At 37.3% G+C, this 461,373-nt stretch carries 393 protein-coding genes, 4 tRNA genes and 4 pseudogenes; 229 read left to right on the top strand and 172 right to left on the bottom strand.

The features are described 5' to 3' along the window. The 8 genes and pseudogenes from rsmI to ACFSQP_RS06410 all read left to right on the top strand — a co-directional run bounded on the left by rsmI (position 1) and on the right by ACFSQP_RS06410 (position 9,440). On the top strand, positions 1–669 hold the full coding sequence (gene rsmI / locus ACFSQP_RS06445; RefSeq protein WP_376892588.1) for a 16S rRNA (cytidine(1402)-2'-O)-methyltransferase: 669 nt from the start codon (positions 1–3) through the stop codon (positions 667–669). A 201-nt stretch (positions 670–870) separates the two neighbouring features. After that, the gene (locus ACFSQP_RS06440) at positions 871–2,598 is read left to right on the top strand and encodes a M28 family peptidase (protein ID WP_376892587.1); all 1,728 of its coding nucleotides are present in this window, start codon (positions 871–873) and stop codon (positions 2,596–2,598) included. A 12-nt stretch (positions 2,599–2,610) separates the two neighbouring features. After that, entirely contained in the window at positions 2,611–3,039 is a 429-nt protein-coding gene (locus ACFSQP_RS06435) for an OsmC family protein (RefSeq protein WP_376892586.1), read from the top strand. Positions 3,040–3,103: 64 nt separating this feature from the next. Next, positions 3,104–4,945, top strand: a complete 1,842-nt coding sequence (locus ACFSQP_RS06430; protein WP_376892585.1) for a T9SS type A sorting domain-containing protein — start codon at positions 3,104–3,106, stop codon at positions 4,943–4,945. An 89-nt stretch (positions 4,946–5,034) separates the two neighbouring features. Then, positions 5,035–5,148: pseudogene (locus ACFSQP_RS06425) on the top strand (OsmC family protein); the annotation flags it as partial. A gap of 117 nt (positions 5,149–5,265) precedes the next feature. Beyond that, positions 5,266–6,957 (top strand): single-stranded-DNA-specific exonuclease RecJ, encoded by a 1,692-nt coding sequence (gene recJ, locus ACFSQP_RS06420; RefSeq protein WP_376892584.1) that lies wholly within the window; start codon positions 5,266–5,268, stop codon positions 6,955–6,957. Positions 6,958–6,986: 29 nt separating this feature from the next. Further along, entirely contained in the window at positions 6,987–8,087 is a 1,101-nt protein-coding gene (locus ACFSQP_RS06415) for an OmpA family protein (protein WP_376892583.1), read from the top strand. Positions 8,088–8,171: 84 nt separating this feature from the next. Then, the gene (locus ACFSQP_RS06410) at positions 8,172–9,440 is read left to right on the top strand and encodes an MFS transporter (protein WP_376892582.1); all 1,269 of its coding nucleotides are present in this window, start codon (positions 8,172–8,174) and stop codon (positions 9,438–9,440) included. Here ACFSQP_RS06410 and ACFSQP_RS06405 read toward each other — a convergent pair. Next, entirely contained in the window at positions 9,437–10,198 is a 762-nt protein-coding gene (locus ACFSQP_RS06405; protein WP_376893198.1) for a UDP-2,3-diacylglucosamine diphosphatase, read from the bottom strand. The genes ACFSQP_RS06410 and ACFSQP_RS06405 overlap by 4 nt on opposite strands. Before the next feature lie 113 nt (positions 10,199–10,311). Then, positions 10,312–10,764, bottom strand: coding sequence for a 6-pyruvoyl trahydropterin synthase family protein (locus ACFSQP_RS06400; protein ID WP_376892581.1), 453 nt, complete (start codon positions 10,762–10,764; stop codon positions 10,312–10,314). Positions 10,765–10,853: 89 nt separating this feature from the next. Here ACFSQP_RS06400 and ACFSQP_RS06395 point away from each other — a divergent pair, with 89 nt between their 5' ends. Continuing rightward, positions 10,854–11,495: a 2OG-Fe(II) oxygenase gene (locus ACFSQP_RS06395; protein WP_376892580.1), complete on the top strand. Its 642-nt coding sequence runs from the start codon at positions 10,854–10,856 to the stop codon at positions 11,493–11,495. An 82-nt stretch (positions 11,496–11,577) separates the two neighbouring features. Here ACFSQP_RS06395 and ACFSQP_RS06390 read toward each other — a convergent pair whose 3' ends face one another. From ACFSQP_RS06390 to ACFSQP_RS06380, 3 genes are read right to left on the bottom strand one after another with little or no spacing between them, the layout of a single operon-like run. Next, on the bottom strand, positions 11,578–11,754 hold the full coding sequence (locus ACFSQP_RS06390) for a hypothetical protein (protein WP_376892579.1): 177 nt from the start codon (positions 11,752–11,754) through the stop codon (positions 11,578–11,580). Between the two features lie 24 nt (positions 11,755–11,778). Next, positions 11,779–13,113, bottom strand: a complete 1,335-nt coding sequence (locus ACFSQP_RS06385) for an MATE family efflux transporter (RefSeq protein WP_376892578.1) — start codon at positions 13,111–13,113, stop codon at positions 11,779–11,781. After that, positions 13,110–13,610: a GNAT family N-acetyltransferase gene (locus ACFSQP_RS06380; RefSeq protein ID WP_376892577.1), complete on the bottom strand. Its 501-nt coding sequence runs from the start codon at positions 13,608–13,610 to the stop codon at positions 13,110–13,112. Before ACFSQP_RS06380 ends, ACFSQP_RS06385 begins: the two co-directional genes overlap by 4 nt. Before the next feature lie 57 nt (positions 13,611–13,667). Here ACFSQP_RS06380 and ACFSQP_RS06375 point away from each other — a divergent pair, with 57 nt between their 5' ends. The 3 genes from ACFSQP_RS06375 to ACFSQP_RS06365 all read left to right on the top strand — a co-directional run bounded on the left by ACFSQP_RS06375 (position 13,668) and on the right by ACFSQP_RS06365 (position 17,904). Then, positions 13,668–14,465, top strand: coding sequence for a universal stress protein (locus ACFSQP_RS06375; protein WP_376892576.1), 798 nt, complete (start codon positions 13,668–13,670; stop codon positions 14,463–14,465). Between the two features lie 147 nt (positions 14,466–14,612). After that, positions 14,613–17,528 carry a YCF48-related protein gene (locus tag ACFSQP_RS06370; protein ID WP_376892575.1) on the top strand — a complete coding sequence of 972 codons (2,916 nt, stop codon included), beginning with the start codon at positions 14,613–14,615 and terminating at the stop codon, positions 17,526–17,528. A 302-nt stretch (positions 17,529–17,830) separates the two neighbouring features. Next, a tRNA-Ala gene (locus ACFSQP_RS06365) sits at positions 17,831–17,904 on the top strand. 104 nt (positions 17,905–18,008) lie between these two features. Here ACFSQP_RS06365 and ACFSQP_RS06360 read toward each other — a convergent pair. Further along, positions 18,009–18,860, bottom strand: a complete 852-nt coding sequence (locus tag ACFSQP_RS06360; protein WP_376892574.1) for an EamA family transporter — start codon at positions 18,858–18,860, stop codon at positions 18,009–18,011. 7 nt (positions 18,861–18,867) lie between these two features. Next, positions 18,868–20,145 (bottom strand): hypothetical protein, encoded by a 1,278-nt coding sequence (locus ACFSQP_RS06355; protein ID WP_376892573.1) that lies wholly within the window; start codon positions 20,143–20,145, stop codon positions 18,868–18,870. Between the two features lie 118 nt (positions 20,146–20,263). Here ACFSQP_RS06355 and ACFSQP_RS06350 point away from each other — a divergent pair, with 118 nt between their 5' ends. Further along, positions 20,264–21,118, top strand: a complete 855-nt coding sequence (locus ACFSQP_RS06350; RefSeq protein WP_376892572.1) for a hypothetical protein — start codon at positions 20,264–20,266, stop codon at positions 21,116–21,118. Between the two features lie 33 nt (positions 21,119–21,151). Here the strand turns inward: ACFSQP_RS06350 and ACFSQP_RS06345 are convergent, their stop codons facing one another. The 6 genes from ACFSQP_RS06345 to ACFSQP_RS06320 form a co-directional block, all read right to left on the bottom strand. Then, positions 21,152–21,997 carry an alpha/beta hydrolase family protein gene (locus ACFSQP_RS06345; protein ID WP_376892571.1) on the bottom strand — a complete coding sequence of 282 codons (846 nt, stop codon included), beginning with the start codon at positions 21,995–21,997 and terminating at the stop codon, positions 21,152–21,154. After that, the gene (locus tag ACFSQP_RS06340; RefSeq protein WP_376892570.1) at positions 21,981–22,526 is read right to left on the bottom strand and encodes a hypothetical protein; all 546 of its coding nucleotides are present in this window, start codon (positions 22,524–22,526) and stop codon (positions 21,981–21,983) included. Before ACFSQP_RS06340 ends, ACFSQP_RS06345 begins: the two co-directional genes overlap by 17 nt. A gap of 47 nt (positions 22,527–22,573) precedes the next feature. Next, positions 22,574–25,330, bottom strand: a complete 2,757-nt coding sequence (locus tag ACFSQP_RS06335; protein WP_376892569.1) for a PD-(D/E)XK nuclease family protein — start codon at positions 25,328–25,330, stop codon at positions 22,574–22,576. 64 nt (positions 25,331–25,394) lie between these two features. Beyond that, complete coding sequence (locus tag ACFSQP_RS06330; protein ID WP_376892568.1) at positions 25,395–26,759, bottom strand: OmpA family protein; 1,365 nt, start codon at positions 26,757–26,759, stop codon at positions 25,395–25,397. Positions 26,760–26,882: 123 nt separating this feature from the next. Further along, positions 26,883–28,076 carry a glycine C-acetyltransferase gene (gene kbl / locus ACFSQP_RS06325; RefSeq protein ID WP_376892567.1) on the bottom strand — a complete coding sequence of 398 codons (1,194 nt, stop codon included), beginning with the start codon at positions 28,074–28,076 and terminating at the stop codon, positions 26,883–26,885. 22 nt (positions 28,077–28,098) lie between these two features. Next, positions 28,099–31,245, bottom strand: coding sequence for a UvrD-helicase domain-containing protein (locus ACFSQP_RS06320; protein WP_376892566.1), 3,147 nt, complete (start codon positions 31,243–31,245; stop codon positions 28,099–28,101). A 129-nt stretch (positions 31,246–31,374) separates the two neighbouring features. On the opposite strand from ACFSQP_RS06320, the gene ACFSQP_RS06315 reads away from it, so the two are divergent. Continuing rightward, on the top strand, positions 31,375–31,983 hold the full coding sequence (locus tag ACFSQP_RS06315; protein ID WP_376892565.1) for a superoxide dismutase: 609 nt from the start codon (positions 31,375–31,377) through the stop codon (positions 31,981–31,983). A 615-nt stretch (positions 31,984–32,598) separates the two neighbouring features. On the opposite strand, the gene ACFSQP_RS06310 is transcribed toward ACFSQP_RS06315, so the two are convergent. The 3 genes and pseudogenes from ACFSQP_RS06310 to ACFSQP_RS06300 all read right to left on the bottom strand — a co-directional run. Continuing rightward, complete coding sequence (locus ACFSQP_RS06310) at positions 32,599–34,497, bottom strand: amidophosphoribosyltransferase (RefSeq protein ID WP_376892564.1); 1,899 nt, start codon at positions 34,495–34,497, stop codon at positions 32,599–32,601. 64 nt (positions 34,498–34,561) lie between these two features. Next, positions 34,562–35,488, bottom strand: coding sequence for a PfkB family carbohydrate kinase (locus ACFSQP_RS06305; RefSeq protein WP_376892563.1), 927 nt, complete (start codon positions 35,486–35,488; stop codon positions 34,562–34,564). Between the two features lie 100 nt (positions 35,489–35,588). After that, positions 35,589–35,660 (bottom strand): annotated as a pseudogene (locus ACFSQP_RS06300) (ribonuclease H); the annotation flags it as partial. Between the two features lie 183 nt (positions 35,661–35,843). On the opposite strand from ACFSQP_RS06300, the gene ACFSQP_RS06295 reads away from it, so the two are divergent. Both ACFSQP_RS06295 and ACFSQP_RS06290 read left to right on the top strand, forming a co-directional pair. Then, a complete protein-coding gene (locus ACFSQP_RS06295; RefSeq protein WP_376892562.1) occupies positions 35,844–38,051 on the top strand; it encodes a DNA cytosine methyltransferase in 2,208 nt (735 codons plus the stop codon). Beyond that, positions 38,048–39,229, top strand: a complete 1,182-nt coding sequence (locus ACFSQP_RS06290; RefSeq protein ID WP_376892561.1) for an MvaI/BcnI restriction endonuclease family protein — start codon at positions 38,048–38,050, stop codon at positions 39,227–39,229. Before ACFSQP_RS06295 ends, ACFSQP_RS06290 begins: the two co-directional genes overlap by 4 nt. Before the next feature lie 43 nt (positions 39,230–39,272). Here ACFSQP_RS06290 and ACFSQP_RS06285 read toward each other — a convergent pair whose 3' ends face one another. Both ACFSQP_RS06285 and purN read right to left on the bottom strand, forming a co-directional pair. Then, positions 39,273–39,914: a ribonuclease H1 domain-containing protein gene (locus ACFSQP_RS06285; protein WP_376892560.1), complete on the bottom strand. Its 642-nt coding sequence runs from the start codon at positions 39,912–39,914 to the stop codon at positions 39,273–39,275. A gap of 49 nt (positions 39,915–39,963) precedes the next feature. After that, the gene (purN, locus tag ACFSQP_RS06280) at positions 39,964–40,533 is read right to left on the bottom strand and encodes a phosphoribosylglycinamide formyltransferase (RefSeq protein ID WP_376892559.1); all 570 of its coding nucleotides are present in this window, start codon (positions 40,531–40,533) and stop codon (positions 39,964–39,966) included. Between the two features lie 185 nt (positions 40,534–40,718). Between purN and ACFSQP_RS06275 the strand changes: the two genes are divergently transcribed. From ACFSQP_RS06275 to pyk, 5 genes are all read left to right on the top strand, one after another. After that, positions 40,719–40,952 (top strand): acyl carrier protein, encoded by a 234-nt coding sequence (locus tag ACFSQP_RS06275; RefSeq protein WP_376892558.1) that lies wholly within the window; start codon positions 40,719–40,721, stop codon positions 40,950–40,952. 13 nt (positions 40,953–40,965) lie between these two features. Next, on the top strand, positions 40,966–42,216 hold the full coding sequence (gene fabF / locus ACFSQP_RS06270) for a beta-ketoacyl-ACP synthase II (RefSeq protein ID WP_376892557.1): 1,251 nt from the start codon (positions 40,966–40,968) through the stop codon (positions 42,214–42,216). A gap of 7 nt (positions 42,217–42,223) precedes the next feature. Continuing rightward, positions 42,224–42,964 carry a ribonuclease III gene (gene rnc / locus ACFSQP_RS06265; RefSeq protein WP_376892556.1) on the top strand — a complete coding sequence of 247 codons (741 nt, stop codon included), beginning with the start codon at positions 42,224–42,226 and terminating at the stop codon, positions 42,962–42,964. 123 nt (positions 42,965–43,087) lie between these two features. Beyond that, entirely contained in the window at positions 43,088–43,567 is a 480-nt protein-coding gene (locus ACFSQP_RS06260) for an IPExxxVDY family protein (protein WP_376892555.1), read from the top strand. Continuing rightward, on the top strand, positions 43,567–45,018 hold the full coding sequence (pyk, locus tag ACFSQP_RS06255; RefSeq protein WP_376892554.1) for a pyruvate kinase: 1,452 nt from the start codon (positions 43,567–43,569) through the stop codon (positions 45,016–45,018). Before ACFSQP_RS06260 ends, pyk begins: the two co-directional genes overlap by 1 nt. Positions 45,019–45,109: 91 nt before the next feature. Here pyk and ACFSQP_RS06250 read toward each other — a convergent pair whose 3' ends face one another. The 5 genes from ACFSQP_RS06250 to dinB all read right to left on the bottom strand — a co-directional run bounded on the left by ACFSQP_RS06250 (position 45,110) and on the right by dinB (position 49,743). Then, on the bottom strand, positions 45,110–45,961 hold the full coding sequence (locus tag ACFSQP_RS06250; protein ID WP_376892553.1) for a PepSY-like domain-containing protein: 852 nt from the start codon (positions 45,959–45,961) through the stop codon (positions 45,110–45,112). 37 nt (positions 45,962–45,998) lie between these two features. Beyond that, complete coding sequence (locus ACFSQP_RS06245; protein WP_376892552.1) at positions 45,999–46,439, bottom strand: PepSY-like domain-containing protein; 441 nt, start codon at positions 46,437–46,439, stop codon at positions 45,999–46,001. Between the two features lie 189 nt (positions 46,440–46,628). Continuing rightward, a complete protein-coding gene (gene porY, locus ACFSQP_RS06240) occupies positions 46,629–47,900 on the bottom strand; it encodes a PorY family sensor histidine kinase (RefSeq protein ID WP_376892551.1) in 1,272 nt (423 codons plus the stop codon). Beyond that, positions 47,897–48,574, bottom strand: a complete 678-nt coding sequence (locus ACFSQP_RS06235; protein ID WP_376892550.1) for a response regulator transcription factor — start codon at positions 48,572–48,574, stop codon at positions 47,897–47,899. Before ACFSQP_RS06235 ends, porY begins: the two co-directional genes overlap by 4 nt. 65 nt (positions 48,575–48,639) lie before the next feature. Next, complete coding sequence (dinB, locus tag ACFSQP_RS06230) at positions 48,640–49,743, bottom strand: DNA polymerase IV (RefSeq protein WP_376892549.1); 1,104 nt, start codon at positions 49,741–49,743, stop codon at positions 48,640–48,642. Positions 49,744–49,784: 41 nt separating this feature from the next. Between dinB and ACFSQP_RS06225 the strand changes: the two genes are divergently transcribed. Together ACFSQP_RS06225 and ACFSQP_RS06220 are read left to right on the top strand one after the other, a co-directional pair. Continuing rightward, positions 49,785–50,444, top strand: a complete 660-nt coding sequence (locus tag ACFSQP_RS06225) for an NAD(P)H-binding protein (RefSeq protein WP_376892548.1) — start codon at positions 49,785–49,787, stop codon at positions 50,442–50,444. A gap of 32 nt (positions 50,445–50,476) precedes the next feature. After that, a complete protein-coding gene (locus tag ACFSQP_RS06220; protein WP_376892547.1) occupies positions 50,477–50,944 on the top strand; it encodes a CYTH domain-containing protein in 468 nt (155 codons plus the stop codon). A gap of 74 nt (positions 50,945–51,018) precedes the next feature. Here the strand turns inward: ACFSQP_RS06220 and pbpC are convergent, their stop codons facing one another. From pbpC to ACFSQP_RS06200, 4 genes are all read right to left on the bottom strand, one after another. Then, positions 51,019–53,370 carry a penicillin-binding protein 1C gene (gene pbpC, locus ACFSQP_RS06215; RefSeq protein WP_376892546.1) on the bottom strand — a complete coding sequence of 784 codons (2,352 nt, stop codon included), beginning with the start codon at positions 53,368–53,370 and terminating at the stop codon, positions 51,019–51,021. Between the two features lie 9 nt (positions 53,371–53,379). Continuing rightward, a complete protein-coding gene (locus ACFSQP_RS06210; RefSeq protein ID WP_376892545.1) occupies positions 53,380–53,691 on the bottom strand; it encodes an antibiotic biosynthesis monooxygenase family protein in 312 nt (103 codons plus the stop codon). Positions 53,692–53,700: 9 nt separating this feature from the next. After that, positions 53,701–59,271 carry an alpha-2-macroglobulin family protein gene (locus ACFSQP_RS06205; RefSeq protein WP_376892544.1) on the bottom strand — a complete coding sequence of 1,857 codons (5,571 nt, stop codon included), beginning with the start codon at positions 59,269–59,271 and terminating at the stop codon, positions 53,701–53,703. A gap of 99 nt (positions 59,272–59,370) precedes the next feature. Then, positions 59,371–60,450, bottom strand: coding sequence for an isoaspartyl peptidase/L-asparaginase family protein (locus tag ACFSQP_RS06200; RefSeq protein ID WP_376892543.1), 1,080 nt, complete (start codon positions 60,448–60,450; stop codon positions 59,371–59,373). A 122-nt stretch (positions 60,451–60,572) separates the two neighbouring features. Between ACFSQP_RS06200 and amaB the strand changes: the two genes are divergently transcribed. Both amaB and ACFSQP_RS06190 read left to right on the top strand, forming a co-directional pair. Next, a complete protein-coding gene (amaB, locus tag ACFSQP_RS06195) occupies positions 60,573–62,126 on the top strand; it encodes an L-piperidine-6-carboxylate dehydrogenase (RefSeq protein WP_376892542.1) in 1,554 nt (517 codons plus the stop codon). Between the two features lie 129 nt (positions 62,127–62,255). Continuing rightward, the gene (locus ACFSQP_RS06190; RefSeq protein WP_376892541.1) at positions 62,256–62,720 is read left to right on the top strand and encodes a hypothetical protein; all 465 of its coding nucleotides are present in this window, start codon (positions 62,256–62,258) and stop codon (positions 62,718–62,720) included. A gap of 49 nt (positions 62,721–62,769) precedes the next feature. On the opposite strand, the gene ACFSQP_RS06185 is transcribed toward ACFSQP_RS06190, so the two are convergent. After that, entirely contained in the window at positions 62,770–63,903 is a 1,134-nt protein-coding gene (locus ACFSQP_RS06185; protein ID WP_376892540.1) for an ATP-binding protein, read from the bottom strand. 2 nt (positions 63,904–63,905) lie between these two features. Beyond that, the gene (locus ACFSQP_RS06180; RefSeq protein WP_376892539.1) at positions 63,906–64,667 is read right to left on the bottom strand and encodes an SDR family NAD(P)-dependent oxidoreductase; all 762 of its coding nucleotides are present in this window, start codon (positions 64,665–64,667) and stop codon (positions 63,906–63,908) included. Between the two features lie 322 nt (positions 64,668–64,989). On the opposite strand from ACFSQP_RS06180, the gene ACFSQP_RS06175 reads away from it, so the two are divergent. From ACFSQP_RS06175 to ACFSQP_RS06120, 12 genes are all read left to right on the top strand, one after another. Next, on the top strand, positions 64,990–65,991 hold the full coding sequence (locus ACFSQP_RS06175; RefSeq protein WP_376892538.1) for an AAA family ATPase: 1,002 nt from the start codon (positions 64,990–64,992) through the stop codon (positions 65,989–65,991). A gap of 92 nt (positions 65,992–66,083) precedes the next feature. Further along, a complete protein-coding gene (locus tag ACFSQP_RS06170) occupies positions 66,084–66,950 on the top strand; it encodes a DUF58 domain-containing protein (RefSeq protein WP_376892537.1) in 867 nt (288 codons plus the stop codon). Positions 66,951–66,966: 16 nt separating this feature from the next. Beyond that, positions 66,967–68,622 carry a hypothetical protein gene (locus ACFSQP_RS06165; RefSeq protein ID WP_376892536.1) on the top strand — a complete coding sequence of 552 codons (1,656 nt, stop codon included), beginning with the start codon at positions 66,967–66,969 and terminating at the stop codon, positions 68,620–68,622. Between the two features lie 2 nt (positions 68,623–68,624). Beyond that, positions 68,625–69,626, top strand: a complete 1,002-nt coding sequence (locus ACFSQP_RS06160) for a vWA domain-containing protein (protein ID WP_376893196.1) — start codon at positions 68,625–68,627, stop codon at positions 69,624–69,626. Between the two features lie 79 nt (positions 69,627–69,705). Continuing rightward, the gene (locus ACFSQP_RS06155) at positions 69,706–70,749 is read left to right on the top strand and encodes a vWA domain-containing protein (RefSeq protein ID WP_376892535.1); all 1,044 of its coding nucleotides are present in this window, start codon (positions 69,706–69,708) and stop codon (positions 70,747–70,749) included. Positions 70,750–70,817: 68 nt separating this feature from the next. Beyond that, positions 70,818–71,675, top strand: coding sequence for a tetratricopeptide repeat protein (locus tag ACFSQP_RS06150; RefSeq protein WP_376892534.1), 858 nt, complete (start codon positions 70,818–70,820; stop codon positions 71,673–71,675). A gap of 76 nt (positions 71,676–71,751) precedes the next feature. Next, entirely contained in the window at positions 71,752–73,524 is a 1,773-nt protein-coding gene (locus ACFSQP_RS06145) for a BatD family protein (protein WP_376892533.1), read from the top strand. A gap of 2 nt (positions 73,525–73,526) precedes the next feature. After that, positions 73,527–74,303 carry an SH3 domain-containing protein gene (locus ACFSQP_RS06140; RefSeq protein ID WP_376892532.1) on the top strand — a complete coding sequence of 259 codons (777 nt, stop codon included), beginning with the start codon at positions 73,527–73,529 and terminating at the stop codon, positions 74,301–74,303. Positions 74,304–74,355: 52 nt separating this feature from the next. Continuing rightward, a complete protein-coding gene (locus tag ACFSQP_RS06135; protein WP_376892531.1) occupies positions 74,356–74,646 on the top strand; it encodes a hypothetical protein in 291 nt (96 codons plus the stop codon). A gap of 103 nt (positions 74,647–74,749) precedes the next feature. Further along, positions 74,750–75,502 carry a carbonic anhydrase family protein gene (locus ACFSQP_RS06130; protein WP_376892530.1) on the top strand — a complete coding sequence of 251 codons (753 nt, stop codon included), beginning with the start codon at positions 74,750–74,752 and terminating at the stop codon, positions 75,500–75,502. A gap of 272 nt (positions 75,503–75,774) precedes the next feature. Further along, a complete protein-coding gene (locus ACFSQP_RS06125; protein WP_376892529.1) occupies positions 75,775–77,262 on the top strand; it encodes a proton-conducting transporter transmembrane domain-containing protein in 1,488 nt (495 codons plus the stop codon). Between the two features lie 2 nt (positions 77,263–77,264). Then, the gene (locus ACFSQP_RS06120; RefSeq protein WP_376892528.1) at positions 77,265–79,634 is read left to right on the top strand and encodes a DUF2309 domain-containing protein; all 2,370 of its coding nucleotides are present in this window, start codon (positions 77,265–77,267) and stop codon (positions 79,632–79,634) included. Positions 79,635–79,683: 49 nt separating this feature from the next. On the opposite strand, the gene ACFSQP_RS06115 is transcribed toward ACFSQP_RS06120, so the two are convergent. Continuing rightward, complete coding sequence (locus ACFSQP_RS06115) at positions 79,684–80,619, bottom strand: LysR family transcriptional regulator (RefSeq protein WP_376892527.1); 936 nt, start codon at positions 80,617–80,619, stop codon at positions 79,684–79,686. Between the two features lie 98 nt (positions 80,620–80,717). Here ACFSQP_RS06115 and ACFSQP_RS06110 point away from each other — a divergent pair, with 98 nt between their 5' ends. After that, the gene (locus tag ACFSQP_RS06110; protein ID WP_376892526.1) at positions 80,718–81,038 is read left to right on the top strand and encodes a hypothetical protein; all 321 of its coding nucleotides are present in this window, start codon (positions 80,718–80,720) and stop codon (positions 81,036–81,038) included. Between the two features lie 183 nt (positions 81,039–81,221). Continuing rightward, a complete protein-coding gene (locus ACFSQP_RS06105; RefSeq protein ID WP_376892525.1) occupies positions 81,222–81,848 on the top strand; it encodes a carbonic anhydrase in 627 nt (208 codons plus the stop codon). Between the two features lie 65 nt (positions 81,849–81,913). Here ACFSQP_RS06105 and ACFSQP_RS06100 read toward each other — a convergent pair whose 3' ends face one another. Beyond that, positions 81,914–83,005: an HmuY family protein gene (locus tag ACFSQP_RS06100; RefSeq protein ID WP_376892524.1), complete on the bottom strand. Its 1,092-nt coding sequence runs from the start codon at positions 83,003–83,005 to the stop codon at positions 81,914–81,916. 11 nt (positions 83,006–83,016) lie between these two features. After that, a complete protein-coding gene (locus ACFSQP_RS06095) occupies positions 83,017–85,155 on the bottom strand; it encodes a TonB-dependent receptor plug domain-containing protein (RefSeq protein ID WP_376892523.1) in 2,139 nt (712 codons plus the stop codon). Positions 85,156–85,255: 100 nt separating this feature from the next. Here ACFSQP_RS06095 and ACFSQP_RS06090 point away from each other — a divergent pair, with 100 nt between their 5' ends. The 4 genes from ACFSQP_RS06090 to ACFSQP_RS06075 all read left to right on the top strand — a co-directional run bounded on the left by ACFSQP_RS06090 (position 85,256) and on the right by ACFSQP_RS06075 (position 90,410). Beyond that, positions 85,256–86,161 (top strand): DUF6607 family protein, encoded by a 906-nt coding sequence (locus ACFSQP_RS06090; protein ID WP_376893194.1) that lies wholly within the window; start codon positions 85,256–85,258, stop codon positions 86,159–86,161. A 7-nt stretch (positions 86,162–86,168) separates the two neighbouring features. Further along, positions 86,169–87,632, top strand: a complete 1,464-nt coding sequence (locus tag ACFSQP_RS06085) for an ankyrin repeat domain-containing protein (protein ID WP_376892522.1) — start codon at positions 86,169–86,171, stop codon at positions 87,630–87,632. Positions 87,633–87,732: 100 nt separating this feature from the next. Beyond that, positions 87,733–88,182, top strand: a complete 450-nt coding sequence (locus ACFSQP_RS06080; protein ID WP_376893192.1) for a DUF2271 domain-containing protein — start codon at positions 87,733–87,735, stop codon at positions 88,180–88,182. Positions 88,183–88,217: 35 nt separating this feature from the next. Further along, positions 88,218–90,410, top strand: coding sequence for a PepSY domain-containing protein (locus tag ACFSQP_RS06075; RefSeq protein WP_376892521.1), 2,193 nt, complete (start codon positions 88,218–88,220; stop codon positions 90,408–90,410). Between the two features lie 19 nt (positions 90,411–90,429). Here the strand turns inward: ACFSQP_RS06075 and ACFSQP_RS06070 are convergent, their stop codons facing one another. Next, a complete protein-coding gene (locus ACFSQP_RS06070) occupies positions 90,430–90,951 on the bottom strand; it encodes a CvpA family protein (RefSeq protein ID WP_376892520.1) in 522 nt (173 codons plus the stop codon). 93 nt (positions 90,952–91,044) lie between these two features. Here ACFSQP_RS06070 and ACFSQP_RS06065 point away from each other — a divergent pair, with 93 nt between their 5' ends. From ACFSQP_RS06065 to ACFSQP_RS06030, 8 genes are all read left to right on the top strand, one after another. Further along, positions 91,045–91,401 carry a hypothetical protein gene (locus ACFSQP_RS06065; RefSeq protein ID WP_376892519.1) on the top strand — a complete coding sequence of 119 codons (357 nt, stop codon included), beginning with the start codon at positions 91,045–91,047 and terminating at the stop codon, positions 91,399–91,401. 34 nt (positions 91,402–91,435) lie between these two features. Continuing rightward, a complete protein-coding gene (pheS, locus tag ACFSQP_RS06060) occupies positions 91,436–92,455 on the top strand; it encodes a phenylalanine--tRNA ligase subunit alpha (RefSeq protein WP_376892518.1) in 1,020 nt (339 codons plus the stop codon). Positions 92,456–92,666: 211 nt separating this feature from the next. Next, entirely contained in the window at positions 92,667–93,176 is a 510-nt protein-coding gene (locus ACFSQP_RS06055; protein WP_376892517.1) for a GbsR/MarR family transcriptional regulator, read from the top strand. A 1-nt stretch (position 93,177) separates the two neighbouring features. Next, positions 93,178–94,296, top strand: a complete 1,119-nt coding sequence (locus ACFSQP_RS06050) for an efflux RND transporter periplasmic adaptor subunit (protein WP_376892516.1) — start codon at positions 93,178–93,180, stop codon at positions 94,294–94,296. Positions 94,297–94,304: 8 nt separating this feature from the next. After that, positions 94,305–97,448 carry an efflux RND transporter permease subunit gene (locus ACFSQP_RS06045; protein ID WP_376892515.1) on the top strand — a complete coding sequence of 1,048 codons (3,144 nt, stop codon included), beginning with the start codon at positions 94,305–94,307 and terminating at the stop codon, positions 97,446–97,448. 6 nt (positions 97,449–97,454) lie between these two features. Continuing rightward, entirely contained in the window at positions 97,455–98,873 is a 1,419-nt protein-coding gene (locus ACFSQP_RS06040; protein ID WP_376893191.1) for an efflux transporter outer membrane subunit, read from the top strand. A gap of 15 nt (positions 98,874–98,888) precedes the next feature. Beyond that, complete coding sequence (locus tag ACFSQP_RS06035) at positions 98,889–99,284, top strand: hypothetical protein (RefSeq protein WP_376892514.1); 396 nt, start codon at positions 98,889–98,891, stop codon at positions 99,282–99,284. Between the two features lie 263 nt (positions 99,285–99,547). Further along, positions 99,548–101,533, top strand: a complete 1,986-nt coding sequence (locus ACFSQP_RS06030; protein WP_376892513.1) for a cation:proton antiporter domain-containing protein — start codon at positions 99,548–99,550, stop codon at positions 101,531–101,533. A 41-nt stretch (positions 101,534–101,574) separates the two neighbouring features. Here ACFSQP_RS06030 and ACFSQP_RS06025 read toward each other — a convergent pair whose 3' ends face one another. The 9 genes from ACFSQP_RS06025 to ACFSQP_RS05985 form a co-directional block, all read right to left on the bottom strand. Next, on the bottom strand, positions 101,575–102,735 hold the full coding sequence (locus ACFSQP_RS06025; RefSeq protein WP_376892512.1) for a TDP-N-acetylfucosamine:lipid II N-acetylfucosaminyltransferase: 1,161 nt from the start codon (positions 102,733–102,735) through the stop codon (positions 101,575–101,577). Between the two features lie 11 nt (positions 102,736–102,746). Next, positions 102,747–103,385 carry an acetyltransferase gene (locus tag ACFSQP_RS06020; protein ID WP_376892511.1) on the bottom strand — a complete coding sequence of 213 codons (639 nt, stop codon included), beginning with the start codon at positions 103,383–103,385 and terminating at the stop codon, positions 102,747–102,749. Continuing rightward, the gene (locus ACFSQP_RS06015; protein WP_376892510.1) at positions 103,375–104,220 is read right to left on the bottom strand and encodes a BKACE family enzyme; all 846 of its coding nucleotides are present in this window, start codon (positions 104,218–104,220) and stop codon (positions 103,375–103,377) included. The genes ACFSQP_RS06020 and ACFSQP_RS06015 overlap by 11 nt, the downstream gene beginning before the upstream one ends. 176 nt (positions 104,221–104,396) lie before the next feature. Further along, a complete protein-coding gene (locus ACFSQP_RS06010; RefSeq protein WP_376892509.1) occupies positions 104,397–104,837 on the bottom strand; it encodes a DsrE family protein in 441 nt (146 codons plus the stop codon). Between the two features lie 308 nt (positions 104,838–105,145). Continuing rightward, the gene (locus ACFSQP_RS06005) at positions 105,146–106,045 is read right to left on the bottom strand and encodes a hypothetical protein (protein ID WP_376892508.1); all 900 of its coding nucleotides are present in this window, start codon (positions 106,043–106,045) and stop codon (positions 105,146–105,148) included. Between the two features lie 157 nt (positions 106,046–106,202). Then, a complete protein-coding gene (locus ACFSQP_RS06000) occupies positions 106,203–107,258 on the bottom strand; it encodes a type I restriction endonuclease (RefSeq protein WP_376892507.1) in 1,056 nt (351 codons plus the stop codon). 410 nt (positions 107,259–107,668) lie between these two features. Then, positions 107,669–107,742 (bottom strand) — tRNA-Asn (locus ACFSQP_RS05995). Positions 107,743–107,835: 93 nt separating this feature from the next. Next, complete coding sequence (rseP, locus tag ACFSQP_RS05990) at positions 107,836–109,164, bottom strand: RIP metalloprotease RseP (RefSeq protein WP_376892506.1); 1,329 nt, start codon at positions 109,162–109,164, stop codon at positions 107,836–107,838. 74 nt (positions 109,165–109,238) lie between these two features. Then, positions 109,239–111,176: a M1 family aminopeptidase gene (locus ACFSQP_RS05985; protein WP_376892505.1), complete on the bottom strand. Its 1,938-nt coding sequence runs from the start codon at positions 111,174–111,176 to the stop codon at positions 109,239–109,241. Between the two features lie 114 nt (positions 111,177–111,290). On the opposite strand from ACFSQP_RS05985, the gene ACFSQP_RS05980 reads away from it, so the two are divergent. From ACFSQP_RS05980 to ACFSQP_RS05965, 4 genes are all read left to right on the top strand, one after another. Then, positions 111,291–111,965 (top strand): SCO family protein, encoded by a 675-nt coding sequence (locus tag ACFSQP_RS05980; RefSeq protein ID WP_376892504.1) that lies wholly within the window; start codon positions 111,291–111,293, stop codon positions 111,963–111,965. 72 nt (positions 111,966–112,037) lie between these two features. After that, positions 112,038–112,268, top strand: coding sequence for a FeoA family protein (locus ACFSQP_RS05975; RefSeq protein WP_376892503.1), 231 nt, complete (start codon positions 112,038–112,040; stop codon positions 112,266–112,268). Next, the gene (feoB, locus tag ACFSQP_RS05970; protein ID WP_376892502.1) at positions 112,265–114,364 is read left to right on the top strand and encodes a ferrous iron transport protein B; all 2,100 of its coding nucleotides are present in this window, start codon (positions 112,265–112,267) and stop codon (positions 114,362–114,364) included. The genes ACFSQP_RS05975 and feoB overlap by 4 nt, the downstream gene beginning before the upstream one ends. Positions 114,365–114,476: 112 nt before the next feature. Then, positions 114,477–114,626 (top strand): FeoB-associated Cys-rich membrane protein, encoded by a 150-nt coding sequence (locus ACFSQP_RS05965; protein ID WP_376892501.1) that lies wholly within the window; start codon positions 114,477–114,479, stop codon positions 114,624–114,626. On the opposite strand, the gene ACFSQP_RS05960 is transcribed toward ACFSQP_RS05965, so the two are convergent. Together ACFSQP_RS05960 and ACFSQP_RS05955 are read right to left on the bottom strand one after the other, a co-directional pair. Then, positions 114,623–115,042 (bottom strand): hypothetical protein, encoded by a 420-nt coding sequence (locus ACFSQP_RS05960; RefSeq protein ID WP_376892500.1) that lies wholly within the window; start codon positions 115,040–115,042, stop codon positions 114,623–114,625. The genes ACFSQP_RS05965 and ACFSQP_RS05960 overlap by 4 nt on opposite strands. 37 nt (positions 115,043–115,079) lie before the next feature. Next, complete coding sequence (locus tag ACFSQP_RS05955) at positions 115,080–115,736, bottom strand: metal-dependent transcriptional regulator (RefSeq protein WP_376892499.1); 657 nt, start codon at positions 115,734–115,736, stop codon at positions 115,080–115,082. Positions 115,737–115,835: 99 nt separating this feature from the next. Between ACFSQP_RS05955 and ACFSQP_RS05950 the strand changes: the two genes are divergently transcribed. From ACFSQP_RS05950 to ACFSQP_RS05930, 5 genes are all read left to right on the top strand, one after another. After that, on the top strand, positions 115,836–118,085 hold the full coding sequence (locus ACFSQP_RS05950) for a TonB-dependent receptor (protein ID WP_376892498.1): 2,250 nt from the start codon (positions 115,836–115,838) through the stop codon (positions 118,083–118,085). 42 nt (positions 118,086–118,127) lie between these two features. Beyond that, a complete protein-coding gene (locus ACFSQP_RS05945) occupies positions 118,128–119,039 on the top strand; it encodes a metal ABC transporter solute-binding protein, Zn/Mn family (RefSeq protein ID WP_376892497.1) in 912 nt (303 codons plus the stop codon). A 270-nt stretch (positions 119,040–119,309) separates the two neighbouring features. Further along, a complete protein-coding gene (locus ACFSQP_RS05940) occupies positions 119,310–120,092 on the top strand; it encodes a metal ABC transporter ATP-binding protein (RefSeq protein WP_376892496.1) in 783 nt (260 codons plus the stop codon). Between the two features lie 121 nt (positions 120,093–120,213). Beyond that, positions 120,214–121,296, top strand: coding sequence for a metal ABC transporter permease (locus tag ACFSQP_RS05935; protein ID WP_376892495.1), 1,083 nt, complete (start codon positions 120,214–120,216; stop codon positions 121,294–121,296). Then, positions 121,289–122,449, top strand: coding sequence for a metal ABC transporter permease (locus tag ACFSQP_RS05930; protein WP_376892494.1), 1,161 nt, complete (start codon positions 121,289–121,291; stop codon positions 122,447–122,449). Before ACFSQP_RS05935 ends, ACFSQP_RS05930 begins: the two co-directional genes overlap by 8 nt. Before the next feature lie 7 nt (positions 122,450–122,456). Here the strand turns inward: ACFSQP_RS05930 and ACFSQP_RS05925 are convergent, their stop codons facing one another. After that, positions 122,457–123,092: a hypothetical protein gene (locus ACFSQP_RS05925; protein ID WP_376892493.1), complete on the bottom strand. Its 636-nt coding sequence runs from the start codon at positions 123,090–123,092 to the stop codon at positions 122,457–122,459. A 334-nt stretch (positions 123,093–123,426) separates the two neighbouring features. Between ACFSQP_RS05925 and ACFSQP_RS05920 the strand changes: the two genes are divergently transcribed. After that, entirely contained in the window at positions 123,427–125,235 is a 1,809-nt protein-coding gene (locus ACFSQP_RS05920) for a hypothetical protein (protein ID WP_376892492.1), read from the top strand. Here the strand turns inward: ACFSQP_RS05920 and nadD are convergent. Genes nadD through ACFSQP_RS05905 form a run of 3 tightly spaced genes read right to left on the bottom strand, consistent with a single transcriptional unit; the run spans position 125,232 to position 127,313 of the window. Beyond that, entirely contained in the window at positions 125,232–125,810 is a 579-nt protein-coding gene (gene nadD, locus ACFSQP_RS05915; protein WP_376892491.1) for a nicotinate (nicotinamide) nucleotide adenylyltransferase, read from the bottom strand. The genes ACFSQP_RS05920 and nadD overlap by 4 nt on opposite strands. A gap of 6 nt (positions 125,811–125,816) precedes the next feature. Then, entirely contained in the window at positions 125,817–126,407 is a 591-nt protein-coding gene (gene gmk / locus ACFSQP_RS05910) for a guanylate kinase (protein WP_376892490.1), read from the bottom strand. A gap of 48 nt (positions 126,408–126,455) precedes the next feature. Further along, positions 126,456–127,313 carry a YicC/YloC family endoribonuclease gene (locus ACFSQP_RS05905; RefSeq protein ID WP_376892489.1) on the bottom strand — a complete coding sequence of 286 codons (858 nt, stop codon included), beginning with the start codon at positions 127,311–127,313 and terminating at the stop codon, positions 126,456–126,458. Between the two features lie 115 nt (positions 127,314–127,428). Here ACFSQP_RS05905 and ACFSQP_RS05900 point away from each other — a divergent pair, with 115 nt between their 5' ends. After that, positions 127,429–127,908 carry an acyl-CoA thioesterase gene (locus ACFSQP_RS05900; protein WP_376892488.1) on the top strand — a complete coding sequence of 160 codons (480 nt, stop codon included), beginning with the start codon at positions 127,429–127,431 and terminating at the stop codon, positions 127,906–127,908. On the opposite strand, the gene ACFSQP_RS05895 is transcribed toward ACFSQP_RS05900, so the two are convergent. From ACFSQP_RS05895 to ACFSQP_RS05885, 3 genes are all read right to left on the bottom strand, one after another. After that, complete coding sequence (locus ACFSQP_RS05895) at positions 127,905–128,804, bottom strand: DMT family transporter (protein WP_376892487.1); 900 nt, start codon at positions 128,802–128,804, stop codon at positions 127,905–127,907. The genes ACFSQP_RS05900 and ACFSQP_RS05895 overlap by 4 nt on opposite strands. After that, positions 128,797–129,150, bottom strand: a complete 354-nt coding sequence (locus tag ACFSQP_RS05890) for an arsenate reductase family protein (RefSeq protein ID WP_376892486.1) — start codon at positions 129,148–129,150, stop codon at positions 128,797–128,799. Before ACFSQP_RS05890 ends, ACFSQP_RS05895 begins: the two co-directional genes overlap by 8 nt. A 100-nt stretch (positions 129,151–129,250) precedes the next feature. After that, on the bottom strand, positions 129,251–129,961 hold the full coding sequence (locus tag ACFSQP_RS05885) for a DUF3298 and DUF4163 domain-containing protein (RefSeq protein WP_376892485.1): 711 nt from the start codon (positions 129,959–129,961) through the stop codon (positions 129,251–129,253). Positions 129,962–130,140: 179 nt separating this feature from the next. Here ACFSQP_RS05885 and ACFSQP_RS05880 point away from each other — a divergent pair, with 179 nt between their 5' ends. Next, complete coding sequence (locus ACFSQP_RS05880; RefSeq protein ID WP_376892484.1) at positions 130,141–131,283, top strand: cystathionine gamma-synthase; 1,143 nt, start codon at positions 130,141–130,143, stop codon at positions 131,281–131,283. Positions 131,284–131,343: 60 nt separating this feature from the next. On the opposite strand, the gene ACFSQP_RS05875 is transcribed toward ACFSQP_RS05880, so the two are convergent. Continuing rightward, positions 131,344–132,144 (bottom strand): THC0290_0291 family protein, encoded by an 801-nt coding sequence (locus tag ACFSQP_RS05875; protein ID WP_376892483.1) that lies wholly within the window; start codon positions 132,142–132,144, stop codon positions 131,344–131,346. A 227-nt stretch (positions 132,145–132,371) separates the two neighbouring features. Between ACFSQP_RS05875 and gdhA the strand changes: the two genes are divergently transcribed. The 4 genes from gdhA (at position 132,372) to ACFSQP_RS05855 (ending at position 139,320) form a co-directional block, all read left to right on the top strand. Next, a complete protein-coding gene (gene gdhA, locus ACFSQP_RS05870) occupies positions 132,372–133,715 on the top strand; it encodes an NADP-specific glutamate dehydrogenase (RefSeq protein ID WP_376892482.1) in 1,344 nt (447 codons plus the stop codon). A 122-nt stretch (positions 133,716–133,837) separates the two neighbouring features. Continuing rightward, positions 133,838–136,186 carry a type IX secretion system anionic LPS delivery protein PorZ gene (gene porZ / locus ACFSQP_RS05865; protein ID WP_376892481.1) on the top strand — a complete coding sequence of 783 codons (2,349 nt, stop codon included), beginning with the start codon at positions 133,838–133,840 and terminating at the stop codon, positions 136,184–136,186. After that, positions 136,186–136,902: a DNA repair protein RecO gene (recO, locus tag ACFSQP_RS05860; protein ID WP_376892480.1), complete on the top strand. Its 717-nt coding sequence runs from the start codon at positions 136,186–136,188 to the stop codon at positions 136,900–136,902. Before porZ ends, recO begins: the two co-directional genes overlap by 1 nt. An 18-nt stretch (positions 136,903–136,920) precedes the next feature. Beyond that, positions 136,921–139,320 (top strand): TonB-dependent receptor plug domain-containing protein, encoded by a 2,400-nt coding sequence (locus ACFSQP_RS05855; RefSeq protein WP_376892479.1) that lies wholly within the window; start codon positions 136,921–136,923, stop codon positions 139,318–139,320. Between the two features lies 1 nt (position 139,321). Here the strand turns inward: ACFSQP_RS05855 and ACFSQP_RS05850 are convergent, their stop codons facing one another. Beyond that, on the bottom strand, positions 139,322–143,656 hold the full coding sequence (locus ACFSQP_RS05850; RefSeq protein WP_376892478.1) for a lamin tail domain-containing protein: 4,335 nt from the start codon (positions 143,654–143,656) through the stop codon (positions 139,322–139,324). Positions 143,657–143,769: 113 nt separating this feature from the next. On the opposite strand from ACFSQP_RS05850, the gene ACFSQP_RS05845 reads away from it, so the two are divergent. Further along, positions 143,770–144,246, top strand: coding sequence for a regulatory protein RecX (locus tag ACFSQP_RS05845; protein WP_376892477.1), 477 nt, complete (start codon positions 143,770–143,772; stop codon positions 144,244–144,246). Between the two features lie 56 nt (positions 144,247–144,302). Here the strand turns inward: ACFSQP_RS05845 and ACFSQP_RS05840 are convergent, their stop codons facing one another. From ACFSQP_RS05840 to ACFSQP_RS05825, 4 genes are all read right to left on the bottom strand, one after another. Continuing rightward, entirely contained in the window at positions 144,303–144,830 is a 528-nt protein-coding gene (locus ACFSQP_RS05840; RefSeq protein ID WP_376892476.1) for a DUF6646 family protein, read from the bottom strand. A gap of 85 nt (positions 144,831–144,915) precedes the next feature. Next, entirely contained in the window at positions 144,916–147,099 is a 2,184-nt protein-coding gene (locus tag ACFSQP_RS05835; RefSeq protein WP_376892475.1) for a T9SS type A sorting domain-containing protein, read from the bottom strand. A gap of 137 nt (positions 147,100–147,236) precedes the next feature. Continuing rightward, positions 147,237–148,112 (bottom strand): cupin-like domain-containing protein, encoded by an 876-nt coding sequence (locus ACFSQP_RS05830; protein ID WP_376892474.1) that lies wholly within the window; start codon positions 148,110–148,112, stop codon positions 147,237–147,239. A 148-nt stretch (positions 148,113–148,260) separates the two neighbouring features. Continuing rightward, positions 148,261–150,075, bottom strand: coding sequence for a TonB-dependent receptor plug domain-containing protein (locus ACFSQP_RS05825; RefSeq protein WP_376892473.1), 1,815 nt, complete (start codon positions 150,073–150,075; stop codon positions 148,261–148,263). A gap of 79 nt (positions 150,076–150,154) precedes the next feature. Between ACFSQP_RS05825 and ACFSQP_RS05820 the strand changes: the two genes are divergently transcribed. The 6 genes from ACFSQP_RS05820 to ACFSQP_RS05795 all read left to right on the top strand — a co-directional run bounded on the left by ACFSQP_RS05820 (position 150,155) and on the right by ACFSQP_RS05795 (position 157,121). Continuing rightward, positions 150,155–151,660, top strand: a complete 1,506-nt coding sequence (locus ACFSQP_RS05820) for an aminotransferase-like domain-containing protein (RefSeq protein WP_376892472.1) — start codon at positions 150,155–150,157, stop codon at positions 151,658–151,660. A gap of 349 nt (positions 151,661–152,009) precedes the next feature. Further along, positions 152,010–152,363 carry a hypothetical protein gene (locus ACFSQP_RS05815; protein ID WP_376892471.1) on the top strand — a complete coding sequence of 118 codons (354 nt, stop codon included), beginning with the start codon at positions 152,010–152,012 and terminating at the stop codon, positions 152,361–152,363. Continuing rightward, entirely contained in the window at positions 152,360–152,929 is a 570-nt protein-coding gene (locus ACFSQP_RS05810) for a hypothetical protein (RefSeq protein WP_376892470.1), read from the top strand. Before ACFSQP_RS05815 ends, ACFSQP_RS05810 begins: the two co-directional genes overlap by 4 nt. Before the next feature lie 51 nt (positions 152,930–152,980). Next, on the top strand, positions 152,981–154,765 hold the full coding sequence (locus ACFSQP_RS05805; protein WP_376892469.1) for a T9SS type A sorting domain-containing protein: 1,785 nt from the start codon (positions 152,981–152,983) through the stop codon (positions 154,763–154,765). 66 nt (positions 154,766–154,831) lie between these two features. Further along, positions 154,832–155,272 (top strand): LexA family protein, encoded by a 441-nt coding sequence (locus ACFSQP_RS05800; protein ID WP_376892468.1) that lies wholly within the window; start codon positions 154,832–154,834, stop codon positions 155,270–155,272. Between the two features lie 37 nt (positions 155,273–155,309). After that, the gene (locus ACFSQP_RS05795) at positions 155,310–157,121 is read left to right on the top strand and encodes a sodium:solute symporter family protein (RefSeq protein ID WP_376892467.1); all 1,812 of its coding nucleotides are present in this window, start codon (positions 155,310–155,312) and stop codon (positions 157,119–157,121) included. Between the two features lie 233 nt (positions 157,122–157,354). Here ACFSQP_RS05795 and ACFSQP_RS05790 read toward each other — a convergent pair whose 3' ends face one another. The 7 genes from ACFSQP_RS05790 to ACFSQP_RS05760 form a co-directional block, all read right to left on the bottom strand. Beyond that, positions 157,355–157,648: a F0F1 ATP synthase subunit epsilon gene (locus tag ACFSQP_RS05790; RefSeq protein ID WP_376892466.1), complete on the bottom strand. Its 294-nt coding sequence runs from the start codon at positions 157,646–157,648 to the stop codon at positions 157,355–157,357. Between the two features lie 74 nt (positions 157,649–157,722). Continuing rightward, positions 157,723–159,231: a F0F1 ATP synthase subunit beta gene (atpD, locus tag ACFSQP_RS05785; protein WP_376892465.1), complete on the bottom strand. Its 1,509-nt coding sequence runs from the start codon at positions 159,229–159,231 to the stop codon at positions 157,723–157,725. Positions 159,232–159,401: 170 nt separating this feature from the next. Continuing rightward, complete coding sequence (locus tag ACFSQP_RS05780) at positions 159,402–161,021, bottom strand: G-D-S-L family lipolytic protein (RefSeq protein ID WP_376892464.1); 1,620 nt, start codon at positions 161,019–161,021, stop codon at positions 159,402–159,404. 105 nt (positions 161,022–161,126) lie between these two features. After that, on the bottom strand, positions 161,127–163,856 hold the full coding sequence (locus tag ACFSQP_RS05775; RefSeq protein ID WP_376892463.1) for a TonB-dependent receptor: 2,730 nt from the start codon (positions 163,854–163,856) through the stop codon (positions 161,127–161,129). Between the two features lie 156 nt (positions 163,857–164,012). Beyond that, positions 164,013–165,860: a glutamine--fructose-6-phosphate transaminase (isomerizing) gene (gene glmS / locus ACFSQP_RS05770; protein ID WP_376892462.1), complete on the bottom strand. Its 1,848-nt coding sequence runs from the start codon at positions 165,858–165,860 to the stop codon at positions 164,013–164,015. A 6-nt stretch (positions 165,861–165,866) separates the two neighbouring features. Continuing rightward, positions 165,867–167,498, bottom strand: coding sequence for a DUF4270 domain-containing protein (locus tag ACFSQP_RS05765; RefSeq protein WP_376892461.1), 1,632 nt, complete (start codon positions 167,496–167,498; stop codon positions 165,867–165,869). 22 nt (positions 167,499–167,520) lie between these two features. Next, positions 167,521–168,330 carry a glycogen/starch synthase gene (locus tag ACFSQP_RS05760; protein WP_376892460.1) on the bottom strand — a complete coding sequence of 270 codons (810 nt, stop codon included), beginning with the start codon at positions 168,328–168,330 and terminating at the stop codon, positions 167,521–167,523. A gap of 108 nt (positions 168,331–168,438) precedes the next feature. On the opposite strand from ACFSQP_RS05760, the gene panC reads away from it, so the two are divergent. The 11 genes from panC to ACFSQP_RS05705 all read left to right on the top strand — a co-directional run bounded on the left by panC (position 168,439) and on the right by ACFSQP_RS05705 (position 180,453). Further along, the gene (gene panC, locus ACFSQP_RS05755) at positions 168,439–169,287 is read left to right on the top strand and encodes a pantoate--beta-alanine ligase (RefSeq protein ID WP_376892459.1); all 849 of its coding nucleotides are present in this window, start codon (positions 168,439–168,441) and stop codon (positions 169,285–169,287) included. Between the two features lie 13 nt (positions 169,288–169,300). Then, on the top strand, positions 169,301–169,651 hold the full coding sequence (gene panD / locus ACFSQP_RS05750) for an aspartate 1-decarboxylase (RefSeq protein WP_376892458.1): 351 nt from the start codon (positions 169,301–169,303) through the stop codon (positions 169,649–169,651). Between the two features lie 48 nt (positions 169,652–169,699). Further along, positions 169,700–170,635 carry a lysylphosphatidylglycerol synthase transmembrane domain-containing protein gene (locus tag ACFSQP_RS05745; RefSeq protein ID WP_376892457.1) on the top strand — a complete coding sequence of 312 codons (936 nt, stop codon included), beginning with the start codon at positions 169,700–169,702 and terminating at the stop codon, positions 170,633–170,635. 174 nt (positions 170,636–170,809) lie between these two features. Next, entirely contained in the window at positions 170,810–171,958 is a 1,149-nt protein-coding gene (locus tag ACFSQP_RS05740; protein WP_376892456.1) for an alpha/beta hydrolase, read from the top strand. 67 nt (positions 171,959–172,025) lie between these two features. Beyond that, positions 172,026–173,387, top strand: a complete 1,362-nt coding sequence (gene radA, locus ACFSQP_RS05735; protein WP_376892455.1) for a DNA repair protein RadA — start codon at positions 172,026–172,028, stop codon at positions 173,385–173,387. A 357-nt stretch (positions 173,388–173,744) separates the two neighbouring features. Then, positions 173,745–174,356, top strand: coding sequence for a hypothetical protein (locus ACFSQP_RS05730; RefSeq protein ID WP_376892454.1), 612 nt, complete (start codon positions 173,745–173,747; stop codon positions 174,354–174,356). A gap of 87 nt (positions 174,357–174,443) precedes the next feature. Then, positions 174,444–177,845, top strand: a complete 3,402-nt coding sequence (gene ileS, locus ACFSQP_RS05725) for an isoleucine--tRNA ligase (RefSeq protein ID WP_376892453.1) — start codon at positions 174,444–174,446, stop codon at positions 177,843–177,845. A 4-nt stretch (positions 177,846–177,849) separates the two neighbouring features. Then, on the top strand, positions 177,850–178,233 hold the full coding sequence (locus tag ACFSQP_RS05720; RefSeq protein ID WP_376892452.1) for a TraR/DksA family transcriptional regulator: 384 nt from the start codon (positions 177,850–177,852) through the stop codon (positions 178,231–178,233). A gap of 128 nt (positions 178,234–178,361) precedes the next feature. After that, positions 178,362–178,922: a hypothetical protein gene (locus ACFSQP_RS05715; protein ID WP_376892451.1), complete on the top strand. Its 561-nt coding sequence runs from the start codon at positions 178,362–178,364 to the stop codon at positions 178,920–178,922. A gap of 47 nt (positions 178,923–178,969) precedes the next feature. Beyond that, positions 178,970–179,587, top strand: coding sequence for a lipoprotein signal peptidase (locus tag ACFSQP_RS05710; protein ID WP_376892450.1), 618 nt, complete (start codon positions 178,970–178,972; stop codon positions 179,585–179,587). Positions 179,588–179,631: 44 nt separating this feature from the next. Next, the gene (locus ACFSQP_RS05705) at positions 179,632–180,453 is read left to right on the top strand and encodes a M23 family metallopeptidase (RefSeq protein WP_376892449.1); all 822 of its coding nucleotides are present in this window, start codon (positions 179,632–179,634) and stop codon (positions 180,451–180,453) included. On the opposite strand, the gene ACFSQP_RS05700 is transcribed toward ACFSQP_RS05705, so the two are convergent. From ACFSQP_RS05700 to ACFSQP_RS05685, 4 genes are read right to left on the bottom strand one after another with little or no spacing between them, the layout of a single operon-like run. Continuing rightward, positions 180,450–181,013, bottom strand: a complete 564-nt coding sequence (locus ACFSQP_RS05700; RefSeq protein WP_376892448.1) for a 5-formyltetrahydrofolate cyclo-ligase — start codon at positions 181,011–181,013, stop codon at positions 180,450–180,452. The two genes, ACFSQP_RS05705 and ACFSQP_RS05700, sit on opposite strands and share 4 nt — an antisense overlap. A gap of 15 nt (positions 181,014–181,028) precedes the next feature. Next, positions 181,029–181,994, bottom strand: coding sequence for a succinylglutamate desuccinylase/aspartoacylase family protein (locus tag ACFSQP_RS05695; RefSeq protein WP_376892447.1), 966 nt, complete (start codon positions 181,992–181,994; stop codon positions 181,029–181,031). 28 nt (positions 181,995–182,022) lie between these two features. Beyond that, positions 182,023–182,898, bottom strand: a complete 876-nt coding sequence (rimK, locus tag ACFSQP_RS05690; RefSeq protein ID WP_376892446.1) for a 30S ribosomal protein S6--L-glutamate ligase — start codon at positions 182,896–182,898, stop codon at positions 182,023–182,025. Continuing rightward, positions 182,895–183,320 carry an ATP-dependent zinc protease family protein gene (locus tag ACFSQP_RS05685; protein WP_376892445.1) on the bottom strand — a complete coding sequence of 142 codons (426 nt, stop codon included), beginning with the start codon at positions 183,318–183,320 and terminating at the stop codon, positions 182,895–182,897. The genes rimK and ACFSQP_RS05685 overlap by 4 nt, the downstream gene beginning before the upstream one ends. A gap of 188 nt (positions 183,321–183,508) precedes the next feature. On the opposite strand from ACFSQP_RS05685, the gene uvrC reads away from it, so the two are divergent. From uvrC to ACFSQP_RS05635, 10 genes are all read left to right on the top strand, one after another. Further along, a complete protein-coding gene (gene uvrC, locus ACFSQP_RS05680; protein WP_376892444.1) occupies positions 183,509–185,302 on the top strand; it encodes an excinuclease ABC subunit UvrC in 1,794 nt (597 codons plus the stop codon). After that, positions 185,299–187,530, top strand: a complete 2,232-nt coding sequence (locus ACFSQP_RS05675; RefSeq protein WP_376892443.1) for a patatin-like phospholipase family protein — start codon at positions 185,299–185,301, stop codon at positions 187,528–187,530. The genes uvrC and ACFSQP_RS05675 overlap by 4 nt, the downstream gene beginning before the upstream one ends. A 267-nt stretch (positions 187,531–187,797) precedes the next feature. Next, positions 187,798–188,958 (top strand): homogentisate 1,2-dioxygenase, encoded by a 1,161-nt coding sequence (locus ACFSQP_RS05670; RefSeq protein WP_376892442.1) that lies wholly within the window; start codon positions 187,798–187,800, stop codon positions 188,956–188,958. Between the two features lie 82 nt (positions 188,959–189,040). Beyond that, on the top strand, positions 189,041–190,204 hold the full coding sequence (hppD, locus tag ACFSQP_RS05665; protein ID WP_376892441.1) for a 4-hydroxyphenylpyruvate dioxygenase: 1,164 nt from the start codon (positions 189,041–189,043) through the stop codon (positions 190,202–190,204). Positions 190,205–190,341: 137 nt separating this feature from the next. Next, a complete protein-coding gene (locus ACFSQP_RS05660; protein ID WP_376892440.1) occupies positions 190,342–191,124 on the top strand; it encodes a DUF3108 domain-containing protein in 783 nt (260 codons plus the stop codon). A gap of 4 nt (positions 191,125–191,128) precedes the next feature. Beyond that, positions 191,129–192,046, top strand: coding sequence for a tryptophan 2,3-dioxygenase family protein (locus ACFSQP_RS05655; protein WP_376892439.1), 918 nt, complete (start codon positions 191,129–191,131; stop codon positions 192,044–192,046). Next, positions 192,004–193,320 carry a peptidoglycan DD-metalloendopeptidase family protein gene (locus tag ACFSQP_RS05650; protein ID WP_376892438.1) on the top strand — a complete coding sequence of 439 codons (1,317 nt, stop codon included), beginning with the start codon at positions 192,004–192,006 and terminating at the stop codon, positions 193,318–193,320. Before ACFSQP_RS05655 ends, ACFSQP_RS05650 begins: the two co-directional genes overlap by 43 nt. A gap of 4 nt (positions 193,321–193,324) precedes the next feature. Then, entirely contained in the window at positions 193,325–194,965 is a 1,641-nt protein-coding gene (gene pgi, locus ACFSQP_RS05645) for a glucose-6-phosphate isomerase (protein WP_376892437.1), read from the top strand. Positions 194,966–195,130: 165 nt separating this feature from the next. Further along, positions 195,131–197,725: a TonB-dependent receptor gene (locus ACFSQP_RS05640; RefSeq protein ID WP_376892436.1), complete on the top strand. Its 2,595-nt coding sequence runs from the start codon at positions 195,131–195,133 to the stop codon at positions 197,723–197,725. 105 nt (positions 197,726–197,830) lie between these two features. Beyond that, positions 197,831–198,271, top strand: a complete 441-nt coding sequence (locus ACFSQP_RS05635; protein WP_376892435.1) for a hypothetical protein — start codon at positions 197,831–197,833, stop codon at positions 198,269–198,271. Between the two features lie 75 nt (positions 198,272–198,346). Here the strand turns inward: ACFSQP_RS05635 and ACFSQP_RS05630 are convergent, their stop codons facing one another. Beyond that, on the bottom strand, positions 198,347–199,399 hold the full coding sequence (locus tag ACFSQP_RS05630; RefSeq protein ID WP_376892434.1) for an endonuclease/exonuclease/phosphatase family protein: 1,053 nt from the start codon (positions 199,397–199,399) through the stop codon (positions 198,347–198,349). Positions 199,400–199,538: 139 nt separating this feature from the next. On the opposite strand from ACFSQP_RS05630, the gene ACFSQP_RS05625 reads away from it, so the two are divergent. From ACFSQP_RS05625 to ACFSQP_RS05615, 3 genes are all read left to right on the top strand, one after another. Next, positions 199,539–202,301 carry a carboxypeptidase regulatory-like domain-containing protein gene (locus tag ACFSQP_RS05625; RefSeq protein WP_376892433.1) on the top strand — a complete coding sequence of 921 codons (2,763 nt, stop codon included), beginning with the start codon at positions 199,539–199,541 and terminating at the stop codon, positions 202,299–202,301. A 38-nt stretch (positions 202,302–202,339) separates the two neighbouring features. Continuing rightward, a complete protein-coding gene (locus ACFSQP_RS05620) occupies positions 202,340–203,734 on the top strand; it encodes a DUF5689 domain-containing protein (protein WP_376892432.1) in 1,395 nt (464 codons plus the stop codon). Between the two features lie 77 nt (positions 203,735–203,811). Further along, positions 203,812–204,189, top strand: a complete 378-nt coding sequence (locus ACFSQP_RS05615; protein WP_376892431.1) for a hypothetical protein — start codon at positions 203,812–203,814, stop codon at positions 204,187–204,189. A gap of 5 nt (positions 204,190–204,194) precedes the next feature. On the opposite strand, the gene ACFSQP_RS05610 is transcribed toward ACFSQP_RS05615, so the two are convergent. Next, the gene (locus ACFSQP_RS05610) at positions 204,195–205,151 is read right to left on the bottom strand and encodes an endonuclease/exonuclease/phosphatase family protein (protein ID WP_376892430.1); all 957 of its coding nucleotides are present in this window, start codon (positions 205,149–205,151) and stop codon (positions 204,195–204,197) included. 84 nt (positions 205,152–205,235) lie between these two features. Here ACFSQP_RS05610 and hflX point away from each other — a divergent pair, with 84 nt between their 5' ends. Further along, complete coding sequence (gene hflX, locus ACFSQP_RS05605) at positions 205,236–206,447, top strand: GTPase HflX (RefSeq protein WP_376892429.1); 1,212 nt, start codon at positions 205,236–205,238, stop codon at positions 206,445–206,447. 62 nt (positions 206,448–206,509) lie between these two features. Further along, complete coding sequence (locus ACFSQP_RS05600; RefSeq protein WP_376892428.1) at positions 206,510–208,765, top strand: penicillin-binding protein 1A; 2,256 nt, start codon at positions 206,510–206,512, stop codon at positions 208,763–208,765. A 240-nt stretch (positions 208,766–209,005) separates the two neighbouring features. On the opposite strand, the gene ACFSQP_RS05595 is transcribed toward ACFSQP_RS05600, so the two are convergent. From ACFSQP_RS05595 to ACFSQP_RS05525, 15 genes are all read right to left on the bottom strand, one after another. Then, complete coding sequence (locus ACFSQP_RS05595; RefSeq protein WP_376892427.1) at positions 209,006–209,947, bottom strand: DUF3078 domain-containing protein; 942 nt, start codon at positions 209,945–209,947, stop codon at positions 209,006–209,008. Between the two features lie 43 nt (positions 209,948–209,990). Next, positions 209,991–210,497, bottom strand: a complete 507-nt coding sequence (locus ACFSQP_RS05590) for a DUF2480 family protein (protein WP_376892426.1) — start codon at positions 210,495–210,497, stop codon at positions 209,991–209,993. Between the two features lie 16 nt (positions 210,498–210,513). Further along, on the bottom strand, positions 210,514–210,837 hold the full coding sequence (locus ACFSQP_RS05585) for a DUF59 domain-containing protein (protein WP_376892425.1): 324 nt from the start codon (positions 210,835–210,837) through the stop codon (positions 210,514–210,516). A 109-nt stretch (positions 210,838–210,946) separates the two neighbouring features. Further along, positions 210,947–211,369, bottom strand: a complete 423-nt coding sequence (locus ACFSQP_RS05580) for a SufE family protein (RefSeq protein ID WP_376892424.1) — start codon at positions 211,367–211,369, stop codon at positions 210,947–210,949. Positions 211,370–211,422: 53 nt separating this feature from the next. Then, positions 211,423–212,208, bottom strand: coding sequence for an META domain-containing protein (locus ACFSQP_RS05575; RefSeq protein WP_376892423.1), 786 nt, complete (start codon positions 212,206–212,208; stop codon positions 211,423–211,425). Between the two features lie 72 nt (positions 212,209–212,280). Continuing rightward, positions 212,281–213,495: an aminotransferase class V-fold PLP-dependent enzyme gene (locus ACFSQP_RS05570; protein ID WP_376893189.1), complete on the bottom strand. Its 1,215-nt coding sequence runs from the start codon at positions 213,493–213,495 to the stop codon at positions 212,281–212,283. Between the two features lie 100 nt (positions 213,496–213,595). Then, positions 213,596–214,909 (bottom strand): Fe-S cluster assembly protein SufD, encoded by a 1,314-nt coding sequence (sufD, locus tag ACFSQP_RS05565; RefSeq protein ID WP_376892422.1) that lies wholly within the window; start codon positions 214,907–214,909, stop codon positions 213,596–213,598. 113 nt (positions 214,910–215,022) lie between these two features. Next, positions 215,023–215,775, bottom strand: coding sequence for a Fe-S cluster assembly ATPase SufC (gene sufC, locus ACFSQP_RS05560; RefSeq protein WP_376892421.1), 753 nt, complete (start codon positions 215,773–215,775; stop codon positions 215,023–215,025). A gap of 1 nt (position 215,776) precedes the next feature. Then, a complete protein-coding gene (locus tag ACFSQP_RS05555) occupies positions 215,777–216,208 on the bottom strand; it encodes a hypothetical protein (RefSeq protein ID WP_376892420.1) in 432 nt (143 codons plus the stop codon). Between the two features lie 57 nt (positions 216,209–216,265). Continuing rightward, positions 216,266–217,711, bottom strand: coding sequence for a Fe-S cluster assembly protein SufB (gene sufB, locus ACFSQP_RS05550; RefSeq protein ID WP_376892419.1), 1,446 nt, complete (start codon positions 217,709–217,711; stop codon positions 216,266–216,268). Between the two features lie 319 nt (positions 217,712–218,030). Continuing rightward, complete coding sequence (locus ACFSQP_RS05545; protein ID WP_376892418.1) at positions 218,031–218,360, bottom strand: HesB/IscA family protein; 330 nt, start codon at positions 218,358–218,360, stop codon at positions 218,031–218,033. A 198-nt stretch (positions 218,361–218,558) separates the two neighbouring features. Then, entirely contained in the window at positions 218,559–219,629 is a 1,071-nt protein-coding gene (locus ACFSQP_RS05540) for a cytochrome-c peroxidase (protein ID WP_376892417.1), read from the bottom strand. A 12-nt stretch (positions 219,630–219,641) separates the two neighbouring features. Next, positions 219,642–220,412 carry an MbnP family protein gene (locus ACFSQP_RS05535; protein WP_376892416.1) on the bottom strand — a complete coding sequence of 257 codons (771 nt, stop codon included), beginning with the start codon at positions 220,410–220,412 and terminating at the stop codon, positions 219,642–219,644. Continuing rightward, positions 220,409–221,737 (bottom strand): hypothetical protein, encoded by a 1,329-nt coding sequence (locus ACFSQP_RS05530; RefSeq protein WP_376892415.1) that lies wholly within the window; start codon positions 221,735–221,737, stop codon positions 220,409–220,411. The genes ACFSQP_RS05535 and ACFSQP_RS05530 overlap by 4 nt, the downstream gene beginning before the upstream one ends. Positions 221,738–221,742: 5 nt before the next feature. Beyond that, positions 221,743–223,239, bottom strand: a complete 1,497-nt coding sequence (locus ACFSQP_RS05525; protein WP_376892414.1) for a choice-of-anchor B family protein — start codon at positions 223,237–223,239, stop codon at positions 221,743–221,745. A gap of 274 nt (positions 223,240–223,513) precedes the next feature. On the opposite strand from ACFSQP_RS05525, the gene thiL reads away from it, so the two are divergent. Next, entirely contained in the window at positions 223,514–224,560 is a 1,047-nt protein-coding gene (gene thiL, locus ACFSQP_RS05520; RefSeq protein WP_376892413.1) for a thiamine-phosphate kinase, read from the top strand. A 6-nt stretch (positions 224,561–224,566) separates the two neighbouring features. On the opposite strand, the gene ACFSQP_RS05515 is transcribed toward thiL, so the two are convergent. Then, positions 224,567–224,845: a hypothetical protein gene (locus ACFSQP_RS05515; RefSeq protein WP_376892412.1), complete on the bottom strand. Its 279-nt coding sequence runs from the start codon at positions 224,843–224,845 to the stop codon at positions 224,567–224,569. A 61-nt stretch (positions 224,846–224,906) separates the two neighbouring features. Beyond that, the gene (locus ACFSQP_RS05510) at positions 224,907–225,680 is read right to left on the bottom strand and encodes an alpha/beta fold hydrolase (protein ID WP_376892411.1); all 774 of its coding nucleotides are present in this window, start codon (positions 225,678–225,680) and stop codon (positions 224,907–224,909) included. Positions 225,681–225,834: 154 nt separating this feature from the next. Here ACFSQP_RS05510 and brnQ point away from each other — a divergent pair, with 154 nt between their 5' ends. The 4 genes from brnQ to ACFSQP_RS05490 all read left to right on the top strand — a co-directional run bounded on the left by brnQ (position 225,835) and on the right by ACFSQP_RS05490 (position 228,900). After that, complete coding sequence (gene brnQ / locus ACFSQP_RS05505; RefSeq protein ID WP_376892410.1) at positions 225,835–227,133, top strand: branched-chain amino acid transport system II carrier protein; 1,299 nt, start codon at positions 225,835–225,837, stop codon at positions 227,131–227,133. Then, entirely contained in the window at positions 227,133–227,981 is an 849-nt protein-coding gene (locus ACFSQP_RS05500; protein WP_376892409.1) for a helix-turn-helix domain-containing protein, read from the top strand. The genes brnQ and ACFSQP_RS05500 overlap by 1 nt, the downstream gene beginning before the upstream one ends. A gap of 134 nt (positions 227,982–228,115) precedes the next feature. Further along, a complete protein-coding gene (locus ACFSQP_RS05495; protein ID WP_376892408.1) occupies positions 228,116–228,499 on the top strand; it encodes a DoxX family protein in 384 nt (127 codons plus the stop codon). 26 nt (positions 228,500–228,525) lie between these two features. After that, the gene (locus ACFSQP_RS05490) at positions 228,526–228,900 is read left to right on the top strand and encodes a hypothetical protein (RefSeq protein WP_376892407.1); all 375 of its coding nucleotides are present in this window, start codon (positions 228,526–228,528) and stop codon (positions 228,898–228,900) included. A gap of 81 nt (positions 228,901–228,981) precedes the next feature. On the opposite strand, the gene ACFSQP_RS05485 is transcribed toward ACFSQP_RS05490, so the two are convergent. Next, positions 228,982–230,274 carry an aminopeptidase P family protein gene (locus tag ACFSQP_RS05485; protein ID WP_376892406.1) on the bottom strand — a complete coding sequence of 431 codons (1,293 nt, stop codon included), beginning with the start codon at positions 230,272–230,274 and terminating at the stop codon, positions 228,982–228,984. A 556-nt stretch (positions 230,275–230,830) separates the two neighbouring features. Between ACFSQP_RS05485 and ACFSQP_RS05480 the strand changes: the two genes are divergently transcribed. The 5 genes from ACFSQP_RS05480 (at position 230,831) to ACFSQP_RS05460 (ending at position 237,059) form a co-directional block, all read left to right on the top strand. Continuing rightward, positions 230,831–231,508, top strand: a complete 678-nt coding sequence (locus ACFSQP_RS05480; protein ID WP_376892405.1) for a succinate dehydrogenase cytochrome b subunit — start codon at positions 230,831–230,833, stop codon at positions 231,506–231,508. Positions 231,509–231,520: 12 nt separating this feature from the next. Next, the gene (locus ACFSQP_RS05475; protein WP_376892404.1) at positions 231,521–233,518 is read left to right on the top strand and encodes a fumarate reductase/succinate dehydrogenase flavoprotein subunit; all 1,998 of its coding nucleotides are present in this window, start codon (positions 231,521–231,523) and stop codon (positions 233,516–233,518) included. Between the two features lie 12 nt (positions 233,519–233,530). Next, positions 233,531–234,277, top strand: coding sequence for a succinate dehydrogenase/fumarate reductase iron-sulfur subunit (locus ACFSQP_RS05470; RefSeq protein WP_376892403.1), 747 nt, complete (start codon positions 233,531–233,533; stop codon positions 234,275–234,277). Positions 234,278–234,354: 77 nt separating this feature from the next. Continuing rightward, a complete protein-coding gene (locus tag ACFSQP_RS05465) occupies positions 234,355–235,269 on the top strand; it encodes a M28 family peptidase (protein ID WP_376892402.1) in 915 nt (304 codons plus the stop codon). 14 nt (positions 235,270–235,283) lie between these two features. Next, positions 235,284–237,059 (top strand): MutS-related protein, encoded by a 1,776-nt coding sequence (locus tag ACFSQP_RS05460; protein ID WP_376892401.1) that lies wholly within the window; start codon positions 235,284–235,286, stop codon positions 237,057–237,059. Between the two features lie 481 nt (positions 237,060–237,540). On the opposite strand, the gene ACFSQP_RS05455 is transcribed toward ACFSQP_RS05460, so the two are convergent. Further along, entirely contained in the window at positions 237,541–239,667 is a 2,127-nt protein-coding gene (locus tag ACFSQP_RS05455; protein ID WP_376892400.1) for a S46 family peptidase, read from the bottom strand. Between the two features lie 129 nt (positions 239,668–239,796). Here ACFSQP_RS05455 and ACFSQP_RS05450 point away from each other — a divergent pair, with 129 nt between their 5' ends. Both ACFSQP_RS05450 and ACFSQP_RS05445 read left to right on the top strand, forming a co-directional pair. Then, the gene (locus ACFSQP_RS05450) at positions 239,797–240,939 is read left to right on the top strand and encodes a methionine aminotransferase (protein WP_376892399.1); all 1,143 of its coding nucleotides are present in this window, start codon (positions 239,797–239,799) and stop codon (positions 240,937–240,939) included. A gap of 10 nt (positions 240,940–240,949) precedes the next feature. Then, positions 240,950–241,729 carry an amidohydrolase gene (locus ACFSQP_RS05445; RefSeq protein WP_376892398.1) on the top strand — a complete coding sequence of 260 codons (780 nt, stop codon included), beginning with the start codon at positions 240,950–240,952 and terminating at the stop codon, positions 241,727–241,729. Here the strand turns inward: ACFSQP_RS05445 and ACFSQP_RS05440 are convergent. Both ACFSQP_RS05440 and ACFSQP_RS05435 read right to left on the bottom strand, forming a co-directional pair. Continuing rightward, the gene (locus ACFSQP_RS05440) at positions 241,716–243,326 is read right to left on the bottom strand and encodes an Ig-like domain-containing protein (RefSeq protein WP_376892397.1); all 1,611 of its coding nucleotides are present in this window, start codon (positions 243,324–243,326) and stop codon (positions 241,716–241,718) included. The two genes, ACFSQP_RS05445 and ACFSQP_RS05440, sit on opposite strands and share 14 nt — an antisense overlap. 49 nt (positions 243,327–243,375) lie before the next feature. Beyond that, on the bottom strand, positions 243,376–244,053 hold the full coding sequence (locus tag ACFSQP_RS05435) for a ComF family protein (protein WP_376892396.1): 678 nt from the start codon (positions 244,051–244,053) through the stop codon (positions 243,376–243,378). 154 nt (positions 244,054–244,207) lie between these two features. Here ACFSQP_RS05435 and ACFSQP_RS05430 point away from each other — a divergent pair, with 154 nt between their 5' ends. Continuing rightward, the gene (locus ACFSQP_RS05430) at positions 244,208–245,092 is read left to right on the top strand and encodes a hypothetical protein (RefSeq protein WP_376892395.1); all 885 of its coding nucleotides are present in this window, start codon (positions 244,208–244,210) and stop codon (positions 245,090–245,092) included. A 62-nt stretch (positions 245,093–245,154) separates the two neighbouring features. After that, positions 245,155–246,696, top strand: coding sequence for a glycine--tRNA ligase (locus ACFSQP_RS05425; protein ID WP_376892394.1), 1,542 nt, complete (start codon positions 245,155–245,157; stop codon positions 246,694–246,696). A gap of 107 nt (positions 246,697–246,803) precedes the next feature. Here the strand turns inward: ACFSQP_RS05425 and ACFSQP_RS05420 are convergent, their stop codons facing one another. The 5 genes from ACFSQP_RS05420 to ACFSQP_RS05400 form a co-directional block, all read right to left on the bottom strand. Next, positions 246,804–248,768, bottom strand: a complete 1,965-nt coding sequence (locus tag ACFSQP_RS05420; RefSeq protein WP_376892393.1) for a heavy metal translocating P-type ATPase — start codon at positions 248,766–248,768, stop codon at positions 246,804–246,806. 12 nt (positions 248,769–248,780) lie between these two features. Then, positions 248,781–249,929, bottom strand: coding sequence for an efflux RND transporter periplasmic adaptor subunit (locus tag ACFSQP_RS05415; protein ID WP_376892392.1), 1,149 nt, complete (start codon positions 249,927–249,929; stop codon positions 248,781–248,783). 11 nt (positions 249,930–249,940) lie between these two features. After that, positions 249,941–254,245 (bottom strand): CusA/CzcA family heavy metal efflux RND transporter, encoded by a 4,305-nt coding sequence (locus ACFSQP_RS05410; RefSeq protein WP_376892391.1) that lies wholly within the window; start codon positions 254,243–254,245, stop codon positions 249,941–249,943. 74 nt (positions 254,246–254,319) lie between these two features. Beyond that, positions 254,320–254,709 carry a hypothetical protein gene (locus ACFSQP_RS05405; RefSeq protein ID WP_376892390.1) on the bottom strand — a complete coding sequence of 130 codons (390 nt, stop codon included), beginning with the start codon at positions 254,707–254,709 and terminating at the stop codon, positions 254,320–254,322. Positions 254,710–254,763: 54 nt separating this feature from the next. Continuing rightward, entirely contained in the window at positions 254,764–258,216 is a 3,453-nt protein-coding gene (locus tag ACFSQP_RS05400; RefSeq protein ID WP_376892389.1) for a hypothetical protein, read from the bottom strand. A gap of 161 nt (positions 258,217–258,377) precedes the next feature. Between ACFSQP_RS05400 and ACFSQP_RS05395 the strand changes: the two genes are divergently transcribed. The 6 genes from ACFSQP_RS05395 (at position 258,378) to ACFSQP_RS05370 (ending at position 270,079) form a co-directional block, all read left to right on the top strand. Continuing rightward, positions 258,378–259,160 (top strand): exodeoxyribonuclease III, encoded by a 783-nt coding sequence (locus ACFSQP_RS05395; RefSeq protein ID WP_376892388.1) that lies wholly within the window; start codon positions 258,378–258,380, stop codon positions 259,158–259,160. A gap of 26 nt (positions 259,161–259,186) precedes the next feature. Continuing rightward, the gene (locus ACFSQP_RS05390) at positions 259,187–260,146 is read left to right on the top strand and encodes an OmpA/MotB family protein (protein ID WP_376892387.1); all 960 of its coding nucleotides are present in this window, start codon (positions 259,187–259,189) and stop codon (positions 260,144–260,146) included. A gap of 35 nt (positions 260,147–260,181) precedes the next feature. Beyond that, positions 260,182–261,219 carry an aldo/keto reductase gene (locus ACFSQP_RS05385; protein WP_376892386.1) on the top strand — a complete coding sequence of 346 codons (1,038 nt, stop codon included), beginning with the start codon at positions 260,182–260,184 and terminating at the stop codon, positions 261,217–261,219. 270 nt (positions 261,220–261,489) lie between these two features. Next, positions 261,490–267,213, top strand: a complete 5,724-nt coding sequence (locus tag ACFSQP_RS05380) for a T9SS type B sorting domain-containing protein (protein ID WP_376892385.1) — start codon at positions 261,490–261,492, stop codon at positions 267,211–267,213. 22 nt (positions 267,214–267,235) lie between these two features. Continuing rightward, positions 267,236–268,150 carry a PorP/SprF family type IX secretion system membrane protein gene (locus ACFSQP_RS05375; RefSeq protein WP_376892384.1) on the top strand — a complete coding sequence of 305 codons (915 nt, stop codon included), beginning with the start codon at positions 267,236–267,238 and terminating at the stop codon, positions 268,148–268,150. 18 nt (positions 268,151–268,168) lie between these two features. Continuing rightward, positions 268,169–270,079, top strand: a complete 1,911-nt coding sequence (locus ACFSQP_RS05370; protein WP_376892383.1) for an OmpA family protein — start codon at positions 268,169–268,171, stop codon at positions 270,077–270,079. 62 nt (positions 270,080–270,141) lie between these two features. On the opposite strand, the gene ACFSQP_RS05365 is transcribed toward ACFSQP_RS05370, so the two are convergent. Both ACFSQP_RS05365 and ACFSQP_RS05360 read right to left on the bottom strand, forming a co-directional pair. Beyond that, a complete protein-coding gene (locus tag ACFSQP_RS05365; RefSeq protein WP_376892382.1) occupies positions 270,142–271,686 on the bottom strand; it encodes an Rne/Rng family ribonuclease in 1,545 nt (514 codons plus the stop codon). A gap of 368 nt (positions 271,687–272,054) precedes the next feature. Continuing rightward, the gene (locus ACFSQP_RS05360; protein ID WP_019386001.1) at positions 272,055–272,345 is read right to left on the bottom strand and encodes an HU family DNA-binding protein; all 291 of its coding nucleotides are present in this window, start codon (positions 272,343–272,345) and stop codon (positions 272,055–272,057) included. 135 nt (positions 272,346–272,480) lie between these two features. On the opposite strand from ACFSQP_RS05360, the gene mutY reads away from it, so the two are divergent. From mutY to ACFSQP_RS05330, 6 genes are all read left to right on the top strand, one after another. Continuing rightward, positions 272,481–273,521, top strand: a complete 1,041-nt coding sequence (gene mutY, locus ACFSQP_RS05355) for an A/G-specific adenine glycosylase (RefSeq protein WP_376892381.1) — start codon at positions 272,481–272,483, stop codon at positions 273,519–273,521. A 73-nt stretch (positions 273,522–273,594) separates the two neighbouring features. After that, a complete protein-coding gene (locus tag ACFSQP_RS05350; protein ID WP_376892380.1) occupies positions 273,595–274,056 on the top strand; it encodes a single-stranded DNA-binding protein in 462 nt (153 codons plus the stop codon). Positions 274,057–274,077: 21 nt separating this feature from the next. Further along, positions 274,078–275,382: a gliding motility-associated protein GldE gene (locus ACFSQP_RS05345; protein ID WP_376892379.1), complete on the top strand. Its 1,305-nt coding sequence runs from the start codon at positions 274,078–274,080 to the stop codon at positions 275,380–275,382. Between the two features lie 22 nt (positions 275,383–275,404). After that, positions 275,405–275,989, top strand: coding sequence for a gliding motility lipoprotein GldD (gene gldD, locus ACFSQP_RS05340; protein WP_376892378.1), 585 nt, complete (start codon positions 275,405–275,407; stop codon positions 275,987–275,989). A gap of 265 nt (positions 275,990–276,254) precedes the next feature. After that, positions 276,255–276,599 carry a hypothetical protein gene (locus ACFSQP_RS05335; protein WP_376892377.1) on the top strand — a complete coding sequence of 115 codons (345 nt, stop codon included), beginning with the start codon at positions 276,255–276,257 and terminating at the stop codon, positions 276,597–276,599. A 15-nt stretch (positions 276,600–276,614) separates the two neighbouring features. Next, positions 276,615–278,396, top strand: a complete 1,782-nt coding sequence (locus ACFSQP_RS05330) for a T9SS type A sorting domain-containing protein (RefSeq protein ID WP_376892376.1) — start codon at positions 276,615–276,617, stop codon at positions 278,394–278,396. A gap of 99 nt (positions 278,397–278,495) precedes the next feature. Here the strand turns inward: ACFSQP_RS05330 and ACFSQP_RS05325 are convergent, their stop codons facing one another. Beyond that, complete coding sequence (locus ACFSQP_RS05325; RefSeq protein WP_376892375.1) at positions 278,496–279,029, bottom strand: heavy-metal-associated domain-containing protein; 534 nt, start codon at positions 279,027–279,029, stop codon at positions 278,496–278,498. A gap of 89 nt (positions 279,030–279,118) precedes the next feature. On the opposite strand from ACFSQP_RS05325, the gene ACFSQP_RS05320 reads away from it, so the two are divergent. Continuing rightward, a complete protein-coding gene (locus tag ACFSQP_RS05320; RefSeq protein WP_376892374.1) occupies positions 279,119–279,997 on the top strand; it encodes a DMT family transporter in 879 nt (292 codons plus the stop codon). Between the two features lie 56 nt (positions 279,998–280,053). On the opposite strand, the gene ACFSQP_RS05315 is transcribed toward ACFSQP_RS05320, so the two are convergent. Both ACFSQP_RS05315 and ACFSQP_RS05310 read right to left on the bottom strand, forming a co-directional pair. Then, positions 280,054–282,117: a M16 family metallopeptidase gene (locus tag ACFSQP_RS05315; RefSeq protein WP_376892373.1), complete on the bottom strand. Its 2,064-nt coding sequence runs from the start codon at positions 282,115–282,117 to the stop codon at positions 280,054–280,056. Position 282,118: 1 nt separating this feature from the next. Then, on the bottom strand, positions 282,119–283,438 hold the full coding sequence (locus ACFSQP_RS05310) for a M16 family metallopeptidase (RefSeq protein ID WP_376892372.1): 1,320 nt from the start codon (positions 283,436–283,438) through the stop codon (positions 282,119–282,121). A 175-nt stretch (positions 283,439–283,613) separates the two neighbouring features. Between ACFSQP_RS05310 and ACFSQP_RS05305 the strand changes: the two genes are divergently transcribed. The 3 genes from ACFSQP_RS05305 (at position 283,614) to rpmA (ending at position 284,926) form a co-directional block, all read left to right on the top strand. Further along, on the top strand, positions 283,614–284,057 hold the full coding sequence (locus ACFSQP_RS05305; protein ID WP_376892371.1) for a DUF4199 domain-containing protein: 444 nt from the start codon (positions 283,614–283,616) through the stop codon (positions 284,055–284,057). A 100-nt stretch (positions 284,058–284,157) separates the two neighbouring features. Beyond that, positions 284,158–284,640 (top strand): 50S ribosomal protein L21, encoded by a 483-nt coding sequence (gene rplU / locus ACFSQP_RS05300; RefSeq protein WP_376892370.1) that lies wholly within the window; start codon positions 284,158–284,160, stop codon positions 284,638–284,640. 25 nt (positions 284,641–284,665) lie between these two features. Beyond that, complete coding sequence (gene rpmA / locus ACFSQP_RS05295) at positions 284,666–284,926, top strand: 50S ribosomal protein L27 (protein ID WP_376892369.1); 261 nt, start codon at positions 284,666–284,668, stop codon at positions 284,924–284,926. A gap of 321 nt (positions 284,927–285,247) precedes the next feature. Here rpmA and ahcY read toward each other — a convergent pair whose 3' ends face one another. Further along, entirely contained in the window at positions 285,248–286,564 is a 1,317-nt protein-coding gene (ahcY, locus tag ACFSQP_RS05290; RefSeq protein WP_376892368.1) for an adenosylhomocysteinase, read from the bottom strand. Between the two features lie 135 nt (positions 286,565–286,699). Between ahcY and ACFSQP_RS05285 the strand changes: the two genes are divergently transcribed. The 8 genes from ACFSQP_RS05285 (at position 286,700) to ACFSQP_RS05250 (ending at position 294,032) form a co-directional block, all read left to right on the top strand. Next, on the top strand, positions 286,700–287,335 hold the full coding sequence (locus ACFSQP_RS05285) for a 4'-phosphopantetheinyl transferase family protein (protein ID WP_376892367.1): 636 nt from the start codon (positions 286,700–286,702) through the stop codon (positions 287,333–287,335). Further along, positions 287,332–288,081: a geranylgeranylglyceryl/heptaprenylglyceryl phosphate synthase gene (locus tag ACFSQP_RS05280; protein ID WP_376892366.1), complete on the top strand. Its 750-nt coding sequence runs from the start codon at positions 287,332–287,334 to the stop codon at positions 288,079–288,081. Before ACFSQP_RS05285 ends, ACFSQP_RS05280 begins: the two co-directional genes overlap by 4 nt. Positions 288,082–288,132: 51 nt before the next feature. Further along, positions 288,133–288,393 (top strand): hypothetical protein, encoded by a 261-nt coding sequence (locus ACFSQP_RS05275; protein ID WP_376892365.1) that lies wholly within the window; start codon positions 288,133–288,135, stop codon positions 288,391–288,393. Continuing rightward, on the top strand, positions 288,377–289,009 hold the full coding sequence (gene pnuC, locus ACFSQP_RS05270; protein WP_376892364.1) for a nicotinamide riboside transporter PnuC: 633 nt from the start codon (positions 288,377–288,379) through the stop codon (positions 289,007–289,009). The genes ACFSQP_RS05275 and pnuC overlap by 17 nt, the downstream gene beginning before the upstream one ends. Beyond that, positions 288,970–289,536, top strand: a complete 567-nt coding sequence (locus ACFSQP_RS05265; RefSeq protein ID WP_376892363.1) for an AAA family ATPase — start codon at positions 288,970–288,972, stop codon at positions 289,534–289,536. The genes pnuC and ACFSQP_RS05265 overlap by 40 nt, the downstream gene beginning before the upstream one ends. After that, a complete protein-coding gene (locus ACFSQP_RS05260; RefSeq protein WP_376892362.1) occupies positions 289,533–291,089 on the top strand; it encodes a DUF4301 family protein in 1,557 nt (518 codons plus the stop codon). The genes ACFSQP_RS05265 and ACFSQP_RS05260 overlap by 4 nt, the downstream gene beginning before the upstream one ends. A 4-nt stretch (positions 291,090–291,093) precedes the next feature. After that, complete coding sequence (gene arfB / locus ACFSQP_RS05255) at positions 291,094–291,495, top strand: alternative ribosome rescue aminoacyl-tRNA hydrolase ArfB (protein ID WP_376892361.1); 402 nt, start codon at positions 291,094–291,096, stop codon at positions 291,493–291,495. 290 nt (positions 291,496–291,785) lie between these two features. Then, a complete protein-coding gene (locus ACFSQP_RS05250; RefSeq protein ID WP_376892359.1) occupies positions 291,786–294,032 on the top strand; it encodes a TonB-dependent receptor in 2,247 nt (748 codons plus the stop codon). A gap of 217 nt (positions 294,033–294,249) precedes the next feature. Here ACFSQP_RS05250 and ACFSQP_RS05245 read toward each other — a convergent pair whose 3' ends face one another. Continuing rightward, the gene (locus ACFSQP_RS05245; protein WP_376892358.1) at positions 294,250–294,699 is read right to left on the bottom strand and encodes a hypothetical protein; all 450 of its coding nucleotides are present in this window, start codon (positions 294,697–294,699) and stop codon (positions 294,250–294,252) included. Positions 294,700–294,963: 264 nt separating this feature from the next. On the opposite strand from ACFSQP_RS05245, the gene greA reads away from it, so the two are divergent. Further along, the gene (gene greA / locus ACFSQP_RS05240) at positions 294,964–295,437 is read left to right on the top strand and encodes a transcription elongation factor GreA (RefSeq protein ID WP_376892357.1); all 474 of its coding nucleotides are present in this window, start codon (positions 294,964–294,966) and stop codon (positions 295,435–295,437) included. A gap of 106 nt (positions 295,438–295,543) precedes the next feature. Next, positions 295,544–295,933: an HIT family protein gene (locus ACFSQP_RS05235; protein ID WP_376892355.1), complete on the top strand. Its 390-nt coding sequence runs from the start codon at positions 295,544–295,546 to the stop codon at positions 295,931–295,933. Here the strand turns inward: ACFSQP_RS05235 and ACFSQP_RS05230 are convergent. Both ACFSQP_RS05230 and ACFSQP_RS05225 read right to left on the bottom strand, forming a co-directional pair. After that, a complete protein-coding gene (locus ACFSQP_RS05230) occupies positions 295,928–296,281 on the bottom strand; it encodes a hypothetical protein (RefSeq protein ID WP_376892354.1) in 354 nt (117 codons plus the stop codon). The genes ACFSQP_RS05235 and ACFSQP_RS05230 overlap by 6 nt on opposite strands. 3 nt (positions 296,282–296,284) lie before the next feature. Further along, complete coding sequence (locus tag ACFSQP_RS05225) at positions 296,285–297,454, bottom strand: sensor histidine kinase (protein WP_376892353.1); 1,170 nt, start codon at positions 297,452–297,454, stop codon at positions 296,285–296,287. A gap of 120 nt (positions 297,455–297,574) precedes the next feature. Here ACFSQP_RS05225 and ACFSQP_RS05220 point away from each other — a divergent pair, with 120 nt between their 5' ends. The 3 genes from ACFSQP_RS05220 (at position 297,575) to aat (ending at position 299,566) form a co-directional block, all read left to right on the top strand. Next, on the top strand, positions 297,575–298,444 hold the full coding sequence (locus ACFSQP_RS05220; protein WP_376892352.1) for a flavin reductase family protein: 870 nt from the start codon (positions 297,575–297,577) through the stop codon (positions 298,442–298,444). 19 nt (positions 298,445–298,463) lie between these two features. Continuing rightward, positions 298,464–298,841, top strand: a complete 378-nt coding sequence (locus tag ACFSQP_RS05215) for a DUF3127 domain-containing protein (RefSeq protein WP_376892350.1) — start codon at positions 298,464–298,466, stop codon at positions 298,839–298,841. Between the two features lie 98 nt (positions 298,842–298,939). After that, positions 298,940–299,566 (top strand): leucyl/phenylalanyl-tRNA--protein transferase, encoded by a 627-nt coding sequence (gene aat / locus ACFSQP_RS05210; RefSeq protein WP_376892349.1) that lies wholly within the window; start codon positions 298,940–298,942, stop codon positions 299,564–299,566. A gap of 53 nt (positions 299,567–299,619) precedes the next feature. Here the strand turns inward: aat and ACFSQP_RS05205 are convergent, their stop codons facing one another. Next, on the bottom strand, positions 299,620–300,186 hold the full coding sequence (locus ACFSQP_RS05205) for a DNA-3-methyladenine glycosylase I (RefSeq protein WP_376892348.1): 567 nt from the start codon (positions 300,184–300,186) through the stop codon (positions 299,620–299,622). A gap of 164 nt (positions 300,187–300,350) precedes the next feature. Between ACFSQP_RS05205 and ACFSQP_RS05200 the strand changes: the two genes are divergently transcribed. Then, positions 300,351–300,971, top strand: coding sequence for a thioredoxin family protein (locus tag ACFSQP_RS05200; RefSeq protein ID WP_376892346.1), 621 nt, complete (start codon positions 300,351–300,353; stop codon positions 300,969–300,971). Here ACFSQP_RS05200 and ACFSQP_RS05195 read toward each other — a convergent pair. The 5 genes from ACFSQP_RS05195 to ACFSQP_RS05175 all read right to left on the bottom strand — a co-directional run bounded on the left by ACFSQP_RS05195 (position 300,968) and on the right by ACFSQP_RS05175 (position 304,561). After that, positions 300,968–301,693: an energy transducer TonB family protein gene (locus ACFSQP_RS05195; RefSeq protein WP_376892345.1), complete on the bottom strand. Its 726-nt coding sequence runs from the start codon at positions 301,691–301,693 to the stop codon at positions 300,968–300,970. The two genes, ACFSQP_RS05200 and ACFSQP_RS05195, sit on opposite strands and share 4 nt — an antisense overlap. A gap of 53 nt (positions 301,694–301,746) precedes the next feature. Then, positions 301,747–302,442 (bottom strand): tRNA pseudouridine(55) synthase TruB, encoded by a 696-nt coding sequence (truB, locus tag ACFSQP_RS05190; protein ID WP_376892343.1) that lies wholly within the window; start codon positions 302,440–302,442, stop codon positions 301,747–301,749. Position 302,443: 1 nt separating this feature from the next. Then, positions 302,444–303,238 (bottom strand): undecaprenyl-diphosphate phosphatase, encoded by a 795-nt coding sequence (locus ACFSQP_RS05185; RefSeq protein WP_376892341.1) that lies wholly within the window; start codon positions 303,236–303,238, stop codon positions 302,444–302,446. 56 nt (positions 303,239–303,294) lie between these two features. Continuing rightward, positions 303,295–303,549 carry a DUF3098 domain-containing protein gene (locus ACFSQP_RS05180; RefSeq protein WP_376892339.1) on the bottom strand — a complete coding sequence of 85 codons (255 nt, stop codon included), beginning with the start codon at positions 303,547–303,549 and terminating at the stop codon, positions 303,295–303,297. A gap of 133 nt (positions 303,550–303,682) precedes the next feature. Next, the gene (locus ACFSQP_RS05175; RefSeq protein ID WP_376892338.1) at positions 303,683–304,561 is read right to left on the bottom strand and encodes a cell division protein FtsX; all 879 of its coding nucleotides are present in this window, start codon (positions 304,559–304,561) and stop codon (positions 303,683–303,685) included. Positions 304,562–304,763: 202 nt separating this feature from the next. On the opposite strand from ACFSQP_RS05175, the gene ACFSQP_RS05170 reads away from it, so the two are divergent. Next, a complete protein-coding gene (locus tag ACFSQP_RS05170) occupies positions 304,764–307,769 on the top strand; it encodes a leucine--tRNA ligase (RefSeq protein ID WP_376892336.1) in 3,006 nt (1,001 codons plus the stop codon). Between the two features lie 158 nt (positions 307,770–307,927). Then, positions 307,928–308,623 (top strand): zinc metallopeptidase, encoded by a 696-nt coding sequence (locus ACFSQP_RS05165; protein WP_376892335.1) that lies wholly within the window; start codon positions 307,928–307,930, stop codon positions 308,621–308,623. Positions 308,624–308,766: 143 nt separating this feature from the next. On the opposite strand, the gene ACFSQP_RS05160 is transcribed toward ACFSQP_RS05165, so the two are convergent. After that, a complete protein-coding gene (locus ACFSQP_RS05160) occupies positions 308,767–310,131 on the bottom strand; it encodes a saccharopine dehydrogenase family protein (protein ID WP_376892333.1) in 1,365 nt (454 codons plus the stop codon). A gap of 78 nt (positions 310,132–310,209) precedes the next feature. Here ACFSQP_RS05160 and ACFSQP_RS05155 point away from each other — a divergent pair, with 78 nt between their 5' ends. Together ACFSQP_RS05155 and pckA are read left to right on the top strand one after the other, a co-directional pair. Continuing rightward, complete coding sequence (locus ACFSQP_RS05155; RefSeq protein WP_376892331.1) at positions 310,210–310,620, top strand: DUF423 domain-containing protein; 411 nt, start codon at positions 310,210–310,212, stop codon at positions 310,618–310,620. Between the two features lie 45 nt (positions 310,621–310,665). After that, positions 310,666–312,282: a phosphoenolpyruvate carboxykinase (ATP) gene (gene pckA, locus ACFSQP_RS05150; RefSeq protein ID WP_376892329.1), complete on the top strand. Its 1,617-nt coding sequence runs from the start codon at positions 310,666–310,668 to the stop codon at positions 312,280–312,282. Between the two features lie 194 nt (positions 312,283–312,476). On the opposite strand, the gene ACFSQP_RS05145 is transcribed toward pckA, so the two are convergent. Beyond that, complete coding sequence (locus ACFSQP_RS05145; protein WP_376892327.1) at positions 312,477–313,226, bottom strand: uroporphyrinogen-III synthase; 750 nt, start codon at positions 313,224–313,226, stop codon at positions 312,477–312,479. 24 nt (positions 313,227–313,250) lie between these two features. Beyond that, positions 313,251–313,898 carry a DUF4271 domain-containing protein gene (locus ACFSQP_RS05140; RefSeq protein WP_376892325.1) on the bottom strand — a complete coding sequence of 216 codons (648 nt, stop codon included), beginning with the start codon at positions 313,896–313,898 and terminating at the stop codon, positions 313,251–313,253. 107 nt (positions 313,899–314,005) lie between these two features. Here ACFSQP_RS05140 and ACFSQP_RS05135 point away from each other — a divergent pair, with 107 nt between their 5' ends. From ACFSQP_RS05135 to ACFSQP_RS05125, 3 genes are read left to right on the top strand one after another with little or no spacing between them, the layout of a single operon-like run. Continuing rightward, on the top strand, positions 314,006–314,731 hold the full coding sequence (locus tag ACFSQP_RS05135; RefSeq protein ID WP_376892323.1) for a polyprenol monophosphomannose synthase: 726 nt from the start codon (positions 314,006–314,008) through the stop codon (positions 314,729–314,731). Position 314,732: 1 nt separating this feature from the next. Further along, the gene (locus tag ACFSQP_RS05130) at positions 314,733–316,082 is read left to right on the top strand and encodes a dihydroorotase (protein ID WP_376892322.1); all 1,350 of its coding nucleotides are present in this window, start codon (positions 314,733–314,735) and stop codon (positions 316,080–316,082) included. Continuing rightward, positions 316,079–316,552, top strand: coding sequence for a DUF4296 domain-containing protein (locus ACFSQP_RS05125; RefSeq protein ID WP_376892320.1), 474 nt, complete (start codon positions 316,079–316,081; stop codon positions 316,550–316,552). Before ACFSQP_RS05130 ends, ACFSQP_RS05125 begins: the two co-directional genes overlap by 4 nt. On the opposite strand, the gene ACFSQP_RS05120 is transcribed toward ACFSQP_RS05125, so the two are convergent. Then, positions 316,549–317,559 (bottom strand): NAD-dependent epimerase/dehydratase family protein, encoded by a 1,011-nt coding sequence (locus ACFSQP_RS05120; protein WP_376892319.1) that lies wholly within the window; start codon positions 317,557–317,559, stop codon positions 316,549–316,551. The two genes, ACFSQP_RS05125 and ACFSQP_RS05120, sit on opposite strands and share 4 nt — an antisense overlap. Positions 317,560–317,647: 88 nt before the next feature. Here ACFSQP_RS05120 and tyrS point away from each other — a divergent pair, with 88 nt between their 5' ends. Then, positions 317,648–318,955: a tyrosine--tRNA ligase gene (gene tyrS, locus ACFSQP_RS05115; RefSeq protein WP_376892317.1), complete on the top strand. Its 1,308-nt coding sequence runs from the start codon at positions 317,648–317,650 to the stop codon at positions 318,953–318,955. Between the two features lie 106 nt (positions 318,956–319,061). Here the strand turns inward: tyrS and ACFSQP_RS05110 are convergent, their stop codons facing one another. Next, positions 319,062–320,039 (bottom strand): LuxE/PaaK family acyltransferase, encoded by a 978-nt coding sequence (locus ACFSQP_RS05110; protein ID WP_376892315.1) that lies wholly within the window; start codon positions 320,037–320,039, stop codon positions 319,062–319,064. Between the two features lie 137 nt (positions 320,040–320,176). Then, entirely contained in the window at positions 320,177–322,075 is a 1,899-nt protein-coding gene (locus tag ACFSQP_RS05105) for a T9SS type A sorting domain-containing protein (RefSeq protein ID WP_376892314.1), read from the bottom strand. Positions 322,076–322,506: 431 nt separating this feature from the next. Between ACFSQP_RS05105 and ACFSQP_RS05100 the strand changes: the two genes are divergently transcribed. Together ACFSQP_RS05100 and ACFSQP_RS05095 are read left to right on the top strand one after the other, a co-directional pair. Then, positions 322,507–323,190: a response regulator transcription factor gene (locus ACFSQP_RS05100; protein ID WP_376892313.1), complete on the top strand. Its 684-nt coding sequence runs from the start codon at positions 322,507–322,509 to the stop codon at positions 323,188–323,190. Continuing rightward, the gene (locus tag ACFSQP_RS05095; protein ID WP_376892311.1) at positions 323,190–324,227 is read left to right on the top strand and encodes a sensor histidine kinase; all 1,038 of its coding nucleotides are present in this window, start codon (positions 323,190–323,192) and stop codon (positions 324,225–324,227) included. The genes ACFSQP_RS05100 and ACFSQP_RS05095 overlap by 1 nt, the downstream gene beginning before the upstream one ends. Here ACFSQP_RS05095 and ACFSQP_RS05090 read toward each other — a convergent pair. After that, a complete protein-coding gene (locus ACFSQP_RS05090) occupies positions 324,201–325,262 on the bottom strand; it encodes a glycosyltransferase (RefSeq protein WP_376892309.1) in 1,062 nt (353 codons plus the stop codon). The two genes, ACFSQP_RS05095 and ACFSQP_RS05090, sit on opposite strands and share 27 nt — an antisense overlap. 75 nt (positions 325,263–325,337) lie before the next feature. On the opposite strand from ACFSQP_RS05090, the gene trmB reads away from it, so the two are divergent. The 8 genes from trmB (at position 325,338) to ACFSQP_RS05050 (ending at position 331,156) form a co-directional block, all read left to right on the top strand. Further along, entirely contained in the window at positions 325,338–326,012 is a 675-nt protein-coding gene (gene trmB / locus ACFSQP_RS05085) for a tRNA (guanosine(46)-N7)-methyltransferase TrmB (protein ID WP_376892308.1), read from the top strand. Between the two features lie 77 nt (positions 326,013–326,089). Continuing rightward, positions 326,090–326,644, top strand: a complete 555-nt coding sequence (locus ACFSQP_RS05080) for a lysine transporter LysE (RefSeq protein WP_376892306.1) — start codon at positions 326,090–326,092, stop codon at positions 326,642–326,644. Further along, positions 326,644–326,979 carry an MGMT family protein gene (locus ACFSQP_RS05075; RefSeq protein ID WP_376892305.1) on the top strand — a complete coding sequence of 112 codons (336 nt, stop codon included), beginning with the start codon at positions 326,644–326,646 and terminating at the stop codon, positions 326,977–326,979. Before ACFSQP_RS05080 ends, ACFSQP_RS05075 begins: the two co-directional genes overlap by 1 nt. Before the next feature lie 209 nt (positions 326,980–327,188). Beyond that, positions 327,189–328,325, top strand: a complete 1,137-nt coding sequence (locus tag ACFSQP_RS05070; RefSeq protein ID WP_376892303.1) for an Mrp/NBP35 family ATP-binding protein — start codon at positions 327,189–327,191, stop codon at positions 328,323–328,325. A gap of 3 nt (positions 328,326–328,328) precedes the next feature. Next, positions 328,329–328,571, top strand: a complete 243-nt coding sequence (locus tag ACFSQP_RS05065) for a NifU family protein (RefSeq protein WP_376892302.1) — start codon at positions 328,329–328,331, stop codon at positions 328,569–328,571. Between the two features lie 217 nt (positions 328,572–328,788). Continuing rightward, positions 328,789–329,844: an NAD(P)/FAD-dependent oxidoreductase gene (locus ACFSQP_RS05060; protein WP_376892300.1), complete on the top strand. Its 1,056-nt coding sequence runs from the start codon at positions 328,789–328,791 to the stop codon at positions 329,842–329,844. A 132-nt stretch (positions 329,845–329,976) separates the two neighbouring features. Next, entirely contained in the window at positions 329,977–330,309 is a 333-nt protein-coding gene (locus ACFSQP_RS05055) for a ferredoxin (protein ID WP_376892299.1), read from the top strand. Between the two features lie 439 nt (positions 330,310–330,748). Beyond that, the gene (locus tag ACFSQP_RS05050) at positions 330,749–331,156 is read left to right on the top strand and encodes a hypothetical protein (RefSeq protein WP_376892297.1); all 408 of its coding nucleotides are present in this window, start codon (positions 330,749–330,751) and stop codon (positions 331,154–331,156) included. A gap of 211 nt (positions 331,157–331,367) precedes the next feature. Here the strand turns inward: ACFSQP_RS05050 and ACFSQP_RS05045 are convergent, their stop codons facing one another. The 5 genes from ACFSQP_RS05045 to ACFSQP_RS05025 all read right to left on the bottom strand — a co-directional run bounded on the left by ACFSQP_RS05045 (position 331,368) and on the right by ACFSQP_RS05025 (position 335,793). Continuing rightward, on the bottom strand, positions 331,368–332,546 hold the full coding sequence (locus tag ACFSQP_RS05045; RefSeq protein ID WP_376892296.1) for an acyl-CoA dehydrogenase family protein: 1,179 nt from the start codon (positions 332,544–332,546) through the stop codon (positions 331,368–331,370). A 142-nt stretch (positions 332,547–332,688) separates the two neighbouring features. Then, on the bottom strand, positions 332,689–333,714 hold the full coding sequence (locus ACFSQP_RS05040) for an AI-2E family transporter (protein WP_376892295.1): 1,026 nt from the start codon (positions 333,712–333,714) through the stop codon (positions 332,689–332,691). A gap of 131 nt (positions 333,715–333,845) precedes the next feature. After that, positions 333,846–334,574 (bottom strand): tRNA1(Val) (adenine(37)-N6)-methyltransferase, encoded by a 729-nt coding sequence (locus tag ACFSQP_RS05035; RefSeq protein WP_376892294.1) that lies wholly within the window; start codon positions 334,572–334,574, stop codon positions 333,846–333,848. Between the two features lie 23 nt (positions 334,575–334,597). Further along, positions 334,598–335,131 carry a ribosome maturation factor RimM gene (gene rimM, locus ACFSQP_RS05030; RefSeq protein WP_376892293.1) on the bottom strand — a complete coding sequence of 178 codons (534 nt, stop codon included), beginning with the start codon at positions 335,129–335,131 and terminating at the stop codon, positions 334,598–334,600. 161 nt (positions 335,132–335,292) lie between these two features. After that, positions 335,293–335,793, bottom strand: coding sequence for a 30S ribosomal protein S16 (locus tag ACFSQP_RS05025; protein ID WP_376892292.1), 501 nt, complete (start codon positions 335,791–335,793; stop codon positions 335,293–335,295). A 291-nt stretch (positions 335,794–336,084) separates the two neighbouring features. Between ACFSQP_RS05025 and ACFSQP_RS05020 the strand changes: the two genes are divergently transcribed. The 10 genes from ACFSQP_RS05020 to ACFSQP_RS04975 all read left to right on the top strand — a co-directional run bounded on the left by ACFSQP_RS05020 (position 336,085) and on the right by ACFSQP_RS04975 (position 350,107). Then, complete coding sequence (locus ACFSQP_RS05020) at positions 336,085–337,089, top strand: DUF6252 family protein (RefSeq protein WP_376892290.1); 1,005 nt, start codon at positions 336,085–336,087, stop codon at positions 337,087–337,089. A 227-nt stretch (positions 337,090–337,316) separates the two neighbouring features. Continuing rightward, positions 337,317–341,705 carry a DNA polymerase III subunit alpha gene (dnaE, locus tag ACFSQP_RS05015; protein WP_376892288.1) on the top strand — a complete coding sequence of 1,463 codons (4,389 nt, stop codon included), beginning with the start codon at positions 337,317–337,319 and terminating at the stop codon, positions 341,703–341,705. A gap of 245 nt (positions 341,706–341,950) precedes the next feature. Further along, positions 341,951–342,268 carry a thioredoxin gene (gene trxA / locus ACFSQP_RS05010; RefSeq protein WP_376892287.1) on the top strand — a complete coding sequence of 106 codons (318 nt, stop codon included), beginning with the start codon at positions 341,951–341,953 and terminating at the stop codon, positions 342,266–342,268. Positions 342,269–342,451: 183 nt separating this feature from the next. Further along, the gene (locus tag ACFSQP_RS05005) at positions 342,452–343,381 is read left to right on the top strand and encodes a DUF58 domain-containing protein (RefSeq protein WP_376892286.1); all 930 of its coding nucleotides are present in this window, start codon (positions 342,452–342,454) and stop codon (positions 343,379–343,381) included. A 121-nt stretch (positions 343,382–343,502) separates the two neighbouring features. Next, positions 343,503–343,576 (top strand) — tRNA-Asp (locus ACFSQP_RS05000). 364 nt (positions 343,577–343,940) lie between these two features. After that, positions 343,941–345,086, top strand: a complete 1,146-nt coding sequence (locus tag ACFSQP_RS04995) for a site-specific integrase (RefSeq protein WP_376892284.1) — start codon at positions 343,941–343,943, stop codon at positions 345,084–345,086. 271 nt (positions 345,087–345,357) lie between these two features. Next, positions 345,358–346,503, top strand: coding sequence for a hypothetical protein (locus ACFSQP_RS04990; RefSeq protein WP_376892282.1), 1,146 nt, complete (start codon positions 345,358–345,360; stop codon positions 346,501–346,503). 113 nt (positions 346,504–346,616) lie between these two features. Further along, positions 346,617–346,865 (top strand): hypothetical protein, encoded by a 249-nt coding sequence (locus ACFSQP_RS04985; protein ID WP_376892281.1) that lies wholly within the window; start codon positions 346,617–346,619, stop codon positions 346,863–346,865. Between the two features lie 2 nt (positions 346,866–346,867). Next, complete coding sequence (locus ACFSQP_RS04980; RefSeq protein ID WP_376892279.1) at positions 346,868–347,857, top strand: hypothetical protein; 990 nt, start codon at positions 346,868–346,870, stop codon at positions 347,855–347,857. A 972-nt stretch (positions 347,858–348,829) separates the two neighbouring features. Then, on the top strand, positions 348,830–350,107 hold the full coding sequence (locus ACFSQP_RS04975) for a DUF2130 domain-containing protein (RefSeq protein WP_376892278.1): 1,278 nt from the start codon (positions 348,830–348,832) through the stop codon (positions 350,105–350,107). A gap of 66 nt (positions 350,108–350,173) precedes the next feature. On the opposite strand, the gene ACFSQP_RS04970 is transcribed toward ACFSQP_RS04975, so the two are convergent. Next, positions 350,174–351,460, bottom strand: a complete 1,287-nt coding sequence (locus ACFSQP_RS04970) for a DUF2254 domain-containing protein (RefSeq protein ID WP_376892276.1) — start codon at positions 351,458–351,460, stop codon at positions 350,174–350,176. A gap of 425 nt (positions 351,461–351,885) precedes the next feature. Here ACFSQP_RS04970 and ACFSQP_RS04965 point away from each other — a divergent pair, with 425 nt between their 5' ends. The 3 genes from ACFSQP_RS04965 to ACFSQP_RS04955 all read left to right on the top strand — a co-directional run bounded on the left by ACFSQP_RS04965 (position 351,886) and on the right by ACFSQP_RS04955 (position 355,039). Beyond that, positions 351,886–352,071 (top strand): hypothetical protein, encoded by a 186-nt coding sequence (locus ACFSQP_RS04965; RefSeq protein ID WP_376892275.1) that lies wholly within the window; start codon positions 351,886–351,888, stop codon positions 352,069–352,071. A gap of 261 nt (positions 352,072–352,332) precedes the next feature. After that, positions 352,333–354,345, top strand: a complete 2,013-nt coding sequence (locus tag ACFSQP_RS04960) for a tetratricopeptide repeat-containing sensor histidine kinase (protein ID WP_376892273.1) — start codon at positions 352,333–352,335, stop codon at positions 354,343–354,345. A gap of 19 nt (positions 354,346–354,364) precedes the next feature. After that, positions 354,365–355,039 (top strand): response regulator, encoded by a 675-nt coding sequence (locus tag ACFSQP_RS04955; protein ID WP_376892272.1) that lies wholly within the window; start codon positions 354,365–354,367, stop codon positions 355,037–355,039. A gap of 253 nt (positions 355,040–355,292) precedes the next feature. Here ACFSQP_RS04955 and ACFSQP_RS04950 read toward each other — a convergent pair whose 3' ends face one another. Continuing rightward, positions 355,293–355,802 carry a DUF456 domain-containing protein gene (locus ACFSQP_RS04950; RefSeq protein WP_376892271.1) on the bottom strand — a complete coding sequence of 170 codons (510 nt, stop codon included), beginning with the start codon at positions 355,800–355,802 and terminating at the stop codon, positions 355,293–355,295. Positions 355,803–356,036: 234 nt separating this feature from the next. Between ACFSQP_RS04950 and ACFSQP_RS04945 the strand changes: the two genes are divergently transcribed. The 3 genes from ACFSQP_RS04945 (at position 356,037) to ACFSQP_RS04935 (ending at position 358,538) form a co-directional block, all read left to right on the top strand. After that, positions 356,037–356,411, top strand: a complete 375-nt coding sequence (locus ACFSQP_RS04945) for a BlaI/MecI/CopY family transcriptional regulator (RefSeq protein ID WP_376892270.1) — start codon at positions 356,037–356,039, stop codon at positions 356,409–356,411. After that, a complete protein-coding gene (locus tag ACFSQP_RS04940; protein ID WP_376892268.1) occupies positions 356,408–357,823 on the top strand; it encodes a M56 family metallopeptidase in 1,416 nt (471 codons plus the stop codon). Before ACFSQP_RS04945 ends, ACFSQP_RS04940 begins: the two co-directional genes overlap by 4 nt. A gap of 238 nt (positions 357,824–358,061) precedes the next feature. After that, entirely contained in the window at positions 358,062–358,538 is a 477-nt protein-coding gene (locus tag ACFSQP_RS04935; protein ID WP_376892266.1) for a hypothetical protein, read from the top strand. 11 nt (positions 358,539–358,549) lie between these two features. On the opposite strand, the gene ACFSQP_RS04930 is transcribed toward ACFSQP_RS04935, so the two are convergent. From ACFSQP_RS04930 to ACFSQP_RS04920, 3 genes are all read right to left on the bottom strand, one after another. Then, the gene (locus ACFSQP_RS04930) at positions 358,550–359,425 is read right to left on the bottom strand and encodes a hypothetical protein (protein WP_376892265.1); all 876 of its coding nucleotides are present in this window, start codon (positions 359,423–359,425) and stop codon (positions 358,550–358,552) included. A gap of 65 nt (positions 359,426–359,490) precedes the next feature. Further along, positions 359,491–360,618: a glycosyltransferase gene (locus tag ACFSQP_RS04925; RefSeq protein WP_376892264.1), complete on the bottom strand. Its 1,128-nt coding sequence runs from the start codon at positions 360,616–360,618 to the stop codon at positions 359,491–359,493. Between the two features lie 2 nt (positions 360,619–360,620). Beyond that, positions 360,621–361,577, bottom strand: a complete 957-nt coding sequence (locus tag ACFSQP_RS04920) for a hypothetical protein (protein WP_376892263.1) — start codon at positions 361,575–361,577, stop codon at positions 360,621–360,623. Positions 361,578–361,633: 56 nt separating this feature from the next. On the opposite strand from ACFSQP_RS04920, the gene ACFSQP_RS04915 reads away from it, so the two are divergent. The 10 genes from ACFSQP_RS04915 to ACFSQP_RS04870 all read left to right on the top strand — a co-directional run bounded on the left by ACFSQP_RS04915 (position 361,634) and on the right by ACFSQP_RS04870 (position 369,990). Further along, the gene (locus ACFSQP_RS04915; RefSeq protein ID WP_376892261.1) at positions 361,634–362,272 is read left to right on the top strand and encodes a cell envelope biogenesis protein OmpA; all 639 of its coding nucleotides are present in this window, start codon (positions 361,634–361,636) and stop codon (positions 362,270–362,272) included. Then, on the top strand, positions 362,272–362,829 hold the full coding sequence (gene ruvC, locus ACFSQP_RS04910; RefSeq protein WP_376892260.1) for a crossover junction endodeoxyribonuclease RuvC: 558 nt from the start codon (positions 362,272–362,274) through the stop codon (positions 362,827–362,829). Before ACFSQP_RS04915 ends, ruvC begins: the two co-directional genes overlap by 1 nt. 69 nt (positions 362,830–362,898) lie before the next feature. Continuing rightward, on the top strand, positions 362,899–364,044 hold the full coding sequence (gene hemW / locus ACFSQP_RS04905; protein ID WP_376892258.1) for a radical SAM family heme chaperone HemW: 1,146 nt from the start codon (positions 362,899–362,901) through the stop codon (positions 364,042–364,044). Positions 364,045–364,115: 71 nt separating this feature from the next. Then, entirely contained in the window at positions 364,116–364,862 is a 747-nt protein-coding gene (locus ACFSQP_RS04900) for a cyclase family protein (RefSeq protein WP_376892256.1), read from the top strand. Positions 364,863–365,061: 199 nt separating this feature from the next. Further along, complete coding sequence (locus tag ACFSQP_RS04895; protein ID WP_376892255.1) at positions 365,062–365,430, top strand: MmcQ/YjbR family DNA-binding protein; 369 nt, start codon at positions 365,062–365,064, stop codon at positions 365,428–365,430. A 129-nt stretch (positions 365,431–365,559) separates the two neighbouring features. Continuing rightward, a complete protein-coding gene (locus tag ACFSQP_RS04890; RefSeq protein ID WP_376892253.1) occupies positions 365,560–365,970 on the top strand; it encodes a response regulator in 411 nt (136 codons plus the stop codon). 9 nt (positions 365,971–365,979) lie between these two features. Further along, positions 365,980–368,118, top strand: a complete 2,139-nt coding sequence (locus ACFSQP_RS04885; RefSeq protein WP_376892252.1) for a GAF domain-containing sensor histidine kinase — start codon at positions 365,980–365,982, stop codon at positions 368,116–368,118. Positions 368,119–368,122: 4 nt separating this feature from the next. Further along, positions 368,123–368,446: an Hpt domain-containing protein gene (locus ACFSQP_RS04880; protein WP_376892250.1), complete on the top strand. Its 324-nt coding sequence runs from the start codon at positions 368,123–368,125 to the stop codon at positions 368,444–368,446. Between the two features lie 6 nt (positions 368,447–368,452). Continuing rightward, positions 368,453–369,142, top strand: coding sequence for a LytR/AlgR family response regulator transcription factor (locus tag ACFSQP_RS04875; RefSeq protein WP_376892249.1), 690 nt, complete (start codon positions 368,453–368,455; stop codon positions 369,140–369,142). A 269-nt stretch (positions 369,143–369,411) separates the two neighbouring features. Beyond that, positions 369,412–369,990, top strand: coding sequence for a PhnA domain-containing protein (locus ACFSQP_RS04870; RefSeq protein WP_376892248.1), 579 nt, complete (start codon positions 369,412–369,414; stop codon positions 369,988–369,990). 13 nt (positions 369,991–370,003) lie between these two features. Here the strand turns inward: ACFSQP_RS04870 and ACFSQP_RS04865 are convergent, their stop codons facing one another. Beyond that, the gene (locus tag ACFSQP_RS04865) at positions 370,004–370,849 is read right to left on the bottom strand and encodes an AraC family transcriptional regulator (protein ID WP_376892247.1); all 846 of its coding nucleotides are present in this window, start codon (positions 370,847–370,849) and stop codon (positions 370,004–370,006) included. Positions 370,850–370,991: 142 nt separating this feature from the next. Between ACFSQP_RS04865 and ACFSQP_RS04860 the strand changes: the two genes are divergently transcribed. Both ACFSQP_RS04860 and ACFSQP_RS04855 read left to right on the top strand, forming a co-directional pair. Beyond that, positions 370,992–371,333 (top strand): tRNA-binding protein, encoded by a 342-nt coding sequence (locus ACFSQP_RS04860; protein WP_376892246.1) that lies wholly within the window; start codon positions 370,992–370,994, stop codon positions 371,331–371,333. 214 nt (positions 371,334–371,547) lie between these two features. Next, on the top strand, positions 371,548–371,829 hold the full coding sequence (locus ACFSQP_RS04855; RefSeq protein ID WP_376892245.1) for an STAS domain-containing protein: 282 nt from the start codon (positions 371,548–371,550) through the stop codon (positions 371,827–371,829). Here ACFSQP_RS04855 and ACFSQP_RS04850 read toward each other — a convergent pair. After that, positions 371,826–372,269, bottom strand: a complete 444-nt coding sequence (locus ACFSQP_RS04850; protein WP_376892243.1) for a YybH family protein — start codon at positions 372,267–372,269, stop codon at positions 371,826–371,828. The genes ACFSQP_RS04855 and ACFSQP_RS04850 overlap by 4 nt on opposite strands. Before the next feature lie 96 nt (positions 372,270–372,365). Then, positions 372,366–373,754 (bottom strand): dipeptidase, encoded by a 1,389-nt coding sequence (locus ACFSQP_RS04845; RefSeq protein WP_376892241.1) that lies wholly within the window; start codon positions 373,752–373,754, stop codon positions 372,366–372,368. A 164-nt stretch (positions 373,755–373,918) separates the two neighbouring features. Here ACFSQP_RS04845 and ACFSQP_RS04840 point away from each other — a divergent pair. Beyond that, a tRNA-Leu gene (locus tag ACFSQP_RS04840) sits at positions 373,919–374,000 on the top strand. Positions 374,001–374,052: 52 nt separating this feature from the next. On the opposite strand, the gene ACFSQP_RS04835 is transcribed toward ACFSQP_RS04840, so the two are convergent. The 10 genes from ACFSQP_RS04835 to ACFSQP_RS04790 all read right to left on the bottom strand — a co-directional run bounded on the left by ACFSQP_RS04835 (position 374,053) and on the right by ACFSQP_RS04790 (position 383,271). Further along, entirely contained in the window at positions 374,053–374,964 is a 912-nt protein-coding gene (locus ACFSQP_RS04835) for a DUF5996 family protein (RefSeq protein WP_376892239.1), read from the bottom strand. 421 nt (positions 374,965–375,385) lie between these two features. Next, on the bottom strand, positions 375,386–376,261 hold the full coding sequence (locus ACFSQP_RS04830) for a pirin family protein (protein ID WP_376892238.1): 876 nt from the start codon (positions 376,259–376,261) through the stop codon (positions 375,386–375,388). 67 nt (positions 376,262–376,328) lie between these two features. Continuing rightward, a complete protein-coding gene (locus ACFSQP_RS04825) occupies positions 376,329–376,646 on the bottom strand; it encodes a GNAT family N-acetyltransferase (protein WP_376892237.1) in 318 nt (105 codons plus the stop codon). 171 nt (positions 376,647–376,817) lie between these two features. Then, positions 376,818–378,185 (bottom strand): porin, encoded by a 1,368-nt coding sequence (locus ACFSQP_RS04820; RefSeq protein WP_376892236.1) that lies wholly within the window; start codon positions 378,183–378,185, stop codon positions 376,818–376,820. 111 nt (positions 378,186–378,296) lie between these two features. Next, positions 378,297–378,821 (bottom strand): YceI family protein, encoded by a 525-nt coding sequence (locus ACFSQP_RS04815; protein ID WP_376892235.1) that lies wholly within the window; start codon positions 378,819–378,821, stop codon positions 378,297–378,299. 66 nt (positions 378,822–378,887) lie between these two features. Next, the gene (locus ACFSQP_RS04810; RefSeq protein ID WP_376892233.1) at positions 378,888–379,322 is read right to left on the bottom strand and encodes a DoxX family protein; all 435 of its coding nucleotides are present in this window, start codon (positions 379,320–379,322) and stop codon (positions 378,888–378,890) included. Beyond that, positions 379,322–379,924, bottom strand: coding sequence for an FMN-dependent NADH-azoreductase (locus ACFSQP_RS04805; protein ID WP_376892232.1), 603 nt, complete (start codon positions 379,922–379,924; stop codon positions 379,322–379,324). Before ACFSQP_RS04805 ends, ACFSQP_RS04810 begins: the two co-directional genes overlap by 1 nt. Positions 379,925–379,929: 5 nt before the next feature. After that, positions 379,930–381,747: an amidohydrolase gene (locus tag ACFSQP_RS04800; RefSeq protein ID WP_376892231.1), complete on the bottom strand. Its 1,818-nt coding sequence runs from the start codon at positions 381,745–381,747 to the stop codon at positions 379,930–379,932. A 60-nt stretch (positions 381,748–381,807) separates the two neighbouring features. Beyond that, the gene (locus tag ACFSQP_RS04795) at positions 381,808–382,497 is read right to left on the bottom strand and encodes an isochorismatase family protein (RefSeq protein ID WP_376892229.1); all 690 of its coding nucleotides are present in this window, start codon (positions 382,495–382,497) and stop codon (positions 381,808–381,810) included. 54 nt (positions 382,498–382,551) lie between these two features. Beyond that, on the bottom strand, positions 382,552–383,271 hold the full coding sequence (locus ACFSQP_RS04790; RefSeq protein ID WP_376893188.1) for a pirin family protein: 720 nt from the start codon (positions 383,269–383,271) through the stop codon (positions 382,552–382,554). 337 nt (positions 383,272–383,608) lie between these two features. Here ACFSQP_RS04790 and ACFSQP_RS04785 point away from each other — a divergent pair, with 337 nt between their 5' ends. After that, on the top strand, positions 383,609–385,714 hold the full coding sequence (locus tag ACFSQP_RS04785) for a sigma 54-interacting transcriptional regulator (protein WP_376892227.1): 2,106 nt from the start codon (positions 383,609–383,611) through the stop codon (positions 385,712–385,714). A gap of 138 nt (positions 385,715–385,852) precedes the next feature. Here ACFSQP_RS04785 and ACFSQP_RS04780 read toward each other — a convergent pair whose 3' ends face one another. The 9 genes from ACFSQP_RS04780 to ACFSQP_RS04740 all read right to left on the bottom strand — a co-directional run bounded on the left by ACFSQP_RS04780 (position 385,853) and on the right by ACFSQP_RS04740 (position 395,228). Beyond that, entirely contained in the window at positions 385,853–386,170 is a 318-nt protein-coding gene (locus tag ACFSQP_RS04780; RefSeq protein ID WP_376892225.1) for a GNAT family N-acetyltransferase, read from the bottom strand. 7 nt (positions 386,171–386,177) lie between these two features. Next, on the bottom strand, positions 386,178–387,068 hold the full coding sequence (locus tag ACFSQP_RS04775; RefSeq protein ID WP_376892224.1) for a pirin family protein: 891 nt from the start codon (positions 387,066–387,068) through the stop codon (positions 386,178–386,180). 161 nt (positions 387,069–387,229) lie between these two features. Next, on the bottom strand, positions 387,230–387,802 hold the full coding sequence (locus ACFSQP_RS04770; RefSeq protein ID WP_376892223.1) for a TMEM175 family protein: 573 nt from the start codon (positions 387,800–387,802) through the stop codon (positions 387,230–387,232). 298 nt (positions 387,803–388,100) lie between these two features. Next, positions 388,101–389,345, bottom strand: a complete 1,245-nt coding sequence (ilvA, locus tag ACFSQP_RS04765; protein ID WP_376892221.1) for a threonine ammonia-lyase IlvA — start codon at positions 389,343–389,345, stop codon at positions 388,101–388,103. Then, positions 389,345–390,388, bottom strand: coding sequence for a ketol-acid reductoisomerase (gene ilvC, locus ACFSQP_RS04760; protein ID WP_376892219.1), 1,044 nt, complete (start codon positions 390,386–390,388; stop codon positions 389,345–389,347). The genes ilvA and ilvC overlap by 1 nt, the downstream gene beginning before the upstream one ends. Before the next feature lie 33 nt (positions 390,389–390,421). Continuing rightward, positions 390,422–390,943, bottom strand: a complete 522-nt coding sequence (gene ilvN / locus ACFSQP_RS04755; RefSeq protein ID WP_376892218.1) for an acetolactate synthase small subunit — start codon at positions 390,941–390,943, stop codon at positions 390,422–390,424. A 6-nt stretch (positions 390,944–390,949) separates the two neighbouring features. Continuing rightward, on the bottom strand, positions 390,950–392,644 hold the full coding sequence (ilvB, locus tag ACFSQP_RS04750) for a biosynthetic-type acetolactate synthase large subunit (protein WP_376892216.1): 1,695 nt from the start codon (positions 392,642–392,644) through the stop codon (positions 390,950–390,952). 17 nt (positions 392,645–392,661) lie between these two features. Next, positions 392,662–394,338, bottom strand: coding sequence for a dihydroxy-acid dehydratase (gene ilvD / locus ACFSQP_RS04745; RefSeq protein ID WP_376892214.1), 1,677 nt, complete (start codon positions 394,336–394,338; stop codon positions 392,662–392,664). Beyond that, complete coding sequence (locus ACFSQP_RS04740; protein ID WP_376892213.1) at positions 394,335–395,228, bottom strand: branched-chain amino acid transaminase; 894 nt, start codon at positions 395,226–395,228, stop codon at positions 394,335–394,337. Before ACFSQP_RS04740 ends, ilvD begins: the two co-directional genes overlap by 4 nt. A 782-nt stretch (positions 395,229–396,010) precedes the next feature. On the opposite strand from ACFSQP_RS04740, the gene ACFSQP_RS04735 reads away from it, so the two are divergent. The 4 genes from ACFSQP_RS04735 to ACFSQP_RS04720 all read left to right on the top strand — a co-directional run bounded on the left by ACFSQP_RS04735 (position 396,011) and on the right by ACFSQP_RS04720 (position 402,233). After that, positions 396,011–397,066 carry a Fe(3+) ABC transporter substrate-binding protein gene (locus ACFSQP_RS04735; protein ID WP_376892212.1) on the top strand — a complete coding sequence of 352 codons (1,056 nt, stop codon included), beginning with the start codon at positions 396,011–396,013 and terminating at the stop codon, positions 397,064–397,066. Then, positions 397,047–398,711: an ABC transporter permease gene (locus ACFSQP_RS04730; RefSeq protein WP_376892210.1), complete on the top strand. Its 1,665-nt coding sequence runs from the start codon at positions 397,047–397,049 to the stop codon at positions 398,709–398,711. Before ACFSQP_RS04735 ends, ACFSQP_RS04730 begins: the two co-directional genes overlap by 20 nt. Further along, the gene (locus tag ACFSQP_RS04725) at positions 398,708–399,721 is read left to right on the top strand and encodes an ABC transporter ATP-binding protein (RefSeq protein WP_376892208.1); all 1,014 of its coding nucleotides are present in this window, start codon (positions 398,708–398,710) and stop codon (positions 399,719–399,721) included. The genes ACFSQP_RS04730 and ACFSQP_RS04725 overlap by 4 nt, the downstream gene beginning before the upstream one ends. A gap of 130 nt (positions 399,722–399,851) precedes the next feature. Then, positions 399,852–402,233 carry a GAF domain-containing protein gene (locus tag ACFSQP_RS04720; protein WP_376892206.1) on the top strand — a complete coding sequence of 794 codons (2,382 nt, stop codon included), beginning with the start codon at positions 399,852–399,854 and terminating at the stop codon, positions 402,231–402,233. Here ACFSQP_RS04720 and ACFSQP_RS04715 read toward each other — a convergent pair. Next, complete coding sequence (locus ACFSQP_RS04715) at positions 402,220–403,419, bottom strand: Pycsar system effector family protein (RefSeq protein WP_376892205.1); 1,200 nt, start codon at positions 403,417–403,419, stop codon at positions 402,220–402,222. The genes ACFSQP_RS04720 and ACFSQP_RS04715 overlap by 14 nt on opposite strands. A gap of 225 nt (positions 403,420–403,644) precedes the next feature. On the opposite strand from ACFSQP_RS04715, the gene msrB reads away from it, so the two are divergent. From msrB to ACFSQP_RS04660, 11 genes are all read left to right on the top strand, one after another. After that, positions 403,645–404,103 (top strand): peptide-methionine (R)-S-oxide reductase MsrB, encoded by a 459-nt coding sequence (gene msrB, locus ACFSQP_RS04710; RefSeq protein ID WP_376892204.1) that lies wholly within the window; start codon positions 403,645–403,647, stop codon positions 404,101–404,103. A 2-nt stretch (positions 404,104–404,105) separates the two neighbouring features. Then, positions 404,106–404,654 carry a peptide-methionine (S)-S-oxide reductase MsrA gene (msrA, locus tag ACFSQP_RS04705; protein WP_376892202.1) on the top strand — a complete coding sequence of 183 codons (549 nt, stop codon included), beginning with the start codon at positions 404,106–404,108 and terminating at the stop codon, positions 404,652–404,654. 225 nt (positions 404,655–404,879) lie between these two features. Beyond that, the gene (locus ACFSQP_RS04700) at positions 404,880–406,454 is read left to right on the top strand and encodes a protein adenylyltransferase SelO (protein ID WP_376892200.1); all 1,575 of its coding nucleotides are present in this window, start codon (positions 404,880–404,882) and stop codon (positions 406,452–406,454) included. Between the two features lie 67 nt (positions 406,455–406,521). Continuing rightward, complete coding sequence (gene msrA, locus ACFSQP_RS04695) at positions 406,522–407,016, top strand: peptide-methionine (S)-S-oxide reductase MsrA (protein WP_376892198.1); 495 nt, start codon at positions 406,522–406,524, stop codon at positions 407,014–407,016. A gap of 42 nt (positions 407,017–407,058) precedes the next feature. Further along, positions 407,059–407,343, top strand: a complete 285-nt coding sequence (locus ACFSQP_RS04690; RefSeq protein ID WP_376892196.1) for a DUF427 domain-containing protein — start codon at positions 407,059–407,061, stop codon at positions 407,341–407,343. A gap of 3 nt (positions 407,344–407,346) precedes the next feature. Continuing rightward, complete coding sequence (locus tag ACFSQP_RS04685) at positions 407,347–407,862, top strand: peptide-methionine (S)-S-oxide reductase (RefSeq protein WP_376892194.1); 516 nt, start codon at positions 407,347–407,349, stop codon at positions 407,860–407,862. Further along, entirely contained in the window at positions 407,859–409,076 is a 1,218-nt protein-coding gene (locus tag ACFSQP_RS04680; RefSeq protein ID WP_376892193.1) for a bifunctional alpha/beta hydrolase/OsmC family protein, read from the top strand. The genes ACFSQP_RS04685 and ACFSQP_RS04680 overlap by 4 nt, the downstream gene beginning before the upstream one ends. Then, positions 409,077–410,222, top strand: coding sequence for an ergothioneine biosynthesis protein EgtB (egtB, locus tag ACFSQP_RS04675; protein ID WP_376892191.1), 1,146 nt, complete (start codon positions 409,077–409,079; stop codon positions 410,220–410,222). A 1-nt stretch (position 410,223) separates the two neighbouring features. Continuing rightward, positions 410,224–411,165 carry an L-histidine N(alpha)-methyltransferase gene (gene egtD, locus ACFSQP_RS04670; protein ID WP_376892189.1) on the top strand — a complete coding sequence of 314 codons (942 nt, stop codon included), beginning with the start codon at positions 410,224–410,226 and terminating at the stop codon, positions 411,163–411,165. Positions 411,166–411,218: 53 nt separating this feature from the next. After that, a complete protein-coding gene (locus ACFSQP_RS04665; RefSeq protein ID WP_376892187.1) occupies positions 411,219–414,893 on the top strand; it encodes a metallophosphoesterase in 3,675 nt (1,224 codons plus the stop codon). Positions 414,894–414,931: 38 nt separating this feature from the next. Continuing rightward, on the top strand, positions 414,932–415,801 hold the full coding sequence (locus ACFSQP_RS04660; protein ID WP_376892186.1) for an acyl-CoA thioesterase: 870 nt from the start codon (positions 414,932–414,934) through the stop codon (positions 415,799–415,801). On the opposite strand, the gene ACFSQP_RS04655 is transcribed toward ACFSQP_RS04660, so the two are convergent. Continuing rightward, positions 415,798–416,601 carry a hypothetical protein gene (locus tag ACFSQP_RS04655; RefSeq protein ID WP_376892184.1) on the bottom strand — a complete coding sequence of 268 codons (804 nt, stop codon included), beginning with the start codon at positions 416,599–416,601 and terminating at the stop codon, positions 415,798–415,800. The two genes, ACFSQP_RS04660 and ACFSQP_RS04655, sit on opposite strands and share 4 nt — an antisense overlap. A 56-nt stretch (positions 416,602–416,657) precedes the next feature. Between ACFSQP_RS04655 and ACFSQP_RS04650 the strand changes: the two genes are divergently transcribed. From ACFSQP_RS04650 to ACFSQP_RS04595, 12 genes are all read left to right on the top strand, one after another. Continuing rightward, positions 416,658–417,350 carry a glycerophosphodiester phosphodiesterase gene (locus tag ACFSQP_RS04650; protein ID WP_376892183.1) on the top strand — a complete coding sequence of 231 codons (693 nt, stop codon included), beginning with the start codon at positions 416,658–416,660 and terminating at the stop codon, positions 417,348–417,350. Then, on the top strand, positions 417,347–418,558 hold the full coding sequence (locus ACFSQP_RS04645) for a BaiN/RdsA family NAD(P)/FAD-dependent oxidoreductase (protein ID WP_376892181.1): 1,212 nt from the start codon (positions 417,347–417,349) through the stop codon (positions 418,556–418,558). The genes ACFSQP_RS04650 and ACFSQP_RS04645 overlap by 4 nt, the downstream gene beginning before the upstream one ends. 321 nt (positions 418,559–418,879) lie before the next feature. After that, positions 418,880–419,962, top strand: coding sequence for a diphosphomevalonate decarboxylase (gene mvaD / locus ACFSQP_RS04640; protein WP_376892179.1), 1,083 nt, complete (start codon positions 418,880–418,882; stop codon positions 419,960–419,962). 63 nt (positions 419,963–420,025) lie between these two features. Next, positions 420,026–420,955 (top strand): mevalonate kinase family protein, encoded by a 930-nt coding sequence (locus ACFSQP_RS04635; protein ID WP_376892177.1) that lies wholly within the window; start codon positions 420,026–420,028, stop codon positions 420,953–420,955. 11 nt (positions 420,956–420,966) lie between these two features. Then, complete coding sequence (locus tag ACFSQP_RS04630) at positions 420,967–421,872, top strand: geranylgeranylglycerol-phosphate geranylgeranyltransferase (protein WP_376892175.1); 906 nt, start codon at positions 420,967–420,969, stop codon at positions 421,870–421,872. Positions 421,873–421,944: 72 nt separating this feature from the next. After that, a complete protein-coding gene (locus tag ACFSQP_RS04625; RefSeq protein ID WP_376892173.1) occupies positions 421,945–422,820 on the top strand; it encodes a pseudouridine synthase in 876 nt (291 codons plus the stop codon). Positions 422,821–423,158: 338 nt separating this feature from the next. Further along, a complete protein-coding gene (locus ACFSQP_RS04620) occupies positions 423,159–424,559 on the top strand; it encodes an arginine decarboxylase (RefSeq protein ID WP_376892171.1) in 1,401 nt (466 codons plus the stop codon). Continuing rightward, complete coding sequence (gene speB / locus ACFSQP_RS04615; RefSeq protein WP_376892170.1) at positions 424,549–425,490, top strand: agmatinase; 942 nt, start codon at positions 424,549–424,551, stop codon at positions 425,488–425,490. Before ACFSQP_RS04620 ends, speB begins: the two co-directional genes overlap by 11 nt. Further along, positions 425,480–426,454: a deoxyhypusine synthase family protein gene (locus ACFSQP_RS04610; protein ID WP_376892168.1), complete on the top strand. Its 975-nt coding sequence runs from the start codon at positions 425,480–425,482 to the stop codon at positions 426,452–426,454. The genes speB and ACFSQP_RS04610 overlap by 11 nt, the downstream gene beginning before the upstream one ends. Positions 426,455–426,456: 2 nt before the next feature. Continuing rightward, positions 426,457–427,992: a carbon-nitrogen hydrolase family protein gene (locus ACFSQP_RS04605; RefSeq protein WP_376892167.1), complete on the top strand. Its 1,536-nt coding sequence runs from the start codon at positions 426,457–426,459 to the stop codon at positions 427,990–427,992. Positions 427,993–428,034: 42 nt separating this feature from the next. Beyond that, a complete protein-coding gene (locus ACFSQP_RS04600) occupies positions 428,035–428,358 on the top strand; it encodes a hypothetical protein (RefSeq protein WP_376892165.1) in 324 nt (107 codons plus the stop codon). Between the two features lie 19 nt (positions 428,359–428,377). After that, positions 428,378–428,608, top strand: a complete 231-nt coding sequence (locus ACFSQP_RS04595; protein WP_376892163.1) for a hypothetical protein — start codon at positions 428,378–428,380, stop codon at positions 428,606–428,608. Between the two features lie 287 nt (positions 428,609–428,895). On the opposite strand, the gene ACFSQP_RS04590 is transcribed toward ACFSQP_RS04595, so the two are convergent. From ACFSQP_RS04590 to ACFSQP_RS04520, 15 genes are all read right to left on the bottom strand, one after another. Continuing rightward, positions 428,896–430,311 (bottom strand): mannosyltransferase, encoded by a 1,416-nt coding sequence (locus ACFSQP_RS04590; protein ID WP_376892162.1) that lies wholly within the window; start codon positions 430,309–430,311, stop codon positions 428,896–428,898. An 89-nt stretch (positions 430,312–430,400) separates the two neighbouring features. Then, entirely contained in the window at positions 430,401–431,030 is a 630-nt protein-coding gene (locus ACFSQP_RS04585; protein WP_376892161.1) for an SDR family oxidoreductase, read from the bottom strand. 86 nt (positions 431,031–431,116) lie between these two features. Further along, positions 431,117–432,601 (bottom strand): cellulose synthase family protein, encoded by a 1,485-nt coding sequence (locus tag ACFSQP_RS04580; protein WP_376892160.1) that lies wholly within the window; start codon positions 432,599–432,601, stop codon positions 431,117–431,119. Next, entirely contained in the window at positions 432,598–433,290 is a 693-nt protein-coding gene (locus tag ACFSQP_RS04575; RefSeq protein WP_376892158.1) for a glycosyltransferase family 2 protein, read from the bottom strand. Before ACFSQP_RS04575 ends, ACFSQP_RS04580 begins: the two co-directional genes overlap by 4 nt. Positions 433,291–433,366: 76 nt before the next feature. Beyond that, entirely contained in the window at positions 433,367–434,962 is a 1,596-nt protein-coding gene (locus tag ACFSQP_RS04570; protein ID WP_376892157.1) for a 4Fe-4S binding protein, read from the bottom strand. A gap of 28 nt (positions 434,963–434,990) precedes the next feature. Then, a complete protein-coding gene (locus ACFSQP_RS04565) occupies positions 434,991–436,292 on the bottom strand; it encodes an NAD(P)/FAD-dependent oxidoreductase (RefSeq protein ID WP_376892156.1) in 1,302 nt (433 codons plus the stop codon). Positions 436,293–436,482: 190 nt separating this feature from the next. Then, positions 436,483–438,006 (bottom strand): carboxypeptidase-like regulatory domain-containing protein, encoded by a 1,524-nt coding sequence (locus tag ACFSQP_RS04560; protein WP_376892155.1) that lies wholly within the window; start codon positions 438,004–438,006, stop codon positions 436,483–436,485. A 116-nt stretch (positions 438,007–438,122) separates the two neighbouring features. Next, a complete protein-coding gene (locus tag ACFSQP_RS04555; protein ID WP_376892154.1) occupies positions 438,123–438,824 on the bottom strand; it encodes a TIGR04283 family arsenosugar biosynthesis glycosyltransferase in 702 nt (233 codons plus the stop codon). Next, the gene (locus ACFSQP_RS04550) at positions 438,814–439,527 is read right to left on the bottom strand and encodes a DUF547 domain-containing protein (RefSeq protein WP_376892152.1); all 714 of its coding nucleotides are present in this window, start codon (positions 439,525–439,527) and stop codon (positions 438,814–438,816) included. Before ACFSQP_RS04550 ends, ACFSQP_RS04555 begins: the two co-directional genes overlap by 11 nt. A gap of 18 nt (positions 439,528–439,545) precedes the next feature. Further along, positions 439,546–440,517: an arsenosugar biosynthesis arsenite methyltransferase ArsM gene (gene arsM, locus ACFSQP_RS04545; protein ID WP_376892150.1), complete on the bottom strand. Its 972-nt coding sequence runs from the start codon at positions 440,515–440,517 to the stop codon at positions 439,546–439,548. A 47-nt stretch (positions 440,518–440,564) separates the two neighbouring features. After that, positions 440,565–441,377, bottom strand: coding sequence for a purine-nucleoside phosphorylase (locus tag ACFSQP_RS04540; RefSeq protein ID WP_376892149.1), 813 nt, complete (start codon positions 441,375–441,377; stop codon positions 440,565–440,567). Next, positions 441,370–442,047 (bottom strand): TIGR04282 family arsenosugar biosynthesis glycosyltransferase, encoded by a 678-nt coding sequence (locus ACFSQP_RS04535; RefSeq protein WP_376892147.1) that lies wholly within the window; start codon positions 442,045–442,047, stop codon positions 441,370–441,372. The genes ACFSQP_RS04540 and ACFSQP_RS04535 overlap by 8 nt, the downstream gene beginning before the upstream one ends. A gap of 9 nt (positions 442,048–442,056) precedes the next feature. Further along, the gene (locus tag ACFSQP_RS04530) at positions 442,057–442,560 is read right to left on the bottom strand and encodes a rhodanese-like domain-containing protein (RefSeq protein WP_376892146.1); all 504 of its coding nucleotides are present in this window, start codon (positions 442,558–442,560) and stop codon (positions 442,057–442,059) included. Between the two features lie 20 nt (positions 442,561–442,580). After that, entirely contained in the window at positions 442,581–443,639 is a 1,059-nt protein-coding gene (gene arsS, locus ACFSQP_RS04525; RefSeq protein ID WP_376893186.1) for an arsenosugar biosynthesis radical SAM (seleno)protein ArsS, read from the bottom strand. A gap of 89 nt (positions 443,640–443,728) precedes the next feature. Then, positions 443,729–444,064, bottom strand: a complete 336-nt coding sequence (locus ACFSQP_RS04520) for an arsenosugar biosynthesis-associated peroxidase-like protein (protein ID WP_376892144.1) — start codon at positions 444,062–444,064, stop codon at positions 443,729–443,731. Positions 444,065–444,208: 144 nt separating this feature from the next. On the opposite strand from ACFSQP_RS04520, the gene ACFSQP_RS04515 reads away from it, so the two are divergent. The 8 genes from ACFSQP_RS04515 (at position 444,209) to ACFSQP_RS04480 (ending at position 449,902) form a co-directional block, all read left to right on the top strand. After that, a complete protein-coding gene (locus ACFSQP_RS04515; RefSeq protein ID WP_376892142.1) occupies positions 444,209–444,841 on the top strand; it encodes a Crp/Fnr family transcriptional regulator in 633 nt (210 codons plus the stop codon). A gap of 80 nt (positions 444,842–444,921) precedes the next feature. After that, positions 444,922–445,722 (top strand): sulfite exporter TauE/SafE family protein, encoded by an 801-nt coding sequence (locus tag ACFSQP_RS04510; protein ID WP_376892140.1) that lies wholly within the window; start codon positions 444,922–444,924, stop codon positions 445,720–445,722. 71 nt (positions 445,723–445,793) lie between these two features. Continuing rightward, positions 445,794–447,206: an MBL fold metallo-hydrolase gene (locus ACFSQP_RS04505; protein WP_376892139.1), complete on the top strand. Its 1,413-nt coding sequence runs from the start codon at positions 445,794–445,796 to the stop codon at positions 447,204–447,206. A 115-nt stretch (positions 447,207–447,321) separates the two neighbouring features. Continuing rightward, on the top strand, positions 447,322–447,678 hold the full coding sequence (locus ACFSQP_RS04500; RefSeq protein WP_376892138.1) for a rhodanese-like domain-containing protein: 357 nt from the start codon (positions 447,322–447,324) through the stop codon (positions 447,676–447,678). A gap of 1 nt (position 447,679) precedes the next feature. Then, on the top strand, positions 447,680–447,958 hold the full coding sequence (locus tag ACFSQP_RS04495; protein WP_376892136.1) for a heavy-metal-associated domain-containing protein: 279 nt from the start codon (positions 447,680–447,682) through the stop codon (positions 447,956–447,958). Beyond that, positions 447,948–448,955, top strand: a complete 1,008-nt coding sequence (locus tag ACFSQP_RS04490) for a c-type heme family protein (protein WP_376892134.1) — start codon at positions 447,948–447,950, stop codon at positions 448,953–448,955. Before ACFSQP_RS04495 ends, ACFSQP_RS04490 begins: the two co-directional genes overlap by 11 nt. Before the next feature lie 64 nt (positions 448,956–449,019). Continuing rightward, positions 449,020–449,316: a thioredoxin gene (gene trxA / locus ACFSQP_RS04485; protein WP_376892133.1), complete on the top strand. Its 297-nt coding sequence runs from the start codon at positions 449,020–449,022 to the stop codon at positions 449,314–449,316. After that, positions 449,309–449,902 (top strand): SAM-dependent methyltransferase, encoded by a 594-nt coding sequence (locus ACFSQP_RS04480; protein ID WP_376892132.1) that lies wholly within the window; start codon positions 449,309–449,311, stop codon positions 449,900–449,902. The genes trxA (ACFSQP_RS04485) and ACFSQP_RS04480 overlap by 8 nt, the downstream gene beginning before the upstream one ends. A gap of 2 nt (positions 449,903–449,904) precedes the next feature. Here ACFSQP_RS04480 and ACFSQP_RS04475 read toward each other — a convergent pair whose 3' ends face one another. Next, entirely contained in the window at positions 449,905–450,789 is an 885-nt protein-coding gene (locus tag ACFSQP_RS04475) for a sterol desaturase family protein (protein ID WP_376892130.1), read from the bottom strand. 200 nt (positions 450,790–450,989) lie between these two features. Here ACFSQP_RS04475 and ACFSQP_RS04470 point away from each other — a divergent pair. Next, positions 450,990–451,124 (top strand): annotated as a pseudogene (locus ACFSQP_RS04470) (YeeE/YedE family protein); the annotation flags it as partial. 3 nt (positions 451,125–451,127) lie between these two features. After that, a pseudogene (locus tag ACFSQP_RS04465) lies at positions 451,128–451,540 on the top strand (DUF6691 family protein). A 143-nt stretch (positions 451,541–451,683) separates the two neighbouring features. Here ACFSQP_RS04465 and ACFSQP_RS04460 read toward each other — a convergent pair. The 4 genes from ACFSQP_RS04460 to ACFSQP_RS04445 form a co-directional block, all read right to left on the bottom strand. Beyond that, the gene (locus ACFSQP_RS04460; RefSeq protein ID WP_376892129.1) at positions 451,684–454,158 is read right to left on the bottom strand and encodes a LamG-like jellyroll fold domain-containing protein; all 2,475 of its coding nucleotides are present in this window, start codon (positions 454,156–454,158) and stop codon (positions 451,684–451,686) included. A gap of 379 nt (positions 454,159–454,537) precedes the next feature. Beyond that, positions 454,538–455,800, bottom strand: coding sequence for a hypothetical protein (locus tag ACFSQP_RS04455; RefSeq protein ID WP_376892128.1), 1,263 nt, complete (start codon positions 455,798–455,800; stop codon positions 454,538–454,540). A gap of 92 nt (positions 455,801–455,892) precedes the next feature. After that, entirely contained in the window at positions 455,893–458,748 is a 2,856-nt protein-coding gene (locus tag ACFSQP_RS04450; RefSeq protein ID WP_376892126.1) for a beta strand repeat-containing protein, read from the bottom strand. Between the two features lie 34 nt (positions 458,749–458,782). Then, positions 458,783–461,373, bottom strand: a 2,591-nt coding sequence (locus tag ACFSQP_RS04445; RefSeq protein ID WP_376892125.1) for a beta strand repeat-containing protein, incomplete at its 5' end; no start/stop codon positions are given.

The following is a 461,373-nucleotide window of genomic DNA, read 5'->3' as shown; positions in this document are numbered from 1 at the left end:
ATGAAACTTTATATTGTTCCCACGCCTATTGGAAACCTTCAAGATATGACTTTTAGAGCCGTTGAGGTTTTAAAAACAGTCGATTTAATTCTTGCCGAAGATACCCGGACATCCGGTAAATTGCTAAACCATTACAGTATTCAAACGCCCATGCAATCGCACCACATGCATAATGAGCACAAAACACTTGATGGTTTAATTACTAAATTAAAAAGTGGTGTAACCATGGCTTTAATTAGCGATGCAGGAACACCTGCCATTTCCGACCCCGGTTTTCTTTTAACCAGAGCTTGTATTGAAAGTGGTATTGAAGTGGATTGCCTGCCAGGTGCAACCGCATTCGTTCCTGCCTTGGTAAATAGTGGGATGCCAAACGATAAATTTGTTTTTGAAGGCTTTTTACCGGTAAAAAAAGGACGCCAAACCCGATTACTACTGCTTGCTGAAGAAACCCGCACGATTATTTTTTATGAGAGTCCCCATAAATTAATTAAAACACTCACTCATTTTTGTGAATATTTTGGCGAGGATCGGGCTGTTTCTGTTTCTCGAGAACTTTCCAAACGATTTGAAGAAACTATTCGTGGAACTGCTAAAGCAGTTCTTGAACATTACACCAACAAACCACCAAAAGGCGAAATTGTAATAGTGGTTGGCGGTAAAAAGTAACCGCTAGTTTGCAAACAATAAAATGGAGGGCTATACAGACATAATTAACAGGTAGCAACTTGGTGTTAATTTAAAGGTAGTTATCATAATTAACAGGTTTGGGTGTTTATAACCTGGGCTTTAGTTGTTTATTTTTCACAAAAACCTCCTGCCGCCTATAAATAAAAAACTATATATTTAGTAACACTAAAATCTGGTATCATGATTAAAAATTATATTTTGCTTCTTATTGCTAGTATGGCTTTTACAAACCTGTTTCATGGCCAAGCTATAAAAAAGCGAGTTACCAAGGACCATTTAGAGCAAACTGTTATAGATAATTTCACAGGCGAATTATCTTACGAAACCACCGCATTTGTCGAAAAATACTGGCGTGTTGTTGGTAATACCGGTTTTAATGAGAGCATCTACTTTATAGCCAATCAGTTAGAAAACGCTGGTTTTGTTCCAGAAGAAAAAGCAGCACCAAACAGCCGCCTTACCTACCGCATTGAAAAACGCGAACTTAAAGCACCCACATGGGAACCTGTTAATGCCCGTGTATCCTTCAGTAATAAAGAGGCACCACTTTTAGAGTTTAAAACTAACAGGAATATGGTGGCTATAAACTCGTATAGCACACCAAAAGAAGGCGTAACAGCTTCGGTAGTTTATGTAAAAGATGTTCGCGAATTAAAAAAACTAGATCTAAAAGGTAAAATAGTCTTTGCAGAAACAAGTCCGTCGCGCATATTTAATGACGCCATTGTTAAAGGAGGCGCTATTGGTTTAATAACTTACGACAATCCATCTTATTTACAACCTCAAAAAAATATAACCTCTATTCAGTTTCGCTCTATTCCTTTAAATGCCAAACAACAAGCTTGGGCTGTTGCCTTATCCTATCAGGCTAAAGAGCGTTTAAAAAAGGCGCTTTTAAAAGGACCAGTTACCCTAAATGTGCAGATAGATACCAACATTTACGAATCGGAGGAGCTTACTATTGTTGCCGATATTAAAGGAAATAAAATGCCCAACGAGCGATTGGTTTTTAGTGCCCATGTACAAGAGCCAGGTGCTAATGATAATGCAACAGGTGTTGGCGTGGCACTAGAAATGGCCGCACTTTCGGCAAAATTATTAAATGAAAACATCTGGAACCCTGCCAGAACACTTACCTTTCTTTGGGGCGACGAAATAGTAAGTACAGGGCGTTATGTTCAAGAAGATAAAACACGTGCAGAAAATATAAAATGGGGCATTAGTTTGGATATGGTTGGCGAAAATACAGCCATTACAGGCGGCTCGTTTTTAATTGAAAAAATGCCAGATCCTAGTGCTATCTGGACACGTGGTAATGATAAACATTCGGAATGGGGCGGCAACAAAATGAGTTTAGATCAAATGACACCACATTATTTAAACGACTTTGTTATTGGGCAGTTTCAAGCACAAGCTAAACGTGCCAATTGGGAGGTAAACACCAACCCGTTTGAAGGCGGAAGCGACCACGTACCTTTTTTACGAAGTAATATTCCAAGTGTCTTATTTTGGCATTTTACCGATCAGTTTTATCATACGGATAACGACCGCTTGGATAAAGTATCTAAAGAAACGCTTAAAAATGTTGGAACAGCATCTTTATTATCGGCTTATACGCTGTTAAATGCCAATACCACAACTGCTAAAATGATAATAGAAGCGACAGAAAAAGCAGCTATTTCCAGATTGAATGAAGAATTGAAACAAGGAAGAATAGCCCTTAAGAAAGGAGATAAATTAGCTGAACAAATGGAAATTATTAAAGCGTGGGAAGATTGGTATGTAAAAGCTATTGGAACAACCATCGATATGGTTTCTGATGAAAATAGCTTGAAAGAAACCGTAAACAGCGCACAAACAACCATTAAAAACAAAGCTGCAAATATACGACGCGAATTAACAAACTAAAAATAGGTACTTATGGGAACTACAAATAAAGTAACCACACACTGGAAAGGAAACATGCAATTTGAATCGGATAACCCAAATGGGAAAACGGTTGTAATGGATGCCAGCCATGAAAATGGTGGGCATAGTTCCGGGCTTTCACCAAAAGCCATGATGCTTTCGGCTTTAGCTGGTTGTTCAGGATTGGATGTGGTGTCTGTTTTAGATAAAATGAAGGTACAAATCTCCGATTTCCGAATGGATACCTATGGCGAACTAACCCAAGAACATCCTAAATATTACCACACGGTTACAGTGGAATATCATTTTTATGGGGATAATTTAGATGAAAATAAAATTAAAAAGGCGGTCGATTTATCCATCGAAAAATACTGTGGTGTTATGGAAATGTTTCGAAAATTCGCAACTGTAAAAACGAGTATTCATTATCATGATAAGTAGTTTATTTTGGCATAAGAAATTTTATTTTTCATATAATTAGTACTTAATTAAACCCAAATTTATTATGAAACCACTCGTCACATTTTTACTTTTGTTTGGCATGTTCTATAATGGAATGTGCCAAACCTTTCCTTTTGAACGGGAATGGGGTACGTATACCGGAAATACGGCTTATGTCCGAGGTCATGCTATGGACAGTGAAGGGAATATTTATTCCGTAGGTTTTGTAACAGATACAGATGTGTTTCCTGCAACTGCAGCTTCGCACCAATCCAATTACGGAGGCGGACAGGGAGATGGCTTTATTATCAAGCACAGTCCCGAAGGTGACAATTTGTGGGCAACCTATTTTGGAGGTGAAGATTTTGATGTTATTGAAGGCATTGCTATAGACAGCAATGATCATGTTGTAGTAGTAGGTATTACCTATTCTGCTACAGGCATTGCAACACCCGGCGCCTTTCAAGAGCAACCTACCGATAGAGGTGGTGGTGCCTTTATAGCCAAGTTTGCTGCCGATGGTAGCCAACTTTGGGGTACGCATTTTTATAATGCTAGTACCCGCCCTGATGATCAAGAACCATATAACTTTCATCAAGATTTTGTGAACCCGCAATATATTACAGCAGGCGTAGCCATAAACAATGAGACCAATACTATTTTTATGTTTTCAGGAGATTGTACTCATTGTTCTAGTAGCGATAATATAGCTACCCCGGGTGCTTTTCAACCTGATATGCTTGGTAACTCAAGCTACATAAGCGCTTTTTCGTCTTCTGGAAACCGTGAGTGGACCAGTTATTATGGGATAAACAGTTCTAAAATTAAAGCAATAGCTGCAGATTATAAAGGTGTATATGTGGTTGGTGCCAGAATTGATTATCCTACTTCTCCCTATGTGCCCAATACCTATTTTGATTCCTTTGATACCTATGAGTTTTCCTATGCTAATTCTAACGATGTTTATGTATCGCGCTTTTCATTTGATGGGAGCACACGGCTGTGGAGTCGCATTGTGGGAAGCTCCGGAGTAGAATTCGTCGGGATGTCCACTTTGGCACTAGATAATACGGGGCTGTATATAGCAGGGTTGTCTGCAGGTAGTACTGGTGGCGACACTTCCGGTTTGGCTACGCCAGGGGCTTACAAAGAAACAAATGGTTGTGGCGATGGGTTCTTGGCAAAAATAAACTATTCTGGAGAGATAGATTGGGCTACCTATACACTGGATTGGGTAGAAGAAGCTTATGAAAACACTACGATTAGTTGTGGAAGTAGTGTTAGCAATGTTAGTAGAATAAAATCGGTCTTCTCTGCAAAAGATGGTGTGTATTTTACAGGGCAAACAAGTATGTATGTGGATATTGCCACTGAAGGTGCTTTTATGGAAACGCTTTATGGAAATACCTTGTACGGACAGAAGGATGCCTTTATTATGAAGTTCTCTACCGAAGGCGAACGCGAATGGGGTACTTTTTTTGGTGGTGAAGAAAACGAAACCATTCCTTGGGTCTTTCCTTTTCAGGATGCTTTTTATATACTTGGAAGAACGTCTAGTGCGGAAAATATAGATACACTAGGAAGTGAATTGTTAGTTGGAACGCAAGGGTATATCAATAAATTTTCACCAAGTAATTTAAGTGTGCCAGAAGAAGTGTTTTCTCCTTTTTCCATATATCCCAACCCAGCAAATACCGTTTTACAAATTAGCGCAACTAGCAATATGCAATCCCATCAAATTTCCTTTAAAATGTATAACATGTTAGGTCAAGAGGTGCTTACCACCATGCTTAAACCTTTTGCAACCAATCAAGAAGTTGATGTGTCTGGTCTTTCTTCGGGATTATATGTCATTTCTCTATCTTATAACAATCAGTTATTTACAGATAAAATAATCATTGAGTAAGGTTGTTTTATTTCAACCCATAATCTCTTACTTGCATAAAACCTAAAGATATAAACGAAAATTTATACCTTTAGGTTTTTAACTTTTAAGAGGTAAAATTAAAAAAGGCAGCCGATTTATCCATCGAAAAATACTGTGGCGTTATGGAAATGTTTCGAAAACTCGCCACTGTAAAAACGTGTATTCATTATCATGATAAGTAGTTTTCCTTTTGCCTTTCAGAGCACCTGTCTGCCGTTAGGCAGAAAGCGAAGAATCTTCTTTGATACTGTTTTTTAATGATGATAATCTAATCGGTAAAACTATAATAAAAAAAAGCCATGCGCTGGACCATTAAACCAAAACCGGAATCTAAAAAAGTAGCTGCTTTGCAAAAAGCACTTAAGGTGGAACCCCTTGTTGCATCATTATTATTGCAACGTGGTATTGAAACCTATGATGCTGCCAAAACATTTTTCAGGCCAAGTTTAAAAGATTTACACAATCCATTTTTAATGAAAGATATGGATGTAGCGGTTTCGCGAATTGAAAAAGCAATAGAAACTGGCGAAAATATTATGGTTTATGGCGATTATGATGTGGATGGCACCACATCTGTAGCCTTAATGAGTTCCTATTTAAAAACCCGAACCGAATTTGTTGCTACCTATATCCCGGATCGCTATGATGAAGGGTATGGTGTATCTTTTAAAGGTATCGATTTTGCAGAAGACAATGGGTTTTCGCTAATAATTGCTTTAGATTGTGGCGTAAAAGCTATTGATAAAGTGGCTTATGCCAACAAAAAAGGCATCGATTTTGTAATTTGTGATCATCACAGACCAGGAGCAGAATTACCAAAAGCTGTTGCTATTTTAGACCCTAAACGAGACGATTGTGCGTATCCATATAAGGAATTATGTGGCTGCGGTGTTGGGTTTAAACTTATTCAAGCTTTGGCATCCAAACAGGGTCAAACAGCTTCTGATTTAACCGAATACCTGGATTTAGTAGCAACGGCCATTGGCGCGGATATTGTACCTATAACCGGCGAAAATCGCGCACTCGCTTCATTAGGTTTGGATGTTATAAATAGCAATCCCAGGCCAGGTATTCAAGCTATTATTGCTGAAGTAAAAAAGGAGCATTTAACCATTACAGATGTGGTGTTTATTGTGGCGCCGCGCATTAATGCCGCTGGACGCATGAAACATGGCAATTATGCGGTGACGTTATTAACGGAAACCAATCCGGAATTGGCAAAAACCTATGCCGAAGAAATCGAGTTTTTTAATGCCGATAGAAAAGAAACCGATAAACAAATTACGCTTGAGGCGTTACAGCAAATAGAAACCAACAAGGAACAGGACGGTTTTACAACCGTTGTATATCACGAAGCCTGGCACAAAGGTGTTATTGGTATTGTAGCGTCTCGGTTAATAGAAACCTACTACAGGCCAACTTTGGTGTTTACCAAAAGTGGTGATAGGTTGGCAGCATCAGCACGTTCCGTAAGTGGTTTTGATGTGTACAATGCTTTGGAAGCCTGTGCAGATCATATTGAACAATTTGGAGGTCATAAATACGCAGCAGGCTTAACAATAAAATCCGAAAATTACGAGGCGTTTAAACAGGCTTTTGAGGATGTGGTTTCAAAAACAATAGATAAAACCCTGCTAACACCCGAACTTAAAATTGATGCACAAATAGAATTAACGGATGTGACACCAAAATTTTACCGTATTTTAAAACAATTTGCGCCCTTTGGTCCTGGTAATATGTCGCCTATTTTTATGACAGCTAATCTTCAAGACACCGGCTATGGTAAGTGTGTAGGCGCGGACGAAAACCATTTACGGGTTACAGTTACCAATCCAGAACGCACCCGAAAATTGGTATGTATAGGCTTTGGTTTAGGCGATAAATTGGACTTAATTAGCCATAAAAAACCCTTTTCTGCTGTCTACTCTATAGACGAAAATCACTGGAATAATCAGGTGTCCTTGCAATTGAAATTACGGGATATTAAATAATATTACTTGCTTATTTTCGTTCATTTGATATGACTAAATTTTTATTCTTTTTATTACTACTAACTTTTCAATTAGCAGTGTCTCAAAATTTAGTAAAAAATCCAAGTTTTGAAGATTTTGAAAAATGTCCTTGGAAATTAGGCATGTTCAATAGTAATGTAAATTATTGGTCTTGCCCAAATCATGGTTCTACAGATTTTTTTAGAGCCTGTGGTAATACAAATGAAACAAACCAAAATTATAATGGTGAGCAAACACCATTTTTAGGTGATGCGTATGCTGGAATGTACTGCTATGCTGAAGATGATTACCGCGAATATATTCAAGGCGAATTGAAGGAGAAACTACAGGCAAATGAAACCTACACAATTCAATTTTATATCAGTTTAGCCGAAAAATCATCGTTTTCAATTAAAAACATGGCTGTTTTATTTACTGACGAACGCATTGGTGCTTCAACCAAAAGTGCATCAATTTTAAATAGTCCGGAGGGAAGTAATCAAAAGTTTGGTAACCTTTCAAAGAAATTTATTAATCCAGAAGCATTGAAAATCCAAAACAACCTAATTCAAAAAGATACGTTAATTCCTTTTTATAATGATACAAAGGAATGGATGCAGGTTACTTTTACTTATCAAGCAACAGGTTACGAACAGTTTTTTACAATAGGAAATTTTAAAGCGAACCAAGAGACAGCTATCAACCAAGAAAAACCTGAATTTAAATATCCGTTTACCTATTATTATATTGATGCTATTTCAATTGAATTAATAAAAAACACCTATGAAACGAATACACTATATACTTTTAAAAATGTCCTTTTCGAATTTGATAAGGCTAATTTATTGGAGGAATCGGTTGAAGAATTAGATAAACTTTATCTCCATTTAAAAGGAAATCATCTTAACGTTGAAATTTATGGGCATACAGATCCTGTAGGAATGGAATTACATAATAAAAAACTATCTGAAAAACGAGCAAAAGTAGTTTCAGATTATTTAATAAAAAGTGGTTTGGAAGCTTCCAGAATTCAATGGTTTGGTTATGGTAGTTCAAAACCTATTGTTGATAATACTTCGGAAGAAAATCGGGCATTAAACCGTCGGGTAGAATTTAAACTTCTAAAATAATTAACGGTTCTAATACTGTTATTTTAGTTTTCAATACTTTTGCAAAATAGTAATGGTATTTGTACCAACTATGAACGTGTAACTATGGCAAAAAAAGATCCATACGCAGCCTTGCGTATTAAAGAATTCAATATTTTTTTAACACTTCGTTTCGCTTTAGTATTTGCATGGTCTATGCAATTTATTATTATTGAATGGCAGGTGTACAGTATAACTAAAGATCCGTTATCGCTTGGTATTATTGGCTTAATGGAAATTATTCCTGCGCTTACTATGGCTTTATTTGCGGGTCATATTGTGGACCAACGTGAAAAACGCAATTTGTTGGCTGTTTGTTTAGCCTTATTTTCCTTAATTAGTTTGGGCTTGTTTTTACTAACTTGGCCAAAAATTGTAGCTAATTGGTCTACCAACACCATTTTATATGCTATTTATGCTTTGGTGTTTTTTGGCGGGTTTTTGCGGGCATTTTTTGGTCCCACTATCTTTTCATTGGTTGCCTTAATTGTTCCAAAAAAAATATATCCAAATGCAGCGACATGGAGCAGTTCTACCTGGCAAATGGCTTCTGTTTTAGGGCCTGCAACGGCTGGTGTTTTAATTAGTGTTATTGGTGTGCATTGGTCGCTTTGCTTTGTGTTCGGACTTGTTATTTTTGCATTAATTACGCTAACACAAATTAAGAAGAAACCAATTTTAAATCCTAAAATAGGGGAACCTGTTATGCAAAGCTTAAAGGAAGGATTGAGTTTTGTATTTAAAACCAAAGCCATTTTAGGTGCTTTAACCTTGGATATGATTGCGGTTTTATTTGGTGGCGCTATAGCCTTGCTGCCTATTTTTGCTCAAGACATTTTAAAGGTTGGTTCCGAGGGGTTTGGGGTGTTGCGTGCAGCACCTGCGGTTGGGGCTTTTTTAACCATGTTAATTACCGCTTACATTCCTATTAGCAAAAATGCGGGTATGAAATTATTGGCAGCCGTATTTGGTTTTGGGGTTTGTATTATTGTCTTCGGGCTTTCCTCTGTATTCTGGATTTCGGTGTTAGCGCTGTTTTTTAGTGGTGTTACCGATGGTGTTTCTATGGTTATCAGACAAACCATTTTGCAAATTAAAACACCCGATCATATGCGTGGTCGTGTGGCGTCGGTAAATTCTATGTTTGTAGGCTCATCCAACGAGCTTGGTGCTTTTGAAAGTGGGGTTACTGCTAAATTAATGGGAACTGTTACCGCGGTGGTATTTGGTGGTACAATGACAATAATTACGGCCCTTACCACAGGAATTGTGTCCCCATCGTTTAGAAAATTAGATTTAACCAAGGATTTGGAAGCGCACGAAAAAGCAGCCTAATGTTCGGGGTATTTTTTCACTATTAAGTGATTGCCATCAAAAACACCGTAGGTGTAATAATGAATCCAATCGCCCAGATTTATATATTTCGAATGTTTGTTAAGGTTTATTTCCAAAGGTAAGTGGCGGTGCCCGAAAACAAAGAAATCGGTATGTTTGGTTTCCAGTTTTCGCTTGCAATATTGTACCAGCCATTCGTTAGCTTCACCTAAAAATTTGGCATCTTCATCGCCCGAAATAAGTTTGTTTTTAACAGACATGTATTGCGCTAATTTAACACCAATATCGGGGTGTAGCCACCTAAACAGCCATTTGCTAAACGGATTGGTAAACAGTTTTTTCATGCGTTTATAACCGGTATCGCCCGGGCCTAAACCATCGCCATGGCCAATTAAAAACGTTTTATTGTTAAAGGTAAATTCCTGTGGTTTGTGGTAAACGGGAATGCCCAGTTCTTCTTCAAAATAGCCATTCATCCACAAATCGTGGTTGCCAACAAAAAAGTAAATAGGAATACCAGAATCGCTTATTTCGGCAAGTTTTCCTAATGTTCTGGTAAAACCTTTTGGCACAACGGTTTTGTATTCAAACCAAAAATCGAATAAATCGCCCAATAAAAAAATAGCCGCGGCATCGCTTTTTATAGTGTCCAACCACGCCACGAATTTCTGTTCGCGCGGTCGGGAAGCTTCTGCCGTGGGTGCACCCAAGTGGTTATCGGATGCAAAGTATATTTTTTTACCTTCAGGAATGTTCATATGATACATATAATCTATTCCCGCGGAGGCAGGAATCTTAAAGTTTTTCAATTTACAAACTTAAATTTACATCGCATGGTATGTTTCATTTAAGTAATTCCTTTTCTTTGTAACTATTCGTTATCGCTAGCATACCATTCGGCAAAACTTGTTTCGGTTTCCTGAAGTTTTAAGGAGTGCAACGAAATATGGTGTGGTAGGTGTTTTTTAATTTTTTCTGCAAAGTCTATCACCATCATTTCACTAGTGGGCTGGTAATCTACTAAGAGTACATTATGGTCTCTGTTTTGAAGTTCTTTTGCTAGCTCTATATGTGGTGTGTTTTTGTTAAATACCGTGGCATGGTCAAACACATCAACAATTTGGGTTTTAACAATTTTTTTTAAATCGCCAAAATCTATCACCATTCCAAATTTTACATGGTCTGGATCGGCAATAGGTTTGCCAATAACCGTAACCGATAATTTATAGCTGTGGCCGTGCACATTTTTGCATTTACCATCGTAGCCATATAAGGCATGTCCAGTCTCGAACGAGAATTGTTTTGTAATTCGAATATGTCCCATAATAGTTGTTTTCGGCACAAAGATAGTTGTTTTGTAAAAGCAATCTATTTTTAGACTACTTTTGCGCACTTTTTATTTATTAGGTAATTATGAATCAGTTGTTTGAAGATATTCCGTTTGTTGAAAATCCGCAGTACGAGCGCATTATTAACGATATTTTATTACAGAAATACAGTATTGTTGAAAATTTTTTCACGCCTCAAGAGGTGATGGAGTTACGCCAATCTTTACTAGAAAAGCATGAAGCGAATGTGTTTAAAAAAGCAGCAATTGGTAACAGATTAAACGAGGTAATTGAAAAATCTGTTAGAGGCGATGTTATTTTATGGATAGACGAAACGCGAGCTGACCCGCTAGAGGCCGCTTTTTTTGCTAAAATAAACAGTTTGGTTGCCTATTTAAACAAAACCTGTTTTTTGGGTATTGCACATAAGGAGTTTCATTACGCGTTGTATCCTGAAGGAACTTTTTACAAACGGCATTTAGATACCTTTCAGAATGACGACAGGCGTAAATTATCGTTTGTATGCTATTTAAATGAGGCAGGTTGGTTACCCGAAAATGGCGGTGAACTGGTGTTGTATTTTAATGAGCAACACACCGAAACTGAAAAAATTATTTATCCATTTCCGGGGCGTGTTGTTATTTTTGAAAGTCAGCTATTAGAGCATGAGGTAAAACCTGTAAAAACCGAGCGTTTAAGTATTACAGGTTGGCTTAAAACGCACTAATTAGCGGCGTTTGTTGCGGTTGTACACATATATTATAATTAGCACAATAGCTAATACTAAAAAAAGCATATTTCCAGCCATACTAGTCGGTATTTTGATTATTCTTATTGTATCTGTATAAGGCGTAAGCAATAATAACCAGAATTAAAAAGGGTAAAAACGAACCTATAAACACGCCAATTTCATAGGCGCTATCGGGCGCATTTTTTACTTTTTCTTCAATATTTACTTGTTGTAAAATAGCACTAATTAGGCTCATGTTATATTGCATTAAAAATCAAAGTTACTGTTTTTCTGATAGTGGCAAAAATTCTTGTCTAAATTTTATAATTAGCGGCAGGCCACGCGCAATAATCCATACCGTTATGGCTATAAAAATTCCTAGAAGTTGGTATTGTAAATGGTCCAGAATAAAAACCACCGGTATAAAAACGACGAAAGTAGCAAAAAGTAACACGTTTCGAAGGGTTTTCATTTTTCCCATACCTTTAAACATGCCATCAAAAATAAACGCAACGGCACAAAGAGGTTGCATGGCTAAAATTAGCCAAAAAACGTTTTGAAATTCGTTTAATACAGCCGTTTCTTGTGTAAAAATAAAGCCAATGTATTTATAACCTAAAGCACCAACAGCAGCCATTGCCAAACCTAATAAAACACCATACTTTACAAGTTTTTTACTTAAAATAACAAGTTTTTTATAGGCTTTAGCACCCAGCAACTTACCCGACAAAATATTGCCAGCACTGGCATAGCCGTCAATTATAAAAGCACCTAAAAACCATAAGTTAATAGCAATTGTATAAGCTGCAATTTGGGCTTTTCCATAACTGGTAGAAAACGAACTGGCAAAATACAGGGTAACATTCAGGGCTAGGGTTCTAACAAACAGGTTTAAAATCATACCAATAAAGCGCTTAATTTCCGGATTAAACGGAAAGCTAAAACGCAACGGAATATGTGTTTTTGTTAGTAAATAGTACGCTGCAATAAAAGCCATAAGTATTTGCGCTATAACACTAGCATAGGCAGCACCTTTTATATTCATGGCAGGAATGTAACCTGTTATACCGTATACCAAAACAACATCTAAAAGGACATTAACGCTAGCGCCAATTATGGCAATAACCATGGGGTAATATGTGTTTTGAAGACCTCTAAATGTACCAAAAATGGCAAAGGTAAATAAGGTAAATGGAAAGCCAAACACACGTATTTGGTAGTATTCTACGCTGTAATTTAAAATTAAATTAGATGCGTTGTACAACTTAAAAATGCTGTCGGCAAAAGGATATGTGCCTAAAATTATAAATAAACTAATAGCGGTGGTAATAAAAATGGCTTGCGCAGGTAAATTTGTTACCCGCTCTAGCTTATTAGCACCTACGTATTGCGAAACAATAGATGAAATGGCACTTCGGGTTTGTCCCAACACCCAAATAAGCATGGAAATAAACGTACCTACAATACCAACAGCAGCTAAAGACTCTGTAGCATTTTCCGAAATATTGCCAACAATAGCGGTATCTGTAATGGATAAAATAGGTTCTGCAATGCCAGCTATTAATGCAGGGATGGCTAATTTATTAATATGTTTTAAACTAATATTGGTGCTCACAGTACAAATTCGTAACAATAAAAGGGGTGTTCACTTTGTTTTGGAAAAAAAATAGATCCTAATTTCTTGTAGCCGCGAAGTTCGTAAAACTTTTGGTTTTTAATGTTTTTTGAAAAAGTATCTAGCCTTATTGACGTAAATTGGTGCTTTTGGGCATAATTTTCGGCAAAATTCATGAGCTTTTGTGCCCAACCTTGTCCCTGAAAATCGGGATGTACGGCCAACCTGTGTACGTATAAGTTGTTGTAATTAGGGGTTAGCCAGGACACCGTTTTATATACCGCATCCAACTTACTGGACAGCGTGACACAACCTATTAGCCTGCCATTAAGCTCCAAAACATACAAATTATGGGATGTAATATCTTGTTCTATAATTGTTTTATTGGGATAGTTAGCATGCCATTGGTGTATGTTTTTAGAAATCAAGTTTCTAGCGCATGCTTGGGTGATATTTAGAATGTTTTCAATTTCTGAAAACTCTGCATTCCGAATCATTATTAATATGTATTTTTGTCTAAATTTACATCTAAATTAAAAACTAAACACACCTTTATGAAGCATATTTTAGTACCCGTAGGATCGTCTGCAAATGCGGTTAGCCATTTACAATATGCTGTAGATTTTGCCCGGGCATTTGGAGCCAAAATTTATGTTGTTCAAATTTACGATGTGTACTCTAAAGCGGGCACCATGATAAAGGTAGACCACATTTTAGCCCGCGAAAGTTATGAGTTTTTAAAAGCTCATGTTGCCAAAGTGGATACCAAAGGTGTCGAGATTATTATTAAATCTTTTAAAGGAAAATTAGTAGATACCTTGGAGTTGGTTTGCCATTCTTTGGATATCGATTTAATTATGATTGAGCCGCGAACCAATTCGGTTAGGGATGAGGTGTTTTTAGGAAAAACATCGGGTAAAATTATAAAACAAACTAATATTCCTGCTTTAATAGTTCCGGAGGGTCTTACGTTTAAGCCAATTGTATATATTTTAATGGCATTAAAATCAGCTGTTATTAAAAAAGAAGACGCTCTAGTACCTTTAATAGCCATTAAAAATCAGTTTCGTTCCATTGTCAATTTACTTTTGGTAAAAACACCGTTTTATAACGACGGCGATTTTGATGTTAACCCAGAGTTGGCCAAATTAATTACCAATACCACTAAAACCGAAAATGCCACCACTTTTCAAGGTGTTTTAGAGCATTACAAAGAAAATAACCCAGATATGTTGTGTGTGGTAAGGCGCAAACGTGGTTTTTTCTCAAAACTTTGGGAGAAAAATACCATTCTAAAAAAAGATTTTCAAAGTAGTACCTTGCCAGTTCTTGTATTAAGTGGTTTAAAATAACAACTAGCAATTAGGGTACTATTTGAAATAGTATTTGTAGGTTAAGTCTTACATTGCTTGCTGGTTATTTGTGTTTTTTTTAAAAAAACATAAGAATTATGGTTTTTTTTCTATTTTTGTGCCCCAAATTTATTAAAAACCTATTTTATGACGTTAAAAACTACACAACAGAAAGCTATCAAGCTTTCAGCAAAACTCTTCGTGCTTTTGGGCTTTCTATGTAGCACAATTGTACAATCTCAAAACTGGGAAACAGTTCCAAATCTTACTGGAGTTAATACCGGAGACACACATATTTCTATGTTCTTCCTTAATGATAATATAGGGTGGATTGGTAGAAATGACGGTGTTATTCTTAAAACTATAAACGGCGGAACCACCTGGACCGAACAAGCCACAGGTGTTCGTGCTTTAGATATTTTTTTCATTTCCGAATCTAAGGGTTGGGCTGTTGGCAATTTGAATAGCTTCTATACAAACGATGGCGGGAATACTTGGACAACCGTTCAAGTGGGCTCAACCGCAGGATCTGAATCGTTATTGGCTGTATATTTTATATCGGAAACGAAAGGTTGGGCTACTGGTTATAATTATGTGTACCGCACTACCGATGGTGGTCTTACCTGGACAGGCGTGTTACCTAGAGGAGGTATTTTTAATGATATTTATTTTACATCGGAAACAGTGGGTTATGTGGTAGGTAGCTTAAACTATATTTTAAAAACTACCGATGGCGGTATAACCTGGACAGACCAGTCGGTTGGCAATCCGTTTACAACACATAGGGCGGTACATTTTGTAGATGCTAATACAGCTTATGTTTGTGGAGACGATGGCGTTATAAAAAAATCTACAGATGCCGGAGCTACTTGGACAAGCCTTAATGCCGAAACAAATAATAACAACGCCCGATTAAATGATATAGTTTTTACCGACGCCAATACAGGTTGGGTAGTTGGGAATGATCGTACCATAAGAAGTACTACCGATGGAGGTGTAACTTGGACTACTGAAAACACCAGTACCTCACCAGAATCGGCTTCATTTCGTAAAGTTGCATTTACAAGCGCTACACAGGGTTTAGCACTGCATTATAACAATTTACTTCGTTATTCCGAAGCTTTGCCACCAAGTATAACCAACTTTTCACCTATGGAAGCCACGGCAGGAGAAACGGTGGTTATAACTGGTCAGAATTTTAATGGCACCACAGCCGTTACCTTAGGTGGTGTACCCGTGGAGAGTTTTACCGTAGATTCGCCAACACAAATAACAGTAGTTGTTGGCGTAGGTTTATCTGGAGATATTACGGTAACTAATTATGGTGGAAGTGACTCGGCAAGTGGTTTTATGTATATAAACCAAGAACCTGTTTTACAACCTATAGCAGATATTAATTTTTGCACACCTCAAAGTTCCTACCGCGTAAATATTGTATGTACCGATGCAGAAACAGCTTCGGAGAATTTAATGGTTACAGCAAATTCTAACAACCAAGCAATAGTAACCGATGCCAATTTGCAAATTGTTAATGAGGGGGGTTCTATAGTGCTTGTTGTAACACCAGAAACTAACGCCTCTGGTATTGTTAACATTATCGTTACCGCAGAAGATGAGGCTAATGCTACAGTACAGGCTGCATTTAACATAGCTGTTGGCGGCGATTTGGAGAGCCCTCTGGTAGTTACTCAAAATATAACAGTCGATTTAAATGCCGAGGGTGTAGCAACAATTACCCCGCAAGATGTAAATTTTGATTCAATGGACAACTGCTCTAGTAGTGCAGGAGCAAGTAAACCCATTTATTTTTCAGCTGGAGCTAGTGCTAATAAAGTATGGCGTTATACAGAAGGAGAAGATAACGCACCACAAGAAATATTTGTAGACTGGTCTGTTGTGGGCAGCGAGTTTTACGGTGCTTATAATTATTTTGGTAATTACGGTGGCTTGGAGGTTAACGATGCTACAGGTAATTTATATGTTGCAGGTGGTGGCGGACTTAATAACTTTGTAATGCAAGCACCATTGGCAGGTACCGCACCTATGACAACACTTGTGGGCGAAGGTGCCGAAGATGAAACCTACGATTTTGAAATAGATTATGCCACACAAACTGTTTATACTTCGCGTGCATCGGGACTCTATAAACAAACTATTGGCAGCGCTACAATTACGCCTTTTTATACAGGTGATACCGTAATTGGTTTAACGCTAGATTCCGTTAACCAAGTTATCTACTTTACAACATCAAATAGTATTGGTAAAATTAATGCGGATGGTACAGGTTTAGATGTTAATTTTATACCAGGTACGTCAGCATTATTTTTGACCATGGATGTAGCTAATGGGCGTTTATTCTGGATTGAGCAGGCCCAAAACGCTATCTACACGGCCTTGGCGGACGGCACTGAAACACCTTATATTTTACATACCAGTACCGATGTTCCTGGGTTAGCGTATGGAATAGACTTTGATCCTGCCAGTAATAACGTGTATTACTCAATTTCAAGTATTGATTATTACAGTGGTTTCGATTACATTTTAAAAGCCAATGCTGATGGTTCAGGAGATCCTGAAATTGTGGTAAGTGGCGATTTTGGCGGCGTATTCGGCATTGCTACCGGTAAAAATTATACACCAAGGCCAGAATTAACATTCAGTTTAAACCAAACAACGTTTACTTGCAACGATTTAGGCGAGAATACAGTTACCTTAACTGCCACAGATAGTGCTGGTAATAGTAGCTCGTTAGCTGCTGTTGTAACCGTAACCGACGTAAACGATTACTGCAGTACATTAGGTGCAACCAGTCCTTTTTTAGACACTAAAATGCAGTTACATCCAAATCCAACCAATGCTAACTTAAATGTAAACAATGCCGCCAATTTGGCTATAACTAGCATTCAAGTTTTTGATATTAACGGACGATTGGTTTTAACGGAATTGGTTAACAGTTCAAAACAGACAATAACATTACATACGGCTAATTTAAAAGCTTCAGTATATGTTGTTAAAATAGAAACCGAACAAGGTGTAAGTGTTAAACGCTTTATAAAGCAATAAGGCATACAGTTATGTTTTTGTAAAAGCGCCTGTTGCGGTTAAAACCGTAATAGGCACTTTTTTTTATCTCTATCATTATATACCACACTTCTATTTATAGTAGTTTTCTTTACGTGCTTTAAACGGCATTTATGTTTCTAATTAATGCGCTTATAACGAAAGCTTGGTAGCAAAGTTACCAGTAAAAACATTTCATTAAAAAACAGAAACACGGTACTAAATGAAAATTGATAAAATATTAGTTTTTATTATAAAAAAAAGCGAAATTTGCCACTGCTAAACTAGCACACTGTTTATTGCAAGGGGGATTAGCTCAGTTGGCTAGAGCGCTACGCTGGCAGCGTAGAGGTCATCGGTTCGAATCCGATATTCTCCACAATAAGCCCACAGTATTTTTATATTGTGGGTTTTTTTATACCCGTTAGTGATTGGTGGCTTGCCTAAACCATCAGAAAAACGACCAATGCGGAATAGGTTTACCTACAATGTTTGCCAATGAACAACTAAAGCGCCTACAGCAATAACCAAAATAGCAATCCAATTTATAAGGGTAATTCGTTCTTTAAAAAACAAAGCACTAAAAACAATAGTTGTTAATGGGCTAGCTAAAAATAGAACACTAGAAATAAGTGGGTTTGTGTCCTTTAAACCCATGAAACTAAAAAATAGTGCGATAAAAACGATGAGACTCATTAAGACAATCTTTTTAAAATAAGGCCCTATATTGGCTTGTACACGCTTAATTTCTTTCCGCTTTAAAAGCAAGAGAAAACCAATGCTAAAAACAATAAGTTCTTGGTTAGCAATTATTAATATAGGCGGAATTTCTTTCGCTAAATTTTTCCAATGTAAAATCCCCGATAGGTTAAAACTACACGTCATGAGTAGTAATATAAAGTGTTGCGGTATGGAAATAGCTATTTTAGAAGCGCTATTGGAGTAGCTATAAAAAACAAACCCTAAAATAATAATACTCAGGCCTGTTATGGCAGCCGAGATGTTAATATTCTCAAAAAGCCACAAATAAAAAGCCGTAAAACAAACACCAATTAAATTGTATACGGCCACCCATTGCAACGATTTTTTTTGGATAATAGTTAACATACTATACAAGCCAATGGCACCAAATAGGGATCCTAAACTTATTCTTAAAATACTGCTGTAATCCAGTGGAAAGACATTGTAAAATATAAATAGTAGGCATAAGGCTATGGTACTGGTTACAAAGGAGCGGTAAGTTGCTAAAAACAAAACAGATGTTTTAGATAAAAAAGATTTCCATAAAACATTGTTAAAGGAAAAAAGTAGTATAGCCAGTATTAAAAACGCCATGTAAATATTACTTTAAAATAAATTTAGTGCTTTCTGAAATGAATTTTGTAAAACCTGTTTTTTTTACGGCTTGCTTTATTTTTTTTAGATAAACGGCGTTTTCCAAATTGTTTTTTTCAGAATAGGTTATTTTTAATTGCGTTAAGTAGAAAAATAAATCTACGTAATACGCATAACTCAATTGCACTTTTTGCAACTCCACAAGAGCTAAATTTTTTTTAGCGAGCTTCAGTTCGTTTTCAAACCAATTGGCATTAGCAAGACCAATTAGGTAGAGGCTATTAATGGTGGCAGATCCCCACATATCGGTTTCAAAGATATCTTCGTAATAGGTATTAATTAGTTCCGATAACAAAGTATAGGCCTCCTTTACTATTAATGTGGGAATTATTTCCTGAAGAAAATACCGCACTTCCAAAGTCCTACAAGCTTCAAATATTTCGGCAATTAAAGTTGGTGTTAATGTTTTGGACTGCATAATGCAACAAGCATAATAACGCCCTTGTAAAACAGGAAATAAATTGTTTAAACCATCAGGCTTCTTAAGCTTTATATTAGTTATGGGCTGTTCTGAATAAAATTTTAGATACAACTTCATGTAGGACACAAATAAAATATCGGTACTACTGGCGCCATGAGCCTCTATCAGGTTTAAAATTTTAAGGTATCTGGAATTTAAGTTGGCGTAATCCACATATAGCAGTGGCACATTGTCTCTAAAACTGCTGTAATGTATTAGCGTTTTGTAAATTTTAAGCGCCTTTTTCTCTGAAGTGTTGTTTAATTTTACAGATACTATATTGGCAAATTTATGCAGTTCTGTATTCTTAATAGCGTCCATTTTTACATGTTGGAATATAAAATCTAGTGCCTCCAGATTATTAGTTCCTATTTGAAACGTTAAAAAGTAAGCGAAAAACACGCTATTGGACTCATTCATTAAGCCCTGATTTATTATTGAAATATCTTCCTTTTTTACGGTTTTTGATAAAAATATACGCTGTAAGCTTTGTTGAAAATACCATTGGTCGTGATTGGATTTATTAATTTTATACCTCGCGTACGAATCGTAACCTATATACCTCGCTAAAGTATTTAATGAAGAAATAGAAGGTGTTGTTCTTTCCAAATAGCCAAACATTCTGCGCAATGTGTTTAAACCAATAGATTTATCGAGACTAAAATCTATAGCTTCTTTTAATAGCCTAACATCTCTGTTGCTGCTCACGATAATGTTTGCTCTTTTTTGAACATCCATAAGAAGCTGTGTGTAATCTGTAGACATGAATGGGCAAGTTTTGGACTAAAATTAAGAGCTAATATAAATAAATTTAGAAAATAATTAATGTCTAATAAAAGAACCGCGTAATTAATACTAATGTTTTAATGGTAAACTAAAAATCATGAGAAATACAAATAAAACATGGCGTGTAATATTTTTTACCTCTGCAATGTTATTAAGTTGTGGAGGTGATTTTGAACCAGATTATGAAAGTTTTAAACCCGCATTATCGGAAAAAATTTTGTCAGCTAAAACCACGGATATAGCTGGAGAATTTGGACCTTATTTTACATTAAATACGTCTAAAACAAAAGTTACTTATTTGGGGTCCAGAAAACAAAACAATCAAGAATGGGTACAAGAGTGGAAAATTAGAGTTAATATAGCTAAAAGCAACGTGCCGCTTCCGGATAAGGCTGCTATGCTTAACCAAATGTCTTTTAGTTTAACCATTTATGATGCTGCTAGTGTGCCCATAAGCGGTTTGTCCATTTTGGAAAACAAATCGGATTTCCCTAGTGCCAATCGGGATTTACTATTAACAAACGCACAAGATTTTTGGGTAAGCTATATTATCCAAAAAGGAACCGCCTACGAAGAGGCTGTTATTGCCAATTGGCAGCAGTTTACTGTAGCATTTCAGCATACGTTACCAAATAGTTCTGCAGCTTTTCAGCAAGAAAACCAAAAGCAAGAAACGCAAAATACTCCGCCCATTGTAGCATCTAGCAGTAAGGCCTGGGATGAAATGCTGGACGATTACGAAAGCTATGTTCGTAGCTTTATTACATACTACGGCAAAGCCACGAAAACTCATAAGAATGGCGAGTTGCAGTATCCGGAACTTATTCGAAACGTAACATTGCTCCAGAAAAACATGAACAAAGCTAAAAACAATAAAGAATTAAGGCCAGATCAAATTGAACGCATGCAAGAGCTTCAAATAAAAATGACAAATGCAGCTCTAGACTTTTAACATTCAGTAATTTATTAAGCGTTAATACCACGTTTAACTTCTTGAAAATGCGATACTGGCTCTTACTACTTGTTGCAGAGCTGTGGGCAGATTTTCTGTTTCCCATGGATGCGCCGCGTTAAATACATGGTTGGCATTTTTTATAGGAAGTAAAATGCTTTTTGGGTTCCAAGTGTGTAACGCTTCAGCTTCTTTAAATGGTACAGATAAATCTGCGGTGCCATGAATAATAAGATGCGGTATGCCTATTGTTTTGGCGGCACGCTCTAGATTTAAACGGGTTTCGTTAGCTTTAAAGTCCTCGTAAAACTGATAATTATGAGGCATTTGTTGTTTGGTTCTGCCGTTTAAAACATATTTAACACCTGTTTTTTTCCAAGCTTCTAAATCGCCTGTTGTAGCCGTTCGTTTGCCAAAATCTGAAACACTGGCCCATGTAATTAATTTATTAACACACCTATTTTCTGCGGCATAAATGGTTGCAATACCGCCACCTCGAGAATGGCCTATAAGGGTAATATCTTGCAAATTAAGGTCATTTTTATGGGGGTTTTCTTCGGAATGTAGAGCATGTAAAAGGTCGTTTAAATCGTCTAGTTCTTTGCTGTAATTATTTTCGGCAAACGCTTCTAAATCGGGGAAATCAATGGGGTTTTCAATAGTTCCACCGTTATGAGAAAAATTAAATTTTACAAAAAACAGGTTGGCTTCCTGAAATGCTTTGGCTACCAAATGCCAACAACCCCAATCTTTAAAACCTTTGTAGCCATGACAAAATACAACTAATGGTTTTTTAATGTTTGTTTGGTTAAAATAGGCGTCCCACACCAAGGGTTTTTTATGGTTTCTGTGAAATACTTGGTTAGTAAGTGTAGGCATACAGTTGTTCTTTTAAATCTTGAATAGTTGCAACAGAGTTTAAAAAGCAATTATCTATTTCAAATAAATCTGCAAAGGTTTTAAAGGTAGTATTATTGCTTCTAATACGCGTACTGCCTTTCGGGAAAAATTGTCTGTTTTTAATTAATTCAGTTTTCGATATCCAACCGCAAACTGTTAATTTTTTTGCGGTTTTATGATAGCTACAAAAAATATACACATCTGTTGGAAAGTAATCTTGCAGTTTTAAAAAATTATTAGTGTAATGAGGTTTTACATGGGTTGTTCTGCCCATGGTTTTTACATCTATGGTTTTGTTGTTAACTATTAAGTCCGTGCCATTATCGCAACCAGACTGTCCCGTTGGTAGCGGTAAATTAAAAAACGACATAACCACACTCTGGCCAATTATACCAGTAAGTTGTTGTTGTTTTGTTCCGTTGGCTGTAAACCGCTTGCCAAAATTATGGCTATTAACCAGGTTTTGGCAATAGCTAATAATACGATTTTCAACCTTTACAGTAAACATACAAACCTTATTTTTAAAATAAAGTATTGTAAGATACTAAAAATGTGTTAAATAGGTTTTTCTGTAAACGGAATTTCTAGATTGCAAATTTCTAGAATCAGGTTTTTTAACTCTTTTTCGTAGGCTGCTAAAGTTTCTGAAGTAATTTGGTTATCTGTTTTTCTAGTACCTGGTATGGTTTTGCCAAAAGGTAGAAAACCGCTTCTTAAATTTTTAAATGAAATAATGCCCGCTTCTACAGGTTCCGTAAAAGGCGTTTTAGCGTTCATTAAATAGGCATACATTAATATTTGAAACGGTTTGCTGTATTTATTATAATCTGTAGTTATATGGGCCCAATCGGATATTCTAACATGAGTAGGTTTTACTTGTCCAGATTTGTAGTCTATGATGCGGGTAACACCATTGCGCTTATCTATTCTGTCTACCTTGCCGGTTAGTTTTACAGGAAACCCTAGTTCTGGTATGGAAACCGTGGCGAAGGCTTCTAGTTCTATGGCTACAATTTCTATGGTGTTTCCGGCTTTTAAATCGGTTAATTCTAAATTTAAAAAATTGGCGATGTATCGTTTTGAAATTTCAAAAATTATTAAATTAATTCCCGAACTAATATCGCCTTCTTTATAGAGGTCTTTAAAATGATGTGTCACCCTGGCTTCAATATTGCCTTGCATGTTAGCCAAGTGTTCTGGCGTTAGTTGCTGGCCAACAAGCGGCGCGTAAAAGTCCTCTAAACAGTTGTGTACAACAGTTCCTAATGTGTTGGCGGCAACCGTTTCTTCAACATCGTTATATTCCTTAATTTTTAAAACTTTCTGGAAATAAAAATCTATTGGATTTCTTATGTAACTGGTTAGTGCAGAAGGCGAAAACCCTTTGGCAGCGTAGGCTTTAATAGCCTCTAAAACATCTTGGTTTTTAGCTATTACTGCCGGTTGCTGTCCTTTGGTAATAGGAATTTCAGGTAGGGCAATGCTAGTTTTTACAGGATGAATATGCTCCCACATGAGTTGCGTTATAAACCGACTTTTTTCGCCACCTTTTAGGGCGTCAACTTCGGTATTGTAAAGTATAAACACGCGTTTAGCACGCTGAATTAAGCGGTAAAAGTGATAGGTGTAAACAGCATCCTTTTCTTTATATGTTGGAAGTTGATTTTCCAGTTTAACATCAAAAGGAATAAAGGAGTTATTGGTTTTACCGGATGGTAAAATACCTTCGTTTACAGAGGATATAATTACGGTTTCGAAGTCTAAAACACGCGATTCTAGCATGCCCATTATTTGTAAACCTTCCAGAGGCTCTCCTTTAAAATCCAATGTTTCGGAAGTTAACAACTCGGTGTACACACTGTACAAACTGTAAATGGTCTGTAAATGCTTAAAATTGGTATTAAGTTGCTGGAGTTCGTTAAACAGACTGTTAAATTTGAACAAATGTTCCAAAGCCAGTAAATTGGCCGCTTTATGGCCATCCAATTGCGCTTTAATTTTTAATATTAGCAATTGGCACTGCTTTAAAGCTTGTGCAGCATCATTGTTCCAGCTACCAAATAATAATTTTAATAAGTTCTCGTGCTCTGGCGCTAGGGCAATAATACGGTCTAGGGATAAATATATTAAGTTATTAGATTCAATTACATGAATTAGGTTATTTAATCCTTTAGGGTTGGTGCTATTAAGAAGCGGACTAATAAACTGATGTGAAATTAGGCTTATTACATCTTTAAAGTAAAACGGCGCCGACCCTTTTTTATGAATGTCAAAAAGCTGCTCGAATAGGGTGGCTAGCGGGATGGCCTTTAAAGGTAAGCCCATGGTAATATTTAAGGCTTTTATGTTCTTTGGAATAGAGTTAAGTACGGGTAATAGCAGCGACTCCTCGCCTAAAACTACGGCGGTACTATTTAGGCTAGGATCTGTTTGGTGTAACGTGTGTAATAGGTTCCCAATACATTTAGCTTGCCCAACGTTTTTTGGCACGCCAATAACAGAAATTTCCTTGGGGTTTTTATAATTGTTAGCTATCCAATTAATTGGGTTGTTTTTAAAGTAAGGCCAGGTTTGGTAATGCTTTCTTATAAATAAACTGGCGTCGTGTTTTTTGTTATTAAAAAACACCTGATCTATATCCCAATATATTTTGTTTAATGGATTTTTTAATAACTCTTGGATAATCTGCTCTTCAGCCTTGTTAAGCGCGTTAAAACCTAAAAATATATGCCGTTTAGAAGCTTGTTCTAAACAGTAAGTTGTCACGCTATTTACAGCTTCGCGATATATTAATCCCTGATAGCCTTTTTGTTTGGATTTAAGTTGCGTAATGAGCGCGTTGTAATAAGTTTTTAGTTTTTTCCAGAATACTAAATAGTTTTTTACAAAGTCGGTTTTGTTAGGGTCTAAAGACCAGTGTGTAAGCTCCTTTATAGCGCTTAAATACTCGAAAATATTATTTTGAGGTATTAAATAGCGGTCAATTTCGTTAAAATCTTGCAATAAAATTTGCGCCCATTTACAGAAAGCGTCAAAACTTTCGGGGGTTTTATTGGTTTGTACTTGTAAATAGGTGTCGTAGAATTCAAATAGAAGTTCGGTATTGGAAATGGCTTGTAATTGCGAGAGTTCTTCAACAAACTCTTCAATACTTAAAATAGTAGGCGAAAAAATGGGTTGTTTTAGGCTTTGCGCTAACTGATGTTTTAAAAACACGCCCGCGCGCTTACTTGGTAAAACAATGATGCTATCTGCTAGAGTTATGTTTTGTTTTGCTAAATCCTGAAGGACCTCCTGTATAAATGTAGTCATATTATAAAAATAAAAAACGCTCCGAATATTCGGAGCGTTTTCTTAATTATTTATGTACAATAATTTATTTTACTAAATTAATTTCTACACGTCTGTTGTTTGCTCTACCTTCTCTCGTTTTGTTTGTATCGATAGGCTTCGCTTCACCAAATCCTTTAGATGATAATCTAAACTCATCAATACCATTAGAAGTTAAGTAATCTTTAACTGATAAAGCTCTTGCTTCAGATAATCTTTGGTTTAGTTTTTCGCTACCAACGCTATCTGTATGACCTTCTACTGTAAATTTAGCGTTAGGATACTCTTTAAGGATTGCGATGATGTCTGATAATACTTTTTCAGACTGTGCTTTAATAGAAGACTTACCTGTGTCGAATAAGATTGTTTTAGCGTAAGCGTTTAATGCTTTTTGTACAGCTTCAGTTACTTCTGGACAACCTTGGTTAGCCACAGTACCTACTTTATCTGGACATAAATCATCTTTGTCTGGAACACCGTCACCATCTCTGTCTGGCCATGGGCAACCGTTGTTTTCAGCTGGACCAGGAACTGTTGGGCACTCATCCTTATGATCGGCAATACCATCGCCATCTGTATCAGGACATCCGTTTAATTCTTTTAAGCCAGCAACTGTTGGGCACTCATCATCCTTGTCTGGAACGCCATCACCGTCTGTATCTGGACAACCGTTAAATTCAGCTGGACCAAACTCAAGAGGACAAGAATCTTTACTATCTTGGATACCATCACCGTCTGTATCTGGGCAGCCGTTAAATTCAGCTAAACCAAATTCTTCTGGGCACGCATCGTCTTTGTCGTAAATGCCATCGCCATCTGTATCTTTTCCACCAAACTTAAAGGTAACACCAGCAGTGTGTTGGAAGTGTGTATCTAAGTAATCTTCAAAAGCGTGTTTGTAAGCAGATTGTACTGTAAGACCAACGTTATCGTTAAACCAGAAGTTAATTCCTACCGTACCGTTTAAAGTACCAGCACCAATTTCATCAATCCAAGTGTAACCACCACCTACACCTAGGTACGGATCAAACCATGTTGAATTAATTAAAGAACCAAAGCCGTATTTTACAATACCGTCAATACCGAAATATGTAACTTCGTCATATTTTGATCCATCATCACCAAACTTATCAATTTGGTTTAAAGACGCTGTAGCACCTAAAGTGAAGCCACTATTTAAGTAGCGAGCAACAGTTAATGAGGATAGAGATGGTAATACATTCCAGTGGTCTGTGGCATTGAAATACTCATCAAAATAATCACTAAGGGGTGCTTTTTCTCCCGTAGGATAGAAATCAACCGCGTTTGCCCCAATGCTAAATGCCCAAGGATTGTTTTCATCTTGTGCGAACGTATTACTCATACCGAATATAAGCAACATGGCGAACAATAATCTGCTAAGATTTTTCATATTCAAAAGTTTAATTTTTAAGTGTTAATTGTATACAAAAGTAAGTTGTTAATAATTATTAACAAAGACAAATATAGAAAAATATTGCTTAATTCCCCTAAAATCTGCTAGTTTGTCATTATTTTAAATAATTTCCAATTCTTTTCCTACCTTAATAAAAGCGGATATTGCAGCGTCTAAATGTGCCTGCTCATGAGCAGCAGATAGTTGCACACGAATGCGTGCTTTTCCTTTTGGTACAACAGGGTAAAAGAAGCCAATTACGTAAATACCTTCCTCTAAAAGCATGTTGGCCATAGTTTGCGATAATTTAGCATCGTATAGCATAATTGGCACGATTGCCGAATCACCATCTATATAATCGAAGCCTGCTTTTTTAATGCCTTCTTTAAAATAAGCGGTATTCCATGCCAGTTTGTCGCGTAACGAGGTATCGTTTTTAAGCATATCGAAAACCTTAATTGAGGCCCCAACAATAGCAGGTGCCAAGGAGTTGGAAAATAAATAAGGTCTGGAACGCTGACGTAAAATTTCAATTATTTCCTTTTTAGCTGTGGTGTAACCGCCCATAGCGCCACCCATGGCTTTTCCTAAAGTACCTGTTATAATATCTACCCGATTCATAACATTTTTTTCTTCCAAGGTACCACGGCCAGTTTTACCAATAAAACCGGTGGCATGGCACTCATCTATCATCACTAAAGCATCGTATTTGTCTGCTAAATCGCAAATAGTGTCCAGAGGGGCTACCAAGCCATCCATAGAAAATACACCATCTGTAACAATTATTTTATGGCGCGCCCCGTTTTTGTTGGCTTCTATAAGTTGTTTTTCCAAATCTGCCATATCGTTATTGGCGTAGCGGTATCTAGCCGCTTTGCATAAACGAACACCATCAATAATAGAGGCGTGGTTTAGGGAGTCGGAAATAATGGCATCCTCCTTGTCTAATAGTGGTTCAAAAACACCGCCGTTAGCATCAAAAGCAGCAGCGTATAGAATGGTGTCTTCAGTACCATAAAATGATGCTATTTTTTGTTCTAGTTCTTTGTGAATATCTTGAGTTCCGCATATAAAACGCACAGACGACATGCCAAAGCCATGCGTATCCATAACATCTTTTGCTGCCTGAATAACATCTGGGTGGGCAGACAAACCTAAATAATTATTGGAACAGAAATTTAAAACAGTTTCACCTGTATTTAAGGTAATTTCCGCGCCTTGCGCCGATGTTATAACGCGTTCGGTTTTGTATAAACCATTATCCTTTATATCCTGAAGTTCGTTTGCTAAATGTTGTTGTATTTTTCCGTACATAATATTTAAAATTTCTACAAAGTTAAAATTCTTTTATGGCAATGCTATCATTTATGTAAATAAGTATCTTTTTGGTAACATTAAAATTCATGCTTGTTAGGATGGTTTCATAGTCTGCTAGTTGGTGCAGGTGTTTGGCTTCTTCTTTACCAGATTTATAATCTATAAGCACCACATCCTTGTTGTTTAAAAATACCAGGCGATCTGGTCTAATAATTTGATCATTGTTGGCAATAATATCCCGTTCATTGTACACGCGTATGCCTGATTTGGCAAAATATGCTTTTAATTTTGGGTGGGTAATTAGTTGTAACACAATATCGCGCAAATGGGGTTCCTGCTGTTGGTTTATAGTGCCATTTTTTAGTTGTGCTTCCATAACGCTGTTTACATCTTCGGGAGTTGTAATATGGGCCATAATGGTGTGAATTAAATTACCTTTTTCTATGGCAGCACCTTGTGCCGTATCCCACAAGCTACCAGATCGGGTTATAACCTTTATGTTGTGACTTTCTTTTGGCGTAGATAAAAACTTATTTTTTGTTAAGCTAGCTAAATTGGCTGCCTTGGGTTTTAAAGACCTTTGCTGCTGACCAAATTGGTAACGCTGTTGGTTGTCTTGCCATAATCCTAAATGTTTTAAATAGTTAATAAAAAATTCATTAAAACTGGCTTGTTTGTTTGTGCTTTTTGTGTCTGAAACCAGTTTGGAAATAATGTACAACTGCTCAACAGGCCTGGTTAGGGCAACATATAAAATATTTAAATTATCTAGTTCTAATTGCGCTTGGTGGTTGTCGAAAATAGCTTTTCCTTGCGCACCATAGGTTTCAAATTTTTTACTGTAATTTAAAAGGGTGTATTGAAAGCCGTTAAACGCTTCAGGATTTAGAGGGAACCATTCTTTTGGATGCATTTCCGAATAAATATTTATATCCGCAAACGGAAAAATAACCACAGGAAACTCCAATCCTTTCGATTTGTGAATGGTCATGATTTGCACAGCTGGGTAGCCCTCTGGCGTTACAATGCTTAATTTGTGTTTTTTAGAATCGTAGTAATGCAAAAAATTACCAATATCGGCTCGGTTTTTTTCTGAAAACTCTAAAACAATATCCATGTAATATTGAATAAAAGCATCCGAATGTGTAATTAATTTAAAATCGCGAACAAGTGTTTCCACTAAATCGTAAAATGCCAACTGAAATAGTTGGTTGTAGTTTATTGAGTAGCCAAAAACTGTTAGTTTTTTAAATAAATCTTCTGGACTTAAATAAACATGCGCTTTTAAAAAATTGTGTATGTCACTTATTTGGCACAACTGACTAATATGGTATAAAATGGCTGCTTTAACATCCTGATTGTCTGGTTGAAGCATTAGCCGTAATAGGTTGTTTATAAAGCGTACGTGTTCAGAACTGTCTAATAACAACGACTCGGACGACATGATAGTAACTTGGCGCTCTGCCAAATAATTGGCAACTGCCACACCGTCTTTATTTTTACGCACCAACACACAAATGTCGGCCTCGGTATAACCATGATCCAAACATGATGTAATGGTTTGGTAAACTTCCTCGCAATAAGCCGTAGTTGTGTCGGTTTCCGCTTCGCCATCTAAAAATGCCAACTGAACAAAGCCAGAGGCTTCTTTTTGTGATTTTTGTTGGGCGTTTTTGTAGAGGGATTTGTGTTCCAACTGACTGAAAACAGTGTCCGATAGATAATTAAAAAAACCGTTATTGAATGTTATAATTTCTTGGTAACTCCTGTAATTGGATTCCAACGGAATTATTTCTGGCTCTAAATAAAACGGATTTTTAGTTTTATTATATAAACCCATAAACTGCTCTGCCTTGCCGCCACGCCAGCGGTAAATAGCTTGTTTGGCATCGCCAACTAGCATAATACTGCCTGGTTTAGAGGCCACAGCATTATCCAACAACGGAATTAAGTTTTGCCATTGCAATTCCGATGTGTCCTGAAATTCATCAATAAAATAGTGTTTAAATTTTTCGCCTATACGTTCGTAAATAAAAGGAGTTGGTTGGTTTTTTATTTCCCGACTTATTAGCGTGTTAAAATCTGATATAAGGATTAAGTTTTGATCTTCCTTTATTAAAGTCAGCTCGTTATTAATGGCGCTTAATACGGATAAAGGCGTTAAGTGTCTGTATATATCGTTTAGTAGCGTGTAATTTAAAACAGCTTTTTTACAGGCATTAAAATAATCGGCTAATTTAGGTTGAATACCGTCTATAATAGTGGCTACATTTTGCTTTGTTTTAGTCTTCGGATAAATGGGTTGCCCTTCTAATAAATCCGTTACCCATTTTCTATCATTTATATCTGTAGTAAAATTTCCTTCAGCTATTTTTTTAAAGTAGTTTGGTACCGAACCGCGTGAAAAATTTTCAAAAGATAAGCCGTTTTCAGCAATAATGTTTAAGGCAGCGTTAGCGGTTTTTATGCACAAGTTTTTTGCTTGTTCTAATTCCCGAAGGGTACTGGTTTTTAGGTTTTTAAAATCGTCTAAAGTTTTGTCCTGTATAGAGGCAATATAGGGCCGGTCGTTCTCGCTTATAAGCAATTTGGCAATGGCGTAAAAGTCTCTGGAAACATCCCAACTTTTATCGTCGTCGGCTTTTTCTAAAGCAAAATCTACTAAAATTTTGGTTAAACGTACATCCGTTCCTGCTCGAGAGATAAGCTGATCTACGGCTTCTTCTAGCAGCCTTTCTGTGTCCAAAGCAACCTCAAAGTTAAGCGGTAGCTTTAAATCGTGTGCAAAAGTTCTTATTATTTTGTGTGTAAAACCATCAATGGTTGAAATATCGAAGGCAGCGTAATTGTGCAAAATAGCATCTAAAATAGTGGCGCTTTTAGTTTGTAATTCCTTTGGGCTTATTTGTAATTCCGCACATATATCGTTAAACATGGTGTTTGATGCGGTATTGGTAGTTTCCGAGGAAAATGTTTTTAAGGTATCAAGTATGCGGGTTTTCATTTCGCCTGCTGCCTTATTAGTAAACGTAATGGCCAAAATATTTTTAAAAGCCAACGGACTTGTAGCCTTGAACAAAATGCTTACATAGGTTTTTACCAGTGTATAGGTTTTACCACTACCGGCAGAGGCATTGTAAATTAAATAAGGTTGAGCTGCTACCATACAGGTTTCAATTTTTTGACACAAGATAAAAACTATCAATGATTTGATAAGTATTTATTATTTTTTATTGCTAGCAATATTCCGTAAATTTGAAAGAATTAATTTATTAATACTTTAAACAACAATATTATGGCTTTTGAATTACCAAAATTACAATATGCTTACGATGCGTTAGAGCCGCACATAGACGCGCGTACCATGGAAATACATCATTCTAAACATCACGCGGGATATACATCAAAATTAAATGCAGCTATTGAAGGTACAGATTTAGAAGGAAAATCTATTGAAGATATTTTGAAAAATCTAGACATGGATAACAAAGCTGTTAGAAATAATGGTGGCGGTTTTTATAACCATTCCTTATTTTGGGATGTTATGAATCCTGAAGATAGAGGCCGTTTGTCTGGCGAGTTAAAGGATGCTATTGATGCCGCTTTTGGCGATAAAGATAGTTTTATTACTAAATTTAGTAATGCGGCGGCCACACAGTTTGGCTCTGGATGGGCATGGTTGTGCGTTCATAAAGGTGGAAAAGTTGAAATTTGCTCAACACCCAATCAGGACAATCCATTAATGCCTGGTATTGGCTGTGGTGGTACACCTATTTTAGGTTTAGATGTTTGGGAGCACGCCTATTATTTAAATTACCAAAACAGACGCCCAGACTACATTGATGCCTTTTTTAAGGTAATTAATTGGAACGAAGTAGAACGACGTTATGCCGAAGCTAAATAGTAGCTGTTATAACTTTACAAAAAAAAGCAAGCTTGTTTAAGTTTGCTTTTTTTTATGCATAAAAATCAGTGCTGAATTGGTATTGGTTGTATTTGTTTTGCTGATGGTTATTTAAAAAAATAGCTTATTAAAGCGTTTCACATAAAATTCTAATCAAGGTGCGAATATGGTTGTTAGCCGTAATTTGCTTATAGAATCGTGCCGTTATAAAATGAAAAGAGGCGAACGAATGTTCACCTCTTTTGCCCCAAATCTACCATAAACTTAACCTACTTATGTTATGGTGACACAAATATACATTGCACCATACGATGTTTACAAAAAAATCAGACGAAATGCATTTTAAACAAGTTGAACGTTCGTTTTAAGCCTTTAAATGGCTTGTTTTTGGTTATGAATGCATAGTTTTTAATTCCCTAAATTTTCGGCATAAAAAAAAGGCGAATGTGAATTCGCCTTTTGCCCCAAATCTACCATGAACTTAACCTACTTATGTTATGGTAACTACAAGATACTGTATTTATAGTTTTAGATACTAAAATATTAGATAAAACGCAAATATTATCGATTAAGTGTTTTGACTGAATAATATCTAATAATCACGTAATCAATACATTAGTATGCACGCTCTTTATTTCCTTCGTAAAAATTAATATACGCGCGGTTAACAACGCGATTACCACCTACGGTTGGATAATTACCCGTAAAATACCAGTCGCCTAAATTTTTAGGACAGGCCTTATTTAAATTCTCAACCGGTTGAAAAATGGTAACAACTTCTGCATTAATACTATCGTTAGAGATTAATTGTGCAATTTTTTTAGAAATTTCTGTTGCGGTAAATTCAGAGTACAAATCTTTTACAAAATTTCTTACATCCTTATCTTCTAAAGCTACCTGCATTTTACATTTTTGGTAAACCTCCTCTACCAGATGGTATTTGTTGTTTTCTTTTAGAAGTTCCAGCATGGCTCTAAAAGCAATTAAATCTTCCAGCCTAGCCATATCTATACCATAACAGTCAGGGTATCTTATTTGTGGCGCAGACGACACGACTACTATTTTCTTGGGCTTTAAGCGGTCCATCATAGTAATAATACTTTTCTTTAAAGTAGTGCCGCGCACAATACTATCGTCTATAATAACCAAATTGTCGGTTGGTTTTATAACGCCGTAGGTAACATCGTATACGTGTGCTACCAAATCGTCCCGACTACTATCTTCGGTAATAAAGGTTCTTAACTTAACATCCTTAATAGCTATTTTTTCAATTCGTGGTCGTTCAGATAAAATATGCGTTACGGTTTCTGCACTTAAAGCGCCGTTTCCGGCAATAATGGCTGCTGTTTTTTTCTTGTTTAGGTGTTCTTCTACGGTTTCAATCATGCCAAAAAACGAGGTTTCGGCGGTATTTGGTATGTAGGAGAATACGGTATTTTTAGTGTCTTCGTTTATGGCTTCTAATACTTTAGGCATTAAAAGTTTCCCAAGCATTTTGCGTTCTTGGTAAATTTCGGCATCGCTACCGCGCGAAAAGTAAATGCGCTCAAAAGAACAGGCTTTGCGCTCCAAGGGTTCCAGAATTTTTTTAATAGATACTTTTCCAGATTTTTCTGTAATAATGGCGTGTCCTGGTTCCAGTTCTTTTACATCGTCAAAGCTTACGTTAAATACGGTTTGAATAACAGGACGTTCCGAAGCTACCACAACAATTTCATCGTCTTTGTAGTAAAAGGCAGGGCGTATGCCTGCTGGATCCCGTAGCACAAACGAATCGCCATGACCTAATAAACCAGCCATAGCATAGCCGCCATCCCAGTTTTTAGCCGATTTCTTTAAAATTTTAGCCACATTTAAACGTTCGGCAATTAAGGCAGAACATTCGTGTTTGCTGTAACCTTCTTTTTTAAGTTTTCGGTATAATTTGGAAACGGCATCGTCCAGGAAGTGGCCAATTTTTTCCATAATAGTTACCGTATCTGCTTTTTCTTTTGGATGCTGACCAATACGCACCAAACCGTCAAAAAGTTCGTTTACATTGGTCATGTTAAAGTTACCAGCCAAAATTAAATTTCGGTGCATCCAATTATTTTGGCGTAAAAACGGATGAACGCTTTCCACGCTATTTTTACCAAAAGTTCCATAGCGTACATGGCCTAAAAGGAGTTCGCCTATGTAGGGAATGTGTTTTTTTTGCAGGGCTACATCGTTAAGATATTCGGGATGTTCCTGAAACTCCTTATTTATACGGCTATTTATTTGCGAAAAAATATCTTGAATAGGCTGTTGGGCTATAGATCGGACGCGACTTATGTACCGTTCACCCGGTTGTGTATCTAATTTAATACTAGCAAAGCCCGCACCGTCTTGCCCGCGGTTGTGCTGCTTTTCCATTAGTAAGTACATTTTGTTAACCCCATAAAAGGCACTGCCGTACTTTTCTTTGTAAAATTCTAAAGGTTTTAATAAACGAATTTGGGCAATACCACATTCGTGTTTTAAAGCGTCGCTCATTGTTTGTGTTGTGTTGTTTACGTAAATTAAAAACGCGCTCCATTATGAGCGCGCTTGGTGTGTGTTATGTTAATTCTATATCAAACTGTGTTAAGTTTTTAAACTGTTGCAAGCGCTTATGGACTTCGTTGCTTTTTAGATTTACCATGCGCTCGGTTCCAAATTTTTCAACACAAAACGAGGCTAAAGTGGATCCGTAAATAACAGCGTTTTTCATATTTTCGAAAGATACATCGTCGGATTTAGCTAAAAATCCAGCAAAACCACCCGCAAAAGTATCGCCTGCGCCTGTAGGATCAAACACTTCTTCCAGCGGCAAAGCAGGTGCATAAAATACTTTAGCGTTATGAAACAATAAAGCGCCGTGCTCTCCTTTTTTAATAACCACGTATTTAGGGCCCATATCATGAATTTTACGAGCAGCAACTACTAAGGAGTATTCTCCTGTAAGTTGTCTTGCCTCTTCATCATTAATGGTAATAACATCTACTTTTTTAATAACCGTTAGTAGGTCGTCCAAAGCACAATCCATCCAGAAGTTCATGGTATCCAAAATAACTAATTCAGGCTTGGTTTCCATTTGTTCCAACACACTTAATTGTACCAGCGGATGTAAATTTCCTAGCATAACAATTTTAGCGTTGCGGTATGCTTCTGGTACTACTGGCTTAAAATCGGCTAAAACGTTTAACTCCGTAGCCAAAGTATCGCGCGTGTTCATATCGTTGTGGTATTTACCGCTCCAAAAAAACGTTTTGCCTTCTTTTACTACTTCAATGCCTGAAACATCTACATGCCTATCCGATAAAAGGTTAAGGTATTCTTGCGGAAAATCGCCACCTACAACAGATACCGCTGCGGCGTCCACATTAAATTGTGAAGCAGCTAGGCCAATATATGTGGCGGCTCCTCCTAAAATTTTATCAGTTTTCCCGAAAGGGGTTTCAATAGCATCAAAAGCTACCGTTCCTACTATTACTAATTTACTCATATAACGGTTTGAAAATTTGAGGCAAATATACGGTTTTTGAAAACTAAAAACCCAATTTATTTGGGGTGGCTGGGAATTGGGTGCTACAGGCTGCACACCCTCACTTCCGACCAAAATCTGCAGGAATTTCGCCCCAAGCTTTGGTTTCCCATTTTACAATAGGTGTGGTATATTGGAGTAATATTGAAATAAACATCAATCTATTTGCTGAATAAAAAAACTATTGCGGAATAAAAAAATATCTACCGAAGTAATCATCATTAAATGATATTATGAGAAAAATCTAATTTAAATTTTAAAACTTAAAAAATGTCCGTAAATTTGTCCGTGTACGTAAAAGCGTCCGCAAATAATTATGGCAACAATTAATTTTTATTTAGACAAACCTGACAAAAAAGGGTTTGCACCAATTCATCTTCGAATAAACTGTAACGGAAGTCAGGTTAAAGTTTCAACTGGGCAGAAAATAGAACCGAAAAAGTTCGATAAATCAAAACAGAAAGCAATTGGATTGAGTGTAGAATCAAACGAAATCAATCATTATTTGGATTTTTTAAGAGACAGAGCTGACGAACTTCTGCACCATTCCAACAAAAAGACTTTTAGTCCAGACGAAGTTAAAAGCGTTTTAAATGAACACATAGAAAATTATAAAGAAAATAGCATTGTAAATATCGTAAAAGAACAGGTTTCGCTTTACGGAAAACCATTCACTTTTGTAGATTTATTTGCAGGAGCTGGTGGTTTTAGTGAGGGATTTTTACAAGCTGAACATAATAATAAATTCTTTGATTTTGTAGTAGCTAACGATATAAACGAAAACTGCGAACTCACCCACGTTGTTCGTTACAATCATCAATTGGGTTTAGATGCTAAATTTCTCAAACAAGATATTACTGAGCCAGACTTTTTAGACAATTTATTAGAAAAAATAGATGGTCGAAAAATAGACGTTGTTTGTGGTGGCCCACCTTGTCAAAGTTTTAGCCTTGCAGGAAAAAGAAAGAAATTCGACAAAAAAGACGATTTATTCTCTCATTATTTGGAAGTCATTAAGGTTTTACAGCCTAAATACTTTGTAATGGAAAATGTAAAAGGTATTTTGACCAAGGAAGGTGGCAAAATAAAAGAGTTAATTCTTCAAGAAATCAATTCTATTGTTGACATCAAAGAGATTCCTTCACTTACATCGTTTATTAAAAAGATACGAGGTGAATCAAATTCTTTTCTATTTGACAGCATTATAAAACGTGTTGAACTTGAAAAGTTACTCGAAAAAGATAAAGAAAGCGGAAAAGCTGATTTTATCAATTTTGTAGAAAATAGATTTAGAAAACTAACCCCAAAAATTGCAGATTATAAAACCAGTAAAACGGACGAGAATATAAATACAATTCGCCACGGTTTTAACCTTTTAGCACGAGCGAAAGAATGGGAAAAACTTAAACGCGATATTATAAAAGAAAAAGACTTTTGCAATATTGATAGTGATAATTTTGTAAATGCTTTTACTGATTTCCTAACAGAAATCAGTTCAGAAAATGTGATATCGAAAATTGAAAACGCTTTCAAAATTTTAAAAGTTCCAAATACTTATAAAAAAGATTGTGATGATATCATTACTGCGTTAAAAATCTATACAATTTCTTTTGATGAGTCAATAGAGATATTAAAATCGCATTGCAATAAATCACAGAAAAAGGAATTAGAAACTATTCTTGAAAGTATTAGACTTTACAAAATAGAAAAACCTTTTGTTGCTAACGCCTCAAATTATGGTGTTCCACAAAATAGAGAAAGAGTGCTTTTCATTGGTTGTCGTAAAGACCAAAAATATATTTCTGAAATTCCTGCAACCGTTTCTGAAGAAGAAAAGGTTACTATTTTTGAAGCATTATACGATTTAGATTTTGTAGGTAACAATCAAGAAGCTCACCGATACGAATTGATTGATATTTCAACTCAATACAATGGAACCGCAAAGAAAATGGCTAAATTATTAAAGAAAAGAAAAATTGATGGAAAGCCAACTTCCAAAGGTGGAAAATCTTTTGCAGAATGGTCAAGAAAAGGTAGGTTAATTGAGCGTTTCAAACCTCAAACAAAGCCTTTTTATGTAAGGAATACAGAAGCACTTGAAAATGGAGAAAAATATTTCGACATACTCAATAATCACAAAACAAGTAATCAAAACGAAACTGTTGTTGAAAGACTTGGAGTTATTTTAAAAAATGGAGATTATAAAAAAGCGCAACCAGAATTAGAAAAATTAGGTCTTTCGACAAACAAGCGAAATTATAATGTTTTAAAACCAGATGAACAAAGCTCTACAATAATGACAATTGCAGATGATTATATTCATTACAATTCGCCAAGGTCATTAACAGTTAGAGAAATGGCACGTTTACAGTCTTTTGACGACTCTTTTGTATTTCAAGGGAAACGCTCAACAGGTGGAAATAATAGAAAAACGGAAGTACCACAATATACTTTAGTTGGTAACGCTGTTCCACCTTTATTAGCAAGAGCTGTAGCAAGTGAAATTTTAAAACATATCAAGTGAGAAAACTTACAGACGAAGAACAAGAAAAAATAAAATTACTGACCAAAAACCAAGTTTCTCTTACTTTAATTGAACCAACCGAAACTGGATTAAAAAAATCCATAATGGATGCAACTGGTTCTGTTCGTAATTATTTGAAAAGTGAGAAAATTCACGATTATGAATTGCAGAGTCAAGGTACAGAGAGCAAAGTAATGATTCCAGCAATTATTCATACTGGTTTTAAGATTATAAAATCAAAAGCATCTCTATATCGTCCTTCAACTAAAAAAGGAGACCCAAGAATTTGGTTTTATGGTTTAACAAAAGTTGCTGAACCTAACGATATTGTTGGAATCACTTTTTACAACGATAATTTTCAAGTTTTTAACTTGACGAAATTAGATATCAAGGAATTAATTTATTCTTCAGTTCTAAATCCATTTCAAGAATTAATTAATGCAATCAATTCGACAGAAAATGAAGTTGCTTTTGAGCTTTTAGCTATGTTAAGAAAAATTGCAAATGCAGGTCCAATTCCTTCAATGGTTGATGCTGACACCTCAGTAGGTAGGACACTTGAAACAGCACTCGGAATTGCCATTAACTCTTCAAAACAACCAGATTATAAAGGAATTGAACTTAAATCGTTTAGAAACAGCAGAACGAATCGAAAAAATCTTTTTGCACAAGTTCCAGATTGGAAATTGAGTAAGTTTAAAAGTTCAGCTGAAATTCTTAACAGTTTTGGATATGAACGTGATGATGATTTTAAACTTTATTGCACAGTTTCGGCAATTACAAGAAACTCACAAGGCTTAAATTTAAGAATTGATAGTGACATCAAGCAACTGATTGAAAACTCTGACAAGCCAGAGGTTGGAGATTTTGTAGTCTGGACATTGGACAAACTTCATAACCGATTAAAATCTAAACATAAGGAAACGTTTTGGGTAGAAGCCGAAAGTATAAAGATTGATGAACGGGAACATTTTCAATATAAGCTAGTAGAACATACAAAAAAGCCAATTACCTCACAATTTGACTTGTTAATTGAACAAGGTATCATAACGCTTGACCATTTAATTAAGCGAAACTCAAAAGGGAGAGTGGTTGAAAAAGGTCCGTTGTTTAAAATCAAACCAAAAGGAATTGAGTTACTATTCCCGCCAAGTGCAAGTTATGACTTGCTGAAGTAAATATTGTGTTTGTCTCTAAAAATTACAATTATTAAACACACCCTCACTTCCGACCAAAATCTGCAGGAATTTCGCCCCAAGCTTTGGTTTCCCATTTTACAATAGGTGTGGTATAGTTGTTGTTTTCTAGCCAAGCTACAGCTCGGTCCACTAATTCAAATAGTGTTTTGTTTTTAGCACTGCGCACCAATTTGGTGTTACATCGTTTCTTTTTTACCCAACTAATAGCCGTCTTGGAATCGGTGTAAATTATGCGGTTGCTATGATGTTGTTTTAAAAAAGCCAAACCGTGTACAATAGCTAAAAACTCGCCTATATTGTTGGTTCCTTCTTCAAAAGGGCCTTGTATAAATAGCTGTTTTTTGGTTTTCGTATCTACGCCGCGGTATTCCATAACGCCGGGGTTGCCACTGGACGCGGCATCTACGGCTATGGAGTTATAGTTAGGCTGCCCTATTTTTGCTAGCTGTACTTCGGATAAGCTGCTTTTAAAAGCAGTTTTCTTACCAATAAAATCTTTGTAATTGCTATTTAGTGCTTTTTTGGCTGCTTCAAAACTATCAAAAGCCTTGTAAACGGCACCCTGGTAATCCTTAACTTGTGCTTTACAATCGTTCCAAGTTTCAAAAACGCCGGTTTTATGCCCCTTCCAAACGGTGTAATATTTTTGTTTTTTTTTAGCCATTGGTTTTTACTATTCGGATTTGCAGGGTAGATACAAAAAAAGCCAGCCTCTATTGATTGTCTAACAAATCGGCGAGCACTTTTGGGAAATGGGTCATTTCTAATTCATGAATTTTTTTAGCAACAGTCTCCGCCGTATCGATTTCTGAAACCGGACAAGTAGCCTGAAAAATGGTAGCGCCCTCATCGTAATGTTCATTTACATAATGAATGGTAATGCCCGTTTGCGTGTCTTTATGCGCCACAACCGCTTGGTGTACGTGCATGCCATACATGCCTTTTCCGCCGTGTTTTGGCAATAGCGCAGGATGTATATTAATAACCTTATTTGGAAAAGCCGCTAGAATATGCTCTGGGAATTTCCAAAGAAACCCTGCTAAAACTATTAAGTCTGGTTGAAAACTTTGTAATACTTTTAGAACATCGTCTGTTTTTGAAAAAGCCTGTCTGTTAAATGAAAAAGCACTCACATTTAAATTGGTAGCCCGCTGCAAAACTGGCGCCTGCGCCTTATTGCTAAAAACATGTGTAACGGCTATATGGGCATTGTTTTGAAAATATTTAATAATGTTTTCAGCATTAGATCCAGAACCAGATGCAAAAATAACAATACGTTTCATAGTAACGGGTTTCAAATAAAGAATGTAGGCTACAAAAAAAAGAATAAATAATAACAATTAGAAGGTAAATAGGATTTACTTCCGGGAATTTTAGTAAATTACAAGCACATTTTTACGGTAAAGGTGTGGAATAAGAATAAAATTTTTATTTTTGCCAACTAAATTAAAACTTAAAATAAAAGATTATGTCAGACATTGCATCAAGAGTAAAAGCGATTATCGTAGACAAATTGGGTGTTGATGAAAACGAAGTTGTAACTGAAGCTAGCTTCACAAACGATTTGGGAGCAGATTCATTGGACACGGTAGAATTAATTATGGAGTTTGAAAAGGAATTCGATATCCAAATTCCAGACGATCAAGCAGAAAATATTGCAACTGTGGGTCAAGCTATCTCTTACATAGAATCAGCAAAATAATTCATTAGAATTTATGGAATTAAAGCGAGTTGTAGTTACTGGGTTAGGAGCACTTACGCCTATAGGAAACACCAAAGATGAATTTTGGGAGGCACTTATAAATGGCAAAAGTGGTGCAGCGCCTATAACGTATTTTGATACTGAAAAGTTCAAAACAAAGTTCGCTTGCGAATTAAAAAACTTTAAAGCCACCGACTTTCTTGATAGAAAAGAAGCGCGTAAAATGGATCGGTTTACACAATATGCAATGGTCGCATCGGATGAGGCTATTGCAGATTCTAAACTGGACCTAAATGCGGTTAATAAATTAAGAGTCGGTGTTATTTGGGGTGCGGGAATAGGTGGTTTGGAAACCTTCCAAGACGAGGTGTTAAATTTTGCCAAAGGCGATGGGACACCCCGATTTAACCCGTTTTTTATTCCAAAAATGATTGCAGATATTGCGCCAGGAAATATTTCCATTAAGCATGGTTTTATGGGGCCTAACTATACAACCGTATCTGCGTGTGCTTCCTCTGCCAATGCTATGATTGATGCGCTAAACTACATTCGTTTAGGTCATTGCGATGTTGTAGTTACCGGTGGAAGCGAGGCAGCTGTAACTATTGCTGGTATGGGTGGTTTTAACGCCATGCATGCGCTATCTACCAGAAACGATAGCCCAGAAACAGCCTCAAGACCTTTTGACGCAACCAGAGATGGTTTTGTACTAGGCGAAGGTGCTGGAGCTATTGTGCTAGAGGATTATGAGCATGCTAAAGCGCGTGGAGCCAAAATTTATGCGGAAGTTGTTGGTGGCGGTTTATCCTCCGACGCTTACCACATGACAGCCCCACACCCAGACGGGCTTGGAGTTATTGCAGTTATGAGAAATTGTTTAGAAAACGCCGGTTTAAAACCTGAAGATGTGGACCATATAAACACACATGGAACATCCACACCATTAGGCGACGTAGCCGAACTAAAAGCAATTTCCGAAGTGTTTGGTAGCCATGCTAAAAATATAAATATAAACTCTACCAAATCCATGACAGGACACCTGTTGGGTGCCGCTGGTGCTGTAGAGTCTATTGCTTCTATTTTAGCTATGGAACACGGTATTGTACCGCCTACCATAAACCATAAGGAGGTAGATGATACCATAGATCCAGAACTAAACTTAACACTTAATAAAGCACAAAAGCGCGATGTTAAAGTTGCCATGAGTAATACGTTTGGCTTTGGTGGCCATAATGCTTGCGTATTATTCAAGAAAATAGATTAATAAACGAATGAAATACATTCGAAACATATTAAATTCCCGTTCAAAAACTGACGGGAATTTTTTTGTGCGTATTCAGGAAATATTGGGGTTTAAACCAAAAAATATTGCTTTTTTTAAGAAAGCATTTACCCACCGCTCCATGAATATAAAAGATGCGCAAGGACACCCTATTAACTACGAGCGCCTGGAGTTTTTAGGCGATGCCATGCTAGGTGCTGTAATAGCGTCGCACTTATATTCTGAAGTACCCAGTGGCGATGAAGGTTATTTAACCAAAATGCGCTCTAAAATTGTGAGTCGCGAGCATTTAAACGAACTCGGAAAGGACCTAAACTTAATAGATTTAGTAACGAGCAAAATTCCGAAAGGCCATTTTGGCGACAATATTTACGGCAATTTATTTGAAGCCTTGGTAGGTGCCATATTTTTAGATAGAGGCTATAAATATTGCGAAAAATTTATTTATAAAAAGGTTATTATTCCCTATGTAGATATAGCCCAATTAGAAGGAAAAGTAATAAGCTATAAAAGCTTGCTTATTGAATGGTGCCAAAAAGAAAAACGCACCTTCGATTTTAATATTTACGACGATACCGGAAATGATAACACCCGGCATTTTTCAGTAAAATTAGCTATCGATAATAAAGTGGTGTCCAAAGCACGCGCAACTTCCAAAAAGAAAGCCGAAGAAAAAGCAGCCAAACGCGCGTTTTTTGTATTTCAGAAAGAAATGTCCAAACTTACCTAATAAAAATAACTAATAACCAGGTTGCAAAAGCCCTGTGTTATGTTCATGTTAAGTTTAGCTTAAAGGCACTAATTATAAGCGTATTTAGTAGTATCTTTACATGCCGTTTTTAAAACTTTGTTTATGCAAAAGTTAAATTTGGATGACTTTGAGGAACCCATTAATTACACATTAATTGGTATTCATAGCAATTTAGAAGGTTACCGGCTGGCCTACTTTTTAAATAAAGAATTACAACTTCAGTTAGTGCGACAAAAAGAGGATTTAGACTTTAAACACCCCGAATCCTACGAAATATACGAATGGACAGACGCACTTAATTTAGTAACCTGGCATTTGGTTTCAAACATTTGTAGTACCGAGCAAGCAGCAGCTACCAATAGCCATACACTGTTTAGCTTGGCTGCTACCGAAACAAAAACCTATTACCTAATTCCGGAATATAAAAAAGTGAATTTTTTTTTAAAAATATCCGATAAGCTCTGTAGCGAAGAAAACGTACAGCAGTTTATTAAAAACCTACAAAATATTCCGAACGTGGTAACTGCTTACAGCATAAACCCCACAGAACTAAAATCTAAAAACAATTTAATATTTTATTAATGTTAAAAAGAAAAAAAACAAAAATTGTAGCCACATTAGGCCCGGCAACTAGTACAAAAGCTGTTTTAAAAGCCATGCTAGAAGAAGGTGTTAACGTGTTTCGTATTAATTTTTCGCATGCCGATTATAAAGATGTCGAAGCGCGCATAGCCATGATTCGCGAATTAAATGCAGAATTTGGGTATAATGCCGCTATTTTAGCCGATTTACAAGGTCCTAAACTGCGTGTGGGTACCATGAAAGGCGAAGTTATTGTAAACCAAGGCGACGAAATTATTTTTGCCACTGGCAAGCGTTTTGAAGGTACCAAAGACCGTGTTTATATGACTTACGAGAAGTTTCCACAGGATGCCAAACCAGGCGAGCGCATACTTTTGGACGATGGAAAACTTATTTTTGAAGTGGTAGCAACCAATAAAACAACGGAGGTTAAAGCACGCGTTATTCAAGGTGGCCCATTGCGCTCCAAAAAAGGGGTTAATTTGCCAAACACGAATATTTCGCAACCAGCTTTAACTGACAAAGATATTGAGGATGCCATTTTTGCTATAAAGCAGGAAGTAGATTGGTTTGCACTTTCCTTTGTCCGACATGCCGAAGATTTAATGCAACTGGAGGCACTTATTAATAAACACAGCGACCATAAAATTCCAATTATTGCTAAAATTGAAAAGCCTGAAGCCGTTGAAAATATCGATAAAATTGTAGCGCACTGCGATGGCTTAATGGTGGCGCGAGGCGATTTAGGGGTGGAAATTCCAGCAGAAGAAGTACCGCTTATTCAAAAAAAATTGGTGCTACGCGCCAAGCAAGCGCGTATTCCAGTAATTATTGCAACCCAAATGATGGAAACCATGATTTCCAGTTTAACACCAACACGTGCCGAGGTAAATGATGTAGCCAATTCTGTTATGGATGGTGCCGATGCGGTAATGCTTTCGGGCGAAACATCGGTGGGGCAATATCCAGTTCAGGTTATTACACAAATGTCCAATATTATTAAAAGCGTGGAACATTCCAGCTTAATTAAGGTACCACAGTTGCCGCCTCATATTCGTACCAAACGGTTTATTACAAAATCTATTTGCTACCACGCCGCCAATATGGCAAACGAAATTGATGCTAAAGCTATTTCAACTTTAACCAATAGTGGTTATACGGCATTTCAAATTTCCGCCTGGCGCCCAAAAGCACATATTTTAGTGTTTACCTCTAACCGCCGTATTTTAACCCAACTTAATTTGCTTTGGGGTGTAAAAGCGTTCTTTTACGATAAATTTGTAAGTACCGATGAAACCATTGAGGATGTTAATACCATTGCTTGCCAAAAAGGTTATTTGGAAGCTGGCGATATGCTAGTTAGTTTAGCAGCCATGCCCATTCAAGACAAAGGGATGGTAAATACCTTGCGTGTTACGGAAATTACAGATGCTAATTTTAAGAGTTGCTAAACGGCGTTTTAAACAAGAAAAAAGCGATTATGACAAGACTATCATAATCGCTTTTTTAATGGGTTTTGTTTTAGGTTTTCAGCCCTTTAACTTAATCGTTATCAATTCTTATAAATTCACCTGTTAAGGTAAACTCCAAATCCAAGTCATTATCCAATTCTACTTCTTGGTGGTTGGCTTCTAGCTCCCAGCTTGTTACAAAATTGTTTGGGTAATTCTGTACCAAATAATCTAAAATAGCCTGTGGAATAACCGTGCTTGGTAGGGCTGTTAGGCTTTCTATACTGGTAATTTCAAAGGTGCTGTTAAATTCCAGTTCTATGTTTCCATTTAAATCTATATCGTAAGTAATTACAAAATTTTCAATTTCTTTAGTAGCTAAAACTATGTTGTTGGTAGGGAAATGTGTGTTTATATAGTCGGTAATAGCTGTTGGAATTTCAGTTGGTGTTAGTACAATTTCTTCATCGTCTGCTTCGCCATCGTCATCGGTATCAATACCAATAAATGCACCATCTAAAGTAAATTCTAATTCCAAGTTATTATCTAGTTCTACCTCTTGGTGGTCATCGTCCAATTCCCAATCTGTAATGGTGTTATTTGGGTAGTTGGTAGCCACATAGTCTAAAATGGCTTGTGGAATTACCGTATTAGGAAGCGGCTGTCTGCTTACAATTTGAGTAACGGCATAACCACTGTTAAATTTTAAATTTACGTTATCCGTTAAACTTAGCGCATAACTAACCGTATTGTTCACGGTTTCTTTTAAGGCAGAATTTATAGTGTTGCTTGGGAAATGCGTGGTTACATAGGTTTTTATGGCATTTGGAATTTGAGCGTCGCTTAACATCTCGGCGTTGTAATTAGATGTGGCGTTATCGTCGTTACTACAAGACATTACGGTTGCTACTAAAGCAAATAATACTAATTTTAAAGTTTTCATGTTGTTGTTTTTTTATTAAATATTTGTTGTGGGTTTCTTACTTTTTAGGTGTGGAAATTAACTTTCCATCCGTGTTTAATAACAGCTTGTGTTCCTGGCGTCCTTTTTCTATCTCTAGCCAATAACTTACCGTATCGTTTTCTACAAATTTCTTGGCATCGTCAATATGAAAGCCAGGATAGTCGCGTTTTATGGTGGCCTTTACAGCGTCTGGTAAATCGCGTTTCCATAAATCTTCGGCATAGCGTATTTGTTTGCCGGAAGTGTCGTACCAAGCTTCGAAATCAGAAAAAAATCCTATCTCAAATTCTACTTGATATTGGTTGCCTTGGCGTTCCCATTCTATATCGCTAGCTTTCGGAAAATCTTTCTTAAAACTATTTAGTATTACCGATGGCACTTGATCTGGATTTAGGTCTTGCGCTATTGCCGATCCGGTTATGGCTAAACAAAGCATTATTAGTTGTAATGTTTTCATATCTTATGTTTTATTTATAGTACAAATGTAGCTGCCAAATCTGGAAAGAAATTGGAATTTTTAACCAGTGGCTTAATTTTTTTTAAAAAATGCTAAACGGCTTTTGGGTGTGCTAATTAGTTGTTTTTAAACATGTTGAGGTGTTAAAAAAACAACAACTGTTATTTGTAAAAAGCGTTTTAGAGGTGGTTATTTTTTAAATGTTACTAAAAAACAATGCAAATTATTTTCAAACGTGTAGCGCATATCAAAATTGTACAGTTGGCAAATAGCCTTGCATATAGCAAGCCCTAATCCGGTACTTTTTGTTTTGGAGGCATCTTTTTCAAATCTATTAAAAATGCTTTGGGCATCTAAACCTAATTGGGAACCCGAATTACAAATACGAAAATAGGTAGCGGTAAGTTCTAGGTGCACAGTGCCACCTGTTTTATTGTGGAAAATAGCATTTTTTATTAAGTTTGAAATTAAAATGTCTGCTAGTGCTGGATCCATAAAAACGGTAACGTTACTACTAATATGTTTCGTTATTTGAATGGCTTTAAAATCGGCAAAATCCTGAAAATTTTCTAAAATCGTATTGCTAACCGGTTCCAGTGCTACATCTGTTTCATTTGGAAACTGTTTGTTGTCAATTTTAGCGAGTAGTAATAATGATTTGTTTAAAAGCGTTAAGCGCTCGGCCATTTGTATTACTTCCGCGATACTTTGGGCATCGGTTTGGTTTAAGTTTTCCGATTCTAAAAGTAATTCTAACTTATTCCTAATAATAGCTAATGGGGTTTGGAGCTCGTGCGATGCATTTTCGGTAAACTGCTTTTGCGATAAATAAGCCTCCTTGGCGTGTGCAATTAAAGCGTTGGATGCGTTTTGAAGCTCCGTAAACTCTTTAGTGTTTGTGCGGACATTTAAAGCGCCACTGTTTTTGTCCAAACGGTAAGCTTTTAGCCGGTTTAGTATGTCGTAAAACGGATTCCAAACACGTTTTAAAATAACATTGTTTATAAGGATAATACTGCTTACTAGAATTAAAAATAGCGTAACCACACTCCAAAAAGAATCTTCAATTAAATCGTCTTCTTCCACTAAAGACGAAATAACTTTTAGGCGGTAATACTGATTATTGTGCTGAAATGCTGAATGTAAAATACGCACCGGCTCCAAATCGTCTTCATTTTGCCGGTACATTAAGGTGTCTCGGAATACATCGGTTATGGTCAATGCTTTCTCTTTAGAAAGGGGATGGATTTCAAAATTATTGCCACCAAACTCTCGTTGAAGTAATAAGGTAGAGTCGGTTTTTACTTTCTGAATAATTAGTAATTTGTTATTGTCTAAACCGTCGTCAATACTATCGCGAATTTCATCTTTTAAGTTAAAATAAAAAATAACAGACCACACCCCAATTATTATAAAAAAGGTAACGGCCATGTAAATAAGCGATTGGTTTAAGAGTTTCATAATGCCACCAATTTATAGCCTACACCATACACGGATTCTATAGCAATATCTGCTTGTGCATCCTGTAGTTTTTTGCGCAAGTTTTTAATTTGATAGTAAATAAAATCGAAATTATCTGCTTGGTCTACCTGATCGCCCCATACATATTCCGCCAAGGCTGTTTTGGTTATTAACCGGTTTTTATTAAGCAAAAAATAGTTTAAAATATCGAACTCTTTTCGGTTTAAATGAATGTTTTGGCTAGCAACAGTTAAAGTACGTTCGGTTATATCGAAAACAACATTTCCTATATCAATACTGTTTTTTCCATCTAAATTTTTACGGCGCAGCACGGCTTTTATACGGGCGTTTAGTTCCGCAATATGAAAGGGTTTGGTTAAATAATCGTCGGCACCTAATTCCAAACCTTTTAATTTATCGTCCAAAGCATTTTTAGCAGATATAATAATTACATTTTCCGATTTTCCTAGTTGTTTTAATTTTTCCAGTAAATCCAAACCACTGCCATCTGGCAACATAATATCCAGCAAAATGCAATCGTAATCGTAAAGCGCAATTTTTTCTTCGGCTACTAATATGGTATCTGCTACCTCCACCACATACTGCTCTTTTTGTAAAGAACTTACCAGGGTTTCGCGCAGTGCTTTTTCGTCTTCGATAATTAAAATTTTCATGCTATAAAAATACAATTAAACTTGGGAAAGAAATGGGAATTTACACGGTGCCCAATTACTTTTTTCTAAAAGGCAAACTTTAATTGCACACTAACGGTTTTGTTTTCTTCCGGTTTTTTGGCTTTTTTATGGGTGTTTAGGTTGGCTAACGAAATTCCTAATAACCGCACCGAGTTTTGCATGCTTTCTTGATATAACAAGTCTTTTGCTGTTTCTAAAATTACTTGGGCATCGCTTATAAAATAAGGCAGCGTTTTACTTCGTGTTTGCATTGTAAAATCGCTGTATTTTATTTTAAGTGTTACTGTTTTTCCAGCAATATTGCTTTTTTTTAAGCGGTTGGACACTTCATTGGCAATATGTTCTAATTTTTCGAGCATAAATATTTCAGACGATAAGTTTTCGCTAAACGTCCGTTCTGCAGCCAAGGATTTCCGAATGCGATTGGGTTTTACTTCGCTGGTGTGAATACCACGAACCACATGGTAATAAAAACGTCCAGATTTACCAAAATGGGTGTCTAGATAGTCAATGGTTTTCGACTTTAAATCGGCTCCAGTAAAAATACCCAATTGGTACATTTTCTCGGCCGTTACTTTCCCAACGCCATAAAATTTACGGATATCTAAGGCTTCTAAAAATGGTAAAACGTCTTCGGGGTTTACGGTTTTTTGTCCGTTGGGTTTGTTGTAATCGCTGGCAACTTTGGCAATAAATTTATTAATGGAAATTCCTGCAGAAGCAGTAATCCCTATTTCCTTGTGTATGCGACTGCGTATTTCTTGGGCTATTAGGCTAGCACTGGGATTACCTTTTTTGTTTTCAGTAACGTCTAGGTAGGCTTCATCCAGAGAAAGTGGTTCCACCAAATTGGTATACTCATAAAAAATAGCTCGCACTTGTTTCGATATTTCGCGGTACCTATCAAAACGGGTAGGAACAAATAGTAAGTCTGGACACAACCGCTGTGCTAGCATGCCGCTCATAGCACTTTTAACACCAAACTTTCGGGCTTCGTAACTAGCAGCACTCACCACACCGCGGTTGCCACCTCCACCTACAGCAATTGGTTTTCCTCGTAATTCCGGATTGTCCAACTGCTCAACAGAGGCATAAAACGCATCCATATCCACATGAATAATTTTTCTAATAGGAAAAGTGTCTGGCATACTGTAAATTTATAATATCTTTAGCATATAAACAGATTATTATGGGCAAAACGGCTATTATTTTGGGGGCAACTGGCTTAACGGGAGGGTTGCTGTTACAGCAACTTTTAGCCGATTCCAGGTACAGTAAAATTAAGTTGTTTTCCAGACGTTCCTGCGGCATATCCAACCCAAAAATTGAAGAACATTTGGTAGATTTATTCAATTTAAAAACGCATCGCGAACAGTTTACAGCCCATGTTGTATTTTGTTGCATAGGTACCACTAAAGCGAAAACACCCAATAAGGAAACCTATTTAAAAATAGATTATGGTATTCCAGTTGCCGCTGCCGAAATTGCTAAAGAAAATGGCATTAAAACTTTTATTGTTATTTCGGCTTTAGGCGCAGATATTCATAGCAAGGTGTTTTATAGCCGAACCAAAGGCAGGATGGAAGCTGCTGTTTTGGCGGAGCAAATTACGCACACCTATATACTGCAACCTTCTTTAATTTGCGGCAAACGCAAGGAAAAACGTTTGGGTGAAGATTTCGGTAAAATAGTGATGCGGTTTTTAAATCCGTTTTTAATTGGCGCCTTGGCTAAATACAAGAGTATAAAGCCCGAAACGATAGCTGCTTGTATGGTAATTCTAGATAATAACCAGTATCCCGCCAACAGGATTGTTTCCGATGATATTAAACACATTGTTAACCAGTAAATGGGTTTTCGCTTTAAGCAACTAGGTAAATTATGATTGAAATAGAACGTAAATTTTTAGTCCATTCGCAGCAATTTAAAACCGATGCAACCAGTAAAACACGCATAAAACAAGGTTTTTTAAACACCGATAAAGCGCGTACTGTGCGCATCCGGTTACAAGATACTAACGGCTTTATAACCGTTAAGGGCGCTTCTTCAGATAACGGCTTATCGCGTTTTGAGTGGGAAAAAGAAATTTCTAAATCAGATGCCGAAGCGTTACTAGCCTTATGCGAGGTTGGCGTAATTGATAAAATACGGCACCGGGTGGCTGTTGGCAACCATGTTTTTGAAGTAGATGAGTTTTTTGGTGAAAATGCCGGATTAATTGTTGCTGAAGTAGAACTTTCGCACCCAAATGAAACCTTTGAAAAACCCAAATGGCTCGGAAAAGAAGTAACCGGAGATGTTAGGTACTACAATTCGCAACTAAGTAAGCAGCCATACACTACTTGGTAACCAAATAGGGTGTTTGTGTTATAATAACGGCAATCGTCGTAAATGGGATGCTTTTGGTTAATTTTAAAACAGGTTTATTCCGAAATAGTAATCCAACGCTTCGCCTCATTACCATAGGTGTCCACAACCGTTAGCAAATGTTTTCCTTTTTTGGGAAGGATTCCAAACTCATGAATATCTTGTGTACTCCCTAAAAACTGTTCATTTAAATACCAAAATACGGTGGTTTCAGGTTTGGAATGTGCTATTTTTAAAACCAGTTCATTGGTTTTTCCGCCAAAATCTTTTGGTAGGAATAGGGTGTTGTTGTTATTAGGATAAATAAATTCCATGGAAACAGCATTTTGGCCCAAGCAGTCTGCTCTAAAAGGTGGTAAGGGTTTGTAAAACGGATTTTTGGTTTTGTAGTAATAGCCCATTAATGGCGGCAATACAAACCAGGGTTTATGCAAAATGTTTGCTACAGGCTCGCAAGATGAATTGACTTGAAATTGTGCAGAGCTGTTTAAATGAACCAACACATGATACGGACAAGGTTTGGTTTTTAAACCTGAAATTTGAATGTATTCAGCTAGCACATCAGGGCAATTTGGCGCAGCCCGATGGCCACTTTGTTTGCAAATAGCCACCTGCTGCATCTCATCAAAAGGTTTTGAAAACCAATTGCTATTTGGTAGCAGCTTAAACACATCAAATAAAATGGGAGCTGCAGTTTGCACGCCCACCAATCCTGGTCTGCCTTCGCCATCGGCATTCCCAACCCAAACGCCTACAACATAATCCTTTGTGCTGCCAATTGCCCAAGCATCTCGAAAACCAAAACTGGTGCCGGTTTTCCAGGCTATTTGTTTGGAACCATCATAAAACTCCCAATTATCATCGCCTTCTGGCCTGTTTACGGTTTTTAAACTGTCGTAAGTTAAATAAATAGATGCGGCATCGAAAAGCGTTTTTTCGGTTGTTTTTTGTCCGAAGTTTGCTGTTTCGGAGTTTATGAAAATAGGCTCTATAAATTCATTACTAAAATATTCGCTGGATGTTTCCGAAAAGTGGTTGAGTGTTGACGACAGCGATGCGTAGCTTTTACACAAATCCCATAAACTACTTTCAGCCCCACCTAAAATAAGCGATAATCCGTAATAATTAGCTGTTTCCGAAAGATCTTTGAGTTCTAATTTTTTCAAATATTGATAAAATCTATCTAAACCAAATTCTTGTAGCATCCGTACAGACGGCACATTTAACGAGCGCGACAAAGCCCTGCTGGCAGGCACAGCGCCATCATAACTTTGGTTGTAGTTTTCAGGTTGGTAGCTGCCGTATTGGGTGGGTACATCTGCCACCAAGGTATTGGGAAGTATGCTACCTGCATCTAGCATGGCTGCGTGTAAAAAGGGCTTTAAAATGCTGCCCGTACTGCGGGGTTTATCAATAATATCTACATCTTTTTGGTGCCATTTATCGGTAGGCGTATTACCAACATAGGCCAAAACATTTCTGGTTTTTACATCCAAAATTAGTACGGCTGCATTGTGTATATTGTTTTGCTTTAATTGGTTGTAATGTGTTTTTACCAGCTGATTAACGCGTTTCTGTAAATGTGCATTTACAGTTGTTTGTACCCGTTTGCCTGCGTGTGTTTTGGCAATTTTTTGCAGTAAATGTGGCGCTGATTGTGGCAGAGCAAAGGGTTTTTGAGGCACATCTTCGGCAATGGCTAATGCATAGGTTAAAGAATCGATGGTTGCATTGTCTAGTAATTTTTTAAGTAAACGATTGCGTTTATTACGCAGTTGTTCCTGATTTTTTCCGGGGTAAATTAAACTTGGTGCATTGGGTAACACGGCTAAAGTGGCGTGTTCTGCCCACGATAGTTGTTTTGCATCCCGATTAAAATACCGCCAGGAGGCCGCATCAAGTCCCACCACATTGCCACCAAAAGGTGCGTTGCTAGCGTAATAGGCTAAAATTTGATCTTTGCTTTCACGAAGTTCCAAACGGGTAGCTAAAATAATTTCAATGCCTTTTTCAAAATAGGTCCTATCTTGGCCTTTTCTGGATAGTCTAATAACTTGCTGGGTAATGGTACTTCCACCTCGTGTAATACCGTTGGACTTTAAATTGGCTTTAAAAGCTTTAAAAATGGAAACCGGATTAAATCCTGGGTGTTTGTAAAAGTAAGCGTCTTCAAAAGCCAAAATACAGGCCTTAAATTTTTCAGGAACCGAGTCGTTTTGCGGAAAACGCCACTGGCCATCAGCTGCAATTTTAGCACCTAAAAGCTGGTTGTTTTTACTTGTAATTACCGTGGCTGTAGGGTCTGAAAACAAGTGTTTGGGTAAACAGACATAATAGGCTATTAATAAAACGCCAAGCACGCCCATTTTTAGTTTATGCGTTTTTATATATGTGGCAATTTGTTTCATATAAGCCACTTATTCGCGGTGGAATTCGTATTCGTGCGCTACTTTACAAATACGTACATGGTACCAATTATACCAGTTTTCGCGACCTTTTTGTTGGGCAAGTATATGCTGACTTTGTTGTTTCCAGTTTTTTATGGCCTCTAAACTTTCCCAATTACTTACCGTAATACCTATGGTATCTCTAGCCGATTCCATACCCAAAAATCCTGGTTGCTCTTTAGCTAGGCGCTCCATAAATTCTGTCATTCCGGCATAGCCTGCTATATTTTTGGTTTGTTTAGAAGTAAAAATAACCGCGTAATAAGGTTTTTTCTGTTCCATGAGTTTTGTTTATTTTCCAACAGTAATCCATTGGCCTTTATTTCGAACGAAATAGCTAGAATCGTACATGGCTTCGGCTTGAATACCTGGTAAATAGTAAGTTCCTAAATAGGAGGCGTTTAGCATAATGTGAAAGGTTTTTTGGCCTTGGTTTCCGTTTGGTCCCAAATCGAAATAATAATTTACCTCATTATCTCGAATATCGGTATAGCGCGCCTGACTTGTGGTAGCGGTACCAAAATCGGTAAATCGGGTGTTAATTATTTCCCAGCCAGACGGGAATAACTGTGTTAGTGCCACATGAGTTACCGAATCGTTTTTAAGATTGGTAATGGTTACACTTGCTACAAAATCTTGGCCTTGTTGTAAGGTTGCTATGTCTAGCTTGTTCCCTGCTAAATCTTTGTAGTTTACTAAAACGTCCAAGCCACGCTGTTCCTCAAGTTCTTCGCCTAATGGCAGTTTACCAGCATTAAGCAGGCGCAAATATACGGTATTCGCGTTTTTGTTTGTTACCGTAAGCTGGTTTGTACCATTTTTAATATTTAAATCGCGTTGGGCAATAGCCAAGTTCGTTTTAATTTGTTCAGATTTTCCGTTAAACGAAACTTCCAAATTAAGGTCCTTGCCGCCGTTTGCTTCAACCATTTTTGCCATTGCTAGCAGACTATAAGCTGTTGTTTGTGTACTCATCCAAGCATTGCTGGATAAACTTTTTGCTAAATATTCTGCCAATTCGCGTTGTTGTGGGTTTTTGGTTAATACCATAGTCTCCAATGCCATAGCGCGGTTTCTAGTTACCGAACCAAAGGTGTATGCCATCTGTTTGGTGTTTTGGAAGTTTGTAGTAGCCGTTTGGCTTATGGCTTGGCTTGCCTCCAATTGTCCGGCCAGTGCATATGCAGCTGCCAGACGCCATTTACTTTCATTGGAAATATTGGAAAATTCCCGTAAGCGGTTCATAGCAGCCAAGTCTGGTTGTCCTGCAAGTGCCAGGGTATACAAGCGGTATGCTTGTGCCAAATCAGAACTAGCCGTTTGAAAGCTTGGTAGCCAATTTCGAGCAGCTTGTTTTTGGTAGGCAAGCCAGTTGCTTTTAAAGGTTAGTGGTAAAACAAAACCTTTCTTTTCGGCCTCCAACATAAAATGACCAGCATAGCTAGTAGACCAATCGTTGGGAGTGTTTTCGCCCAACCAATAGCTCATCCCGCCATTTGGTAACTGAAATTGTGCCAAACGTTTTATACCAATTTCAATATTTTTTTGAATGTCTTGTTTTTTGTCGACAGTTAAATCGAAAATATCATTTAAAAATAATTGTGGAAAAACACCCGATGTTGTTTGTTCCAAACAACCATGAGGATACTGAATTAAAAATTGTAAACGCTTGGTAAAATCCATAGGCGGTAGTGTTGAAAATTCTACCGCAGCTTTATTGGTTCCTACTTCACCAAAAGTTGAAAAATTAAGTGTTTCTTGAGTGTTTGCTTGAACCGTAATATCCAATGATTTGGAAGTAATGGGGTTTGGGTTTACCACATCAATTTCAACCTTGTAAGTAGATTTTTCGCCATTACCGGTGGCAATAACCTCTATAGTATTGAAACCTTTAGCCTGACTAACATCTAGTTGAAAATAGCGCATCTGCTCGTCTGGTTGGTTGAAGGTTATGTGCTGCGTTTTTTCACCTATCACCGAAATGCCGTTACTTAATTTAAGACTTATGGAAGCATTTTTAACTTTCTTATCCATGGCAAAAACAGTAACGGGAAGCGTTACTAATTCGCCAGGGCTTAATTTTCGTGGTAGCGAGGCTAAAACCATTAAAGGTTTTTTAACCTGAACCGTTTTGTCTGTACTGCCATAAGCTTCGGTTGTGGCGTTTCCAGCTACCACCATGGTACGGACAGCACCAATATAGTTAGGGAGTTTTATGTTGTGCGATTTGCTGTTACCAGCCTCCAAATGAAACGGTCCTAAATACCGTACAACAGGTTTAAACCGGTTCGCTTTTTTGTTTTTTCCAGCTAACGCATTGGCATCGCCACCAATGGCAAATACTTGATCTATGCTTCCGGTATAGGCACCTATAACGGCGTCAAACACATCCCAGGTTTTAACACCTAAAGCCTCACGCGCATAAAATGCGTTCCATGCATTTGGGGTTTTAAAACGGGTTAAATCCAACAAACCTTCCTCTACCACAGCAATGGTGTAGGTCATGGCCTTGTTGTTTTTTTCGGAAACTTTTACAGTAAATTCCTGTTCGGGCTGTAACTCGTCTGGCATTTTAAGTTGAGGTTCCAATTTGGTGTTTGGGTCTTCCACCATAAGTGGAATAACGCCAAATAACCGAATGGGTAAATCGTTTGCCGTTATGGCATGTGGCTGTAAAAGTGAAATATTAATAAACACGTTTGGTGCCATTTCGGGTGTGATGGGAATACGAACCTCGGTTTCACCTTGTTGGGTTGTTACCCATTTGGTGTCTATTACTTCCGTACCATTTTCTACACTAACCAACGCACGACCTTCACTACCAGAATTAAAGGTAATGATAGCCGTTTCGCCAATAGTATAGGTTTCTTTATCTGCTGAAAATACCAGCATTTTTGCTGCTTCTTTATCGTTGGTTGGTGCCTTTTGCCACCAGTTTTTATAAAAGTAAGCCGTTCGTCCTGTAGCATGCCCACTTTCGGGATCCATGACACGAATAAGATAACGACCACCTTCTTCGTCTGGAATATTTATATTAAAACTGCCTTTACCTTGTGCATTGGTGTTTACTGTAGTATCTAAATACGGTTTGTGGTAATTACTGGATACGTAACTAGATAGGTTATCTTCGGCAGCATTCCACCACCAACGCCATTCAATTTTATAAATTTTTACCTCCAAATTATTGCGCTGAATAGGTTTTCCATTTTTATCCACAACAACTACATCAAAGGTTTGATTTTCGTCTGTAAAAAAGGAACCATAAGCTTTGGGTTCTGGCGATTGTAAACCTACAAAGGACTCGTAAGGCGCAAAGGGCATCGTGAAAGCATCCATGGAAAAATCGCCACCATTTTCAAAAGCACGGACTAAAAATTGCACGTTTAACATGCCGGGCGCATTTTTACCAACCTCCAATTGATTGTTAATTTTTGCGATACCTTCGGCATTCACACTTCCTTCAAAAACGGTTAACTCTTCGGTTTCAAAGGTACGGGTAGGATCGGAAAATATGTAGTTTTTGTAGTTTTGAAATCCAGAATAGGAGCTGCTAATTTTGGCTTTAATTTCAGCTTTTAAGTTTTTTCCAACTGCGCCATGCAGCCATTTTACGTCTAGCGTTCCTGCCAGTGGTTTGTTGTTGGTTAAAATGTCGTTTTCAAAAGCCACATTAATTTTTAAACGATTTGGTTTAACGGTTTCAATTTTTAAGGTTTTATAAAAAACAGCACCACCTACAACTACTTTGGCATTGTAATTACCTGTTTTGTCCTCCGGATTCGTTGGCACAGTAAACCTGTAAAAATTATGATTGTGTAGCGAGGTTGTGTGGTTGTAAATAAGTTTCCCGTTAGGATCTGTAATTTCTAGTGTTACAGGATGATTTTTTGGTAGTTTATTGGCTTTATCGTTTAAAATAAAAGTTAAGTTTAGTGTATCGCCTGGGCGCCAAACGCCGCGTTCACCGTATAAATACCCTTTTAAGCCCCGTTGCATTTTGTTTCCGGATACATCAAACTTACTCAAGGATAGTGCGTTGCCGTCGTCTAGTTTTAAATAGGTGGTGCTATTGTCTTTTTTTACTAAAGCAAAGGCAGCGTGTTTGTCTGCATCTATAGTTAGTAGGCCTTCGGAATCGGTTTTTAAAGTAGTTAATTCCTGCTGTTGGTAATTGTAAAGCGTAACGACTGCATTGGGTTCAGGATTGGTTGTTAAAATATTGGTAACAGCAAAGTAATACGAGTTATTATCCCCGCGCTTTGCAATTACCCCAAGATTGGAGGCAATTAAGTTTTGCGACACCACACGGCTGTCGTTGTAGTAAGCTTTATGACAAGGGTTGTCGCGTTCGCTCCAGTTATAAATATCATCCTTATAGCTGTATATTAAATTATCCCAATAGGCTTCCTCGCGAATCGTTTCGTTGGCACTGTATAGGTCATCATTGTTATTGCCGTAATAGTGGTTTTCGTAATAAGAATCTTCAAAATCATCGGTGGTATTGCTGCTTGTATGGCTTGCAGTGCAATCGTATAGAGCATAATTTTTGTTAAAGCTTAACTCCACGCGGTATATGGCCCCCGGATCTGCCTTAAAATAATGAGACAAATCGATGCTGTAAGCGCGCCATTTTCCTGTATTTTGTTCAGCAGATTGCAGCGCAATGGTTTCTGTGGCAATGCGTCGGCCAACTTGCCTAATGGCATAGTTGTTTGTGCTGTTTAAATCGGCGTCTTGTAAAAACTGCAAAACATTATTTTGAAAAATTTTAATAATGCGAACATCCACAGCGCTTAAGTTTACAGCTTCAAAGTTAAATTTAAGTTGTTGGGAGTTTGGCAATATATTTCCATTACGTATAAGGCGTACTTGAGGTTTTAGATTTTCGAAGGCAAGTGTTTCAGAGAACTCCTGCTTTAATTTAAAACCGTCTGTGCTGGTAATACCTTCAAAAACATTTAAAGCCAAGTTGCCTACCAATTTACTTTCTGGATACACGTTTAAAACATGACCATCTACGCTAAATTTTGGGTTATTGCTAGAGGCAATGGTTACCAAACCATCAAAGTTTTGTTGTTTTTTCAAAGGATCGGAAAAGTTTATGGAAACATGCTGCTCCGGTTGTTGCATAACTTGCACGCTTACGATACTAAAATTTTCAATACCAGGAATTTTAAAGGAGCTTGTGCCGGCATACTTGGCATTGATGGCTTTACCATCCCAATTTATCACAATTTCCGAATCCTTGGTTGTTCTGTGAATACTATCAATTTTAAAGTCGAAAATCTTGCCCTCTGTATGGTATTCATTAAACACAACTTGTAAGGTTTTTTTGTTTTGCGAAGCAGCTACTAGTTGTTTAGCTTGTTTAAGTGTGATAACATCGGAAGCATGTAAAACCCCTTCAAGATATTGCCATTCTTTGCTATACGATTGTAAATTTGTAGTATTAATGTTAAAATTAGGAGAAATGGTTTTAAACTGAAACGTATAGCTATTAAAGTTGTTAGGGATGGTTTTATATATGTCTTTAAGGTTAACACTTACCGTGTATTCTGTGTCGGGTTCTAGCCATTCATCTGGCTTAAAAAGCAACGTTTGGGCGCTGCTTAAAAATAATTTTCCGGATACGTGAGGCGAAATAGTTAGAATGTTTTCTGTTATTTCAGTGTCTACTTCCCAATTTTTAATGGGTTTGGCCAAATTAATGTAAATAGGGTCTGCAACGGATTGCAATCCAGAGCTAGTAAAACTAATATATTCCCGAAATTTATATAAATTATCGGTTTGTGTTTCACGGGTGTTACATGCTGAAAGCACCACCAGAGCCAGCAGTAACGAGATAAGTTTTTGGCAAGACATATATTTTTGGTTTTAGTATTTTTAAATAAAATGGTAATTATACCAACAACGGCACAGTTTTATATTTTTCTAGCTGCTGTAAACTATAAAGTTTTTTAGTTATTGCTCTTTGTACAGTCCTATTTGTAAATTTCCCGCAGCATCCATAGACGCCCGATACATACCTGCAGTATTAAATTCCATAACCATATTACCCGCAGCATCTACAGCAATTATACCGCCATCGCCTCCCAGTTCTGGGATTTTTTTCTGAATAACCTCTTTAGCTGCTTCTTGCAAACTAATACCTTTATAAGCCATTAACGCCGAAATATCGTGAGCCACCATACCGCGTATAAAAAATTCGCCCCAACCAGTACTAGAAACGGCACATGTGGCGTTGTTAGCATAGGTTCCTGCGCCAATAATAGGTGTGTCGCCAATACGGCCCCAACGCTTGTTTGTCATGCCACCCGTTGAGGTGCCAGCGGCTAAATTGCCCTGTTTATCCAGAGCTACACAGCCTACGGTTCCAAATTTAGTATCGGTAATTGATGCGTCATAAACAGAACTGGTTTGGTTGGTAGTGTTTTGGGCCTCATGTGCTTTTACGTGTTTTAAGGTTTGCAGTCTGTTTTCGGTATAAAAATAACTGGGGTCTACAAGTTCCAGTCCCTGCTCCTGGGCAAATTGTTGGGCGCCCGTGCCAGACAGCATAACGTGAGGCGATTTATCCATAACCGCACGCGCCAGTTTAATGGGGTTTTTAACAGTTGTTGTACCCGCTAAAGCACCGGCATTTAGGGTACGCCCATCCATTATGGAAGCGTCTAATTCGTTGCTTTCTTGGTGTGTAAAAACAGCTCCTTTTCCGGCATTAAACAAAGGGGAATCTTCTAAAATTGTAATGGTTTCCTCTACGGCATCCAAACTGCTGCCACCCGTATTAAGTATGTTGTAACCCACTTTAATAGCTTCCTCTAATTTGGCTTTATAGGCAGCTTCATTTTCTGGTGACATGTTTTTTTTCAAAATTGTTCCGGCACCACCGTGAATAACAATAGCAAATTTATTAGTAGAAACGAGCATGCTATCTGCAGCTGGTTGTTTTTGGAAATGGGAAGCGGCTTGTAATTCTTCTTTATTTTTACAGTTAGAAAATAAAAGACAAACAAAGGCTAGAAACAGGAGGTTTTTCATTGGTAACTTCTTTTAAACGAGAAGGGAAAGTTAAGAATTTTTAAATCGAATCACTTTAGTAAGGCAACATTTATTAGTATATTCGCGAATAGTAAGAATATTAATTAAAAAAAATAGAATTTATGCAAGAAGTTGCAACAGATTTCGGTATTGAAAAAGCCCTAAAAGCACTGGGCATTAAGGATATAAACAACGGAACGTCTACTGGTTCCAACAATTTTTCCAGTGGAGAGCTAATAGAAAGTATTTCGCCAGTAAATGGAAAATTTATAGCAAAAGTTAAAACAACTACCAAGGAAGATTATGAGAAAGTAATGGAAGCTGCTACGGCTGCTTTTCCAATTTGGCGTGCCATGCCTGCCCCGCAACGTGGCGAAATAGTGCGTCAGTTTGGTAATAAACTACGCGAATTAAAAGAGCCACTTGGCCGTTTAGTGTCTTACGAAATGGGTAAATCGCTTCAAGAAGGTTACGGCGAGGTGCAAGAAATGATTGATATTTGCGATTTTGCGGTAGGCTTATCTAGGCAATTAAATGGCCTTACTATTCCGTCCGAGCGTCCTGGTCACGTAATGCGCGAGCAATGGCACTCTTTAGGTGTTGTGGGTATTATTTCTGCATTTAATTTTCCGGTAGCAGTATGGTCTTGGAATACTGCTTTAGCATGGGTTTGTGGCGATGTTTGTGTGTGGAAAGCTTCAGAAAAAACACCATTATGCTCGGTAGCATGCCAAAATATTATTGCCGAAATTTTAAAAGAAAATAACCTGCCTGAAGGTATATCTTGTATTATTAACGGCGATTATAAAGTGGGCGAAATGATGACAACAGATACCCGTATTCCATTAATTTCTGCCACAGGTTCTACACGCATGGGTAGAATTGTAGGTGTTACCGTTGCAGAGCGTTTTGGGAAATCGTTATTAGAATTAGGTGGTAACAATGCCATTATTATTACGCCAACAGCCGATTTAAAAGTGGTGGTTCCAGGAGCCGTATTTGGTGCTGTAGGTACAGCAGGACAGCGTTGTACATCCACACGTCGATTAATTATTCACGAATCTGTTTACGATAAGGTGCGCGATGCTATTGTGGGTGCTTACAAACAATTAACAATTGGAAACCCATTGGACGAGAAAAACCATATTGGTCCGTTAATTGATCACGATGCTGTAAATACCTATTTGGCCGCTATTGAAAAAGCAAAAGCGGAAGGTGGTAATGTATTAGTAGAAGGTGGTGTGCTAGAAGGCGAAGGCTACGAAAGTGGCTGCTATGTAAAACCAGCCATTATTGAAGCGGAAAATCATTTCGAGATTGTACAACACGAAACATTTGCACCAGTATTATACTTAATGAAGTATACTGGCGATGTGGAAAATGCCATAGCTATGCAAAATGGCGTAGCGCAAGGTTTATCTTCGGCTATTATGACCAACGAAATGAAGGAGGCCGAAAAATTCTTGTCTTTTGCAGGATCGGATTGTGGTATTGCTAACGTAAATATAGGAACCTCTGGTGCCGAAATTGGTGGCGCTTTTGGCGGTGAAAAAGAAACGGGAGGCGGACGTGAATCTGGTTCAGATGCATGGAAAGTATACATGCGTCGCCAAACAAATACCATAAACTATTCGGATGAATTGCCATTAGCACAAGGTATTAAATTCGATTTATAATTGCTTTAAAGCTTATAAGCATGTTGTAAAAACCGTTTCTATGTTTCTGTGCATTTGAAACGGTTTTTTAATTTTAAATTAAAATATAAGGCAAACTAAAATTAGTAGTACAAAAGGAACGAGTTGGGTATGAATTGGTGGTTTATTGGTATTGTAGTTACTGCTTTTGTTTGTATTTTGCTGGGCTATTGGGTTGGTAATAGACGCAAAAGAAGGCAGCCTCATGTTTACGACGAATCGGTTTGGAAAAGCAAAGTAGCCAAACTTGAAAACGATTTAAAAGCGTGCAAGGCTGCACAGCAACTAATTGTTTTTAACCCAGATAAGGCGGCAGCTTTTTTTGGTAAAAACATTACCGAAAACGATTTAACCCTTATTAAGGGGGTAGATGCTAAAACCGCAAAATTACTTCAAAACAGCGGTTTTAAAACTTGGAAGATGCTAGCAGAGGCTCCGGTGGAATCGTTTCAAAAAATACTAGATGCGGCAGGACCGGACTACCAAAAACGAAACCCAGGAACATGGTCCGAACAAGCTAAATTAGCTTACGAGGGTAGTTGGAAGGCTTTGTACGAATGGCAAAAGCATATGTAAGCGTAATAGAAATAAGGTGTTCTATAGTTTTGCTTATGTAAGCATGCGCCTAACTGCTGTACTGCACTTTTCGTAAAATACGCATGGTTTGCTTGTATAATAAATAAACCTCCGGATTGTTTTTTAAATAAACTTTGGCATTGGTTAATTTATTAATGGCTTCTGTAAATCCATTTAAATAACAAATTAAATACGTGGCTGGTAGATTTTTTAAATCCAAAAGTTCCTGTTTGGTTAAGTTTTGGGCCTGTTGTAATTTTTCCAGAAGCACATTGTTGGCGTTGTAAATATGGTGAAGCACTTTTTTGTCGTATTGAGGCGGTTCAAAAATAAGATGGCTGTTTATGCTGTAATTACCTTGTTCAGAAAAATATATTGTGGTTTCTTCAAGCGGATAGTGCTTAAAAGAGGCTTGTAAACCTAAATTTATAAATTCGGTTATTTTAAACGAATGTTCATTAAATTGGATAGCCACTTCATCCAAAGCAGAGTAAAATAAACGCACCTGCTCGTTAATGAGCTCAATATCTACGCGGGAATAAAACAATTGGTCTTGTATTATTTTTTTCTGTCCCGCCCAGCATACCACAAAATACTCTTTAAAAACTTTATACTGTGGGTTAAAGTCTTTGCGCGTTTTTAAAAAATCGAAAACACCATCCAGTGTTTGCTCCATATTGTTTTGCGAATGTGCTTCAATAGCTTCTACAATTTCTAAATTGGTATGGGTAATAGTTGGATAGTCTGTTCTTGGCATGCTTGTGCTACCTTCTCTAAAAAACACGGTGTTTTTAGTGTATTTCCAAATGTTCTTTTTTAAAGATGTCAGACTGCCCGTGGCTCTTATGGTTACCAATCCTACCACTTTACCTTCTGGCAGGTGCGGAAACGAAATGTTTTCATACTGTACAATTGGTGGTTGCGTTAGGTAGGCATTAATTAAGTTCTGGATTTTGCTGTCGTCAAAAAAATCGACGCCTAATATTTGGTTGTTGGTGTCTTCAACACCTATTACAATGTAAGCGTTATTTTTAGGGTTGCTATTGGATAAGGCGCACACATGTTTTAAAAATTTGGCCTTTCCTTCTTTAAAACTTATATCAATTTGGCGCTTTTTATCATAAAAACTGTTCTCATCGTTATGAGCCAGTAAGTTTTTTATGAGTAAGCGTTTGTTTAACATAACTAGTAAAGCGTATCTTTTTTTATAAGCGTGCTGTTTGCTTGAGCGGTAGGAAATACTAACAAGTCGGCAATGTTTACATGTGCAGGTCTGCTAATTGTAAAGTAAATAATTTCGGCAATATCGGCAGCTTGTAAAGCTTTATAGCCTTTATAAACCGCGTCTGCCTGTGGTGCACCCTTAAAACGCACCGCCGAAAATTCTGTTTCTACCAGTCCCGGATTTATGGCGCAAACTTTAATGCCATACGGATTTAGGTCCTGTCGCATACCTTCTGTAATGGCTAAAACAGCGTGCTTGCTTGCACAATAAACATTTCCTTTGGGGTAAACTTCTTTTCCAGCAGAGGATCCAATATTTATTACGTGGCCCGCTTGGCGTGCTGTCATTTGGGGTATAATAAGTTTACTAATATGCAATACGCCTTTTACATTGCTGTCTATCATGGCATGCCAGTCGGCTATCTGTCCGTCTTGAATACTATCCAATCCATGGGCATTTCCAGCATTATTTATTAAAATATCTATTTGCTTAAAATCTTCTGGCAGACTTGTAATAGCCTGTTCTGCTGCCTCGTAATTGCTAACATCAAAATTTAGCGTGTGTATGGCGGTTTCGGACTCCAACTCTTTTTGTAGGCTATCTAAACGGTCTTGGCGCCTACCACACACCACCAAACGCAGGCCGTTTTTGGCTAATTCATAAGCTGTTGCGCGACCAATACCACTGGTTGCACCGGTAATTAGGGCTGTTTTTCCTGTCATGCTTTATACAATTGTTAATGCGGTTTGTAATAAAAGCTAAATTATGGAATTTAATTTGCTTTCTGGTTTTATAACTTAAAATAGACATACGTATTTTAATATGGTTTGCGTTATTAAGGCTTTAGGAATTTGATTAAAAAATTACCTTAAAAACAGCTTTTTATGTGTCATTTTTAACTTTAAAGTGTTAAAATTTTAATAGTTATTGTAAAAATCAACAAACTATTTTTAACCAATTATTAACAGGCTGTAAGCAAAAATTTTAACAATTTAGCCAGCGTAAACAAACCCTTCATATACGGGTGTTTTAAAACAATACACAATGGAAGATACACGTGCAATTGATATTGCGTCAATAAACGAAAAAATTGAAAAAGAAAGTGCTTTTATCGATTTACTCATGTTCGAAATGAACAAAGTTATCGTTGGACAAAAACACATGGTGGAGCGTTTATTAATTGGCTTGTTGGGGCAAGGCCATATTTTGTTAGAGGGTGTGCCAGGTTTGGCAAAAACATTGGCTATAAACACCTTGTCGCAAGCGGTTCAGGGTTCTTTTAGTAGGATTCAGTTTACACCAGATTTACTTCCTGCCGATGTTATTGGAACCCTAATTTATAACATGAAGGATAACGATTTTAAAATTAAAAAAGGGCCCATTTTTGCCAATTTTGTTTTAGCCGACGAAATTAACCGGGCACCAGCCAAGGTGCAGTCGGCCTTGTTAGAGGCCATGCAAGAAAAACAGGTTACCATTGGCGACGATACTTTTACGCTGGATAAGCCTTTTTTAGTTATGGCAACCATGAACCCGGTGGAGCAAGAAGGAACATATCCGTTACCCGAAGCACAAGTGGACCGTTTTATGCTTAAAGCTGTTATAGATTACCCTAAAATTGAAGACGAGCAATTAATTATGCGCGCTAATTTAAAAGGAGCTTTTGAAACGGTAAATCCTGTTGTATCTGTTTCCCAAATTTTACAAGCACAAAAGGCTGTTCGGGAAGTTTATATGGACGAAAAAATTGAAAAATACATATTGGATATCATCTTTGCAACACGATACCCAGAAAAATACAGATTAGCAAACCTTAAGCCGCTCATTGCATTTGGCGCCTCACCACGTGGTAGTATCAATTTAGCAACAGCTGCTAAATGTTACGCGTTTATTAAGCGCCGCGGTTATGTAATACCAGAAGATGTTCGTGCCGTTATTTACGATGTTTTGAGACACCGAATTGGTATTACCTACGAAGCAGAAGCTGAAAATGTAACCTCGGAAGCCATTATTAGTAAAATTGTAAATGAAATTGAAGTGCCTTAAAAAGGTAACAATGGTAAGTTTCCAATATGTTTAGAATATAACATGGGACCCAAATACAATACTGCCTGTAACATGCTTTTCTAAAGCCAGCCATGGATACAAAAGAATTACTTAAAAAAGTACGAAAAATAGAAATCAAGACACGCCGCTTGTCTGATCATATTTTTGGAGGGGAATACCATTCTACCTTTAAAGGGCGTGGTATGACCTTTAGTGAGGTTCGCCAGTATCAATATGGTGATGATGTTAGGAACATAGACTGGAATGTCACTGCCAGAACCAACGAACCTCATATTAAAGTTTTTGAGGAAGAACGTGAACTTACCATGATGTTGATGGTAGATGTTTCGGGCTCTGAATTTTTTGGAACCAATGCCCAATTTAAAACGGAAATTCTTACCGAAATTGCCGCTACTTTAGCCTTTTCAGCAACCCAAAACAACGATAAAATTGGCCTTATCTTGTTTTCAGATATTATTGAGTTGTACATTCCACCCAAAAAAGGACGTTCGCATGTGTTGCGAATTATACGAGAGTTAATAGAGTTTAAACCAACAAGTAAGAAAACGGATATTTCGGAAGCTTTAAAATTTCTGTCTAATGTAATGAAACGCAAAGCCATTGTGTTTGTCTTGTCGGATTTTATGGCAGCCAATTACCAACATAACTTAAAAATTGCCGCTGGGCGCCACGATATTTCCGGAATTCGGGTTTACGATAAGCACGAGGCGTACATTCCTAATTTGGGTATGGTAAATATGCAGGATCAAGAAACAGGCAATTACATGATGGTAAATACGGCGTCTAAAAAGGTGCGTATGGCTTATTCAAAGTATTATACCAATAATGTGCAATATTTTAAAGATAGTTTTTCTAAATCGGGTGCTGGAGCTGTAGATTGTCGGGTAGACGAGAGTTATGTAAAAAAATTATTAGGCTATTTTAAACAAAGAGGCTGATAAATAGTAACAAAATATGAATCAGAATTTAAGGCATAAAAAACAGGGCAAATCTTTTTTAAAGATGGTGCTGGTGCGCGCGCTTTTCTGTGCAGCCTTCATGTACGGTGGGGCTTCTTTTGCACAAGTTAAAGCGTCTACCAATGTTTCTGAAATGACTATAGGCGAGGAGCTTTTGTATCAAATTGAAGTTGAAACGGATAGCGCTAGCTTGGTAGTATTTCCAGAAGGGGCCACATTTTTGCCTTTGGAGGTTTTGGAATCCTACGGAATCGACACCGCTTATACAGACAATAAAATTAATTTAATAAAAAAATATGGCCTCACACAATTCGATTCTGGAGCCTTTACCATTCCGCCACAAAAAATTATTTTAAACAATAATACGGTCTTTACAGATTCGCTTGCTGTGGTTGTAAATCCCGTGGTTATCGATACTTTAAACCAAGGCCTTTACGATATAAAACCTATTATTTCCGTAGAAAAAAGTGCTCGTAATTTCTGGCAAATACTTTTGGGTATTATGGTCTTACTTGGCTTGGTGGGCTTTTTGTTGTATTGGTTTGTATGGCGAAAAAAACCACTCACACAGGAAGAACAGGAGGCTTTATTACCACCTTACGATCGGGCCAAATTAGCCCTTAAACAATTGGATGACCAAAAATATCTGGAATCCGATGCGTATAAAGCCTATTATTCTGAATTAACTTTAGCAATACGGAAATATTTAGATGAAAAAGTATATAACCATGCTTTAGAAAGTACCACAGACGAGCTAATTGAACGTTTACGCCTTCTTAAAGATGGCAATCAAATTGATTTAAGTTCGGAAACAATTAAAAATTTAGAAAGTATTTTTAAGCGAGCCGATTTAGTGAAGTTTGCCAAATCTGCACCCAATAAAGAGCTGGCAAAATTTGACAGACAAACAATTGACGAAGAAATAGACCGCGTAAAAGCCGTGCTTCCCGAGCCCAATGAAGAGGAGAAACTATTAAACCAACAATACAAAGCAGCCCAAGCCCGTAAAAAGAAACGTCGTAAAATAGCCATTTCGGCATTTTTAGTTGTGGCTTTACTACTGGTAACCTTTGTTGGATTTGGTTTAAAATACGGTTTTGGATACGTTAAAGACACTATTTTAGGTAATAACAGTTTGGAATTATTAGAGGGTAGTTGGGTGCGTTCAGATTATGGTTTTCCGCCTATAAGTATTACTACGCCACAGGTTTTAAAACGCGTTCAAACAGATACCACAAACCAGGCTGTTGCAACCACCACGTTTAACTTTGGAAGTTTGGGGGATAATTTAAATATTAGAGTGCAAACAACCACACTTAAAAACCAGCAACCTCAAGACTCCATAAACCTTTTGGCTGTTGCGGAAAAAGCCATTTTGGATTTAGAGGCTAAAGGCGTCTCAAATATTTTTATTAAAAATGACAAGTTTGTTACTCCAAACAATGCCGAAGGGTTAAAAACCTTTGGTACCGCACAGTTTCCCATTGGCGCTGCGGATAATACGGTGCCGGGCCAATATATGCTGCTTCATTTTACCACGCAGAATATCATACAAGAAATAGGTGTTTTTTGGCATAAAAATGATGCATACGCATCGGAAATTGTGGCACGTATTGAAAACTCTATCGAACTAAAACCAACTGCAGAATGATGATGTTTGAAGGCATAGATTTTTTACATAAACAGTTTTTTTGGCTTTTGCTGCTTGTACCTATAGCCATAGTTTGGTATGTGTTAAAACATAACAAACAGACGGCCGAATTAAAAATATCCAGTTTACAAGGATTTAAGTTGGTTCCTTCAGTTTTACCAAAATTTAGGCACGTACTGTTTGTTTTACGCTTACTGGCTTTAGTGGCTTTAATAATAGCATTGGCAAGACCGCGCTCGGTTGATGTAAGCACTAAAACCAAAACCACGCGCGGCATAGATATTGTTATGGCTATTGATGTATCGGCCAGTATGCTTGCAAAGGATTTACGGCCAAACCGCTTAGAGGCTTTAAAGGAAGTGGCGGCCGAGTTTATAAAAGGGCGCCCTAACGACCGGATAGGTTTGGTAGAGTACGCAGGCGAGAGCTATACAAAAACGCCTATTACCAGCGACAAAGCTATTGTATTACGCTCCTTAGAAAGCATTGAATACAATACCATTATTGAAGGTGGTACGGCAATTGGCATGGGGTTGGCAACTGCGGTTAACCGCTTAAAGGACAGTAAAGCCAAGAGCAAGGTTATTATTTTACTTACCGATGGTGTCAATAACTCGGGCTTTATAGATCCTAAAATAGCCAGTGAATTGGCTGTGGAATACGGCATAAAAACCTATACAATTGGACTCGGAACAAACGGTATGGCCTTATCGCCGGTATCCATGCTAAACGGAAATTTTCAGTATAGCAGGGTACAGGTGGAAATAGATGAAGCACTACTTCAAGATATTGCTAGTGCTACCGGAGGGAAGTATTTTAGAGCTACAGATAACCAAAAATTAAGCGAAATTTATAACGAAATTAATAAGCTAGAGAAAACAGAGGTAGAAGAGTTTAAATTTTATAATTATCAAGAGCTGTTTAGGCCATTAGTGCTGTTAGCCTGTGTGTTGTTGCTATTAGAAGTTTTGTTGCGAGTAACACTTTTTAGAAGCTTTATTTAAATGAATTGGCAACAATACAAAGCGTTAAAACAAAGCCTAATTTGGAACAACAAAATTCATTTCAATTGAAAAAAGAATAATGTATCAATTAGAAGAAAAAATATATTTTTGGGTATTGGCGGTTATTCCTGTAATAAGCCTCCTGTATTTGGTGTTGCAGTTTTGGAAACATCGCAAGCAAAAAGCCTTTGCAGATAAAGTATTATTAAAACGATTAAGCCCAAACCAATCTGTATTTAAAACAGCTTTAAAAGTATTTGTTTTAAGTTTGGCATTTGCCAGTTTAGCCATGGCCTTGGTAAACCCTAAAATAGGCACAAAACTAGAAACCGTAAAACGCGAAGGTGTAGATATTGTATTTGCTGTAGATGTTTCAAAAAGTATGCTAGCCGAGGATATTGCTCCAAATAGGTTGGAAAAGGCCAAGCAATTAGTAACTCAAATTATAAATAATTTGGCAGGCGACCGGATTGGTATAATAGCTTATGCAGGAAAAGCCTTTCCACAATTGCCCATTACAACAGATTATGCAGCCGCAAAAATGTTTTTGCAAGGCATGAATACCAACATGCTATCGTCACAAGGTACGGCCATAAACGAGGCCATAGAATTAGCAAAAACTTATTATGACGACGAACAGCAAACCAACCGCGTACTAATTATAATTTCCGATGGAGAAGATCATTCAGATTCGTCCGGAAGCGTAGCGGCAGAGGCGCAAAAAGAAGGTATTAGAATTTTTACAATTGGCGTGGGCGATGTAAAAGGAGGCCCTATTCCAAATAAAAAAAATGGTATCGTTTTAAATTATAAAAAAGACAGCGCAGGGGAAACGGTAATTACACGTTTAGACGAAATTACACTCCAAAAAATTGCGCAAGAAGCCAATGGGCAGTATATAAACGGTGCCAATACCAAAGCCGTGGTAGAAACCATATCTGATATTTTAAACGGCATGGACAAACAAGAATACGAGGCTAAACAATTTGCCGATTTTAAGGACCAATTTCAATGGTTTTTAGGCCTAGCTATCTTCTTTTTGTTTATTGATATTTTCTTTTTAGAGCGCAAGACAGCCTGGTTGCAACGGTTAAATTTATTTAACGAAAAACCGATAAAGTAAGTCAGCATAAATTTTATAAAATAATTAACGGATTGGAATCCAGTAGTTTTATACTTTTAATAAAACCTATGAAACAGTTTATAGTTTACATATTTGCTTGTATTTCAGCAGTTGGTTTTTCGCAAGAAAAGGCTTCAAAAGAGCAATTACACGCGGCTAAAAATGCCAACAATTTAGTCTTTGAAGCTAATAGTTTCATAGAGCAGGACGATTTTGTTTCGGCAGAAATGGCTTACCGCAAAGCTATTTCAGAAGCGCCAACGCAAGCCATTGGTGCTTATAATTTAGGTACGGCAAACATAAAGCAAGGCAATTATGATGAGGCCCTGTACCAATTACAAAAAACACTTAAAACCGCCACCTCAAAACCAGAAAAACACCGCATATTTCATAATATTGGAAATATTTTAATGGCCAATAAAAAATGTAAGGAGGCCGTAGAGGCTTATAAAAACGCCTTGCGAAATAATCCGGCAGATAACGAAACAAGGTACAATTTAGCATTAGCAAAAGAATGTGCCAAAAACCAAGAAGAGCAAAATCAGAACCAAGATCAGGACCAAGATCAGGATAACGATAATAAAGACCAAGAAGACAACCAAGAAGAGGAGCAGAAGGACGATAAAGACGGAAACCAAAAGGACCAACAGGACCAAGGCGATCAGGATAAAAAAGAAGGCGATAAAAATCCAGAGGATGAAGGAAATCCGAAAGATGCGGATGAAGATTCCAACAAGGATGAGCAAAAGGACGGAAACGGTAAGGAGGAACAACCACAAAAACCGCAACCTAAACCTGGACAAATGTCGCCGCAGCAAATGAAAAATTTACTGGAAGCCATGAATAACCAAGAGGCCAAAGTGCAAGAGAAAATAAACGCACAAAAAGAAAAGGGCGTTAAAGTCCAAAGCGAAAAGGATTGGTAAAATAGCCGGTGCAAACTAACGCAAAACAATTATTACAATTATTTTTACACAGAACAGAATAGGATAGAAGGATATCATGAAACTTAAAAAGTTAATAACAGGTTTTGTCATGCTGCTAACAGTTAGTTTAGTTAGTGGGCAAGTTACTTTTGAAGCCAAGGTTAGTAAAAAAAAGCTAGGGATTAATGAGCGGTTACGCATAGATTTTGAAATGAATAAGGATGGCGACAATTTTAATCCGCCCGACTTTACTAACTTTACCGTTGTTGGCGGCCCTAATCAGTCGGTTAGTAACTCTTGGATAAACGGGAAACGCTCGTACAGCAAAACCTATAGTTACTTTTTAGCTCCTAAACGGCAAGGAAATTTTACAATTAATCAGGCCATTATAGAAATTGATGGCGAAATTTATAAAACCTCACCCATTTCTGTTACGGTTACGGGGGCTGTAGAAACGCCTAAAGATGGTAATAACGCCGATTATATTGCATCGGAAAACATTCATTTAGTAGCAGAAATTTCTAACGACAAACCCTATTTAAACGAAGCCATAACAGTGGTGTACAAACTGTACGTGTCGCCAGACACAGGCGTAAGTAATTGGCGTGAAATAGACAACCCTAAATACAGCGATTTTTGGAGTCAGAATATCGATATCAGACAATTAAAGGTGCAAAATGGAACCTATAAAGGCGAGGATTACCGGTATGTAGTGCTGCGTAAAACAGTATTGTATCCGCAAAAAACAGGGCAGCTAGAAATAGAACCTTTAAGTTTAGATATTACGGTAGAAGTACCCACAAACCGGCGCGATATTTTTGGTGGTAGGTTAATGCAGCGCGCGCACAAAACCGTATCTGCAGGCAAGCGCACAATTCAGGTTAAACCATTACCAGAAAATGGTAAACCAGCAGATTTTACGGGAGCGGTAGGCGATTTCGATTTTAAAGTTACTACCTCCAAATCGGCACTCAATGCTACGGAATCGTTACAGGCCAAAGTGGAAGTATCGGGAACAGGAAACCTAAAACTCTTTCAACTACCTAAATTAAATTTACCCAGCTCCTTGGAAGTTTACGAACCAGAACATACCGAAAATGTAAGAACCAATTTAAACGGTATGCAAGGTAGTATTTCCGATAGCTACACCGTAGTACCGCAATTTAAAGGAAAATACCCTATTCCAAACATTTCTTTTTCATATTTCGATATAAAAACAGAAAGCTACAAAACCCTTAATTCTAACGAAATAATAATTGATGTTTTAGAAGGGCCAACCACGCCGGCCAGCAATCAGGATATCACAGCCGTTAGCGGCAGTAAACAGCGGGTAGTTTTAAACAGTAATCAATTTGTATTTATTAAAACTAAAACCAACTTAACACCCACCCAAAAAACCCACTTTTTTAAATCTACCGGGTTTTGGGCGGCACTATTAATGCCTTTTTTAGCTATTCCCTTGGTTATGGTTTACAAACAAAATAAAGATAAACGTCAGGCCGATGTGTTTGGAAATAAAATTAGAAAAGCAGATAAATTGGCTAAAAAATATTTAAGTCAAGCTAAAAGAGCCTTGGGCCAAAAAGAAGCCTTTTATGTAGCTCTGGAAAAGGCCCTTCATAATTACTTAAAGGCTACCTTGCATATAGAAACAACGGAACTGAGTAAAGAAAAAATAGAATCGTTGTTACGTAAAGGCCAAGTTACAACCCAAACAATTAGTGCGTTTATAACCATTTTAAAAAATTGCGAATTGGCGCGCTACACCCCCATAACGCAAGTGGAAATGGAAAAAGATTACCAGCGCGCTGCCGAAACAATTTCACAAATTGATAAAGAATTAAAGTAGCCATGTTACACAAAAAAAAATTTATAAAATCGGCTGTATTCTTGTTGCTTTTTGGTTTGCTAAACCTGCAAGCGTTTAGTCAGGAAATGGCTTTGTTTGAAGAAGGAAACGCCCTTTATAATGCTGCTAAATATGAAGAGGCCATTGCCAAATACACTGCTATTTTAAATGCAGATAAACACTCTGCTGAACTGTATTTTAATTTGGGTAATGCGCATTACAAATTAAACAACATTGCGCCTAGTATTTATTATTACGAAAAAGCCTTACAACTAGCACCAAACGATCCAGATATTAAACAAAACAGAGCCTTTGCACAAAACATGACCATTGATGCTATTGATGTTATTCCAGAAGTGGGTATTGCAAAGGTTATTAATAAGGTATCGCATTTTATTAGTTTCGATGCTTGGGCTGTTTTAGCCGTTTGCTTTGTAGTATTGGCTGTAGTGTCCTTTATAAACTATTATATTACCAGAGGCACAAAAACCAAACGCGTATCATTTACGGTAGGTTTTATAGCCCTTTTTTTAGTTGCCGCGTCATTGGTGTCGGCTTTTAATAAATATAGCCTGGATCAGGCAGATAATCCTGCCATCGTGTTTGCACAAGAAAGCCCTGTAAAAAACGAGCCTAATTTACGAAGTGCTGAAGCATTTGTACTCCACGAAGGAACAAAAGTACAAGTTTTAGATACCGTGGAAGACTGGAAAAAAATTAAGCTTACAGATGGAAAAACAGGCTGGATTTTGGCAGACGACATTAAATTGTTGAGGTAATTTATTTAAAGTTTAAACAAAAAAGCTTATATTTGTTTTCAATTGTATAATCATGCACAAAACAGTTTTTGCCATATTTTTTGCCGGTGTGTTTGCTGCCTTTTTGGTGGTGCCAAGCGTTATGGCTGCTGTAAATGATAACTTCGATATATCGGTTTTAGCCGCTTCTAGCGAGGAAGAAGAAACCCATGTAAAAGACTTCGAAATTAAACCAGTGTTTCAGGACCAAACAAATAACACTATTTTTACCGACTTGGTAGAATTTCAGAAAACCGATGTAAAAAACTACAATTCACTAGCAAAAGAGTTAGTGTTACCACCTCCCGAAAATTTGGGTTCTTAAATATCTCAAGTACCTACCAACACTCCATAGGTGTTTGGTAACTTTTACCAATTACATATATTAGAATATAACCCGTATTCGGAAGAATTAAAACACTTAAAAGATGAAAACAATTAAACACACATTAATTTTAGGCGCTATCGCCATTAGTTTAGTAGCCTGTAAAGAAGACAATAAAACAGCTCAAACCACTGAAACTACAGCAGAGGTAGCGGTACAGGAAACACCATTATCGGCCGATGTCATGAGCGCTGAAGAGCAAGCGGCTTTAACACCAGACCAAGTAATTACTCTTTTTAAAGAAGGTAACGAACGTTACGTGTCTAATAACCTAACACCACGCGATTACTCCAAACAAGTGCAAAGCACTACGGCGGGTCAGTTTCCACAAGCCATTGTATTATCGTGCGTGGACAGCCGCGTACCAGTAGAGCACGTATTGGATAGAGGTATTGGCGATATTTTTGTGGCCCGTGTAGCCGGTAATTTTGTAAATGAAGATATTTTAGGAAGCATGGAGTTTGCTACTAAAGTATCCGGTTCAAAATTAGTTATGGTTATGGGGCACGAGCATTGTGGTGCCGTTAAAGCGGCCATCGATAATGTAGAACTTGGAAACATTACCCCTATGCTATCTAAAATTAAACCAGCAGTGGCGATGGTAGAATATGAGGGCGAGCGCAATGCCAAAAATGGCGAATTTGTAGCCATGGTTTGCGAGAGTAACGTTAAAAATACCATTGAAGAAATTCGTAAGAATAGCCCAATTATGAAGGAAATGGAAGATAACGGCGAAATAAAAATTGTTGGTGCCGTTTACGATTTAGATTCAGGTATCGTGTCCTTTTTGGACTAACCGCAAGTTTAGGTAACAACGGTTTTTACAAACCGTTTGTAACGCCATTTTTAATACTGTTTTGTGTTGTAAAACATGATATTGGTATTAGGAATGGCGTTTTTGTTACCTGTTAATCCTGTAAAGCTTTAGTTTTGAGTAATATAAATGCATTAAACATAAATTTTTATTATGCAATACATATTATATATAAATAAAAATTTATGAATAAGTTTTTTAAAATTTGCAGCCTAGAACCGTCTGAATAAAAAAGACAAGATGCAAATTTTAATATGACAACAACAAAAAAATTAGAAACACAAAAAACGTTGGCAGATGCCACCTTACCGCCGCTACGCCCAGCTCATAGGCTTTCTAAAATTTTTATTCCGTTAGCCTGGATTCTTTTTTTAGCAAACGTGGCTTATGTAGTCCTTTATGCACCCAACTTGCCAGAAGTAACATGGGGCTCCGTAATAGCACTAAATGGTTTATCCAGTATTATGTGGCTGGTAGTTACTTTTTTTAGTGCCGTTATTCAAACGTATGCCGCTAATTATTTAAAAGGCTTTAAGTATAAGGGCCGCTTTTTGGTAATTAGCTTCTTCTTTACCCTATCTGTAATGCTTTTTGTAGCCTCCAATCATGTTGTACTGTTTTGTGTATCCTGGTTTATAATGGGGTTTTTAATGACACAATTAATTGGTATAAACAGCGCTTGGAAAGAGGGGCAACACGCAGCGCGCTATGCTTTAAACAATTATATTGGCAGTACCTTGTTTTTAGGAGCAGCCGTAGGGTTGCTTACCTACACTACGGGTATCTGGACTATTTCTGGGATTCGCGAAGTGTTACCTCAAATAGAGGGCACTGTTACAGTGGTAGCCGCTTTAGGTGTGCTAATGGCCGCTTTAATACAATCGGCTATATTCCCTTTTCATAAATGGCTCATGTCTGCCATGACCTCTCCCACGCCAGCATCTGCGCTAATGCATGCCGGATTTGTAAATGCTGCTGGTATTTTACTTACTATTTTTGCCCCACTATTAGTTCAGGCAGAAGTGCTAACCATAACCTTTATCATAGGATGTTTAACGGCAATATTTTCGCAGTATTCTAAATTACTGCAAGTAAACGTTAAGCAAAAGTTGGCTTGTTCTACAAGTGCGCAAATGAGTTTTATGATTATGCAATGTGGCCTAGGCTTTTTTAGTGCCGCCATAACCCACCTTATACTTCATGGTTTTTACAAAGCGTATTTGTTTTTGGCTTCAGGTGAAGAAATTAAAAATGGTACTCCACAGCCTCCGCAAACGGTGCAGCTAAAACCCCTGGAAACCCTATTTATTTTAGGTATAAGTATTTTAGGCGGCGTCATGTTTGCCTTGCTTACAGGTAAAGGTTTAGTTCTGGATACAGGTTTGTTTTTAACCTTTATTGTAGCCATCACGGTGGGGCAAGTTTCTTATAACGTATTAAATCACGGCGCGCTTCCTATGGCAAAAAAACTAATTATTTTACCGCTGGCTTCCGCTGTGGGTATAGCTGTTTATGCCTTAACTTATAACGGGGTTGCGGCCCTTCTAAAAGATATGCCGATGGCTAACATGGCTTTGGAGTTCACCTTTGTTCATGCACTGTTTGGCGTTATCTTTTTAGTGGCTTTTTACATCATGTTAACAGGCATGTACAGGAAAATTCCATGGCTTTATGTAAAACTTTTAAATGCTTCACAGCCTTACGAAAAAACAATTTTGTCTACTAAATCAAATCGTTCCTAATTATGAAAGACCTTTTAAAAAGTATTGATAGTGCCTCTCAAACCTTCGGATTAACCTGGCCGTTGTACTCCTTTGTTACGTCCAATCCTTTATCTGGTTATGAGCATTTACCTTTTGAAGAAGCTACGCAGAAAGCGGCGCGACTGCTGCAAGCTTCTACCTACCCGAAGGCGTCCGTGTATGAGGAAGCGCTTCGTAAAGGCGATATAGATAAAGCCGTTTTAAAAGACTGCCTTTTAGCACACCAGCTTCAAGAGTCGCCGGAAACTTATTTAAATGAAATGAAGGCTGGCGAGGCAGCAGAGGTTCACCCTAGCTACCAGGCTTTGGATGTAATTATGGCTAAATGGTTAGCTGCATTTATGGACGAAGGTTTAGCTGAATGGGAAATGCCTAATAAGGAACGTGGCTTTTACGCAGCTTGGAAAATTTTGGCAGCCTTCGACGCCTCTTTAGGAAAAAAACTAACTAATAGTTTGCCCGACACCAGTTTGGAAGCTTTAGAATGGGTGTTACAGAAAAATAATATCACAAATTACCAAACCTTTTTTGAACAACATATGGCGCCCCTATCGGGTTGGGTAGGTTATATAAAGCATCGGGAACAGAATAATACTGTTTGGCAGCAAAGTTTTCCTATGTCTGTAACAGATTATCTGGCCGTTCGCCTAAATATTGCCCAACACTTATACGGAAAGTTGGAAGATGTTGCTATTTCAAATACAACGGTAACGGGTTATCAGCTTAAAAACATCTGGTTACAAGCATGGGAAAAGAGTTTTCAGAATACCTTGGTAGCCACATTGGAGACACAGCAAGAAAAGCAGGCAGACCATACAAATTCGGAAATAGCCGCTCAAATGGTATTTTGTATCGATACGCGCTCTGAAGCCATAAGGCGCCACGTTGAAGCCCAAGGCCCCTACGAAACTTATGGATACGCCGGTTTTTTTGGTATTGCCATGGATTACCAACATTACGATAAAGATATAACCACCAAATCTTGTCCGCCTATTGTGGCTAGTCCTTATGTTGTAACCGAAAAGCCACTGGAAAGCAAAGTGGAAGCGGCTGGGGATTTTCTTCAAGAGAAAAACGAAGAAAAAGCAACCGAATATGTGTTAAGACGCCTAAAAAATATGCTGCCGTCGTCCTTTGGGTTTGTTGAGGGAGCAGGGTTTTTCTACGGCATAAGCTTAACCATGCAAACTATTATGCCACAATTTTTATATAAATGGAAAACCAAAAACACCTTAACACACGAGCCTGTTTGCAGTCCGGAAATTAGCTATCAAACTGGTAACCAATTGGCTGGTAAGGATATTGCTTTAGAGGAAAAAGTGGCCATTGTAAAATCGGCTTTTAATTTAACAGGTTGGCAAAAATTTGCACCTTTGGTGTTGTTTATCGGACACGGAAGTCATACCACAAACAACCCGTTTGCATCCAGTTTGGATTGTGGTGCTTGCGCGGCAAGTCCTGGCAGACACAATGCACGGGTTTTGGCAAAATTGGCAAACCTGCCAGAGGTGCGCCAAGTATTACGGACAGAACATGAAATAGATATTCCGGATAATACCGTGTTTTTAGGAGGCGAACACAATACCACCACCGATGCCATAACTTTATTTGACGCACAGGTTCCAAAGTCTCACGAAGCTGCTTTGGAAGCTTTAAAAACGCAGTTAAAAAAGGCGCAAAAAACAGCCACACAGGAACGTTTGCTTACAAATGCGGAAAGTGTTGCTTTAGCACATAAAAAAGCGACCGATTGGGATGAAACACGACCGGAATGGGGCTTGGCTAGAAATGCCGGTTTTATAATTGCACCGCGAAGCCTTACCCAACATACCAACCTAAACGGACGGTGCTTTTTACATTCATATAATTACAAAAAAGATCCAACAGGCGCCGCTTTAGAAGGTATTTTATGCGGGCCAATGGTGGTAACACAATGGATAAACAACCACTATTATTTTACAACAGTTGATACCGATAAATTTGGCGGAGGTTCTAAAATAACACACAATATTACAGGTAAATTTGCTGTGGTTCAGGGTAATGGTGGCGATATTAAAATGGGTCTGCCACTGCAATCCCTAAAAGCAGCCGATAATGAAATGTACCACCAGCCACTGCGCTTAACTGTGGTTATTCAGGCGCCTTTGAGTCGTGTGGAACAGATTTTAAAAAAGCATCAAAATTTACAGAATTTACTAGACAATGCGTGGATTTATTTGAAAGTTCTGGATACAGACAACAACAATAAAACCACTGCTTACACCAAAAATTTTAAATGGATACCAGAACCATCGCAGCCAATTGGTAATGAAGTTTCTGTTAAAGAAACGCGTGGTGTGCTTGTTAATTAAGCCCTAGTATACCACTTGTAACATAAGATGCTATTATTAATTGAGGGTTTTATGGCTTTTGAAAATTTTCATGCCAACTAAAGTTTTCTAAAATAATAGCATCTTTCTTGGTTTTTAAATAATTAATGTACGCTGTAGCTGCAGGAGTAAACTTTTTTCCTTTTAGCCATATTAAATTCCAAAAAGAGGTTACCGGAAGGCCTTGTGCTGGAATAATGGTTAATTCCTTATTACGCAGTTCATTTTTTAAACCAATAAGGGGCATTACGGAGTAGCCTAAACCCGAAATAACAGCTTGTTTAATAGCCTCGTTAGTTGATAACTGAATTTTCTTGTTGGTATTTACTTGCCTTACAGATAAGTAGTCTTCCATGGCTTGCCTTGTAGCCGAGCCTTTTTCTCGGTAAATAAGAGGCAAATCCTCCAAAATTAATTCGTTGTTTTTATACGACAACTCATTTGCTCGGGTGGTATTGCCAATTAAAAATAACTTGTTTTGCATGAGTGGAATACTGGCTACATTTAAGTTGTTAGGCATAACCGAAACCAACGCAAAATCGACTTCATTTTGTTCCAAACTTTTTAAAACTTTATACCGGTTGGTTACATCCATTTTAAGATCAATTTCCGAATGCGTTTTTAAAAAACCAGACAAAAAATAAGGCATTACGTACTTACCTGTAGAAACCACCGCAATATTTAGTTGCCCGGTTAAAAACCCTTTGTAAGCCATGGTTTTATGTTTCATAGCTTCTACTTCTTTTAAAATACGTTTGCTGGCTTCTGCTATTTCTTCTCCAAAAGGTGTAACATATAATTGTCTGCCTATAACTTCAGTTAAGGGGATATCAAACTGGTTTTGAAAGTTTTTTAATTGAATGGAAACAGCCGGCTGCGTTAAAAACAGGAGTTCTGAAGCTTTGGTTATGCTTTTTGTTTCAACAATTTTTAAAAATATTTGAAGTTGATTTAAGGTGTAGTTCATAAATTTAATTTATTTAAAACATAGTAAATATAAATAAAAATTAATGTAATTAATAGTCGATTTTTGTTTCAATAAGTAAATTTTTAAGAACCGAAGCCATGAAAACAGAAACAAGCTCTAGTAAAGATTTGGAATTAAACGAGCAGCAAGCGTTTAAATTAATTGACGGCACCTTTGACGCCGCGGAATCTGCCGATGTGTTGTTTTCTGTTTTAAGCGATAAAATCCGGTTTCACAATATTCAAATATTAAGCATTCAAGAGCGCTTTAGTGGCGATACCAGTTATTCTGAAAAACGTTTAGACGAATTAAAAGCAGCCAAACGCCAAGTAGCCGCCCTTATTTTAAAGGCTAAAAACAATAATTGCGATATTGAAATAAAAAGCAGCATCCAAATGACGCTTAAAAAGAAAACTTAAATAAAAACAGCCTATTTATCAGTTCAAAAGTACCAATGCATGCTACTACAAGTGGTGTAAGTTGCTTGATTTTAATTTTTATCAGCACCCGTTAAACGGGCACATTTATAGGCATTATTGTTTTGTAAGTGCATTTTTTTAATACATTTATGGTCGCTAATAGCACTATAATTATACTACCTAATGGACTTAAAAACCGTTTTCGACAATAACAAAACATGGATTGAAACAAAACTAGCGTTAAATCCAGATTTTTTTAACACACTAGGTACGGGGCAAAATCCGGAGTTGTTGTATATAGGCTGTTCCGATAGTAGGGTAACCGCCGAAGAATTAATGGGAGCCAAACCCGGCGAGGTTTTTGTGCACAGAAACATTGCCAATATGGTCATTAGCATCGATTTAAACGTGATGTCGGTAATAAATTATGCCGTTAATCATTTAAAAGTTAACCACGTTATTGTTTGCGGGCATTATGCCTGTGGTGGGGTAAAAGCAGCTATGCAGTCTGCAGATTTAGGTATATTGAATCCATGGCTTCGTAATATTCGCGATGTGTACCGTATACACCGAACAGAATTAAATGCCATTGAAAACGAAGAGGCCCGGTACAACAGGTTGGTGGAGCTTAATGTTCAGGAGCAGTGTGTTAACTTAATAAAAACGGCTGCTGTTCAAAAAGCCATACGGGAGCGTAGCTTGCAGGTTCATGGTTGGGTGTTCGATATTCATTCGGGAGAATTAATAGATTTAAAAATCGATTTTGTAAAATATTTAGAAGACATCCGAGAAATTTACCACTTGGATTAAGATATCAAACAAAAAAGACCGCTTGTAAAAAAGCGGTCTTTTTTTTGTGTTTTCTAGAATGCAGCTTACTGTAACAAGCTGTATACAAATTCTGGGTAGCCACGTTCGCCAGACGCACTAGTTAGTGCTAAAAATTTCAACTTATATAAATTACCGTCGGTATCGTTAATTATATAAAACACATTGTCCTTTAACGATGGTAAACTGTTTGGCCCGCCGCCGCTTCGCCAAGAGCTTCCTATGGCGCGTTGGTCGTTACTAAAATTAGTATCCACTACATTGGCTAACGTAAAATTGTCGTAGCTTAAGTTGGTGTCTACTTCAGTGTCCACTACATACGCGGTTACATCTGCTTTGGTATTTGTAAGTACAAAATCGGTGTAGCCGTAAGCGCCAAAACCTGGAATTTCATTCGTAAAAACCGTAAAATTCAGGTCCCAATTCATTTTAGCTGGTTCAATGGTTACCTCCGTTTCTGTGTCGAAACTAAAAAATGTAAAGTTATAGTTAGGTGTTTTCGAAATTGTTATGGTGTCGTGCGTGGTAGCATCTAAATCGGCATACTGTAATAAGTAGTCGTTTCCACTTTTTGTTATGCGCACTTTTTTCCAGCCTCTTGGGTCGCCGGAAACCTCCACACTACCCGTAGCAGGCGTGTTGGTTCCTACCTTATAACCTAAATTTAAAAGATACACATAATTGGCATCGGGGTTACTGGAAACCGCATCTATGGCTGTGCCATTTATATTTCCAAGAGGATTGTCTATATAGTCTGCACTGGAGGCTTCAAAAGTACCTACAGCCACCTGTGTTTGTAAATCTTGCACTTCCGGACTGCTGCTGGTTACCGCATCAATATTTGTTGTATTTAATTTTCCTGCTGCCATATAAATGGAGCCATTTATAACCACTCTAAAATCGCTTCCAGAGTAAAACCCTAAATCCCAGGTGTCTCTTCTAATTTCGGTGGTGTTACTTGTACTTAAATCGATAAAAACCTGATTTGGTTGGTTTGGTCCGCCTACTTCTGGAGCAATTGCGGCGCCTTCAATTAGCACGTTAATAGGTCCAGTTGGCGTATTGTTGTCATCACTGCTACAGCTAAAAGTTGTAAGTACCGCAAAGGCAACAAAGAGAGATAAAAATTTGTTAATCATGATATTAGTGTTTAAAATTTAAAATTATATAACAGTTTTAAGTAAAATGAACGGCCATAACCTAGCGTAATGTTTTGGTTAGTTCCGTTGTGTGTTCCTGAATTAGTTAGGGTGTTGGTAATGTTTACAGTGGTTATGTTTAGTAAGTTCCGAGCGCCTAGGGTAAGTTGAAAGGCATCTGAAAAAAACGATTTTCTTACCGATGCGTCTAGCCAACTGTAAGCTTCTAATGTTTGTTTTGTAAATAAATTATTACCGTCAGCATCCACAGCACCACTAGCTATAAAATTGTCCTGTGCGCCATTATATTTGTAAAGAAGCGTAAAGGTTGTTGCCCATTTTGGCACTTGGTAGCTGGCGCTAGAGTTTAGTTGTAAGGCGTACAGAAAATCGTTTTTGGCGTTGGCTTCGTTATTCAATTCTCGCGAAATGCCCTGAAGTGTAGCACCCAGACTAAAAGTCCAATGGCCCGATTTTATTCGATTATCCAAGGTAGCGCCTATAAGTTTGTAAGCGTCTATATTAATAAACTGATACTGCAGCGGTAGTGTATTAACAATGGCCAAATCAATTTTGTTGTCCAAGGAAATGTAACTTAGTTTAAACTCGTTTATTAGAGATTTTTGTTGAAACCAACTGCGTTTTTTCAAATTTAAAAAGGCGGAGTAGCCGTTTTCGGGTTTTAAATTGGCGTTGCCCCTAACATCATGATTGGAATCTACAAAGTAGTAGTAAAGCTCCTCAAAACTTGGTGTTCGGTAAGAACTGCCCAACTCTGCCCGAAGTTCAAATCCGTTTTTCATTAAATAACGCGCACTTAACGAGCCGGTTATTTTAGAATTAAATTGCGAATTGTATTCGAAACGGGTACCTGGGCGTACCGAAATTTTATCTGAAAACTTGTATTCTGCCGAGGCATACCCTGCCAAACTATAAACAGATTCCGATTTAGCTCCTTGTGTTTGGGCACCGGTTGCTTGGGTATCAAACCCTTCAATAAAACGGGCTTCGTAGCCTAACTGAAAATTAAAACGGTCGTTTTTTACCAGATTATTTACAGCGCCATTGGAGAAAAATACTTTGGTAGATTGGTAGGTTTGGTCTGTTTCGTTGCTTTTTTCATGGGTAAGAATAAAGTAATTAAACGTATTTAGTTGCTGCTCCTGCTGTTGGTAGGAAAACGCTGCTTTATAATGGGCGCCCGACTTAAATTTACCAGATACATTTAGGTTGTTTACAAAGCGGTTGGTGGTATAAATTTTATCTGTTGCCGACGGGTTTGAAGTTTGTGAGGCAATATTTATGTTAGGCCTTACCGTGCTATCGTAAAAATTTAGGTGTTCGTTAAAATAATCAAAACGATAATTTAAATTAAAAACCTCCGACTTATAATTAACTAATGCGTTGGTGTTTAGTTGGGTTTTAGGCAGCCAACTGTACCCGCGTAACCCGTTGTTTTGGTAATAATTTTCACCTTGTTTGGTGTCTAAAAAACCAGCAAATTGATTCCGGTTAAAACCTGCCCGTGCAAACCATTTGTTGTTTATATTATGCGCTATATTAACCAATTGTATGTGGCGCCCTTTATGAAACCATGCATATTCATTACCTACGGTTTCTTCTTGGATGGCTGTTTGTACAGACCATTTGGTGTTACTAGATTTTTTGGTAATTATATTTATAACGCCAGAAACGGCGTTGGCCCCGTATTCCACACCCATAGCACCTTCTACAATTTCTATTTGTTCTACATCGTCTAAATTTATTTGTGTTAAATCAATGTTGTTTCCAACGCCACTGTCGCTTACCAACGGAATATTATCTACTAAAATGGTAAAGTATTGTGCATCTAATCCAAAAAAAGAAATAGTGGATTTACCAGTTTGGGCATTTGGAATAACGTTCAAATTTAAATTGAAGTTTAACAAATCGGCTATAGTATTGGCAGCTTGACTTTCTATTTGTTGCCGGTTTATCACTTTCACATTGTGAACCGATTTTTTTATGGATTGTGGATTGTACTGTGCGGTAATAACTACTTCGCGCAACGTTTCGGTTTGACTTGTATCCACTTGAATACCTTGCGAAAACAGCAAGTGGCTGCATAACGATGAAAAAAAAAGGATATAAATGTTTTTATTTAGAATCATTCTACATAAATTTGACGCAAATATAAAACCTTATTTTAATTTAATCCAAATAAGAATAAATAATTAATAATTTTTATAACAATTAAAAACATTTGTAATGATGAAAAATTTAGTTTTAAGCCTGGTTTTAATAATTAGTCTCTTTAGTGAGGGGTATGCACAAAGCAAAAAAAAGCTAGACAGACAAGCTATAAAAGCGATGTGTGGGTGCTATGAAGTTAATTTTAATTTTGCCGAAACTTTTAACTATTCCAAGGATTCTACCTATGTGCCTTCGGCAGTAAAACACGATCGTGGATTGGAATGGGTAGAGTTAGTAGCGGACACGGACAATGCTATTAGTATGCAACATTTACTAATTGTACCTACCCCAAAAGGCCCGTATATAGTTAAACACTGGCGCCAAGATTGGGAATATCAAAATCGCCATCTATACGTTTATAATCACGACAACAAGTGGGATTTTGTAACGCTTCCTAAAAAGGCTGTTAAAGGGCAATGGACCCAGCGTGTTTTTCAAGTAGACGATAGCCCTAGGTACGAGGGTACCGCTAGCTGGGTGCATGTAGACGGTAAAAGTTATTGGGAAAATACAACACCAGCACCACTTCCAAGACGCGAATACACCACCCGAAGCGATTATAACGTGACCATGCGAACTAACCGCCATGAAATTGTTGAAAATGGCTGGATACACGATCAGGATAACGATAAAATTTTACGATCAGACACTTCAGAAGATTTGCTAATTGCACAAGAAAAAGGATACAATACTTACGTAAAAGTTCCTGACGAAAAATGTAAGCCTGCACAAGATTATTGGACTGAAAATCACGAAAAATGGGCTTTGGTGCGCGCTAAATGGGATGCTGTTTTTGACAGAAACAAAAATTTAAGCTTAAAAGAAAAAGTAGATAATAAAGTGTTGTTTAAATATTTGTTGGATAACGACAATTTTAAAACATCCGAAACTATAAATCCGCTTATAGACGCATTTGTAAACTAAAAGCAACATGACACGTAATTTTAGGCTATTTTTTACCGTTGGCTTTTTAGTATTTGCTGGTTTTGCTCAAGAAAATATCTTTTTACAACGAAATTTTTGGAATGCAAGTACAAGTATTCAGGATGTTAAAGCGCAGCTACAAGCCGGACATGATATTAGTGCTTTAAATGCTAATAAGTTTGATGCTGTGGTTTACGCCATATTACAAAATACGCCCAATAAAACTATTGCTTACGTGCAATCTCAAAAAGGTAACGACGTAAACAAATTAACACACGATGGTCGGACTTATCTTTTTTGGGCTGCTTACAAAGGCAATGTGGCGCTAATGAATTACTTTATCCAAATAGGAGCAAAAACCCATTTAACTGACGATGCCGGTTACACGGTGTTAAATTTTGCGGCAGCTACGGGCCAAACAAATACAAATGTTTACGAAGTGTGCCTTAATAATGGTGCCAATTTGCAAACAGATTTAAGTCCTAATGGCGCAAATGCCTTACTGCTAGCGGCTCCTTTTGATACTAACTTTAACCTAATTAACTATTTTGTATCGAAAGGTGTGGCTATTACCAGCACGGATTATCACGGCAATGGTTTGTTTAATTATGCCGCTAAAACTGGAAATAGAACCTTCTTGAATGCCCTGCTTAAAAAAGACATTACAGGTACCAGTCAAGCATTTATTTTCGCTGTTTCTGGTACGCGAAATCATAAAAATAACATTACTTTTTACAAGTATTTAGAGGGATTGGGTTTGGATCCAAACGTTGTTTCGCCTGAAGGTAATACGCCTTTACACATTTTGGCGAAACAACCAAATACCCTAGACCAAATTCAGTATTTTATAAATAAAGGCGTACCACTAACGCATGTTAATAATAAAGGAAATACGGCTTTTTTTAATGCCGTAACTTATAATTCGTTGCCAGTTATTAGCAGTTTATATTCAAGCCAAACAGACCTAACAAGGGTAAATAAACAGGGCGTATCTGCCTTGGCATTAGCACTAGAGCACAATAGTTATGAGGTGGTAGCTTATTTAATTAAAAGTGGGGCGCCGGTGGGTAATAAAAACCAACTAATTTATGACGCCATGAAGTCCTTCAACACCAAGTTTCAAGCCGACTTTGAAAAAAAGATGGCGCTTCTTGTTGCTCATGGAGCAGACATAAACAGTGCGCAAGCCAACGGAAATACGGTAATACACAATGCCGTAATGGAAAATAACCTGGACCTTTTAAAATGGGCAATGGGCTTTGATGTAAATATTAATGCCAAAAATGAAGCAGGAAACACAGCTTTACATTTGGCAGCTATGCGAAGTAAGAATACAGATATTTTGAAGTATTTAATAGCTGAAGGTGCCGATACATCGCTTACCACTGCATTTCAAGAAACGGCGTTTCAGCTCGCACAAGAAAATGAATTATTAACATCCACTAACGCGGATATATTGTTTTTAAAGTAGTTAGTTTAATCCTGCGAGATGCCATGCCAGCGTCTCGCGGGATTTATATAAATGTATACATATGAAGATGCGATTAAAACAAACAGTACTTTACGCCATTATGCTGTTGGGCTTGGTTTCTGTAACCAACATACCCAATACGAAACAGTATAAGTGTATGATTCAAATGACTAATTATATTGGGGAGCCAGCCTATGTGGTTATATCCTTAATAAATCCTGAAGGCGCCTACGAAAAAACACTGTATGTAAAAGGCAATGACCCCGAATGGTATCACGATATTACTAATTGGTGGCAATTTTATGGAAAAAAACGGCAAAACATAGATGCCATTACTGGCGAAACTATTGCGGGCGGAACACGTAGCATTAATATTATTACCATTGAAAATTCGAAAATAGACGCGGGCTACAGCATTCGGTTTGAAACAGCCGTTGAGGATCAAGCCTACCATGCAACAGATGTACAATTTCCGCTAACTTCCGAAACCATACAAAGCAAAGTAGAAGGTACAGGTTTTATTCGCTATGTGCGAATCATGCCTAATTAAAATGCCATAAAGCCGCATAGATTAATTTTAGGTGTATGACCATTTCAATATGGCGGTATAGCCATTTACTTTTAGCTATAACTGCCTCTGTTTTTATCTTTTTAGCAGCAGTAACAGGTATCATTTTAGCCTTTCAGCCCATAGCTAACGTCTTTCAGCCTTATAAATCTGCCCACTTTAATTCAATTACCTTGGCGGAAACTGTGCATAGGTTGCAACAAACCTATCCCGACGTTCTGACTTTGGAGGTGGATAATAACCAATTTGTTTTGGCATCTGTTATAACCAGTAATGGCGCCAGTAAAACGGGATATATTAACCCAAAAACTGGTGCATTTATTGGTAATAAACCAACGATGAGTCCATTTTTTAAATGGGTTACTAGCCTGCACAGATCATTATTTTTAAAAGGGGTTGGTCGGTTTTTTGTGGGCTTTAGTGCGTTGCTCTTATTTTTAATGGTTGTTTCAGGTTTTGTTCTTATTATTAAGCGTCAGGGAACCTTTAAACATGTTTTTTCAAAAATTATAAAGGAAAATAAACACCAGTACTGGCATACTGTTTTAGGGCGTTTACTTTTGGTGCCAATTGGTATTATGGCGCTATCCGCAGTGTATTTGTCTGCCGAAAAATTTAATTTACTCCCAGCTCATGCAATAAAACACACCACGAGTTTAGAAGCCGTAACAACCATTGCAAAACCAAATGTTTTGCGTTTTTCAGCCTTCAAAAATACGTACTTATCTGATGTTCGTTACGTGGAGTTCCCTTTTTCGGATGCGCCAGAGGACTATTATACGGTGGCTTTAAAAAACCATGAAATATTAGTAAACCAGTATAATGGACGTGTTGTTAGTAAGGTTTCCTATCCTTTATTGCGTTTTTTTTCAGAGTTAAGTATGCGTTTGCACACAGGTTCTGGAAATGCATGGTGGGCCATAGTTTTGGCTATTGCAGCTGCCGCTTGTTTGGTTTTTATTTACACGGGCTTTGCCATTACTATAAAACGGCGACAGACGAAATTAAATAATAGTTTTTCTAAAAATGCCTGCCACTATATTATTCTTGTTGGTTCGGAAAATGGAAGCACAGTAACTTTTGCCAATATGTTACAGCAAAAACTATTGGAGGCAAATAAAACGGTTTTTATTGCGGAACTAAATCAATTCGAAACATTTAAAAGCGCCAAGTTTATTTTCATAATTACAGCTACATACGGACAAGGTCAGGCGCCAACCAATGCCACTAATTTTTTCAAATTATTGGCGCAAAAAAAACAACCACAACCCATTCAATATGCGGTACTAGGCTTTGGATCCCGGGCTTATCCGCAATTTTGTCAATATGCTTTGGATGTGGATAAAAACATGGAAGCTATAGGTAAGCGGTTGTTGCCTGTTTATACCATACATAATAAGTCGGTTAAGGCTTTTAAAGACTGGTTAAAATTAGTGGAAGAGAAAATATCTGTACCGGTTCAACTTACGGGTTCAGAGCTTATTTTTATTCCAAAATTAACTACTACGTTAGAAGTTACAGGTAAAACAGTGGCAATAAATAATATAGACAACACCTTTTTAATACAATTACAACCAAAAACAAAAACGAAATTCACCTCTGGCGATTTATTAGCTATTTATCCAAATAATAATTACGCCGAACGTCTGTATTCCATAGGAAAAGTAAATAAGCAAATGCAATTAAGTATTAAATTACATACGCATGGCTTGGGTTCAAATTTTTTACACAATTTACAAATAGGGGCTAACTTTCGAGCGCGACTGTTACAAAACCCGTCTTTTCATTTTCCTAAGAGGCCAAAAACCGTCATTTTTATTGCCAATGGAACTGGTGTGGCACCTTTTCTAGGGATGTTACACAGCAATAGCAAACAAAAAAATGTACACCTGTATTTGGGTTTACGTAAAACGGAATCCTTCAGCATTTATAAAAATATGCTCCAACAATATATTAATCAGAAAAAATTAACCCGTTTACGTGTGGCATTCTCGCGCGAAAATCCACCTGCTTATGTTCAGGATTTATTACGTGAAGACACCAACTTTATAAATTCTACTTTAAAATCAGGAGGCGTTTTAATGCTGTGTGGTTCTTTAGCTATGCAAAAAAGTGTTTACGCCATGTTAACAACAGTCTGTTTTGAAGCGGATGCAAGTCTGTTAGCGTTTTATCAAAAAAACGGACAAATAAGGGCCGATTGTTATTAAATAGTTCAAAAAAACTCATTTAAAGTACTTGCTTGTTGGGCGTGTCGTCTGCTTTTTCAGTGGCTTTTATTACGTACGGAAAGAGTAAAGGTGCTACTGCTTTTACGGGTTTGTATAATAACGCATTTTCTGTTTGAGCGCTATCTACCAGAGGCAGGTTGTTGTTCATAGCATCAAAAACATTAAGAAGTACACTTAAAATTAAAACCATTTTTATAAGGCCAAAAAAGGCACCTAAAAGTTTATTTAAAATACCTAATGCGGCAAAATTAGCCAAAGTAGTTAAGGCTTTTCCTGCCAAACCAATAGCAAGAACAATGACAATAAATGTGCTTATAAAGGCTGTAATATTAATGGTTTTTTCATCCCAATTTACATAGTTTATAAGCATTTCCGCAACGTAAAAACTAAAATGAATAGCACCGTAAATGCCTGCTATTAGCGCTACTAACGACGCTATAGCTACAAAAAAACCTTTTATAAAACCACGCACTACAGCGAAACCTAAAAAGGCAAACAAAACCATGTCAATTACGGCCATATTACCAAAGAATTTTAACAAATATAAAGTAACTTTGCTACTTTAAAAGTTTATGTAAACCTAAAATAAATTTGCTTTAAGCAATTTCAATATATGTCTAGAGACGAAAAATTAAAAGAACGCTGGGAATTAGTGGTTAAAAAATTGTCAGATCAATTTGCAGATGGCGACACGTTAGATTTAGATGCCATTATATACTTAATTGGTGTGCAAGAACTTGGTCAGTTAAACCGAAAATTTAAAAAAGATCATAAACTGGACCTTATGCACATAGCTATTTGTCGTTTGTTAGAGCCTTATGGTTATTATGAATTCGACTATTTTGACGAAGATAAATGGCCACATTACAAGGTAAAAGAACAGCTGCCCAACCTAAAAGCAGGCGAGCAAGCCGTACTTATGAAGGAAGCCATTGTAACTTATTTTTTAGAATCTGAGTATATACAATAAGAATTAGTAAATTTGCCCTCATTTTAAGCATACCATGATACAAGAAATTAAAGAGTTAATTGCTGAAGCAGAAGCATTTGAAGCCCAAACAACCGAAGCTATTGATGCTTTCAGAATTAAGTATTTAGGCAAAAAAGGGCTCCTAAATAATTATTTTAAAGCCTTTAAAAATGTACCGGCAGAACAGAAAAAAGAGTTTGGACAGGTTTTAAACGCACTGAAAAAAACGGCAGAAGACAAAGTAGCAAGCTTAAAGGAACGTCTAGAAAATACAACCGAACAACTGGGCGTATACAACGATTTATCGCGTCCAGGTAATCCTATTGAAATTGGCGCCAGACACCCTATATCTATTGTAAAAAACCAGATTATCGATATTTTTTCGCGTATTGGTTTTAATGTTAGCGAAGGCCCAGAAATAGAAGACGATTGGCACAACTTTACGGCCTTAAATTTACCCGAATACCATCCCGCTCGCGATATGCAGGATACCTTTTTTATTCAAACAAATCCCGATATTTTATTGCGTACACATACCAGTTCGGTGCAAGTGCGTTACATGGAAAATAACCAACCACCCATTCGTACTATTTCACCAGGGCGTGTGTACAGAAATGAAGCTATTTCGGCCCGATCGCACTGCTTTTTTCATCAAGTAGAAGGCCTGTACATAGATAAGGATGTTAGTTTTTCAGACCTCAAGCAAACGTTGCAGTATTTTACAACCGAAATGTTTGGAAAAAGTAAAATTAGGTTGCGCCCATCCTACTTTCCGTTTACAGAACCCAGTGCCGAGGTAGACGTATATTGGGGGCTAGAAACGGAAACCGATTACCGTATTACAAAAGGCACCGGCTGGTTGGAAATTATGGGCTGCGGTATGGTAGACCCCAATGTTTTGGAAAATTGTGGCATAAACTCCAAAGAATATTCAGGCTTTGCTTTTGGTATGGGAATAGACAGGATAGCCATGCTATTGCATCAAATTGGCGATATTAGATTGTTAAGCGAAAATGATGTTCGCTTTTTAGAACAATTTAAATCGGCTTTCTAATTACCTACAACCCCAAAAATACGGTACATGTTATACGCAAACATTGCTAGTAATTGCCTTTAAGGAAGTTGAGGTTGTAAAGAAAAAATAGGATTTCTAGCTTAAAGTCTTGGTATTTAGTTAAATTCACTATTTTTAACAGTTAATTAACGGTATTTAAGTTCGGTTTTGTCCGAACTAATTATAAATTTGCCAATCTGTTTTTATAGCAATGGACAAAGCGTTAAAAGAAAAAAAATACGAATTGGTTGAAAAGTTGGGGGTTCATTTTGAGCATTCCCAGCAGCTAGCACCCGTTGCTGCGCGAATTTTAGCCTTTGTTATTTTAACGGGTAAATTTGGTGTAACCTTCGACGATTTGGTATGTGGATTAGGTGCTAGCAAGAGCACTATTTCCACCCATTTAAATCATTTGCAAGATTTGCAACGAATTTCGTATTTCACTAAAAAAGGCGACCGAAAAAAATATTTTGTCACCAATTCCGATGGCCTAATTCAAAGTATTGAAAACATGATGGCTCAATGGGAATTAGAAAAGAATTTACACCAAGAAATTTCGGATTATAAATTGGAAATAAACAATTTAGAGGCAACGCCGGCTCATCTTGAATTCGAATTAACATTTCACGAAAACTATATAAAATTTTTAAATCTAGCTTTGGCTTCTATGATGGATTTAAAATCCAAAATAGCAGCATTAAAAACGCAAACACTATCATAACATGAAAAAACACACCTTTAATATTTTAGTGCCGTGTGCACTGGTTTTAGCACTATTTAGTTGCGGAAAAAATGAAGCCCCACAGCAGGCACCACGTGTTATGCCGTATCCGGTTATCGAAATTTCTAAACGCAGTATCACCACTTTCGACGATTTTCCTGCCAGCATTGAAGGAAAAATAAATAGTGCCGTACGTCCTAAAATATCAGGCTATATTCAAGAGGTTTTGGTGGAAGAAGGCCAGGAAGTAAAACAAGGGCAAACGCTATTTAAGCTAGAAACCCAAAGTTTAAACCAAGATGCGCAAGCAGCACAAGCTAATGTGGCTGCAGCCCAATTGGAGGTGAACAAACTAAAACCGCTAGTAGAACAAAATATTATTAGTGCCGTTCAGTTAGAAAGTGCCAAAGCCAGATTATTACAAGCGCAAAGTACGTTTAACAGCATAGGCGCCAATATAAATTATGCCACGGTTAAAAGTCCGGTAAATGGAGTTGTAGGGTCTATAAATTATCGTGAAGGTGCTTTGGTAAGCGCCCAAGATCCGATGCCGCTTACCAGCGTTTCTGCTATAGCCGAGGTGTATGCCTATTTTTCAATGAATGAAAAGGCGTTTATTTCGTTTATGGCGGAAGCTGAAGGTGAAACAGCCGAAGAAAAATTAAACAACATGCCTGAAGTTAAATTGCGTTTAGCAAATGGCGATATGTATGAACCTACCGGAACCATTGAAACCATTACAGGCGATGTAAATGAGCAAACAGGTACCATAACATTTCGGGCTAAATTCCCCAATACATCAGGGCTTTTACGCAACGGAAGCAGCGGGACTGTTTTAATTCCTAAAACGTATACCAATGCCATACTTATTCCTGCGGCCTCTACCTTTGAAAGACAAGGAAAGTTTTTTGTGTACAAGGTTATAAAGGATTCGTTAGCAGATAAAGCGGTGTCTGTTTTAAAAACAGCAAATCGTTACTACATTATAGATGATGGCTTACAAGCAGGTGAAGTTATTTTAGCCAAAGGATTCAATAAAGTTACTTCTGGAAGTAAAATACAACCAGTAAAAACATCTATGGATAGTATTATTAATTCGTTCGATACGGTATTTAAATAAGCTTTATTATGTTAAAGAAATTCATTGAAAGACCTGTTTTATCAACAGTTATTTCCATTATAATTGTCATACTGGGTATTTTAGGTTTGTTGCAATTGCCTGTTACCCAGTATCCAGATATTGCACCACCTACCGTACAAGTATCAGCATCCTACCCTGGGGCTAATGCTGAAACCATTTTAGAAAGTGTGGTAGTTCCAATAGAGGAACAAATAAATGGTGTGGAGGGCATGACCTACATTACATCGTCTGCTAGTAACTCCGGAAGTGCGTCCATACAAGTGTTTTTTGAACAAGGCTACGATGCCGATATTGCGGCCGTTAACGTGCAGAATAGGGTGGCGCGAGCAAATGCCTTGCTGCCTTCCGAGGTAACACGTGCTGGTGTAATTACCCAGAAGCAACAAAATTCAGCCCTTTTGTATACGGCGGTGTTTTCTACCAATCCAGATTTTGACGATACCTTTATACAAAACTACATTAACATTAACATTAAGCCCGAATTACAGCGTATTAATGGCGTTGGTGCGGTTAATATTTTTGGTGGTAAAGATTACTCCATGCGTATTTGGTTGGACCCCAATAAAATGGCTGCCTACAAACTAGAGCCACGCGAGGTTATTCAAGCCATAAATGAACAAAGTTTAGAAGCTGCTGCGGGTTCTTTTGGTCAGAATAGTGGCGAATCGTTCGAGTATGTAATAAAATATAAAGGCCGTTATAAGCTGCCATCCGATTATGAAAATATTGTGGTAAAGGCCCTTGGCGATGGTCAATTTTTGCGCGTTAAAGATGTCGCTAAAGTGGAGTTAGATGCGTTTTCGTATTCCACCATATCCAGAACCAATGGCAATCCTGCTATTAATTTTGGGGTATTCCAAACACCGGGCTCTAATGCACAAGAAATTATTGAAAATATCTATATCAAAATGGAGGAACTCAAAAAAGATTTCCCCGAAGGTATTGACTATTTAGTAAACTACGATACCAATAAATTCCTAACTGCCTCCACCGAAAAGGTATTACACACCTTACTGGAAGCTTTTTTATTGGTGTTTTTAGTGGTGTTTATATTTTTACAGGATTTTAAATCTACCTTAATTCCAGCTATTGCTGTACCGGTATCCATTATTGGAACCTTTTTCTTTTTAAATGTTTTAGGCTATTCCATAAACTTACTTACCCTATTTGCTCTTATTTTGGCCATTGGTATTGTGGTGGATGACGCTATTGTTGTTGTGGAAGCGGTTCATGCCAAGTTAGAAGATGGCTATAAGGATGCTAAAGAAGCATCTATTTCGGCCATGAGCGAAATTAGTGGCGCTATTATTTCCATTACATTGGTAATGGTAGCCGTTTTTGTTCCTATTACGTTTATACAAGGGCCATCGGGTGTTTTTTACGAACAATTTGGGGTGACCTTAATGGTGGCTATTTTAATTTCGGCTGTAAACGCTTTAACGCTAACTCCGGCCTTATGTGCTATATTTCTAAAACCACACAAGGATCATGAGCAAAAAAAGAAATCTATATTACAACGTTTTTACGATGCGTTTAATAGTGCCTTTAATGCTACGTTAAACAAATACACACAATCTTTAGGCTTTTTAATAAAGCATAAGTGGATTACCTTCATTATTCTTGGAGCAAGCGTTTTTGGTATTATTACTGCCAGTAAAGTCATTCCAACTGGTTTTGTTCCTTCAGAAGATAGGGGTGTTATATTCATGAACGCCGAGTTACCGCCTGGGTCATCCGTAGATCGTTCGTTTGCCGTTAATCAACAATTAAAAGAAGCCATAAAAGATATTGAAGGCATAAAAGGCGCCTCCTTTATTAGTGGTCAAAACTTCTTTTCTGGTGCAGGTAGCTCCAACGCCATGGGCTTTATTATTTTAAAAGACTGGAGTGAACGTGAAACCGAACAAACATCTGTAAACGCCATTATTGGCCAACTGTTTGGAAAAGCAGCCATGATTCCAGACGCAAATATTATCTTTTTTACACCACCTAGTGTACCTGGTTTTGGTAGCGCCGATGGTTTTGAAATGCGTTTACTGGACCGCGCAGCTCGACCGTTAACAGAATTGGATGCCACTACTACAGAGTTTGTTAATCTATTAAATCAGCAGCCAGAAATAGCCTATGCTTCTAATTCTTTTAGTACTGGATTTCCACAACTGGAATTGGATATCAATGTGGAGCGTGCCAAAGAAGCAGGTGTTTCTACGAGTGCTATTTTATCCGCTTTACAAGGTTATATTGGGGGTAATTATGTGGCCGATTTTAGCCGCTTTGGAAAACAGTTTCGCGTATTTGTACAGGCCTTACCAGAAGATCGTATAGACGAGGCTAGTTTAAATAGTATGATGGTAAAAACCCCTAGCGGGCACATGACTCCAATTTCGCAGTACGTATCCTTTAAAAGAGTGTATGGACCGCAAACGGTTAACCGCTTTAACCTATTTAATGCGGTTACTGTAAATGGTGCAGCAACCCCTGGTTACAGTTCTGGAGATGCTATTAATGCCATTAACAAACTGGCGGAAGCCAATTTGCCAGAGGGTTACCAAGTGGCCTATTCTGGTATAACACGAGAGGAAATTGCATCGGCAGGGCAGTCTACTATTATTTTCATGATTAGTATTTTGTTTGTGTATTTCCTACTATCGGCACAATACGAAAGTTACTTATTACCATTGGCCATTATTTTCTCATTACCTGTTGGTGTGGCTGGTGCGTATTTTACAACGTGGTTGTCTGGTTTAGAAAACAACATTTATTTCCAAATAGCCCTGGTTATGTTAATTGGGTTATTGGCTAAAAATGCCATTTTAATTGTAGAGTTCGCGGTACAAAGGCGCCAACATGGCTTATCGTTAGTAGATGCCGCTATAGATGGTGCGAAAGTACGTTTAAGACCTATATTAATGACATCTTTTGCCTTTATTTTAGGTCTTTTGCCACTAGTTTTAGCGAAAGGTGTAGGGGCTGAAGGAAACAATTCTATTGGTACAGGAGCTGTAGGTGGTTTGTTAATAGGAACCGTAGTAGGTGTATTTGTTATCCCAATCCTGTTTGTTATTTTCCAGTGGTTACAAGAAAAAATTACGGGAGCGCCAGAAGCCGTTAACCAAAATAATGAAGCGTAAGTCATGATGAAAATATTTTTAAATAAATCGTTATTTTTAAAAGGAAGCGTATTAGTTTTTACTGTAGTTACCATGCAAAGTTGTTTGGTTTCGAAAACATACGAACGGCCAAATTTAGAATCAGAAACAGAAAACTTATTCCGAACAGATGCGCTTCCAACGGATAGTGTATCTATGGCAGAGCTTTCATGGAAGGAGGTTTTTACCGACCCATATTTAAAGCAATACATTGAAGAAGGACTGCAAAACAATATCGATATTCGTGTGGCACTTCAACAAATACTAGCCAGCGAAGCCTACTTAAAACAAGGTAAAGCGGGCTATTTGCCAACGGTAAACGCTTCGGCTTCTGTAACGCACCAAGAGTTAGCTAAAAATAGCCAATTTGGTTCCTTTTTCAATGGGGCCATAGATCAGTACGACGCTGTGGCTAGCTTGTCATGGGAGGCTGATATTTGGGGTAAAATAAGAAGTAACAAACGCGCCTTTCAAGCAGGCTATCTAAAAAGTGTTGCCGCTCACCAGGCTGTAAAAACACGTTTAATAGAGCAAATAGCTGCAACCTATTACACGTTAGTCGCCTTAGATGCACAATTGGAAATAACCCAGCAGACCATTGAAACAAGGCGCGAGAGTGTTAAAACAATTCAAGCTTTAAAAGAAGCAGGCCAAGTTACACAAGTTGCCGTAGATCAAAACATTGCTCAGTTTAACAATGCTAGTGCGTTGGAAATTGATATAAAACGCGAAATTTTTAAAACGGAAAATGCCTTAAGTATTTTATTAGGAAAACAGCCGCAAACTTTTGAGCGCAATAACTTAGATAACCAAAACATTACTACAAACCTTACGCTAGGGGTGCCTTACTTGTTGTTAAGAAACCGACCAGATGTTATTGCTGCCGAAAATAGTTTTATGCAAGCGTTTGAAATGACTAATGTGGCCAAAACAAATTTCTACCCATCGTTAACTTTAAGTGCTTCTGGCGGGTTTCAAAGTTTAGACTTCGACAATTGGTTTAATAGTAACTCTATTTTTTCAAACTTAATGGCGGGTTTAACACAACCGCTATTTAACCAAAGGAAAATTAAAACACAATTTGAAGTATCGAAAGCCCAACAAGAACAAGCTTTACTGGAATTTAAACAAACGTTATTGGTAGCTAGCCAGGAGGTTTCGAATGCCATATATGCGTATCAAGCTGAAACCGATAAATTTGATTTTCGTCAAAAAGAAGTAGAAGCCTTACGCCGGGCCGAGCAGAATTCCGAAATTTTGCTAGATAATGGCTATGCTAATTATTTAGATCTTCTTACGGCCAGACAAGGCGTTTTAGTAGCCGAGTTAAGTAGTATAGATAATAAGCTGGAACAATTACTGTCCGTTGTTCGTTTGTATAGAGCCCTAGGTGGTGGTTGGAAATAATTTGAATAACAAGTTATGAAGAACGATATTATTATTCCCAAGGTTACGGGTGTTTATGTGGCTGTGGTAAACGAGTACAACAGCATTTATAAAACCCAAGATTGGAATGCCTATATTATAAATGATCAGGATGTAGATTTGGATATGGTTTTAATTGTTACTAGTGGTTATTCCAAACAGAAAACAACCTCTGTGTTTCGAAAAAAACTGGATAAGCTACCTGCAAAAAGTTATGCAAAAATTGAATTGATGCAGGAAGCACTTTTCGCCTTAACTAATAAGTTTCAAGTTACATTTTTTGAGGGGAATACCATGTTTGAAAAAACGTATACATTTAGAGAAAACACCATTAATGAAAAAGCCTTGCAACCCATTCCTTTAATGTCGGTTAAAGGGGTTTTGGTTAAATAGTACATGCAATTTTTTTAAAACCTGCCGTTCTGGTTTTTAGTATTTTATATAGCGCTAAAAACAGGAAGGCAGGTTTTTTTTGTCCGTAAATAAAATTTCCGTTTACTCCTTAAAGCCTGCTATTAATACCTTGGTTAAGATTGGCCGTAATAATGGGTGTTAGCTTTTTTTAAAATTTACAAATAATGTACTTGGGCCGCATAATTTTTATTGAAAAGTATTTATCTTTAAAAACAAAAAATAACTTCAAACACTTATAGCCTATGCACTTACCGTTATTAGAGGACATCCTTATACTTTTAGTTTTTTCGGTGGCAATAGTTTTTGGCTTGCAAAAGTTAAAACTACCCTCAATAATTGGTTTTTTGTTAACGGGCGTTGTAATTGGTCCTTACGGCTTAAGTTTAATTAAAGCCGTTGAACAGGTAGAAACGCTTTCGGAAATAGGTGTAATTTTATTGCTTTTTGTTATTGGTATGGAGCTTTCTATAAAGCAATTGGCATCCATAAAAAAAACGGTTTTTGTAGGTGGTTTTTTTCAAGTAGGTGTAACGGTTGTGGTAGCCGGACTTATTTATTATTTATTAGGCTACACTTGGAATGAAGCCGTATTTGTTGGATTTTTATTTTCCCTGTCTAGTACCGCTATTGTTTTAAAAACCCTACAAGATAGGCACGAAATTTCTGCGCCACATGCCCGCAATGCGTTGGCTATTTTAATTTTTCAGGATATTATTGTTGTACCCATGATGTTGGTAACCCCAATGATAGCCGGCGAATCTACCAATTTAGGCATGAGTATTTTACTGCTTTTGGGTAAAACGGCCGTTGTTTTAGTTATAACCTACGTAGGTGCCCGGTATCTGGTGCCACCGCTTATGCATGCGGTTGCAAAAACCAACAGTAAGGAGTTGTTTTTACTTGTAACCATAACCCTGTGTTTTGCGGTGGCGTTTATTACATCGGAGGCTGGTTTATCATTAGCTTTAGGAGCCTTTTTAGCTGGACTTATTGTATCGGAATCCGAATATAGCCATCAAGCTACCAGTATTATATTGCCCTTTAGAGAGCTTTTTACAAGTTTCTTTTTCGTTTCTGTTGGGATGTTATTGGATTTAAGTTTCTTTTTACAAAACGTCCCTATAATTTTATTAATACTGCTGGCTGTATTTATTGTAAAAACGCTTATTGTAGCTGCTGCTGTAGCCATTCTAAAGTACCCATTAAAAACGGTATTGTTAACAGGTTTGTCCTTGTTTCAGGTAGGGGAGTTTGCGTTTATTTTATCGAAAGTAGGTATTGAATATAATTTATTAAGTGCAGAAACCAATCAGTATTTCCTATCGGTTTCAATTTTATCTATGATTTTAACGCCATTTGTTATTATTTTTTCTGAACCGATTTCAGATAAATTAATTCAACTAACTAGAAGGTTTGGCTATAATACGGTTACGGAACCAGCGCATGATTTAGATACTATAATGTCGCATCCTTTAGAAAATCATTTAATTATTATTGGATATGGTATAAACGGAAGCAATTTGGCAAAAGCCGCTGCGGCCAATAATATTCCATATATAGCCATTGAAATAGATGCCGAAAAGGTGAAACGAGAAAAGGCGAAGGGTGTTCCAATAATTTACGCCGATGCTACGCAAGATCATATTTTAGAAACGGTTAGGTTGTCCAATGCCCGAATGGCTGTGGTAGCCATTTCCGATGTGGTAGCAACTCAAAATATTATTAGAAGTATTCGCGCACATTCAGACTCACTTTATTTAGTGGTAAGAACGCGCTATGTTAAAGAAACTTCCGAATTATTTGCTTTAGGTGCCGACCAAGTAATACCCGAGGAGTTTGAAACTTCGGTGCAGATATTTACGCATGTACTTCAAAATTTCTTGGTACCTGAAGACGATATAGAGCACCTAGTAGAAAATATAAGGGCCGATAATTATCAATTATTTAAAAACGAATTAAAACGACCAAAAACATACAGGCCTAATGAGGATTTGGCCGAATTTAATATTACGTGTTTACGCGTTAATTCCGATAGTAATAAGTTTTTAAAACGCCCATTACAAGAACTAAATTTACGAGCAGATTACGGTATAAATATTCTTGGAATTAAACGAAAAAACAAAATGTTGGAAAGTATTCAGCCAGACGATGTGTTAATTCAAGGTGATGTGTTGTATATTCAAGGAAACCCAAATAAAATTGAACAATTTCATAAAATTATAAAATAAATACACGAGGTATTTACTGGGTTTTGTATTTGGGTAGGGTGTTACTTATTTTTCTTTGTGTATAAATGGGCCAATGCTTTTATGGCACGTATGGCATGAGCGCGGCTCCATTGACTTTCTAAAATGGCTTTGTTGTGGTTTATTTGGGCGGCAGACAAGGCTTGCGTATTAGCCAGTCCAGTTTCTAAATCTTGAACGGAAAAAATATGCATACCCAGCTGTTTGCATTGCTGGTAAATAGGATTTTCGTTTCGCAAAAACACTTTTGCACCTTTGTATAAGGCGGTATTTATATTGCCTCTAGCTTGTTGCCGGGTATGATTCATGATAACAATACCACAGTCTTTTATTTTGGTGTAATAGTCGGCTAAAGGCAAAAAGTCTGTTAAACCTTCAAATCTGGAAGCTCCCAAATGTTTTTTTCCAAAATAATTTATAAGTTTTGCATAACTGCTACTGCCGTAATTTAACGGTGTTATAATTTTTGTATCTGTTTGTAATGGTAGTTTTTTCAACATTAAAATAGCTTCAATATGATTATTAGAAGCATACGCAGAATTGCCAAGTAAAATGGCGTTTCCCGAGAATGCGGGAGGCCCAATAGCGTAGGTATTTTCTACGGTATATGAATTTAAATAGTGATTTTTAGCACGTAATGTAGGAATAGCTTTACGCAAAATGGGATATAGTTCCGGTTGAATGGAAACTACGTCTATCCGTTGGTATAAAAAATCGGGTTGTTTTAACTGTTTAATAAATACCTGTTTTAACCGACTTATTTTTTGACTGAACGTAATTTTTGGATCTAAAAATTCCAAACTTTTAGAAAACCTCTCTAAATATTTGGAGCGTTTCATAGTTACATTGGTCGTATATGGAGCAAGTAAATGGGCATAATCTCTACCCCAAGAGTGCCAAACAACAAGTGTGTGTGAAGGCACTTTTTCCAGGACGTTTTTATGTATTCGAAATAAATAGTGAATAACAATACAATCGGCATTTTGAAGATCTATTTCTAGCGTTTCCGAATTGAAGTACCCTTCCGAAACAACCGAAACATCTTGTAACTGGGTTACAAATTGTGTTTTTTGTTGGCTAGGCACAAAAATTTTCCATGTGTTTTTACCAGGAAATGCTTGCTCGTACAAACTGTGTGTTAGCGGAATTACTTTTTCATCAAAAGCAAAGTGTAGTATATTCAAAATAGCTTACTTTAATTCTTTATCCTAACTACGCGGCATGGGTTTCCGTATGCAACGGCATTGTCTTCTATGTTTTTTGTAACAACCGATCCGGCGCCTATGGTTACGTTCTTGCCAATTGTAATACCATCAATTACGTTGGCGCCCATACCAATAGTACTGCCTTTACCAATGGTTACGAAACCGGCAACATGCGCTCCTGGGTTTATGGTAACAAAATCCTCCAATACAGTATGATGGCCTACCGATGCGTTTCTATTAATAGTTACAAAGTTACCAATGGAGCTTTGTCCGGCTACAGATACATGACTGTTAATCATGCAACCGGAACCCATATTTACTGTAGAGGCTATTTCGGCCGATGTGTGTGTAATACAGGTGGCATGTTCATTTTTTAAGTTGAAAAGAGAAACTACTTTTATCTTGTTTTCCGCTTTGTTAACGCCCAAAAAATAAGGTGAGGCGTCTTGGTTGTAGGTTTGTTGTTGGCTTATATTAAAACGCGCATTTTGGTACGCGTGTTGTGCGTTTAATTGCAGGTTGTTAACAACAACAATATCTGGAAAAACTTGGCAAGATTCCAGATTATCAAAAATCATGGTTAAAACGGGTTCGCTAAACCCAATAATGGTTAATTTTTTAAGATGCATATGTTAGCTTGTTGGAAAAACCTTGCGCTCTGAATGCTGCTGGTGTTAAAAATTCTGTTTCGTTAACCTCAATTAGGTCGTGTACCCGTTTTACAAGCTTAATATTGGTTGCTTTTGTGGTTTTAGCGCTGTCCATCCAAATGTTATCTTCCAAACCTACGCGCACGCCTAAACCTTGCGACACTGAAAAACTATTAAGCTGAAACTGACTTAAGCCCAAGCCAGCTAACGATACAAAATGATTTTTAGGAATGTTTTGAAGCGCTGTAGCAATAGTTAACAAGTCTGGTTGCATACCTGCAATGTTATTAAATAACAAATTCCAATAAAACGGTCCCTTTAAAACGCCTTTTTCAATAAGATACTTTCCGTAATTTATCATGCCTAAATCGAAACATTCTAACTCTGGAATAACACCGTATTTAGTCATTTCTTCGGCTAATGCAACAATCATATTAGGTTCGTTTACAGAGGCCTGCTTTACAAAATTTAAAGATGAAAGTGTTAACGAACACATATCTGGTTTTAAGGAAAGTAATTCAGCGCGTTTTTCAAATTCCGGAAAATTTCTTCCTGAAGAGCTTCCACAAATAACTAAATCCGGGCAATGTTTTCTTACGCCTTCAAAAATAGTCTGGTACACAGAACGTTTGTAGGTGGGAGTACCATTATCTAATCGGGCATGTAAATGAGCAATGGTAATTCCAAGTTCGTATGCTTCGTGGGTTTGTTCTATAATTTCGGAGGGTGTTATGGGTACATGGGGAGTCATTGCTTTAGTTGGTACCATACCCGTAGGGCAAAAGTTAATGAGAACTTTCTTTCCAATAGTCATTTAAGTATTGTTTAAAATGTAAAAAACAGGGGGTAAATATAAGTAATCTCTATGTTTTTGTGCTTTTTATTCAAAAAAAAATAGTCTTTACTGCTGTGTAAAGACTATTTAGTAATGTCGTGGGCGTTTTAACAAAATGGTTGCCGCCGCTTTTCTTTATTGGTGGTCCGAATTATTTATAGGGTAATAGTTTTAAAACCAGTTTCCTGAAGCCCAAAAAGATAAATAAATCCGTCTGGTGTAAATTCAATGTGAGCGTTGTAATCCGATGGCTGCAAGTTAAAATGATGCATGGCAGTTTCGCAAACCACTAAACGAATTCCAGCCGACTTACTAGCTTGTATGGTTGCTTTTAAATCGGGGTTTTGTGCTAATTCCTTTACCACAGGACCAATTAATACCACCTCGAAAGATATGTTGGGTTTTGTGGTTTTTAGGCTGCTTCCTGTGTTTACTGCCGCTTGTAAATAGCGTGTATTGGACACAAGAATGGCGTATTTTCCATTGGCTTTTACGGCATTTTCAACCTCATTAACAGGAGTTGTTTGCGCCATACTAGGGGTGAATAAAATAGATGCGGTAAAAATAAATAGCATGATTAAAAACGAATTCTTCATAAGTATTTGTGTTTTTTATAAGGTGAAATGCCTTTGTAACTAACAGGCAAATGTAATAGCACAAAGATATACTTTTGGTAAGGCTTGGTATGTAACCTATGTTACTGTATTGGGTTTGGTTATGCTGTAACAATGGCGCTCAATTGCTGTAAACCTTAAAAGGGTAAGAGGGCAGCTAGCGGTTTTGTTTATGGTTATTGCGGTGTTTTAAACACCAATTTAGCAACCACAAACGAATGCATAATGCGGCAGGGTTTTAGAAAGAAGGCGTGAACTAGTAATTGATTTTTAGATTGTGTGGTAGCACGTTACTTTATTAGCTTTAATATTCCTTTTTTGAAATATAAATTTTGTGAATTTCCAGTGTCCCCATAAATTAAAACATTATCATAGCCAGCAATATTGTTCATAGAGTTAGTAGGTATACCCCAAGAAAGTATGCACTGTTTTTCGGTCATACCAATTTCTACTTTTCCATTTCTAATGCTGCTTAAATATATTCTATTAAACTCTGAAAATTTTTTAAAATATTCTTTTTTAATAAACATTGATTTTGTTTTGAAAATATCAGAGCTCTCCAAATTTAGCAAACCTTTGTCTTCTAATTGGTCAAACGTTCCTGTGGGATAAATAACTTCAAATTCCCCATTTAGTTTGACGACAATACCAAATCCAGAAGGTAATTTAGCAAATGTAACTTCAGTTATTAAATATTCTTTAAGGCCATCAATTTGAATTTTATCTCCCTTAATAGTTTCCATTTCTGATTTTAATTTTAAAGGAATCAGAAATTTATTTTCTAATCTCATTTTTATTGTATCAAGGAAACTATTGAAAACATATTCGTCTGTTAAACTCGGCTCAAAAAGAAAAACCTCATCTTCATTTTTAATTTTAAGAATATCTTTGTATTCGTACATGTACTCGATAACTTCGAAAGTTTTGTTTTCAAATTTTTCAGAATCAGTATAACTGATATTTGAGCCGTCTGCATTTTTAACTGTCCAAACTTTAAACAATGTTATTTTCTCTCCAACAACACCAGCCTTTTGCTCTTTTGTGAGCATCATATTGCTAAAATTCATAAAACTTCCATCATAAGGTATTCCTTTTATTACAGGTTCTTTTGATTTGTCTGCTACGTTAATTTGGGAATAACTGTTAATAGACAATAAAATTAATAATGCTATAAAATAATTTCTTTTCATTTCGTTTTTTTTATGCGTTTAAAAGGCTTTATCTATAATTATTGGCATGTTTAAACACTTATCAAGCAAATTAAATCGAACAGAAAATTCGCGATAATTTTTGTAAATATTCGATTAAGATGTATTTATGATACGTGTTAATGTAACCAGTTTTATGTTATTCACTAATATAATTTTCAATCGTATTTAAAAGCTGATTTTCAAATTTATAAATATCATCAATCGACTCAATTTTTTCCCTTATTTCTGTTTTATTTTGGTCGAATAAACTTATGTATTTTGTTCCTGAATTTAAATGTAGTCTACAAATAGGTTTTCTATTGTTGTCATCTAATAAAACCCCAAAATAAGATTGCGTATCTCTGTAAACAATTCTATTTTTTTCAATTTTTCTGCGCAAAATTGCCACAACAATTCGATACCCTTCTAATTCTTCTTCTGTTGTTTCAATTTTACTTTTTGGTTGCTCTTCTATTTCTTCCTCGGCTTGTTGCTTTTCTTGCTCTTTGTTTAAAGCGGAATTTAATCTATCATTAACTTTTTCACTAATAATTTGGTTAAATGCCTTATTTACTATTTCTGTAAATTCTTCCATTACTTTCGACGTAAGACGACCATTGTAAGCCTTATTTGCAAATAATTTAACAAAGTCTTGAGAGGGTTCTGAAATTTCTTGGTCAATCAAAGACTTGATTTCACGCGTGTATTTTAGATTACTAGCATTATCTACAATCAGTGAAATGTCAAATTTTGACTTGTGAAACTTTTCAATTTCCTTAACTGTACTTTCTTTAAGTTTAGTGATGTCGAATTCCAAAAATGGTTTTTCGTCCATTTTATTGCTCTCCTCTAAATCCGTGTAAAATCTATATTGAATTCCGTTTGTAAGTAGTGCAAAACGAGTTTTCGACACGTGAAAGTATCTAAATAATTGTGAATTATGAACATCTAAATTTTGTTTCCAGTGTTTACATTCAATAATTAATATTGGATTGTCATTTTGTATTATGGCATAATCAACTTTTTCTCCTTTTTTCAACCCTAAATCAGCTGTAAATTCAGGAATCACCTCTGTTGGGTTGAATGTGTCATAGCCTAAAATATTTATGAAAGGTAGTGTGAAAGCGTGTTTTGTTGATTCTTCAGTATCAATTTTATCTTTCAATTGTTCGACTTTTTCTGCAAGTCCTTTTAATTTGCTAAATAATTCCATGTTTTATCTTTTTTAGTTGACTGCCTACAACCCCTTAAATAAACTCTAAATTACTCATTTTTAATGGTTTTTAAAGCAAGGTGTCAGGTTTTATTAAAAAAAGAAAAATTGCCACCAATTTATAACCGACACATTGTTGTGCATTTAAAAACAATTACATGTAGCATTATTTATAAAACGACTAAAGCGGCCAAAGTTCACGAAAAATTAGGGTTGGCTGGTTATGTAAGTAGTTGTTGCAACAAAACGATAAGCTAATTTTGGTTTTAGGGGTTATTTAGGGAGTTTTACTATTAGAGGTATTATGTAGTCACTTACAAAACAATTGGCCTAGCTTATAAAAACCACTTGGTAGTTTAGGATTTAAGGCAAAAAAAAAGCCTTTACAATTGTAAAGGCTTCTAAAGTAGCTCCTCCTCTTGGGCTCGAACCAAGGACCCTCTGATTAACAGTCAGATGCTCTAACCAACTGAGCTAAGGAGGAGTGTTATTCTTTTGCGAGTGCAAATATATACAAACATTTAGATTATGCAAAGCAACAACACTAAAATTTTATAGAATATTGTATTTTCTTTTATCAATTAAAAATGGCTTTGTAAATATCATTTCCATTAGCAAATAACACCAAGGATATAAGTAGAATGAAACCAATAAGTTGCGCATATTCCATAAACTTATCGCCTGGTTTTCTGCCCGAAACAATTTCATATAACAAAAACATGACGTGACCACCATCTAGGGCCGGAATAGGCATTAAATTTAAAACGCCTAACATAATAGATAGGAATGCTGTAATTTCCCAAAAGGCCTTCCAGTTCCATGAAGCCGGGAACATATTGCCAATAGCGGCAAAACCTCCTACTTGTGCAGCACCTTTTTTAGTAAAAATATATTGAAATTGCGCTAAATAATCTTTTATTTTCCAGTAGCCCAATGAGGCGCCTTTGGTAATGCTTTCTCCCAAGGAGTAGTCTCTGTGACTTATTTTAACATAATCCGGGTCTGTTCCTGTGGTTACAATGCCAATAGTAAAATCTTCGTTAGGAGTTACTTTAAGTATTTTGTTTTCACCGTTTCTTCTTATTTCCAAATCCATTGCGGTAATGCCGGTGTTTTTAAGGGTGTAAGTTAAATCGGATAAAAAGTTAATAGCTTTCCCATTAATAGCCACCAATTCGTCTGTGGCTAATAAGCCCGCTTTGGCAGCAGGCGATTCTGGTACTACAGAGTCCAACTGAAAAGGCCTGCGAGGAGTCATAGCTGGTAAGTCGCCAGCCTCAAACAACTGGGTGCCAATATCCTCTGGAACGGTTAAGTTGGCAATGTCTCCATTTTCACGTTCTACAGTTATTGTATTAATATCTCTAAACAACAAGTAGGTGTTAATGTCCTCCATTTCATGGAAAGGGGTGTCATCCACCGAAACAATGCGGTCGCCTTGCTGAAAGCCTTGTTGTTCCATGGTTTTTGTAACGGCAAATCCGTATTTAATATCGTCTTTTGTGGCGTAGTTTGTTCCCCACACGAATAAAATCATCATATAAATAACGAAGCCCAAAACAAAATTCACAAACACACCACCAAGCATAATTATAAGTCGCTGCCAAGCTGGTTTGGTTCTAAACTCCCATGGTTTTGGGGGTTGTGCCATTTGGTCTTTGTCCATGCTTTCGTCTATCATACCGGCTATTTTTACATAGCCTCCAAGCGGTAACCAGCCAATACCGTAAACGGTATCGCCAATTTTTTTCTTGAACAAAGAAAATTTTACATCAAAAAACAGATAAAACTTTTCAACACGTGTTCCAAACAGTTTAGCCGGAATAAAATGGCCTAATTCGTGTAAAACAATAAGTATAGACAGACTTAAAAATAATTGTGCTGCCTTAATTAAAATAATGGTCATGGGTATTTATCATCTTTTATAGCGCACAAAAGTAGTGTTTTAACACCATTTAGAAAACTATAAGCGCTTTATTGCTATTTTTTTAACACGGTTTTATTAATTGTCTCCTTGCTGCCAATTAGCCTAATATATAACAAACCAGCGGGATAGGCTTCAAAATCCAACTGGCTTTGCCAAGGGTAGCGGCCCAAAAGTTGGCCCAGAGCATTGTATATTTCTATAGTGTTAATTTGTAATGCTTTAGGTTTTTTAATGGTAATATGCTGCGTGGTTGGATTGGGGTAAAGTTGTATTTTGGCGTCTAAATTGAAGGTGTCTGTAGCTAAAACAACTGTGTTGTTTCTGGAAATAAGATCGGTTTCGGGATCAAAAAGTATGGTGTTAACGTTAAAATTGACCGGAATGGTAAAGCTTTGGTTGTTGTAAGTATGGTTTAAAATAACATCTTCCATATTGCCATTACTACCCACAAGTCGCACGGGAACCGGTGCTTCAAAAAAATTAACCGAAGGATGGCTTTGCGTTTGTGCTAAATGAATATGCACAGTGGTTGCTGTGGGCTGGTTCCATTGCAAATTATACGAGGGGTATCCTTCATGAAACAGCCAATTGTTAAAAAATGTGGTTAAATCTAGACCTGTGTTTGTTTCAAATACGGTAATTAAATCTGAAGTTTTTGCGTAATTAAAAGCCAAATCAGGATGAGACAGGTAAGCCTGTGTGGCTTGGAAAAAAGCCTCGTCTCCTAGTTTTTTTCGCAGCATGTGTAAAACCATGGCGCCTTTGTTATAACTTAAGCGACTACTAAAAATTCGGTTTACATTGGTGGTGTCTGCATCAGATAAATATACGGCGCCACCAGGTTGCGACGTAATGGAGTTAACCAGCTGTTGTTTAAAACTAATAAAATTACTAGGTCCGTCTAGTTGTTCAATAGCTAAACCGGTTAAATAGGTGGCAAAGCCTTCGTTTAACCAAATATCTTTCCAGCTGCCACAAGTTACTTTGTTTCCAAACCATTGGTGTGCTAGCTCATGAGCAATAAGGTTTCTGTTAAAATTTCCCATAAAGGATACGGTCGTGTGTTCCATGCCGCCACCCCATCCAAATTGGGCATGACCGTATTTTTCGGATGCATAAGGGTAGGGTTCAAATAAGGTGGCAAAAACAGTCATCAAATCTACTGTAATAGGTGTGTTAGCCTGCGCATAGGCTAAATCTTCAGGATATACATAGTTTACAATAGGAAACGGACTGCCATTATTTGGTACTTCATTTGTATACACGGCGTAATTGGTTACAGCAATGGCAACAAGGTAGGCAGGAATGGGGTATAGATGTTTGTAATGAGTGGTTTTAAAATTGCCGCTGCTTGTCTGGTTTATTTCCAAACCATTAGAAACGGCCACGTACGGATCGTTATTTGGAGCAAATTGTGGCGTGGTTATATGCACATCTATGCTGTCTATTTTATCTATTAAATCTTGTTTACAGGGCCACCAACCTTTGGCGCCATAGGGTTCTGAAAGCGTCCAAATAATGGGTGTGCCGTTGTGTGTGGTTTGTTCAAAAGAACCAAAACCCGAACTTTCAGGATTTCCAGAATACGAAATACGTAACGAATCTAAAACCCCCGTATTTTGAATTTCTGGCAATGTTATAACAACCTCATCATTGGTATTTTGAACAAAAGAAAGATGTACACCGCGTTGTAAAACCTCTGAAACGGTCATGTTATTAGTTAGCTCGAAAGTAATTTCAGAAAGTGGCTCCTTGGCAGTAAAGTAAGTAGTTACACTACCCGAAATAAAAGCTATGGCCGGGTTAACATTTAACTCCAACCGGTGGTACCTAATATCGTAATTTCCGGTGTTTGGACTAAAACGCTGACTCATTTTTTTTAAAGCCATTTTTGCTTCCGCTTCTTGTATGTGGTTAAAAGATTTTAAATAGTCCTGTGCTTGTAAAGGCACTACAATAGTTAACAAGCAAATTAAAAGGTAATTTTTCATGTTACACGGCTTATATAATTGATAAAGAATGTTAAAAATACCACTTAAATTTCTATTGTGTCGTAATTTTGTAAAACAATTAAATGCTTGTTACATCTTATAAAAAATGTAGTTATGTTATCATTCTTTAAAGACTATAAATACTTTGGTATAGTCCTGCTGGTTATTTCAATAATTATTGTAACTATTATCTTTAATATTTTAAATGTTGAAAAACCCTTGCCCATTTACCAGCCTACCATGGTAAATGCCGAATTGGTTGATACCACATTACATTACAAGAAAAAATATCATAAAATAGCCGATTTCAGCCTTACCAATCAAAATGGTAAAACGGTTACCCAAGCAGATTACGAAAATAAAATTTATGTAGCCGATTTCTTTTTTACTACCTGCCAAACCATTTGCCCTATTATGACGGATAATATGGTGTACATTCAGAATGAATTGGAGGCCAACCCGGATGTTTTGCTTTTATCACATTCGGTAACACCAGAAATTGATTCTGTTGCGCAACTTAAAAAATATGCTCTGGAAAAAGGTGTGGACGACGCCCGTTGGAATTTAGTTACCGGCGATAGAAAACAAATTTACGACTTGGCTAGAAAAAGCTATTTAGCCGTAAAAGACGACGACGACTCATTAGATCCATACGATATGATTCATACCGAAAACTTTATGCTTATCGATAAAAAACGCCAAATTCGCGGATTTTACGATGGAACCAAACGCGATGAAATAGAAATGCTTTTGGAAGATATTGAGCGCTTACAGCGGGAATATGAATAGTTTTTAGACAAGCATTTTTTTTAACTAAAATTTTACGTTAATTTCGTTTCTTTAAAATCAATCTAAATAAGCGTGCAGGTAACTTTAGCAGACATTAAACGGGGCGAAGTAGGAGTAATTGTAGATGTGTCATCTAACTTAATTCCTTTAAAACTTTTGGAAATGGGTTGCTTACCCGGCAATAGTGTGGAATTGGTGCAAGTAGCTCCTTTTGCAGATCCCATGTACCTAAATATTAATGGGAGCCATCTAGCCATCCGAAAAGAAACAGCCATGCACATCCAAATAGAAATTGCTAGATGAGTAAGCAAATTAACGTTGCCTTAATTGGAAATCCCAATACCGGAAAAACATCAGTTTTTAATGCTTTAACAGGGCTTAACCAAAAAGTTGGCAATTATCCGGGTATAACCGTTGAGAAAAAAGAGGGAATTTGTAAGCTACCGCGTGGCGTAAAAGCGCATATTATAGATTTGCCCGGAACCTACAGTTTAAATGCATCGTCTTTAGATGAAAATGTGGTTATAGAACTGCTGTTAAACAAAAACGATAAAGATTTCCCCGATGTAGCAGTTGTAGTTTGCGATGTAGAAAACATAAAGCGTAACCTCCTGCTGTTTACCCAAATTAAAGACTTGCAAATACCAACTATTTTAGCCATTAACATGGCGGATAGAATGGATTATAAAGGTATTAGTTTAGATATTCCTTATCTGGAAACACAATTAAATACCAAAATAGCACTTATAAGCACCCGCAAAAATCAAGGTATTGACCAGCTAAAAAATATTATTGCCAATTACAAAGAATTGTCTGTAAAGCCCTGTTTAAATGCTTCGGAAATAGATCCCGATTATTTTAGCAATTTGCAAAACGCATTTCCAAACCAACTGCTGTACAAATTGTGGTTGGTAATAACACAGGATGTTAATTTTGGTACTGTAGACCGCAATACCGTACAAGCGGTAGCCGATTTTAAAACCAAATCTACCACCGATATTAAACGTTTGCAGCAAAAGGAAACCATAAAACGCTATCAATTTATTAATCAGGTATTAAAAGAAGGGCAGACAATCGATTTAAGTACCGCAAAGGATTTACGCATAAAACTGGATAGGATAATTACGCACAAGGTTTGGGGTTATGCTATTTTTGCCTTTATACTTTTAATGATTTTTCAGGCTATTTACGATTGGTCCAGTATACCAATGGATTTTATTGATAGTAGCTTTGCAGCCTTAAGCGAATGGACGCGAAATACCTTGCCAGATGGTACTTTAACCAGTTTAATTTCTGAAGGCATTATTCCCGGAATTGGCGGCGTGGTTATTTTTATACCGCAAATTGCCTTTTTGTTTCTATTTATCTCTATTCTCGAAGAAAGCGGGTATATGAGTCGGGTGGTGTTTTTAATGGATCGGGTTATGCGCCGTTTTGGGTTAAGCGGCAAAAGTGTGGTGCCTCTAATTTCTGGTACGGCCTGCGCCATTCCAGCTATTATGGCCACCCGAAATATTGAAAGTTGGAAAGAGCGTTTAATTACTATTTTGGTTACCCCTTTTACTACCTGTGCCGCTAGGTTGCCTGTGTATTTAATTATTATTGCCTTGGTTATTCCCGAAGGGCGGTTTTTAGGTTTAAGCTACCAGGCCTTAACTTTAATGTTACTGTATTTAATAGGTTTTGCTACAGCTGTTGGTTCAGCATGGCTTTTAAATAAAGTCCTTAAAATTAAAAGTAAAACATTTTTTGTGGTAGAAATGCCTAATTACAAGCTGCCCCTCTTAAAAAACGTGGGTATTACCGTTCTTGAAAAAACCAAGTCCTTTGTGTTTGGTGCTGGTAAAATTATTTTAGCAATATCTATTATTCTATGGTTTTTGGCCTCTTATGGTCCTGGCGATAATTTTAATAATGCCGAAGCCATTGTTACAGAGCAATATGCTAATGAAAATCTCACAGAAATAGAATTAGACCAGCATATAGATTCTTATAAACTAGAGCATTCGTATATAGGCATAACAGGTCGTGCTATAGAGCCTGCTATTCGTCCATTGGGCTACGACTGGAAAATAGGCATTGCGCTTATTAGTTCATTTGCAGCACGCGAGGTTTTTGTTGGTACGTTAGCAACCATTTATAACGTGGGTAGCGAGGAGGAGGAAACCATTAAAAACCGTATGGCTGGCGAGGTTAACCCCATTTTAGGAGGACCGTTATTTAATTTTGCTTCAGGTATTTCGTTGTTGCTTTTTTATGCTTTTGCTATGCAGTGCATGAGTACCCTGGCAATTGTAAAACGCGAAACTAATAGTTGGAAATGGCCGGCTTGGCAATTGGTAGTCATGACAGCCTTTGCGTATGTAATGGCACTTTTAGCATATCAGTTGCTAATTTAAATTACAATGGCATTAGTAAGTTTATGCGGTAATACGTATCTTAAACTAAAATAGTGTCTAAAAGGCACTTATGTAGCAGTTTACATACTGCTTTCTAGAAAACAAGTATTTTATGAACACCATTATTCAAGACATTGCAGCTTTTACCATTTTAGGCTTGGCTGTCTTGTTTTTAATCCGAAAGTTTTTTGGGATTCCTGGTTTTGGCGGACGTAAAAAAACAAAAAATTGTGGTAGCAATTCAAATTGTGACTGCCATTAATTAAAAACCTGCAGTTGCAAGTAATAAGCTGCTTTTGGTGTTTTTTTATTGGCTACAGGAACCGGCATAAGGTTGTAAATGTGCACACCTGTTTGGTTGTTTAGCATCACTGTTTGGCGCTCTTCGCGTGTGTAACCGCTAGGTGGCATGGTTATGCGTTCGGTGCGCATTAAGGTGTCAGATTTCATTACTTCAAGCTCAAAAACCACTTCGCCTTCCCAAATACATGTAATGCCTTTTGGGCAGCGTGAATCCGCTATGACACGTGTAAACACCACCTTGTAATTGGCTACTGTTAAGGTGTCCTTTACAGGAAGTTTTTTTAGTATTAACGGCGTATGAGCTGTAGGCTGCGCTTGTAAAATCCCTAAAAAACCTAGAAAGAAACAAATTCCAAGAAGCCGTTTTTTTAACATGCGTATTTATTTTTTAGGTAGTTAGAAAGTACGTGATTTACTGTTTTTTTAAATATAAATTTTTGGCTACGCTTTGCGAAACGGTTAACACCTTCCCGTTGGTTTTAATTGTAATCGATTTGTCAAACGGTTCTATATGAACCACCTGTATTTCAGAGCCTAAACCAATGTCATTTTTGTTTAAATATTGTAAAAATTCAGAAGAGCTATCGTTTACACCCAGGCAGCTGTAAGTAAGACCTTCTTGGGCTTGTGCCAATACAATTTTTTCAACATAGGTAATATCGCCATGCTTATCTGGAATGGGGTCGCCGTGCGGATCATGTGTAGGGAATCCTAAAAAGGCGTCCAGCTCATCAATAAGCTTTTGCGATTTAATATGCTCTAATTGCTCGGCTAGTTCGTGTACCTCATCCCAAGAAAAATTGAGTTTTTCAACTAAAAATACCTCCCACAAACGGTGCTTGCGTATCACGTTAATAGCAATTTTTTTGCCAGACGGCGTTAGGGTAACCCCTTTGTATTTTTTGTAATTGGCGTAATCTTTATCGGCTAATTTTCTAATCATATCGGTGGCCGAAGAAGCTTTTGTGTTCATAGCATCGGCCAAGGCGTTGGTGTTTACACTTTCGGTGCCTTGCTTTCCTAAATGATATATGGCCTTTATATAGTTTTCTTCAGTTAACGTAATCATAAGCGCGTATTAGTACACAAATATACGGTATTATATTTCTTAAATATATTTTTAGACTAATCTAAAATAATATTTATATTTGCACAAAATATATTTAACATGAGACTAATCTTACTTATTTTTTTAGGCGGCATTGCTAGTTTTGCTCAAACTAATTACAGTATTTCTGGAGTGGTACAATCGGAAGGTGAGGTATTGCCTTATGCCAGTATTTATTTAGAAGGTACAACCAAAGGTACCACTTCCAACGAGGCTGGTGAATTTATAATAACGAATATGAAACCAGGTAGTTACACGGTTGTAGCTTCTTATACAGGACATACAACAAGTAAAAAAATGGTGACAATAACCAATAAAAATTACCGTGTTAATTTCAATTTGTTAGCAGGCGAATCCTTGGACGAGGTGGTTATAACTGGAACACTAAAACCTGTTTCCCGATTAGAAAGTCCGGTGCCGGTTGAAATTTATACAGCGGCTTTTTTCAAAAAAAACCCCACGCCCAACGTTTTTGAAGCGCTTCAAAATGTTAATGGGGTGCGCCCACAACTTAATTGCAATGTTTGTAATACAGGCGATATTCATATAAACGGTTTGGAAGGGCCGTATACATTGGTGTTAATAGATGGAATGCCAATTGTTAGCGGGCTATCCACGGTGTACGGTTTATCTGGTATTCCAAATTCTCTAATTGAACAAGTAGAAGTTGTTAAAGGTCCGGCATCCTCGTTATACGGAAGTGAAGCCGTTGGTGGCCTTATAAATGTGATTACAAAATTACCCGAAAATGCGCCTATAGTGTTTGCAGATAGCCGCATAAATACGTGGGGCGAATGGAATTTAGATGCTGGTTTTAAAACGAAAGTTGGCGAAAAAGCGACACTTCTTTTTGGAACTAATTATTTTAAATACGATAAGCCTATAGATAATAACAACGATAATTTTACCGATGTAACCCTGCAAGACCGTATTTCTATATTTCAGAAGTGGAATTTTAAACGTCCTGATAATAGAACGTTCTCACTTGCCGGACGGTTTTTTTATGAGGACCGTTGGGGTGGCGAAATGAATTGGAATAAACGATACAGAGGTGGTGATGAAGTTTATGGCGAAAGCATTTATACAGCGCGCTACGAACTCATTGGCGCTTACCAATTGCCGGTTACCGAGCCTATAAATTTCCAATTCTCCTATTCAGATCACGATCAAAATTCCGTTTATGGCAATACCCCGTATTTGGCACAGCAGCGTATAGGCTTCGGGCAATTTATATGGGATAAAACAATTAAAAATCACGATTTTTTAGTCGGCGCAGCGATACGGTATAACTATTATAATGATAATACTACAGCAACCGTACACCCAGATGAAATAGCTATTCCTTCCTTATTTGTGCAAGATGAAATAGATTTTGGTAAAAAACAAAGTCTGCTAGTTGGCCTGCGTTACGATTACGATAAACGCCACGGAAACATATTTACACCGCGTTTGGCTTATCGGTTTAAACCAACCGATTCCGATATTATACGCCTAAATGCTGGAACAGGTTTTAGGGTGGTTAACTTATTTACCGAGGAGCATGCAGCGCTAACAGGTGCCAGAGATGTAATTATTGAGGAAGCACTGAAACCAGAGCAATCTTATAATGTAAATGTAAATTACCTGAAAAAACTATACACCACCAGCGGCATGCAGTTTACCTTCGATACCTCTGCATGGTACACCTATTTTACCAATGCTATTTTACCAGATTACGATACCAATCCAAACCAAATTAATTATTCAAATCTGCAAGGTTCTTCTACATCCAAAGGAATTAGTTTAAATGTGGATGCTGTTTTTGCTGCAGGAATTTCCGCATCGGTTGGGGCTACATGGCAGGACGTTTCGCAAAAAGAACACGGCATACGAACCAAACAAATTTTAACAGAAAGCGTCTCTGGTGTGTGGTCGGTTTCCTATAAAAACTACCCAACACACCTTACCGTGGATTATACAGGCAATTTGTATGGCCCTATGCGTTTACCGCTATTAAGCCATTTAGATCCGCGTGCGGAATATTCGCCTACGTGGAGTATTCAAAATATACAAGTAACCTTCGATGGCTTAAAGAATTTCGACTTTTACGGGGGTGTAAAAAACCTGTTAAACTGGACGCCCAATAAAGGAAATCCGTTTATCATTGCTCGTGCAGACGATCCTTTCGATACAAATGTTCAGTTCGATTCCAACGGAAATGTGCTGCCAACACCCAATAATCCGTATGCTTTAACCTTCGATCCGTCTTATGTTTACGGCCCAAATCAAGGCATTCGTTTTTTCTTTGGGCTACGCTACAAGCTGCGTTAAGTATTTATTTTTTTAGTACCTTCGCAACATTAATTTAGACCTATGAAAAAAATAGTTTTTGCAGTTATAATTTTAAGCCTCGCCCTGTCTTGTACAAACAACACGGCGTCCACAGGCAAACTGCAAGTAGTTACCACCACAACGATGTTAACCGATTTGGTTAAAAACATTGGAGGTAATTTTATAGATGTAAACGGCTTAATGGGCAGTGGTGTCGATCCGCATTTATATAAAGCTAGCGAGGGCGATGTGACTAAATTAGCCAAAGCCGATATAATTTTTTACAACGGGTTACATTTAGAAGGGAAACTGGTAGATGTTTTCGAAAAAATGGCCAGTCAAAATATTAAAGCCATTGCTGTTACCGATGCTTTGGATAAAAACACGCTTATTGGTTCCGCTTATTTTGCTTCAAATTACGACCCACATATTTGGTTTAATATTGGCAAATGGCAACAAATTACTCAATTTGTGGTTAATAAACTTTCGGAAGCACAACCCCAATACCAGGAGCAGTTTCAGCAAAATGGTGCCAAGTACTTAAAACAACTAGAAACTTTGCACACCACTATTATCAACAAAATTAGCAGCCTACCCGAAAATAAAAGAATTTTAGTAACCGCACACGATGCCTTTAATTATTTTGGGCAGGCTTATGGTTTTCAGGTGGTTGGTTTACAAGGTTTGTCTACGGCAACAGAAGCCGGTGTTCAGGATGTTCAAAATTTAGCAGCCTTTATTATAGACAAACAAGTAAAAGCCATTTTTGTGGAAAGCTCGGTGCCAAAACGCACTATCGAGGCCTTGCAAGCAGCCGTAAAATCTAAAGGTTTCAACGTTCAAATTGGCGGCACCCTATATTCGGATGCCCTAGGAAATGCGGGTACAGAGGAAGGTACGTATATAGGCATGTTTACTCATAATGTAACTACCATTGTAGATGCTTTAAAATAAATATTTCCCAGAAAAAGTAGTGCATATTAAACCAGTAATGACAATAAACTTAAAAAATGAATCTAGTTAGTAGTAGGTGCATAAATGGTGAAATCTGTTTTTATTTGAAGCTATTCCTGCTATCCGCTATATCTTTTTTATCACAATAAAAAAGGATGCCGCTGCTATCAGGGCTAACATACCAGCCAAGGTGTTTGCCAGCCCCAACTATTCAAAATATTGTACAGGTTGTAATAGCTTGTTAGGTCTGTAAGAAAAAAGGAAAGTAAGATGGATAATATAAAAAATCAGAATTCCCAAAATACAATGTCTAAATCTGCACATGTTTTGGCAGTAAAAGTAGACGACCTCACTGTTGCGTATAATTATAAGCCGGTGCTTTGGGATATCGATTTAGAAATACCCGAGGGCGTCCTTATGGCTATTGTAGGTCCCAATGGTGCTGGGAAATCCACACTTATTAAAGCTATTTTAGGCATTTTAAAACCCATTGCAGGCAGTGTAAGTATTTACGGAAAACCATACAGAAAACAACGCCAATTGGTGGCTTATGTGCCTCAAAAAGGAAGTGTAGATTGGGATTTTCCCACTACGGCACTAGATGTGGTCATGATGGGAACATACGGAAGCTTGGGTTGGATAAAACGCCCTGGACAAAAAGAAAAAAAGGCTGCTTTAGAAGCCTTGGAGCAGGTTGGTATGTTGCCTTTTAAACACCGACAAATAAGCGAACTATCCGGAGGCCAACAACAACGTATTTTTTTAGCACGCGCACTTGTTCAAAACGCCTCTATTTATTTTATGGACGAACCTTTTCAGGGCGTGGATGCTACCACAGAAATAGCTATTATTAATATTTTAAAATCTCTGCGAAAAGCCAACAAAACTGTTATTGTAGTCCATCACGATTTGCAAACTGTTCCCGAATATTTCGATTGGGTAACGTTTTTAAACGTCAAGAAAATAGCTACAGGCCCTGTTAAAGATATCTTTAATGACGATAACTTAACAAAAACCTATGGTATTAATTACAAGGTTAGTATTCAAAAATAAAATACCTAAAAAGGTAATAAATTGGTAAAAGTGCAATAAAATTTCGTATAACAACATATTCTAAACATAAATACAAATAGACTTTTCAAAATACATAGAACTCCTTATTAACGATTATACCTTGCGCACCATAACTTTGGGTACCGCCATTTTAGGTGCGGTAACAGGTATGTTGGGCAGTTTTGCCGTACTGCGAAAACAAAGCCTGCTAGGCGACGCAATCTCTCATGCAGCCTTACCAGGTATTGCTATTGCTTTTTTAATTACCGGTGCCAAGGACAGTAACACGTTACTAATTGGTGCTTTGGTTAGTGGGCTAATTGGTACGTTTTGGATACGCGGCATTGTTACCAAAACCCATTTAAAATCTGATACGGCTTTGGGTTTAATATTATCCTTGTTTTTTGGTTTCGGTATGTTGTTGTTAACCTTTATTCAAAAACAACCTAATGCCAATCAAGCGGGTTTAGACACCTATTTGTTTGGGCAGGCGGCTACCTTATTGGAAAGCGATGTTTGGCTCATGGTATTTGTTACGGGACTTTGTTTGTTAATATTGCTGCTATTCTGGAAGGAATTTAAAATTTTACTTTTCGATAAAGATTATGCGCAAACTATTGGTTTTAACACAAAAATTATTGATGTTTTAATTACGTCGTTTATTGTTTTAGCCATTGTCTTAGGTTTGCAAACAGTAGGAGTGGTTTTAATGAGCGCCATGCTTTTAGCATCGGCTGCTGCAGCAAGGCAATGGACCAATAGTTTGAGTACGATGGTTTTTTTAGCGGCTATTTTTGGCGCCTTTTCGGGTGTGTTTGGTACCGCCATTAGCGCCACTCAAAACAACTTATCTACCGGACCGGTTATTGTTTTGGTGGCTTCGGCATTTGTGTTGTTTTCCTTTATATTTTCTCCAAGTAGGGGGTTGCTGTTTAGGCACATTCGTTTTATTAAAAACAGGCGCGATTTAGAGCAGCATAAAACCCTTGCATTTATGTTTCAAATAGCCAAAACACACGACAATATTTCGCATCCACATACCATAAAAATTTTAAATAATTTTCAGGGTTTTACCCGCGGTACGCTCCAGAAATTGGTAGATAAAAACCTGGTAACCCTAAACGGCAATATGTGGAGTCTTACCGCCAAAGGGTTTGAAACTGCGGCCAACTTATATAACCAACAACTTACTAAACATGAGTAGCGCACAATTAGAAATACAACTTATTGCAAGTTTAGTAGCCTTGGCTTGTGCCATTCCGGGCGTGTTTTTGGTGCTGCGCAAAATGGCCATGATTAGCGATGCCATTAGCCATTCAATATTACCCGGATTGGTTATTGGGTTTTTTATAACACAGGATTTAAATTCACCTTTACTAATTGTTCTCGGAACGCTGTCTGGCGTTATAACCGTGGTGTTGGTTGAAAAAATTCAGAAAACAGGCTTGGTAAAAGAAGATACCGCCATCGGACTCGTATTCCCTGCTTTGTTTAGTATTGGTGTTATTTTAATTGCCAAAAATGCCAATGATATTCACCTCGATGTGGATGCTGTATTGTTAGGCGAGCTCGCATTTGCCCCTTTTGACAGACTTCTTATGTCGGGAACAGATCTGGGACCAAAATCGCTTTGGGTTGTTGGTGTTATTCTTATTACCATAATCGGATTCTTAATGGCTTTTTTTAAGGAACTTAAATTAAGCACGTTTGATGCCGGATTAGCAGCTTCATTAGGGTTTTCGCCAGTGGCTATTCATTACGGACTCATGACGGTGTCTGCCGTTACAACCGTTGGTGCGTTTGAAGCCGTTGGTGCTATATTGGTAGTGGCACTCATGATTGCCCCCGCCGCAAGTGCCTATTTACTTACTAATAACTTAAAAAAAATGCTCGCATTATCTATGTTTTTTGGTGTTTTTAGTGCCGTTTCAGGTTATTGGTTGGCGCATTGGTTGGATGCCTCTATTGCAGGATCCATTACCACCATGTTAGGGTTAATATTTTTAATGGTGTATTTGTTTGCCCCTAACAAGGGTTTAATAGCAGTTACCTACCGTGAAAAACAACAAAAAATTGAAGTGTCACTGCTTACCTTTTTGCTGCATTTAAAAAACCACACAGAAGCAAGCGAACGGCATGTAAACCACCTTTCGGAACATATAAATTGGCAAAAAATACGCGCTAAAACGGTATTGGATTTAGCCTTAAAAAATAATATGATTACTATTACTAATAACGTGGTTTCCTTAACCCAAAAAGGCCATGAATTTACAACCCAGGCTATCGATTATATTATAACCAATGAGGATGGCCAAATTGAGGACATGAAAGCCGATTTCTTTTTATTTAGAGGGTAATACCGTATTATAAGCTATTATAATAAGCGTCGGCTACTTTATGAACATCCCAATTTTTAAATTCTTTCTTTTCAATGCGTGCTACAAAGGCTGGAGTGTCTTTAAAAAAGATAGCCATGGCTTTTCTAACCTGACCATGGGTAAAGCCTTTCCCGCTAACAATATAAGCGTTTTCTGCATCTGGTTTGCGAAACAAAAAGTAAATAGTAGTCCAAAACGAACCGTTACCAACTATAGAAACCATTCTGCCTTTTTTATCTATTTTGTAGCGTTGTGCTAAAGAGTATTCGTTTAAGGCTGGGTTTTGATGAATTAACAGCATCCAATGTTTATTAGCTTTTTCAACTTCTACTTCTTTTCCAAAGGATTTAAACAGGTGCACCGCTTGCGAGCGTTCAAATAAAAACTGTGTGCCAGTATCTGCCGTGTATAAAATTTGGTAAATACCATCTTCATCCAAATCTATTCGCGTTCCATTTTTAGTGGTTTTAAACTCAATCTTATTATCTAGCATTTTGTTAGATGGTAATTTGGCAAAACCTTCTTTTATGTCGCCAGTTGTCATGAGTATTTTAGCTGGGTAATATTGCGAAAACACAGCCGATGAGGTTAATAAAACCAGTAATAATATTAAGTGTTTCATAAAAAATGTCGTTCTAATTGATTTTAAATGTAATAAATTATTTTGAGCTTTTTGGCTAATGCTTTTTTTTAAGCTCGTTATATGCGCCTTATTTTGGTTTAGCACTAAAGGGTTGGTGCTTTATATATTTGTTCCAACAAATATGCTGGCTTTAATTTTTCAAAACCTAAGGGCTTGCAGTATGTTAACTACCTCAAAGAACAGGATAAAAATTAGCTACCGCTAGAAAATAACCACCAAAAATAACCCTATTAAAGTATTTGAGGTATGATAATTATCAGCTTTTAAAAACGCTGTATTTAGCAATTTTGAAGCTTAATTAATTAAAAAAATCATGTTAACACCCCATATAACACATAGTTTTCATATTCCTGTAATGGGTTTAGCGTATACCATTGACAGCCCTATTCGTGTGGCTCATTTTGGTATTTCGTCTGTCATATCCATTATAGACGATGAGCTTCTAGAAAGAATGAATGCATTTTATGCTCGTAAATTTAGTTTGCCCTACCAAGAAATTACCAAAAAAGTAACTGATTCGCGGGCAAAACGAATAACTTCCTATTTAAATTTAGTAGATACTATTGTGTCCAAAAAATTTACGGCTTTTAAGGAAGAGCTGTTAGAAAGTAAAACAGCTTTGGAAAATTTTATTCAAATACTACCCAATACTTCCGAGGTAAAACAAGGGCTTGCTAGCTTTTTATTGGAGGGATCTGTGTTTAAAGAGAACTTAAAAAAATACATAGATACGCATTTGGCTCCAGGCAGCATTGATGTTAATATTATGACGAAAATTGACAAAGATAATTTTCATAAATCCGAACAATTGCCCGTAATTCACAACGATGCGCATGCCGCATTGCGCGGATTTGCTAATAGTAATTTAAAATCGGCAGTGGTGCTTTCTGCTGGAATGAATCCGCGATTATACAGTTATTTTGAAACCTTTACCGATTTCTTTCCCGATGCAAACGGACAACTAAACAAGCAGATTATTTTAAAAGTAAGCGATTACCGATCGGCCATAATTCAGGGTAAGTTTTTAGCTAAAAAAGGTTTGTGGGTGTCCGAGTACCGCATTGAGTCGGGATTAAACTGTGGCGGCCATGCTTTTGCTACCGAAGGCTATTTACTTGGCCCCATTTTGCAGGAGTTTAAAGAAAAGAAAGCAGCCCTCATAAACGACACACATACTATTTATGAAAAAGCTTTAGCAGATAAAAATTTAAGAGCGCCAAAACAGCCATTAGCAGTAAAAATTACAGTACAAGGAGGTGTGGGTACAGCCGAAGAGCACGCCTTTTTAATTGAAAAGTATCAAGTGGATTCTGTGGGTTGGGGTAGTCCGTTTTTACTGGTTCCAGAGGCCACATCGGTAGATCCCGAAACCCGAAAATTATTGGCTCATGCTAAAGAATCGGATTTATATTTAAGTGGTATTTCGCCATTAGGTGTGCCGTTTAACACTGTAAAAGGCTCGTCCAACGAGTTTTTTAAACAACAGCGTATTTCAGAAAATAAAGCAGGTAGTTCCTGCCCAAAAAAGTTTTTAGCCTTAAGTAAAGAGTTTGGACCAGAGGGTATTTGTACGGCTTCAAAAAAATATCAGGATATAAAATTAAACGAACTTCAAGAAAAAAAGGAAACACTAACAGCCAAGAAATATGCCATGGCTAAAAACAAAATTACCGAAAAAGCGTGTTTATGTGTTGGACTGGCAAATGCCTCGTATCTGGAAAATAAGATGCCTATAAAAGGCCAAAAGCAAGGTGTTGTAATATGTCCCGGACCAAATTTAGCCTATTTCGATAAAGAGCTGCCGTTAATGGCTATGGTACAGCATATTTATGGCAAAAAATCTGTGTTGGCCAAAATAAACAGGCCGCATATGTTTGTGAAAGAGTTGCAAATGTATGTAAGTTATTTGCAAAACGAGATTGCCGAGTTTACAGAACCTATAACAAGCAAGCAACTTAAAAAATGGGCAACCTTTAAAGCTAATTTATTAACTGGTATGGATTACTATATAAATCTGTGTAAAGAGTACAATGTTCAGAATAATGCTTCAATATTGGCAGGTGTTCAGGTTTGTAAAGCGGATTTAGAAACGATTTCTATTCCTGAACAGGTGCCATCTTAACTGTAAAAGCCCATTTGGTCTATGTATTGCCAAACAGTATCTGGTAGCATAGGCCGAATGTTTTTACCAGCTTTAATAGATTTTCTTATGTAGGTGGATGACAGTTCCATTATGGGCGCATGCACATGATGTATGCGTTTGTGGCCATCAAACTGGGTTTCAATTTTGCCTTCAGAAATTCTGGGGTACACATAAATATCATGATTATCCAAAATAGCTTGGTAGTTTTTCCATTTGTGAAAACTTTTTAAGTTATCCTCGCCCATAATTAAGGAAAACGCATGTTTAGGATATTTTTCTTGCAAATGGACCAATGTATAAGCGGTATAATTGGGCTGTGGTAATGAAAATTCAATATCGCATGGCCTTAATTTGTTGTATATATCTGTAGCCCGATGTACCATTTCCAAACGTTCATAATTATCCAACAAAGATTGTTTTTTTTTAAACGGGCTTTGCGGCGTTACAACAAACCATACCTGATCTAAATTGCTGTTTTCAACAAGTTCATTGGCAATAATAAGGTGGCCAATATGAATGGGATTAAACGTACCAAAATACAAGCCTATTTTCATAACACATTAGTTGTTTATAAAGTTGGATACCAAAACTTCGGCTTCGGTTAAGGCCTTTTTTAAATCGTCATTTTCAATAATAACATCAAAAAGAGGGGCTGTAGCTAGTTCGGCAGAGGCTTTTGCTATGCGCATATTAATTTTGTCTGAACTTTCTGTTTGGCGCTTTTTTAAACGAATTTTTAACGCGTCTATGCTAGGTGGTTTTACAAAAACAGCTAAAGTTTCGTCTGGAAATTTACGTTTTATGCGCAAGCCACCAGAAACATCTATATCAAAAATAACATGTTTCCCTTGTGCCCAAATACGTTCCACTTCGGTTTTTAAGGTGCCGTAAAAATTATCTCTATACACCTCTTCCCACTCCAAAAATTCGTCGTTTTTAATTTTATTTTTAAATTCTTGAGCAGATAGAAAATAATAATCTTTACCGTGTACTTCCTCACCGCGTTTATCGCGCGAGGTGGCCGAAATTGAAAACTCTAAATTTAAGGCGTCTAGGCTTAAAAGGTGTTTAACAATGGTTGTTTTGCCGGATCCGGATGGTGCCGAGAATACAATTAATTTGCCGTTTTTTGGGTTAATTTGTTCTGTCAATGGTAATGTTTTAGTAAAAATAGCCTAGCAAGAATTTGCAACAACTGCCTATAATACGTTTAATAATTGTTCTTTAATTTTTTCTAATTCGTCCTTCATTTGCACAACTAATTTCTGCATAGGTGCATAATTGCTTTTGGAACCAATGGTATTTATTTCGCGGCCCATTTCTTGACCAATAAAGCCTAGTTTTTTTCCGTTAGAATCGCTTGAATTTAAGGCCTGAACAAAATAATCTAAATGGTTTTTTAGGCGTACTTTTTCTTCGGTAATATCAAATTTTTCGATGTAAAAAACCAGTTCCTGTTCAAAGCGGTTTTCGTCAACTTTCTCTTTCAACTCTTCAACACCTTTTCGCAAACGCTCGCGAACCCCTTCAATTCGCTCGGGATCCATGGCTATAATGGCTTCTAAAATACGATTTATGTTGGCTATTCGCGCTTTAAAATCGGTTTCCAAAGCTAAACCTTCGTCCTGGCGGTAGGTTGTTATGTGCTGTAATGCGGTGTTAACACCTTCTAAAATGGCCTGCCACTCATTATCGTCTATGTCTTCGCGTTCGGTATTTAGAGCATCTGGGAACCGAACAGCCATTTTAAGTAGTTCGGTTTCGTTACCATCTACTAATTCCTTTAGTTGTTTTATGTATTGTTTTACAACTGGTTTATTTACTTGGGTGGTAGTTTCCTCGCCGGTAACTTCTGTAAATATGGAGAAATCAATTTTACCGCGTTCTAATTTATGGCCAATTAGCTTTCTTAAGCTTAACTCTTTTTCGCGATAATTTGAAGGCATTCTGGCATTCAAATCTAGGTTCTTACTGTTTAACGATTTAATTTCAATCGTTATTTTTTTGGTTGGTAACTGAATTACAGATTTCCCATAACCAGTCATTGAATGTATCATAAGTATTAAATAAAGTTGTACAAAGGTAATTAAAACTCAAGGTTTAGAAAACTGTAACCGAATATTATGCGTGCCAACTAGAATATTGTAATTTTGCCTTCTAACTTTATGAGTCATGTATACCAAGCAATTTGAAATACGCTGGAGCGATGTTGATGCAAACAGACATTTAGCTAACAGTGCTTATACCAATTTTATGAGTCATACCCGTATGGCCTTCTTAATTGAAAAAGGGTTTTCGTTACAGGAGCTGGCCCATTACAATATTGGCCCTGTGGTGTTTTACGAACATATGTATTATTTTAAGGAGGTTTTTATGGGTAAACCGCTACAGGTAAGTTTGGAGGTGTCTGGTTTAAGTGCCGATGGGACTTTCTTTAAATTTGATCATAATTTTTACAACCATAAGGGGCATAATATAGCACATTGCGAAATGTTAGGTGCCTGGATGGACCTGCGTACGCGTAAGCTCGTTCCGCTTCCTGCTGAATTACTGAAGGTGGCCGAAACGTTTCCGAAGTCGAAAAACTTTAAAATACTCACTAAAGAAGATACACGCGTGGCTGGCAAAAAACCCGAAAACCTTTCTGTTTAATTTAAAGTTGCTCGGGGTTTTTTAGTAACCAAATATACCCCTGTAAATATTAAGCCAGCGGCCACAAGTTTAACCACATTTAAACTATCGCTACCCATTAATATTGCAAAAATACCCGCAATTACTGGCTGTAAATATAAAAAGGTACTAACCGTGGACGCTTTTAAATGTTGTAAGGCAATGGGGTTTAGTAAATAGGTGGTAAAGGTGGCGCCAATAATAACAAACAGCACCGAAAAAATAATATAAGGCGAAAAACTGCCCCAATTTATAAGGCTAACCTCTTTATAGCCAAATGGTAATACCAATATAAAACCAAATAAAAATAGCCATTTAATAAAGGTAAATGGGTGGTACTTTTCAGTGATTTTTTTTATGAGTATTAAATAAATACTGTAAGAAACGGCATTAATAAAAACCAATAAATTGCCTAAAGGAATGTTATCGCCAACTTGGGTAGATTTGCCATAGAGGCTTAAAACTAGGGCACCCGAAAAACCTAAAATAATACCCACAACTTTAAGGTTTGTAATGCGTTCTTTTAAAAAAATAGCGGAAAGTGTTAATACCACAATGGGCACCACAGTCATAATTACCGAAGCATGAATAGGTGTTGTGTACTCAAACCCTTTAAAGAAGGTAAGCATGTTTAAAGCAATACCAAAAATGGACGCCACAAAAAACTTAAGGTAATCTTGTTTGTCTATTTTTTGCCTAACTGTAAAAAGACTTAAAAGCCAAAACAGTATGGCTGCACCCAGAACGCGCAACACAATAAACCCAAAAGGTTTAATGTAACCTGCGTCTATAACATCGTTGGCAAAAGTAAAGGTAAATCCGTAAATAACTTGCACCATAAATACGGCTAACAAGGCAAAAATTCTGGTGTTATTCACGTAACGCAGCTTTTAGGTTTTCAATATTTTTTTTAGAGCTACCAATAAAAATGTTGTTGTTGTAAATAACCACAGGTCTGCTTAAAAATGTATAATGTTCTAAAATGTAATTTTTATAGTCGGCTTCTTCTAACTGTACGTTTTTTAAATCCATTGCTTTATACAGCTGCGCACGCTTACTAAAAAGCGCTTGATAACTGCCAGAAAGGGCACGCATAGCTTCAAGTTGGGCTGCGGTTATGGCTTCTTGTTTTATATCTTGAAAAACAACATCTGCTGGCCACTTAATGTCGTTTAAAATACGTGTACAGGTATTACAGCTTTTTAGATAATATACTTTTTTCATAACATGTATGGTAAGATTCAAAATAATGTGCAAAGTAAAGCCAATATATCCAATAAGCAAGCCGGCCTTGTTTAGTTTGTACTTCTGGTTGTAGCACCGGTTAGTAATAATTTAAAAGCTCGTAAATAGTTTCGTAGTCTATGGTAAATTCTGTTAAACCTGTGGTGTATGGTGCAATTTCGTAGCTATTATATAACAGAATAACGCCCGTATCGTTAAAACCTATGTTTTCTGGTAGTACAAAATTATCGGGGTCAAAATATAAATCTTCTTTATTTGCAATATGCTTGCTAAATGATTTTTTGGCTAACTGTTTAAATGCCGCATAATCATTAAAAAGTTGCTGGTTTCGCAAGCGTTTTCCGGTAAATGCATCAAAATTTAAAAAGGAAATAACCAGATTTCCGTGTGCTCCTCCAGTGTTTAAATAACTGGTTATGGCTACAGATATAACGGTATTAGATTGGTACATTATTTCGCCATCAATTTGAGCTTCCCAGGCCATTGGGCTTTCAGGAAAGTCGGTTTTAAATCTGTTAGCAGCAGCATTAAAAGCTTCAATGCTTTCTGAAAGTGTTTCGGGATACGCGCTGTTTTCCGTATTAAACGATAAATTAGCAATAATAACAGAATCTATAGCACTGTTTATTTTAGCTGCTATTAATTCATGGCCGTAAGCCACCGGAATATTTACTTCTACAATTTGGTTTGTTGGACTTGTAATAGTTTGCTCGCTAAAAGTAATTGTGGATTCTTCAGCACAGGAAAAAACCAAGCAAATAACGAGTAAATACAGAACGTGTTTTGGCATGATACTGGTTGCATTAATTTAGGTAATAAAGGTACTTATTGCATTTGAATACACCGAATTATACGTTAACTTTGTTACAAGCATAACTGCGCAATTAAATAGGTTAATATTTTTGATGTTGGATGGTTGTTTTTCGGGAAACGCCACAAATATGCTAACCCAAATAAAAATTTTATGGCATGAAATTTAATACCAAAACTATTCATGGTGGCCAAAAGTTAGATCCAGCTTACGGTGCCGTCATGACGCCTATTTACCAAACAACTACTTATGCACAACAGGCGCCGGGAAACCATAAGGGATACGCATACTCCAGAAGTGGTAACCCTACCCGGCATGCTTTAGAAAATGCGCTAGCCAGTATAGAAAATGGTCAGTATGGTTTGGCCTTTGCGTCGGGTTTAGCAGCCATAGATGCTGTATGTAAACTTCTAAATCCGGGCGATGAAGTTATTTGCACCAACAACGTGTATGGTGGTTCTTACCGGTTGTTTACCACCACCTATAAAAAATTTGGTATTACCTGCCATTTTGTTAATATGGAAACGCCTGCCAATATAACGTCCTATATTAATTCTAATACTAAATTGCTTTGGGTAGAAACACCAACAAACCCCATGATGAATATTATTGATATTGAGGCATGTGCCTACCTGGCAGAAAAACATGGGTTACTGTTGGCAGTAGATAATACCTTTGCCACACCTTATTTACAACAGCCATTAAATTTGGGAGCCCATATTGTTATGCACTCGGCTACAAAATATTTAGGAGGTCATAGCGATGTGGTTTTGGGTGCTTTGGTGGTAAACAATCAAGATTTGGCAAACCAGTTATACCATATTCAAAACGCTAGCGGAGCTGTTTGTGGGCCTCAAGATAGCTTTTTGGTATTACGCGGATTAAAAACGCTGCACGTAAGAATGCAACGCCACTGCGAAAATGGTAAAGCCATCGCTTCTTTTTTAAAGGGGCATCCTAACATTGAAAATGTATATTGGCCCGGATTCCCTTCACACCCGAACCATGATATTGCTAAAAAGCAGATGAGCGATTTTGGAGGCATGATTTCCTTTACAACAAAAGCTACAAATTATCAGGATACGCTTAAAATTATTCAGCGTTGTAAACTGTTTACCTTGGCAGAATCTTTAGGAGGTGTAGAATCTTTAGTGGGCCATCCTGCTAGCATGACTCATGCCAGTGTTCCAAAAGAAACACGAGAAGCACTAGGGATTTCAGATAATTTAATTCGGTTAAGTGTTGGTATTGAGGATGTATCCGACTTAATAGCAGATTTAGAACACGCCTTGTTGTTTTAAATCCTATAAAAAACACATGTTTAGCCATTAAACGCATGGTGTATTTTACCTAAAACTTTTTTAATCTAGGTAGTAAATGTAACCCACATTTAACCAAAGTAAATAATCGTTGTTTTTATTGGAAGGTAATTGATGATTTAAACCATCTATCCAGTCGCTAAAATAGGTTTGCAAGCGCATATCTAGCATTAAATCCGATAGGGCAGTTAATTTATATCGCACCCCAACACTGGTAACCAACGACCACGTGTTGCCCGAATCCGGATTAATGGAGCCTGGTTCCCAAGGCGACCAAAAATTATCAGGGTTTAAAATATTATTATCGGCCACGCCTGTATTTGGATTTACGTAAGTTGTAGCTGCTTTTGGCCTATATGTTGTATAATGCGCGCCTAAACTAATAAATGGTGCTAAGCGGTAATCAAATCCTTGAAAATCGCGTATACTTAACGGAAAGTATTCCAATTGCATCCCAATATCAAAATTATTTGCCTCGCCCGTATGTGCACGCAGTTTGTTGGCTTCTTCATTATTCCTATCCACCCACTTACCAAAGTGGTTTAATTTGGTTTTATTGAAAGAAATTTCGCTTCGTAATTTAAAATGGTCATTAAAATAAGTGTAGCGCGAATAGCACTGGCAATCTGCCCGATAGGCAAAATTAATATAGTGTATGAGGCCTATTCCATATCCAGAGTTTCCAAAGTTGGTACCTTGGTCGTTTCTAACGCCAAAATCAGATCTAAACTGTACAGGTCCAACAATAAGGCCAACTTCGTTTGAAAATCCCCATTGTGAAAACCCCGAATGTATACAGCTAACTAGGCATAATAATACCGTTAATTGTTTCAATTTTAGCATAGTGTCGTGTGGCGTAAGTAAGCAAACAAGCAACAAATATAAAAAATAGGCGCTACTAGCCAAATTAAATTACAAAAAGGTACGCAACAAAAAGCATGTCTAGAAAGGTCATAAAAAGAACACTTTTTTAAACCGCGATATGTTATGAAAATCTAAATAATAACAGGTTTTTTTTATATTAAATGTATATTTGTGTTAATAATATAAATTATTCTAAAAAAAAATCAATGAAAACTGAAGTAGATGCATTTTTGAAATTTGTAAAAAGAAAAGATAGCAATGAACCTGAATTTTTACAAGCTGTTCAAGAAGTAGCCGAAACGGTTATTCCATTTATAGAAACTAATCCGAAGTATAAAGGCAAAAAACTACTGGAGCGCATGGTGGAGCCCGAGCGTAGTATTATTTTTCGGGTACCTTGGATAGACGATTCTGGCCATACACAAGTAAATAGGGGCTTTCGTGTGGAATTCAATTCTGCCATTGGTCCTTATAAAGGTGGGTTGCGTTTTCATCCGTCGGTAAATTTAAGTATTCTGAAGTTTTTGGGTTTTGAGCAGGTATTTAAAAACTCGTTAACAACCTTGCCAATGGGCGGCGGAAAAGGTGGATCGGATTTTGATCCTAAAGGAAAAAGCGACAATGAGGTTATGCGATTTTGCCAATCTTTTATGACCGAGTTATTCAGACATATAGGACCAAATACCGATGTACCTGCTGGCGATATTGGTGTTGGTGCTCGGGAGGTAGGTTATATGTTTGGACAATATAAGCGTTTAAAAAACGAATTTACTGGTGTGTTAACAGGCAAAGGAATGGCTTTTGGAGGCTCGTTAATTCGGCCCGAAGCAACGGGCTACGGTTGTGTGTATTTTGCGCAAAACATGTTGGCAGTGCATGGTGCGTCTATAAAAGATAAAACAGTGGTTATATCGGGTTCCGGAAATGTGGCGCAATACGCCTGCCAAAAAGTTACCGAATTAGGGGGTAAAGTGCTTACCATGTCGGATTCCTCCGGATATATTTTGGATGAAGCAGGAATTGATGCGGAAAAGCTGGCGCATATTATGCACATAAAAAATGACAAAAGAGGCCGCATAGACGCTTATGTAAAGGCATATCCTTCTGCTAAATTTTATTCTGGCAAACGCCCATGGTCCGTAGCTTGCCAAGTTGCCATGCCCTGTGCTACTCAAAATGAATTAAACCAAGCAGATGCACATAATTTAATTTCCAATAAGGTTATGGTAGTGGCTGAAGGGGCTAATATGCCTGCTACACCAGAAGCTATTGCGGCATTTCAAGAAGCCAAAGTATTGTTTGCTCCAGGAAAAGCCTCCAATGCTGGCGGTGTTGCTACTTCTGGTTTAGAAATGAGTCAAAATGCGTTGCGTTACAACTGGACACGCGAACAGGTGGATACAAAGCTCCAGGAAATTATGGAGGCCATACACAGCTCCTGCGTTACCTACGGCAAAGAGGACGACGGCCATATAAACTACGTAAAAGGTGCTAATATAGCTGGCTTTGTTAAGGTTGCCGATGCTATGTTGGCGCAAGGTGTTGTTTAATACAGCGGTTTAAAATATGCAACAAGCTGCCCGAACAGCAGAAGGCTTTTTTTATTGAAATGCATATGAAATTAACATGAAACTCGTTAGTATTAAATATATTTGAATTCTAAACAGAAATCATGTTACAACGCCTTGTTATTACTCTATTTTTTTTGATGCCTTTTGTGCACAGCGCACAAAATTTTTCGGCTTTATGGCAAGGGCATTATTCCTATTTAAACATTACGGATATTGCTGAAGGTAATGGGAAACTTTACGCTGCGGCCGAAAACGCCATTTTTGTTTACGACTTACAAACAGCCGAAATACAAACTATTTCTACCGTAAACGGACTTTCAGGCGAAATTATTTCGCAAATCTATTACAGTGCGTTTTACGATAAGTTACTTGTGGGTTATAACTCGGGCTTACTGGAAATTGTATCAGATTTAGGGAACGAGGTTTTAACGGTTGTCGATATTCTAAATAAAACAACTATCCCGCCAACCAACAAGCGTATTAATCATTTTAATGAATACAACGGATTGCTGTATATTGCTACCGATTACGGTATTTCAGTTTACGATTTGGCCCGATTAGAATTTGGCGACACCTATTTTATTGGAAACGGCGGTGCTCAAGTTATTGTTTCAGAAACAACTATTTATAACGATTATATTTACGCGGCATGCCAAAATGCAAATGGTTTAAAGCGGGCCTTGGTAGCCAACACCAATTTAATAGACTTTAATCAGTGGAGTTTGGTTGGGGCTGGCGATTTTTCCGCGGTAACTGCCTTTAACAACCAGTTGTTTGTGTTGCGAAACGATCAGTTTCTGTTAAATGAAATAAACGGAAACCTCAACCCGATAAGGCAGTTTAATTCTTTGCCTGTGGATATGCGTGTCGTTAATAATTACCTCATAATTACACAGGCTAATGTTAGCTATGTGTACAACGAAAATTTTAGTATAGTAGCAACAGTACCTGTTTCTTCAGAATTTAATAGCAACTACTCGGCAGCCTTGGTTTCGGGGCCACATGTATATTTAGGAACCAATAAGTTTGGTATTTTAAAAACTACCTTGGAGGAGCCTGTTATGTTTCAAGAAATTCATCCAGATGGCCCACTTCTAAACAATTCGTTTGCTGTAGGTGCAAGCGCCAATAATTTATGGTTAACCTATGGTGAGTATAACTTAACATACAACCCTGGGCCACTACAATCGCGCGGAATTAGTCATTTTGTAAATGGCGAAAATTGGGTAAATATTCCAGCAGACAGTGTATTGGGGGCTCGCGATTTAAACAAAATTGCTGTAAACCCGTTTAATCCCCAACAGGTTTTTATTAGTTCCTTTAACGATGGTTTGTTGGAAGTAAATAGAAATGTGCCAACGGTTTTGTATAACGAGTCTAACAGCGGCCTAGAATCTTTAATTCTGCCTGGAGCGCCAAACTTTAAAAGCATTCGTCAAAATGCTTCTACATTCGACAAGGATGGTATTTTGTGGACCATGACAGCTCGGGTGGGAAAACCTTTAAAATCATACAATCCCAGCACGGGCCAGTGGCAAGGCTATGATTTTCTAGATTTAATTCAACGCGGTTTAGACGAATGGGGTTACGATGAAATAGACATCGATAACAACGGCACAAAATGGATAGCAGGTTATAAATTTGGCTTAATTGCTTACAACGAAGCCAATACAGGTAGGAAAATTGCTAATATTTCAACCGATGAACAAAACGTCCCATCTCCTTTTATAACCGCTTTAGCAGTAGATAAAAACGACCAAGTTTGGTTTGGTACCACTAACGGATTGCGTGTGTTGTATAATACAGCTAATTTTTTTACCGATAGAAATGTGCGTGCAGAGTCTGTAATCATTCTCGATGACGGTACGCCAAGCGAATTGTTGTTTCAACAGTTCGTGTCAGATATAGAGGTAGATGGTTCCAATAACAAATGGATAAGTACTATTGGAACAGGACTTTATTATTTTTCTGCCAACGGGCAAGAAACCATTTATCATTTCACTGAAGATAACTCGCCTTTGCCTTCCAATATTGTTATTGATGTGGCTATCGATCCAGCCTCTGGTCGTATTTATATTGCAACAGATCGCGGATTGGTTTCTTTTGGATCTGGTAGCTCGGAAACTAAAGAAAGTTTAGAAAATGCTTACGTATATCCCAACCCTGTTAGGCCTGGCTTTAACATTCTGGAGGAAAAAGTAAAAATTAAAGATATCTCGGAAAACGTTAATATTAAAATAACCGATATAGAAGGCAATCTGGTAGCAGAAGCCCAGTCGGGTATTAACTCCCGGTTTAAAGGTTATAATTTGGAAATTGATGGGGGTGTTGCCTATTGGAATGGTAACAATTTAGCTAACAATTTAGTGCAAACAGGTGTTTATTTGGTTATGCTGTCAGATCTGGATACCTTTGAAACTAAGGTTATAAAAGTAATGGTTGTACGCTAATGCCCACAAGAACAAAAGCTATCGTTCTGTCCAAAATTAAGTACCGGGATAACGACTTAATTATTAGTTGTTATACCCAGCAACGCGGTTTAACAAGTTATTTAATTCGGGGTGCCTACAAAAGTAAACGCTCCGGTACTATTGCCTATTATCAATTACTCTCGCAGCTAGATATTGTAGAAAACTACAAGCCCAATCAGTCACTCCACTATATAAAAGAAGTGAAATCGGCTTTTGTTTATAGCTCTTTACACACCAATGTTTTAAAAAGCAGTATTGTATTATTCCTGTCCGAAGTGCTTACCAATGTCCTAAAAGAGGAAGAACAAAACACCTTGCTTTATGATTATTTAGAAACGGCTCTGCAGTGGTTGGATTCGGAAACAAATTATGCCAATTTCCATTTGTTATTTCTTTTAAAGCTTACCAAGCATTTAGGCTTTTATCCGCAAGAAAGCTATCAGGATACCGATGTGTTTAATATGGAATCTGGCTTCTTTGAAAATAAAGGTCAGCATATTTACGCCATTTCGGCCGCTAATAATAAGCTCTTAAAACAGCTGTTGGGCATGAATTTTGATGCCTTACACATTATAAAATTGCAGGCGCACCAACGGCAATCTTTTTTACAAATGCTTATGCAGTATTTTGAATTGCATTTGGGGTATTTTAGAAAACCAAAATCACTGCAAATATTTAACCAAGTTTTTAACTAAATAGCAACACCTCTTTTTATGAAAGCTAAATGCATTTGGATTCTGTGTTTGCTTTGTACCGCAGGTGTTTGGGCGCAACAAATCGTGGTTGTAGCGGCCGAAAGTTTACAACCCATCCCTGGGGTTGTTATTTCTAATAAGGAAAAAAAAGTACTTACCAATATAAACGGTCAAGCGGATTTAGATGTTTTTTCAGACAAAGATACCTTACAGTTTACAGCCCCAAATTATCGTGTTTTAAAACTTATAAAAAAGCGAATAAATGGGCATACGGTGTCTTTAACACGTTTTGTTGGTTTGGACGAAGTGGTTATTTCGGCTTCAAAATTTAAACAAGAAAAGCGCGATGTTCCTCAAAAAATTATCAATATTTCAGCAAAAGAGGTTGGTTTTACAAACCCGCAAACTAGTGCCGATTTACTAGCGGAAACAGGTAATGTATTTATTCAGAAAAGTCAGTTGGGCGGCGGAAGCCCAATGATACGAGGCTTTTCAACAAACAGACTTTTAATGACCGTGGATGGTGTGCGTATGAATAACGCCATTTTTAGAGGCGGTAACTTACAAAATAGCCTATCGGTAAACCCCTTAAGTCTTCAAAATACCGAAATTACACTAGGCGCAGGCTCTGTAGTTTATGGTAGCGATGCCATTGGCGGTGTTATTAGTTTTTACACCAAAAAACCACAGCTATCCTACAAGGATGCGATGTATGTAAAAGCACATACCTTGGCACGATATGCTAGCGCCAGCACCGAAAAAACGGTACATGCCGATGTTAATATTGGTTTTAAAAAGTGGGCCTTTTTATCCAGTGTTAGTTTTAACGATTACGATCATGTAACTATGGGAAGCCATGGTCCAGACGCTTACTTACGTCCGGAATACGTGGAAACCGTTAATGGTGTAGATTTTATAAAATCCAATACCAATCCCAAGCGCCAAATACCTACAGGATTTAATCAGTTTTATGCCTTGCAAAAAGTCCATTTTCAGCCTAAAGAAAATTTATTGTTAGATGTAGGTTTGCATTATGCAACCACGTCTAATTATGCCCGCTACGATCGTTTAATACGTTATGAGGCTAACCAACTTCAATGGGCTCAATGGTATTATGGCCCTCAAAATTGGTTTATGGGTAATTTGCAAGCTACTAAACACAGCAAATCTCATGTGCTTTTTAACAAGGCGCAGCTTACTGTGGCTTACCAACATTTTAAAGAGAGTAGGCACCACAGGAAATTACAGTCTGAAATTAAAACCAATCGCACAGAACGCGTACAGGCCATTTCTGTAAACGCCGATTTAGAGAAGCAAGTTACTTCTAGCACAGCTATTTTTTATGGTTTAGAATATGTTTACAATCGCATACATTCCGAAGCATATCAAGAACAAATCAATTCGGGAGTGCAACAAGAATCGGTTACCAGATATCCCAATGGCGCTACTTGGCAATCGGTTGCTGCCTATGCTAGTTTAAAATATAAACCATCGGATAAATTTATCTTTCAAACAGGGTTGCGGTACAACCAAATAGCAGCAACTGCAAATTTTGAAGAAAATAATCGCTTCTTAAATTTACCATACAATAATACAGCAATAAATGCCAGCGCCTTTACAGGTACAGCAGGTATTAGTTGGATGCCTAATTCTATTGTTCAGTGGAAGTTGCACGCGTCTACAGCCTTTAGAGCGCCCAATATTGATGATGTTGGTAAGGTTTTCGATTCTGAACCGGGTAGCGTTGTTGTGCCAAATCCGAATTTAAAATCCGAATATGCTTATGGAGGCGAATTGGGTTTGGTACTAAACTTTAATGATAAAGTTGTATTGGATTTTAATACCTACTATACTTTTTTAGATGATGCACTGGTAAGGCGAGACTATATGCTAAACCAAGCTACGGAACTTATGTATAATGGGGAATTGAGTAGCATTCAGGCTGTTCAAAATGCATCCAAAGCATGGATTTATGGTTTAGAGGTTGGCTTACGGTGTCGTTTTTCAAAAAACCTTACGCTTAAGTCGCAATACAACTTAATAGGGGGAACAGAAGACGATAATGGTGTTGAGGTTCCAATAAGGCATGTGGCACCTAGCTTTGGTAACATCCATCTTGTTTGGCAAAAACAGGCCTTTACAGTAGCTAGTTTTGTAAATTTTAACGGCACATTACAAAACCATAAATTAGCTCCTTCTGAACAGGCCAAACCTTACATATATGCTACAGATAAACAAGGCAAACCGTATGCGCCGTCTTGGTATACTATAAACTTGCGTACGCAATACCAATTTAAAAATGATTTAGCTGTTTCGGTGGCATTTCAAAATATAACCGATCAGCGGTATAAAACGTATTCATCGGGCATTGCTGCACCAGGTAAGCAAGTTATTATAGCGGTAAATTATACACTTTAGTTTACTTTTTAACAGCCTTTTTTATAAGTGTTTTATTATTAGATAAAGTTACCCGTGCCAAGTATGGCGCACTGCTTAATTTAGATAAGTTATGAATTTCCGTATTGGAGTTGGCGCTGAAGCGATAAACCAAACGTCCAGAAATATCGAAAATATCTATTGTTTTCATAGTTGCCTGCACGCCAGTTACCATAAATGTTACTTGGTTTTCATCGTCCTCAATAAGGAGTAATGCGGCGCCTTCAGAAGCAGTTGTTTCTAAATTAAGTGTCCGGTCTGTAAAAACAATTTCAAACCGGTTATCTTGGGTCCCAGCAGTTGCGGTAAAATGGTACTTGGAATCCGAAATATTGTGTATCCTATTTAGTAATTTATCTTTTATATAAACAGCATGCGAATTAAAGAAATTGCCTGTCCAATCGGCAAGTTCTATAGTGTATATGGTTGAAGCACTAATGTGGGTGCTAAAGCCTAACGGAATGACTTCGTGTTCATGTAAACTTTCCGGAGCTTTTGCTTGAATACTAAACTTATCGTGTGGATTTTCGGGCGTAATTAAAGAATATAAAACGGCATGCGCATTGGTTGCCAGGTTCTTGGGTGCATCGAAGTACATGCCATCTTTCCCGTTGGTAGCGCCTGGCGTGTAAGCTACTAGTATCTGATTAAAAATACCTGTATTTGTAGTTAAATTAATCCATAGTTTATGCGTGTTGGAGTGGTTGTTTTCATTTCGGAAAAACTGACTGTTATTATCCGTTACACGCATGCTATTTTGAAATATAACAGGGGCTGTTTTTAATGTTCCAGAAACGGTTGAAACACTGGCTGCATCGGATAAACTAACAAAAAAAGCTTGCCCAGAAGGGATGTAACGGCTAGGCATAACACCATCGCCACCACTTGTTTGGCCAACACCGTTAATAACAGCGTAATCTGCTTGCGCAAAATTTAAAGCTTCGTTTCCGTTGTTGTCCGTGTCTGGGGCTGAATTTTGCGACCATAAAAAGATAGCACCCGAAGTTGCTCCCGAACCTGATGGAAGTTCTGATACATTTTCATCAATAACCGAATTGGCTAACAGAAATAAATCTGCATCAATAGCCGATGGATACGGATTGCCAATGAGGTTCCAATTATTGTCGTTTAGTTCGTCATCATTGCGGTAAAGGGGAATGTTGTAATCGCCGGTATTTAAAGCCCCGTTAAATGTGTATTCGTAATTGGTACCAGCAAAAACAAATCCTGCGGGGTCGTGCATGGCGGCATAGCCTACACCCGGGAGCATTAGGTCTGTATTACTTGTGTACTGCCAGTCGTTGGCATTGTCATCTACATCATCCTGTCCTGGTACTGTGCCGTTATTGTTATTGGTTTCGGCATAGCTATCTAAATAATTTTGAGCATTGTACCAGTAGCGTCTTGTGGGGTGCGCTTCTGCCAGGCCGTTTCCAATAGTTTCGTTGGCAACTGGTGCGCTCCAGTAGGTGTACTCGTACCAATTATTTAATGAAGCGGTGCGTTTATTTACTTGTGTTCTGGCGTTACTATTAAGTTGGTATGTGCCCGCTTGGCTACCATTGCCGCGTTGTACAAAACTTCCTTTGTCTTCAATTAAAATACCATCCAAATTACTGCCATCGCCATTAACTATAACGTTGTTTGTTACTTCTACATAATGTCCGTTGGTAATAATTAGTTCGTTTCCAGCATTTACTAGCAGTTGGCAGGCGGAAAAGCTACCGTGAAGCGATGTATTATAATCGTCATTAATAACTGCAATAGTTCCCGTATCCGGACCAGTACTATTACTCCAGTTTCCAGCATTCCAAATAGCCTTTTCTACCTCTAAAACAACTGTATTACTGGCTGTAAAACAATTATCTGTACTTTCCCTAACTTGGCAGTAATATTGGTAGCCGTCCAATAACAGCGTGTTACTAATAGTTAATAAATTGCTAGTGGCTCCGGAGTAAGTTGTGTTATTTGTAAGCGCCGTCCAGCCGCTATCGCCCGGTGCTGTGTAGTACCATTGGTACGTTAATGATTGCCCGCCTAAAAATCCTTCAGTAGCGGTTGCCTGAAAAGAGGCTGATAAGGCACAATTAGTGGTTAAGGGTGTTGGTTGTGCGGTAATGTTGGGCGGTGTTCCTAAAGAAAATTCAAACCTACCAATATCTGCGTAATCAACTGGCGAAAAACTTATCCAATCCGAAGGATTCCAGGTAGTACTTGGAGCAGTAATACCCGTATTTTTACGTCGGTATGTGTAATTTTTTGGAGCAATGGTAAAGTCGAGGCCCGAGGTAGCGCTATCGCCCCATAAGTCTATCCATGTATTAGAGCTTGTGTTGTATAAGCGTATATGGTCGTTGCTGTTAATGCCACTAATAGAGCTTACCAAATCGTAGCCATGTGCGGCATTAGGATCTGTAGCGTTAGTGCTGCCAAAGGCAATAACAAACACATCATTATGGACCATGGTACCGGATAAGGGAATGCTATATGTAAAACTAGCGCTACCATTGGCATGAATATAAACGGTGTAATCGTTTAGTGAAATGTCTGTTCCAGTACCATTAAAAAGTTCAATATAGGAATGCGACCCGGTGCCGTGGTCTGTAACTTCACTTATAAAAATATCCGAAGGGCTCGCGCCAGAGCTCCCTTCGCAACTGGAAATACGTGTATTTAAAACATTAAAAGTTGCTATACTTTGGCAGCCAAGGTTATCTGTAACCTCCAACATACCTGTTTCTGCTCCTGTTGGAATTTCTATAACTAATTGGCTGGAGGTATAGCTAATTACTGGGGCTGTAATTCCTGTAATGGTAGCGCTGGAGGAGGCTCCAAAATTAGCGCTACCAGAGGTAACAATTACCTGCGTGCCAATGGGGCCAGCGCTTGGCGATAAACTAACACCACCTGGGGGACAATTACCCGTACCTTGAACGGTAAATGTGTAAGGGTTTTCGTCTGTATCGTTGCTAGTTACTGAAATTAAAGCTGTTCGTGTTCCAGTACTTATAGGTGAAAAACGTATTTCAAATGGAACTTTATCACTCGGGTTAATGGTAACCGGTCCAGGGTTTAATGTAATTGGGAACTCGGTAGGATTTGAAGAAGAAATATCGGTTATTTCTAGGTCCGCTGTTCCTTCATTATGAATAGTATATTCTTTTGCAGCTGTTGTATCGCCCATACTTGTGGCTGCAAAAATCGTGTTGTATCCAGAATTGGCATCAGAGTTGTTTGGTATGGAGCTACCAGTGCTTCGTTCAATATCTATTTCTGGTGCTGGAACATAACCGATTCCCGTTAAATTTATGAGGCATGATAATTCGTCTGGATCATTATTATTAATGGTCACTGTACCCGTTCTGTTTCCAACTGTAGTAGGGCTAAACTGAATAGTAATGGTTTCTGAATTTCCTGGGGTAATTGTAAATGCCGTTGTGCCGGAGCTAATGGTATAATCGCCAGTTATGCTAATGGACGAAATGGTTAAATCTGCAACACCCGCATTGGCTATTGTAACGCTAGTAGTGCTGCTGGTGCTAACTGCTTGCGAATTAAAATTAATGGTATATCCACAAGCTTGATTGGTGTTTGTGTTATCCAATAATTGCAGTTCGGGGTTTGGAAGTTCGCAATTGCTGGTATGGCTTCCTAAATTGGAAACCGTATTGCTGTTATGGGTACTCCATTCTGAAGCGTTGTAGGTTGCAGACGGATTTTGAACAAAAGCATGGCGCCGTAACGTCGTATTTTCAGCATAGACATCATTATTTCCAATAACCCCTAATAAATCTATTATTGTTCCTGTTGTGGTTTGAAGTGCAAGCGCATCGTTTCCATTAAAATTTATGACGTTGCTGTTTGTGCTTAAATCGGGTGTAACGGATAAGTTATGACTATTATTTGCAATAACGTAAGTGCCGTAAGCGGTTATTGTGCCAGACAAAGCTAGGGTGGCTTGGACCGTGTTGCTTCCGTTTGTATAAATTACTAGTTGGTAAACGGACAGATCCACAGGACTATTAGTGGGGTTGTAAAGTTCCAAAAACTTGTTATTACTAGAGCCTTCTACGTATTCGGATATAAAAATTTCCGAACAATCGCTAAAAATGGGTATTCCTGAATTAGCCTTCGTTTTATTTAAAGCGCGTCCGCTATTAAATTGGTTCACAAAAACTATGTCTGATTTAGCATAGCTGGCTGCCGCAGTATGTAACTTTGGAAAATGGGCCTTAAAATGGTGGGGCGTTGCATGTGCAAAAACTAAAAAAACGCCAGCAAAAACCAAGAGAGACAAGCCGGAATGTATATTTTTCATAATGTCTTTTGTTGGAAATTAAAGACATGGGACCCTTAAATATACGTTAAAAAATTAAGAACTTGGCTTGGTATCTGTTTAAATTATTGATAAAATGTCTGTATCTTGGGCCAATGAATTCGGTTAAAACCTATACAGTAGAAGAGGCCAAACGCAAATTAGAAAGCTATTGCGCATATCAAGAGCGCTGTCATCAGGAGGTTTCGAATAAGTTGTTGGCTATGCGCATGATTCCAGAAGCCGTAGATGTTGTTATTGTTCATTTATTAGAACACGATTTTCTAAATGAAACCCGTTTCGCCCAATCCTATGTACACGGCAAATTTAATATCAAAAAGTGGGGTAAACAGCGTTTGCGTTTAGAATTAAAAAAACGAGCCATTAGCAAATACAATATTGATGTTGCCTTAAAACAGATTTCGGAACAGGCCTATTTAGAAACCTTAGATGCTTTAGCAGCTAAAAAAGTACAACTATTAGCTCGTGAAAAAAATACCTGGGTTAAACGAAAAAAATTAGCCGATTACCTCTTGTATCGCGGTTGGGAAAGTCATTTGGTGTATGCTAAAGTAGCTGAACTAGTTCCATAAAAAAAGGTCTTTTATGCTTTACAAAAGACCTTTTTTTTTAGCAGTAACTAGTTTTATTACAGGTTAAAAACCGCACCTACATTAACTGCAAATTGGTTGTGAATTTCCTCGGCAGGGGTAAGTTTTTGTTTGTATTTTGCTATGGGGAATTGCGCTTCTGTATACAAACCAAATCCAGATGTAAAGAAGTAGCGCGCACCTACATGGCCACCAAAGTTTTTTAAACTAAAACTTAATCCAGGATAAAAATCGAAATTTTCATCTATTTTTAAAACGTTTCCAATGTTGGCATTAAATCGTGCTTTTAAGTCGAAGCGGTCATCAAAATCAGCTTTACTTACAACGGTTACGCCATCTACTTTTACACCATCTTGCAAGGTGCTGGACAAACCTAAAGCATAGCTTGAGCTAAAACCTATGGAAATATTTTCGCCTAAACCAACATCGTAGCTAACATTTAAGCCGGTTGCATCCGATTGTAAGTTGGCGCCCACCTGAAATTTCTGATCTCCTTTTCCAATAAACGCTTGGCCATTTGCAAATGAAACCATTAGAATTGCGGCAATAACTAATAACTTTTTCATAAAAATGATTTTAAAATTTACTCCGCAAATGTATTAATTAATTTCCTGCTTAAACCGACATCTGGTTGTAAAGTAATTAGGAATGTTAAATAATTATTTTTTTAACGATTACCGTGTCTGCATCCAAAACAATATTGGCTAGATAAACACCTTTGGCTAAAGTGTTGTTATGATTAAACGTTATTTTTTGCGCATTTCCGCTTAAAAAATGTACTGGTTTGCCCGCCAAATTGAACAAAGTAACTTGTGTAATGCGTTTATGCGAGTTGGTTTTAAAGTCAATGCTTTGTGGGTTGTTGTACACAACCGATACTTCTTGTGTTTGGTTAGTAAGCTGGTTTGTACTTAAAGTGTTAATATCAAAAACAATAACAAATCTGTCGTTAAATGTACCAGTAGTCGAGGTAAAGCTATAATCGGACGTTTTTAAATTATGCGTAATATTTAGTAGGTTGTCTACTAGGTAAACGGCATTTTCGTCCATAAAATCACCTTGTAGTTTGGCAATGGAAAGCTTGTAAATGGTAGGCTCTGTTATGGTAGTATAAAACCCTAAAGCGAGTTGTTCGTTTGTATTTAAGCTGGCACTGGCTTTACCTTGTATGGCATATTTTTTATCGGTAAATTCCGGAATGGTTGTGTATAATATGGCAGGTACGTTGCTAGATAGATTACGTTCTGTATCAAAAGCAACACCATCGTTTCCATTGGTAGCTTCGTCTACATAGGCAACTAAAGTTTGGCAAAATATACCGTTGTCTGATGTTAAGTTTAACCATATTTTATTGGCGGTTTCTGGTCCGCGAAAAAACTGACTATTATTGGTCTGGTCTGCCATACGCATACTGTTCGTAAAGGTAACATTATTGGTTGCCAAGGCTTGAACAAAAAAGCCTTGGCCAGATGGTATATACCTATTAGGAATTATATTTTTTCCACCCGCAATTTCACCACTTCCTGCATTAATTATGGCGTAATCGTCCGTAGAAAAGTTATACACCTCGTTACCACTGCCATTGGCATCTGCTACAGATGCATGAGACCACAAGTAAATGGCGCCTCCAATTTTACTGGCATTTACGGCAAAAAAGGCATCGGCACTAATGGCAGATGGATAGGGATTTCCAATAAGATTCCAATCTTTGTCGCCATTATCCCCATTGTAATATAGCGGCGTTGTAATAGTTCCGGTATTAAAGGGTCCTTCAAAACTAAAGTCGTATGTGTTTCCTGGGCTAAAACCACCAGAACTTTGGGAGGTAGCATAACCTGCACCAGGCGTTAATACAACATTGTCCGCAAGGTAGGCCCAATCGTCTCCGTTATCGTCAATATCGTCGTGTCCGGCTACAAACGTATTGGTGTTTCCTACTTCTTTTAAAACATCTAGGAAATTTTGGGCGTTATACCAATAGCGTCTGCTGGAACTGGCCTCGGCAAATGCATTTGCAGCTGTAATACCATTAACTGGCGATGACCAATACGTGTAATCATACCAACGGGCCAATGGCGATGTGGTTTTATTAACCTGTGCTGCGCCTCCCGTTTTAATGGTAAAACTTGCCGTATCGGACACTTGTACAAAAGCGCCTTGAGTTTCCACGGTTAGTTGGCCGTAAACGTCTACATGTTCCTGTATTTTTGCATAGCTACCGTTATCTACTGTAAGTGTGGCGCCAGTGGCCACAGCCAAGCTGTACACATTTAGGTTGCCATTGGTTGCGGCGCTATAATTGGCACTAATAGTTATGCTGTGGTTTTTGCTTGGCAAACCGTTTGTCCAAGAAGTTCCATTCCACGAAGTTGCTTCGGGTTGTACAAAACCTTCTAGAAAAATGACTTTATTGTAAGCAGGATTTGGTGGTGCGGAAGGCGCTGTTATATCTAGGTTGCCTGTGTGTTCTTTTACATCTAAACTGGCTTTTAAACGAACATAAAATACAATATCTTCGGTAGTAATTTCAAAACCGTTTATGGTAAAACCGGATGAGTAGCCTGAATTCAAGTTTTGAGATACTTCAAAACCATTGGGAGCTGTTATGGTTACAAATGACCTGGTTCTTAAATTATTAGTGGGCAGTGATATGCTTTGTGCTGAAGAGGGGCCATTGGAGTAAACATAACTAAAACCACTTAAACTGCTAGGTAGTGTTCTGGGCGCTTCTGCCTTTACAGAGGCATAAAAAGTTGATGTGTTTTCGGAGGCAATGGTGGTCTTATTTACAATAAATAATAGTGCAAATAGGAAAGTGTAGTGTAGGGCTTTCATATTAAAGTAGGTTAAAATGGATATGCTAAACTACTATAAATCTGTTACTTTCGGAATTAAAACGCACTTTTTTTCGATAAAATACACGTTTTCTTTAAGTTGGTTAAGAAAAAACTTACATTTTTACCCCTTTTATGTCAAGTTGCATGTTGGTTCATGTGCGTATTGGTGCGTATAACGGCCTGTTTGTTTTTCCAATCTATCCATGCTTGCCCTTTTAGGCGGCGCATCATATTATCAAAATGCCGCATAATTACTATGTTATAAATGGCTTTTGCCAGGTTTTTTGGGTTTCTTGGAATAGCGCGTAAGCTCATAGAAAATCCTGGCGTAAGGTATTTCATATAATGCCAATAGCCTTCTGGAATATAAAGCATTTCGCCGTGTTTTAAAATGGTTTTATAACCAGAAGCATGTTGTAATGCGGGCCATTTATTAAAATCGGGGTCCGAAAAATTAATATCCTCCCGGGTTATTAAAGCATGGGGAACTTTGTATAGGTATTTGTTTTGTTGCTGATTAAATAGAACAATTTCTTTGTTGCCTTGAAAATGAAAGTGAAAAATATTAGCTAAATCAATATCATAATGCATAAAAGTATGCGAGTTGGTACCGCCAAAAAAAAGCATGGGTAACCCCTTAATGAGCCGTAAACCAAAATCCGGATATGTAAAATCCTGTTGCAGAGCTGGCACCTCTTTTAAAATATTCCAAAGAAAAATGCGGTATTTGGTGGGTTCTTTTTTTAGCAGATTAATATACGCGCTCATTTTCATTTTGGCGTGCGGCTGGTTAAATCCGTCTTTATAATCTACCGGCCTATCGTCGTAAAGTGGTACTGTTTTTGTTCCAGCCACTTTACTCATGTAATCTAAATTCCATTTTGTATAAGCGGGCCAGTCTTCTATAAACCGTTCTACTACCACCGGTTTTTGCGGTTTAAAATACTGCTTTAAAAAATCCGCTTTTGTTATGGTTTTAACGCGCGGAATTTGTTCTAGATTTAGTTTCACAGGCTAACCTTTAGAAATGTAAATTTAATAAAATGATAATAAAGCTCGCTATTATTTTTCATTCTTATTTACATTCCTGGGCGTTTGTTTTGCAGTACAACAATTATTATTTAAAGGCTTTCAAACTCGTTTTATAGGTGTTATGCGTTTACTTAAACTGGTATGTAAGTCCAAATAAAACCAAGCCTTTTACAGCAGGTACCAAATTGGTTTCGGTATAATCTGCTTGAAAAATATTATTAGCGGTTACAGAAAAATTGAAGTTTTTAAACTCATAATTTAAACTGGCATCGTATACATTATAACTGTCGCCAATAGTGCGTTGCGCATAACGATACACAATAGAATGCGAGATGTTTTTGAAAAATTGACTTCTAAAAGTCGCCACAAATTGATGTTTTAAGGAGTTTACCGAATAGCGTGAAAAGTTTGAGGACACCTCTTTTAAATCGTCTTCCAAAAAGGTGTATCCCAGACTCATTTTTTGTGTAAAGTTGGCCATAAAAAAGCTGTAATCTGTTTGCGCTTCAAAGCCCATAGTGTTTAATTCGGCTATGTTTGTGGCTTGCCACGGACTAGCAAGGTCATTTTTTACATAATCTATTAATTTTTTGGAATCTCTGTTGAAAAACGCACCAGAAAAACGGAATCCTTTATAAGTAAATTTCACACCTATCTCTTCAGAAATGGCCTCTTCTGGATCTAACTGCTCGTTGCCTAATTCTGTGGGACTTGTATAATACAAATCTGTGTATGTTGGTATCCTATAGGTGTATCCAATGTTTCCATATAGTTGAAAATTATCGGTAACTTGATAGCCTATATCCACACCTGGGAAGGCATGAAATTTAAAATCGGAAAAATAACTTACAGCAACGCCAGGTGTTATGGAAAGGGCGTCATTTAAAAGTGAAAACCGATGTTCTAAAAATAAATTGGTAGTAAACCGGTTGTGGTTTCCTAAATTATTGCTGGCAATATAGGTTTGCGACACATCCAAACCAAAACCAGTAATACCTAATCCAGATTGGTACGATGCATTTACTTCAGCACTAATTTTATTGGTTTGGTGTAAATTCCTGTAAACGTCTGGATTGTTTCTAATAAACACATACATATCCTGATTTCTGCGCCAGTATAAACGGGGTTTCCAGGTTAATTTCCCCGATTTTATTTCAGTTGAAAAACCCACTAAACTGGTTTGTGTTTCTTCATATTGATCCTTGGCAGCTGGCGACGCATAAAAGCCATTAGCGCCAAATTTGCGCTCTTGGTAGTTAGCAATAAATGAAATTGGCAAACTGTTTTTATTCAAAATACTTTTAATGAAATAACTCTGGTTATCAAAATCGGTGTTATACCGATAGCCATCGGATGTATTTTTAGACACATGAATAATATGCGACGAATTTTCAAAATTACTGCCAACCGTTATAGCGGCGTTTTTTTGGCCATACGAACCGCCTTCTGCTTGAAGTGTTAGGCCCGTGTTCATGTCTTTTTTAGTTACAATATTAATAGCGCCAGTAAAGGCATTTTGTCCAAAAACACGCGCAGCTGGACCTTTTATAATTTCAATGCGCTCAATAACTTCTAAAGGCAATGCCATATTTAAGGTATGATGTCCGGTTTGGGCATCGTCCAGTTTCATGCCATCAATAAGTAGTAAGGTTTGATCAAAACTACCACCGCGAATGTATAAATCGGCTTGAGACCCATCGGCTCCGCGACGTCTAACATCCACACCGGCTACTTGTTGAAGCAAATCGGCTACATTAGTAGTGGCACTATTTTTAATATCGGTGCTGGTAATTATGCTGATGGTTCTGGAGTTTTCTTTAAAAGGCAAATCAATTCGGCTAGAGGTAATAACAACCGAATCTAATGCCTGTTGCGGAGATTCTTGTGCCAAACTGGTTTTAATAGTAACAAGTAAGAGTAAGCCTAATGGAAGTAGTTTCATATAAAAAAATATTCATGTTTCTAAAGGACGGCAAAATTCGTAACTTTCCGGCATATTAAGCTAGTCCAGTTTTAAATATATGAATAGTCCGGTTACCGATTTACTAAAAAAACTCATTCATTTCGAAAAAGCGTTAGTAACGCCCGTATATATTCAAATTGCCCAACAGATTATAAATGCCATTCAGCGTGGCTATTTAATGGAAGGAACAGTCCTACCCGGAACGCGTAATTTGGCCGTTTTATTGGCTATTAATAGAAACACCGCTGTAGCTGTTTATGAAGAATTAGCATCGCAAGGTTGGGTAGATATGGTGCCTAATAGAGGAACTTTTGTTTTAATGCCTGAACAAAAAACGGCACCAATAAAAGCGCCTGCTCAGGGTCTGGAAAAATTACGCGATTATCCAATTTCCACTGGTTTTCCGTTTCAACCGTCGTTTAATTTGGCTCCAACAGACGCGTTTTTAGTCTGTAAGTATGTTATAAACGATGGGCAACCCGATTTACGCTTGCATCCTACCTATCAATTTTCACGTATGTATAGCGCCTCTATGAAACGGGCAGCGTTAATAGCCAAATGGAACCAAACCAATGAGCAATCTGCTACCACTTTCAATTTAAATTTGGCCAACTATTTAAATGCCACGCGGGGTTTTCATATTACTTCTAAAAATATAATGAGTACGCGTAGCACGGAAATGAGTTTGTATATCGTGTCGCAAATTTTAATAAAACAAGCCGATGTGGTTTTGGTGGCGGATTTAAGCCACTATAAATCGAATATGATTTTTCAGCAGGCGGGTGCTAATATTATCACCATTCCCGTGGACGAATATGGGCTAGATGTAGATTATATTAAAACCCATTTTACCAAGCACAGCATCCGGTGCGTGTATGTTTGTGCGCATAGGCAGTATCCAACAACGGTAACATTAAGTGCCGAAAGGCGTTTAAAACTATTGCAATTGGCAAAAGCCTATAAGTTTGCGATTATTGAAGACGATTTTGATTACGATTTTCAATTTGAAGGGTCTGCCATGTTGCCCATGGCGAGTTCGGATGCACATGGTGTCGTGATTTATTTAGGGAAATTAGGGCAGTCGTTTTTCCCGAGTTTTCAAGTCGGATTTGTAGTAGCACCTCAAACTATTATTAACGAAGCAAAAAACTATTTACAAATATTAGATAAACAAGGCGATTTAATCCAGAAACAAATGCTTTCTGAACTAATTGTAGAGGGCGAAATTCATCGTTTAATTAAAAAAAATATGACAGTTTATAAGCAAAGACGCGATTTTTTAGGTGAAACCTTACAAGACTATTTCCAATCGCTTGCCACTTGGGAATTACCTACGGGTGGTTTGGCTATTTGGTTGCGTTTTGAACCGCGGATTTCGCTTATTGAATTGGCTAAAAAAGCGCAAGAAAACGATTTGTTTTTACCCAAAACCATACTCTATCAAAATAAAGATATCTGTGCTATTAGACTTGGGTTTGGTCATTTAAATGAAGTTGATATTGAAATAGTTGTCCAAAAATTAAAATCAAGTTATGATGCTGTGGTTAGCCAAAAAGGTAATTAAAATGCGCCATTTATTCTTTGTGGAATTCTGTTTTACAATTGATTTTGATGATCTAATGCAACTTTAATTTATGGTTAAGTGGGAGTAATTTTATAAACTTTTCGATGAAGTGCATAAAAATTTGTTAAAATTCTTTTTTTTCCATGAATTTTTTTGTTTAGCTTTGAAAAGCTTTAGGTTTTTCAATTTAAAAAGCCGATTATTTGAAAGATTTTGAGCACCCAGATTAATCATAAATTAGCGCTAGTTTTTTATTCTCCTTCTTGGCTAGAAGTATTAAGACCCTCACTAAATAATGACGGCTTTTGTTATTTTGATTCGGCTTTTTTTTAACTAAAAACTTATGATTATGAAAATTAATAACTTATTCATGTTTATTATGTTTCTTTCTGTTGTGCTAGCTTGTTCTGATAATGAAGAAATTACACAACAAGAAACAAGGGCAGTACAGAAAACAGAAGCTATGAAACAATTTGAAGCTTCTTTTATAGGAATTGCAAAACAGCAAGCAAACCTTAAACAGTCAAAATTAAATCCAGAAACTTTAAACCCCGAAGTTTTAGCAACAGCCTCACAATATCTTTTAAGTCAAGGTGTATTGGTGGAGCAGAAAGCAAATCAAGCAGCAGTTATTAAGCAAGCTTTAGACTTACACTTAAAGCAGTTGCAGGAATTACAAACCTTACAAAACCAAAAGCCATGAAAAAGATAACTATTTTATTAATGTTTTTGGTAAATGTGGTCGCATTTGCTCAAACAAAAAGACCACTTTATGTTTATAATTATACTCAATTTGAAGTTGAATTTCAAATAAATACGGTAGTAGAAACAGGAGATTGGGGAGATTATCCAATCCTTAAGTCTGATAATACTTATGTTATTAGTCCGTACAGTAATTTTGAAAAAGTGAATTTAAGTGTAAATGGAGTAGCTTTTGCGGCACCAAGCACGCCAGCTATTGCAATATGGGATAGGAAAACATCTTCGGGAGCACCTTGGATGTTAACACCTCCAGCACTGGGTCAAGCTGTATTTGGTCCAACCCAAAAATGGCATTTTATTAAAAAGGAATTACAATATAATGGTGTAGGCTCTTATTTAAGCGGTAATATTGGATTCGAAGGCAATACACAATTTGATTCTTTTGATGAACAGTACATTGGAGCACCATTTGATACAACTGTCAACGTGCAGTGGTTTGAAACTGTAGATGATACTGATCCAACCAATGTTATCATAACAACATATATTTTATTTGGAGAATTTTAATGATAAGCAACTGGGTTCTCAAGATCCAGTTGTTTTATTTTATAAAAAAGGATGAAACACTTTATAGTATGTACACTACTGATTATTAGCTTTCGTGCTAATGCACAGAACCTAGAATGGAACACCTATTTTGGTCCAGAGGGCATAATATTGGTTGGAACAGAATTGGATAGTCAAGGAAACCTATACATTGCGACAAGCAATTCCTATACAACCTTGTCAATGGATGGTTATTACAACCATATGGTAATGGGAAATACTTTTCAACCCAATTATAGTGGTAGCGGTAGTAGTGAAGGAATACTATCTAAATTTTCTGCTGAAGGTGACTTACTGTGGTCTACTTTCTATGGCGATGGCACGGAAGCCCAAAACTATGGTACAGGATTTAATGATATTACAATAGATAATAATGACAATATTTACACTATAGGTTCTACGGGTTCTAAATTTATGAGTACACTTAATGAAGCACCTATAAGTAATAATGAATTTTACAGATATCATGTTTTGGTATCAAAATTTAATGCAGCAGGGCAACGTCTTTGGTCACGATATATGGGAGGTTTATTTGAGGATAGTGGTGTTCGCATTCAATATCATGATGGGTTTTTATATTTATCGGGTGATACCTATAGTGCTAATGGCATTGCTACAGCAGGCAGTTTTCAGCCTACCATTCCAATGCAAGATCCGCCACATTCCGTAAGCTATTTAACCAAAATGGATTTAGATGGTACTGTTATCTGGAGTACCTATTATGGTCAACATGATGTTGCTGATGGTATTTCGGGTCTGGCAATTGGCGACACAGGGATTTATGTGGTTGGGTTTATTATTGATTTTGACGGAAATCCATTTTATGCCACGCCTAGTTGTTTTCAGCCTCAAAATTATATGGGGAAAGACCTTTTTTTAACCAAGTTTTCTTTTGATGGCGACCGTCTGTGGAGCACCTATATTGGAGGTCCGGGGAATGAATTGGTATCCTTTGAATCTATTGCAACCTACCAAGATGTGGTATATATAGCCGATGTCACAACTACGGATATAAACATTGCTACGCCTAATGGTTTTAATCCTACAAAAGAATCTGGGAGAAACAGTGCCTTTATCATGAAGTTTAATGGAAACGGCGAGCAACTTTGGGGTTCCTATTATGGCTATATGAATCCTGCTATAAGTTCTTTTAATGTACAAAATACCATTGTACAAACAGATACTAATGGCAATGTGTATTTACAAGGCAATACTATGTTGGATAATATGGCAACAGCAGGTGCTTATCAAGAAACTATTAGTAATAATCCCATACAAGGAAGTAGAGGTAATGACGATGCGTTTATGCTTAAACTTACGCCTGAAGGCGTGCCTATTTGGGGAACTTATTATGGAGGAACAGCCAAAGAAACAGGTATTAAAACGGTAATTGGTGATGATTTTTTCTATTTAATTGGCAATACAATAAGTACTGATTTGCCCACTACAGCAGACAGCTTTCAACCAGATTATATAACTTCAGAAGCTATGGTATCAAGAAGGTACAATGGTTATATCGCTAAATTTTCAACACAAAATTTAGGGGTTGCGGAGTTTACTAATTCAGAAGCAATAACAATCTATCCAAATCCTGTAACGGATAACCTGTTAATCAACTCAAAAGAACCGTTAAAAGAGATCTCTATGTTTGATGTTACGGGAAAACTACTGATAAAAAAACCTATAAGTGCTTTAGAAGCACAGGTATCTATGGCCAATTTTGCTACGGGTTATTATATACTTATGATAGAAACAAATTCTGGTCAGGTTTATAATAAAAAAATTATTAAAAAATAATAGCTTTTACAATATCTTCTTCTCAAAAATTTAGCTTAATTCACTACATTAGTTGCAAAAACAGATATGGAATTAAAGCAATCAACAAACTTAACATTTTTCACACCCGATTTATCAGAAAATTCAGGTGCTGTTTTTTTAGATACTGGTATTTCTGCAGGATTTCCATCGCCGGCAGAAGATTTTAAAGAGGAACGTTTATCCTTGGATACCATGTTGGTTAAAAATAAGATGGCTACATTTTATGCACGTGTATCAGGGCAAAGTATGATTGATGCCGGTTTAGATGATAATGATTTATTGGTTATTGATAGAAGTTTGGAGCCAGAAAACAACCGTATTGCGGTCTGTTTTTTAGATGGCGAATTTACGGTAAAACGCCTCCGTGTTGAAAAAGATGGTGTGTGGTTGCAACCAGAAAATGCCATGTATCAACCCATAAAAATTACGGAAGAAAACGATTTTGTTATTTGGGGTATTGTTACCAATGTGATTAAAAAAGTGTAAGTAAGCCTAACTATTCCAAAGAAAACGGTCACTATTTATGGTAGAATTATCTGTACTTGATGTTTCCTTAATTATTATATTTTTTGCAATTACGCTTTTTATAGGTATTTACGTTTCCAAACAATCTGGAAAATCGGCTTCCGAGTATTTTTTATCAGGGCGCAATATGCCTTGGTGGTTGTTAGGGGTTTCTATGGTGGCAACAACCTTTTCTACAGATACACCCAATTTAGTAACCGATATCGTAAGAACCAATGGCGTTTCTGGAAACTGGGTTTGGTGGGCGTTTTTGCTAACAGGTTTACTTACTGTTTTCGTGTATGCGAAGTTGTGGCGAAAATCGGACGTTAACACGGATATCGAGTTTTATGAATTGCGCTACGGTGGAAAACCAGCGCGTTTTTTACGAGCGTTTCGCGCCATTTATTTAGGCATTATTTTTAATATTTTAGCCATGTCTGCCGTAACATTAGCAGCTATAAAAATTGGTGCTATTATGTTGGGTTTACAACCTTGGGAAACGGTTATATATGCTGGAACTATAACCGTTATTTTTAGTGCCTTGGGTGGTTTTAAAGGGGTGGTTTACACCGATTTTATTTTATTCTTTACGGCTATGGCTGGTGCTTTAGGTGCTGCCTATTATCTGGTAGGTTTGCCCGAAGTAGGTGGATTGGAAGCCATGCTTAAACACGAAAATGTAGCCGATAAATTAAATATCCTACCAGACTTTACCAATACGGAAGCCTTAATTACTTTATTAATTATTCCGTTAGCGGTACAATGGTGGAGCTCCTGGTATCCGGGTGCAGAACCTGGCGGTGGTGGTTATATTGCCCAACGTATGTTGGCGGCAAAAAATGAAAATCATGCTATTGGCGCCACCTTCTTTTTTAATATTATGCATTACGCGCTGCGTCCTTGGCCATGGATTATTGTGGCTTTGGCGTCATTAGTGGTGTTTCCAGATATTGCGAGTATTCAGGAAGCCTTTCCTTTAGTAGCAGCGGATAAATTAGGTCAGGATTTAGCGTATTCCGCTATGCTTACCAAGTTGCCAAGTGGTTTATTAGGCTTGGTTTTAGCATCGTTGGTTGCAGCGTATATGAGTACCATTTCAACTCATTTAAATTGGGGCGCCTCCTATATAGTAAACGATTATTACAAACAGCAAATTAATCCAGAAGCTTCAGAAAAGCAATTGGTAGCTGTCGGGCGCGTGGCGACTATTGTTTTAATGGTTTGCAGCGCGTTATTAGCATTGGTTTTAACTAATGCCTTGCAACTATTTGATATTATTTTAATGTTTGGTGCTGGAACGGGTTTAATTTTTATTTTACGATGGTTTTGGTGGCGCATCAATGCTTGGAGCGAAATTTCGGCTATGTTTGTATCTGGATTTGTCTCCATTATTTTAAATTTCACAGATCTAGGAGCCTTTTGTTTTGGCGATGATGCCCTCATGCCGGGATGGGCGAAATTCCCCATGATTGTTTTAGTAACCACTATTGTATGGGTGGCAGTTACCTTTATTACCCAAGCAGAAAGCAAAACGGTTTTACAAAAATTTTATAAGAAAATTCAACCAGGTGGTCCAGGATGGAACAAAGTGGTTCATGAAGCACGTGCAAATAATTTGGAGTTGGTGGACACAAAGCAACGTTGGAGTGTGCCTTCTGGAATTTTAGCGATGTTAGTGGGGTGTGCGCTTATTTACAGTATTATGTTTGCAACAGGCTATTTTATTTATGGTGCGTATTTACACGGCTTTTTCGTGTTGTTAGGTGCTATTACATTTGCTTTAGTGCTTGTTAAACTCTGGAAGAAAATTCGCGTTAGCATACTCTAGCGTTTACTGGTTTTTATGTGTGGTTTAAATTTATGTGGCTTTATCTTATAGGCAGCGTTTGCATATAGTTGGGGATGAAGTTATAGCTGCTGTATTGCGTTTTTTTTAGGAATTTTTAGCTGGTTGGAATAGAATGTACTAGTCATCGGGATGTAGCTCTTATACATATCAAAAAAAGTCCTTACTTTTTACAAGTAAGGACTTTTTTTGTTTTATAAAGTTTGATGCCGTGGTTAATCGGCTAAAATAATAACTTTATTATCTTTCATTTCAAGTGTACCTGAATTGATTTTTACGGTTAGGATTTTTTTATCATCATGATGGGGAACAACAGAACCGTGTAAGTCGTCAAATTCTAAATGACTTTGTGTGTGTGTGCTTATTTTTATGGTGCCTTCTGTTAATAACGACACAATAGGGGCGTGGTTATTTAACATTTCAAATTCACCATTTATACTTGGCACAGCCACAGAATCTACTTCCGAGCTAAACAAAGTGGCCTCTGGCGATACAATTTCTAAATACATAATTTTTTGTGTTTAGTTGAACGTTTAAGCGTGCAACCTCTGGAAAATCCAGTGTTACAACAGCAGCCCGATTTTTAGGCTTCCGCTAACATTTTTTCTCCAGCCTCTATCGCTTCTTCAATGGTTCCTTTTAAGTTGAAAGCCGCTTCTGGAAGGTGATCCAATTCACCATCCATAATCATATTAAAACCTTTAATAGTATCTTTAATATCTACTAAAACACCTTTTAAACCCGTAAATTGTTCGGCCACATGGAAAGGCTGCGATAAGAAACGTTGTACACGTCTGGCTCTGTTTACAGCTAATTTATCTTCTTCAGATAATTCTTCCATACCTAAAATAGCAATAATATCCTGTAGCTCTTTATAGCGCTGTAATAACTCTTTAACACGCGAAGCACAATCGTAGTGTTCTTTCCCTAAAATTTCTGGAGCCAAAATTCTAGAAGTAGAATCTAATGGGTCTACCGCTGGATAAATACCAAGCTCGGCAATTTTACGGGATAATACGGTTGTAGCATCTAAGTGGGCAAAGGTTGTTGCTGGAGCTGGATCGGTTAAATCATCCGCTGGTACGTATACCGCTTGTACCGATGTAATAGAACCTCTTTTTGTTGAGGTAATACGCTCTTGCATGGCACCCATTTCTGTTGCTAAAGTTGGTTGGTAACCTACGGCAGAAGGCATACGGCCTAATAATGCCGATACTTCGGAACCTGCTTGTGTAAAACGGAAAATATTATCTACGAAGAAAAGAACGTCTTTACCTTGTCCTTCACCGGCACCATCACGGAAATATTCAGCAATGGTTAATCCCGATAAGGCAACACGCGCACGGGCTCCAGGTGGCTCGTTCATCTGACCAAATACGAAAGTTGCCTTGGATTCTTTCATAGTAGTTTTATCTACTTTAGATAAATCCCATCCGCCATTTTCCATAGAATGCATAAAGTCATCTCCGTAACGGATAATACCAGATTCTAGCATTTCACGAAGTAAATCATTTCCTTCACGCGTTCTTTCACCAACACCGGCAAAAACGGAAAGACCACCATGGCCTTTGGCTATATTGTTAATTAACTCTTGAATTAATACGGTTTTACCTACACCTGCACCACCAAATAAACCAATTTTACCACCTTTGGCATAAGGCTCAATTAAGTCGATTACTTTAATACCGGTAAATAAGACTTCGGTTGAGGTAGATAAATCTTCAAATTTAGGTGCTTGTCTGTGAATTGGTAAGCCAGCATCGCCAGCTTTTGGTAAATTACCAATACCATCAATGGCATCGCCAATAACATTAAAAAGACGTCCGTAAACATCTTCACCAATAGGCATTTGAATTGGTGCACCAGTTGCTGTAACTTCAGTTCCTCTACTTAAACCATCGGATGAGTCCATGGCAATGGTTCGAACGGTATCTTCACCAATGTGAGATTGTACTTCTAGTACTAATATAGATCCATCAGCTTTTTTAATTTCTAAAGAATCGTAAATTTTTGGAAGTTCGGAACCAGCCTCGAATTCAACATCGATAACGGGACCTACAATTTGTGCAACTTTACCTGTAACTTTTGACATTACTTATGTGTTTAATATTATGCAATTTAATTCAATGAAAACACCTACTGTTTTCGCGATGGAAAGATATGGGTTTTAAATTAAAAACTGTATCAAAAATTTTGGGTTTTTTTTTATACCAAAAACGCCCTGGATTAAAGGGCGTTTTTAAAGGCTGTGTTTTTATATTTTTAGCGTAGTGTTGGCGGATAGTTGGTTGGAAAATTACCCGGATCCACCAAGTTTCCGGAAGCTTCAAAATTACTGCCGTATGTGGCGTCTATGGCTTTCATTATTTCGTTGGCAATAATGGCGTAGCCTCTAGCGGTTAAGTGCACACCGTCCAAACTTATTAAACCACCGGTTACTAAAGCCGTATCGTAAATATAATTTCCAGAAGCGTAACCTGTTGCGGCTGCTTCGTCTAAAATACCTTTAAAATCTACCATTGCTAAACCTTTATCGGTTGCCACACTTTGGATGGTGGCGTTGTAGGCATCGGTGGCATTTTTAATAGCGGTTTGTTCGGTTGGAATTAATACCCATTTGTCCTCTAATGGCAAGGTCACACCTTCTACAGCAAATTGTCTGGCTACGGTATTAGATAAGCCTTGTGCTTCTAAAAAGCCAGCGTAGGTTTGGTTTACTTTTCCTATTATACGGCTACTTGGTAACACAAATAAATCGTTTGCAGTGGCTTGTCTGGTTTGTCCAAAGGTTTGCCCTAATAAACCTGCTACTAGTGGTGCGGCCGCTGGTGGTAAACCAAACTGGGCCAAAAAGGCAGGAAATGTTGGACTTGCTAGCAGTTGCGTGGTTATAATAGTTGAAATATCGGTTAAGGATTCATCTTTAATAACTACGGGGCTAGGTTCTGTTTGCGAAAAAACAATGGTACGCGTTGGATCTACCGCTTCAAATATTGGATTTAATGCGCCAAAAACATTGTTTAAGGTTGGAACTTGTGAAGCAAAATTTGCATTTTCGTTTGGGTCTAACGGATTGTATGGGACAGTTGTAAAGTGCGCCAAACTTGTTATATACGGGATATTGGTTACAACACCCTTGGCACCATTAGCTGTTAATGCGGTAACTACGGTGTTATATACGCTAGCAAACAGTGTTGGGTCTGTAATGTCTTCTTTAGCATAGGTAGTAGCGTCTGGATTGCCTGTTTGGTCTATTCCTGTTCCACCAGATAAGGCGTACTCTAAAACATCGTTACCACCTATTTCCGAAAGTGTAAAAAATGTTCCCGAGGCTGCTGTGGCATCCCCAATTACAGTGGCACCTGCGCTAGAGGCCATTCTCCCAAAATATGGGTTAGCAAAGCCATAGCCCGGTACAGCTAAATGAAAACTTTTTAAGCCAGGAACGCCATAGTTGTTAAAAGGTCCTGAAAGCACATCGGTAATTTGTGTGGTAGGTGTGGCATCTAAAAGTGTTGGTCCAGAACCATTAAAATAAAGTCTTGGGTTTAAAATAACGGTTGGGCCAGCTACAAAACCACCAATATTATCGGCCATTAACGGCTGTGTAAAGGTCCCGCCACCTGCTAATGCAAATTTTTGCGACAGCATGTTTGGAAATGAATTGTTTTGGGCGGCAGCAAATAAAGCGCCGTCTGTATATCCTGCTGTAAAAGATGCACCAACAGATACATATTTTGAAAAGTTAGCATCGCCCGAAACTAATTCAGGGTACTGAATGTCTGCGTTTGTTGCACCATCATCATCGCTACTACATGCAGATAATGTGATACTTGCCGCTAGCAAACATATATATTTAAAATCTCGTGTTATATTTTTCATGAGTGTAATGTTTTATTTCTTAATTAGGATACCGATACTATTTCGGTTTTATAACTAGCGCCATAGTAAAAATTGGACATAGCGCTAGCCTGCGTCATGATTATCTTATAAGTTGTTAATTACTATAGAAGCGTAGTACATAGAACCAATATAGCCTGTACCAATAGCTGTAAAATACTCATCGCCTAATAGGTTGGTAGCACCAACTTTTAGTACCGATTTAATTTTTGGAATGGTGTAGCTTATCTGTGCATCTACGGTGTGGAATGCCGGAATGTTACCATCGCCAAAAGTGGCTTGCCAGAAATAAGAATCACTCCATCTCCAAGCAACATTAAAACCTAAATTGCTATATACATTAGTATTTCCAAAAGACATTTTAGCTTTGTGTTCTGGTGTGTTAAATAAGGTTCTGAAATCTGGGTATTTGGACTGATCAAATTCTTGTTTTGTAAAGGTGTAGCTTCCACTAATATCAAAATTGCCAAAAACTTTGGTAGACAGGCCAATGGCAGCACCATAGGATTCTATATTGGCATCGGAGTTGGTGTACGTTTGGTAAGCTTTAAAGTCGCCGTTTTGTAAGGCAAGTAACGATAAGGAATTATCGCCAACCTGACCGTAAAGCGGTACAACAACAAATTCGCTTGAAATAAAATCGGAGTACGAGTTAAAATAAACACTGGCGTCTACAATTAAACGGTTTAATTTTCCGCGGTATCCAATTTCTATAGAAGACACTTGCTCTGGCTTCACTAGATCGACATCCGAAGCAACAGGTGCACCGTTTTGAACCGAGTTTAAGGTAAAGGAGTTTTCGTAGGCAGCACGACCTGAAATAACAGCACTAGCGCTTTGTCCTAATTCGTTTTGTGCAATTTGACTCACGCTATAAGTTCGTACATCCCGATCTAGATTGCTAGCAGCAGACCCTACAAGTACAGCACGGCCAGAATCTAAACCAATAAATAAATCTTGTGTTGTAGGGTTTCTAAAACCTGTTTGGAAAGAGCCACGGATATTGTGATTCTCGTTAATAGTGAAACCTGCGGAAATACGAGGCGATAAAAAGCCGTCAAATAATTCCGATTTATCATAACGGATGGATCCAGTTAATTTTAGTTCCAAGCCCTCGTTAAGTTCCAGTTGTTTTTGAATTTGTGTATATACACCAAATTCCGAATAGCGAATAGGTCCATCAAAATCGGTATAAATAGTGCCAGATGAATTAAGGTCGTATTGTCTGAACGAGCCACCAACTTGAATTTCGGCGAAATCTATTAAATGGCTAAAGTTGTAATTAGCATCGGAATGGTAATATTTTGAAGCATCTTTAAACTGCGAACCTACCGATAAATCGGGATTAGCAATTACCTTGTTAAAGGCGTTTTTAAATTCTTGAGTCCCCGGAATTAATCGGCCAGTATCGGCAACTTGGCGGGCAACTTGGTGCGCTTGTGTTTCGGATGCACCTCCTAAAGTGGCACCAGCAAAGGTTGTAATATAGTCGCCAAACCAGTCTTCGTCACTTTTCCATGAGCGGTTTATGTTAATACCGGTAAAAACCATATCGTAGGAATCGCCTGCTTTATCGGCCACTACATACCCTCTAGCAAAGAAATTATCGTTACGCACTTCAATTTTATGCTGTTGCTGTGTAAAGTTATCAATGTTGTAGCGGTTGGTACCTTGGTAAATTGTAGAACCGGTACCAATTTTTCCAACATAAGCAATTTCAAAATCGTTTGCCCAAGGGCGGTAGTATAAGCCCCAATCTGCCTTAATACTTTCGGCGTTGTAATCTAGTAAGTCGCGTTCTTCATAACCCGTTCTACTAACATTTACGTTAGGAATAATTCCAGAACCGCCAGCAGCAGCCTTTATGTTTGTAGACACTTCATCGCCGTATACGTTGTAACCATCGTAATCTACAGACGCTCTGGTAGCGCCTGTGCCTGGTTTTCCTTCGTAATTATTAGCTACCCAGTCGGTACCATTTAACCAACCAAAATTTACTTTTGCGGCAAACTTATCTGAAAATTTGTGTGCCATACGAATACCAACATCGGTGTATGGATTATCGCCACCCGCATCTTGGGAGGTAATACCACGTTTTACGTATCCACTAATGCCTTCATGATCGAAAGGATTTTTACTACGCATAAACAAAATACCATTAAAAGCGTTTGCACCGTATAGTGCGGAGGCCGCTCCTGGCAGTAATTCAACGCTTAAAACATCGGTTTCGTTCATACCTACCAAGTTTCCTATTGGAAAGTTTAAGGCTGGTGTGGAGTTATCCATTCCGTCTACTAACTGCATAAAACGCGTGTTAGAAAAAGAGGCGAAGCCACGGGTGTTAACGGATTTAAATGTTAAACTATTGGTGTTTACGTCTACACCTTTCAAGTTTTCGAGCCCATCGTAAAAATCGGCTGAAGCCGTGTTTTTAATTTCTTTTAAACCAAAGCGCTCTACCGTTACAGGCGACTCAAAAATACGTTCCGGCGTACGGGAAGCGGAAATAACTACTTCGTCCAGAGAGGTCCCTTCTGTAAGTACTAATTTTAAGTTGGAGGCGCTGGCGCTTACTTCTTGAGAAGCCGACTCAAAACCGATACTACTAGCCTGAATGGTAAACGGAGGCGTTTGTGTTGTGGTTATTGTAAACATACCGTCAAAATCGGTAATGGTACCCGTATTGGTTCCCACAACAATAACGTTGGCACCTGGTATAGGTTGTTCGTTATTGTCCACAACGGTTCCCGAAATTGTTGTTTGGGCGAAAGTTACTGCACCGAAAAACAACAATAGAATAGAAAGAATTGATTTCATTTTTTCGTTTAAGTTAGTTATTATAGTAGCAAGATATAGAATAATAACAAAACTTAATAGAAATTTTAAGTAAAATATCCAAAAACAGAAAGGCATATTTAGTATTTTTTGAAGATAACTAAATATGCCTTAATTAGATACGATTTTGAAACGTGTTTACTCCACTGTAACCGATTTGGCTAAATTTCGGGGTTGATCTACATTTTTTCCTAACATAACGGCTATGTGATACGATAATAGCTGCAATGGTATGGTAGTGAGTAAAGGCGATAAGCATTCCGGTGTTTCTGGCACTTCTATAACGTGGTCTGCTAATTGTTTTACATTGGTGTCGCCAGCCGTAACAATACCAATTATTTTGCCTTTCCGGGCGCGTATTTCTTCAATATTACTAACTACTTTTTCGTAATGGCCTTTTTTGGTAGCAATAACTACAATTGGCATTTGCTCATCTATTAAGGCTATCGGGCCATGTTTCATTTCTGCGGCTGGATAACCTTCGGCATGGATATACGAGATTTCTTTTAATTTTAGAGCGCCTTCCAAAGCAACCGGAAAATTGTAACCCCTGCCCAAATACAAACAATTTTTGGCGTTTTTATAAATGTCTGCTATGGCTTTAATGTGAGCATCCGCTTGTAACACTTGGGCTACCTTGTCCGGTATCAGTTCCAATTCCTGTAGGTGATAATGGAACTCTGAATTAGACATGGCGCCATTACTTTTAGCAAGTTTCAAGGCTATTAAGGTTAATACCGTAATTTGGGTGGTAAAAGCTTTAGTGGACGCTACGCCAATTTCGGGCCCCGCATGGGTGTAGGCGCCGGCATGTGTTTCGCGCGCTATGGAGGAGCCAACCACATTACAAACCCCAAAAACAAATGCACCATGAGCTTTTGCTAATTTAATAGCGGCCAAGGTATCTGCTGTTTCTCCCGATTGCGAAATGGCTATAACCACATCTTTGTCGGTTATTACAGGATTTCGGTATCTAAACTCCGATGCATATTCTACTTCTACAGGAATACGCGCTAAATCTTCAAATATATATTCTGCCACTAAACCCGCATGCCAACTAGTGCCACAAGCCACAATAATTATGCGATTGGCATTTAAAAAACGCTCTAAATTATCCGTAATACCGGCCATGCGTATAATACCTTCTTTAGCAAGGAGTCTGCCGCGGTAGGTGTCTTTTATAGCGTTGGGTTGTTCAAAAATTTCTTTAAGCATGAAATGAGGATACCCCCCTTTTTCAATTTGCTCTAAATTTAATTGTAGTTCTTGAACATAAGGCACTACTAGAGAGTCGTCTTTAATTTTGCGAACCTTAATGGCTTTGCCTAAGCGTATAATAGCCATTTCTTCATCCTCCAGATATACTGCGTTTTTGGTGTATTCTATAAATGGTGAGGCATCGCTGGCAATAAAAAATTCATCTTCGCCAATACCTACCGCCAAGGGGCTACCTAAACGGGCTATAACTATTTCGTCTGGTTTGTTTTTATCGAAAACGGCAATGGCATAAGCGCCAATAACTTGATTAAGTGCTATTTGAACGGCTTTACCTAGTTTTACGTTTTCTTTTATTTTTACATCTTCAATTAAGTTAATTAAAACTTCGGTATCTGTATCCGATTTAAAGGTGTAGCCACGCGCCGTTAATTCTTTTTTTAAGGCGTCGTAGTTTTCAATAATGCCGTTATGAATAATAACTAAATCGCCAGAATTGGAGTAATGCGGATGGGCGTTTACTTGGTTCGGTTCGCCATGCGTTGCCCAACGGGTATGGCCTATAGCTATAGAACCGTTGGTAGTTATTTCTTCTGCTACCTGTTTTTCTAAATCGCTTACTTTGCCTGCTGTTTTACAAACTTTTAAATTAGCGCCGTCATAAAGTGCAATACCAGCACTATCATAGCCTCTGTATTCCAGTCGTTTTAAACCTTGAATAACTATTGGGTACGCATCGCGTTTACCAATATATCCTACTATTCCACACATCTTATTTTATTTATTAGGTTCTGTATAAAAAATTTCGAATTTAACTTTTTTTGTTTCGGGTACACTTGGATTGCTTCCGTATAAAACGGTACCTCGAGGCGATAAAATTGAGCTGGTTGGAATTTTGTCTGTTACATTGTTTAAAATACTGCCATTGGTTGTTAAATTTATGTTAGATGTAATTAATATACCGAGTTTTAAATTGGTAGAATCCCGAAGTAAAATGTTGTTTACATGTTCGGTAAGCCTTAATTTGTAATACAGTCCTTTGTTATTACTATCGCGTTTTAATCGAGAGGCGTAGTTAATGCGCGAGTTTATTGGCTGTGTGGTATTTACCGAGGTGTCCAGGTAGTAATCTATAATAGGAACATTGTTTTTAAGATCGTAAAGGATAACGCGTTCGGGTTCTTGGTTAGCGTTATTTACCTCGTTTTGGTTTACAAATACGGTTAAGTTAGCTTGGTTTATAATCCAGTTATCCTTTTTACTTTTAAAATATTCCAAAGCGGGCACGGTAGCGCCACTAGCGTCTTGTGTGGTGCCTGAAAACAAATCGACTACAGCAAAGCTTCCTTCGCCGCCTTTTAGGTAAACTGCGTTAGCGCCATTTACCACATCGGTATTAGCGGTGGCATTTTCTATTACAGCTTTTACATTGGCGTCGTTTTCAATGGTATTTACACGGTTACCCGAAAGGTTTAGGGTTATTTTACGGTCTTCACGAATTTCTTCAGGGTTGCCATTTTCATCTAAAACGGTTTCTGTTAGGGAACTATAATTTATAACAATGGTGCCTCTGGAAAAATCCATCATGGCCATATTGCCTTTGTTGTTGTTATCTTCAACTTTAAAATAAAGCCCTCTAAAATAATTTTTAAAGTTATTTTGATTGCTTAATTCGGGTTGTGAACCGGGATTTTCGGTGTTAAAGAAAAACAAATCGTCCCAGAAGTTGGTACTATTATCTAGGCGCACATATAAACTAGGTGCTAACCTACTTGTTTCTTCTTCTTCGCCAGTTTCCTCATTAAATTCTTCAATAGGAATGGCAGAAGGGCTAGGTACGTGTTCGGGTAAAACACTAAATAATTGCCCTGTATAATTGTCGAAATTTATGGTTTCGTTGGCATTGGAATAAAATTTTTGAGCTTCTGTTTGCTCGGAACTTGGATCAAAATCACGAATAAAGTACGTGTTTTCGTAAATAGACAATTTAACGCTCTCGTTTCCGCCAAAAATAGAGTCTAGGGTGTAGGTGTCATTTCCTTCATCGTCCGTGCCAGATACTGTGGAGTAGTAGGGAATGGTTAAATAAACAGATTCTACTTGCGGTTCTTCGCCAAAATTAAATTGGAATGAGGCCGGAACCACCTGTGTAACCACATTGGCTGTTGTTTTACCGTAAATATTGTCTGTGTATATGCCCAGTAAATTTGAGGATAGGTTATTAGTTTGAACCGGGTTTAACTTTTTTGTGTACATAACAGCCGGGAAAAGATTGCCGGTAGTTGTAAAGTTTTTTATACCTTCAATTTCACTTTCAATAGTTGAAAAATCTTTTTCGCAAGAGACAAGAGTTAACAATAAGCAGCCAGCCGCTGCCAATGTTTTATACACGTTTTTTGTTTTTTTCATAGTAAAAAATTAGCACAAAGGTTTAGCTTAATACCTTGGAATTGTAAAATTCGGCATAGGCTTCGCCAAACTCATCTTTGGGCTTGTAATCTAAAACAGGTTTTTTAGAATCGTTTAAATGTTTTGTTAAATCTTCAGGAAGGTCTTCCGATCCTTTTATTAAGGCATCCGAATAATTGATAGCCACTTTCATGACATTGGTGTAGGTTGGATCTTTCAGTATTTCTATAGCGTCTTCGCTGATGTTATCGAATTTTATTTTGTTAAACATGTCCTTGTTTAAGGTGCCATCAAAACTCTGGCTGTATACCGATGTTACTATTTTACTGTCGTTAAATAGTGGTTCGTCTTTATAGTATTCTTTTAAATATACAGGTAATAAGGATGCTAACCAGCCATGTACATGAATAATATCTGGCGACCAGTTTAGTTTTTTTACTGTTTCAATTACGCCTTTTGCAAAAAATATAGCCCGTTCGTCATTATCTGGAAATAGGTTACCCTCCTCGTCTGTTAAGGTGGCTTTTCGTTTAAAGTACTCGTCATTATCAATAAAATATACCTGAATGCGCTCTTTTGGTATGGAAGCCACTTTTATGATTAAGGGCATGTCTAAATCGTTAATAACCAGGTTAATTCCAGATAATCTTATAACCTCGTGCAGTTGGTGTCTGCGCTCGTTAATGTTGCCGTAGCGCGGCATGAAAATTCTAATTTGTCCACCCAGTTGGTTTACCATTCTAGGGGTTTCAAACGACATAGAAGAAATTTCGGTTTCGGGTAAATATGGAACTACTTCAGATGATACATATAATATCCTCTTATCTTTCATAATGTTAAATGGCTTTTGAAGTTTCAAAATAAAAAACACGCAAAATTACAAAAATTTATGCAGATTGCCCGTAAAATATTAAGTTTGCACGCTTTAAATTTAGACTAGGTGGTAATTTTTACAGAAAAAAAAGATATTCAATCGTATTTGCAGGCTAAAAAAGCCCAACAAAGTAGTATTGGTTTTGTGCCTACTATGGGTGCTTTGCATGAAGGACACCTGTCGTTAGTACGGCAAGCCTTGCAAGAAACCGATATCGTGGTGGTAAGTATTTTTGTAAATCCAACCCAGTTTGACAATGCTACTGATTTAGACAATTATCCGCGAACATTACCCCGCGATGTAGCTTTGCTAGAAACGGTTTCCAATAATTTGGTGGTGTATGCACCAGAAGTTACCGATATTTACGGGGAAGTGGCCCAATCTGAAAACTTTAGTTTTGGGGGCTTGGAATTTGAAATGGAGGGCCAATTTCGTCCTGGACATTTTAATGGTGTTGGAACCATAGTAAAACGCCTGTTCGAAATTGTAACGCCGGATCATGCGTATTTTGGACAAAAAGATTTTCAGCAGTTGGCCATTATTAAATACATGGTTACAGCTTATAATTTGCCGGTAACTATACATGGTTGCCCTATTTACAGAGAAGCAAATGGCTTGGCTTTAAGTTCAAGAAACGAGCGTTTAAAACCTGCTTACAAAGCGGCGGCACCGTTTATTTACGAAACTTTAATGGCTGCCAAAAAACAATTTGGCACAAAAAGTGTGGAATCCATTACGAGTTGGGTGGCAGATGCCTTTGCTAAACACGAGCTGCTAAAACTGGAATATTTTACCATTGCCGATGAGCAAACCTTAAAACCAATAACCGAAACAGTAACAAACAAAACGTATAGGGCGTTTATTGCGGTCTATGCAGATGATATTAGATTAATAGATAATATCCCGTTAAATTAAGTATCTTTATCTTATGCAAATTCAAGTCGTAAAATCTAAAATTCACCGCGTAAAATGTACGGGTGCCGAACTTCATTACATTGGTAGTATTACCATAGATGAGGATTTAATGGATGCCGCAAACATAATTCAGGGTGAAAAAGTACAAATTGTAAATAACAATAATGGCGAGCGTCTGGAAACTTACTGTATTCCTGGACCGCGAAACAGTGGCGAAATTACCTTAAATGGAGCCGCAGCAAGAAAAGTGTCGCCAGGCGATATTTTAATTTTAATTACTTACGCTTTTATGGATATTTCCGAGGCTAAAACGTTTAAACCGGCTTTGGTGTTTCCAAATGAAGAAAACAATCTGTTAAAATAAATTGTGAACACGCCTTTTAAAAAATATCTTAAACTTTTACTCCCAATCTTGTTGGGAGTTTTTTTAATAGGCTATTCCTTATCTAAAGTGCCTTTGTCAGAACTGTGGCACTATATAAAAAATGCTAATTTTTTATTCATTGGTTTGGGCGTTCTGTTTGGTTTATTAAGTCATATTTCGCGTGCATACAGATGGCGTTTTCAGTTGGAACCAATGGGCTATCGGGTAAAATTGGCTAATAGTTTTATGGCTGTTTTCTCTGCCTATTTAATAAATTATACGGTGCCACGTGCTGGCGAAGTAGCCCGAGCATCTATATTGTCCACCTACGAAGGGGTTCCCTTCGAAAAAGGCTTTGGTTCCATTGTAGCCGAGCGCTTTGCCGACTTAATGATGTTGCTTCTTATTATTAGCTATACCCTTATACTGGAATTCGACTTTATTGCTTCCTTTTTTGTAGACCGCTTTCAATTTAAAACAGTTGCCCTTTACGGCTTTATATTATTGATGGTTTTAGGGGTTTTTGTTTGGTTTATCCGTAAAAGTCGAACAGGATTTGGTTTTAAAATAAAAACCTTTATTAAAGGCTTGGCAGAAGGCGCTTTAAGTATTTTTTACATGAAAAAAAAATGGGCCTTTTTAGCACATACAATCTTTATTTGGGGCATGTATGTGGCCATGTTTTACATAACAACTTTTGCGGTAAACGATTTGTATGGAATTACCATTGGAGCTGTTTTAGTAGGTTTTATATCGGCAACTTTTAGTATTGCTACTACCAACGGCGGTATTGGTTCTTACCCCCTAGCTATTTATGCTGCTTTTTCAATTTTTGCTATTGCAGAAGGCCCAAGTATGGCTTTTGGCTGGATTATTTGGTCGGCCCAAACGTTGTTAATTGTGCTACTAGGTGGGGTGTCCTTAATTTATTTACCCATATACAATAGAAAGCGTTTAGCAGGCATAACCCAACAGAAAAACTAGGGTGTTATTTTTTAACGTTAGGCTTTTAAGTATTTAGCTTATTTTATACCTTGTGTGTTTGTAAAAGCACGCGCCATAAAGAGCCACAATTAGGAGGTTAAAACACAAAAGGTTTTGTTGGTTCCGTGCATAACACAATTTACAGTAATATTAGCCTAATATAAAATGAGATACATGAAAAAATTAAGCCTACTATTGGTATGTTTCTTCAGCATGTTTATGCTGCACTCACAAGTTATTTACCAGCCTTTAGAGTCTGTTAAACTAGGTGAAACCCGCGAGATTAAAATTCAACTACCACGCGGATACGATGCTAACCCAGATACCTATTACCCTGTAATAGTAGTGCTGGATGGCGATTACATGTTTGAAGCCGTGGCGGGTAATGTGGATTACTACTCCTACTGGGAAGATATGCCCGAAAGTATTGTGGTTGGCGTTAATCAAGTAGGTAGTCGCAGCGCAGATGTCCTGTACTCTGAACAAAATTCTTTGCCCATAGAAACAGGTGCCGCTTTTTATGAATTTCTTGGTTCGGAATTATTGCCATATGTAGATAAAACCTTCAGAACAGTTAATTTTAGAGTCATTGTGGGGCATGATCGGACAGCAAATTTTATAAATTACTTCCTGCTTAAAGCACAGCCTTTATTTCAGGCTTATGTGGCCGTTAGTCCGGATTTAGCCCCCGATATGCAAGCTTACCTAACGGAAAAGCTATCGAAGTTAGAAACTAAAGTGTTTTATTATCTGGCTACTTCTGCAAACGATATAGCTAGATTAAAAGCCGAAACAGAAGCTTTAAATACGGCCATAGCAGGGGTTGCAAACGCGAACCTGTTTTATACATTCGATTCTTTTGAAAAAGCGTCGCACTACGCGCTTCCAGCTCACGCTATTCCAAATGCATTGGAAGATATTTTTTTCGTATTTCAACCTATAAGCAAATCGGAATATACCGACACTATTTTAAAGTTAGAAGGGTCGCCAGTTACCTATTTAATAGAGAAGTATGAAACCATAAAAGCGTTGTTTGATATAGACAAACCTATTTTAATGAACGATTTTAATGCCGTTGAAGCAGCTATCAATAAAGGCGAAAAATTTGAATACTTTGAAGCCCTGGCTAAACTAGCGCGAAAAGCCTATCCAGATACCTTATTAAGTAATTATTACTTGGCCCGATTTTACGAGGAAACAGGCGAACCTAAAAAAGCCATGAAAGCATATCAAACAGCCTACGTGTTGCAAGAAATTGGTGGTATAACTAAAGATGAAATGCTTCGGCGTGCCGATGCTATAAAGGCAGATTTTGGATACTAATGGGCCGTTATATATGTTTAGGAAGTTATAAAAAATTCAATCATATTCGCGTTTAAACAAGGTACTAATGGCCAAGCTTAAAACAACTTTTTTTTGTCAGAATTGTGGTGCACAATACAGTAAATGGCAGGGACAGTGTACCTCCTGCAAAGAGTGGAATACCATAGCAGAGGAGTTGCTGCAGAAACCAGAAAAAAGCAGCTGGAAATCGCCTACAGCAGCACCGTCTAAACGTGCTGCCAAGCCTTTGCTAATAAACGAGATAGATACCTCACAGGAGGCGCGTTTACAAACCAACGATGCCGAGTTTAATCGGGTTTTAGGCGGTGGCATTGTGCCCGGATCGTTAACCCTATTAGGTGGTGAGCCCGGAATTGGTAAAAGTACTTTATTACTTCAAATAGCATTAAAATTACCCTACAAAACCTTATATGTTTCAGGCGAAGAAAGTCAAAAACAAATAAAAATGCGTGCCGAGCGTATTAACCCAAGTAGTAATAACTGCTATATTTTAACAGAAACAAAAACGCAAAATATTTTTAAGCAAATTGAAGCGTTAGAGCCCGATATTGTGGTAATAGATTCTATTCAAACCTTGCATAGCGATTATATAGAATCCTCGTCTGGTAGTATTTCACAAATAAAAGAATGTACCACCGAACTCATTAAATTTGCTAAAGAAACCGCAACACCAGTAATTTTAATTGGTCATATTACCAAGGACGGAAATATTGCAGGGCCTAAAATTTTGGAACATATGGTGGATACGGTTTTACAGTTTGAAGGCGATCGGAATCATGTGTTTCGTATTTTACGCGCTAATAAAAACAGGTTTGGTTCTACAAACGAGTTGGGTATTTACGAAATGCAAGGCTCCGGACTGCGCGAGGTTTCCAACCCTTCGGAAATACTTATTTCAAAAAAAGACGACGATTTATCGGGTAACGCCATTGCTGCCACCCTAGAGGGTATGCGTCCGTTAATGGTGGAGGTGCAAGCACTGGTAAGTACAGCAGTTTATGGAACACCCCAACGGAGTGCAACAGGCTTTAACGCCAAACGCTTAAATATGTTATTAGCGGTTTTAGAAAAACGAGCTGGTTTCCGCTTAGGTGCTAAAGATGTCTTTTTAAACATTACGGGCGGTATAACCGTGGACGATCCGGCAATAGATTTGGGAGTGGTTGCAGCCATACTATCTTCCAACGAAGACGAACCTTTGCCAAGAAACTATTGCTTTGCCGCAGAGGTTGGTTTATCCGGAGAAATACGTCCGGTGCAACGTGTGGAACAACGTATTTTAGAGGCTGAAAAATTGGGGTTTTCGGCCATATTTGTGTCTAAATACAATAAAATAAGTTTGAAAAACACGGCTATTAAAATTCATTTAATTTCCAAAATTGAAGATTTGGTTGGATTTATTATTTAAATAAAAATTGAATGTAACCATAAGTAAAAGCAACATTTCTTACAAAAGAAAACATGTAAACGTGCTGTAGGTTTTTAAAGCTTAAAAAGTAATGCTTGATTTTAATTAAGCCGAACTTTTTAGTGCAGAAACAAAAGACTTTCAGAGCGGTAAGGAGAAATTTGAATTGGTTTTCAGAATCAATTAGGTTTAAGCATGCAAATTGCAACCTTCAAAATAGCCATATACGGTAATCAGTTTTGGCGAAGTTTATAAAGCATTACAAGAATTGTTATTAAAACCTGAAGAAACCTGGAGCCTTCAAGTTAGATACAAAATTTCAAATTAAATATTGGAAGATGAAAAATCATGATTGCAATGAAAGCCAGTCTTTACACAAAACAGAACCTTTATATAATGCTTATTTTTGTGTGTTTTTTTCCAATTAAAACGCAATTTTATAATGTAATTTACATTGTTTTCGATGCTATTTTACATGCAGGCGCTATTTCAAGTATTTACACTTATAATTATTTAGGTTTGCTTATAGGCTGTCAAGAAATTTTGGAGACTCAAAAAGTTTTAGGTAGCCGATTTGAGTTTTTTTATTCAGTTGTATTTTACGTTATTTATATTTTTTCGGTTGTTGCTTCCATAATTTTATTCAATCGCAATCAATCCAAACAGAATTTTAAAAAGGTTGATTGGATTTTGTTAGCCGTTTTTTCGTTCCAGTTATTCGATACGCTAGAATATTTGTTAGAGTCTGTTTTAATTTCAAAATATTATGCACCAGAAACGCTGCCAGAATGGTTGCGTTTTTTGAAGAATATGGTAATTGTAATTATAGCTTTTGTGCTGTTTTTCAACATTTGTAACAAATTTACGAAGAAGCAAATTTTAATGTTTGCCCTTCCTGCTTCAGTTGTGAGTTTTGCATTATGGTTTTTAGTTTTAGGGCCGCTGCTACTACCTATAAAAACGCTTTAGGTTTTTTCTTACCTATTTAGTAGCAAATGCATCAGGTATTTATCTAAAAATCATTAATTTCGCGGGTCGAAACGAATGAACGAAATTATGAGCAGTAAATTCCCTGAATACAAAGCACTTGACTTGCCTCAAGTTGCTAGTAATATTCTTGATTATTGGAACCAAAATAAGGTATTTGAAAAAAGTATAACATCCAGAGAAGGTGGTAAGCCTTTTGTGTTTTTTGAAGGACCGCCATCCGCTAACGGATTACCAGGCGTACACCACGTTTTAGCGCGTGCCATAAAAGATATTTTTCCGCGCTACAAAACCATGAAAGGTTTTCAAGTAAAACGCAAAGCAGGATGGGATACGCACGGATTGCCAATAGAGTTGGGAGTTGAAAAAGAACTAGGTATTACCAAAGAAGATATTGGTAAAACCATTTCGGTGGAAGATTACAACGCCGCTTGCCGTAAAGCCGTAATGCGCTATACAGACGTTTGGAACGACCTAACCGAAAAAATGGGCTATTGGGTAGATATGGATAATCCGTATGTTACCTACAATCCTAAATACATGGAATCCGTTTGGTGGCTCTTAAAAGAAATTTATACTAAAAATCTTATTTATAAAGGCTACACCATTCAGCCGTATTCGCCAAAAGCAGGAACAGGCTTAAGCTCGCACGAGCTAAACCAACCAGGTACCTACCAAGATGTAACAGATACTACTGTTGTAGCGCAGTTTAAAGCACATAAACATACGCTGCCAGATTTCTTAAAGGATGACGGCCCTATTTACTTTCTAGCGTGGACCACCACACCGTGGACATTGCCAAGTAATACGGCGCTTACCGTTGGTCCAAAAATTGATTATGTTTTAGTTACAACGTACAACCAGTACACGTTTGAGCCTATAAATGTGGTGTTAGCAAAACCATTGTTAAACAAACAATTTGATGGAAAGTTTAAACAGGTTGAAACAAAATCAGAGTTGTTAGACTATAAACCTGGCGATAAAAAAATTCCTTACCGTGTAGTTAAAGAATGTAAAGGAACCGATTTGGTAGGCATTACCTACGAGCAATTGTTGCCCTATGCGCTTCCAAACGATAATCCCGAAAATGCCTTTCGTATTATCTCTGGCGATTTCGTAACCACCGAAGATGGTACCGGAATTGTACACACGGCGCCAACCTTTGGTGCAGACGATGCCTTGGTGGCCAAACAAGCTACACCAGAAGTGCCGCCTATGCTGGTTAAAGATGAAAACGGCAATTTAGTTCCGTTGGTAAATTTGCAAGGAAAATTCCGTCCAGAAATGGGCGAATTTGCCGGTAAATATGTTAAAAATGAATACTACCCCGAGGGCGAAGCACCAGAACGCTCTATTGATGTGGAACTGGCCATTAAATTAAAAGAAGAAAACAAAGCCTTTAAGGTTGAAAAATACAAACACAGTTATCCAAATTGCTGGCGTACAGATAAACCTATTCTTTACTATCCGTTGGATTCTTGGTTTATTAAAATTACCGAAGTAAAGGATAGAATGTTCCAATTAAACGAAACCATAAACTGGAAACCTAAATCTACAGGAACTGGGCGTTTTGGCAATTGGTTAGCCAATGCCAACGATTGGAATTTATCCCGTTCTCGCTATTGGGGAATTCCATTGCCAATTTGGCGCACCGAAGATGGCACAGAAGAAATCTGTATCGGTTCTGTGGAAGAATTAAAGGCAGAAATGGCTAAAGCAGTTAAGGCAGGTGTCCTGTCTAAAGATATTTTTGAAGATTTTGAAGTCGGAAATAATTCGGATGAAAATTATGCGAAAATAGACTTACATAAAAATATTGTCGATCAAATTACCCTCGTTTCCCCTTCTGGAAAGGCCATGAAACGCGAATCCGATTTAATTGATGTGTGGTTCGATTCTGGTTCTATGCCTTACGCACAATGGCACTACCCATTCGAGAACAAAGAAAAAGTAGATGAAACTTGGCGTAAAGCCGATTTTATTGCCGAAGGTGTGGACCAAACTCGTGGTTGGTTTTATACCCTTCACGCAATTGCTACCATGGTTTTTAACGATGTGGCCTATAAAAATGTGGTTTCCAACGGACTCGTTTTAGATAAAAACGGACAAAAAATGTCTAAACGTTTAGGCAATGCAGTGGATCCATTCGAAACGTTAGCAACATATGGCGCAGATGCTACACGTTGGTACATGATTGCAAACGCCAATCCGTGGGATAATTTAAAATTCGATTTAGACGGTATAGAAGAGGTGAAACGTAAATTCTTCGGAACACTTTACAACACCTATTCGTTTTTTAGTTTGTACACTAATTTAGATAGTTTTACTTACACCGAAAGCGATATTCCTGTAGAAAACCGACCAGAACTGGACCGTTGGATTCTCTCTGAATTACATACGCTTATTCAAAAAGTAGATGCTTTTTACGAAGCATACGAGCCAACTAAAGCAGCGCGTGCCATTTCAGACTTTACCCAGGATTACGTAAGTAACTGGTACGTACGTTTAAGTAGAAGACGTTTTTGGAAAGGCGATTACCAAACCGATAAAATTTCGGCATACCAAACTTTATACACCTGCATGATAACTATAGCCAAGTTAGCAGCACCTATTGCACCGTTTTTTATGGATAGGCTGTATATGGATTTAAATGCGGTAACTAAAAAGGAAACCTTTGAAAGTGTGCACCTAGCCCATTTTCCAGAATTTGATGCACGCTTTGTGGATAAGGCTCTGGAGCGAAAAATGGAAGCAGCACAAACCATTTCATCCTTGGTATTGTCTTTACGGGCAAAGGAAAAAATAAAAGTGCGTCAGCCTTTGCAAAAAATTATGATTCCTGTTGATAACCCGCAACAAAAAGAAGAAATTTTAGCCGTAGCCGATCTTATTAAACACGAGGTAAATATTAAAGAAATTGAGATTTTAGAAGATGCTTCGGAAGTTTTGGTGAAGCAAATAAAACCTAATTTTAAAGCATTAGGACCGCGTTTTGGTAAGGATATGAAGCTGGTTGCAAATGCAATTACAGCATTTACGGCCCAAGACATAAAAATAATTGAGCAAAATGGTAAAATAGATGTGGACATTAACGGAAAAAACGTTATTTTAGACCGTGCGGACGTGGACATTACATCAGCCGATATACCTGGTTGGTTGGTGGCAAACGAAGGCGCATTAACCGTGGCGTTAGATGTTACCATAACAGACGAATTGCGTTTTGAAGGTATTGCCCGAGAATTAGTAAATCGCATTCAAAATTTACGTAAAGATTCTGGTTTTGAAGTAACCGATAAAATAAGCGTTTTTATTCAAAATCACGATGCAATTTTGGAAGCCATTACCAAAAATTTGGCGTACATTAAAACTGAAACACTAACCGACACATTAGAATTTAAAGAGCATGTAGCAGATGGTATTGAAATTGCTTTTGATGCCATTACTACCCGATTATCTATTAAAAAAAATTAAGACTATGGGAGACGATGTAAATGTTAGATATTCAGATAAAGATTTAGCTGAATTCAAAGCGCTTATTCAAGAGAAAATAGAAAAAGCAAAACGCGATTTAGAGCTTATAAAAAGCGCTTATATGAACGACTTAAATAATGGAACAGACGATACCTCGCCTACCTTTAAAGCGTTTGAAGAGGGCAGCGAAACCATGAGCAAAGAAGCCAACTCGCAATTAGCTATTCGTCAAGAAAAATTTATTCGAGACTTAAAAAATGCCCTTATTCGTATCGAGAATAAAACTTACGGGGTATGCCGTGTAACAGGTAAGTTAATTGCTAAAGAGCGGTTAAAACTTGTACCACACGCCACCTTAAGCATTGAAGCTAAAAACATGCAACAATAATTAATAATATGCTAACGTATTTAAAGCGTTCCAATACCAATTGGGGCGCTTTTTGTTTAAAAAAAAGGTATCTTATTAGCTTCATAACGGCCATTTTGGTTTGCAGTTCCGGCTACGGGCAAAAAAATATGCAGCGCCTAATTGATGCTTCCAAAATAAGTACCATTGATATTACAGGTACCACCATTTTTAAAATAACACTACAAACACAACCTGTGCAAACCGTTGCCATAAATGTATTGGTGGAAGGCGAGCATAATGAACAAATTGTTTTAAAAACCCAACAAAAAAACGACACACTTTTTGTAGGAACGGCCTACCAGCCGCTGTTTGTAAGACCAGACGACAAACTAGCAGCTAATAAAAAAATTTCAATCGAGTTACACCTTGAAATTCCTGAAAATTTGGTGGTTACTGTGTTTAGCGATATCGGATCGGTTAGTGCAAATGGTTCTTATAAATACCTAACTGCCGAACTTTTAAATGGCCATTTTGTAGCACAACAATTTACAGGATCCTTACATGTGGATACGTTGCATGGTAACATTCAGTTGGAAACCACAGCAGGAAATGTTAAGGCACATAGCAAGAAAGGCCTTGTAACTTCAGAAACCATTCCTAACGGGAATAATAACATCGAGCTTAATTCGGTGGGCGGTAATATAACCGTATCTAAAACCCTAAAATAGCGTACATTTGTAGCAATTTTTATTCAATTTAAGCACTAAAACTTCGCATGTCGTTAAAACAAGCTATTTTTTTAATAGGGATTATTCTAGTTATAGATCAGGCCAGTAAAATATATATAAAAACACATTTTGCTCTTGGCGAGGACATACATGTGTTTAATTGGTTTAAAATTTATTTCATTGAAAATGATGGCATGGCATGGGGTACAAAAATTAGCGATATACTAACTTCCATAACCGATAGGACCGCTAAAATAGCCCTCACACTTTTTCGTATTGTGGCCCTTTTTGGCATAGGCTACTGGTTGTATCTTGTAACTAAAAAACAACAATCTAAAATTTTAATATGGGCCGTAGCGCTTGTTTTTGCAGGAGCTTTGGGGAATATTATCGATTCGGTTTTTTACGGTGTTATTTTTAGTGATAGTTATGGCCAAGTTGCTAGTTTTTTGCCGGAAACTGGCGGTTACGATAGTTTGCTGCACGGAAAAGTTGTAGATATGTTGTATTTTCCACTCTGGAAAGGTTATTTGCCAGAATGGGTGCCTATTTGGGGTGGTACCTATTTTACCTTTTTTGAGCCGGTTTTTAATGTGGCCGATATGGCTATTAGTACTGGTTTTATATTGCTTATTGTTTTTAATAAAACTGCCTTTGGCCATTAAATAAAACGAATAAAAAAGCCCAATTACCTCTAAAATAATTGCTTATGACAGTTTATCAAAAACAACTTGGTGTTCTCCTGTTTTGTATATCTTTTCAAATGGTTGCGCAATTAGATGTTTCATCGCGTTTTGAAAATATAGACAATGGTTTCGAATTTTATGCAGATAATAATGAGGCTGTTCCGGTTTCTATGCGCGTCAATTTTAAGTTAAAAAATTTAAGTTCTTCCGAAGGAAATAATAAAATTTTTATACTTCCTGCGGCAACCAAAAATATTAAACTTACCACCTTAACACGTGAAAAAAAAGGAAAATACACGGTAAGTGCATCTACACAATTTCAATATGGTAATCACTATTTAACTGACTACGATGTTAATTATCCATACTATTTGCCCTTTAAGGAAGGTGAAGCGTACTTATTGTCGCAAGGTTACAACGGTACAATTTCTCATCACAACGAAAATGCATTGGATTTTACCATGCCTGTAGGTACACCTATTTTGGCTGCGCGTGGTGGTTTGGTATACCAAATAGAAGATACGAACTCCAAAAGCTGCCCGTCGCCTTCTTGCGAAAAGTATAACAATAAAATAATTATTTACCACAACGATGGCACCTTTGCGGAGTACACCCATATTAAACGAAAAGGGGCTCAAGTACAAGTAGGAGACCTTGTTAAAAAAGGCGATTTAATTGCATTAAGTGGAAACGTAGGCTGGTCCACAGGACCTCATTTGCACTTTGTTGTATTTATACAGCAGCTTGAAGGCAGAAAAACATTGGAAACAAAATTTAAAATTAACAATACCACTGCGCCCCAATTATTAACAGCAAAAACAACTTACAAGCGTACGTATAATTAAAACGTATAAATTTTATTTGGCGTTACACAGTAATCCAAAGGGACATCGGTTTCAAAAACATCGGTTATGTGTTTTTCAGCCTGAAAAAAAGAAAGGCCAATTTTAAGAGTCTCTGGCCGGCAGTTTTTTAAAAAACCATCGTAAAACCCTTTGCCATAACCTACCCTATGCCCGCTTTCATCAAAAGCCAGTAAAGGAACAAATACAACGTCCAGTAGGTTGTTAGCTATAGGAATACCAGAAACAGGTTCTGGAATATGGTAGCGGTTTTTTTTTATAACGGTGCCATCTGTAAGTAAAAAATGCGTCAGACTATTATTTTCAAAATTACTTTTGGAAACAACAATATGTTTATCCTTTCCCGATAGAATACTTAAAATAGGGTTGGTATCAATTTCTTTTTGTTCGGTAATGGATAGGAAAATATGATAATACGAAAAATGCCAAATAGGTAAAGTCAGTAAATTATTGGCAATGTTAAGGCTATGCGTATCAAGGGTTTCACAATCAATAGCTTGACGTTTTTTTTTATAAATATGTCGTAATTCCGATTTAGTCATTCTAAAAAAATAGGTTCAGTTTTTTACCCGTGTGGTAATATGAAATAAAGCATCGCCTTGGTATACTAAAGGCGATTCATTTACATTTATAATATACCCCGAACTTTCGGCTCTAACAAAATGATTAAACTTGCCGTATGGATCGGTTATATGGCCTAATATGGTTTCTTTTTTTACGCGAGTTCCGGTGCTTACTGTAGCCTTAAACATACCCGAATAGCTAGCGCGTTGCCATTTGCTAGCCATTACAAACACAGATTTTTGCTTGGGTGCGCTTACTGTAAATTTAGATTGGAGCATGCCTAGGCTATGCAGCACGCGCTTGGCGCCATTTACACCGGTATTGGTAACATTGGTATCTATATGATGCGATTTTCCGCCTTCAAACAACAAAGTAGCAATACCCGCTTTATAAGCAGTTTCCCGAAACGATTTTTTTAAATTTTTAGAATACAGCACAAAGGGCGCCCCAAATGTTTTGGCCAAGGTATCCAAGCGACTGCTATTTTTTGCAATGCGCACTTGTGGCGCATTAAAACGGCCAGCACCACCTGTATGAAAATCCAATACAAAATCTGCTTGATTGAGAATTTCGTTGGTTAATTTATAGGCCACACGACTAGCTAGTGAGCCTTGCTTTAAACCAGGAAATACCCTATTTAAATCTCTACCGTCCGGAAATTCGCGACTTAAATTTATAAAACCAAAAATATTAATAATAGGTATGCATATTACAGTTCCGCATTTAGGTTTGTTTATACCTTTTGCTATTAGCTGACGCACAATTTCAATGCCATTCAATTCGTCGCCATGAATTCCCGCTGTTAACAAAACGGTTGGACCAGGTTTTTTGGAACGTTCTACAATAATGGGAACATCTATGGACGTGGCCGTATGCAATTTTGCAACATCAAAATTAAGCTCATAGCTTTTACCGGGCTCTATATTTTGTCCTAAAATGGTAATGGTTTTGTGCAACATACGCCGTTAGCAGGTTTGGTTTGTGGTTTTATTTTTTGTTCCGTTCAATAAAAGATATAATGGCTTTCGCTATATTTTTACCTGTAGCGGCTTCTATACCTTCCAATCCGGGAGTGGAATTTATTTCCAACAATAAGGGGCCTCTGGAAGATTGCAACATGTCCACACCACAAACGGGTAATCTTAATGCCCTGGCCGAATTGGTAGCCAAACGGATTTCGTCTGCGCTTAATTTTATAATATTAGCAGAGCCACCGCGGTGTAAATTAGATCTAAACTCGCCTTCTTTTCCTTGGCGTTTCATGGCTCCTACTACTTGGCCGTCCACTACCAGCGCCCGGAGGTCTGCCCCGTCGGCTTCTTTAATAAATTCTTGTACAATTACACGGGCTTCTAAACCGTTAAAAGCTTCTAAAACAGATTCGGCTGCGTTTTTAGTTTCTGCTAAAACCACACCTAGGCCTTGGGTGCCCTCTAATAATTTTATAATTACAGGCGCACCACCAACGTGAGCCAACACCTCTTTGGCGTCTCGCGAGTAATTGGTAAAAACCGTTTTAGGCATGCCAATTCCTGCTTTGCTTAATAATTGTAAGCTTTTTAATTTATCGCGCGAGCGCAAAATAGAACCCGACGAAACAATGGAGAAGGCTCCCATCATTTCAAACTGTCTAACCACAGCACAGCCGTAAAATGTTATAGACGCTCCAATTCTGGGTATTATGGCATCTACATAATCCAAATACCGATCTTTGTAGTAAATGGTTGGTTTTTCTTTTTCAATAATAATATCGCATTTCAATGGGTCAATAATTTCAACCTTATGATGGCGCTTTTGGGCTTCCTCAACCAAGCGTTGTGTGGAATATAAATGTGGGTTCCTGGAAAGGATAACGATGTTCATGATTGTTTTTTGTTATAAGATACATTTTGTAAATCCACATCTATTAAAAATTTTTTCGCCAAAAATTGACGGCCTAATAATACGGGAAATCGCATGTCGTCTCGTGTGCTTAAAGTTAAGTTTATTTTATATGTTTTTCCAAAGACTACCACTTCGGATTTTATTTTAAATCTGTTTTCTTTAAAACCATTACTGCTTTTTACATTAGTAAGGCTGTAGTCTGTAAACACGACTTCTTTACCGTTAAAATTAGGGTGCCCTTTACTGTAAAAGGTGCATCGCAAGGTGTTTTCCGTTTCAATTATTTTAGAGCAATGAATAGCCGAGGTATAAGCACCACTATCTATTTTGGCATCTACATTAAATAAATCAAGTTTTGGGAAGTCTATTTTATCCGTGCGCCCAATTAGTTGTTTTGTCATGGTTTTACCGAGTGTGAAATTAATGCAATGTAGTAAATAGCTTTTTCTTTTAACATATTTTAGGTTACAAATTGCAACAGCTTTTAAAGACTTATTTTTAAACTAATAACGTATTTTTAAAGAAAAATAATATGTATTTTTAGTTGGAAACTATTTGAAGACCTCAAGAAATAAGTACCTTTGATGCTATGGCCACAGCTGATTTAGAAATACAACTAAAAACATTACCAGACCAACCGGGCGTGTATCAATATTACGACAGCGAAGGTAAAATTTTATACGTTGGAAAGGCAAAGAATTTAAAAAAACGCGTTAGTTCCTATTTTACCAAAAATCACGATAGTGGTAAAACACGTGTATTGGTAAAAAAAATAGCTAAAATTAAGCACATTGTTGTAAATACAGAAACCGATGCCTTGCTGCTGGAAAATAACCTAATTAAAAAATACCGCCCGCGTTACAATGTCCTTTTAAAAGACGATAAAACCTATCCGTGGATTTGTATAAAAAACGAACGCTTTCCGCGTGTGTTTTCTACGCGGCGCGTTATTAGGGACGGATCTGAATATTTTGGTCCTTATACCAGTATGAAAACGGTTGCTACTTTATTGGATTTAATTCGGGGATTGTTTTTGTTACGCACCTGTAGCTACGATTTGGCACCAGAAAAAATAAACGCCGATAAGTATAAGGTGTGTTTGGAATACCATTTAGGTAACTGCAAAGGACCTTGCGAAGGCCGCCAAACAGAGGCTAACTATCTGGAAAATATTGCGTCTATTAAAGAAATTTTAAAAGGAAACTTTAAAACTTCTTTGGTGCAGTTTAAAAGTCAGATGAAAACATTTGCAGAAAATATGCAGTTTGAAGAAGCCCTACGCATTAAAGAAAAAATTGAAGTGCTTGAAAACTATCAGGCCAAATCTACTATTGTTAACCCAAAAATTAGTAACGTAGATGTATTTTCTATAATTAGCGATGCCGAGTATGCGTATATTAATTTCTTACAGCTATCTTATGGGTCAATTATCCGTTCGCATACCCTAGAAATTAAAAAGAAACTTCAGGAAACAGATAAAGAGTTACTAGAATTGGCTATTACCGAAATTCGGCAGCGTTTTAATTCCAATTCTAAAGAGGTTTATGTCCCATTTTCTGTTAATTTGGGCGGGCAGTTAAAAGTAACTATTCCGCAGTTAGGCGACAAAAAACTCATTTTGGAACTCTCCTTACGCAATGCCAAATATTACAGAATGGAGCGCTTTAAACAGGTGAAAATTACCGATCCAGATAGGCATGTTAATCGTATAATGGCACAAATGAAAACCGATTTACGACTATCTGAAGAACCCCGGCATATTGAGTGTTTCGATAACTCGAACATTCAAGGAACGCATCCTGTAGCCGCTTGTGTGGTTTTTAAAAATGGCAAACCAAGTAAAAAAGATTACCGCCATTTTAATATAAAAACCGTTGAAGGGCCAGACGATTTTGCTTCTATGGAGGAAGTTGTTTACCGGCGCTACAAACGTTTATTAGACGAAAATAAACCCTTACCGCAACTTATTATAATAGATGGTGGTAAAGGCCAATTGTCCTCCTCCTTAAAAAGCTTGGAAGCCTTGAATTTACGCGGTAAAATTGCTATTATTGGTATTGCTAAACGCTTGGAAGAATTGTTTTATCCAGACGACCCAATCCCGTTGTATTTAGATAAAAAAAGTGAAACCTTAAAAATAATTCAGCATTTACGAAACGAAGCGCACCGCTTTGGTATTGAACACCACCGAAACAGACGCAGTAAAACAGCTTTAAATACCGAATTGGAAAGTATTCCGGGAATTGGCGAAAAAACAATTGTAGATTTGCTAAAACATTTTAAATCGGTTAAACGGATTTCTCAAGCCTCAAGACAAGAGCTAGAAGCTGTTGTTGGCGTGTCGCGCGCTAGTAAAGTTTATACCCATTACCACAGTTTATGAAACAGCTTGTATTACTATTAACTTTAATTATGGGAGGCATTGGATATGCCCAAATTCCCGATTCTCGGGAGGATATTAAGGTGGGACTGGTGTTAAGTGGAGGTGGTGCCAAAGGTTTGGCACATATTGGTGTGCTAAAAGTTATAGACAGTTTGGGGATTCGCGTGGATTATGTGGCAGGAACTAGTATGGGTGCCATTGTTGGCTCTTTATATGCTTCGGGGTATTCGGGAAAAGAAATAGATTCTATTTTAAAAGATGTCGATTTCGATAAAATTATAAACGACAACTTACCGCGAGCTGCTAAAACATTTTACGAGCGTGAAAATTCAGAGCGCTATGCCTTAACGCTTCCCTTCGATAAATTTAAATTTAAATTGCCTTCGGCACTATCCAGAGGGCAAAACACGTTAAGTTTACTGTCTAAACTTACCTTGCACGTAAGCGATATAAACGATTTTAGTCAGTTACCCATACCGTTTTTTTGTATTGCTACCGATGTAGAAACCGGCCAGGCAGTAGTGCTGGATAAAGGTAATTTGGCGCAAGCTATTGTGGCAAGTGGTGCTTTCCCTTCCTTATTTCAGCCGGTGGTTATTAACAATCAAATATTAATTGATGGCGGCGTCGTAAACAATTACCCCATAGACGAGCTAAAAGCCAAAGGCATGGATGTTATTATAGGTGTAGATGTGCAAAGCGATTTGGCAACGCGCGAAGAACTGCAGTCAGCCCCAGATATTATTCTTCAAATTAATAACTATCGCACCATTAACGATATGAAATTGAAGGCTAAAAATACCGACATTTATATAAAACCCGATATTACAGGTTACACGGTGGTATCCTTTAGCGAAGGAAAAAAAATTGTCGAAAATGGCGTGTTAGCGGCTCTTAAAAAACAAGCACAACTGGAGGAAATTGCAAATAGTCAGATTATAAAGCCAAAGGTATTTAAACCCATTGCACCAATAGATAGTATTCGAATTAATAACATCACTATTTCGGGAAATGATAAATACACGCGCTCCTATATTATTGGAAAACTTAAAATAAAACCAGGAGAAACCATAAAATATAGTGCCTTTGTATTAGGTGTTAATAATTTGGCAGCAACCAACAATTTCGATAGTGTAATGTATCAATTACAACCAACACAAAACAATACGGCCTATAATTTGGACGTGGTAGTTATTGAAACCAAAACCCGAACATTTTTTAAAATGGGTTTGCACTACGACGATTTGTATAAAACTGGGGTGCTGTTAAACCTAACGCGCAAACAGCTGTTGTTTAAAAACGATGTGTCTTCATTAGATTTTGTTTTGGGCGATAATATTCGGTATCATTTCGACTATTTCATTGACAAAGGATTTTATTGGAGTGTGGGTTTAAGTTCGCGCTACAACCAATTTAAAAAGAATGTTCCAGCAGCTTCCTTGCTATCTCAAGAAGCTTTAAGTGCCACAAACCTAAATAAGTTGGATGTAGAGGTATCGGACTTTACCAATAGGTTTTTTATACAAACCGTTTTAGGTAACGATTTTGCCTTGGCTTTAGGGGCAGAACACAAACGTTTTAAAGTAGTGTCGGAAACAATTTTTTCCGAAGTAAATAACGATGAAACCGTTTTTGACAATAGCGATTATGTAAGCTTTTTTGCACGCCTAAAACTGGATACGTACGATAATAAATATTTTCCAAACGAAGGCTTCTTGTTTGATGGCGATTTTCATTTGTATGCCTATTCATCCGATTTTAACAATAGTTTTTCCGAATTTTCTATCGTTAAAGCCAAAATGGGCTACACCAAAAGCTGGGGAGATTTTTCTTCAAATTTAACGGTGCAAGGTGGTTTTAAAATAGGCGAAGACTCGTCGCCTTATCTGGACTTTGTGTTGGGTGGCTATGGTTATAATTTAATAAATAATTTTATTCCATTTTTTGGTTACGACTACCTCTCTATTCCCGGCGATAGTTTTGTAAAGGCCCATTTAAGCATGGATTACCAATTGTTTAAAAACCACCATCTGGTGGCCGACATTAATATGGCCAATGTAGATACCAATATTTTCGACACAGGCGAATGGCTAACGGCACCCAGCTACACTGGGTACGCTTTGGGCTATTCCGTAAAAACCTTTATTGGTCCTATTGAAGCAAAATACAGCTGGTCTCCCGAAGTAAAAAGAGGTGTTTGGTTTTTTAACCTCGGTTTTTGGTTTTAAACCAGCCAAAAATTTTTAAAAAAAGTCCTTTTTTTTTCAGATATTTGTACATACATGAAAAACCTTTGGACAGCATTATTAGCCCATCTTCAATTTCTTATTAAAAGAAATCCAGAGTAATACGCATATTTTTCAGGTTGCGCAAAAATTATTAGGTGCGCAAAAATCATTTTTATTTTAGTATATTTAAAAGCTTTTAAAAAAGTTATGTACCGCATGTAACATGCTTTTATTACAAGACAAACACCTACCAAAACATATAGTATTATGCCTTTTTATCATAAATTAGGAAAAATCCCGCCAAAGCGCCACATCCAGTTTCGGAAGGCCGATGGCAGTCTTTATTACGAACAACTTTTTGGCACTATCGGTTTCGATGGCATGTCTACAAATTCATACCACGAACAGCGCCCAACACAGGTTAAAGAAATTTTGAAACAATACAGTGTTGCACCAAAAATTGCCAAAGAGAACAGTATTAAATCCTACCGTTTTAGAGGTTTTCAAGTGCCACCAGAAAACGATTTTCTAGACAGTCGTAAAACCGTATTAGTAAACAGCGATTGCAGTATTGTTTTAGCTGCACCAAAAAAATCGACCGAAGATTATTTTTATAAAAATACCGATTCCGATGAGGTTATTTTTGTGCATAAAGGTACCGGTAAATTACGCACCATGCTGGGTAATTTGGATTTTAAATATGGCGATTATTTAGTTATTCCACGCGGTATTATTTACAAAATAGATTTCGATACGGAAGATAACAGATTGTTTATTGTAGAGTCCAAACATCCAATTTACACGCCCAAACGGTATCGGAACTGGTTTGGCCAACTGTTGGAGCATGCACCGTTTTGCGAACGCGATATTAGGCAACCACAGGAGTTAGAAACCTATAACGAATCTGGCGACTTCCTAATTAAAGTAAAAAAACAAGACGATATTTTCGATATGTTGTATGCCTCACACCCGTTTGATGTGGTAGGTTATGACGGGTTTAACTATCCTTATGCGTTTTCTATTCACGATTTTGAGCCCATAACAGGTCGCATACACCAGCCGCCACCAGTACACCAAACTTTTGAAACAGCCGCTTTTGTTATTTGTAGTTTTGTACCGCGTTTATATGATTACCATCCAGAGGCAGTTCCTGCGCCCTACAACCATAGCAATATAGATAGCGATGAGGTGCTTTATTATGTAGATGGCGATTTTATGAGTAGAAACGATATAGATCAAGGACATATTTCATTACATCCAGCAGGTATTCCTCACGGACCACACCCGGGTGCCGCAGAGCGTAGTATTGGAAAAACAGAAACAGAAGAATTGGCCGTAATGGTAGACACCTTTAAACCATTGCAAATAACTGAAGAAGCTATGAAAATAGCCGACGAAGATTATTATAAATCCTGGTTAGAACACTAATTGATTACAGTAAAAATACGAAACAACACAAATAGTTGCGGCTGTAAAATGAACCGCAACCACGAAAAACACTCCCAAAATTATGAGCAAAAAAGAGATTAAATCTGTGGAATACGGATTAGAAAAAATTTTTGAAGGTGCCGAAGACTTTTTACCGCTTTTAGGAACCGATTATGTTGAGTTTTATGTGGGTAACGCCAAACAAGCAGCCCATTTTTATAAAACCGCTTTTGGCTTTCAATCTTACGCTTACAAAGGTTTAGAAACAGGATCTAAAGATCAAGTAAGTTACGTTTTGGTTCAAGATAAAATTCGCTTGGTTTTAACCACACCGTTAAATAGTAAATCACCTATAAACGATCATATTGTAAAACATGGCGACGGCGTTAAAGTAGTGGCGCTATGGGTGGATGACGCCAGAAGCGCATATGAGGAAACCACCAAGCGTGGTGCCAAATCCTACATGGAGCCAACCGTGGAAAAAGACGAGCATGGCGAAGTAGTGCGCGCCGGTATTTATACCTACGGCGAAACGGTACATATGTTTGTTGAACGCAAAAACTACAACGGTACCTTTATGCCTGGTTTTGTGGCTTGGAAATCCGACTACAACCCAAAGCCAACCGGCTTAAAATTTATAGACCACATGGTAGGAAATGTAGGTTGGAACGAAATGAATATTTGGGTAAAATGGTACGAAGATGTTATGGGCTTTGTTAACTTTTTGTCTTTTGACGATAAGCAAATACACACCGAATACTCCGCTCTTATGAGTAAAGTAATGAGTAACGGTAATGGCCGCATTAAATTTCCAATAAACGAGCCAGCCGAAGGTAAAAAGAAATCGCAAATTGAAGAATATTTAGATTTTTACGAAGGTCCAGGCGTGCAGCATATTGCTGTAGCAACAGACGATATAATTAGTACTGTATCCGATTTACGGTCGCGCGGCGTAGAGTTTTTATCAACACCACCAGAGGAGTACTACAAATCTGTGCCAGGGCGTTTGGAGGAGTTTAGCCACGAATTGCGCGAAGATATTGAAACCTTAAAGGCTTTAGGAATTATGATAGATGCCGACGAGGAAGGCTATTTGTTACAAATTTTTACCAAGCCCGTGGAGGACAGACCAACGTTGTTTTTCGAGATTATTCAGCGCATGGGAGCCAAAGGTTTTGGAGCAGGAAACTTTAAGGCGCTTTTTGAATCTATTGAGCGCGAACAAGCGTTGCGCGGAACCTTATAATTTGCGTACAGCAGAACATATTATTAAAAACTCTATCATTCATACCGATAGAGTTTTTTTTGTTTCCTATTTTTGGAATAGTAATTGTATTCTGTAAAGTAAAAAGCTTTTATAACATTACAATTTGCTTATTATTTATGAAAAAGATATTACTAACCATAAGTATTCTACTGTTTTTGCAACAATCCTATTCTCAAAACGAAAGCGCTTTTGGTGCAGGCGAGTGGTTTCGTTTTGATATGAGTTACAGCGGTTGGATGAAGGCCGGCGAAGCTACCTTAACCGTACATGAAACAACTTACAAGGAGAAACCCGTTTTTCATGTGGTTGGAAAAGGGTGGACAACAGGCGCTGTTAGTTGGTTTTTTAAAGTAGAGGACCGGTACGAGAGCTATTTCGATAAAACATTAAACATACCCTATCGGTTTATTAGAGATATAGACGAAGGTGGGCATACTAAAAATATTGAAATAGAATTCGACCAAATTCAACATAAAGCCCATGTGCATAATTTAAAGCACAATACTAAAAAAACATTTCAAACCAAACCGAACATTCAGGATATGCTTTCTACATTTTATTATTTAAGAAATAATATGGATATTAACAACCTGAAAGTAAACGACGAGGTAGCTGTAACCATGTTTTTTGATGAAGAAAATTATGGGTTTAAATTACGCTACCTAGGTCAGGAAGTTATCAAAACCAAATTTGGTAAAATAAACAGTTTAAAGTTCAGACCTTATGTCATGGCAGGGCGTGTGTTTAAGGAGGAAGAAAGTTTAACCCTTTGGGTTTCTAACGATAAAAATAGAATACCTTTACGGGTAAAAGCTAATTTAGCAGTAGGCTCCTTGCGCGCCGATTTAAATGCCTTTAAGGGTTTAAAACATCCGTTTACCATTATAGTAGAAAATTAATAGTATGACAAACGATATTTCTAATCAACTAAAAGAAAAATTTGACAATCTTGGTCAAGATTTAGAGGTTCACTTACAAGGTTTGCTTTACAGTAAACCCATTAATTATTGGGATTACATACAAACCGATGCCTTGCTAAACCTACAAACCCAGCGTAGCACTTTGCCAGACGAAATGGTGTTTATTATGTACCATCAAATTAACGAATTGCTATTTAAAATGGCATTATGGGAGCTAGACCAAGTTGCTAATGCCAACACGGTAACAGCCCCTTTCTTTTCGTCTAAACTTATGCGTATTAGCAGATATTTTGACATGCTTACGGCTTCTTTCGAAATTATGCGCGATGGTATGGAAGTAGAACAATACAACAAATTCCGATTAACCCTTACACCAGCCAGTGGGTTCCAGAGTGCGCAATACCGGCAAATAGAGTTGGCTTCTACAGAACTTATTAACTTAATAGATAACCGTTTTCGCGAAACCATAGACCGAAATACACCTTTCGAACATGCTTTTGAACATTTGTATTGGCAGGCTGCTGGAAAAGATTATAAAACGGGTAAAAAAAGTTATTTATTAACAGTTTTTGAAGAGCGATACAAAGATGAATTTATTAGATTTGCGAAATTCTACAATACGCGCAATCTTTGGACTAAATTTAAATCATTGCCAGAGGCCGTAAAAACGAATCAAGATTTAGTAAATGCCATGCGCCATTACGATTATACCGTAAACATAAAATGGGTAATGGCACATTACAATACAGCCAATCATTATTTAAATATTGGCGGTAAAACTACAGAAGCAACAGGAGGAAGCGAATGGGTAAAATATATGCATCCAAAATATCAACGACGAATATTTTTTCCAGAATTATGGAGCGAACAAGAATTAGCAGACTGGGGCAAGAATGTATAATTCTATGTGCCGTTTTATTAGTTTTAGTAAGTTGTAAAAATCAAGTTCCAGACGACCTAATTAACGAGGAGGACGAATTTGCAGCCATTGTACCCGAAGAGGAATTGCGAGAGTTTGGCTTTAACCTAAATGAGTATGTTGTAAAACGCGATACCATAAGGAAAGGCGATAGCTTTGGTATTATAATGGAGCGCTATAAAATAGGGTATCCTAAAATATTTGAAATAGCCGAGCAAACCAAAAATGATTTCGATATTACCAAACTAAATGTAGGTAAACCATATACAGTTTTATGCTCTAAAGACTCTATTCAGCGTGCCCTATCGTTTATATATCAGCCAAATAGAGAGGAATATGTAGTTGTAAATTTTAAGGACTCCATTCATGCCTTTACCAGCAGGAAACCCATAAAGTATGTAGAAAAAGAGTTTTCAGGGGTTATTAATAGTAACATTTCACAAACCCTTTCGGACCGTGGTGTTAGTTTGTTATTAGCCTACAAAATGTCCGATATTTACGCATGGACCATAGATTTTACCCGATTGCAAAAAGGCGATTATTTTAAAGTAATTTATACAGATAAGTACATAGATGATAGCATTTATGCTGGCGTAGATAAAATTAAAGCCGTTTATTTTGAGCACCGTAACGAGCCTTTTTATGCCTTTCATTTTGAAACCGATCCAGAAAGAGGTTTAAGCGATTTTTTTAATGAAGACGCCAAAAATCTGCGTCGGGCTTTTTTAAAAGCACCAGTGGAGTATAAGCGTATTTCCTCTCGGTTTAATTTAAAACGCCGAATTGCCTTGTACGGAAACAGGATTAGGCCACACAGAGGAACCGATTTTGCCGCAAAAATTGGCACCGAAATTAGAGCAACAGCTAATGGCGTTGTTACCAAATCGGCGTACACCAGAGGCAACGGTAATTACGTAAAAATAAGACATAACGCGACCTACGAAACACAATATTTGCACATGAAAAAGCAAAATGTAAAAGTGGGGCAGTATGTAAAACAAGGCGATGTAATTGGCTGGGTTGGAATGACGGGTAATACCTCTGGACCACATGTGTGTTATCGTTTTTGGAAAAACGGCAAACAAGTAGATCCGTTTAAGGAAAAACTACCAGAAGCCGAACCAATTTCCGATAGCCTCCGAGCGCAATATCTAGAACATATTAAACCAATAAAAGGACAGCTAGATGCTATCCCAATGCCAAACCCCTCTATTTTAGACAACACACCAGAAGATTTAATTTCACAACTAGATTAATAACATGGCGTTACCTAAAATTAATCCAACTAAAACAACAGCCTGGAAACAGCTTTATGAGCATTACAATACCATAAAGGACCAGGAAATGAAAACCATGTTTGCCGCAGACACCAATAGGGTAAACACGTTTTCAATTACTTGGGATGATTTTTATGTCGATTTTTCTAAAAATAGAATAAACGCCACAACGCAAAAACTATTACTACAATTAGCTTCAGAAATTAAATTGCAAGAAGCTATAAACAAGCAATTTTCGGGTTGTTTAATAAACGAAACCGAGGGAAGAGCTGTTTTACACACAGCCCTGCGTACTCCCAAAACAACCCCTGTTTTGGTGGAAGGCGCCAATGTAATGCCGCAAATACAAACGGTTAAGAAAAAATTAGAACGTTTTAGCAGCCAAATTATTAATGGCCAATTAACAGGCTACACCAACCAGCCCTTTACCGATGTTGTTAATATTGGTATTGGCGGCTCTGATTTAGGACCACATATGGTAGTGGAGGCACTTGGATATTATAAAAACCACTTACAAACACATTTTGTAAGCAATATAGATGGCGATCATGTTCAGGAAACATTAAAAAAGTTTCATCCAGAAACGACCCTTTTTATTATTGTATCCAAGTCGTTTGTAACCCAAGAAACCCTAACCAATGCCAATACCATATTGGCATGGTTTTTAAATACGGCCCCAAAAGCGGCCATAGCGAAACACTTTGTGGCGGTTACGGCCAACACTAAAAAAGCAGAAGCCTTTGGCATTAATCCGGAGTACATTTTCCCTATGTGGAATTGGGTAGGCGGTCGGTTTTCGTTGTGGAGTGCCGTAGGCTTATCAATATGTTTGGCATTGGGTTATCGGAATTTTGAAAAGCTTTTAAGTGGTGCCAACCAAATGGATATCCATTTTACTACAGCACCTTTCGAAAAAAACATACCAGTAACGCTAGCGCTATTAAGTGTTTGGTATAACAATTTTTTTGAAGCAGAAAGCGAAGCTGTTATTCCCTATACCCAGTATTTACATCGGTTTGTAACATATTTGCAACAAGGTGTAATGGAAAGTAATGGCAAGTCTGTAGATAGAAATGGCCAACCAATAAACTACCAAACGGGGACACTTGTATGGGGGCAACCAGGAACAAACGCTCAACATGCGTTTTTTCAACTGTTGCATCAAGGCACAAAATTAATTCCTGCTGATTTTATTGGTTTTGCAGAATCGCTTCATGGTAATAAAACCCACCAAGATTTACTAATCTCTAATTTTTGTGCGCAAACGGAAGCCCTTATGAACGGCAAAACCGAAACTGAAGTACAACAGGAATTAACCGCCAAAGGGTTATGCAATAAAGAGATACAAGCCATCTTACCTTTTAAAGTGTTTGCGGGTAATAAACCAACAAATACCATTTTTATCAAAAAATTGACTCCCGAAAATCTTGGCAAACTTATAGCTTTGTACGAGCATAAAATTTTTGTGCAAGGTTGTGTCTGGAATATTTGTAGTTTTGATCAGTTTGGGGTAGAATTAGGAAAACAGTTAGCTACTACAATTCTGGCAGATGTAAAAAATAACACTTTTACAAACCATGATGCTTCCACTACTAAGATTTTAAATTTTTACTTAAATAAATAAAATTTCATTGTTAAAAAATCTGTTAATAGCTTTATTTATTAGCAAATTATCACATTGAAATATTTTTTATCTTACCTCAAGCGGAAAAACTTAACCTTAATTTCATGTTAATATGCTTTAAAGCGTTAATTTTGCCGAAAATTTCAAACCAATCTTAATAATACAATGAAAAAAATTACAAGATTATTTTTTGCAACAGCATTTTTAATAAGTGCTATTGCTATGGCCCAAAGTACTGTTACAGGTACTATTATGGATGCCGAAATGAACGCGCCACTGCCAGGTGCAAACATTATTGAAGAAGGTACAACAAACGGCGTATCTTCAGATTTTGATGGGAACTTCACTATTAAAACAGAGCGTACCAATACTGTTTTAGTAATTTCTTATGTAGGGTACGAAACAAAAAAAGTAACGGTTACAGGGAGCCAAAGCATTGGTAACATTGTATTATCTAGTAATAATACCTTGGAAGAGGTTGTTATTGTTGGTTCGGGAGTAATTGATTTAGCGGAGGAACGCGCCACACCAATTGCGGTATCTACCATAAAGCGTGCTGAAATTCAAGAGCGTGCAGTGGGTAACGTAGAGGTATCGGAAATTGTAAAAAACACACCATCTGTTTATATTTCCGGACAAACTGGTTTTGGCGATTCGCAAATGTTTTTACGTGGTTTCGACCAAACAAACATTGCGGTTTTATTAAATGGACAGCCTGTAAATGGTATGGAAGATGGTCGTGTGTACTGGTCTAACTGGTCTGGTATTGCCGATGTAGCCAATGGCGTACAATTACAACGTGGTTTAGGATCTTCAAAATTAGCTATTTCGTCTGTAGGTGGAACCATGAACCTTATTATGAAGTCAACAGACAGAAATAAAGGTGGCTTTGTACGTTTTATGGGTGGTAACGATAGTTACTTCAAAGGAACCGTTTCTTACGACACTGGTTTAAGCGAAAAAGGTTGGTCTTTTTCTGTATTGTTAGATCATTGGCAAGCGCATAGAAAATGGGCGCAAGGTACCTTTGGTTCTGGTCAAACCTATTTCTTATCTGCTGGTTACAAGCCAAACGAAAACCATACATTCAATGTTTTGTTAACTGGAGCGCCACAACAACACGGTCAGAGATGGTCTCAAAGCAAAGAAACACTGGAAAATACGCCAAAGTTTAACCAACACTGGGGTTATACAGAAGGTTTAAACGGGACACAATATTCTAAAGGTATTGAATCTGAAAGAACAAACTACTACCACAAACCAGTATTTAATTTTAACTGGGACTGGAATATTTCAGAAAAATCTGAATTAGCTACAGTAGCCTACGCATCTTGGGGCCGTGGTGGCGGAACGGGCGACCGTGGTCGTGGACGAATTCGTACGGCAGACGGACAAATAGATTATTTTGCTATTGAGCAGCAGGCATTAGCTAACGACAATGGTATTGGTAACGAAAGTGGCGAGCGCAACACCTCGTACATTCGTCGTTCATCTGTAAACAACCACGCTTGGTATGGTTTGGTAACAAGCTTTAACCATGAAATTACAGACGAATTAAGCTTTAACGTAGGTGCCGATGTACGTTTGTACAGAGGTGATCACTTCCGTCAGGTAGCCGATTTTTACGGATTAACAGGTTGGGCAAACGACAGACCAGATGGCGCTGTAGTAACGCAATCTTTCGATCCAAAACCATGGGCTTCATTATTTGATTTTGCAGATGAAGGTCAGCGTATTGATTACGATTATTCAGAAAACATTAATTACCAAGGTGCTTTTGGACAAATTGAATACGCGAACGATAATTTTTCTGTATTCTTCCAAGGAGCTGTGTCCAATCAATCTTACCAGAGAGAAGGCCGTTTTGAAGGTGAAGGTTTAGGTAAGTCTGATAAATTAGACAAATTAGGTTACAACTTAAAAGGTGGTGTATCTTACGCGATAGATCCAAATAGTAGCCGTATTTACTTAAATGCAGGTTTCTATTCAAGACAACCATTTTTAGATAACATCTTTAAGGATATTAGAAGCTCTAACGACATCTTTAAAAATCCAGAGGTGGATAACGAAGAAATTACAAGCTTTGAGTTAGGCTATAAGTTTAAGGTATCTAATTTTAGAGCCGATTTTAACTTTTACTACACAGACTGGGACAACCGTGTTATTTTAGGTACGGATATTGACGACAACGGAACACCGGGCGATGACTCGGATGATATAGAGTTAAACGTTTTTGATAGAGGTGTGCGTCAAATTCACAAAGGTGTGGAATTAGATATGGAATACCGTATTACCAATGCTATTAGCTTAACAGGTTATGTGTCTGGTGGTAGCTGGGAGTACGATGGTACATCGGATGTATCTGTTTACAACGACCGTACTGGCGAGCTAATTTCTGAATCGCCAGGAACAGACAGAAACGGTGTTAAAATTACCAATGCACCACAATTTACAGCTGGTTTTGGAACCCGCGCACGCATTATTGATGGATTAACATTGTACGGTAACATTAATTACTACGACCGTTTGTTTGAAAACGATGGTAACTCTGTGCAAACAGAAAATGTGGGTAGAATTGCTGCTTACTCCTTAACAGATGTTGGTGTATCTTACGATTTTGAATTTGGTGGTCAGCGTTTAACTTTTGTTGGTAACGTTTACAACGTATTTGATGAGGTAAGAATTCAGCAATCTGATAACTTTGGATACTTTAATACAAATGGTTTAACATTTAACGCTTCTGTGAAGTATAAGTTTTAATAAACCTATTCTATAAGTAAATTTTAAAGCCGCTTCCTTTCGGAGCGGCTTTTTAATTCCCATTATTTAGTACCTTTGTAACAACTAACTTATAAACTTTAAAATATGTATAACACCGTTAACATTTTGCATTCGCATTGGGCGTATTTAGTCCTTTTAATTTTGGTTTTGGCCACTGTAAACGCGGTAGTAAAGCTGCTTGCTGGTAAAGAATATGCACCAAAAGATTTCAGAATTTCTTTATTTGCCCTTATTGTTTCGCACATTCAACTATTAATTGGAATAATTTTGTACGCCGTTGGCCCTTATATAAATATAGTGAAAGAAGCGGGTATGGGTGCTGTAATGAAAGATAGTACCTTACGCTCCAATATTGTAGAGCACCCAACTACCATGATTGTTGCTGTGGTGCTTATAACCATTGGTTACTCCAAACATAAAAAGAAACTAACTTCTAAAGCCAAATTAAAAATGCTAGCTATTTTTTATACCCTAGCTTTGGTTTTGGTGTTGTCTAAAATTCCTTGGAAAACATGGTTGGCTTAATCTGCTATTTTCAGTAAAGAAAAGCGCCTTTTAAATTTTATTAAAAGGCGCTTTTTTTATGGTCTGGTGTGGTTGTTAATCCACTTGTTTAATGAGGTATATGTAGGCTGGAAAATGGTCGCTGAAACCATCTGTAAAACCGCCGTTAGAAAAACTTCGAAATGGATAGCCTTTATAACGTCCTTTTTTGTTTACCAAGTAGTTTTTATTAAAAACGTGTGCTTGGTATAAGCGCCAGGAGCTATAATCTTTTTCTAAAAATGGCTGTGTTACTAAAACCTGATCGAATAAGCTCCAACTGTCTCTGTAGGCATTGGAGCCTATGCCCATTTTAAATAAGCTTTCAAAAGGATTGTAAATACCTTTTAAGGCAACATCTTCCTTTTCTTTTTTAGCGCCTAAAACGTCTTTTATACTGGTATTGGTTGGGTCGTCGTTAAAGTCGCCCATAATAATCACTTTAGCATAGGGGTCTGCCGTTTGTAAGGAATCTATAATTTTTTTACTTAATTTGGCAGCCGCAACACGCTTCGGTCTGCTTCTGGCCTCGCCACCGCTTCGGGATGGCCAATGATTTACTAGAATATGAATTAATTCGCCGTCTAATTTACCACTAACCAACAGTTGGTCTCTGGTATAAACGCGTCTTCCAGAGCGATCGTCAATAATAACCAACTCGTGGTTACTGCTGTGGGTAGGCGTAAAATATTTCTTTTGGTATATTAAACCAACATCAATACCTCTTCTATCGGGCGAATCGTAATGGATAACACCGTAGTCTTTGGAAAATAATTGGGGGTCGTTAACGACATCTTCCAGTACCTTTATGTTTTCAACTTCGGCAACACCAATTATTACGGGCGAATTTTTAGCTGTATCCGTGCCAATGTCGGCCAGTACACGCGCCATATTATGCACTTTTTTCTTATAAATGGTGCTGGTGTTAACCTTCATTTCCATAATTGGGCTTGCTTCGTCGTTTTTATTTGGGTCGTTAATGGTGTCAAATAAATTTTCTAGATTGTAGAAAGCAACCGTGTGAATTTTAAATTTTTTAGCTTCTTGAGCGTTTACGCTTATCGTGAGGCATATAAAGGCCAATAATGCCCCAATTTTAAACTTTTTCATTACCTTATTGTATTATATTCAATTCTTGATTTACAAATCTCACGCCAAAAGTAGATATTTATTATAAATAATGTAAATTTGCACGCCCATTTAATTCAGATTTAACGAAAGTATCAATTTTAAAATTATAAATTCTAACATGAAAAAAAGTTTAATTGTTTTTTTATTTGGATTTTTCTCCACCGTTGCGGCTATTGCCCAAGAAACGGTAGTGAAAGGAAGTGTTACAGAAGGCACTTCATTAAATCCAATTCGTAATGTAACTGTTACCATTGAAGGTACAGATATTACAACTTTAACGGACGAAAATGGAATGTTTGAGCTACGTTCAAATTTACCGTTAGGAGAGCAGGTTTTAAGAATTTCTAAAGACGAGTATGTTTTTAAGCGTTACCCAATTGTTATTAACCAAGGGCAAACGGTAAACATAACCGATATGATTTTGGAACGAGATACAGCTGCCGATTTGTTTACCATAAACTTAACCGATGATGAGTTGGACGACGAATCTGGTGGTTTGGATAATATTTCGGGCTTGCTGCAGTCTTCTCAAGATGTGTTTCAGCGTACAGCAGCTTTCGAGTGGAGCTCATCGTTTTTTAGAGTACGTGGTTTAGATTCGGAAAATGGTAGCGTTTTAATTAATGGTATCGAAATGAATAAGTTGTACGATGGCAGACCGCAATGGAGCGATTGGGGTGGCTTGAATGATGTACTTCGTAACCAAGAATTAACAACAGGTTTAGCGCCTTCAGCTTACACGTTTGGTGGTGTTTTAGGTACTACAAACATGAATGTTCGTGCTTCGCAATATCGCGAAGGTGGTCGTGTTACGTATTCATCTTCCAACAGAAGTTATACAAACCGTGTTATGGCTAGCTATGCTTCTGGCTTATTAGAAGGTGGTTGGTCCTATGCTATTATGGGCGGCAGACGCTGGGGTAAAGAAGGTTTCCAGGATGGGACTTTATACGATGCTAATTCATTTTTTGTGGCCGTAGAAAAGAAAATTAACGACAACCACAGCATTAACTTTACATCCATGTACACGCCTAACCGTCGTGGAAAATCGTCGCCTAACACACAAGAGGTATACGATTTAAAGGACATTAAGTATAACGAATACTGGGGTTGGTTAGATGGTGAAAAGAAAAATTCGCGCATTAAAGAAATTGAAGAGCCTATTTTTATGTTAAACCATTACTGGGATATTAACAGTAAAACAACCTTAAACACAAATGTTGGTTACCAATATGGGAAAATTGGAAACAGCCGTTTAGATTACAGTGGTGGTGCTAATCCAAGTCCAGCTTACTACCAAGACTTACCAAGCTACTTTTTAGCAGATTCAGATGGTCCAGATTATGCTGGCGCCTTCTTAGCACAGCAAAACTTCCAAAACAATGGTCAGATAAACTGGGAGCGTATTTTAGATGCCAACCTTACCAACGCATCTGTAGGCGATACCAATGCTTACGCCTTGTATGAAGACCGTACAGACGATGAGCAGTTTACCGTTAACTCTATTTTTAACACCGAAATTAACGACAATATTATTTTTAATGCTGCTGTTAATTACAAAAACTTAAAGTCTAAAAACTTTGGTGAAATCATCGATTTACTTGGTGGTTCTGGGGTTTTAAATGTCGATTCGTTTGATAATTACCAATTTGACAACCGAAACCCAAGCCGAATTTTAGGTGAAGGCGATAAATTCCGCTATAACTACAATATTTACGCCGATGTTATTTCCGGTTATGCGCAAGCACAATTTAAATACAGTAAAGTGGATTTTTATTTGTCTGGTGGTATTACAAGCACCTCTTACCAGCGTGATGGCCTGTGGGAACACAGTAATTTCCTTGGAGACCTATCGTACGGGAAAGGCGAAAAATTAAACTTTACAGGTATTGCTGCAAAAGCTGGCTTTACTTATAAAATTACCGGTAAGCACCTAATAGATGTTAACGGTGGCTATATTACAAAAGCACCAACAATTAGAAATACCTATTCTAACTCCAGAGACAACCACAATATAGTGGATAATATTACGGAAGAAAAAATTACCAGTGTAGATGCTAGCTACATCTTCCGTTCGCCTATAGTTAAGGCCAAACTTACAGGTTATTACACAAAAATTGAAGACGCCAATGAAATTGGTTTCTATTATGCCGATGGTATCTTTGCGCTAGGAGTTTCTAACGATGGTCAAGAGTTTAACGATTCTAGTGCTTTTGTGCAAGAAGTTTTACAAGGTGTAGATAAAAGACACATTGGTGCCGAATTAGGTATTGAGACACAGGTAACACCTACCATTAAATTAAAAGGTGCGGCTTCTGTAGGTCAGTACACCTACGATAACAATCCAAACTTATATTTAACATCCTCTAGCTTTAACAGAACTCCAACTACTAAAGCTAATTTAAAAGACTATAAAATTGCAGGCGGACCACAAGAGGCATACTCTGTTGGTTTTGAATACCGCGATCCAGACTACTGGTGGTTTGGTGCTACTGTTAACTATTTGGCAAAAGCCTACATAGATGTTAGTCCGTTGTTAAGAACGCAAAACTTCTATTTAGCTAATGATGGTTTGCCAATAAATAATTACGATGAAAACATTGCCAGAGAATTATTAAAACAAGAAGAGATTGATCCGTATTTTACTGTAAATTTAACAGGTGGAAAATCTTGGAAAGTTGGCGATTATTATATTGGCGTGTTTGCAAGTGTAAACAACTTACTAGACGAAGTATATAAAACAGGCGGTTTTGAGCAAGGTAGAAATGCTAACTATAACGAGTTGTTAGCTGATAACCAAGCGCCTAAACGTCAGTTTGGACCAAAATACTGGTACGGACGTGGTGCTACTTACTTTGTAAATGTTAACTTTAGATTCTAAAACGAAAAAGAAAAAATAAATTAAACGTATTATTAATTATGAAAACAAATAAATTTTTAACCCTAGTACTAACCGTAATTGCTAGTTTAGCAATTGTATCGTGTGTGCAAGATGACGATTATACCATACCTGCTAGTTTAGGAAGCGAGGAAAATGCCCGTTTAAATAAGTTGTTAGCAAATGGTACTGAAATTTCTATAGCTGAAGCAAAATTAATGTATACCGAAGGCGACTTCTTAGAGCCAATAGACGAGAACATTTACATTAAAGGTTATGTGTCTTCCTCCGATAAATCTGGAAACTTCTTTAAAGAGTTTTACTTACAAGATAGCCCATCAAACCCTACTACAGCTATAAAAGTTATTATTAACCAAGTAGATTTATACAACCAATTTAACTTTGGTCGTGAGGTTTATGTTAGCCTAAAAGACCTTTACATTGGTGAGGAGCGTGTAGGAAACGGTATTACAGCTATTGGCGGTGGTATTGAAACCGACCGTTTTGGAACAACTGTTACCAGTATTGGTGAAACCAAAGCAACAACCCGTGTTTTAAGATCGCCAGTTACCGAAACCATGATGCCTTTAGAGCTTGCCATTTCGGAAGTAAATGAAGACCTAGTTGGTATATATGTACAATTAAACGATGTAGAGTTTGCGGATAACGTTTTAGGACTTCGCTATTTCGATCCACAAGAAGATTTCGATACAAAAAGAGCCCTTCAATCTTGCGAAAGTGTTAATTACACAACTATTAACCTAGAAACAAGTTCTTTCTCTAATTTCAAAAATGAATTGCTTCCAACTGGTAACGGTACACTTAAAGCCGTAGTAAACAAAACTTTTGATGGTAGTTCTGTGGTTTTAGCTTTAAATACGGTAGAGGATGTTAACTTAATGGGCGAGCGTTGTACGTTGGCAACACCAATTTTTAGCGAAGATTTTGAATCTGGTACGCGTTTTGACGATGTTAACTTGCCAGGATGGACAAACTTTAACGTAAATGGTGGTTCTAACTTATTTGTATTTAGAGATTTTAACGATAATATGTACGCGCAAATATCAGCATTTAACTCCGGAGAAAACCCATTAAATGCATGGTTAGTAACCCCAGGTATTGATTTAAGTGGTTTAAGCTCTGCAGCACTATCTTTCCTAACAAAAGATGGTTTTAATAATGGTGCAGGTTTAAAAGTATATGTGTCTACCGATTTTTCTGGTGATCCAACAACTGCTACTTGGACAGAATTATCAGAAGCAAATATAGCCACTGGAACAAGCAGTGGTTTTGCAAGCAGTTTTACCTTTTCGGGTAATTTAGATTTGTCTGCTTACCTAGGCGACACCGTTTATGTTGCTTTTGAATACAACGGCGCTGCAAATGGTATTACAACTACTTACCAGATAGATGATGTGTCTGTAGTAGCAAACTAATTACAATACGTTTAAAAGTATCTTAAAGCTCCGCTGGTTTTGCCACGGAGCTTTTGTTTTTATATCCCAGTTAGCACATGAGCATTTTCGATTCGCTTTATTACACCGTATTAAAGTATTACAAAGGCAAAAAAAGCAAAAAGGCGCACCAAATTGCCTCTTATTACATATCCATTCTGCAAGTAGCAATTTTGTTGCTGCTAGGCATGTTTTTCGCTGGTTTTTTTAGCCAGATGCACGTAAATACCTTATCCCAAGACCAAGTGTGGGTGTTATTTATTATGGCTATCGTTTTTATATTTTTCAAAAACTGGATACAGTACGCAGGTAAAAAACGCATGGTTTTAAATGCCAAAATGATTAATAAAAAATCTAAAAACACACCAATTTGCCTTTTGTGGTTGCTTCCTGTGGCATGTATTCTACTGGCAGTTATATTGTGGCAGGCTGTATAATTGTTTTATAAATTAAGCTTAATAAACACAGGAAAATGATCGCTATAACCACCCATGTACTTGTAGCCACTATAGGTTGGTAATGGCGCCTTTTTATGGGGACCGTGTTCTGCCTTTAAAAAAGCTGCATTAAAAATACCCGCTTCCTTAAATTTAAGCGAACTTTCAGAGCCTGTTAAAAAGGCTGGCGATAACAAAACCTGATCGAATAGATGCCAACGTTTTTGGTTGTAATAACTGCCTTGCCTATAGGAGTAAAGTAATTTAAAGGGATTATGTAAGTGGTGCGCTTCTAATAAGGCATACATGCTTTTGCAATGTGGGTCGTCATTAAAATCGCCCATCACAATTACAAAAGGATGCCTATGCGTTTCTTTAATCCTATTAATAATATGGCAAACACTTTTGGCTGCTGCCATTCGGTTTGGCTCGGTTTGTGGGGCGCCATCGCGTCTGGACGGCCAGTGGTTTACCAATATGGAAATAGGCTGCCCTTTTAAAAGTCCAGATACCAATAGAATATCGCGTGTGTTACGTTTTGACTGTGCCACCAAAGGCAGTTTAACCGGAACAGACTCCCATTTGGTAACAGTAAAATCGGCTTGGTTGTATACAAATGCAACATCCATTCCGCGGGTGTCTTCGGAGTTAAAATGAATACAGTTATACGGTGTATTTTTTAGTGCAGGCGTGTTCAATAAATCCGTTACAACCTGTTCGTTTTCTACCTCTGCTAGTCCTATTATAGATGGCAAATTATTGGTTTGGTTAACTCCAATTTTCGAAATAGCAAAACCCAGATTTGTGAGCTTTTTAAAATACCGTTTTTGGCTCCAAGGTCTTTCAGAAAACGGCAAATAGCTGCGCGCTTCGCCGGTAGTTGGATGGTGGCTACTAAACAAATTTTCAACGTTATAGAAGGCAATGGTATAGGTTGCTGTATGTGGCAAAGCGTTTTCCATTTGGTATCGTAATTTTAGGGTTTGGGTTAAAAATATACAAATAAATGTGTGCGCAATTGATTAACTTTGTGCTTTATAAAATTTATGATAGAAAAGATAGACATTACGCACGAACGTGCCGTACTAATTGGAGTAATTACTAAAAGTCAGGACGAAGACAAATCTGAAGAATATTTAGACGAGTTGGAATTTCTTACCTATACAGCTGGTGGCGAAGTATTAAAGCGTTTTACCCAAAAAATGGATATGCCCAATCCAAAAACTTTTATAGGAAAGGGTAAAATGGAGGAGGTACGCCAGTTTATTCAAGAAAACAATATAGGAACAGCTATTTTTGACGACGAATTATCGGCAGCTCAAGAGCGAAATATTAGTAAAATTCTTGAGTGTAAAGTACTAGACCGAACAAACTTAATTCTGGATATTTTTGCGCAGCGCGCTCAAACTAGCTATGCCCGGACCCAAGTAGAATTGGCCCAATGCGAATACCTTTTGCCGCGTTTAAAAGGTATGTGGACTCACCTAGAGCGCCAAAAAGGTGGTATTGGTATGCGCGGTCCTGGTGAAACAGAAATTGAAACAGACAGACGTATTGTGCGCGATAAAATAGCCTTGTTAAAAGACAAAATTAAAACCATAGACAAGCAAATGGCCGTGCAACGTGGTAACCGTGGTAAAATGGTTAGAGTAGCACTGGTTGGGTATACAAACGTAGGTAAGTCCACACTCATGAATACAATTAGCAAAAGTGATGTTTTTGCCGAAAACAAACTTTTTGCCACCCTAGATACGACGGTACGAAAAGTAGTAATACAGAATTTACCCTTTTTACTAACCGATACCGTTGGGTTTATTAGAAAGTTGCCAACCCAGTTGGTGGACAGCTTTAAAAGTACGCTAGATGAAGTGCGCGAAGCCGATTTGTTATTGCACGTGGTAGATATTTCGCACCCTAATTTTGAGGAACACATAGAATCTGTTAACAAGGTTTTAGGCGAAATAGGATGCGCTAATAAAGAAACCATAATGGTTTTTAACAAAATAGACGCCTACAAACCAGAGCCTTACGACGAAACAGATTTAGAAGTAGAGCGTACCGAGGCGCATTATAGTTTGGAAGAATGGAAAAAAACATGGATGCATCGCGTAGGTAACAACGCTTTATTTATTTCGGCCTTAAATAAGCGCAATTTAAACGAATTTAAAAAGCGCGTGTACGATGAAGTCCGTAATATTCACATTACCCGGTTCCCGTACAATCACTTTTTATACCCAGATTTTGATGAAGAAGAATAAGTAGCCCTACATAAGTTCTGAATAAATAACATAAAACCCTTGAGTGGGCGTTTATGTAATACATGAAACAGATTCAATATATATTTAAACATAAATGGCTAAAATGGTTGTTGTTTGTAATAACAACAATCATTTTGTGTTTTACAGCACTGTTTTTAAGCGTGTATTTTGGACTATTTGGTAAAGTGCCAACGCAGGCCAATTTAATAGTTTTAAAACAAGCGGAGGCAACGCAAGTATTGGATCAGGACAACTATTTAATTGGTAAATATTATATTTTTGATAGACAACCGCTGCCTTACGAAGCATTTCCTAAACACCTAATTAATGCCTTGGTAGCTACAGAAGATGTGCGTTTTTACCAACATAAGGGAATAGACTACGTTAGTTTGGTCCGGGTTTTTTTTAAAAGTATTTTACTTCAAAACGAATCGGCTGGCGGCGGTAGCACCATTACCCTGCAGTTAGCAAAAAACTTGTTTGGCCGACAAGACTATCCTGTATTTAGTATAGTTATAAACAAGTTTAAAGAAGCCATTGTAGCCAAACGGATGGAACAGGTATATTCCAAACAAGACATCCTAACACAGTATTTAAATACGGTTCCTTTTCCAGATAACACCTATGGTATTGAAAGTGCTGCACAAAAGTTTTTTAACAAATCGGCTACACAACTAACTATTGCAGAGGCAGCAACCCTGGTGGGCACATTAAAAGCGACGTCTTATTACAACCCCCGGAAATGGCCGGAAAGAACAATGGGAAGACGCGATGTTGTTATTAATCAGATGGTAAAATATGGCTATCTGGAGCAACCCAAAGCCGCGGCATTAAAAACAGAAGCACTTAATTTAAATTACCGCTCTTTTAATCATGATTTAGGGTTGGCTCCCTATTTTAGGGAACAGGTTAAACAACAGGTTCAACTTGTTTTAAAAAATTATAAAAAACCCGATGGCGATTCCTACAACATTTATACCGATGGTTTAAAAGTACATACCACCCTAAATAGCCAAATGCAAACTATGGCTGAAGAAGCCATGAAGGCACACATGGCCAAATTACAAGTAGCTTTCGAAGCATCTTATGGTAAAAACGCACCATGGCAATCCAACAAACCTGCATTTAAAAAAGCCTTGCAAGGGGTAGCAGAATATCAGCGTTTAAAAAAAGCAGGGTTTTCCGAACAAGCTATAAACGACTCATTAGCGGTAAAAAAAGGAATAACTATTTTTTCATGGCAAGGAGATAGCACTGCGCTGTTTTCAGTAAAAGATAGTTTGCAGCATTATCTGAAACTTTTAAATACGGGTATGTTATCCATCAACCCAAAAACGGGTGCCATCCTAACCTACATTGGTGGTATTGATTATCGGCATTTTAAATATGACCGTGTATGGCAAAGTGAACGCCAAGTTGGTTCAACTTTTAAACCATTTGTGTATACAGCTGCTATTGAAAACGGCATAAAACCTTGTTCGTATTACGCTATAGACGCCGTAACCTATACCAACTATAAAAATTGGACACCAACCAACGCTGGCCAAGATCCCGATGAAAAAACAAATACTAATTACAACCTAGAAAAAGCGTTAAGTCATTCTGTAAATACCATTGCTGTAAAGGTTTTAAATGATGTAGGTATTTCTAAAGTACACGAGTTGGTGCAAAAAATGGGTATTACTAAAACCTTGCCATCAGAACCTTCTTTAGCTTTAGGCGTTGCCGAAATAAGTTTGAAAGAATTAATAGGCGCTTACGCTAGCTACGTAAATAATGGCTATGGTGTAAAGCCATATATGATTACGAAAATTGAAGATAAAAACGGGAATATTATAGCTGATTTTGAACCTGAAAGACAAGCCAAACAAGCCTTTAGCGATTATACCCGACAGGTTTTATTAGAAATGATGCAAGAAACGGTTAATAGTGGTACCGCTTCACGACTACGAACCACTTATAATTTAACAAACGCTATAGCTGGAAAAACAGGAACCACACAAGACAACAAAGACGGGTGGTTTGTAGCCATTACACCCCAGTTGGTTACTATTACTTGGGTTGGGAATGATAACTATAACATTGGTTTTAAAACCACAGCTTTAGGGCAAGGCGCTAATTCGGCATTGCCCATGTTTGCACGTTTTTACCAAAAACTAAATGCAGATGCCGCATTTAACGCCATTACTAAAAGCACTTTTGAAACGCCAAGTAATGACGTTTTAAACGATTTAGATTGTAAATTGGAAAAGGAAGATGGCTTCTTTAAAAAATTGTTTAAAAGGCGGAAAAAAGAAGCAAAATTTAAAGGGGATTAAAATAACACGAATATGGCTTATAGGTAGAATGGCCATTGGTTAATGCTGTATTCTTTCCTAATCTTTTTATGCTGTTGTTGTGTTAAAACGTGCTATGCTATATAAAAGAAGCGCATTAATAAGGGGCTTCTCAAATAATTTTAAAGCGCTTATTCCAAATATTTCTAGAAAAAATAGGAACCATAAAAAAGAGGTTGTAAAAATCTTTAACAACCTCTTTTTTATCTGTGCCTCTAACGCTTAAAATGAGTAGCTCATACCCAAGGTATAATATACTTGTAAATCGTTATTTACGTTATTAAAATCTGGCTCTGGAGCTGTATTATTTGTTATACCAGACCATTTATTGAACGCATAATTTACGGCTTCTTGTTTGTTATCTCTTAAACCAACTTCAAAACCTAATCCAATTCCTTTCCATAGCTTGTAACTAACCGCGTTTATCCAGGTCCAGTTTGATAAATTGTTATCTTCATAACTAATAAAGGCTGATAGGTTAGAACTTACCTTAAGCTTACCAAAACTACGCCCATAATTAGCCACTACTTTTGCACCCAAAGATGAATCGAAAATAGCATCGTCTTCAGCAAATACAAAGTTGTAGTTTAAGGGGTGCATAACCACTACTAAATTAGAAACCGGTGTCCAAGTTAATCCAATACCAACATCTAAATAACCTGGTTCGTTAAAATTGTTTATCAAAGTGGTGCGGTATTCGGCAAGGGTTGAGGCCGCCCAATTATCGGCTATGTTAAAACCCAGTAAGGAGGTTATATTAAAAACATCATTGGCCTCCCTAAACTTACTTTTGTCGGTAGGGTTGTCTTTATCGTCAAATTTTACCCAGCTTAAGTTAATATTACCTGTATTATACCAAAAGTATTTTTCTCTGTCTAATTTGGCATAAGGGTTTACGGTAACCGTTATATTACCCGAAGCATTATTGGGTGTTCCTTGCCCATACCAATTATTAAATTCAGAAAAACTAGCGCCTATAGTACCGAAAGCTCCAAATTTCCAACCAGGAAATGTATTAATTTGTTTTTGTAGGGCATCTGCCTCCTTTTGTAAAGCCTTTGCTGCAGCTTCTTTTTCTTCTTTTTGCTTAATTAACTCCTCTTTACTTTGAGCAAAAGTTGCTGTAGCAATAACGAGCAAACAAATGGTAAAAATTTTCTTCATACTAGTACGTGTAATTTGTATTTAAATTAAAGCTACAAAAATACTATTTTCTTTTAAATAAGGGCACGCTAGAACAGGCCTCTCCAAATAAAATAGATTTTGCTACAGGCTTTAACTTATTGGTAATCATAAGGTAGGCGTTTACGGGTACTGGTTTTTTAGAACACCCTTTTACAATAACAGGTTTGTCTGTAAAAGGCGAGACATCTAAACGTTCGATAATATCCTGATACAGTATGGTTTCCAAATGTTCCAAGTTGCCTAAAACAGTTTTTTTAGCAACCGATTCCAAAGAAATGCTAATGAGCATGTAAGCCCATGCAGGAATAATGGCATCTGTAGAGCAGTAAATTGCCACATACGCGTCTTTGTACTGCTGCCAATTGTGTTCTTTAACAAAGGCTCTGAAGTCTTTTTCACGCAGTACAATGCCTTCAAATAACCAAGGCGCTATATCCAAAGTCATTCGTTTACCAGTAGGGTAGTAGTCTTCAAGATCAAGTGTAACAAGTTTGGAATTTGCTACGCGATTAATAATCGTGTCTGCCATAGGTGCGCATTTTAAGTTATAGCATACCAAGTTCAAGTTTGGCTTCTTCGCTCATTAAATCTTGGCTCCAAGGTGGGTCGAAGGTAATTTCTACTTCGGCCGATTTTACCATGTCTATAGATTTCACCTTTTCTTCAACCTCTAGAGGTAATGTTTCGGCTACAGGACAATTTGGTGTTGTTAGCGTCATTAGTATTTTTACATCGCAGTCTTCATTTACAAAAACATCGTATATTAAACCGAGTTCGTAAATATCGACTGGAATTTCTGGGTCGTAAATAGTTTTAATAACGCGAACTATTTTTTCGCCTAAAGCTGTGGTATCTATTTCTGTACTCATAATTTTTAATTTTAAACCCAAAAAATGGGTTGTTTTTAAAGGCTATTTAAGGGTATTCGTACTGTTTTAAGCACGTATTTAGAGATTGTACTTACTTAAAAGCAGTTTGTTAATTTACTTGCGTTTTTAAGGCAATGGCGTACATTTTTAGTTGCTTAATCATGCTTACCAAGCCATTGGCTCGGGTTGGCGATAAATGATCTTTTAAACCTATAGCATCAATAAAAGTGGTATCGGCTTCTATTATATCTTGTGGTTTTTGGTTGGAAAAAGCTCTTATTAAAATAGCAATAATTCCTTTTGTAATAATGGCATCGCTATCGGCTGTAAATACAATACGGTTGTCTACCAAATTGGCATGAACCCAAACTTTACTTTGGCACCCTTTAATTAAATTGTCGTCGGTTTTATATTGAGATTCAATTAGAGGAAGTGTTTTTCCTAAATCAATCATATATTGGTAGCGTTCTTCCCAATCTTCAAACATCGAAAATTCTTCAACTATATCGTTTTGTATATCTTTAATTTGCATGGTTTTATTTTTCTACAAAAATACAATAACTATAGAAGCTAATCAATTAATTCCTAGTTTTCAGTATAGGCAATTAGGGCCGAAACGAGCGCCTTTATGGCATGCGGCGGCTTATTATGATCAAAAGTAACTGTGCTATATTGTTGGTTATTTTGGTTAATGGTTAAGGTAGCTCCTGGTGCGCCGTCGTACTGATGGGCCGTGGAAGGGGCGTTTAAGGTTGGTAATTCTGGTACATTTATTTGTTCCAGTAAGTTATTTAAAGTTGTGTAGGCCGTTTCCGTGAGTTCTTTTGTAACGGCTGGTTTGTTTCTGTCTGTTTGGTAAGTAATAGTTTTATTTTGGTAACTAACAGTTAAAAAGTACCCGCGCGATATGGCCGTGTAAGTAGCCTTAATTGTATGGTTTTTTTTCATGGTTTGCTCGGTATTTTTATGTAGTGTTACCAACTTTTCACCTTGCTTATTGTATAGTGTAACGGTGTCCAGATTTACGATAAAACTAGCAGTTTCCTCCAAATGTTTTAGTACCTGTTGCTCTATGTTATTTAGCTCTGGTTGGCACAATTTACGTGTGGTTGCCAAAGCTCCAAATGTTAGAGATTCGTTATGTAATGTATAACTACCTGTAAACCTATTACACCCCGAAAATCCAGAAACAGTACGTGTTGCGGAATTAAATGTTAGGCTTAAAGGTTGGTTTAATAGCTTGTTGTTGTTCTGGTTGCTTATGGTGTAAGTTCCAGTTAAGCTGTCCTTTTGAGACATCGCTGCCGTTTGTTTGTTTGTACCACAAGCCAAAAAAAATAGGTTTATGATAAGTAAACTTAAATATTTCATGATAGTTTTTTTTAATTAGGTTGCAAAAAGGAAGCCAAACCAGCCAAATAAAACACTAATTTTTTCTGTGCCTTAAGACAACATCATCTTGGCTTTTTTAACACCCGCTACCAAGGCGTCTACTTCTTTTTTGGTGTTGTAAAAAGCAAACGAAGCTCTAACAGTTCCTGGTATTTGGTAAAAGTTCATGATGGGCTGCGCACAATGATGTCCTGTGCGTACGGCAATTCCCATTTTGTCTAAAAGCGTGCCTATGTCGTAGGGGTGAATACCTTTAATATTGAAAGAGATAACCGAGGTTTTTTCTTTAGCAGTACCGTATATTTTTAAACCGTCAATAGCTTGTAATTCGGTTGTTGCGTATGTTAAAAGTTCGTGTTCGTAGGCAGCAATTTCAGAAAACCCAATGCGATTCATATAATTTATGGCGGCGCCAAATGCAATCCCGCCACAAATATTGGGTGTTCCAGCTTCAAATTTATGCGGTAAATCGGCATACGTACTTTTCTGGAAAGTTACTTCTGAAATCATTTCGCCACCACCTTGGTAAGGCGGTAATTTGGATAGCCATTTTTCCTTTCCGTAAAGCATGCCAACACCTGTTGGACCGCACATTTTATGAGCAGAAACCACGTAAAAATCAACGTCTAATGCTTGCATATCGGCTTTTAAATGCGGACAAGCCTGTGCGCCGTCCACTAAAACAGCAGCACCAACCTTATGCGCTTTATTTATAATGTATTCAATAGGGTTTATGGTACCCAAGGCATTAGAAATATGATTAACAAAAACAAGTTTGGTTTTTTCCGACAGTAACGCCTCGTAATCGGTTAGGAGTAGTTCGCCCTCGGTATTCATAGGAATAACTTTTAGGGTGGCACCTGTTTTTTGACACAGCATTTGCCATGGTACAATATTGCTATGATGTTCTAAAGCAGACACTAAAACTTCGTCTCCCTTTTGTAGTATGTTAGTAAAACCACTGGCTACTAAATTAATGCCATGTGTGGTTCCTGCTGTCATGATAATTTCATGAGCATGTTTGGCGTTAAAATGTTTTTGAATAATGTGTCGCGCTTCTTCATACTTATCTGTAGCCTCTTGGCTTAAAGTATGCACGCCCCGATGTATATTAGCGTTGTAATTAGCGTAGTAATCTACAATAACATCTATTACCTGTTGCGGTGTTTGCGAGGTAGCGGCATTATCCAGATAAACTAAAGGTTTGCCATTAACTTGGCGGTTTAGTATGGGAAAATCTTGTCTTATTTTTTCGGCATTCAACATAATGTCTTGGTAATAATGGCTGTTTTGTTTCAAAATAGAGCTATCCGATTTTCCTTTTTACCGCCAATAGCTTTTAACAAGGCTATTGGCTGGGTAAAAATTATAAATCGAAACCAATATTAACGCCTAATTTTTTGGCAATAATATTAGTTATTCGTTGTTTAATTTCAGGAATTTTAACGGAGCTTAAAACGTTATTGCTAAAGGCAAACATTAACAAGGCTTTGGCTTCCTTTTCTGGTATGCCTCTGGAACGCATGTAAAACATAGCGCTTTCGTCTAGCTGGCCAATGGTACAGCCATGGGAACATTTTACATCGTCTGCAAAAATTTCTAATTGTGGCTTGGTATTTATACTAGCTTTGTCGCTAATTAAAATATTGTTGTTGGCTTGAAATGCATTGGTTTTTTGCGCTTCTTTATTAACGAGTACTTTACCGTTGAAAACGCCGGTAGCATTATCGGCAAAAATACCTTTATAATCCTGGTGGCTCTCGCAATTTGGCTCAATATGGTGTACCAACGTATTGTGATCCACATGTTGCTTGTCGCCTATAATAGTTACTCCTTTAAGGGTGGAATCTATACGCTCGCCATTTTGGTAAAAGTTCAGGTTGTTTCTGGTTAGTTTGCCACCAAAGGAAAAGGTGTGTACAGCGGCATGACTTTCGCGCTTCTGATTAATAAAAGTGTTGTCTATTAAAGAAGCTTGCGCATGGTCATTTTGGATTTTATAATAATCTACAATGGCGCGTTTGTTGGCAAAAATTTCTGTAACGCTGTTAGTTAACACCGGATTATCTGTTAAGCTTTGGTGTCGTTCTATAATTTGTACATGCGAATTTTCATCGACCACAATTAAATTGCGGGGCTGTAACATTAGGCTAGATTCGTTTCCTGTAGCAAAATGAATAATTTGAATGGGTTTCGCTACTAATTTGTTTTTAGGAATATGAATATAGGCACCTTCTTGCGAAAAAGCGGTATTTAGCGCCGTTAAGCTATCTTTATTAGCTATTTTATTGAAGTAATTTTCAATAATTAAACGGTATTTAGGTTTGTTTAAAGCCGAGGACATTAGGCATACGTCTATACCTTCGTGCGTAGTTTCAGATAAATAAGAGGAATACTTACCGTCCACAAAAACTATTTTATAGGTATCTATATCGTGAATAAAATACTTTTTTACATCCTGGTAATCTATTGTGGTTTCTTGCTTTGGAAACACACTATAATTGTGTTTTAAAACATTTTTTAAGGATGTGTATTTCCATGCTTCGTCTTTTTTTCCAGGGAAACCCACGGTTTCAAACGTTTTTATGGCTTCGGTTCTAATGTCATGTACTGGCGAGTCGATATCTAATCGGTCTTCCAGGGCCATAAATGCGGATACTAATTTATCTTTTAATTCCATGTGTGTTCGTTTTCTATAGCCCATGTAATGGTGCCTTGCAGGTTTAAAAATGGGGGTATTATATTTTTAATTGTGCAAAGTCGATAGGTTTACAGCTAGGCTGGGTGTTATAGTTAGGCGTTTACGGACTCTTTAATCCAATCGTAGCCTTTTTCTTCAAGTTCGTGCGCCAGTTCTTTGCCGCCCGTTTTAACAATACGCCCATTATGCAATACATGCACAAAATCGGGAACGATATAATCCAATAAGCGCTGGTAGTGCGTAATAACAATTACAGAATTATCTTTGCTTTTTAGTTTGTTCACACCATTGGCAACAATACGCAGGGCATCAATATCCAATCCAGAATCTGTTTCATCCAGAATTGCTAATTTTGGTTCTAACATGGCCATTTGAAAAATTTCATTTCGCTTTTTTTCACCACCAGAAAACCCTTCGTTTAAAGAACGTGATAAAAATTTGCGATCTATTTCTAATAATTCGGCTTTTTCGCGAATCATTTTTAGCATTTCGTTGGCAGGCATGTCTTCCAGGCCTTTAGATTTTCGCGTTTCGTTTATAGCGGTTTTTATAAAATTAGTAACCGATACGCCAGGAATTTCTACTGGGTACTGGAATGATAAAAACACACCTTTGTGCGCGCGCTCTTCGGCAGCCAGTTCGTCTATAATTTCGTTTTCTAGCGAAATGGAGCCTTCGGTAACTTCGTATTCTTCTTTACCAGCAATAACAGAGGCTAATGTACTTTTACCTGAACCATTTGGGCCCATAATGGCGTGTACTTCACCTGGTTTTACTTCTAGGTTTATACCTTTTAATATTGCTTTGTCGTTAACACTTGCGTGTAAGTTGTTTATTTTTAACATGTTATTTGGATTCCAGTTTAACTACATTATTGGTTTCAGGATTAGGTGCTGAAACGCTTAAAATTTCTTTTATTTCAATTCGAAAAGGCCAGCCTTCTTCATTTTCAGGTTTTGGTTTAAGATGTCCCCTTACAGATACCGTAACATAATCTGTGGCTTCTTTTTTAAAAGCTTCTGCCATGGTGTTTAGTTCGGTCATTTTGTTGTTGGCAATAACACCATAAATATCTTGTTTGGTTTGTAAAACCGCTGCATCGGCATAGTAAATAAAATCACCGTTAAAAAGGGTTAATCCGTCTGGTGTTTTGCCAGCTTGGTTGCCGCTATCTAAAATAATTTTATCGGTAGCCTGGAGGTCTGTTGTTTGGGTTTTGTCATTTTTACAAGCCGTAAAGACCAGTGCAATAATAAAAAAGAATGCTAAGTGTTTCATAGTGTTTAAATTGGGTAAAAAGAGGGTGTTTTTGCCTAATTAATGGTTTGCATTTTATTAACCTACGGAACCTTCTAAACTAATTTCCAGAAGTTTTTGGGCTTCTACAGCAAACTCCATGGGTAATTTATTTAATACTTCTTTACTAAAACCATTTACAATAAGGGCAATAGCTTTTTCGGTGTCGATACCGCGCGAGTTACAATAAAATATTTGATCTTCACCAATTTTACTGGTTGTTGCCTCGTGTTCTATTATGGCCGATTTATTTTTGGCTTCAATGTACGGGAAGGTATGAGCGCCACACTCGTTGCCCATTAACAAACTATCGCATTGCGAAAAGTTTCGGGCATTTTTAGCGCGCGCCCCTATTTGTACTAAACCTCTGTATGAGTTTTGCGATTTACCAGCTGAAATACCTTTTGAAATGATAGTAGATTTGGTGTTGTTGCCTAAATGAATCATTTTGGTTCCCGTGTCTGCTTGCTGAAAATTATTGGTCACGGCAATAGAGTAAAATTCGCCAACAGAATTGTCTCCTTTTAATACACAACTTGGGTATTTCCAAGTTATAGCTGAACCTGTTTCTACTTGAGTCCAAGAAATTTTTGCATTTTTCTCGCAAAGTCCTCGCTTGGTTACAAAGTTGTAAACACCGCCTTTACCTTCGGCATTACCTGGGTACCAGTTTTGAACTGTAGAATATTTTATTTCGGCATCGTCCAAAGCAATTAGTTCTACTACGGCAGCGTGCAGTTGGTTTTCGTCTCTGCTTGGAGCGGTACAACCTTCAAGGTAACTTACATAACTACCTTCGTCTGCAATTACTAATGTTCTTTCAAATTGACCTGTGCCTGCTTGATTTATGCGAAAATAAGTTGACAGTTCCATAGGGCATTTTACACCTTTTGGAATATAGCAAAACGAGCCATCGCTAAATACAGCAGAATTTAATGCCGCATAAAAATTGTCTTTTTGCGGTACAACAGATCCAATGTATTTTTTAACCAAATCTGGATGTTTTTGGATAGCCTCGGAAATACTCATGAAAATAATACCTTTTTCGCCCAAGGTTTTTTTGAAGGTTGTGGCTACCGAAACCGAATCTACAACCACATCCATGGCTACATTGGCAAGTTTTTTTTGTTCGTCTATAGAAATACCCAACTTTTTGAAGGTTTCTAAAAGCTCGGGATCTACCTCATCCAAACTATTGTATTTTGGCTTGCTGTTAGGTGCTGAATAGTACGAAATATCCTGGAATTTAGGTTTTTCGTAAGTTACGTTAGCCCATTCTGGTTCTTCCATTTGTTCCCAAATACGGTAGGCTTGTAAGCGCCATTCTGTCATCCACTCGGGTTCCTCTTTGCGTTTGGAAATGGCCCGAACCACTTCTTCATTTAAGCCGTTTGGAAAGGTATCGGACTCTATATCTGTATAAAAACCGTATTCGTATTCTTTGGTTTTTAGTTCTTCTCTTAAATCGTCTTCAGTATACTTCATTGATTCACAGTTTAGTATTCATACTTAAAAAGAGGTTAGGCTTTGCTAACTTGCCCTCTTTGAAAGGTATTCTTAAATAAATAATTCAAAAAACGGGTAGTAAGTATGGTTGTTTAACCGTTTTACTACCAGTTTTCAAATTTTAAAATCTCCTTTTATAAATTTAGTAAGAGATTTTTCTGGGTGTTAGCCATAGTTTAGTTTTTTCTGTAACCACTGCAATGAAACCCAGAGGTGCTTTTATTGGTTTTAGCAGTTTGTACGCTAATGCCCTCATTTTAGCTTTTTCCCACACTTGTGGGCCTTGGTTTTGTAATTGTTAAAGCGAAAACGATTCGCCACAACCACAAGTTCTGTTGGCATTTGGATTGTTAAAAACGAATCCAGTACCGTTTAAACCACCAGAATATTCCAGTGTTGTACCAATTAAATATAAAAAGCTTTTTTTATCGATAATGATGCGCACACCATTGTCTTCAAAAACTTTATCGCCATCTGCTTGGCTGTTGTCAAATTTTAAATCATAGGACAAACCCGAGCATCCGCCGCTTTTAACTGCTACACGAACGTAATCGGTGTTGGCGTTAAAACCATCTTCAGCCATAAGCTCAATTACTTTCTTTTTTGCTGTTTCAGATACTTTTATCATAATTTAAATTAGATTTGCTCTAAATAGTCCTGCAAATATACAACATAAAGCAAGCATTACCATATATGCTAATATGATATTAATATATGCTACTATAAATATTTGTTATACTTGTATTGTGAAAACTTTTTGTGGTTATAAGGTACTGAAAATATACATATTATAACTTATTTTACCACATATTTTAGACTTTATTTTTTAATTAGTATAGTCTGGATTGGTAAGAAAAGACGGGTCTGAAAGTGTTAATAGAAAAGCTTTTAAATCGGCTTTATCCTGCTCTGAAAGTTGAACGCCGCCTTGTGCTACTTTCTTCATTAACGGATCGATGGTTGGCGAGTTTTGCAAGCCTTCGCTGTAATGATTAATAACTTCGTCCAGCGTGGTAAAACGGCCATCGTGCATAAAAGGTGCGGTGTAGGCTAAATTTCTTAAGGAAGGCGACTTAAATTTACCGTTGTCCGCAGGATCGCCTGTTACGGCGCCCAAACCTAAATCTGTAAATGTGGCATCTAGGCCATTGTTGTGGAAGTTGTTATTAGTCCATAAAGGATTATTGGGGTTACCATGGCAATGGAAACAATCGCCCCTGTCTTCATCCATAAAAACTTGTAAGCCATTTTCTTCTTGTGGGGTTAAGGTTGCTTGACCAAGCAGGTATTTGTCGAATTTTGAATTAGCCGAAATTAAGGTTCGTTCAAACTGCGCAATGGCTTTAGTAACAAGGCGACGGTTTATGGGATTGTCTCCAAAGGCTGCCGAAAATAGGGCGGGGTATTCTGGATGGTTTCTTAATCGGGTTATAACATCCTGCCAGTTACTGCCCATTTCTTTTGGATTCTGAACGGGTTGGATAGCTTGATGTTCTAAACTAAAAGACCTGCCATCCCAGAAAAATTTTTCATCGTAATTCCATGCTAAATTAAATAAAGGCATGGAGTTTCTGTTGCCAGTTAACCCGTTTACACCAGTGCTAAAACGTGCATTATCGGAAAACGCTGCCTCTGGACTATGGCATGATGCGCAGGATACGGTATTGTTTACCGATAATATGGGGTCGAAAAATAATTTTTTCCCGAGAGCAACGCCCTCAACTGTTTGCGGATTGTCAATGGGAATTACCGGATTTATAATTAATTGCTCAAAAAGCGGCGGAATATTTAGTGGTAACGGTGTTGGTTGATTTACATAGGACTCCGTGTCGTCCTTACTACATGCTAAAATGAGGAAACAAAAAACTAGGAAAAAGGTGTTATTTATTTTTGGCATGAGATTGGGTTTTTATGGGGTATTGGTTCCTAAAGAAAAAACACTTTGCACATTGGCTTGCATCATTTTTTGTGCTTGATAATTTGGCATTAAATTAGTATCTAAATTGTTTAAGTTCCACGTATTTGGGTTTTTAAAAAATTCAGCTAAATTCATGTTAACGGAAATGAGGCCACTGTTTGTAATAGTTATTGGTGTGTTAAGCGTTATTTCTGCAAAATTTTGTTCAAAGACACCAGCGCTAACCCGTGCGGTGCCGTTGTGAAAATTATATGGTTTAGCCATGGTATTTACATTATACATACCGTCCATTTGTAAAAAGTGGTATCCGCCACCAAGCATGGCTGGCCAATTCCAAGAAGCACTGTTTAATTCTGGATAGGCTCCATCCAAATTGGTGTCGGCATTAAAGCCCCAGATAAATTTTAAGGTGTAACGCCCCTTGGGGATGCTATTGCTTTGTGGTGTAAAATTATAGCTTTCGGGGGTACTTAAATCGGTGAATTTATAACCATCAAAATTATAAGTTGTGCCGTTTTCGTGAATTAACTGAAATCCAGATATCAGATAACGCAAGCGTGTAATCGTCATAGTTTCGCCATGTGCATTGGTAAAAATACTGTTATTAATACTGCTGTTGGTAACTAAAACATCGTCCCAGTTATGTGTAAACTGAAACGTAATTGCAACGGGTGCTTTGCCCGGATCCAGATTATCATCCTGATCGGTGCTACAGGAAAGTAGTAGGACTGCGATACATGTTATGGTTAAAATATGTTTCATTGTAATTGTAAAATTAATAAATCTGAAAATCCTTTGTTTTCTGGAATGTCGCCATCGGAGCTGCTGGACTGGCCAACAGCAATAATCGTATTATTATCTAGTTGTACGGCGCTTGAAAACGAATCTATTTCCGAGCCACCAACACTAATTTGTTTTTGAATGTTGCCATTTCCATCTACTTGAAGTAGCCAGGCATCATTCTGTCCTTTGTTTTGGGTTAAATTGCCATTGGCGCTGCGCGAATTACCTGCCAAAATATAGTTATTATTTAATCCTTTGGAAATGGATTTGCCGGCATCAAAATTACTGCCACCAAAAGTTTTTTCCCAAATAAGATTACCGTCCAAGTTTATGTTTATCAACCATAAATCGGCTGCACCTAAATTATTAGAAACCTGGTTGTCGCTGCTTCGGGTGTCGCCAATTACAAAGAAACTATTATTATTTACGGCCAAAATACCTCTAGCTTCGTCTATTTGTGTACCGCCAAAATTTTTTTCCCACACAATACTGCCTGTTTCAGAAATGCGTACAATCCAGAAATCGTATGTACCAATATTGTTGTTTATATCTACATCGTCGCTATCAGATGAGCCTATTAGAATATAACCGCCATCGGCTAATTTAACGGCATCGTATGGTGTGTCTGTAAAACTACCACCGTAATATTTACTCCATTCAATAGTTCCTTGGTTGTCTAACTTTAACACCCAATAATCGCCGCCTGCATGACGTTGGTTTGCTTGCTTTGTATTGCCTGCGCCACCCGATGCTGTAACGTCTAAAACGCCAGTTATAAAATAGCCGCCATCTGGCGTTTGCATAACAGATTTGCCTAAATCGGCACCAATATACCCGTAGGATTTTTGCCAAAGTAGGTTGCCTAAATTGTCTAGTTTTGCCAGCCAGTAATCTTGTGCGCCAGCGTTTAGGCTAACATCACCATCGTTACTCGTGCTATAACCTAAAATAGCAAAACCACCATCTTGGGTTTCAATTATATGCTCACCACGATCGTCACCAGAGCCCCCATAAGTTTTGGACCATTGTAAAGTGTGGTTGCTTGCGTATTTTAACACCCAATAATCGTAACTATCATTTTGTTTGTGGCTAACATCGCCATCGGAACTTTGTGTAAAGCCTAAAATAGCGTAACCACCATCGGATGTTTTTACAACCGACTGTGCGCTGTCATTTTTAGAACCGCCCTTGGTGACAACTGTTTTACTAACGTAGCCTGAATTTGGTCCATCAGTAATTTCTGTATCTTTAGAACAGGTAACCAATAGGAGGCATAACAGGAGGCAAGCAAGTTGAGTTTTCAAGGCTTTTAATTTTGTTTTTTCACAATAAATAATCCGCCATTTATATCGCTAATAATAATATTGCCACTTTCAAAATAAGGATATACATTCCAGGCACCTCTAAAAGTGGTGTTATTGCTTGGCGGATAGGTATCAAAATACCCGGTTTCCCACATGCTGCCCGCGGCAATGTTCGAAATATCTACCATTCTTAAACCAGCTGCGTAGTTAGCAATATAAAATGTATTGCCTTTAACATAGCCATTGTGGTCTATTGCCGCCGTTGGGCCACTGTAATCCATGTGGTAACTTGGATTGTCTAAATCGGTAAAGTTAAAAACAATGGTTCTGGTATTGCTACCAAAGTTTTGCTCGTCCAATTCGTCGCCTAATATAAAAAAGGCTAAATCTTCTGTAAACCAGCCTTGGTGTGTGTAACCAATGTTATCGTAGGCAATGCGAGAAATAATTTGCGGATTGGCTTTATTAGTTACATTAACTATTACAACTTCATTTTCGTTGCTGCCAATTAAAATTTCCTGACCTGCATAATCGGCATCTGGGCCGTTATAATTTAGCACTTGTGCATCATGCGAATAACCAAAAAAACCACCTTCATTTACTGGGTTTAAAGGGTTTTGAATGTTTAAAAATAATGGGCCGCCAGCATAGGTGCCACTGCGGCTAGTCCCTACAATGTAGGCGTAACCAGAATCCTCGTTAATTACAATATTATGTGCACTACCAAACCCCCTGTAATGAGCATCTGGGGCGAATGTTGCTGGCGGATTAGCTACGTTGCGTAACCGGGTTAGGTCGAATACCTGCATGCCATGTCCGTTTGCTTCACTTACTATAAAAGCATGGTTGTTATACACCTTTACATCGCGCCAAACATTGCCTCTATCGCCAGGAGATGCAGATGCCAGACGCCCTAATAGTAAGGGGTTTACAGGATCTGTTATGTCTACAAATGCGGTACCTTGTGTGGTGCCTACTAATGCGTATTCATTTCCGGTGGCACTATCTGTCCAACCCCAAGAGTCGTTGCCTTCAGAACTTGGATTTCCTAAAACAGAATTGGGTATATGGCCCATTAAGTCGTAACCATTACATGGATATGGTCCAGCCATGCCGTTTTCGCAAGGAAATAATGGGTTTGTGTTAGGCGCGTCTTCACAAGCGTTTCCTATGCCATCATTATTGTCATCTTCTTGATTAGGGTTTGCTACATTAGGGCAATTATCTTCAGCATCGGGAACGCCATCGTTATCTGTGTCTACAGGCATGTTTGTGTCGCAGGCATCGCCTAAACCGTCGTTATTTTGGTCCTCTTGATTTGGGTTTGCAACATTTGGGCAGTTGTCTTCGCCGTCTGGAATACCGTCATTATCGGAATCTGTTACGGCAGGCGGTGCTGCAGCATCTACAGATTCATTGTTACAAGACAGCATAACAGTAGCTAAAACAAACAAGCAAGCGCATGTTTTAATAGTAAAGGGGCGTAAAATTGAGTTTTTCATAGTATAGGTGAACACCGTTTTTTTATTTTATTTTTTTTGAAGTTATAAATGGTGTTTAATTTTATTAGATAACGTATTTGCGGTATTAAAAGTATTTAATTACAAGTTTAGGCGTTTTTTTAGCGCCATAGGGAAACAAAATTAAGGCATTGCAAACGAAATGACTGGTCACTTTTTATTTTTTTTATGAAAAAACAGCTATTTGCTCACTAAAAAGCGTATTTAGTTGCTAAAAAGTACAACGAAATAAACAGAAGCTTCTTATTTTTGTGCTATGATAGAAGATAAAAATCAATCCCGTACCCAATTAGAAGCCTTAGGAGAGTTTGGCTTAATTGATCACTTAACACAGGCCTTTAAAATAACCCAAGAATCTACCATCAAAGGTATTGGCGACGATGCCGCTGTTCTAGATTTTGCGGACAAACAACTAGTGGTTACAACCGATTTGTTAGTTGAAGGTGTACACTTTGATTTAAGTTATATGCCTTTAAAGCATTTAGGTTATAAGGCTATCATGGTTAATCTATCCGATGTGTTTGCTATGAATGCTAAAGCGTCTCAAGTAACCGTTTCCATTGCAGTTTCCAATAGGTTTCCATTGGAAGCGTTGGAGGCGCTTTATGCGGGTATAAAAACAGCAACCGACCTTTATAATGTGGATTTAATTGGGGGCGACACCACATCGTCCACCTCTGGATTACTAATTTCAGTAACCGCCATAGGGCAAGTTTCTAAACAAGATGTTGTGTACCGAAATGGTGCAAAACCAAACGATTTGTTGGTAGTTACAGGCGATTTGGGTGGTGCCTACATGGGTTTGCAAGTGTTGGAACGCGAAAAAGCGGTTTTTAAGGTAAACCCTAATAACCAGCCAGACTTGGAGCCGTATACCTATATAGTGGAAAGGCAATTAAAACCAGAAGCCCGAAAAGATATTCCAGTATTATTGAAAGAACTAGGTGTTAAACCAACGGCAATGATTGATATTAGCGACGGACTCTCGTCAGAAATATTACATATATGTAAGGAGAGTGGAGTGGGATGCGATTTATACGAAAATAAAATTCCGTTGGATCCCCAAGTTATTACTACTTGCGAGGAGTTTCAGTTAGATAGTACCACAGTTGCATTAAACGGTGGTGAGGATTATGAGTTGCTTTTTACCATATCGCAAGAAGATTTTCCAAAAATTAAAGGAAATCCAAATTTTACGGTTATTGGTTATATAACAGAAGCTAGTGCCGGTGCCCATTTGGTAACGCGCGCCGATACTAAAATAGCCTTAAAGGCACAAGGCTGGAAAAGTTTTGAAAAATAAGCGCCTTTAGCCTGTAATTTTTAAGTCCTGTTTGGCAACTTTCAACATGCTTTTACGCATGGTGCGGTGTTTGTACACCCGCTCTAAAATGCCATTTATTTCCCGAAACGCAGGCGTTAACTCTGTTAGCCTGCCATTGCCATTTGTGGTGGCTTGCTTTTTACAATACTTACATTCGTACTCTTTAACATGCAGTGTTACGGCACGCGTTTCTTCAAAAACGTGGTCAAAAAGAAGGCAATGTAATCTGGGGATAATGTTTGCTTTTTGGTTTATTGGTTTCATAATCATTAGGTTGGGGATCTAAAGTTATTAAAAAAACCAAATAAATCGTTAAAAAGTTTAATTATTCGATGAAACGCATAATTTCGTTCAGAAAAAGTGTTTCGTTTTCTATATAACTCATGTGTCCATCTGGAAACATGACGTAATTGGTTTGTGTTTGCTTGGCTTCCAGAATGGAGGATTTACTAGGAATTACGGTATCTTGTTCGCCTAAAATGAAGAGTTTTGGGATGTTCGCTTCTTTTAAAATATCGGTTCTGTTTTTTCTAACCTTCATCCCTTCTAAAGCCGCAATAATGCCTTGAACGGGTGTTTTTAAAGCTTCTGTCTTAACGGCTTCAATTTGAGGGGCCCGTAAATGTTGGTTTTTAGCTGTAAATAAATTGCCAACGGCCATTCGAACAAAAATAGTATGATTTTTTTTTACTGCTAAAATTGCACGGTCTCTGTTGGCTTGGCGTTCTGGGGTATCTGGTTTGGCGGTGGCGTTTGCTAAGCAGAGTTTTAAAACTGCCTGTGGGTTATTTTCCATAAAAGCTAAGGCCACGTAACCACCCATAGAATGACCAATAAAAATACTCTGTTGTATGTTTAAATGGTTTAATACGGCTTGTACCGTTTCTGCCATGAGCTCCATGGTGTGAATATAACCCAAGCAACCAGTGTGGCCATGACCCAGTAAGTCTATACAAATTACTCTATTAGTTTTGGTGAGCACCGGCAATAGGCTTTGCCACATGCGGCTATTTTCTAAAAATCCATGCAGCAGCACGATAGGTGTTCCTGCGCCTTCATCTGTGTAAAATACGGCCGTATCCTTGTAGGTGATAATCATTTTTATAGAATATCTGGCAAAGATAGCTAGTTTACATAAAGTGACTTGGCTTTTTTTATCTCATTTTCCGTAAATCGGTACCACGTTATAAGGCATTGTTTTCTAGCTTTGCACGGTTGCCTGGTGTGGCCATTATTAAAAATACTGTTAACCTATGAATAAACCCAAACAAACCCTAGTTGTTGCGTTTACCTTGTTTTCTCTTTTTTTTGGTGCTGGAAATTTAATCTTGCCTCCTTATTTGGGTGTACAAGCGGGTGCAAATTGGCATTGGGTGGCATTGGGTTTTGCACTAACAGCGGTGGTAATCCCAATACTAGGTATCTTGGCGCATGCCAAATTGCAAGGTAGTATGTTCGATTTTGCAAAAAAAGTATCGCCTTTATTTAGCACTATTTACTGTGCTTTATTGTATGGTATTGCCGTTTTTTTGGCAGCCCCTCGAACGGCATCCGTTACGCACGAGTTGGCCGTGGCTCCGTTTTTTAATACCGCTACATTTATAACAAGTTGTATATATTTTGGTACGGTGTTTTTGTTTGTTATAAATAGATCACGGCTTTTAAGTTTAATTGGTAAGTATTTAACGCCCTTAATAGTTATTATTTTATTCATTATTATTGGTTTGGGCGTGCTTAGAGGTTCAGCCGAAATGGTTTTAACTCCAGTAAGTACTCCCTTTTCATTAATTACACTAGGTGTTTTTGAAGGCTATCAAACCTTCGATGCTATTGCGGGTGTTGTGGTTGGCGCTGTTATTGTTTTGTCGTTAAAAACGTATGATGTTGGAAATTTTCAGACCAAAAAACAGCTTATTTCTCAAGCTGGATTTTTAGCTGGATTTGGACTTTTTGTTATTTATGCTGGACTAATTATTTGTGGCTATTTGTTGCAGAATCGTATTCCGGATAATGCATCCAGAACAGAGGTTTTAATTAGTTTAAGTCAATTAACATTGGGTAAAATAGGTGCCACTTTTTTAAGTGTTCTAGTGGCTTTGGCCTGTTTTACAACTGCCGTTGGTATTATTACTGGCGCATCGGATTATGTTAGTGGCCTGTACCGCGACTCCCGGAAAGCTTACATACTTACAGCCATTATAGCGTCGTTAATTGGTGTTGTGGTAGGAAGTTTTAAAGTGGGTTTTATTATTACTATTGCTTTGCCCGTTCTCATGTTTATTTATCCCATAACTATTGTGTTAATTTTATTGCATGTATTGCCACAAAAATTTGCTTCGGCTTTGGTGTTTAAAGCGGTTGTTTTAATTACGTTTTTGTTTAGTATACCGGATTTTTTAAAATTTATAGTACCTATTGGTTCTTTACAAGGGATTATAAATAGTATTCCATTAGCAACGCAAAACTTGGGTTGGGTGCTGCCCGCTTTATTGGTGTTTCTTTTGTTAAATTTCAGAAATTTTACGACTAAAGCAATTTCCAATCAAAGCTAATGGCCTTACAAAATATTGTATCTTACAAGTATCGCGATATATTTTCATTAAATATAGTTGATTTCCAAAAAGCCTGCGTGGTTCATAAGCCAGAGCAGGTTCAGTCCTATAATGTATACTGGATTACCGATGGAAAAGGGGTTTATAACATCGATTTTAAGGGGTATGAATTTGAAGGCGAAGTACTTTTCTTTTTAACACCAGGGCAAGTTTTTTCAGTAGCACACGAAAAAATTAAGTCAGCTTACAAGTTAAGTTTTGATCGGGATTTTTACTGTATTCAAACTCACGATAAAGAAGTGTCCTGTAATGGCGTGCTTTTTAACAATGTTTATGAAACGCCCTTTGTAAAGCCTTCCGAAAAAGAATCATTAAAATTAACAACTATTTTAGAGGGTTTAATTGAAGAGTTTCAAAATAATCAAATCGCTCAACACGATATGCTTCAGGCTTATCTCAAGCAATTTATTGTAAACGCCGTAAGAATAAAAAAAGAAACAGGTATTATTAAAACCGATGCAGATACCAAGCTATTTAAAGATTTTAGTTTGCTGGTGGAGCAAAACTTTAAAACACATCATAGCGTTACAGAATATGCTAAACGCTTGGGCTTGTCTCCAAAATCATTAACCAAACATTTGCAATTAATTGGTGCCAGTACCCCCAGTCAAGTTATTAAAAAACGGCTTGTTTTGGAGGCTAAACGGCAATTGGTATATTCCGATGCCTCTGTTAAGCAAATAGCTTTTAATTTAGGATTTACAGACCCCGCTTATTTTAGTCGCTTTTTTACAAAAGCCACATCGCAGTCGCCACTGCAATATAAAAAAGACTTCAAAAACACGTAATCTACTTATTTAGTGCTTGTTTGTATGCAATTTTACAAGCATTAGGAACTTTTGTCCATTTTTCTGGGTATTGATTAGCCGCATCTTTGCGGTGTTATTTAAAACAATCAGTAACAAATTTAATCATTAGAATTATGAAAAATGGCAACTTATTAATACGTATCGGGTTTGGACTTTTATTTGTTTGGGGCGGCGTTGAAAAATTTATTGAAGACTTTTTAGGCGGTGTTGGACTTCAAAACATGGCAGACTTTTTAAAAAACAGTGGTTTGGGCTTTTTAGGCGATACCGGAACCTACGCTCTTGGTGCTATTCTAGCAGCGCTAGAGTTGGTGGCGGGAATACTATTGTTTGTAAACAAAAGGTTGTTTGAGGCTTATGCCTTTTTGGCTTTCATTATGCTTATGGCCTTGGTGTTAGTCCATATTCCTTCTGGAAATTGGATGAACATCATGATTCATGTGGCTTTGCTATTTTCATTGGCGGGATTAGCGGTTCAAAACAAAGTGATAAAATAATTAAATAATAAAAAAATAAACAGGATATGAGTACAGCATTAAACACCCAGGAACAAAAAATTGAAACAGCGTTAATGGATTTAAAAACATTGCTTGGAAAGGGGCAATTTATGGAGGCTATGCATAAGTATTTAGCGGACGACGTGGTTTTACAAGAAGCAAACCAAACGCCTAAAGTGGGTAAAGAAACCTGCCTTATTGCCGAAGAAGCGTTGCTAGATACCGTAACTGAATTTATTAGATACGACATTTTTGATTATGCTATAAACGGCGATACCTCATTTTATGAAGCGATTATGGAATTTAAAACAAACGATGGAAAACATCATAAATTTGAGCAAGTAAACCGCACAAAATGGCGTGATGGAAAAATAATTAACGAGCGTTATTTTCACCAATAAATAATCAAATATTTTTCAGTTACAAAAAAGGCGCTTCTATAAAAAAGCGCCTTTTTAAAAATGAAACAGCATTTAAATAAATTACGAATTCATAAGTGCTTCAATCTCTTCCGCTTCAATAGGAATATTACCCATCAGGTTTTTAGGGGCTCCCGTTTCTTGAATCACTAAATCGTCTTCCAAGCGTATGCCAAAACCTTCTTCTGGGATGTAAATACCAGGTTCCACGGTAAACACCATATTGGCCGTCATAGGCTCGTGAAGTAATCCGTAATCATGGGTGTCCAATCCTATATGATGCGAGGTACCGTGCATAAAATATTTTTTATAAGCAGGCCAGTCTGGATTTTCGTTTTGTACATCGGCTTTGTCTAATAAGCCAAGTTTAAGAAGTTCGGAGGTCATTAACTTACCAACTTCTACATGGTAATCGGCCCAAATAGTACCAGGTACTAGCATTTTTTCGGCCTCTTTTTTAACGTGGTTAACGGCGTTGTAAACCGCTTTTTGGCGATCGGTAAATTTACCAGACACAGGTATGGTTCTGGTCATGTCGCTGGAGTAGTTGGCATATTCTGCACCGACATCCAATAAAATTAAATCGCCCGCTTTACAAGCTTGATTGTTTTCAATATAATGCAATACATTGGCATTGTTACCCGAGGCTACAATAGGTGTGTAGGCAAATCCTTTGGAGCGGTTTCTTAAAAATTCGTGCATTAGCTCCGCTTCAATTTCATACTCCATAACACCGGGTTTTACGAAGTTTAGTAAACGTCTAAACCCTTTTTCTGTAATGTTGCATGCTTGCTGCATAAGTGCTAGCTCAATAGGGTCCTTTACAGCCCGTAAACGTTGCAAAATAGGATTACTTTTTGCTACTTTATGGGCAGGATATTGTTTTTTTAGCTTTTTGTTAAAGCGCATTTCACGGGTTTCCGTGGCAACATTGGCACGGTAATGCTCGTTGGTATTTATGTAAACAGTTTCGGCCTGCGCCATAATTTCTTTAAATATTTTGTCGAAATCTTGCAACCAGTATACGGTTTGTACACCCGATGTTTCAAAGGCCCTTTCTTTACTTAATTTTTCGCCTTCCCAAACAGCAATATGCGCATTGGTTTCCGTTAAAAATAATATTTCGCGGTGTTTTGGGTTTGGGCAATCTGGAAATAACACCAAAATACTGTCCTCTTGGTCCACACCACTTAAGTAAAAAATATTCCGATCTTGTTGAAAAGGCATGGTGCTATCTGCGCCAATAGGGTAGATATCGTTCGAATTAAAAACAGCGAGACTGTTAGGGGTCATTTGGTCCATAAAACGCTGTCTGTTTTTAATGAAAAGCTGCTTGTCTATTAAATGGTATTTCATAGGTCTGATATTTGATAACCCCGATATTTACTGGGGTTGTTTTTTAATTAAACTTTTACTGTAAGCTCGTACAGTAGTGCTGTAAAAGCTTTAGTACGTACAAATTTGCCGTAGCGCATCAAAGCTACAGAATTCAAAATGGTTTAGAAAATTAGTAGGCATGTTTTGTTAAATTTTTAACATGAGTTTGTGGTTTTTTAATGTGCGGGAATTACTTGCTTATTTTGGGTGCCTGTTTTATTGTTTGAACGTGCTTTTTTTTGGTATTTTAAAGGCTTACCTCAATCCAATTACAGGCTTAAAAATTAGCAAACTAACACGTTTTTTAAACATCATTTGTAATTAAAATCTGCTAAAATTCGTTTTTTAAAGCTTAAAACAGGGTCTGAAAATGCTTAATTTTCTGCTTTAAAACTTACTAATTTGCTGGTTTTAAGCAGGTTTGGTCTAATTAGTTTAAAATGATTCTAAATACTTAATAAAAATGTTTGTGTTTTGTCAAGAACTTTATGAAACCGTATCTTTGCTAAATAAAACTTAAACTCCAATTTTAACGATGAGCGGAATTTTGAATTCTACGATTGGAAGAAAATTTGCCATGGCACTTTCGGCACTCTTCCTGATGATTTTTTTGTTACAACATTTTGCCATAAATATCTTATCGGTATTTAGCCCGGACACCTTTAATGAGGTTTCGCACTTTATGGGTACGTTCTGGGTGGTTCAGTACATTTTTCAACCAATTTTAATTTTTGGTGTAATTTTTCATTTTGTAATGGGTTTTGTTTTAGAAATAAAAAACAAAAAAGCCCGACCAATTAGTTATGCAAAAAACAATGGTAATGCCAACTCTTCTTGGATGAGTAGAAACATGATTTGGAGTGGTGCTGCTATTTTAGCCTTTATGGTGTTGCACTTTATCGATTTTTGGTTTCCTGAAATGAATATTAAGTACATCCAAGGCGATATGTCTGGATTGTTAGCAGATGGTGAGGGATTTAGATACTATGAAGAGTTAGTTCATAAGTTTGAAAATCCAATACGAGTGGCAGCCTACGCGCTGGCTTTTGTGTTTTTAGCGCTACACTTACTGCACGGCTTTATGTCCGCTTTCCAATCTATTGGTGCAGACAATAAATATGTAAAAAGCTTACAAGGTTTTGCCAAAGTATACGCCATTGGCATCCCGTTAGGTTTTGTTTTTATTGCATTGTTCCATTTTTTTAACCATTAAAAAACTTCTAATATGGCTTTAGATTCTAAAATACCAAAAGGTCCTCTAGCAGAGAAGTGGACAAATCATAAAAATTCTATTAATTTAGTTAACCCTGCTAACAAGCGTTTAATAGATGTTATTGTGGTTGGAACCGGTTTAGCCGGTGGTTCGGCAGCAGCAACGCTTGCAGAATTAGGTTATAATGTAAAAGCATTTTGCTTTCAAGATTCACCAAGGCGTGCACACTCTATTGCTGCTCAAGGTGGTATAAATGCAGCCAAAAACTATCAAGGTGATGGCGATTCCGTTTACAGATTATTTTACGATACTGTTAAAGGTGGCGATTACCGCTCCAGAGAGGCTAACGTATACCGATTAGCGGAAGTATCGGCTAATATTATTGACCAATGTGTGGCACAAGGTGTTCCTTTTGCGCGCGAGTACGGCGGCTTATTGGATAACCGTTCCTTTGGTGGTGTACTTGTTTCCAGAACGTTTTACGCAGCAGGACAAACAGGACAACAGCTGTTATTAGGTGCTTACTCCGCTTTAAACCGACAAATTGGTAGAGGTAAAGTTAAAATGTACAGCCGCCACGAAATGCTAGATGTGGTTATAGTAGACGGCAAAGCCCGTGGAATTATAGCTAGAAATTTAGTGACTGGCGAAATTGAGCGCCATTCAGCACACGCGGTGGTACTAGGTACAGGTGGTTACGGTAACGTATTTTTCTTATCTACTAACGCCATGGGTAGTAATGTAACGGCAGCCTGGAAAGCACACAAACGCGGTGCTTATTTTGCAAACCCATGCTACACCCAAATTCACCCAACATGTATTCCTGTATCGGGCGATCATCAGTCAAAACTAACCCTAATGTCCGAGTCTTTACGTAATGACGGTCGTATATGGGTGCCAAAACATAAAAAAGACGTAGAAGCTATTCGAGCGGGTAAATTAAAACCTACCGAAATAGCCGAAGCCGATCGCGATTATTATTTAGAACGTCGTTATCCGGCATTCGGTAACTTGGTACCACGCGATGTGGCTTCGCGTGCTGCTAAAGAGCGTTGCGATGCTGGTTACGGTGTTAATGCGACAGGTGAAGCGGTTTATTTAGATTTTGCTTCGGCATTTATGCGCTACGGAAAAGAACAAGCGCACGTAAAAGGTCTAGACGAAAATGACGAAGCTCTTGTTAAAAAATTAGGTCAAGAGGTGGTTAAAAACAAGTATGGTAACTTGTTCCAAATGTATGAGAAAATTGTAGATCAAAATCCATACGAAACACCTATGATGATTTACCCAGCCGTACACTATACCATGGGCGGAATTTGGGTAGATTATAATTTACAAACAACCGTTCCAGGACTTTACGCTATTGGCGAGGCTAACTTCTCCGATCACGGTGCTAACAGACTTGGAGCTTCGGCACTTATGCAAGGTTTAGCCGATGGGTACTTTGTGTTACCATATACTATTGGCGATTATCTAGCTCAAGATATTAGAACAGGACCGATTTCTACAGATCACCCTGCTTTTGCTGAAGCTGAAAAAAGTGTGAAGGACAACATTAAACACTTAATTGAAAATAAAGGAACGCATTCTGTAGACTATTTCCACAAACGATTAGGTAAAATTATGTGGAATAAATGTGGTATGGCGCGTAATGAAGCCGATTTAAAATCGGCTATTACAGAAATAGCCGAACTACGTGCCGAATTCTGGAAAGATGTACGCGTGCCAGGAACCAATGAGGAGTTTAACGAGGAATTAGCCAAAGCACTTCGTGTGGCAGATTTCTTGGAGTTAGGCGAGTTGTTTGCTAAAGATGCCTTATTACGCGAAGAGTCTGCTGGTGGTCACTTTAGAGAGGAATACCAAACGGAAGAAGGTGAAGCAAAACGACGTAAGGAATTCCAGTACGTGTCTGCCTGGGAATACAAAGGCGAACCAAAGGATGCTGTACTACACAAAGAAGAGTTGGTTTACGAGAATATTGAAGTGAAAGAAAGAAGTTATAAATAAGTAAGGAAAGCTATGAATTTAACGTTAAAAATATGGCGTCAGAAAAACGCTAACGATAAAGGCAAATTAGTCGATTATCCAATCAGTGATGTTTCGCCAGATATGTCTTTCCTAGAAATGTTAGACGTATTAAACGAAGGACTTATAAATAAAGGCGAAGAGCCAGTAGAGTTTGATCACGACTGTCGTGAAGGTATTTGCGGAATGTGTTCGTTATACATAAATGGCGAGGCCCACGGTCCAGATCGTCGCGTAACCACATGCCAGTTACACATGCGTATGTTTAACGACGGCGATACGATAGTTATTGAGCCGTTTAGAGCAGCTGCCTTTCCTGTAATTAAGGATTTGGTAGTGGACAGGTCTGCTTTCGATCGCATCCAACACGCCGGTGGTTTTATTTCGGTAAACACCTCTGGTAACACCATAGACGCAAATGCCATTCCAGTAAACAAACACGATGCAGACGACGCCTTTAGTGCGGCAACTTGTATAGGTTGTGGTGCGTGTGTGGCTAGTTGTAAAAACTCATCTGCCATGCTGTTTGTAGGAGCCAAAGTGTCGCAGTTTGCACTATTACCTCAAGGTAAAGTGGAGGCTACGGAGCGCGTTCTTAACATGGTAAAACAAATGGACGAAGAAGGTTTTGGTAACTGTACCAATACGGGTGCATGCGAAGTGGAGTGTCCAAAAGGCATCTCCCTAGAAAACATTGCACGTATGAATCGCGAATATTTAAAAGCAAGCTTAAAGGGCTAGTTCAAAAGTGTTAATTCAGTTAAAATCCCAAGCATTGTCTTGGGATTTTTTGTTTCTTTATGGTTTATTAGAACCTCATGAAACAGCTCTATTTTATTTTTATTCTTGTTGTTGCTGGACTCGCTACGTGGAGCTCCAATGCACAAATAAACCAATCGTTTGCTTTTAATGATAATAGCTTACTACAGCATGTAAAGGAGTTGTCCTCCGATACCTATCAGGGCAGACGCTCCGGAACAGCGGGTGTAACTTTAGCTAAAAATTATATCATTGCCCAGATACAGGCTTTAAATGTATTGCCATTAACAGCCAAGTATGAGCAACCTTTCCAATTTATTGATGGCCGAACAAAGTATTCGGCAGTTAACATTCTAGGAAAAATAGTGGGAAGCCATACGCCAGATAAACACATTGTTATTAGTGCGCATTACGACCATGAAGGAATTAAAAACGGCCAAATATACAATGGAGCGGACGATAATGCCTCGGGCGTTAGTGCCTTGTTAGCCTTTGCAGAATATTTTAAAACCCACCCGCCTAAACATTCTGTTATTTTGGCGTTTTTTGATGGTGAGGAACTAGGTTTACAAGGTGCTGAATTTTTTGTTAACAATCCTGTTGTTTCGCTGCAATCCATAGTGTTAAATATTAACTTGGATATGATTTCAAGAAATGATAAGCAAGAGTTGTATGTTACGGGCATTCAAACGCATCCAAATTTAAAAAAGGCCTATGCCAAAAGAGACAAAATAACCGGCATACATGTAATTGCTGGCCACGATGGAACCGACGGAAAGCAGGATTGGACTTTGTCTTCAGATCATGCGCATTTTCACTTAAATGGCATACCTTTTCTATATTTTGGTGTGGAAGATCATGAAGATTATCATAAACCTACAGACGATTTTGAAAACATTCATCCAGAATTTTATAAAAAAGCAGTTCATAGCATCATAAGTATCTTTAAACAAATAGATGCTAGCACCTTTTAAAGTTTCCGATTTCAATGATAACCGAACCAGAAATTTACTACAAAAAGCAACACGCCACACATCAGGATGCTGTAAAAACATACAACAACAAGCTGTTTAAGTTTAGCATGTTGCGTTTAGCTGTTTTTTTAGCCACGGTTGCCGGCGTGTACGGCACCTTTCAAAATTGGCAAATAGCCGCAGGCATAGGTTTAATGGGTTTAGTTATCTTTCTGTTTAGTGTATCTAAATACACCGATATTAAATACCAACGCAATTTGCATCAGGCATTGGTAACTATAAATAAAAATGAATTGGATATAGCCTCTGGGAATTTTCATAATAGAGAAACGGGTATGGCGTTTCAAAACCCAGCTCATTTTTACAGTCTAGATATTGATTTGTTTGGCGTAGGGTCTTTTTTTCAATATGTAAACAGAACAAGTATACAAGAAGGCACTAAAACCCTAGCCCAAGCTTTAAATGCTAACGATATTGCCCATGTGGAAACACGTCAAAATGCTATTAAAGAATTAGCCCAAAAGCCAGATTGGCGTCAGCATTTTTCAGCGGTTGCTAGCCTGATTCAGGTAGAAACACCTGTAGCAACCATTGTAAATTGGTTAAAAAACCACGAGCTGTTTTTGCCTAAAGCTATAAAGTGGCTACCCACCGTTTTTAGTATATTGTCCGTTGGCGTTATTATTGGTGCCATAGGTGGTTTACTACCACCCGCCCTTTTGGCTTATTGGTGTTTGTTAGGGCTTCTTATTACTGGTATTTATTTGAAAAAAATAAACAAATTAGCGCATAATACCGATCAGGTAAAAGACACCTTTAGGCAATACGCCAGTTTGTTGCGTAATATTGAAAACGAACCATTTACTGCCAGCTTGTTAAAAGAAAAACAACAGCAAATAGCCTTAAATGAAGAAAAAGCTTCCAATATTTTTGCCAAATTTTCCAAGTATTTGGATGCCTTGGATAACCGTAATAACTTTATTTCGGCCATTTTAGGAAATGGATTTTTTCTAATCGATTTAAAAAATAGTTATAAAGTTGAGCAATGGATTGCCGCATATCATGAAATTGTAGAACATTGGTTTGAAGTAGTGTCTTTTTTCGATGCTTACAATAGTCTTGCTAATTACGCTTTTAACCACCCAAACTATGTGTTTCCAACCATCGTGTCCAATAATAATATTACTATGGAAGCCCAACAGTTAGGGCATCCGTTGTTAGACGCCAAAAAACGAGTGGCTAGTGATGTAACTATAAACAAGCAGGAGTTTTTTATTGTAACAGGGGCCAATATGGCAGGAAAAAGCACCTTTTTACGAACGGTTTCTTTGCATATTATTATGGCCAACGTGGGTTTGCCAGTTTGTGCTGCATCCAGTAAATATAAACCCATAAAGCTTATTACTAGTATGCGCACTACCGATTCGCTAACCGATGATAGTAGCTACTTCTTTTCGGAACTAACGCGCTTAAAATTTATTGTAGACGCTATTCAAAAGGAGCCTTATTTCATTATTCTAGATGAAATTTTAAAAGGCACAAATTCTACTGATAAGGCTATTGGGTCTAAAAAATTTGTAGAAAAATTGGTGGCTTCTAATGCTACGGGAATTATTGCAACTCACGACTTAAGTTTGTGCGCCATTGAAGCCGAATTAGAACCCGTAACAAATTACTATTTTGATGCCCAAATTATCAATAACGAACTTTACTTCGATTATAAATTTAAAAAAGGTATTTGCCAAAATATGAATGCAAGTTTTTTATTGCAGAAAATGGAAATTATATAACTAATTTGTAACACCCATTTTAGTAATGCTCTGTAAGACAATACAGGTATCGTCTTAAAACTAAAAAGCTTTCTACATTGTCATTTACCTAACTAAAGTTTAAAAAGTTTTGCATGTCTGTAAATAACTACACACATAATGGTATGGATTTAACTAGTTTAAAAGATAAAGCCTACTAGGCCTTTAATTATAATTAATGGCACGCGTTTGTTCAGAAAGTTTTGGCCAAGTTTAAGCAGGATATCCATCACGAAACCATATAATTACAAGCTACTTGAAACAAGTTGCTTACAATAAGATTTAGTAAAGCCAATTGTTTGCATGCTTGCATTTAGCTTTTAACAGTCTGAAATTTAGTCAGCGTATGTTTTACCTTTTGGAGAGTGCTGTTGGTTTTAATGATTTGTTTGAAAATAAAAAAGCCTTACAATACCGTTATTTCGGGATTGTAAGGCTTTTTTAAGATTTCAGAATTATGCGGTTAGTTTTTGCGTTTTTTATTCTTTTTAGTTTTGCTTTTTCCTGTTTTTGGGTGTACCAAAGTCATTTCATCAATTAAATGTGTGGCGCCCGCATATTTGTCGATTATAAACAAGATGTAACGCACATCTACCATAATGTTTCGGCAAATTTCTGGATCGTAATTCATATCGCTCATAGTGCCTTCCCAAACACGATCAAAATTTAAACCAATTAAATTACCATGGGCGTCAATAGCCGGGCTTCCGGAGTTTCCGCCGGTTGTATGGTTGGTACCTAAAAAGCACACTGGTACTTTGCCGTTGCTATCGGCGTATTGGCCAAAATCTTTGGCTTCGTATAAGTCAATTAGCTTTTGTGGTACATCAAACTCATAATCGCCTGGAATGTATTTTTCCATAACACCATCTAAATAACTAACCGGATTGTAATAAACGGCATCTCTAGGCGAGTAACCATGAACCTGGCCATAGGTAACACGTAAGGTACCGTTAGCATCTGGAAAATAGCGTTCGTCTGGAAGAGCCGTCATAAGGGCGGTCATGTATTCTGTTTGAAGTGCTGAAATTGCCGCATTTTTTTGTTGAAACGAAGCATTTAAACTGCTGTAAAAGTCTGCAATAAACGGTTTAGCATAGCTGTAGGCTGGATCGTTGTTTAGTTTGGTAATAATAGCATCTGCCGAACCTTCAAAAAGGTCTAACGCGCTTTCCAAATTGGTAAAAGCAGTTGTATTATAAATGTTGGCGTTTACCGTATTGGTATAAAAGGGCATTACGTTTTCAAAAACACCTTTATCCACCGTTACGTCGTAGTTTTTATGAATACCTTCTAATAATCCAGTAATATAAGCTTTATTATCTTCAAGACTTTCAGGGTTGTTTTTAAGCGCTTGTTCCACTTGGTAGGCTCTAAAAGCCATGGTCATTAACTCGTTTGTTACCAAAAACACTTCTATAAAGTTTCGGCGTTTAATGTTTGTAGCAGAAAAATCTTTGTACCGTTTATCAAATTCCGGAAGAATGTGTCCGTATTTTTCTTCTAAATCTTTTTCTTTTAAGGCCTTGGTAAAGCGTTCTTCAAATTCGCGTCGTTTTTCAACTGCTTTACTTTTTTTAATCCCTAAATTTTCGCCAATCCATTTTTTCCAAGCATTGGCAATTCGGGCCTGTTTAGATGCATATTTAATACGCACTTCGTCACTGGCTTTCATATTGGCATCAATAACCTTTAAGGCAGCCTCACGAATGGCAATATTACTAGGGTTAAATTCTTGCGTTATATGCTCGATAGCTACAGCTGGCAAATATTCGTCTGTGGTTCCTGGGAAACCAAAAACCATGGTAAAATCGCCTTCCTCTATGCCGTCCAAGGATACGGGTAAGTAATGCTTTGGTTTGTAAGGAACGTTATCTTTGCTGTAGGCAGCTGGTCGGTTATTTTTGTCGGCGTAGATTCTAAATAAGGCAAAATCGCCCGTGTGTCTTGGGAATACCCAGTTATCTGTGTCGCTACCAAATTTACCAATACTTGATGGTGGTGCTCCTACCAATCGAATATCGTTGAAGCGCTCGGTTACAAACAAGAAATATTGATTTCCTTTGTAAAAGGCCTTCACTTTGGTGTCTTGCCAAGCTTCTTTTTTAACGGTTTCTTGTAGTTTATTACTGTTTTTATCGACAGCCGATTGTCTTTCGCGCTCTGTCATGTTTTCTGTTACACCCGCAAGTACTTGGTCTGTTACGTCTTCAATGCGTACTATAAATTCAATAAAAAGGCCTTCATTTGGTAATTCGTCTTCCAGGTTCATAGCCCAAAATCCGTCTTTTAAATAGTCGTTTTCTAACGAAGAGTGCGATTGAATTTGCCCAAAACCACAGTGGTGGTTTGTTAGAATTAAACCTTTATCGGAAATGACCTCGCTGGTGCAGCCACCATTAAAATGGCCAATAGCGTCTTTTAAACTGGAATTGTTAACATCGTAAATGTCCTTGGCTGTTAATTTGCTACCCAAAGCAGTCATTTCGTCTTCATTCATGCCTTCCAATAACGAAGGAATCCACATGCCTCCCTGTTGCGCGGAGGCCTGAAAAACAATAAAAAGTACTAATAATCTGAATAATTTCATGGTGTCATAATTTAGAATGCTTCAAAGATAAAAAAAGTTATGCTTTAAACTTTTACTTCGGTGGTTTTACTTGCGTATTTAACGGTCTGTTGTCTGTAATTGTGCTATTATCTTTCTATATTTACTAACATGAAACACAGGTCCAAACTTCCGCAGGTAGCAACAAGTATTTTTTCGGTAATGAGCGCATTGGCCAATGAGCATGGTGCTATAAATTTATCGCAAGGGTTTCCTAATTTTAAAAGCGACCAGAAGCTAATAGATTTTGTAAATCTTGCCATGAATTCGGGGCATAACCAATATGCACCCATGGCAGGCAATATGGAATTACGTCGGGCTATTTCTAAAAAATTTGAATTAGTATATGGCAGTAGTTATCATCCCGAAACAGAAATTACGGTTACGGCAGGTGCTACCCAAGCTATTTACACTATTATTTCGGCTTTTATCCATCCACACGACGAGGTAATTATTTTTAAACCCGCTTATGATTGTTACGAGCCCGCTGTGCAAATAAATGGCGGTAAAACGATAGCCATTCAAATGCACGGAGCTAATTATGCCATTAATTGGGATGAAGTGGCAAGTAAGATTTCAGCTAAAACCAAGTTAATAATTATAAACACGCCGCACAATCCTAGCGGTACTGTTTTATCTGAAAACGATATGCAAAAACTGCAGGCCTTAACTGCGGGAACAGATATCCTTGTGCTAAGTGATGAGGTTTATGAACATATGGTTTTCGATAACTTGAAACACCAGAGTGCCTGCTTGTTCCCCGATTTAAAAGCACGTAGTTTTATAGTGGCTTCATTTGGTAAAACATTCCACAATACAGGTTGGAAGCTAGGCTACTGCTGTGCGCCAAAAGCTTTAATGTCTGAATTTCAGAAAGTACACCAATTTAATGTCTTTTCAGTAAATAGTGCGATGCAAAAAGGTTTGGCAGACTATTTAAAAACACCCAGTCATTATTTGGATTTGGCTCATTTTTATCAAGAAAAACGCGATTATTTCTTACAGTTAATAAAGGATTCTAGATTTTCCGGTACGCCCGCTGCAGGCACGTATTTTCAGGTACTGGATTATACTAATATTTCTGAAGAATCTGACGTAAGTTTCGCTAAAAAAATAACTATTAAAAATGGTTTGGCAGCCATACCGATGTCTGTGTTTAATATTGGAAATAAAGACCATAAAGTGCTGCGTTTTTGTTTTGCTAAAACCAATGAAACACTAAAAAAAGCCGCTGCTATTTTAAACCAATTATAAGCCTTAATTTATGAATACAGATTTACATGTTGCCATTATACAAACGCATTTAGTATGGGAAAACCCCGAGGCTAATCGCGTACATTTTGAGTCTAAAATAAATAGTATTAAAAAGCCCTGCGATTTAATTGTATTACCTGAAATGTTTACGACAGGCTTTACCATGAACGCAGCTGCCGTAGCCGAAAGCATGACAGGTAAAACAGTTGCTTGGTTAAAAAAAATGGCCAAAGAAAAACAAGCTGCCATTACGGGCAGTGTTGTAATTGCCGAAAATAACCAATATTACAACAGAATGTTATTTGTGTGCCCCAATGGTACGGTACACATTTACAACAAACGCCATTCGTTTTCTTTGGTGGGCGAGGAAAAAGTGTTTACGTCGGGTAAGGAGCAAGTGGTAGTAGCTTATAAAAATTGGAAATTGTGTTTGCAAATATGTTATGATTTGCGTTTTCCTGTGTGGTCCAGAAATACAACAGATTACGATGCCTTAATTTATGTGGCCAATTGGCCCAAGCCACGAATAGCCGCTTGGGACGCCTTGCTGAAGGCACGAGCTATTGAAAATATGTGCTATTGTATTGGCGTTAACCGCGTAGGCGAGGATGAAGCTCAAAACGACTATTCGGGGCACTCCACGGTTTATGATGTTTTAGGAAATAATATTTCGCCAATAAGACCACACAAGGACCATATTGAAATTGTAACACTGGATAAAAAGCATTTAGCGCGCTACCGCGAGAAACTTAACTTTTTAAGCGATAGGGATCGTTTTAAAATAATGTAAACTCGTAAATCATTTCAAAATTAGCCCGGATATCTAGCTTTTCTTTGTAATAACTAATGCGCTCCGGTTGTTGGTTTTTTAAGAAATTACCGGTATCGTATTTTTTATTTTCGTTGGTATCATACACTACCCGCAAATAAAATTCACCTGTTTTAAGATGTCTAAAATCTATGGGCTCGGGATTGCGGCTGTAGGCTTCAGCAACAACAACACCTTTATTATCTGTAATTTGGGCTATAACAGGATATGTAGCATTTTTAAGAATAACCCTTACGTTGCCATAATCGGCGTATTTTTTTGTGGTTAATTTATAATTTAGCGTATCGTTTGTAGCATCGAAAAAATCGGTTAGCGCTTCTGGTAAAATTTGAATGGCGTAGCTGTTACTTTCTGTTTTATCAAATTTTAAGGCGTAGCGGTTTTCCAACGAATCTAAAGTTACCTTAAAAGCTACTGCAACGGAGTCTTTATCTAAAATTCGTACTTTGTTGCGGTCTAAATTAGTAAACGGTACGGTGTTAGTTAGTTTAAAATCTTCGGTAAAATTTATAGTGCCCGTTGGTTCAGCTTGAACATTCATACTGTCCCGTTTTTGTTCGCTTAATGGCACCGCAAAATGCGCCTTATAATTATTATTGGTAACCTGAAATAGTAGCGAATCGGTTTCTAAACGTGGTTTGTACCAGTAGTAAAGTGTATCTGCTTGGCTATCTTTTGTAATGCGATGCTGAAAAGTGTTAGGCACATCCGATTGGACTTGTATTTGCATCTCTTTATAGTTCCCTTCATAGGCAAAAGCAATTTTCTCGCCAGATACGAGTCGTGGATTTATAACACGAGGCTCCAGCTCTTCCGAAAATAATTTTAAGGTAAATTGTTCTGCAGAGTCTACCGGAACCGTAATAAAGCCCTCTTGAAAGGCTATTTTGTCGGTTTTTGGTTGAAATTGATAATCTTGATTGGCATCTTTTAAGGCTATTAATTTATAAGTGCCAGCTTTTAGGTTTTGTAAGGTAAATGTGGTTGTACTGTCCAGCGTATTGGTTACGTATTTGGGCTTTTTATTGTAAATTATAGAGTCGTTATACATGCTATCCACCTCGTAAAGCATAACAGAAACAAAGTTGTCTGGTGCTCTTAAGGTGGCGTCTTTAATTAAGCCTTTTACGGAAAGAGAATCTATATAATTACCCGTAGAAAACACATAAGTGTAGTAAGAAAAGGGGTTTTCTTCGTTATTGTCTACAATACTGTTTCCAAAGTTGAAGGTGTAGGTTGTATTAGGAGCCAGTGTATCCTTTATTTTTATTTTAATGTATTTACTGGCACTGGACATGGGTGTTACCTCGGGAGCGGGATCCATGGGTGGCGATACGATAAGTTGCTTGCTTAAGTTTTTTATTTTAATGTATTCATCAAAATAAATTCTAATTTCATTACCCGAAAAATTGGTGCTATAATTATCTGGAACTTCTCGCGTTATCGTTGGTGGTAATATATCTTTATTGCCGCCACTTGGTGTACCGCGATTAGCACAACTGCTAATAACTAACCCAGCAATAAGAACAAAAATAACATAGAAACCTGTTTTACGCATGCCGCTTTTTTATGCAAAGAAACAATTTTTTTGCCATAAAATATGTGCTTTACGCTATTGCCATGGCAGCGACACTTATTTTAAGGTTGTTATTTTTTAATAATACGGTGCCACAGGCTTCCATGGTGGCGCCAGTTGTAATAATATCGTCTACAAGTAGTACATGTTTTCCTGCAATTTTGTTCAAATTTGTAGCCTTAAAAATTTCTGAATTGTTGAGCCAACGCGTAATTCTATTTTTGGTTACTTGCGATGAGGTGTTGCTAACTTTTATAAGCACATCGTCTGTAAAATTGGCCTCTAAACTTTTGGCTATTTCTTGGCCAAATTTTGTAACCTGATTGTAACCGCGCTTGCGTAATTTATTTTTGTGTAACGGAACGGGTATTACCACATCTACAGTTTGGTAAGCTGGAATTTGTTTCAGTTCTGTTCCCAGCCAAGCGCCTAAAAAAGTACCCACTTCCTCAAAACCGCGGTATTTTAAATTATGTATAAGTTGTTGTACCATACCTTTTTTTTCGAACCTAAAAAGAGCCGTGGCATGTTGTACAGGCAAACGCCCATAAAAAACTTTTAAAACACTATCGTCGTTGTTAAAGTGGAAGTTTGTAACAGGGAATTGATGTCTGCAATTGGTACAAGCAAATTGCTCGTTGTCGCCTAATAAGGCATTGCAAGCATAACATACTTTAGGAAAACATAAATTTAAAAAGTCGGTTAGCATACTAATTTATTTGTTTTTGGCTGATAAACAGCGTATTAGATTAAGCTTGTTTTTCGATCTTTTTTCAGGGTTTTAACAGTTTTTTTATCGTTTTATCGATTAAAAGTTACGAAATAAAAACTTAATTCTAATTTTGAATTAGAATTCAATTAAAATGATAGTTAACCCTCAATTATTTAACTACAGACTTATTATTGGATCATTACTATTGGCACTCACAATTTTAGGGGCCTACTGTGTACATCATTTTGTAACACTTGAAGCGAAGGAGCAAGTAATGAAACAAGAAGTATATCTTGTTCAAAAAGAGCTGTCTAGGATGCTCATGCTCTACGAAAAATCGGAGGCCGAACTGCTAAAGGTTACCACAGATTTGCAACTTGTAAATTCCAAAAAGAAACGTTTAAAAGATTCATTAAAAACGGTTGCTTTATCGGCGTCTTCTGGTTCTAATTACAATACGGAAATAAGCGTTTTATTGGAAGAGCGCAAGCAACTTTTTAATAAGTTAACCAGTGCTTTAAAGGCCAATGATGCCCAAAAGTACGCCGCACAAGCATTACAAGAAAATCTGGAAGTGCAAGCACTAGAAATTAACCAACTAAACGCCCAAAATAAGGAGTTAAAAGCCTTTGTGAAAAAGATGTCTGTGTTAACTATTAATAACCTGCAATGTACCGCCTATACACTAAACGGGAATGGTGCAAGAGAGGTTAGTGTTACCGCCAGCGAGGTGAATAATTTTGAAGTCTGCTTTATGGTTTTAAAAAATCAGTTTACGGCAGAAGGTAAAAAAGATTTGTACCTTCAAGTTTTAAATCCTGAAGGCTTTATTGTATCCAATAAAGGTAAAATTTTGTTTAACGACGAAGAAATCCCCTACACTGGTAAAACAAGTATTAATTACAAGTGCGCCAATGTTTCTGTGTGTTCTAAAATTACGCTTAATGGCAAGGAAAAATTAGTGAGTGGTACGTATTCGGTGGCTGTTTTTCATGATAATGCCATGTTAGGTACCACCAAAATTGTTCTGAACTAAAAGCCTTAAAATCTTTTTGTAAAACCGCTCATTTAGTTGACGCGGTTTTTTATTTTTGTAGCATGGCAAATAACGACGATCAATTCAAGAAAGTAATCTCTCATGCAAAAGAGTATGGTTACGTGTTCCAGAGTAGTGAAATTTACGATGGATTAAGTGCAGTTTACGATTACGCACAAAATGGTGTAGAACTTAAAAAAAACATTCGCGATTACTGGTGGAAAGCCATGGTGCAAATGCATGATAATATTGTGGGCGTAGATGCGGCAATATTTATGCATCCTACTACCTGGAAAGCTTCGGGGCATGTAGATGCCTTTAACGATCCTTTAATTGATAATAAGGATTCTAAAAAACGCTACCGCGCCGATGTTTTAATAGAAGATTATTGCGCCAAAATTGAAGCAAAAATAGATAAAGAAGTCGCAAAAGCAGAAAAGCGTTTTGGTGAGGCCTTTAATAAAGAAGAATTTATAACTACAAATCCGCGGGTGGTTGGTTATTTTGAAAAAATTCAAACCATATTAACACGCATGGGCAAATCGCTAGAGGCTGAAGATTTAGCAGATGTGAAAGCCCTAATTGAAGAACTGGAAATTGCCGATCCGTTAACAGGCTCCAAAAACTGGACAGACGTGAAGCAATTTAATTTAATGTTTGGAACAAAACTTGGCGCATCAGCAGAGCATGCCATGGATTTGTACCTGCGTCCAGAAACGGCACAAGGTATTTTTGTTAACTTTTTGAATGTCCAAAAAACAGGACGCATGAAAATACCGTTTGGAATAGCCCAAACAGGTAAAGCCTTTAGAAATGAAATAGTAGCCAGACAGTTTATTTTTAGAATGCGTGAGTTTGAACAAATGGAAATGCAGTTTTTTATTAAACCAGGCACGCAAATGACATGGTTCGACTACTGGAAAGAAACACGCATGAAATGGCACCTATCATTAGGTTTGGGGCCAGAAAATTACCGTTTTCACGATCATGAAAAATTAGCGCATTATGCTGATGCCGCAACAGATATTGAATTTAAATTTCCATTTGGGTTTAAAGAGTTGGAAGGCATTCACTCGCGAACAGATTTCGATTTGAAACAACACGAAGAATTTTCGGGTAAAAAATTACAGTATTTCGACCATGAAGATAATGCGAGTTATACGCCTTATGTTTTGGAAACTTCTATAGGTTTAGACCGTATGTTCTTGGCCGTTTTCTCCAATGCTTTAGTAGAAGAAGAATTAGAAAACAATACCACCAGAACCGTATTAAAATTACCAGCAGTTTTAGCGCCTGTAAAAGCAGCTATTTTACCATTGGTTAAAAAGGATGGGTTACCAGAGGTGGCACGTCAAATTTTTGACGATTTAAAATGGGATTTCAATATGGATTACGACGAAAAAGATGCTGTAGGACGCCGTTACAGAAGACAAGATGCTAACGGAACACCATTTTGTATAACAGTGGACCACGATACGCTGGAGGACCAAACGGTAACCATCCGCCATCGGGATACCATGGCGCAAAGCCGGGTGAAAATTGCCGATTTACGCGATATTATTAAAAAAGAAGTCGACGTGAAAGAGTGGTTAATGCGTATGTAACCCGTTTAGGTACTTAAAAAACCCAATACAGATTAAAAAACCCAAGTAACTAAATTGCTTGGGTTTTTTAATTAATAGTATTAAATCTGAAAAAAGTAGAAAATTAGCTAATCTTCAGTATAAGCTAACAAACGCAGTGCATTTATTACCACTACAATGGTTGAACCTTCATGAAATAATACGGCAAGGCCAATATTGGTTAGTCCCAAAATAGTTACTGGTACAAGAATAGCAACTACGCCCAAACTGATAAAAATATTTTGATTTATAATACGTTTAGACGCGCGACTTAAGCCAATAGCAAAGGGTAGCATTTCTAATTTATCGGACATTAATGCCACGTCTGCCGTTTCTAGTGCTACATCGCTTCCGGCAGCACCCATGGCAATGCTTACGGTGCTTAAGGCCATAGCGGGTGCGTCGTTTACGCCGTCGCCAACCATAGCTACTTTATTATTGTGCTTTAATAGGGTTTTCATGGCTGTTACTTTATCTTCGGGGAGTAAATTACCCCGACTTTCGGTTAAGCCAATTTGTTGGGCAATAGCTTGGCCAACACGCTCGTGGTCGCCGGTAAGCATAATCATGTTTTTAATGCCTATTTTTTTTAAGCGCTGAAGGGTTTTAGCCGCTGTTTTTCTAGGGACATCCATAACACTCACCAAACCTACAATGTCATTTTTATAGCCAACTAACATAACGGTTTCGCCAGCCTCTAACTGGGTATTAATTTGGTTTTTTACTGCTTCAGAAACTGTAAGATGTGCATCTTCCATTAACTTGGTGTTACCAATATATACTGGTTCATTTTTATAGGTAGCCTGGATGCCTTTGCCCTGAACAGCCTTAACGTTGGCGGCTAAATTAGCAGATACTAATTGTTCTTTTTCTTTTATGGCTTGTGCAATGGCTTTTGCTAACGGATGGTTGCTCAATTTTTCTACTTCAAATAGCAATTTTAGCAGCTCCGATTTATCGAAATTTTGAAAGGCCATTACTTCTTTCAAACTAGGTTTTCCTTCTGTTAAAGTACCTGTTTTATCGAAAGCTATGGTGGTAACACTGCCCAAATCTTCCAAGGCTTTTCCGCCTTTAATTAGCACACCACGTTGGGCCGCTCGGGCAATGGCACTTAAAACAGCACTTGGCGTAGAAATGGCTAAAGCACACGGACTAGCCGCCACTAAAACTGTAATAGCCCGATATAAGCTTGCCTCAAAAGATTCGGGTATAATTACAAAAGCAAAGCATAAAATGGTAACCACAGCAATGACTATGGGCACATAAATTTTTTCAAATTTTTTGGTGCGCCTTTGGGTAGGCGACTTTTGGGTTTCAACGTCGTTAACCATCCGGATAAGGCGCGACACAGTGGAGTCTTTAGTTAGTTTTAGAACACGTACTTCTAACGCGTTATCGCCGTTAATAGTGCCAGAAAAAACGAGGTGTTGCTTATCAATTTCTGAAAAAGAGGGAATTTGTTGAAGATCTGGAAATGCTGTTTTATCAACTGGCATACTTTCACCAGTAATAGGCGCTTGATTAACCGTGCTGGCGCCTTTTATAATTACCCCGTCGGCAGCAATTTTGGTATGCGGCCTAACTACAATAACATCGTTAAGTGCCAACTGTTCAATGGGGATTTCTTTAAGCGCCTCACCGTTTTTTAGTAGGGCTGTTTTAGCCGATAAGTTACTAAGGGCTTTAATGGATTTTGTAGCTTTATTTAAAGCGTAATGCTCCAGCGCATGCCCTAAACTAAATAAAAATAACAACAAGGCACCTTCTGCCCAACTACCAATATAGGCAGCACCAAGAGCCGCTGCAATCATTAAAAAATCGATTTCAAATAAACCTTTGCGCAGTTTAGTGGCAGCCTCCATGGTTATAAAATAACCGCCAAAAACATAGGCTATTATATAAGCAAGTAGCGGTATAACCGGTGTAACAGTACTCCAAGTGGCTAGTATGAAGCCCAGCAGTAAAAATAAACCGCAAAGGAGAGAAAAATATAACTCCGTTCGTTTGCCTAGTATTTGGGTGCCGTGGGTGTGGTTATGATGTTCTGGCATATTGTAATATAGTTAGTGGCTATGGCCGCCTTCACTTTCGTTAAGAAGCATAGCGGTTCCTGTAATTATTAGTTGCTGGTTAATAAGGTTTTCAGGGTTTTGTATTTCGGTAAAATCTTCTGTTTTTTTACCCGTTTTTACAGCGGTTTTTTTAAACTCGAAACCGTTAGGTGTTTGAGCTTTTAAAACCAGTACGTACTGACTGCTGTTAGCTTCTATTATGGCTTCGTTTGGCAGTGCCATAGCGCTAATTTGATTGGTGAAAATTTCAGCTTCTACAAACATACCAATTATATAGTTGGTTTCCGAATTTGTTATTTTACCCAATACTGGAACCCGTCTGGTAGTTTCGTTAATGGTGGTGCCTACCACATGAACTTCTGCTTCATACTTTTTTTGAGACGCTTCGGGAATACTAAATACTATTTTCTGTCCTTTTTTGATTTCCATGATATCTTTTTCAAAAACCGAAAGTGCTACATGTACTTCCGCTGTGTTTACAAGCTCCATAATGACATCGCTATCTGAAACGTATTCTCCAGCACTTACATGTATATTGGATACAAAACCCGACATAGGTGCATAAATGTTTATGGTAGGTGTTATGTTTCCGGCTAAAATGGCTTTCGGATTAATACCAAGCATGGTTAATTTTTTATAAAGCCCATTGTAAAGTGCTAAATTACTCTTGTAAGTGCTTTCTGCTTTTAGGTAGTTTTTTTCTGAAGTTATCTTTTCGTCAAACAATGTTTTTTGGCGTGTATATTCGTTTTTTAAATAGCTTAATTGCTCTGCTACCTCCAAGAACTCTTGTTGCAACGCCACATAGGCGGTATTTTCTAAACTTACTAAAAGCTGGCCTTTGGTAACTTTGTCGCCAACCAAAAGTGGGGTTTTAGTTATGTAGCCGCCCATAAATGTGCTAACACGTGTTTTATGTTGTGGCGGAACATCTATGAGGCCATTTACAGTAACACGCTCGTTAAATACCTGTTCAGAAATGTTACCTAAGGTCATTCCTTCGTTTTCAAATTGAACGGTTGAAATAGTAATTTCATCTTCGTGAGGCACCGTTGCAGCTGGTTCCGTTGTGCTCTTTTCGGTCTGGCCGCAGGCTGTAAAGAGAAGTAAAAGAGCTGCTAAAATATATAGTGATTTCATTTTGTTACGTGTTATAAAGTTAAATTATTTAAAGTAATAATTGTTTGGTTGTAATTGTTTAACTGGGTTAAATAGTCCATTTCCATATCTTTTGCGGTTTCCACGCTTTGGATATATTGAAAGAAATCTATTTCGCCTTCTTGAAACGATCTATTTGCTGTTTTAATTATGGCTTCTTGGAGCTGTTTCCCCTGGGTTTCGTAATATGTTATAGCCGCTTGGTGCTGTTCCAATTGCGCGAGAAGCCGTTGATACTCGCCTTTTAATTTTGTTTTATAATCTGCTTCTTGCATACTTACCGCGGCCTCGGCAATTTTGGAGGCTTTAATTCGTGCGGTATTGCCAGAGAAAAATAGGGGAATTTTTAAGCCAATTTGATAGCCTTGAATATTGGAATTGAGCGTGCTATTACTGCCTACAAAATACTCGGCAGAAATATCTGGCAACAAGGCCTGTTTTTCTTTACTATGTAAGGCTTTGTAATAATTTTTAGAGTCCTTAAAATAGCGTAATCCTGGATTTTCTTCGGAAGGAACTAAAGCCGTTAACGTTAGCTTTTCTAAAGGTGTATTTAAAGTATGTAGCGAATCGGTTTGAACTAGTTTTTTTAGTTGCTCGGTTGCAATTAACACGGCTTGTTGTGCTTGTAAAAAACGCGTTTCCATTTGTTTGCTTTTTGAGACAGCTGTTATCATTTCCAGATAATTGCTTTCGCCCAACTCAAAGCGACGCTTGGCATGTGCAGTAAATTTTGAATATAAGCTATCTAAATACTGATAGGTTTTTACTTTATTTTTAGCGTAACTTAAGGTGTAAAAGCTTGCATAAACTGACCGCTTAAGCTTTAATAATTCGATGTTGTTTTCGGAATCTTTTAAGGTATACGCGGCTTTATTGACACGTTTTTCTGCGAAATAGCGTGTGGGAAATTGAAAGTCTTGCGATACACCAAAAATCTTTAAAGGTTCGTTATTAATGGCCAGATTATTTTCGTCGAAGGTGTAATAAATAGTTGTTTTATCAAAACTGAATGCGCCAGCAATACGAGCATCTACTTCATCCAACTGTAAACCAGCTGCTTTCAATTGCGCATTATTAGCGAGTGCTAATTGCCATACTTGTTGGGCATTTAATGGCGGTTGTTGAGAAAACCCAGACCAAGAAAGTAGTAAAATAATAACTGTTATAAAGGGTGTTTTCTTCATTTTAATAGTTCTTTTTTCTTCAATCCAAGCGTATAAAACGGGTAGGACCACAAGTGTTAAAATAGTGGCTGTAACCAAACCGCCAATAACAACGGTTGCTAAAGGGCGTTGTACTTCGGCTCCAGCATTTGTAGAAACTGCCATGGGTAAAAACCCCAGCGCCGCTGCAGATGCGGTAAGCAATACCGGGCGTAAACGTTCTGTGGTGCCGCGTTTTATTCTGGTTTCTATATCTGTTATTCCTTGGTTTTTTAGGTCTTTTAAATGTTCAATAAGCACAATACCATTTAATACAGCAATACCAAAAAGCGCAATAAAACCAACGCCAGCAGAGATGCTAAACGGTAAATCGCGGAGCCATAAAAGTAAAATTCCGCCAACAGCTGCCAGCGGTATGGCCGAATACACCATAAGCGCATCTGTTACAGAATTAAAGGCAAAGTAGAGTAGGACGAATATTAAAATTAAGGCCACGGGAACCGCTACTAGCAAGCGATCTTTGGCACTTTGTAAATTTTCAAATTGGCCACCGTAGGTTATGGTGTACCCAACCGGCAGTGGTACTTGGTTTGTAATGCGTGTTTGGATATCGGTAACCACAGATTGCAGGTCTCTGTTTCTAACATTAACACCAATAACAATACGGCGTTTGGTATCGTCTCTAGATATTTGTGCCGGTCCTGTGGTATAGGAAATTGTAGCTACTTCATGCAATGGAATTTTTCCACCAGAGGGCAAATCTACGTACAGATTTTGTAGGTCGCTAATATTTTGTCTGTGCTGTTCATCTAATCTAATGGCTAAATCGAAACGTTTTTCACCTTCAAAAATTTGTCCAACTACATCGCCCGCAAACCCCATAGACACTATTTTGTTTAAGTCGGCTATATGTAATCCATACCGGGCAATTTTAGATCGGTTGTAATTAACGCTCATTTGTGGTAGGCCTTCTACTTTTTCAACAATAATATCCGATGCGCCTTCTACATCGTTAATAGCTGTTTTTATGGCATCGGCGGTAGTGGCGAGTACTGCTAAATCGTCGCCAAAAATTTTAATAGCCACATCAGCACGCACACCGGTAATGAGTTCGTTAAAACGCATTTCAATAGGCTGTGTAAATTCAATTTCCATATTTGGAATAACCGCTAGTGCTTCTTTAAATTTTTCGGCAAGTTCATCTTTATTAGAAGCAGACACCCATGTTTTTATGGGGTTTAGTTTAATAATAACGTCACTTTCTTCCATAGACATGGGATCGGTAGGAACTTCGGCAGCACCTATCCGACTTACCACTTGGGCTACTTCAGGGAAATTATCTAGTAATATACGTTCAATTTTTGTGGTAATTTCAATAGTTTTACTCAGGGAGGTTCCTGTTTTTAAAACCGGTTGAATTACAAAATCGCCTTCATCTAAAGTCGGTACAAATTCGCCACCCATTCTACTAAATATAAAACCACTAATTAGTAAAAGCAGCACAGCAGTGCCTATAACAAGGCGTTTGCTATGTAAGGCCCAGTTTATAACAGGTTGGTAGGCGGCTGTTAACCAGCTCATAAGTTTTACAGATATGTTTTTTGGCGATGGACTGGTTGGTTTTAAAAATAATGAAGAGGCTACAGGTACATAGGTTACGCATAAAATCATGGCACCAATTAAAGCAAAACTAAACGTCATGGCCATGGGTTTAAACATTTTACCTTCAATACCGCTTAATGATAAAATTGGAATAAATACGATAAGGATAATAAGCTGTCCAAAAATGGCGGAATTCATCATTTTAGAGGCGCTTTTTAGGGTAATACTATCTATTGCTGCTTTGGAAACGGTTTTTAGTTTGGCACTTTGGGCTGTGATTTGGAAAGCAATAAATTCTACTATAATCACGGCGCCGTCTATAATAATGCCAAAATCGATGGCGCCTAAACTCATTAAATTAGCATCTACGCCAAAAATATTCATAAGTGAAATAGCAAAAAGTAAGCTTAATGGAATAACCGATGCAACCACTAGTCCCGAACGCCAATTTCCGAGTAATAAAACGACTACAAAAATAACAATGAGTGAGCCTAGAATTAAGTTTTCGGCAACGGTAAAAGTGGTTTTATCTATCAATTCGCTTCGTTCTAGAAAGCCATTAATATAAACCCCTTCTGGTAGTGTTTTTTGAATGTTGGCTACGCGCGCTTTTACGGCATCGATAATTTTTTTGGAATTACCGCCTTTTAGCATCATTATTTGGCCAAGTACTTTTTCGCCTTCACCATTTCCGGTAATAGCACCAAACCGGGTGGCATGGCCAAAACCTACTTGTGCGACATCTTTTATGTAAACGGGTGCGCCATCGTTTTTTACAACAATGTTCTCGATATCCTCTAGGTTGGTTATTAAACCTTCACCACGAATAAAATAGGCTTTATTTGTTTTTTCAATATACCCACCGCCAGCTACACTATTATTTTTTTCTAGAGCCTCGTAAATTGCTGAAATAGGCATGTTCATGGCGGTTAATTTTTTCGGATTAATAGCCACTTCATATTGCTTTAAAAATCCGCCCCATGTATTTACTTCAACAACACCGGGGATTCCAGATAATTGCCGTTTAACCACCCAGTCTTGAATGGTACGTAAATCTGTAATGGTGTATTGGTTTTTATATTCAGGTTTAACATCCAGAATATATTGGTATATTTCGCCTAAACCCGTGGTTATGGGACCCATTTCTGGTGTGCCGAAACCTTCGGGTATTTTTTCGGAAGCCGATTTAATTTTTTCAGCAATAAGTTGCCTTGGTAAATAGGTGCCTAACGCATCATCAAAAACGATGGTAACTACTGAAAGTCCGAATTTTGAAACCGATCTAATTTCTTGAACACCCGGTAAATTAGCCATTTCTAGCTCTACAGGATAGGTAATAAATTGCTCTACATCTTGCGTGGCTAAATTGCGCGATGTGGTAATAACCTGTACTTGGTTATTGGTAATATCTGGAACGGCACCAATAGAAATTTGGGTAAGCGAAACAATGCCAAAACCTACAATGGCAAGCGCTCCCAACAGGATAATCAGCTTATTTTGTAAGCTGAATTTTATAATGTTTTGTAACATAATTCATTTTAAATAAGGTTGCTAGCTTTGCATGTGTATGAAAAGCCAGTAATAAAAAAAGAGATAAAACGGAATTAGGCTACTTTGGGAGGTTGAAAAACAGCTGGTTTTTCAAATAGGGAAACAGAGTCTGTGTAGTAAAAGTTTACTGGTGTCTCAATTAATACCTGCGGTGTTAACATAATATGTTGCGTTGTAAGCGCAAAAGCTACGCTGCTATGCGTGCAAGTATGTTGGTGGTCTTTAAAAGGTAACTGTTCGTGTTCTTCATGTTGGCTTGGCGGATGCACGTTGGTATCGGCATAATGTTCAATTAAAAACTCGAAAAATGTATCGCCATACTGTTCTTGATGGTAAGCGGCATGTTCTAATAAAACACCCAGACGCGCAAAATTGTCTTCGCTAATGTGAAGACTTTGAAACAGTATTAAAACTGAAAATAATATGGCTACTGTTTTTTGCATCTCTAACAAATGTACTATTTTTTTTGACTATTACAGTAACAAAGGTTACAAGACTTAAAAATAAGCTTTTAGCTGTACATTTCCGGTGTGTATTACTTGGCTTGTTTCGCTTTTTCTGCCGTAGTAATTTAAATTTAAATCGAGAAAACTGGTTAGTTTTTTTTGCGCTAAAACGCTCCAAGTAAAGTTTTTTCCAGGCTGTAAGCCTTCCATCATTTGGTAGGCAACAGCTGTATTGGCGCTACCTGAAAAATTATTATTGAAATAATTAAATTCGCCACTAATAGCTGCTTTTTGGTAATTAGCAAATGTAAAGGCAACCCCGTATTTTTGTTGTTTTAAGGTTTCTAAATTGCGAATGGTATTGGTTTTAGACGTATACTGGTAGAATACATCAAAACGGGTATTGTCGTTTAATAAATAGGAAATTTTAGGATTTAGGTTGGTTGCTTCAATATTAAAATTTTTGCTTGCATAATTTTCACTAATACTTACATTTTTGTTAAAACCAGACTCTAAATTGGCTAGCCAGCTTGTTGCAAATTTATGGGTAAATTGGAGTTTGTGACTTTCTAAATCGTTTTCAATAAAACCAAAGGATAAGGTGTTTTGTGCTTTGTTGTTTAAATAAGTATACGATGTGGTGTAATGTTGTTTACCGCGATTAAAAAAAAGTACATTTCTAAAATTTAGTTGTAGGGCCAATTGGTCTGCCGCTTTACCTGAAAACGGATTTAAATTGAAATCGTTGCCAGAGCGTTTTTCTTTTCGGTCTACTAAATACGATGTTTGGTTGTGAAAACGAGATAGAATTTTTTTGAAGGTACTTGTGCTGTTAGTCCATTGCTGCGGATTAATGGTTAGTAACTGACTTAAACGATTTTGGTGTGTTTTTATAAAAATTTGATTGGGAAGCAATACCCTAATAAAGTTTGCTTGATCTTGAAATTGCGAAATTTCGAACTCTTCCAGTTCCTGAATGCCGTTGTTATTATAGTCTATCCAGGTGTAAATACCTTGGCCAGCCTCTACTTCTATGTAGGTAAATTCTTGCTGCGGAAGCGTGCCAGAATTAGTTTCGAAAACTGTATTCCATAGCAGTAGTTGTTTAAAAAAGCGTTGGTTAAACGAAAGGCGCGAGTTAAGCGAATTTTCAGAGGCTTTGTCCTTTTCTGCGTCTTTTAAAGTCCTGTAATTAGCGTAAATAGATAAATTGGTGTTTGTGTTTTGGATAATTCGGGAGTCTATATAAAACGTATTAGACGTGTTTACTTTTTGCAATCTATCATTTCTAACACTGTCATTTACGCGGTATTTGTAACCTATTTCAGCAAACACTTTGGTGCTGTCGCCAATACCAGAAAATAGTTCGAAAGATTTGTATCGCTGACTTAAAGCTGTAAGTTCTTGCGTGTTAGTATTGGTCTGCTTATTAGCTTCAAAAGCCAAGCGTGTACCGATCCAGGCCTTCTTAAAACTGTATGTTATTTTGTTATAACTGCGTAAAAAACTGGAACGTGCACGGGTAGAATGTGCTTGCAAGTAACTGGAGTTGGACACTATTTGCCAGTTATTTAAGCGTAAATTGGCAAATGTAATATGTCTGTTGCCATTAAAATTATCTGTGTAATTAAGATGTTCAAATTGGTAGCTTATCAAACCCTTTTTGGCATGAAAGCTTTGTATGCCTGATTTTAAAAACAGCTGATTTCCCGGCTCTGGGGTACTTTGGTTAGCTTCTGGTTGAACTAAATTCCAGTCTCTATTAAATTCGGCATCGTAAATACGTTGCACGGACCGAAAGTTTTCTTGAATATAATCCGTGTCTACCATAGCGGTAAATTGCCAACTGCTATCTTTTTTAATTAGGACTTGTTCCACAGAAAGTTTTCCGGCAAAACCATCGTTATTGGCGTTATCGATATCAGAGAATAAGTTGAGGTCGTTTTTACTGGCAGCCAATTCAAAACCCACGGTTGTTTTTTCTGAAGGCGTATAGGCACCATTTACAATAGCCATTTGTAATTTAGTAGGCGCTATTAGTTGAATTATAGGCTCAAAATTACCTTGGGGTTGCCCCGCAATAGGAGCAACATACTTATAAATGGTAGAAATGGCGTTTATTTGCTCGCCATTAACCTCGTTGTCAATAATGTAGTTGCCTAAATTGGCGCCAACGCGGGTAAATGTAACGCTATAAAGTTGGTCGTTAGGATTGTTTGAAAACACAAATGCTTCCACACCATTTATTTGCTCTTTTTTATACAAAATTCTATTTTCATTGAATGCTTCTGGTTTTGCAGAAGGCGCTACCATTAAGCTTTTATCGTCTCCGGCATTGGCAAGAATTTCTACCTGCTCGGGGCTTAAATTTTGTTGTAAAGGGCTGTTTTTAGAATCTGCTTCGCTATAAACAGAAACTCCTAGTTTTAAAGCTTCACTATTATAGCGGCTTCCTCCAAAAACGACTAATCTGGAATAATTGCGCTCACTGTACTGATAGTCTACTGTAATGCGCATTTCCGACGTAATAGGAAATGTTGGATTAAAAACAATTTCGCCAGCGTTATAATTAATCACATAATCTTTATTTTCGCCGCGCTCCAAAGGAACGCCGTTTACATAAACAGTTTCGCTACCCGATACAATTAAAACGTATAGCTCTTGGTTGGGGCCTTTTAATTTGTAGGGACCTTGATTGCCTTCTTGGGCTGTAAACTGGCTGGTGGTAAACTGGCCACGTACCAAGGCTCCAGCAGCAAATAGGTTGGTGCTAGATTTTGGGTGGTTTAAGGTGGCGTTTACAGACAAACCTTGAACGCGTTTTGTGAAATTTCCAAAATAGGAATCTTTGTTTTCCAAGTCTACATCGCCTGCTCTTATTTTCCAATTATCGCTAAAAAGTTCTATAAAAACCTGATCAAATTCATCTAATCGCTGCGAATAACCTGCCTCTTGCAGTGGTACATTAGCATCTTGAATAGAGGCTCTAAGCGATACCTTGTCGCTTAATTTACCGGTAATTTGTAAATCCAGTTCGCTGTTTAAAACCGAATTTTGGTTGTTTCCAATAACTACACCACGCGAAATACTACCTGTGGTGTTAAGGCCATCAAAGGGTTTAAAAGTGGTTTTTTCGCTTGGTTGCGACAATTTATACAAGCGCTGTTGGTTGTTGGTATTCGCTAAAATGATGCCTTCATCCAGTTGTTTGTAAGTTTTAGTTAAAAATTCAGGATAAGACAAATAAGACACAATAAGTGAATCGGTTTCAATGGGCTTTTTAAATGTTACAACAGCTTTAGCAAAATCTACCTCGTAAACGGAACTATCTATAAAAGTGGTGTCGGATGTTTTTAAAGAAAAAAAACTAGAATTTATGCTTACCGAGTCAATAACAATAACATTATTAAAGGCAATCTTTTTTGTTTTGTAGTTGGAATCTGGCTGTTGCGCAAAGGCACAAAAGCTAAATAAACACGCAAAAAAGTAAAACCAGTATCTCATGTAGTGTTAAACTGCTAATTGAAGAAATTATTTTGTTAATACTTTCTGTTAAATCCGCATTAAATTAATAGTGTAAAAGTAACGCATTATTTATTTTAGCTGAAATTATTTTAAAAGCCCAGAACTATTAGGGTACGAACCTCATTTTAGAAAAAGTATTCATGAAAATTATTTCATATAACGTAAATGGCATCCGAGCTGCCTTAAATAAAGGATTTTTAGATTGGTTAAAAGCAGCTAACCCTGATGTTATTTGTCTTCAAGAAATAAAAGCCTTAAAGGAACAGCTGGATTTAGAACTTTTTGAGGCGGCAGGCTATAAATATCATTATTGGTTTTCGGCAGAAAAAAAAGGCTATAGTGGTGTGGCTATTTTAAGTAAAATAGAACCAACGCAGGTAACCTATGGAACAGGAATAGCCTCCATGGATTTTGAAGGGCGTAATATTCGTGCCGATTTTCCGGCTAGTGCAAATAATGGCACGCCTGTTTCTGTAATGAGTTTGTATTTGCCTTCTGGAACCAATGATGCCCGTTTGCAGCATAAATTTGATTATATGGATATGTTTTACGATTACGTAAACCAATTGGTTGAGGAAGTTCCCAACCTTGTTATTTGTGGCGACTATAATATTTGTCATGAAGAAATAGATATTCATAATCCTAAAATGAAAGGCGTGTCCGGATTTTTACCAGAAGAACGCGAATGGCTTGGAAATTTTATAGATAGTGGTTTTATAGATTCGTTTAGATATTTACACCCTGAAAAACAAGTGTTTAGTTGGTGGAGTTACCGAGCTAATTCTCGGGCTAATAACAAAGGATGGCGTTTGGACTACGCTATGGTTTCCAAACCGTTAAAAGACGCAATAAACCGGGCCGTTATACTAACAGACGCGGTACATAGCGATCATTGCCCAATTTTACTAGAACTAAAAAGTTAACCTCAATATAAAATAGTTAATACAGCATGAAAAACCTTATAGCAGCCTCTGCGCTTTTACTTGTAACCACAACGGCCTGTGTGTCGCCTAAAGTGTATAAAGATTTAGAAGAAAAATACGCCACGCTTAAAACAGAACACAGTGCCTTAACTGATGAAAATAATGAGTTAGCAGCAACCAAAAACAAGGCTTTAAACGATTTAGAAAGCTTGCAAAAAGCCCATAATCAGGTGGTGGCAGAACGCGACAGGTTGCAGCAAGCCTTAGATGTTTTGCAAAATAAGTTTAACGTGTTAAAATCGTCCTACGAAGCTTTGGAAACAAACAGCTCTGCTGCCATAGCAAAAAATACGCAAAAAAACCGAGAGCTATTAGCGCAATTAGAAGCGAAAGAACAAGCTCTAGCGGCCGAAAATGCACGTTTGCAAACACTTAAAAGCGCATTAGAAGAGCGCTCTGGTCGTATTGCCGAATTGGAGGGAATGATAGCTGCCAAAGAAGCCGATATGAAACGTTTAAAGGATGCCGTTTCTAGTGCCTTAACAGATTTTGAAGGAAAAGGTTTAACAGTAGAGCAACGCGACGGTAAAGTATATGTATCTATGGAGAATAAATTGCTGTTTCAATCTGGTAGTTGGGCAGTTGGTACACAAGGAAAACAGGCGGTAAAACAATTGGGAGCCGTACTAGCAGATAACCCCGAAATTGCAGTTTTAATTGAAGGCCATACAGATAATGTACCCTATAATGGTAGTGGCCAATTAAGTGGTAATTGGGATTTATCTACCAAACGAGCCACCGCTATTGTAAATATTTTACGAGAAAATGCTGCTATTAATCCAGAAAATTTAACAGCAGCCGGACGTGGCGAGTACGCACCAGTTGCAACAAACGACAGCGCAGAAGGTAGAGCCAAAAACCGACGAATTGAGGTGATTTTAACCCCTAAATTGGATGAAATTTCCAAATTACTAAACGATTACTAAAATAATTTACACGCTTAAATTTTAATTTTTTCTTCATGAAATATACCACACTACCGCATACCAATATTAAAGTAAGTAAACTTTGTTTAGGCACCATGACCTGGGGCAACCAAAATACCCAAGCAGAAGGGTTTGAGCAAATGGATTTTGCGGTAGCTAATGGTATTAACTTTTTTGATACAGCCGAGTTGTATCCTGTTCCTGCTACAGCACAGACCTATGCCGAAACAGAGCGCATAATAGGGAATTGGTTTCAAAAAACGGGAAACAGAGACCGGGTGGTGCTCGCGTCTAAAATTGCAGGACCAGGCGATTATACGGCGCACATACGCACTAACGGATTTAGTCCGGAAGCTCTAATGGATGGTGTTAATCAGAGTTTGAAGCGTTTAAAAACCGATTATATCGATTTGTATCAACTGCATTGGCCAGAGCGTAAAACCAACACTTTTGGAATTCGCGACTACGCCCATAATACAACCGATGCTTGGGAAGATAATTTTAAGACCATTTTAATGACTTTAGACGACCTTATAAAGGCTGGAAAAATTAGACATGTAGGAATATCTAACGAAAAAGCTTGGGGAACCATGCGCTATTTGGAAGAGGCACGTAGGCATGACTTGCCAAAAATGATAACCATTCAAAATGCATACTCCCTATTAAATCGCGTTTTTGAAGGCGATTTAGCCGAAATAGCCATACGCGAAAATATAGGTCTTTTAGCGTATTCGCCTATGGCTTTTGGTGTGCTTTCGGGTAAATATGTTAAAAACCAAGCCGCTGATAATGCCCGCTTAAAACTGTTTCCACGATTTGCACGTTACAGTGGCAAGCAAGCAACGGAGGCAACAAAGCATTACTTAAAAATTGCAGAAAAGCACCAAGTAAGCTTGGCACAAATGGCTTTAGCTTTTGTAGCTACTAGACCTTTTGTTACCAGTTCCATAATAGGCGCCACTAATATGACGCAACTAAAGGAAAATGTAGCAAGTATAAACATGGAAGTAACACCTTCGATGTTAGAAGCTATTAATGAAATTCATGAAATGTTTCCAAATCCTGCACCATAAATCTTAAAATATTACAAAATCTCCCATTAACTGGTAATTTTCATCGAAGCTTTTTTCAATTCATCGATTAAATAAGTATTTAATCTATTAAGCGCTTGTTAAATGATTCTTAACATAGTTTTTTTATAATTTTAGGAATTAAAATAAAAACTAATCATTAGTACAATTTAGCTTTATAACTAGGGTTTTTAGGTGCTTCAATCTAAAAGGTCGTTTTTAAGTTTTTTTGTGCTCTGATAGCCAATAGATTAACTAACTTAGATTTAAACAATGAAAAAAATTACCCTTTCAATTCTCTTTGGAATTATATCCTTTTTTGGATTTTCCCAAATTGGATTAGTTGAAAATTTCGATGCAGGTTTAACCTTACCTCCGGGATGGACAGGTGCTGGTTATGCTGGATCTGTATTCCAGCCTTGTAGTGTTGTTTCCTTAAGAGCCAATTTAAGTGCAAGCAACCTTACCGACGATTTGATTTCACCAAACATCGTGGGCGAATCAAATGGTACCGATTTAACCGTTGCTCTAGATTACAAAATTGTAGACTGGTCCGCAGCCGTAGATCCAACCAACCCAGGTTGGGGAGAATTGAATATTCAATACTCAACAGACAATGGTGTTAACTGGATTACCGCGGGATCTATAAACGATACCAATCACCAAACGGCTAATACATGTGCCACTTTTAGTGTGGTTGTACCGGCCGCTGCTATTCCTATAGGTACCGATGTAAAGTTGAGATTTGAAAACGTTTATTTTTCAGGTAACTACTATTTTTATATCGATAATGTAAGAGCCACCCAAGTTGTGGTAGATCCGCCTTCTTGTTCTAATCTACTTAGTCCAGCAAACGGTGATACCGGTGTAGATATTAATGCTAATTTAAGCTGGCAGCCTGCTACGGGTATTCCAACAGGATATACACTTACAGTAGGTACTACACCAGGAGGTAACGATATAGTGGATAATCTAGATGTAGGGCTATCTACTTCTTACGATTTACCACAGTTAGAATATTCTACCACATATTATGTAACGATTACGCCATTCAACGCTAATGGCGACGCTGTTGGTTGTACAGAGCAATCCTTTACTACGGGTGCCGATCCTAATGCTCCGGTAGATTGTGCTTCTGGTATTCCAATTAATACCGTATTCTGTTACACCAATAACGACACAACAACATTTAGTTTTGTAAGTAGCGATGGTTCGCCATTGTTTGTAGTTTTTAACTCTGGTCGTACAGAAAATAACTGGGATGAGTTAGTTGTTACCGATTCAGACGGTACTAACCTATATACAGGTTATGGAAATAATGGCGATCTTACAGGATTGCAATTTACCTCTACAGGCGATACCATTACAATAGGTGTAACCTCTGATGGTTCTGGAATTAGTTGTACTACAGCGCCTTGGGATTTTGATGTATACTGTGTGGATACTTCTGTTGTTCCTAACTGTAACTCAGATTTAACGGTACCAGTAAATGGTGCGGTAGATGTAGATGAAAATACCGATATTTCTTGGAGTCCGGCCACCATTTTTGTTACGGGCTACATACTTAATGTTGGAACAACACCAGGAGGAACAGACGTTATTGACAACTTGGATGTTGGAGACGTATTAACATACGATTTAGGAACTTTAGTTTACGATCAAACATACTACGTAACTATTATTCCTTATAACGATAATGGTCAAGCTACAGGCTGTACAGAGGAAAGTTTTACAGTACGTGCCGATCCAAATCAAATAATTGATTGTGCTAATAACCAAATTTTAAACACCGTTTTCTGTTATGAAAATGGAAACAATGCCTTCCAAGAAATTTTCAGTTTCCAGAGCTCGGATGGTAGCCCGTTAAATATGTTCTTTAATTCTGGAACCATTGAATCTTGTTGTGATAATATTAGAATACAAGATGGAAATGGAACTATTCTTTTTGAGGGTAATAACGGTGGCGATTTAGCAGGTCTTTCTATTGTGTCGCAAACAGATAGATTAGTAATGTTCTATGAGGCAGATGGATCTGTTAGTTGTGAAAGTGGTTCTAGAACACCATGGGATTTTGACGTATCGTGTGTAGACACTACGGCTGTTCCTAACTGTAACGCAGCCTTAACCGAGCCACTAAATGGCGCTGTTGGTGTAGATGAAGACACCAACTTAACATGGTCTGCTGCTAGTATTTTTGTTACAGGTTATACCATTAACATGGGAACAACACCAGGTGGAACGGATGTTTTAGATGGTGTAGATGTTGGTAACGTGTTAACTTACGACATTCCTCAAACCTTAACGTTTGATACAACTTACTACGTAACAATTATTCCTTACAACGATAATGGACCTGCTACGGATTGTACAGAAGAGAGTTTTACAGTTAGAAGCGACCCATTCCAAATAGTAGATTGTGAAACCAATCAGATAGTAAATACCGTATTCTGCTATGAAAACGGAAACAACACGTTTATAGAAATATTTAGTTTCCAAAGTTCTAACGGAAACCCATTAAATATGTTCTTTAATTCAGGAACAATTGAGTCCTGCTGTGATAATATCAGAATAGAAGAAGCCGATGGTACCGTTATATACGAAGGAAACAACGGTGGTAATTTAGCAGGCCTGTCTTTAAACTCTGTTGGCGATACCATGATCATGTTTTACGAATCGGATGGTTCCGTAAGTTGTGAAAGTGGTTCTAGAACACCATGGGATTTTGATGTATCTTGTATTGATACAACGGCTGTTCCAAACTGTAATGCCGAGTTATTGTCTCCTGCAAATGCATCTGTGGATATTGATGAAAATGCCGATTTAACATGGAGCCAAGCTTCTGTTATCGTTACAGGTTACTTCTTATCCATTGGTACAACACCAGGAGGAACAGATGTTCTGGATAACTTTGACGTTGGCGATGTGCTAACTTACGACCCAGGAACGTTACTTTATGAAACAACTTATTATGTAACCATTACACCATATAACGATAATGGTTCAGCAACTGGTTGTACAGAATATAGCTTTACTACGCGCCCTGATCCAAATCAGATAGTAGATTGTGAATCTGGTGTGCCTGTAAACACGACTTATTGCTACACAGCTAACGATGATACCGAGTTCAACTTTGCAAGTTCAACAGGCTTCCCTTTAGTATTGGAGTTTAACGCTGGTCAGGTTGAAAACAACTGGGATGAACTAATTGTATTAGATTCCGATGGTACTGTGTTATACGAAGGATACGGAAATAATGGCGATTTAACAGGTTTAACATTTACAAGTACAGGAGCAACCTTAACCGTAATTATTGATTCAGATGGTTTTGGTAGCTGTACAACAAGTGGCTATACACCATGGGATTTTGATGTATATTGTCAAACATGTTTACCACAAACAGTAGACTTTAATGTTATAAATGGCGATTGTATTTCAGATCCAAACAACCCTTCTTTTGAAGTAGAGGTTGATATTACAGACATGGGTGATGCTACAAGTTTACTTGTTACCGATAACCAAGGTAGTGCACCAATTACTGTAACCGAGGTAAGTACACTAATTTTAGGCCCTTACCCAGCTTCAACTAACATTGTTGTTACTGTAGAAAACGAAAACGATGCCAACTGTATTACGGTAAGTAATCCATTAGCATTTTTATGTCCACCACCACCAAACCCTTGTTCTATTGTTTACGCAGGTGAGGATGGTGAAGTAGATTGTAACACACCAGAAGCAACACTGGCAGGAAACTTCCACTTATATGGACAAGACACCAATAATTACGAAATAAACGCTATAGACACGTGTCCAACACCACCAGTAGATGGTGCTACACCAACAAGTGTTAATACAGATGATATTTGGTCCGATGTGATAGATCTTGGATTTGATTTCTGTTTCTACGGCGGCGTTTACGACAAAGTTATAATTGGTTCAAACGGTGTGGTAAGTTTCGAAATTGAAAATGCAAATACTGGAAATGGCTGGGCTTTAGGCAGTGGCGACCAACTTCCAAATGCTACAAATGCAACTATAACAGAAGGAAACATTTTTGGTGTAGGACATGATATCGATCCGTCGGTTTGTGGTAGTATTGATTATGTCGTATTAGGTTCGGCACCTTACAGACAATTTGTAGTAAATTACAACGCTGTTTGTCATTTTGGTTCACAATGTAATTCTAATACAACCACATCACAAATCATATTACACGAGTCATCAAATAACATTGATATTCACGTATTAAGTAAGCCAACCTGTACAGATTGGAACGGCGGTAGAGCTGTTATTGGTTTACAAAATGTAGACGATACTGCAGCAACAACACCTCCAGGACGTAACACAGGTGTTTGGACGGTAACAGAACCAGAATCTTGGAGATTCTCGCCATCTGGCACACCTAACTATACCTTGCAATGGACAGATGAAAACGGAACAGTTATAAGTACAGAAGATACCGTAGTGGTGTCTCCAACACAAACAACTACTTATAACTTCGAGGTTACATACGAATTATGTACTGGTGGTACCGCAACAGTTTCAGATGAGGTGGAGGTAGTGTATACAGATTTATCTACGTTTGATAGCTCCTTTACAATGGAAGCCGCTTGCGATAGTGTAACAACTACAATAGACGGTGATACAGGTGGAACATTTAGTTTTAACCCTGAACCAACCGATGGTGCTACTATTGATCCAACAACTGGTAATATTTCAAACGCTGTTGGTGGCGCAACCTATACGGTGCAATATTCGGTAGGAGAGGAATCGTGTCCATCTATTTCTACGCAATCAGTTACTATTCCTGAAGCTGGTAATACAGCATTCGAATATGTTGCAGATTGTACAGGCGCAACAGCAACACTTTTAGGAGATGCTGGCGGAACCTTTACCTTTAACCCTGCTCCTACAGATGGCGCTGTAATAGATGCGGCAACTGGTGAAATTACAAATGGAGTGCAAGGTGCAACTTATACCGTAGATTATTTTATTGATGGTATTTGTCCAGCCACAACTACAGTTAGCGTAACGCTGCTATCTGGCGGAAACCCTGCATTTGTATTAACAGGTAACTGTGGTAACGGTGCAACCGCCGAGATTACTGGCGATCTTGGTGGTACGTTTAGTTTTAATCCAGCCCCAACAGATGGTGCAGTGATTGATGTTAACACAGGTGAAATTACAAATGGTGTAGGTGGTTCAACCTATTCTGTGGAATACACCCTAACAGAGGTATGTACGGTTTCTAGCATTGAAACAGTTACGCTTCCAGAAACGGAGGATCCAAGCTTCGAGGTTGCTAATTTAGAATGTTCTAGTGCTACCTTTACGGTTACAGGAACTGCTGGTGGTTCATTTGCCTTTAGCCCTGATTTAGGCGATGGCGCTGAAATAGATGCAACAACGGGCCAAATAACCAACGGTACGCCAGAGCAAACTTACACAGTAGCTTATACCACACCAGGTGCGTGTTCGGCTTCTAGTACCGTAATGGTTACATTAGAACCAAGTAACGAAGATCCATCTTTTACAGTAATACCAACTTGTAATGGTGCCACTGTTGAAATAACAGGCGATTTAGGTGGTGTGTTCTCGTTTAACCCAGAGCCTAACGATGGTGCAACTATTAACCCAAGTACGGGTGAGGTTGAGAACGGTGTAGCTAATACCACATACACCATCCAGTATACTACAGGCGGACCATGTCCACTGTCGTCTACAGAGAGCTTTGTTTCGGATAATTGTATAATTCCGCAAGTTATTACGCCAAATAATGATAACGTAAATGATACGTTCGATTTAACCGGCTATAATGTAAGTAGTTTAGAAATATTTAACCGTAACGGTAGAAAAGTATTTAGTAAAACGAATGGTTATACAAATGAGTTTAGAGGAATTGCCGATAACGGTGATGAGCTGCCTGTTGGAACATACTACTATGTTATGAAATATCAAGGTGGTAAAGTGAGAACGGCATGGGTATATATCAACAAGTAAACGAACACAACCAAAATTTAAAATGAAAAAACTATATATAATAATCGTATTCTTATTGTCGGCATCCTTTATGCACGCACAACAAGATCCGCAGTACACGCAGTATATGTATAATATGAACGTCATAAATCCAGCTTACGCTGGATCTTATGAGGGGATTGCCATTGGCGCGCTTTACAGGAGCCAATGGGTTGGACTAGAAGGCGCTCCTAATACAGGAACGCTTTCTATAAGTTCACCAGTAGGAAAACGAGTTGGTTTAGGCCTATCGTTTATTAACGATGAAATTGGTCCGGTACGTGAGAACAACGTATATGCCGATTTCTCCTATACCTTGCCACTTGGAGCAGATAACAAATTAGCGTTTGGTGTTAAAGCCGGTGCTACTTTTCATAAGGTTGGTTTAATTGGTTTGGACGTGTTACAACCAGGCGATCAGTTTCTGCAAGAAGATGTAGATGGGGTAACACCTAACGTTGGTGCTGGTGCGTATTTTTACAAGCCAAATAAGTACTACGTATCGGTGTCTATGCCAAATATTCTTAACTCGGTGCATTTAGATGCTACAAATGGTAAAAAAGTTGGTTCCGAAACACAGCACTTGTTTGCAGGTGCAGGTTACGTGTTTAACCTGTCGGATAACTTTGCTTTAAAACCGCATGGTATGCTAAAAATGGCTTTCGATGCCCCGGTAAGTTTTGATGTAAATGCTAATTTATTTATGTATAACTTTATAGAAGTGGGTGCAGGGTACCGTTTGGACGACTCGTTTACAGGAATGATTAATTTTATGGTATCGCCTAATTTAAGAATTGGATATGCCTATGATAACATCAACTCCGAGTTAAATGTAGCCACAACATCCTCGCACGAGATTTTTATTAACTTCGATTTCAGCTTTACCAAAAAAGTATCGCGTTCACCTCGTTATTTCTAAACACTTAAGCTAAACATAATGAAAAACATTAAAATATTAATAGCACTTATAATCATGAGTAGTTTAAGTACAACTGCTCAAAATAAAGCTACAGAATCAGCAGATAAACATTTTGCCAAATTTGAGTTTGTTAAAGCCATAAAAGATTATAATAAACTTGTAGAAAATGGTCAGGCCGATGCTTATGTGTACGCCCAGCTAGGTGAAGCTAATTACAACATTTTTAACACTGTTGAAGCAGAACGTTGGTATGCAAAAGCGCTAGAAACGTCTCAAAGTCCGGAGGTTATTATAAAATACGCTCAAATGCTAAAAGCAAACGGCAAGTACGACGAATCCAACCAGCAAATGCAGCGTTTTGCTAGCATGCGACCTGGCGATGATCGTGCCGTAGCTTTTTTGGCAAATCCAGACTATTTACCTAAAATTTTAGAAAAAGGAAAAAAGTTTAATATTCAGAATCTAGATATAAACACGGAAAACTCCGATTTTGGCGGTGCTATAAATAATGGGCAGTTTTACTTTACATCTGCTAGAAATAACGCACGTCGTAATTACGGATGGAACGATCAGCCATTTTTAGATGTCTATGTTTCAACTGTTTTAACCGATGGTTCTTATCAAGAGGCGGACCCTGTTGAAGGCGATGTTAATACAAAATACCACGAAGGTACCGTAACCTTTAGCCCAGATGGTAATACTATGTATTTTTCGCGCGAAAGTTTTTTCGAAAATGAATATGAGAAAGATAGTATTTCTAACACAAAATACAGTGTATTACACCTGTACAAAGCAACAAAGTCTGGTAATAAATGGACCAATGTAGAGGCTTTGTCTTTAAACAGTCCTAATTATAACGTAAGTAATCCAGCTATGAGCGCAGACGGAAAAACACTGTACTTCCAGTCTAATATGCCAGGTGGATTCGGCTTATTCGATATTTACATGGCGTCTGTAAACGACGATGGTACCGTTGGTGAGCCTGTTAACATGGGCCAAAAGGTAAATACAGAAGGTAACGAAAAATTCCCTTATTCCAGTTCCAATGGTACGCTGTATTTTTCATCGGATGGTCATTTAGGTTTAGGTGCTTTAGATGTGTTTTATACCAAGGAAATAGATGGTAAAATGGCACCTGTACGCAATGTGGGTATTCCTGTAAATAGTAATGCAGACGATTTTGCTTTTTCTATTAATGAAGAAACAGGCGAGGGCTATGTATCCTCTAACCGTGAAGGTGGGAAGGGTAGTGACGATATTTATTTAGTGAAAAAAATTCAGCCAATTTGCGATGTGCTTATAGCTGCAACCATTGTAGACGCTACTACGGGTGAGGCATTAGGCGGTGCTATGGCAACCATTATAGATGCACAAGGCAATAAGCTTACATCAAAAATAAGCACAGCTGAAGGTCTTGCTGAATTTATGGTGGCTTGCGAAAATGATTCTGAAATTGAAGTAACAATGGATGGTTACGAAAGTAATAAAGTAGCTGTAAAAGGTAGTAGAGACGAAGAAGTAGCAGTGAAAATTCCATTACAACCAATCGAGAAAATTATTGTTGCAGACCGTGTGGAGTTGGAGCCTATCTTTTTCGATTTCGACAAATCGAACATAACGGCTACGGCGGCTTTTGAATTGGATAAATTGGTTCAAATAATGACAAAATATCCAAATATGATGATTAAAGTTACGTCTCATACAGATAGTCGAGGTCCAGATGCTTACAATGAGCTTTTATCGGACAGACGTGCTAAAACAACTGTTCAGTATGTAGTATCTAAAGGTATTGATGCGAGCAGAATAAGCGGTCAGGGTATGGGCGAAAAGGAGCCTAAAGTAAACTGTGGTTCGGGCTGTACAGAGGCAGAGCACCAGTTAAACCGAAGATCGGAATTTATAATTGTTAGCGGCGGCCCTAATAATTAAGGAAACGCTACCAAACGAAACATTAAGTCAAAAAAAAAGCTCCGAACTATTCGGAGCTTTTTTTATTTGATTTTTTTACCATTTTTGTCAAAAAAGTGGTATTCTAGATACGTGTAAGCATCTCTTGGCATTACTTTTACCCATTTTTTATGTTCAAAAAACCATTTTGAACGTATGGATGGAAACCCTTTTGTTAAAAAGGCTGCTATAAAAGGATGTGTGTTTAGAGTCACCTTATTATAGTCTTTTTTAAATAGTTGTTCCAAATCGTGCTTAATTTTTGGCACAATACCTATTGGAGCCTCAACATCGCCGTTAATGGCGGCATTAGGATTTTCTTCACGTGTTTTAATGTTCATTTCTGGTCTAACACGTTGTCTTGTAATTTGTACCAAACCAAATTTACTTGGCGGTAGTACTTTGTGTTTCGCTCTGTCATCTTTCATTTCTTCACGCAGATGATTGTAAAGCGTTTTTCTGTTTTCAGCGGATGTCATATCAATAAAATCCACTACAATAATCCCGCCCATATCGCGCAAGCGTAATTGTCTTGCAATTTCGGTGGCGGAAATTAAGTTTACTTCCAAGGCGGTGTCTTCTTGGTTTTTGGCTTTGTTGGAACGGTTACCACTGTTTACATCAATAACATGTAAGGCCTCGGTGTGTTCTATAACCAAGTAGGCGCCTTTGGACATGGAAACCGTTTTTCCGAAGGATGTTTTAATTTGTCTTTCTACACCAAATTTTTCGAAGATGGGAACATTGGATTGATATAACTTCACTATAGATTCTTTTTTTGGTGCAATTTCCTGCACGTAATCTTTAATTTGAATGTAAAGTTCTTCGTCATCTACGTAAATATTTGTGAACGTATCATTAAAAATATCTCGTAATATGGACGATGCTTTATTCAATTCACCTAGTACTTTACTAGGGTGGTGTGCTTTGTCTAGTTTTTTACACATGGCGGTCCAACGGCCAAGTAAATTTTGTAAATCTTTATCTAGCTCTGCTACTTTTTTGCCCTCTGCTACGGTACGAATAATAACCCCAAAACCCGGAGGTGTAATGCTTTTTACAAGGCGTTTTAGGCGGTCTTTTTCATCTTTATCCTCTATCTTCTGCGATACAGAAATCCGATCGGAAAACGGCACTAAAACAATGTATCTACCTGCTATGGATAGCTCGGAACTAATACGCGGTCCTTTTGTTGAAATGGGTTCTTTTACTATTTGTACTAAAGTAGATTGATTAGATTTTAAAACGTCGGTTATTTTGCCGTCTTTATCTATATCCTTCTCAAATGGGAAATTTTTTAAGGAATAATCCTTTAATTTACCTGTGCTTACACGTTTTGTGAATTTTAAAAGCGACGGTAATTTGGGTCCTAAATCATGATAATGTAAAAAGGCATCTTTTTCGTAGCCTACATTTACAAATGCAGCATTTAAACCCGGAACAGCTTTTCTTATTTTGGCTATAAACACATCGCCAACAGAAAAGTTATTACCACCCTCGTCTTTTTGTAATTCAACTAGTCTTCCATCTTTTAATAAGGCAAAATCAACAGTATCTGAACCAGATCGAATAATCAATTCTTTATTCATAATGTTAATTTTTATCTACCATGCTAGGAGCATGACAGATGGATTAATACTATTTTCTGCTTGTTTAGTTAAGCAGAAAGAATACCAAAATTACTAGCTAACCGCTATGGTGCTAATAATTTTGGCATCTCACAGGATTTTTTAAATCCGAAGAGTTTTAAAGCAGCTGCCTTAAACTCATTTTCAAAGAACTTGTTGTCTTAAAAACCAAAAAAGTAGTTAAATAACTACTTTTTTTAGCTTACTTCTTCTTTTTGTGACGGTTAGCGCGTCTTCTTTTTTTACGCTTATGCGTTGCTACCTTGTGTCTCTTTCTCTTTTTACCACTTGGCATAAGTTACTTGTTTTAAGTTAATAATTTAATGTTTTTACTTGACGTCAACATTCGTTTTTACACCTTCTACGAATACTTTTGCAGGTTTAAATGCAGGAATATTGTGAGCAGGTATTTTGATAGTTGTATTTTTAGAAATATTTCTTCCAGTTTTTTCAGCTCTTGTTTTAATTATAAAACTTCCAAAACCTCTTAAATATACATTATCGCCACTCTCTAATGAGGTTTTTACCTCCTCCATAAATGTTTCAACAGTTGCCTGTACATCGCCTTTTTCAATTCCTAATTTTTCAGAAATTTTTGCTACTAAATCAGCCTTTGTCATGTTAAATATTTTAATGTATTGCTATTAATCCAATAAGGGATGCAAATATAGGAATTAAAAATTCAATATTTCAAACCTAATTCATTAAAATTTAAGAATATAAACCGTTATTTTTGCACTTAGTCCTATTTATATATGCAACTATCCAAAACTCTAATAAGTTGGTATTTAGTTAATAAGCGGGAATTGCCTTGGCGAAATACTCAAAACCCTTACTTTATATGGTTGTCCGAAATTATTTTGCAGCAAACCCAAATTAAGCAAGGTTTACCGTATTATGAAGCCTTTGTTTCTCAATACCCTACTGTTTTTCATCTGGCAAAAGCACCTGAAGAAGCCGTTTTAAAACTGTGGCAGGGACTAGGCTATTATTCGCGTGCTAGAAACCTGCACGCCACGGCTAAATACATTGCGTTTCATTTAAACGGACAGTTTCCAGAAAACTATAAAGAGTTGCTTAAGCTAAAAGGTGTTGGCGATTACACTGCTAGCGCTATTGCATCCTTTTGTTTTAACGAAGTGGCAGCTGTTTTAGATGGTAACGTATTTCGGGTATTAGCTAGGTATTATGGTATACATACTCCTATAAATTCTACTGAAGGAAAAAAAACCTTTAAGGCTTTGGTTTCAGATTTAATTGATAAAAAAAATCCAGCAGATTTTAACCAAGCTATTATGGAATTTGGGGCCTTGCAGTGCACCCCTAACAAACCAGATTGCCCCACGTGCCCGCTGGCTAGTAGCTGTTATGCGCATCGAAAAAACGAAATAAACCAATTGCCTGTTAAAACAAAAGCGCGCAAACCAGCAATTAAATTTTTTAATTTTTTAGTATACATCTCGGATGTTAATACCACCATACTCGAAAAAAGAGAACAAAAGGGCATTTGGCAAAATTTATACCAATTCCCTTTAATAGAAACACCAAAGGCTATTAATAAACACGAGCTTCTAAACTATATAGCCAACGCACAGGATATACAGGAGGTTAGTTTGTTTAATGCCAATCCTATTGTGCATAAATTGTCGCACCAGCATTTATATACCAAGTTCTGGATTATTAAAACCAACAAGCTACCCCAACCAACGGTGCCTTTTGCAGATCTTGAAAAATATGCAGTTCCTATTGTTATTAAAAATTTTATGGATGCCTATAATTTTGAAGTTGAAATTTAGCCGACTCATAATTTTTTACTAATTTTAAGTTTATGAATAGCAAAAGCGTAATTTTGTAAATTAAATAACAATCATGTCAGGAACATTAAATAAAGTTATGCTTATTGGGCATTTAGGAGACGACGTAAAAATGCACTATTTTGAAGGTGGCGGATGTATTGGGCGTTTTCCTTTAGCAACCAACGAAACCTATATAAATAAACAAACCAACGAGCGAATAACGAACACCGAATGGCATAATATTGTGGTTAGAAACAAAGCCGCCGAGGTATGCGAAAAATATATTGGAAAAGGCGATAAAGTATATATTGAAGGCCGCATTAAAACCAGAAAATGGCAGGACGATAGCGGTAACGACCGGTATTCTACAGAAATCCAATGTACAGATTTTACCTTTTTAAGTATGAAAGGAGATCCGGCAAATAGTGCGGCCACGCCAGCACAGCAAACCCAAAATCCTGGAGCACAACCGCCTCAAGATCCGGTAACTCCAAAACCAGAGGTAGATTTACCAGACGACGATTTACCATTTTAACACTACTAAAACCAATTAGCATTGGACCTAGAACCTCCCAGTTTTCAGCAGTTAATTTTGTCCGTGGACTACACACTCGTATTTGGTGTAGCCCTTTTAGTTGTTTTATTGCTGTGTTCGGCATTAATTTCCGGTGCCGAAGTGGCCTTATTTTCTCTAACCAGAAGCGATATTGAAAATCAGGAACAAACAAAAACACCAGCTATTGGTATTATTATAAAATTGTTGGAACGTCCTAAAAAACTGTTAGCCACGATTTTAGTAGCCAACAATTTCATAAACATTGGTATTGTTATTCTGTTTGCATATTTGGGCGAATTTATTTTTAAAGGTATTGCCTCTGGAATTTTAAAATTTTTGTTGGAAGTAATTGTTATTACCTTTCTTATATTGCTATTTGGCGAAATTTTACCCAAAATTTATGCCAGTAGGAACAGACTAAAATTTGCACTCTTTATGGCCTATCCCATTCGGTTTTTAGATGTGTTTTTCTCGCCCATTAGCTTGCCAATGCGCAGCATTACCATAGGTATACACAATAAGTTGGGTAGAAAAAAATCGCATTTAAGTGTCGATCAATTATCCCAAGCATTGGAGCTAACCAGTGAAGCGGACACAACCCAAGAGGAGCAAAAAATATTAAAAGGTATTGTATCCTTCGGAAACACAGATACCAAACAGGTTATGCGCCCTAGAATTGATATTTTTGCGTTAAATATAAACCAGAAATACGCCGAAATTATTCCCGAAATAGTTAGCAACGGTTACTCCAGGATACCCGTGTACGAGGATAACATAGACCGTATAAAAGGTATTTTGTACGTAAAAGATTTACTACCGTATTTAGATTTAAAAGATTTTGACTGGACCCAGTTATTAAGGGATCCGTTTTTTGTTCCGGAAAATAAAAAACTAGACGATTTAATGGGCGAGTTTCAGGAGAAAAAAGTGCATTTAGCTGTGGTGGTAGATGAGTATGGTGGCACATCTGGATTAATTTCTTTAGAAGATATTATAGAAGAAATTGTGGGCGATATTAGCGATGAGTTTGACGACGAGGATTTGGTTTATTCCAAACTAGATGATAAAACCTATGTTTTTGAAGGGAAAACAGCGCTTAAAGATTTTTATAAAATAGCAAAAGTGGCCAATTCGCAAGCTTTTGAAGCTGAAAAAGGCGAAGCCGAGACGCTGGCAGGTTTTATTTTAGAATTCTCTAAAAGTTTTCCAAAACAAGGAGCAAAAATATATTTTTTAGATTATGTATTCGTTATTGAAGCACTAGATAAAAAACGAATTACACGAATAAAAGTGTCGCTTCCATAATACAGCCAAAAAACTAATACTCATGAAATTTAAACGCTTTTTAATGCTTGTACCGCTTACGCTTGTATTTGCTTGCGGTAACGACACCCTGCCAAAACCAGCTGCTTTTTTAAGACTAGAGTATCCTGAAGCCATGTATAAAAAAATGGATTCGGACTTTCCGTTTACTTTCGAAAAGAATGAATTAGCTACAAAAATTAAAGCCCGCAGTATAGCTGAAGATTCTGGTAGTTTTGGCTTAGACCTTATTTATCCGTCTCTTAAAGGCACTATATATTTAACCTATAAGCCAGTTCGGAATAATAAGGAGCGTTTAAAAACATTATTACGTGATTCCCAAGGGTTTACTCAAGAGCACACTGTAAAAGCCGACGAAATTACAGAGCAGTTGTACGCCAACGACGAGCGAAAGGTTTACGGCATGTTTTATGAAGTTGGAGGTAACGCGGCTTCACAATCGCAGTTTTATGTTACAGACAGCATTAATCATTTCTTAACAGGGTCCTTGTATTTTTACGCAAAACCTAATTTTGATTCTATTCTGCCTGCAGCAAAATATTTGCAAAAAGATATTCAACATATTATGGAAACCGTAAACTGGAAGTAATAAAAAAAGCCCTTCTACAAAATGTAAAATTCAGGTTGAATAATTCAATAGACTAATAGTATTATTTTGAATTATAAATGATGTACTAAAATTGGCTACATAAGGGCGATGTTATCGTTTTCTTCGTTTAAAAGAACTAATATACCGATGTATTTCATCGAAAACATGGCTGTTTTTTTTTTAATTAATGCTCTTATATTTAGGGAGTTAAATTTTAATTTAAAACCCTATCATTAAGAAACACCCCAAATTTATTTTAGCATTGATGTTGTCAACAGTATTTTTTTCCTGCTCAACAGAAGAAAATACAATATCTGTTGAAAATACAACATCTTTATCTGAACAGAATTCGTTCCTAAAGCAAAGCGATGAAATAATTGCTTTTAGAGAAGTGTTGGCCGAATTTTCTCGTTCGAATACTTTAAAGCGGAAGAATGGAAAGCCAGTTTCTATATTTAACAGTACCAACCAAGAGCAAATTAGTAACCAAGCCAGAATGCTTTTAAATACTTTTGGGTCTTTGGGAGGAACCGCATCTTTACATGTTATGGATCCAGTTAGTGGTGCAGCAGTACCTGATGGAGAAACGTATATTGTAATTATTGTTTAACATAGCAAACAAACTATGATGAAATTAATACACCTATTCTATATTGTTTGTTTTATAGGTTTACATGAAATAGGTTATGCCCAAACCTTCGATTATCAAAGAGGCTGGGCTACTTATTTTGGCGATGAAGGTATAGATTTGGCCGATAGCGCTATGGATACAGAAGGTAATATGTATTTAGTAGGAAGGGTTCGGAGTGGAAGTGTTTTTAATGCTACTGCCAATGCTTATCAAACAGCTTATGGCGGTGGTGTTGCTGATGGGTTTTTAACCAAAATAAGCCCTGTAGGAGAAATTTTATGGTCTACCTTTATAGGGGGTGAATCTGTTGATTATATTACAGGAATTACCATTGATGGCTATAACGTTATATATATAATTGGCAGTACTGGGAGCGCCAATAGCATGGCTACAAGCAATGCGTGGCAAACAACTTTAGAGGGAAGCACGGACACTTTTATAAACAAATTTGATGCTAGTGGTGCTAAAATTTGGGGCACCTATTATCCTAGTGCTGATAGTGATCCAGAATCTATGGGTGGAACTATTAGAAATAGTGGTCCTAGTATTGTTGCAGATAAACAGGCAGGTGGTATTTATTTTTTTAACAGAACCAATAATGCCAATCTTGCAACATCTGGAGCTTTCCAAGCAACTATTGGTCAAGATTATAATAATGTAATTACCAAATTTTCTGTAGATGGTCTACCTATTTGGGCGACCTATTATGGGATTAATTTTTCACAAATGTATAGTATTACGCTTGGGTCAGATGGTTTGTATGTAGCAGGAGACACTAGCGATTGTTTACCTATACATCCAGAAAACACCTATTTTGCAACTATGAATGCACATCAACCGGTGCCAGGTAGTTGTCGGGATATATTTATTACTAAATTTTCCTTTGCTGGCCAACGCCTTTGGAGTACCTATTACGGGAATACCAATAATGCCTATACTAATAAAAATGGACTACTTGTTAGTGGTAATGCCTTATATGTTACTGGTACAACTATATCTAGTCCCAATATTACAACAATAGACAGCTATCAGGAGGATTCAGGGTCTAATTATACAGCGTTTTTAGTGAAGTTTAACACGGAAGGTATACGTTTATGGGGCACTTATTATGGTTTAGATTATGATATTTATGGCAATAGTCTTGTGTCTAGTTCTTCATCATTAGCTGGAGATAGCCAAGGGAACATTTATTTAACTGCTGCGACAAAGTTTCAAGATAATATAGCAAGCACTGGTGCGTACCAGGAAAACAAATCTGGAGGGACTGATTTGTTTGTGGCGCAGTTTAACCCCGATGGGGACGTAAATTGGGGAACCTATTACGGTAGTAGTGAAAATGAGTACGCTTCTAAATCCTTGGTTTATAACGACGTGTTTTACTTGCTAGGCGAAACGGCTAGTGCAACCGGAATAACAACACCTAATAGTCTGCAACCTGGCTTTATAGATAATGGTAATAGCAGTGATGGTTTAATTAAAAATATTTTTATAGTACGTTTTGAGCCTTTACCATTAAGTGTGGAATCGTTTGCAGCTTCCAGTTTTGAGGTGTATCCAAACCCCAATCAAGGCAGTTTTAATATTAAAAACCCTAATAATGAGCCATACACAGTTCAAATTTACAATATGCTAGGCCAATTGGTTTTAGAAACATGTAAGAAACAAAATTCTGTAGAACGCATTGACACACTTAATTTAAGCAGTGGTTCTTATCTTTTAAATATTACAACAGCTAGCAATGCTACGTATACACAAAAGATGTTAATTACAAATTGAAGCACTTAATTTTTAAACGTAAAGCTTTTGTATAAAAAAACCAGAAAAATTAATTTTTCTGGTTTTTTTATTTTTGTCTCTTTACTTTTAAGAGCTTAATTAAGCTTTTGCTTTATCAGCACAGCAAGCCATTTTACAGTCGTCAGCACAAGCTGTTTTTTCAGCCTCTGTTTTGTCTGCACAACAGGCTTTTTTACAATCTTTATCGCAAGTCTTCTTGTTAGCAGCATCTGGTGTAGCTTCTAAATCGGTGCGCTCCACGGTTTTCATATCTTTTACAGAATAAATATCGCTAACACTCTTCACAGCTTCTTCTAAAGTCATGGTATTTACTTTAGCTTCGTCGTATTCTACCATGGCTAAACGCGTGTCAAAATCAACTGTGGCCGATTTTACACCTTCCATTTTGGCCATTTTCTTTTCAATAGTTTTAGCACATCCCATGGCACAGGTCATTCCTTCAATAGTAAATTCTGCTTTAGCATAGGTGGCATTTGGGTCTAGTTCCGTTTTAACAGCAACCTGTTCAGATTTTGTTTCTATAGTTACTACTTCTGGTGTTGCTTCATTTTTGCAACTTACTATTATTAAGGCTATAACTGCAACGGCTATGATGTTTTTTAAACTTTTCATAATAAGGTAATTTATTGTTTACACAAATTTACTAATTATTGCTGTTTATTGCTTTTAAAATTTCAATTTTGTGCTTTTAATATTTTATTATGCATCAAGTTAATAGCAAGTGGTTTTATTTGGTGGTTCTTTCGGTTATTTGGGGAACCTCTTTTATTTTAATTAAAAAGTCGCTTTTAGGCCTAAATCCTTATCAATTAGGTGCTTTAAGAACTGTAATTACTGCAATTTTCCTACTAGCGGTTGGTTATAAGCAACTAAAAGCTATTGCTAGAAGCCAGTGGAAATGGATTGGTTTATCAGGATTGTTGGGATCGTTTTTTCCAGCCTTTTTATTTGCTGTTGCCGAAACAGAGATTGATAGTGCGGTGGCTTCCATTTTAAACTCGTTGGTACCCCTTAATACCATACTATTGGGCTTTGCTGTTTTTCAAATAACCTCCAGTAGGCGCCAAGTGTTAGGGGTGGTAATAGGTTTTATTGGTACCGCTATTTTAATTTTAAAAGGGGCAGCCTTAAATCCGGAACAAAACTATATGTATGCTGGTTTTGTTATTATAGCTACTGTTATGTATGCTGCTAATGTAAATATTATAAAGCGGTATTTACAAGATGTAAAGCCTTTAGCTATTGCGGCAGGTAACTATGCTATAATTAGTATTCCGGCTCTGGTAGTGTTGCTTTTTTCCGACTTTTTTACAACAAGTACCTTTGCAGGCCCAAATTTTGGTACTGCCGTTATGTATGTGGTTATTTTGTCTTTCTTTGGAACGGCTTTAGCTAAAGTTTTATTTAATAAGCTGGTGCAATTGGCCACACCCGTGTTTGCATCGTCTGTTACGTACTTAATGCCTATTGTAGCCTTAATTTGGGGTGTTTTGGATGGCGAAACCTTTAGTTGGTGGCAAGGCTTGGGCTCGTTAATTATTTTAATTGGTGTTTATTTATCGCAAAAGCGAAAAAAATAAAAGCTCGAAGGTTTTAAAACCTTCGAGCTTTTCTCATAAACTAGCTTGTTTAGTTTCTATTTAAAATCGGCATCGGTAACGCCGTCATTTACTTTTACTTCGGTTACAATAAAATCGATAGCTCTTGGTCCCATTGTTTGCGAAATTTTAAAAGGAAATTTAATACCAGACACCTCTTTATAGTCACTATAAAATGTGGCAGATTGGCCTGCTGGCGAGCTTTCTACTTCTTTTAGTTTAAGTCCAGTATCTACGCTGTAATAAGCAGCCATTGTTTCGGTAACTTGCACTTTGTAAGCATTTTCGCCGTCTACTTTTTCTATTTTCTCCAAAGTCACCTGATTGTCTAGGTAGTTTACTTCAGGAAATGGAATGGACTCCAATTGGGCATTTTTAATTTGCTCCTCTGTCATGTCCATACGCTGGCCTTGCGCCATGGTGTAACCGGCGTTGCCATTTAGTACTTGTTTTTGGGTTTGCCCCATAACGCTTATTTGTTCCAACGATTGGTTTTTGGTTGTTTTTTTCATTTCTAAATTAATAACCATACCAGGTTGTAACTCGGCATTAGCTGCCATGTATAAGCTAGAAACCTTATTTATAGCCTCTGCGCCACCAAGCGCTTCAATGTATGCGCCAATAACTTTTTCAACAGTTATATCGGCCGGCATTGCAATATCGTACTCTGGTTTTTCGGTAAGGTTTGCAAAAGTATCGTAGTAGCGTATAGGTAAACCTATTTTTTCTAGGTTTTCTAGTACATCGCTACCATTACCTACTACAACCACACGAGCATTTTCTGGACGCATATATTTTCGTGCAGCCATTTGAACGTCCTCGATAGTAACATCGTTTATTTTTTGCAAATAAGTTGTGTAAAAATCGGCTGGCAAATTGTTCAGCTTAATGTTTAAAGCATAATTGGCTATGGTTTGCGGGCGCTCCAATGCCATTACAAAATTACCTGTGTATTTGGCCTTCACATTTTGTAAAACTTCGGCAGCAACAGGTTCGTTATTTATTCGCTTTATTTCTTTAAGGGTTTCAACAATGGCACTATCTGTAACGGCATTCCTAACTTTAGCGGTTGTACTAAAACGGGACATGCCATAGCGATTGGCACCTAACCTAGAATAAGAGCCATAGGTGTAGCCATTTTTTTCACGCAAATTTAGAAATAAATAACCTTCGCCACCGCCACCAAGAATTTCGTTGGCTATTAGCGCTGCAAAATAATCGGGATCGTTCATTTTTAACGACACATTATTGGTTACCGAAATATTAGATTGTGTGGCTCCAGGTACATCAATAAAGTTAATTTGAGGCACTGGTAAGCTTTCGGCTGGTTTAGGAATAGTTGTGGACACCATGGCGCCATTTTCCCATTTTTTAAAATATTTTTTAACTTGTTTTTCAACCGTTTTAAAATCAACATCACCAATAACAACTAGGTAAGCGTTGCTAGGGTTCATGTATTGCTGGTAGTAAGCCTTAATGTTATTGAATGTAATATTGTTTATAGTTTCTTCCGTAGTAAACTCGCCGTAAGGATGCGTTTTACCATAGGATAGTGCAGTACCTACGCGGTTAGCAATAGCATCTGGGTTTTTATCGTTATTTTTTAGGCTTTCGATTAGTTTCTTTTTCTCTGCCTCAAATTCTTCCTCCGTTAAAAGCGGGTTAATAATAGCGTCTGCCATGAGCTCTAAAACGCGTTCGGAATATTTAGAGAGTGAACTGGCAAAACCACTGCCAAAACCTAAATTAAGGCTAGCGCCTAAAAAATCTATTTCTTCGTTAAAATCATCTTTAGGAATAGAAGTGGTGCCATTACCTAACATAGCGCCTAAAACGCTTGTAACGCCAGCAATATCACCTTCATAAATAGGACTATTGTCTATGCGCAGCGAATATGAAACGCGTGGTAGTTTATGGTTTTCTACCACTAAAACTTTCAAACCATTTTTTAATTGAAATTCGCCAGGCTCTTCCAGTGTTATTTTTGGAGCGGGACCTGCTTTTGGTTGTTTAGATCGGTCTATTTGTGCCGAAACACTAAAGGCTAAAAAGAAAAGGACAACAAATGCTGTTAGCCGTGTTTTTAAAATATATGTATTCATCTTATTGGTCGTCTTTTTTTGGTAAGTATTCTATTTCTACACGTTGGTTGGGACTTAAGTACCTTTGTGCCACATTTTTTATGTCTTCGCGCGTAATGGAGCGATAAATATCTATTTCGTTATTTATTAGATTAACATCGCCATACAGCAAGTAGTAGGTTGCCAAAGATTCAGCGATGCCTGAAATGCTCGAGTTGGCGTTTACAAATTGATTTTCAAACTGATTTTGAAGTTTTTGATAGTCCCGTTCAGAAATTAATTCGTTTTGAATTTTTGCAATTTCTTCATCCATTTCGGATAGTAACGTTTGAATTGGCACATCGCCTAGTGGCAAAGCAAAAAGCGCAAAAATGTTGTAATCTACTTGCGGTAAATTAATAGCCTGAACGGTAAGCGCTTGTTTTTGTTCGTCTACAAGTTTTTTGTAAAGAACCGAACTTTTACCACCACTTAAGTAAGTGGAAATCATATCCAATACACGCGCATCTTTTGTTGCCATACCAGGTACTCTGTAAGCGGCAATAATAGCTGGTGTTTGAATGTTTTTATCGTAAGTAGTTGCTTTAATGGTTTCTGTTATTGGTGCTTCTTTAGGGAAATTACGCACAACATCGGCACCTCTTTCAACTTCACCAAAATAGGCTTCTACAAGTGTCTTGGTTTTAGCAATTTCAATATCGCCAGCAATAACCAAAACAGCGTTGTTAGGTACATAATACTTGTCGAAAAAAGCCATGAACTCCTCCAGCGTAGCAGCATCTAAATGTTCCATTTCGCCAATATTAGATCCTTTATAAGGGTGCAACTGGAATAAGTTTTCGCCAATAGCATTCAGTATTTGGCCATAAGGTCTGTTATCAAAATTTTGGCGTTTTTCTTCCTTAACAACTTCGTTTTGTGTGTCCACACCAACTTGGTCTATTACGGGGTGCAACATTCTTTCAGATTCTAACCATAAGGCTAATTCCAATTTGTTGGATGGAAATACCTCGTAATAATAGGTGCGATCTTGGGAGGTATTGGCGTTAAAGGTACCACCGTTAGCGGGAATAATTTTCATAAACTCGCCGCGGCCTATATTTTTAGAACCTTCAAATAGTAGGTGTTCAAAAAAGTGGGCAAAACCCGTCCGGTTTCTATCGCCATCTTTTCCCCCTACATCGTACATAACGGATGTAGACACTACAGGAGCTGTGTTATCCTGGTGGAGAATAACGTGTAGTCCGTTATCTAATTTAAATTCTTCAAATGTCACTTCTTGAGCAATACTAGTTACTACCGCTAGTATACATGCAGAAAAAGTTAATAATCCTTTTTTCATGTGAGTTAGTTTTTGGTTAACAGACAAATAGCACGTTTCATTTGTCTTTAAAATGTTACAACTGCTCAAAAATAAGAAATAGTTTGGGTTTTTATTCGGTTTAAGAAAAAAACGTAAACAAATTATTAAAAACCAGATTTTTTTACGAAATTGAAGCAAATAAAAAAAGCAAAATATGAAAAATATTATTTTACCTGTTAGATTTGGTTTAACTGCAAGCGCGGTTTTAATTGCTTATTTCCTTATTTTGGCACTTTTTGATAAGCACACAAATCCAGTTTTTAGTTTTTTTAATGCAGCAATAACTGCTTTTGGGATTTTTGAAACTGTACGGTATTACAAGCTGGAACAAGGCGAAAAATTTACGTACACCGGAGGCTTTGTAGCTGGCATTATTACGGGTGTTATTGCTACGTTTAGTTTTACAATATTTTTTCTGCTTTACATTACCGAAATTAACCCAGATTTTTTACCAAAATTATTAGAAGTGGTAAATGTAGGAGCCTCTGTTAGTGTTGGTGTATTAACCTTTGTGGTATGGATTATGGGTATTGCTACAACAGTAATATCGGCTTTTACGGTAATGCAGTACTTTAAAAAAAGCTGGAATGTTTGTTAAAAGTAATAAAACGTTTGTAGTTTAATTATTTAGCAGTATATTTGCATCCGCTTACAAAATTGTAGGCGTTCATTAAACTAATAAATAAAAACGTTACGCTATGTACGCAATTGTAGAGATAGCAGGGCATCAATTTAAAGTTGAAAAAGACCAAAAAGTTTTTGTTAATCGTTTAGCAGTAGAAGAAGGTAAGGAAGTTTCTTTCGATAACGTTCTTTTAGTTGCAGATGGTGACAATGTAACTGTAGGCGCCCCAGCTATAAACGGAGCTCAAGTTGGAGCAAAAGTTTTAAAGCACCTTAAAGGTGATAAAGTTATAGTTTTCAAAAAGAAAAGACGTAAAGGATACCGCGTTAAAAACGGTCACAGACAAGATTTAACGGAAATTGTAATTGAAAATATAGTAGCTTCGGGAGCAAAGCCAGCGGCTAAAGCAGAAAAAACCGAACCAGCTACAAAAAAAGAAGCTTCTCAAGATTTAAGTAACTTAACGGTTGCAGAATTAAGAGATATGGCTAAAGCAAAAGAAATTACAGGTTACTCTTCAATGAAGAAAGCTGAATTAATTGCGGCCTTAAGCTAATTATAAATCTTAAAATCGGAATAAAATGGCACACAAAAAAGGAGTCGGAAGTTCGAAGAACGGTAGAGAATCAGAATCAAAACGTTTAGGTGTTAAGATTTTTGGTGGGCAAGCTGCTGTTGCTGGAAATATCATTGTAAGACAAAGAGGTAACACGCATCACCCAGGAGAAAATGTTTATGGTGGCAAAGACCATACATTACACGCTAAAGTTGATGGTATTGTTAAATTTACCAAGAAAAAAGACAATAAGTCGTATGTTTCTATCGAGCCTTTCAACGCTTAATGAAACACCTTATTAACTGTATATAAACCGTTTTTCAGCATTGAAAAACGGTTTTTTTGTTTTTCATAAACACCTAAATAAGTTAGCTGTAAGCAGCGTCATTTCTGGTTGTTTTTACAAGGGTCAATTTGCTGTTTTTCGTAAAAAAACAGTTTCAGCTTTGCGTCAGCTTCAGTGCTGGTCTTGAATTATTTAGGTGTCTGGATATTTTTATTGTGGCTTTCGTTGTATACAGGCATAAAAAAACCCACAGAATTATAAATTCTCTGGGTTTTTAATTGCTAATTAGGGCTTGTATTAAACCTAAACCATCATCTTATTCTAGTATCTGTAATACTCTGGTTTGTATGGTCCTTCTACAGATACGCCAATGTATTCTGCTTGGTCTTCTTTGAGCTCTGTAAGCTCGACACCAATTTTTTCAAGGTGTAGTTTGGCAACTTTTTCATCTAAATGCTTTGGTAACATATATACGTTGTTTTCATAAGCATCCTTATTGTTCCAAAGTTCAATTTGCGCTAAAACTTGGTTGGTAAATGAGTTACTCATTACAAAACTTGGGTGTCCTGTTGCGCAACCTAAATTTACCAAACGGCCTTGTGCTAAAATAATAACATCTTTACCATTTACAGTGTATTTGTCTACCTGTGGTTTAATTTCATCTTTTGTATGGCCATGGTTTTTGTTTAGCCAGCTCATGTCTATTTCATTGTCAAAATGACCAATGTTACAAACTATGGTTTTGTCTTTCATGGCTTCAAAATGTTCTGCGCGTACTATATCTTTATTACCAGTTGTGGTAATAACAATATCTGCTGTTGCAACAACGGTTTCTAGTTTTTTAACTTCAAAACCATCCATAGCAGCTTGAAGCGCGCAAATAGGGTCTATTTCTGTAACCGTAACAATACTACCAGCGCCTTTAAAGGAGGCAGCAGTACCTTTACCAACATCGCCATAACCGCATACTACTACGCGTTTACCAGCTAGCATAACATCTGTAGCACGACGTACGGCATCTACGGCACTTTCTTTACAACCATATTTGTTATCGAATTTGGATTTTGTAACCGAGTCGTTAACATTTATAGCAGGCATTGGTAAGGTGCCAGCTTTAACGCGCTCGTACAAACGGTGTACACCTGTTGTGGTTTCTTCAGAAAGCCCATTAATACCAGCAGCTAATTCTGGGTATTTGTCTAGCACCATATTGGTTAAATCGCCACCATCGTCTAGAATCATATTTAGTGGTTTTCTGTCTTCTCCAAAAAATAGGGTTTGCTCTATACACCAATCAAACTCTTCTTCTGTCATATCTTTCCAAGCATATACAGCAGTTCCGGTGGCTGCAATGGCCGCAGCAGCTTGATCTTGCGTAGAGAAGATGTTGCATGAACTCCAGGTTACTTCGGCGCCCAATGCTTGAAGGGTTTCAATTAAAACAGCTGTTTGTATGGTCATGTGCAAGCAACCTGCAATTCGCGCTCCTTTTAAAGGTTGCGAATCTTTAAACTCTTCACGAAGACTCATAAGTCCTGGCATTTCGGCCTCGGCTAGTTCAATTTCTTTTCTTCCCCAAGCCGCAAGCGACATATCTTTAACTTTGTTTGGTGTGTAAGGCACAGTTTTCGTAATCATAGTAATTGTATTTCTTATTGTTTATTATGGCTTTACAACTTTGGCAATAGGACTTAAATACTTAAATTCGCTTGCCATTAATGTGTAGCCTGCCGTAGGCTATGCAAAGATAACTAATAACTTTTAGAATATTAAATGCCGCTATATAAAACCCTTACGCCCAATTCACAAACTACTGTTAAAATCTGGAAAATTACCGAGCCATTGCATTGGTTCTACAGTGCGGTATCTTTAAAACCAGAGAGTTTAACGCGTGTATCTGGTATGAAAAGCGAACTACATCAACGTGGTTTTTTAAGTGTACGTTGCTTACTCAATGCTTTTGGTTATACCGATTCCGATTTGTATTACGATGCACAGGGCAAGCCGCATTTAAAGGACGGTAAGTATATTTCTATAACGCATTCGTTTACGTTTTCGGCGGTAATTGTAAGTAGCCACATGGTTGGTATTGATATTGAAAAACAACGCCAAAAAATAAGGGTTATTGCACCTAAATTTGCTGGTTATGAATGGCAGTATTTAAACCAATTGGCAACCGATTATATTCAGAAACTAACCGTTATTTGGTGTATTAAAGAGTCTCTTTACAAATTGTTTGCTACGCCAGGTTTAAGCTTTTTGCAGCACACACTTGTTATTCCCTTTGAATTACAGGATGCGGAAACCCGTGCTTGGATTGATTACAATAACCAAAAACACAGCTACCAAACAGCTTTTTTGGAGTTTGAAGGCTTTACATGCGCTGTGGCATTTCCTACCGACTTATGACACACATTTACCAACAAATACTGGACGCTAAAAAGCAAAATAAGAAACTATTAGCGGTGCTAATAGATCCAGATAAAATGGACATTGCGTTGGTACCCCAATTTATAGAAAACGTCAATACATCGGTTGCTACGCATATTTTTGTTGGTGGTAGCGAAGTAGCGCCGCATGCTACAAACGTTTTAGTAAAAACTATTAAACAGCATACCAAGTTGCCAGTGGTGTTGTTTCCTGGCGATATTACCCAAATAGCTCCCAGCGCCGATGCACTTTTGTTTCTGTCTTTAATTTCAGGCAGAAATGCCGCGTACCTTATTGGGAAACATGTAAAGGCCGTACCACTTTTAAATAACACCAATCTAGAAATACTTCCAACAGGTTATATTCTGGTGGCACCGGATAACCATACTTTAAATAAAATAAGCGCTGTCCAACGTGTCACAGGAACGACTCCCATTTGTGGCAGTAACATACAAGAAATAGCAAATACCGCAAAAGCTGGGCAATTACTAGGAATGAAACTCATATATTTGGAAGCGGGAAGTGGTGCTTTGCAGCCCATTTCGCAAGCACTTATAACAACGGTTAAAGCATGTATTACCGTACCATTAATAGTTGGTGGCGGCATAAAATCAGTACAACAGCTTCAAGCTGCTTACCAATCGGGAGCAGATTTGGTGGTAATTGGAACAGCCTTTGAAACAGATGAGACTTTTTTTTCTGAATTGCAAAAACCTAATTTGTAACCTGCCAAAACAAAAAACAACAACTTAAACAACCTATTTAGGACATTTACTATGAAAATATCTGTAGAACTAACGTTAAGCCCCTTACAAGACAATTTTGAGCCGGCCATAATTCACTTTATAAAAAGCTTGCGCAATTCAAACTTAAAAGTAATGGAAAATCCGTTAAGCACACAAGTTTACGGCGATTATGATGCGGTTATGAACCTGTTAACAGTGCATATAAAAGAAGCTATGGCGCTAATAGATAACGGTTTGCTCTACATGAAAATTGTTAAAACAGACAGACAAGATTATGAACCTCATTTTTGATTATTTATTTGGTCAATATGCGGATTACGATACACTGGATATTGCACTGGAAATTGTAGCGGTTGTTTTTGGTTTTTTATCGGTTTGGTACTCCAAACAAAATCATATTTTGGTGTTTCCAACAGGCATAATTAGCACCAGTATTTTTGTATACCTTTTATTTAAATGGAGTTTATTGGGCGATATGCTTATAAACGTGTACTATTTTTTAATGAGCATTTACGGTTGGTACATTTGGACCCGTAAAGTAGATGCCGTAAACGAAACCCCTATTACGACTTGGACCAAAAAAGAAAAGCACAAAGCTTTAGCTATTGCCTGTGCAGCCATTATTTTTGTAATGGTTGTTTATGAAGTATTTAACAAATGGAATGGACTGGTTTCTTACATTGATATCCTAACTACTGCCGTATTTTTTGTTGGCATGTGGCTTATGGCTAAACGCAAAGTTGAAAATTGGATTTTTTGGATTTTAGGTGATATTATTTCAGTGCCACTCTATTTTTATAAAGGATTTACCTTTACTAGTTTACAATATTTAGGATTTACCGTTTTGGCAATTTATGGTTATTTAGCATGGAAAAAACACTTAAACAACACAAAAGTAGCTGTATAAAAATTGTCCTATTTGGCCCCGAGTCTACTGGAAAAACCATTTTAGCACAAAAGCTAGCAGCTTACTTTAACACCCTGTGGGTGCCAGAGTTTTCCAGGCAGTATGCACAGCAAAAGAAGGAGCAACAAGCCCAATTAACGAAGCAAGATGTTTTGCCCATTGCTTACGGCCAAATGGCATTGGAAAATAACTTAAGCACCAAAGCTAATAAACTGCTTATTTGCGATACAGATTTGCTGGAAACAAAAGTGTATAGCCAAGCTTACTACAACGGTTTTGTGCCAGAGGAGGTGGAAAAATATGCTGAAGAAAATTATTACAATCTTTATTTTTTAACTAATATTGATTTGCCTTGGGAACCAGATGGCATTCGCGATAAACCTCAAGAGCGCGAAATTATGTTTCAAAGATTTCAAAATGCTTTAGAAACGCACCAGAAACCCTATGTTGTCCTGCAGGGCAGTTTGTCCAACCGATTTAAAATAGCAGTTGCACACATTCAAACATTATTAAAAAAAAAGCCATGAATTTTTCAGAGAACGACTTAAAACAAATAGCCCAAAAAGGCATGGATATACGTCAAATTCACAAACAAATAGATACGTTTAAATCGGGGTTGCCGTATTCAAATTTAGTTGCTGCTGCAACAGTTAATAATGGTATTTTAAAACTTGAAACTTCGGAAATAGATGGCGTTATTGCACTTTTTAATGCGAAAAAAAACAACTATAGTTTGCTTAAGTTTGTTCCCGCCTCGGGCGCTGCAACCCGAATGTTTAAGTTTTTATTTCAGTTTCTAGAGGAGTATCAGCCAGATAAAGAGAGTATTAATTCTTATTTAAATACCCGGGACAGTAAGGATTTGCAAATCTTTTTTGTAGGTCTGGAAAAGTTTCCGTTTTATCAACAAGTAAAAACAGTACTTAAAAAACAATATCCCCATTTTAATGATTTGGACCTAAGCCAAAGAGCCAGCGTGTTTGTAGAAACCATGTTGGATGAAAATGGCTTAAATTACGGTCATTTTCCCAAAGGCTTACTTCCATTTCATGCCTACAAAAATAATAGTGTTTCCACGGCTTTTGAAGAGCATTTGTACGAAGCAGCTCTTTACGCCTCTAATAACACGGAAACAAAACTGCATTTTACCATTTCAGAAAATCACAGTCAGAAATTTAAAAGCGAATTTTCGCGCATTGAAAAGCACGTTCGTAACAAAACGCAAACCGATTTTAATATAACATTTTCTTATCAAAAAGAGTCCACAGATACTATTGCCGTTACACCCAACAATAAGCCGTTCCGAATGGCTAATGGGCAGTTATTGTTTAGGCCAGCTGGACATGGCGCGCTAATTGAAAACCTAAACGAATTACATGCGGATATTGTTTTTATAAAAAACATCGATAATGTAGTGGTTTATAAATACAAAGAGGAAGTAGCAAAATACAAAAAAATGTTAGCCGGTATTTTAATTGAACGGCAGGAACAGGCTTTTAAGTATTTGAAAGTGCTTGAAAACAATTCGGTTTCCGAAGATAAAATACTCGAAATAGCTCGTTTTTTAAGACAAAAAATGCAGGTGCAAATTTCGCCAGAATTTGAAAAGTACGCCACAAAATACCAAATAGAGTATCTGTTTAATAAATTAAATAGGCCAATGCGCGTTTGTGGGATGGTTAAAAACGAGGGAGAGCCCGGTGGTGGACCTTTTTGGGTAAAAGACGAAAGCGGCAACGTGTCGTTACAAATTGTAGAATCGGCTCAAATAAACACGAAAGACGACTACCAAAAGAGTATTTTAAAAAATGCCACGCATTTTAATCCGGTAGATTTGGTTTGTGGTATAAAAAATTATCAAGGAAAAAAGTTTAATTTAATGGACTTTATAGATTACCGGGCTGCATTTATAACCGAAAAAACTCAATATGGCAAACCTTTAAAAGCCTTAGAGCTTCCTGGGTTGTGGAACGGTAGTATGGCTAATTGGAATACTATTTTTGTAGAAGTGCCTTTAATAACCTTTAACCCGGTTAAAACTGTAAACGACTTGTTAAAAGCACCGCATCAATTTAAATAAGGCTATGTTTAACGAATCCCTTCTTATTTCCGAATTAAGCTTTAAAGCGTCTAGAAGCTCTGGTGCTGGTGGGCAACACGTAAATAAAACAGCATCCAAGGTGCAGTTAATTTGGGATTTAAATAATTCGGCCGTGTTCTCGGACATGCAAAAAAAACGACTGGCTGTTAAACTTAAGGATAAATTAACCGCCAATGGCATGGTACTTCTTAGTTCGGAAACCAGCCGCAGCCAGCATCAAAATAAAGCGCAAGTAATAAAACGTTTTTTAAAGCTAGTAGCGCAAGGTTTGGTGGTTTCAAAAAAACGAAAACCTACCAAAATCCCTAAAAGTGTTAAATTAAAACGCTTGTCTAATAAAAAGAAACATGCCGAAAAAAAAAGCCAATCGGAAACCTCCCAATAGGCCATAAGGCCTACCAAATGTAGTTAAAGCTATTTTGTTAAAACTGTAAATCTGCAAAAAATTGTACCAATTACATTTTTTTAATGAATAAGGCTGCGTATCTTTGCGGCGTTCTCATAAAGGGGTGCCTAAAAACGGCTGAGATCATACCCATTGAACCTAGAACAGGTAATGCTGTTTAGGAAAAACAATGACAATGTCATGTTGCATGTATGGAAATACAGCAACAAAAAAATCAATTTTTTAATCGGAATAATGACCTCTTTTTATTCGCTAAATTTATTTATCGGATGAAATTTTTATTCAAAAAAAAGTCAGTTTGTGGCTGGCAGCACTATCAAAAAGTAGGCTTGTTTACTATTTTTTTAACCACATCTGTTGGTGTGTTTTCGCAAGAAAAACCTCAAGACTCCACACAATTAGAAACACTGGACGAAGTGCTTGTTCGTTCGGTTAGGGTAAAGGCCGACTCGCCCATTACACATTCAAACCTAACCAAAGAAGCTATTGAGGCCCGTAACTTGGGACAGGATATTCCTATATTACTTAACTATTTGCCCTCTGTTGTTACTACCTCGGATGCAGGAGCAGGGGTAGGCTATACCGGAATTAGGGTGCGAGGCATTAATGCCCAGTCTACCAATGTAACTATAAATGGTATTCCGTACAATGATGCCGAATCATTGGGTACTTTCTGGGTAAATTTAAACGACTTTGCCTCTTCCATTGAAAGTTTGCAGCTACAGCGTGGTGTGGGTACCTCTACCAACGGATCAGGAGCGTTTGGCGCCAGTATTAATGTGCTTACCGATGCCGTTTCAGAACAGGCTTATGCAGAATTAGCCAATTCCTTTGGTAGCTATAACACCCGTAAACATACCTTAAAGTTTAGTACAGGCTTGTTACAAGACAAAATTGAATTTGCTGGCCGCTTTTCCAACATTAAATCGGATGGCTATATAGATAGAGCAACATCCGACTTAAAATCTTATTTCTTGCAAGGAAGCTATAAAACAGCCAATACGCTTATAAAGGCTATTACTTTTTCAGGAAAAGAAATAACCTACCAATCATGGAACGGTTTGGAGGATTTAGAAAAATTGAAAAACGACCGAACTTATAATACGGCAGGCCAATATACAGACGAAAATGGCACCATTAGGTTCTACGAAAATGAAGTAGACAATTACCAGCAAGATCATTACCAATTGCACTGGAACCAACGTTTTAATAATGTGTGGTCTACCAATATGGCTCTAAATTACACAGCAGGGCGAGGTTATTTTGAGCAATATAAAGAAGATGCCGATTTTGCCGATTACGGCTTAAATCCAATTACAATTGGTGGCGAAACCATTACAGAAACCGACTTGGTGCGCAGACGTTGGTTGGACAACGACTTTTATGTTATAAATGCCAATGCTAACTATAAAAATAATAATGTGGATGTTAATTTTGGTGGGTCTTATAGCTATTACGACGGCAGCCATTTTGGCGAAATTATTTGGGCACAATTTGCCAGCAATAGTAGGAACACCGATAGATATTACGACAATACAGGCCTAAAAACCGATATTAATTTTTTTGGAAAAGGAACCTTTAAACTCAATGAAAAATTAAGTTTGTTTGCCGATTTACAATTACGCTTGGTAGATTATGAAGTAAACGGCTTAAATTCAGATAGAGCCTTGTTTCAAGTTAACGAGAACTACACGTTTTTTAATCCGAAAGCAGGCTTAAATTATAGGTTAAATACAGCAAATAGCTTATATGTTTCCTATGCACGTGCTAACAGAGAACCGAGTCGAGACGACTTTGAAAATAATACCAAGGTAAAACCAGAACAGCTAAACGATTTTGAATTGGGTTGGCGTCATGACAATAAAACCTTTCGCTTTAACGCCAATATGTATTACATGCTTTATAACGAGCAGTTGGTTTTAACCGGAAATATAGACCAATCTGGAAATCCAATCCGAACTAACAGTGGCGAGAGTTATCGTTTGGGTGTCGAGCTGGAAGCAGCTGTTCAAATAGCTAAAAAGTGGCGCGTACAACCAAGTGTAACCTGGAGCTCCAATAAAAATAAGGAAACTATTACAGAATTTAATGGTAGTTTGGTGAATTTTGGTAAAACAGCTATTTCTTTCTCTCCAGAATGGATTGCGTCCAATGCCTTAACCTTTCAGCCAAACAATAATTTACAACTAACACTTTTAAGTAAGTATGTTGGCGATCAGTTTATGAGTAATACAGAGGCCGAAGCGTCAAAATTGGATAGCTATTTTATTAACGACTTAAGCCTTAATTACGAACTATTATTTCACAGCAATGAAGACTCTAAACCGTTTTTGAAATCTATTTTGTTTTCAGGTTTAGTAAACAACCTATTTAATGTAAAATACGTATCCAACGGATATTACTATACCTATGACGATACTTGGTCCAATCCAGGACAAGTAGCTTCTATAGAGGGTGCCGGTTTTTACCCTCAAGCTACTACTAATTTTTTAATAGGGATGACCCTGAAGTTCTAAAGGTATAAAAAAATTGGTTCCACATGGTTTTAACACCATAATATGCCTTTCAGCAGTAATAGATGACTAAAAAAAAAGACTAATTACATTTTTTAATTAGTCTTTTTTTATGGGTTTGGATTAAAGAGCAGGTGCCTAACCCTTTTGCCTTTTGGCTGTGCTATTTTATTAAAAGTCTGTATCACCAATGAACTTTACGGGTGTTTTAAAGTAGCTTCTAATTATTATACACCCGAATAATATTCCCTGTTTTTTCAACAAAATAACGCTTTAAGCCATATTGCCCAATGGTACCTTCTTGTGGTTGTCCTGTTAAAATATCGTATGAATTGGCATTGCTACACGAGCAGGTAGCAATAACCCCCGTAACGGTTAGTTTGGAGCAATCGCGTAGAATATGATTAGGGTCGGATAGTTCAAAAGCATTGTAGTTATTGCCTCCTGCGTAAAAAACAACTACACCGTTTATACCATAGTTGTTGTTTAACACTACATAGTTGTTTGGAAACTCCAAATCGCTGTACTGTGGTAAGTTGGTATTAATTAACGAACCAGTATCAAAAGCGTAATTAGGTAGGTATTCATTTTGCCTAATTACATTGTCGTCGTTATTACTGCAGGACAAGGTAATAAAAACAACTAAAACGAGTAAAAATGGGTATTTCATTGCGTTTAAAATTAGCTTGCAAGGTACAACAAAAGTGCTAAATAGGCATTTATTACCTCTAATTTATAAGATTGGTTAGGTTTTTTAGTTGTTTTTTAAGCCGTGCTTTACCAAAGTATTAACAGCTTTCAAACAGATAAAAATCAAAAAAAATATGTAACTTTGTAAGTATCTCGTGAAAGCGGGATTTTTTTATGCTGAGCAAATTTCAACCAGATACGAAATTTGTTTTCAGCATCTTTTATTATTATAAACCATGAAGTTATGAGTAAAACATCTTATTACACACCTGAAGGATTAAAGAAGTTACGCGACGAATTGCGCCAATTAAAAGATGTGGAACGGTCCAAAGCATCGCAGGCTATTGCAGAAGCTCGAGATAAAGGGGATTTAAGTGAAAATGCAGAATACGATGCCGCAAAGGAAGCTCAAGGAATGCTGGAAATGAAAATTGCTAAATTAGAAGCTATTTTAGCCGGTGCACGCGTAATTGATGAGTCGCAATTAGATACTTCCAAGGTTTTGGTGCTATCCAAAGTACGTATTAAAAACGATACAAACGGTATGGAAATGACCTATACTTTGGTGGCCGATGGTGAAGCGGATTTAGCCTCGGGCAAAATTTCGGTTAATTCGCCAATAGGAAAAGGATTGTTAGGCAAATCGGTTGGCGATATAGCCGAAGTCCAGGTTCCAAACGGCACCATGAAATTTCATATTTTGGAAATTACTAGATAAGGAAGGTGCTGGGTTTTTAAATAGCAGCTTCAAAAACAACAATAATTACTTAAAAAGATTCTCATAAAACGGGAATCTTTTTATATTTACAAGAAGTTTTATACCTATGGCAACACTATTCACACAAATAATAAACGGCAAATTACCTTGCTATAAAATTGCAGAAACCGATAAGTATTTTGCTTTTTTAGATATTAATCCAAACGCTAAAGGGCATACCTTATGCATACCAAAGGAAGCGGTGGACAATCTGTTTCATTTGGACGAAACTACCTACCATGGTCTCATGGCTTTTTCAAGGCAAATTGCCATTGCTATTCAAAAAGCCATACCGTGTAAACGCGTGGGGATGACAGTTATTGGTTTGGAAGTGCCGCATGCACATGTGCATTTAATTCCTTTAAACACTATGGAAGATGCCCGCTTTTTAAATAAAGAAAAATTAACTGACGCAGATTTTAAAGCCATAGCAGCAGCCATACAGGCTCATTTATAATTGCATAAATACTACGGTGGCCACTATGGCTACTGCTATTATGCCTAAAAGTAAGCCTATTGCTATCCAGGCTATTTTTTTTAATTTAACCGACGGTTTTTTAGGTTTGAATGCACGTTGGTGGTACTCAAAAACACGGTCAATGTCGTCCGTCCAAGTTACCGGATAAATAATATTGTTACAAGTTTTACAAAAAAGTTCGTGAGCCGTTGCGGTGGTTAACGATTTGTAAAAAGTAGTTTCTACAAACTTTTGTTTAAACGTAAAATGCAAACCATTGGCGCTATAGCACTCCGGGCAATTATTATTAATGGCAACTTCTTTTATTGTAATAAATTTTGGGTCCATACATTAACTTGTTTTAAACACAATTTGCATCCGCGTACCTTTATCTAACTCGGAGTCAAGTACATAAATTTTACCGTTATGAAATTCTTCAACTATTCGTTTAGCCAAGGACAAACCTAATCCCCAACCACGTTTTTTAGTTGTAAATCCGGGTTCGAATATACGTTTAAATTGATTTCTAGGAAGCCCTTTACCGCTATCTGAAATGGTTATTTTTACATTGTCTTCCAATTGCGAAATTGCAATAAGTAAGGTGCCTCTGCCACGCATGGCATCTATGGCGTTTTTAACTAAATTTTCAATGGTCCAACTGTAAAGTTGTTTGTTTAAAGGTACATATATTGGTTGCGCGGGTACATCAATTTTAAATTCAATTAATTTGGAGGCCCGTGCTTTTAAATAATCGAAAGATTCTACCGTTTCGGCAACTATATCTGCTTTTTCTAATTTAGGTAACGAACCTATTTTACTAAAGCGTTCAGTAATGGTTTGTAGTCGGCTAATGTCCTTTTCTATTTCTGTTATATAATCCGGGTTTACATGTTCGGTTTTCAGAATTTCTGTCCACCCAATTAAGGACGACAACGGCGTGCCAATTTGGTGCGCCGTTTCTTTTGCCATTCCAGACCAAAGTTTATTTTGTGCAGCGGTTTTGGTGCTTCGGTAAAAAAAATAGGCTACCGCACCAAATAAAATAATAATAAGCAACAGCGCCAAGGGGTAGTATTTTAGTTTGGTAATTAATGGCGAATTACCATAATACAAATAACCATCATGAACTTTTTTGTTTGTTTCGGGGTCTATATACGACAATTCAATGGGCTTATTCTCCGCAGCCAAATTAGCAATAAGTTGTTGGGAGTTTTTTGGGTTTTTAAGCCACTTGTCTTCAATATTATTTGTTAAACCAATATTTCCTTTGGCATCTACCACCACAATTTGGTTGTCGTTCTGACTTATTAAAACACGAGAAACCATGGGGTTTACATCGTCGTCCAACATATTTTTTTGAAATTCGGTTTGTGCAAAAGCCCAAATATCCATTTTTTGGCGTTGTTCTTCTTTAAAATATTGAAAAAACACAAATGTATTCCACAGTATTAATGTTATAATTACAAAGCTGGCAGCAACAATGATGTAACGTGTGGCATTTTGGTATTTATAGAACAGCATAATGTGGTTTTAAAATTAAATATAATGGAATTCTGTTAATAATATTGTGCCAGATGATATCCAAATCGTTTTTAGTTCGTTACTAGATTAATTACATTTGTGCAAAATAATAAAGTTTCCATGATTTCATATGAACCTAACCAATTATCTACAGGCAAGTTACACAGCTATTTATTAAGTGCTGTGGCGCCAAGGCCTATTGCATTTGCCAGTACTATGGATGCTAATGGGAAGCCTAATTTATCGCCTTTTAGTTTTTTTAATGTTTTTAGTGCCAATCCGCCGGTACTTATTTTTTCGCCTGCACGCCGGGTGCGCAATAATACAACTAAACATACCTTGGAAAATGTTTTAGTAACTAAGGAAGTGGTTATAAATGTTGTAAGCTTCGATATGGTGCACCAAATGTCCTTAAGTAGTTCCGATTATCCTGCGGGTGTAAACGAGTTTGAAAAAGCAGGTTTTAGTATGTTGAAATCCGATAAGGTAAAACCTTTTCGGGTGGCCGAATCGCCGGTGCAATTTGAGTGTCGGGTTACAGATGTTATGCAATTAGGTACCGAAGGTGGTGCGGGTAATTTAGTAATTTGCGAGGTGCTTAAATTTTATATAGACAAAAATATTTTAGACGCTGATGGGCAAATAGATCAGCATAAATTAGATTTGGTTGCGCGAGCAGGAGGCAGTTATTACAGCCGTGCTAAAAATGGGTTTTTTGAAATTCCAAAGCCATTGTCTACACTAGGAATGGGCGTAGATAGCTTGCCAGATCATGTAAAAAATAGTATGATTTTAACAGGAAACGATTTGGGTATGCTGGCAAACGTAGAAGCCTTACCTAATCCAGAAGAGGTTCAGGCGTTTATAAATACATTAGGCCAAAACTATCCAAACATAAAAACCGCCTCACATAGAGAAAAACATAAATTAGCACAAAATTATTTGAGTTTTGGCGATATAATGAGTGCTTGGAAAATATTATTAGCATAACACAGAAAATTAATTTACAATGGAAGTACAAGGAAGAATTAAACTAATTGGAGATACCCAAACGTTTGGCGCCAATGGTTTTAGAAAAAGAGAGCTAGTTGTTACAACAGAAGAGCAGTATCCACAACATATTATGGTCGAGTTTGTTCAAGATAAAACAGATTTATTAAATAATTTTCAAGTTGGACAGCAGGTTAAAATTAGTATTAATTTACGTGGCCGCGAATGGGTAAATCCGCAAGGCGAAACCAAATATTTTAATTCCATTCAAGGATGGCGCATTGAAGGTATTGCAGCTGGTGCTTCTAACCCAGAAATGCCACCTGTGCCACCAGCACAAGCTTTTGAGCCTGCAAACGATTTAAATGAAGACGATAACGACGATTTACCATTTTAAACGGTAACAACCAGTTTGTATATAAAACCTCAATATTTACATGTTGAGGTTTTTATGTTTTTAGCCATTTAAAAAGCGTTTTTAAGGAATTTAGTTTTATGCATATTTTAGGTTCAGAAATCTGGTTTCCACCGGTAAGTCAAGCTAAAGAGGATGGGTTGCTGGCTATTGGTGGCGATTTATTGGTGCCACGATTACTACTGGCCTACCAGTCTGGTATTTTTCCTTGGTTTGAAGTTGGTCAACCTATTATGTGGTGGTCGCCAAATCCGCGTTTTGTGCTGTTTCCAGAAAACTTAAAAGTGTCTAAAAGTATGAAACAGGTATTGCGAAATGCTCATTTTACTGTTTCTATTAATCAAGATTTTAATCAAGTTATTACCGAATGCGCTATTGCCAAGCGAAGCGGTCAAGCAGGAACATGGATTACCAATGGTATGATAACTGCTTATAACAATTTGCACAAAGCGGGTTATGCAAAATCTGTTGAGGTTTGGCAAGCGGGTAACTTGGTGGGTGGCTTGAATGGTGTCGATTTAGGTAATGGCGTTTTTTGTGGCGAAAGCATGTTTGCTAAAGTTAGCAATGCCAGTAAGGTGGCATTAATTACTTTTATACAAAACACCAATTATAAACTTATAGATTGCCAGGTGTATACCAACCATCTGGAACGTTTAGGTGCAGAAGCTATTTCGCGTGAAGCGTTTTTAAACTTTTTAAAATAACCCTTACACCTATATGGTATGCACACTTGTTAAATTAACTTCTCAACGCTCATTTAACTTAAATCTGTATACCTAAAACAACTAATTTCATGGTCGTTTATTAATCCGGTTGCCTGCAAAAAGGCGTATATAACGGTGCTTCCAACAAATTTAAAACCACGTTTTTTTAAATCCTTGCTAACGGCGTCAGATAGGTCCGAAGTACTTGGCGCATCTTTGTAGCTTTTAATGCTAGTTACTAGGGGTTTTCCATCAACAAAATTCCAAATATAATTGCTAAAACTCCCAAATTCTGCTTGGACATTCATAAATAATTTAGCGTTGGTAATGGCCGCTTTAATTTTTAGCTTATTTCTAACAATACCTGAATTTTGCAGCAAACTGTCAATTTTAGTCTGTTGGTATTGGGCTATGTCTTGGTAGTTAAAATTGCTAAATGCAGCTTTAAAATTTTCACGTTTCTTTAGTATGGTAATCCAACTTAACCCTGCCTGAAAAGTTTCTAATAATAGAAATTCAAAAAAAACAGCGTCATCGTAAACAGGGACGCCCCATTCACGATCGTGATAAGCTTCGTAGTCAGGATCACCTAAACACCAGGCGCATTTTTGTTGTGTCATAAACGATTATTGGTTTTGTAAGTTTTCAACTTAAATATAGACATACTTACTGATATTAATCATAATAAACATCCAAAAAGCCTTATATTTTTGGACTATGTAATAAGGGTTACACTGTTTTGTTTTAAAACTGCCTACCTTTGAAATATATTAATAATTAAACCATGGAAACAGTAAACGATACAAGCATTTTAAATATTATTGAAACAAGCTTAAAAACCAGCTATACTTACGAAAATTATCGGAAATTAGTGCAAGAATTGGTTGCCGCTAACAGTACAACAGGTGCCGATAAATCTGCCGATATGGCCAATTACACGCTGTTAAACGACAAGCGTATGAAACGCTGGGATAAAACCATAAAAGTTACAGACGATGCGGTTTTACGCGTGGCCAAATTTAAAAAACCGGTTACCTGGATTGTTATTACGGAAAGTTGGTGTGGCGATGCTGCTCATGTGGTGCCTGCCATTGCAAAACTTGCAGAAAAATCGGATAAAATTACTTTGAAAGTTGTTTTAAGAGATACCAATGATATGTTAATGAATCAGTTTTTAACAAATGGCGGAAAATCCATTCCAAAATTAATCATGATGGATACCGAAACAGGCGCTATTTTGGATACTTTTGGACCAAGACCTGCTGGAGCCACCAAGTTGGTTGCCGATTTTAAGGCTAAACATGGCAAAATTACACCTGAAATTAAAGAAGATTTACAAGCTTGGTACAACAAAGATAAAGGCCAAAGTACCATTGCAGATTTGTTAAATATGCTAGGTGTTTAATGTTTCCCTTCGAAATAAAAAGTGATGCTACCAATTTGATTTTTTTGCGCGCTAATAGCATTAAAACGTGCAGATTTGGCGTAAGCTAGCGCGTGTTCTTGCAAGCATTTATTCTTGCTAGATGCAGCGGTATTTACTATTGGATTTATAACTGTGCCTAAATTAGTTACCGTTATTGTTATAATAACCTGTCCGCTGGTTTCACACAAATAAGCGGGTGTTGGTAAATGTATATGGGTTCGGTTGCGTAGGGCGTAAGTTACATTGCTTTGTGTATTGGCCTTTTGTGCTTGAGTTAAACTTTGTTGCTCATGTAGCAAGGCATTTGCTATTTGGTAAGCGTTTAAATCACTTTCTAAAATGTGGCTATCTTGTATTGGTGCCTTGTTGTTGGCATTTTTTTGTGCTTCGGTATATTTTTCTTTTGTAAACACATAGTCCTTTGGTGGTGCAATGGGTTGAAAAGCTGGCGCAAATTGTGATGATTTTTGCATTTCGTTAAAAGCCTTATTGGTTTTGTTTGGCTTTAAATTTGTATTTTTTTGAATATTTGTTTTTTCGGATTCTAAATGGGGTTCTGTTTCTGGTTCTATAACGTAGTAACTTGTGGCTAATTGTTTGGTAATGGGTGTAATTTTAAATGAAAATAGCAGGGCCATTACCACTATTGCAATGGAGCCCGATAATATTCCAGCCTTATAGGAGTCCGAAATACGCCGCATGTAAGAAGTGTTTTTTATTAAAGATACGTTTGTAATAGATACGTATAAAACAACTATTTGGTTTTTAGGCTGTTTATAAAATCTTCAGGCAATAGGGCGTCGTTTACATGGAAGTCGCCAATTTTAGTACGTCGCAAAACAGACAAGTGTGCGCCAGATTGTAAAGCTTTTCCAAAGTCGTTAGCCAGCGAACGAATATAGGTGCCCTTGCTACAAACCACCCTAAATTGAACCTCTAAACCAGTTACTTTGGTTATTTCGAATTCAGAAATATGTACGGTTCTTGGTTTTATTTCAACAGATTCGCCAGCTCTAGCAAATTCGTAAAGGCGTTTTCCTTCTTTTTTTATTGCCGAAAAAACAGGCGGTAACTGTTCAATAGCTCCTATAAATTGTTTGGTGGTTTCCAGAATGCTTTGTTCGGTAATATGTTTGGTAGGAAATGTGGCATTAATGTCGGTTTCCAAATCGTAGGAAGGCGTGGTGCTACCTAAAACAATGGTGCCGGTATATTCTTTATCTTGTCCTTGGTAGGTGTTTATTTGCTTGGTCATTTTACCCGTGCAAATAACAAGCAAACCCGTTGCAAGCGGATCTAAAGTGCCGGCATGGCCAACTTTAATTTTTTTAATATTTAGGGCATGTTTAATTTCCCAGCGCAGCTTATTAACCGCTTGAAAAGATGTCCAGTGTAAGGGTTTATCTATTAATAAAACTTGGCCGGTTTGGAAGTCTTCCGCGGTTTTCATGTTATGTGTTTAGGGTGTAAATTATAGCAATAATACCAACAATGGCACAATACACGGAGAAATAAGAAAGTTTACTTTTTTTAACCAAGCTTATCATCCATGTACAAGCAAAAAGACCTGCAACAAATGCGGCTATAAAACCAACACTAAGGTAGGTAAAATTAGAGGCTTCGTATGTTAAATCGCCACTTAAAAGGTCTTTAGCTATTTTTCCAAAAATAAGCGGAACAACCATTAAGAATGAAAATCGGGCCGCTCGGGTTTTGTCGTTTCCTAAAAGCACAGAAGTAGAAATGGTTGCTCCAGAACGCGAAATTCCAGGAAGCATGGCAATAGCTTGCGCAATACCAATAATAAAAGCATTTTTAAAACTCACTTTTTTGTGCGTGTCTTTGGCTTTGTCTGCTAAAAATAATAAGCCAGCAGTTACCAGCAACATGCACCCTACTAATAGCAGGTTGCCACCAAAAAGACTCTCTAGTTGCGCTTCAAAAAACAGGCCAATAAGTACCGCAGGAACCATGGATAAGGCAATTTTTGAAACAAATTGTAAATCCTCGTTCCATTCAAACTTTAAAACACCTTTTACAATAAGCCAAATATCTTTTCTAAAAACCACCATGGTACTTAAGGCAGTAGCAAAGTGCAGAACTACCGTAAATAAAAGACTTTCTTTTGGAATAGAGTGGTCGCCTAAAAGGGCTTTTCCTATTTCTAAATGGCCACTAGAGGATACCGGTAAAAACTCGGTAAGTCCTTGAATAATGCCGAGTATAACAGCATCGGTAACAGTCATGAATAACAGGTGTTTAGTTTTAAAGAATAGCTATTTTAAACTAGCAAAAAGCGCTTTTATTTTTTATGAGGATTTAATAAAATGGCATAAATTTCTATGGCAAAGCCCAGTAGAACTAATGTAGGTGCTAGCCTAATACGGCGCCAATGAAAAATAGCATCACTAAATACATTAGGATCATCGCTACCGCCACCAGACATTAATAAAAAGCCAATGCCAATAAATGCCAGGCCAATAAGCATGAAAGTATAGTTTTTCTTTCCGAAAATAAATTCGGTTTGTGCTTCATTTTTTCGTTTTTGTTCGCCCATAATACGGTGTTAATCTGTGCTACTTGTCGTGCTGTTTAATACTTGAAAAAGCCATATAGCTGGTTGCAAAGTACGTGTTTTATTTAAAATAATGGCGTTAACAATTTCTAAATTTACTTTTAAAAGAATCCATTTAATAATAAAGTTGGTCTGTTTTTAAATTTAAAAAACGCTGTGTGGCTATAAAAGTACTTATCCAGGTAATAATAATTCCTAAAACAAAAATACCAATAAATAAAAGCCCTAAATGTATCTGGTTGTTCAACAATTCTAATTCAGGAAAGGTTTGGTTAACATAATATAACACCACGGCCATGCCAATCATGGCTAGTAGGGCACCAATTACGCCTAACCTAACGCTTTTCCAGACAAAAGGCCGTCTAATAAATTGTTTAGTAGCTCCAACCATTTGCATGGTTTTAATTGTAAAACGTTTGGAATAAACCGATAACCGAATGGAACTATTTATTAAAATAACAGCAATAAGGGTAAACAAGCCACTTATTACAAGCACCCAAAAACTAATTTTTTTAACATTCTCGTTCATTAAATTAACAAGGTCGTTATCGTAGCGTACTTCATCTACAAAACTTTTTGCAAGGGCTTCGTCTGCTATTTGCTCCAGTTGTTCGGCGTTTACAAAGTCTGCTTTTACATATACATCAATGGAATTTTGCAAAGGGTTGTATCCTAAAAATGCCATAAAGTCCTCGCCGTTTTCAGCTTTCATGGATTCGGCGGCCTCCTCTTTGGAAACAAACTCGGTGTATTTTACGTAAGCAGACATGGCCAAACTTTTCTCTAGTTGCTTTGTTTCAACCTCTTTAGCTGAGTCTTTCAGGTAAATGGTAACTACCACTTGCTCTTTAAAATGATCTGAAACCTTTTTAGCGTTTAAAACCAGCATGCCAAGTAAGCCTAGCAAAAACAAAACCAGGCCAATACTTAAAACCACAGAAAAATAAGACGATATTAATCGGCGTTTTTGGTACTTTTCAAAAGATGAGCTCATAAATACTACGCATTAGTGTGGTAAAAATATAAAAGAAAACCAATTCCATACGGATTACAACGTTTAAACTTTCAACATTGTTATAATAAGTTTAAATTTGCGGCTTTAAAATGGGTGTTTTACTTTAAATAAGGGCAATACAGCCAAGGGAAACGCTTTCCCGTTTTAATAAAAAATGTTTTTTTACCAAAAATAACATCATATGCAATACGATTTTACCGAAATAGAAGCCAAGTGGCAAAAGTATTGGTCTGAAAACCAAACTTTTAAAGCAGAAAATAAATCCGATAAACCCAAATATTATGTGCTAGATATGTTTCCTTACCCAAGTGGTGCCGGTTTACACGTTGGGCATCCTTTAGGTTATATTGCTTCGGATATTTATGCGCGCTACAAAAGGCACAAGGGGTTTAATGTTTTGCATCCGCAAGGCTATGATAGTTTTGGTTTACCTGCCGAGCAGTACGCCATACAAACAGGGCAGCACCCGGCTATTACTACCGAACAAAATATTAAAACCTACCGGCAACAGTTGGATCAAATTGGCTTTTCATTCGATTGGAGTCGCGAGGTGCGCACTTCGGATCCAAATTATTATAAATGGACCCAGTGGATTTTTATACAATTATTTAACTCTTGGTACTGCAAACATGGCAATAAAGCCTATCCAATAGCCGATTTGGAAGCTGTTTTTGCAGCAGAAGGGAACGCATCCGTAGAGGCGGTTTGCGACGATGAAGCACCTATTTTTTCAGCACAAACATGGCGCGATTTTTCTTCCGAAAAGAAACAGGAAATTTTATTGCATTACCGCTTGGCCTATTTAGCAGAAACAGAGGTAAACTGGTGTCCGGCGCTTGGAACCGTTTTAGCCAACGACGAGATTGTAAACGGCCTTTCGGAACGCGGTGGCCATCCGGTTATTAGAAAAAAAATGACCCAATGGTCTATGCGTATTTCTGCCTATGCAGACCGCTTGTTAACAGATTTAGAAACAATAGACTGGACCGATGCCCTAAAAGAAAGTCAGCGTAATTGGATAGGGAAATCCGTTGGCGCCTCTGTGTCTTTTCAAATAGCTGGTTCAGATAGTTTAATTAACGTCTTTACAACGCGCCCAGATACCATTTATGGTGTTTCTTTTTTAACTTTAGCACCAGAGCACGACCTGGTTTTACAAATAACCACAGATACCCAAAAAGAAGAAGTGGCAGCCTACATTGAAAAATCTGCTAAACGAAGTGAGCGCGATAGAATGGCCGATGTAAAAACCATAACAGGTGTGTTTACAGGTGCATACGCAAAACATCCCTTTACTCAAAAACTACTACCTATTTGGATTGGCGATTACGTGTTGGCGGGCTACGGAACAGGAGCTGTTATGTCTGTACCATGTGGCGATTCTCGCGATTTTGCCTTTGCCAAACATTTTAATTTGCCTATTCCTAATATATTTGAAGGGGTAGATGTTTCTGAAGAAGCTTTTACAGATAAAACCAATACCATTATTGCTAATTCCGATTTTTTAAATGGCCTAACTGGAGCCGAAGCTTCTAAACGCGCTATTGCTGAATTAGAAAAGATAAAACAAGGAAAAGGAAAAACCAATTACCGCTTGCGCGATGCAGTTTTCTCAAGACAACGCTATTGGGGCGAACCCTTTCCAGTTTATTACAAAAATGGCATGCCTCAAATGATTCCTGAAAATCAGTTGCCTATTCGCCTACCTGAAGTTGAAAAATATTTACCAACCGAAACTGGCGAACCCCCACTGGGCCGTGCCGATGTTTGGGCTTGGGATTCTAAAAATTTAAAAGTTGTAAATAACAGTCTTATAGACCATGAAACCGTTTTTCCTCTGGAATTAAATACCATGCCAGGTTGGGCAGGTAGCTCTTGGTATTTTTTCCGGTATATGGATGCGCACAACAACACCCATTTTGCTAGTAAAGAAGCCTTACAGTATTGGGAAAATGTAGATTTGTATATTGGTGGTAGCGAGCATGCTACAGGACACCTTCTGTACGCACGTTTTTGGGTGAAATTCATGAAAGACAGAGGTTTTGTTAACGTAAGTGAGCCCTTTAAAAAACTTATAAATCAGGGTATGATTTTAGGCACTAGTGCCTTTGTATACCGTTTAAGTTATATGTTTGAAAACCCGGAAGAGGATCAAGCGCTTGGCTCCAAGTTGTTGCCAAAACTGAAAAATATTTATGTTTCTCATTCAGCGTTTATTAGTAAGGGTACCTTAAATGCCGATAAAGCGGCCTTGAAAACACTAAAAACGACTCTTGCCAAAATTGCAGGCTTGCCAGATGCCACAACCTTAAAAAACCTGATTGTGGTGCCCATGCCCATTCATGTAAAAGTACAATATGTAAATGCCTCCGATGAGTTGGATATTGAAGGCCTAAAAACCGATGGCGAATTTGGCGAGGACTTTAAAAACGCCATTTTTATTGGAGAAAACGGTACGATTATTACAGGGAATAACGATGTGTATAAAGTAGGTAGAGAGGTTGAAAAAATGTCTAAATCTAAATACAACGTGGTTAATCCAGATAGTATTTGTGCGGAGTACGGAGCAGATAGTTTGCGTTTATACGAAATGTTTTTAGGACCCCTAGAACAATATAAGCCGTGGAATACTGCGGGTATTACTGGAGTTCACGGATTTCTTAAAAAATTATGGAAATTATATGTTGGTACCAATGGCGTAAAAGCAACCAACGCGGCCCCAAGTAAGGAGGAACTAAAAGTGCTTCATAAAACCATAAAAAAAGTTGCCGAGGATATTGAAAGTTTTTCATTCAACACCTCTGTATCTACCTTTATGATTGCCGTAAATGAGTTAACAGCCTTAAAGTGTAGTAGCCGAGAAATTTTAGAACCCTTACTGGTTTTAATAGCACCTTATGCACCGCACATAGCAGAGGAGCTTTGGGAGCAGCTAGGTAATAAAACCAGTATTACAACGGCGGCATTTCCTGATTTTAATGAATCGTATATAACAGAAAGTACTAAAAATTACCCAATATCTTTTAACGGGAAAATGCGCTTTACTTTAGAGCTTCCGTTGGACATGGATAAAGATGCCATTGAAAAAGCGGTAATGACACATGAAAAAACAATTGCTCAATTGGCTGGACGCTCACCAAAAAAAGTAATTGTTGTTCCGGGTAAAATTGTGAATATAGTTGGGTAATACTAAAAGTAAATAAGGTTATAATTTTAAAGAGTTTCGTAAGTAGCGAAACTCTTTTTTTAGGAATTATGTGTGTGTAAACTGACAAAATTTCTTAACTAAAATTTGGCTTGTTTTTTGCTATTTATGAATTAAATTTACAACGTAAAAAAATAAAAATGATAGGATATTATATTTTAATTGGAGCCATTGCTCTAGTAAGCTGGGCAGTTAGTAGTCAGTTGAAAAGTAAGTTTAAAAAGTATTCGCAAGTTCACTTAAGAAACGGCATGAGTGGAAAGGAAATTGCCGAAAAAATGTTAGCAGATAATGGGATATACGATGTAGCCGTTATTTCAACTCCTGGGCAACTAACGGATCATTACAATCCAAAAAATAAAACCGTTAATTTAAGCGAAAGTGTTTACAACCAACGAAATGCAGCAGCAGCAGCAGTGGCAGCACACGAATGTGGTCATGCCGTACAGCACGCGCAAGCCTACGAGTGGTTAACCATGCGTTCCAAATTGGTACCTGTAGTAAGTGTCTCGTCTGGTATGTCTCAGTGGTTAATTATTGGTGGTCTTATTTTAGGAGGAGCAGCTGGTGTTGGTTTGGGCTGGTATGTAGCTGTTGCCGGTGTTATTATGATGGGGCTGGCAACCATTTTCAGCTTTGTAACCCTGCCGGTTGAGTACGATGCTAGTAACCGTGCTTTAGCTTGGCTAGAAAACAAACACATGGTAACACGCGAAGAACACGCCGCCGCAGAGGATGCCCTAAAATGGGCCGCAAGAACGTATTTGGTGGCAGCCATTGGTGCTCTAGCCTCACTATTGTATTGGGCTATTCAAGTGTTTGGTGCGCGTGAGTAGTTTAGTGGCGCGCTGCTAAAAAGAAACTAAAAGTATTTGGAAATAGTATAAAACCAAAACCCACAAAAAAACCAGTATCCTATAGTAGCGATACTGGTTTTTTTATGAGTTCTATGTACAAACTGGTATATAAAAAGCTGTTTTTATAGGTTTAATGGGTTGTAACCTAAATACGGTACTTCCTTTTCGGTAAAGGCAATGCCATAGTTTTCCAATTCTTCTAAAATAGGTTTATAAACTTCTTTGGTTATAGGAATTTGTACACCTGGTGTGGTAATCTTTTTATTTAAAATAGCCAACGTTGCCATGGCTACTGGTAAGCCCACGGTTTTAGACATGGCTGTGTAAGTTTGGTCTTCACCAATAGTAACCATGGTAGAGTCTATTTGGTGCTTGGCGCCATTTAACTCGTAGCCAAATTTATGGTACATAACAATCATATCTTTGTCGTTGGCATCCAAGGACCAGCTATCCATTAGTATTTTCTGAAGAATTTGCGCCGGAGTTGCTTTTTTAAGCGCTACAAATTTTTGATTACTAAAAAGGTCTAATTCTACAAACTTATCCCAAATGGTATCGTCCTGGTCTATTTTTAACGCATGTCTAAATTTTAGTTCAACGGAATCTGTTGGGCTATAAGGTAGAAAAGCGTTTACAAAATCGCGGTAGCTCATATTTTCGCTATCGTCAATGGTGTAGCTATCGTCTGTCATGCCTAGCTGTACAAACATATTCCAGGCGCGGCTAAAACCTACACGGCGCATGGTGCCGCGGTATAACGTTTTGGCATGGTCTAAACCGTAAACCGATTGGTATTTTAAGGAATCGCGATTGGCGTAACCTTCAAAGCGTCCAAAACCGTCTACATCCAAAAATTCTGTTCGTCTGAACAGGCGGTTGTAAGGAATATATTTATAGGTGCCTTCTTGCAAAAATTTAGCGGCACCTCCTTGTCCGGCTACAACCACATTGCGTGGGTTCCATGTAAATTTATAATTCCATAAATTAGTGTCGCTTTCGGGTGCTACTAAACCACCTGTAAACGATTCAAAAAGAATAATTTTACCACCAGCATCTCTAATGTTGTCTATAACATTCATGGCGCTCATGTGGTCAATACCCGGGTCTACACCAATTTCGTTCATAAAAACAAGTCCTTTTTCGCAAACGGCATCGTGCAGGGCTTGCATCTCGTCGCTAACATAGGATGCGGTAACCATGTTTTTATTAAAAGTAATACAATCTTTTGCTACTTCAATATGAAAGCGCGCTGGAAGCATAGAAACAACAATGTCGCAGTTTTTTATGGCATTTTCTCGAGACGTTTTGTCGAAAACATCTAGTTTAATTGCCTGGGCATTTTTATGATTTCCAAGGTGCTTTTTGGCATTTTCTTCATCTAAATCGCCTACAATTAACTGAAGTTTTTCGGCTTCAGATTTTTCTAATAAGTATTTAATAAGGTACGATGCGGATTTTCCAGCACCGATTAGTAATATCTTTCGCATAATGGATTATGTTGAGTATTTTTGTAGTCACGAAAGTAAGAAATACTGCGTGGTTTAAAAACTCAAACACCAATTAATATGGATAGAAAAATGTTAAGTTTAGGCGCTTTTTTAGGTGTAACGTCGGTTATTTTAGGTGCGTTTGGAGCCCATGGTCTTAAAGAATTAGTTTTAAATGAGCAACTTGTAAGTTTTGAAACAGGCGTGCGATACCAAATGTATCACGCTTTGTTTTTATTGGTGTTAGGAAGTACCAAAATTGTATCGGATAAAACAAAACAGGCTATTTTTTATCTTGTGCTTTTTGGCGTTCTATTCTTTTCTGGTTCTATTTACGGATTAGCTACAAATAATTTAACCGCTTTCAATTTTAAAACCGTGGCATTTATAACGCCTGTAGGAGGCTTATTATTAATTATTTCATGGGCCTTGCTTTTGGTAAACTTTTTGAAAAACAAGACGGATATTTCTAAAAATTTAGGTGCATAGGTTAAAATAATGTTTAATTTTGTAGAATAAACAACACAAAATATTATGATAGATCATACTCAAGCATCGGAGACCATTTCATTGGAAAACTATGGAATAAAAAATGCTAAAGTTCATTATCAATTATCATCAGACCAGTTACACAACATTACTATTAAAAAGGGTCAGGGTGTAGAGGCCGCATCGGGTGCGCTTGCCGTTAATACAGGTGAATTTACAGGCAGATCGCCAAAAGATCGTTTTATAGTTAAAGATGCCATAACCGAAAATCGTGTTTGGTGGGGTAATATTAACATTCCATTCGAATCTGATGCCTTCGAAAAACTATACAATAAGGTTACCAATTACTTATCGGAAAAAGAAGTTTTTGTTAGAGACAGCTATGCCTGTGCCGATGATAATTACCGATTAAATATTCGGGTTATTACCGAGTTTCCTTGGAGCAATATGTTTGCCCATAATATGTTTTTAAGGCCAGATCCTTCAGAATTAAAAGACTTTAAACCAGAGTGGACCGTAATTAACGCCCCTGGTTTTATGGCTGTGCCGGATCAAGATGGAACACGCCAGCACAATTTCGCCATTCTAGATTTTACACGAAAAATTGCCTTAATTGGTGGTACAGGTTATACCGGCGAAATTAAAAAAGGAATTTTTTCGGCCTTAAATTTTATCTTGCCTGTATTTAAAAATACCTTGCCTATGCACTGTAGTGCTAATGTAGGTGAAGACGGCGATACAGCTATTTTCTTCGGACTTTCAGGGACAGGAAAAACAACACTTTCAGCCGATCCAAAACGTAAATTAATTGGCGACGACGAGCACGGTTGGACAAACGAAAACACAGTTTTTAACTTTGAAGGTGGTTGTTACGCTAAAGTTATTAATTTATCTGAAGAAAGCGAACCAGATATTTTCAAGGCCATAAAGCCGGGCGCTATTCTGGAAAACGTAATTATGGATAAAGACGGAAATGTGGATTTTGAAGATACCTCCATTACCCAAAATACGCGTGTAAGTTACCCTATTTATCATATAGATAACATTCAAGTACCTTCTATTGGTAAAAACCCAAAAAATATTTTCTTTCTAACAGCCGATGCCTTTGGTGTATTGCCTCCAATTTCCAAGTTAACACCTGGCCAAGCAGCGTATCATTTCATTTCTGGCTACACAGCTAAAGTGGCTGGTACAGAAGCTGGTATAGATGAGCCATTACCAAGTTTTTCAGCTTGTTTTGGTGCGCCATTTATGCCTTTACACCCAACAAAATATGCTGAAATGTTAAGTAAAAAAATGCAGGAAGCTGGTGTAAGTGTATGGTTGGTAAATACGGGCTGGACCGGTGGTCCTTACGGCGTAGGCTCCCGAATGAAACTTAAATACACACGTGCCATGATAACGGCCGCTATGGATGGTAGTTTGGAAGCCGCCAACAAAGGCGATTACCATACCCATTCTGTATTTGGTGTGCAGCAGCCTCGTGTTTGCCCAAATGTACCCACTGAAGTGTTAAGCCCAAGATCTACTTGGAACAATGACGAGGGTTACTACAAAACAGCTAACAAATTGGCAGAATCGTTTCAAGAAAACTTTAAAAAGTTTGAGGAATACGCCAACGACGAAATTATGGCAGGAGCCCCACGTGTGGTTTCTAAATAATACAATAGGTAGCTACTAAAAATAGCTGGTTTAAGTTACAAATAGGCTTAAGATTCGGGTTACATAACGCGATTTTAAGCCTATTTTTTTTCATAATATTATTGCATGTAAATTAATGTTTAAACCATAAAAAAGCCCAATTAGGTAAATGCTAATTGGGCTTTTATGTGTTGGGCTTTTAGGCCTTATGTAAGTTATTTCTTTTTGTTTACCTCTTTAATATATTTATCCAAAGCCATTGTCATGGATGGTGTTTCGGGCGTTGGTGCGGCAATATCTACACGTAAACCATGCGCTTCAACCGCCTTAATGGTGGTGTTTCCAAAAACGGCAATCCGCGTGTTGTTTTGCTTAAAATCCGGGAAATTATGAAACAACGACTCGATGCCCGACGGACTAAAAAATACGAGAATATCGTAATACACATCGGCTAAATCAGATAAATCGCTAATAACTGTTTTGTAAAATATAGCCTCTTTCCATTGCACGTTTAAAGCATTTAAGGTTTCAGGAACCTCTGGCTTCAATTTATCGGTGGTTGGTAGTAAAAACGATTCGCCTTTGTACTTTTTAATAAGCGGCGACAAATCGGCAAACGTTCGTTTACCCACATAAATTTTACGTTTTCTATACACCACATATTTTTGAAGATAATAGGCAACCGCTTCCGATTGGCAGAAATATTTCATGGTATCAGGTACCTTGAAGCGCATTTCGTCTGCCACTCTAAAAAAATGATCAACCGCGTTACGGCTGGTTAAAATGATTGCTGTGTATTTATTTAAATCAACTTTTTGTTGTCTAATTTCTTTTGCGTCAACGCCCTCTACATGAATAAATGGTCTAAAGTCAATTTTTACCTTTTGCTTTTCCTGTAGTTCAAAGTATGGCGAATTTTCTATTTTAGGTTCTGGTTGAGATACTAAAATTGTTTTCACTTTCATAGGCTATTTCTTTATACTGAAACATTATGACCCTATAGCTATTTGGTATAAAATAAAATAGGGTGCGATTTCAAGTGCGCAAAGATACAAAATAAAATAAAATATGTTCTGTTTAATCATATTTTGATATGCTTTAATTGTGGTAAGCAAACCAATAATATGTACCAGTAAAATTAACGCGCAAGTGGCTATAATAGTAAGCTGTGAAATACTTACCGAATATAAAAGCAGGGCATTTATAGGAACAATAAGAAGGCCTAAAAAGTTTTTATAGCTCATTTTTTGAAAAATGTGCGTTCGGATTAAAAAATCGATATCAAAAATAACACCTATAAAACGTTCTGCCAGTAATTTTACTATCAGGAATGCTGTTACCAAGCCTGCTAGATTTAACAAAAATGGTCTGGAAAATTGCGCCGATTGGTTGTAGTACCCATAACAAAGGGAACCAAAAATAGTAACCGAAAAAACAAAGTTTAGGAATAATAAAACATCAAATAAGTTGAAAAATTTTTGCTCCTTGGCATAGATTTTAAGATATTTAGAGTTGCCCAAAACTAAAATGAACTCCTGAAAACGTTTGGTATATAAAACCTTGGTAAGGGCTATAAGTGCCAGCCCTATAACTAGTAATATGGTAAATAAATCGTTTGAAACAACCGTGCGTAACATGCTGTAAAATTATTACAATTTATGCAATGGGTATTCAATATTTAAGCTTTATTTAAAAAAAATTAAATTTTAAATAGTTTACATTTGCCAAAAATAACAAGCAAATAATGATAGACGCGATTGTCATTATCCCTACATTTAACGAAATAGAAAATATTGAAGCCATTTTAAAGGCGGTATTTTCACAGGAAAAAACATTTCATGTTTTGGTGGTAGACGACAACTCGCCAGATTTAACTGCTAATAAGGTAAAGGAGCTTCAAAACATCTATCCAGGACAATTGTTTCTGTTGGAACGCAGTGAAAAAAAAGGGCTAGGCGCTGCTTACGTGGCAGGATTTAAATGGTGTTTAGCACGCGAGTATGCTTATATTTTTGAAATGGATGCCGATTTTTCGCATAATCCCAACGATTTAGTTAGGCTGTACCAAGCGTGCCATAACAATCATGCCGATGTAGCTATAGGTTCGCGCTATGTTACGGGTGTAAACGTGGTAAATTGGCCTATGAGTAGGATTTTGCTATCCTTTTGTGCCTCTAAATACGTTCGTTTAATTACCCGTATGAAAATTCATGACACCACAGCTGGTTTTGTATGTTACAAGCGTCGGGTGCTAGAAGCAATAAATTTAGATCGGATTAAATTTGTGGGTTACGCCTTTCAAATTGAAATGAAATTTAAAGCACACTTAAAAGGCTTTAATATTGTGGAAGTTCCTGTTATTTTTACCGATCGGAAAAAAGGAAAATCTAAAATGAGTGGCGGTATTATTTCCGAAGCCATTTTGGGAGTTATAAGTATGAAAGTAAACAGTTTTTTTAGAAAAAAATAATATGACTGCACCAAAAGCACTACTAATTAAGAACGGGAAAATAGTAAACGAAGGAACTATTTTAGAGGGCGATATTTATATTGAAAACGATATAATAATGGAAGTGGCACCTTTAATAAGCGCCAAATCGGCCCATGTAAAGGTTATTGATGCCGAAGGAAATTATATTTTACCGGGCGTTATAGATGACCAAGTGCATTTTAGAGAACCTGGTTTAACCCATAAAGCCAATATTGAAAGCGAATCTAGAGCCGCTATAGCCGGTGGTATTACGTCGTTTATAGAAATGCCTAATACCAATCCGCAAACAACTACCATTGAAAAACTAGAAGAAAAATTTGCCATTGCTGCAAGTACATCGTATGCCAACTATTCTTTTATGTTAGGCGGTACTAATGATAATTTGGAAGAAATACGTAAAGTAGACCCCAAATCTGTGGCAGGGCTAAAATTGTTTTTGGGGTCTTCTACGGGTAATATGCTTGTGGACGATCCGGAGGTTTTAGAAAAAATATTTTCTAGCACTAACATGGTAATTTCGGTACATTGCGAAGACGAAGGAACCATAAACAGAAATTTAGAAACGTATAAAGCTCAATATGGCGATGCCATTCCCATGGCGTACCATCCTATAATACGAAGTGAAGAAGCATGTTACTTATCGTCTTCTAAAGCTATTGAATTGGCTAAAAAAACAGGAGCACGTTTGCATGTGTTTCATTTATCTACCGCAAAAGAAACCGCTTTATTTTCGAATAAAATTCCGTTAAAGGATAAAAAAATAACCGCCGAAGTATGCGTGCATCATTTATGGTTTTCAGATGAAGATTACGATAAAAAAGGCAGTTTAATTAAGTGGAATCCAGCAGTAAAAACAGCCAAAGACCGGGAAGGGCTGTGGAAAGCACTTCTAGACGATAGAATTGATGTTATTGCAACCGACCACGCCCCACATACATGGGATGAGAAAAACAATGTGTACACCAAGGCACCATCTGGTGGGCCTTTAGTACAACACGCACTTGTAGCCCTATTGGAAGCACATCACCAAGGTAGGATAACAATTCCTAAATTGGTAGAAAAAATGTGCCATAATCCAGCTATTTTATTTCAAGTGGCCAAACGTGGTTTTATTAAAGAGGGATACTATGCCGATTTGGTTATTGTGGACCTTAACAATCCATGGACGGTAAAAAAAGAAAATATACTGTACAAATGCGGGTGGTCTCCTTTTGAAGGTTCTACGTTTAAATCGCGTGTTACACACACCATTCTAAATGGCCATGTAGCCTACGAACAAAATAAATTTAGTCCAGAAAAAGCGGCTAAACGCCTAACCTTTAACCGATGAAAAACCTTGTAATATATACGGCTATTGTTTTTTTTGTTGTGGGTTGTAGGGAATCCGGAAAACCGGAAGCCCCCGAAAACTTAATTTCCGAAGATAAAATGGTTACCGTACTCATGGATTTATCCATTTTATCGGCTGCAAAAGGCATAAACAGAACCATTTTAGAAAATAAAGGGATAGCACCCGAAGCGTTTGTTTACAACAAACACCAAATAGATAGCGCCCAGTTTGCCAATAGTAACCAATATTATGCTTACTATAACGAAACGTATAAGGCAATTTTGGCACGCGTGGCGGATAGCTTAAGAGCTAAAAAGGAGGTTATAAATAAGGCGTTTGAGCTTGAAAATAAACGCCTGGAAGATCAGAAATCTAAAGAAAAAGCTGAAGAAAAATTTAAAGAAAAAGCAAATGCAGTTACAGACACGTTACAAAACGTTACGGCTGCAAACCAAACAACAGCGCTTTAGTGTTTGTCCTGCAAAAAATGGTTACCTACTGTTTCAATAGCCTTTGTTACTGGTGTAAACTTAAATCCTAGTGCTGTTTTCACCTTTGTATTGTTGTAATGTGTGCGATCTTGAATAGAGTATACCATTTGCTTTGTTAGTTTGCGTGGTGTTCTAAATAGGGTGTGTTTTAGCCAATCTAGGCGCCAAATTAACGCTAAAAGCCAAGGTTTAGCCATAATGGTAGGTGGCTTTTTGTTTAAGGCTTTAGCAATATGTTCTAAAAAATCTTTGTAAGGAATGTGCGAAGCAACCAGAATAAAACGTTCATTTTTAATGGTGCTTTCTAGTAGGCCAATCATACAGGAAACCACATCATCTATGGTTACACAAGCCACATGGCCCGAAGTGTAAAAAGATAAACCGGCATAAACCCTTTGGAATAGTTGGCCGCTACCACGGTGCCACATGCCAGAGCCAATTATAACACCAGGATTAACAATAACAGCATCCAAACCTTCTTGCGTACCGCGCCAAACCTCCATTTCGGCACCATATTTTGTAATACTATACATACTGTTGTCTTTTTCAGGATTCCAGTCGGTGTCCTCATTTACAGAGGTGTTTTTAACGGTATCCCCCAAAGTAGCAATACTACTAACATAACACAGTTTTTTAATGTTACAGCTTAAGCACAGGTTTACAATATTAGCGGTTCCTTCAATGTTTGTTTTCCGAAGTCTTTCAGAATCGTTAGGTGCAAAGGAAATAAGAGCTGCTGCATGATATACGTAACTAACATTTTTAAAAGCCTCTGTTAGTTTTGGTATGTCCAGCAAATCGGCTTCAACCCATTCAATGCTATCATATAAAGGCTTGTAGTTTTCAGTATAATACGAAAAAACCTGTTCCACACCGGAACGCGATTCGGCTGTGCGGTATAAAGCACGCACCCGTTTATTGGCTGTTACAAGTTTATAAAGCAGGTGTGCGCCTACCAATCCGGTTCCTCCAGTTATTAAAATCATAAAGACAAAGTAAAGAATTATTAAGAAAGGACAAAGGTTTCTATATTGATTTTTATCTTTGCTTTTTTTTAATTTTATCCTATTTAAAATGGCAAACGCATTTGTAGAAGATTTAAGATGGCGCGGTATGATTCATGATATCATGCCAGGAACCGAAGAGCAACTTTCTAAAGAAATGACTACGGCATATATTGGTTTCGATCCTACATCGGATTCTTTACATATTGGTAGTTTGGTGCCTATTATTTTATTGGTGCATCTAGAAAAAGCTGGACACAAACCTATTGCTTTAGTTGGTGGTGCTACGGGCATGATTGGCGATCCGTCTGGAAAAAGTGACGAAAGAAATCTACTAGATGAAGCTACTTTGGAGAAAAATGTGGCTGGTATAAAAGCCGTGTTATCCCGATTTTTAAACTTTAATTCCGAGGCTAAAAATTCACCTATTTTGGTAAATAACTTCGATTGGATGAAAAATTTCTCTTTTATCGATTTTGCCAGGGATGTAGGTAAACGGATTACAGTAAATTACATGATGTCTAAAGACTCTGTAAAAAAACGCTTTTCTGGTGAGGAAGGTAGTGTGGGTATGTCGTTTACAGAATTTACCTACCAACTAATTCAAGGCTATGATTTTTACCATCTCTACAAAAACTACAATTGCTTGCTACAAATGGGTGGGAGCGATCAGTGGGGGAATATTACTACGGGTACCGAGCTGGTAAGACGCATGTCTCCGGGTGAAGAAACCAAAGCTTACGCCATGACTTGTCCGCTAATTACCAAGGCAGATGGTTCTAAATTTGGAAAAAGTGAGGGTGGCAATATTTGGTTGGATGCCAACAAAACATCGGTTTATAAGTTTTACCAATTTTGGTTAAACACATCGGATGACGATGCTGAAAAATATATTAAAATATTTACATTTTTAGATAAAGATACTATTGAAGCCCTAATTAACGCACATCAAGAGGCTCCACATTTACGATTACTTCAAAAACGCTTAGCACAGGAGGTTACTACTTTTGTGCACTCTACTGCCGATTTTGAAAATGCCGAAAAAGCCTCACAAATTCTATTTAGTAAATCGTTTAAAAGCGACATTGAAACGCTAGATGAGGCTACTTTTTTAGAGGTTTTTGAAGGTGTGCCACAGGCTGAAATTGCCAAAGATAAATTTAACCAGGGTATAGACATGATTGCAGCGCTTGCAGCGGAAACTAAATTTTTAGCTTCCAACAGTGAAGCCAGACGCGCTTTAAAAGAAAATGCCATTTCTGTAAACAAGCAAAAAGTATCAGAAACTTATACGCTTTCTGCAAACGACTTAATTAATAATAAATATGTTATTATAAATAAAGGTAAAAAGAACACCTACATTATAAAGGTGGTTTAAACTAAAAAACGTCTCGATGCAATCGAGACGTTTTTGTTTTTAATCAATTAAATTATAAAATTAACTTTTTCATAACCGGTGTTTTGTCGGAGAAGGAACAAGAACCTTACAAAGCCATTAAATTACATCCGCGTATATCGGAATGATCAAAACGACCTATAACCTCAAAGCTACCGTTTGGATGTACTTTACCTAAATCCTGCGTGGCTATAAAGGCGCAAGAATGTATATTGGCCAAATCGATAATATTTAAACCACCAGTTTTTTCAGGCACTTGTATGGTTAGCGCATCTTCCGTTTCGCGTGTAAATACCCGCATCCATGGTGGACATTCAAAAACACCATGTCCTTTGGAGTAAGCCTGACTTAAAAGTTCAGTCATGCCGTATTCACTATGAATGGTAGCTACACCAAACCCCTGTTTTAAAATGTCATGCAATTCTTCCCGGATAAGTTCTTTGCGCCTGCCCTTCATACCACCAGTTTCCATAACAATGGTGTTTTTTAAACGAAAGCTATGCTGCTCTACCAAATCCAACAAGGCAAACGAAACTCCTAAAAGTAACACCTTTTGGTTGGATGCCTCTAGTTGCAGTAAGGTGTTTTTTAATTCGGCATGATTGTTAAGGTAAAAACCACTTTCTGGCTTTTTAGACTGTTTTATAAGCGCATCTGCCATGTAAATTAATGAGGAGCCTTCGCGTTCTAAATAGCTTGGTAATAAGGCAAGCACTACATATTCTTCAATGGCACCATAAAATTTCTGAAAACCCTTTGTAAAACTGGTTTCGTATACGGCTAAATCTGCAACAGCATGTTTGCTTGTGGTTTGTCCTGTGGTGCCAGAGCTGGTAAATGTTTTCTTAATGGGCTGTACACTGCTTAAAACCTCATGCGTTTTAAAAAATGAAATGGGTAAAAAAGGAATATCGGTTAAGGTTTTAACCTCGGCTGGTGTTCTGTTAAGCAAATCGCAAAAAGATCTGTAAACGGGATTTTTTTCAAATTGCAATTTAAAAACCTGTAAAGCACATGTTTCAAATTGCGTGGCGCTGCTTATATTAAATATTTGGGTAGTCTGCATAATAACAAAGTTTGCAAAAAAAACTGCTTTGCTTGGAATGGTGTAAAAATACCACATTTAAACAGGCGGCAAAAGTATATAATATAAAAAGGCGCTTCTGTTTAGGAAGCGCCTTTTTATATGCTTAAAATATCAGCTTATTTAATCACTAATTTTTTAGTAACAGTGTTACCGTTTTGAGCAATTTTCACAATATACATACCGGTATTTAGTGAAGAAACGTTTAAACGGTTGTTTGTTAACGTAGTGCTTAGTACTTGTTTTCCTAAAACATCAAAAATAGTTACGGAAATAGCCTCTGAAGCAGGGCTTGTAATATTTACAAAACCGTTAGATGTTGGATTAGGATAGATGCTAAATGCAGCCGTATTAACAGTGCTTGTAGATAATACCTCGTTTGTGTACTGATCTATCGGATATGGTGTTACGGCGGTAGCATTGGTAGTTTCACCATCCAAAGCATCAGCACCGCTAAAGGTCCAGTTTGCTAATACAAAAGTGCCGTCAGGACCAGTATTACTTACACGGTAAGCCCAACCATCTGTATATTCCCAAGCTTCGCCAAAACCATCTACATCTACATCGCCAAAGGTGTCTATAATAGTTACGCCCTCGTATAATTCTATAGAATCGTTACCATTGATGCCAACAATACCACTGGTATAAGTTGGTGCAAAACCAAAGAATGCTTCAAAATTTACAGCTTCGGTTGCTAAAAAGATACGATCGCCAGCGCTTACAGCATCGGCAGGGAAATTATATTCAACTGTTCCAGCAGAAGATCCGCCACCATTGCTTACAGAGCTAATACCAAAAACACTTAAATCTGAAATATCGGCTAAAGCAACTAATTCAATTCCTTTTGGTGTTCCATTAGGTAATGGGCCATCATAAACGCCTACTAATACAAGTGCGTTTGTTGGTGGGCCAAATACGTTTCCAGTTAAGGACAAGGTACGTGTGGTAGCAAAAGTAGAAGCAACAGTTAAATCGCCGCTGTAGGAATTAATACCCAAGCCAGCTGCCAATCTTACATATACAGTTGTTGGAGGCACAACACCTAAAGCACCCGGTGTAATGGAAACCGATTGCGAAAAAGCACCACCAGAGGTTAAAGAAACTTCAAAATTAGTAGGTGCTGTAATTACCACGTCGGAAAATAAAAATACACCAGCTACAGAGAACGTATCTTCATTAGAAGGTCCGTTACCCACGGTATAATTTAAAGGGTCTAAAAAGTTGTTTACGGTTATTACTGGATCGCACTGCGTTTCGGTAATAACATCGGAAGTGGTAATTGCGCCACAATCGCCGCCAACTAAATTAAGGTCCCAAGCGTCTCCTTCAGTTAAGCCTGTAATGGTAATAACACCATCGGCTACTGTTGCAGGATTGTCGCCACCTACTACACCAGCAGAAGTAGTGGTTACATTGGTTATGTTAGCATCTACACCTGTATACGGTACACTTACAGTAATGCCGTCATTGTTGCTACCAACGGTATTTGAGTTACAGCTATATGTAGCTGTACCCAAATTAACGCCACAAGTGGAGCTAAATCCAGTCCATGAGATATCGTCTAAAATAATCTGCTTACTAGTTACATTTCTAATTTCCATTACAAAAGGACCACTTACATTAATGTTGGATATGGCAAATGTTTGTTCTTCTGTATTATCAAAAGGAGTAGATGAACCTATAAAAACATTGTTTATGTATAACTCAACTTGTCTGTCTCCTGCGCCCGTAAAGCCTTTGTAAAGTTTCATTGAAAAGTTACCAATACCGCCAGGAATTTGGCTAGATGTAAGTGTACTACCACTAGATTGACGTCTTAACATCAATGCAGGTGGATTAGGAGCTTGACCGTTGTCATCTCTCGAAGACACATAACTCCAGGTTATATTGTTATTGCCAACAAAGGAGTCAGTGCTGTAGCTTGTTCCAACATTCAAGTTTGTAAAGTCTTCTAACCCTTGACCCAACATGGAGCCTGAAATTAGTAAACTAAATAATAAAAAGTAAATTTTCTTCATAATAAATTATTTAATTGTGCATTCAAAATTTAGCAACAAAAGTACGTATAATTTGCGTCTTATCTAAATTTTTTAGCCTATTAGTTGTTATTTAACATGCAAATAACATGGGCTTTATTTGTTTAACAGTCAGTTGCTTGCAGGTGTATTATTTTTTTATTCGCCATAAAACAGGTTAATCGGTTTGGCGTAAAATAAATAGTGTTGTAAGCTGTTTAAAAACATGAGGTTAGGTGGGTAAACCCGTTACTACGTCCAGTTTATACTTATATTATTTCGCGCTTATAAATAGGTTTTTAGCAGGACATAGGCCTAAAACTGGTGTTATGGCTAGTTTATTGCAATGTTATCAAAGTGTTATTTGTACCCAATTAGGCGCATATACATAGCTATAAATTTTATCTTTACCTTTTGGTTAGGTTTTAAGAGTTATGAAAAAACAAGATATAAGAATTTTATTAGTAGACGATGAACCCGATATTCTGGAAATAGTGGGGTATAACCTATCGCATGAGGGCTATGCTGTTTTTACAGCAGAAAATGGTTTGAAAGCTATAAAAAAGGCCAAAAAAATTAAACCACATTTAATTATCATGGATGTTATGATGCCCGAAATGGACGGCATTGAGGCATGCGAACAACTTCGGGAAAATCCGGAACTTACCGATACCATTATAACCTTTTTAACGGCCAGAGGTGAAGATTATTCGCAAGTGGCAGGTTTTGATGCGGGCGCAGACGATTATATTACAAAACCCATTAAACCTAAAGTGCTTATTAGTAAAGTGAAATCCTTGTTGCGCCGTTTTAAAGAAGACGAAGCACCCATGGCTATTATACAAATAGGCGATTTAATAATTAATAGAGACGAATATAAAGTGGTTTTAAATGGTGAAGATTTAACTTTACCTCGAAAAGAATTCGAACTACTGTCCTTATTAACTTCTAAACCCGACAAAGTGTTTAAGCGCGAAGAAATTTTAGAACAAGTTTGGGGAAATGAAGTTGTTGTAGGCGGCAGGACCATAGATGTTCACATTCGGAAATTGCGCGAAAAAATAGGCGATAACGCCTTCAAAACCGTAAAAGGAGTTGGTTATAAGTTTGTTGAATAATGCAGAAATTAAAGAAAACCTACAAATTTGCACTTAAAACTGCTTTTTTTGCCACCCTGCTACTGGCGCTGCTGCTCAATCTTTTTTTAGTACTTATACAAGCTTGGACATGGCTTGTTTTTCCGTTGGTTTTAGTTTTTGGTGTGTTGTTTTTCTTTATACTACAATACCGGGTAGAGCGCTTTATTTACAGACGGGTAAAGCGTATTTACGACGATTTAACACTGCTGGAATCGGCTTCGCTAACTAACCAACCTATTACAACAGATATGGCAACACTTACCAAACAAATAGATAAGTATGCCAAAGACAAAAAACTAGAGATAGAAACCCTGAAAGTAAGGGAAGAATACCGAAAAGAATTTTTAGGAAACGTATCGCACGAGCTTAAAACCCCTTTATTTACTGTGCAAGGTTATATTTTAACCTTACTGGATGGCGCTTTGGAGGACAAACGTATAAGACGACGCTATTTAAACCGTGCCAATAAAGGCGTGGAGCGATTAATTTATATTGTTAAAGATTTGGATATGATTACCAAACTAGAGGCGGGCGATTTAAGTTTAAACAAAGAAGCTTTTGATATTGTTGAGGTCGTAAAAAATGTATTCGATTTATTAGAAATGAAGGCTGCCAGAAAAAAAATTACCTTAACATGCGACAGAGATTACCCAGAACCTATTTTAGTTTACGCAGATAAGGAACGAATTGAGCAGGTAATTACCAATTTGGTAGTAAATTCCATTAAATATGGCCGAGAAAAAGGAACCACAGAAATAAGTATTGAAAATTTAGTGAAAAACAAAGTAATTGTTCGGGTAACCGATAATGGCGAAGGTATAGCCGAAGACCACTTGTCGCGTATTTTTGAACGATTTTTTCGCGTGGATAAAAGTGGCTCGCGCAAAGAGGGCGGTTCGGGTTTGGGCCTCTCTATTGTAAAGCATATTATTGAGGCGCACAAGGAACATATTTATATAGAAAGTGAACTGGATGTAGGAAGCGAGTTTTCATTTAGTTTGGAAAAGGCTAAATAAGTCTTTAAAATCGGTTTCTTGTTTAAAAGTATGTAAACCCTTGTAATATTTTACAGCTTCCAGCGCACTACTAGTAAATTTATCTTGCTGGCAATAAGGAGCCAAACCTTGTTTTTTTAAGCGTTTGGCTAAATAGGTTTGTTCAAATTGCCCCGGTGTGGGAATAAAAAAAGCCTTCTTCTGTAATGTTGCTAAATCCATAATAGTTGTGTATCCAGAGCGCGATAGTACCAATTCACTTTGGTTTATAACTTGCTCTAATCTGTCGGCGGTTAGGTAGTTATAAATACACATATTTCCTGTAGTTTTTTTAGTAATGGTTTTTTCAACAACCCCTTTTATAAATACAATTTTTCCGGAGTAGCTGTTTAACTCGTTTAGGAGTTTGGTTTCCAGAATTTGGCGTTGCGGTTCAGGACCAGATAGTAGCACCAAAAGGTCGTATAGTATAGGGGTGTTTATTTTTTTAAATCTACTTAAAGGGCCTAAATAATTGGTTTTAATAACGGGTTGTTTAACATGGCCCATGCGTCCGCTAAAGTTAAGAGTGCCAGATGCATCCGGCACCCAACAGGTGTTAAATTTTTTAATAATGCTGTTATGAATATGCGTGCTAAATCTTGTAGTTAGGCCGCTTAACACTTGTAATTGGTGTGTTATAAAAACACAAGGTATGTTAGGGTGGTATGCCCCAAACCGGTTGTCTGATATGATGCCAACAACATGGTAGCTAGAAACAATTTTAGCTATTTCTTTTTTTTCAGCAGCAATAGTTTTTAAAATTTTAGGCGTTTGAAATAAAAGTTTAGTTGTAAAAAAGGAGGCGGTTTTGGCGTAGCTAATTTGGTAACCGGGCAATTTTAAACAAATTAAACCGGGAAATTCTGCTTGTAATAAGGCTAATGCAGCCCCATCTGTGGCAATTATTGGTGTAAAACCATGAGCCATTAAAGCGTTAATAATTGGTATGCATCGGGTAGCATGTCCAAGCCCCCAATTTAGCGGTGCTACTAGTATGTGTTTTTGGTCTGCCATGAAAAACAAAGGTAAGCATATATGTGCTTCCACATATTTACGTAATTTTACCAAAAATTTAAAAGTAGTAACTAGGTGGGAAGTAAAAATAAATTAAGGCGTTTTAAAGAAAACGAAACGTTTAAGAATGTGGTACAACCAAGCCGAGAAGTGCTTGTAACAAATAATTTTGAACTACAAGGACAGTGGAACCGCAACTTTTTTAACAATAACAACCCTATTGTATTGGAATTGGGTTGTGGTAAAGGCGAATATACCACAGCTTTAGCAGAAAAATATCCAAATAAAAATTTTATTGGAGTCGATATAAAAGGTGCGCGTTTTTGGCGGGGTGCTAAAACAGCTTTAGAAAATAATTTAAGTAATGTTGGGTTTTTAAGAACCCAAATAGAGCTAATAGATTTTGCTTTTGCACCCAATGAAATAGATGAAATTTGGATTACTTTTCCAGATCCCCAAATAAAGTATAAACGTACCAAACACCGCATGACTAATGCTGAATTCTTGGCACGTTATAAAACGATATTAAAGCCAGAGGGTGTTGTTCATTTAAAAACCGACAGCGAATTTATGCATGGGTACACGTTGGGGTTATTGCATGGAGCCGGTCATGACGTATTGTATGCTAACCATAATGTTTACCACCAAGCGGGGAGTCCAACAGATGTAACGAGCGTGCAAACCTTTTACGAGAGTCAATATTTGGAACAAAACAAACCAATTACGTATATTCAATTCAAAATTAAGTAATAGTGAATGTAGCGCTTGTTTTCTTTCTTGGTTTTTCGGCCACTTTTCTTTCAACCTTGCCACCAGGATTGATAAACATGACAGCGGCAAAAATTAGTCTTAAAGAAGGCTATACCAGAGGCTTGGTTTTTGCCTTGGGTGCCTGCTTTATAATAATTTTTCAGGTATTGGTTGCTACTATTTTTGCGCGGTATTTAAGCAATCATCCCGATGTAATTGATGTGTTACGATTTATAGCCTTGGTTATCTTCTTTGGTGTCAGTTTTTATTTTTTGTTTATCGCCAAAGCAGTCGAAAAACAGAATACAGTAACCGATGTACGAAGCAAAACAAAGCGGTTTTTTCACGGTATGTTTTTGTCCTCAATAAACATGTTTCCCGTGCCATTTCAGGCTTATATGGCTATTACCTTGGCTTCTTTCGGAATTTTAAAATTCGATAATTTTGGTATCGGTGGTTTTGTATGTGGTTCTGTATCTGGGGCATTTGGCGCACTGTATATATACATGCATTTTTTCGATAAAATTAAAGATCGGAAAATAGCCTCGCAAAAAAGCATGAATTACCTTATAGGTGCTATAACAGGTATTGTAGCTATTATTACCCTCATTAATATTTTAAACGATTTATAATGGCAGCGCAACCCCAGCACTTTTATGACAAGGTATATCAGGTGGTGGCGCAAATTCCCTTTGGCCGTGTTACCAGTTATGGTGCTATAGCTACTTATTTAGGGGCCGCAAAAAGTGCGCGTTTGGTGGGGTATGCTATGAATAATTCGCATACTAAAAATGTACCGGCCCATCGGGTGGTTAATAGAAACGGTTTGCTAACCGGAAAGCATCACTTTGCAGGAACCAACCTTATGCAACAGCTTTTAGAAAGTGAGGGTATTGAGGTGGTAAACAATCAGGTTCAAAATTTCGAACGGGTTTTTTGGGATCCCAATGTGGCATTGAAGCCATAAGTTCTTTAATAGATGTAAGAACTCCCAAAAAAACACAGAAGCGCGCCATAACAAAAGTAAATTTACACATCAATCATTTCAATTAAAGCATTTCAAATTCTAAACAATTCACTGTATATTTGCAGTTTAGAATTATTCTGGATAAAAAGTGCTGCAAGGCGCGTTACAAGCGCAATAAATAATAGCATTGCTTTTAAAAATAATGTGTTATGAAATTAGATAAACAAGATATATTACAAGCATTAAAAACAATAACGGTACCTGGCGAAGGCCAAAATATGGTAGATAGCGGTGCTGTTACTAATGTAATGACTTTTGGTGATGAGGTTATTGTAGATGTTACCATTACCAATCCTACGCTACAAGCCAAAAAGAAAACGGAAGTGGAAATTTTAAAAGCCATCCACAATCAGGTTTACCAAAAAGCTAAAATAACCACGAATATAAAGGTTAATGCACCGGCCCAGAAGCCTAAAAACACCATTAAAGGGAAGGCTATACCGGGTATTAAAAACATTATTGCGGTAGCTTCTGGAAAAGGTGGCGTTGGTAAATCTACTGTTACGGCTAATTTAGCGGTTACACTAGCAAAAATGGGTTTTAAAGTGGGTATCTTGGACGCGGATATTTACGGGCCATCCATGCCTATTATGTTTGATGTTGAAAACGAACGCCCATTGGCAGTTACCATAGAAGGTAAATCTAAAATGAAACCCGTTGAAAATTATGGGGTAAAAATACTGTCTATTGGCTTTTTTACACAGCCAGGGCAAGCCGTTGTATGGCGTGGCCCAATGGCAGCCAAAGCCCTGAACCAAATGATTTTTGATGCGCACTGGGGGGAATTGGATTTTATGCTAATCGATTTACCACCAGGAACTGGCGATATTCATTTAAGCATTATGCAATCCCTACCAATTACAGGAGCTGTTGTGGTTAGTACACCTCAAAATGTTGCCTTGGCCGATGCCAAAAAAGGTGTAGCCATGTTCCAGCAGGATAGTATTAATGTACCTGTTTTAGGTATTATTGAAAATATGGCTTATTTTACACCAGCAGAGTTGCCGGATAATAAGTATTACATTTTTGGACAAGATGGTGCTAAAAACTTGGCAACCGATTTGGATGTGCGTTTCCTTGGCGACATTCCTTTGGTACAAAGTATCCGGGAAGCTGGCGACGTGGGTAGGCCGGCCGCCATGCAAACAGCCACAGTTATAGAAAAAGCCTTTGAAAAACTTACACAAAATGTGGTGGAGGAAGTTGTAAAACGAAATGAATATTTACCACCTACCGAGGCTATTAAAATTACAACCATGGCTGGGTGTTCAGCTATTAAAAAATAGGTTATGACGGCAGAAGAATTAAAACTAAATATAGAAAAGGCGTTGGATGAAATTCGCCCGTTTTTACAAAGTGACGGCGGCGATATTTCCTTGCTTTCTATTGAAGATGGCAAACTTGTAAAGGTACAGTTGCAAGGTGCTTGTGTTGGTTGCAGCGTAAACCAAATGACCTTAAAGTCTGGTGTGGAAATGACTATAAAAAAATATGCGCCACAAATAGAGCATGTTATTAATGTAGAGGCCTAATTCGTTATATTTTATTGGTTTACAGTAGTGCTGTAACCAAATAGGATGATTACAGAATTTCTTTGCAATATGTGTAAACTGATTTATGTCATATAAAATAGTTAGGATTAATAGGAAATTTGCAGCTACACGAAAACAGCTTACTTACTTTAAAAAAGTATTCAATTAGCATATATTATAATTAGTTAGGGTTAGTACCTAATTTGAAAGTAAAAAAATGATTAAAACAGATATACTTATTATTGGCGCCGGTCCAACCGGACTATTTACCGTTTTTGAAGCTGGCCTTTTAAAATTGAAATGCCACTTAATAGATGCCTTACCACAAGCTGGCGGACAGTGCACAGAACTGTATCCTAAAAAACCCATTTACGATATTCCTGCCTATCCTGAAATTTTAGCAGGCGATTTAACGGTTAAGCTTTTGGAGCAATGCAAACAGTTTGAACCCGGCTTTACCCTTGGTGAACGCGCCGAAACGTTAGAAAAACAGGAAGACGGTACTTTTATTGTTACCACCAATAAAGGAACCAAACATCATGCACCGGTTGTTGCCATTGCAGGTGGTTTGGGTAGTTTTGAACCACGGAAACCGTTAATAGATAATCTTGCAGATTACGAAGATAAAGGCGTAGAATACATGGTTAAAGATCCAGAATTATACCGCAATAAGCGGGTGGTTATTGCTGGTGGTGGCGATTCTGCTTTGGATTGGAGTATCTTTTTAAGTAATGTAGCTAGCCAAGTAACCCTAATACACAGACGTAACGAGTTTAGAGGTCATTTGGACTCGGTAGAACAAGTACAACAACTTAAAAATGAAGGTAAAATTAATTTAATTACGCCAGCCGAAGTCACCAATATTTACGGAGACAAGCGGGTCGCGGGTGTAGAGGTAACCGTTAAAGACGAAGCTCCAATTAAGGTAGATTGCGATCATTTTATACCACTTTTTGGTTTGTCGCCTAAATTAGGACCAATAGCAGACTGGGGCTTCGAAATTGAAAAAAATGCCATTAAAGTTAATAACTGTTTAGATTACCAAACCAACATACCTGGTGTATTTGCCATTGGCGACGTCAATACCTATCCGGGAAAACTAAAACTTATTTTGTGCGGCTTTCATGAAGCAACGCTTATGTGTCAGTCTGCGTACCAAATAATAAATCCAGGCAAACGCTACGTACTAAAATATACAACCGTAGCAGGCGTAGATGGTTTTGATGGTACTAGAAAAGAAGCGCCAAAACCCGTTATTAAAGCTTTCGATTAATATTAAAAACGCATAATTGTTTTAAACAATTTAAGCACCTAAAATATCGTTAGTTGTGTTTATTGTAAAAGCTGCTTTACACGGTATTAAGCTTAAAAACAAATGCACAGGGCTTCGCGCAAAGGATAAATTATGGAACAAGACGTAAATATTACCATTATAGATCGAGAAGGCGTGTCGCATAACATAGCGGCACCAACAGACATGGCCATGAATCTCATGGAAGTTGTTAGGAGTTACGAGTTGGCCCCAGAGGGTACTATTGGTATTTGTGGCGGTATGGCCATGTGCGCTAGTTGTCAATGCTACGTATTAAGCGATACAAATTTGCCAGAAATGCAAGCCGATGAGGAGGCTATGCTTTCAGAGGCGTTTAACGTAAAGGACAGTTCTCGTTTGGGATGTCAGATTCAAATTACGCCCGAAATGGAAGGGCTTGTGGTAGCATTGGCTCCCGAAGAATAGTTTTCTAACAGCCAAAAATACTTGGTTAAGAACCAGCCAGATACACCGTCTTTTTTGATGCTATTGGTGGTGACTTGGTTTGTTTACCTGAAATTATTAGACCAAAAAAAATAATCATTATGGCGCTTGCCTAATCAGTTTAAGCCACAAAAAGTACTTCGAAACCTATTTAGAGGCCGAAATTATCATGTAAAATAGTTATGCTAATTGGCGGTAACGAATAGGAATTCAAATATTTACCTTTAAAAAAGATTTGCTTTTAAATTGCATAAATACTAAAATTAGATTTTGGTATTTGGTCAATAATAAATATATTCGAAATTCCTAAAAGCAGGTTTACCACTAGGATCAATTAGGCATTTTAGAAACCTACTAAAAATATTTTCTAAAAAGATAATAGGGTGTTTGCTTGAGTTTTACTAATTAAAAATAAAAGAGTATGTTAAAAAAATTGAATGTAATTTTAGGTCTTGTAGCGCTTTTTCTTTTCGTTTCATGCGACGACAAAAAGGATGATGAAATTGTTGTTGTTCAAAATGAAATTTTCAATACATGGAAATTAGTCAATCCCAATGCCAATGTAGAATTGCTTGTACGTCCGGATTATACCTTTCATGTAGATGTCTTGTTAAATGAGGAGATTGAAGTGGAAGGCCGGATAGAATTAGATCAAAACAAAATTAGTTTTATTAACATTCAAGGGTCAGATCCTATGTCTAGCGATCCCAGACCAGGTGTTTATTATTACGAAATAAAGTCGGATACCATTCGCTTTACCCTTATAAACGATCCACTTGAGCGCAGGGCCGGATTTTTAGCTTCGCCATGGGTTAAGAATGTGGATTAGGTGGTAGTAACATATTTCTAAACCCATACAAAAGCGCTACCTTATTGCGTTTCAAATCAATTTTTTGCTTTCTAGAAATGGGTGTTTTTGGTGTTACTGAAAACAAAACAAATAAGTATAGGCTAAAAAAAATGCTTCTCCACTGGGAAAAGCATTTTTTTTATGATGGCTGCAAGTAATAGTTTACAGCCTTGTTGTTTAGCGGTGTTTATTATTTAAAGGCATTTAAACCTGTAATATCCAGTCCTGTAATTAGTAAGTGAATATCGTGTGTGCCTTCGTAAGTAATAACACTTTCTAGGTTCATAGAGTGGCGCATTATTGAATATTCGCCTGTTATTCCCATGCCGCCTAGTATTTGTCTTGCTTCGCGTGCTATATTAATAGCCATTTCTACGTTGTTGCGTTTAGCCATAGAAATTTGAGCTGAAGTTGCTGTGCCATTCTCGCGCATAACACCCAAACGCCATGCTAATAATTGTGCTTTTGTAATTTCGGTAATCATTTCAGCCAATTTTTTCTGTTGTAACTGGAATTGGCCAATTGGTTTACCAAATTGCATACGCTCTTTACTGTATCGTAAAGCCGTATCGTAGCAATCCATAGCGGCACCAATAGCACCCCAAGCAATACCAAAACGTGCTGAATCTAGACAGCCAAGTGGCGCGCCTAAACCAGACTTATTAGGTAGTAAGTTTTCTTTAGGTACTTTTACATTATCAAAAATTAACTCGCCAGTTGCCGAAGCACGTAACGACCATTTGTTGTGTGTTTCTGGTGTTGAAAACCCTTCCATACCGCGCTCAACAATAAGACCATGAATACGACCTTCCTCGTTTTTAGCCCAAACAACAGCTACATGGCAAAAAGGCGAATTGGAAATCCACATTTTAGCACCATTTAAAAGGTAATGGTCGCCCATATCTTTAAAATTGGTTGTCATACCACCAGGGTTAGAGCCGTGGTCTGGTTCCGTTAAACCAAAAGACCCCATCCACTCACCAGATGCTAATTTTGGTAAATATTTTTTACGCTGGGCCTCGTTGCCGTATTTCCAGATTGGATACATAACCAAGGACGATTGCACGGAAGCTGTACTGCGCACACCAGAATCGCCACGCTCAATTTCTTGCATAATTAAACCATAGGAAATCTGATCTAAACCAGCACCACCGTATTCTTCAGGAATATAAGGGCCAAAGGCACCAATTTCTGCCAAGCCACCTATAATTTGCTCTGGAAATTCCGCACGCTGTGCATAGTCTTCAATAATAGGAGACACGTCTCTCTTTACCCATTCGCGGGCAGCGTCGCGTACTAATTTATGTTCATCAGTTAAAAGCTCGTCTAGGTTGTAATAATCTGGAGCTTCAAATAAATCTGGCTTCATACTAAAATTGTGTTTTTTAATTGTTTTGCAAAGATAACGAAATCGTTTTTCAGCTAACAATTTAATATTACTTTTTCCGCTGCTATTTACACCTAAAACAGTTCCTATAAAAATGGACGCGGCTTTTAGTTGTGGAAGTTACTTATTTTTTTAGCAAATAGGCATAGGGCTCCATGCCTTTGGTATGATCGAAAAAAACTTTTAAAACAGCTAAAATGGGTAAGGATATAATAGCACCAACAACACCCCAAATAGAGGAAAACAGAATAATGCCAAAAATAGTTATAAACGGATTTAAATTAATTTCGTCGCCTATTACCCAAGGTGTTAACACGTAGTTTTCTATTAATTGGGCTGCCGAAACTACAGCAATAACAATTAAAGCTGGCGTAGTTCCTGCATATAAATAGGATAGTATAACCGCAACGCCACCACCAATAATATTTCCTACATAAGGAATAATTGAAAATAAGGCGGCAAATAGTGCTAAAAATAAAGCGTAAGGAACAGAGCCTATTAAAAAACCAATGTAGTAAATACCAAACAGGAAAAGCATAATTTTTCCTTTTCCAACAAAATAACTTTTTACAATAGCCGCTGCATTGCTTAATAATGCGGTGGCTGCTGTATTATTGGATGCTAATTTTTTAAAAAATGTTACGAATTGGGTTTTTTGCATTAAAAACAGAATAATGTACACAAAAATAATAAGCGATTGCGATAGTAAATTCATTACAGAAGCTAGAAACGAACTAGCTAGCACTTCGGCTTTGTCAATAATTTTTTTATTGTTGTCTATATAATCTTTGTAATCCCAATTTAAATGACTGTTAAGCCATTTAGAAAAGGTGTTTAATTCTTCGGTGGCTTTTTCTTTTATAGTAGGCCAATCTTCTGCCATGGTGTTTATTTGCGAGGTAATAAGCCAGAACAGTAAAGAAAAAATTACGAGCATTAATAAAATTGCACAAACAATACCCAGCCATTTAGGGAGCCCCCACTTTGTAAACTGCTTAACAGGAATGTCTAATACAATGGCCACAATAACGCCAACAATTAGGGGCATAAGTAAACTTTTTCCAAAGTAAAGTAAACTTACTACACCACCTATTATAAGGAGTGTTTTGATAAGTTGCTGTCCGGAAACCTCAATTTTAGAAGTGCTCAATAGTCTGAATTTAAAATGGTTATAACTTTAAAGCTACGCTAAATTTTAGAGCTTTCATACTTAAAAGCTTAAAAAGTGTGAAACTTATTAAGGTTAGTAGAAATAAGGGGTCCCTAAAAACCGAAGCCTGGTTACATATTTAAGTAAAAAGCTTGCGTTAAATTAATGTAGTCCTGTGTGTATTGGTGTCTTTCGGTTTCAATTACCAATGTGGTTTCTTGGATATTAGTTGCCTGTTTGCTTAAAGTTATCAAGCTGCGTTTTACGGGGGCTGTTGCGTGCCCTTTTACCTGTGTTATGTAGTTAGGGTATAACTTGAAGTTGGTGGCTAGCTCAAGGAAGTGAGATGCTTCTTGGTGTGGCACAATAACGGAAAACTGACCTGTTTCTGACAGTAATTTAGCCACAGCTGCCAGTAACTGCGGAAAAGGCATGGCATCTTGAAAGCGCGCACTGTCGCGCTGTTGGTTGGGTGTTTTGTAGTTTTCGGAATAAAATGGCGGATTAGAAATAATTAAATCGTAGGTATCGTCTATTTCTTCGGCAAATTCTTCTAAAGAAGCATGGTAGCAAAATAGCGCATCGGCCCAAGGTGAATTTTCAAAATTATCAACGCATTGCTCGTAGGCATTGGCGTCAATTTCCAGTGCATCTATGGTGTTTACATACAATCCGGTAGCAGCAACTCTTTGGGCCAGCATTAAAGCTAAAATGCCTGTCCCGGCGCCAATGTCCAAAATACTGGTAGGACTAAAATTTAAATTGGTCCAAGCACCCAACAAAACACTGTCTGTTCCAATTTTCATGGCGCATTGGTCCTGTTGTACAGTAAACGCTTTAAATTTAAAAGGCTTGTTCATGGTTGTTTCCGGTGTTGTAGGTATTAGTTTGTATCTAAATACAAATCTATTAAACCTTCTGGAGTGTTTAATACCAGCGTTTTTTCTGCTTTGTTTACAGAAACAATAAAGGCATCGTTCATAGGAATTAAAATTTCAGTACCATCCTGATCTATTTCAAACAAGGCCTGTGAAGTACTATCGTTTACACCGCTTACAATACCTACATGTCCAAAATTTACATCGGTTACGGTAAATCCAATAATTTCGTGATAGTAAAATTTATTGCCTTCCAATTTCGGCAACAAATTTAAGGGTAAGTAGATGTCGGACTTCAAAAGCGCCTCTGCATCTTCCTCTGTATTTACATCTTCAAAACGCACTCGCAATAAATCGGATTTGTGTAGCTGGGAGGATTCCACAAAGAAGGGAACTAAATTATTTCGTAAATCTACAAACATGGCATCTAAATCTTCATATAAATGCGGTTCGTCTGTGTCTAGTTTTATTAGCAACTCGCCTTTAAAACTGTATTTAGACACTATTTTTCCTAAAAAAAAACAATCTTCTTTTTTCATAGTTTTCTTCTTGTTATCATGGTATGCCGTTTACAAACTAACGCGGTTTATGTGGTTTTAGGTTTACCAACTTAAATGAGTTTGGATACTTTAAAAGCGCTAGAACATAAAAAAACCCAGACTGCATAGTCTGGGTTCAAAAGTATAAAAAAAATAGTTTTTTATTCTTCTTCGTTTGAAGCTTCTGCTTCTGCTGCAGGTGCTTCTTCTTCCGCTGGCGCGTTAGCTGCCACACGTGCGGCGTTTGTTGCTTTTTCAGCTTCTAAAGCTTTGGCTTTGGCTTCTGCTTCTGCAGCTGATAAGTTTTCGGTTTTAGCGGCAATTTTACCTGTTTTTTCCTCCAACCATGCATTAAATTTTTCTTCTGCCTGCTCTTCCGTTAAGGCTCCTTTTCTAACACCACCTGCTAAATGATTTTTTAACAAAACGCCTTTGTAAGATAAAATACCTTTGGCAGTTTTTGTTGGTTGTGCACCATTTTGTAACCATTTTACGGCACCGTCCACATCCAAATCAATAGTTGCAGGGTTTGTGTTTGGGTTATAAATACCTAATTTTTCTAGGTATTTACCATCTCTTTTTGCACGCGCATCCGCTGCAACAATCCAGTAAAAAGGTTTTCCTTTTTTACCGTGTCTTTGTAATCTAATTTTAACTGACATAAAAATTAATTAGTGAGGTTCGCGACCTCGGTTATTAATAAGGCTGCAAATATACTTTATTTTTATTAAAATTTTGTGTTTTTTTAGGAAACTTTTTTAGGCGCTAGTAGCGGCTGCTGGGCTTTTAAGAATCTGTTAAGCAACTAGTTGTAAATGAATTGTTTTGTATTTTATGCGTTGTTTTTTTGTGCGTATGAAGTCGCCTTGGCTTAAATGTTTCTAGAAATTCTATTTCTTATTTTTTTTATTCTATTTTTGAGTTTTCGATTTATTTAGAATAAACACATTATTATGAAAAAACTATTAGTTATTGCCTTGGTATTTACCACCATATTTAGCTGTAACGATGAAGTTGAATTTAATACACCTGCGCTTCAAGGAAAAAAAGATGGTATTCGTTGGAAAGCGACAACTTACAACGCCTTTTTTAATGACGCTGGCCTGTTAGTTATTACAGGAAACGATAATTTTGAAACAGTCACCCTGCGTCTTACTTCTTTAGCGGTTGGCAATTATCAGTTAGGTGGCAATGCGGCTAATCAAGCCGAATTTTTGGATTTCGAAAAAACACAGTTTGCTACCACCAATGCACCTAATCCAGATTTTAACGTGTACCCTGCTAGCGGACAAATTACAATTTCCCGAATTGATACAGCCAATAACACCGTGTCTGGAGAATTTTTCTATACCGCTTACTCTAATAATGGGTTAAAAGTGGTTACTTTTAGCGAAGGTGTCTTTTTCGATATTCCACTACCCGCAGGGGCAGCGCCCAATGTAATGTCCTGCGAAGAAGCAGAAATACAGGAAGCTTTGGCGGCCGCGTTGTATGCCGAAACACCACCAACATCGTCAGATTATTCTGCCAATTGTAATGCTTACAAACAAGCCTTAATTAACAAGCAAATGGCTTGTATAGATGCAGACGGTAGTATTCAAGACATAATAGACAGCTTGTTTTGTAACGACGATGATGGCGATGGCTTATTATCTATATTAGAAGATGTTGATGGCGATGGCAGCCCTACTAACGATGATACCGATGGCGATACCGTGCCTAATTATTTGGATGCCGATGACGATGGCGATTCTTTAGATACTATAAATGAAGATGTAAATGCTAACGGAACGGTTTTAGACGATGATACAGACGGCGACGGTGTACCAAATTATTTAGATAACGACGATGATGGCGACGGTATTTTAACCATTGATGAAGATGCTAACGCCGATGGCGATGTGACGAACGACGATACCGATGGCGATGGTATTCCAGATTACCTGGACAATCTATAAATAAAACAATTAATTTTTTTATTAAAACGCAGCAATTTGCTGCGTTTTATGTTTGTAGGAACCAGCAAGTATTTTTAGAATTTGTTTTAAAAAATTCTGAAAATTTTAATTAAAAACGGTTTATTTCTATGTAATTTTATGGGCTTATTTTTCCGAATGGAATAATTTGTAGCTCCTAAACATCCGTTTATAGAGCAATACCTTATTTTTAAAACCACATACAATCCATGTATTTAATTTTTGATACTGAAACAACAGGTTTACCAAAGCGTTGGGATGCACCAATTACAGATACCGATAATTGGCCACGATGTATTCAAATTGCTTGGCAATTGCACGATGCCATGGGTGCTTGTATAGAGCATCAAGATTTTCTTATAAAACCAGAGGGTTTTAACATTCCTTACGACGCAGAAAAAATTCATGGCATCTCTACCGAGCTTGCCCTGCAGGAAGGCGAGTTGCTGGAAGTTGTTTTGCAAAAGTTTAATGACGCTTTACAAAAAACAAAGTTTGTAGTAGGGCAAAACGTGACCTTCGATTTAAATATTATGGGAGCCGAGTTTGTAAGGTATGCCATGGCTAATAAGCTTCAGGAGTTACCAGTTTTAGACACCTGTACGGAGCACACAGCCAGTTTGTGTCAGTTGCCAGGCGGACGCTACGGAAAATTTAAGTTACCTACACTTACAGAACTACATGAATACCTGTTTAACCAACCATTTGCCGAGGCGCACAATGCCACAGCCGATGTGGAGGCTACAACACGTTGCTTTTTAGAACTACTTAGGCGCCAAGAGTACACCATAGAGGCTCTGGACGTAGATCCGGATTATTTTAAAAGGTTTTCAGAAGCCAATCCGCAGGAAATTCAATTACTTGGGTTAAAGCATATAAATTTAAAACAGGCTAGTGCTGCTATCCGCGAGCAAATTTTAAAAACACAAGGCAGTGGCTTATCGGCCAAAGAAATAAAGGACAATATTTCGGAGTTGCAGGATGTGGATTTTGTGCATTTGCACAATCATTCGCAGTTTTCAATTTTGCAATCTACTATAAGCATCCCCAAATTAGTGGCCGCAGCAGCCCAGCACAACATGCCAGCTGTAGCGCTTACAGACCATGCTAATATGATGGGAGCCTTTCATTTTGTAAAAGCAGTAAACGCACATAACAAAACAATTCAGGCAAAAAATAAAGAGGCGGAGGATCGCGGCGAAACACCCAAATTACAGGAAATAAAACCCATTTTAGGTTGCGAATTTTTTGTTTGTGAAGATCATAAAGATAAATCTAGAAAGGACAACGGTTATCAAATTGTGTTGCTAGCTAAAAATAAGCGCGGCTATCATAATTTGGCTAAATTATCGTCGCATGCCTTTGTGGATGGCTTTTATTATTTACCCCGAATAGATAAAAAATTAATTCAACAATATAAAAGCGATTTAATAGTCCTAACCGGAAACTTGTACGGCGAAGTGCCTAGTAAAATTTTGAATGTAGGCGAAAATCAAGCTGAAGAGGCTTTGCTATGGTGGAAAGCTGAATTTGGAGATGATTTGTACATTGAAATTATGCGTCATAATCAGGAGGACGAAAATAGGGTAAATCCGGTACTAATTAATTTTGCTAAAAAGCACCAAATAAAATTGGTGGCTTCAAATAATACGTATTACGTAGATAAGGAAGATGCCAATGCCCACGATATTTTATTGTGTGTAAAAGATGGCGAAAAGCAAGCAACACCCATTGGTAGGGGGCGTGGCTACCGGTATGGCTTGCCAAATCAGGAATATTATTTCAAATCTTCGGACGCTATGAAAGCGCTATTCAAAGATATCCCGGAGGCCATTACCAATATTCAAGAAGTTGTAAATAAAGTGGAGGCTTTTGAACTCGCTCGCGATGTTTTATTACCAGCTTTCGATATTCCCGAGCAGTTTAAAGATCCAAAAGATTTGGAAGATAATGGCAAACGTGGAGAAAACGCATTTTTACGCCACCTAACTTACGAAGGCGCTAAAAAACGGTATGGCGAACCCTTGTCCGAGGAGGTTACCGAGCGCTTGGATTTTGAACTAAGTGTTATAGAAAACACGGGCTATCCTGGGTATTTCCTAATTGTAGAAGATTTTATAAGGGAAGCCCGAAAAATGGATGTGTCTGTTGGCCCTGGTCGTGGTTCGGCAGCCGGATCGGTGGTTGCCTATTGTTTATGGATAACCAACATAGACCCACTAAAATACGATTTGCTTTTTGAGCGTTTTTTAAATCCAGATCGTGTAAGTATGCCCGATATCGATATCGATTTTGACGACGAAGGCCGGAGTCGGGTTATGGATTATGTTATAAATAAATACGGTAGCAGCCAAGTAGCCCAAATTATTACTTACGGTACCATGGCCGCAAAGTCCTCTATTCGAGATACCGCTCGGGTACTAGACCTACCGCTTTTTGATGCTGATAGGATTGCCAAGTTAATTCCAACCATGTCTAAACTTGCCAAAATTTTTGGCATGAGCGAAAAAGAATTAAGCAGTAAGTTTCGTGCAGAAGATTTAGAAAAAGTGAACGAACTTCTCAATATTTCTGAAGGCTCCGACTTACAAGCAGAAACGGTTAATTTGGCCCGCACGCTGGAAGGATCGGTTAGAAATACCGGCATTCATGCCTGTGGTGTTATTATTACACCAGACGACATTACCAAGTTTGTACCAGTAGCAACGGCCAAAGACTCCGATTTATACGTTACACAGTTTGATAACTCGGTAGTAGAGGATGCTGGGTTGTTAAAAATGGATTTTTTAGGCCTAAAAACGCTTACGTTAATAAAGGATACCGTAAAAATTGTAAAAGCCAAACACAATATCGATTTAGACCCCGATAGCTTCCCGTTAGACGACGAAAAAACATATGAACTCTTTCAGCGTGGCGAAACCGTAGGGGTGTTTCAGTACGAATCGCCTGGCATGCAAAAACACCTTAAGGAATTAAAGCCAACCGTTTTTGAAGATTTAATAGCCATGAACGCCCTGTATAGACCGGGTCCTATGGAGTATATTCCGAGTTTTACCCGCAGAAAACACGGTAAGGAAGCTATAGAATACGATTTGCCAGCAATGGAAGAGTATTTGAAAGAAACCTATGGTATTACGGTTTACCAAGAGCAGGTAATGCTGCTTTCCCAGAAACTAGCCAATTTTACCAAAGGTGAGGCCGATGTTTTACGAAAGGCAATGGGTAAAAAGCAAATTGCGGTTTTGGATAAAATGAAACCTAAATTTATTGCGCAAGCCGAAAGCAATGGTCACGATGCAAAAAAATTAGAAAAAATTTGGAAAGATTGGGAAGCTTTTGCAAGTTATGCATTCAACAAATCGCACTCTACTTGCTATGCTTGGATAGCTTATCAAACGGCATACCTAAAAGCGCATTATCCTGCAGAATATATGGCTGCCGTATTGTCCAATAATATGAACGACATTAAGCAGGTGTCCTTTTTTATGGAGGAATGTAAACGCATGAAATTAGCTGTTTTAGGTCCGGATATTAACGAAAGTTATTATAAGTTTTCTGTAAATCAAGACAATGCGGTGCGGTTTGGCATGGGTGCCATAAAAGGCGTGGGACAAGGTGCCGTTATGACCATTGTTGAAAACCGAAAAAAAGACGGGCCATATAAGTCTATTTTCGATTTTGCCAAACGCATTGATTTGCGTGCAGCTAATAAGAAAGCATTCGAAAACTTGGCGCTTGCTGGTGGTTTCGACGGCTTTAAAAATACGCACCGCGCTCAATATTTTCACGACGATGGCGACGGTATTACCTTTTTAGAAAAAGCTATAAAATACGGTGCAAAACATCAGGAAAATGAAAATTCGGCACAAGTAAGTTTGTTTGGAGAAGCAAGCGATGTGCAAATTGCCGAACCCGAAGTACCGCCTTGCGAGGAATGGGGAACCATGAAAAAATTAGCTCAAGAGAAGGAAGTGGTAGGAATTTATATTTCCGGTCACCCCTTGGACGATTTTAAAATTGAAATGACTACCTTCTGTAATGCCAATTTAGCCCTTCTGGAACATTTGGAAACCTACGTAAATAGAGAGCTTACTATAGGTTGTGTGGTAACAGATGTTCAGCATCGTGTAAGCAAGCAAGGAAAAGGCTGGGCGCTGTTTACGGTAGAAGATTATACCAACAGTTATGAGTTTCGAATATTTGGCGAGGAATATTTGAAGTTTAGGCATTTTTTACTCAAAAATTCCTTCCTGTTTATTAAAGTATTTGTAAAAGAAGGTTGGATAAAAAAAGATACGGGTGTTCGGGGCGAGCCACGCTTGCAGTTTAATAGTTTTCAACTGCTACACGATGTTATGGAAACCTATGCTAAAAAACTATCTATTCAACTAAATATTTCAGATTTAGAGCCTGCAAAAATAGAAGCCTTGCATGGTTTATTACGGAGTCATAGCGGTAACCATGCCTTAAACTTTATTGTATACGACAATGAAGAGCAAATAAAATTAAGCATGCCTAGCAGAAAACAAAAAATTGCTATTTCGCAAGAACTTTTACAGGAATTAGAACGTCAAGATGTATTTTATAAGTTAAATTAATGGTCAGGAAATAAAACCAACCTGCAAATAGGGGTAGATATTGTATTTAAAAAAATACCCGTAAATTTGTAATAGCAACAGGTAAAAAGGCCCTAGCTAAAAACTAAATATAACCGCCAGTAATGCAGCTATAAACAAAACAAATTGATAGCTTGTAAGCTTTGGCGAAATTTTTGACTAATATTGCAAAGGTGTCTTTTTTAGGCGCTTGATTAGATAAGTATAACATATTAAAATTAAATATTATGGCATTAGAGATAACAGATGCAACATTTGAGGAAACCGTATTAAAAAGTGACAAGCCTGTAATGGTAGATTTTTGGGCCGCTTGGTGTGGACCATGCCGCATGGTAGGACCTATTATTGATGAAATTAGTGCAGAATATGAAGGCAAAGCTGTTGTTGGAAAGGTAGACGTAGATGCCAATCAAGAATTTGCTGCCAAATATGGCGTGCGTAACATTCCTACTGTTTTAGTTTTTCAAAACGGTGAAGTAGTTGGGCGTCAAGTAGGTGTAGCTCAAAAAAGTGCTTATACAGACGCGATAGATTCGTTATTATAGGTTTTAGGGTGGTTTTTGGAGCCACGCATAAAAACTAATTATATACTAAAAAGGTTTGCTACAATGGCAAACCTTTTTTAGTTTGGGCAAATCACAAAAAATTAAGGTAAATTAGCTAGGTAAAACTAGTAACGCCAGTGTTTCTTACTCAAAAGAAACCAAAGCACGAACTAATGCAAACAAATGGACTTACAACACGAATTAAATCAAGCAGGCGGTTTTAAAAACTTGGAATTACTTGCCAAACAGGTAGTTGAAGGCTTTGTGGCGGGCATGCACAAAAGCCCGTTTCATGGTTTTTCGGCAGAGTTTGCGGAGCATAAAATTTACAATCAAGGCGAAAGTACTCGGCATATAGATTGGAAACTTTATGCCAAAACAGACAAATTATACACCAAGCGCTACGACGACGAAACCAACCTGCGCTGCCATTTAATTGTTGACAATAGCAGCTCCATGCATTATCCAGATGTTAAAACACCAGATATAAACAACTTAAATAAAATAGGTTTTTCGGTTTTAGCTTCGGCTTGTTTAATACATATCTTAAAAAAACAGCGCGATGCAGTAGGTTTAAGCGTATTTAGTGATGCCTACGATTTTTATGCTCCTGAAAAAGGAAGCGAGCGGCACCACCAAATGTTGCTTCATCAATTAAGTACTCTGGTACAACAAAAACCAACGGCACGCCAAACAGATACGTTTACGTATTTGCACCAAATAGCAGAAAAAATTCACAGACGGTCGCTTATATTTTTGTTTACCGATATGTTTCAAACCGAAACAAACCAAGAAAAACTTTTTAGCGCGTTACGCCATTTAAAATATAACAAACACGAAGTGGTTTTGTTTCATGTATTCGATAAAGAAAAAGAATGGACTTTTAATTTTAGTAACAGCCCTAAACAATTTATAGATGTAGAAACAGGCGAGCATGTAAATATATATGCAGATACTGTTAAGGATAACTACGAGCAAGCTATTAGGGATTATTTTAAATCAATTAAACAAAAATGTCAGCAATACCGTATTAATTATGTGGAGGCAGATATAAATAAACCTTTCGATAATGTCTTGACAGCCTTTATGCTAGCGCGTAAAAAGTTTTCGTGATAAAAAATAAATTAAAATTTATAGAAAAAAGGCTTGTAAAATTAAAAAAGCTGTTTATCTTTGCACCCGCTTGAGGGATTAATTTTTACAAACTAATTTAGCAAGCTTGCAGTAAAGCAACGGTCTGGTAGTTCAGTTGGTTAGAATGTCGCCCTGTCACGGCGAAGGTCGCGGGTTCGAGTCCCGTCCAGACCGCAAAAGCTCATCGAAAGATGGGCTTTTTTTATGCCTAAAAGTTAATTTTGTTAGGTGTTTCCTTTGTAATCTCTTACAAATATTGGTTTGTTTAAAAACCCTTATTTCGCCATCTTTAGTCATCGTTCGACAAAATTTAAACCCCTATTAAAACCCCTCTATTATTTTTCGGTCTCTTTTTACAGTTTACTCCCTAAAAAAGGGTGTGGATTACCTAGAGGTTTTAGAATTTATAAAATTTAACATTCTTTGAAAGACTGATTATTATTGACTTTCTCATTGATTTTACAAAAAAGACAAAGAACTTAGCTACAAAAATTTTGCTACTGGATATTATATAGTAGAACGCAAAAACATAAATATTATGAAATTGAATTACAATGTAAGGATTGTTATTAGAAAGGATAAAGTAAGAAACGACAACACTTGTCCTTTGTATTTAAAAATTAGTCTAAATGGTAAACAACTCGTGAAATTATCTATGGGAGAAAGTGTTTTACAGGAACATTGGGATAGTAAAAACCAAAAAGCTATTGGAAAAGGTTATGGAATGTTTAACGCTCATTTAAATCGTTCCGTTTTGGAAATAGAAGATTTGATTAGCGATAGAAAAGCAAGAGGTAAAACAGTTTCTCGTGATGAAATTGTAAGTCTGTTTAAAAAAGAAGATACGGAATGTTATTACAAGTATTTCGATGAGGTATTCTGTAAAAATAAGTTTACCGAAATCTCCCAGTACACTAAAGAAAGTTATCTATTGTTAAGAAAACGACTAAAAGAATTTAAGCCTAATCTAAGGTTAAGTGATATAGATTTAAAGCTAATACAGGATTTTAATTATTATCTTTTAGTTGACAAAAAGACTGGAAAAGGTGGGGTTTGGAATAGACATAAGAATTTTAGAACAACTTTAAAATTAGCCTATGATTTGAACTTAATCGATGATTATCCATACAAAAACTTTAAATTAGATAAACCAAAATCTAAAAATGAGGCTTTAACAAAACAAGAATTAAACGCTATTGTCGATTTAGATGTTAGCTTTAATAAAAGATTAGATGAAACTAAGGATAAATTCTTATTCGCTTGTTATACAGGTTTACGTTTTGGAGATGTAATGAATCTAAAATGGGATAATATTAAAAATGGTGTAATGCAAATAATACAAGAGAAAACTAAAAACCCTGTTCAGATACCGCTAAATAAAGAAGCAAAAAGAATTATTGCTAAAAATGTCAAGATGAAAAGAGAGCGAAATACTGTTTTTAAAGTGGTTAGTAATCAGAAAACTAATTATATACTTAAAGAGATAGCTGAATTGGCAGAAGTGGATAAAAATGTGTCCTTTCATCTTGCTAGACATACATTTGGAACGATATTAGGAAAAGACCAAAATGCTTTTACTATAATGAAGCTAATGGGGCATAAAAAGATTAGTACATCAGCTATCTATGTAAATACTGATGTAAATACCTTAAAAGAAACTATGCAAATGGTTAGTTTTAGATAATTTTATAAACTGATATATATAATTTGTAAATTGGCGACATGAAATAAAAAAGAAGAAAATACATATAAGTTAGCGTTAGCTATTCACTGATAGAGAAAACTGGAAATTTATCATATGCAGGAAGAATAGATTAATGCTCACGCTATGGCGTGGGCTTAGTTTGTTTGCATATGGGTATTCCAGTACCTCTCTATCGATAAGCTACAGTTCCACGCTTATTTTTTTATTGTTAATGCTCTTTTCGGAACTGATAGGGTTAATAAAAATAACAATGAAAAAACATCTTATTTTAGCTCTACTATCTACACTAATCTTTATTAAAACAAGTAATTCTCAAGTAAATAGTTTATCAGATTTTCTTTACTTGTCAGAACTTTCAGAATATGGGTTAACCGATTATTTACAGACAAATTGGGAGTTGCAAAGTCCAACTGAAACCATAGAAAAAGGAAAAGCTACATCTGTATATACTTTTACTTATAACTACAATAAGAGAAAACAGGTTTTAAAAAGGGTTATCAATATGGATTTAGATACTGCTTATAAAATAAGAAGTACAACATTTATCTCCGATGATATATCATTTTTAGAGCGAGTTGAAAAGAGTTTGTCAGCTAAAGAATTTTTTGAGGTTGGTATTGAAGATAGAAAAAAATTGTATGAAGACGGAAATAAAATGTTGACTATTGAAAGAGACTTTCATAAAAGAGCTAAAGGTCTGTATAAAATTACAATTATGTATAAGGATGATTTTATTCTATATGCTAAAAAAATTAAACTCGAAAGCACTATAAATAGCGACAATGTTCGAATTAGTCAAAAATGGAATATTAAAGGAGTAGAAGATGATGATTTAGGTACTTTTAGTTTAAAAGTTTATGAGAATTGGGATTGTTATATTGAGCTTTACATAAATGGAAAACTTTACAAATCCAGTAGGTGTGATAGTGAAAATGAAACAGCTCTATTAGTGAGTAAATTAGATACTTTAAATATAAAATATTCTACACCCGAATTGGTAGACGCAAATATTGATATATTAGGAAATGATATAAGTTTGGACTATTTATCGACAGATGAAGAATATATAAAACCTGTAAAAGATAAAATAGTTGAAAATGTAATTAAAACAGGTGTTGGATCAGGTAATGGCGAAATAATGAATGAAAAGAGCGTTAGAAAAATAGTTTTTAAGCCAAAATATAAAAAAGCTGATTGTAATGAAAAAGGAATAGTAGTCTTATTAGTTCAAGTAAATAATGATGGGAGTTTTAAAAGTGCAAATCCTACTAAAGGAACAACCAATTTAAGTAATTGCTTAATCTCAAGTGCAATAAAAAATGCGAAAAAATATAAATGGGAACGCAAAAATGAAATTAATTCAGAAACTGCTTTACTTACTATTGCTTTTGAATAATGGCTTAATTTTAAAGATTTAACAAAAATTTAACGCATTTCTGCGAACGAAAAAAACTTTTGGAGGTATAAGATAAGTGTAGGGAATAGTCCCATTAATTTAAAATTATACTAATGAAAAGAGATGTAGAAATGTACAAGTTAAAAGTGTACACCATTAAGAAATTAAAGGCTTTACAAAGGCTTATTGAAGAAAACCAACAAAAGGATTGGCTTACAGTAAATGAAGTGATAGAAGACTTTAACATAAGTCGTAAAACATTTGATAGATTAAGAGAAAAAGGATTAAAAGTTTCCCAACCAAAACGTAATGGAAAAATCCTTGTAGAAAGAAGAGAAATAGTTAATTTTTTAAACAGGTAGTTATGGTAGATAAAATAAAATTTTTAGTAACAAACTATCCTGTTGAAGAAGATATGCTTAATTCTTATAGAAGATTTGGTAGCTCAAGATTTAACCCAGAAATTTTTGTATTTATAAAATACCTTACAAGTGATGAGGATTTAGGTAAGAAAAACAAAAAGCATTCTTTAAAGTTAATATTAGCTTATGATACAAAATTTGGTAATCATAAATTATATGTAGAAGGCAGTATTAGAAAATGGTATTATGGAAAATATAATATTAGAGATTTTAATTACAAAGATTTTTGTCATTGTATAAGTCTTTTAAGTAAAAGATTAGGGATAGATGAGAACATTTTATGGAATGCAGAAATAACAAAATTAGAAACTGGAGTAACAATTAGATTTACAAAAGAATTTGAGGGTATTGCACTTTGTGTATCTCGATATAAAAACTTTAAAAAAAGTACACACGAAGACAAAGGTGTAAAGTTTAAAGGGAAAAATTATCATGTAATTTTTTATGATAAAATTAGGGAGATTTACAACGATAAAGACAAGTTGGAACGCTCTTACGATAAAATAACAAAAAACAACTTCTTATTTAGATATGAAATACAAGGTCATAAGGTAAGTGGAATGAAGATGTTTAACAAAAAGGTAAATACCTTATTAAAGTTAAAGAACAACTGGAAGTATCTAGGAGAAAATTTAATTAAGACACTTGACAAAGTCGAATTTATAGATGTTATATCACCAGAAGCCTATATAAATCTTAAAGGTGGTGCGATTACAGAAATGTCAGAATTTTTAATATATAAAGGAATAAGGGCTATTGGTTTAGAAAAAACACGATTGTTGATAGAAACTTTAAACCCTAAAAAAAAGACTAATTGTAGAAAAAAATACAATGGTATTTACGAAAAACACTTAATTGAAGATAGGCGAAATTATGAGGACATATTTCGTCAAAAAGTAGCTAAAAAGGTGAAATCTATTTGCAGTAAATAGCTTATTATATAATAAGAGTAATCTAAACCCTAAATAAGGTATAACATATAGCAGTTAATGAAGGGTTAACAACTAGATAGAGGTACTGGACATATAAAACCATAAGTTAGGAATAAGTAAAAACATGCAGTAACATATAACGATATTTGTATTGGTATAGATGTATGTAAAGTCTTTAAGAATAAAGACAAGTTAAAGTTAAAGAAGAGTAATGTTTTTTTGAGCCAGCCACGAAAAGTAATAAGTAGAAAACTAAAGTTGGATCGTTAATGGCTTAAAAACTTATTTTAACGTTTGTTTTTTGAACTTAAATCGTATTTAAGTAAAAGTGTTCTTATTGAAGATAATCGTTAAAATTTAGTCCTTTAAAATGAGTGAAACTAAATTTATATATTTTGCTTGTTTAATTGAAAATTGATTGTATCTTTGCTTCCGCTTAAAGAAATAATTTTTACAGAAAGTACCCCTGTAAAAACCCCTTTAAGGCTTATAGCTTTTGAAATTATGTATAAGATATAGGGCGGAATACTAAGACTGATGTCTTCCCGTCCAGACCGCAATTATTGCAGAAAGCTTCAAGAAATTGAAGCTTTTTTTTGGCAGTAAAGTTACCTGGTTAACAAAAAATTTAGTTGTGTTGTTTTACCTTGGCAGTTGTGTTGAGGTAAATTGTAGGAAGTTCCCGTTGTTGTTGGGAATTCCAATGGAAAGCTTTCCTTTTTTCTTTGTAAGAAAATTGGGATGCTTTTTTGTTTTACGGTGGTTTGTAAAATTGTTTTAAAGGAATTTGCTAGACCCATTAAAGCCAAATTAATAAAGAAAATTGTCTTTCCTTTTTTATGGTACAAGCATAATATTAGTTATTTTGTATCTTTTAACAAATTAATGTTGTTACCCATGTTAACAGAAGCTGGTTTACAGCAAGGGCTTCGGTTTTAATTTTACACAAACAACACATGCACTTTTTATATTATGATGAACGATATTATTTGCCCTAATTGCAACAAAGTTTTTAAAGTAGATGAGGCCGGATTTGCCGATATATTAAAACAGGTGCGCGACCATCAGTTTGAAGAAGAGCTTAGCGCGCGTTTGGCACTTGCAGAGAAAGAAAAACAAAATGCGGTAGCTTTAACCGAAGCTAACTTACGAAATGAATTGCAGCAACAATTAACAAAAAAAGATAACGAACTATTGCAATTAAAGGCGAAAGCGGCCTCCGATTTGGCAGAAAAACTATCGGAAAAAGAAACCGTATTAACCAAATTAAAAGCGCACATTCAGCAAATTGAAATTCAAAAAGCGCTGGATGTGTCCAATGCCGTGAAAGTTGTTGAAAAGGAGCGCGACGATTTAAAAAATGCTTTGCAAATAAAAGAAACGCAAACCCAGTTACTAGAAAAATCTATTAACGAGCAATTTAAAAACAAATTGGCTGTTAAAGACGATATTATAAAGATGAAAGATGATGAAATTTTGCGTTTAAAGGATTATAAGCAAAAGCTTTCAACAAAAATGGTGGGCGAAACATTGGAGTTGCATTGCGAAACAGAGTTTAATAAACTTCGGGCAACAGCCTTTCCGAAAGCCTATTTTGAAAAGGATAACGATGCTAGAAGTGGTAATAAAGGCGATTACATTTTTAGAGAGTTTGACGAGTCTCAAAACGAAATTATTTCAATTATGTTTGAAATGAAAAATGAAAACGACCAAACGGCTACTAAAAAAAAGAATGAAGATTTTTTTGCAAAATTAGATAAGGATCGGCAATCTAAAAATTGCGAGTATGCTGTATTAGTGTCTATGTTAGAGGCAGATAACGACTTTTATAATACCGGTATTGTGGATGTTTCCTATCGGTATCCAAAAATGTATGTGGTGCGTCCGCAGTTTTTTATTCCTATTATTACCTTACTCCGTAATGCAGCCATGAATTCGATGGCTTATAAGGCAGAATTAAATTTGGTAAGAAATCAAAATATAGATATTACCAATTTTGAAGAAAAAATAAATGATTTTAAAGCTGGATTTGCCCGAAATTACGATCTGGCCAGTAGGCAATTTAAAACAGCTATTGATGAAATTGACAAAACCATGAATCATTTACAAAAAACAAAGGACGCCTTACTGGCTTCAGTAAATAATTTAAGGCTGGCCAACAATAAGGCAGAGGATTTAACCATTAAAAAGTTAACGTATAACAATCCAACTATGAAGGCAAAATTTAACAACGTATCCAAAAACGAGTAGTGTACGCATAAGTTGTCCAAATTTTTTACCTAAAAAAGTATGAAATCCGGGCTATTTTATGCTATGTTAGTCTGGAAGTCCTTGGAAAAGAGCTTCAATGCGCCTTAAATCCGTTTTGTTGGTTATAGTTTCCATGGCATCGTCGTAAAGGAGTTTGGCTTCTGCCCGCAACGCATGGTGGTAGTCAGGTAAATGCGCCTCTTGCAACAAAAGATATTTAAACATAATAAATAATTTTTGAATACAACTTAAATCCTGTTTGCAGTAAGTTCTGTAGGCTGCCATAACTTGGTACAGCAGTTCTTTAAAATTGGTGGTACTAACAAAAATGAGTGCTTCGTTATCTGAAGTAATAATGGTTTTGTCGTTTTTTCTTAAGCGAAGCGCAAACAATTCGGTTAAATAATCTATGGTGCTTATGGCGGTGCCGGGATCGTTTATTCCTGGAGACATGGCTTTAATTCCTATTTCTGTAATTTGCTTGAAAGCCAATGCGTAATTGTCTTCAACAAATTCGCCTTTTGCAAAACTGAAGTTAGACAGTATTTTGTTGGATAATTCCGTGCTAATGCTCTCATTAACTTGTAATATGGGAACACCTTTTAAAACAAAGAGTCCTTGAATAGGTAAAATTTTTAATTTAATATCGGCGTCTTTGCAAATATCCACCAGGTTAGGAACCGCTATATTTTGAAAATAGCCTGTTTGCGAGCTGTAAATGGTTTTCCAATTTTTTGTTTTGGGAAAATCTGGAATCTGTTCCGTTTCTTTCTCCAATAGAAATTCTAATCGCATTTTAGCTTTTTGGTAAATACTGTCCAATATATTGTTTACTTGAATGGACTGCGATATAGAATGGATAAAGTATAAAAAAGCACCCAAGCAAACAACGGTTAAAACAATGCCAATAAGTACAGAAAATCCGGGTAATTGGTATTTATCGCTTTCTTGCGGATTTATACCAACCAACGTAAAGGTGTTGTATAAAATGGTAGCCAAATACAGGCCTAAAACATACTGGTGATTGCGGTTGGAAATTAAACCAGGCAACACTCTAGGCGAAAAATTACTGGAAGCCTGATTGAGCAATACCATAACCATAGAAAAGCTAAACACCATAATAGATATAATGCCACCAGTTAAAAAACTTAAAAGGGTTTTTGCGGTATCGGCATTATTAATTACTAGTTGTGGCACCTGTTTTATAACAAAGGCGGAAATGCCAATTTCTTCTAAATAGAGCATAAACAAGGCAAAGCCAAAACCAACCGTACTAAACAGAGCGGGGTAAAAAGCAATTTTACTTTGTAGTAAATTAAAAAAACTAATAAATTTGGTGTAGAGCGCTTTCATAATATGTTGCAAAAAACCTTTAAGATACTAACTTTTTTAAACACTATTAAAATTATGTTTGCACACCCCTGCTTATAAAGTTAATTGTCAACATGTTGCTAATAGTTATACGTAAGAATTTTCCTCAAAATACGCATTTTATCGAATATTATTGTTTTTTGTCGTCTAGTTGTAATAAATAGCGTAATAGCCGCTACCTTATAGCTGCTTTAATAAGTCCCCTAATCCAATTTCTGCTTATCTAAAGTTAATTTATCCATTTTTTACAGACAGTTTTTGTCTCTTCCCTCATGTTAAAAGCAATTGTTGGCTCTTTTGGCCAGTTTGCCGCTTGCTCTGTGCACGTTCATTAGGCAAGTTGAGCTTATAGGTTGCTTAACAATGTAATAGAATAACCCTACTGAGTTAATTTAAATATACATAACATGAAAACCTTTAAAATTATTTTAGTCGCAGCCATTTTTTGCATGACACTAACAGGCTTAACAGTTAAAAAAGCGGATACCAGCAGCAACAATGTAGAGGAGGTTTCGCAACAGGACGATTTTACTTATGCTTTTAAAGTAAAACGCCATGTTAAAAAAGCTAAAGATGTTCCAGAGCAAGGTTAATAACCGTTCTGTTCATTAAACACAAAAACCCTTTTCAGTAAAGGGTTTTTGTGTTTATGTTATATCTTTACGAAACAGATGTGCCCAGAGGACTATAGTAGCGTAAACGGGCATGTGAAAGTATTGGCGGTTGTGATTTTAAAAACTTGTTATACAGGTGTTAACAAATAGGCTGTTGTTATTATCCGAAAATACGCTTTCATAAAATGAACATGGTAAACTTTAAAAAGTAATAAATTGAGTAGTATATGTAAAAAAAGTATGTTTTATAACTACTTATTTTTTTTGTTGTTTGGCCTGCTACCATTGTTTGGCATTGCACAACATAAAAATTTAGACAGTGTTTTACATTACCGCCAATTGGCTAATTCGGAAACCTATAATTTAGCCCAGCGGGAAATTTTTATAAAAAAAGCGATAGCTTTCTCCGAGAAAACCAAACAAGATACCACCATTTTAAAGTCCAAACGGCAATTAGCAACTTTATTTTTGAAGCAGTTTGCAGTAGATTCTTTATTTAATGTAAATCACGAAAACTTAAAATTAGCCAAAAAATTACAGGATACCCTAGCTATGGCCCATATAAATAATGTATTGGGTTGGTACCATTCCGAAAAAATGCAAAACGATAGTAGCTATACCTACTATTTCAATGCTTCTAAATATTTTGGTAATTTACAAATGAAGCGTCAACAAGCCAGTGCTTTAAATGCTATGGCAAGTATTCAGTTTGAGGAGCGCGATTATGTTGGTTGCGAAACCAATGCCTTTAAGGCTATAAGGCTGTATCAATCCCTACCATCAAACCCTAAAACGCTGGGTAGTTTGTGGGGTTTATTTAATTTGGTAGCAATAGCATCCGATGAACTAAAAATGTTCGATAAAGCCATTGAATACCACGAAAAAGCTTTGTCTTACAGTAACCAACTGGATGATAATTTTTTATATACCTTGTATTCAAAAAGCAACATTGCGCTTATTTATAAAGAAAAAAAGCAATTCAATAAAAGTTTAGAAATTTATAAAACCCTTTTTAATAACCAAAATACCTTAAAGCAAGATCCAGATAATTATGCTCTTATACTAGGGGATTATGCCTTGTTAGCTCATAAAACAAAGGAATTTGATACGGGAAAAGTGGCGCATATGTTCTCGGAAGCCTATGCCATTGCCGATAGTTTGGATAACGATTTAAGTAAAATGTCTGTAGCTTTAAATGCCTCGGAATTTTATTTAGATCAGGGCAATAAAACCAAGGCCTTGCAATATGCCAATACGGCTTACAGCTTATCTAAAGCCGCAGTAACCAACGATGTTATTTTAAATGCTTTACTACTAAAAGCTAAAATAGAAGCACCAAATAAAGCAGTGGCTTACTTGAATGAATACATACAACTAAACGATAGTTTAATTGATAAAGAACGCGCCATTAGAGATAAATTTGCCAGAATTGAATTTGAAACCGAACAAATAGAACTAGAAAAAAATAGAATTTCTAGGGAGCGTTTATGGCTGTTAATTTTGTCGGTTGGTTTAATTTTCACCTTTATTTTGGTTTATATTATTTTGTTTCAACGATCTAAAAATAGGCAGTTAACGTTAATACAGCAACAACAGGAGGCCAACGAAGAAATTTATAATTTAATGCTTACCCAACAAGATAAAGTAGATGAGGCCCGATTAAGCGAAAAAAAGCGCATTTCACAAGATTTACACGACGGCATTTTAGGACGCCTTTTTGGTATTCGTTTAAGTTTAGACAGCTTAAATTTTAGCGTTACCGACACAGCCATAAAAACCAGAGAAGGGTATATAGCCGAGCTTAAAAACATTGAAGACGATTTAAGAGAGGTGTCTCATGAGTTGAATGCAGATTTTATTGCAAACTCGGGATATTTAGAAATTTTGAAAACTTTAATTGACGCACAAACAAAAAGCTATCAGCTAACATACCAACTAAAAAGTGACTCCGATATCCCTTGGGAAAATATATCGAATAAAATAAAAATTCACGTTTATAGAGTGCTCCAAGAATCGCTTCAAAATATTTACAAACATGCCCAAGCAAGTCATGTAGATATTAGTTTTAAACTTGGTAAATACCTAATTTGGTTAACCATTTCCGATAACGGATCGGGGTTTGATATGAAAAAATCCAAAAAAGGTATTGGACTCAAAAACATGAAGGCCCGCGTTTCCGAATGTGGCGGAAAATTACGTATCAATTCCGAAATAAATAAAGGAACTACCATAAGCATAAAAATTCCATTTTGAATAGAAATTACTTATCAACATGAAAGAAACTGTTCGTATTTTAATGACCGACGACCATCCAATTATTATTGAAGGCTATCAAAACACTTTAATTGCCACAAAAAAAGAACACCAAGACCTTCAAATTGATATAGCTAATAATTGCGACGAATCTTTAAAAATGTTAAGAGCTGCTCGCGATTCTAAAAACTATTACCATGTTCTTTTTATGGATATTAGCTTGCCACCCTCTAGTGATGGCGATTTTACATCTGGAGAGGATTTAGCAAAATACGCCCGCCGCTTAATGCCAAAAACCAAAATAATTATGTTAACTATGTTTAACGAGCCTTACAGAATTTATAATATTATTAGAGAAATTGACCCTGAAGGGTTTTTAATAAAAAGCGATTTAACCTCGCGCGAGCTATCCAGTGCCTTTCAGGCAGTTTTAAATAACCCACCATTTTACAGCGCCACGGTAAGCGCTACTATTCGTAAAACAATAACCAACGATTTTAATTTAGACGATATTGATAGAAAAATATTATACTTATTGTCTCAAGGCGTACGCACAAAAAATTTAAAAGAGCATTTTCAAATTTCTTTAAGTGCCATAGAAAAACGAAAAAAACAGCTTAAAATACTTTTTGATGTACACGATGGTAGTGATGAACGACTTCTAGCCTTGGCAAAGGAAATGGGTTTTATATAAAAGCCTATGCAATTTGTTAAAATTGCTTTTTTTAGAAATTATTTTAGTCTGTAAAGTGCCGCCTTTACTGGCTTTTACGGTTTTACCGTAATGCTAATACGGGAAAACCGCAACACAAAATAAAATGTAAACCGTACCTTTGAGGCATCAGCGACAAGTTATCCCTCATAAGTAATTTGTTGACACAATAGCATTTACACTAACCTCATATTTATTTTTATTTCTTAAAAATAGTATGAGGTTTCTTCTTATTTTAAAAACTAAAAAGCGTGTTTTTATAGTCCCAAACAGTCCACAAAAAGAAACCCAAATACACAACAGATACCAGAAATTTAATAAAAGTACCGGCCAAAAAGCCTAAAAAAGAACCAAAAGCAGCTTTTACAGCCACTTTTGTATCTGCTTTATTAATCATTTCCCCTATAAACGCTCCTAAAAAAGGCCAAATAATAATGCCTAACGGCCCAAAAACAGGAAAGATTATAGCTACCAATAAACCAACCGTAGTGCCAATAATACCTTTTCTACTACCGCCAAAGCGTTTTGTGCCAACCGCTGGAATAATATAGTCTAGAGCAAAAACCAAAAGCGCAATTACGAGTGTAACCCCCAAAAACCAAGAATCGTTTGGAACGGCTTCTGTAAGGTAAAGTAGTAATAAACCAATCCAACTTAATGGCGGTCCTGGTAAAATAGGCAAAAAGCTTCCGGCTATACCAACTAGCATAAATAGGAAACCAATAACAACTAGAAAAATGTCCATACATTAAATTTTAAACACGAATATAGGTAAAGAATATTATTAATTTATAACTAAAAAATTAGTTTAAACTAATTTTTTAGTTATATTTGTGTAACTAATGTTTTAGTTGAATGGTTTCTATGTGGAACCTAATAATCTTATTAGGGTTTTAAACAGCGCTTAAAGCGAGTTCAAATTATCGCTATCTAAACCATGAACTGCATAGCTACCAGTAACCTATAAACGAGAAAAACCATGAGTCAGAAAAAACAGTTAACCAGAGCAGAGGAGGAAATTATGCAGGTGTTGTGGCAACTTGAAAAAGCACCTGTTAAAAATATAATTAAACAACTTCCAGACCCAAAGCCAGCTTATAATACCGTATCTACAATAGTGCGAATATTAGAAACCAAAGGCTTTGTAGACTATGAAAAAAAAGGCAAAGGGCATGTGTATTTTCCTGTGATTAAAAAACAAGATTACAGCAACGACAGTATCAACTCCTTGGTAAATAATTACTTTCAAGGCTCCTTTAAAAGTATGGTGTCTTTTTTTGTGAAGCAAAACGATATTAGCTTAACAGAATTGGAATCTCTTGTAAATGAGATACATAAAGATGAAAAATCATGATACATTATATTATTCAAGTTTTGGCATGTCAGGTAATCTTTTTGTGCTTGTATGATGTGTTTTTAAAACGGGAAACTTTTTTTAATTGGAATCGGGTTTTTTTGTTAGCTACTGCGCTGCTTTCAGTTGTTTTGCCTTTTATTAAGGTGGCTGTGTTTAAAGAAGTTATTTCAAAAGAATTTGTACTTAATTTACCGCCCTTACTGTCTCAAACACCTAATACAATTTTCCTCCAAGAGGTGGTGATTACAGGTAGTAGCACATCACACAGTTCTTTAGGTTACCTGTTATTAGTTTTAATAATTGGAAGTGTGCTATCTGCAGCATTTTTTTGCCTGCGCTTATTTAAAATTATAAAACTTATTCATCAAAATCCAAAGCATAAACAAGACGCTGTGTATGTTGTTAACGTGCTAAACAGTAGCGTCGCGTTTTCTTTTTTTAACTACATATTTTTAGGCGAAAACCTAAAAGGTACCCATCGCGAACAAATTATAGCGCATGAGCTAGTTCATGTAAACCAAAAGCATACCTGGGACTTATTGTTATTCGAAATTTTGCGAATCGTATTTTGGTTTAATCCCTTTGTATATACGTATCAGCGTAGAATGGTCGATTTACATGAATTTATAGCCGACTCTAAAGCCGTAAAGGATAACAAAAAGCAGTACTGTGCAACCTTATTGGCCCAAATTTTCGATACAGATCAGGTGTCGTTTGTCAATCCATTTTTTAAACAATCAGTAATTAAAAAACGTATTATTATGTTACAAAAAACAAAATCCAAACAAGTACAGTTAGTAAAGTATGGTCTAGTAATTCCAATGGTATTTGGAATGTTGTTGTACGCATCCTGTTCTACAGATACCACGCAACCTAACCTTATTACGGAGGCCACAGAAAAAGTAAGCATTCAAGAGCAAATTGATATGCTAAAAAACGCAATTGAAGCAGAAGGCGAATTAACAGAAACACACAAAGAAGCCTTACAAAGTTTGTTAAAAAACACTACGGTGAGAGCTGTGGAAGAAATTACCGAAACCGAAGGAGCGGATTTTGCCGAAATGCCTGTTAATCTTGTAGATAAAGCGCCTACTTTTGTTGGCTGCGAAACCTTATCAAAAGAGGATCAGAAGCCATGTATGGCTCAAAAATTAACCGCTTTTGTTACCAATAATTTTAACAAGGATTTAATGAGCAATTTAAATATTACGGGTGTGGCTCAAGTGCGTGTGTTTTTTAAAATTAATGCAGATGGAAAGGTTTCCGGCATTAAGGCTAGAGCGCCACATCCAGAATTAGAAGCCGAAGCGAAACGGGTTATAAGTTTGCTACCAGATTTTATACCAGGCCAACATCAAAATAAACCAGTTACCGTGCCGTATTTTCTCCCAATAAAGCTTCAAAATTAAGTGGTGGCAATTCGTTTGCCCTTTTTTGGCAAACCTGTTTTAAAATGATTTAATAAAAAAGGAAATCCGGCCTCCCTAAAAGCGGAGTATGTAAATAGATGTACAGTAAGCGCTTTTTTGGGGTAACAAACGGCGCATACTGTTGCTTTTTTTCTACTGACTTTATTTTGGCAGACATAACCAATAAGCTATGGGATAAAATGTAAAATTATCGTATTTTTCGGGCTAATAAGGGCCTATGAAACAGCTATATTTTTTGTTAATATGTTTAGTAGTTACTTCTTGTAATTATTTTGATGCTAAAAAAACAACCTCAGAGGATATTCTAGAAAATGAACTTCTTACGTTTAACTGGAATGACGTAGACGAGTATCCGATGTTTGAAAGTTGCAATGAAAATGCTACCAAAGAAGCTAAAAAAAGATGTTTTCAGAACACGTTAACTCAAATTATTACTCAAAAATTACAGCAAAATAGCTTGGTGGTAAGTCAAAGTATTACCGATACGGTTTATATGAATTTTGAAATTTCTAAAGAAGGTGTTCTTACCCTTTTAACCGTTGAAGCAGATAGTGTTACGCGTAAAGAAATTCCAAACATACAGGAATTACTTGCAAAAAGTGTAGATTCTCTGCCTAAAATTTTCCCAGCCATTAGGCGCAGCCAACAAGTTAAAACGGCATTCAGGTTGCCGGTAATTATTCAGGCTAATTAGTTAAAACAAGGCTATAAATTCCATTTAAAGCCCATTGCATAATCCATTGGAAAGTTGTTACTATTATCTGTAAATAGCGCGTAAATATCGTGGTAGGCAACTGTTATATAGCCGTTTTTAGTAATTTTAAAATCGGCGCCTAACCCCATTATAAAAGGCACATCTATGTTGGAAAAAGATTCTTTGTAAGTGCTGCCATTTGGCAGGCTGGAGGTAAGGGTGCTGCTCCCAAAATTGTAGGTTACCAGTTTTAAATTACCATACACATTAAAGCGCTCTTTATTTATAAAGCGGTAACGGTATCCAATAGCCATTTGCGTGGCTGTGTATTTAAAATCTTGAACCTCCAGTGCGTGTCTAATATGAAAAAATAACGCGTGTTTTGGTAGTTTATTGGTTTCAAAAAATTCGAAATCCAATCCAAAAAACGGTACACCGGCATTGTTTGGGTTTGCTACAAGTGGTTGGTTGGTAATACCGCCAAAAATACCTAACCTACTTTGCAATTTGGCCCGCGCTTCAAAATCGTAATTTAAATTGGTTGTGGCATTATAGGTGTTAAAAAAAAGTTTTAAGCTGCTTAAGGTTAATTTAACTTTATTGGTTGGTACACCATAATCGGCTGTTAAATTATGCAAAAGCGTTTTGTATTCCTCTTGATATTTTTTGGTTTCCGCATTTTTGGTGTTTTTTAGTTCTTGTATGTGTCCATCTTCAGTTCTAACAAAATACCTGTATTTTTTTTCATCTATGGTCCAGAGTAAATCTAAATTACCACTAATAGCGGTAGTTAAGGTAATTGTTTCGTTGTTTACCTTGTAAGTTTCTTGAGCAACACTTTTTAGGCTAAACACTAAAAGTAAAAGGAGCAAGCAGGCTTTTTTCATCAAAATATAAATTACGAAGTGCTGTAAAGCTAAAAAAATAATAACAAGTTTTTAAAATAACGGAGTTATTTCTTAAAAGTCCTTCCTTTCCAGGTGTAGCTGCTAAAAAACGACAAAACCACAATAAAAATACTAAAAACAGGATACAGTACACTAGCAACTACAAAGGCAGGTAACACAGATTCTTGTTGTAGCAGCCTACTGGTTTTAAATATCAGGATGAAATCGGCTATAAACTTGGTTAAAACAACAAACAAAAAGCTTTGTAAACTTAAATGTCCGAGTATAGTTAATGGAATTAAAAGAAGTAAAACCAAATTCATTAGTGCTACAATAATGCCAGATACTATGGCAAAACAGCTGGTGTAGTGTGTAGATTTTGCCATCCAGCGCAGTCTTTGCGATATCAAGTTTTGCCAATTGGGCTCTGCTTTTGTTTCAACGGTGGCCTGTATGGTTTTTAAATAACCAACATCGCCAGAATTATTTTTTACCACCTTTTGTAAGAAAAAAACATCATCGCCACTGGCAATTTTGGTAGAGCCTTCAAACCCAGACAAGGCGGTAAACAGCTTTTTTTGATAGGCTAAATTGGCGCCATTGGCTAAAAACGGATCGCCTAGGCCAAACCCGCCTATGCTAGTACCAATTAAGCTTAAAAGATCCATAGTTTGAAAACGGTCTAGAAAAGAGGTTACATCAAAATAATTTACCGGAGCGGCTATAAGTTTGTAGTTGGTTTGTTGTATAAACGCATCGTAACATTGTAACCACAATTTAGGCAATAGGCAATCGGCGTCGGTGGTAATAATCCAATCGTATTGTGCGCTTTTTATACCTTTCGATATGGCTTCTTTTTTTGGCGAAGTACTTTTTTGAGTGTTTTGGGTCATGCTTACATGGTGCAAACCATTTTCAATAAAGGTATTAATAATGGCAGCAGATTTGTCGCTTGAAGCATCATTCACCAAAATAATTTCAAATAAATGTTTGGGATATGCTAATTCTTTAACCGATTTTAAAAAATGCGGTAGGTTGGCTTCTTCATTTCTAAAGGGCACAATTACGGAAAAACCTGTTTTAGGTTTTGTAGCTTTAAGCTTAAAATGGGGTACTTTTATAAAGCCATAAACAAACGATGCTATTAAAATAGCGTATACTAGAGTAATATAAATGGTTAATATAAAGACCATAGTTAAGATTTAGGTAGTGGGAGCTTTAAAACAAAGATACTACCAAAAATACTTGGAAACACAAAATTTAATAGCCACATAACCGTAACCGTACTTAAAACCGAAACACTGCTTATATCTAAAAATTGAAAAATATAAATGGCTACACTGGTTTTTACCAGAACATCAAAAATAACAATACTAGGTATTATAGACACTAGTAAATACATACTCGTAATGCCTATAAAGGCTTGGTAAAAGGTTATAGCGTTGTTAAAAAGGGCTAAAACAAAGTAAAACTGAAACGAAAAAATACCATACCGCACTACCGAAAATAAGAAAGCCAAAGCATATGTTTTGCAGGGAATATTTTTAAAGTACCCCAGAGTTGTATCTAAAAATAACCACTTGTTTTTCAATTTGTATACAATAAAAAGTAAGGTTAGGCCAAAAAATAAAGTGCCTAACAAAAAGATACTAATATTAACGGTGGCTAATTTGGTGTTAAATGATCTTACAAATACAGATAGCCCAAAGCAACCAAAACCAATGGTTACGGCCATTTGTAAGCTGTTTCCTATTAGGTTTAAAGCCACAATTTGCTTCCGCTTACTGGCTTTATAATACAGGGCTTTAACACCATATTCGCCAACCCGATTAGGTGTAAACAAGGAAGCTGTTAAGGCACTTAAACATTGCTCTGCGGCTTTGTAAAACGAAATTGGTGCTAAAGTAGTAACAAGGACGCGCCATTTCATTATTTCCAGATACCAGTTTAAGCAGGTTAATACCAATAACACGCTGCACGTTTTTAAGGTAATTAAGTTGGATTGTATCACCAAGTCCAAAAAATGATAAAAATCTAAATCCGGGTCTTTGGTAAGTTTGTTATAAATAAAATAAAAAGCAGCTACTACCACCCCTATTTTAACGAGTACAAAAAAGAATTGTTTAGTTTTGTGTGAAATGTTTTGTAACATACAATTAATAGGATACCGGTAAAAGGTTAAAGTACAAATTAAAACATAAAACTATTATGCTCATAACAGGTAAGCCATTTAAGTGGTTGGTGCTAGTAAGTTTCTGGATGTTTTTACTAACCAATAGCTATGCGCAAAGCGAAGCTAGCCGTTGGAAAGCACAATTTTTACTCGGCGTAAATAGTCCAAATGCTAGTGGTTTTGTACCAGGTTTTGAAGGTGAAACATTAAATTTTCCAACCATACAACTTGGTGTGCAGCGCATGTTTAAACCACAGTACGGCGTAAAACTAGATTATGGTTTTAACAGATTAAATCACGCATCGGACGCGCCATATTTTAAAATTAATTATTCCAGAATAAACGCACAATTTGTTTACGATTTATCGCCGGTAGCTACTTTTTTACCAGCCTCTGTTGGGCTTGTGGCGCATGCGGGACCAGGATTTTCTATGGTGAAACCACTAAGTGGTTTTTCTGAAAATAACACCGCGTTTGTAAATGCTATGGCGGGATTGGAAGCACACTATACCCTATCAAGAACCCTTTCTGTGTTAATAGATGTGGCATATGTTTACGGTTTTAGTTCAGATTTTAAACCTGTTTCTAGTGGTTTTGGATCGTTTAATGGAAATCTATTTACAGCAACGGTAGGTCTTTCGGTATCATTAAGTGGTTGCTATTATTGTGATTAATGAAGAAAGAAAAAATAATATTAGGTATTGATCCGGGGACAACAATAATGGGTTTTGGACTAATAAAGGTGGTGGGTAAAACCATGGTTTTTATGCAGCTTAATGAGCTAGATTTAAAAAAATACGACGATCATTACTTAAAACTTAAACTTATTTTTGAGCGCACCATAGAGCTTATTGAAACACATCATCCAGACGAAATTGCTATTGAGGCGCCTTTTTATGGAAAAAACGTGCAAAGTATGCTTAAATTAGGTCGGGCACAAGGGGTTGCTATGGCAGCCGGTTTAAGCCGTGAAATTCCAATTACTGAATACGCCCCCAAAAAAATTAAAATGGCTATTACTGGAAATGGAAACGCCAGTAAGGAGCAAGTGGCTAGGATGCTTCAAGGTGTTTTAGGCCTAAAAACACTGCCTAAAAATTTAGATTCTATGGACGGTCTGGCCGCAGCTGTTTGTCATTTTTATAACGATGGGCGCGTTGCTATAGGAAAAAGCTATTCTGGGTGGGATAGTTTTGTTAAACAAAATGCCAGCCGAATAAAAAAGGAATAAGTGGCACTAAAAAAACACCTAACTAACCAAAAGGGTAACGTAAAAACCTAATAACTAAAATCAGGAAAAATGGCTGGTATTTATATTCATATACCGTTTTGTAAACAGGCTTGTTATTACTGCGATTTTCATTTTTCAACTTCTCTGAAAAAAAAATCAGAGCTTGTTCAGGCCTTGGTTACCGAATTGCAGTTGCGCAAAGATGCTTTTTTAAACACCCAGGTAAACACAATTTATTTTGGGGGCGGTACACCCAGTATGTTAAGCTTGGCAGAATTGGAACAAATTATTAAAGCAGTGTATGCTAATTATCAGGTTTCTAATAACCCAGAAATTACTTTGGAAGCCAATCCAGACGATTTAATTTCGGTTCAAAAAAATTCTAAAACTATTTTCGAATCCTATAAAAATATAGGAATTAATAGATTGTCCATTGGTGTGCAGTCCTTTTTTGAATCCGATTTAAAACTTATGAACCGTGCGCATAACGCCGCAGAGGCCAAAATAGCGCTGGAGGAGGCTACCAAATATTTTAATAATGTGTCTGTCGATTTAATTTATGGCATTCCGGGTGCCACCAACACCCAATGGCTTAAAAATATAGAAACCGCACTAGCCTTTAAAGTGCCCCATATTTCTAGCTATGCGCTTACCGTAGAACCCAAAACAGCCTTGTCCAGTTTCATTGAAAAAGGCCTTATTAGTCCTGTAGATGATGCTTTGGCAGAGCAGCAATTTCAAATATTAGTAAATGTTTTAACAAAACAGGGCTTTGTAAATTACGAACTGTCTAATTTTGGTAAACCGGACTACTTTAGTCAAAACAACACGGCATATTGGCAAGGCAAGCATTATTTGGGTATTGGGCCGTCGGCACATTCGTTTAATGGCAAGCAGCGCGGTTGGAATGTAAGAAATAATACCAAATACATAAAGGCTTTGGCAGCCAATACATTACCAATAGAGTGGGAGGTTTTGTCTAAAACCGACCAGTATAATGAGCGAATTATGACAGGTTTGCGAACAATCTGGGGCGTGTCTTTAAACGATATTGAAAAGGATTTTGGTGCACATTACAAAGATTTGCTTTTAAAGCTTGCAGAAAAACACATTCAAAATAAACTGTTGTATATCCAAAATAACACCTTGTTAGTAACTAAAGAAGGCTTGTTTTTAAGCGATGGAATTGCATCCGATTTATTTCTGTTAAATTAACTAAAGGCATTTTGTAATTCTGGGTACTTTTACGTTTCTTAGGGATGTAACCAAGCAAATAACTAACAAATATGATAGCCACTATAGAAACTAATTCTAAAAAATATAAAATAAATTTAACCAAACCCATCGATATTTCTATACCGCTTAGAGCCGCCTCAACCAACGTTAATGCTTGGTATCAAGGGCCGCCAAAAATTGAGCCGGTACAAGATGGCGATTGGGTAGCAAGCGTTGCGCAAGGCGCAGATATTAATTTTAACACCATAACCTTTAACCCACATGCGCACGGCACACATACCGAGTGTGTAGGGCACATTACTAAAAAAGTACACGCTGTTAATAACAGTTTAACCCAGTTTTTTTTCTTGGCAGAATTAATTACTGTAGCACCAGAAAAACTAAAAGGTGACTTTGTTATTTCTAAAAAACAGATTCGGTTTGCGCTGGGAAATAAAAAGCGAGAAGCGGTTGTTTTGCGCACCATTCCAAACACAACCGATAAACTTAACCAACAATATTCCAATACCAATCCGCCTTATTTATTGGAAGACGCCGCCATTTACTTACGTGAAAAAGGCGTTAAACACCTACTAATAGATTTGCCAAGTATAGATAAAGAAAAAGACGATGGCTTACTTTTGGCACATCGGGCTTTTTGGAATACAGCCGGAAAAAAACGAATGGATGCCACCATAACCGAATTTATTTTTGTGCCAAATGCCGTGGCAGATGGGACCTATTTTTTAAATTTACAAATAGCACCTTTTCAAAACGATGCGACGCCTAGTAAACCTATTTTATTTGAGATTGAATAAATTTGCACACGCTTTAAAGTCTGAAAACAGCTTTTGTTGCTGTTTTAGTATCTTTTCAAGTTGTTATACCCGTGCTTAAAAAGGCTTGTGTGTACAGTGGTTTTCGTATGGTTTGAAAATATAAAAGCCACGTGTACGCAATGCGAGTTACAAGAAAAGACAAAAAACCTATGTTAAACACACTAAAAAGCAATGTCCTTTGAATATAGAAACACTTCGCAACTTTTGTTTAGATAAAAAGGCAGTAACCGAGCACCTGCCTTTTAACGAAGACGTCCTCGTTTTTAAAGTGGCAGGAAAAATATTCTTACTCACTTCTTTAAAAAGTTGGGAGTTAAACAGGGCTACTATTAATTTAAAATGCCAGCCGGAGTATGCTTTAGAGCTGCGTTCTAACTACCATAGTGTGTTGCCTGGGTACCATGCCAACAAAAAACACTGGAATACCATTAATTTATTTACCGGTGAGCTAAACGCCTCGTTGGTTAAGCAACTAATTACGCATTCGTACCAACAGGTTGTGGCTGGATTAACAAACAAACAGCGTACATTATTTCATTTAAACTAAATTTTAAAACAAACGGCAACAACTCAAACTGTAGCTATTATTGTTCCTTTTTTTTTGAAAGACTATGCTTACAGACTTTTTTTATGTTAATTAAATAATTATCTTGCTACTTATCAATACACAGTACACATGAACAAATCGCTAAAAGTCCTTCTAGTAGAGGATGATGCTATTGAAATAATGAAATTTCGAAGAGTGCTGGAAAAACTAGGGTTGGACCACGATATAACCCAATGCGCAGATGGGGAATGTGCGCTAAAGTTTTTAAAAGACGCACAGGTTTTACCTAGCATTATTTTACTGGACTTGAACATGCCTAGAATGGACGGATTAGATTTTCTGAAATACCTAAAAGACCATTCGGACTATAAATATATTCCTACAGTAATTCTTACCACTTCCAACAATAAAAAGGACATGTTACGATGTTATCAGCTTGGTATAGCTGGTTATATTTTAAAGCCTTTAAAATACGAGGATTACGAAAACAGGATTGCTGCCTTTTTTCAGTATTGGAGTTTAAATCAGCTCGTGCATTAATTGGGTAATATGGAACTAAAAGGATTATCTAGCTTAATAAAACAGTTGGAAACAGAACGATTAAAAAATCGCTCTCTGGAGGCTATTATTAGTTTTATTCGTCAAGAAAATAATCAGCTAAAACAACAACTGGAATCGCGAGTAATCCAAACCCCTAACAAAACAAAAAGCGAACAAGCCAACCAACAACTTATTGGGGTGCTAGATCTGGTTATTACCCGATTGTTTGGTATGCACGATGTTTACGAAATAGCGCGGGAAATTGCTTCTATTTTGGCCGAATATTTAGGCACTAACGACTGCGTTATCTATGCCGTTTTGGAGGATAAACAAGAAGTAGAACAAATTGCCGCTATTGGCGATAAACTAACCCCTACCGATGAAATTAGAAATAAACTTACCTTAAAGTTTGGCGAAGGTATTGTTGGCGCAGTTGCCGTTTCCGGAAAGCCAGAAATTATTGTTAACACCGCCAAAGATTCACGCTACATACCAGATATTACCAATAATTTATCGGAACTCACAGTACCGATAATTTTAAATAATAAGGTAATTGGTATTATAGATTCCGAACACCCTGATGCTAATTTTTTCAATGTAGAACAGCTTAAAACAGTAGAAAGTGTTGCCAGACTGGCGGCATTAAAAGTAAAAAATGCGCTGAATATTAAGGAACGCGACCAATTTGAGCGGGAATTACTAACGTCAGAAACCCGGTTATCTAGTTTAATATCCAGTTTAGAGGCCGGTATTTTATTAGAAAACGAAAACAGGGAAATTGTATTAACCAATCAAAAATTTTGCGATTTATTTCAAATTCCTGTCCCTCCAGAAACGTTAATTGGTCAGGACTGCACCAATGCGGCTCAAGAAAGCAAAGCGTTGTTTAAAGATCCAGAGAAATTTACAAACCGCATAGATTACATTTTAAAAACCAGAAAAAAGGTCCTTGCAGACGAACTTGTTATGGTAAACGATGTGGTTCTAGAACGCGATTATATTCCTATTTTTAGCAACAACGAGTATTTAGGGCATTTATGGAGTTACCGCGATGTTAGTTTAAGCAGAAATTACCAAAAAAGTTTAGAAGCGCAACGTTTAAAATACAGCAATATTATTTCCAACATGAACCTCGGACTCATGGAAGTGGACAACGAGGACCGTATATTAATGGTGAATAAGAGTTTCGAAAAAATGTCGGGCTACAAAGAACATGAATTAGTCGGAAAAAAGGGTGTTGAGGTTTTTCTGGATAGCACTAGTAAAAAAGTGCTTCAAGAGCAAATAGAAAACCGTATTGCAGGAAAATCTAATAACTACGAAGTGGTTATTAAAAACAAACAAGGAGAACCACGACATTGGTTGGTTAGTGGTGGCCCAAATTACAATTTAAATAACGAATTGGTGGGTTCAATTGGTATTCATTTGGACATATCGGAACAAAAGCGCTTGGCTTTTCAAAAAGAAAGTCTTTTAAAAAAACTTAAAAAAAGCAATGAAGAACTGGAGGAGTATGCCCATATTGTGTCGCACGATCTAAAATCGCCGTTGCGTAATGTAAGCGCTTTAGCCAATTGGATTAAAACAGACAATTTAGAACTGCTAAAGGAAGAAAGCATCGAGCATTTTAAGCAAATTGAGCTTACCCTAGAAAAAATGGACAATTTAATTTCGGGTATTTTGCAATATGCCAGTGTGTCCGATGATGCGGTTGTAAACGAGGAGGTAGATTTAAATGTATTAATTACCACTATGATTCAAACCCTTCATATTCCTAAAAACATTACAATAACCATAGTTAAACAATTGCCTAAATTAGTTTTTAATAAATTACAAATACAGCAAGTATTTCAAAATTTAATTATGAACGCCATAGAACATGCTAATAAACCCAATAGCATGATAGAAATTGACTACACCGAAACAGATACCCATTATGAGGTTTCGGTAAAAGATAACGGCGTGGGAATTGAAACGAAATATCATAAAAAGATATTCAAAATGTTTAAATCAATTCATCAAAAACCAAGTAACTCGGGTATTGGACTGGCCATTGTAAAAAAGATTTTAACTATGAATGGTGGCGATATTCGCGTAGAGTCTACACTGGATAGTGGTGCAACCTTTTTTGTGGCACTAAAAAAATAACCCCATGGAACTACCTACACTAGAGTATATAAAAAAATTAGCCGATGGTAATACCGCCTTCGAAAACAAGCTTTTGGAAACCATGAAAGCTGAATTTCAGGAAGAAAAAGAAACTTATTTTTTACTTTTGGCCAATGGGAAACACGAGGAAGTATCCAATATTGTACATAAAATAAAACATAAAATAGCATTGTTAAGTCTTGAAAAAGGCTACGAAATTGCTACTAACTATGAAGAAGATATAAAAAAACAAAATACCAACCTACAACTAAAATTTCAGGAAATACTGAATAGTATGACCGATTTTTTAAACCAAATCAATCAATAACAAACCATGAATTATATCATTATAGACGATGAAGCAACCGCTAGAACCATCATAAAAGGTTTAAGTAACGCACACGACAGTTTAAAGTTTGAAGCCGAGTTTTCCAACCCCATAGAAGCACTTAAATATTTAAATTCCCACCAAGTAGATGTTATTTTTTTAGACATACATATGCCTGGTTTTTCAGGTTTCGATTTTATACAAACCTTAAAATTTCAACCCAAAATTATTTTAACAACATCCGATGCTAATTTTGCTATTAAAGCTTTTGAATATCCGTTGGTAATAGATTATTTAGTAAAACCTATTCAAGCAGAACGCTTTAATAAAATGGTTAAAAAGTTGGAAACCCAAATAACACAAGCCCCTAAAACAGAAGGTAACGACGATTATTTGTTTGTAAGCGTAAAAAAGCGTTTGGTAAAAATTCAATTGCAGGACCTGTGCTATTTAGAGTCCAATGGCGATTATGTTAATTTTGTAACTGAAACCGATAGCTACCCCGTACACACCACCTTAAAAAGTATTGCAAGCAAATTACCCGACGATGTTTTTTGCAAGGCACACCGCTCTTATGTGGTTAATATTTTAAAAATTGAACAGATACAGGATAATACCATACGAGTAGGAAATGCGCATATTCCGCTAGGGAAAACCAATAAAGCCGATTTTTTAAAACGTTTAAATTTTCTTTAATCGGCGCTAACGGGTTTTCTGCCTTTGGTTGCTAGGCATTCATCGAAATTTTAATTTTCGTATTATCTTATTCTTTAAATTCGTCCTGTAAATACTTTTTCATCTTATATGAAATAATTCAGTGTTTATTGGTTAATAGCAATATCAAAAAAAGGTTCTAAGTTTTTGGTTTTTTCCTTTTTTGGTAGATTTTATAAAGCCTTGGTGGGGACCAAGGCTTTTTTTATATACCGTTTTTATGCGTATAATTGCAGTGTTAAAAAACAAGTATGAGCGTATTAACCAAACTTCAAGAACGCAGTAGCAACCGTTGCGAACTGTGCCAATCAAAAACAGATTTACAACTATATGTTATCCCACCAAGCTTAAACGAAAGCGTGGATACAGCTATTTTGGTTTGTAAAACCTGTGCAGACCAAATAGAGGCGCGTGCTAGCATGGATGTAAATCACTGGCGTTGCCTAAACGATAGTATGTGGAGCGAGCATGTGGCGGTTCAAATTATGGCTTGGCGTATGTTACAACGTTTGCGTAATGAGGGCTGGCCAAAAGATTTGTTGGACATGATGTATTTGCCAGACGAGGCATTAGCTTTGGCACGGGCAACGGGCGAGCACGAAGATGCTAGTAGTAAAATAGTGCATCGCGATGTTAATGGTGTGGTGTTGGAAAACGGCGACTCTGTGGTGCTTATAAAAGACTTAAAGGTAAAAGGCTCTAGTATGGTAGCCAAGCAAGGTACGGCAGTAAGAAATATACGTTTGGATCATGAAAATGCAGCATATATTGAGGGTAAAGTGGGTGGTCAGCAAATTGTCATAATTACGCAATACGTAAAAAAATCCTAGTAAAATAAACGTGTTAGTTTAAGCTTTTTCTGAAAGTGCTGGGCGCTTTGCTTTTAATAATTTTAAATTGCCTGTTAAAATTAGAAATATTATTAAACCCCGATTGATAGGCAATTTCCGAAATAGTGGCATCGGGTTGCACTTGCATTAACCGACAGGCATTTTCAATACGCAATTCATTTAAAAATTGAAAATACGATTTATTGGTACGCTTTTTAAAATACTTACAAAAGGCGTTTTTAGTCATGTTAGATACTTCGGCTACTGCAGTTAAGCTAATATTTTTACGGTAGTTATTCATTGTAAATTCTAAAACTGCACGCATGCGTTTACCTTCGTTGTCTGAGTATTTTTTGTTATAAACAAAGGAGGATAAACTATCATAATTAGCTGCTGTTACTAGTTTTAGTAGTTTAAGAAGTAGTATAAAACGCTCCAGTTTTGTTGCAGCACCCAACTGTAAGAATAGCGTTTTTATAGCTTTTTGGTTAGATGTAACTTTAAAACCGTGTTTGCATCGGTTAAAAAAAGGCTTCAGTTCTTGCAGTTCTTCTAAATTAAAAAAATCCGGACCAAAAGATTCTCTAGTAAAAAACAACGATAGCATGCGCGACGGATTTGCATGTTTTTTGTCGCTTTTAAACACGTGCGGCATGTTGCTATCTAAAATAATAATATCATTTTTAGCGTAAAAACTAACCGTATCGCCAACAATTAAAGTACCCTGTCCAGCTAAAATAATACTAAACTGTATTTCGGCGTGCTGATGCAATTTGTCGTAAAATACCCGCTCGTGGTCTTCCTGATAAATTAAAGCGTCTTTTTCTGGTTTTGGTATTTTAAATGGAAGTACTTTCATATTTAAACACAAAATTACTTAAATAATATGCTATAAATGTTATTTTTATTAATTTTTGGATAGTATTTTAGAAATATAAAACGAATAATACGAAGCTGGTACATAACTTGGGTGCCAAATAATTTAAATCTATAACGTTACAATGACACAGAACACCTTAAAATGGGAAACGTTTCAGGAAGTAGATATGCGGATTGGAACCATTATATCTGTAGAAAATTTTACAGAAGCAAAAAAACCGGCGTATAAATTGGTGGTGGATTTTGGACCTTTGGGGCACTTAAAAACATCGGCTCAAATTACTAATTTATATTCGGTAACTGCTTTAATTGGTAAGCAAGTAGTAGCGGTTGTAAATTTTCCACCAAAACAAATTGCAAATACCATGAGTGCTTGCTTAATTTTGGGTGGTTTATCTGGAGGGCAAGAGGTGGTTATTTTACAGCCCGAACGCACCGTTCCTAATGGAACCAAAGTAGGCTAGTGTTTTATTTAATGATCGTAAAATAGCTATGACTTTGTTTGTCTTAAAATACTTATTTTCACTTTATTGAAAAAAAAATAGATATCTTTTTTTAACTTGGTCTATAAAAAACGAATGTTTATCGAAAAGTAACTACAAGTACAAATAATTTGGTTAGTTTTAAGGGACTCAATTAGTAGCACGCAATTTAAAAGAACCTTTAAATGAAGTGCTTATGAATCTCGAAATTACACACACCAATAATATTTACGCCGTAAAAGGTGTTCTAGACAAAAACTCTGCCACCGTTTTTAAGCAGCAATTTGAATCCATTTTAACCTCGCAACCAGGTGTAACAATAAATATTGAAGGTTTAAAACATATTGATAAGTATGGCGTAACTGTTTTGGCCGATATGTATAAGCAGTCTTTGGCCAAAAATAAAACCTTTGCTATTGTGGGTTTTGGATGCAAAGATTTATACCATCATTTTAAAACATCAACAACAGCGCATTAGTTGGACATATCTGCAATTATTTTCCAGGCACCATCTATTTTTTTCAGAACCAAAAGAAAATCGCCCTCTGCATTACCAACCGAACGGGTTAAATGGTAGGAGCCCATAACGTAATAGGATTGTTTTTCAATGGGCATAATTGATTTAAGGGTAAATTGTAGCCTTCCCGTATGCGCTTGACTAGGGTAGCCTTTTTTATAATTGTTTAATGTTTTTTGCCAGCCGTTGGTAATACCGTTGCTGCCATAAAATTGTAAAGAATCGTTTTTCCAATAACCTTCCATAAAGCCTTCTAAATTAAAATTATTCCATGCGTCCTGCTGTGTTTCTAAAACCTGGCGGATGGCTTTTATATGAATGTTATTGGTGTCCGAGCGGCTTTTTTGCGCTACAAGGCTGTTGGAGAGTAAGAAACAGCAGATAATAAAAAGTGTTTTCATAACACGGGTTAAAATACTAATAAGCATAAAAATAGTGTTAATTAATAAAAAAACCCAACAGGTAGTTAGTTCTGTTGGGTTTTGTTTACATCAGGGTTATTTAGAAAGCTCTGTGAAATATTTATAAAACAACGGAATAGTTTCAATCCCCTTTAAATAATTCCAAACGCCAAAATGCTCGTTAGGCGAATGAATGGCGTCGCTATCCAAGCCAAAGCCCATTAAAATGGTTTTGCTTTGTAATTCTTGTTCAAACAACGACACAATAGGAATACTGCCGCCAGAGCGCTGAGGAATAGGTTTTTTTCCGAAGGAAGCTTCATAGGCTTTACTGGCCGCTTGGTAGCCTAAACTATCAATAGGCGTTACATAACCTTGACCGCCGTGATGTGGTTTTACGACAACTTTAACGCCTTCCGGTGCTATGCTTTCGAAATGCTTTTTGAAAAGTTCTGTAATTTCTTCCCATTCTTGATGTGGCACCAAACGCATGGAAATTTTGGCAAATGCCTTACTAGCTATAACGGTTTTAGCGCCTTCTCCTGTGTAGCCGCCCCAAATACCATTTACATCTAATGTTGGTCGGATGGAATTTCGTTCGTTAGTTGAAAATCCAGCTTCACCATAAACAGCATCAATGTCCAATGATTTTTTATAGGCATCCAATGAAAACGGTGCTTTAGCCATTTCAGCACGTTCTTCTGAGGGTAATTCTTCAACCTTATCGTAAAATCCAGGAATAGTAATGTGGTTGTTTTCGTCGTGAAGTGAAGCTATCATTTTAGCCAAAACATTAATAGGATTGGCTACAGCGCCACCGTATAATCCTGAATGTAAATCTCTATTTGGACCTGTTACTTCAACTTCTACGTAGCTTAAACCACGTAGCCCCGTTGTAATACTTGGTACGTCTTTGGCAATCATGCCCGTATCGGAAATAAGAATGACGTCGTTTTTTAACTTATCGTGATTGTTTTTTACAAAAGTAGCTAGATTTACAGAACCCACTTCTTCCTCGCCTTCTATCATGAATTTCACGTTACATGGTAATTGGTTGGTGGCAGTCATAAACTCCAATGCTTTAACGTGCATGTACATTTGACCTTTGTCGTCGCAGGCACCGCGGGCAAAAATGGCGCCTTCTGGGTGTATATCGGTTTTTTTTATAACCGGTTCAAATGGTGGTGAGGTCCATAGCTCAATTGGATCTGCCGGTTGTACATCGTAATGGCCATAAACAAGGATGGTAGGTAAATTTTTGTCGATTATTTTTTCGCCATAAACTATCGGGTAACCGTCTGTTTCACAAATTTCCACATGGCTGCAACCGGCTTCTTCTAACCTGTTTTTTACGGCATCGGCTGTTTGTAAAACATCCTTTTTGTAGGCTGGATCGGCACTTACCGATGGCATTTTAAGCAACTCAATTAACTCGTTTAAAAAACGTTCTTTATGGTTGGTTAAGTAGTTTTGTAAGTCTGTCATATCTAAAATTTTTCGAATTTTTGAATTGGTAAACCCCTTTTTTACGGTGTTTTTTCAAAAGTACAAAACCTATGTAACATTTTTATTAAAAGATAGGTTTGATTATTCAAAGTATTGTTTATATTTGCATCCCAATAACCAAAAAAACACTTTTGGTTTTTAGCGCGGGCGTGGTGGAATTGGTAGACACGCTAGACTTAGGATCTAGTGCCGCGAGGTGTGGGAGTTCGAGTCTCCCCGCCCGCACAGCTAACAAAAGCTTCAGTTTTACTGAAGCTTTTTTTTTTGCTCTATGTTTTTATTTGGGAACGGTTAAAGCAGCTATGTCCCAACCAGCCAATTTAGCGCCAGCTTGATAACTGCTTTCAAGAAAGTTCATAATTTCTTGTTTTGGATGTTTGCTAGCAATAAGGTCCTTATATTTTAAAAGTGCCATAGGGCTTCCGTTGGAATCCTGCCATTTAGCAGTTTTAGGTTGTAATGGTTCTTTGTTAATACCTTCTGGCGAAGGGTAGGTGTAGGCATAAAATGCAGGTTCTTTTATCGTGTCATCGCCAAACCAAAACCCAAAACTGATAACTTCGTGCGAGTAGGCCTCTTTTTCAACTTGCGAAACGGCTCCCATATCTGGTGCTTTTTTTCCTGAAAAACGCGTTACGACTAAATCAAAATGATGCCAGTATAAGTGTACAGGACATGTTTTGCTGTAGGATTTGCCACTAAATTCTTTAAAAATCATATCTACCTGAACTAAAATTTGCCAAGCTTTATGAACAGCTTCCTTATCGTAGGAATGATGCCTTGTGCATTTATGGAAAGGAATTGAATCTGATAAGTCAAATGGTTTGGCGAGGATGTTAAATTCAATATTGAGTTCATCAAGTATGGCAGCAAATTTGCAATAAAAATCTGCTACAGATAGGCCGTCTTTCAACTCAAAAAAACGACTTTCTCCTTTACTAGTAGAAACAATAAGTTTATGATCGATAAAATTAAAAGTCACTTCAAAAGTAAAGTCTTTGTTGGGAATTGCACCCGTGGCCAAACCGTTATTTGTAACATATAATGTAATGTGCCACCAATGATTATCTTTTGGCATTAAAGACAAGCGTAATTTGCCAACAATTTGAAAATAACGGTGTAAGGTTTCCTTGGTTTTTAACCATGACGCTAATGGTAATGCTGGAAAAATAGGTTGTTGTACTGCCATGTGTATGCTATTTATTAATTAGAATAGGCTGTATAAGTATGCGCTTTGTTGGAACTTATTGTTAAACCCAAGCATGGTTGTCTTGTTTACTTAAAGCCCTCGTTTGTTAAAAAAAATATGTAAAAAAGAAAGGTACTAAAATATGCGCAGACTGGAAAACGCTTAAACTACCTAAAATAATTTTAGTGTAAATAGCTTACAAGCTTTTTTAAGGGGTGCAGACATTAATTTTTAGCAATAACAAGTAGATTAAATTTTTTATGTTGGTTTTAAATGTTGCTATTTAACAGGACACTTAAACGGGTAACAAAACTGAAACATGCCATATTAACTAGTTGCTGGTGGTCTGGAGCACTTTTTTAAAATACTCTATTGTTTTGCTTACATCTAAAATGGCTGCTATTATGTTATACAACCAGGCTTAGTTTAAAGCTCCAAATTTACCCGAGTTGAAGTCGTTAAAGGCTGCAATTAATTCTTCCTTTGTGTTCATAACAAATGGGCCATGTGCGGCAATAGGTTCATTAATAGGCTGTCCGCTTAGTATTAGTACGACCGCATTTGTAGTGGCTTTAATTTCGAAATTTTCGCCATCGTTTGCCATTAGTGCCAGATGGTTTAAGGGGACGTTTTCAGTGTCATTAATCAGGATACTGCCTTCAAGTACAAGCAGTGCCGTGTTGTAATTGGACGGTATTTGAAAGTCTGCTTTATCACCATCATTAATTTTAGCGTTTAACAAGATTACAGGTGTAAATGTTGCTGCAGCGCCAATTATACCTTTATACTTTCCAGCAATTACTTCTATTGCGCCGGCACCGTTAGGTAATTGATAACGATTGATAGCGTCCTTTTTTATGGCTTGATACTTGGCATCAGATTTTTTGTCTTTTGCAGGCAAATTAATCCATAGTTGTACCATTTGGAAATCGCCACCTTTTTTGCTCCATGCTTCTTCGTGATATTCTTTATGCAAGATACCATTGGCGGCTGTCATCCATTGCACATCGCCTTCTCCAATTACACCGCCGCCTCCGCTACTATCTTGGTGTGCTATTTTACCCTTGTAGGCAATAGTGACTGTTTCAAATCCTTTATGGGGATGCACGCCTACGCCTCTGGGTTTTTCAGAAGGTGGAAAATGGTAGGTGGGGTTATAGTCCAACATTAAAAATGGACTCATGCGCTGCATGCTTAAACTGTAATGACTGGGTATAAAATTGTGTACTCTAAAACCATCGCCCACAAAATGCGGTTCTCCTGGACTTACTACAAGTTCTACTGTTTTTGTTTTCATGTTTTGTTTATTTTGTTTGGCCTACGCTAGCGTTTAGGTTTGGAACGTTAGGTTGTTTTTGGGGTAGCTATAAGTTGTTATAGCCATTAAACTTGGGGCTAACAATGCGTTTCCATTCGGGATGCTTTTTAATAAAGGCAAACACATAGGGGCAAAAAGGGTGTAAGCTAATGTTGTGTTTATCTAAATATTGCAATGTTTTTTCAACCACTGCACTGGCAGCGCCTTTTCCCTGTAACTCGGGATCTGTTTCGGTATGAATTAACGCGATGTCGTTTCCAATTGTTTTGTAATCTATAAAAGCAAAAAACCCGTTTACCACAATTTCAAAACGTTTTTTAGCGTCATTTTTAACTAAAGGTATGTTGCTGTATGCTGTTTTCATATAATTTTTTTTGAAGCTATTTTAAGTTATTCTGGTTGGCAGTAGGCCACATAATTAACAAACTTGATGCGATTTATAGGTTTATTTTAACTTTTGGTATAACGTTAGTTTAACAGACCAAACAGAGATTTTACGGTATTAAAATCTAAATTAATGCGAACCATTAAGAATTCAAAATTTAAACTCGGTTGTAAACACAAAATGAAGCAAGGTGTCACTTTTGTTGCTTTGTTTTAAAAAGTTTCCCGGAAAAATAATACTCGTTTCAATTGTAAATTGTAAAAAGTTAGTTGCTGAAAATGCTGCTGCAGCACCTAGTTGGCTAGCTATAAATTTTCCGTTGTTGGTAGCAGGGTATTCCAATATTAGTGCTGGATTATACAAGCCATCCTTTTGTGAAAATCGCCAAAAAGCCACATAATCCAAGGCAATAGCTACTCTGCCAATTTGAGTTTCTACATACGGATGCACATCTATTAAATTAGATGGTCCAAAACGTGCCACACGCCCAAAATAGGCTCCTCTGGGATAAAGCGCATCAAAGGTGTTTAGCGTAGTATCGTTTCCATTGGTGTCGCCACTAATGGCTTCTGTTTTAACACCTAGTATAAAAGGATGTGCGGTATTGAATTTTTTCTCTACGTTAAACGAGGCTGTCCAGGCAGTAATATTTTGGTTACCAAAACTTCCTAGCTGATATACAAACTCGTTGTTGTAAACCAGTCCTTTCCAATTTCCAAAATGACGTAACCCAATTGAGGTTCTATTATCATCTGCCGTACCATTGTTCCATGTTTTATTGTCTTCTTTTTTATGCAGCACATACAGGTCTGTATGGGTGCTGGTTGTCCAATTTTGCGTCCAGTACAATCCTGTGAGTGTTTCTGAATTTTCAAAACTGTCATTATCAAAAACGCCAGCTTGCAGATGAACTGGTATGGCGTGGAATCCGGTTAGTTTCGTATTAGTGTATGTGTACTGTAATTGCACCATATCAAAGGATAAGCGCACATTGGGTCCTTCACGCACGTCCACCAGTCTGCCGCTTCCAAAGCGCATGTTTTGTCGGCCTACTAGTACATTAAACCTGTCATTGACACGATACCTGGCAAATAGTTGATTGATGCTTAATGCGTCCTTTTGCACAGGACTGATGTCTTCCCTGCTGTTAATAAGACTAGAATTCAGTTCTCCGAATAGTTCAAAGTTTGAAGCCATTTTTAGGTGCGCGTGAAACATGCCACGATGCAAGAACCAGTAGTCGGTTTGGTCTTGGTTTTTATTGAATTGCTCATTGATAAAAGATTCGGTTTGAAAGCGATAGCTTCCACCTAAACTTAAACTAGCATTATAACCCAGGGGTATAGCCTTTAGCTTTTGGTAGGCATTTTTAGGTGCAACTATTAGTATCTTGTCGTCCTGACGTAAGAGGCTAAAATCCAAGGTGTCCTTATTTAATTGTGCTGTAGCCTGTGCCCAGCAAAGTAGGGGTAAGAAAGTGTAACTGAAACTAAGAAAGCGCCATACATACTTTTTCATCACCTTTTGTTTTAGTGTAGTTGTGGTTTTAATAGCGGTTGCTGGATTAAAAAAAACGGGACTGGTCTTGGCTGCGTACCAATCCCGTTAATTTAACGTGGTGCCTGCTTCCTATTGCTTAATAAACTGAAAGTCTGCTACTAGGTTAATTGTATCGCTTACTACAATGCTACCTGCCTCTGTAACGGCATTCCAAGTAAGCCCGAAGTCTTTACGGTTTATCTTTCCTGTAATTTCAAAACCAGCTTTGGTTTGTCCATAGGGATCCACCGCAATACCATTAAAATCTGTGTTAAGGGCTATCTCTTTAGTAACATTCTTAATGGTTAAATCGCCTATGATTTTATCCCCATCAAAAGATTTAGACTCAAACTTCATTTCTGGATGCGCCGCCGTGTTGAAAAAATCTTCTGATTTTAAGTGCGCATCTCTGTCCTTGTTTTTGGTGTTGATAGAATCAATTTTTGCTGTGAAATTGAACTTTGCATTTTTAAAGTCATCGCTCTCCGTTTCTACAAATGCGTTAAAATCTTCAAAAGCTCCTTTTACGGTAGATATCATCATATGTTTTACTTTAAAGCCTACTTCTGAATGTGCGTTGTCAATGTTCCATTTCGTTGTTGTTGCTGTTTCCATATTCTAAATTTTAATTGTTATATGTATTTATTGTTTTAAAAATGTGTTCCTTGCTATAAGGATAATTTATTCTTGTTTTTTGTTTTTGGATATTAAATAATCCAGTGAATACTTGCCCGCCCCTAGAACCAGTAAAGTGATATAAATTACCGCGTATAGAAGTCCTAGTTCTTGCCTTCCAAAACCGTCGTTACTGTGTACTATAAGTGCTGCTACGAGCATGGTAATTACTAATGGAATGGCTGCTAGTCGTGTGCCCAATCCTAAAATGAGTAGAATGGAACAAAACACTTCAGAAAAAACGGTTAGGGCTAAAGATGCTGCAGCTCCAACACCCAGAGGGTCTGCAAATTGAATTTGTTCTGGACTAATAAGTCTTTCAAATTTACCTACGCCATGGGTTAGCATAAATATTCCTGCAGTAACCCGCAATAATAATAATACGAGACTTAATTTGTTGGCATTTGTACCCGGGTTGAAAATTGTTTTTAATAAGTTCATTATACTGCCGTTTGTAATTGGAATAGTTCTTCAATTTGTTTGTTAGCTCTAGCAAAAGAGCGATCCGATTTTTTAACCAACTCATCTAAAGCAATAATTTCTACATCGGTGATGCCAATAAAGCTCAAGAATTGTTGGATGTATTTTGACGAAAAATCTACATCACTTCCTACTGCTACGCCGCCACTTGCAATAACGATATAGGCTTTCTTTCCTTTAAGCAGACCTTGTGGGCCGTTTTCAGTATATGTAAAGGTGCGCCCGGCTCTTGCTATCAAATCAAAATAGGCTTTTAGCGATGCAGGAACTGAAAAATTATAAATAGGTGCGCCTATCACTAAAATATCGGCATTTAATACCTCTTCTATTAAACCATCTGCTACTTGCAGCACTTCTTTTTGTTTTTCGGTGCGTTCTCCTTTTACAAACAATGCGTTAAGCATGTTTTCAGTTATAAAAGGCAAGTTGGTGTAGGCTGTATCTCTTTCTCGTACAGTTGCTTCTGTGTGTTCAGATAGCAGTTTGTTCGCTACTTTATTAACGTACTTTCTACTAATAGAAGTTGTACGATTGCTACTGGAATTTATTTTTAGAATTTTCATTGCTTTTAGTTTTTTTGAAAGCCACCATAATACTTTACTGGCGACCAATTTGGAATTACCGCAGGTAACGATGGATTCATGTTTTTGTATTCTTCAGCACCGTAAACCACTTTACCAGCAACCACAGTTAAAACCGACTTTAGGTTGTTAATTTCTGCTTCCGGAATGGTAAAGTAATCGTTAGAAAGGATAGCAAAATCTGCATACATTCCGTTTTCCAAAGTTCCTTTTACATCTTCTTCTTTAGATACCCAAGCACTACCTTTTGTGTATAGGTGCAATGCTTCTTCTCTTGTTAATTGATTAGAAGGTTCTGCGAGTTGAAAATCTCCAACGGTCTTACCTGTAACTAACCAATATAATGCTGGCCAAGGATTATAACTTGCTACACGAGTACCGTCAGTACCAGCACCAACTGGGATTCCTGCTTCCATTATTTTCTTAACTGGTGGTGCTTGTTTTGCTTTATCTGCGCCGTAACGCTCCACAAAAAATTCTCCTGCATACGCCATTCTCGCTTGTATGGCAATACCACCGTTTAAGGCTTTTATGCGTTTTAGGTCTTCTTCCTTAACCGTTTCGGCGTGGTCAAACATCCAGCGGTTTGCTGTTAGTTTTCCATTTGTTTCGGTATTTACTTCTTCGATTACATCTAGCATATTGCTGATGGTTTCTCCATAGGTAGCGTGAATTCTAAAAGGCCATCCGTTTTCTGCGTGAAGGACTAAAATCTTCTTTAAATCTTCTCGCCACGTCGGTCTATCCTCAAGCATTGGTTGTGGTGCAAGGAAATTTTCAAAATCTCCTGCGCTCCAAGCTAAAAACTCACCACCACCTTCAAGTTCGTAACCGTGGTCCAGATGAATTTCGCCGTTATGTCCCACTTTATTATTTGCCATCCACTCTTGAAACTCTTCATATTCAGCGCCTTTGTTTTGAGGGAATAAGTAATAGGAAAGTCGGATGGGCATTTCGCCATTTTCAGCTAAAACTTTTGTTCCTGTATAATCCTTTGGGAATTTGTGACCACCGCCACCAGCATCGATACCGCTCGTAATCCCAAAGCTGTTCAATTCTCTGTAAAATTGTTTCGTTCCGTTTACCATTGCTTCTTCGCTTAATGGTGGTAAGGAGCCAATTCTAGCATACAGTATTGTAGGGTTAGGCTCTGCTAACAGCACGCCTGTTAGTTTGCCATCAGGTCCTTTTTCAAATGTACTTCCTTCAGGTGCTTTTGTGTTTTCATCAATGTTTAAAGCATCTAAACCAGCCTGGTTTAACCAGCCTCTACTGTAGAGAAATAATACAAATGTGGGTACATCTCCCGTGGCTTCATTGATTTCTGCTGGTGTAGGAAATCTTTTTTCTTCAAATTGAAAAGGGCTCCATCCGCCTATAACGCGTACCCATTCACCTTCTGGTGTGCGTTGGGCTTGTTCTTTCAACATTTCCAAGGCTCTTTTTAGGGTTTTTACACCATCCCAACGTAATTCTGCATTGTAAAAACGTCCACCTCTTGTAAGGTGTAGGTGTGAATCATTAAGACCAGGAATGATTGTTCTTCCCTTGGCATCTATTGATTTGGTGTTTTCTCCTTTTAGTTTTAAAATGGCTTCGGTTGTACCAGTCTTTAGTATTTTACCATCTTTTACTGCAATGGCCTCCGTAATTGTCCGGTTAGCATCCATAACTGCAACTTTTGCATTGGTTACAATTAAATCTGCGGTATTTTCTGATGGTGCTGTTTCAGAACTTGTTTTTTGTGAGTCTTTACAAGAAACAAAAGCTACAGCTAATATTAAAAGTAAAATAAATCGTTTCATTGTAATTAGATTTTTGAAAAGCGCTTTGCTTTGACACAAAGCGCTTTATAGATTGTTGGTTTAGTGCTTTAACATTTTACGAGCGTACTGGATTCCTAGTCCGTAGCCACCACCAAAGCGCATTGCTAGTTGGTTTACAGCTTCGTATGTTTCACTTCTTGCCCAATCTCGTTGTAGTTCTAACAAATATTGTAAAGATGTGATAGGTTTAGCGCCTGCTTGTACCATTCTATCGATAGCCATATCGTGTGCTTCTTTAGAAATATCGCCTGAAGCATCTGTAATTACATATACTTCGTAACCATCATTTATGGCTGATAGTACTGGTCCAACAACACATACACTGGTCCATAATCCAGCCATTACAATTTTCTTTTTCCCTTTTCCTATAATGGCTTTGTAGGCATTCTCATCTTCCCAAGTGTTCATAGTAGTTCTGTCAATGTATTCCTTGTTATTAGGGAAGAATTCTATAATTTCTGGAAAAACAGGTCCGCTAAATGATTCTTCTGCAACGGTTGTAACTACGGTAGGGATGTTAAAGATTTTTGCTGTTCCAGATACCAATCCCACGTTGTTACGTAATTCTACTGGGTCTATGCTGTTGGTGGCAAAAGCCATCTGGCCTTCGTGGTCAATGAGTACTAACGAGTGGTTAGTAGGGTCTAATAATTCAGGACTTGGTTTTTGAGCAATTGCTTGTAATGTAATTGCTAATACTAATACGAATGTTAATTTAATTGCTTTCATGTTTAATTTAATTTTTGTCTTTTTAGACGGTTGTTGTTTATTTATTATTGATTTTTAACTTAATTCCATTGGAACTTCCATTAGTAATATTTCGGCGTTACTATTGGCTGTAATTTTTACAGTGTCTGTGTTCCACATACCAAACCCATCACGTTGGTTTAAATCTTGACCATTAATTGTAGCGTCGCCTTTAACAATAAAAGCATAGACACCGTTATTTTTTGGATCTTGAACAGTATATTGTAGGTTTTTACCACGGTCTAGGTCTGTAAGGTTAAACCAAGCGTTTTGGTGAATCCAAACACCAGCATCGTTGGTGTTAGGCGATAGTATTTGCTGCAGTTTATTTTTGCGGTCTGCACGGCGTAAGGTTATTTGATCGTAACGAGGCGTTACATGCCGTTTATTAGGAAATACCCAAATTTGTAAAAATTTCACAGGTTTGTTTGGGTTGTTGTTGTATTCTGAATGCGTAACACCTGTTCCGGCACTCATTACTTGAATGTCGCCAGACTTTATAATGGCTTCATTACCCATATTGTCGGCGTGCTTTAAGTCGCCTTCCAACGGAATAGAAATGATTTCCATATCTCTGTGGGGGTGTGTGCCAAATCCCATGTTTCCCGATACTACATCGTCGTTTAGTACACGTAGCACGCCAAAATTCATGCGTTCTGGATTGTGATAATTTGCAAAACTAAACGTGTGTTTAGAGTGTAACCAACCATGATTGGCGTCACCTCTGGTGTTTGCTTTGTGTAAAATAGTGTTCATAGTTTTTGTTTCTTTATTAGGTAAATGATTATGCCCAACGCTGTTTTTTAGCGGTGCGTTATCTGTTGGCTTGTTAGTTTTTGCAAGGGCGGTAAGGCCTAAAAAGGTGGCGATGCTGCCCGAAACTGATGTTTTTAAAAAATCTTTACGTTTCATAATGTTATTTCTTGTTGCTTTACTTTAGGCTAAACGCGTGCCAAAAACACAATACATTGTAAATCAATTAATTGTGTGTATTTTGAAGTTGTTAAATAGTATCATTTTTAAGAATTTTCTATTATATGAGAAATATTTTGTTATTTTTATCGCATAAAATTTGGTGTAATAGAAGAAAATTATGGAAATAGGTTTAGTAAAAGAATGGCTACTAGATGTGTTGCCTTACGAAGTATTTTGGGCAACTGAAAGCGGAAAATTGGTGTATGGAAACTTAAAATTCTGTGAGCGTGTTGGTTATAAAAGTAGCGAACTAACAAAACTGACTATCTTTGATATTAATACAACCGTAACTCCAGAGAGTTGGCAGATGCATTGGGATGGTTTGAAAAAAAATAAACAGGATAGTTTTCAGGCAATTCACAAAAAGAAAACTGGAGCGTTTTATGAAGTAGAGGTTTTTGCGCAATTTTTCTCAAATAACAGAAAAGAAATGGTTTGTGCTATCATGAACGATATCTCGTCCTCTAGTTTCTATAAAAGTTTAATTAACAACGTAGAGTCTATTGCCAAGGTTGGTGGCTGGAAGCTAAATCTTCAGGATGGGTCGCTTATTGTTACAAAAGAGGCTTTCAGTATGTTTGGTATCCATAACAAAGAAGCTTTTCATCCTAGTAAGATGCTGCAGTATTTTAAGGATGAAGCAGGCTTTAGAAACGGTTTTATTCAAACAACCAGAAAAGGCCTGCCTCTAGATGTCGTGTTTGAAACAAAAGAAACCCCTAGCAGGTTTATTAGGACCATTTTAAAACCTATTTTAAAAGGCGATAAGGTTTTTGAAGTAATTGGTGTGTATCAGGACGTAACCGAGCAAACTAAAAAAGAAACAAAACTTAACTTTTTTAAAAATGTAATTGATAATGCAGAAGACTTGGTTTTTGTTTACAGCCGATCGGGGAAACTTTTGGAGTATAGCAATTCTGTTGCAAACACCTTGGGTTATTCCAAAAGCAAATTAAATCAGGCTACTATTTTCGAACTAGATACCGGAGTTACTAAAGAGTGGTGGGAAGCTCATTTTGCTGAAATTATTGAAAAAAGGTCCGTGCAGATGGAATGGATTTTAACCAAAAAGGACGGCACTCGGTTTCCTGTGGATATTGTGGCTAATTATATGCATTATGAAGGGCAAGATATTAACTGCGCTGTAGTACGCGATATAACCAAACGAAAAGAGCGCGACTTAAAGTTGTACCAAGCACTAGAAGAAATTAAATTTTTAAAAAACAGGTTAGAAGACGAAAACGAATATTTGAAAGAAGAGATTAGCGGCAAAATAAACGCTAATAATATTGTGTGTAAAAGTGATGTATACGAAAAAGTATTGGCCCAAGTTAAGCTGGTGGCTCCCACAGATACAACTGTATTAATAACAGGAGAGTCTGGCACAGGAAAGGAGTTATTGGCAAGCGCTCTGCACGATAATAGTCTGCGAAAAAACAGGCCACTTATAAAAGTAAATTGCGCCACATTACCTAAAGAATTAATAGAAAGTGAATTGTTTGGACACAAAAAGGGGGCCTTTACGGGAGCGGTTGCAGATAAAGTTGGCAAATTTACTTTAGCCGATGAAGGCACAATTTTTCTTGATGAAATAGGTGAAATGCCTATCGATTTGCAAGCCAAACTTTTACGTGTTTTACAAGAAGGTGAATTTGATGAACTTGGTGGCACTAAAACTATTAAAGTGAATGTTCGCGTAATTGCTGCCACAAACAGACGCTTGGAAGATATGATAAAAGAAGGGAGTTTTAGAGAGGATTTGTACTACAGGCTTAATGTATTCCCTATTTACAACATACCGCTTCGTGGCAGAAAAGAAGATATTCCATTGTTAGCGCAATTTTTTCTTGAAAAATATTCGGCAAAAGCAGGCAAATCCTTTAAGCGTCTGTCTAAAAAAACAATTAATGGCCTGCTGGCATACGATTTTCCTGGAAATATTAGAGAGTTAGAAAACTTAATTGAACGCGCTGTTATTTTAGAAAACGGTACCACCTTACATGCTGGTAGTTGGTTGCCTACTAATAACAATATGGTAAATAATACCAATTTTTTAACATTTGAAGCGGTACAGAGGCAACATATCATAAAAATTTTACAGCATACAAATGGCAAAGTAAGTGGTAGAGGCGGTGCTGCCGAAGTTTTACAAATGAATGCAAAAACCTTGTTTGCAAAAATGAAAAAATTGGGCATTGAAAAACACACTACTTTTACAGGTTAAAGCAAAACTAAAACCCTAACAAACTACAAACCAGCTGAATGTTTGCTCTTAGGTGTTATTTGGTTACAGCGTTTTTTTATTACCTAATAGGGCGTACAGGTTGGGCCATACCCATGCTAGCGTTTACGTGTTGGATAGCTATAAGTTGTTATAGCCATTAAACTTGGGGCTAACAATACGTTTCCATTCGGGATGCTTTTTAATAAAGGCAAACACATAGGGGCAAAAAGGGTGTAAGCTAATGTTGTGTTTATCTAAATATTGCAATGTTTTTTCAACCACTGCACTGGCAGCGCCTTTTCCCTGTAACTCGGGATCTGTTTCGGTATGAATTAACGCGATGTCGTTTCCAATTGTTTTGTAATCTATAAAAGCAAAAAACCCGTTTACCACAATTTCAAAACGTTTTTTAGCGTCATTTTTAACTAATGGTATGTTGCTGTATGTTGTTTTCATATAAATTTTATTTAAGTCTGCTGTTAAAGGTTGGATACGGAATAAACTCCGTGTCGTCGCCTTTAATTTTTGCGAAAGATTGGTTTTTCCATTTCTCCTTTGCTGCCGCTATTAATGATTTGTCTGACGACACAAAATTCCAATCAATAAAGCGTTCTTCTGGGAAAGGCTCGCCGCCAAAAATATAAATGGTACTATTTTCTTGGATGGTGAATTCGCAAAGTGTGCTATCGTTTGCTACCAATAATTGTTTAGGCTCAAACAGGTGTCCGTCACTTTCAATACCACCTTCTAGGATATATAATCCTGCTTCGCCAAAAAGTTCCTTGCCAATATTTACAACTTGTTCAGATTTGCTTTTTATTTCTATCATAAATAATTTGCTAAAAACCGGAACTGGCGATTTTTTACCAAGTGCCTCTCCGGCTATAAGCTTAAATTGTAAGTCGCCTTCTGTCCAACTTGGAATTTCTGCAGCCGTAATATGCGAGAATTCAGGTTCCATTTGTTCCAAATGTTTTGGTAGGGCTACCCAAATTTGTAAACCATGCATAAATAACGGCGAGTTGCGCAAGTGTTCTGGTGTGCGTTCCGAATGGACAAGACCTTTTCCTGCCGTCATCCAGTTTACGGCGCCAGGTTTTATTTCTAATTCATTTCCCAAGGCATCGCGGTGCATAATACTGCCTTCAAATAAGAAGGTAAGGGTAGAGAGTCCAATATGTGGATGCGGCAGGACATCAAAATTTTCACGTTCATTCAATCTTACAGGGCCCATGTGATCTATGTAAATGAAAGGTCCTACCATGCGTTTTTGTCTGAATGGTAATAAACGCCCTACCATAAAATTTCCTATGTTGGCTGCTCGTTCTTCGATAATTAGTTTGATATTCGACATATTTTTTTGAAAATAATTTATTAAGTATTCTGTTAATCATTCAATTTAATCAGGCTGTCTTAATTAAAGCCCTATTAAATTTTTATAAAGCTAATTTTTTGTAAGGTATCCATGCCTCTATTGCGCGTTTACCCATGTTTGTTTTTTTTGTTTTTTGTTGCTTACTTTATGGTTTTTTCTATGCGTGGGTCGGGTACAATCCACATAAGGGCAACCCCTAAATAAATACAAAGGCTAACAATTGGAAATAGAAACGATAGTAAAACACCAGCGGCATACAATATTAAGGACCAGTTCATGCGTTTGTCTTTCTTGTAAATGCGTCCAATATGTGAATCTTTACCATCACTTTTAATAACACAGATTACCAAAATTTTAAATGCTATGGCGGCTAAAAGTAAAACAAGACCATAAATGGCAGAGGGGTTGGCCTCAAAATGGTTTTTTCCCAACCAGTCTGTAGCAAAGGGAAAAAGTGACAGCCACAGTAACAAGTTTAAATTAGCCCATAAAATTTTACCGTTAACCCGATTAACAGCCTGAAATAAGTGGTGATGGTTGTTCCAGTAAATACCCACATAAATAAAACTTAAAACATAGGTTAAAAAACTAGGTATAACAGGCTTTAAAGCTTCAAAATGATACCCCTCTGGTGCGCTCATACCTAAAACCATAATGGTAATTATTATGGCAAGAACACCATCGCTAAATGCTTCTAATCGTCCTGTTTTCATCCAGATATTTTTAGTAATTTTTTCTTTGTTTTGCCTTGTTTTGGCGGCCTAATATGTTTGATATTAACCTAAAAATAGACTAAAAAGTGCCGCACTATTAGGGAGCCTGTTTTTAAAACAGACCCTAAATTACATATTTTAATTTATTTCTTTTTACGGAATCTCATATTTATAAAAATCCATTTACATTTTTTTAGGCTGCCTCATGCGCACGCTCCCCATATGGTTTAATTGAAATATTACTGTAATTTACCATTTATGGAGCGTGCTAAAAGCGTTTAATACGGCTCGTTTTGGCTTATAAAATTAAAGTGGTAAACAAAGCGGCATTGTTATTTAAATATAAATAACTGAATTTTTTTTCGTTTAACCGGTCTTTTATTTTTTGAAAATCAGCTTGTTTTTTTAATTCAATTCCTACCACCGCAGGCCCACTTTCGCGGTTGTTTTTTTTAGAAAATTGAAAATAAGTTATGTCATCATCGGGTCCTAAAATATCATTTACAAATGCTTTTAAAGCACCAGGTCGCTGCGGAAATTGCACTAAAAAATAATGTTTTAAACCTTCGTGCAACAAGGAGCGTTCTTTTATTTCTTCGGTTCTAGAAATATCATTATTACCGCCACTTACCACACAAACAACATGTTTGCCTTTTATGGCTTCTTTGTAATAATCTAGAGCAGCAATGGTTAGGGCGCCAGCCGGTTCGGCAACTATGGCTTCTTCATTATGTAATCGCAATATGGTGGTGCAAATTTTACCTTCAGGAACCAGGATGATACCATCTAAACTGTCTTTGCAAATTTCGAATGTTTTGTTTCCTACGCGCTTTACCGATGCGCCATCAACAAATTTATCTATATTTTTCAAAGTGGTATTGGTCCCTTTTTCTATGGATTGCTTCATGGAGGGCGCCCCGGCAGGTTCTACGCCAATTATTTTAGTTTGTGGGCTTAACTGCTTAAAAACCGTGCTTACGCCCGCCGCTAAACCACCGCCGCCAATGGGCACAAACAAATAGTCGATGGGTGCTTGTGCGTCGTTTAATAACTCTAAACCAACAGTGCCTTGCCCCGCTATAACTTTTTCGTCATCGAAGGGGTGAATAAAAATAGCTTCACGTTTTAAACATAAGCGGGTTGCTTCCTCAAAAGATTCGTCGAATGTATCGCCCGATAAAATAATTTCTACCTTATCTTTTCCAAAAAGTTTAACCTGTTTTGTTTTCTGTGCCGGTGTGGTTATGGGCATAAAAATGGTTGCCTTAATATTTAATTTGTGGCAGGCATAGGCTACACCTTGAGCGTGATTTCCGGCACTGGCACAAACAACACCTTTTTCTTTTTCTTGGTCTGTAAGCGACACTATTTTGTTGTATGCGCCCCGTAATTTGTAGGAGCGCACAGGTTGTAAATCTTCGCGTTTAAGCCAAACTTGAGCAGAAAATTCATTGCTCAGGTTTTCATTCTTCATAAGTGGTGTCTGTAGGGCTACGGTTTGTATACGGGTTTTTGCTTGGTATATTTGTTCTAGTAATGTCATTATTTTTTGGGTCTTAATTTTCGGACTTCTAATCCGGTTTGCCATAATTCACTGTTTCGCATGTTGGCTAATTCAGCCTCTAGTTTTGTACGGTAATTTGCTTGGCTATTGGCCTCAATTACTATTTCTGCCTCTTTGCCAGATACCACGCTATCATATAAATTGTTTAAAACAGGTATGGTTGCATCTCTAAATTTGCCTTTCCAATCCAAGGCGCCGCGTTGGGCTGTGGTAGAACAATTGGCAAACATCCAGTCCATACCATTATCTGCAATTAGCGGCATTAAGCTTTGTGTAAATTCTTCTACGGTTTCGTTAAAAGCTTCGCTAGGCGAGTGGCCACGCTGGCGTAAAACCTTGAATTGGGCTTCAAAAATTCCGGCAATAGCACCCATTAAAACACCGCGTTCTCCTGTTAAATCGCTGTAGACTTCTTTTTGAAAAGTGGTTTCAAACAAATAGCCTGAACCAATGGCTATTCCTAATGCCAAAACCCGTTGCTGGGCCTTTCCGGTGGCGTCTTGAAATACAGCATAGCTGGAATTTAAGCCTTGCCCTTTTAAAAATAAACTTCTTAAGGAGGTGCCAGAGCCTTTTGGGGCCACTAAAACTACATCGATATCTGGCGGCGGCACAATACCTGTTTTTTTATGAAAGGTAACACCAAATCCGTGCGAAAAATAAAGTGCTTTTCCTTTGGTTAGCTGTTTTTTCATGCCATCCCAAGCTTGAATTTGTCCGGCATCGGATAGGAGATTCATAATTATTGTTCCCTTTTTACAGGCGGTTTCTAGTTCAAAAAGTGTTCTGCCTTCTTCCCAACCATCGGCCAAGGCTTTTTTCCAACTGTTTGTGCCTTTGCGCTGACCCACAATAACAGAAATACCATTATCTCTTAAATTTAAAGCTTGTCCCGGTCCTTGAACACCGTAGCCTATTACTGCTACCGTTTCGTTTTTTAATACATCCTGCGCTTTTTTTACTGAAAATTCTTCGCGTTTAACAACGTTTTCTAAAACGCCGCCAAAATTTATTGTTGCCATATTTTTTTTTGTTTTTGTTGTGATAACTACTTTTTACAATGCTTTTAGTTCTTCTAAATAGGTGCTAAATGCTTTCATGGGTTTTGTTATTGCTACACGTCCAGAGCGTACAAATTCCAGTAAGCCAAAAGGTTTTAGGTGTTGGAATAATAATTGGGTTTCTGGGGCATGTCCCGTTTTTTCAATAACCATAAATTGCGAATCTACTGTAAGAATTCGGGCGTGATGCCTTCTAACTACCTGCTCCAAATCGGTGTTAGCTACTGCGTTTGTTTTAATTTTGTACAGCGCTATTTCTTGATGTACAATCTCCGATTCTTCATGAACGAAAGCCTTTAGCACATCAATAAGTTTCTCTAATTGGCCAATAACTTTGTCTGCCTGTTCTTTTGTTGTGCGTAAAACAATGGTGTAGCGGAATACGCCTTTTACTTCAGATTCTGATGCAGTAATACTATCAATGTTTAAGTGTCTTCGGGTAAAAATGATGGTGACACGGTTCATCATCCCAATGCTGTTTTCGGTAAAAACCGATATGGTAAATGTTTTTTTCATTAGTATTTATTTTAAACGTATGTCTGAAACGGATGCGCCAGTGGCTATCATGGGAAATACATTTTCCTCCTTTGCAACAACTATTTCTAATAAGTAGGCGCCTTTATGATTAAGCATAGTTAATAAGGCATTTTTAAGGTCTGGACGGTTTTCAATGGACTTGCCGGCTATATTGTAAGCATTTGCCAATGACACAAAATTGGGACTTACCATATTTGTAAAGGCATAGCGCTTTTCAAAAAATAATTGTTGCCATTGCCTAACCATGCCCAAAAAACGGTTGTTTAAAATGATGATTTTCACATCTATATCGCTTTGCATAATGGTGCCTAATTCTTGAAGCGTCATTTGAAAACCACCATCTCCAATTACGGCTATAACCGGTTTTTTTGGAGCGCCAATTTTAGCGCCTATAGCTGCAGGAAGCGCAAAGCCCATAGTTCCTAAACCGCCCGATGTAATATTGCTTTTTGTTTTATTGTAGGCATAATATCGCGATGTCATCATTTGGTGCTGACCAACATCTGTAACCATTATGGCTTCGCCATTGGTAATGTTTGAAAGCATTTTAACTACCTCGTCCATTTTTAGTTCTTTAGAAGGCGTTTTTTTAGCTGCTGCTTTCAAGGTTTCAACTTCAACCTGTTTAGCGTCTTTAAATTCTTGTAGCCATGCAGTGTGTTGTTTTTGCGCTACTAATTTTGTTGCTACTTGCAATGCATCTTTAGCATCGGCATGAATGGCAATCTCGGTTTTGATTATTTTATTTAATTCGGCAGCATCAATATCTATATGAATTATTTTGGCCTGTTTGGCATATCTAGATACATCGCCTGTTACTCTATCATCAAAACGCATACCTACAGCCAGAAGGACATCGCATTCGTTGGTTTTAATATTTGGCGCATAATCACCATGCATCCCTAAATAGCCCACATATTGTGGGTGTTTGTGTGGAAATGCTCCCAACCCCAATAGCGTGGATGCAACAGGAATACCGGATTTCTCGACAAATTCAAGCAAAGCTTTTTCGGCATTAGAAAGCATAATACCCTGACCAATTAACATATATGGTTTTTTGGCGTTGTTAATCAGGTTTATGGCAGCCTCTATAAGCGGTTCTTGGAGCTTTGGCTTTGGTTTATAACTGCGTATAGCGGTACATTTTTTATAATAGAATTCCAATAAGCCAAATTGCGCATCTTTGGTTATGTCTATTAGCACAGGGCCTGGTCTACCTGATTTGGCGATGAAAAATGCCTTGGCTATAGCAGCTGGAATATCTTCTGCTCGGGTTATTTGACAATTCCACTTGGTTATAGGCATGGAGATTCCTACCACATCCGTTTCTTGAAAAGCATCGGTGCCCAATAGTTTGGAATTTACTTGCCCAGTTATACAAACTAACGGTGTTGAATCAATCATAGCATCTGCCAAGCCTGTAATTAAATTGGTTGCACCTAGCCCCGAGGTTGCAAATACCACACCTGGTTTTCCGGACGTGCGTGCATAGCCTTGGGCGGCATGGATAGCGCCTTGTTCATGACGGACTAAAATGTGATTTATGGAGTCTTCATAATCATACAAAGCGTCGTATATGGGCATAATGGCACCACCAGGATACCCAAATATTGTGTTAGCTTGTTCGGCTACTAAAGATTCGACTACTGCTTTAGCGCCTGTTATTTTTATGGCATTCATTATGGTTGTTTTTAAAGTTAATTATCGGTCACGCAACCTGTGGATGCGCAGGAAACACATTGGGCATACTTATATAGTACACCTTTGGTAGCTTTTAGTTTAGGGGGTTGCCATTGGGCTTTTCTTAAGGCTAACTCGGTATCGCTAATCTGTAAGGTTAAGGTGTTTTGCTTGGTGTTAATCGTTATGGTATCGTTATTTTTTACCAGTGCAATGGTGCCGCCACTGTATGCTTCTGGCGCAATGTGTCCAACAACAAAACCGTGCGAGCCACCTGAAAATCTGCCATCGGTAATTAAAGCGACATGTTTACCTAATCCAGCACCCATTATGGCGGATGTTGGTTTTAACATTTCTGGCATGCCAGGGCCTCCTTTAGGTCCGCAATAGCGAATAACTACTACATGTCCTGGTTTTACCTCGCCACTTTTTATGCCTTTAATAGCGGTATATTCATTATCGTACACTTTTGCTAACCCTTCAAAGTATTCGCCTTCGTTACCACTTATTTTGGCGACACTTCCGCCAGGTGCTAAATTGCCGTAAAGAATTTGTAAATGCCCCGTTGCTTTTAAAGGCGATTTTAGCGGAAGCACTACGTCTTGTTTTGGTGTTAAACCAGGGAGGTTTTCCAGATTTTCAGCTACCGTTTTTCCAGTCACAGTTAAGCAATCGCCATGGAGTAGCTTATGTTGTAATAGGTATTTCATAACGGCAGGAATACCGCCAACAGCATGCAAATTCTCCATAAGATATTTACCACTTGGTTTTAAGTCGGCTAACACGGGCACAGTATCACTTATTCTTTGAAAATCGTTTAGCGTAAGTTCTAAATCTACCGCGTGTGCCATGGCTATTAAGTGTAGCACGGCGTTAGTGGACCCGCCAAGAACCGTTACCAGGGTCATGGCATTTTCAAAAGCCTTTAAAGTCATGATATCTTTTGGTTTGATATCTTTTTCAAGCAATATTTTTATAAACTTTCCAGCATCTAAACATTCCTTTGTTTTAGCGGCACTTAAAGCGGGGTTGGAAGCGCTGTATGGTAAGCTCATGCCAAGCGCTTCAATGGCTGAAGCCATCGTATTTGCCGTGTACATGCCGCCACAAGCGCCAGCGCCTGGACAGGCATTTTTAATAACGCCTTTAAAATCCTCTGGTGTTATGGTGTTGTTGAATTTTTTACCTAGAGCTTCAAAAGCAGATACAATATTTAACGACTCACCTTTCCATTTTCCAGAGTGAATGCTGCCACCATAAATCATGATGGCAGGACGGTTTAATCGGCCCATAGCAATTATTGACCCTGGCATATTTTTATCGCAACCCACAACAGCCAAAACGGCATCGTACCATTGTGCACTTACAACAGTTTCAATAGAATCTGAAATAACATCGCGAGAAACCAGTGAAAAACGCATACCGTCTGTACCATTTGCCATGCCGTCACTAACACCTATGGTATTAAATATTAATCCTACAAGGTCCTTGTTTTGAACACCAGTTTTTACATTTTTTGCCAAAGCATTTAAATGCATATTGCAAGTATTGCCTTCATAACCCGTGCTTACAATGCCAACCTGCGCTTTTTGCATATCGGCTTCCGTTAGTCCTATTCCATAAAGCATGGCTTGTGCAGCGGGTTGCAATTGGTTTTGAGTGAGTGTTTTACTAAATTTATTTAATGTGCTCATAAACTTACTGTGCTTGCTGTTTGTTTTGTTTTTCTAACCACTTGCGCATAGGCGTCTTGTAGTTTTTTTCCGAGTGAATTAGGCCAAGCTAAAGGAAATGTGTCTTGGTTAATAGCTTTTATTCCTATGACTTCTGCTGCTGTGCCACAATAAAAAGCACTGTCTGCTGCCAGTAAATCGTTTGGTGTAAAAAGACCTTCTTTTACTTGAATACCCAGTTTTCTTGCTAATTCAAAAATTGTAGCGCGTGTAATACCCGGTAGAATATTTCCTAATTGCGGCGTAAATAACATGCCGTCTTTTTCAAAAAACAGATTAGCACCAGGTCCTTCTGCTACAAAACCATCGCTATCTAACAGCAAAGCTTCATCATAACCTTGATCCTTTGCTTCGTTTGTAGCAAGAATAGAATTGATATAATGCCCACATGCTTTTGCTTCAATTTTAACGGAGCGCGGATGTGGCCGGCAGATAGAGGAAATCATAACGCGCAACTGTTTATTGCCCAAATAAGCAGCCCATTCCCAGGCGCAAATCATAATAGAAACCTTGTTTGGTTTGGCAAGCGACATATTTGGGTCGCAGAAAACTAATGGGCGTATGTAGGCGTCAGATAAATTGTTTTTTTCTAACAGCGTTTCTGTGGCTTGCATGAGCTCTTCAACTTGAAATGGGAAGGGGATGTTAATAAGTTCAGCCGATTTTTTTAAACGCTCATAATGTGTTTTAGATTTAAAAACATGGGTGCCGTTGTTGGTAGCATAGGCTCTAATACCTTCAAAAACGCCGTAGCCGTAATGTAACGTCTGACTGTATAAATCTGTAGAAGCGGTATGGGCTTTTACAAATTTGCCATCTAAATAAATAAGTGTGTCGTTGTTGTAATACATTTTAATAAGATTTAAAGAGATTTATTGTCATAAAAAAAGCCTTCCTCAAAATAGATGAGAAAGGCTTAAAAATTGGACACTACCAGCCTGACTCACCCGGGTGGGCGAATAATAATGCTGATAATGATGTTGTTGTTATAGGATATCATAAAGTTGATTTTGTGCAAAAAAAAGCCTTTCTCAAACAAATGAGAAAGGCTTAAAATGGGATACTACCAGCCTGACTCACTTAATATGGTGAATAATAATACTGATAATAATAATGGTGTACCTTGTCATGTTGGTTTTGTTGTATAAAAAAAGCCTCCTGATAATTCGGGAGGCTTTTTAAAAATCGTAAATATTTTCTATAGCATTCCCTATGCAGAAGCGATAATCGCGATTGCAATATAAATTGAAGGAATGATTCTTGTCTGTTTCATGTTGTTGTAATACTGCGCAAATCTAAATAAATAAATTAGATTAAAACATTTAAAAAGAAAAAAACATGAGGTACAAGCGTCCTTTTGTTTTGGAGTAAACTTAATTTACAGACTTATAGTATTGAAAACTAGTTAAATACATTTTTTTGTAAAAACGAAATTTTGTTAAGCGAGTAAGTTGCCTAAAAAAATAAAATACTTTTTAGCCTAATTAAGAGACTCAACAATGTGTTGTTTAAACATGTAAAACCTATAAATACCAACGATTGTGTAACAGTGGGCATATTTTTGAATTTCTAGCGCTTACTTTATTTATATTCTTTCTAAATTATTATCTTTGCAGCCACAAAAAAATACGTAATGAAAAAAGTAATGTTTGGAATATTGGCTGCAGCCCTAGTTGTAGCTTGTGGTAACAAAAACAGTAAAGAAGAAAACCAGAACGCACAAACAAAAGCAGAACAGGAAGTTGTAACGGTTTATACCCACCGCCATTACGAGCCGGATCAGAAAATATTTAAGATGTTTGAAGATAAAACCGGTATTGAAGTAAAAGTAGTTAATGCCAGTGCAGACGAGCTAATTCAGAAAATGCAAATGGAGGGCGAACAATCGCCTGCCGATGTATTAATTACCGTGGACGCGGGCAGATTGGGGCGTGCAAAAGAGCAAGGATTACTGCAAACTATAAACTCTACCGTGCTTGAAAACACGGTGCCAGCACATTTACGCGATGTGGACAACCAATGGTTTGGCCTAACCAAACGCGCTCGAATTATAGCTTATGCCAAGGATCGTGTAAACCCAGAGGACCTATCGACTTACGAAGATTTGGTGGCTGAAAAATGGCGTGGCAAAATTTTAGTCAGATCCTCTTCCAATATATACAACCAGTCTTTAATGGCTTCCATTATAGCTAACGATGGCGAAGAGGCCGCCAAAGCTTGGGCCGAAGGGATGGTTAAAAATATGGCGCGAGCGCCGAAAGGATCGGACAGAGATCAGGTAAAAGCTGTCGTTGCAGGCGAAGGCGATTTGGCCATTGTTAATTCCTACTATATTGGTAAAATGCTAAATTCACCAGATGCCGAAGAGGTAAAAGTAGCCCAACAAATTGGCTTGTTTTTTCCTAACCAAGAAAATCGCGGAACCCATATTAACGTAAGTGGTGCCGGCGTTGCAAAATACGCGCCTAATAAAGCTAATGCCATAGCTTTTATTGAATTTTTAGTACAGCAAGATGCCCAGCAAATTTTTACAGATGCTAATTACGAATATCCGGTATTAAGTACGGTAAACCCGACCCCAGATATTAAAAATTGGGGCGATTTTAAAGAAGATACACTTGGCCTAAATGTACTAGGCGCCAACAATAAAAAAGCGGTTTTAATTTTTGATGAATCAGGTTGGAAATAAACAAGCGTTGTTTTCCCTAAAAACGCGGTTTAAAAGATTTAAAAGAGATACGAACAGATGGTCAGTCTTTACGCTGGCCATTGTTCTTTTTCTGGCTTTACCTATTATTTTTATTGGACTAGAATTGTTTTCTGGGCCAGGCGAAACCTGGGGGCATATAGTTACTTTTTTATTGCCAGACTACATAGGAAACTCACTGTTTTTAGTGGTTTTATGTAGTTTGTTGGTGTTGTTGCTAGGCGTATCTGCAGCTTGGCTGGTATCGCGCTTTAATTTCCTTTTCCGAAAACAAATGGAGTGGTTGTTAATTTTACCTTTGGCCATTCCGTCTTACATTGTGGGCTATGCGTATGCTGGTATATTTGACTATGGTGGTAGCCTGGATTTACTTTTAAGACAATTGGGATTACCTTTTGTGCGAATTGATATTATGAATAGGGCAGGCCTAGCCTTTGTTTTAAGTGTTTCATTGTTTCCATATGTTTATGTGAGTGCTAGGGCCTTTTTTTTAAATCAGGCTAATAATTTGTTGGAAGCATCTAAAATGTTGGGTGTGGGCGAGCGCAAAACGTTTTTTAAACTGATGCTACCACTTGCTAGACCGGCTATTGTTGCTGGATTGGTTTTGGTGTTAATGGAGGTTTTAAATGATTATGGAGCGGCCAAATATTATGGTGTTAATACATTTACTACCGGTATTTTTAGATCTTGGTTTTCTTTAGAGGAGCCACAAACGGCTGTGTATTTATCGGCTTTGTTAATACTTATCATTTTTGTGTTAATACTTATTGAAAAATGGCAAGTTAGAAATCTGAAATTTACATCTTCAAAAACGAATAGTACTCAAATTCAACGTAACACGCCCAAAGGTGGAACTAAATGGCTTATCTTTTTCATTGTATTTTTACCCATTTTATTAGGTTTTGTTTTGCCGGTGCTTCAGTTGGTATATTGGGCCATTCTCACAGCTTCCAAGGTGTTTAATACCGATTTTCTTCTGCTCTCTTTACAAAGTTTCGGAATCGCTATCGTATCGGCCGTAATTACCGTGTTTTTTGCGCTGCTGCTAATTTATTTTTCAAAATGGAGTGTTCTTTCTGTTGTTAAAAATATGGCGCGTATAGGTGTTTTAGGCTATGCTATTCCGGGTGCTGTCATAGCTATAGGAATTATGATTCCTACATTGGCTCTAGATAAATGGCTTATAGCTATGTTAGGTAATTTTGGTGTCCAATCGGGGTTTATTATTAACGGTACACTTTTAGCTTTGTTTTACGCTTATGCCGTACGTTTTTTAGCAGTTGCTTATAACCCTATTGAAAGTACTGCCTTAAAAATAGATAGTAGCATACCAGATTCGTCAAAAGTGTTAGGCGTGGGAAATTTAAAAACGTTTTTTAAAATTGAATTTCCACTTATTAAAACCGGTGTTTTTAGTGCGGTTATTCTTGTTTTTATAGATGTTATGAAGGAATTACCGTTAACACTAATATTAAAACCGTATCATATAAACACCTTGGCCGTAAAAGCCTATGAATACGCTAGCGATGAAATGGTAATGGAGGCTGCTATTCCTTCACTTTTCATTATCTTTACAGCCATGATTCCGGTAATATTTTTAAACAAATTACTCATTAAAAAATGAGCACACTAACCATAACCTCCCTTTCTAAAAGTTTCGACAAAGGTAAAAGCTTTGCCTTGGAGGACGTTACATTTACCCTAAAAACGGGCAATGTGTGTGCCATTGTGGGCGAAAGCGGTAGTGGAAAAACAACCTTGGTTAGGCTTATTGCTGGACTAGAAAGACCGGACGACGGTTGTATTGAAATTAACGACACGGTGGTTGCCTCATTAGATACCTTTGTTCAGCCTGAAAAACGAAAAATTGGTTTGGTTTTTCAAGAATACGCCCTGTTTCCGCATTTAACCATACTGGATAACGTGTTATATGGTATTTCCAAAGTTAAAAATAAAAAGCAACGTGCCTTGGAAATGTTAGATTTAGTTGGGTTGCAAAATTTAGAAAACCGCTACCCGCATCAACTTTCGGGCGGTCAGCAACAGCGTGTTGCCCTTGCCAGAGCTTTAGCGCCAAAACCGGCACTGTTAATACTGGACGAGCCGTTTAGCAATTTAGATGCCATGCTGCGCGCACAATTACGAAACGAAGTATTTGCAATTATAAAAAAAACAGAGGTGACGGTTTTGTTTGTAACCCACGATACACAGGATGCCCTATCTGTAGCCGACGAAATTTTAATCCTTCAAAATGGGAAGGTGGTACAGAAAGATGTGGCAGCCAATTTGTATGTTAAGCCAAATACATTATACGTAGCGTCCTTGTTTGGGAATACAATTCAAATAAATAAAAACTTACAACAGGCCTTTCGCTGTCCCTTAAATGAAACCTGCTGCTATGCTATTCGAAATGAAAAAATTAAAGTGAATAGTGCCGCTTCGGAATCCAATTGCGAATATGTTACCAAAGCGCAAGTGGTAAAGAAAATTGAGTTAGGCGATGCTGTTCAACTGGCCCTAAAACTGGAATCTGGCGAACAATTAACCGTTATGACACGCGATAAAAATATATCGGACACCATATATGTTGGTTTTAATGCTGCCGATATTTTACGCTTTGAGTCAGAACCCTAACGTTTTAACAACATGTAGTGTTAAGCAGTTAAAAGGCTAGTTTACAAACTAATTAACGTAAAAAAAGGTTGTTAGTACTTTGGCTGTTTTCCGACCAATAACGTTAGGGGATATTAATAAAACACAAGCTATGACAGGCACAGATAAAACAAGCAGTCCAATGAAAATTTTAATAAGTTTCCATAAACTATTTGAAGCTTACCAAAATATGGCGGCTAATGGCAGCGGTTTATTGGCAGAAAAAGCACAAACTATTCTTAAAATAGCTGAAAAATATCCAGAACTGCGCGAGGGTTTTTCCGATTTTAACATTCTAAAAACACGGGAAGCGGAAATAGCAACTATTCTGCAAGATACCTTTAATCCGCTCCTATCAAAAAATGAAATTAAGGCTGCAACAGCACCTTTCGATAATACTATTTTTAACCTTTCGGACCGGTTTAAAAGCATTCTAGAAACAGCAGGCCCCGATTTTAATTTGGAAATAAAAAACATGCCTTCTAACGATAAATATATCATGGCATGTACGGTTATTTTAAATTTCTATTACGGGTATGAATTTAATTTTAGGCGACCTTTTCATTACGAAATACCCGATAAAAATGGTGTTACACGGTACTATAAAATTTTGTACAACGCCGATTTTACAGAGGTTATAAAATCTAGCACAGCACCAAATATATCGCAAACTGATATAGACACCTTACTTGACAATTTTGAAGACATCGAGCGATGGAAAGCCTTATTTCCAGAAAACGCATACACCCTAAAAGGTTTCGTAATTGCCAATATTTTTGATGTAACAGACGATTTTGCGATTTCTGAAATTAAATCCAATTTAATTGCCGAAAACAAACACCAGGCGCCTAACTTTATTAAAAAACTGCAGCATATTTTTCAGTCTTTTTTAAAAATTACCGATCTTCAAGTTGGCTTTTCTATTTACAACAAAACCGATGGTGTTTTTGAACGGGTGTATGGCGATGGCATGCATAGCTTTTTACTAAACGACAATCCAATTGGTACCTGTGCAGACTTACTTTGCCAAACATCGTATAAACGCTTATTAGAGGAAAAAAAGCATATCGCTATTTCCAATGTGGACAGCAGATTTAAGTTAACACAAGGCCAAGTGCCGCATATAAATATGTTGCACCAACAAGGTTTTAAGAGCGCCATTTTTGCGCCTATAGCTAATGCAGAAGGTTTAATTGGTATCTTGGAATTAGTTTCTAAACAACCCAAAGCCTTAAATAGTATTAATGCCAATAAGCTTCAGGACGTTATGCCTTATATTGTGGCTACTGTTGAGCGTAGCAGAAACGAACACGAAAACTTGATAGAAGCCGTAATTCAGCAAGAATGTACCGCTATACATACGAGTGTGCACTGGCGATTTAGGCAAGCTGCGCAACAATTTATAAAGGAAAATATTATTCAAAATAAAAGTATTCCTTTCAGAGAAATTGCGTTTCAAAATGTATATCCTTTGTTTGGCCAGGTAGATGTTAAAGGTTCATCGGAAGCCAGAAATAAGGCCACACAAAAGGATTTAATTATGCAATTGGAAGCGGCTAAAGCTATTATAGATAAAGCTAATATTAACTTTAAAATGCCTGTTTACGAGCAGGTAGCTTTTCAAATTGTAGCTTATTTAGAGCAGGTTTCTACAAAATTTAAAGTGGATAGTGAGCATGTTATATCCTTGTTTTTGAAAAATGAGGTGTCGCCACTTCTTAAAATTATTCAACAAACAAATCCAGCTTTAAAGACCGATATAAATGCGTATTGTAAACAAATAGATGAAGAATTACAGGTGTTGTATCAACATCGAAAAAAATACGACGACACGGTTAGTTTAATAAATAAACACATGTCTGCTATCTTGGATGCCAAACAAATTGAGGCGCAAAAAATGTACCCACACTTTTTTGAACGTTTTAAAACAGATGGTGTAGAGCATAATATGTACATAGGCGAATCTATTACCAGAGAAAACAGTTTTAGTTTAATTTACCTATATAATTTGCGTTTATGGCAAATACAGGTGATGTGCGATATGGAAAATGCCTTTTATAACGCTCAAGACGTGTATCCACTAAAACTGGATATTGCCTCTATGATCCTTGTGTTTAATCAGCCGTTATCTATTCGTTTTCGTATGGACGAGAAACAGTTTGATGTAGATGGCACTTATAATGCGCGTTACGAAGTGGTTAAAAAACGTGTGGATAAGGCCTACATAAAAGGCACTACACAGCGTGTCACCGAAAAAGGGAAGTTGAGTATTGTGTACTCGCAACAAGCGGATGAGCATGAATACCTACAATACGTGCGGTTTTTCCAGTCTAAAAACATGCTTGGAGCCGATTTAGAAGTGGTAGAGCTGGAAGATTTAGAGGGTGTAACGGGCTTAAAAGCTATTAGGGTGAGTATTTTATACCGAAATGAAAAAGCTGATAGTAAAAAATACTACACCTATGCCGATTTAATGACGGTTATAAAAAACTAAAATTGTGCATTTTAAACGATATGGCAAAGGCCAATACCGAAATAACAATGCCAATCATGAAAATGGAATAGGTAATTCGTAAAATTCGGTATTTTCTATCCAGTACTTTTCCTAAAAAATATAAATCCTTTGTAAGCGAATTGTAAACGTAATTTTTGTCTTTTAATAGTTCATTTATAGCCCATTCAAACTCCTCCAACTTCATTTTATGAAAGTTTCCAAAGAAGCTTAAGTTTACACGTTTTTCTTCAATATCGGCTTTGGTAAATTCGCCGCGCGTTACATTTGGGCGGGTGGCAATAACCGATAGTATTATGGAAATAACACTAAAGGTTACAAAAATAACCGTAGGTATTACCAAATAGGCGTTAGAAGGATTGTCCAATTTGGAGAATAAATTTGAAATAACCAGCGATAAGATAATGGCATTAACCGACAGTAAAATATTAGCTTTTGTATCGGCTATATCGCTTAATTTTATATGGTTTCGTAAGGCTACTCTGTAAAATGTTTGAATACCACGTTCAGGACTTTCGCTTTTAAATTGTGCTTTATATTTAGCTTTTAGCTTTTCTTTTTTTAGTTTTTTATTGAATTTATTTTTAGAAGCAATCAGATTAGCCAGATTTTTTTCTTTTTGTTCTTGCCAATTTTTTAGTGCATAATCCGTGTAAAATTCATGTTTTTCGGAAAGCATTTTAATATTTTCATCCAGCCACTCGCCTGGCGAAAACGTGGCAACACCCTGAATTTCCAATTCTTTTCTTAAAAATTCGCTAGCCTCGTTAAAATAATCTTTACCAAAGTGAGAGGCATCGGCATCGCGCAGTATTTTTTCGTGAAGCGTTTTTGGGCTGTAATCAAATTCGGTAGCCAAAATACAGTTTTTTACTGCGTTAATTTTAGCAGGGCTTACTTGATGTTCTCGTAAAAAGCTTTCAGCAATTTTAGCACTTTCGGCTTCATGATCATCTATAGTTTTGGTATACCCAGTATCATGAAAAATAGCCGCTAGTTCCAGTATTTCAGCATCTTCCTCTAAAACGGGACTGTGCGCTATAATTTCCCGAACACTTTTTAACACACGTTGGGTGTGCGTTAAATTATGATACAAAAAAGACGGATCTAAAGCATCTTTAAATAAATTAAAAACATAGGTTTCGGCTTTGCTAATAAGAGGTGTCATATAGTCGGTTTTCAGACGTGTTTAGACGTACAAAATACTCAAAAATTTCAAAAAAAATACAGCCATTTAAAACTAATGCTGTCGTGTAAGGTTTTAAGTGGTTTTAAGACCAATATAAACCAAATGGAAACAGAGGTCGTTTGGCCCTAAAACTTGGGTATTTATTGTATCTTTTACAGCAAACAATTACCAGTAATATATAACATATTAAAGCAACATAAGTTTATGATAACATGGAAAGACGTAATTAATTATAGTGTAAATGGCAACCCCACGCCAGACTATCGCGTGGAAAAAACAGAGGCGCAATGGCGCGCTGTTTTAACAGATGAGCAGTTTCGAATTACCAGAAAAAAAGGCACGGAAATGGCGGGAACAGGTGCTTTATGCAGTGTTCATGAAGCAGGAAAATACAATTGTGTTTGTTGTCAAGCCCCGCTTTTCGATTCTTCTATAAAATTTAATTCTAGTTCTGGTTGGCCAAGTTTTACCCAACCTATAAAACCAAATGCCATTAAGTACGAAAAAGACACATCGTTTGGTATGGTGCGTGTTGAAATTATGTGTAATACCTGCGATAGTCACTTAGGGCATGTATTTCCAGATGGTCCAGAGCCCAGTGGCTTGCGTTACTGTGTAAACTCGGAATCCTTGGTGCTTCAAAAAGAAAGCAGTACAACCTAACCATGGCTGTAAGTTTGCCAATAGCCACAGTGGGAGCCGGGTGCTTTTGGTGCTGGGATGCTTTTTTTAAAAACGTCATTGGTGTAAAAGAGGTTACTTCGGGATATATGGGCGGCACGGTTCCGGGAAGGCCAACGTATCGCGAGGTAAGTTCGGGGCTTACAGGTCATGCCGAAATTGTACGGATTAGGTTCCAGCCAGAAATAATAAGCTATACCAGTTTGTTAACCTTATTCCTAAAGGCACACAACCCAACTATTTCATATAAAACGCAACATTTAGGTAGTTATGGCTCGCAATATCGTTCGGTTATTTTTTATCAAAATACAGCACAGCAAAAAGCTGCTATTTTGGTTTTAAAGCAATTTGAAAAAACATTGGAACCTGCACAAACGCTATATACCGAACTCGCTCCTGCTACCATTTTTTATGAAGCGGAAACCGCGCACCAAAATTATTATGAAACGAATAAAACGGCTGCTTACTGCACCAATATTATTGTACCTAAATTAAGGTGGTTAGAAAAGCAACAAGCTAAAAAGTTAAAATAGCACAAAAAAAACAGCCTACTAGAATGCTGCTTTTAAAACCTGTAAGATTCTGTATAACAGATTGTTTTTTTGGTTTTTTAACGCTGTAAAACAATCCTAATGGTTGTTTAAATGTGTTAAATCGCTGCAAATTTGGAGTCAAATTGTGTAACTTATACCACTATAACCGGTTGTTTCTTAATGCTAAAAGCAGCAAACCAAATAAACAACCCGTAATTTTGTAACATGACCAAACATCTTAATTTAAATATACAGGACCAGTTTACAAAGGAATTACCTGCAGACCCGATTGTGGACACCAATTCCCGACAGGTTTTACAGGCCTGTTTTTCGTATGTTAATCCCAAAAAAACGGCGCAACCAGAGCTCATACACGTTTCTAAAAATATGTTGAAAAATTTAGGTTTAACGGAGGCAGATGCCAAAACAGAGGCCTTTGTAAAAACCTTTACTGGCAATAGTATTTTACCAAATACCAAGCCCTATGCTATGTGTTATGGGGGGCATCAATTTGGAAGATGGGCCGGACAATTGGGCGATGGTCGTGCCATTAATTTATGCGAAATTGAACACAATAACAACCGCTGGGCCTTGCAATTAAAAGGGGCTGGAAAAACACCTTATTCTAGAACGGCAGACGGATTGGCAGTACTGCGGTCATCGGTTAGGGAATACTTATGCAGCGAGGCTATGCACTACTTGGGTGTGCCAACAACCCGAGCATTATCCTTGGCCTTAACAGGCGATATGGTGCTACGCGACATACTTTACAACGGCAATGCAGCCTACGAGAAAGGCGCTGTTGTTACCAGAGTTGCGCCAAGTTTTTTACGTTTTGGAAATTACGAAATTTTAGCAGCCCGACAGGATATAAAGACCTTGAAAACTTTGGTAAACTATACTATTAAGCATCATTTTTCGCATTTAGGAGCAGCTTCAAAAGAAACCTATTTACAGTTTTTTCAAGAAGTTGCAACGCGTACCCTGCACATGATAATACATTGGCAACGCGTTGGGTTTGTGCATGGGGTTATGAATACCGATAACATGTCTGTTTTAGGATTAACCATAGATTATGGTCCGTACGGTTGGTTGGAAGATTTTAATTTTGGCTGGACACCTAATACCACCGATAGCCAGCATAAACGGTATCGATTTGGTAACCAACCCAATATGGGATTGTGGAATTTGTACCAATTGGCCAATGCGCTCTATCCGTTAATTGAGGACGCAACCGCTTTAGAAGCTATTCTTAATAAGTATAAAACAGATTTCGAGTTGGAATCGTTGGTTATGATGCGACAAAAATTGGGCTTGCAACTGGAGCATGACCAAGACGCCCAGCTTGTTCAAGATCTGGAAACTGTTTTGCAGCTGGCAGAAACCGATATGACTATTTTTTTTAGAAATCTGGCTAATTTTAAAAAAGAACAGCCCGAGCAGGGAAGCGCCCTAATTAAAGATGCCTTTTACGAACCTTCAAAAATAACGGCCGCTATTAAGCAACAATGGGTACACTGGTTTGAGGCCTATGCCAAGCGTTTGCAAAAAGAAACAATGCCTCATACAGCACGACAAGAATTTATGAATACAATAAATCCAAAATATGTATTGCGAAATTACATGGCACAATTAGCCATAGACGCGGCTAATCAAGGGGATTATAGTTTAATTGATACATTTTTTAAGTTACTAAAACAACCCTACCACGAGCAGCCACATAACCAACAGTGGTTTGCAAAAAGGCCAGATTGGGCGAAATATAAGGTGGGTTGTTCCATGCTATCATGTAGTTCCTAAAGCTTAAAATAACTAATTATAAAATTGAAATGGTAAAACAAACAAGTAAGTATAAACACATAAAATAATGAAAAATTATAAAAAAGCATATTTAGCAGGAGGCTGTTTTTGGGGAATGGAGGAGTTATTTCGAAACCAAAAGGGCGTTATAGACACCGAAGTTGGTTACATTGGTGGAATTAATGATAATCCTACCTACAAAAACCATCCAGGACATGCCGAGGGTATTGAAATAACGTACAACGAAACGGAAACATCGTTTAAGCAGTTACTAGATTATTTCTTCCGAATACACAACCCTACTACAATAGATAGGCAGGGTAATGATATTGGTTCTAGCTACCGGTCGGCTATATTTTTTCAAAATGAAACCGAGAAAACAGAAGCCGAAACCATGATAAAAGTGGTAAACAACTCCAAGAAATGGGAAGCAGATGTGGTAACAACATTGGAGCCTTACACCCAGTTCTGGCCAGCAGAACCCGAGCATCAAGATTACTTACAGAAAAAACCAGATGGATACACCTGCCATTTTGAGCGTTTTAGTGATAGCTTTATTTAAATTGAAGCAAAAAAATAGGTGTTAACCGTAAAATAATACATTATGAAAGCAATTTGGAATAATCAAATCATTGCCGAAAGCAACGATACTGTAGTTATAGAAAATAATCATTATTTTCCACACGAAAGTATAAACAAATCTTTTTTTAAACCCAGTAACACACGTACCACTTGCCCATGGAAAGGAGAAGCTTCATATTACACCATAGCAGTAAATGGGGAAGAAAATCCAGATGCTGCTTGGTTTTACCCAGAGGTGTCTAATTTAGCTAAAGGTATAAAAAACAGAGTGGCTTTTTGGAAAGGAGTACAAGTGGTTTCTAGCTAGTACATGACTAATTTAACGAAAATAGCATTGGGCGGTGGTTGTCATTGGTGTACCGAAGCGGTTTTTCAAGCACTAAAAGGTGTGGACTGCGTCGCGCAAGGTTTTGTGGCCTCCGAAAAAGATTCGAGTACATTCTCGGAGGCAGTAATTGTATATTTTAACAAGCAAGTTATTCCTTTAAAGGTTTTAATAAATATTCATTTACTAACCCATAAAAGCAGTGTCAATCATAGCATGCGTTCCAAATACCGCTCGGCGGTTTATACTTTTTCGGAAGCGCAATTTACCGAAGCCAATATGTTGCTTACTGAATTTAAATCCAGTACGTTTAAAAATTTGGTAACCCAGGTGCTGCCATTTAAAGCGTTTAAAGCATCGCGTCAAGACCTTCAAAATTATTATATTAAAAATCCAGATAAACCCTTTTGTAAAAAGTATATAAACCCAAAGTTACATTTGCTTTTACAGGAATTTTCAGTCCATACGAATCAGGAAAAATTAATGAATTTAAAAACATGAAAAGTAAGAAACTCAATATTGAAAATGAAAAAGGATACAATTTACAAGCCTATTTGGAACTGCCTGCCAACCAAAAGCCTTCCAATTTTGCCGTGTTTGCACATTGTTTTACCTGCACCAGCTCTTTAAGTGCTGTAAAAAATATTAGTAGGGCCTTAACTAATCATGGTTTTGCCGTAGTACGTTTCGATTTTACGGGTCTTGGTCGTAGCGAAGGGCGTTTTTCTGAAAGTCATTTTTCAGCCAACGTATCCGATTTGCTTGCCGTAAACACCTATTTGCAAAATTATTATATGGCGCCTAGCTTATTGGTAGGTCATTCCTTGGGAGGTGCTGCTGTTATTAAGGCGGCTTCATTACTTAATAACATAAAAGCGGTGGCTACTGTGGGAGCGCCAGCTACGGTTGGACATGTTACCAAATTGTTTTCTCACGGTTTGGATGAGGTTGCGGCCAAAGGTGAAGTAGAGGTTCATATAGGCGGTAGGCCCTTTAAAATTGATACGGCGTTTGTAGAGGATTTTAGTAAAACCAATTTGCCAGAGGTTACTAAAAATTTACGCAAACCACTCCTTATCATGCATGCGCCCTTCGATAACATTGTTGCCATTAAAAACGCCGAAAAATTATACCAAAACGCCCATCATCCTAAAAGTTTTATTAGTCTGGATGGGGCGGATCATTTACTTACCAACAGCCAAGATAGTCTTTATGTGGGTAACGTTATTGGCAGTTGGGTGCAACGTTATTTCGAGCCCCAAGATAATGCCATGCTGGACACAGACGGAGAGCAATTGGTAGCACACTTAAATTTACAGGAAGAAAACTTTACTACCAACATACAAACTAAAAAACACGCCTTTATTGCAGACGAACCAGAATCGGTTGGAGGCAACGATTTTGGCCCTTCGCCTTACGATTATTTAAGTGCTGGACTGGCTGCTTGCACCGTTATGACTTTAAAATTATACGCAGAACGAAAGAACTGGGATTTAAAGGAAGTTTATGCTTATATTACCTACTCAAAAAAACACAGTACCGATTTAATGTTGGATATTGAAAAACCCATGCGCATGGATTTTTTACAAAAACGCCTAAAGCTAATCGGTAATTTGGACCAAACGCAACGCCAACGTCTTATGGAAATAGCATCTAAATGCCCCGTACATAAAACCTTGCAAAGCGATGTAATAATTGAAACAGAACTGATATAAATGACTTTAGAAGCACAATTTCAAATAACCAGAAACCGATTTGTAGAAATTTGCAAACCACTTGCAACAGAAGACTATTCTGTGCAACCCGCCATTTTTGTGTCGCCACCAAAGTGGCACCTAGCGCACACCACTTGGTTTTTTGAACAGTTTGTATTGTGTAAATATGTTAGTAATTACAAGGTGTTTAATGCAGATTTTGCGTATCTATTTAATAGCTATTACAACAATGCTGGTTCGCGGGTGCTTCGCCCTAATCGGGGTTTAATGACGCGTCCATCCGTTCAGGAAGTGTACCAGTATCGCGCTTATATAGATGAGCAAATAGGCTTGTTTTTAAAGTCAAATCCTTCGGAAGAAGCTTGCAAAGTATTGGAATTAGGAATTCAACATGAGCAACAACATCAAGAATTATTTTATTACGACATTACCTATATTTTAGGAAATCAGCCAACATTTCCTGCTATTCAAAATAATTTGGAGCTTAAACCGGTGCAGCCAGCTGCTACCTTTGTTAACATACCGGAAGGTTTGTACAAAATAGGACACGAGGGTACGGGATTTTGCTACGACAATGAGTTAGGAAGGCACCAGGTGTTTTTAGAGGAATTTGACATTTGTAACCAACTAGTTAGTAATGGCGAGTTTTTACAATTTATAGAAGCTGGGGGCTACAACAATTTTAATTTATGGCATGCTGAAGGCTGGGATTATATACAACAGCACGCTATTCAGGCTCCTATGTATTGGCACCAAATAGAGGGCGTGTGGCACCAATATACATTAGATGGTTTTGCACCAATAGATAAAAATAAACCGGTTATGCACGTTAGTTTTTACGAGGCCTTTGCCTTTGCCGAATGGAAACAAATGCGCCTACCAACCGAGTTTGAATGGGAGGTGGCGGCCAATAAATTCTCGTACGGACAACTCTGGGAATGGACCAACAGCGCCTACTTACCTTACCCAAATTTTTCTAAAGCACCCGGAGCCCTAGGGGAATACAACGGAAAATTTATGATAAATCAAATGGTATTGCGTGGCGCTTCTGTAGCCACCGTAGCAAACCACAGTAGAAATACATACCGAAACTTTTTTCACCCAGACATGCGGTGGCAGTTTGCTGGTATCAGACTTGTAAAATAATATGAATACTACTTTTGAAAAAGATGTAATAGCGGGCCTTACTGCGCCCGAAAAACAACTATCTTCCAAATACTTATACGACGCAAATGGGAGTCGCATTTTTCAGGAAATAATGAATATGCCCGACTACTATTTAACCAATTCGGAATTCGAAATTTTAGCACTTCAGGCTAAACAAATAGTGGAAGCTTGCGGATTTAATAAACCCTTTAATATTGTAGAATTAGGGGCTGGCGATGGTTTTAAAACATTTAAATTACTGGAACATTTGGTAGCCGAAAACGTGGCCTTTAATTATATGCCTATCGATATTTCTAAAGATGCCTTAGATATGCTGTCAAAATCGCTGTCCAATAGGTTACCAGGTTTATCCATAAAGCCGCAGGTGGGCGATTATTTTGAGATTTTAGCTGAAATGAGTGAAACAGCCACCCCTAGTTTATTGCTTTTTTTGGGAAGTAATATTGGCAACTATTTAAAAGAGGATGCGCTAGACTTGCTAAAACTTTTTAATAGCACCATGAAAACAGGCGATAAACTGCTTATTGGAATGGATTTAAAGAAAAATCCAATAACGATAAAAAATGCCTACGACGATAAAGATGGGATAACCAAGCGTTTTAATATAAATTTACTAATCCGAATGAATAGGGAGTTGGAAGCCGATTTTAAACTGGATGATTTCGATTTTTATTGCTATTACAACCCGGAAACTGGTAGAGTTAAAAGTTATTTGGTTAGTCTAAAACAACAAAGCGTTTTATTTAAAAAACTAAATAAAACCATACATTTTAAACAAAATGAACTAATCTGGACCGAACTATCAAAAAAATATAGTTTACCCGAAATTGAAAAATTAGCGGCTATTTCGGGCTTCGAAATTAAAGAACATTTTCTGGATTGTAAACATTTCTTTACCGACAGTCTTTGGGAGAAACCTTAAATTTTAAACAAAACCTTTAATTACACGCCCCTTCAATTTATAAATGTATCCTTATGAAAATAGTTTATAAACTAACTTTTTTTAGCCTTTTTTTACTGCTGTGTTTTGGTTGTGCTACCTTTAAAACGCAATACAAAGAACCTTATGTGCCATTAGCAGAAAACTCAAGCCCTATTGCCCATAGCTTTTACTTAATTGGTGATGCAGGAAACGCGCCAATGGGTACTAAAACAATTGCTTTGCAGGCCTTGCAAACGGCTTTGGAGGCGGCACCAAAAAACAGTTCAGTTTTTTTTCTTGGCGATAATATTTATCCAAATGGTTTGCCGGAAAACACGCATAAAACCTATGCTTTTGCCAAGCATCAGCTGGATGTTCAAATAGATGCTGTTAAAAACTTTAAAGGTAAAACTGTTTTTTTGCCCGGTAATCACGACTGGTATTCTAATGGTTTAGAGGGCTTGGAGCGTCAAGAGGATTACATAGATGCGGCCTTGGGTAAAAATTCGTTTCTACCAGAACATGGTTGCCCTATTGAGAAAGAAAGTATAACGGAACATATAGATGTTATTTACGTGGATGCGAAATGGTATATGGCCAACTGGGACAAACATCCTACTATTAACGATAAGTGCGATATAAAAACACGCGATGCTTTTTTAGATGAATTTGAAAGTCGCATAAAAAAAGCGCGTGGTAAAACCACCATTGTTGCCATGCATCATCCTATTTTTACCAATGGGCCACATGGCGGTCAGTACAGTTTTATGGACCATATGAAGCCGCTTCCTATTCTGGGAACACTAAAAAATATTTTAAGAAAAACAACCGGTGTAAGTCCCGAGGATATTCAAAATAAACGCTACAATGAATTTCGAAAGCGTATAATTACAATAGCACAAGAAAACAATCGTGTTATTTTTGTGTCTGGACACGATCATAATTTGCAGTTTTTGGTTCAGGATAACCTTGCTCAAATTATTAGTGGGGCCGGCTCTAAATCTAGTGCCACCAGAAATATAGGGAGTGGTTTGTTTTCCTCCAGCCAGCCAGGGTATGCCCGTTTAGATGTGTTTACAGATGGTTCAAGTCGCGTAACCTTTATTGAAGCACAATCGGCAACCATATTATTTGAAGCTTCTGTGTATGCTGCTCAAAAACAAATACCTCGTAATTACGCTACGCAAATACCAAAAACCGTTAAAGCAGCTATTTATACGCCAGAAGAAACCAATAAAAGCGCTCTTTATACTTGGTTGTGGGGTAAGCGTTATGCAGAAGCATTTAGCACGCCAATAGAAGTTAAAACGGTTATGCTGGATACGCTATATGGTGGTTTAAAACCCGTTAGAAAAGGGGGTGGTACCCAATCTAATTCGTTACGGTTGGCAGATAGTACAGGAAGGGAATACGTTATGCGCGGTTTACGAAAAAATGCTCTAAATTATATTCAAGCATTTGCCTTTAAGGACCAATATGTAGAGGGCCAGTTTAACAATACGGCAGCCGAAGAACTTATTTTGCACGTCTTTACAGGTGCACACCCCTACGCGCCGTTTGTAACGGCTGCGCTTTCCAATGCGGTTGGTGTTTTGCATACCAATCCGGTGTTGTACTATGTGCCGCATCAAAAAAGTATTGAACCCTACAATGACACTTTTGGAAATGAATTGTACATGATAGAGGAGCATGCGGGTGATGACCACGGGTATCAACAAAGTTTTGCATTTTCTAACGAGCTTATTGGAACAGACGATATGTTTGCCGAAATTAGAAAAGATGAAGACATTGTGGTGCATGAACCTAGTTACATACGGGCTAGATTATTTGATATGCTTATTGGCGACTGGGATAGGCATTACGATCAGTGGCGCTGGGCTACAACTAAAAATGAAAAGCAAACAGTGTATAAGGCGGTACCAAGAGATCGGGATCAGGCCTTCTCTAATATGAATGACGGTGCGTTGTTAGGAATGGCCTCCCATATCATTCCTGCGGCTAGATTGCTTCAAGGTTACGACGCTAATTTACGAGATCCAAAATGGTTTAATCTAGAACCTTACCCGCTAGATGTGGCTATAATGAGCCAATCCGATAAAGCTGTTTGGGATGCACAAGTTGCCGAAATTACTACAAAACTAACAGACTCTGTAATAGAGGAAGCGTTTAAAAATATACCTCAAGAACTGCAGGGCGAAACGGTAGAAAAAATAAAAAGTAATTTGCGTGCTAGACGTGGTAATCTTCAGAAAATAGCAAACGAATATTTTACATACGTTACTAAAATAGCTGTTGTAAAGGGTACAGATAAAGATGATTATTTCGACATTGAACGCTTGCCTAACGGGCAAACGCATGTTACAGGATACCGCATAAAAAAAGGAGAAAAAGCCGATGTGTTTCACCAACGCACTTACACTAAAAATGATACCAAAGAAATTTGGGTATATGCCTTGGATGACGACGATGTTTTACATGTTCACGGTAAAGGCGATAGGTATATTAAACTGCGTTTGGTTGGTGGTCAAAATAATGATGTTTACCATATAGAAACCGGCCAAAAAACCCATATTTACGATTATAAATCTAAAAATAACACCTTTAAAACCAACAAAGGCCAAAAACATCTTACTAATAATTACGATGTTAATACCTACAATTATTTAAAACTGAAAAACAATGCCAATCAGGTTATGCCAATTATGGGTTACAACCCAGACGACGGTATAAAATTAGGTGCAAAAAGTACCTATACCAGATACGGTTTTAATAGAAACCCATTTTCGGCACAGCACCAAGTAGCCGCATCTTATTATTTTGCCACCAACGGTTTCGATTTGGGGTATTCTGGCGAATTTGCTCATGTAATTGGCGATTTTAATTTAGGATTGGAGGCTGTTTTTACAAGCCCAAATTACAGTATTAACTTTTTTGGATTTGGCAACGAAACACGTAATCCAAATGCAGACAATAGCCAACTTTTTACAAAAGATTACAACCGGGTAAAATTACAAACCTTGCGTGTGGCACCATCTTTAATTTATAAGGGTTATTTGGAAGGTGAATTTAAGCTAGGTCTAGCCTTTGAAACGATAGAAGTGGAGCAAACATCCGGACGCTTTATAAATGGATACTACCTGTCTAATTTATTAGAAAATAGCCAATCCTTTTTAGGGGCTTTTGCTTCGTATCATTTTCAAAATAGAAATAGCGATGCGTATCCATCGGTTGGTTTTGAAACAAACTTAAAGCTTGGTTTTAGGCGTAATTTAGAAACATCTACAAACATGGGCTACGTAATTCCAGATGTTAGTTTCAATTATAAATTGGAACCCACAGGAAAATTAGTGTTAGCAACCAAATTAAAGGCACATCTTACCATTGGCGATAACTACGAATTTTACCAAGCGGCATCTATTGGGGCAAGCGACGGTTTACGCGGTTTTAGAAATCAGCGGTTTACCGGAAAAAATTCCTTCTATCAGCTAACCGATTTAAGGTACATGTTTCCAAAAATAAAAACAGGTGTTTTGCCTATTAATTTCGGCTTGTATTCGGGTGTAGACTATGGCCGTGTGTGGTTAGATAACGATAGCTCCAAAAAATGGCATAATGCCTATGGTGGTGGTTTGTTAATTATGGCTGCCGAAATGTTTACAGGAAACATATCCTTGTTTAACAGCGCGGACGGTTTGCGTTTTGCATTCGCCCTAGGTTTAAGTTTTTAATTTATAGTATTTTACCATTTTAATTTGAAAATGTATTCATGACATCTGCCCATAGCTTATTACAAATTCTTCAATTAAAACAAATTACAGACTGCCAGTTTGAAGGTGTAAGCAAAACAGTGGGAAGTCCCATTGTATTTGGCGGTCAGGTTTTGGCACAGGCCTTACATGCGGCATACCAAACCATTCATACCAACCGTTTGGCACACTCGCTTCATGCCTATTTTTTAGAGGCGGGCCAATTGGATGTACCCATCCGGTACGAGGTAACCAGTATGCGCAACGGTGGGAGTTTTTCGGTTAAAAGAGTTACCGCCACCCAAAACAAGAAAACAATTTTTATTTTGTCGGCATCGTTTCATATTCCCGAACATGGATACACGCACCAAATACCCAGCAAACCCGATATTAAACAACCGGAAGATTTGTTAAGTTGGACAGATATTTTAAATAATTATGGTAGTGTACTGCCAGCCAAAACTAAAGCATTTCTTGAAATTCCACGCCCCATTGAGTTTAAACCTACCCATGTGCCTAACCCATTAAACAGGAAAGATTTACCGCCTTACGCCGATGTTTGGTTCAAATTAAAAGGCCCTGTAGCCCATATGGAACTGGAATTAAAGCAACAAATTCTAACCTATATTTCAGATTACAATATTTTATCTGTAGCCATTCATCCACATGCAAGTGAAGCACATTGGGGTAATTTACAAACCGCTAGTCTAGATCACTCTATGTGGTTTTTTAGAGATTTTGATTTAAACGACTGGTTGCTGTTTTCAATAGAGTCGCCTAGTTCTGGCAACGCCCGCGGATTTGCAAGAGGCCATATTTATACCCGCCAAGGTGTTTTGGTAGCATCGGTAGCCCAAGAAGGATTAATGCGCCCAATAAAACAAGCCTAATTTAAGGAAAGTTTATACAGGTTCCCACCTTCTTTTTTCTTGTATTCGTCCGTAATGTACAAGGTGTTATTTATTTCAAAAATACCTTCCTTTTGGGTGTTATGCGAAAATGGAATGACTAATTGGTTGCCACTAAAAAAATTGTCGGCTTCATAGTCTGAAAATTCCCATACTTTATCGTGGTTTAACAAATACATGCGTTTGCCATTAGCGCTTATGGCTGCCGAGGTTATTTTTGTGTTTTTGCCTGTCAATTTATATTCAGAAACTACTTGAGCTTCGTGACTTCCAATACGGTTTGGTATTTTTAAAGTTACAAAAGTTTTGGAGGATTTACTAAACACGTAAAAATGCTGGTTGTATAAAAAAAAGGCCTCAAAGTCTGCCAACTTTAAGCTGGCTGGCAAGCTAAAACGGATGGTTTGTGCCTGCCTACTTTTTACACCGGCCTGTGGTTGGCGTATTTTGTAAATAAAAAATTCGGAATAGGTTTTATGGTTGTTGCCAAAATCACCAATATATAAATTACCTTCACTATCCGAAGTTAAGTCTTCCCAATCTCTGTTTACCACATTTTCAATAGCAATATCGGCTTTAATTGTTCCTTTTTCATCTAATCCATACACATGATTGTTGTTTCCAGCGTCTTGAATGACCCAAAATAAAGGCGAGTTTACGGTTTTTTCGATAGCTGAAATTTCTGGTAAACTACTAGGAAGGTTTGCAATTACTGGCGGATTTCCATTTTTACAAGCTAAAAAAGCGAGGCTTATAAGCACAAAAAGACGGCTGTGTTTCAATTTTTAAATTTTTATTCTAAATTTACAAACATATCAGGATACATTAAAGTAAATTATTGACAAATAAGCAAACCTTAATTTTTGGTCACCGCGGTGCTAAAGGCTATGCTGCCGAAAACACTTTAGAATCCATTTCAAAAGCCTTAAGTCTTGGAGTGGACGGTGTAGAAATAGATGTCCATGTTTGTGCCAGCGGCGAATTGGTTGTTTGCCATGATACCACCGTAAACAGAACAACCAACGGTACAGGAACGGTGGCGAGCCATTCGTTTAAAGCGTTAAAAAAACTGACGGTTACAGGTGGTTATAAAATACCATCCTTAAATGAAGTGCTTGAGTTAATAAACAACACCTGTATGTTAAATATTGAATTAAAAGGCGCAAATACGGCCTTAAAAACTTGCCAGATTCTTGCCGCACATGTAGCCAATGGCGGTTGGGATTACACTAATTTTTTAGTGTCCAGTTTTAATTATAACGCTTTAGAAACGGTATATAATAATAATAAAAATATTGCGTTGGCAGTGCTTACAGATACCTGTTTAAATCATGCCATGATGGAGGCAAGAAGGTTGCAATCTAACATTATACATCCTTACCATACGTTGCTAACAGCCAAAAACACTGCCCTGGCACAGCAAAATGGTTTTTTAATTAACACCTGGACGGTTAATAATCTTGAAACCAGCTTGCGTTTAAAACAATATGGCGTAAATGGTATTATTTCCGACCTACCAGATAAAATATGAAACAAGAACAAATTGTCATTATTGGAGGCGGTGCTGCCGGTTTTTTTGCAGCAATAAATGTCGCACTTTTAAATCCGCATTACCAAGTAACCATTTTAGAAAAGGGAAAAACGGGCTTACAGAAGGTAAAAATTTCTGGTGGTGGGCGTTGCAACATTACACATGCTAATTTTGAACCTGTTAGTTTAACCGAAAATTATCCGCGGGGTGAAAAAGAGCTATTAGGTCCTTTTCATCAGTTTATGACTGGCGATACGATGGCTTGGTTTGAAGAGCGCGGTGTAGCACTGAAAATAGAAGAAGACGGCCGCATATTTCCAGTTTCTAATTCGTCGCAAACTATTATCGATTGCTTTTTAAAAGAAGCAGAGGCTTTAAAAATTAATGTTCAGTATAGCCAGAATGTTACCAACATTGAAGCTTTAAACGATTGTAAAGGCTTTGAGGTAACCACAAAAAATGCCACCTATACTGCCAATAAATTACTTATAGCAACAGGCAGCAGCGTGAAATTTTGGAAATTGTTAGAAAATTTAGGACATACGGTTATACAACCCGTACCATCTTTATTTACCTTTAATATTCAAGACGACCGAATTGCGGACATTCCGGGAGTTGTTGTACAAAATGTACATGCGGTGGTTGCTAATGCCAACTTACACACCGAAGGGCCTTTGCTAATAACACATGTTGGTTTAAGCGGTCCTGCTATTTTAAAATTATCGGCATTCGGAGCTTTGGAATTAGCAGCATCTGCCTATAATTTTGATTTGGAAATTAATTTCGTAAAACAAAGTTACGAGGAATGCCTTAATAACCTGAAAGAGCTAAAACAGCAACTAGCCAAAAAAACAGTAGTTAAAATGGCCCAAATGGAAGTGCCCAAAAGGCTGTGGCGAAAGCTGGTACTTGCAGCCAATATTTTGGAAACAGATAAATGGGCAGACCTTAATAAAGGGCAGCTAGAAAAGCTAGCCAGTCAACTTACCAAAAGTGTTTTTCAAGTAACAGGAAAAAGTACCTTTAAAGATGAATTTGTAACCGCAGGTGGTGTAGATTTAAAAGAAGTTAATTTTAGAAGGTTTGAAAGTCGGTTGTTTAAAAACCTGTTTTTTGCTGGCGAAGTTTTAAATATAGACGCCATAACGGGCGGCTATAATTTTCAAAATGCTTGGACAGGGGCCTATATTGCGGCAAAATCTATGTAATGGTATTTAAAACAGAGGCGTTTAACCCCAAACTATCCGTTACAGCAAATACATAGATCCAATCCGTTTAAATTATTGGCTCAAATTATATTTGTTTGCCGTGTTTTTTCGAAAAAGATGGCATCCCTTCCTTACATTACAATTAGTATCCTTGTCTTATTTTTTAACAAATATAGCCTAGGCCTATCAAGTTTTACATGGGTAAACGGAAAATGACCAACTATCTTTTTAGGTTAATAAAAATAAAATAATGCCTGAAAGTTGGGTAAGCTACAAGAAGCGCATTAAAGTTAGTATCTTTGCTTCACAAATTACAAGTACATGACAGCACAGCACTTTATTCCAAAAAACATTTCACAAACACGCCCCGAGGGTCAAGTAGCATGGGAAGCACCGAGCAATATTGCCTTAATTAAATATTGGGGCAAACGCGACAATCAAATTCCTGAAAACCCGTCGTTGAGTTTCACTTTAAGTAATTGCAAAACCATTACAACGCTTTCATACAAAAAGAAGACTTCTGAAGCAGATTTTTCATTCGAGGTTTTTTTAGACGGTAATAAACAAGACGATTTTAAGCCGAAGATACAAACATTTTTTGAGCGCGTGTTGCCGTATGTGCCGTTTTTAAAGGATTATCATTTTACCATCGAAACCAAAAATACCTTTCCGCATAGTTCGGGTATTGCATCGTCTGCATCCGGAATGAGTGCTTTGGCTTTGTGTTTAATGAGTATTGAAAAAACCTTGGTATCAGACCCTATTCAAGATAGTTATTTTAATCAAAAAGCTTCTTTTTTGGCTCGTTTAGGGTCTGGTTCGGCCTGCCGGAGTATAGAAGGCGATATTGTAGTTTGGGGTGAAAATGAGGTGGTAAGCGGTTCTACCAATTTATTTGGTGTAAAATATCCGTATGCTGTTCACGATATTTTTAAGTCTTACCAAGATACCATTTTGTTGGTAGATAAAGGCGAAAAGCAGGTAAGTAGCACCGTAGGACATAATTTAATGCACAATCATCCGTATGCCAACAACCGCTTTAAACAAGCGCATAAAAATTTAGAGAGCCTAAAAACTATTTTAGAAACTGGTAATTTAGATGCTTTTAATGCACTTGTGGAAAGTGAAGCCTTAACACTGCATGCCATGATGCTAACCAGTATGCCTTATTTTATATTAATGAAACCTAACACCTTACAGGTTATTAATGCTATTTGGGCATTCCGCCAAAAAACAGGATTGCCAATTAGTTTTACTTTAGATGCGGGAGCAAATGTGCACGTTTTGTATCCAGAGCGCGACGCCGCGCCAATTATGGCATTTATTAATAAGGATTTGCGTAAATTTTGTCAAAATGAGCAATTTATTTCCGACCAAATTGGTTTTGGAGCAAATAGAATATAAATTTATTATGTACCTTTGTATATTAGGTTGTTAGGAGGTAGCTGTAAACTAGAACATTAATTTATGAAAGGACCACTTTTTTACTCAAAAATTTTGCTCTTTGGAGAATATGGTATCATTAAAGATTCCAAAGGCTTGTCTATTCCATATAGTTTTTATAATGGGGCTTTAAAAGTTGCAGAAACACCAACTGCGGCCGCCACAGCGTCTAACGAGAGTTTAAAGCGTTTTGCTGAATATTTGGAAACCATAAATCCAGAGTTGGTTGTTTTTAATATGCCTAGTTTAAAAGCCGATGTAGCAGCAGGCATGTACTTCGATTCTTCCATACCTCAAGGCTATGGGGTGGGTAGTAGTGGCGCGCTAGTAGCGGCTATTTACGATAAGTATGCCGAAAATAAAATTACGGTTTTAGAGAATTTAACCCGAGAGAAGCTATTACAGCTTAAAGCTATTTTTTCAAAAATGGAATCATTTTTCCATGGAAAATCATCTGGATTAGATCCCTTAAATAGTTATTTAAGTATTCCTATTCTCATTAATTCTCAAGATAATATTGAAGCTACGGGTATTCCATCGCAAAAAGCTAATGGTAAAGGTGCTGTATTTTTGCTAGATAGTGGTGTGGTGGGCGAAACGGCTCCTATGGTTCATATTTTTATGGAAAATATGAAGCAAGAAGGCTTTCGTAATATGCTTAAAAATCAGTTTATAAAGCATACGGATGCCTGTGTGGACGACTTCCTAAAAGGCGATATTAAATCGCTTTTCAAAAATACCAAGCAACTTTCTAAAGTTGTTTTAAATCATTTTAAACCCATGATTCCTGCCCAATTTCACGAGCTTTGGAAAAAAGGCTTGGAAACGAATGAGTATTACCTGAAGCTTTGCGGATCTGGCGGTGGTGGGTATATACTAGGGTTTACCCAAGACATTGAACAGGCAAAAAAATCGCTTGCCGACTATAAATTAGAAGTTGTTTATAACTTCTAAACACACCCAACATGTTTTCTCGCAGACAAAAACATATTTTTCTAAAATTTTTTAGTCTGTTTTCGGTTGTTCGAGGCTATAATATTCTAGTTATAATTTTAGCACAATATTTAGCCGCTGTGTACATTTTTGCACACGATATGCCCGTGCGTCAAGTTATTTCCGATTTAAATTTATTTATGCTGGTCCTGGCCTCTGCCGCAACTATTGCAGCCGGTTACATTATTAATAATTTTTACGATTCGGAAAAAGACCTAATTAACAGGCCACATAAATCGCATTTGGATCGGTTGGTTAGCCAGAACACCAAACTGTCTTTTTATTTTGTACTTAATTTTGCCGCGGTTATTATGGCTAGTTATGTGTCGTTTAGGGCTGTCATGTTTTTTTCGGTATATATTTTTGGAATCTGGTTTTACTCGCACAAATTAAAAAAAATGCCTTTTGTGGGTAACTTCACTTCGGCAATATTAACCGTTATACCATTTTTTGCTATTCTTATTTATTACAAAAACTACGAAGCCGTTATTTTTGTGCATGCCTTGTTTTTGTTTCTCATAATTTTTATGCGCGAATTAACCAAGGATTTAGAAAATATAAAAGGCGATTTGGTACTAAATTACCAAACCATTCCTGTGGTATATGGAGAGAAAGTTTCGAAACTAATCTTAACTGTTTTAACTGTTTTAACACTTGTTCCTAGTTATTTAGTATTGTTTAAGTACGACATTGGCCATATGTATGTGTTTTTTTACAGCTGTGTGGTTTTATTGCTTGTTTTTGTATTTTTACTCTGGTTTTCAAAAACAAGAATTCAGTATTTAATACTTCACAATATTTTAAAATTTATTATCGTCGCAGGTGTATTTAGCATTTTATTAATAGATGTCGATTTGGTTTTATCTAGAATTTTATAAGTTTTTAATCAGATTATAATTTAAGCCAAGTTGTAAACTAATATATTACCTTTGTCTAAAATTACAGTAAGTATGAGCAGAAAGCAGGGAAGCAGCGGAAAAGGAAAATCCGCAGGACGCGGCCAACAAGATACCAACAACAAAGGATCGGTTAGAGGAGCCAACCACAATAAAAGTAAAAGTTTTGCACGTGGCAACGCACCAGTAAAACCAAAACCTAATAGCGCAAAAACTAATAATTTGGGCGAGGTGCGCTTAAATAAATACATTGCCAATTCGGGTATTTGTTCGCGCCGCGAAGCCGATGCCCATATAGCCATTGGCTTGGTTACTGTAAATGGTAAGGTGGTTACAGAAATGGGTTACAAAGTAAAGCTTACCGACGAGGTTCGTTACGATGGCGCACGCGTGAATCCAGAAAAAAAAGCCTATGTTTTATTAAATAAACCAAAAGGTTTTGCCACTACAACAAGCGAAGGCAAAGGCCGTACGGTTATGGATTTGGTTGCCAATGCAACCAGTTCCAATATTAAACCTATTGGTAGACTAGGCCGAAACTCTACTGGATTACTCCTATTTACAAACGACGATGACGTGGTTAAAAAATTTACCAATTCTAAAAAAGGGGTGCCACGGTTATTTCAAGTGGAATTAGATAAAAATTTGAAATTCGACGATTTAAAACGCATTCAAGAAGGTTTTAAAATAGAAGGCAAATTAATAACTGTAGAAGAAATTAGCTATATAGATGGCCAGAGCAAGCACTTTATTGGTTTAAAAATTAAAAATACAGGCAATACTATTATTCGAACCATTTTCGATTATTTAAATTACGATATCATAAAAATAGATTGTGTTGCCATTGCACATCTTACCAAAAAAGATTTACCAAGAGGCCACTGGAAACACCTAACAGAGCAGGAAATAAATACGCTTAAAATGCTATAAAACAAGGCTTTAAAAAACGGTAAAAATTTTAAAAAAAAAGTTGCTAATTAAAAAAAATGCGTTTCTTTTGCATCATATTTAGCTGAACAACTTGAAATCTGTTTTTACGTTCGGGCTTTGGACCATTAGGAAGTCATTGTCTAAAGCCGCTTACCGATTAAGCAACCGAATTTTAGAGCTAACTTCCGTTTCCTTCATAATAGCTAGCCAGCATTTGTATGGCTTTATGGCTACCACGCATCCTAAAATTCAAGTTTGATTTTTACAAAATTTAATGGTATATTATTTCAAATTAGTCAATTTGACTATACATTTTTAAATTTTCTAAAATCAACTTAATGAATACAAAATATATTGATTTAATTAATCAAACTTTCGATTTTCCACAAGAAGAATTTAAGCTGGAAAACAAAACATTGGAATTTCACGATATCGACCTAATGAAATTGGTTGAAGATTACGGAACGCCTTTAAAATTCACTTATTTACCGCAAATATCCAACAACATTCAACGTGCCAAAGGCTGGTTTGCAAAAGCGATAAAAAACAATAAATATAAAGGCAAGTACAACTACTGCTACTGCACTAAAAGCTCCCATTTTAAACATGTTTTAGATGAAGCGCTTAAAAACGATATTCATATAGAAACATCGTCTGCTTTTGATATTGATATTGTTGAAAATTTAAAAGCCGAAGGGAAAATAACAGCCGATACCTTTGTTATTTGCAACGGATTTAAACGGTCTCAGTACGTAACCAATATTGCACGCTTAATTAATAATGGGCAAAAAAATTGCATTCCTATTATTGATAACTACGAAGAAATAGATTTACTTTCAGAAGAAGTAAACGGCCAATATAATATAGGAATCCGTATCGCTTCCGAAGAAGAGCCTAAATTTGAATTTTATACGTCAAGGTTGGGTATTGGCTATAAAAATATTGTGCCTTTTTACAAAAACCAGATTCAAGATAATAAAAAAGTAAAACTAAAAATGTTGCACTTTTTTATTAACACAGGTATTCGGGATAATGCCTACTACTGGAACGAATTGGCTAAATGTTTAAAAGTATACACCAATTTAAAAAAAATATGTCCATCATTAGATAGCTTAAATATTGGCGGTGGTTTTCCTATAAAAAACTCGCTAGCATTCGAGTTTGATTACGAGTATATGATTGATGAAATCATTAATCAAATTAAACTAGCTTGCGAAAATGAAGGCGTGCCTGTTCCTAATATATTTACGGAGTTTGGTAGTTTTACGGTAGGTGAAAGTGGCGGTGCTATATATGAAGTACTCTACCAAAAGCAACAAAACGATCGTGAAAAATGGAACATGATTAATTCGTCGTTTATAACAACTTTACCAGATACTTGGGCCATAAACAAACGTTTTATTATGTTGCCTATAAACCGTTGGCACGAAAGCTATGAGCGCGTGCTTTTAGGGGGTTTAACCTGCGATAGCGACGATTACTACAACAGTGAGCAGCATATGAATGCTATTTATTTACCAAAATACAACAAAGAAAAACCGTTGTACATTGGGTTTTTTAATACAGGTGCCTACCAAGAAACCATTGGCGGATTTGGCGGCTTACAACACTGTTTAATTCCGTCGCCAAAACATGTGTTAATTAACAAAGATACCGAGGGCAACATAACAACCAAATTATTTAGTGAACAACAAAAAAGTGAAGACTTACTTAAAATTTTAGGCTACCATGAATCATAAAACATACGCAGGAATAGACGAAAAATATTCCAAATTAGATAGTTCCAAAATCGTGTTAATTCCCGTGCCTTACGATGGGACTAGTACGTGGCAAAAAGGAGCCGACAAAGGACCAGAAGCTTTTTTAAACGCTTCGGAAAACATGGAGCTTTACGACATTGAAACAGCAACCGAAGTATATAAACAAGGCGTGTTTTTGGCACCGCCTGTAACAGAAAATGCCTCGCCAGAGAAAATGGTGGAAGCGGTTCATGAAACCACTAAAAAATACATAAAAAGAAACAAATTTGTTACCGCTTTTGGTGGGGAACATTCCATTTCCATAGGCACCATTAGGGCTTTTAATGAATGTTTTGATAATTTAACCGTTTTGCAATTAGATGCACATGCCGATTTGCGTCAAACATACCAAGGAAGTACCTGTAATCATGCCTGCGCCTTATACGAAGCAAGCCAAACAACCAACCTAATTCAAGTTGGTATTAGAAGCATGGATGTTATAGAAACCTCTGTTATGGATTTCGAAAAAACCTATTTTGCTCACGATATGGCAGTGGACGATACTTGGGTGGATGCGGCTATAGACCAAATGACGGAAAATGTTTTTATTACAATCGATTTAGACGCCTTCGACCCTTCTATTATGCCTAGCACCGGTACACCAGAACCAGGCGGTATGTTATGGTACGAAACACTGGATTTTTTACGTCAGGTTTTTGCCGAAAAAAATGTAGTCGGATTTGATATAGTGGAATTATGTCCGAATAAAAATGAACGGTCATCCGATTTTTTAGCAGCAAAATTGTACTATAAAATGCTATCCTATAAGTTTCAAGAAGATGCTGCAGAAGATAGCTACGATAATAATTTTAATGAAGTAAAAGCAAATACGAACAGAGTATCAAAATTTAATGAAAACGATGACAACTAAAGGACACATATCTCAATTTATAGAAAAATATTACCTTCACTTTAACGCCGCTGCCCTAGTTGATGCGGCCAAAGGCTATGAGGCGCAGCTAAACAACGGTGCTAAAATGTTGGTTTCCTTGGCAGGGGCTATGAGTACAGCCGAGTTGGGCAAAATATTTGCAGAAATGATAAGGCAGGATAAAGTTCATATTATATCCTGTACAGGTGCTAATTTGGAAGAGGATATAATGAACTTGGTAGCACATTCGCACTACAAACGCGTGCCTAACTACCGCGATTTAACACCTCAAGATGAATGGGATTTACTAGAAAAAGGTTTAAACCGTGTAACCGATACGTGTATTCCAGAAGAAGAAGCTTTTAGAAGAATACAAAAACACATTGTAAAAATATGGCAGGAAGCAGAAGCTAAAGGCGAACGCTACCTACCACACGAGTATATGTACAAGTTGTTGCTATCTGGCGTATTGGAGGAGCATTACGAAATAGATATAAAGGACTCGTGGATGTATGCTGCTGCCGAAAAAAATCTGCCAATTATTTGCCCAGGCTGGGAGGACAGCACAATGGGTAATATTTTTGCTAGCTACGTGTTAAAAGGCGAATTGCAAGCGCATACCATGAAATCTGGGATTGAGTATATGACGTTTTTAGCAGATTGGTACACCAATAATTCCGAAAACGGTATTGGATTTTTCCAAATAGGTGGCGGTATAGCAGGCGATTTTCCAATATGTGTGGTGCCCATGCTATATCAAGACATGGAGCGTCCAGAAACACCATTCTGGAGTTATTTCTGTCAGATAAGCGATTCAACAACAAGCTATGGCTCTTATTCAGGAGCTGTGCCAAACGAAAAAATAACCTGGGGGAAACTGGATATAGACACGCCAAAATTTATTATTGAAAGCGATGCAACCATAGTAGCACCCTTGGTTTTTGCCTACCTGCTTGGGATGTAACTATGGAACCACAGGGCATAGAAAATATAGAACTTAAATATCTAACCGTAGCAGATTACGAGGAACTAAAAGCAGCAACCTTGGAAGCTTACGGCGGTGTTTTAAATTCCTATTGGAAAAAACATCATATTAAAGATTTAACCACCAAGTTCCCCGAAGGGCAGGTGGTTATTAAAATTGATGGCGATATTGCCGGCTGCGCATTATCCATTATAGTCGATTTCGATAAAATTGACGATGAGCATACCTATGAGGATATTATTGCAGGCGAGTCCTTTAAAAATCACGATCCAAATGGCGATGTGTTATATGGTATAGATGTGTTTATAAAACCAAAATACCGCGGTTTGCGTTTGGGAAGGCGCTTGTACGATTACCGGAAAGAGGTATGCGAAAACTTGAATTTAAAAGGGATTGTTTTTGGTGGCAGAATGCCTAATTATCAGCATCACAAACACCTAACACCTAAAGAATATTTCGAAAAAGTAAAACGTAAGGAAATTCACGATCCGGTTTTAAATTTTCAAATTTCTAACGATTTTCACCCGGTTCGCATTTTAAAAGGCTATCTGGAAGGCGATACCGCCTCCAACGAATATGCAGTTTTAATGGAATGGGATAATATTTATTATACCAAACCTAATAAAAAAGCAAGCACTGTAAAAACCGTTGTGCGTTTGGGTTTAATACAATGGCAAATGCGCCGTTACGACGATCTGGATCAGTTAATGCAACAGGTAGAGTATTTTGTAGATAGCGTGTCTGCCTACAGAGCCGATTTTGCTTTGTTTCCTGAATTTTTTAACGCTCCGCTTATGGCTAAATTTAACCATATGCACGAGCCAGACGCTATTAGAGAATTAGCCAAATTTACAGATACTATTGTAAATAAAATGAAACAGCTGTCTATTTCCTACAATATAAATATTATTACGGGTAGTATGCCAGAGGTGGTAAAAGACAAGCTGTATAATGTAGGCTATTTGTGTAAGCGCGACGGCAGTATAGAACGTTATGAAAAATTACATGTTACACCAGACGAGGCAAAAGTGTGGGGTATGCAGCGCGGTAATTCCTTGCAAACTTTTGAAACAGATTCGGGCAAAATAGGTATTTTAATTTGCTACGATTCTGAATTTCCAGAATTATCCCGTTTGTTAGCAGACAGTGGTATGGATATTTTATTTGTACCCTTCCTAACCGATACCCAAAACGGTTATTCGCGCGTGCGCTTGTGTGCGCAAGCCAGGGCAGTAGAAAACGAATGTTATGTTGCCATAGCAGGCAGTGTTGGTAACTTACCAAACGTAAACAACATGGATATTCAGTATGCACAATCGGCGGTATTTACACCCTGCGATTTTTCATTTCCTAGCAATGGTATAAAAGCAGAGGCCACACCAAATACCGAAATGATTTTGGTAGCAGACGTGGATTTAAGCCTACTACGCGAGCTACATTCGCATGGCGCCGTTAAAAACCTAAAGGACAGACGAAAAGATTTTTATGATGTTATTCGAATTAATAACAATAAATAGTAACTTTAAATTTTTAAAAAAAGCATAAATACTTACCAAGTAATGAAGAAAAAAAATGATAATTTAAAACGCGTAATCGTGGACTTCAAAAAGTTAACACCTGAAATTCTGGCGTTACTCGTGGAAAAATATCCAGATGGCTACGACGAAGATCAAGTGGTTTCTTTTAAAAACGCCAAAAATGAAATTATTGAAGCGGTTGAGGTTACCACTAGCGACACCAAATACTTGGTAAAGGTTAGTAAAAAACTAGCTGTTACCATGGAGAATTACGATGAAGATGACTATGAAGATTTTGATGGCGCCGATCCTGAAGCCGTTCAGGATCCAGAAATTGAACTAACGGAGGAGGACGACGACGAATAGATTAATTATTTTCTAAAACATGAGAACAGCTACCTTTAAATCTTTTGATAATGGATATTATACCTTTTGGTTTGATAATGGCGAGGAATTAGCGTTTGAAGAAATACACCCGAGGGTATTAAAGCAATTCGATTTAAAAAATGATGCTTCTTTTATTGATAAAGAGTTTCGAATTGTATTTATTGAAGTGCCCGATAGTGCCGATGAGGATTTAGTTATTTACCGTGTTGAAAGCTTAAAACCGCTTTAATCTTCGGAATAAAGTAAACCCCAAAAGGGGCTTTTTCAACTTATAAAGTGGTAAGGCTATGTCTGGTTTTGTGGAACCTACTTGAAACGGTTATATAAAACCAGACATATAACCGTACCATAACGAACCCGCATACAGGTAACACCTTACTAGTTATAGAAGCAGTAACAATTAAACCCAGTGTTTAGTTGCTTACTGCTTTTTTTTGTACAATGGGTTTTGTTTTAAGGTGTTTTTAATAAAACGATGCGATAAAGCCGTACAAAATGGTTAGTAATTAATGTAAGCTATATACTGGTTTTAGTGCTAGTATTTGGCTGTTTTGCAGTGCGCCGTATTTTAAAAATATCGCTTCCTAAAGCGGCAAATACTACAAAATATTGGAAAGCAATAAGCCATAAATTTTCGGTATGTGCTGTATTGGAATAGGCCAGATAACTAAAAATAACAACAAAACTCCACACCAAAGGAAATTTAAAGGGTGTATAAACACTAAATAAAACTAATGGAGCCAAATACCAAGGATGTACGGTTGTGGCTGTAAAGTAATAAACACTTAATACTACAAGCATCATTTGTATAAGTTGCCTGCCGTTTTTTGGTTTGGTAATTATACCATATGTAAACACAAAAATACTTACAAAAAGGGCCGTAAAACTACCAATTACAGCTATGGTGTTGTAACCCGTTAACCAATAACCAATTGCCCTAAACAGGTAGTAAAAGCTAGCGTTAAATTCAAATTTCTGAAACCATAAAGCAACTGTTTTACTGTAATTTACTACAAACTCTGGCGTGTAAAAGGGTAAAAATAAGCCAATAGTTACAAGGCCAACCAATGCATAAAACCAGACTAATTGAGCAAAATTTACAGATTTAAACAATGGTAGTTGCCTGTTATTAGTTGGCGTTTTTGTTTGAAACCAGTTAAAAAAGAGAGGTAAAAATAGCAAGGGAATTAATTTTACCGAAACTGAACAAGCAAAAATTACCGCTGCACTTATCCATTTTTTTTGAATTAATAAATACAAGCTCCAAATTAAAAAGAAGAGCATAACACCTTCAAAATGTAAATTGCCCGTTAATTCAATAATAATGAATGGGTTTAATAAATACCAAAATATAAGATATTTAGGAAGTTTAAAGTGTTGTAATAGCTTGTTGCCATAATATAAAATGCCAAAATCTGCTGCAATAATTAGCAATCTTAAAATTACCACAGATCCTAAAATACTTTTATGAGCAAAAATACCAGCAATAGCAAAACAAAACTGATTAATTGGCGGATAGTTACTGTAATTTCCAGCGCTTAAGGCGCCCATACCGTTAAAAAGTGTTTGAGCTTGTTCAATAGGAAATTGATTTTGCAGGACAAAAAAATTAGGAGTAAACAAATAAGGATTGAATCCAGCCAGAACAAGGCGTCCATCCCAAATAAACCGGTAAAAGTCTTGCGATAAATTAGGTATGGCCACTATAAAAATGGCTCGAAAAATAAAGGCTAGTCCTATTAACAAACCACGCTGGTGTTTGGTTAGTTTTATTATTTTGTAAAACAGTCCATACAGCGCTGCATATAACAAAACAAGTTTAACACCATCTGTACGGTCCAAATTGTAAGCAAATGTTCCGTAAAACAGCATGCTGGATAATACCAGTAAAAGTTGGAATTTGTAAGCCTGTATAAAAACACCTATTTTCACGCCCTAAATATACGGCTTCAAAATGGCTATAAAAAAAACAACTACAAGGGCAGTTGTTTTTTTATTCCTGGCGTTTAGTGGCGTTGTTTTTACAGTGTGTTTAATGCTTTTGAGATAGGTGTGTTACCTTCTATAATTTCAAAAGTGGCATGATTTGCTACATCGTCGTGTAAGCAACTAACTAAAGTTTGTGCCACATCGTTTCTGCTAATACTACCTTGTTTGTATAACTGTTTTTTTAATTCTATGCTGTTTTTTAACGGCCCATTAGTGAGTGCACCGGGCCTTACAATAGCAAAGTTAAGCTGGCTATTTTTTAAGTGCATATCTGCGTTGTGCTTTGCTTTTAAGTAATCTTTCAACTGCTCTGCAGCCTCTGGGTTTCCAGCCCCCATAGAACTTAACATGATAAATTTTTTAACATTGTTTTTTTCTGAAGCATTAATTAGTTTTTTAGCACCCTCTTGATCCACAGCCTCAACTTTTTTGCCGCCAGATCCAGCTGCAAAAACAACTTTATCTATTGGCTGGTTAAAAGCGGCAGAAATATCTTTTTCCAAATCCGCCAAAACTGTGTCTACTTGTTTTGCTTCAAAAAAGGGTATTTGTGCCGGATCGCGTACCATTGCTATGGGATTAAAGTATTGCGATTCCTTTAATAGATTGATAATTTTTTTTCCTGTGGTGCCATGAGCACCGGCTACTAAAATATTTTCCATAAACAGAATATAGGTATATAATGCTTTGGAAACAAATTAGATAAGGTGTTTAACGTTAGTTTAGCAGTTGCGGCAACCTTATTGATTTATGGTTGTAACGATTTGAAAAATACAAATCCAAAACCTGCAAAAAGCATTAAATGAAATGGGAACAATCCAAAATCGCCACCGTTGTTGCCAACAATAAAGGCGCTGTACATGCCAAAAGCAAAATAAAGCATAAGCAGGCCTTCAAAAATAACGGTAATGGGGATTTTAGTTTTTAAGTAAATATTGTTGTTTTTAGTCTTGTTGTTACTGGTAACATTAAATTTTGGTGTGCGTATAAAATCGCTTCGTTTACCAAAATGTCCCTCTAACACAGCTATAGAATTGTGAACGGCAAAACCCATAGCGACTGAAAAAAAAGTAAAAAATAAGGCCGTATATTGAATAAATTTTTTAAAGCCAGCACCGTGTAAGCGCTTGTAAACAACCCAATAACTAACAAAGAAAATTACAGAACTTACAACAAAAAAACTAGTGGCGTAAAAGTACAGTTTATAGGTAGGGTGTGCGTGTTTTATATACAACATAGGAACACTTAATAGGGCTACCACCAAAATGCTTAAAAACATGGTGCTGTTAAGTAGGTGCAAAAAACCGTGAAGTTTAGTTTTAAAAGGTAGGTGCTTGTTGCGAAAGATTTTTGAAAACATTTTCTGAAAATTTTCGGCACCACCCTTATTCCATCGAAACTGTTGAGAGCGAGCCGCACTAATAGCAATGGGTAGTTCTGCGGGGGTTTCAACAGATTCTAAATATTTAAACTTCCAGTTTTTAAGCTGTGCGCGGTAACTTAAGTCTAAATCTTCGGTTAGTGTGTCGCCTTCCCAATTACCGGCGTCTAAAATGCATGTTTTGCGCCAAATACCCGCGGTTCCATTAAAATTAATAAAGTGTTGTTTCGCGTTTCTGCCGGTTTGTTCTAATGTAAAATGGGCGTCTAAAGCAAAGGCTTGAACTTTTGTAAGTAAGGAATAATTTCTGTTAATATGTCCCCAGCGGGTTTGAACCACACCAATGCTTTTATCTTTAAAATATGGAATGGTTTTTTCCAACCAATCTGGTTGTGGTAAAAAATCGGCATCAAAAATAGCAATAAATGCGCCTTTAGCCGTTTTTAACCCTGCCTTTAAGGCACCAGCTTTAAATCCGGTGCGCTGGCTTCGGTGTATGTGCTGTATGTTTAAACCGGTTTGTTGAAGTTGTAAAACAATATTTTTGGTTATTTCTAAAGAGGCATCTGTAGAATCATCCAGCACTTGAATTTCTAATTTATGTTTCGGGTAGTTTATATTAGCTATGTTATTTAATAAGCGTTCTACTACATACAACTCGTTGTAAATGGGTAATTGAATGGTAACAAATGGCACCTCATCTGGATTTTTCAAGTTTAATTGTAAACTTTTAGATTGTTTTTTGTGAGCGCCTAGATAGTTAATAAGTAAGTTTAATTGTGCCAGTGCATACACAAAAATGAGCATTAATGCTAGAGTATATAACGCTATGACGATGCCCTGAATAATCATTTTTTTAGTCCATATTTAAAAATCCAGCCTAGTATTTTAACGCCAGCAAGAACGGCGCCTTTTGCAGTTCCGGATACTTTAGAAACACCTATCCTGTTTCTGTACTTAACCGGAATTTCTGTGTAAGGTATGCCTTGTTTAAGTACTTTTAATTGCATTTCTACTGTCCAACCATAGGTTTTATCTGTCATGTTAAGCCCTAATAGCGTTTCATATTTTATAGCCCGAAATGGTCCTAAATCTGTAAAAGTAGACTTAAAAAGAAGTCGCATGAGGCTAGTAGCTAGCCAATTGCCAAAAATTTGAGGGATGGTCATCGATCCTTTTTCGCGCTGTGTTTTCACCCGGGCTCCTAGGGTAAAATCGGCTTGATTGTTATGTATTGGATCAATAAGTAACAGTAATTGCTCTGGATAATCGCTATAGTCGCCATCAAGAAATACGATAATGTCCGGCTGTTTGGCTTGTTGGGCTACGTAATCCATACCTTTTAAACAAGCATAGCCGTAGCCTTTTCTTGTTTCCCTTAAAACCGTGGCGCCTGCGGCTCTAGCATTGGCCTCTGTGGCGTCGGTAGAGTTGTTATTAACCACAATAATTTCGGTAACCACATCTGGAATATCTTGAACAACCAGTGGAATGGATTCTGCTTCATTAAAAGCAGGAATAATAACGGTAATATGTGGCATTTTGAGTGGTTTATACGGATGGCAAAAATAGCCTTTAACAGGGAAGCTTTCAAAAATATGAAGGCTTTAATTGCTATTATTTCTGGTTGACCAAATCCATTAAATTTACATCGTTACCTAATAAAATATCATTGGAATTAATACGTCCTTTCATACTGTCGTTTTCTAATTTTAACACCCCGCGCGGACATACGGCACTGCAAATACCGCAGCCCACACAACTGGAGCGTATAATATTTTCACCTTTTTGAGCATAAGCACGCACATCTATGCCCATTTCGCAGTACGTAGAGCAATTGCCACAGGAAATACATTGGCCACCGTTGGTGGTGATCCTAAATTTGGAAAATAAACGTTGTTGAAAACCTAAAATGGCTGCCATTGGACAACCAAATCGGCACCAAACGCGGTTACCAAAAATAGGGTAGAATCCAGTTCCAATTACACCGGAAAATATGGCTCCAATTAAAAAACCATAGCTTGCTCGTAAAGTTTCTGCTTCAAATAAAAACAAATTGGAAGCTCCAGAAAAATAGTGCATGCCCAGTAATACTAAAATAATAACAAAATAACCAATGGCACCATAGCGCGCATCTTTGCCCAATTCGTGCCTTTTAAAAAGCATAACCAGTGTAAAAATAAGGGTTAAAAAAAGGGCAACTAGCAGGAGGAAAACATCTTTTGTGAGCCAATATTTTGATGGGTCGTAGCCCAAATAAGTATATATTACTGCAGTGGTCATTAAAACGACAAACACCAAAACGCTATGCACAACCCAACGTTCAATTTGCCATGCTGCTTGCGTTTTATCGCTTAAGTGCCTAAATGGATCGCCTGCTGTTTCGGCCAAGCCGCCACAACCGCAAACCCAAGAGCAATACCAGCGTTTTCCGTATTTATAAGTTAGAATGGGTGTAATAACAAAAATAGATACCACACCAAAAATTAAGAGTCCAAGGCCCACAGTTCCAGCGCTAATAAAAGCGTCTACTCGGTATTGTTCAAAATTATAATAGTTAAGCGGCCAAATGTTTTTTAAATCGTAATACGGTAAACTAAAGCTGTCCGAGTTTAAACGCGCCATAAATTCTGGAATTAAAAAAGCAAAGGCTAATTGAAAAAACATAACCGAATAGGTACGAATTTGTTCATAGCGATTATGACGGTATTTAAGTAAAAATTTAACCCCAAAGGCTAAAATAGCCAAGGTGTAAAGGGTGCCGTACACAAACCATTGACTGGCAGGTCCGCCGTTTAATAAATAGCTTAACGGATTAAATAAAGCCACTAATCCGGTGTTTTCAGTACCATCTTTTGCTAGGCCAAGAAGATGTGGGTAAAAATACAAAACAATGTAAAATAGCGTTAGTACAATACCCGTTAACCAACCCCATAAACCGCGCGATGATACCGATTTAAAATAAACACCGTCATTTTTAATGCCAGCCAGCTGGTGTGCATAAGTGGTTATGGCGTAACCTACTACGCCCAGTGCAATAAGAAATAGCGCAGCACTTAATGTAAAGCCGGTGGTGCTACTATAGTTAAACAATGCTAAAACCAATATAAACAAACCAATGGTGCCTATTGCTAAAAATATTTTTTGTTTCGGCGAGGCGTTGTAGGCATCTGGTTTTGCTAAAGATAGACTGTTATGTAGCTTCTGATTCATTTTAAGTGTCATTTATAGAACAATAGTTTTAAACAGATTGTAAACTAGATTGAAATTTTTTTTGAATCTGCGTTTCGTAACGCTGGTAAAATTCTGGATCAAAATTAGCTTCCTTCAAGTGCGAAATTACATAATCTACAGAACGTTTTTCTGACAGCCAATTATTAAACACCTCGTGTTTCATTCTAATTCCAAACGTATTAATACCCTTAAATGCTCTTGTGTCTTGGTGGTATTCTATGGTAATGCATTTGGCATGTTCCTGATGCTTCCAATAAAAATGTGCATGCGCTTTTTTGGGCTTCGGAAATACCCACCCGTAAGTTTGGTATTCAATATCAAAAAATTTAGCAGAATTAAACCAATGTCCCGGTTTATAGGCCATTTTATTACCGCAAATTGTTTGAGCAACTACTTCGCCCATCATACGGCCTGTATACCAAACGGCTTCAATTGCTGGCCGGTTTTCAAGGGGTTCTTGTTGTTCGGCACAATCGCCAATAGCATACACATCTGGGATATTGGTTTCTAAATATTTATTTACTAATACACCTTTGTTGGTTCCAATTAAACTATTTTTTACCACCTCAATATTAGGCGATACACCAGCAGTTAAACCAACAAAATTACAGGCAATCTCTTCGTTGGTCTCGGCTAAAATAACCGATTTTACCTGTCCGTTTGTATCGGGAATAATGGCTTTTAAGTTGGTGTTTAATCTTAAATCAATACCGTGTTTTTTTATTTCGTTTGTTATTAACGCACTGTCGCTTTGTGGGAGTATGTTGTTCCAAAAACTGGATTCGCGTACTAAAAAGGTAACAGGTATATTTCTGCTTAATAGCATTTCGGCCAGTTCAATACCAATTAAGCCGCCGCCAACTATTACAGCGCGCTTACAAAGCGTATTGTTTGGCGCGTAAATTTCTAAAGTCTCTAAATCTTGTTTGGTGTACAAGCCTTGAACGCCGGGCAAATCCTGTCCTGGCCATCCAAATTTATTAGGTTTACTGCCGGTAGCAATAATTAATTTATCGTAATTTATAACCTCGCCTTCGGCAAACTGAAGTGTTTTTTTGGCTGTATTAATACCCGATACAAACCCGAATTTTAATTGAATGCGGTTTTTCTTCCAAAACCAATTCTCGTAAGGTTGTGTATGTTCAAATTTCATATGGCCCATATAAACATACATGAGCGCCGTGCGTGAAAAAAAGTAATCTGTTTCCGCTGAAATAATAGTTATTTGAATTTGCGACGATAGCTTCCGAATGTGGCGTGCTGCTGTGACACCCGAAATACCATTTCCTATAATTACAACATGTTCCATGTTTTGTGTTTAATAACCTGTTGGCTTTTTTTATTTAAGTAGCCGCGAATGTTTTAAGTTTGGATGTTCAATTTAGTTATAAATTGTGGGTTTATAGTTTAGAGCCTTCTAGTTTTAGGCTAAAAACTAAAAAAAAAAGTGTTAACATATTTTTTATAGCGGTTTATATAAACCTTCTGGTTAAGCTGCCTTAGTTTGTTTCATTAATTTTAAATGCTTTAATAGCTTGGTTGGGTTCTATAATATTGTAGCCTTCCCAAAATTTAGGATCGTATGCGGGTAAATAGGTTGGCGTTACATTGGGCACCTCTTTAAAGTTGGTAAATTCGGATTCTGAAATGGGTGTATTTTCAAAAATAACCATCTCTTTTTTATCTGTATTTTTTACAATAAAATGTATATCTGTAGCCAATTCATTTTGTTTGCGTCTGCCTTTAACATATTTATTTTTTTCAATAATTTTTAAAGGTCTTTTTATACCTACTTGTTGGCCGTTGGTTTCGTCGGCGTATTTTAAAACATATTTATTATGGGCATTTTTCTGAAAAATAACAGTGCCCTCTTTTAAATATTCGTTTATTGAAATACCTAACAAACTAAATTTACGCAAGGGTTTTACATTTTTGTAGTCCAAGCGAACAATGGCAAAATCTTGGGTGTTTACATATATGGTACCTTCAAAGTCTTCGCTTCGTTTTGGTTGAAATGTTATGGTGTACACAAAGGCATTATTTATAAAAGCATAGTCTTGCAGTTCAAAATGATACCGATTTGATTTTTCCAGGAAATTTAAATCGGTGTCCGTATTTAGGAAGTGGGCATTTTCAAACTCATGAATACGGGATTTTCGGTATATTAGAAAGTTTTCTTTTTGTTTCGCCTCGCGCTCCTTTTCTTTTGCCAAAAATTCTGCGGTTTCTTTATCCACTGAATCGTCCTCAAAAAAAGACGAATCTATTGCTTCTTTTGTGCCAAACCACCCCGATTTAATTTTAAAGTACGAGTTGCGTTTTACGTGTTTTTTAATAATTTCATTAAAGCGTTTTTCATAATTTTCGAAAGTAATTTCGTTTTTTTTATCGTACAGTCTGGAGGCTTTTAAAATAGCCATTTTTTGTGGTTGTGAAACACTGGTTTTACCATATAATTCGCCTAAAATTTCTGTGTGCTGGTGTGTGTTTTTAGGAATACTTCGTAGCAAGCTATCTGTAAAAGCTTGATTGAATTCTGGGATGGTAGATTTTTTAATGTTTACATCTGTTTTCAGCAAGCTGGTGTAAAACGATTCGCGAAAAAACAAGGTTCGTTTAGCGTAATTATGGGCGTAATTTGAATCGAGATTGGCTTTTACTTTCTCAATAATTTCAGGAACGGTATAGTTTTTATTTGTAAGAAAGATCTCGTTTAAATCGATTGTTTTTGGTGTTAAGGCAATAATGCTGTCCAAAAAACTATGAACGGCTATTTGTTTCTGCTCAAAACCCAAACAGCTTATAAAAAGGGAATCGGTTGGACGCACCTCTCTATCTATAGTCAGGTTAAAAGCGCCATTATCATTACTAATAACGCCCGTTTTATTATTTAATACAATGGACGCATAGGGAACGGGTTCTTGTTTGGTGCTATCAATTATTTTGGCCGAGATATGACGTTGTGCTTGTATGGTAAACAAGCTGAAAGAGCAAATTACAAAGAGGGTGCTTTTTAGTTTCATAGGCATTATTTAATAGCGGAAATGTATAACTTCTAGGCAAACCTAAACTAGCTTTTTAATTTTTATTAAGCTATTATTATCTTAATTTTAACAACTGAAGAGGTAGCCAAATTAGGTTAGGAAATATGCTTTTTATAATATTGGTGTAGTTGTTTTGGGGTGGCTCCAAGCCATTTTTTAATGTAAATCATCCAAAAATGATATTGTAAATTCCACACACCATGCTTGTCATATAGTCTGGCAGATGTTTTTATCTTTTTTGGAATTACGGTAAATTGCTTCCTAGCGTATAGTTGGTTAATTAAAATATTGTCTTCGTAAATGATATAGTTTGTGTCGTAACCACCAAGGTCGTTAAAGAGTGTTTTGGTAATAAACTGACTTTGGTCGCCACCACGGCAGGCGCGCCACGAAAATTGGGTAAACCAACCAGCAAGTTTAAGCCACCAGTGATTGCTTATAAACTGCATACGGAAACAACCAGCTAAATGGCCCTTTTGTACTTCTTTCAGGATTAAGGCATCAAAATTAGCAGGCGGAAAGGAGTCGGCATGTAAAAAGTATAAAACGGAACCTGTAGCATGAGCGGCACCAACATTCATTTGTTTGGCGCGGCCTTTCTCCGATGTAAGCAGTTTTACGCCATATTGAAAATAAGATTTTACAATGGCCTGCGAACCATCTGTACTGCCACCATCTACCACCAATATGTTGGCTATATTGTTAGGCTGACAATTGGTAATAACATGCTCCAAAACCGAAGCTATATTGTCGGCTTCATTAAGCATAGGGATAATAATAGAAAGCTTATTGGCCATTTAAATCCCAACTGTAATTTTGATAACTTATGGTAGCTTGTTCCGAAATATTTTCGTTTGTATAGCGGTTTATAAAGGGAATAAGACTTCCGTTTTCTTTAAAATCTGCTGCAAACCATTTAAAAATTTTAGACAGTTTTAAATGGTTGGTAGCAATGCTGTTTTTTGTGGTGTCTGAAAGAAATTGTTTAGTAACCTTCGTTAGTTGTGCTTCCATTTTATTAGGCATATAGGCTTCATTTAATAATTTAGGGCAAGAAGCAGATGCGCAAACTATAGCAAAATGAATGCGCGGTTCGTTCATTTTTCTTAATACATTATGTTCAATGTCATTTAAAGACCATAATTTACCATTAATGGGGATAAACTGTATATCCCATGGGTTTTTAATGTCTTTTATACTTTTTAATGGGTAATTATTAATTATAAGCTTTAAAGTAAAGGCATTATAGGCATTAATCCAATATGCTAATGTGTCGTTTTTTGACCAATTTTCCTGTGGCGCTACCTTTACAAAGTCGTTGAGGTAGGTGTTAAGTGCAGCACTATTTGCGCTAATAGCTTGGTAGTTTACCTGCCCTTCTGGAGAAACATATTGTTGTAAAAATTCTGAAAAATAAGCATGGTTAACTGTTTGAGCGCGCAAAGAAGTGCATAAGCATAGCGCAAAAAGCAACAAATAAATACCCGAAATTTTAGTCATTTTATTCGTATTTATGGCCTAACAACACCCACCGCCGTCGTAATGAAAAGTAGATGAACTTATAAAAATATCGTCTCTGTTTAGTTTGGCCAAATCTTTGGCAGTTTTATCGCAAATAGCTAGCGGCTGATTTTGAACTAAAATATGTCCGGCTTCATCATCAAAAAAGGCATCATTACCAAAATAAATAGCTGCTTTTCCGGTAAAGATACACGGACCATCGGCCGGCATAGGATCTTTTATAGCAGCCACTTCAATAGATTCAATGTAAATTAATTCATCTGTTGGGTACTGATTAGGCGCTAGAACACGATACGGTTTTCTGGCGCGAATTTCAATAGTGCCAAAGCCGGCATCGGTTAATAGTTTTACATATTCTGCAATAGGTAAACTTCCACTTAAACAAAGTGCGCGTAACCTGTCGTCGTTACGTAATGTCTCATTCATGGGTTGCTCGCAGGTGGGATCGCTCATAACTAGTTTGCCATGTGGTTTTAACACCCGGTACATTTCGGCAAGGGCTTTTTTTAAATCGTCTGTTTTAAAAATATTGAACAAACAGTTTTGTGCCGCTACGTCTATGCTATTATCTGGAACGGGAAGGTTTAGTGCGTCTCCTTTTTTTAGATCTACAAATTCACTTTTAAACCAAGGGTTAAGGGCTTCTGCTTCCTTAAAATTTTTGCGGGATGCTTCCAACATTTCATCAACCACATCAATACCAATTACACCGTGTTTTTGCCGGTTAAAATAGGCAAACTGCAGCAGTTCCATGCCACCGCCAACACCTACATATAACATTTTTGGATTGTTAGTTAAATCGCGTGCATGTACCGTAGATCCGCATCCGTAATTCATGTCCTGCATAATTTTTGGAATTTTTAATCCGGGTAATTCCCAAATTGGGTTGGTTGTGCAGCACAAACCAACATCGGGCGTTAATGCGGCCTCTTTGTAAACGTCGTGGGTGGTGTTTAAATAATTGCTCATAGGTTTATTTATTAATTCTGCTACTAGATTTGTTATACTTAGGGTGTTTATAAACTTTTTATAAGTTCTTTAAAAAGGGTTATCATTTGCGGTTCTGCTTTACCAGCCATTTCTATAATTTCCGAGATATCGACAGGTTTTAGATTATCGGGATTGCATTCATCGGTTAAAACAGATACGGCTGCTACTTTTAAGTTTAAATGATTGGCTACAATAACTTCTGGAACCGTGCTCATACCTACAGCGTCTGCACCAATAATTTTAAGCATTCTGTATTCGGCACGTGTTTCAAGCTGCGGACCAACCACACTTGCATACACGCCTTTGTGTAAATTAATACCTTCTTTTTTAGCTATGGTTTCAAATTTAGCATTAATACCGGCATCGTAAGGTGCACTCATATCAGTAAAGCGTTCCCCTAATAATTCCACACCTCTAAAGGCTAAAGGCGAACTGCCTTGCAGATTAATATGGTCCTCTATTAACATTAATTCACCTTTTTTGAAATTCAAATTAACAGCGCCAGAGGCGTTGGAAACTAGCAACGTTTCTACGCCTAACTGCTTCATAACCCGAACCGGGTACGTAACATCTTGTAGCGAGTAACCTTCGTAAATATGAAAGCGTCCCTGCATGACCACCACTTTTTTCCCGGATAAATTACCATAAATTAGTTTGCCTTTATGGAACTCCACCGTAGCGGTTGGGAAATTTGGAATATGGTTGTAGCTTACTTCAGCAATTATATCGATATCGTTTAGTAATTTGCCTAAACCAGTACCCAAAATTATGCCTAGTTCTGGACTTTCAAATCCTTTGCTTTGAAGGTATTCTGTGGTTTCTTTAATTAATTTAATCATGATTTTGGTAATATTTTTTTAGTGGTTCAATACCCTTAATATCGTCAAAGGTATCAATATCATTTAATGTTTGTAACAGGTAAACCGATTCGTTTTTTAAATCGGTAAGGGTATCTGTTCCTACCGATTTCGTACTCCAAGCTTTGTTTTTAAATACTTTAGGGTGTAATGTTTTCATGCCTAGTAAATAATAACCGCCGTCTGCCGCTGGACCAAAAACATAGTCGTATTGGTTTAATTTTTGAAATCCTTCAGCGATAGTGCGCGCCGTTATGTCTAATAAATCGCTGCCTATAATAAGTACTTTTTCATAACCCAATTCCAAAATTTCAGCAAAAGCATGTTCCATTCGTGCTCCTAAATTAGGGCCTTTTTGTGTTTTTTTTATGAAGTATTTTGAATCCCACATATCAGTCTCCGTAATATCTTCAGAATAAAATACGAAACGGTCAGCCTCTACTTGTTTGGCTACTGTTGCGGTATGTTGCAAAAGGTGTTTGTATATTTCTAGAGCGGCTTCGTTGCCAACTGTTTTGGCTAGGCGGGTTTTACATTTACCTAATTCCGGATTTCTGGTAAAAATAATCAAAGCATTTTTAGATGCCCTAAAATAGAAACTTGCAGTTTCTTCTTGGTTTTTGTTGTGCGTAAATTTTGAACGTATTGCCATCCCAGTTTGTTAATTGTATACCTTTATACCGTTTTTTAACCAAGTGCTCCAACTTTTGGAAAAAGCATGCACGCTGTCTGTTTGTTTATTGTGTAAATTGTAAACAGGGTTGTTATTGTTTTTCCATTCAAATATACCGCCGTACAGGTTGTAAACAGTTGTATAACCCGCCTTTTTGAGTTTCTGAGCTATTTTTTCAGACCTAACGCCCAAGGAACAATAAACTACAAGGGTATCTGTTTTTCGGGGAATAGTTTTTAAAATACGATTGCTGTTAAAATCCGTGTAGCCTACATATAGCGCGTTTTTTATATGGCTTACCGAAAATTCTTCTGGTTCCCTAGCATCCAAAAGGTGAAAGGTTTTTTTTTCTGCTTGCGCTAATTCTTGAACAGTCCAGTACGGAATATTTTGTTTATTGTATGTGCTTAAAAGTTGCGCCAACGAATCCTGACTCCAACTATTTTGAAAACTGATACCTATAAATAAAAGCAAACTAATTTTGTGTAACATAGTAAAATTGTTCGTGTTTTTTAGCTCACCACCGAACCTTGACAACTACTTCCGGACCCAGCGGTACAGCCATAGCAATGTTGCGAAATAACAATGTTACGTCCTTCCAATAATTCGGCCTGATAGTCTGAAATATGTTTTAAGGGGCTGTTTACGGGGAGCTGCAGCATTTGGTTAAAATCGCAGTCGTACAAAAAGCCATCCCAACTTACGGAAAGCGTATTGGTACACATAACATTTTTTACGGCCAAGGGGTTGTAAGCTTCCACTAAACTGTACATGTAATCCTCGTAGTTTTCGGAGGCAATTAAATAATCTAAAAATCGCGATATGGGCAAATTGGTTATCGCAAATAGGTTATGAAATTGGATGTTAAAATCGTCCAAAAGTGCTTTTTTAAAGTCTTTTTCCATCGCTGTTTGGTTGCCTGGTAAAAAGGCACCCGACGGATTGTAAACTAAATCCAAACGCAAGGTGCTGCCGGGCATACCATAGCCAACTGCGTTAAGCGCCTTTAAAGCTTCAATAGATTTAGCAAAAACCCCATCGCCACGTTGCTTATCTGTTTTTCCTTTTGTCCAGTGCGGCATGGAGCTTACTACATGCACGTTGTATGTTTTAAAAAAATCGGGTAAATCGTGGTATTTTTTATTGGCTCTTAGGATGGTTAGGTTGGATCTAACTATAAAATCTGTAATACCAGCTTTGGATGCCTCTGCTACAAACCACCGAAAATTCGGATTCATTTCTGGTGCGCCACCGGTTAAATCCAAGGTATGTGCTTTGGTGGTTTTTATGACATCCAAACAGTGCAGCATGGTTTCCTTGGTCATAATTTCTTTGCGGTCTGGGCCAGCATCCACGTGGCAATGTGTACACACCTGATTGCACATGTAACCGACATTAATTTGTAAAACTTCTAGCGGTTTCGCCTTTAAAGGAAACTGGTTGGTTTCAGAAAGTTTGCTTCTAAACGTTGGTAATTCGCCCGATTTAAAAATACCACCAGACAGAATGTCTAGTTGGCGCTTACTATCTGCTAAAGCGTTTTCGCGTTGCTTTAAGGATTTAATCATAATTGTTAGGCTTACACGTGTTAGCCCTTGTTGCGGGTTAACAAGCTGTCATAAGTTTGTTTTACGGAGTTCGGATTATGTTTTAAACATGCTTACATGTCTAGCTTTTTTACTTTATTCATCATTTGCACGCCATGCACCAAACTAGCGCCTCCTCTTATAGCTGCAGCCACGTGTAGTGCTTCCATCATTTCTTCTTTAGTAATACCGCGTTGTAAGCCATCGCCTGTGTAGGCATCTATACAATACGGGCACTGAATGGTGTGTGCCACGGCAAGTGCGATAAGCGATTTTTCGCGTTCAGATAACGCACCCTCTTCAAAAACTTTTCCGTAGTAATCAAAAAATTTAGCGCCAAGAGTTTCATTCCATTCCGATATTTTTCCAAATTTTTTTAAATCGGCTGGGTCGTAATAGGTTTTTTGCATGCTTGTGTAATTAAGGATTTATGTAAAATTGAAAGATACAGGTTTCTGTTGGAAAATTATATTAAAATTTACATAAAACAAGCCTGTAAGTGGGTTACTAAAACAGCGCAAATTACTTATATTGCACTTTCAAACTGTACTGATATGAAGGAAGAATTAGTAGCTAATTACGGTCATTTTTTTGATAATGAATTGCTTGACGAAATAAGTCAGGTAGGTGTTTATAAAACAGTGCGTGAAGGTGCTGTGCTAATTGAAATAGGCTCCTACGTGAAATCCATGCCCTTGCTACTAACAGGTGCCATTAAAATTTTACGCCAAGATAACGACGGCGATGAATTGTTGCTTTATTTTTTGGAAAAAGGCGATACCTGTGCCATGACCTTAACATGTTGTTTAGGCCAAACCAAAAGTGAAGTGCGCGCCATTGCCGAAACAGATGCGCAATTAATTATGATTCCTATTGAGAAAATGGAAGAATGGTCTGCTAAATACAAAAGTTGGCGCAACTTTGTGTTTGAAAGTTATCACAGTCGTTTAAACGAAATGTTGGATACCATTGATAGTATTGCATTTTTAAAAATGGATGCCCGTTTGCTAAAATACCTTCATGAAAAAGCACGTGTTTCAGAAGATCATATAATTTACGCCACACATCAGGAAATTGCTTACGAGTTGCACACGTCGCGGGTTGTTATTTCCCGATTGCTTAAAAAACTAGAAAATATGGGCAAGGTGCAATTAAACAGAAACCACATTATTCTAAAGCAAGCCTAGCAAGTCTGTAGCAATAGTTACGGTAATAGTTAAAATTAAAACATACTTTTGTTTTGTTTAAAGACATTTAATTTAATAGCATGTTAGAAATTTTAGGATATACTAGTGCTTTGTTTATTGGTGTTGTTTTAGGCTTAATAGGTGGTGGTGGTTCCATTTTAGCAGTGCCCGTTTTGGCTTATTTATTCTCTGTGGACGAAAAAGTGGCTACAGCCTACTCCCTGTTTATAGTGGGTACAAGCGCACTAGTTGGTGGTTTAAAAAAACACAAAAAAGGCTTGGTAGATTGGCGTACAGCTTTTGTATTTGGTATTCCGGCTATTTTAGGAATTTCATTTGTAAGGCACTTTGTAGTGCCCGCATTACCCGATGTGTTGTTTTCAGTAGCGAGTTTTCAGTTTACACGGCGTATGGCTATGTTTGGCTTGTTTTCTGTTTTAATGATTCCGGCAGCTTTATCCATGCTTCAAAATAAAAAACTAGAAGTAAATGCTTCGCCAACAGCATATAATTACAGTCTTATTGTTACCCAAGGTATTTCTATAGGCATTATAACAGGTATGATTGGCGCAGGCGGCGGTTTTTTAATAATTCCTGCATTAGTGTTACTGGCTCGGGTAGAAATGAAAGTGGCCGTAGCTACATCGTTAATCATTATAGCCATGAATGCGTTGTCTGGGTTTTTTCTGGGCGATGCTTTAACTATGACCATCGATTGGCGTTTTCTTCTCACATTTACCGCCATTTCCTTGGTTGGGATTTTTGTAGGAAGCTATCTGGGTAATTTTATAGATGGCAAGAAACTTAAAAGAGGTTTTGGGTATTTCATATTCGTAATGGCCATTTTTATTTTTGTAATGGAGTTTTTTGTAGCACGTTAGGTTGTAACTAAAGTTACGGCCCATGTCGGTTAATATTTGTAAATTTGTACTTCAATTTAAAAGCAACACAAATGAAAATTGAACAAATATACACAGGATGTTTAGCGCAAGGCGCTTACTACATAGAAAGCCAAGGCGAAGTGGCTATTATTGATCCCTTAAGAGAAGTAAAACCATACATAGAACGCGCCAAGCAGGACCAGGCAAAAATTAAATATATTTTTGAAACACATTTTCATGCCGATTTTGTTAGCGGCCATGTTACCCTAGCCAAAGAAACCGGTGCCGACATTGTATTTGGTCCAACGGCAACTACAGGTTTTAAAGCCACAGTAGCCCAGGATGGTCAGGTTTTTAAACTGGGTAACATAACTATTACCGCTTTGCATACACCAGGGCATACCATGGAAAGCACCACCTATTTATTAAAAGATGAAAACGGTAAAGATCATGCTATTTTTAGTGGCGATACATTGTTTTTAGGCGATGTAGGGCGTCCAGATTTAGCACAAAAAGCGGCTAACATGACCCAAGAGGAGTTAGCAGGTATTTTATACGATAGCTTACGAACAAAAATTATGACACTTGCCGACGATGTTATTGTGTATCCAGCTCATGGTGCTGGTTCGGCATGCGGAAAAAATTTAAGTAAAGAAACTGTAGGTACAATTGGTGAGCAGAAAAAAACAAATTATGCCCTACGCGAGAACATGACCAAAGAGGAGTTTATTCAGGAAGTAACCGAAGGCTTGCAACCCCCACCACAGTATTTTCCGTTAAATGTGCAAATGAATAAGGACGGGTACGACGATATAGATGTGGTGTTAAAACGAGGTTCTCAAGCTTTGCCGCCAGACGCTTTTGAGGTAGCTGCCAACGAAACTGAAGCTTTAATTTTAGATGTACGCCATCAAGATGACTTTGTAAAAGGCCATATTCCGCGCTCCATATTTATTGGCTTGGATGGAGGCTTTGCGCCTTGGGTTGGAGCCCTAATAGCCGATGTAAAACAACCTATTTTACTAGTTACGCCAGAAGGTAGAGAAGCAGAAACTATAACACGTTTGTCGCGCGTAGGCTTCGATTATGCTTTGGGCTATTTAAAAGGTGGTTACGAAGCTTGGAAGGCAGCAGGCAAAGAAACAGATGCTATAAAATCCATTCCAGCTACCCAATTAGAAACAATTTTAAAAAGCCAGAAAGTGCCCGTTTTTGATGTAAGAAAAGAAGGCGAATATACAGCAGCTCACGTTGCAGATGCTCATTTAACGCCACTAGATTTTCTGAATAATCATTTAAGTGAATTTCCAGAAAGTGAAACTTTTTATGTGCATTGTGCTGCTGGTTACCGCAGTGTTATAGCCGCATCTATATTAAAGAGTAGAGGTATTCACAACCTTGTGGATATTGCCGGAGGCTTTAAAGCCATCCAGGAAACCAATATTCCAACTACAGATTTTGTATGTCCGTCTACTGTAAAATAAAGTGCTAAATTTTTTGTAACTTGAAAGGAGTGGTGTGAGCCACTCTTTTTTAGTAACAATTGTTACGGATGAGAATAAATTTAAACTGTAATTTTATAATCGAAATAAACCAATCATGAAACAAATTATAGTAATTATCTCATTTATGTCTATGCTTTTCGGAACAGCACAAAATTCCGCATTAAAAGTACTACCCGTTGAAACTTATAAAGAACAAATAAACGCTGGAGCCGTTCAGCTTGTGGATGTAAGAACGCCAAAAGAGTTCCAAGCGGGCCATATAAAAAATGCCAAGAATATCGACTTCTTCGATGCATCATTTGAAACACAATTTGAAAAATTTGATAAACAAAAACCACTATATATTTATTGCCGTAGCGGAAATAGAAGCGGAAAAGCTGCCAAAAAACTATCAGCTTTAGGCTTTACAGAAATATACGATTTAAAAGGTGGTTACTTAAACTGGAATTAATATGAAAACAACGTTAGTTATACAAAACCTGAAATGTGGTGGCTGTGCACATACAATTAGTAGTAAGTTAAACACAGTGCCGGGTGTAGAAAACCTTATTGTAGATGTGGAAACGAGCCAAGTAAGCTTCAATAACACCACTCCTGAAGTTCTGGTGGCCGTTAAGCAAAAGTTGAAGGCTTTGGGTTATCCCGAAGCAGATGCTGAAAATTCGGTTTTAACAAAAGCAAAATCCTATATCAGTTGTGCAACTGGTAAAATAGCCAATCATGATGCGTAAAATGCTGTTTGCCGTGGGCTTACTATTTGGCTTGGTTGCTTGTAAAAACAATAAGCAAGCCCCAGCAGATTATATTGCTGTGGAAGCTGCAGAAAGCACCACAGAGGAAACCCATCCAGGTAAAAAACTCATGGAGGTTAATTGCTACGTATGTCATAGCCCGACGACAAGTCAAGAAAACCGTATTGCACCACCCATGATTGCCGTTAAGCAGCACTATTTAACCGAAGGAATTAGTAAAGCAGCGTTTACCAAAAACATAAAAAGTTTTTTGGCAAATCCAACCCAAGCTACTGCTAAAATGCCAGGTGCTGTAAAGCGTTTCGGCTTAATGCCTAAAGCACATTATCCAGATGAAACCGTGGCCCAAATAGCCGATTATATGTATAATTATGACATAGTTCAGCCTGAATGGTTTGAGGAACATGTAAAAGAACACAAAGGCAAAGGACGCGGTAAAATGATGGGTAAAGGCAAGCAAAACAGAAGGGCACAACAAGCGTTTACTACCGATACGGTTAAAACGTATGCCGAAACAGGTCTTGAATACGCGTTAAGCACGAAAGCAGAACTGGGCAAAAACTTAATGGGAACCATACAGAAAAAGGGCACTTTGGCGGCTGTGGAATTTTGTAATGTTGCAGCATACCCTATAACAGATAGTATGGCCGTTGTTCATAATGCCTTAATTAAACGCGTTTCCGATAAACCACGTAACCCCAAAAACCAAGCCAACGAGCAAGAGCTAAATTACATTGCTCAATTTAAAGAAACCGTAGCAGCCCAACAAGAACCAAAACCTATTGTGGACGAGATGGATGATACTGTACAGGTTTTTTATCCCATTGTTACCAATAGCATGTGTTTGCAATGCCATGGAAAAAATGTAGAGCCAGCGGTTTACAAAACCATTAAAGCGTTGTATCCCATGGATGAGGCCATTGGTTATATGGAAAATGAAGTAAGGGGCATATGGCGTGTATCATTCAAGAAATAGAACAAGAAATAGAAATAATAGGCTAAAACCGAACTAAATACGTACAATTTTAAAATAAATAGTCATGAGCAAGTTTTCAGAATTAATTCAAAAGGACACTCCTGTGTTAGTCGATTTTTTTGCTGAATGGTGCGGACCTTGTAAAACTATGAGTCCTATTTTAAAAGAAGTGAAAGCTGAATTGGGAGATAAGGTTTCCATAATAAAAATAGATGTGGATAAGAACCAACAACTTGCAGCGCAATTTAATGTGCGGGGTGTGCCTACGCTAATTCTTTATAAACAAGGAAAGCAAATTTGGCGACAGGCAGGCCTATCTTCCAAAAGAGATTTGGTGTCTTTAATCCAATCGCATGCTTAAAAAGATGGATTTATCTGAAGCCTTTTGGGACAGCCGCTACCAAGATAACAATACTGGCTGGGATTTAGGCCAAGTATCTGGGCCTATTAAAAGCTATATAGATCAGTTAGAAGATAAATTGCTTAAAATTTTAATTCCCGGAGCAGGAAACGCCTATGAAGCGGAATACTTGTACCAACAAGGTTTTAAAAATGTGTTTATTGCCGATGTTTCTAGAACCGCTTTAAGTAATTTTAAAACACGAGTTCCTAATTTCCCCGATAGCCAGTTATTGCATGCTAATTTCTTTAACATTCGCGGGGCCTTTCATTTAATTCTGGAGCAAACTTTTTTTTGCGCCTTAAATCCAAATTTACGTCAAGCCTACGCAGAAAAAACACACAATTTGTTAGACACTAACGGCCAATTAGTGGGCGTGTTATTCAACAAAGCATTACACACAAATAAGCCGCCTTTTGGTGGTTTTCAAGATGAATATGAGGGATACTTTGCACCCTATTTTCATTTTAAAACGCTGGAACCGTGTTACAATTCAATGCCAAGTAGGGCAAATAGCGAACTATTTTTCAATTTTCAGAAAAAATAAAATCAGGATTTCGTTTTCTTTTTAGAAAACCCATATTTGGCTTGGCCCAAAAAGCTTTTGGGCATGTGGTTGTCGCCGTGGTATCCCAATGTAATGGTTCCACTGGCCTCAGGCACGTGGTGTGTTTTAAATATATAATCCCAAATGCTTAAACTAATACCGTAATTCATGCCATGTGGCTTATCGTTGGGTAAATTATAAGCGTGGTGGTACAAATGCATAACTGGATTGTTTAAAATGTATTTAAATGGCCCATAGGTTATTTTAATATTGGCATGATTAATATGCCCAATAGTTATGGCAATAAAATGAACAATATAGGCTTGTTCCGGCTCAAAGCCGCCTAAAATCATAACACCAAATACTTTTAATGGTTTGTATAAAATATTTTCCATCCAATGATAGCGCAAATGCGCTGCAAAGCCCATTTCTTTAACACTGTGATGCACTTGGTGAAAACGCCACAAAAATTCAAATCGGTGCAGCATAACATGGGTAAACCACTGTACAAAATCTAAAACAACAAAAAACACCAACAATTGCAGCCACATAGGCCAAAGGTTCATATTTATTAAAGATAGGCTTGTTATAGAAATACCAATGTTGGAAAAAGTAAGCTCTAAAACATTATACACGCCGCTAATTACAATGGCAAAAATGAAGAAGTTGAAAAACATGTAAAATGCGTCTAGCCAAAAATCTTTTCTAAAAATAGCCTGGTTTTTTCGCCACGGAAATAAAATTTCTAATCCCCAAACTACAATAGAAATGACAATTAAGCCCCAAAAATAATTTGTGTACCACGGCACCTGAAACAGGACGGATTGCCAAGTCCAGTTTAGTGTGCCAACAATAGCGTCGGTAAAAGCCTCTAAATAGTTCCACATATTAATTTAGTATGATACAAAGTTACTGAAGAAATTGCAATTCGTGTGCCAAAATAAACCTAAACTATAGCATGTACAGTAACCAATGTTACTAAACAAAGGCTTACAAACTAAATTAAAAAAATGGGGTGCCGCCCTGCTTCAATACAGGCTTTCGTTTCTTTGGGCTACTAATAGTTAGTCTGGTTATTAGGTGTGAATATGGAGAGTGTTGCACATCGGGGCATGCTATTTCAGGTTTAAGTAATTTGCAGTTACCCTCCTTATTTGCCGTTATAGGTTTCTTATTGGGTGGTTTAATAATGGTTCAATTAATTTTTCTCTTAATTTTTTAGACTATGAGAACAGGTATATATTTGGTAATAGGCATTATTTTTGGGTTTATGATTTTTAAATCGGAAGCCGCTTCTTGGTTTCGCATATTTGAAATGTTTCAGTTTCAGTCTTTTCATATGTACGGAATAATAGGCGTGGCTTTGGGTCTTGGTTTGCTGATGGCCTTTGGCATCAAGCGCTTCAAAATAAAATCATTTTTTGGTAAAACACTTCAATTTGAAGCCAAATAAAAAGGCGTTATACGTTATACAATAGGAGGTATGTTGTTTGGTTTTGGTTGGGCATTGGCTGGTGCATGCCAGGTTCAATGTATGTGTTAGCGAGTGCTGGCTATGGGTCCATTTTGGTAGTTATTGCTTCGGCAGTTCTAGGAACTTATGTATATGGTTTGCTTAAAGATAAATTACCGCATTAAATTGTATACTAGTTTATAATTAATTTGCGGTTTAGGTTTGGTTTGTTGACGGCGTGTCTTTAAAATATGACCTAATTTTTCATGATTAGCCTATTTTAGGAGTATTTTTAAAACCGGAAGCAGTTTCTATGCCGATTTTGTTTTTATTCTAGTCCATATTTAACCCTTACAGCGTTGTAGTTTTGTTGAATTTCCTCGGGCGTAAGTACCCGTTTATAAATTAAAATTTGGGCAATATTGCCACTAAAGAAATTTAGAGAACCTGCTCTAGATGCTATGTAAAGCGGGAAACTTGTAAAGTTTCCGCTGTTGTCGTTAATAAGCCCTGTATTATTCACAGCACTTGGCGTATTCCCGTTAATATACATTAAATTCTGATTTACGGCCGCCAAACTTCTGTCTGTTGTTATGGCTATAAAGTGCCAATTACCGTCATTTAAAGATGTGGTTGTATTGGATACATTATAACCTTGATTATGATCTGTAAACTGTATTTTTTTATCCGTACTGTTATTGTTGGATAATACACCAAATGCATTATTAGAATTCCAATTGGCACTGTGCTCCAAAATCATTTGTGCTGCGGTAGCCGTTGTTTTAAAAATGATTTGAATCGTTAGGTTATCCGTATCCGAAAGGTCCAAATTATTGGTCGTTACAAAATAATCGTCTATGCCATCAAAAACTAAAGATCCATTGTTTGTACTGCTATAATTAACCCCGTTTTGTAGTGTTCCGTGATTGCCATTGCCACTCAAATCAGACCAAGCTGTTCCAGATCCTGTGTAGCTTTCAGTATTATTAGCATCTAAATATAGTAACATTCCCGGAACCAAATCGTATGTTTTAGTTTGTATCGAGGCGCCATGACTATTTACGCCCACATTACCGCCTACAAGGCCGTTGCTGTTTACATAATTAAGATCTGTATTTGTAATTTTACCATATTTATTAACTACTTGTACATTGTTTACCGTAAGTGTAGCTGTTGAAGTACTGCTGCAATAAATGCCTTCTGCTGCTTGTGTGGCGGTTATAATGGCGGTTCCTATTCCAGTTAAGGTAACCGTGTTACCGCTTATGCTTGCTACTTCTGGATTACTACTTGCATAAGAAAAAGTACCGCTGCTAATGCTTGTAGGATTACTAATGGTAAAGGCGCCATCAAACATGGTTTTTGAATAATTATTAAAATTTATAAGAGTTGGTAGGGGCTTTATAGTGACTAATTGAGAAGTGCAAGCTGTGTTAGAACCTGGCCCTTTTCTTTTTACAAAATAGCCGGTATCGCTGGTAGGCGAAACGGTTATGGAGGCTCCTGTGCCAATAATCGGGTTTGTTGCTAATTCTATAAAATCAATATCCATGATTATACCACTGGCAGTGGTATAATCATATCTAATGCCTGTAATATTACCGTCTGATGTCCACAGTGGATGTGTGGACATGTCAATCGATGACGTATGCCATTGACCATCAGATATTAAAGATTTCCATATAACTTTAGAACCATTTGCACCTGTCATAGAACCATTTAAAAAGAAAATTTGCCCTTGGTTTGCAGTACCAGAAACAACACGATAGCGAAAACTGATATACTTATAAAGCGTTGGATCAAAACTCCCTAGATTAAACATATTAATATAAGGATCGCTTGATTCAGATGTTACATTCAAAATACCATTGGCATTGGTGTTAACTGTAGTGCTCACCAAGCCATAGGGTTGTGTATCCCAACCTTCGTGAAAAGCCTCTGTGTTGCACATGTTTTCGTACCAAACATCTACGGTATTTAAACCCGATTTTCCGCCAGAAGCTGTTAGAATCGTGTTGCTGCCACTGCAAATTTCTGTAGTTCCAGAAATACTGGTGGGTGCAGTAGTTTGTTTAGATAAAATAGTAAACTCGTCAATACTACCAGATCGTATATAAATATCAATTCTATCAAAAGCAGGTGAAAACCCGGCAGCTGTTATGGCGGGGTTTGTGGGATTCGCGTAATTAAAATTGTTTAAAAAAGATTCCACCCACATCTCTGTTTTATTCAAATCATAATCTATACGCAGTATAACGATATTTTGAGCATTCAAATTTTTGGTGGAAGTGCCAATATTGGTGCCAATTTCATTTAAAAGCGACATAAAGCTGCCCGTGCCAGCGCCAATAAATGCGGTTCTATCTGTTCCGTTTAATAGTCGAATGGTAGGTGTTCCTCCACCTGCATTTGCTTCTAGAACCGATATAAATTGAAGGTAAACAACACCTTCATTTTGCAGAGGTAAGGATCTTCCTAAAGATGCAATTTCATTACAAGAGCCGAAGCACGTTTCATCAAATTCGGCTTTTTTCCCCGTTACGCTTAAACCCAAAGGTGTTAAGCCACTAGAGCCTGTTTTTAAATATCTATTCTGGTACGATTGTTCCCAGTTACTAGACCAACCAGAACCGCCACTAGCGTTTAATAAAGAAGTGCCACTGGTATAGTCAAAACCTTCATAGGCTACTAGATTAAATCCTATTGGCGTAGTTTGTGCGTTCGCATTGAGCATAACAAAAAATAGAACAAAACAACAAGCGTTAAAGTGCTTAAAGCCTTTTATGGGTAAATTATATGTCATATTTTTAAGTTTGATACTATTAAGTGGCCGTTATGAATCTATTTACCTAACACAGAAGTAAAAAATAAAGCAGACTTCCCATTCATTTTTAAGCTTATCTAAATCTAGTATAAACATTGTTAGATTACAATTTTTAAGCATTTTAAAACTATTTAATAGACATTGTTTATTTTAAAGAGCGGTAGATAGGTGCTGTTTTTTTAAATTTACACTATTTGGTAAAAACCATGCTTTCACTTTTTGTTATGCTTACTGTTAAAGTAGTTCGTCAAGTGGGCACGTTAAATAGACCTCAAAACCTAACGCATTGGTAATAAAAATTAAAATAAGTTCCTTTTCTTTTAAAATCGCATCTAAATCTATCCGTATCAACAAGAAACTAAAAAGTACGCATGGCTCTAACAGGTAACCCAGTTCCGCCTTTGGGCATTTGGAAATATTGACCATCACTCATACGTTGAGCATAGACCTTATCAGCGTTAACCTCTGTAGAACTGTAATAAACAGTATCTGGAATGCCAATGGCTGTTTTATTCACATACAATGTATTTAACTCCTCTTTACTAGGTAAATACCAATCCGTATATCCACCGCCTGTGTAGGCTCTTGCTAAACCGGCTGCATAATCGGTAGTTGTAGCGCTTTGAGCGGCAATAATTGCCGTAGTATTAGCGGCACCAGTTCCTTTTGCAGATCCTGTTCCAATACTTACATTAGTACCATTATTCCATGCCTTACCGTCTCCGTTAGATTGATTTTCTGTGGCTACAATTAAACCATGTGTTTCTCCAGCTACATAGCCCGTGTCCCCCGGAACAAAAATATAGGCTATTTTTCCACCTTGATAAGTATCGCCTACGGCAAGATTTTTAATGCAGCGTACTGCGCGTCCGTTTGCTCGTAGGTCGCTGGAACCTATGACGGAAGCGCCGCTATCGATGGACAGGAAGTGCGACAGCGAAGCCGAAAAGAAACTGCTAACCGTACTGCTCCAATAGTAGCCGCTACCAGGATTGTTGAGCGAACCATTGTTGTTGCTGCGGTAGCCCGTCAAGGGCAATTTAAGCTGCGAGGCCCAAGCACCAGCTGTATTATTGCTGCTCCATGTAGCACGTTCTGCCTCCCATTCGGCCTTTGTTGGCAGTCGGAAACCGCTTGGACATGGGTTGTTAATGCCGTTTACCCCCTGCCAGAGATTGTCGGGATCGGTGCCTGTGTACCAATTGGATGATCCTTTAATAAAGTCGGTTCCCGGACTAGTTGAGCTGCTTTGTTCTGTTATTGCAACGCTTGTTCTTACCTGATGCCCATCCGTGGCACGTCCCCACTGGTATAAATCGCCATAAGCCAAGGTGTCGGTAGCACTGGTGGCAACTCGAGACGCTCCTAAGTTGCGGTCCATCCATATCCTGCCTGTGGTAGAGGTTACGCTTGTTGTTAAAGGCGCATCTACAATGCCTCCAAATCTGTTCAGTCCTATTCCAGTTGCTATGGCGCCATTTTTATTTACCGCCTGCAAAGCTTCAGTGGTTACTGCACCATTTTTATTTACTATTTGCGCCGCCCCATGAAAAGGGAATACGCTCAATAGTATAAAATAAAAAATAAATTTTAATGGGATTACTGTGTTCAATAAGTTCATGATGTGTTGTATAAACCAACAAAACAAGAGGAACTACGCGCATTAGTTTTGTTGGGGTTGGTGTTTAAAACTTCGAATACTTCTTGGAATAGTTAGTAAAAATAATCAAACTGAATTCTATCAGTTACAGCTAATACGGTCAATCCATTGTTTGCAGGAATGTAGGTAACTGTAGCGCCACTTATGGTATAGGCCGTATTACTAATACGAATACCATTTACATACATTTTCACCTTACTGTTTGCCGAAGGTGTTTGCGTTAATGTAAAACTAGTCTGATTTAATGTTGCTGTAAATTCATCTGCCACTTCTCGCACACTTGGCGCGGCACTTCCCCAACTGGCAACACCAGAGGCATTGGTAGTTAATACTTGGCCGGCAGTTGAATTATGCGTACTTGGGTAGGTTACTGCCCCAGCTTTAATAGATCCGCTTGCATTAATTTCTACTATAGGAGCGATAGTAGGTTCTACCGTAGTTGAAACATTGTAAAATCTAAAACCACCAGCACTAGTGCCTTTATTGTTAACAATAGAAGTATAACCGTCTCGAGTAGCATCAGTAGTGCCTGGTTGTAACAAGTTCCAAACTAAATAGCCACCTTCTAAACCGGTGTTATTAGGTCCCGTTGCATGAAAAGCGTTACCTTTTACCAAACCACTTGTTCGTACTTCTGTAACAGCTGTATTTCCTAATTGTATGGTGTTGCTGTTGGTTACTTTGGCATTATAGCCAATGGCTGTACTGTTCACTAAAGCAGGGTTTGCAGCATCAGGACCAGAGAAAGCACCAATACTTGTATTGTAAGATCCTGTTGTATTTGTTTCTAGTGTATTATATCCGATTGCTGTATTCCTCATACCCGTCGTTGTAGATTTTAGAGCAAAAGTTCCAATAGCTGTATTTCTATCACCCGATGTATTTACGGCTAAAGCATCTGTACCCATAACCACACTAGTATAATCACCTCCGCTACCTTTTCCAATAGTTAAAGTACCTATCATCATATCTGAACTAAAGGTTTTTGCTCCAGCAATGGTTTGTGCGGTTGTTAAATCTACAAATTTGGATGAAGATGCAGCCGCACTTACAAAAGCTGTGGTAGCTAGTTGTGTGGTGCTTGTTCCAGCAATTGCTGTTGGGGCTGTTGGAGTTCCTGTAAATGTTGGTGAAGCCGATAACACCAAGCTTCCTGTTCCTGTTTCATCTGAAATAACGCCAGCCAATTCGGTTGATGTCGTTGCTGATAAAGCACTTATTTTATCTGTAGTCACTACCAAAGTTTTTGAACTTGGAATGGCCGTTCCATTCACGCTTGTTGCTGTGGCAACACCCAAAACGGGTGTTACCAATGTTGGTGCGGTATCCATAACAAATTTAGAACCTGTTCCGGTTTGAGAAGCTACCGAAGTGGCATTTCCTGAACTTGTTATTGGTCCTGTTAAATTTGCGTTGGTTGCTTGAGCGTTGGTTACAAAAGCAGTTGTAGCAATTTGTGTAGAGTTAGTTCCTGCAGAAGCTGTTGGGGCTGTTGGAGTTCCTGTTAAGGCAGGGGAAGCCATGGGGGCGTAAGCAGTAGCATCAACAGATCCGTCTGCTTTTAGAAATTGTGTTGGTGTACCTCCATTTTTGACAAAGGAAGCAGCTGTCAAAGCGTTACTAAACGTTTTTGCTCCAGCAATGGTTTGTGCGGTTGTTAAATCTACAAAGTTTTTGGTTGCAGAACCTGTACCACCATTAGCTAATGGTAAAATACCGCTATAAGAAGTCGCTTCTGTTGATGGTGTGCTCCAAGCTAAAATACCAGCACCATTGGTTGCTAAAACTTGTCCAGACGTACCATCCGTATTGGGTATCGTAATAGCACCGGTAGTTAATGTCCCACTCGTTTTTACATGGGTAATATCAGTATCTCCTAATTGAATGGTATTGCTTGTGGCTACTTTGGCGTTATAGCCAATGGCTGTGGCATTGGTTAAATTGTTACTAGATACATCTGCACTATTACCGATTGCAGTATTTTGATTACCTGTAGTGTTTGTACGTAATGCGTTTTGTCCCACAGCACTATTTTGACTTCCAGTGGTATTGCTATACATCGAATTATCACCTGTCGCAGTATTATTACTTCCATCGGTATTGCTGCGCATTGCATTAGCACCAGTCGCAGTATTGCTCCTTCCTATAGTATTTGCTGCCATGGATCGAGAACCAATAGCAACGTTGGAGCTACCCTGTGTACTTATTTTTAAAGCTTGATAACCAACGGCAGTATTTGTACTGTTCGTGCTTTTGGTTAAGGTTTCTCTACCTATTGCAGTATTTCCCCAGCTGGTATTTTCTTTTAAGGCGTCTAGTCCAAGAGCTGTATTATAGACTGTCATTGATGCGTCACCTGCTCCAACTCCAACTGTCATTCCTTGAACAATTAAATCTGTTTCAAACGTTTTTGCTCCAGCAATGGTTTGTGCGGTTGTTAAATTAACAAAATTAGAGGAAGACGCAGCTGAAGTAACAAAGGCGGTTGTAGCTACTTTTGTTGAGGAGTCTCCGGCGGCTTGGGTCGTAGCAGTTACGCCATTAGCTATTACAGATGTTTCGGTAATATTACCTGTTAAATTACCTACAACATTACCTTTTAAATCTCCTTTAAAGGTTTGCCAGACGTTATTGTATGCAATTCTTAATTCTCCGTCGTTAGCAATACCACAATTGGTACAGAAAACCATCATGCCTTCGGCAGGTCCAGTTATTGCATTCATTTGAGATTCCGTCATTCGAGGGAGTAAAAAGCCTTTGGTGGTACTTTCTAACTCTAAAACAGCTTTTGGGTTAATTGAATATGGATTGTCTCCAATTTTTTGTGTTTTTTGAGCAAAAGCAGTCGCTACTGTAAAGCATAAGATCAACGTGTGAACTATGCTTCTTGATAATATAAAAGGATTCATATAATATTGTTTTTTATTTTATAATTATAATGGACTAGTCAATAACGTACCAAGAGGTTCCATTAGATTGAATTCGGATGGTTTTATTCAAATTCATAAATGGCACTGTTGTAGTTGTTGATAAGTATATGGTTTTATCAAAAGATAATTTATTACTACTTTCATCAATTTTACGTATTACAAATATTTTACCACTAGCGCTAGAAGCTTCAGGCAATGTCAGTGTAAAATCGCCACTGCTAGCATCGCATAAAATAGTATAATCGGACAACGTTGCTGTGTAATTAGTATTTTTAGTAGCAATATTAACAACGTTTAACGCATCAGAAACAAAAGCTGTGGTAGCAATTTGTGTGGTGCTTGTTCCAGCAATTGCTGTTGGTGCTAAAGGAGTTCCTGTGAATATTGGTGAAGCCGATAACACCAAGCTTCCTGTTCCTGTTTCATCTGAAATAACGCCCGCTAATTCCGTTGACGTTGTGGCCGATAAGGCACTTATTTTATCTGTAGTCACCACCAAAGTTTTTGAAATTGGAATAGACGTTCCATTTACGCTTGTTGCCGTTGCAACGCCCAAAACGGGAGTTACCAATGTTGGTGCGGTATCCATAACAAATTTAGAACCTGTTCCCGTTTGAGAAGCTACCGAAGTGGCATTTCCTGAACTTGTAATGGGTCCTGTTAAATTTGCATTGGTTGAATTTGCTGTATCCACATAGGTTTTAACCGCTAATTCTGTTGGGAATTTTACGTTCGTTGCATCAGCGAGCGTCGCATCTGTAGATTTGTTAGCGGCATCTTCTTTCAAAGCCAAAGCTGTTATCGTAGCTGTTTCATTGGCATTCACATCCGCTTGAACGGCAGCAATAGCGGTATCGGCATCTGCTTCGTTTGTATCTACATCTGCTTGAACAGCTGCAATGGCTGTCGTTGCAATAGCAGCATTTGTTGTAATCGCTGTGGCATACGTTTTTATGACTGCATCTAATACATCATCTGCTTGAGATAAATTTGTAACACTACTAATATAGTTCGCACTGCTATTGGCAGTATAAGTGCCATCAGTTTCTAACCCGGCACCAGCTTGTGTGGTATTTAATTCTAATTGAAGGGCATCTGTTGTTGCTGTATTAGCCGTACTTAAATTATCAATATTTGTCTGTAAAGTCGCATCGGCTAAATCGCTAGCGGTTTCATTGGCATTCACATCCGCTTGGACGGCAGCAATAGCTGTATCGGCATCCGCTTCATTTTGATCAACATCCGCTTGAAGCGTTGTAATAGCTGTGGTTGCGGAGGATGCATTACTAGTTATTGTTGCGATTATTGTCGTATCGGCAGCTTCACTAGCAGCCTGATTGTTGTCTACATCCGCTTGAACGGCAGCAATAGCTGCATCGGCATCTGCTTCATTTTGATCAACATCCGCTTGATATGCAGCAATAGCAGTATCGGCATCAGCTTCATTTTGGTCTACATCCGCTTGAACGGTGGCAATGGCTGCATTTGTAGCGGTCACATTGTTTGTTATAGACGTGGCGTTTGTTGCAATCCCATCGGCGTTGGTTTTGACCTGGGCATCTAAATCTTCGGTCGCATCAACGATAGAGGTGGAGCTATTGATATAATTTGTCGAACCGTTTGCTGTGTATGTTCCATCTGTTTCTAAACCAGCACCAGTTTGTGTGGTATCTAATTCTGCTTGAATAGCAGCCTGATTGTTGTCTACATCCGCTTGAACGGTGGCAATGGCTGCGTTTGTAGCGGTCACATTGGTTGTTATAGACGTCGCATTGGTAGCAACCCCATCCGCATTGGCTTTGACTTGGGTATCTAAATCTTCGGTCGCATCCACGATAGAAGTTGAGCTATTGATATAATTGGTCGAACCGTTTGCATCGTATGTTCCATCGGTTTCTAAACCAGCACCTGTTTGTGTGGTATCTAATTCTGCTTGAATAGCAGCTGTTTCAGCTGTATTAGCTGTATTTAAGTTATCGATGTTGGTTTGTAATACGGCATCAGCAGCATCACTGTCGGCTTCATTCTGATTGACATCCGCCTGCACCGCAGCAATAGCAGTATCGGCATCTACTTCATTTTGATTGACATCCGCTTGAACGGTGGCGATGGCTGTATTTGTATCGGTCGCATTAATTGTTATGGATGTCGCATTGGTAGCAATCCCATCCGCATTGATTTTGACTTGGGCATCTAAATCTTCGGTCGCATCCACGATAGAAGTTGAGCTATTGATATAATTTGTCGAACCGTTTGCATCGTATGTTCCATCTGTTTCTAAACCAGCACCAGTTTGTGTGGCATCTAATTCTGCTTGAATAGCAGCTGTTTCAGCTGTATTAGCTGTATTTAGGTTATCGATGTTGGTTTGTAATACGGCATCAGCAGCATCACTGTCGGCTTCATTTTGGTTGACATCCGCCTGCACCGCAGCAATAGCAGTATCGGCATCTACTTCATTTTGATTGACATCCGCCTGCACCGCAGCAATGGCTGTGTTTGTAGCGGTCGCATTGTTCGTTATTGATGTCGCATTGGTAGCAATCCCATCCGCATTGGTTTTGACTTGGGCATCTAAATCTTCGGTCGCATCCACGATAGAAG

The sequence above is a fragment of the Bizionia sediminis genome, from assembly GCF_042684585.1.
GTDB lineage: Bacteria > Bacteroidota > Bacteroidia > Flavobacteriales > Flavobacteriaceae > Algorimicrobium > Algorimicrobium sediminis.
This window is presented reverse-complemented; position numbering and strand designations above follow the sequence as displayed.

Excerpts from the sequence above, each read along its gene's own strand:
- ACFSQP_RS06390 (WP_376892579.1), bottom strand. The coding sequence starts at position 11,754 with ATGAGCCTAATTAGTGCTATTTTACAACAAGTAAATATTGAAGAAAAA.
- ACFSQP_RS04700 (WP_376892200.1), top strand. The coding sequence starts at position 404,880 with ATGACCAAACATCTTAATTTAAATATACAGGACCAGTTTACAAAGGAA.
- ACFSQP_RS05795 (WP_376892467.1), top strand. The coding sequence starts at position 155,310 with ATGGTAGAATTATCTGTACTTGATGTTTCCTTAATTATTATATTTTTT.
- ACFSQP_RS05235 (WP_376892355.1), top strand. The coding sequence starts at position 295,544 with ATGGCAACACTATTCACACAAATAATAAACGGCAAATTACCTTGCTAT.
- ACFSQP_RS06070 (WP_376892520.1), bottom strand. The coding sequence starts at position 90,951 with ATGGCCGTAATTGACATGGTTTTGTTTGCCTTTTTAGGTTTCGCTGTA.
- ACFSQP_RS05195 (WP_376892345.1), bottom strand. The coding sequence starts at position 301,693 with ATGCGGCGTATTTCGGACTCCTATAAGGCTGGAATATTATCGGGCTCC.
- ACFSQP_RS04955 (WP_376892272.1), top strand. The coding sequence starts at position 354,365 with ATGAAAGAAACTGTTCGTATTTTAATGACCGACGACCATCCAATTATT.
- dnaE (WP_376892288.1), top strand. The coding sequence starts at position 337,317 with ATGTATTTAATTTTTGATACTGAAACAACAGGTTTACCAAAGCGTTGG.
- ACFSQP_RS05215 (WP_376892350.1), top strand. The coding sequence starts at position 298,464 with ATGGAAGTACAAGGAAGAATTAAACTAATTGGAGATACCCAAACGTTT.
- ACFSQP_RS06345 (WP_376892571.1), bottom strand. The coding sequence starts at position 21,997 with ATGCCTACACTTACTAACCAAGTATTTCACAGAAACCATAAAAAACCC.
- ACFSQP_RS05700 (WP_376892448.1), bottom strand. The coding sequence starts at position 181,013 with ATGACTAAATCGGAATTACGACATATTTATAAAAAAAAACGTCAAGCT.
- ACFSQP_RS05930 (WP_376892494.1), top strand. The coding sequence starts at position 121,289 with ATGAGTAGCGCACAATTAGAAATACAACTTATTGCAAGTTTAGTAGCC.
- ACFSQP_RS05200 (WP_376892346.1), top strand. The coding sequence starts at position 300,351 with ATGGAAACAGTAAACGATACAAGCATTTTAAATATTATTGAAACAAGC.
- msrB (WP_376892204.1), top strand. The coding sequence starts at position 403,645 with ATGATAACATGGAAAGACGTAATTAATTATAGTGTAAATGGCAACCCC.
- ACFSQP_RS06185 (WP_376892540.1), bottom strand. The coding sequence starts at position 63,903 with ATGTTAAACAAACGCTTACTCATAAAAAACTTACTGGCTCATAACGAT.
- ACFSQP_RS05225 (WP_376892353.1), bottom strand. The coding sequence starts at position 297,454 with ATGCTGTTCTATAAATACCAAAATGCCACACGTTACATCATTGTTGCT.
- ACFSQP_RS05120 (WP_376892319.1), bottom strand. The coding sequence starts at position 317,559 with ATGATTTTAATAACTGGAGGAACCGGATTGGTAGGCGCACACCTGCTT.
- ACFSQP_RS06085 (WP_376892522.1), top strand. The coding sequence starts at position 86,169 with ATGACACGTAATTTTAGGCTATTTTTTACCGTTGGCTTTTTAGTATTT.
- ACFSQP_RS05615 (WP_376892431.1), top strand. The coding sequence starts at position 203,812 with ATGAGCATTTTCGATTCGCTTTATTACACCGTATTAAAGTATTACAAA.
- ACFSQP_RS06395 (WP_376892580.1), top strand. The coding sequence starts at position 10,854 with ATGAATCAGTTGTTTGAAGATATTCCGTTTGTTGAAAATCCGCAGTAC.
- ACFSQP_RS06050 (WP_376892516.1), top strand. The coding sequence starts at position 93,178 with ATGAAAAAACACACCTTTAATATTTTAGTGCCGTGTGCACTGGTTTTA.
- ACFSQP_RS05925 (WP_376892493.1), bottom strand. The coding sequence starts at position 123,092 with ATGAAACACTTAATATTATTACTGGTTTTATTAACCTCATCGGCTGTG.
- ACFSQP_RS06155 (WP_376892535.1), top strand. The coding sequence starts at position 69,706 with ATGTATCAATTAGAAGAAAAAATATATTTTTGGGTATTGGCGGTTATT.
- ACFSQP_RS05840 (WP_376892476.1), bottom strand. The coding sequence starts at position 144,830 with ATGAAAAAGTTATTAGTTATTGCCGCAATTCTAATGGTTTCATTTGCA.
- brnQ (WP_376892410.1), top strand. The coding sequence starts at position 225,835 with ATGAATAAACCCAAACAAACCCTAGTTGTTGCGTTTACCTTGTTTTCT.
- ACFSQP_RS05835 (WP_376892475.1), bottom strand. The coding sequence starts at position 147,099 with ATGAAAGCCCTACACTACACTTTCCTATTTGCACTATTATTTATTGTA.
- ACFSQP_RS06145 (WP_376892533.1), top strand. The coding sequence starts at position 71,752 with ATGAAACTTAAAAAGTTAATAACAGGTTTTGTCATGCTGCTAACAGTT.
- ACFSQP_RS04950 (WP_376892271.1), bottom strand. The coding sequence starts at position 355,802 with ATGGACATTTTTCTAGTTGTTATTGGTTTCCTATTTATGCTAGTTGGT.
- ACFSQP_RS05075 (WP_376892305.1), top strand. The coding sequence starts at position 326,644 with ATGGCAGCGCAACCCCAGCACTTTTATGACAAGGTATATCAGGTGGTG.
- ACFSQP_RS04610 (WP_376892168.1), top strand. The coding sequence starts at position 425,480 with ATGACAACTAAAGGACACATATCTCAATTTATAGAAAAATATTACCTT.
- ACFSQP_RS05555 (WP_376892420.1), bottom strand. The coding sequence starts at position 216,208 with ATGAAACACTTAGCATTCTTTTTTATTATTGCACTGGTCTTTACGGCT.
- ACFSQP_RS05660 (WP_376892440.1), top strand. The coding sequence starts at position 190,342 with ATGAAAAAGATATTACTAACCATAAGTATTCTACTGTTTTTGCAACAA.
- ACFSQP_RS05695 (WP_376892447.1), bottom strand. The coding sequence starts at position 181,994 with ATGTTGCACAAAACCATTACCATTTTAGGACAAAATATAGAGCCCGGT.
- ACFSQP_RS04630 (WP_376892175.1), top strand. The coding sequence starts at position 420,967 with ATGTTTTCTCGCAGACAAAAACATATTTTTCTAAAATTTTTTAGTCTG.
- ACFSQP_RS05365 (WP_376892382.1), bottom strand. The coding sequence starts at position 271,686 with ATGAATAAAGAATTGATTATTCGATCTGGTTCAGATACTGTTGATTTT.
- ACFSQP_RS05070 (WP_376892303.1), top strand. The coding sequence starts at position 327,189 with ATGAAATTAGATAAACAAGATATATTACAAGCATTAAAAACAATAACG.
- ACFSQP_RS05805 (WP_376892469.1), top strand. The coding sequence starts at position 152,981 with ATGAAACACTTTATAGTATGTACACTACTGATTATTAGCTTTCGTGCT.
- ilvN (WP_376892218.1), bottom strand. The coding sequence starts at position 390,943 with ATGAAAAAAACATTTACCATATCGGTTTTTACCGAAAACAGCATTGGG.
- ACFSQP_RS05685 (WP_376892445.1), bottom strand. The coding sequence starts at position 183,320 with ATGACAAAACAACTAATTGGGCGCACGGATAAAATAGACTTCCCAAAA.
- porZ (WP_376892481.1), top strand. The coding sequence starts at position 133,838 with ATGTTACAACGCCTTGTTATTACTCTATTTTTTTTGATGCCTTTTGTG.
- ACFSQP_RS04550 (WP_376892152.1), bottom strand. The coding sequence starts at position 439,527 with ATGACTAAAATTTCGGGTATTTATTTGTTGCTTTTTGCGCTATGCTTA.
- ACFSQP_RS05705 (WP_376892449.1), top strand. The coding sequence starts at position 179,632 with ATGACAGTTTATCAAAAACAACTTGGTGTTCTCCTGTTTTGTATATCT.
- ACFSQP_RS05330 (WP_376892376.1), top strand. The coding sequence starts at position 276,615 with ATGATGAAATTAATACACCTATTCTATATTGTTTGTTTTATAGGTTTA.
- ACFSQP_RS06435 (WP_376892586.1), top strand. The coding sequence starts at position 2,611 with ATGGGAACTACAAATAAAGTAACCACACACTGGAAAGGAAACATGCAA.
- ACFSQP_RS04995 (WP_376892284.1), top strand. The coding sequence starts at position 343,941 with ATGAAATTGAATTACAATGTAAGGATTGTTATTAGAAAGGATAAAGTA.
- ACFSQP_RS05760 (WP_376892460.1), bottom strand. The coding sequence starts at position 168,330 with ATGAAAGATAAGAGGATATTATATGTATCATCTGAAGTAGTTCCATAT.
- ACFSQP_RS06150 (WP_376892534.1), top strand. The coding sequence starts at position 70,818 with ATGAAACAGTTTATAGTTTACATATTTGCTTGTATTTCAGCAGTTGGT.
- ACFSQP_RS04940 (WP_376892268.1), top strand. The coding sequence starts at position 356,408 with ATGATACATTATATTATTCAAGTTTTGGCATGTCAGGTAATCTTTTTG.
- ACFSQP_RS05425 (WP_376892394.1), top strand. The coding sequence starts at position 245,155 with ATGGCAAATAACGACGATCAATTCAAGAAAGTAATCTCTCATGCAAAA.
- ACFSQP_RS05265 (WP_376892363.1), top strand. The coding sequence starts at position 288,970 with ATGGAAAAAACACTTAAACAACACAAAAGTAGCTGTATAAAAATTGTC.
- ACFSQP_RS04790 (WP_376893188.1), bottom strand. The coding sequence starts at position 383,271 with ATGAACACTATTTTACACAAAGCAAACACCAGAGGTGACGCCAATCAT.
- rimM (WP_376892293.1), bottom strand. The coding sequence starts at position 335,131 with ATGAAAAAAGAAGATTGTTTTTTTTTAGGAAAAATAGTGTCTAAATAC.
- ACFSQP_RS06020 (WP_376892511.1), bottom strand. The coding sequence starts at position 103,385 with ATGCATCTTAAAAAATTAACCATTATTGGGTTTAGCGAACCCGTTTTA.
- ACFSQP_RS04500 (WP_376892138.1), top strand. The coding sequence starts at position 447,322 with ATGAAACAAATTATAGTAATTATCTCATTTATGTCTATGCTTTTCGGA.
- ACFSQP_RS05360 (WP_019386001.1), bottom strand. The coding sequence starts at position 272,345 with ATGACAAAGGCTGATTTAGTAGCAAAAATTTCTGAAAAATTAGGAATT.
- ACFSQP_RS05165 (WP_376892335.1), top strand. The coding sequence starts at position 307,928 with ATGATAGGATATTATATTTTAATTGGAGCCATTGCTCTAGTAAGCTGG.
- pheS (WP_376892518.1), top strand. The coding sequence starts at position 91,436 with ATGATACAAGAAATTAAAGAGTTAATTGCTGAAGCAGAAGCATTTGAA.
- ACFSQP_RS06375 (WP_376892576.1), top strand. The coding sequence starts at position 13,668 with ATGAAGCATATTTTAGTACCCGTAGGATCGTCTGCAAATGCGGTTAGC.
- ACFSQP_RS05185 (WP_376892341.1), bottom strand. The coding sequence starts at position 303,238 with ATGACTGTTACCGATGCTGTTATACTCGGCATTATTCAAGGACTTACC.
- ACFSQP_RS05570 (WP_376893189.1), bottom strand. The coding sequence starts at position 213,495 with ATGTTGAATGCCGAAAAAATAAGACAAGATTTTCCCATACTAAACCGC.
- ACFSQP_RS05105 (WP_376892314.1), bottom strand. The coding sequence starts at position 322,075 with ATGAAGAAAATTTACTTTTTATTATTTAGTTTACTAATTTCAGGCTCC.
- ACFSQP_RS05260 (WP_376892362.1), top strand. The coding sequence starts at position 289,533 with ATGAATTTTTCAGAGAACGACTTAAAACAAATAGCCCAAAAAGGCATG.
- ilvB (WP_376892216.1), bottom strand. The coding sequence starts at position 392,644 with ATGAATGCCATAAAAATAACAGGCGCTAAAGCAGTAGTCGAATCTTTA.
- ACFSQP_RS04495 (WP_376892136.1), top strand. The coding sequence starts at position 447,680 with ATGAAAACAACGTTAGTTATACAAAACCTGAAATGTGGTGGCTGTGCA.
- ACFSQP_RS05625 (WP_376892433.1), top strand. The coding sequence starts at position 199,539 with ATGAAAAAAAGTTTAATTGTTTTTTTATTTGGATTTTTCTCCACCGTT.
- nadD (WP_376892491.1), bottom strand. The coding sequence starts at position 125,810 with ATGAAAATAGGCTTGTATTTTGGTACGTTTAATCCCATTCATATTGGC.
- ACFSQP_RS05900 (WP_376892488.1), top strand. The coding sequence starts at position 127,429 with ATGTATACCAAGCAATTTGAAATACGCTGGAGCGATGTTGATGCAAAC.
- ACFSQP_RS05175 (WP_376892338.1), bottom strand. The coding sequence starts at position 304,561 with ATGAGCTCATCTTTTGAAAAGTACCAAAAACGCCGATTAATATCGTCT.
- ACFSQP_RS04945 (WP_376892270.1), top strand. The coding sequence starts at position 356,037 with ATGAGTCAGAAAAAACAGTTAACCAGAGCAGAGGAGGAAATTATGCAG.
- ACFSQP_RS05635 (WP_376892435.1), top strand. The coding sequence starts at position 197,831 with ATGTATAACACCGTTAACATTTTGCATTCGCATTGGGCGTATTTAGTC.
- ACFSQP_RS05825 (WP_376892473.1), bottom strand. The coding sequence starts at position 150,075 with ATGAAACTACTTCCATTAGGCTTACTCTTACTTGTTACTATTAAAACC.
- gldD (WP_376892378.1), top strand. The coding sequence starts at position 275,405 with ATGAAATTTAAACGCTTTTTAATGCTTGTACCGCTTACGCTTGTATTT.
- ACFSQP_RS06140 (WP_376892532.1), top strand. The coding sequence starts at position 73,527 with ATGTTACACAAAAAAAAATTTATAAAATCGGCTGTATTCTTGTTGCTT.
- ACFSQP_RS05730 (WP_376892454.1), top strand. The coding sequence starts at position 173,745 with ATGAAAGCCAGTCTTTACACAAAACAGAACCTTTATATAATGCTTATT.
- hppD (WP_376892441.1), top strand. The coding sequence starts at position 189,041 with ATGAGCAAAAAAGAGATTAAATCTGTGGAATACGGATTAGAAAAAATT.
- ACFSQP_RS06320 (WP_376892566.1), bottom strand. The coding sequence starts at position 31,245 with ATGGTAGCAGCTCAACCTTATTTAATTTACAATGCCTCTGCCGGTAGT.
- amaB (WP_376892542.1), top strand. The coding sequence starts at position 60,573 with ATGCAAGAAGTTGCAACAGATTTCGGTATTGAAAAAGCCCTAAAAGCA.
- ACFSQP_RS06295 (WP_376892562.1), top strand. The coding sequence starts at position 35,844 with ATGGCAACAATTAATTTTTATTTAGACAAACCTGACAAAAAAGGGTTT.
- ACFSQP_RS06000 (WP_376892507.1), bottom strand. The coding sequence starts at position 107,258 with ATGGAATTATTTAGCAAATTAAAAGGACTTGCAGAAAAAGTCGAACAA.
- ACFSQP_RS05515 (WP_376892412.1), bottom strand. The coding sequence starts at position 224,845 with ATGAAACCAATAAACCAAAAAGCAAACATTATCCCCAGATTACATTGC.
- ACFSQP_RS04690 (WP_376892196.1), top strand. The coding sequence starts at position 407,059 with ATGAAAGCAATTTGGAATAATCAAATCATTGCCGAAAGCAACGATACT.
- ACFSQP_RS06220 (WP_376892547.1), top strand. The coding sequence starts at position 50,477 with ATGATTGAAATAGAACGTAAATTTTTAGTCCATTCGCAGCAATTTAAA.
- ACFSQP_RS05130 (WP_376892322.1), top strand. The coding sequence starts at position 314,733 with ATGACTGCACCAAAAGCACTACTAATTAAGAACGGGAAAATAGTAAAC.
- ACFSQP_RS05650 (WP_376892438.1), top strand. The coding sequence starts at position 192,004 with ATGGAGCGAACAAGAATTAGCAGACTGGGGCAAGAATGTATAATTCTA.
- ACFSQP_RS05315 (WP_376892373.1), bottom strand. The coding sequence starts at position 282,117 with ATGAATACATATATTTTAAAAACACGGCTAACAGCATTTGTTGTCCTT.
- ACFSQP_RS06310 (WP_376892564.1), bottom strand. The coding sequence starts at position 34,497 with ATGAGCGACGCTTTAAAACACGAATGTGGTATTGCCCAAATTCGTTTA.
- ACFSQP_RS06245 (WP_376892552.1), bottom strand. The coding sequence starts at position 46,439 with ATGAAAACATTACAACTAATAATGCTTTGTTTAGCCATAACCGGATCG.
- ACFSQP_RS05305 (WP_376892371.1), top strand. The coding sequence starts at position 283,614 with ATGAAAAATATTATTTTACCTGTTAGATTTGGTTTAACTGCAAGCGCG.
- ACFSQP_RS05220 (WP_376892352.1), top strand. The coding sequence starts at position 297,575 with ATGATTTCATATGAACCTAACCAATTATCTACAGGCAAGTTACACAGC.
- ACFSQP_RS04890 (WP_376892253.1), top strand. The coding sequence starts at position 365,560 with ATGAACAAATCGCTAAAAGTCCTTCTAGTAGAGGATGATGCTATTGAA.
- ACFSQP_RS05820 (WP_376892472.1), top strand. The coding sequence starts at position 150,155 with ATGAATAGTCCGGTTACCGATTTACTAAAAAAACTCATTCATTTCGAA.
- ACFSQP_RS05610 (WP_376892430.1), bottom strand. The coding sequence starts at position 205,151 with ATGGAAAACGCTTTGCCACATACAGCAACCTATACCATTGCCTTCTAT.
- ACFSQP_RS05065 (WP_376892302.1), top strand. The coding sequence starts at position 328,329 with ATGACGGCAGAAGAATTAAAACTAAATATAGAAAAGGCGTTGGATGAA.
- ACFSQP_RS05905 (WP_376892489.1), bottom strand. The coding sequence starts at position 127,313 with ATGATACATTCAATGACTGGTTATGGGAAATCTGTAATTCAGTTACCA.
- ACFSQP_RS05875 (WP_376892483.1), bottom strand. The coding sequence starts at position 132,144 with ATGCTAAAATTGAAACAATTAACGGTATTATTATGCCTAGTTAGCTGT.
- ACFSQP_RS05400 (WP_376892389.1), bottom strand. The coding sequence starts at position 258,216 with ATGAGATACTGGTTTTACTTTTTTGCGTGTTTATTTAGCTTTTGTGCC.
- rsmI (WP_376892588.1), top strand. The coding sequence starts at position 1 with ATGAAACTTTATATTGTTCCCACGCCTATTGGAAACCTTCAAGATATG.
- pckA (WP_376892329.1), top strand. The coding sequence starts at position 310,666 with ATGATAGATCATACTCAAGCATCGGAGACCATTTCATTGGAAAACTAT.
- ACFSQP_RS04825 (WP_376892237.1), bottom strand. The coding sequence starts at position 376,646 with ATGAAAACAGCATACAGCAACATACCTTTAGTTAAAAATGACGCTAAA.
- ACFSQP_RS06045 (WP_376892515.1), top strand. The coding sequence starts at position 94,305 with ATGTTAAAGAAATTCATTGAAAGACCTGTTTTATCAACAGTTATTTCC.
- ACFSQP_RS04900 (WP_376892256.1), top strand. The coding sequence starts at position 364,116 with ATGATAGCCACTATAGAAACTAATTCTAAAAAATATAAAATAAATTTA.
- ACFSQP_RS05250 (WP_376892359.1), top strand. The coding sequence starts at position 291,786 with ATGAAATTTTTATTCAAAAAAAAGTCAGTTTGTGGCTGGCAGCACTAT.
- ACFSQP_RS06090 (WP_376893194.1), top strand. The coding sequence starts at position 85,256 with ATGAAAAATTTAGTTTTAAGCCTGGTTTTAATAATTAGTCTCTTTAGT.
- ACFSQP_RS06080 (WP_376893192.1), top strand. The coding sequence starts at position 87,733 with ATGCTGTTGGGCTTGGTTTCTGTAACCAACATACCCAATACGAAACAG.
- ACFSQP_RS05460 (WP_376892401.1), top strand. The coding sequence starts at position 235,284 with ATGATAACCGAACCAGAAATTTACTACAAAAAGCAACACGCCACACAT.
- rplU (WP_376892370.1), top strand. The coding sequence starts at position 284,158 with ATGTACGCAATTGTAGAGATAGCAGGGCATCAATTTAAAGTTGAAAAA.
- ACFSQP_RS04540 (WP_376892149.1), bottom strand. The coding sequence starts at position 441,377 with ATGATTAAATTAATTAAAGAAACCACAGAATACCTTCAAAGCAAAGGA.
- ACFSQP_RS05885 (WP_376892485.1), bottom strand. The coding sequence starts at position 129,961 with ATGCCAAAACACGTTCTGTATTTACTCGTTATTTGCTTGGTTTTTTCC.
- ACFSQP_RS04865 (WP_376892247.1), bottom strand. The coding sequence starts at position 370,849 with ATGAAAGTACTTCCATTTAAAATACCAAAACCAGAAAAAGACGCTTTA.
- recJ (WP_376892584.1), top strand. The coding sequence starts at position 5,266 with ATGCGCTGGACCATTAAACCAAAACCGGAATCTAAAAAAGTAGCTGCT.
- ACFSQP_RS05160 (WP_376892333.1), bottom strand. The coding sequence starts at position 310,131 with ATGCGAAAGATATTACTAATCGGTGCTGGAAAATCCGCATCGTACCTT.
- ahcY (WP_376892368.1), bottom strand. The coding sequence starts at position 286,564 with ATGATTACGAAAACTGTGCCTTACACACCAAACAAAGTTAAAGATATG.
- ACFSQP_RS04635 (WP_376892177.1), top strand. The coding sequence starts at position 420,026 with ATGAAAGGACCACTTTTTTACTCAAAAATTTTGCTCTTTGGAGAATAT.
- ACFSQP_RS04680 (WP_376892193.1), top strand. The coding sequence starts at position 407,859 with ATGAAAAGTAAGAAACTCAATATTGAAAATGAAAAAGGATACAATTTA.
- ACFSQP_RS06110 (WP_376892526.1), top strand. The coding sequence starts at position 80,718 with ATGAAAACAGAAACAAGCTCTAGTAAAGATTTGGAATTAAACGAGCAG.
- egtD (WP_376892189.1), top strand. The coding sequence starts at position 410,224 with ATGAATACTACTTTTGAAAAAGATGTAATAGCGGGCCTTACTGCGCCC.
- ACFSQP_RS05060 (WP_376892300.1), top strand. The coding sequence starts at position 328,789 with ATGATTAAAACAGATATACTTATTATTGGCGCCGGTCCAACCGGACTA.
- ACFSQP_RS06275 (WP_376892558.1), top strand. The coding sequence starts at position 40,719 with ATGTCAGACATTGCATCAAGAGTAAAAGCGATTATCGTAGACAAATTG.
- ACFSQP_RS04770 (WP_376892223.1), bottom strand. The coding sequence starts at position 387,802 with ATGAAAACAGGACGATTAGAAGCATTTAGCGATGGTGTTCTTGCCATA.
- ACFSQP_RS04775 (WP_376892224.1), bottom strand. The coding sequence starts at position 387,068 with ATGTCGAATATCAAACTAATTATCGAAGAACGAGCAGCCAACATAGGA.
- ACFSQP_RS06210 (WP_376892545.1), bottom strand. The coding sequence starts at position 53,691 with ATGGAACAGAAAAAACCTTATTACGCGGTTATTTTTACTTCTAAACAA.
- ilvA (WP_376892221.1), bottom strand. The coding sequence starts at position 389,345 with ATGACATTACTAGAACAAATATACCAAGCAAAAACCCGTATACAAACC.
- ACFSQP_RS05525 (WP_376892414.1), bottom strand. The coding sequence starts at position 223,239 with ATGAAAAACTCAATTTTACGCCCCTTTACTATTAAAACATGCGCTTGC.
- ACFSQP_RS05125 (WP_376892320.1), top strand. The coding sequence starts at position 316,079 with ATGAAAAACCTTGTAATATATACGGCTATTGTTTTTTTTGTTGTGGGT.
- rnc (WP_376892556.1), top strand. The coding sequence starts at position 42,224 with ATGAAATACATTCGAAACATATTAAATTCCCGTTCAAAAACTGACGGG.
- ACFSQP_RS04795 (WP_376892229.1), bottom strand. The coding sequence starts at position 382,497 with ATGAAAGCAATTAAATTAACATTCGTATTAGTATTAGCAATTACATTA.
- ACFSQP_RS04885 (WP_376892252.1), top strand. The coding sequence starts at position 365,980 with ATGGAACTAAAAGGATTATCTAGCTTAATAAAACAGTTGGAAACAGAA.
- ACFSQP_RS04985 (WP_376892281.1), top strand. The coding sequence starts at position 346,617 with ATGAAAAGAGATGTAGAAATGTACAAGTTAAAAGTGTACACCATTAAG.
- hflX (WP_376892429.1), top strand. The coding sequence starts at position 205,236 with ATGATAGAAAAGATAGACATTACGCACGAACGTGCCGTACTAATTGGA.
- ACFSQP_RS04685 (WP_376892194.1), top strand. The coding sequence starts at position 407,347 with ATGACTAATTTAACGAAAATAGCATTGGGCGGTGGTTGTCATTGGTGT.
- trxA (WP_376892133.1), top strand. The coding sequence starts at position 449,020 with ATGAGCAAGTTTTCAGAATTAATTCAAAAGGACACTCCTGTGTTAGTC.
- ACFSQP_RS06095 (WP_376892523.1), bottom strand. The coding sequence starts at position 85,155 with ATGATTCTAAATAAAAACATTTATATCCTTTTTTTTTCATCGTTATGC.
- greA (WP_376892357.1), top strand. The coding sequence starts at position 294,964 with ATGAGTAAAACATCTTATTACACACCTGAAGGATTAAAGAAGTTACGC.
- ACFSQP_RS05955 (WP_376892499.1), bottom strand. The coding sequence starts at position 115,736 with ATGATTACGTTAACTGAAGAAAACTATATAAAGGCCATATATCATTTA.
- ACFSQP_RS04735 (WP_376892212.1), top strand. The coding sequence starts at position 396,011 with ATGAAAAAAGTAATGTTTGGAATATTGGCTGCAGCCCTAGTTGTAGCT.
- pnuC (WP_376892364.1), top strand. The coding sequence starts at position 288,377 with ATGAACCTCATTTTTGATTATTTATTTGGTCAATATGCGGATTACGAT.
- ACFSQP_RS06430 (WP_376892585.1), top strand. The coding sequence starts at position 3,104 with ATGAAACCACTCGTCACATTTTTACTTTTGTTTGGCATGTTCTATAAT.
- ACFSQP_RS04835 (WP_376892239.1), bottom strand. The coding sequence starts at position 374,964 with ATGGCAGTACAACAACCTATTTTTCCAGCATTACCATTAGCGTCATGG.
- ACFSQP_RS05890 (WP_376892486.1), bottom strand. The coding sequence starts at position 129,150 with ATGAAAAAAGTATATTATCTAAAAAGCTGTAATACCTGTACACGTATT.
- pgi (WP_376892437.1), top strand. The coding sequence starts at position 193,325 with ATGGCGTTACCTAAAATTAATCCAACTAAAACAACAGCCTGGAAACAG.
- ACFSQP_RS04720 (WP_376892206.1), top strand. The coding sequence starts at position 399,852 with ATGACAGGCACAGATAAAACAAGCAGTCCAATGAAAATTTTAATAAGT.
- ACFSQP_RS04490 (WP_376892134.1), top strand. The coding sequence starts at position 447,948 with ATGATGCGTAAAATGCTGTTTGCCGTGGGCTTACTATTTGGCTTGGTT.
- ACFSQP_RS05675 (WP_376892443.1), top strand. The coding sequence starts at position 185,299 with ATGAAACAGCTTGTATTACTATTAACTTTAATTATGGGAGGCATTGGA.
- ACFSQP_RS06165 (WP_376892536.1), top strand. The coding sequence starts at position 66,967 with ATGAATCAGAATTTAAGGCATAAAAAACAGGGCAAATCTTTTTTAAAG.
- ACFSQP_RS05950 (WP_376892498.1), top strand. The coding sequence starts at position 115,836 with ATGAGACTAATCTTACTTATTTTTTTAGGCGGCATTGCTAGTTTTGCT.
- ilvC (WP_376892219.1), bottom strand. The coding sequence starts at position 390,388 with ATGGCAACAATAAATTTTGGCGGCGTTTTAGAAAACGTTGTTAAACGC.
- ACFSQP_RS06260 (WP_376892555.1), top strand. The coding sequence starts at position 43,088 with ATGCAAAAGTTAAATTTGGATGACTTTGAGGAACCCATTAATTACACA.
- ACFSQP_RS06065 (WP_376892519.1), top strand. The coding sequence starts at position 91,045 with ATGTCTAGAGACGAAAAATTAAAAGAACGCTGGGAATTAGTGGTTAAA.
- ACFSQP_RS05465 (WP_376892402.1), top strand. The coding sequence starts at position 234,355 with ATGAAACAGCTCTATTTTATTTTTATTCTTGTTGTTGCTGGACTCGCT.
- ACFSQP_RS05350 (WP_376892380.1), top strand. The coding sequence starts at position 273,595 with ATGTCAGGAACATTAAATAAAGTTATGCTTATTGGGCATTTAGGAGAC.
- ACFSQP_RS05275 (WP_376892365.1), top strand. The coding sequence starts at position 288,133 with ATGAAAATATCTGTAGAACTAACGTTAAGCCCCTTACAAGACAATTTT.
- ilvD (WP_376892214.1), bottom strand. The coding sequence starts at position 394,338 with ATGAGCACATTAAATAAATTTAGTAAAACACTCACTCAAAACCAATTG.
- ACFSQP_RS05545 (WP_376892418.1), bottom strand. The coding sequence starts at position 218,360 with ATGATAAAAGTATCTGAAACAGCAAAAAAGAAAGTAATTGAGCTTATG.
- ACFSQP_RS04600 (WP_376892165.1), top strand. The coding sequence starts at position 428,035 with ATGAAGAAAAAAAATGATAATTTAAAACGCGTAATCGTGGACTTCAAA.
- ACFSQP_RS06130 (WP_376892530.1), top strand. The coding sequence starts at position 74,750 with ATGAAAACAATTAAACACACATTAATTTTAGGCGCTATCGCCATTAGT.
- ACFSQP_RS04580 (WP_376892160.1), bottom strand. The coding sequence starts at position 432,601 with ATGATTATTCAGGGCATCGTCATAGCGTTATATACTCTAGCATTAATG.
- ACFSQP_RS06350 (WP_376892572.1), top strand. The coding sequence starts at position 20,264 with ATGAGAAATACAAATAAAACATGGCGTGTAATATTTTTTACCTCTGCA.
- ACFSQP_RS06010 (WP_376892509.1), bottom strand. The coding sequence starts at position 104,837 with ATGAAGAATTCGTTTTTAATCATGCTATTTATTTTTACCGCATCTATT.
- ACFSQP_RS04530 (WP_376892146.1), bottom strand. The coding sequence starts at position 442,560 with ATGTTACACAAAATTAGTTTGCTTTTATTTATAGGTATCAGTTTTCAA.
- ACFSQP_RS06040 (WP_376893191.1), top strand. The coding sequence starts at position 97,455 with ATGAAAATATTTTTAAATAAATCGTTATTTTTAAAAGGAAGCGTATTA.
- ACFSQP_RS05415 (WP_376892392.1), bottom strand. The coding sequence starts at position 249,929 with ATGAAATCACTATATATTTTAGCAGCTCTTTTACTTCTCTTTACAGCC.
- ACFSQP_RS06015 (WP_376892510.1), bottom strand. The coding sequence starts at position 104,220 with ATGACTATTGGAAAGAAAGTTCTCATTAACTTTTGCCCTACGGGTATG.
- ACFSQP_RS05320 (WP_376892374.1), top strand. The coding sequence starts at position 279,119 with ATGCATCAAGTTAATAGCAAGTGGTTTTATTTGGTGGTTCTTTCGGTT.
- ACFSQP_RS04965 (WP_376892275.1), top strand. The coding sequence starts at position 351,886 with ATGAAAACCTTTAAAATTATTTTAGTCGCAGCCATTTTTTGCATGACA.
- panD (WP_376892458.1), top strand. The coding sequence starts at position 169,301 with ATGCAAATTCAAGTCGTAAAATCTAAAATTCACCGCGTAAAATGTACG.
- ACFSQP_RS06235 (WP_376892550.1), bottom strand. The coding sequence starts at position 48,574 with ATGAAAATTTTAATTATCGAAGACGAAAAAGCACTGCGCGAAACCCTG.
- ACFSQP_RS04810 (WP_376892233.1), bottom strand. The coding sequence starts at position 379,322 with ATGAACTTATTAAAAACAATTTTCAACCCGGGTACAAATGCCAACAAA.
- ACFSQP_RS06135 (WP_376892531.1), top strand. The coding sequence starts at position 74,356 with ATGCACAAAACAGTTTTTGCCATATTTTTTGCCGGTGTGTTTGCTGCC.
- ACFSQP_RS04875 (WP_376892249.1), top strand. The coding sequence starts at position 368,453 with ATGAATTATATCATTATAGACGATGAAGCAACCGCTAGAACCATCATA.
- ACFSQP_RS05395 (WP_376892388.1), top strand. The coding sequence starts at position 258,378 with ATGAAAATTATTTCATATAACGTAAATGGCATCCGAGCTGCCTTAAAT.
- ACFSQP_RS06285 (WP_376892560.1), bottom strand. The coding sequence starts at position 39,914 with ATGGCTAAAAAAAAACAAAAATATTACACCGTTTGGAAGGGGCATAAA.
- ACFSQP_RS05370 (WP_376892383.1), top strand. The coding sequence starts at position 268,169 with ATGAAAAACATTAAAATATTAATAGCACTTATAATCATGAGTAGTTTA.
- purN (WP_376892559.1), bottom strand. The coding sequence starts at position 40,533 with ATGAAACGTATTGTTATTTTTGCATCTGGTTCTGGATCTAATGCTGAA.
- ACFSQP_RS04450 (WP_376892126.1), bottom strand. The coding sequence starts at position 458,748 with ATGAATCCTTTTATATTATCAAGAAGCATAGTTCACACGTTGATCTTA.
- ACFSQP_RS05410 (WP_376892391.1), bottom strand. The coding sequence starts at position 254,245 with ATGTTACAAAACATTATAAAATTCAGCTTACAAAATAAGCTGATTATC.
- ACFSQP_RS04815 (WP_376892235.1), bottom strand. The coding sequence starts at position 378,821 with ATGGAAACAGCAACAACAACGAAATGGAACATTGACAACGCACATTCA.
- ACFSQP_RS04535 (WP_376892147.1), bottom strand. The coding sequence starts at position 442,047 with ATGGCAATACGTTCAAAATTTACGCACAACAAAAACCAAGAAGAAACT.
- ACFSQP_RS05595 (WP_376892427.1), bottom strand. The coding sequence starts at position 209,947 with ATGAAGAAAATTTTTACCATTTGTTTGCTCGTTATTGCTACAGCAACT.
- ACFSQP_RS04830 (WP_376892238.1), bottom strand. The coding sequence starts at position 376,261 with ATGAAAACAAAAACAGTAGAACTTGTAGTAAGTCCAGGAGAACCGCAT.
- ACFSQP_RS04740 (WP_376892213.1), bottom strand. The coding sequence starts at position 395,228 with ATGTATTACAACAACGACACACTTATTTATTTAGATGGCAAATTTGTA.
- pyk (WP_376892554.1), top strand. The coding sequence starts at position 43,567 with ATGTTAAAAAGAAAAAAAACAAAAATTGTAGCCACATTAGGCCCGGCA.
- ACFSQP_RS04555 (WP_376892154.1), bottom strand. The coding sequence starts at position 438,824 with ATGGCCAATAAGCTTTCTATTATTATCCCTATGCTTAATGAAGCCGAC.
- radA (WP_376892455.1), top strand. The coding sequence starts at position 172,026 with ATGGCCAAGCTTAAAACAACTTTTTTTTGTCAGAATTGTGGTGCACAA.
- ACFSQP_RS05580 (WP_376892424.1), bottom strand. The coding sequence starts at position 211,369 with ATGCAAATTAAAGATATACAAAACGATATAGTTGAAGAATTTTCGATG.
- ACFSQP_RS05965 (WP_376892501.1), top strand. The coding sequence starts at position 114,477 with ATGAACACCATTATTCAAGACATTGCAGCTTTTACCATTTTAGGCTTG.
- arfB (WP_376892361.1), top strand. The coding sequence starts at position 291,094 with ATGTTTAACGAATCCCTTCTTATTTCCGAATTAAGCTTTAAAGCGTCT.
- ACFSQP_RS06115 (WP_376892527.1), bottom strand. The coding sequence starts at position 80,619 with ATGAACTACACCTTAAATCAACTTCAAATATTTTTAAAAATTGTTGAA.
- feoB (WP_376892502.1), top strand. The coding sequence starts at position 112,265 with ATGAGTAAGCAAATTAACGTTGCCTTAATTGGAAATCCCAATACCGGA.
- msrA (WP_376892198.1), top strand. The coding sequence starts at position 406,522 with ATGAAAAATTATAAAAAAGCATATTTAGCAGGAGGCTGTTTTTGGGGA.
- ACFSQP_RS05510 (WP_376892411.1), bottom strand. The coding sequence starts at position 225,680 with ATGATTATCACCTACAAGGATACGGCCGTATTTTACACAGATGAAGGC.
- ACFSQP_RS04725 (WP_376892208.1), top strand. The coding sequence starts at position 398,708 with ATGAGCACACTAACCATAACCTCCCTTTCTAAAAGTTTCGACAAAGGT.
- ACFSQP_RS06200 (WP_376892543.1), bottom strand. The coding sequence starts at position 60,450 with ATGAAAAACCTCCTGTTTCTAGCCTTTGTTTGTCTTTTATTTTCTAAC.
- dinB (WP_376892549.1), bottom strand. The coding sequence starts at position 49,743 with ATGCCAGACACTTTTCCTATTAGAAAAATTATTCATGTGGATATGGAT.
- ACFSQP_RS04855 (WP_376892245.1), top strand. The coding sequence starts at position 371,548 with ATGAATCTCGAAATTACACACACCAATAATATTTACGCCGTAAAAGGT.
- rimK (WP_376892446.1), bottom strand. The coding sequence starts at position 182,898 with ATGAACATCGTTATCCTTTCCAGGAACCCACATTTATATTCCACACAA.
- ACFSQP_RS05450 (WP_376892399.1), top strand. The coding sequence starts at position 239,797 with ATGAAACACAGGTCCAAACTTCCGCAGGTAGCAACAAGTATTTTTTCG.
- arsM (WP_376892150.1), bottom strand. The coding sequence starts at position 440,517 with ATGAGCAATTATTTAAACACCACCCACGACGTTTACAAAGAGGCCGCA.
- ACFSQP_RS05455 (WP_376892400.1), bottom strand. The coding sequence starts at position 239,667 with ATGAAATTATTCAGATTATTAGTACTTTTTATTGTTTTTCAGGCCTCC.
- ACFSQP_RS05380 (WP_376892385.1), top strand. The coding sequence starts at position 261,490 with ATGAAAAAAATTACCCTTTCAATTCTCTTTGGAATTATATCCTTTTTT.
- ACFSQP_RS06305 (WP_376892563.1), bottom strand. The coding sequence starts at position 35,488 with ATGAGTAAATTAGTAATAGTAGGAACGGTAGCTTTTGATGCTATTGAA.
- ACFSQP_RS04520 (WP_376892144.1), bottom strand. The coding sequence starts at position 444,064 with ATGCAAAAAACCTATTACGACCCAGCCGATTTAAAAAAATTTGGAAAA.
- ACFSQP_RS05180 (WP_376892339.1), bottom strand. The coding sequence starts at position 303,549 with ATGGGCGAACAAAAACGAAAAAATGAAGCACAAACCGAATTTATTTTC.
- ACFSQP_RS06035 (WP_376892514.1), top strand. The coding sequence starts at position 98,889 with ATGAAGAACGATATTATTATTCCCAAGGTTACGGGTGTTTATGTGGCT.
- ACFSQP_RS05375 (WP_376892384.1), top strand. The coding sequence starts at position 267,236 with ATGAAAAAACTATATATAATAATCGTATTCTTATTGTCGGCATCCTTT.
- ACFSQP_RS06250 (WP_376892553.1), bottom strand. The coding sequence starts at position 45,961 with ATGAAAACTTTAAAATTAGTATTATTTGCTTTAGTAGCAACCGTAATG.
- recO (WP_376892480.1), top strand. The coding sequence starts at position 136,186 with ATGCCCACAAGAACAAAAGCTATCGTTCTGTCCAAAATTAAGTACCGG.
- ACFSQP_RS04975 (WP_376892278.1), top strand. The coding sequence starts at position 348,830 with ATGATGAACGATATTATTTGCCCTAATTGCAACAAAGTTTTTAAAGTA.
- ACFSQP_RS06055 (WP_376892517.1), top strand. The coding sequence starts at position 92,667 with ATGGACAAAGCGTTAAAAGAAAAAAAATACGAATTGGTTGAAAAGTTG.
- ACFSQP_RS05245 (WP_376892358.1), bottom strand. The coding sequence starts at position 294,699 with ATGAAATACCCATTTTTACTCGTTTTAGTTGTTTTTATTACCTTGTCC.
- ACFSQP_RS05535 (WP_376892416.1), bottom strand. The coding sequence starts at position 220,412 with ATGAAACATATTTTAACCATAACATGTATCGCAGTCCTACTACTTTCC.
- ACFSQP_RS04925 (WP_376892264.1), bottom strand. The coding sequence starts at position 360,618 with ATGGTCTTTATATTAACCATTTATATTACTCTAGTATACGCTATTTTA.
- ACFSQP_RS04820 (WP_376892236.1), bottom strand. The coding sequence starts at position 378,185 with ATGAAAAAGTATGTATGGCGCTTTCTTAGTTTCAGTTACACTTTCTTA.
- ACFSQP_RS06415 (WP_376892583.1), top strand. The coding sequence starts at position 6,987 with ATGACTAAATTTTTATTCTTTTTATTACTACTAACTTTTCAATTAGCA.
- ACFSQP_RS05575 (WP_376892423.1), bottom strand. The coding sequence starts at position 212,208 with ATGAAATATTTAAGTTTACTTATCATAAACCTATTTTTTTTGGCTTGT.
- ACFSQP_RS05850 (WP_376892478.1), bottom strand. The coding sequence starts at position 143,656 with ATGAAAAATATACATTCCGGCTTGTCTCTCTTGGTTTTTGCTGGCGTT.
- ACFSQP_RS06330 (WP_376892568.1), bottom strand. The coding sequence starts at position 26,759 with ATGAAAAATCTTAGCAGATTATTGTTCGCCATGTTGCTTATATTCGGT.
- ACFSQP_RS05790 (WP_376892466.1), bottom strand. The coding sequence starts at position 157,648 with ATGTATTTAGAAATTGTATCGCCAGAGGCCACTTTGTTTAGCTCGGAA.
- ACFSQP_RS05490 (WP_376892407.1), top strand. The coding sequence starts at position 228,526 with ATGAGTACAGCATTAAACACCCAGGAACAAAAAATTGAAACAGCGTTA.
- speB (WP_376892170.1), top strand. The coding sequence starts at position 424,549 with ATGAATCATAAAACATACGCAGGAATAGACGAAAAATATTCCAAATTA.
- ACFSQP_RS04980 (WP_376892279.1), top strand. The coding sequence starts at position 346,868 with ATGGTAGATAAAATAAAATTTTTAGTAACAAACTATCCTGTTGAAGAA.
- ACFSQP_RS05335 (WP_376892377.1), top strand. The coding sequence starts at position 276,255 with ATGTTGTCAACAGTATTTTTTTCCTGCTCAACAGAAGAAAATACAATA.
- ACFSQP_RS06440 (WP_376892587.1), top strand. The coding sequence starts at position 871 with ATGATTAAAAATTATATTTTGCTTCTTATTGCTAGTATGGCTTTTACA.
- aat (WP_376892349.1), top strand. The coding sequence starts at position 298,940 with ATGCATATTTTAGGTTCAGAAATCTGGTTTCCACCGGTAAGTCAAGCT.
- ACFSQP_RS05470 (WP_376892403.1), top strand. The coding sequence starts at position 233,531 with ATGAATTTAACGTTAAAAATATGGCGTCAGAAAAACGCTAACGATAAA.
- ACFSQP_RS05855 (WP_376892479.1), top strand. The coding sequence starts at position 136,921 with ATGAAAGCTAAATGCATTTGGATTCTGTGTTTGCTTTGTACCGCAGGT.
- ACFSQP_RS06100 (WP_376892524.1), bottom strand. The coding sequence starts at position 83,005 with ATGATTAACAAATTTTTATCTCTCTTTGTTGCCTTTGCGGTACTTACA.
- ACFSQP_RS05800 (WP_376892468.1), top strand. The coding sequence starts at position 154,832 with ATGGAATTAAAGCAATCAACAAACTTAACATTTTTCACACCCGATTTA.
- ACFSQP_RS05985 (WP_376892505.1), bottom strand. The coding sequence starts at position 111,176 with ATGAAAAATTACCTTTTAATTTGCTTGTTAACTATTGTAGTGCCTTTA.
- ACFSQP_RS05445 (WP_376892398.1), top strand. The coding sequence starts at position 240,950 with ATGAATACAGATTTACATGTTGCCATTATACAAACGCATTTAGTATGG.
- ACFSQP_RS04560 (WP_376892155.1), bottom strand. The coding sequence starts at position 438,006 with ATGAAACTAAAAAGCACCCTCTTTGTAATTTGCTCTTTCAGCTTGTTT.
- ACFSQP_RS04780 (WP_376892225.1), bottom strand. The coding sequence starts at position 386,170 with ATGAAAACAACATACAGCAACATACCATTAGTTAAAAATGACGCTAAA.
- ACFSQP_RS06360 (WP_376892574.1), bottom strand. The coding sequence starts at position 18,860 with ATGGCGTTTTTAATACTGGCTATACTACTTTTTTCCTTTAACAATGTT.
- ACFSQP_RS05100 (WP_376892313.1), top strand. The coding sequence starts at position 322,507 with ATGAAAAAACAAGATATAAGAATTTTATTAGTAGACGATGAACCCGAT.
- ACFSQP_RS05670 (WP_376892442.1), top strand. The coding sequence starts at position 187,798 with ATGCCTTTTTATCATAAATTAGGAAAAATCCCGCCAAAGCGCCACATC.
- ACFSQP_RS04880 (WP_376892250.1), top strand. The coding sequence starts at position 368,123 with ATGGAACTACCTACACTAGAGTATATAAAAAAATTAGCCGATGGTAAT.
- ACFSQP_RS04605 (WP_376892167.1), top strand. The coding sequence starts at position 426,457 with ATGGAACCACAGGGCATAGAAAATATAGAACTTAAATATCTAACCGTA.
- ACFSQP_RS05430 (WP_376892395.1), top strand. The coding sequence starts at position 244,208 with ATGATAGTTAACCCTCAATTATTTAACTACAGACTTATTATTGGATCA.
- ACFSQP_RS04970 (WP_376892276.1), bottom strand. The coding sequence starts at position 351,460 with ATGAAAGCGCTCTACACCAAATTTATTAGTTTTTTTAATTTACTACAA.
- ACFSQP_RS04935 (WP_376892266.1), top strand. The coding sequence starts at position 358,062 with ATGAAACAGCTATATTTTTTGTTAATATGTTTAGTAGTTACTTCTTGT.
- thiL (WP_376892413.1), top strand. The coding sequence starts at position 223,514 with ATGATAGAAGATAAAAATCAATCCCGTACCCAATTAGAAGCCTTAGGA.
- ACFSQP_RS05405 (WP_376892390.1), bottom strand. The coding sequence starts at position 254,709 with ATGCAAAAAACAGTAGCCATATTATTTTCAGTTTTAATACTGTTTCAA.
- ACFSQP_RS05640 (WP_376892436.1), top strand. The coding sequence starts at position 195,131 with ATGAAAAAAATTACAAGATTATTTTTTGCAACAGCATTTTTAATAAGT.
- ACFSQP_RS05495 (WP_376892408.1), top strand. The coding sequence starts at position 228,116 with ATGAAAAATGGCAACTTATTAATACGTATCGGGTTTGGACTTTTATTT.
- ACFSQP_RS04930 (WP_376892265.1), bottom strand. The coding sequence starts at position 359,425 with ATGAAAAAAGCCTGCTTGCTCCTTTTACTTTTAGTGTTTAGCCTAAAA.
- ACFSQP_RS04645 (WP_376892181.1), top strand. The coding sequence starts at position 417,347 with ATGAAACAAGAACAAATTGTCATTATTGGAGGCGGTGCTGCCGGTTTT.
- ruvC (WP_376892260.1), top strand. The coding sequence starts at position 362,272 with ATGAAGAAAGAAAAAATAATATTAGGTATTGATCCGGGGACAACAATA.
- ACFSQP_RS05080 (WP_376892306.1), top strand. The coding sequence starts at position 326,090 with ATGACAGCGGCAAAAATTAGTCTTAAAGAAGGCTATACCAGAGGCTTG.
- ACFSQP_RS05020 (WP_376892290.1), top strand. The coding sequence starts at position 336,085 with ATGAAAAAACTATTAGTTATTGCCTTGGTATTTACCACCATATTTAGC.
- ileS (WP_376892453.1), top strand. The coding sequence starts at position 174,444 with ATGAGCAGTAAATTCCCTGAATACAAAGCACTTGACTTGCCTCAAGTT.
- ACFSQP_RS05620 (WP_376892432.1), top strand. The coding sequence starts at position 202,340 with ATGAAAACAAATAAATTTTTAACCCTAGTACTAACCGTAATTGCTAGT.
- ACFSQP_RS05145 (WP_376892327.1), bottom strand. The coding sequence starts at position 313,226 with ATGAAAGTGAAAACAATTTTAGTATCTCAACCAGAACCTAAAATAGAA.
- ACFSQP_RS06225 (WP_376892548.1), top strand. The coding sequence starts at position 49,785 with ATGGGCAAAACGGCTATTATTTTGGGGGCAACTGGCTTAACGGGAGGG.
- ACFSQP_RS05945 (WP_376892497.1), top strand. The coding sequence starts at position 118,128 with ATGAAAAAAATAGTTTTTGCAGTTATAATTTTAAGCCTCGCCCTGTCT.
- ACFSQP_RS05500 (WP_376892409.1), top strand. The coding sequence starts at position 227,133 with ATGGCCTTACAAAATATTGTATCTTACAAGTATCGCGATATATTTTCA.
- ACFSQP_RS05815 (WP_376892471.1), top strand. The coding sequence starts at position 152,010 with ATGAAAATTAATAACTTATTCATGTTTATTATGTTTCTTTCTGTTGTG.
- ACFSQP_RS05440 (WP_376892397.1), bottom strand. The coding sequence starts at position 243,326 with ATGCGTAAAACAGGTTTCTATGTTATTTTTGTTCTTATTGCTGGGTTA.
- ACFSQP_RS04665 (WP_376892187.1), top strand. The coding sequence starts at position 411,219 with ATGAAAATAGTTTATAAACTAACTTTTTTTAGCCTTTTTTTACTGCTG.
- ACFSQP_RS05110 (WP_376892315.1), bottom strand. The coding sequence starts at position 320,039 with ATGCAGACTACCCAAATATTTAATATAAGCAGCGCCACGCAATTTGAA.
- ACFSQP_RS05205 (WP_376892348.1), bottom strand. The coding sequence starts at position 300,186 with ATGACACAACAAAAATGCGCCTGGTGTTTAGGTGATCCTGACTACGAA.
- ACFSQP_RS05385 (WP_376892386.1), top strand. The coding sequence starts at position 260,182 with ATGAAATATACCACACTACCGCATACCAATATTAAAGTAAGTAAACTT.
- ACFSQP_RS06120 (WP_376892528.1), top strand. The coding sequence starts at position 77,265 with ATGAAAGACCTTTTAAAAAGTATTGATAGTGCCTCTCAAACCTTCGGA.
- mutY (WP_376892381.1), top strand. The coding sequence starts at position 272,481 with ATGCAACTATCCAAAACTCTAATAAGTTGGTATTTAGTTAATAAGCGG.
- ACFSQP_RS05740 (WP_376892456.1), top strand. The coding sequence starts at position 170,810 with ATGAAAAAATTAAGCCTACTATTGGTATGTTTCTTCAGCATGTTTATG.
- ACFSQP_RS05775 (WP_376892463.1), bottom strand. The coding sequence starts at position 163,856 with ATGAAATCAATTCTTTCTATTCTATTGTTGTTTTTCGGTGCAGTAACT.
- ACFSQP_RS06410 (WP_376892582.1), top strand. The coding sequence starts at position 8,172 with ATGGCAAAAAAAGATCCATACGCAGCCTTGCGTATTAAAGAATTCAAT.
- ACFSQP_RS04570 (WP_376892157.1), bottom strand. The coding sequence starts at position 434,962 with ATGAATCAGAAGCTACATAACAGTCTATCTTTAGCAAAACCAGATGCC.
- ACFSQP_RS06335 (WP_376892569.1), bottom strand. The coding sequence starts at position 25,330 with ATGACTACATTTATACAGGAGGTCCTTCAGGATTTAGCAAAACAAAAC.
- ACFSQP_RS06005 (WP_376892508.1), bottom strand. The coding sequence starts at position 106,045 with ATGAAAAGAAATTATTTTATAGCATTATTAATTTTATTGTCTATTAAC.
- ACFSQP_RS05810 (WP_376892470.1), top strand. The coding sequence starts at position 152,360 with ATGAAAAAGATAACTATTTTATTAATGTTTTTGGTAAATGTGGTCGCA.
- ACFSQP_RS04870 (WP_376892248.1), top strand. The coding sequence starts at position 369,412 with ATGAGCGTATTAACCAAACTTCAAGAACGCAGTAGCAACCGTTGCGAA.
- ACFSQP_RS06125 (WP_376892529.1), top strand. The coding sequence starts at position 75,775 with ATGACAACAACAAAAAAATTAGAAACACAAAAAACGTTGGCAGATGCC.
- ACFSQP_RS06075 (WP_376892521.1), top strand. The coding sequence starts at position 88,218 with ATGACCATTTCAATATGGCGGTATAGCCATTTACTTTTAGCTATAACT.
- ACFSQP_RS06380 (WP_376892577.1), bottom strand. The coding sequence starts at position 13,610 with ATGATTCGGAATGCAGAGTTTTCAGAAATTGAAAACATTCTAAATATC.
- ACFSQP_RS05980 (WP_376892504.1), top strand. The coding sequence starts at position 111,291 with ATGTTATCATTCTTTAAAGACTATAAATACTTTGGTATAGTCCTGCTG.
- ACFSQP_RS05005 (WP_376892286.1), top strand. The coding sequence starts at position 342,452 with ATGGACTTACAACACGAATTAAATCAAGCAGGCGGTTTTAAAAACTTG.
- ACFSQP_RS04785 (WP_376892227.1), top strand. The coding sequence starts at position 383,609 with ATGGAAATAGGTTTAGTAAAAGAATGGCTACTAGATGTGTTGCCTTAC.
- ACFSQP_RS06180 (WP_376892539.1), bottom strand. The coding sequence starts at position 64,667 with ATGACAGGAAAAACAGCCCTAATTACCGGTGCAACCAGTGGTATTGGT.
- ACFSQP_RS04480 (WP_376892132.1), top strand. The coding sequence starts at position 449,309 with ATGCTTAAAAAGATGGATTTATCTGAAGCCTTTTGGGACAGCCGCTAC.
- ACFSQP_RS06405 (WP_376893198.1), bottom strand. The coding sequence starts at position 10,198 with ATGAACATTCCTGAAGGTAAAAAAATATACTTTGCATCCGATAACCAC.
- ACFSQP_RS05600 (WP_376892428.1), top strand. The coding sequence starts at position 206,510 with ATGAAACAGATTCAATATATATTTAAACATAAATGGCTAAAATGGTTG.
- ACFSQP_RS04715 (WP_376892205.1), bottom strand. The coding sequence starts at position 403,419 with ATGACACCTCTTATTAGCAAAGCCGAAACCTATGTTTTTAATTTATTT.
- ACFSQP_RS05325 (WP_376892375.1), bottom strand. The coding sequence starts at position 279,029 with ATGAAAAGTTTAAAAAACATCATAGCCGTTGCAGTTATAGCCTTAATA.
- ACFSQP_RS06030 (WP_376892513.1), top strand. The coding sequence starts at position 99,548 with ATGCACTTACCGTTATTAGAGGACATCCTTATACTTTTAGTTTTTTCG.
- ACFSQP_RS05720 (WP_376892452.1), top strand. The coding sequence starts at position 177,850 with ATGGGAGACGATGTAAATGTTAGATATTCAGATAAAGATTTAGCTGAA.
- ACFSQP_RS05280 (WP_376892366.1), top strand. The coding sequence starts at position 287,332 with ATGACACACATTTACCAACAAATACTGGACGCTAAAAAGCAAAATAAG.
- ACFSQP_RS05095 (WP_376892311.1), top strand. The coding sequence starts at position 323,190 with ATGCAGAAATTAAAGAAAACCTACAAATTTGCACTTAAAACTGCTTTT.
- atpD (WP_376892465.1), bottom strand. The coding sequence starts at position 159,231 with ATGTCAAAAGTTACAGGTAAAGTTGCACAAATTGTAGGTCCCGTTATC.
- egtB (WP_376892191.1), top strand. The coding sequence starts at position 409,077 with ATGACTTTAGAAGCACAATTTCAAATAACCAGAAACCGATTTGTAGAA.
- ACFSQP_RS04730 (WP_376892210.1), top strand. The coding sequence starts at position 397,047 with ATGAATCAGGTTGGAAATAAACAAGCGTTGTTTTCCCTAAAAACGCGG.
- ACFSQP_RS06175 (WP_376892538.1), top strand. The coding sequence starts at position 64,990 with ATGGAAGATACACGTGCAATTGATATTGCGTCAATAAACGAAAAAATT.
- ACFSQP_RS05480 (WP_376892405.1), top strand. The coding sequence starts at position 230,831 with ATGAGCGGAATTTTGAATTCTACGATTGGAAGAAAATTTGCCATGGCA.
- ACFSQP_RS04620 (WP_376892171.1), top strand. The coding sequence starts at position 423,159 with ATGAATACAAAATATATTGATTTAATTAATCAAACTTTCGATTTTCCA.
- rseP (WP_376892506.1), bottom strand. The coding sequence starts at position 109,164 with ATGACCATTATTTTAATTAAGGCAGCACAATTATTTTTAAGTCTGTCT.
- ACFSQP_RS06190 (WP_376892541.1), top strand. The coding sequence starts at position 62,256 with ATGAATTGGTGGTTTATTGGTATTGTAGTTACTGCTTTTGTTTGTATT.
- ACFSQP_RS04625 (WP_376892173.1), top strand. The coding sequence starts at position 421,945 with ATGAGCAGAAAGCAGGGAAGCAGCGGAAAAGGAAAATCCGCAGGACGC.
- glmS (WP_376892462.1), bottom strand. The coding sequence starts at position 165,860 with ATGTGTGGAATAGTAGGATATATTGGTAAACGCGATGCGTACCCAATA.
- ACFSQP_RS04915 (WP_376892261.1), top strand. The coding sequence starts at position 361,634 with ATGCTCATAACAGGTAAGCCATTTAAGTGGTTGGTGCTAGTAAGTTTC.
- gdhA (WP_376892482.1), top strand. The coding sequence starts at position 132,372 with ATGAAAACTGAAGTAGATGCATTTTTGAAATTTGTAAAAAGAAAAGAT.
- ACFSQP_RS05780 (WP_376892464.1), bottom strand. The coding sequence starts at position 161,021 with ATGAAAAATATAACACGAGATTTTAAATATATATGTTTGCTAGCGGCA.
- ACFSQP_RS05590 (WP_376892426.1), bottom strand. The coding sequence starts at position 210,497 with ATGGCAGACACGATTATTAATCGCGTAGCAAATTCCAAACTTGTTACA.
- ACFSQP_RS04455 (WP_376892128.1), bottom strand. The coding sequence starts at position 455,800 with ATGAACTTATTGAACACAGTAATCCCATTAAAATTTATTTTTTATTTT.
- ACFSQP_RS05710 (WP_376892450.1), top strand. The coding sequence starts at position 178,970 with ATGTCGTTAAAACAAGCTATTTTTTTAATAGGGATTATTCTAGTTATA.
- sufC (WP_376892421.1), bottom strand. The coding sequence starts at position 215,775 with ATGTTAAAAATAAACAACTTACACGCAAGTGTTAACGACAAAGCAATA.
- trxA (WP_376892287.1), top strand. The coding sequence starts at position 341,951 with ATGGCATTAGAGATAACAGATGCAACATTTGAGGAAACCGTATTAAAA.
- ACFSQP_RS05475 (WP_376892404.1), top strand. The coding sequence starts at position 231,521 with ATGGCTTTAGATTCTAAAATACCAAAAGGTCCTCTAGCAGAGAAGTGG.
- ACFSQP_RS05050 (WP_376892297.1), top strand. The coding sequence starts at position 330,749 with ATGTTAAAAAAATTGAATGTAATTTTAGGTCTTGTAGCGCTTTTTCTT.
- ACFSQP_RS06400 (WP_376892581.1), bottom strand. The coding sequence starts at position 10,764 with ATGGGACATATTCGAATTACAAAACAATTCTCGTTCGAGACTGGACAT.
- ACFSQP_RS05435 (WP_376892396.1), bottom strand. The coding sequence starts at position 244,053 with ATGCTAACCGACTTTTTAAATTTATGTTTTCCTAAAGTATGTTATGCT.
- ACFSQP_RS05170 (WP_376892336.1), top strand. The coding sequence starts at position 304,764 with ATGCAATACGATTTTACCGAAATAGAAGCCAAGTGGCAAAAGTATTGG.
- ACFSQP_RS05845 (WP_376892477.1), top strand. The coding sequence starts at position 143,770 with ATGAATTCGGTTAAAACCTATACAGTAGAAGAGGCCAAACGCAAATTA.
- ACFSQP_RS04805 (WP_376892232.1), bottom strand. The coding sequence starts at position 379,924 with ATGAAAATTCTAAAAATAAATTCCAGTAGCAATCGTACAACTTCTATT.
- ACFSQP_RS05155 (WP_376892331.1), top strand. The coding sequence starts at position 310,210 with ATGGATAGAAAAATGTTAAGTTTAGGCGCTTTTTTAGGTGTAACGTCG.
- ACFSQP_RS05025 (WP_376892292.1), bottom strand. The coding sequence starts at position 335,793 with ATGTCAGTTAAAATTAGATTACAAAGACACGGTAAAAAAGGAAAACCT.
- ACFSQP_RS05035 (WP_376892294.1), bottom strand. The coding sequence starts at position 334,574 with ATGAACAAGCCTTTTAAATTTAAAGCGTTTACTGTACAACAGGACCAA.
- ACFSQP_RS04505 (WP_376892139.1), top strand. The coding sequence starts at position 445,794 with ATGAAAATTGAACAAATATACACAGGATGTTTAGCGCAAGGCGCTTAC.
- ACFSQP_RS04845 (WP_376892241.1), bottom strand. The coding sequence starts at position 373,754 with ATGACAGACTTACAAAACTACTTAACCAACCATAAAGAACGTTTTTTA.
- ACFSQP_RS04860 (WP_376892246.1), top strand. The coding sequence starts at position 370,992 with ATGACACAGAACACCTTAAAATGGGAAACGTTTCAGGAAGTAGATATG.
- ACFSQP_RS05540 (WP_376892417.1), bottom strand. The coding sequence starts at position 219,629 with ATGCCAAAAATAAATAACACCTTTTTCCTAGTTTTTTGTTTCCTCATT.
- ACFSQP_RS05960 (WP_376892500.1), bottom strand. The coding sequence starts at position 115,042 with ATGTTAAAAAAACGGCTTCTTGGAATTTGTTTCTTTCTAGGTTTTTTA.
- ACFSQP_RS04460 (WP_376892129.1), bottom strand. The coding sequence starts at position 454,158 with ATGACATATAATTTACCCATAAAAGGCTTTAAGCACTTTAACGCTTGT.
- ACFSQP_RS04920 (WP_376892263.1), bottom strand. The coding sequence starts at position 361,577 with ATGTTACAAAACATTTCACACAAAACTAAACAATTCTTTTTTGTACTC.
- ACFSQP_RS04595 (WP_376892163.1), top strand. The coding sequence starts at position 428,378 with ATGAGAACAGCTACCTTTAAATCTTTTGATAATGGATATTATACCTTT.
- ACFSQP_RS05140 (WP_376892325.1), bottom strand. The coding sequence starts at position 313,898 with ATGTTACGCACGGTTGTTTCAAACGATTTATTTACCATATTACTAGTT.
- ACFSQP_RS05285 (WP_376892367.1), top strand. The coding sequence starts at position 286,700 with ATGCCGCTATATAAAACCCTTACGCCCAATTCACAAACTACTGTTAAA.
- ACFSQP_RS06205 (WP_376892544.1), bottom strand. The coding sequence starts at position 59,271 with ATGTCTTGCCAAAAACTTATCTCGTTACTGCTGGCTCTGGTGGTGCTT.
- fabF (WP_376892557.1), top strand. The coding sequence starts at position 40,966 with ATGGAATTAAAGCGAGTTGTAGTTACTGGGTTAGGAGCACTTACGCCT.
- ACFSQP_RS05940 (WP_376892496.1), top strand. The coding sequence starts at position 119,310 with ATGGATAATATAAAAAATCAGAATTCCCAAAATACAATGTCTAAATCT.
- ACFSQP_RS06355 (WP_376892573.1), bottom strand. The coding sequence starts at position 20,145 with ATGTCTACAGATTACACACAGCTTCTTATGGATGTTCAAAAAAGAGCA.
- sufD (WP_376892422.1), bottom strand. The coding sequence starts at position 214,909 with ATGGAATTAAAAGATAAATTAGTATCCGCATTTATGGCCCTGGAAGAC.
- ACFSQP_RS06105 (WP_376892525.1), top strand. The coding sequence starts at position 81,222 with ATGGACTTAAAAACCGTTTTCGACAATAACAAAACATGGATTGAAACA.
- pbpC (WP_376892546.1), bottom strand. The coding sequence starts at position 53,370 with ATGAAACAAATTGCCACATATATAAAAACGCATAAACTAAAAATGGGC.
- ACFSQP_RS06370 (WP_376892575.1), top strand. The coding sequence starts at position 14,613 with ATGACGTTAAAAACTACACAACAGAAAGCTATCAAGCTTTCAGCAAAA.
- ACFSQP_RS04800 (WP_376892231.1), bottom strand. The coding sequence starts at position 381,747 with ATGAAACGATTTATTTTACTTTTAATATTAGCTGTAGCTTTTGTTTCT.
- ACFSQP_RS05310 (WP_376892372.1), bottom strand. The coding sequence starts at position 283,438 with ATGAAAAAAGGATTATTAACTTTTTCTGCATGTATACTAGCGGTAGTA.
- tyrS (WP_376892317.1), top strand. The coding sequence starts at position 317,648 with ATGGCAAACGCATTTGTAGAAGATTTAAGATGGCGCGGTATGATTCAT.
- hemW (WP_376892258.1), top strand. The coding sequence starts at position 362,899 with ATGGCTGGTATTTATATTCATATACCGTTTTGTAAACAGGCTTGTTAT.
- ACFSQP_RS05920 (WP_376892492.1), top strand. The coding sequence starts at position 123,427 with ATGTTAACACCCCATATAACACATAGTTTTCATATTCCTGTAATGGGT.
- ACFSQP_RS05390 (WP_376892387.1), top strand. The coding sequence starts at position 259,187 with ATGAAAAACCTTATAGCAGCCTCTGCGCTTTTACTTGTAACCACAACG.
- ACFSQP_RS05585 (WP_376892425.1), bottom strand. The coding sequence starts at position 210,837 with ATGAGTACAGAAATAGATACCACAGCTTTAGGCGAAAAAATAGTTCGC.
- ACFSQP_RS05630 (WP_376892434.1), bottom strand. The coding sequence starts at position 199,399 with ATGAAAAAGTTTAAAATTGGGGCATTATTGGCCTTTATATGCCTCACG.
- ACFSQP_RS05485 (WP_376892406.1), bottom strand. The coding sequence starts at position 230,274 with ATGAAATACCATTTAATAGACAAGCAGCTTTTCATTAAAAACAGACAG.
- ACFSQP_RS05715 (WP_376892451.1), top strand. The coding sequence starts at position 178,362 with ATGCAGCGCCTAATTGATGCTTCCAAAATAAGTACCATTGATATTACA.
- ACFSQP_RS05055 (WP_376892299.1), top strand. The coding sequence starts at position 329,977 with ATGGAACAAGACGTAAATATTACCATTATAGATCGAGAAGGCGTGTCG.
- ACFSQP_RS05045 (WP_376892296.1), bottom strand. The coding sequence starts at position 332,546 with ATGAAGCCAGATTTATTTGAAGCTCCAGATTATTACAACCTAGACGAG.
- rpmA (WP_376892369.1), top strand. The coding sequence starts at position 284,666 with ATGGCACACAAAAAAGGAGTCGGAAGTTCGAAGAACGGTAGAGAATCA.
- ACFSQP_RS06170 (WP_376892537.1), top strand. The coding sequence starts at position 66,084 with ATGGATACAAAAGAATTACTTAAAAAAGTACGAAAAATAGAAATCAAG.
- kbl (WP_376892567.1), bottom strand. The coding sequence starts at position 28,076 with ATGTACGGAAAAATACAACAACATTTAGCAAACGAACTTCAGGATATA.
- sufB (WP_376892419.1), bottom strand. The coding sequence starts at position 217,711 with ATGAAGTATACTGAAGACGATTTAAGAGAAGAACTAAAAACCAAAGAA.
- truB (WP_376892343.1), bottom strand. The coding sequence starts at position 302,442 with ATGAAAACCGCGGAAGACTTCCAAACCGGCCAAGTTTTATTAATAGAT.
- ACFSQP_RS05655 (WP_376892439.1), top strand. The coding sequence starts at position 191,129 with ATGACAAACGATATTTCTAATCAACTAAAAGAAAAATTTGACAATCTT.
- ACFSQP_RS04960 (WP_376892273.1), top strand. The coding sequence starts at position 352,333 with ATGTTTTATAACTACTTATTTTTTTTGTTGTTTGGCCTGCTACCATTG.
- ACFSQP_RS04515 (WP_376892142.1), top strand. The coding sequence starts at position 444,209 with ATGAAGGAAGAATTAGTAGCTAATTACGGTCATTTTTTTGATAATGAA.
- ACFSQP_RS05880 (WP_376892484.1), top strand. The coding sequence starts at position 130,141 with ATGAAATTTAATACCAAAACTATTCATGGTGGCCAAAAGTTAGATCCA.
- ACFSQP_RS06160 (WP_376893196.1), top strand. The coding sequence starts at position 68,625 with ATGTTTGAAGGCATAGATTTTTTACATAAACAGTTTTTTTGGCTTTTG.
- ACFSQP_RS05765 (WP_376892461.1), bottom strand. The coding sequence starts at position 167,498 with ATGAAAAAAACAAAAAACGTGTATAAAACATTGGCAGCGGCTGGCTGC.
- ACFSQP_RS04510 (WP_376892140.1), top strand. The coding sequence starts at position 444,922 with ATGTTAGAAATTTTAGGATATACTAGTGCTTTGTTTATTGGTGTTGTT.
- ACFSQP_RS04660 (WP_376892186.1), top strand. The coding sequence starts at position 414,932 with ATGACATCTGCCCATAGCTTATTACAAATTCTTCAATTAAAACAAATT.
- ACFSQP_RS04585 (WP_376892161.1), bottom strand. The coding sequence starts at position 431,030 with ATGGAAAATATTTTAGTAGCCGGTGCTCATGGCACCACAGGAAAAAAA.
- ACFSQP_RS04565 (WP_376892156.1), bottom strand. The coding sequence starts at position 436,292 with ATGGAACATGTTGTAATTATAGGAAATGGTATTTCGGGTGTCACAGCA.
- ACFSQP_RS04475 (WP_376892130.1), bottom strand. The coding sequence starts at position 450,789 with ATGTGGAACTATTTAGAGGCTTTTACCGACGCTATTGTTGGCACACTA.
- mvaD (WP_376892179.1), top strand. The coding sequence starts at position 418,880 with ATGACAGCACAGCACTTTATTCCAAAAAACATTTCACAAACACGCCCC.
- ACFSQP_RS05230 (WP_376892354.1), bottom strand. The coding sequence starts at position 296,281 with ATGGACCCAAAATTTATTACAATAAAAGAAGTTGCCATTAATAATAAT.
- ACFSQP_RS04990 (WP_376892282.1), top strand. The coding sequence starts at position 345,358 with ATGAAAAAACATCTTATTTTAGCTCTACTATCTACACTAATCTTTATT.
- uvrC (WP_376892444.1), top strand. The coding sequence starts at position 183,509 with ATGGCCACAGCTGATTTAGAAATACAACTAAAAACATTACCAGACCAA.
- ACFSQP_RS06340 (WP_376892570.1), bottom strand. The coding sequence starts at position 22,526 with ATGTTTACTGTAAAGGTTGAAAATCGTATTATTAGCTATTGCCAAAAC.
- ACFSQP_RS04575 (WP_376892158.1), bottom strand. The coding sequence starts at position 433,290 with ATGCCACATATTACCGTTATTATTCCTGCTTTTAATGAAGCAGAATCC.
- msrA (WP_376892202.1), top strand. The coding sequence starts at position 404,106 with ATGGCTGTAAGTTTGCCAATAGCCACAGTGGGAGCCGGGTGCTTTTGG.
- ACFSQP_RS04850 (WP_376892243.1), bottom strand. The coding sequence starts at position 372,269 with ATGAAAACACTTTTTATTATCTGCTGTTTCTTACTCTCCAACAGCCTT.
- ACFSQP_RS05090 (WP_376892309.1), bottom strand. The coding sequence starts at position 325,262 with ATGGCAGACCAAAAACACATACTAGTAGCACCGCTAAATTGGGGGCTT.
- ACFSQP_RS05135 (WP_376892323.1), top strand. The coding sequence starts at position 314,006 with ATGATAGACGCGATTGTCATTATCCCTACATTTAACGAAATAGAAAAT.
- ACFSQP_RS05420 (WP_376892393.1), bottom strand. The coding sequence starts at position 248,768 with ATGCCAGAACATCATAACCACACCCACGGCACCCAAATACTAGGCAAA.
- porY (WP_376892551.1), bottom strand. The coding sequence starts at position 47,900 with ATGAAACTCTTAAACCAATCGCTTATTTACATGGCCGTTACCTTTTTT.
- ACFSQP_RS06315 (WP_376892565.1), top strand. The coding sequence starts at position 31,375 with ATGGCTTTTGAATTACCAAAATTACAATATGCTTACGATGCGTTAGAG.